Here is a 456,397-nt window from a genome sequence, read left to right as displayed (position 1 = left end):
ATTAGAACGAGTGACGGATACCGAATTCGTAGCCGTTGGAGTTCTTGCCACCAGTAGGAGTCAGAGCCAGACCACCTGTGTTGGTTGTGAACGCAGCAGCGCCCTTGTTCTTCACGTGGGCCAGAGTACCGTACAGAGCTGTGCGCTTGGACAGATCGTACACGTAGCCGATAGCGAACTTTTGCGCGTCATCAGGGCTGTTCTTACGATCTACATCGTTGTACGACACGCGCACAGTGCCAGGACCCACGGGAGCCGTCAGGCCCAGCAGGTAGCTTTGGTACTTGGTCTGAACGGCAGCCTTGTTCTTTTCTTGGTTGAAGCCGATGAATGGCTTCACAACGCCCAGGTCGTAGCTGGCGAAGATGTTGAACTGGTCAGCATCGGCAGCGGCTGTAGCGCCACGGCCCTTTGCGAAGGCGATAGCAGCGTCCAGAGGACCGTTGCGGTAGCCGATACGTGCGCCCAGGTAGTCGCCAGCCTTGTCGTAGGCTGCGTTCGACAGGGACTCACCGAACACGTATTGCACTTGACCGTAGATGCCACCCAGGTTTGAGGGCAGGAAGTAGCTGATTGCGTTGCCCTTACGGGTTTCGATCACGTTGGTGAAGAAGCTCTTGCCAATGGAAGCGCCCACACCCACATCGCCGAACACGTCAGCAGCTGTGGAGTTGACGTAGCCAACAGTCAGGTCGCGACCCAGACGCACTTCACCGAAGTTGCCAGACAGGCTCACGGTAGAACGACGCTTGAATTCGAAGCCTGGGCCTGCAGCGCCACCGCCTTGACCTGTACCTGTGTCGTTTTGCACAGCGCCTTCCAGCCAGAAGCCGGCCTTCAGACCGCCACCCAGGTCTTCTTCACCGCGGAAGCCCAGACGGCTGGTTGCCAGACCGCTGTTGGTCACGCCAGTAACGGAGGTGCCACCGGAAGAAATGCGGCCCACGCCAGCGTCCAGAATACCGAACAGTGTCACGGAAGACTGAGCCATTGCAGCGCCGGAAGCAGCCAGCACAGCCAGGGCAATCAGGGATTTTTTCATTGCGAGTTACTCCAAGGTTAAACATAGGGCGCCGGTACGGGGGGTCTTGGGTGCCAAGCACCTACGCAGTCCCGCCGGTTCCCCGGGCCAACCTCCTGGTGGGGAAGTTGCGTCTATTGCACCAGAGCCTGCCCGGTTTCGCAAAGGAAATCACCCACAATCGGAGGGTTGAGGGAAAATCGTTGCAGTGGTGCAACATTCCTGAATGCAAATCGTAGTCAATTTCGCACGGTGCAAAACGGCGATTTGCAAGAGGCAAAGTTGTATCTTTTTGAAATTAATACATCAAAACCCGCAGCCATGGATTCGTTACTCTCCAGCATCGACAACGCATTGCGCACCCTCTTTGCGGCACCCCATGCGAATACGCCGTCACCAGCAAAAGGAATGCCAGAGGGCACCTTGAGCGCTGAGGACAAGCAACTGGCTGGTGCCTTGATGCGAATCAACCACGTGGGCGAGGTGTGCGCTCAGGCACTCTATAGCGCCCAAGCCCTGGCCACACGGGATGAAAACCTGCGGGCGCACCTGCTGGAGGCTGCCCGAGAGGAAACGGATCACCTGGCATGGACGCGGGATCGCATGCAGGCTCTGGGTGCTCGCCCCAGCGTACTGAATCCTCTGTGGTTTTCGGGGGCCTTTGCTTTGGGATGGGTGGCCGCCAAAGTCAGCGACCGTGTCAGCCTGGGCTTTGTTGTTGAAACCGAGAAGCAAGTCTCCCAACACCTCCAAGGCCATCTGCAACGCCTGCCCAAGGCTGACAGGGCATCCAGAGCGGTGGTGGCACGCATGAAGGAAGACGAAGAGCGCCATGCGGCGCAGGCCCAGGCCGCAGGAGCCTTACAGCTGCCACCTGTAGCACGGGGCTTGATGAAAGTGGCGGCCAAGGTGATGACGACTACGGCGCACCGTATTTGAGCCTGGCGCACCGAACGGGTGCCTGGCACCCGCTCGATCTGCCACGGAAATACTTTCAGACTTCCACCAGTTCAAACCCAGTCGTGATTTCTGCTGTTTTGCCCAGCATGATGCTGGCCGAGCAGTATTTGTCATGGCTCATGGCAATCGCACGCTCCACGGCCGCGGCAGGGATGCCACGTCCCGTTACCGTAAACTGCATGTGGATCTTGGTGAACACCTTGGGATCCGTCTGAGCACGTTCGGATGTGAGCTTGACGCTGCAGCCGCGCACGTCGTGCCGTCCACGCTTGAGAATCAGCACCACGTCGTAGGCAGTGCAGCCTCCTGTACCCGCCAGCACGGTTTCCATGGGACGAGGTGCAAGGTTCTGCCCTCCATTGGCGGGATTCACGGCATCGGGTGCGCCATCCATGGTCAGCACATGACCACTCCCGGTTTCGGCAACAAAACCCATGCCCGAGCGTGTCCCGGCGCCTCCGGTCCAGCTGACTGTGCATTCCATATATGTGACTCTCCTGTGACGATAGTGATGAACGTGGCGTTTTTCGCACGGATTGAGCCCGGCGATCTAAATTTGGATTGAATTTTGCTGCATCGCAACAAACAACAGGCTAAAATTCAAACCATGCGCAGTCGAAATGTGATTTTCGGCTGAAGGCAACCCCAAACGGGTTTCCGCGCTCCGATTGTCTCCTCCATCTCCTCAAAGGATGGATTCAGCCCCAAGCCTCACGGCCTGGGGCTTTTTTTTGCCCTCAGCACTGCAACGCCAGTCACGAGGGATCCAGACACCTCCGTCTGGCAGTCCACCTCGGTGCGGCACCTACTATGATGTGCGCCCCGCCTGCACACAGGCCGGCGGGTGATCAGACCACACCCATGACACAGCCACTCACCCCCGCCGATTACCTCAAGAAGATCCTGACTGCACGCGTGTACGACGTGGCGGTGGAGTCTCCGCTGGAGCCCGCAAAAAACCTGAGCCTGCGGCTGAAGAACAAGGTGCTGCTCAAGCGCGAGGACCAGCAGCCGGTGTTCAGCTTCAAGCTGCGCGGGGCTTACAACAAGATGGCGCACCTGACGCCTGCCCAGCTCGAGCGCGGTGTGATCTGTGCCTCTGCAGGCAACCACGCCCAGGGCGTAGCCATGAGCGCCAAGCGGCTGGGCGTGCGGGCCGTCATCGTGATGCCCACCACCACCCCGCAACTCAAGGTGGATGCGGTGAAGGCGCTGGGGGGCGAGGTGGTGCTGCACGGCGACAGCTACTCAGACGCCTACGGTCACTCCCTCAAGCTGGAGAAGGAGCAAGGGCTGACCTTTGTGCACCCGTTCGACGACCCGGACGTGATTGCCGGTCAAGGCACCATTGCGATGGAAATCCTGCGCCAGCTGCAAAGCCTGGGCAGCAACCAGCTCAATGCGGTGTTCGTGGCAATCGGCGGTGGCGGTTTGGTCAGCGGTGTGGCCAACTACATCAAGGCCGTGCGGCCCGAGATCAAGATCATTGGCGTGCAGATGAACGACTCGGACGCGATGATCCAGTCGGTCAAGGCCCAGGAGCGCGTGGCCCTGGCCGATGTGGGCCTGTTCTCGGACGGCACGGCCGTGAAGCTGGTGGGGGAGGAAACCTTCCGCGTGGCAGCCGGGCTGGTGGACGAATTCATCACCGTGGACACCGACGCCGTATGCGCCGCCATCAAGGATGTGTTTGTGGACACGCGCAGCATCGTCGAGCCCGCCGGGGCGCTGGCGGTGGCGGCCATCAAGCAGTATGTGGAAACCCACCACACCGAGGGCGAGACCTACGCCGCCATCCTGTGCGGTGCCAACATGAACTTTGACCGCCTGCGCTTCGTGGCAGAGCGGGCCGAGGTGGGCGAAGAGCGCGAAGCCCTGTTTGCTATCACCATTCCCGAAGAGCGCGGCAGCTTCCGCCGCTTTTGCGAGTCCGTGGGTGCCCTGCCCGGCGGCCCGCGCAACGTCACCGAGTTCAACTACCGCATCAGCGACTCCGCCCGCGCCCACGTGTTTGTGGGGTTGACCACGCGCGGCAAGGGCGAATCGGCCACGATTGCGCAGCACTTCAACCAGCAAGGCTTTGAGGCGCTGGACCTGACCCACGACGAGCTGGCCAAAGAACATTTGCGCCACCTGGTCGGAGGCCACTCGGCCCTGGCACAAGACGAGCGCCTGCTGCGCTTTGTCTTCCCCGAGCGGCCCGGCGCCCTGCTCAAGTTCCTGAGCCTGATGCAGCCCACCTGGAACATCAGCCTCTTCCACTACCGAAACCAGGGGGCCGACTATGGCCGCATCCTGGTCGGTATGCAGGTGCCCGCGGAAGACACTGAAACGTTCAACGCCTTCCTGTCCACGCTGGGCTACCCGTATGTGGAAGAGACGAACAACCCGGCATACCGGCTGTTCCTGCGCACGGCGTCTTGAAGAAAAAGGCTGCCATCGCCCATTTAATAAGCGCAAGCAGCTATTGAATTCATAGCAACCCCATGCAAGCCCTGCGCCACTACCTGCTGGCTGTGCAGTTCTTCACCCGCATCCCGGTCACAGGGCGGCTGGCGGCCTGGGTGGGCTACAGCCCGGCCATGTTGCGCGCCAGCGCGGCGCATTTTCCGGGCGTGGGCTGGCTTGCTGGTGGGCTGGCCTGCGCGGTGTATGGGCTGCTGCACTGGGGCCTGGCGGCCCTGCCCGGCGGGCCATGGGTGGCCGCCGTGTTCTGCACCGTGGCCACGGTGGTGATGACCGGGGGCTTTCACGAGGACGGCCTGGCCGATGTGGTGGACGGACTGGGCGGCAGCTACGACAGGGAACGCGCGCTGGACATCATGAAAGACTCGCGCATTGGCGCATTCGGTGCCATGGCGCTGGTGCTGGCACTGCTGTCCAAGCTGAGCCTGCTGGCCGTGCTGGGCGCCCACAGCCTGGGCGCGGCGCTGGCGGCGCTGGCGGGCGGGCATGTGCTCTCGCGCCTGTGGCCACTGTTCATCGTGCGCTGGCTGCCCCATGTGGGGGACACGGCGCGCTCCAAAAGCAAACCGCTCGCAGACCAGATTTCGCGCGGCGCGCTGGCCACGGCGGCTTTGTGGTGTTTTGTGCCGCTAGCGCTTGTATATCAAGCGCAGGCAGCTACGTTTTTGGTAGCAGCTGCGCTGATGAGCCTGCTGGCAGCAGCCTGGATGGGGCGCTGGTTTGCACGGCGGCTGCAGGGCTTTACGGGCGACTGCCTGGGTGCCACCCAGCAGGTGAGTGAAATCGGCTTTTACCTGGGCGCGGCGCTGACGCTGGGTGTGGGGCAGTGACTGCGCCAGCAACACCCACGGATACAAGCGCTTCCACGGCCCCGGCACTGTGGGTGGTGCGGCATGCCGCACCGCGGATCGCGCCGGGCACCTGCTACGGCATGCTCGATGTTCCAGCAGACCCGCACGCCACGCAGGCCGCAGCTCAGCAACTGGCCGCGCAACTCCCGCAGGCAGCCGTCGCATGGCACTCACCGCTACAAAGATGTGAGCAGCTTGCGCTCGATTTGCAAGCGCTACAGCCCGATTTCACCTCTACCGCCGATGCGCGCCTGTGCGAAATGGACTTTGGCCGCTGGGAAGGCCGCCTGTGGTCAGACATTGAGCGCAGCGAAATCGACACCTGGACCCAGGACTTTGCCCACTACCGCCCCGGCCAGGGCGAAAACCTGGCAGCCATGCTGCAGCGCGTGAGCGCAGCCCTGGACGATGCGGCGCAACACCTGATGCAAGGCACCCCGGTGGTGTGGATCAGCCATGCAGGCGTTGCGCGCTGCGTGAGCTGGCTGGCGCAATGTGGCAGCCTGGGCGCGGCACTGAAGGCCCGCTCGGAGCAATGGCCCACTGCAGCGCCGGGTTTTGGCGGCTGGCAAGCCTTCTGGCTGGATAAAGAAACGCAAAGCTGGCGGGCTGCACCGCAAAAAGGGTAACCAGCCGTTTATGCCCAGATGGCCTGAAGCACCCATCTGGCGAACTAAAAACTCAGCTCTTGGGCGGCATCTCGAGCCGTACCGTGGTGGGCCCATCAATCGACGCACCCAGCGCGGCCTGCCGTGGGCCAAGCGATTGCAGCACCAGCCCGGCATCCACTTGCGCGCCCACGCGGTACGGTCTGGCGGGCTTGCCGTCCATGGCGATCAACGCTGCACCGCCCCCGCTGGCGCGGCCTGAAAGCACGCCCAGCAACACAAAGCGGCTGGCAGGTGCCGGGGCAGCGGGCTTGGCCACGGCCGCCGCTGGCGATGCACCCAGCAGGCGCGCCAGCGCGTCCGCATCCACCGCCGCCGGGGCCGCCGCAGCCACGGGGGCCGACATGCCCGAAGGCCGGGACGACAGGCGCAGCCCCCAGTAGACAACGCTGGCACCGGCAGCCGCCCACAGGACCAGAGTGCCCAGGCGCGTAGCCCAACGAGAGTGTGTGTTTGTCACCATGTGGCGATTATGATTCAGCCGATTCGAGATCACCGAGACCGCTTGCAGTGAACACCTCCCTTTCCTCCTCCGTACGCTCCGCCCGGCGCGCTCTGGCCCGTGGCTTCACCCTCATTGAGCTGATGGTGGTGATGGTCATCATCGGCGTGCTGGCAGCGCTGATCGTGCCCAATGTGCTGGACCGCGCTGACGATGCCCGCGTGACTGCAGCCAAGACCGATATTGCCAACATCGTCCAGCAGCTCAAGATGTACCGCCTGGACAACCAGCGCTACCCCACGGCAGAGCAAGGCCTGCAGGCGCTGATTGCCAAACCCACGGCAGGCCCCATCCCCAACAACTGGAAGCCCTACCTGGACAAGCTGCCCAACGACCCCTGGGGTCGCCCATACCAGTACCTCAACCCCGGCATCAAGGGGGAGGTGGACGTGATGTCCTTCGGCGCAGACGGCCAGTCTGGCGGCGAAGGCAAGGACGCGGACATCGGCAGCTGGCAGTGAACATGCGCCCCGGCCTTGCGCTGCGCGTGATGCTCTCGCTGGCAGAGCGCCGCCTCTGCGCCCTGCGTGGGTGACATGACAACGCACGCGCCTGCCTCGCGGGGCTTCACCCTGCTGGAGTTGCTGGTGGTCATCAGCATCATGGCCTTCGCCATCGCAGGGGTTTCCGTGGCTTTGCGTGACAACGGCAGGACCGCCCTGGAGCGCGACGCAGCGCGGCTGGCTGCGCTGCTGGATGCAGGCCGCGCCAAATCCCGTGCCAGCGGCGCAGCGGTGCGCTGGGTGGTGACGGAGCAAGGCTTCCGGTTTGACGGCGTGCCCAATGCATCGCTTCCGTCGCAGTGGCTGGACCCCGGCGTGGTGGTGCGCGGCAATGCGGTGCTGGTGCTGGGGCCCGAACCCCTGATCGGCCCGCAGCAGGTGGTGCTGACCCACCGCGAGCGGCCAGAACTGGCATTGCGCGTGTTCACGGACGGCCTGCGCCCTTTTGCGGTGGAGTCCCTCCCATGATCCGCAGACTCCCGTTCTTTGCGCCACCCAATACCCTTCGCAGGGCAAGGCACCGTGGCTTCACGCTGGTGGAAGTTCTGGTGGCTCTGGCCATTGTGGCGATTGCGCTGGTGGCGGGCACGCAGGCGGCGGGCACCCTGACGCGCAATGCCCAGCGCCAGTCCGACATCGTGCTGGCGCAGCTGTGCGCCGAAAACGAACTGGTCAAAGCACGCCTGTCGCGCCAAATGCCCAGCGTGGGCGACAGCACCGAATCCTGCGAGCAGGCGGGGCGGCAGTTCAATGTGAACATCATCGTGCGGCCCACACCCAATCCGCAGTTCCGTCGCATCGATGCGCAGGTGTTTGATGGGGAAGCCTCCATCCTGCGTCTGTCCACCATCATTGGCCGCAATTGAATGGTGCCACGCCCGATGCCGCACTGCCCCTCACCCCAGCCATTGCCCGCGGTCCATGGGCAGCGCCGTACGCGACCTGGCGGCTTCACCCTGATCGAGTTGCTGGTCGCCATCAGCGTGATGGCACTGATAGCCATCCTGAGCTGGCGCGGCATTGACGGGATGCTGCGCACGCAAGAGGCCACCCGTCAGCGCGCCGACGACATGCTGGTGCTGCAGGCCGCGCTGGGCCAATGGGGCGCAGACCTGGATGCGCTGACTCCCATCGCCAATACCACGCCGCTGGACTGGGATGGCCAGGTGCTGCGCCTCACCCGCCGCAGCGCTGCTGTGATCGACGAAGGCCCGGTGGTGGTGGCGTGGACACGGCGCGAGACCAATGCTGGCGCGCAGTGGATGCGCTGGCAGTCCCCCCCGCTGCGCACCCGAGGCCAATGGCAAGAGGCGTGGGCCCAGGCGGCCCAGTGGGCCCGCACACCGGGTGAGGCCGACCGGCCACGCGAAGTGGCGCTGATCCCCATTGATGGCTGGCAGCTCTTTTATTTTCGGGGCGGCGCATGGTCCAACGCACTGTCCAGCGCGGGCACCAACCAGGAAGCCAACGGCAGCAACGCCATTCCTGAAGGCATACGCCTGAACATCACCCTCTCGCCCGGCGGCCCGCTTACCGGTCTGCTGGTGCGCGACTGGGTCAACCCCGTGCGCACCGGTAGCCGGACCTGAGGCTGAACATCCATGAGACAGCATCAGGCTCCTTCCCCGCACCGCGCCCATCCATCGGGCGTGCGCCCTGCGGCCCGTCTACGTCAGACCGGCGCAGCCCTGCTGGCGGCCATGCTCACGGTGACACTGGTTGCCACGCTGGCGGCCGCAGCCATGTGGCAGCAATGGCGTGCGGTAGAAGTGGAAACCGCAGAGCGTGACCGCGTGCAGGCTTCCTGGATACTGATCGGCGCGCTGGACTGGTCCCGCCTCATCTTGCGCGAAGACGGGCGCGCCGGGGGGGCCGACCACTTGGCAGAGCCGTGGGCCATACCGCTGCAAGAGGCCCGGCTGTCGTCCTTTCTGGCAGCCGAGCGCAATGTCTCGCAGGTGGAGGACGCCAGCACCGACACGACCGATGCATTCCTGTCAGGCCAGATTACCGACATGCAGGGCAAGCTCAACCTCACCAGCCTGGTCAATGGCGGGCAGGTGCAGGCGGGCGCACTCAAGCAGTTCACGCGGCTGTTTGAGCGCCTGAGCCTGCCGTCGCAGCAACTCACCACCCTGGTGGAGGCCTTGCGCAAAGCCCAGTCGGCTGCTGGCACGGATGACGCAAACGCCCCGCTCATGCCACAGACGGTGTCGCAGCTGGGATGGCTGGGCCTGCCGGCAAGCACGGTGGCAGCGCTGACGCCCCACGTCACCATCCTGCCCATGCCCACTCCCGTGAACCTCAATACCGCCCAACTGGACGTGCTGTGGGCCGCGCTGGACGGCGCGGACCTGGCCAGTGCCCAAAAGCTGATCGCAGCGAGGGAATCTCGGCACTTCAATACCCTGACGGATGTCAAAACGTTGCTTGGAAGTAACGACATGCCCGACTCCCAACTGGTCGGCGTCTCCTCTTACTACTTTGAAGTACGAGGTCGCTTGCGGCTGGGCGAATCCATCGTGGATGAGCGCTCTCTCGTGCGCAAGGACACCATTACCACCACCACGCTCTGGCGGGAGAGGGGCAACTTCGGCCCCGGTCCCGGCCTGGCTGGCAATACCGCACAACGCTGAGGTTTCCAGACACTCACGCCATCGACATGCCAGCCCCCTAAAATGGCTCGCAATACCTGCCCATGAGCACCCTGATCCTTACCCTGCCCCTCACGCCACCGGGCATTTCCACCAAATACAGCTACACGCTGACGTCGGACGGCCACACCGCCGCTGACCATGCGCGTGCGGCTGCTGCCTTGTTGCCCGAGCCCTCGCGCCCTGGCGGCGAGGTGGTGGCCGTGGTGCCGATTTCTGCCCTGTCCTGGCAACGGGTGCAACTGCCGCCGGGCATTCCGCTGGGGCCCAGTCACCAGACACCGCGCCTGCGATCCATTCTGGAAGGGCTGCTGGAAGACCGCCTGCTCGACGACCCTGCCCAACTGCACTTTGCCCTGCAGCCCGGTGCGCAGGCCGGCGCCCCGGTATGGGTGGCGGTGTGCGACCGCAGCTGGCTGCGCGACAACCTGCAGGCCCTGGAGGCTGCGGGCCGCCCCGTATCCCGCGTGGTGCCGGAGTTTGCGCCCGGCCCCACCGCCAGCGGCGGCACCGAAGTGTGCGTGCTGGGCAGCCCCAGCGAACCCCAGATGGTGCTGTGCGGCCAGGGGGCAGACCAAAGCGTCACCCTGCTGCCTCTGTCGGCAGCCGTGCTGGGCTTGGCAGGTTTGACGCCTGCAGCCGCCGATGAGGCAGCCGCCCCCGTGGTGCGAGCAGACCCCGCCGTGGCCGAACATGCCGAACGCACCCTGGGGCGACAAGTCACCCTGCACACCGCCAGCCAGCGCGCCCTCGATGCCGCGCGCAGCGACTGGGATCTTGCCCAGTTTGAGCTGGCCAGCACAAGCCGCACCCGCGCCATGCGCAAGGCGGGCTCCGCAGCCAGTGCGCTGCTGTATGCGCCCCAGTGGCGCGCCGCGCGCTGGGCCACGGGCTTGCTGCTGGCCGCGCATGTGGTGGGGCTGAATGTGTGGGCATGGCAAGAGAAGCAATCTCTGGCCAGCAAGCAGGCTGCGGTTCGCTCAGCGCTCACGGCCACGTTCCCGCAGGTCAAGGTGGTGGTTGACGCCCCGGTGCAAATGGAGCGCGAACTGGGCCTGCTGCGCCAAAAAGCCGGAGCCGTGTCCCCACGCGACCTGGAACCCCTGATGGCTGCGACCGGCGGAAGCCTGCCCGACGGCCGCATTCCTGAAGCCATCGAATTTGCGCCAGGAGAGCTGCGCCTGCGGGGCCTGGCACTGGCACCCGACGAGGAATCCGTGTTCAACACCCGACTGCAAGCAGCAGGCTACCGCGCCCGCACTGAAGACAGCACCTTGCTGGTACGCACGGAGGTTGCGCCATGAGCCGCAGCGCTGCCTTGCAAGCGCGCTGGAAAGCGCTCGCCCCGCGTGAACAGAACCTGCTGCTGACCGCAGCGGCAGTAGTGGTGGTGGCCCTCGTGTGGTGGGTGGCCCTGGCTCCGGCCTTGTCCACCTTGCGGCAGGCACCCGAGCAGCACAGCCAGCTCGACCAGCAATTGCAGCTCATGCAGCGCATGCAGTCCGAAGCTCAGCAACTGCAGGCGCAGCCGCAGACAGCGCCTGGCGATGCCGTGGGTGCCCTGCGCACGGCGTTGACCCAGCGGCTGGGAACGGCTGCACAGATGAACGTTCTGGGTGACCGCGTGACGGTGACCTTGAAAGCGGCCCCTGCCGACGCAGTGGCCCAGTGGCTGGCACTGGCCCGCACCAATGCACGGGCCGTGCCGGTAGAGGCCAAGTTCACCCGCAGCAACGCACCGGCTTCCGCCACGCCTGCGACGCTGGGCAACGCATCGGCCAACCCTGCCGCCCCGCGCTGGGACGGCACCGTAGTGCTGGCCCTGCCTGCCCGCTGACACCGTACACCCGCAAAGTGCCAGACGCTGTGTCTCCTCGCTCCCGTTCCACCCCCCACCCCAGTTCAGCCCAGAAGAGCAAGAGCCGCTCGCGCTCACGCTCGGCCACGTCTGCACCGCCCCGCGCGCCTTGGGGCTGGGCCATTGCGGGCGCAGCAGCGGGTCTCTTGCCCGCCATCGTGGCCTTTGCGCCCGCACAGTGGCTGGCCCAGCGGGCTGCAGTGGCCACGGGCGGGCAAGTGCAGCTGGTACAAGCCCGCGGCACGATCTGGACGGGCTCTGCACAACTGGTGCTGACAGGCGGCGGCGCCAGCCAGGACAGCGCCGCGCTGCCGGGTCGGCTGGAATGGAAACTGCGCCCTTCCTGGAGCGGGCTGCAGCTGCAACTGCATTCCACCTGCTGCACTCCTCAACCTTTGCAGGCAACGATCCAGCTGGGACTGGGGCGCGTGCGCATGAGCCTGCAAGACGGTTCCAGCCAATGGCCTGCAGCCGTGCTGTCTGGTCTGGGCACCCCCTGGAACACCCTGCAGCCCCAGGGACAGCTGATGCTGCGCACCCAGGGGCTGGAGGCTGTCTGGTCTGCGGGCCGCATGGTGCTGGCGGGTCGGGTACAGCTCGACGCCATGTCCATCTCGTCCCGCCTGTCCACCCTGCGCCCCATGGGCAGCTACCGGCTGGAACTGGCGGGGGGCGATGTGCCCACCCTCACGCTCAGCACACTGCAAGGACATTTGCAACTGAGTGGCAGCGGCCAGTGGGTGGGCCAGCGGCTGCGCTTTTCGGGCGAGGCCCAGGCCGCCCCAGACCGTGAGGCCGCACTGGCCAATCTCCTGAATATCATTGGGCGGCGCAGCGGCGCTCGCTCGCTCATCACCGTGGGTTGACCCTATGACGACATCCATCCTCTCGCCACGCACGCGATTTGCTATCAATACGGTAGCTGCCTGCGCTTTTTTGGCGTGCCTTAGCGGCCAAATTCATGCCCAAACAGCGATTGGTACGAGCACCAGCAGCGTGCGCGCCGGCGAACCCGTCACCCTGAACTTTGCCAACGCAGAGATTGAAGCCGTGGCACGCACCATGGCCACCATCACGGGTCGCAACGTGGTGGTAGACCCCCGGGTGAAGGGACAGCTGACCCTGATTACCGAGCGCGCAGTGCCCCCCGCAGCGGCGTTCCAGCAGTTTCTGGCTGCACTGCGGCTGCAGGGTTTCACGGTGGTGGAGTCCGCAGGTCTGTACAAGGTGGTGCCCGAGGCCGACGCCAAGCTGCAGGCAGGCAGCGTGAACGTGACACAAGGTGGCAACTCGGGCGGTCCTGGCGGGGGCCAGATCGTCACGCAGATCTTCAAGCTCAACTTTGAAAACGCGGCCAATCTGGTGCCGGTGCTGCGCCCGCTGATCAGCCCCAACAACACCATCAACGTGAACCCCGGCAACAACTCGCTGGTGATCACGGACTATGCCGACAACCTGCAGCGCCTGGCCCGCATCATCGCTGCGATGGATGTTTCCAATGCCACCGATGTCGAGGTGATTCCGCTGCGCAACGCCCTGGCATCGGACCTCGCCCCGCTTGTCTCTCGCCTGATTGATGGGGGCAGCAATGGCGCCGCAGCTGGTGCAGCCCAAGGGCAGGCCGACACATCCTTCAAGACCACGCTGCTGCCCGAGCCCCGCAGCAACTCGCTGATCCTGCGTGCAGCCAACCCGGCACGCGTGGCCTTGGTACGTGCACTGGTCGACAAGCTAGACCAGCCACCTACGCCCGGCAGCAGTGCATCCACAGGCAATATCCACGTGGTGTACCTGAAGAATGCGGACGCCACCAAGCTGGCCACCACGCTGCGCGCTGCACTGGCAGGGGCTAGCGGGGGTGCCAGCAGCAGTGGGGGTAGCACCTCATCCAGCTATTCCAATGGCTCCACCATGGCGACGAGCACCAACTCCACCCTGGGGGGCACCAACAATACTTCGGGCGGGCTGGGGGCCAGTTCGGGCCTGGGCAGCAACACCGGCGCGAGCAGCACGGCCAATGCCAATCAGCCCTCCACAGGCGGGCAGATCCAGGCGGACCCGACCACCAACTCGCTCATCATCAGCGCACCCGAGCCCCTGTACCGCCAGCTGCGCGCCGTCATCGACAAGCTCGACGGCCGCCGCGCACAGGTGCTGGTGGAAAGCCTGATTGTGGAAGTGGCCGCAGACAAGGTGGCCCAGTTCGGCATCCAGTGGCAAGGCACGGTGGGCAGCAGCGGCAGCGGCACGGTGGGGGTGATCGGCACCAACTCCAGTGCAGCGGGCTCCAACATCCTCTCGCTGACCGGCGCATTGGCGACGGGCAGCACCTCCACTGCGGCCACCGCGCTCAGTTCGCTGGGTGGCGGGCTCAATGTGGCGCTGGCCCCGCGCATCAACGGTCAGTATTACCTCGGTGCGCTGGCCAACTTCCTGCAAAAGAGCGGCGACTCCAATGTGCTGTCCACGCCCAACCTGATGACGCTGGACAACGAAGAAGCCAAGATCGTGATCGGCAACAACGTGCCCTTCGTCACGGGCTCGTACGCCAACACCACGGGCAGCACCACCGTCAACCCGTTCCAGACGGTGGAGCGCAAGGACGTGGGCCTGATGCTACGCGTGCGTCCGCAGATCAGCGAGAACGGCACGGTGAAGATGTCGATCTACCAGGAAGTCTCGAAGATCGACGAGTCCACCAAGAACAACACCAATGGCCCCACGACCAGCAAGCGGTCCATCGAATCGAACGTGGTGGTGGATGACGGCAACATCATCGTCATTGGCGGCCTGCTGGAAGACAGCTACTCGCAAGGCGAAGACAAGGTCCCCGTCATGGGTGACATTCCCGTGGTGGGAGCCCTGTTCCGCAGCGAAAACCGTTCGCGCAAGAAGACCAACCTGATGGTGTTCCTGCGGCCGGTGGTGGTGCGAGACAACAACACCAACGACGCGCTGGTGGCGGATCGCTACGAGTCCATCCGGGCCCTGCAACAGGTGGTGCAACCTGAGCCCAGTACCGTGATGCGTTCGGTATCCGGTGCCCCCATCCTGCCTGCGCTGGAGTCACGCGTACGCCCTGTGGCATCGGATAACGGTGTGCCACCACAAGCTGCTGCAGCCGCGCAAACGCCCCTGCCCCATCCGCAACCGCAGGCCATGCAAACTCCTGTGGCTCCCGCATTGGCCCCCAGCCCCATGCCCCCCGCCGTGGCTGCTCCCGATCCGGTAGGCACCAATGTCGTACCCGCCCCGATGGACAGTGCGACCCCTGCCCTGTTCTTTGTGAACGTAGGCATGTTTGCGAACGACAAGTCCGCCAACGAGGCCCTGTCCAAGCTGCGCAAGACGTCCCTTCCCGTGAACGTCCAGGCCATCAACACCAACCGGGGTACCCGCACCCGGGTGCGGGTGGGTCCTTTCGACAGCGAAGTGGCTGCGGACAAGGCTGCAGCCTCTGTTCGAGCCCTGGCGCTGGAAGCGGATGTGAGTCGCCAGTAAATCGACCTGGAGGTGAGGTGGAAGTGACCATGTCCCCATCAGCCTCCTGAAACCTCCCTGATGTCTGCGGCGTGCCTTGCCAGGAAGCCGCAGACAGTGGGTGCAAGAAACGTCCAGAGCACCCAACCCCTTTTACGAGTCTCGCCAAACATCACACGCCATGCGCCACCCATTGCCCTATGCATTTGCCCGTACCTCACAGCTTTTGCTGGAGGATGACGGCCAGCAGCTTGTGCTGTGGCATGGCCCTGCGCCGGACGTCACGGCACTCTCCGAAGTACTGCGCAAGTACAAGGTGCGCCATCTGCTCTCGCTGGATGCCCCCAGCCTGGCGCAACGCATCACGGCGGCGTATGCGCAGGGTGAATCCAGCGCGGCCACGGTGGTCAGTGAAGTCGAGTCGGATGCAGACCTCTCCCGCATGATGCAGGACTTGCCCGCGGTGGAGGACTTGCTGGAGACGGCCGACGATGCGCCCATCATCCGCATGCTCAACGCGCTGCTGACTCAGGCAGCCCGGGACGGTGCGAGCGATATTCACATCGAGCCCTACGAGCGGCACTCCAGCGTGCGCTTTCGGGTGGACGGAACACTGCGTGAAGTGGTGCAACCCAATCGGGCGCTGCATGCAGCGCTGATCTCCCGCCTGAAGATCATGGCGGATCTGGACATCTCGGAAAAACGCCTGCCCCAAGACGGACGCATCAGCCTGCGCCTGGGCACCCGCGCCATCGACGTGCGCGTATCGACCCTGCCCAGCGCCCATGGCGAACGGGCCGTGCTGCGTCTGCTGGACAAGAGCGAGAACAAGATCAGTCTGGAAGCCGTGGGCATGCAGGGCGACACCTTGCACCGTTTTGAAGGCCTGATCAGCCAGCCCCACGGCATCATCCTGGTGACAGGCCCGACAGGCTCCGGCAAGACCACCACCCTGTATGCAGGCCTGGGGCGGCTCGACGCAACCCGCAACAACATCATGACGGTGGAAGACCCCATCGAGTACGAGCTGCCAGGGGTGGGACAGACGCAGGTCAACAGCAAGATCGACCTGACGTTTGCCAAAGCCCTGCGCGCCATACTACGGCAGGACCCGGACATCATCATGATCGGGGAAATCCGGGACTTTGAGACGGCACAGATCGCCATTCAGGCGTCTCTGACCGGGCACTTGGTGCTGGCCACGCTGCACACCAACGACGCGGCCAGTGCGGTTACGCGCTTGATCGACATGGGCGTGGAGCCGTTTCTGCTGTCGTCCTCCTTGCTTGGCGTGCTGGCACAGCGGCTGGTGCGCAAGTACTGCACGGCCTGCCACGGCAAAGGTTGCGATGCCTGCGGCCATACCGGCTATGCCGGGCGCACGGGCGTGTTTGAGCTGCTGGTCACCGATGACGCCATCCGCGCGCAAATTCACGCCCAAGCATCCGAGGCGGAAATCCGCACCACCGCCCTTGCCGCTGGCATGACACTGATGCGTGAGGACGGGGAGCGCCTTATTGCTGCGGGCATCACCAGCAGGGAAGAAGTGCTGCGCGTGACGCGGGATTGAACCAACAGCCCGCGTCAAGGCTTCAGGCACGTTGTGAACAGGTTCTCAGGGCCTGGATTGCCCGTAGACCAGTGACCACAAGCGCCCGTTGCGAAATTGAAGTCGTGCGGGCAGGTATCCCGTGCCGCGCTCGTAAATCCACTCATCCACAGGTTGGCACGGCGCAAGCCAGTAACCGTGAGGTGCCGGGCGCGTTCGGTCTGTCCAAAGAATTTCCTGCGGTGCGCAGAACGAAGCCGTCACCTGCGGAGCGCCACAACGCTGGAGCACCACGGCGATGGATTCACCCACATCGACGCCGCCACCGGCACACCGCAGGGTTTCAGCACCTGCGGCGCATGGTGCCAGCAAGCTGGCGCTCACCACGAGCGATGGCCCGACAAGAGACTTCAACCGCCGAAGAGACCACAGGCGCACAGCGTCTAAAAATGGCATGAGCGCATTGTGCACTGCCTACTAGATGGCGTATGTATGCGAGGCCTGAAAGCAGCGCTCAGCACCGCTTTCAGGCTGCACACGCTCAGGCAAGTCGGGGCACCATGGGTTCACGCTCAGGCCGGTTGAGTGCTGGAGCGCCATTCGTTTCGCGCCCTGCAGGCTCCGCATAGTGGGTGGCATGCAGACGGCCAGGAGGCAGCTTGAATTGCGCCACCGCACGGGTCAGTTGCACTGCCTGCTCTCGCAGCGATTCAGATGCCGCGGTGGACTCTTCCACCAAAGCCGCGTTTTGCTGCGTCATGTTGTCGAGCTGGCTCACAGACTGGCTGATCTGAGCTACGTTGTCGCTCTGCTCGGAAGACGAGGCGGTGATCTCCTCAATGATGCCGGAGACGCGGTGCACGCTGCTCACGATTTCGGTCATGGTCTCACCCGCTTGGCTGACCAGACGGGAGCCGTCTTCCACACGCTCCACGGACGAGGCAATCAAGCCCTTGATTTCTTTGGCGGCCTCAGCGCTACGTTGAGCGAGGCTGCGCACCTCGCTGGCCACCACCGCAAAGCCACGGCCCTGCTCGCCCGCACGGGCCGCTTCTACAGCTGCGTTCAGCGCGAGGATGTTGGTCTGGAAGGCGATCGAATCAATCACCCCGGTAATGTCTGCAATCTTTCGCGAGCTGGCGGTGATCTGATCCATGGTCGTGACTACCTGCGAGACCACAGAGCCGCCGCGCGCCGCCACCTGTGCTGCCGAGGATGCAAAGTTGCTGGCCTGGCGAGAGGACTGGGCACTTTGCTGGATGGTGCCGGTCAGCAGTTCCATGGAAGAAGCTGCCTCTTCCAGATTGGCGGCCGTCTGCTCGGTCCGGTGGCTCAGGTCATGGTTACCGGTAGCAATTTCGGTACTGGCGGTAGAAATGTTTCCTGCAGCTTCTTGCACTTGATGGACCAGCCCACGCAGCGAATCCTGCATGCGTGCCATCGCCCCCACCAATTGCCCCATCTCATCGTTGGAGGTGGCGCGTACATCCCGCGTCAGGTCGCCCCCGGCAATCAGCTCGGCAAGCTGGCTGGCCTGCGAGATCGACTGGGTGATGGAGCGGACACTGAAAAAGGTCAGTGGAATCAACACGGCCAGAGCCAGCAACAAAGCGCCGCCGATCAGCCCCGACATGGTGGCAGTGAGCGAATCCACCCCCTGGCGGGCTTCGTCCATTTTTTTGCGCGCATCGGAGGCTAAGTCAAACAACAGTTTGTCGCTTGCCTCCATATGCTTCTTGTATTTTTCGGCGTAGGCACCGCCCACAGCGCCGTCGATCTGCGCTCGTTCAATCTGCTCAAACACGGGGGAGATGCCAGTCTCGTATTCCTTGACCTCGGACAGTGCCTTGTCAATGGCACCCGTCACGCTGGGGTCGTCTGCCTGCACCTTGCGCACATCGGTCATGCCTTTGGTGAGGGCTTGCAAGGACTTCTTCCACAGGTCTCGCTGAGCACCCACTTCAATGGAATTGTTGAAGTTGATGATGATGTCCTTTTCAGCACGCCGCAGGTCCCCCAGCGTTGTGCGCAGGTCGCTCATGTCAGAGAGGGTCTGCACCCGCTGGGTGAACAGGACTTCGAGCGTACTGCGCGTGCGCTCCAGTGCGAGGTAGCCCATGGCTCCAATCACCACCAGCAGGACCAGGGAAAAGACGGTGCCGAAATAAAGACGTGTGCGGATAGACAGTCGGTTCAGGGCGTTCATGGCGCTTCCTTACATTTTCTAACAAGCCGCACAAAGAATAGCAACTTTGGTGCCATTGCGCTGTAGCGGTTGCCCGGAGATCATGTCTCCGGGCCTGGACGTGGTGTGGGCGCGACTGTATGCGCTCACACCTTGTATCACCCACAGGGTATTTACCCGTTTCCTTGCCATGAACAAGGAAATACGTGGGGCAGTAGCTCTACTTATTCAGCGGTATTCAGTGGCACATACAGCTGCCCGCCGTTGCGCTGGAACTCCACCGCCTTCACCTGCATGCCCTGGGCGAGCGCCTTTTGCTCATCCACCCCCTTCTGGGCAGCAAAGTCACGCACTTCCTGTGTGATCTTCATGGAGCAGAACTTGGGCCCGCACATGGAGCAGAAATGCGCTACCTTGGCCGAGTCCTTGGGCAAGGTCTCATCGTGGTAGTCCTTGGCGGTCTCTGGGTCCAGCCCCAGGTTGAACTGGTCTTGCCAGCGGAAATCGAAGCGCGCCTGGCTGAGCGCATCGTCGCGGGCACGGGCGCCGGGGTGCCCCTTGGCCACATCAGCCGCATGGGCCGCAATCTTGTACGCAATGATCCCTTGCTTCACATCATCACGGTCGGGCAGGCCCAGGTGCTCCTTGGGTGTCACGTAGCACAGCATGGCGGTTCCCATCCAGCCGATCATGGCCGCGCCGATGGCAGACGCAATGTGGTCGTAGCCCGGGGCGATGTCGATGGTCAGCGGGCCCAGGGTGTAGAACGGCGCCTCGTGGCAGGTCTTGAGCTGCTCGGTCATGTTGGCCTGGATCATGTGCATGGGCACATGGCCAGGGCCTTCGATCATGGTCTGCACGTCGTGCTTCCAGGCAATCTGCGTCAGCTCGCCCAGCGTGTGCAGCTCGGCGAACTGGGCTTCGTCATTGGCGTCCGATGCGCAGCCAGGGCGCAGACCATCGCCCAGGCTGAACGACACGTCGTACGCCTTCATGATGTCGCAGATGTCTTCGAAGTGCTCGTAAAGGAAGCTCTCACGGTGATGCGCCATGCACCACTTGGCCATGATGGAGCCCCCGCGCGAGACGATGCCCGTGCGACGCTGGGCCGTGAGGTGGATGTAGGCAAGGCGCACGCCTGCGTGGATGGTGAAGTAGTCCACGCCTTGCTCGGCCTGCTCAATCAGCGTGTCGCGGAAGATTTCCCAGGTCAGGTCTTCGGCAATGCCACCCACCTTTTCCAGCGCCTGGTAGATAGGCACAGTGCCAATCGGCACGGGCGAATTGCGCACGATCCAGTCGCGGGTGGTGTGGATGTTCTTGCCGGTGGACAGGTCCATGACGTTGTCAGCGCCCCAGCGGATGGCCCAGACTAGCTTCTCCACTTCCTCTTCGATGCTGGAGGTGACAGCCGAGTTGCCGATGTTGGCGTTGATCTTCACCAGGAAGTTGCGGCCAATCGCCATCGGCTCCACCTCGGGGTGGTTGATGTTGGCTGGGATGATGGCGCGGCCACGTGCCACCTCGTCGCGCACGAACTCGGGGGTGATGATGCGTGGGATATTCGCGCCCATGGGGTTACCCATCAGGCGCTTCTCACGGCCTGCATCGGCCATGTACTGCTCCATCCACTCGCGCTTGCCGTTCTCGCGGATGGCCACGTATTCCATCTCGGGGGTGATGATGCCCTTTTTGGCATAGTGCATCTGCGTGACATTGGCACCCGCCTTGGCGCGCAGCGGTTTGCGTTGCAGCGCGGCGGCTTCAGCACGCAACTGAGCCAGGCGCGCAGCATCTTCGCTCTTCTGGCCGTCATCCAGTGCAACAGGTGCACGGCCTTCGTACTGCTCCACATCGCCGCGGGCAGCGATCCAGTGGCCACGCACGCTATCCAGACCTTTGCGAACGTCAATGACCGCATCGGGGTCGGTGTAGGGGCCTGATGTGTCGTAGACACTCACCTGTTCTCCGTTGGTCAGGGAGATGTCGCGCACAGGCACCCGCAGTTCGGGATGCAACTGACCTTGAAGATAGGCCTTGCGGGATGCGGGGAAAGGCGCACGGGTCAGCGCCAGCAGTTCAGCAAACTTTTCGTGAGCGAGGGGTTCAGGGGCGTTCATGGGGCAGTCTCCAGGTTCCGGTGGCAAAGGGTGTTGCTCCGGAATGGACCTGCGCCCCGCAGGACACACTCAGCAAGTACCGCTGCATGCGCCCCATGTGGCTGGCTGCAGCACCACAGGTGCGCAGCAGGAGGTCGGCTCTTCTTCCGCCGGTATGAACCGGATCAAGTTCGTCGGGTTCGCGGGAATGCCTGAATTCCTTCAGGCTTCCCCCATCTCAGCGCATCAGCACACCCCGGAGCGTTGCGGAGTATAGGTGACTGCGCACAAACTGCCTAACGCACGTCAAGCAATAAAACCAAGGGAAGCAAGGCGAACCGCCCAAGAGCGGGCGATCACCAGGCGCGCACGGGCTGTGCAAATCCGGCAGGTGCTGCCTTCTCGTCTTCAAAAGTCACCACATCCCAGGCATCGCGCTGGGCCAGCAGCTCGCGCAAGAGCAGGTTGTTCATGGCATGGCCCGACCGGAAAGCGCTGTAGGCGGCCAGCAAGGGTTTGCCGATGAGGTACAGGTCGCCCATGGCATCAAGAATCTTGTGCTTGACGAACTCATCGTCATAGCGCAGCCCATCGCTGTTGAGAACCTTGTAGTCGTCCATGACGATGGCGTTGTCCAGGCCACCACCGAGGGCCAGGCCGTTCGAGCGCATCATTTCCACATCGCGCGTGAAGCCGAAGGTACGGGCACGCGCAATGTCGCGGCTGTAATTGCCTGAGCCCAGATCAAACTCCACGCGCTGCCCCGTGGAGTCCACTGCGGGGTGATCGAAGTCAATTTCAAAGCTCAGCTTGTAGCCGTGGTAGGGCGTGAGCTTGGCCCATTTGGCATTGGGCCCGGTGCCTTCGCGCACTTCCACCGGACGGTTCACCCGGATGAAGCGCTTGGGTGCGCGCTGCAGCTCCACACCGGCGCTTTGCAGCAAAAACACGAAGGAGGCCGAAGATCCGTCCAGGATGGGGACTTCTTCGGCCGTGATGTCTACATAAAGATTGTCGATACCCAGACCCGCACAGGCCGACATCAGATGCTCCACCGTGTGGACCTTGGCGCCACCTGCAGAAATGGTGGAAGCCAATCGCGTGTCGGTGACCGACTCGGCATGGATGGGAATGTCCACCGGCTGCGGCAAATCTACACGCCGGAAAACGATGCCCGTGTCGGGCTGGGCCGGGCGCAGCGTCAGCTCTACTCGCTGGCCACTGTGCAGCCCGACGCCCACGGCGCGGGTCAAGGTCTTGAGGGTGCGTTGCTGCAACATGGCTGCATTTTAGGGGGGCCACACAGATCGCGCTGGCAAGCCATGCCCCGCTCTTGTGCATGAAGGGGGCATTTTCCCTGAGGGCTGCAGGCTCCCAATGCACCACAATAGGGACATGGTTACTTGTTGTTGCAAGTCAAGACGAGGGCAAATTCATGTGCACGCACTCACTTTGTCGGGCAGCACATTGCTAAAGTTTTAGAACTCACTGGAGACACTCAATGACAAAGCTCGGTTTCAAAATGAAGGTGCTCCTCATGCTGGGCACTGCGCTGGCAGCGCTGCTGTTCATGGCCATCACGGCATTGCTGCAGGAACGCACCCAGATCATCGAATCGCGACGCGAACAACTGGCCACTGCGGTTCAATCCGCCCATAGCATCGTCGCAGCCTATCAGGCCAAAGCCGCCAGCGGTGCCATGAGTCAGGAAGACGCTCAGAAAGCCGCCAAGGAGGCGCTGCGAGTCTCCCGCTATGGAGGCCCCGAAGGCAAGACCGAGTATTTCTACATCTGGAGTCTAGATTCCAAGGGTGTGATGCACCCCATCAAGCCCGAATGGGAGGGCCAGGACATGGCCGGGAAGGTCAAGGACGGCTCGGGCACGGACATCCTGAAAACGATTTCAGATGCATTGCGCGCCAGCAAGGACGGCAAGGTGTTCGTGCCCACCATGTTTGCACGACCTGGACAGCAGGAACTGGTTCCCAAGCTGCAGTACGTGATTCGCGTGGATGGATGGAACTGGATGGTGGGCTCCGGCTTGTACACCGACGACATCGACCAGCAAGTACGCAAGACGCTGCTCTCGGAACTGGTGATCGTGCTGGTGGTGATGGGCATCGTGGGCGGCGTCGGCTTTACCGTGGCACGCTCGGTGCTGCGCCAGATCGGCGGCGAGCCGAGCGAGGCCATTGCGATCATGTCGCAGGTGGCCCAGGGCAACCTGGACACCGAAATTCCCAACGCCTACCCTGGCTCCATGCTGGACGGCCTGTCGCACATGGTCACTTCGCTGCGCCGTCTGGTGACCGATGTGCGCTCTGCCACCGACAGCATTGCCACCGCCTCCTCTGAAATTGCCCAAGGCAACAACGATCTGGCTCGCCGCACCGAAGACACCGCCAGCAACCTGCAAACCACGGCCAGCAGCATGGAAGAGCTGACCAGCACCGTGAAGCAGACGTCCGACTCGGCCCAGACAGCCAACCAGATGGCAACGTCTGCTGCGGAGGTTGCGGCCCGCGGTGGCCAGGTGGTGGCACAGGTCGTCTCCACCATGCAGGACATCAATGCCAGCAGCAGCAAGATTGCCGACATCATTGGTGTGATTGACGGGATTGCCTTCCAGACCAATATCCTGGCCCTGAACGCAGCGGTGGAAGCTGCCCGCGCGGGTGAACAAGGCCGTGGCTTTGCCGTGGTGGCGGGCGAAGTGCGCAGCCTGGCCCAGCGCAGTGCCGATGCTGCCAAGGAGATCAAGTCCCTGATCAACGCATCGGTCGAGAAAGTGGAGTCCGGTACCACCCTGGTGGGTAACGCAGGTGCCACCATGAACGAGATCGTTGCCAGCGTGCAGCGCGTCACCGACATCATTGGCGAAATTCGCGCAGCCACTTCAGAGCAAAGCCTGGGTATCGAACAGGTCAACACCGCGGTGAACCAGCTCGATCAGATGACACAGCAGAACTCGGCCCTGGTGGAAGAGTCCTCTGCAGCGGCAGACAGCCTGCGCGAGCAGGCCCTCAAGCTCACCGAGGTGGTTGCACTGTTCCGCGTGAATGGCAGCACCGCCAGCGCACCACGGCCCGCTCCCGCCCCTGTGGCGCCCCGCGCAGCAGCCACCAGACCGTCCGTGCCGCTTGCGAAGAGCAAGGCACCGGCTGTCACCACCACCCGTGCGCCATCGCCCAAGCCCGCAGCAGCGCTCCCGCCGAAGGCAAGCCCAGCGCCCAAGGCTGCGTCAGAGGATCACGGGGACTGGGAGAGCTTCTGAGGCGCTGTCCGCGTCACGACCCATCAATCCCACGAGCAAAAAGCCCCACCAGCAATGGCGGGGCTTTTTTATAGGCGTATTAGCTATTAATTAGATAGCAGCTTACGATTGATGGGCGAGCGGAAGCGGCCTTTTTAGCCCTGACAGATGAACACCAAGCTACCAAGGCAAACCTTTTGACTTAGTAGCCTGAGCAAGGGCGAGAATGCCTCTCGCCCCCTCCCATCAGTCGGCCTGCTTGCGCAGGAACGCTGGAATCTCCAGATCATCCATGCCGCCGGACGACAGTGCGTCCACACGGGCCGCAGCCTGCGTGCGGTTCGTACGCCACACGCTGGGCACCGACATGCTGCCGTAGTCAGCCTGCGCGCCCCCTGCTGGAACACCAGCCAGGCCAACAGCGCTGCCCACCGCGCCCATGGCACCGGCCACTGGCATCTGGTAAGCGATGTTGTCAGTGCCTGTGCGCAGACCGCCCTGCACCACCGAGATGGGTTGGCGACGTGCGTTGGCGCGGGACAGGCCCGTTGCCACCACAGTCACGCGAATCTCGTCACCCAGGCTGTCATCGTAGGCAGCGCCGTAGATGACGTGCGCATCGGGCGATGCGTAGGCGTTGATGGTGCTCATGGCCAGACGCGACTCGGACAGCTTGAGGCTGCCCTTGGCTGCTGTGACGAGCACCAGCACGCCCTTGGCGCCCGACAGGTCGATGCCCTCCAGCAGCGGGCAGGCCACGGCCTGCTCGGCGGCAATACGGGCGCGGTCAGGACCGCTGGCGGTGGCAGTGCCCATCATGGCCTTGCCGGGCTCACCCATCACGGTGCGCACGTCTTCAAAGTCGACGTTCACATGGCCGTACTCGTTGATGATTTCGGCAATGCCGCCCACGGCGTTCTTGAGCACGTCGTTGGCATGGGCAAACGCCTCGTCCTGGGTGATGTCGTCGCCCAGCACTTCCAGCAGCTTCTCGTTCAGCACCACGATCAGCGAGTCAACATTGGCCTCCAGCTCGGCCAGGCCGTTGTCGGCGTTCTGCATGCGGCGGCCTCCTTCCCATTCGAAAGGCTTGGTCACCACACCCACGGTGAGAATGCCCATTTCCTTGGCAACACGGGCGATCACAGGGGCAGCACCAGTGCCGGTACCGCCACCCATGCCCGCAGTGATGAAGAGCATGTGCGCGCCATCAATCGCTGCGCGGATGTCTTCCACTGCTGCCTCTGCGGCATCACGGCCCTTGTCAGGCTTGCTGCCAGCGCCCAGGCCGCTGCCACCCAGCTGGATGATGCGGTGCGCAGAACTGCGGGTCAGCGCCTGTGCATCGGTATTGGCGCAGACGAACTCCACGCCTTGCACGCTGCGGGAGATCATGTGCTCGACAGCATTGCTGCCACCACCACCCACGCCGATCACCTTGATCTGGGTGCCCTGGTTGAATTCTTCGGCTTCGATCATTTCGATGGTCATCTGGGAGCTCCTGTTTCTATACGGGTATGTTTTTGCCAATGTGTGGATACGGGAAGGTTCGGTCGCAGGGCGCACGGCGGGCCGGTGCATCGCCATCGCTCTCGGTGGCGCAGATGTGGGCTCTCACGGGCCTGGCAAGTGGGGTAGATCAGCATCAGAAATTCCCCACGATGAAATCTTTGAATCGCCCGAAAGCCGTCTTCACGGAACCACTCTTCTGTGCCACCTTGAAGCCCCGCAGGCGGGCCAGGCGGGCCTCTTCAAGCAAGCCCATGACGGTGGCTGCACGGGGCTGGGCCACCATGTCAGCCAGGGCACTGGAATACTTCGGTACGCCACGGCGCACGGGCTTGAGAAAGATATCTTCCCCGAGTTCGATCATGCCGGGCATCACGGAACTGCCGCCTGTGAGAACAATTCCCGAAGACAGCACTTCTTCGTAGCCTGACTCGCGCACCACCTGCTGCACGAGCGAGAAGATTTCCTCCACCCGCGGCTCAATCACGCCTGCCAAGGCCTGCTTGCTGAGCATGCGCGGGCTGCGGTCCCCCAGGCCGGGCACTTCCACCTGGGCTTCGGGGTCGGCCAACAACTGCTTGGCGTAGCCGCTTTCGACCTTGATGTCTTCGGCGTCCTTGGTGGGCGTGCGCAAGGCCATGGCGATGTCGCTGGTGATGAGGTCGCCCGCAATCGGAATCACCGCCGTATGGCGAATGGCACCACCGGTGAAGATCGCCACATCGGTCGTGCCAGCGCCAATGTCCACCACCACCACGCCCAGCTCACGCTCGTCGTCGGTCAGCACAGCCTGGCTGCTGGCCAGGGGGTTGAGCAAAAGCTGCTCCACCTCCAGGCCGCAACGGCGCACGCACTTGATGATGTTCTCTGCTGCACTTTGTGCGCCAGTGACGATGTGAATCTTGGCTTCCAGCCGGATGCCACTCATGCCGATGGGCTCTTTCACATCCTGCCCGTCGATCACGAATTCCTGCGGCTCGACCAGCAGCAACCGCTGGTCGCTGGAGATATTGATGGCCTTGGCCGTTTCCACCACGCGAGCCACGTCGGCCGAGGTGACTTCCTTGTCTTTCACGGCCACCATGCCGCTGGAGTTGAGGCCGCGGATATGGCTGCCGGTAATGCCGGTGTAGACGCGCTGGATCTTGCAGTCGGCCATCAGCTCGGCTTCTTTGAGCGCCTGCTGGATGCTCTGCACCGTCGCGTCGATGTTGACCACCACTCCGCGCTTGAGGCCGTTGCTCGGGGCTACACCCAGCCCGGCCAGTTTGAGCTCGCCACTGGGCAGGACTTCGGCGACCACGGCCATGACCTTGGCCGTGCCAATGTCCAGGCCCACCACCACGTCTTTGTATTCTCTTGCCATATCAGTTTCTGCCCTTCATGGTTCTTGTGTGCTGTGTGCCGTGCATGCCCACCCGCCTCATCTGCGCACTGCCGGCGCACCCTCGCCCGACGTGGTGGTTACGCCGCGCAGCTTGAGTGCATAGCCCCCCACATGCCGCAGGTCTGCGGACTCCAGCGATTCCACACGCCGCTGGTATTGCCCCGCCACCTGCGCCAGCGTGCGCGCAAAGCGCTTGGTACGTTGCACCAGCTCTTCATCGCTGCCACCGCCCAACTGCACCACCGCGTTGTTTTCCAGGCGGGCACGCCAGCCGCCACGGCTGCTGAGCTCCAGCTCTTCCAGCTCCAGGCCCAGTGTCTTGAATACGGGGGCCAACAAGCCATAGGTCTTGAGCACTTCCGGCGAGCTGCCCTCAGGTCCTTGCAAGCGCGGCAGGTCTTCCTGCTCCACATCGCCCACGTTCGCCTCAAACACTTCGCCCTGGCTGTTGACCAAGGCAGACCCTGTGTCTGGCCCCCAGTAGGCAACGGCATCGTGCTCTTCCAGCTGCACATGCAGGATGCCGGGGTACTCGCGGCGCACCTGGGCTTTGCGCACCCAGGGCACCTGCTCAAACGCCTCGCGCGCAGCACGCAGATCCACGGTAAAAAAGTTGCCCGTCAGGCGCGGGCCCACGTTCGCCCGCAATGTGACGGTGTTGTTGTGCACCAGATCGCCATGCACCACGATGCGGGCGATGGCAAAGCCCGGATACCGCATCACCCACCACGCCCCCGCTGCCAGCATGAGCAGGGCGCAGCCAACGAACAGGACCGTGGCGGTCACGTTCATCAGCTTGACGTCCAGCGGTGCTGGCATGGAGGTGGACATGGTCAGGCAGCTCCCTGGCGAGTGGGTGCAGCGGGTGTATCAAGGGTCGCCATCGCCAGAATGCGCAGGCACAGGTCCTCGTAGCTGATGCCTGAAGCACGGGCCGACATGGGCACCAGCGAGTGGCCCGTCATGCCGGGCGAGGTGTTCATCTCCAGCAGGAAAGGCTTGCGGTCACTGGCGCGGATCATCAAGTCCGCACGGCCCCAGCCGCGGCAGCCCAGCGTGCGGTAGGCCTCCAGCACGATGCGCTGGATTTCTCGCTCTTCCGCTTCGGGCAGGCCACTTGGGCACTGGTACTTCACATCGTCGGTGAAGTATTTGTTCTGGTAGTCGTAAGCCCCTTCGGGAGCCATGATGCGGATGACAGGCAGAGCGCGGGCATTCGCGCCTTCACCCAGCACCGGGCAGGTCACTTCCTCGCCGTCGATGAATTCCTCGCACAGCACATCAGGGTCGTAGCGGGCAGAAAGGGCAACGGCGTCCTGCATCTCCGAGTACCCGCGTACCTTGGTCACCCCAATCGACGAGCCCTCGCGTGGGGGCTTCACTATCAGCGGCAGGCCCAGTTCATCGGGCACGGTACGAACCACTTCACGCTGCTGGCGGTCAGGTGCAAGCCAGACATACCGCGGTGTGGGCAGACCTTCCGCCGTCCACACCCGCTTGGTCATCACCTTGTCCATGGCGATCGCCGAGGCCATGACCCCTGGACCGGTGTAAGGAATGCCCAGCAGTTCCAGCGCACCTTGCACGGTACCGTCTTCGCCATGGCGGCCATGCAGCGCAATGAAGCAGCGGGCATAGCCACCGCGCCGGAGTTCGCCCAGGTCCTTTTCAGCGGGGTCGAAGGCATGCGCATCCACACCGCGCGAGCGCAGTGCCTGCAGCACGCCGGAACCCGACATGAGGGAGACTTCACGCTCCGCCGAGGTGCCGCCCATCAGCACGGCCACCTTGCCCAGGGTTTTCACATCGATTTCGGTATTCAACGGGGTCATTGCGCTTTCCCTGCGAGCGGAGTTAGCTCACTATTTTGTAGCAAATCGACCACCTTTCCGGGCACCAACCCTATGGAACCAGCGCCCATGCACATGACAACGTCCCCATCACGTGCGTTGTCGGCGATGGCCTGTGGCAAATCCGCCACGTTGTCGATAAAGACAGGCTCCACGCGGCCTGCCACGCGCAACGCACGGGCCAGCGAGCGACCGTCTGCGGCCACCACAGGGGCCTCACCGGCGGCATACACCTCGGTCAGCAACACGGCGTCCGCACTACCGATGACTTTGACGAAATCTTCAAAACAGTCGCGCGTGCGGCTGTAGCGATGAGGCTGGAAAGCCAGCACCAGACGACGACCGGGGAACGCGCCGCGCGCCGCAGCCAGCGTGGCGGCCATCTCCACCGGGTGATGGCCGTAGTCGTCAATGACCGTGAACAGCCCGCCATCCTTGGCGGGCAGATGGCCGTAGCTCTGAAAGCGCCGACCCACGCCCTTGAAGCCCGCCAGCGCGCGCTGCACGGCGTCATCAGGAATGTTCAGCTCCACGGCAATCGCGATGGCGGACAGCGCATTGAGCACGTTGTGCTCGCCCGCCAGATTGAGCACGATGTCCAGGTCGGGCAGGGTCACGCCGTTGCGCCGCTGCACCGTGAAGTGCATTTGCCCCGCCTGGGCACGCACATTGACGGCGCGCACCTGGGCGTCTTCCGAAAAGCCGTAGCTGGTGACCGGGCAGGTCACGCTGGGCAGGATGTCGCGCACGGCCGGGTTGTCCACGCACAGCACCGCGGTGCCATAAAACGGCATGCGGTGCAGAAAGTCCACAAACGCTCCCTTGAGGCGACCGAAGTCGTGCCCATAGGTTTCCATGTGGTCCGCATCGATGTTGGTCACCACGGCCATCACGGGCAGCAGGTTGAGGAAGGATGCATCCGACTCGTCAGCCTCCACCACGATGTAGTCGCCACTGCCCAGCTTGGCGTTGGCACCAGCGCTGTTGAGCTTGCCGCCAATCACAAAGGTGGGGTCCAGCCCCGCCTCGGCCAGCACGCTGGTGACGAGGCTGGTGGTGGTGGTCTTGCCATGCGTGCCAGCAATGGCAATACCCTGCTTCAGGCGCATCAGTTCGGCCAGCATGAGCGCGCGGGGCACCACGGGAATCTTCTTCTCGCGGGCTGCAAGCACCTCCGGGTTGTCAGGCGTCACAGCGGTGGAAGTCACCACAGCATCGGCCCCGTCGATATGCGCGGCGGCATGGCCCAGGCAGGTCTTGATGCCCAAACCCTCCAGACGGCGCAGCGTAGGGCTGTCTGCCAGGTCGGAGCCGGAAATGCGGTAGCCCAGGTTGAACAGCACCTCGGCAATGCCGCTCATGCCCGCACCACCCAGGCCGACAAAGTGAATATGACGAATGGCGTGCTTCATTGCGTTAACTCCTCGCACGCGGCCACCACTTCGCGGGTGGCGTTGATTTTCTGCATGTTTTTGGCCTTCTCGGCAATACCAACGAGCGCAGGGCGCTCTGAATTCAATAGCATCTTGGCCAGTCCCTCGGGCGTCAGATCGCTCTGCTGCACCAGCCAGCCACCGCCTGCGCTCACCAGAAACTGGGCGTTGGTGGTCTGGTGGTCATCCACCGCAGAGGGGAAGGGCACAAAAATGGCTGCAGCCCCCACGGCTGCAATCTCTGTCACCGTGCTGGCACCGGCCCGGCACACGATGATGTCGGCGCGGGCAAAGGCACTGGCCGTGTCTTCAATGAAGGGCGTCAGTTCCGCCTGCACGCCCGCCGCTTCGTAGTTGGCGCGCAAGGCGTCAATCTGTGTGGCGCCGCTTTGGTGGGTGACTTGCGGACGCTGCTCCGGCGGGATGAAGGCCAGGGCCTGGGGCACGATCTCGTTGAGCGCACGGGCCCCGAGACTGCCGCCTACCACCAGCAGACGCAGCGGACCGGACCGCCCCGCAAAACGCTCCGCCGGAGGCAGCTGGCGGGTGAAGGCCGCGCGCAGCGGATTGCCCACCCACTGTGCCTTGGGGAACACGTTCGGGAAGGCTGTGAACACGCGGTCTGCCACACCGGCCAGAACCTTGTTGGCCATGCCAGCCACGGAGTTCTGCTCATGCAGCACCAGAGGCTTGCCGCACAGCACAGCCATCATGCCGCCCGGAAAGGTGATGTACCCCCCCAGCCCCACCACCACATCGGGCTTGACCCGGCGCACCACCTGCAGCGCCTGCCAAAACGCGCGCAGCAGGCGCACAGGCAGCAGGGCCAGCGTAACCAGGCCCTTGCCCCGCACACCGGAAAAGTCGATCAGCTCCAGCGCAAAGCCGTGCTGAGGAACGATGCGCGACTCCATGCTGCCGGGAGCGCCCAGCCAATGGACGCGCCAACCGCGGGCGCGCAACTCTTCAGCCACCGCCAGCCCCGGGAAGATATGACCACCGGTGCCACCGGCCATGATGAGTGCGGTTTTCTGGGTCATACGCGACCTCCGCGCATCAGGCACTGCGCATAAGGCACTGCATGCCTGGCATTGCTGGCGCAATGCAAAGCTTTGTTTTGATGAAACAAACTTCTCATACGCGGCCTCCGCGCATGGGGCACTGCGTGCCTGGCATTGCTGGCGCAATGCAAAACTTTGTTTTGGTGACACAAACTTCTCATACACGGCCTCCGCGCATGAGAAGTTTGTTTTCATAGTCCACGCGCATGACGATGGCCAGCGCCACCAGGTTCAGCAAGATGGCAGAGCCGCCAAAGCTCATCAGCGGCAAGGTCAGACCTTTGGTGGGCAAGGCACCCAGGTTCACGCCCATGTTGATGAAGGCCTGAAAACCGATCCAGATGGCCACCCCCTGGGCCACCAGCCCGGAGAAGACGCGATCCAGCGCAATGGCCTGGCGGCCGATGTGCATCAGGCGGCGGGTCAGCCACAGGAAAAGAATGATGAGCGTGATCACGCCCACCAGGCCGAACTCCTCCCCGATCACGGCCAGCAGGAAGTCGGTGTGCGCCTCGGGAAGCCAGTGCAGCTTTTCCACACTGCCGCCCAGGCCTACGCCAAAAATCTCGCCCCGCCCAATCGCAATCAACGAGTGCGAGAGCTGATAGCCCTTGCCCAAGGCGTGCTGCTCACTGAATGGGTCCAGGTAGGCGAACACGCGCTCGCGCCGCCAGGGTGAGCTGGCAATCATCAGCGCGAAGGCACCGACCAGCACGCCGGCAATCAGGAAGAACATACGGGCATTGACGCCACCCAGGAAGAGGATGCCCATGGCAATCACGGCCACCACCATGAAGGCACCCATGTCCGGCTCGGCCAGCAGCAAAACCCCCACCACGCCCACAGCGGCCCCCATGGGCAGCACGGCGCGGAAGAAGCGCTCCTTCACTTCCATCTTGCGCACCATGTAGTCGGCCGCGTAGATCAGGACGGCCAGCTTGGCCACCTCGGAGGGCTGAAAACCGATAGGGCCAATGGCCAGCCAGCGCCGCGCGCCGTTGACCACTTTGCCCACGCCGGGGATGAGCACGGCAATCAACAGCAACAGAGAGCCGATGAACAGCCAGGGGGCCATGCGCTCCCAGACTTTCATGGGCACCTGAAAGGACAGTAATGCCGCGACAAACCCGAAGACGAGGTACATCATGTGCCGCGTCAAAAAATGCGTTGGCGCGTAGTTGGCGAAACGGGGGTTGTCGGGCAATGCAATGGATGCGGAATACACCATCACCAAGCCCCACGCCAGCAAGGCCACCACCACCCACATCAGGGCCTGGTCAAAACCCAGTACGCTGGCGGGCGTGGTGGAAGACTGGCGGTACTCGGTCCCCCCTACACGCACGGGCAGCACATCCGCGGCCTTGCTGGACAAGCCGCCAAACCAGCCCGTCACGCGCGACAGGAAGCCCTCGCGTTCGCTGGATGTGCTGGCGCTGCCCGACATCACTCGCCCCCCAGGGATTGCCCGGCGTCTTGCGCCATGGCGTGTACGGTGTCACAGAAAACCTGTGCCCGGTGTGCATAGTCCTTGAACATGTCAAAGCTGGCGCAGGCGGGCGACATCAGAACGGCATCGCCTGCATGGGCCCGTTGCGTTGCAAGCTGCACGGCTTCAGGCAGATCGCTGGCATCCAGCAGCGGAACCCCGGCATCTGCCAGCGCTTGTCGAATCTGCGGAGCATCCCGCCCGATCAGCACCACGGCGCGGGCGTAACGAGCGACCGGAGTGGCCAGCGGTGAAAAATCCTGCCCCTTGCCTTCCCCCCCCAGGATCAGCACGATGCGGCGGTCCGCACCCAGCCCCGTCAGTGCCGCCACCGTGGCCCCGACGTTGGTGCCCTTGCTGTCGTCGAAGTACTCGACATCGTTCACGATAGCCACGGGCTCCACACGGTGCGGCTCACCGCGGTACTCACGCAGCCCGTACAGCATGGGTGCCAGCGGGCAGCCCGCTGCACAGGCCAGGGCCAGCGCAGCCAATGCATTGGTAGCGTTGTGGCGACCGCGAATGCGCAGCGCGTCCGCAGGCATCAGGCGCTGGATGTGCAGCTCTTCGCCAGCATCTGAACGACTACGCTTGCGCGTTTCGTCAGCCTCCAGTGCTCGCACCAGCCAGGGCATGCCATTGACGATCTCGATGCCAAAGTCGCCCGGGCGACGCGGCATGTCCCCCCCGAAGGTGACGTGTTCGCGCTGCTGCGGTTTCTGTAGTTTGACCCGCACAGGCGGGGGCAGCATCTGCATGACTTCGGCGTCTTCCCGGTTCAACACCATCAGACCGGTCTGCCCGAAGATGCGGGCCTTGGCCGCAGCATAGGCATTGATGTCGCCATGCCAGTCCAGATGGTCCTGGGTGATGTTCAGCACCGTCGCCGCCGTCGGCTCAAAGCCGGTCACACCATCGAGCTGGAAGCTCGACAGCTCCAGCACCCACGCCTCGGGCAAGGTGCCTGCATCGATGTGGGTCGCCAGGGTGTCCAGCAACGTGGGGCCAATGTTGCCCGCCACGGCCACCGTCTTGCCCGAGCGCTCCACCAGTTGCCCGGTGAGCGAGGTGACCGTGGTCTTGCCATTGGTGCCTGTGATGGCCAGAACGCAAGGTGCATAGCCGTGCTCGGCCCGCAGATAACCCAGCGCTGCAGCGTACAAAGTCAACTCGCTGCCGGTCACCAGGCCAATCGCCTGGGCAGCCTTGAACACGGGGGCAATGGTGTCAGGGCTCAACCCTGGGGAGCGGTACACCGCGTGCAAGCCCTGGCCGTCCACCAGCGATGCGTCAAACGCACCCGCCACAAACCGCACATCGGGCAATTCCTGCTGCAACTGGGCCAACTGGGGAGGGGCCTGGCGCGTGTCCGCCACCGTCACCTGGGCACCACAGCGAACGCACCAGCGTGCCATGGCGAGGCCCGATGAGCCCAGCCCCAGCACCAGCACCTTTTTGTCCTGCAGCAGCGCAATCCCTTCACCGGGGCGCACCTGGGGCAGAACGGGTTGCTCGGCATCTGCGGCCACTTCGCTCACGACCGGCGCGCTGGCTGCGGCTTCTGCCGCCTCGCTGGCACGCACTTCCGCGAAGATCTGCGCCACAAAATCTGCAGCAGCCTTGGCCGCGGACACCTTGGGGGCCACGTAATCGTCCAGCACGGCCAGCCCCCCGGAAGAAGGCTGCTCCGCGACAGCGCCGACAGCACCTTCTGCGGGTGCATCCGTTGGTACGTCTTCGGCAACCTGGGGATCTACCGCGTCAAGCGGCGGCTGCGCAGGTGCGGGTTCCGCATCGGCTTGATCGTCTGCATCGACGGCCACTTCAACGGAGGCTTCCACCACAGCAGGAATCACAGCGCCTTCGGAATCCGCAGACACATCGGCCTCTGCAGCAGGGAACGCAGGCATCACAGGTGCATCCACAGCCTGTTCCACTGCCGCTGGTGACTCGCTACCGAAAGCCATCCTCTCGGGCACAGGTTGGCCCGGCACTGCGGTACCGTCAGGCAAGAGGGTATCGTCGTGCTGGTTCATCGCAGCTTCAGGGTAGACAGGCCGATCAGGCACAACAGCATGGTGATGATCCAGAAGCGGATCACCACCTGGGTCTCCTTCCAGCCACTCTTTTCGAAATGGTGGTGCAGAGGAGCCATCTTCAGCAGACGGCGGCCTTCGCCGTAGCGCTTCTTGGTGTACTTGAACCAGGTCACCTGCAGCATGACCGACAGGGCCTCCACCACAAAGATGCCCCCCATGATGGCCAGTACGATTTCCTGGCGCACGATGACGGCGATGGTGCCCAGTGCGCCCCCCAGTGCCAGCGCACCCACATCCCCCATGAACACTTGCGCGGGGTGGGCGTTGAACCACAGGAACGCGAGGCCCGCGCCCGCCATGGCCGCGCAGAAGATCAGCAACTCGCCAGAGCCTGGAATGTGGGGGAAAAACAAGTACTTGGAATAAACCGAGCTACCAGTGACGTACGCAAACACGCCCAGCGCAGAACCCACCATCACCACCGGCATGGTGGCCAGACCGTCCAGACCATCCGTCAAGTTCACCGCATTGCTGGAGCCGACGATGACCAGGTACGTGAGGATCACGAACCCGAACACCCCCAGCGGATAGCTCACTTCTTTGAAGAAGGGCAATTGCAAACCCGCCTTGGGCGGCAGATCCAGCGCAAAGCCCGACTGCACCCAGCTCACAAACAGCTCCAGCACTTTGGCGTTGGAGCTTTCGGAGATGCTGAACACCAGGTACACGGCAGCCACCAGACCGATGACCGACTGCCAGAAATACTTCTCGCGCGAGCGCATGCCTTCAGGGTCTTTGTTCACCACCTTGCGCCAGTCGTCCACCCAGCCAATGGCACCAAAGCCCAGGGTCACGATCAGCACAATCCACACAAAGCGGTTGGAGAGGTCAAACCACAATAGGGTGGAGATGGCAATTGACAGCAGGATGAGCACGCCCCCCATGGTGGGCGTGCCGCTTTTGGACAAGTGCGACTGCATGCCGTAGCCCCGGATAGGCTGGCCAATCTTGAGGGATGTCAGCACCCGGATGACCTTGGGCCCCGCGATCAGGCCAATCATGAGCGCGGTCAACGCTGCCATGACGGCGCGGAAGGTGAGGTACTGAAAGACGCGGAAGAAGCCGAACTCGGGCGACAACCCCTGCAGCCATTGCGACAGCATCAAAAGCATGTGACTCCTCCCTTTGCAGCGGAGCGGCTTGCAGCCAGCTTCATGTCTGCACCTCTCTTGCAACGTTTGCGGCTTGCGCTTGTTGTTCTTGTGCCTGACCGGCGGCGGCAATCGCCTCCACCACCTTTTCCATCTTCATGAACCGCGATCCCTTCACCAGCACGCTACCCAGTTGCGGCAGCGCGGTGTGCACCGCCTCCAGCAGCGATGCCATATCTTCAAAATGCTGGGCTGTTGGCCCGCAAGCCTTTGCAGCGTGGCTTGTCAGATCCCCCAGCGCGTATACCTGCGCAATACCGGCGTCGCGCGCATGCGCTCCAGCTTCTGCATGGAATGCGGGGCCTTGGTCGCCCACCTCCCCCATGTCGCCCATCACCAGTAGCTGGGGGCCGGGCAGCGCCGCCAGCACGTCGATGGCTGCGCGCATGGAATCAGGGTTGGCGTTGTAGCTGTCATCCACCACCGTGATGGCGCGGCCAGCGACAGAGACTTCAAAAGCCCGAGACCGACCTTTGACAGGAACAAAAGCCTCGAGCCCCTGCTCGATCGCTTGCAGCGGCGCACCCGCAGCGATGGCGCAGGCAGCCGCGGCCAGGGCATTGGTCACGTTGTGTCGCCCCGCAATGTGCAGGCGGCAGCGTGCAGAGCCTGCAGGGGTGGACAAAGCCACGCTCCAGCCCCCCTGCTCCCAGCGGGCCTCTGTGCAATGCACATCACCGCCCTCCCCAAAGGTGATGCAGCGACGCGTGCCTGCCAACCCGCGCCACAGTGGGCTGTAGGTATCTGCGGCAGGAAACACCGCCACGCCATCCGATGGCAGCGCGGAAAATACCGAGCCGTTCTCTTCAGCCACGGCCTGCACGGTGTGCATGAACTCCAGGTGCTCGCGCTGTGCGTTGTTCACCAGGGCCACCGTGGGGCGGGCCATGGCGGCGAGCTGGGCGATTTCGCCCGGGTGGTTCATGCCCATCTCGATCACGGCGGCGCGGTGTGCGGACGTGAGGCGCAGCAGCATCAGCGGCACCCCGATGTCGTTGTTGAAGTTGCCCTGCGTGGCAAAGGCTGCATCGCCCTTCCAGGCGCGCAGGATGGACGCGATCATCTGCGTCACCGTGGTCTTGCCATTGCTGCCCGTCACACCGATGAGGGGCAGCGCGAACTGCGCCCGCCACCCCGCACCCAGGGCCCCCAGCGCTGCCAAGGTGTCGGGCACCTCCAGACCGGGCAAGCCTGCTTGCTCCAGCCCGCTATGGGCTACCGCAGCGGCTGCGCCGCTGGCCTGCGCCTGGCTGAGGAAGGCATTGGCATCAAAGCGCTCGCCCTTGAGGGCGACAAAGAAGTCACCCGCCTGCAGCGTGCGCGTATCAGTGTGCACACGGGCCAGTGGCGTTGCGCCATCGCCCACCATGCGAGTGGCAGGGATGCGTGGGCGGACCAGGTCCAGGGCCTGTTGCAGGGTCATCATGCCCATGGGGTTTCTCCGCGGGCCTGCAGTGCGCTGCGCGCCTGGGCCATGTCTGAAAACGGGCGGCGCACGCCAGCCACCTCTTGATAATCCTCGTGCCCCTTGCCAGCGATGAGCACTACGTCCTGCACTGCAGCTTCGCGCAACGCCAGGGCAATGGCGGCCGCACGGTCTGGCTCCACACGCACCGTCTCGCCTGCAATGGTGCCCAGCAGAATCTGGTGCAGGATGACCGCCGGGTCTTCGCTGCGCGGGTTGTCGCTGGTGGCAATCACCCAGTCAGCGTGCCGCTGGGCCGCAGCGCCCATCAGGGGGCGTTTGGAAGCGTCGCGGTCGCCACCGCAACCGAACACGCACCACAGCTGGCCCCCGCGTTGCTGCGCTATAGGGCGCAATGCCTGCAAGGCTTTTTCCAGCGCGTCCGGGGTGTGGGCGTAATCCACCGCCACCAAGGGCTGGCCGGGCTGCGCCAGTTGCTGCATGCGTCCGGGCACGGGTTGCAACTGGGCACAAGCCTGCACCGCAGCAGCCAGAGGGACGCCCAGGCTGCGCAAGGTGGCAATCACCCCCAGCACGTTCAGCACGTTGTAGGTACCCACCAGCTGAGACTGCAACAGGTGCTGCTCGTTGCCTTCCACCACCCACCATTGCAGACCGCCTTGCGCCGCAACGATGTCGCGTGCCATGAGGCGCGCCGGGCCGCTGGCGGAAACGCTCCAGAGGTCTAAAGCCTTCGAGGTCGCAGCCAACTCGGCATGCAGCTGCGCGCCTGTGGCGTCGTCCACATTGATGACCGCTGCCTGAAGCCCCGGCCATTGGAACAGGGCCCGCTTGGCCTGCCAGTACTCGGCCATGCTGCCGTGGTAGTCCAGGTGGTCCTGCGTGAAGTTGGTGAACACGCCCACTCGAATCTGCGTTCCAGCCAGACGATGCTCTGCAAGCCCGATGGATGAAGCCTCGATGGCACAGGCGCGCAGGCCCTGGTCTGCAAACTGACGGAAAGCCCGCTGCAACAGCACCGGGTCTGGCGTAGTCATACCCGTGGTTTGCACCTGGGGAGGAACACCCACACCCAAAGTGCCCACTACCGCACATCCAGCAAGCGCAGGCAGCTCATTTTTTGATAGCAAATTGACAGACTCGGCCAGCCACCAGGCGGTGCTGGTCTTGCCATTGGTTCCCGTCACCGCCAGCACATCCAGCGCGCGGGAAGGTTCTTCGAACCACAACGCTGCAATGCTGCCGGTGGCAGCTTTCAGACCACGCACGGCGGCCAATGGCGCACCTTCTGCAAAGCGGAAGGCGTCCACGCCTTCGGCCTCCACAAGGCAGGCGGTGGCGCCGCGGGCCAGTGCATCGGCCACATGGGCACGCCCGTCGGTGGCTGCGCCGGGCCAGGCAATAAAACCATCGCCAGGAGTGACACGGCGGCTGTCGGTGTGCAGGGTTCCGGTCACGCGCGCGCGCAGCCACGCCACGGCATCAGCCACCTGATGAAGCGCATGCAAGGCCTGGGCTGGGTTCGTCACAGAGACTCCTCCACCGGATTGGCCACGATCTGCGGCTTGACCGCCATGTCGGGCGGCACGCCCATCATGCGCAGGGTTTGCTGCACCACTTCGCTGAACACCGGCGCAGCCACCAAGCCCCCATACACCTGCCCTGCACTGGGCTCGTCCACCATCACCGCCACGATGATGCGGGGCTTGTCGATAGGCGCCATGCCGGTAAACCAGGCGCGGTACTTGCCCGCCGCATAGCTCTTGCCCACCTGCTTGCGCGCGGTACCCGACTTGCCGCCCACGGAATAGCCCACGGTTTGCGCCTTTTGGCCCGTGCCGCCCGGCCCTGCGGCCATCTGCAGCATCTTGCGCACCTGGTCTGCCGTGCGCTCCGAGAACACGGGAACGCCCACAGCGGGCTCGTGGCTCTTGAGCAGGGTTGCAGGGATCACACGCCCGCCATTGGCAAACACGGTGTACGAGCGTGCCATCTGGAACAGGCTGGCCGACAGCCCGTAGCCGTAGGACATGGTGGCCTGCTCCACTGGCCTCCAGGTCTTATAGGGGCGCAGCCTGCCGCTGATGGCGCCCGGAAATCCTATTTGCGGCTTTTGCCCAAATCCTGCTGCAGAGAAGGTCTCCCACATTTCCTTGGCAGGCATCTGCATCGCGATCTTGGTCGTGCCCACGTTGCTGGACTTCTGGATCACGCCCTCCACCGTCAGCAGACCATAGTTGTGCGTATCGGAAATCGTGGAACCCGTGATGTTGATGCGGCCAGGGTTCGTGTCGATGGGCGTCTCGGGCTTGACGCGACCGGTCTCCAGTGCCAGACCGATGGTGAAAGGCTTCATGGTCGAGCCAGGCTCGAACACGTCGGTGAGAGCCCGGTTGCGCAACTGCTCGCCCGTCAGGTTCTGCCGCTTGTCAGGCACATAGCTGGGGTAGTTGGCCAGGGCCAGCAACTCGCCGGTGTGCGCATCCATTACCACCACACTGCCTGCCTTGGCCTTGTGTGCCTGCACCTGATCGCGCAGCTTTTGGTAGGCGAAGAACTGCACCTTGCTGTCGATGGATAGCTGCATGTCCTTACCATCCACGGGAGGAATGGTCTCACCCACGCCTTCGACCACGCGACCCAGGCGGTCCTTGATCACACGGCGGGAACCGGGCTTGCCTGCGAGCTGGCTGTTGAAGGCCAGCTCCATGCCTTCCTGCCCCTTGTCTTCCACATTGGTAAAGCCCACGATGTGCGCGGCTGCCTCCCCCTCGGGGTATTGGCGCTTGTATTCCTTGCGCTGGTAGATGCCCTTGATGTCCAGCGCGGCAATCTGCTGGCCCACGTCCCAGTCCAACTGGCGCTTGATCCAAACAAAGGTCTTGTCTTCATCAGACAGCTTGGCCATGAGATCGGTAAAGGGCATGTCCATCAGCTTGGCCAGCTGGCGCAGCTTGGCCTTCACTTCGGGCTTGTCGTGCTCCACGTCTTCCGGAATCGCCCAGATGCTGGCGGCCGGCACGCTGGAGGCCAGGATCAAGCCATTGCGGTCCAGAATCTTGCCGCGGTTGGCAGGCAGTTCCAGCGTGCGCGCAAAGCGCACTTCGCCCTGGCGCTGGAAGAAATCGTTGCCAAACACCTGCACATAGGCGGCGCGGGCACCCAAGCCCACAAAGCCCAGACCGATCATCGCCACGATGAACTTGCTGCGCCAGACGGGCGTCTTGCTCGCCAGCAGCGGGCTGGATGTGTAGAGAACGCTACGGCTCATCGTGCGCCCTCCGCCGCAGTTGCAGGCCTGGATTGCGCAGCAGCCGCGCCTGCGCCTGCAGGGTCACTCACATACTGGGTGATGGCAGGTGTGGCGGCGCGCATGTTCAACTGCGCGCGGGCCAGCTTCTCCACCCGCAGCGGGGTTGCCTGCGCGCGCTTTTCCACCTGCAGGCGCTGGTGTTCGGTGTCCAGTCGGCGCGCCTCGGCCACCGCGCGATCCAGCTCGGTGAACAGGCGGCGCGACTGGTATTGGGTGTGCACCAGGTACATCGCGCTCACCAGCACCGCCAGCAGCAAGACCAGATTCAGGCGCGCCATGGCACCTCCTGCATCCGCAGTCGGGATGTGGGCTGTACAGACATGGAGCGCACAGAGCAGCTCATGCCTCGGTCCTCTGCGCAATGCGCATGATGGCGCTGCGGGAACGGGGGTTGGCAGCCACCTCCTCCTCGCTCGGCTTGATGCGATCGAGCGCCAGCAGCTTCATGGGCTGGGGTGCCGCAAACGGCGCCCGGCGGTCGTACACCTCTTTGGAGTGCTTGGCGATGAACTGCTTGACGATGCGGTCTTCCAGTGAATGGAAGCTGATGACCACCAGGCGACCACCAGGGCGCAGCACCGACAGACTGGCTTCTAGTGCCTGTTGCAACTCTTCAAGCTCAGCGTTGATGAAAATCCGAAGAGCCTGAAATGTGCGCGTTGCAGGGTTCTGGCCCGCCTCGCGGGTCTTGACCGCGCCAGCCACGAGATCGGCAAGCTCGGAGGTGGTTGCAAGGGGGCCCCGTTCCTCGCGCCGAGCAACAATCGCCTTTGCAATGGGGCCAGCAAACCGTTCTTCACCGTATTCACGTATCACCTCCGCAATCTGCCCCATTTCGGCAGTGGCCAACCAATCGGCCACGCTTTCGCCGCGCGTGGTATCCATGCGCATGTCCAGCGGACCGTCGAACCGGAAACTGAACCCCCGGCCAGGACTGTCGATCTGCGGCGAGCTCACCCCCAGGTCCATCAGAACCCCGGATGCACTGCCCGCAGGCATTTCGGCCAGATGGCGGAAACCTTCGTGCCGAATGGAAAAACGCGCATCGGTGATGCGCGCTGCCTCGAGGATGGCTTCGGGGTCCTTGTCGAATGCCACAAGGCGCCCCTCAGGCCCCAGCCTCTGCAGGATGTGCCGCGAATGCCCCCCTCGTCCGAAGGTCGCATCCACCCAGGTGCCCGCAGACTCCGGGCCTGCGTTACCCAGCAGGGCATCAACGGCCTCGTGCAGCAAAACCGTGGTGTGTTGAAGGGATGTGGTCACCGCGGCCTCAGAAAGAAAAATCCTTGAAAGCATCGGGCATCTCGCCTTGCATGGCTTGAGCCTCCTGCTCGTCGTAAGTGGCCTTGTCCCACAGCTCGAAATGGTTGCCCATTCCCAGCAAAACCGCCTCTTTGCTCAACCCTGCGGCAGCGCGCAGCTCGGGCGACACCAGGACGCGGCCTGTGCCGTCCATCTCCACATCCATGGCGTTGCCCAGAAAGATACGCTTCCACCACTGCGCAGACATGGGCAGTTGGGCAATGCGCTCGCGGAACTTCTCCCATTCGGGACGGGGGAACACCATCAGACAACCGTGGGGATGCTTGGTGATAGTGAGCTGACCTGCTGCCGTGGCCGCAAGGACGTCACGATGCCGGGTCGGCACAGAAAGCCGACCCTTCGCATCGAGACTGAGCGACGAGGCACCTTGGAACACGGACGGATTTCCCAGCTAGAAGGACAACCATCCAATCCGGCGACCGGATCAAATGGCACTTTTCCCCACTTAATTGCACTTTTTTCCACTGTAGCAGGAAAAGCCTAGCCAGCAATAGGGGCGCTACAAAGTTTTTCAATGAAATCAATGACTTAGCGCCGAATCCGAAGGCGTGAACGCATGAAAAACCCTTGTGAAATAAGCACTTAGAAATGGCTGTGCAAGTGAAACCTGAAGCGGCACCCCACCCCATCGGACTTGTTAACTATGGTTGCAGCCTACATAGAGCGAAACCATCGTTCTGATGCCGGTCACGGCGAGCGCACCCCGCTCCTCAAGCGCGCCAAGCATGAAAAAGCCCGACCCGCTTTCGCGGATCGGGCTTTGTGATGCGCAGCCAAGAGAAGAGACTTTTGACGCTGATTAAAGGATGTAGCGGGACAAATCCTCATCCTGGCTCAAGGACTGCAGGCGGGCATCCACATAGGCGGCGTCGATGCGGACCGTCTGGCCGCCAAGACGGGTCGCGTCAAAGCTCACTTCATCCAGGAGGCGCTCCATCACGGTAGACAGGCGACGGGCACCGATGTTCTCCGTGCGCTCGTTTACGTGGTACGCAATGTGGGCGAGCCGCGTAATGCCTTCTGGTGTGAAGTCCAGCGTCACACCCTCGGTGGCCAGCAGCGCCTGGTACTGCTTGACCAGGGAGGCATGGGTCTGCATGAGGATGGCCTCGAAATCCTTGACCGACAGGGACTCCAGTTCCACACGAATGGGAAAACGCCCCTGCAGCTCGGGGATCAGGTCGCTGGGCTTGGACAGGTGGAATGCCCCCGAAGCAATGAACAGGATGTGATCAGTCTTGATCATCCCGTACTTGGTAGACACCGTGGTGCCCTCCACCAAGGGCAGCAGATCGCGCTGCACGCCCTGACGGGACACATCGGACCCACTGGTTTCCTGGCGCGCGGCCACCTTGTCAATTTCGTCGATGAACACGATGCCGTTCTGCTCGGCATTGGCAATGGCGCGGAGCTTGATCTCTTCGTCATTGACCAGCTTGCCCGCCTCTTCATCGGTGAGCAGCTTGAGCGCCTCTGCGATCTTGAGCTTGCGCGTCTTGCGGCGGTCCTGCCCCCATTGGCTGAACATGCCGCGCAGTTGCTCGGTCATTTCCTCCATGCCCTGCGGGCCCATGATTTCCAGCTGGGGGCGCGCCTCGGCAACATCAATTTCAATCTCTTTGTCGTTCAGCTGGCCTTCCCGCAGCTTTTTGCGGAACACCTGCCGCGCCGTGCTGTCGCTGGCGGGCTGCTCTGCCCCGGCCGCAGCGCGCGCGGGCGGAATCAGCACATCCAGAATGCGCTCTTCCGCCGCATCTTCTGCGCGGGCGCGCACCTTCTTCATCTCGGCTTCGCGCGTCTGCTTGACGGCAATCTCTGCAAGATCGCGAACGATGGAGTCCACATCCTTGCCCACGTAGCCCACCTCAGTGAACTTGGTCGCCTCCACCTTGATGAAAGGAGCATCCGCCAGCTTTGCCAAGCGACGGGCAATCTCGGTCTTGCCCACACCCGTGGGGCCAATCATGAGGATGTTCTTGGGCGTGATTTCCTGACGCAGGCTGCTGTCCACCTGCTGGCGGCGCCAGCGGTTGCGCAGCGCAATCGCCACGGCACGCTTGGCGCTGGCCTGGCCCACGATGTGGTTGTCAAGTTCGGAGACGATTTCCTGGGGAGTCATGGAGGACATGCGTTGCCTGCCTTCAAATTCAAAGCCAAATCAGCCGCCAACGCTTGATAAAAAAGCGCAGGCAGCTATCAAAATATGAGCAAAACCAACACACCGCCTTACAGCGTTTCGATGGTGTGGTTCATGTTGGTGTAAATGCAGAGTTCGCCCGCGATTTCGAGCGACTTCTTCACAATCTCCTGCGCGGACAGGTCTGTGTTGACCAGCAGCGCCTTGGCCGCCGAGTGTGCGTACGCACCGCCCGAGCCAATGGCCACGATACCCTGCTCAGGCTCCAGCACATCGCCGTTGCCCGTGATGATGAGCGATGCGCTGGCATCGGCCACGGCCAGCATGGCTTCCAGGCGGCGCAGTACGCGGTCGGTGCGCCAGTCTTTGGTCAGCTCGATGGCGGCACGGGTCAGGTGGCCCTGGTGCTTTTCCAGCTTGGCCTCAAAGCGCTCGAACAGGGTGAAGGCATCGGCCGTGGCACCCGCAAAACCCGCCAGCACCTTGCCATGGTAGAGCTTGCGCACCTTGCGTGCCGTGCCCTTGACCACGATATTGCCCAGCGTTACCTGCCCGTCACCGCCAATGGCAACCTGAACGCCTTGTGGCGTCTGGCGACGCACACTCAAAATGGTGGTGCCGTGAAACACCGGGGTATCTTGTGATGAGTCCATAGCTGCGGAAGGTGGGGACTCTTCCGCAGATTGCAAGCACTGCTTGTGGTGCAAGCCCTCGATCAGTTCTTGCGCGGAATGACCCAGGCGTGCTCGTTGACGCCAATCACATTGAAGAACACGGCAATCAGGCGATGCAGGTTCTGGAAATGCACCACATGCCCCTGCGCCTGCTGCTCGGCAGCCCAGTTCAGCACAGAGCCTGCCGCCGCAAAATCAATCCGCATGAGCTTGTCGCAGGACACAGGCAGCGGGACACCTTGGCGCATCATGGCTTGAAACGGCTCAAGCATCGGTGTGGCATCCCCCTCGATGACACCGCTGAGAGCGACCACAGGCCCTGCATCTAGAGGCATGGGCAAGGAAAGATCCCCAAAATCCGAGGCGAGCATGTCACGCTCGTTGGGCTTTGCCTGCTCTGCCGAAGCTGCGGGATCGTCCCCCGAATAGCCGCACTGAGGTGCGATCCAGGAAGGCGGTGAAACCTCGTAAGTCACGCAATAGTCCAACGCCACCAGCTCGAATTCGTCCAGGCGCCCCATCAGACGCAAGGCCGACATGCGAAGGCGCCACCATTCAGGACCCGACGCACGGTCACCCGACTGCGTCATGACCTCCATCAGCGTGTTCAGACGATCTACGCCCGAGAAAACAAACTGGCCCTTCTTGTCGGCCCACTTGGTAAACAGGTCGGCCAGCAAAGGCACCGCAGCATCGTCAATGCTGCTGATGCGCGTCCAGGACAGTGTCCAGGGCGAGGCAGCGCGTTCCACCGAAGCCTGCAACGCCGCCACGGAGGACACCGCCAGACGCTGGGGCGCGCTCCAGCTGAAGTCGCGCCGCGCGGGACCTTCAGCCACTTCAGAGGCTGCCGCTGCCAGACCCAACTGCTCTGGCAGCGAGAACCACAACGGAGCCGAACGGCTGTACTGCGCAGCAAAATCAATGGCCAACGCATCAAAGCGATCGTGCTGACCCGTGGCCCGGTACAGGTCAAACAGGGTCATCCAGAGGTCGAATTGCTGCTCGGGATCATCCTGGCGGTGCTGCTGGAGCACCTCCAGCAAGCCGGACTCAGCGCCTTCGTAGTCGCCATTGGCAAAGCGAATGGCCGCCTCTTCCAAGTCGGGTTCGTGCACAAATTTCTCCAAGGCAGCCACCGGGGCCGCCGCAGGGGCAGGGGAAGGCACGATGCCGGGTACCGTCTGGCTGAATGCCGGCTCGGCAGGAACGGTGTCAGCATGCAGCCTGGCATCCGTCGCGCCAAAACCACCCACCTTCATGCTGTCATCGGCAAACAAGGGGGCGACGGGGCTGGCGGGTGACAGCGGGGCTGCCAAGCTGACGGGCGCCGTGGGCGCAAATGCACGCGCATCCGCAGCGGCCTCCGTATCGGGCCCATGCGCTGCCGCAGACGCTGGCACCGAGGCGGGAACCGAAGCCAGATCGCTGGGCATGGTGGGGCCGCTGTCGGACTGCTTGCTCTTCCACCACTGCTGCGACATCTGCGCTTCGATTTCATCAATCTTCTTGAGCGTCACAGCGCGCTCGTCGGGCGATGCCATGCTGCTCTGGAAGAACGACGGACGATTGGTGGGGTCTTCGGTGCGCTGGCCATGCAGGGCCTCGCGCTTGCGCAGTTTGCGCAGTTGATCAAACTCCCGGCGGCGCACAAAGTCGTTGCGCCGCTTGCGCTCAATCATCTCCTTGAGCATCTGCTTGCTGTATTGGCTCTCCTTGTCGTCTTGCAAAGAGTCCAGCTCAGTCCACTGGACAGTGGGGTTGCGCACAAACCGCACCATCTTGGACAGGAGTCCTTCAGCTGGCGGGGTCTCTTCCTTGCTCATGGGAATGCAATCACTGTGACGGGAGGGGCAAACAGCATCATCCGGGGATCAGTCCCCGAACATCTTCTGCTTGAGCTCGCGGCGCTGCTGCGCTTCCAGCGACAGGGTCGCTGTCGGGCGTGCAATCAGGCGTCCCACGCCGATGGGCTCGCCCGTCTCGTCGCAATAGCCGTAGTCACCAGCGTCAATGCGCGCAATGGACTGCTCGATCTTCTTGAGCAGCTTGCGTTCGCGGTCACGCGTGCGCAGCTCCAGAGCATGCTCTTCCTCGATGGTGGCACGGTCTGCCGGATCGGGCACCACCACGGTGTCCTCACGCAAATGTTCCGTGGTCTCGCCAGCACTGTTGTGAATGTCCTGCTTGAGCTGCACCAGCTTCAGACGGAAAAACGCCATTTGCTTGTCGTTCATGTACTCGCTGTCAGGCATGGCCAACACTTCAGCGTCGGTCAACTCCTCGGCAGACTTGGTCTTCCAGTTGTTGGCGAGCTTGGGGTCTTTTTTGGCAGCGGTGAAAGAGGGGAGCACTTGCGCGGTCGTGGACATGGTGTTTTGGTAACTGGCTTTGGCTGCAGTGGAAGCCACTGTCTGCGCCATGGATGGTACGGTCAATTGGGCCAAACGCGAAGAAGGCCGGGTGGCACGCTGCGGAACCTGCGAATCCGCCACCGCAGGTGAAGCGGGCGCGGCAGCCGGGGGGGCGGAAGCTGCAGCAGCCTTGGAGGCTTTGGCTGGAGCAGACGCAGCAGGGGCTTTTGCCGCCGTTGCTGGCGCCTTGGACACCGCCTTGGATTTGCTGGTTTCGGCTTTCACTTCCTGGTCTCCTCGCTGTACGGGCAGGCCCTGGCTGCAGCTGCGGCCGGGGGCGGATGGCAAGCCTTCCGGGGTTTTACCGGGGCGCGATTGTATCGACCTGGGCCGCCGCAAACAGAAACGTTGCGGATACAACACACCCCATGTAGTTCACAAAGGGTTAAGGATGCGCTGCATCCACCGCACCCCTCAGACCAGACTCTGGTCAAGCCCCTGGCGGAAGATGTCCTGCGGCAGGTCAATGCCGATGAACACCATCTTGCTCACGCGAGCCTCGCCCTCAGCCCACTGCGGCCCCAGATCGCTGCCCATGAGCTGGTGCACGCCCTGGAAGATCACCTTACGCTCAGTCCCTTTCATGTTCAAGACCCCTTTGTAGCGCAGCATGCGGGGGCCATAAATGTTGACGATGGCACCCAGGAAGTCTTCCAGCTTGGCTGGATCAAAAGGACGGTCGCTGCGGTAGACAAAGCTCTTCACATCATCGTCGTGATGGTGGTGATGCCCATGGCCGTGCTGGTGTGAGGGGTGGTTGCACTCTTCGCCATGCGCGTGATCATGATGTTCGTGACCATGGTCGTGCTCACAGTGGCCATGATCGTGGTCGCAATGGCTGTGGTCTTCGTCCTTCAGGAAGTCCGGGTCGATATCCAGCTTGGCGTTCAGGTTGAACCCCCGCAGGTCCAGCACCTCCTTCAGCGGCACTTCGCCAAAATGCACAGCCTTGATGGGCGCGCGGGGGTTCATGTGCTTGAGGCGGTGAATCAATGCATCCACCTCGGCGACACTGACCAGATCCGTCTTGGACAGAAAGATCTGATCGGCAAAGCCCACCTGCCGACGGGCCTCCTGGCGGTCATTGAGCTGCTGGGGGGCATGCTTGGCATCCACCAGGGTGATGATGGAGTCGATGAGATAGGTTTCCGCAATCTCCTCGTCCATGAAGAAGGTCTGCGCCACCGGGCCGGGGTCTGCCAGGCCGGTGGTCTCGATCACGATGCGGTCAAAGTCCAGCAGGCCCTTGCGTTTCTTGGCAGCCAGCAACTGGAGGGTTTCGCGCAGGTCTTCGCGAATGGTGCAGCAGATGCAGCCGTTGCTCATCTGCACGATCTGCTCTTTCGACTCGGTCACGAGGATGTCGTTGTCGATGTTCTCTTCGCCGAATTCGTTCTCGATCACAGCGATCTTCTGGCCGTGGGCTTCGTTCAGAACCCGTTTGAGCAAGGTCGTCTTGCCCGAGCCCAGGAAGCCGGTGAGGATGGTGACAGGAATGAGTGCCATGGAAATCTCTTTCAGATGGAAATAGGGCGGAGATACATATCCCGCCCGTTGCGTGACCGAGCCTGAAGATCAGGGTGGAAACCGGTTTTTTCCAGTGTAGCGATCGTGTCAAGCCCCTCGCCACGCAACACTGACGCAAAAAAAGTGCGCCCGCCTTTTCAGCTCCTCTCAGACCTTGTTCAGGCCTTGCGCATCACCACCAGCCCCTTGAGGTATTCCCCTTCAGGAAACTCCAGTGTCATGGGGTGGTCAGGTGCACCCTGCAAGCGTTCACTGATGTAGCCGTCCACACCCGCATCAGCCCCGGCAGAGGCCACGATCTTGTGGAACAGGTCTGCGCTGATGCCCCCTGAACACGAGAAGGTGAACAGCACGCCGCCCGGCTCCAGCAGTTGCAGCGCCAGACGGTTGATGTCTTTATAGGCCCGGGCCGCCCGTTCAGCATGCGCCGCAGTGGGCGCAAACTTGGGCGGATCGAGCACGATGGCGTCAAAGCGCACGCCGTCTTTCAGGAACTGGCGCAGCGAAGCATTCACGTCCGCGTCCAGAAACCGCGCCTGCTCCATGTCAAAGCCATTGAGCTGAACATGGGCTCGGGCTCTGTCCAGCGCGGGGCCGGACGAATCGATGGACGTGACCATCCCGCCGCCTTGCTCCCCTGCCCCTTTGTCCGCCGCCCGCTGCGCGGCCTGCATGCCCCACAGGGCAGCCACGCTGAAGCCACCGGTGTAGCAAAAGCAGTTGAGCACCTTGCGCAGGTTCAGCCGCTGCACGTAATCCGCAAACCGTTTGCGGCTGTCGCGCTGGTCCAGGTAAAAGCCGGTCTTGTGCCCTTCGGCAATGTTGAGGGTCAGCCGCCAGTCATGTTCGTAAATGGTCAGCTCCACCGGTGGCTCCGGCTGCCCGGCCTGATTAACCACAGGGCCGCCACGCAGCCAGCCGGTGGCGGGCTCCAGCCCTTCCAGAGACCGGACACTGGCGTCAGACCGCTCATACAGCTTGCTCAGCCCCGTCTCCTTGAGCAGCGCATCGGCCAGCACGGCCTTCCAGCGTTCGGTGCCTGCGCTGGTGAACTGGGCCACCAGCGTGTCGCCATAGCGGTCCACGATCAGCCCGGGCAGCCCGTCCGATTCGCCGTGCACCAGTCGCACACCATCGCTCTTGATGTCAAAACGGGCTCTGGCGCTTATGGCGCGAGCGCAAGCAGCTATGAAAAACGGAGCATCAATGCGCTGCTTTTCGTCAAAGCTCCACACCCGGGCGCGGATGCGCGATTGCGGGCTGAACGCGGCCCACGCCAAAAACTGCCCTTCATGCGACTCCACCCGCACGGTCTCGCCGCTGTCACCTCCGCCCTTGGCAATGGCCGATTCAAAGATCCACGGATGACGGCGCTGGAGCGAGCGCTCCTTGCCCTGCTTGAGTCGAATGGTTTTCATGCCCTGAATTGTGCCGGGAGTCCCCTCACCCACAGGCCACCAGAACCCTTCTCAATCCACACATTGAAAATCATATTTTTCATATTTGACATTTAACAAAGATGGGAGATAAAATTTCTAACACTTTTTATCATTTCACCGGAGCCCGTCATGATCAACGCAGCCGCCGCATCCCATACCAATACCTCCACCGGCGGCGCCGGGGCCCTCACGCAGATCCGTGAGTTCCTGGCCTTCAAGATTGCCAACGAGGAATACGGTGTGGACATCCTGCGCGTGCAGGAAATCCGCTCCTACGAGAAGCCCACCACCATCGCCAACGCACCCGAGCACCTCAAGGGCGTGGTCAACCTGCGTGGCGTCATCGTTCCCATCATTGACCTGCGCATCAAACTGGGCCTCAGCGGCGTTCAGTACAACCACCTCACCGTCGTCATCGTGCTGAACATTGGCTCGCGCGTGGTGGGCCTGGTGGTGGATGGCGTGTCAGACGTGCTGACGCTGGAGCCATCGCAGCTGCGTCCTGTTCCGGCCCTCGATTCCAACTTTGACCCAGAACACCTGCTGGCCATCGGTTCGGTGGACGATCGCATGCTGATCCTGCTGGACATCGAGAAATTCCTGAAAGATTCGCTGACTGCAGAAAGCAGTGAAGCGGTGCATTGACCCCCCATCCCTGAGGCTACGCAACCCCGGTGGCACCCAACTTGCTTGGGTTTTCGGGACTGCTGCGTTGGCACTCGGAACAAAAGGTACAGCCATGAACCTCGACAACATCCGAATCTCCACCCGCCTTGCCGTGCTGCTGGCGGCGTTGTGTCTCCTGACCGCGCTGATCGGCACTGCCGGGCTGCTCGGCATGCAGCGCGCCAATCAGGGCCTCAACACGGTGTACCAGGACCGGGTCGTGCCCCTCAAGCAGATCAAGCTGGTCTCGGATGCGTACGCCATCAACATTGTGGACACCGCCCACAAGGTGCGCGACGGCGCCATGACGCCAAGCCAAGGTCTGCAATCTGTTGCAGAGGCGCGCAAGGAGATTGAAGCCCAGTGGAAGGCCTACCTGGCCACCGAGCTGGTGGATGAAGAGGTGCAACTGGTGGCCCGCTTTCGCAATACACAAGCCACGGCAGACGCCTCGGTCGCAGAACTGGAGCGCATTCTGAAAGCGGCAGACATTCCCGCGCTGACCACCTACGCCGCCAAAAGCATGTACCCCGCACTGGACCCGCTGCAAGATGTGTTGGGCAAGCTGGTGCAAGTGCAACTGGACATCGCCAAAGCCGAGTACGAACGCTCAGACTCGCTTTACCACTCCATGGTCTTTGCCATGATCACCTCGCTGGTCATCAGCATCGGCCTGGCCATCGGTTTCGGCTATCTGGTCATCCGCTCCGTCTCCCAGCCTTTACGCAAGGCGGTAGCCTTTTCCAAGGCCATTGCCCAAGGCGACCTGACCCAGCACATTGAGGCCCGGGGCACCAATGAAACCGCGCAGCTGCTGCATGGTTTCAAGAGCATGCAGGCCTCCCTGGTCACGCTGGTCGGGGCGGTGCACCAGGGCGCAGCCAGCGTTTCTGCTGCGTCTGGCGAGATCGCGCAGGGCAACGACGATCTGTCTGCCCGCACCGAGCGGCAAGCCAGCGCGCTGCAGGAAACGGCGGCTTCGATGGAGGAGTTGAACTCCACCGTGCGCATGAACGCCGACAACTCCCGTCAGGCCAACCAGATGGCGCAAAGCGCATCGGCAGTGGCAGCCCAGGGCGGTCAGGTGGTGGCCGAGGTCGTCAACACCATGCGGGGCATCAACGAAAGCAGCAAAAAGATTTCGGACATCATTGGCGTGATCGATGCCATTGCCTTCCAGACCAACATCCTGGCGCTGAACGCCGCGGTGGAAGCCGCACGCGCCGGTGAACAAGGCCGAGGCTTTGCCGTGGTGGCCAGCGAGGTGCGCAACCTGGCCGGACGCTCGGCCGAGGCGGCCCGCGAGATCAAGCAGCTGATCGGCACCAGCGTAGAACGGGTGGAGGCAGGCACCGCACTGGTAGACCGCGCCGGTCAGACCATGAGCGAAGTGGTGGGGGCCATCCAGCGCGTTACCGATGTGGTGGGCGAGATCAGCGCTGCCAGCTCCGAGCAAAGCCAGGGTGTGGACCAGGTGAATGTGGCGGTCGCACAAATGGACCAGGCCACCCAGCAAAACGCCGCCTTGGTGGAGCAAATGGCTGCGGCAGCGGCTGGACTGAACGCGCAAGCCCGCGGCCTTGTTGAGACAGTCTCCAATTTCAAGCTCCCATCGGCCAGCGCACAGAACCTGCGTTTGCACAGCGCCTGATTGCTCCAGCGCTTCCAGTGCCAAACAAAGCTGGTCACGATGCGAATGGGCCGCTAGGATTTGGCGCATGAAAAAACTCTCAGCCCACTGGCTGCTGGCAAGCGCAGCCCTCGCGCTTGCTGGTTGCGCCAGCATGACTCCCGAACAATGCAAGGTGGCCGACTGGTACCAGGTGGGGCTGGACGACGGTGCCAACGGCGAGCCCCCGCGCACCCAGCTTGCTGACTACACCGAAGACTGCGCCAAAGTGGGCGTGCGGCCTGATGCGGCCCGCTACCGCGCGGGGTGGGAGGCAGGCATTCCCCGCTTCTGCACACCCTACAGCGGCTGGCGTGAAGGCACGCGGGGCAATACCGGCAAGCAGGACGCCTGCCGCGGGCGCATGAACGAAGGTGCGTTCTCCATGGCGTTGAACGCGGGGCTAGAGGTGTACCGCACACGACAGTCCATCAGCAGCAACGACAGCGAAATCCGCCGACTGGAAAAGCGCCTGCAGGACAAAGGCCTGAGCGATCAGCAACGCCGCGAAACCCGCGACCGCCTCCGCTACCTGGACTTTGAGCAGTCGCGGCTGCGACGCCTGCTGGCCGATCAGGAGAGCATGGCCCCACGCTGAGGCAGCTGCTAGCGCTGGACTCTGTGCCACTCGCAGCACCAAAACCCGTTAGAGCGCCTGCCCGGTGCGCCCCAGCCTTGGCGCCCAGTTGCCCAGAATGTCCGCAGACACCAGCACCCTGCGGGCCTGACCGATCAGCAAATGGCGTGGCACCAGGCCGATGTAGCGCGAATCCACGCTGTTGTCCCGGTTGTCGCCCAGCATCAGGTACTGCCCGGGGGGAACATCCAGCGGGCCGAAGGTGCTTCGTGCAGGCACGCCGTGCAGCCACTGCACCCGGCGCTCGTGGCCCTGCAGGCGCTCAGTCCAGCGGGTGGCGTCTACCTCTGCCCCCATGCCCAGTGCTTCGCGCACGTCCTCGGGGGCCTGGTAGTCAGCTGCTTGGCCGTTGATGTAGAGCACTTCGTTGCGCATCTCCACCCGGTCTCCCGGCACGGCAGCGATGCGCTTGATGAGACGGGTGCCATCCTGGGGAGAACTGAACGTCACGACGTCACCGCGCTGGGGTTCTCCCAGCGGCAGCAGCACGATGTCAGTGAGCGGGAGCTTGAAGTCGTAAGCCAGCCGGTTCACAAAGACCACGTCGCCTTCCAGCAGGGTCGGACGCATGGAGCCTGAGGGAATCGGGTTCCAGTCTGCAATGGCAGTACGAAAGAAACCAAAACACAGCAGCATGAGCAGGAAATAGCGCTGCTTGCGGAACCAGTTTTTCACAAAGCTCTCCTCACCCGGCGGGCTGTTGGCGTGATGACTGGGAGCATCGCTCCCGCTACAAGTTCCGGACTCGGAGCGAGAGAGCCTCTGCCCCCGGGCCACACCATGCATGCCCAGCAGTTGAGAAAGGTCTGCACCGGTTGCGCAGCCCGTGCGGGATGTCAGCTCTTCTTGCGCGCCCGCGGGTGCGCCGCGTCGTACACCTTGGCCAAGTGCTGAAAATCCAGCCTGGTGTACACCTGCGTGGTGGTGATGTTGGCGTGCCCCAGCAACTCCTGCACGGCACGCAAGTCGCTGCTGGATTGCAGCACATGGCTGGCAAATGAGTGGCGCAGCATGTGCGGATGCACCGGTGTCGTCAGCCCCGCCTGCTGGCTGCGCTGGCGCAGGCGCAACCACACCGACTGGGCCGTCAGCCGCTTGCCGCGCTGGCCCACAAACAGGGCGGCATCCAGCGCCCCGCTGGCACCAAAGGGCTGAATGCGCAGGGCCAGCCAGTTTTTCAGAGCCTGCACTGCAGCTCGCCCCACGGGCACGCTGCGGCGCTTGCTGCCCTTGCCAAAAACATGGGCCTCGCCGGCCTGCAGGTCAATCCAGCCACGGCCTTCACGCTGCGCCTCGGCGCTGGGCTCCGCGTCCAGCCCCACCAGCTCTCCCACGCGCAGGCCACAGCCATACAACAGCTCGACGATGGCAGCGTCCCGGGCTTCGAGCCAGGGGTCGGCTGCAGTGTTTTCATAGTCTGCCAGACGCACGGCATCATCCACGCCCAGCGCTTTGGGCAAAGGCTTGGGCGCCTTGGGTGCGCGCACATCCTGCACCGGGTTGTGCGCCACCAGCCCCTGCCGCCCCGCCCAGGTGTAGAACCCGCGCCAGCCAGAGAGGATGAGTGCAATCCCCCGCCCGCTGCGCCCACCGCTGTGCATCTGCGCCACAAAGCGGCGAATGTGCGCGCTGGTGAGCTGCAGCATCGGTGTGTTCACACCCGCAGCCAACTGCGCGAGCTTTTCAAGATCCAGGGTGTAGAGCGTGACCGTGCGCGCCGCAAGCCGCTTTTCCACCCGCACATGCTCCAGATAGCGCAGTACGTGCGGATCGGTGGGCAAGGGTACGGACGAAGGCACCTCGGCCATGGACTCAACCCGCTGTGAAGAGAGCCGTGACTGCGGCGCACGCCAAGGCACAAGGCCGCCGCCACTGGCGCAGCGCAAGGCCAGTGCCACCGTGGAGCCGGCTTTGCCGGGCCAGGGGTGGCGTCCCCCCCTCGGGGGGGGAAGACGCGCAGCGGCTCAGGGGGGGCTTCACTTCAACCGCACCAGCGCCGCACTCGCCAGCTCTGCAATGCGCGAAAGGAATTCCGTGCCCATGGTCGCATCAAAGCGCTGCGGATCGGGCGAGCCCAGCACCAGCAGGCCAAACGCAGGCGTGGCGCTGTCGATGGCGCCTTCGCGCAGCGGCAGCAGGGCCAGCGACTGGGCGGGCTCGCCACCGGCGTCCTGCGCCAGCCAGCCCGCAGGCTCAAAGCCCAGGTTGGGGCCGCAAAACGGCATGGTCAGCGACGAGGCAAACGCACGCGCATCCTCGCTCGCTCCCTGGGTGAAATCAGCGTCGATGTAGGGGCCCGCCACCGTCCACACCCGCACCGTGGCCTGGGGCACATCAAACAGGGTGCGAATGCCGCTGACCACGGCCTCGGGCAGGTCAAACGGGTCCTTTACGCGCAGCAGGGCGCTGGTCCATTGGTGCACCTTGGCCGCAATGGCGGTGTTGTCATTGCTGTTGCGCACCATGTCCATGATGCGGTGCTCCAGCCCCTTGATCTTCTCGCGCAGCATCTCGGCCTGGCGCTCCTGCAGGCTCACGGCACGGTGCCCGTGGGGGCTGGTGATCTGCACGCTGGCCAGCACCTCGGCATGGCGCTCGAAGAAGCCGGGGGTGTTGGTCAGAAAGTTGGCGATATCTTCTTCGGTGATCGGGGGAATGTGGGTAGTGCTCATAGGGTGTCCGGAATATCGATCTGGCCTTCAAACACGGTGGTGGCCGGGCCGGTCATGTACAGGGTGTCGGTCTCCTGACCGCTCCAGGCAATCGTGAGGCGGCCACCGCGCATGTCCACATGCACTTCGTTGTCGAGCAGCCCCAGGCGGATGCCAGCCGCCACGGCAGCGCATGCACCCGTGCCGCAGGCCAGCGTCTCGCCCGTGCCACGCTCGAACACGCGCAGGCGCACATGGGTGCGGCTTACCACCTGCATGAAGCCCGCATTCACCCGCTGCGGAAAGCGCACATGCCGCTCCACCAACGGGCCCCAGATGGCCACCGGGGCCGTATCCACATCGTCGACCAACTGCACCGCATGCGGATTGCCCATGGACACCACCGCTACAAAAACCGTAGCTGGCTGCGCTGGTACATCCAGCGCTAGCGGCCATTTTTGCCCAGCACCTTGCGCCACAGGCTCCAGTCCCGCAGTGTCGAACGGCACCCGCGCGGGCTCCAGCACCGGGCGGCCCATGTCCACCGCCACCCGCCCATCGGGCGTGAGGCGGGGCGCAATGACCCCGCTGAGCGTTTGCACCCGGATGGTGTCCTTGTCCGTCAGGCCCTTGTCGCGCACGTAGCGCGCAAAGCAGCGCGAGCCGTTGCCGCACTGCTCCACTTCGCCACCGTCAGCGTTGTGGATCACGTACTCAAAATCAATCCCCTCGGCGGGCGAGGGACGCACGGTGAGGATCTGATCGGCCCCCACGCCAAAGTGGCGGTCGGCCAGGTAGCGGTAGTGCGCAGTCGTAAGACCCAGGCGGCCCTGGGTTTCGTCCAGCACGACAAAGTCGTTGCCTGCGCCCTGCATTTTGGTAAAGCGAATCTGCATGCCCGGATTATCGTCGCTGCCCGGCCATGCAGCACCACGCGCCTAGGCCACAAGAACGGCAAACACCCACCCGCGAAGCGGCCGTGGCCAGGCGCTCTGTCGCAGGCGATCCCGGTGGTGCAAGGCGCTTGACTGAGAAAATTGACGCAGCAGGAGCCGTAGCTATTGCGAGTATTTGCAACGCCGCATACCGCCACAGACTGCAGACGCACACGGCGCGGTGATTTATGCAAAGGACCCAAGGGGGCCGTACGAGCCGTTTATAGCCCTGCCACCACTGCGGTTGGCTCACCGGTTTAGGCTTGGGGGCACATTGGCATTGCTTTCTTCCACCGCCCCAAGGAGCCCCATGTCTGCATCGCTACCCGATCTGTCCAGCTTTCCCATCACCCGCAAATGGCCTGCGCAGCACCCTGACCGCATCCAGCTGTACTCGCTGCCCACGCCCAACGGCGTCAAAGTCTCGATCGCGCTGGAGGAGTTGGGACTCCCCTATGAAGCCCACCTGGTGAGCTTTGAGCGCAATGACCAGATGTCGCCTGAGTTCCTGTCCCTCAACCCCAACAACAAGATTCCCGCCATCCTGGACCCCAACGGCCCGGGGGGCCACCCGCTGGCGCTGTTCGAGTCAGGCGCCATCCTTGTCTACCTGGCAGAAAAGGCAGGCCGCCTGCTGCCGCGGGATGCAGCGGGCCGCTACAAAACCCTGCAATGGGTCATGTTCCAGATGGGCGGGGTTGGCCCCATGTTTGGGCAGCTCGGCTTCTTCCACAAATTTGCTGGCAAAGATTACGAGGACAAACGCCCCCGGGATCGCTATGTGGCCGAGTCCAAGCGTCTGCTCGGTGTGCTCAACCAGCGCATGGCAGGCCGCCAGTGGATCATGGGTGACACCTACACGATTGCCGATATCGCCATCTGGCCTTGGGTGCGGAATCTGGTGGGCTTTTACGAAGCGGGTGAACTGGTGGGCTTTGACGCTTTTGCAGAAGTGCAGCGTGTGCTGGCCGCCTTTGTGGCTCGCCCTGCGGTGATCAAGGGGCTGAACGTGCCCCCCAGAGCCTGAGAACCCGTTCAAAGCACTTGCCGACACCACCGCTTTTTGGCCCGCATTTGATTTTGATCATGCCCGCAAGGCCTAGGCTGGCCGGCCTTGCGCCTACGATGGCACCCAGAAAAACAGGGAGTGCCCCATGAGTTTGACGGTGGATGTTTTGAACGATCTGGAGGCCAGCAACCTCCAGGCTGCCTCGCAGGCAGCGTTGCAGGAATGCAGCCCGATCGCGCTGATCGAGTTGCTGGAGATGCTGTGGAGTTGTGACTTGCAAGGTGCCAACACGGTGATTGACGCCGTGCTGCAACGGCTGCAGCAGCTGCGTGCGTTGCGCTGAGCGGGCGCAGCCAGCAACCCACCTCTCGGAGGCTGTACCGCTACCGGCTTGGCAAGCTCTCCTGCCAGGAGCAGGGATGGGCAGGTGAGTCACCACAGTGTGCGCCCGCCCTCAGAGGATCTCTGCTCCAGCCCTGCCCTACTCGATCACGATGTTGGCTGCTTTCACCACTTCAGCCCATTTGATGCGATTGGCATGGACCGTGGCCTTGAACTGTTCGGGGTTTTCCAGACGAACCGTGTTGCCAGCCTGCTCCAGCCTGGAACGTACTTCTGAGGACTCCAGCACACTGCGAATCGCGGTGTTCAAACGTGTCACCACGCGCGAGTCCGTTCCTTTGGGGGCAAACAGGCCGAACCAGATGGAACTGTCAAAGCCTTTGGTGCCAGCGACGCCACTTTCGGCAATGGTGGGCACCTCGCTGACGGCAGGCACACGTTTGGCCGTGGTCACCCCCAGCAACCGCACCTTGCCCGCCTTGTAATGGGCCAAGGCGGTCTGCACCTGGTTCATGATGCAGCAGGTCTCCCCCCTCAAAACAGAGGTAATGGCCTCGGGGCCACCCTTGTAAGGCACGTGCAGCATATCAAGCCCCGTTCTGGCATTGAATTCTGCAAAGGCCATGTGGGTGCCAGCCCCATGGCCCGTGGAAGCAAAAGCGTATTTGCCAGGATGTGCCTTCACCAGTTCCACAAACTCCTGGATGCTCTTCGCGGGGATCACATCGGGATTGATCATCAAGACGTTGGAAACATCAATGATGGGAGCAACAGGCACAAAGTCTGCCTCCACATCGAAGGACAGTTTCTTGTACAGGGCTGCATTGCTGCCATGGGTGGCCGCAGTGCCGAAGACCAAGGTATAGCCGTCGGGTTTAGCCCGGGCAACATACTCTGAAGCAATATTGCCTGCGGCGCCACTCTTGTAGTCAATTACTACGGGCTGCCCGAGGAGTTTGCCCAAGGGCTCCTGCAAAGCGCGTCCCACTACATCAATCCCCGAGCCAGCCGGAAAACCCATGATGAACGTCACGGGCTGCGTCGGCCAGTCCACCTTGTTACCGCTCTGAGGCTGGGCATGCGCCGACTGCACCAAGCTCAAGCCTAAACCACCCACCCAGGCGGCAACACGCCAAAGCACTCGCCCATTTCGACCCACTAAAGAAAACATGAAAACACCTTTCGACAAACTATCAACATGAAGGTGATTGTCAAAGTTCACTCATATGCGAGGCGCTTGTGTTTATTGCCAAAACATCTCTACCGCCGTGCACCACACATGCACTACACAACTTGCGAGAGCCTGTAGACGATCCTCTTGCTGCACCTATGTGACTGCCACCCACAGCCCACTGATTACAGACTAACGGGTACGATGGGGCGAAAGGCCACAGACACCGATAAGCACCCATGCCCCGCATCAGCCAGCACCTGCACCCCGCCCGCGAGCCCGTGCGCCCCTTGGCAGCAGCCACCGTGCTGTTGCTGCGTGATGCGCCTGACGGCGCTCTGGAAGTTCTCATGACCCGCCGCTCGGGCAAAGCCAGCTTTGCCCCGGGCGCATATGTCTTTCCCGGAGGCGGCATCGAGGCCGCCGACGCTCAGGCCCACCCGGTGGCTGACCGCCGCCCCACGCAAAGCGACGAACACCTGACCGAGGCTATCGCCGCCATCCGCGAGAGCTTTGAAGAGCTGGGCGTGCTGCTGGCCCGCCATGCCGACGGCCCCCGCGCTGGGCAGATAGCCGATGCCAGTGACATTGCCGCGCTGGACCGCCATGCCCCCTTTGCCACCCAGTGCGCCGCGCAGGGCCTGCGGCTGGCGGCAGACAGCGTGTACCAGCTGGCCTACTGGACCACGGACCGCGATCTGCCCAAGCGGTTCGCCGTGCCCTTCCTCGTGGCACGCATGCCTGACGGGCAAGAGCCCGTGGCCGACGAGGCGGAACAGTTTGAGCCCGTGTGGGTGCGCCCGGCAGACGCGCTGGCAAGGCACGAGGCGGGGCAGTTCTTCATGATCTTCCCCACCATTCGCACGCTGCAGCGGCTCACCCGGTTTGGCAACACCGCCGCCGTGCTGGCCGCGCTGGCGCATGAGCAGCCCCTGTGGACCAGCTGCCCCCGTGCGGGCCTGCTGGGCGGCAAGGAAGCCCGCTACATGGAGGGGGATGCGCCTTTTGGCGAGCTGGCCCTGGTGTGCCCGCATGGGCAGATGGTCCACCCGCTGGACTGGCAGAGCGAGCGCCCCGTACCCTTGCTCAAGAACGTGCAGCGCCTTACCGCGCCCAACTCGGGCGTGATGACGGGGCCCGGCACCAACAGCTATCTGGTGGGCGAGCCCGGCACGGGCTACATCGCCATCGACCCCGGCCCGGCCGACCTGGACCACCTGGAAAAGCTCTGGCGCGCGGCGGGTGGCGACATCCGCATGATCGTGTGCACGCATTCGCACCCCGACCACTCGCCCGGCGCGGCGCCCCTGCAAGCCCTGTGCGAACGCTCAGGCCACGGCAAGCCGCCGATTCTGGGGCTGCCCTCTGCCCCCACAGCACGGGTAGCCAGCCAGTTCACGCCCGACAGGATGCTACAAAATAATGAGCTGCTTGCGCTGACTGGGCGTGCGCTAGAAGGCGAAATCACCCATACCCTGCAGGTGGTGTACACCCCGGGCCACGCGGCCAACCATGTGTGCTTCATCCTGCTGGAAGACGGGTTGCTGTTCAGCGGCGACCACATCCTCAACGGCAGCACCACGGTGATTGACCCGCCCGACGGCAACATGGCCGACTACCTGGATTCGCTGAACCGGCTCGATACCCTGTGCGCCGAGCATGGCATCGAGTTCATCCTGCCCGCCCACGGCTATGTGCTGGACAATGCGCGGGGTGCCATCGCCCACCTCAAGGCCCACCGACTGGCCCGCGAGGCCAAGGTGCTGGCCGCCATGCAGGCCTTGCCCCATGGCACGATGGAAGACTGGGTGCGCCATGCCTACGACGATGTGCCGCCGCGCATGTGGCCCGTGGCCCAGCGGTCGCTGCTGGCGCATGTGGAGCGCATCCGCGCCCTGCCGCCCGGCAACACCTGAACCGAAGACCGGGCATGGCCGCGGTCTGCACCCCTTTCACGCCTCCCTTTCAAGTCCCCTTTCAACAAGAACAACGCGCCTTGCCTTCCATGACTGCCCCCCACCCTGACCCCAACCACATCCGCCTGGCCAAACGCGTGGCCGAACAACTGAACTGCTCCCGCAGCACTGCTGAGCAATTCATCGAGGGCGGCTTCGTGAGCGTGGACGGCCAGGTGCAGGAAGCGCCCGGCGCGCGCGTGCGCCCGGACCAGACCGTGACCGTGGCCCCGGACGCCAGCCTGCTCGCCCTCACCCCTGTAACGCTGCTGCTGCACAAGCCCGCCGGATACGAAGCGGGCCTGGGCCTGCCAGCGCAAGGCGGCCATGGCAATGGAAACGCCCACGCCAGCCGCAGCCAGGGTGCCCCCCAAGCCACAGATTTGCTCAGTGCCGCATCGCACCTGCCGGAAGACGCCAGCGACATCCGCGTGCTGCAGCGACACTTCAGGCAGCTCGAATGCTTCACCCCCCTGCCCAGCGAGGCGACCGGGCTGGTGGTCTACACGCAGGACAAGCGCATCGCGCGCAAGCTGGCCGAAGACATCGAAGCGCTGGAGCAGGAATGCATTGTGGAAGTGACGGGCGAGATCGCCCCCAACGGCCTGCAGCGTCTGTGCCACGGCCTGTCGTTCAACGGCCGCCCGCTACCCCCCATCAAGGTGAGCTGGCAAAACGAAACCAAGCTGCGCTTTGCCTTGAAGGGCATCCGCCCCGGGCAAATCCCCGCCATGTGTGAGGCCGTGGGCCTGCGGGTGGTGGGCATCAAGCGCATCCGCATCGGCCGGGTGCCTTTGGCCAAGGTGCCCGAGGGCCAGTGGCGCTACCTGCAGCCGTGGGAGAAATTCTGACCGGCTCGGCAGTGATGCCCTTGCAAGGGCAGATGGCCCTTGCCGCACGGCTATCAAAACCATAGCTGCTAGCGCTTGAAATATGGGCGCAAACAAGGTTTTTACCTGAGTTCACCTTCTGGGCGCCGCTGCTAAACTGCGCCGAACCAAGGAGGGAGTGAATGAACCAGAAAACCAAAGACGCTGCCGTGTCCGAGCAGCCGTCTGTCTTCATGTCGCAAAACATCGAGGCCTATCCGATGGAGTTCACCGGCAGCGGCGGTGAGTACTTCCGGGTGTGGATCGTGAACGTGCTGCTGGGCATCGTCACGCTGGGCTTCTACACACCCTGGGCACGGCGGCGCACCGCCATGTATTTCTACGGCCACAGCATGGTGGCCAACAGCCCGCTCGAATTCACCGCGCAGCAGCGCAAGATGGTGGTGGGGTTTGTGCTGCTGGTGCTGCTCTCCATTGCCTACAAGCTGGCCGCCAACACCGGGCAAGACCTGGCCGTGGCACTGATGCTGCTGGGCGGTGCCGCGCTGTCGCCCTATATCTGGGCCAGTGCCATGCGCTTTCGGCTGGGCGCCACACGCTGGCGCGGCCTGCGGCTGCAGTTTGCCGCCAGCTGGAAAGAGGTGTACCTGGCCAGCTGGCCCGTGTTTGCGCTGGCGCTGGTGTGGATTGCCGTGTTCTTCGGCATGCAGTTTCTGTCACCCGAGCTGGCCCAGCTGCTGGACGAACCCGCCGTCAAAGGCGAAGCCCGCCCCCGCCCCGAGTTCACGCCTGCCATGGGCGGCCTGCTGGTGCTGGGGCTGATCCTCTCCGTGCTGTGCTTCATCCGGCTCGAATACAACTACAAGAGCCTGCTGGTGCTGCGTGCCCGTCTGGGCACAGAGCACGGGCGGTGGAAGCCGGTGTACATGGATTTTGTGAAGGTGTGGCTGGCCACGGTGGCGGTTTTCCTGCTGTGCGCACTGCTGATCTGGCTGGTGATCACAGCGGTTGCCACCAGCTCCATTGCCATGCTGGTCATGGGCCAGGGCGGTGCCAAAGGCAACATTCTCTGGATCATCGCCATCGTGATCCTGGGATTCATCGGGTTCTTTTTCCTGCTGTTCCTGGCCTCGGCTCCGGCGCGCGCCTACCGCGAAGCACGCATGTTCCAGCTGCTGTGGAACAACATTGGCGTGAGCCAGATCGCCCGCTTCAAATGCAACCTGCGCGCTGGCCGCTTTGTGCGCCTGCGCCTGAAGAACATGGCGCTGACGCTGCTGACACTGGGCTTTTACCGCCCCTTTGCGCGGGTGAGCGAATACCGCATGAAGCTCGAATCCGTCACCCTGCACATCAAGGGCGGCGTGGATCAGGTGGCGGGCGTGCTCACGCGCCAGCAAGAAGGCGGCCTGGGCGATGCCCTGGCAGATGCCGCTGGCCTGGACCTGATCGGCTGACCGCTCATGACCACACCACCCGACACAGGCGCTGCGGCCCACATGCTTTCAGCCCGCTGGTTTGACGGGCTGAGCAGCAAGCCACGCCCCGTGCTGGTGGTGCTCAGGCCCGATCCCAAGGGGCCTTCGCTGCTGCTGCACCCCTTGTCCGATTCTTCAGGCCCAGGCGCAGAGCCCATCGTGTTCACCTACCCGCAGGTAGGGTGGCCCGAGGCGTGGAGCGAACGCCGCCCCCAGCCCCGCGTGGTGGTCGACCTGCGCGAACGCGGCAGCCTGGAGATTGACGCCGTGGCCGACTGGTACCGTGCCTGGGCTGCGGCCGGGGCACGGCCTGGGGTGGCCCAGCGCATGCAGACGCGCTGGCCCCTGCTGGTGGGCGCGCTGGTGATCTCGGCTGTGGGCCTGGGGCTGTTCTACCGGTATGGCACGCCCTGGGCGGCAGCGCAGCTCACGCGCTTTGTGCCCATCGGCTGGGAAACCAGCATGTCTGACAACGTGCTGAGCCAGCTGGACGGTGGCTTTCTCAAACCCAGCAAACTGCCTGCCGAACGCCAGGCGCAACTCGCTGCGCGGTTTGATGCGCTGGTGGCGCACACTTCCGCTGCGCCCAAGCGGTACCCGTCTTACCAGCCGCAGCTGAAGCTGGAGTTCCGCTCGGGCATGCCTGCCAACGCCTTCGCCTTGCCCGGCGGCAAGGTGGTGATGACAGATGCCATCGTAAAACTGGCCGCAGAAAAGGGCATGAGCGACGACGCCCTGATTGGCGTGCTGGCCCATGAAATCGGCCATGTGGTGCACCGCCACGGCATGCGCATGGTGGTGGAACAAGGGGTACTGAACCTCGGCCTGGGCCTGGCGCTGGGCGATGTCTCTGGCGTGGTGTCTACCGGCGCCACCCTGCTCACCAGCCGCGCCTACAGCCGAAACCACGAGCGCGAGGCCGACTGCTACGCCATCGCACTGATGGGGCAAGCCGCCCTGCCCACCGCGCCCATGGGCCAGCTGCTGCTGGCCATTGTGCGTGACACGTCGCACGACGAAGACGAGGCAAAGAAGCCCGGCAAAGCCCAAAAACCTTCTTCCTCCGCCAGCGAAAGCGCGGAGCCCGCAGAAGGCGCACCGAGCCCCAAAGCCTCTGCACCGTCCACAGACAAGGCAGCGCAGAAGGCAGCACGGCCTGCGTGGGACTGGCTGTCCACCCACCCCGATACGGAACGCCGCGCCACCGAACTGGAACAGGGGCATGCACCGCACTGCCCGCGTGATTGATCGAGCCTGAGCCGACATGAGCTGTTCACGCCGAGCCAGTCGAAGCGATGCCCCGGTTTCGACAAGCTCCCCTCGAACGGTGATCTCATGACCAAGGAGGTCTGGTCCAAGGCGCTGCGCTGCGACCCATCAAAACAAAACGGGCTGGCGCATCTGCATGCACCAGCCCGCGAAATCAATTGTGAAGCACGCCGATAAGCCGGATTCTGTGCACCACGGTTGCCCGCAGTGTGACCGCCATTAATCTGGGCCGGGGGTCGCCCACCCGGCTCGGTGCTACCTACCCGCCAGCTCTGCGGAACCACATCAACGCTGGCCTACTTGGTATTGCTGCGCGTAGAGATTGCCCGTTTCACCCCCAGTGGTCTACCTTGCGGCACTCCCCTGGGACTCGTCTCTGTTGCTCTGATCCTCACCTCACGGTGGGCAGCCGTTAGCTGCTACGCTGTCCTGTGCAGTCCGGACGTTCCTCCAGTGCCTGGTTTCCCAGATTGCACCAGCGGCGGTCTGGCGTACTTCACGCCGGGGATTATCTCGCAGATAGCGCATCAGGAATTGGTCTTCAGCGAGTGAGGGCTGGACGGTTCCGATGGAATCGACGCATTCCTGCTGCAAGCAGGGAAACGGTGAGTGCGCCACGGCCAGCCATCAACACTCAAGGTGCCACAAACCGCACGCTGCCGAACGCGAGTCTCTGCAGGCTGGACGATCCCACCGCTACGGCGGCCACATATTCACGGCCCGACGCAAGCGACACCGTCGCTGGCAGCGGAGCTGCCACCACACCGTCCACCAGGCCTTGCCACAGAACGGGGTTCTGACCTGCGGCCGTCACAGCAGGGTCGAGTACGTACACCAGGGTCTGGCGGGCTCCGTTCAGGCTGCCCCACTGGATGTTGCGGCCATTGACCGTGATCCTGAAGCTGCTGGGCTGCGAAACGCCCACCGGGTACATCTCAAAAGTGCCGTTGGGCGCAATGTAGTACTCGATACAAGGGCGCAGATCGCGGTACTGCTTGCCCCCAGCCAACACATAGGTGCCCGTGTAGCGCTGCGTTGTCACGTCGTAGGCTCCACTGTAGGTACCCGTCTGGGCCAGACCATCGACGGTGCCCGCAATGCGACCACGAATATCGCCCCCAGCCTTGTTCCCGGTAATGGAACCCACGTTACTGCTCTGGCAACCCACGTAGGTGAAAAACATGCTGCCAGCGAAATCGGCATCGCCATCAGGCAAACGCATCTGGAAAGCTCCCAGCGTAGGGTCTTCCGGGTTGGTAGTGGCGTCTTCCGCATAAAAGCCGACGTACAAGCCTCCGGGAGGTGTGGCGGGCTGAGGCGCTGGCGCTGGTGCTGGTGCTGGTGCTGGTGCTGGTGCTGGTGCTGGTGCTGGTGCTGGTGCTGGTGCCGTCGGTTCGGCATCCGATCCAGAACCTCCACCGCATGCCGTCAGCCAGGCCAAGGTGACCAGAATGCAGGCACGCGCCCACGGATTGGAATGATTCATTGTGGTATCTCCCTTGCGTAAGCGGCCTACGCCGCGTCATACAACGTCCGGCCCACACTCACTCGGGGCACGGATCAAGGGTCCGGATTATGGGAAGCAGGGTCCCATCTGGCTGCGACATATTTCACGCTTTGAGCCACCTATGTCAAAGCGTTGGCCCGGCATGACACTCTGGCTGCATCTGAACAACTGGAAACACTCGGCAGCACGAAACTGTGGTTTGCGATGTGTGTGAGAGCAGCCTCACACCCCTCCCAACTATTGCCGCACGCGCTCCCAATCCAGCCCAAACCGCGCCAGGTATTTGCGCAGCCGGTCTGCATCATTGACCACGGTGCGCTGCGTGCGCGAGGCCTGGAACAGCACACGACCCGCGTCAGACAAGGTGCGCGACTGGCGGCAGACCTGCAGTACGGCAGCGAGTTGCAGCTGGTCGAAAAGGTCCATGGATGCCACGGCCTCGTCACCCAGCAGCTCTACCAGCCCCGCACGCCCCAGCTCCCCCGGTACCGTGGCCAAACCATTGCGCGCATCGCTGGCGGGTTGCCATAGCCAGCGCAGACGCGCCACTTCGGCCTGCACCAGTGCCTCGCCAATGCGGCCACTGTCGGCCAGGGTGGCCAGCCGCGTCACGCTGGCGGCCAGATCGCGAAAATTGCCGCTCCACAGGGCCTCTGGCCCGGTGGCAAACCGCAGGTAGGCCGCCTTGCCCTCGCGGGTGAACCGCACTGCACCGCCCAGCTCTTCGGCAGCGCGGGTCAGCAGGTAGTCCACATTGGGCTCAATGTCCTCAGGTCGCTGCGCCAGGCCAGGCAGCACGTAGCTCCACAGGTTGATGCGGGCAAACAGGTCTTCGCGAAAGCGCCCAGCAGCCACCTCGGCCCGCAGGTCGCGGTTGGTGCCTGCCACCAGTTGAAAGTCGCTCTCCACCTCGCGGTCGCTGCCCATGGGGTAGAAGCGCTTTTCTTCCACGGCCTTGAGCAGCATGGCCTGCTCGTCCAGGCCCAGCTCACCAATCTCGTCCAGGAAAAGCACGCCTTCGTGCGCCGCGCGCAGCAGGCCGGGCCGGTCTGCCGCCGCGCCGGTGAACGCGCCTTTTTTGTGGCCGAACAGGGTCGATGCGGCACCGTCTCCGCGCAGCGTGGCGCAGTTCACCTCGACAAACGCACCCTTCACCTGGTGGCGGGCTTTCTTCAGCTCAAACATGCGCCGCGCCAGATGCGACTTGCCCGCGCCCGTGGGCCCGGTGAACAGGATGGGCGCGCGCGAGCGCACCGCCACGCGCTCTACCTCGTCAATCAACGTATTGAAGCGCGCATTGCGCGTGGCAATGCCGCTCTTCAAAAACTGAACGGCGTCGCGCTGCTCGGCTCCAAAGCGCTGGGCGATCACATCGTAGCGTGAGAGGTCCAGGTCAATCAACGCAATGCTGCCTGGGTTGCCAGCCTGCTGCCGCTTGGGTGGCGAGGTTTGCGCCAGCACGCCCGGAATGCGGCGCGACTCCACCAGCAGGAACAGGCAAATCTGCGCCACGTGCGTGCCCGTGGTGATGTGCGTCCAGTACTCCTCGCGCTCGGTGTCAAAGCGGTAGGTCTGCACCCAGTCAAACAGCTGCGCATAGACCTCGCCAAAGTCCCACGGGTCGGCAATGGGCATGGGCACCAGGTTCACCGTGGTCTCGGGCGATGCAATGGCCATGTCGGCCTGCACCAACTGTGCCAGGTCTTTGTGCGCGGGCGTGTAGAGCAGCTCCAGCCGCGCTATCACCACGTCTTCATGCTGCACCAGTGACACCGTGGGCCGCCACTTCTCCCAACGGCCCGCACCCCGGCCTGAATCGAGTTGCGTGCCCAGAAAGCCGATGACCACCTTGGATTTGCGCATTATTTTTTAGCTAATCAACTAGCCAAAATTCTATACAAATACAGCATCTCCAAAAATCACATAACTCTTCTTCAAAAATTTCCTAATTCAAATCAACAACTTACAAAAAACACACTCCTCCACCAGAAGCTGGCACGCATCTGGCAATAGAGAAGACATCCAGCGCAAACGGTGACCGCTCACAGGCCGGGGTTTGAACAGAGGTTCGCCCCACCGGTGCCAGGAATCTGGAGTCTCAAGACTCTGTCGATTCCTTGCATGCCGCACACCGCAAGTGCTGGAAACGGCACGGCTGTGGAAGCCACTCCGAAAGGATGTGCCTGGTTCGACTCCAGGCGTGCCACCACTGGTAGCTCAGTCTGGAAGAGCAACCCCGCAAGGGGTCTGTCGCGGGTTCGAATCCCGTCCATCTCCGGCCGCAAGGCTGGAACTTTGTACCGGTCGAAAGACCACCCGCCGAACGCGGGGAGAGGCCCCGAGGTCGCGCTGCAACCACAAGAGCCCCACCCCGTCAGCCGGTGGCGGTTTGTGCCAGCACCCGGCACAGCCCGCGCCCGCAGCCAGCCGCGCTGCCGCCCTTCCCGCTGGGGATGGGGGCGGCCACCACGGCGCACTGCACGGCCCAGGCTGCGCCCACTGGCACCCCGCCACCGCTGTAACGGCAACCCGACAAGAGCGGCTAACAAAACTCTTCTGGCGTCGTTGCCGCGTCTTGTCGTACTACTCGTACTGCCTGCAACGCAGCGCCTAGCCAGAACCGCTACGCTGAGTTTTGTGAGCCGCTCTAAGTGACAAGTCACGACAACAAAGAAGAGAGAGGAAAAAGAGATGCTGAAGATGTTCCAACGCGCCACCGTGAAGAAAAACGAACGCGCCCTGCTGCTGCGCAATGGCAGCTTTGACCGCGTGCTGCGCAGCGGCACCTATCGGTTTTTTGCGGGCACCGACGATCTGCGCGTGGAGACCTTCGCCCTCGAACAACCCGCCTTCACCCACGGCCTGGCCGAGTACCTGATGGCGCAAGAACCCGCAGTGGTGGCAGCCGAGTTTCTGCAAGTGAGCCTGTCGGAAACCGAAGTGGGCCTGCGCAGTGAAAACGGCGTACTGGTCGAGATCCAGCCCCCTGGCACCCGCCGCCTTTATTGGAAAGGCTTGGTGGAGGTGAGCGTGCAGGTGGTGGACCTGCAAGCAGGCCCTGAACTGCACGCCGCACTGGTGGCGCGATTGACGCAAACCCAGCTGCGCCAGCGCAGCGTGACCGGATTGGCCGGTGTGCTGCAGGTGCAGGTGCCCGAGGGCCAGTGCGGCCTGCTGACGGTGGACGGCAAGGTGGAACGCCTGCTGACCGCAGGCACCTACGCCTTCTGGAAGTACGGCCGCACCGTGGCCGTGGAAATGGTGGATTTGCGCCTGCAAGCCGTGGAGGTATCGGGCCAGGACATCATGACCCGCGACAAGGTGAGCCTGCGCCTGAACCTGTGCGCCACTTATCGCTTTGTGCAGGTGCTGCAGGCCTATGGCCAGCTGCAAAAGCCTGCCGACTACCTGTACCGCGAACTGCAGTTTGCGCTGCGCGCCGCCGTGGGCACCCGCACGCTCGATGAGCTGCTGGAGAACAAGACGGTGATCGACGAGGTGGTGACCGCACACATGGTCGCCAAGCTGTTGCCCTATGGCATGCAACTCGAGAGCGTGGGCGTGAAGGACATCGTGCTGCCGGGCGAGATGAAAACCATCTTGACCCAGGTGGTGCAAGCCCAGAAGCAGGCCGAGGCCAACGTGATCCGCCGCCGCGAGGAAACTGCAGCGACGCGATCCCTGCTCAACACTGCCAAGGTGATGGAGGACAACCCCGTCGCCCTGCGCATGAAAGAGCTGGAGACGCTGGAACGTGTGGCCGAGCGCATCGACAAGATCTCGGTGTTTGGCGGCCTGGACCAGGTGCTGAATGGCCTGGTGAAGATGAGATGAAAGAACGCTATGAAGAAGCAAGCAACACCCACGGGTACGCCACTGGAAGTCGCCACACAGGCGGTCTACCAGGTCTTTTCCCGATACGACGCGCCGCATGGTCTGCTGGACGTGTGCACTGCCTGCTGCATGGACGCTGAGCTGGAACGCGAGATGCGACGCCTGCCACTCCACCAGCTGACGCAGAAGCACTTCTACCAGTACAACGACTCGGCCAAGAGCCAGGTGCAGCCCACGGATGAAATCAAATACCTGGCCCCGCGAATGCTGGAACTGCTGGCAGAAGGTGCCCGTCTGCACCACTCTACCGAGCTGTATCTGGAGCGTTTGGGGCGGTGCGAGGCCGGATCGTTTTCAGTGGCCGAACAATCTGCACTGCAGGGCTTTGCGCTGGCGTACTTTGCACAAGGGTTGGAGCAATGGCCAGCCGCCAGCGATTCGCTCTTCCAGGGCGATAACGCCTTCTCCATCTTGCTCATGTGGACCTATGCCCGCGTGCCGCTGGAACCGCTGCTGCAACACTGGCTGGCTTGCGAAAGCGACGCGTCGACCCTGAACTTTGTGGACGCGTGCTATTGGGACTATGTGTGGTACTCCAACCAGATGGGCAATGCGTTTGCCACGGATGAGGTCGAATACAAACGCATGATGGAGGAATGGCTGAACAGGCCAGCCACCAAAGCGCGTTGGACAGAAAAGCTCATGCGGCTGGTAGATGCGGGCCCCACCAGTTCCTGGTTGCCAGCAGGGGCCGTGGACCACCATTGCTACCCGCTCCCAGAGCGGATCAGCGCGGTCTTTGACGCAATGGCTGCATGACGCCACTCGCCGCAAAAATGAAACACAACGAAGAAACAACGAGAAAAGAACCATGAACTACGAACAACTCGAAATCCCGAACGGCGTGCCCGTGAAGATGTGGACGAACGGCGTGCCCGTGGAAGAGGACGCCAAGAACCAGCTGCGCAACATTGCGCGCCTGCCCATCGTGTTCAAGCATGTGGCGGTGATGCCCGACGTGCACCTGGGGATCGGCGCGACCATCGGCTCGGTGGTGCCCACCCTCAAGGCCATCATCCCCGCTGCGGTGGGGGTGGACCTGGGGTGCGGAATGATGGCGTGCAAGACCACGCTGACTGCGAGCGACCTGCCCGATAACCTGTCTGGCGTGCGCGCTGCCATTGAACGCGCTGTGCCCGTGGGCCTGACACCCAAACACTTTGGCCGCGACAAGGGGAGCTGGGATACACCACCTCCAGAGACTGATCGCGCCTGGGCGGGGCTGGTGGATGAGTTCAAGGAAATCTGCGAGGAGCACCCACGCATCGAGAAGACCAACAACTACAAGCACCTGGGAACGCTAGGTACGGGCAACCACTTCATCGAAATCTGCCTGGACGAGCACCAGAGCGTGTGGGTGATGCTGCACTCCGGTTCGCGCGGCGTGGGGAACGCCATCGGCACCCATTTCATCGAGCTGGCCAAGAAGGACGCCGAGATGAACCAGCGCAACCTGCCCGATAAAGACCTGGCGTACTTTGAAGAAGGCGCGCAGTACTTTGGCGACTACGTGAAGGCCGTGGGGTGGGCGCAAAAGTTTGCCGCCGCCAACCGCGAGGTGATGATGGGCCGCGTGATTGCCGCGCTGCGAAAAGTCATTACCAAACCGTTCGAAACGCACATTGAGGCGGTGAACTGCCACCACAACTACGTGCAGCGCGAGACGCACTTCGGGCAAGACGTGTTCGTGACCCGCAAGGGCGCGGTGAGTGCCGAGCAGGGCAAGCTGGGGATCATTCCGGGAAGCATGGGGGCCAAGAGCTTCATCGTGCGCGGAAAGGGCAACCCCGAGAGCTTCAACAGCTGCAGCCACGGCGCAGGGCGAACCATGAGCCGCACCAAGGCCAAGAAGCTGTTCACCGTGGAAGACCAGATCAAGGCCACCGAAGGCGTGGAATGCCGAAAGGACGCGGACGTGATCGACGAGATTCCGATGGCGTACAAGAACATCGACGCGGTGATGGCGGCACAGAAGGACCTGGTGGAGGTGGTTTACACGCTCAAGCAGGTGGTGTGTGTGAAGGGATAGTCAGTATGGAGAAATCATGAATCCAATCAATTGCTCTTACATCTACAACGTTGGTCAAACGCTTGAGCGCTTAAGCGCACTGAAAGCAGATAACACGCTGGATGAGGTCGCTCAGGTTTGTCTCCGTGCATATGGGACTCTTCAGGCGATTCGTGATCAAAACATTTTCGCCCTACCACTATCAAAGAACGCTGCGACAGACGTTATTAACGTCCTAGACAACATGTGGGCAAAGTTTGAAAGTCGCCGAGATGAAGCATTAGGGCCAGACGAAGTTGGCCTAGTCTTCCAAGCTAAGACCAACTTTGAAACTGTACTGAAAGCAGAGTGGGATAAGGAGGCTGTTTTTGCGGTGTCTGTCAAGCGTGCCTTTGACTCAACGGTTCTCGTGTGGGACGGTCTTCGTTTGTTTCCTCCTGACCTAGGAAATTTGGTACCCGAAGCATCTGTCGACTTCCAGTCGGCCGCAAGATACATTGCGTTCGAGTTACCGACTGCTGCAGCTTTCCATCTGTGCAGAGGTTTTGAGGCAGTCGTACGTAGGCTATTTGAAGCCAAATGCGGACCACTTCCCAGCAAGCCTGCCGACCGAACACTCGGTGCGCTCATCAGTGAGTTGGAACGATCAGAGCTTGATCGGAAGCTCCTTGCAGCACTCCGCGATTTAAAGGACCTGCATCGAAACCCATCAATGCATCCCGAACACACTTTGGAGTCGGTTGAAGAGGCTGTAACACTTCTTAATGCCATGGATGCGCCTATTAGCCACATGCTGCGCATTGTCAAAGAGACGAGAAATGGCGCACAGCCAGATTGACTCTTAGCGGCTTAGATATCTGGGCACTCATCTTGAGCAAGCCCCGTATGGCACAACGAGCCGTAAATAACGATGCCACCGTTGCAGCTGGCTTGCAGCGGACAGGATACGCAAACGGCGTGGTGCCCCGCGGGGCACCACCTTTACACCACATCTAGCGCTTACAAATAGAGCGCCCCCTTTTCATGCATACAACAGTACAAAAAGAAATGCTGCGCTCCGCCCACCCGGTGGAGCCCCACATGCGCACGCAGGTGCTGGAGGCCCTGCGCGAGATCGAATCCCGGCACGATGTGACGGTACTCTTTGCCTGCGAATCCGGCAGCCGGGGCTGGGGCTTTGCCTCGCCCGACAGCGACTATGACGTGCGCTTTATCTACGTGAACCGCCTGCCCTGGTACCTGACCGTGGCACCAGGCCGCGACGTGATCGAACTGCCGATCAGCGGCGACCTGGACGTGAACGGCTGGGACCTGCGCAAGGCCCTGGGCCTGATGCGCGAGTCCAACCCCACGCTGCTCGAATGGCTGGGCTCGCCCATCGTGTACCGCGAAGAGGCTGAGACCATGGCACAGTTCCGCACGCTGGCGGCGCAGGTGTTCTCCAACGCCAAGGGCTGGCACCACTATGCGTCGATGGCGAAGAAGAACTTTCGCGAGCATCTGCAGGCCGACGAGGTGCGCTACAAAAAGTACCTGTACGTGCTGCGCCCGCTGCTGGCAGCGCGGTGGATACGCACGCAACCCGGCGTGCCGCCCATGCGCTTTGCCGAGCTGGCCCAGCACACGCTGCACCCGGTGGCCGATGCGGCGCTGGTCGATGAGATCAACGCCCTGCTGGAAGTGAAGATGCGCGCGGGCGAAGCCGCCACCAGCCCGCGCTGGCCCGGCATCCATGCGTTCATCGAGGCCGAGCTGGCGCGCAATGCGGCAGAGCCGGTGCAGCCACTGCCCGTGCCGGGGAACGCCGCGTTGGATGCGCTCCTACACGACACGGTGCTGCGCTACCAGCGCTAACGCGTCCCCACCACAACAAGAACAACACTATGCAAACCGTACACGCTCTTTCACCATCGCAGCTCACCGAGTTTTTGCTGAACGTCGCCATCACCCGCCCCGTCTTCATCTGGGGTCCGCCGGGGGTGGGAAAGTCTGCGCTGGTAGAGCAGTTTGCCCGCAGCGTGGGACTGGAGTGTGTGTCGCTGCTGGGCAGCCAGCTCGCCCCCGAAGACTTGATGGGTGTGCCCCAGATCGTGGACGGGGTGAGCCGCTTTTGCCCGCCCGCCATGATTGCGCGCAAGGAGCCCTACTGCATCTTTCTGGATGAGCTGAACGCCTGCTCGCAGGATGTGCAGAAGGCTTTCTACAGCCTGATCCACGACCGGCGCGTGGGGGAGTACACCCTGCCCGAGGGCTCCATCGTGATTGGCGCAGGCAACCGCGCGCAAGACTCTGCCATCGTGAAGCCCATGTCATCGGCCCTGATGAACCGCATGGTGCATGTGCACATGAAGGTGTCAGCCTCTGAATGGCTGAGCTGGGCTACGGCCAACGCCATTCACCCCCTGGTGCTGGAGTATCTGCAGCAGCGCCCTGACCACCTGTGGAGCGCCCCGCCCAAGCACGAGGAGCCGTTCTCTACCCCCCGTTCGTGGCATATGCTCAGCGATGCACTGCACGCGTTTGGCGATGCGCCCTCGGCCTCGATGGTGGAGGCGCTGGCCTATGGCTGCCTTACGCCCCAGCATGCGGCGCAGTTCAAGGCGTTTGGCAAGCTGGCGGCCGACCGGCACCGGCTGGAAGCCATCTTCAAGGGCGATGCACGCTGGCCCCACGCGCCTGAAGACCGCGACGTGCTGTACTTTCTGGCGCAGGCATTTCGCGCACGGCTCATCAAGGCCCTGCCGCAAGACAAGAGCGCGAACACGGGGGAACTGCAAGCCCTGGTGCATCGCTCCAAAGCCATGCTCAAAGACCTGGCCCAGATCAGCCTGGAGATGGCACAGATTGCCGTCGCCGAAGAGGCCGGGCAGACGCTGCCTGCCTGGTACATGATCGAAGTGGTGCGCGACCTGCCCCGCCTGGTGGAACGCCAGACCAAGACGGCCTGAGCCCCCATGGCCAAAACTAACCATAAGCCCAACCCGGCCACGCAAGCCTTTGACGCAGGCATGGCAATGGTGAAGGCGCACCCCATCTTTGGCCCGCTCGCGCATCGGGCTTACTGGGTGCGCACGCCTGCATCGCAATGCCCGGCTGACGGCTGGCTGGTCGTGCTGCAAAACGGCACCATTCACGTCCACCCCAAACGCCACGCAGAAGCGGCTGAGTGGGCCTTTGCGCTGGCGCGGGGTGTGCTGAGCTACGCCATGGATTTCTTCCAGCGCGACCGGGGCGACTGGGCGGCGTGGAGCGCAGCCTGCGATGTGGCAAGCACCCGCTTTTTGGCCACCGTCAAATTCGGCACCTGTCCGCACGAGATGCAGATGCCGGTGGATGCACCCGCATGGGACGAGGACCGTTGGTACCGCCAGTTTTGCGAAAACGGGGTGCCCGCCTGGGCTGCCGGGCTGGGGCTGGCGGGCCACCGGGCAACGAGCTTGCAACCGCCTGAAGATTGGTCACAGGAGTCGCCTGCGCACAGACGCTATGGCTTTGCCAGCACGCAAGAAACCTGGAGCGAAGTCTTTGCCGCAGGCATTGCCAACTCGGTGACGCAGGCGGTGGAGATTGCCGCTGGCACCCGCACCGCGCTGGGCGCCAACACACGCAGCGCACCGCGCAGCGTGACCGAGCGTGCACGCAGCTGGTTCATCAGCAGCTTTCCGCTGCTGGGGTCGATGGTGGCGGCGTTCGAGATTCTGGAAGATGCCGAGCTGTGCCGCCGCGAGGAGGTGATGGTGGCCGCCGTGGATGAAACCCTGCGCACCATTTACCTCAACCCCGCAGCGGGCCTGAGCGAGCAGGAAACCCGCTTTGTGCTGGCCCACGAAATTCTGCACGTGGCCCTGCGCCACATGGACCGGCAACGGGGGCGAGACCACTACCTGTGGAACGTGGCGTGCGACTACGTCATCAACGACTGGCTGATCCAGATGCAGGTAGGCAGCGCCCCGGCACTGGGCCTGCTGCACGACCTGGAACTGCGCGGGCTTTCAGCCGAAGAGGTGTACGACCGCATCGTGGTGGACCTGCGGCGCATGCGCAAACTGCAAACCCTGGCGGGCCAGCAGGGCGACATGCTGCAGCGCCGCCTGCGCACCGATCGTGTGCCCTTTACTGACCTCGATGCGTTCTACAAGGAGCAGCTGGGCAAGGGCCTGATGCTGCACGAATCGCAAGGCCGGGGCTTGCTGCCAGCGGGGCTGCTGGAGGAAATCCGCGCGCTGCTGCAGCCGCCCATTCCGTGGGAGGTGGAACTTGCGCGGTGGTTTGACCACCACTTTCCGCCCATCGAAACCCGGCGCACCTATGCGCGCCTGAGCCGCCGCCAATCGGCCACGCCGGATATTCCGCGCCCCCATATGGGCCCCGATAGCTGCTGGCGCGACGGGCGCACGTTTGGTGTGGTGCTCGACACCTCGGGATCGATGGACAAGCACACCCTGGCCAAAGCCCTGGGCAGTATTGCCAGCTATGCCGAGGCCAAGGACGTGCCCGCCGTACGGGTGGTGTGCTGCGATGCCGCTCCTTACGACCTGGGTTACCTGCCCGCGCAAGACATTGCGCACCGGGTACAGATCCAGGGGCGCGGCGGCACCGTGCTGCAACCCGCCATCACCCTGCTGGAGAACAGCACGGACTTCCCCAAGGAAGGCCCGCTGCTCATCATTACCGACGCGGACTGCGACCACCTGGATGTGCGCCGCCCGCATGCTTACCTTTTGGCTCCGGGGCGGCGCTTGCCGTTCACGCCCAGGGGCGATGTTTTTACGATGAACTGATGGAACCGACCGAATCAATCACCCGCAACCAGGAGCCACTTACCCTCGACGGCTCCACCGGCGAAGGCGGCGGACAAATCCTGCGCACGGGCCTGGCGCTGTCCATGGTCACAGGCCGCCCGCTGCATATCACCCGCATCCGCGCTGGGCGACCCAAGCCGGGGTTGATGCGCCAGCACCTAGCCTGCGTGCAGGCGGCCGTGGCCGTGTGTGGCGGGCAGGCCGAAGGGGCAGAGCTGAACTCGCAAACGCTGGTGTTCACACCCGGCGTGGTGCGTGCGGGCGACTACCGTTTTCAGATTGCCACCGCAGGCAGTTGCCTGCTGGTGCTGCAGACGGTGCTGCCCGCGCTGATGCTGGCCGATGGGCCGAGCCGCGTGGAGTTGCTGGGCGGCACGCACAACCCCATGGCACCGCCGTTTGATTTCCTGGAGCGCGCCTTTGCCCCGCTGGTGCGGCGGCTGGGTGTGGGGCTGGAGCTCACGCTCAAGCGCCGGGGTTTCTTCCCAGCCGGTGGGGGTGAGCTGGTGGCGCACATCGTCCCGTCAGCGCAGCCGTTAAAGCCAGTAGATGTGATGGAGCGCGGCCCATTGCAAAACGCCTGGGCGGATGCACTTGCGCCCGGCATCTCGCGCGGCGTGGCGGTGCGTGAGCTGCAGACCTTGGGCCAGCGCATGGGCTGGACGGAGGAAGCAGGCCAATTGCGCCATCCGCCCACGCGCCAGAATGAGGGCCCCGGCAACGCGCTGATTGCCACGCTGGAGCATGCGCATATCACCGAGGTGTTTTGCCAGCTGGGCGAACGCAGCCTGGCCGCTGAGCAGGTGGCCAAACGGCTGGTGGACGAGGTGCACACCTACCAGCGCAGCGCCGGGGCCTTGGGCCCGCACCTGGCCGACCAGTGGATGCTGCCGCTGGCCCTGGCGGTGTGGCGTAGCGGCAAGGCGGCCAGCTACACCTGCAGCGAAGTGACGCAGCACACGGTGACCAACGCGCAGACGATCGCGCTGGGGCTGCCCGTGCGGGTGCAGATCACTCCCGCAGAGCGGGTCATGCGCATCGATATCGTCCCCGCGTGACGCGCAGCGGCGCTACCGCCCTGCGAACAAGGTATATCCATATCACCAAGACAGCAGATCAACTGGTTCAGAATGCGCGTCACGCCCTCTTTTCCGTTTTCCCCTTGTACCTACAGGAGACGCCATGAAAGTTGACAACATTCTGCAAACCATCGGCAACACGCCCCACGTGCGCATCAACCGCCTGTTTGGCCCGGGTGCCAATGTGTGGGTGAAGTCCGAGCGCAGCAACCCCGGCGGCTCCATCAAGGACCGCATTGCGCTGGCCATGGTGGAAGACGCAGAAAAGTCTGGTGCCCTGCAGCCTGGCGGCACCATCATCGAGCCCACCAGCGGCAATACCGGCATTGGCTTGGCCTTGGTGGCGGCCGTCAAGGGCTACCGCCTGATTCTGGTGATGCCCGACAGCATGAGCATTGAGCGCCGCCGCCTGATGCTGGCCTATGGCGCGCAGTTTGACCTGACCCCGCGCGAGAAGGGCATGAAGGGCGCGATTGCCCGCGCACAAGAGCTGCAGGCGCAAACGCCTGGCGCGTGGATTCCACAGCAGTTTGAGAACCCCGCCAACATCGACATCCACGTGCGCACCACGGCGCAGGAAATCCTGGCGGACTTTCCCGATGGGCTGGACGCCATCATCACGGGCGTGGGCACAGGGGGTCACCTCTCGGGCACGGCCCGCGTGCTCAAGGCCCAATTTCCGCAGCTCAAGGTGTTTGCGGTAGAGCCATCGGCCTCGCCCGTCATTTCTGGCGGCGCGCCTTCGCCACACCCTATCCAGGGCATTGGTGCAGGCTTTGTGCCCAAAAACCTGGACACCAGCTTGCTGGACGGCGTGATCCAGGTCGATGCCGAGCCCGCCCGTGAATACGCCCGCCGCGCCGCACGCGAGGAAGGGCTGCTGGTCGGCATCTCATCGGGTGCAACCCTGGCCGCCATTGCGCAAAAGCTGCCTGAGCTGCCCGCTGGTGCCAAGGTGCTGGGCTTCAACTATGACACGGGTGAACGCTACCTGTCGGTAGAAGGCTTCCTGCCATCCTGATCCAGGCAAGACTCCCGATCCTGACTCGGGAGCACCAAGACCCGCCTGCGGGGCTGCAGGTGGGTCTTTATCAAACGGGCATCACATGCCCACGGCCCGCCGTCCTACACGCGCGGCAGCGGCCCGGCCTCAACAATCGTTATATCCCTGCGGCCCGCCTGTGGCGGCGCGAAAGCTGCAGGGGCTTTACAACGATTGTCAGTACATGGCCACCACAGTTTCACAGCCTATCGCGTTCAAGGTTTTGACGGTGAACGTGCACAAGGGCTTCACCACCTTCAACCGCCGATTCATGCTGCACGAGCTGCGCGAAGCCGTGCGCGAGGTGGCGGCAGACCTGGTCTTCCTGCAGGAAGTGCAGGGCGTGCATCTGCGCCACTCCACCCGTGTGGCGAACTTTCCGCAAGTGCCTCACTACGAGTTTCTGGCCGACGAGATCTGGTCGCAGTACGCCTACGGCCGCAACGCGGTGTATGACAACGGCGACCATGGCAACGCGCTGCTGTCCAAGTTTCCGATCACGCATTACGAAAACCACGACATTTCCATCAGCGGGCCTGAGCGGCGCGGCATGCTGCACTGCGTGCTGCAGCCACCGGGCCACCATCTGCCCGTGCATGCGGTATGCGTGCACCTGGGGCTGCAGGAGGCGCACCGCCAGCGCCAGCTCAGGCGGGTGTGCGACCTCATCAACTCTTTTCCACCCCATGAGCCTGTAGTGCTGGCGGGCGATTTCAACGACTGGCGCCACAGGGCCCATGGTGTACTGCAACGCGGCGCGGGCATGGAAGAAGTGTTTGTGCAAGCCTTTGGCCGGGCGGTGCGGACTTTTCCTGCTGCAGTGCCGCTGCTGGCGCTGGACCGCATCTATGTGCGCAACGCGGCAGTGCATGTGCCGCTGGCCCTGCCCCGCAAGCCGTGGGACCGCCTCTCGGACCACGCCCCGCTGGCAGCGGAGATTCTGCTGTGACCACCGCACGCAACCACCCGCCCCGCTCGTCCCGCTGGGTGCCGGGCAACCACTTTGAACTGCTGGAAAACGGCGAAGAGTTCTTTCCGCGTGTGCTGGAAGCCATTGCCCGGGCACGGCAAGAAGTGATGCTGGAGACCTTCATCCTGGCCGAGGACAAGATCGGCAAGGCGCTGCACGCAGCCCTGGTGGCAGCGGCCGAGCGGGGGGTGGAGGTGCATGTGCTGGTGGACGGCTTTGGCTCGCACGAGCTGTCGCCCGAGTTTGTGGCAGGGTTGGTGGACGCGGGGGTGCGCTTTCGCATTTTCGACCCCGGGCGCAGCTTCATGGGCCAGCGGCTGAACCTGCTGCGCCGCATGCACCGCAAGATCGTGGTGATCGATGGGCAACTGGGCTTTATTGGTGGCATCAACTACTCGGCCGACCATGTGGCGGACTTTGGACCCGAGGCCAAGCAGGACTATGCCGTGCAGGTGCGTGGCCCGGTGGTGGCGCAAATGCACCACCTCACCCACGAAGCAGTGCTCAGCCACGCCGAGCGCAAGCGCCGCAACCGCAGCGCCGCCATCACGGGCAGACCCCATGCGGGCACAGCGCACGCGATCTTTGTCACCCGCGACAACCACGAACACCCCAACGACATCGAGCGCCACTACCGCGTTGCCTTGCGTGCGGCACGCCACCGCGTGGTCATTGCCAATGCGTACTTCTTTCCGGGCTACCGGTTCATACGTGAGATGCGGCGAGCGGCCCGGCGTGGGGTGGACGTGCGGCTCATCCTGCAAGGGCAGCCCGACATGGCCATTGTGCGCACCGCCGCCAGCATGCTGTACGACCACCTGCTGCGCGCAGGCGTGCGGGTGTACGAATATTGCGAGCGGCCCCTGCACGGCAAGGTGGCGCTGGTAGATGACGAATGGTCTACCGTGGGGTCCAGCAATCTGGACCCACTGAGCCTGTCTCTGAACCTGGAGGCAAACGTGGTCATCCAGGACCGCAGCTTCAACACCCGGCTCTACCAGCGGCTCGCACAGCTCATGGCAAACAAGTGCCGCGAGATCAAAGCCCCGCCTCCTGGCAAGCTGGACGGGCTGCGGTTGCTGCGCAGCTACGCCGTGTTCCACCTGATGCGCTGGTTTCCCGCCTGGGCAGGCTGGCTGCCGCGGCATGAGCCACGCATCGCCACGGTGTGCCCCAACGGCTCGGACGTGGTGGATGCGGCCAGCCCTGCGGCGTCTGCCGCGCCCCACGCGGGCTGAACCAGCGGCCCCCACGTCATGCAGTCCGCGCCTTGCCCTGGGCCTGAAGAGGCCCCACCCGCCGGTGCATGGAGCCGGATCACCTCGCAGCGCTGGTGGCCTTGGCTCACTCGCGGGTTGGCGTTGGCCTTCTTTGCATTGGTGGCGTGGCTGATAGCCCGCCAGGCCCGTACGGTGGACTGGCCCGCAGTGCTGAAGGCCTTGCGTGCGCTGCCCCACAGCGCCCTGGTGGCAGCGGGTGCGCTGGCGCTGGCCAGCCATTTCACCTACGGCACCTTTGACTGGGTGGCCCGCCACTGCACCCGCCACCGCCTGGGTTGGGCCACCACCCTGGGCATTGCCATGACCAGCTATGCCTTCACCCTCAACCTGGGCTCACTCATTGGCGGCGTGGGTGTGCGCTACCGGCTCTACGACCGCCAGGGCATAGACCCCGGAACCATTGGCCAAGTGGTGGGTACCAGCGTGCTGACCAACTGGGTGGGCTACCTGCTGCTGGCCGCCGTGCTGCCGTGGCTGTGGTTACCACCTGCCGTGGCAGGCTGGGCAGCACCGGCCTGGCAATGGCGGCTGGGGGGCGGCCTGCTGGCCGCGGTGACGCTGGGCTACGTGGTGCTGTGCGCGGTGCGGGGCGGCCGCGCACTCACAGTGCGGGGGCATGCCTTTCCGCTGCCGGGCTGGCGTGTGGCGCTGTGGCAGGTGGTGGCCTCCAGTGCCAACTGGATGCTGATGGGCGCCGCCTTGTGGGTGGCGCTACAAGGCCAAGCCCCCTACGCGGCAGCGCTGACCACCGTGCTGCTGGGGGCTGTGGCCGGGCTGGTGCTGCGGGTGCCTGCAGGCCTGGGGGTGCTGGAGGCTGTGGGCGTGGCACTGCTCACCACCGCATCGCTGGGGCAGGACAAGGTGCTTGCCGCGCTGCTGGCCTACCGTGCGCTGTATTACTTTGTGCCGCTGGTGCTGGCAGCGCTGGCCTTTGGCGTGGCGGAGCTGTACTGGCGTCGCCAGACGTCTGACCGTGATTCAAACCCAATCACCCTCTAGCGCTTATCCCTCAAGCGCAAGCAGCTATCATTTTTGCAGCGTCTGATTAACGATCTGCAGCCGTCTCGGTCAAACCGCACTGCGGGCGGCACGCCCCCAAAGCACCGCCCCGGTAAAATCACCGCCCCCAAATTGCCCTTCGCCCGATCGACACGGGCCTGCAAGACCATGATCCGAATCTCCGAAATCCGGCTGCCCTTCACGGTGGCCGAAGCCCCCGATGCGCCTCTGCGCGCCGCCGTCACCCAGCAACTGGGGCTGACACCTGCAGACATTGCCCACGTCCACGTCTTCAAGCGCAGCTTTGATGCGCGCAAGGCGGACCTGCTGGCGGTCTTTATTGTCGACGTCACGCTGACCCAGCCCGAGCGCGAGGCCGCCCTGCTGGCCAGGTTTGCGGCCAACCCGCATATCCAGCCCACCCCCGACATGGCGTGGCGGCCTGTGGGACAAGCGCCTGTGGACCTGCCGCTGCGCCCCGTCGTCGTCGGCTTTGGCCCGTGCGGCATCTTCGCTGCGCTGGTGCTGGCGCAAATGGGTTTCAAGCCCATCGTGCTGGAGCGCGGCAAGACGGTGCGCGAGCGCACCAAAGACACCTGGGGCCTGTGGCGCAAGCGCCAGCTCACACCCGAAAGCAATGTGCAGTTTGGCGAGGGCGGCGCAGGCACCTTCTCCGACGGCAAGCTCTACAGCCAGATCAAAGACCCGCGCCATCTGGGGCGCAAGGTGATGAACGAGTTCGTCAAGGCGGGCGCGCCAGAGGAAATTCTGTACGTGGCCCACCCGCACATTGGCACCTTCAAGCTGGTGAAGGTGGTGGAGAACCTGCGCGAGCAGATCATTGCGCTGGGCGGTGAGATCCGCTTTGAGCAGCGCGTGACGGACGTAATGGTGGAAGCTGATGCCCAGGGCCAGCGCCACCTGCGCGGCCTCAAGGTGCTGAACCAGGCCACGGGCGAAACCACCGACCTGCGCGCAGACCATGTGGTGATGGCCCTGGGCCACAGCTCGCGCGACACCTTTGCCATGCTGTACGAGCGCGGCGTGGCCATGGAGGCCAAACCGTTCTCCGTGGGTTTTCGCATCGAGCATCCCCAAAGCGTCATCGACCGCGCCCGCTGGGGCCGCCACGCGGGCCACCCGCTGCTGGGGGCGGCAGATTACAAGCTGGTGCACCACGCACAAAACGGGCGTGCGGTGTACAGCTTTTGCATGTGCCCCGGCGGCACGGTGGTGGCCGCCACCAGCGAACCGGGCCGCGTGGTGACCAATGGCATGAGCCAGTATTCACGCAACGAACGCAACGCCAACGCAGGCATGGTGGTGGGCATCGACCCGCGCGACTACCCTACGCAAGCGGCCACTTTCGAAGCCCACCTGGGCCGCACCTACGGTGTGGAAGAACTGCCTGCCGGGCAGTTCCATCCCCTGTCGGGCATCGTGCTGCAACGGCAGCTCGAATCCAACGCCTACGTGCTGGGTGGGCGCGACTACAGCGCACCGGGCCAGCTGGTGGGCGAATTCATTGCAGGCAAGCCATCCACCCAACTGGGTAGCGTAGAGCCCTCGTACAAACCCGGCGTGGCCCTGGGCGATCTGCACGCCGCCCTGCCCGGCTATGCCATCGAAGCCATGCGCGAAGCCCTGCCCGTGTTCGGCCGCAAGATCAAAGGCTTTGACATGCACGATGCGGTGCTGACAGGGGTGGAAACACGCACCTCATCGCCCCTCAAGATTGGCCGTGGCGACAACTACCAAAGCCTGAACACGGCGGGCCTGTACCCCGCAGGCGAAGGCGCCAGCTACGCAGGTGGCATCTTGTCGGCCGGTGTGGACGGCATCAAGGTGGGAGAAGCTGTGGCGCGCAGCCTGCTGGGGGTGCAGGGCTGAGCACCACCCTCAGCCCCCCAACAACATCTCAGCGCAAGGCCTTGTACTGCTGCCCCTGCGCTGCAGGCAGGCGGAACGCCTCCACCAGCTCGGCCAGCTGCTGGGCCTGCACACGCAGGCCGTGAGCGGCGGCTGAAGACTCTTCCACCAGCGCAGCGTTTTGCTGGGTCATCTGGTCGAGCTGCGACACGGCCTCTCCCACCTGGCTCAGGCCGGTGGTTTGCTCGCGCGTGGCGGTGCTGATCTCGCCAATGATGGTGGCCACCTGCTGCACCGAGTTCACGATCTCACCCATGGTGCCGCCTGCAGCGTGCACCAGCTTCGTGCCTTCGTCCACCTGGCGTACGCTGTCGCTGATCAGGCCCCCAATCTCCTTGGCTGCCGTGGCCGAGCGCTGGGCCAGGCTGCGCACTTCGCTGGCCACCACGGCAAAGCCTCGGCCTTGCTCGCCTGCGCGAGCGGCTTCCACGGCAGCGTTCAGGGCCAAGATGTTGGTCTGGAAGGCAATGCCATCGATCACGCTGGTGATATCGGCAATGCGGCGGGAGGATTGGGAGATGCCATCCATCGTGCCCACCACGCGGTCCACGGCCTCGCGCCCGCGACGGGCCACGTCGCTGGCCCCACCGGCAAGCTGGCTGGCCTGCGCGGCTGCGTCTGCACTGTGGCGCACGGTGGCCAGCAACTCTTCCATGCTGGCAGCAATTTCTTCCAGGTTGGAGGCGGTCTGCTCGGTACGGGCCGAAAGGTCACTGTTACCGGCAGCAATTTCGCTGCTGGCACCCGCCACCGAACTGCTGGCCTGGCGCATGCCCACCACCAGTTCCCCCAGGCGGCTTTGCATGCCCCCCAGGCGCGCCAGCAGAGCCTGAAGTTCATCACGACTGCCAGACGCCGGGGTGGGCACGGAGGATGTCAAATCGCCTTCCGAAATACGGTCTGTGACCTGGGCTGCATGGGCCAGCGGCTTCAGGATGGAACGCGACAACACCCAGGCACACAACAGGCTCAGGGCCAACCCCACCACCGAGCCCGCAGCCAGCAAAAACACCCCTTGGCTGGCGCTGCGGGCGGCTGCAGCGCGGTCATCGGCCACGCGCTGTTGCTGAAAAGCCGCCAGCTTATCCACCGCCGCAGCATAGGCATCGGCTGCGGGGCGCAACTGCTTGGCAATGGCATCGGCAGGCAGTGCCTCTCCGGCTTTTCTGCGCTTGACGAGGTCATCCCGCACCGTGCGGAATTCGTTACCCGCCTTGTCAATCGCGTCAAATAGCGCCTGCGAAGGTGGGTCATCGGCCAGCACGTCCAGGCGCTTGCGCACTTCGGCCGAGCGGGCGGATGTGAGCTTGCGGTCCGCATCAATGCGCGCAGCAAAGGCAGGGTTGTCGATCTCCAGCAAGGTCTCGGCCCGTGCAGAGCTCAACACCACAATCGAATGCAGTTCACGCGCCAACACGGCGCGCTCTGATGCCGGGCCGCCCAGTTCATCGGCAATCTGCTGCAGACCCGACAGGCGCCAGATACCCACCGCGGCAGACAAGGAAGTGACGAGGCAAACAATACCGAAGGCGAGCGCCAGGCGAACAGCAACGCGCAGATGGGAAATGGACATGGGCAGTCCTCGATCGAAGGGGTGGAAAACGCTCTGAAACGAACTGGAGCGCACCCGCACAAGGCTGGTGCTCACTCAGTGTATCGACACAGTTTGTCAATTTGTAAGAGGGTTCTCATGCGGCCTACGCCAGCGTGAGAATCTCGCCACACCCATCGAACCACACGCTGCATCCGGTTAACGATGAAGTCACATTCTCTGCAGATGGTCCCTCAGCCGGATCAGTCGAGCTTGACCCCGGCAGCCTGAATCACCTTCGCCCATTTGGCCGTTTCTGCCTGGATGAAGGCATCGCATTCCTGGGGTGTAGAGCCCTCGGCAAAGGTGCCCATCTCTGATTCCAGGCGCTGGGTGACGGCGGGGCTGCGAATGATGCGGGCTACTTCTTCAGACATGCGCTGCACGATCTCACGCGGAACCCCAGCCGGAGCCAGCATGGCCGCCCAGGTGCTGCCCACCAGGTCGGGGTAGCCCTGCTCCGCAAAGGTGGGCACATCGGGCAAAGCGGGCAAACGTTTCTCACTGGCCACGCCAATGAGGCGAATCTTTCCCGCCTTGGCAGGCTGGATCAGATTGGGTGGAGGGTCCAGAAACAGAGGGATCTGCCCGCCCAGCAGATCGGTCAGCGCGGGTGCCGCCCCTTTGTACGGCACATGCACCATATCGGTCTTGGTGACCAGTCGCATCAGCTCGGAAGTCAGGTGCGCAGCCGATCCAGTCCCCGAGGAGGCGAAGCTCAGCTTGCCGGGGTTGGCCCGTGCATAGGCCACCAGCTCCGCCGTGGTCTTGAAAGGCGCGTTCGCAGCCACGGCAGCCACCAGGGGCGAAACGCCCATGAGCGATACCCCCACCAGGTCCTTGCGGGGGTCGTAGGGCAATTTGGGGTACAGCGTCGTGTTGGCTGCGTAAGCCGCGATCACCACCGCAAAGGTGTGCCCGTCAGGAGCGGCCTTGGCCACAGCGTCCACACCGATGATGCTGTTGGCACCTGGCTTGTTGTCCACCACCACAGGCTGCCCCAGGCGCTGCTGCAACCCCACCTGCAGCAAGCGCGCCATCTGGTCGGTAAAGCCACCGGCCGTGTAGGGCACGACGATACGGATGGGCTTGCTGGGCCAGGCACTTCGCGCCCAGGACGCAGTGGATAGCGCGGCACCAGCGGCAAGGCCTGTGCCGCTGCGGATGAAAGCCCGGCGGGTGGTCAATGGCATGAGAGTCTCCTGGGGGAAAGATGTTTTGGAAAAAACTTTGCCAATGCCCAGGAGCTTCCGAGCCATGCTCAACGACGCCAGGGCATCCGCACTGTCACAACCAAACTCACTGCGCTGCCAGGCCCAGGCGCTCAATCAGCACCTTGTCCTTGGCGAACGTGTCCTTGGCCCACTGGGCATAGTCCGCCCCCGAGCGGTACCAGGACTCCTGGTTGAGCTGCTTGAGCACCTCTGCATGGCGCGGATCGTCCATGGCCTTCTTGAAGGCGTTGTGCAGCTTGGCCACGATGGCAGGGTCCATGCCCTTCGGGCCCACCAAACCATAGGGCGATGTGGACACGACCCCATAGCCCAGTTCCTTGGCCGTGGGCACATCAGGCCAGCGGGCAGAGCGCTTTTCGCCAAAGGTCAACAGCAGGCGCATCTGGCCTGCTTCCACATAGGTGTCCCAGCCCGAGGCATCGCTGGAGGCCGTCACATGGCCGCCCAGGAGGGCCTGCTGCAAATCTGCGTTGCCTTTGAACGGCACATGGTTGAGCGTGACCTTGGCATTGGTGGCCAGCTCTTCCATCAGCAGATGGGGGGATGAGCCAATGCCTGTGGATCCGTACTCCACCTTGCCGGGGTTCTTGCGCGCTGCGGCAATGTATTCATGAAAAGTCTTGTAGGGCGAATCCGAGCGCACGGTAAAGCCGAAGGTGTAGCCCGACAGACCGATGATGTAACTGAAATCGGTCAACGGATTCCAAGCCGTTTTTTGCATGTGCGCCATGCGCAGCATGGACATGGGGAACTGCGTGATGGTGTAGCCATCGGGCTTGGCCGTGCGGGCCATTACACCGGGGCCCAGCGTGCCGCCAGCGCCCGGCTTGTTCTCCACGATGATGGACTGCCCCAGCTGCTTGCCCGCCAGGTCGGCCAGGATGCGCATGTGGCGGTCCGTGGGGCCACCCGCCGGAAAAGGCACGATCAGCGTGATGGGCTTGGTGGGAAATTCCTGCGCCTGAGCATTGCCCATGCTGGTACCAGCTAGCACGGCCATGCCCAGCGACAAAAGGCTGCGGCGACGTGTGAGGTGGGTCATGTTTGTCTCCTGTATTTATGAATAGATAGTGGCTGCCGCCCTGGCCTGCGTGCCGGGCCAATGCCTGGCAAAGAGCCACCAGGGGAGCAGCCAGCGGGGAGCCCCCGAAAAGCCTCAGAGAGCCTTGACCAGCTCAGGCACAGCCGTGAACAGATCAGCCTCCAGGCCATAGTCCGCCACGCTGAAGATCGGTGCCTCTGGATCCTTGTTGATCGCCACGATCACCTTCGAATCCTTCATCCCAGCCAGGTGCTGGATGGCGCCCGAGATACCTGCTGCGATGTACAGCTGCGGCGCCACGATCTTGCCGGTCTGGCCCACTTGCAGGTCGTTGGGGGCGTAGCCCGCATCCACCGCCGCGCGGCTGGCTCCAATGGCAGCGCCCAGCTTGTCGGCCAAGGGGGTGATGACTTCGGTGAATTTCTCGGCACTGCCCAGTGCCCGACCACCGGAGACGATGATCTTGGCGGCTGTGAGTTCGGGACGGTCGCTCTTGGCGATTTCGCTGCCCACAAAGCTGCTTTTGCCGTTGTCGGCTGTTGCGGCGGCGCTTTCAACAGCGGCTGCGCCACCCGTGGCGGCTGCGGCGTCAAAGCCGGTGGTGCGCACGGTGATGACTTTGACGCTGTCTGCGCTTTGCACGGTGGCAATGGCGTTGCCTGCGTAGATGGGACGCTCGAAGGTGTCGGCGCTCACCACCTTGGTGATGTCGCTGATCTGGGCGACGTCGAGCTTGGCGGCCACGCGCGGGGCTACGTTCTTGCCGCTGGCTGTGGCGGGGAACAAGATGTGGCTGTAGTTGCTGGCGATGGCCAGCACTTGAGCGGCGACGTTTTCTGCAAGGCCGTGCTCCAGGCCTGCGGCGTCGGCGTGGATGACTTTGGCGACGCCGGCTATTTTGGAAGCTGCTTGTGCAGCGGCTGCAGCGTTGTGGCCTGCCACGAGGACGTGTACGTCGCCTCCGCAAGCTGCGGCTGCGGTGACGGTGTTGAGGGTGGCGCCTTTGATGGAGGCGTTGTCGTGTTCAGCAATAACGAGTACGGTCATTTCTTGTTCTCCTTAGATGACTTTGGCTTCGTTCTTGAGTTTTTCGACCAGTGCCGCTACATCGGCCACCTTCACGCCTGCGCCGCGCTTGGCGGGTTCGGTCACCTTCAGGGTTTTGAGGCGGGGGGTGACGTCCACTCCCAGGTCTTCGGGCTTGACGGTGTCCAGCTGCTTTTTCTTGGCCTTCATGATGTTGGGCAAGGTGACGTAGCGGGGTTCGTTCAGGCGCAGGTCGGTGGTGATGACGGCGGGCAGGCTCAAGGCCAGGGTTTCGAGGCCGCCGTCCACTTCGCGGGTCACGCTGACTTTGTCTGCCGCCAGTTCGACCTTGCTGGCAAAGGTGGCCTGGGGCAGATCGGCCAAAGCAGCCAGCATCTGGCCGGTCTGGTTGGCGTCGTCGTCGATGGCTTGTTTGCCCAGGATGATGAGCTGGGGTTGTTCTTTGTCCACCAGGGCCTTGAGCAGTTTGGCCACGGCCAGGGGCTGCAGTTCGGCGTCGGTCTCGACCAGGATGGCGCGGTCAGCACCAATGGCCATGGCCGTGCGCAGGGTTTCCTGGCATTGGGCTACGCCGCAGGAGACTGCGATGACTTCGGTCACCAGGCCTTTTTCTTTCAGGCGCACTGCCTCTTCAACGGCGATTTCGTCAAAGGGGTTCATGCTCATCTTCACGTTGGCGATGTCCACACCCGTGTTATCCGACTTGACTCGAACCTTCACGTTGTAGTCCACCACGCGCTTGACAGGGACCAGGACTTTCATAAGCACACACTTTCTTGAGAGAAAAACACAGGCGCATGTCGCGCCAAAAAGTCAGTATCTGAGCGGGCTTGGCAACCACCTCACCCAACGACAGGGATCAGGCAGAAGGCAAAGTCAACACACCCTGTTGCTGCAACTGCTGGAGTTGCTCATCGCTCAGGGACAACAGCCGCTGCAGCACTTCGCGCGTGCCCTCCCCCAGCGTGGGCGGGGCATTGCGCAACGGCAGGCGCTGCCCATCCAAGCGATACGGCGGCGCAAACACTGCCGTGGTTCCTGCCACGGAGTGCGGCATGTCGCGCAACAGGCCGGAGCGCTGGGTGCGCTCGCTGGTCAGCGCCTCGTGCAGGCCTGCCACCCTGCCGCACGGAATGCCCACGGCCTGCATGCGCTCGATCAGCAGGTCCCGGGGATGGGTGCGAATCAAATCCTTGAGCAGCGGCGCCAGCTCCAGGCGATGCTTGGTGCGGTTGACGTTGGTGGCAAAGCGTGGGTCTTCCACGATATCGGGCCGCTGCAGTACCTGCCTGCAAAACTTGTCGAACTGCGCGTTGTTGCCCACTGCGATGATCAGCGGGCCATCGGCCGCGTCGTACATGCCGTAGGGCACGATGGAGGGATGCGCATTGCCATAGCGCTCGGGGTCACGCCCCAGCAGCATGGCGTCCAGGCCGTAGTAGCCGGTGACCATGATGCCGCAGTCATACAGCGCCATCTCGATGAGCCGCCCCTTGCCCGTGCGCTCGCGCCGGAACAGCGCTGCCAGCACCGCCTGCGCTGCGTACATGCCGGTCATCAGGTCCACCACCGCCACACCAAACTTCAGCGGCGGTTGCGAGGCCTCGCCGTTCAGCGCCATCAAGCCCGCTTCGCCCTGGATGACCAGGTCATAGCCTGGGCGCTTGGCCTCAGGGCCGCTGCTGTCGTAGCCCGCCACGGCGCAGTAGATCAGGTCGGGCTTGATGGCCTTGAGCTGCGCGTAGCCCAGGCCCAGCTTCTCGGCGCCACCGGTCTTGAAGTTGTGCACCACCACGTCAAACTGGGGCAGCAGGTCGTGCACGATCTTCACGCCCTCTGCCGTTTGCAGATCAAGTGTGATGGACCGCTTGTTGCGGTTCATGCTGTTGTAGTAGGTGGTCTCTGTCTTGCCAATGCGCATGCCCCAGTCGCGGGTGTCGTCGCCCCGGCCTGGGTGCTCCACCTTGATCACCTCGGCCCCAAAGTCGGCCAGCACCTGCGCGCACAGCGGCCCGGCAAACACGCGCGACAGGTCGAGCACGCGCACCCCTTGCAGGGGGAGATCAAGGTCGCTAGATACTTCTTGTTCGTTCACAGTCTTTGTCTCCTTGGATGGATGCGCCTGCCCTTCGGTGGGTCAGGCGCATCGGGGCACTCAGCTCAGCGCTGCTGCCCCAGGGCGATGAAGCGCGCCAGGTGGTGATCTTCATCGCCAAACTGGTGGTCCACCATGACGAGGCGCTTGGCGTAGTGCGACAGCGGCAGCTCCCACGTCATGCCAATGCCGCCGTGCAGCTGGATGCTTTCCTCAGCCACCAGCGCGCCAATGCGGCCCATGGTGACCTTGGCGGCCGACAGCGCGCGCTCGCGCTCGGTGCGCTCGGTGCGGTCGGTGCTGTCGGTGCTATCCATGGCGGCTGCCGCGTTGATGACGGCAGAGCGCGCCTGCTCCACTTCCAGCAGCAGGTCGGCCATGCGGTGCTGCAGGGCCTGGAAGCTGCCGATGGGCACACCAAACTGCTTGCGCGTTTGCAGGTATTCCAGCGTGTGCTTCTTGGCAACGTCCATGGCGCCCAGCGCCTCGGCGCACACGGCCAGAATGCCCCAGCCTACCGCGTGTTCCAGCGTGGCAAGGCCCTGCCCCTCCGTGCCCAGCAGTGCATCAGCACCCACCTGCACATTCTGCAAGCTGACTTCGGCCACGCGGCCACCGTCGATGCGGCCCATGCCACGGCGGCTCAAGCCAACCGCATCGGCAGGCACCAGGAACAGCGAGATGCCGTCTTCATCGTCCACAGCGCCCGCTGTGCGGGCACTGACCAGCAGCAGTTGAGCTTGGTCGCCGTGCAGCACCACAGCCTTGTGGCCGGTGAGTTGCCAGCCCTCGCCATGGCGCACGGCGCGGGTCGTCACGCGGTTCAGGGCGTATTGTGCGCCGGGCTCTTCGTGCGCCAGTGCGGCCACAGTGCTGCCGTCGATAAGGCTGGCGATGTGTTCCTTTTGCGCAGCGTTACCCGCCAAGCCCAGCGCCCGGCCCACCACCAGCGCGCCAACAAAGGGCTCCACCACCAGGCCTGCGCCCAGGGCTTCAAACACCACGGCCACATCAAAGCCTGCGCCGCCAAAGCCACCATCGGCTTCGGGGAACAACGCGCCAATCGCGCCCAGCTCGGCAAAGCGGGTCCACAGTGCTGGGTCCGTACCGGTGTCGCCGTAAGCGATGTGGTTGCGCGTTTCGATGCCGTACTGCTCGGCCACAAAACGGTTCAGGGTGTCCGCCAGCATGCGGCGGTCTTCGGTATGTTCAAAGTTCATCGCGGCAACCTCACAGGCCGAGAATCATCTTGGAGATGATGTTCTTCTGAATTTCATTGGAGCCGCCAAAGATCGACAGCTTGCGGTAGTTGAAGTAATTGGCGGCTGCCGTGGCTGCCTCCTTCGGCCCCACGGGTTCGTCGGCATAGCCTTCGTACTGCGCTTCTTCGATGAAGGGCAGCGCGTACGGGCCCACCGCACGGCGGATGAGCGACAAAATCTCTTGGCGGATCTCGGTGCCACGGATCTTGAGCATGGAGCTCTCCGCCCCCGGCACGCCGCCACCGGCCACGGCGGCAATCACGCGCAGATTGGTGGTCTTCATGTTCTCCAGGTCAATCTCGACCTGGGCCATGCGAGCGGCAAACAGCGGGTCCTGGTCCAGCGGCTGGCCGTTCTTCATCACCTTGGCAGCAATGACCTTGAGCTTGGCCAGTGCGGCAATGCAAAAGCCCACGCCTGCGATGCCGGTGCGCTCGTAGGTCAGCAGGTACTTGGCATACGTCCAGCCCTTGTTTTCCTCGCCCACCAGGTTTTCCACCGGCACCTTTACATCGGTGAAGAAGACTTCGTTGACTTCCTTGTCGCCATCCAGCGTGCGGATGGGGCGCAGCTCCACGCCGGGCGATTTCATGTCCACCAGCAAGAAGCTGATGCCCGACTGCGCCTTGGCTTCGCGGTCGGTGCGCACCAGGCAGAAGATCATGTTGGCGTGCTGCCCCTGGGTGGTCCAGGTCTTCTGGCCGTTCACGATGTAGTGGTCACCCTGGCGCACCGCCGTGGTCTTGACCGAAGCCAGGTCAGAGCCCGCACCGGGTTCGGAATAGCCCTGGCACCACCAGTCCTCGCCACTCAGGATGCGCGGCAGCCAGTATTTTTTCTGCGCCTCGTTGCCAAACTTGATGAGCACTGGGCCCAGCATGTTCACACCAAAGGGCACGATGCGCGGGCCACCGGCCAGGGCGCATTCGGTGTCGAAAATGAACTTCTCGACCGCCCCCCAGCCGGGGCCGCCGTATTCCTGGGGCCAGTGGTTGGCCAGCCAGCCACGTTCGTTGAGGATGGCGTGCCACTCGTCCTGGTCCGCCTTGGACAGGCGCTGCCCGGCCTTGACCTTGGTGGCGATGCGTTCGGGCAGCTTGGCTTTCAAGAAAGCCTGCACCTCGGCGCGGAAGGCTTCTTCTTGGGGGGTGAAATTCAGGTCCATATCGGGTCGCTTGCAGTTTCAGGGTTCGGTGGTGTGGCGCAGGGTCAGAAGATTTCAAACAGGCCTGCAGCGCCCATGCCACCGGCAATGCACATCGTCACCACGCCGTACTTGGCCCGGCGGCGGCGGCCTTCCAGCAGCAGGTGCCCCACCAGGCGCGCACCGGTCATGCCAAACGGGTGGCCAATGGCAATCGCGCCGCCGTTCACATTCAGCCGCTCGGACGGAATGCCCAGGCGGCGCTGGCAGTACAGGGCCTGCGAGGCAAAGGCTTCGTTCATCTCCCACAGGTCAATGTCTTGCACCGTGAGGCCGTGGCGTGCCAGCAGCTTGGGCACGGCAAACACGGGGCCAATGCCCATCTCGTCGGGCTCGCAACCAGCCACTGCAAAGCCACGGAAGGCACCCAGCGGCTGCAGGCCACGGCGCTCGGCCTCCTTGGCCTCCATGAGCACGCAGGCGCTGGAACCGTCGGACAGTTGCGAGGCATTGCCTGCGGTGATGAACTGGCCAGGGCCCTTCACAGGCTCCAGCTTGGCCAGGCCTTCGAGCGTGGTGTTGGCACGGTTGCAGTTGTCGTGCGTGGCCGTCACTTCACGGTAGGTGACCTCGCCGGTCTCTTTGTTCTTTTCCATCATGCGCGTGGTGCAGGGCACGATCTCGTCGGCGAACACGCCGGCCTGCTGTGCGGCGGCGGTACGCTGCTGGCTTTGCAGCGAGAACAGGTCCTGGTCTTCGCGGCTGATGCCGTAGCGGTGGGCCACGATGTCGGCGGTGTCGATCATGGCCATGTAGAGATCGGGCTTGTGCTCTTGCAGCCAGGGGTCGATGTCTGCCGGGTTGCCGGGCCGGATGGCCGAGATGCTCTCCACCCCACCCGCCACCATGGCGGGCACGCCTTCGGCCACGATGCGGCCTGCGGCAATCGCCACCGACTGCAGGCCCGACGCGCAGAACCGGCTGGCCACCATGCCCGCCACCGACAGGGGCAGGCCCGCACGCAGCGCGGTCTGGCGGCCAATGTTCTTGCCGGTGATGCCCTCGGGGTAGCCGCAGCCCATCACCAGGTCTTCGATCAGCTCAGGGTCGATGCCCGAGCGCTCCACGGCAGCCTTGACGGAATACGCCGCCAGCTGCGGGCCGGGTGTGGCATTGAACTCGCCCCGGTGCGATTTGGTCAGTGGGGTGCGGGCGGTGGAAACGATGACGGCTTCACGCATGATTTGCTCCTGATTTAATAGCTGCTTGCGCTTATTGGTATTGCGCCAGAGGCCAAAATGACTTGAATTCAATGAAACCCAGAAGATCGCCCCGCGTGCTGTGCACCTAGAGCGGCTTCTGCACTATTCGGCCTTGTTCAGGCTGTCAAAGTTGCGCCCCTCCCGCACCAGCTGCACCAGCAAGGGCGAGGGCTTCCAGAACAGTGGGTCTTCCTTGGCAAAGGCCTCGATGTCGGCCAGCAGCTGGGGCAGGCCCGTCATGTCGGCCCACTTCATCGGGCCGCCCCGGTGACGCGGAAATCCGTAGCCCGCCACAAAGGTCACATCCACATCCAGCGGGCGCAGGGCGATGCCCTCGTGCACCACGTTGGCCCCTTCGTTGACCATGGCGGCCATATAGCGGCGCATGATCTCGTCGGCAGTGAAGCTGCGGGGAGTGACGCCCTTCTTGGCGCGCTCGGCATCCACAATGGCCAGCACTTCAGGGTCGGGCTGGCCCGTGCGGGAGCCTTCGGGGTAGAGGTAAAAACCGCGCCCCGTCTTCTGGCCGAACCAGCCGCACTCGCAGATGCGGTCGGCAATTTCCACGTAGCGGGCCTGGGGGTCGCGCGTGGCGGCACGGCGCTTGCGGGTAGCCCAGCCAATGTCACCACCGGCGAGGTCAGTCACCTGGAAGGGGCCCATGGCAAAACCGAAGCCGCGCACGGCGGCGTCGATCTCGTAGGGGCTGGCACCGTCTTCGAGCAGGTAGTCGGCGGCCTGCTTGTACACGGCCAGGATGCGGTTGCCGATGAAGCCGTCGCACACACCGGCGCGCACAGGCACCTTTTTGAGTTTTTTGGCCAGCTCAAACGCCGTGGCCACCACATCGGGCGCCACCTGGGCGGGCACCACGATCTCCAGCAGCTTCATGATGTTGGCGGGGCTGAAGAAGTGCAGGCCGATCACGTCCTGCGGGCGGCCGGTGGCAGCGGCAATGGCGTCGATGTCGAGGTACGACGTGTTGGTGGCCAGCACGGCACCGGGTTTGCACACGCGGTCCAGCTCGCGGAACACGGTCTTCTTGACCTCGATGTCTTCAAACACGGCCTCGATCACCAGGTCCACCTGGGCGATGTCGGCGTAGCTGGTGCTGCCGGTGTAGCGTGCCATCACGGCGGCCTTGGCGGCATCGGTCATGCGGCCTTTGGCGACCAGGGCGTTGTAGACCTTCTCGACATTGGCGCGGCCCCGGGCGATGGATTCGGCGTCGCGCTCAATCATGGTCACGGGCAGGCCCGCATCCAGCGCCGCCACGGCAATGCCTGCGCCCATGGTGCCGCCGCCGATGACGGCGATGCTGGCCACGGGGCGTGGCTGCGCGGCCTGGGCCTCGGGCACCTTGACCACTTCACGTTCGGCAAAAAAGGCGTGGATGAGCCCGGCGCGTTGCGGGCTGTCGATGCACTCCATGAACAGCGCACGTTCGCGGGCCATGCCTTCGTCAAACGGCAGTTGCAGCGCAGCCTGCACGCATTCGATGATCTTGAGGGGCGAGAACAGGCCGCGCGACTTCTTGGCCGTCTCGGTCTTTTGCTCTTCCAGCCAAGCCAGTGCAGCCTGCGGCTCGGCAATGGCGAGGTCACGCGTGCGGCGCACGGGCGCCTGGGCAGCCAGCAGCTCGCGCACATAGGCCAGGCCTGCGACCAGCGGGTCGGTGCCTTCCACCAGTTTGTCGACCAGCCCGGCCTGCAGCGCGGCCTGGGCCTTGAGGGGTTGACCGCTGAGCATGAGGGTGGTGGCGGCCTGCACGCCCATCAGGCGTGGGGCGCGCTGAGTGCCGCCCGAGCCGGGCAGCAGGCCCAGGTTCACCTCAGGCAGGCCCAGCGTGGCGGCGGGCAAAGCCAGCCGGTAGTGGGCCGACAGCGCCACCTCCAGCCCACCGCCCAGGGCTGCGCCGTGCAGCACGGCGACCACGGGCTTGTCTAGGTTTTCGATGGCGCGGCAGACCTCGGGCAGGATGGGGGAGACAGGGGGCTGGCCAAATTCGCGGATGTCCGCGCCAGCGATGAAGGCCTTGCCTGCGCCCACCAGCAGCACCGCCCGCACGCCGGGCTGTTGCGCCGCATGCTCCATGGCGGCCACCAGGCCCTGCCGAACGGCCGCACCCAGTGCGTTGACCGGGGGGTTGTCGATGGTGACGATCTGCACCTCATCCTGCACCCGCCATTGAACGACGGACGCTGTGGCGTCATGGGCCATGCACTTGTCTCCTTGCTTGTTTTGATTCCAGGCAGGCTGGGCTAGATCCCTATCCCGCCCGGTGGGCTTGACCTCATTCTTAAGGCGACAATGGCTTATGACAATCCCATCATTCATTGACATACTGTCAAATCAATTTATCCAATTGAGCCCTTTTAACCCCTGCTAAAGCCCCCAATGGACTCCCAATCCCTGAACCTGCTGGTGGAAATCATCGATAGTGGCAACCTCAGCCAGGCAGCCCGCAAGCTCAAGATGACGCGCGCCAACGTGAGCTATCACCTCACCAAGCTGGAAAAAGACGTGGGGGTGCAGCTGGTGCAACGCTCCACCCGGCGGGTGGAGCCCACCGAGATTGGGATGCGGCTGTACCAGCATGGCCGCGCCATCCACAACGAAATCCTGGCGGCGCGCGAGGCCGTGACCTCGCTGGGGCGGAGCCTGCAAGGGCGGGTGGGCATCAGCGTGCCCAGCGGCTACGGGCAGATCGTGATGAGCGACTGGCTGATCGAGTTCAAGCGCCTCTACCCGGGCATCGTGCTGGATGTGCTGTTTGAAAACCGCGCCGACATCCTGCGCGACGAGGTGGACATTGCCGTGCGCGTGGTGCCCGAGCCCCCGCTGTCCATGGTGGCCCGCAGCCTGGGCAATGTGCGCTACCTGGCCTGCGCATCGCGCGAATACGCCCGCCAGCACGGGCTGCCCCGCACCCTGCACGAGCTGCGCAACAGCCCGGTGATCACCGCTGGCGTGACGGGGCGGCACCTGCGCCTGGCCGCCTACCAGGGCAGCGAGCGGCACGAGGTGCTGCTGGAGCCGACGATGATTTCAGAGCACTTTCCGTTCTTACGCCAGGGCATTGTGGCGGGGCTGGGCGTGGGCCTGGTGCCCGACTATGTGGTGCAGGACAAGCTGGACAGCGGCGAGTTGCTCACCACGCTGGACGAATACCGGCTGAGCATCTTCGGCACGCACATGTACCTGCTGTACCTGCCCAACCGCCACCAGACGCGTGCCGTGCGCACCTGCATCGACTTCATCCTGGCCAAGACCCGGCCTCCCGAATCCAGCGGCGCGGATGCGCCCGTATTGCCAGACGCTGCGGAAAAACCAGCCCATAAAAAAAGCCCCTCTACCTGAAGCAGAGGGGCCTGACTGACCCTGCAGCGGTTACTGCAGAGTCAGAGGTGCCAGATCAAGAGTTCTGTGCAGCCGATGCGTTTTGCAGGGCGGCGATGCGCTCTTCGATCGGTGGGTGGGTGCTGAACAGCTTGCCAATGCCACCGGCAATGCCCATGGCGGCCACGCTCTTGGGCAGCTCGCCGGGGTGCATGCCACCCAGGCGGGCCAGGGCGTTGATCATGGGCTGGCGGCGGCCCATGAACTGGGCGGCACCTGCGTCAGCGCGGAATTCACGCTGACGGCTGAACCAGGCCACGATCATCGAGGCCAGGAAGCCCAGCACGATGTCGAGCACGATGGTGGTCACGTAGTAGCCGATGCCAGGGCCGGAGCTTTCCTCGTCGTTCTTGCGCAGGAAGCTGTCCACCGCATAGCCAATGACGCGGGAGAGGAACACCACGAACGTGTTCATCACGCCCTGGATCAGCGTCATGGTCACCATGTCGCCGTTGGCAATGTGGGCCACCTCGTGGCCGATCACGGCCTCGACCTCTTCACGCGTCATGCCTTGCAGCAGGCCGGTGGAGACGGCCACCAGCGCGTTGTTCTTGAAGGCACCCGTGGCAAATGCGTTGGGGTCGCCTTCAAAGATGCCGACTTCGGGCATGCCGATGCCAGCCTGATCGGCAAACTTGCGCACGGTCTCGACGATCCAGCGCTCGTCGGGCGAGCCGCTGCCGTCAATCACGCGCACGCCGGACGACCACTTGGCCACAGGCTTGCTGATCAACAGGGAAATGATGGCACCGCCAAAACCCATGACGAGCGCGAAGCCGAGCAGCGCGCCGAGGTTCAGGCCATTGGCCGTGAGGTAGCGGTTGACGCCCAGCAGGCTGGCCACTACGCCCAGTACGAGGACGACCGCAAGGTTCGTCATGACAAATAAGAGGATCCGTTTCATGGCTTCTCCGTGGGTGAAACAAAGTCCAGTGGACACTCATGTGGGGGAGGTGTGCGATGAAATCAAGGCGCTTGCGCCTCAAACTCATGCAGCCCCACCCATGATCGCCCCTGTGATGGCGCAATGTTAGGGCGAAACCCTGCAAGAGGCCGTACCCCCAGGCCGCAATGGGAATTAGAGCGGCGCACAAGATATGGCGCGCAGGCTTTTGGTGGACGGCTCTTGACGCGAGGCTCAGCGCGGCGGGCGAAACACCTGCGGATCGTCGTAGAACGCCGCCTCTTCATTGGCCGCCCACCAGCCCGGCACGCCCAGCACCGGCAGCGGGCTGAAGGGCTTGGCCGCCCAAGTCTCCGGCTGCAAAGCCTGGGCCAGCCAAGCATCCAGGCTTGCTATATCTTTCATAGCTGCCTGCGCTGGATAGACGTGCGCCACGATAGGTTTTCGGGGTGAGACCAGCTTCTCCATCAGCGCATGGCCGAACAGTACCAGTCGCGCCTCTTTCCACAACGGACGCAGCTCCACGAACAGGCGTTGCCACTGGCGCGCACGCAGCGCGTTCCACAGCGGCTCGGGGGCTAGCAGCAAGGCTCCGTTTTCATCGAACACGGTGAGCGCATCGCGCAGCGGGCCACGCACGGCGCCGATACCGTCGGCGGCAATGGCCTGTGCCTGCAGCGCATTCATGCGGCGCTTGGTTTCGGGAAAGTGCCCCCAGACCAGGCCGTTGAAAAAGTCGTGCAGGTTGTCGCGCGTGGGCACGCAGCGGGTGTCAAAGATGAATGACTCGTACGCCCTGCCGCCTGGCAGATCGCCCTGCGGAACAAAGCGCACAGGCGGGTTCCACGCTGCGGATTCCGCCAACCTGGCGCGTGACAGAGCCCCATGCACCGTAGCCCCCTGCACAACCTGTGCGGCCAGAGGCTCCCCCACCGCACGCAGGGGTTGGAGCCAGGGGGCAGACCAGTCGATGTCGCTCAGACCAGACGCCACGGCAGGGCTTCACCGGCGCGCAGGGGTTTGAGGTTGGCCTCGCCAAAAACAAAGCTGTCGGGCGGCGTCCACGATTCGCGGCGCAGGGTGATGGTGCCGGTGTTGCGCGGCAGGTTGTAGAAGCCCGGGCCGTGGAAGCTGGCAAAGCCTTCGAGCTTGTCGAGCGCACCCGCGTTGTCGAAGGCCTCGGCATACATCTCCATGGCTGCGTGGGCGGTGTAGCAGCCTGCGCAGCCGGTGGCGTGTTCCTTGAGGTGCGCGGGGTGCGGTGCACTGTCGGTGCCCAGGAAGAACTTGCTGCTGCCGCTGGTGGCGGCCTGCACCAGCGCCACGCGGTGCGTCTCCCGCTTGAGAACCGGCAGGCAGTAGTAATGGGGGCGGATGCCGCCCGTGAAGATGGCGTTGCGGTTGTACAGCAGGTGGTGGGCGGTGATGGTGGCGGCGGTGAAGCGGTCGGCCTGCGCCACGTAGTCGGCAGCGTCTTTGGTGGTGATGTGCTCGAAGACGATTTTCAGTTCAGGGAAGTCGCGGCGCAGCGGGATGAGTTGCTGCTCGATGAACACGGCCTCGCGGTCGAACAGGTCGATGTCGCTGCTGGTCACCTCGCCGTGCACCAGGAGCAGCATGCCCGCCTTCTGCATGGCTTCGAGCGTCTTGTAAGTCTTGCGGATGTCGGTCACGCCCGCATCGCTGTTGGTGGTGGCACCTGCGGGGTAGAGCTTGCAGGCGACCACGCCTGCTGCCTTGGCGCGCGCGATCTCCTCGGGTGGCAGGTTGTCCGTCAGGTACAGCGTCATCAGCGGCTCAAAGCTCACACCGGCGGGTACGGCGGCCAGAATGCGCTGTTTGTAGGCCAGGGCCTGCTCGGCCGTGGTGACCGGTGGGCGCAGGTTGGGCATGATGATGGCGCGCCCGAACTGGGCGGCCGTGTGGGGCACAACGGTGTGCAGTGGCTCGCCGTCGCGCACATGCAGGTGCCAGTCGTCGGGGCGGGTGATGGTGAGGGTATCGATCGGGGTAGTGGGTGCTGCAGTCATGGGGGGCTATTGTCCCACCAACCCTTGCCGCAGCGGCTGCCGCCCACACCCACCGCAGACCTGCAGCGCCGGGCAAAACTGCACTAAGAGCGGCTAACACAACCCCCCTGGCGTCGTTGTCCCGTCTTGTCGTACCCCGTGTACTGCCAGCGACGGAACGCCTAGCCAGGGCCGCTTCGCTGGGTTGTGTTAGCCGCTCTAAACGCTACAAATTCAATAGCTGCCTGCGCTTATTCATCATGCGCCGGGCAGCAAAATGGCTTCACCCCAATCACTCGGCCGTGATGCCTGCGCGCTTGACCACCTCACCAAACTTGACGAGGCGATCCGCCATCATCTTCTCGAAAGCGGCGGGAGGCAGTTCCTCGGGCGCGATCACACCGCGGTCCTTGAGGTTGGCGATCATGGCAGGCGATGTGGCCACCTCGCGCACGGCCTTGTACAGGGTCTGCACCACGGCATCGGGGGTGCCGCCGGGCGCAGCCAGGCCAATCCACGATGTGAGGTTGAGCTGGGGGTAGCCCACTTCGGCCAGGGTGGGCACATCGGGCAGTTGCGGCAGGCGCTGGTCGTTAGCCACGGCCAGTGCGCGCACCTTGCCTGCCTGGATATGCGGCAGCATGATGACCAGGTTGTCGAGGATGAACTGCACCTCGTTGCCCAGCACCGCCGTGATCAGCGGTGTGCCGCCCCGGTAGGGGATGTGGGTGGTGAAGGCGCCTGTGGCCGCTTTCAGCATTTCCACATTGAGCTGGCCCATGCTGCCCACGCCGCCGCTGCCGTAGTTGAGCTTGCCGGGGTTCTTCTTGGCGTAGTCGATGAACTCCTTGAAGGTCTTGAACGGCAGGCTGCTGTGCACCACCAGCGCATTGGGCAGGCGGCCCAGGATGGCGATGTTTTCAAAGTCCTTCACCGGGTCGTAACCCACCTTGGACTGGGTCAGCGGGTTGGCTAGGTGGCTGCTTTGCGACGACACGACCAGCGTGTAGCCATCGGCCTTGGCGCGAGCCACATACTGCGCACCCACCGACCCGCCTGCACCCGCGCGGTTTTCCACCACGATGGGCACGCCCAGCACTTTGGACAGTGGCTCGGAGTATTGGCGCGCCATGATGTCCACCGACCCACCAGGCGGGAAGGGCACCACCAGCGTGATGGGGCGCGAGGGGAATTTGTCTTGCGCCAGGGCGGGCAAAGCGGCCAGGCCTGCAAGGCCCAGGCCAGTAGAGAGAAGACTGCGGCGGGAAGGGGTGTTCATGGCCATCGAAAAGCTCAAAAAATCAGAAGAACAGGTGAACAGGAAAAGGTTGCGAAAAGGCGAAGCCGCTCACGGGTGGCCCAGCACGGCCAGCGCCACGGCCTGGGCCCGGGGCACAAAGGTGTTCAGCTCGCAGTACTCGCGCTCGGTATGCGCGTGTCCCCCCACGGGGCCGGTAGCGCACAGCGTGGGCACCCCCACCGAGGCGGTGAGGCCACTGTCTGCCGCCCCGCCGGTGAACTCGCCTTGCACCTCAAAACCCAGTGAGCGGGCACCCCGCTGGTACAGAGCCAGCAGGTAGTCGGGCGTGGGCTTCATCGGCAGCGTACGGCGGTGCAGGGTGATGCGGCCGTGGGTGCGGGGCACGGATTCTTCCTCGACGATGGCGCGCACGCGCTCCAGCAATTCGTCGGGATCGGTGTCTGCCGTGAAGCGAAGGTCCACCTCGGCCTTGGCATGCGGGGCCACCATGTTGGGCACCACTCCGCCCTGCACCACACCCACGTTGCACGTCACGCCCGTGGCGGGGTCGGTCAGCGCGTGCAGGGCCAGCGTCTTGCGCGCCAGGGCCTCGATGGCACTGGCACCTGCCGCGTGGTTGATGCCCGCATGCGCGGCCACGCCCTGCACTTCAAACTCCACCACCATGGAGCCCTTGCGGCTGGTGACCAGGTTGCCGCTGACGCGGCCTGGCTCGGCATTGAGCACGGCACGCGCACCGCGCACCCGGTTCATGATGAGGTCGCGCGTGGCGGGGGACCCAATTTCCTCGTCGCACGAGAAGAACAGGTGCAAGGGGGCACTCAGCTCGCCACAGCGGGCAAAGGCCTCGGCCACAAACACGTTGAGCACCAGGCCCGATTTCATGTCAGCCACGCCCGGGCCGTAGGCACGGCCCGCTTCCTCGCGGTAAGGCCGCTTGGCAACGGTGCCTGCGGGGTACACGGTGTCCATGTGCCCCATCAGGACGATAGGCGCCCCCTGCCCGGTGGCATTCACCTGCGCATGCAGCAGCACGCCATAGCCGGTCACAGGCTCGAACTGCACGGGCACGCCTGCGGCCTGCAGGCGTTCGGCCAGTGCGTGCGCCACCGCAGTCACCCCCGCTTCATCGCGGCTGCCGCTGTCGATATTGACCACCTTCTGCAACAAGTCTTGCATGGCTTGCTGCTGGCTGGCCAGCCAGTCCAGCACCGGCTTGGCCGCCTGGGCAACGCTGGCTTCAAGGGTATCCTGCATGAGTCATCCTTCTCAGAACCTGTTCAAAGCACCCGATCACGGGTGGAAAATCTGACCCTCAGTGTTGCACGCGGCGCAGGCATTTGCAATACTCATTGCAATAAACCAACCTCATGAAATCATCATTGCAAAACTCTGGCGGCTTGCTGACGGAGCGTTTGGTACGGCACAGCGCTGATCTGACGGGCAGCGAACGCGCCTTGGCCGACGCGCTGGGGCGGGAATATCCCCACGCGCTGCTGGAGTCCGCCACGGCGCTGGCGGCGCGCAATGGCACCAGCGCATCGACCGTGGTGCGGCTGTTTGCCAAGCTGGGTTATGCCAGCTACGCCGAAGCGCAGCGCGAAGCCCGCGCCGAAGTGACGGCCATGCTGCAGACCGCAGGCCAGCGCGCCCCGGTGACCATTGGCGCTGAGCGCAGCCTGCTGCAGTGCGTGGACGATGCGCTGCTGCACGACCAGCACAACCTGACAGCCACACGCGAAGGGCTGAACATGGCAGCCTTTGAAGCCATGGCCCTCCGCTTGGCGCAGGACAAGGGCCGCATCCATGTGCTCGCCCAGATCAACAGCGCGCCCGTGGGTTCGTGGCTGGCCCTGCACCTGAACATGTGCCGCCCCGGCGTGCAGGAGCTGGGTGCCGGGGCCATGGACACCACCGACCAGTTGCTGTGGGTGCAGCCAGAGGATGTGCTGCTGGCCTTCAGCATTCGCCGCTATGCCAGCGGCCCGGTGAAAGTGGCACAGCGCTTTCGTGAAGCGGGTGCGCAGGTAATGGTCATCACCGACAGCCCCGCAGCGCCCCTGGCGGCACTGGCGCACGAGCACATCCTGGTGCGCACATCCAATGCGTCACCGTTTGATTCGTACACCGCCGCATTCTTCTTGTGCAATGCACTGGTGTCGGCAGTGGCGCAGCTACGGCACGCCGTCGTCTCCGAAGCCCTCAAGCGCCGCGATGCCTTGTGGAAGGATGTGGAAGACCAGCAGCTCATCGTGAGCGAGACGCCCGTGCGCAAACCTTCGCGCCGATAGGAATCTGCCAAAAATCCGCACGAAGGCTGGCGCGCGGCGCCGGTCCGCGGACATGCCCGGCCTGTGCTGGTCCCATGAAAAAGGCACCCGAAGGTGCCTTGGCAAGAGTCCAGCGTTGCAGACAGATCAGTGCTGCAGGATCTTGTTGAGGAAGTCCTTGGTACGAGGCTGGCGCGCATCGGGATTGCCGAAGAATTCTTCCTTGGAGCAGTCCTCCAGAATGCGGCCACCCACGTCCATGAAGATCACGCGGTTGCTAACCTTCTTGGCAAAGCCCATTTCGTGCGTCACGCACATCATGGTCATGCCTTCGTTGGCCAGGCCCACCATCACGTCCAGCACTTCGCCGACCATTTCAGGGTCGAGCGCCGAAGTGGGTTCGTCGAACAGCATCACGATGGGGTCCATGGACAGTGCGCGTGCAATGGCCACACGCTGCTGCTGACCACCCGAGAGCTGGCCGGGGAACTTGTCCTTGTGGGCAATGAGGCCCACGCGCTCCAGCATCTTCAGGCCGCGCTTCTTGGCGTCGTCCGCACTGCGGCCGAGCACCTTGATCTGCGCGATGGTGAGGTTGTCGGTCACCGACAGGTGGGGGAACAGCTCGAAGTGCTGGAACACCATGCCCACGCGGCTGCGCAGCTTGGGCAGGTTGGTGCTGGGGTCGTGCAGCTTCACGCCGTCCACGGTAATCTCGCCTTTCTGGAAGGGTTCCAGCGCGTTGATGGTCTTGATCAGGGTGGACTTGCCCGAGCCCGAAGGACCGCACACCACCACCACCTCGCCCTTCTTGATGGTGGCCGAGCACTCGTTGAGCACCTGCACGGGGCCATACCACTTGGATACGTTTTTGAGTTCGATCATTTTCTATTCCTCAATCTCTCGGATCACCGGATGATGGCAATCTTCTGGTGCAGGCGCTTGACCATCCAGGACAGCGCGTAGCACATCACAAAATACAACCCTGCTGCGGCCAGATAGGCCTCGATCGGACGACCGAAGTTCTTGCCTGCGACCTCAAAGCCCTTGAGCATGTCATAGGCGCCGATCGCGTACACCAGCGACGTATCCTGGAACAGGATGATGGTCTGCGTGAGCAGCACGGGCAGCATGTTGCGGAAGGCCTGGGGCAGCACCACCAGCTTCATGTTCTGCGCGTACGTCATGCCCAGCGCCTGGCCGGCAAACACCTGACCACGGGGAATGGACTGGATACCTGCGCGCATGATCTCGCTGAAGTAAGCCGCCTCGAACGCAATGAAGGTCACCACGGCAGACACTTCTGCGCCGATGGGGCGGCCAATGATGGCGGGCATCAGCAGGAAGAACCACAGGATCACCATCACCAGCGGAATACTGCGCATGCCGTTGACATAAATGGTGGCAGGCACGTCCAGCCACTTGCGCCCCGACAGACGCATCAGTGCCAGCAGGGTTCCAAACAGCACGCCACCCATCGTGGCAATCACCGTCAGCATGATGCTGAAGTAAAAGCCCTTGAGGACGAAGTTGGAGATCAGGTCCCAGTTGTAGAACGAAAAATCGAGATTCATGTCAATGGCCTCCACCCGAGGCACCGGCAATCACCACGCCAGGAATGCGCACACGCTTTTCGATGAACGCCATGATGCGGTTGATGGCAAAAGCCGAAATGATGTAGAGCCCCGTCACGCCCAGGTACACCTCGATGCCGCGAGAGGTTTCTTCCTGCGCCTGCATGGCAAACATCGTGAGCTCTGCCACCGACACGGCAAACGCCACGGACGAGTTCTTGAAGATGTTCATCGTCTCGCTGGTCAGCGGCGGGATGATGATGCGAAACGCCATGGGCAGCAGCACATAGCGGTAGGTCTGGAAGGTGGTGAACCCCATCGCCAGGCCCGCATAGCGTTGACCGCGAGGCAACGCCTGGATGCCCGAGCGCACCTGCTCAGCCACCCGTGCCGAAGTGAAAAAGCCCAGCGCAAACACCACCAGCACAAAGCCGGGCACCTGCTTCATTGCAGGCACCAGCGTGGGAACCACGTGGTACCACACAAAAATCTGCACCAGCAGCGGAATATTGCGGAACAACTCTACCCACGCATTGCCCAGGCGCACGACCAGCGGACTGTTGGGCAAGGTGCGCAGCGTACCGATCAGCGAGCCAATGACCAATGCCAGCACCAGGGCCAGCAGCGAAACGGAAACAGTCCACCCCCAGGCAGACATCATCCAGTCCAGGTAAGTGATATCGCCGCCTTTGCCAAAGCAGCCCTCAACCACTTGCCTCTCCATGGTGTCCTGGCAGAACACCTGCCAATCCCAACTCATAGGATCACCCCTTCAAGTCTTGATATTGCGTTGGGCACAACCTTTTGAGAGCCCAACAAAAAAGCCCCTTCAAACCCGCTGTTCGAAGGGGCGGCAGTCATTCAGGAATTACTTCTTGGCGTAGTCTTCCATGGGCTTGTCGTTGGGGTTGGCCCAAGCTTCCTTGGTGGCGTCAGACAGTGGCAGGCCAATCTTGGTGTTGGTGGGTGGCACGGGTTGCATGAACCACTTGTCGTACAGCTTGGCCAGCGAGCCGTCCTTGATCTGACGCTTGATGGAATCGTCCACAGCCTTCTTGAAGGCAGCATCGTCCTTGCGCAACATGCAGGCGATGGGTTCCACGCTCAGCACTTCGCCCACGATCTTGTAGTCGGCGGGGTTCTTGGACTTGGAGATGTTGGCTGCCAGGATGGAGCCGTCCATCACGAAGGCGTCTGCACGGCCGGTTTCCAGCATCAGGAAGCTGTCAGCGTGGTCCTTGCCGAACACTTCCTTGAAGTCGATACCACCAGCGCGCTCATGCTTGCGCAGGGTTTGCACCGAAGTAGTGCCAGTGGTGGTGGCCACGGTCTTGCCGTTCAGATCCTTGATCGAGGTCACGCCCGAGTTGGCCTTGGTGGCAATGCGCACTTCTTCCACGTAAGTGGTCACGGCAAAGGCCACATCCTTCTGGCGTGCAGCATTGTTGGTGGTGGAGCCGCACTCCAGGTCCACGGTGCCGTTGGTCACCAGGGGCACGCGGTTTTGCGATGTCACGGGCTGGTACTTCACTTCCAGCTTGGACAGGCCCAGTTGCTTCTGGATGTCGGCCAGGATGATTTCACCCATTTCTGTGTGGAAGCCCACGTACTTGCCATTGCCCAAGGTATAGGACAGGCCAGAGGACTCACGCACCCCCAGGGTCACGCTGCCGGAAGCCTTGATCTTGGCCAGCGTGTCGTTAGCTTGGGCAAACGCGCTGCCTGCAGCCAGTGCGGTCACGGCAATTGCCAGCAAATGCTTTTTCATGAATATCTCCTTAGGGGTCTATCAAAAAGGGAGGGGTGAGACGCCCGCCCTTGCCGGTCATGCCGACAAGGCCAGGACATCCAGAGGGGAACTACACAGCCGGTAATCTTATTCAGAACGGCACCTGGTCGGTAGGGTACTTCCAAAAGTCCCTCAACAAGTAGCTGACTGGTATGTTCAGCGCCTTATTGTGGGGCGGAATGGGTTGGGCAAACCATTTGTCGTAGATGGGATATATCTCGCGGCTGGTCACCAGCCGGCGCATTTCCTCATCCACAAGCTTCTTGAACTCGGGATCGTCCTTGGGCAGCATGATGGCCAGAGGCTCTGTGGTGACGAAGCGGCCCACCACCTTCAATGCCTTGGGATCGGGCCGCGAAGCAGCAAGCCCGTAAAGCAGCACGTCGTCCATCAGGAACGCTTCGGCCTCGCCCTTCTCCACCATCTCCACACCTTTGGCATGGTCGGGCGCTTCCACGATGTTGATACCCATCAGGCGCTCACGGTTGGCCTGGGTCACCGCCTTCAAAGGGGTGGTCCCTTTGGTGGAGGTCAGTGTCTTGCCCTGCAGGTCTTCCAGGCGATCCACGGCGCTGGAAGCCTTGACCAGCAGTCGAGCCCCGGTGATGAAGTGAGGGACGGTAAAGGCCACCTTCTGGCGGCGCTCGGCGTTGTTGGTGGTGGAACCGCACTCCAGATCCGCCTTGCCCTGCTCGATCATTTCAATGCGGTTGGCAGGGGTGACTTGCACGAATTCAACCGCCATGTCCTTGCGGCCTGTCTTTTTGCGCACCACCTCTGCAATGCGCAGGCACAGATCGACGGCGTAGCCCACGGGCTTGCCCGAAGCCGAATCCACATACGAGAAAGGCACGGCAGACTCGCGGTGCGCAATGACCAGCTTGCCCCCGGAACTGATGCGCTCCAGAACGGTTGCCGCGGTGGCTGTCGATGCACAGCACAGGGCCGTGAGGCACCACGCCAATCCCCAATGCTGAACTTTCATGCGGTTTCTCGGTAAGTGAACGAAACAGGGTATGCAAGCTTCGTGCCACGCCTTCATTTACGCCACTTGCGCGGAATGGAGGCTGAGCACGGCGCGAACTTTACGTTTCGTTTCCATGAAATTCCAATGCCGAATGCGCGCTCAACTATGCAAAATTTTTATGTCGGTATTTACCCTTAGCATGGGTTTGCCTGCGCCTGGAGGTAAGCCCACAAGGCCTGGGCCGTGCCTTTGGGGGACTCCTTGCCCGCAGGTTTCTCTCGGTAGGCGCGCACATCCATGAGCATCTGCAGCCCTTCGGAGCCCGACGGAGCGGCACTGACCAGACGCTTGGCGCGCAGCTCCTTTTTGACCGCGCTGTGGGGAAGAAAGGCCACGCCATGCCCCTCCAGCGCCATGGCTTTGAGGCCCTCGGCCATGTCCGTTTCGTACACCCGCTCCAGGTGAATGGGCGTGTGGGACTCCTTGAGGATCAACTCCGTCACGCGGCCCAGGTACGCTCCCGGCGCATAGCCCAGGTAAGGCAGCGGCTGCCCTGCCCGGCCCGGCAGACGGAAGATGGGTTCGCCATCGGCATCCGGCTTGCTGTAAGGGGATAGAACCTCTTGCCCCAGGCTCACCATTTCGTAGCGGTCCGCATCAAGCTGAAAGGGCTGCGAGGAGTGGTGGTAGGCAATCAGCAGATCGCACCCCCCCTCCACCAGCCGCATCACGGCGTCGTGCACATTCAGGGCAATCAGGCGGCTTTTGAAGGGGCCGAATTTGTCATGCAAGCTCGACACCCAGGCGGGGAAGAACGTGAATGCCAGCGTGTGCGGCACCGCAAACTCGATCATGTCCTTGCCTGCACTGGTGTGCGCGCGCAGCATGGCCCGGGTGTTTTGCAGGGCCTGCAGCATCTCCAGGGCCTGGTCATACAGCGTTTTGCCTGCAGGCGTGAGCCGCGTGGGATAGGAGCTGCGATCCACCAGATCGGTGCCCGCCCAGGCTTCCAGCGCCTGGATGCGCCGCGAAAACGCGGGCTGGGTCACGTGCCGCAACTGAGCCGAGCGACTGAAACTGCGCGTTTCCGCCAAGCTGACGAAATCTTCTAACCACTTGGTTTCCATCGGCCGCATTATCCGCTTCCGCCTCGGGCCGCACGGGACCGCGGGACGCGCGTGCCGTGCGGGTTTACCAGTAGATCAGCGCCCTCAATTCCCCCACACCCCACCAGATAATCGATGACCGACAGCACACACCCCGTGCCCTGTTCGCCACTGGCCTTGCACCCCACCGGCCAAGCGCGCATCCAGTCCTCAGCTCGCAGGCCCACCCCCGTCGCGAGACCGCCTCCGCTTTCTTGCTTTTGCCCATCCTCTCCATGTCCTCCAACCCCACACCCTGCCCATCCGAGCCAGAGACGGAGCCCCGCTCTTTGCGCATCGAAGACTGGCTGACCGTCATCGTCATGGCGCTACTGGCCCTCATCACCTTTGCGAACGTGCTGGTGCGTTACTTCACCAACTCCTCGTTCGCCTGGACCGAGGAAATTTCCGTCTTTCTGATGATCGCGCTGGCGCTCATTGCAGGCTCTGCAGCCGTAGCCCGCGACCAGCACATCCGTATCGAATACTTTGCTGAAGGCGGCTCCGCCCAGCGAAGAAAGCGCCTGGCCTTGCTGGGCGCAGCCACTGTGGCCTTGCTGTTCGGCGTGATTGCCGTGCTCAGCGTGCGCGTGGTGTGGGACGACTACCGTTTTGGTGAAACCTCGCCTGGCATTGGGGTGCCGCAATGGTGGTATTCGATCTGGTTGCCGGTGTTCTCGGCCCTCATCACGGCGCGTGCCGTGGGGCTGTTCATGCGGCGCATCAAGGCCAAGGATGCGGACGACGCCGATGTGAATGAACCAGGGGTATCCGCATGATCGCCACCCTGCTTTTTGTCGCCTTCCTGGGCCTGATGTTTGTGGGCGTGCCCATTGGTGCCGCCCTGGGCCTGGCGGGCGCCGCCGCCATTGCGCTGGCCAATGCAGACAGCCAGTGGTTTGGCCTGCTGGCCGTACCGCAGAACTTCTACGCCGGGCTGGGCAAATATCCGTTGCTGGCCATTCCGATGTTCGTGCTGGTCGGCTCCATTTTTGACCGCTCGGGCGTGGCGCTGCGCCTTGTCAACTTTGCCGTCGCCATCGTGGGCCGCGGCCCGGGCATGCTGCCGCTGGTAGCCATTGCCGTGGCCATGTTCCTGGGCGGCATTTCGGGCTCCGGCCCGGCCAATGCGGCCGCCGTGGGCGGCGTAATGATTGCAGCCATGTCGCGTGCGGGCTACCCGCCTTCGTTCTCGGCCAGCGTGGTGGGCGCGGCAGCGGCCACCGACATCCTGATCCCGCCCTCGGTGGCTTTCATCATCTATTCCGTGCTGGTGCCCGGTGCATCGGTACCCGCCCTGTTTGCAGCAGGCATGGTGCCGGGCGTTCTCGCGGGCGTGGCGCTGATCGTGCCCGCCGTATGGATGGCCCGCAAGCACAAGATGGGCGCGCTGGAGGCCGAAATGCCCCGCCCACCGTTCTGGAAGAGCCTGCGCGAAGCCACCTGGGGCCTGGCTGCACCCGTGGTCATTCTGGGCGGCATGCGCGCGGGCTGGTTCACACCGACGGAAGCCGCCGTGGTGGCCGTGTTCTACGGCCTGTTCGTGGGCATGGTGATCCACCGCACGATCACCGTGCGCGACCTGTTCCCCATCCTGCGTGAATCGGGCGAGCTGTCGGCCGTCATCCTGCTGGTGGTCTCGCTCGCGGGCATCTTTGCGTACTCCCTCTCCACCCTCGGTGTGATCGATCCCGTGGCCAATGCCATCGTGCACTCGGGGCTGGGCGAGTACGGCGTGCTCGCACTACTCATCGTGCTGCTCATCACGGTGGGCATGTTCCTCGATGGCATCTCGATCTTCCTGATCTTTGTGCCGCTGCTCCTGCCCATCATGCAGCACTACAAGTGGGACCCGGTCTGGTTCGGCGTGATCCTGACGCTGAAGGTTGCTCTCGGCCAATTCACCCCACCGCTGGCCGTGAACCTGATGGTGTCTTGCCGCATCGCCGGGGTCCGCATGGAGTCCACCGTCCGCTGGGTGGGCTGGATGCTGTTTGCCATGTTCCTGGTGATGGTGGCGGTGATTGCCTTCCCGCAACTGGCGCTGTGGCTACCCGCCCAGATGGGTTATTGAACCTGATAGAAATGCCTGCTGGCGCTTATGGATAAAGCGCAGCAAGCTCCATTTTTTATAGCAAGGAGACTTCATGAAACTGCGCACCTTCCTCACCTCTGCCGTGGCCGCTGCAGCCGCGCTGGCTTTCACAGCCCCCGCCGCCATCGCGCAGACCGCGTACAAAAGCGAGTACCGCATGTCGCTTGTGCTGGGCACCGCCTTCCCCTGGGGCAAGGGTGGCGAGCTGTGGGCCAACAAGGTCCGCGAGCGCACCCAGGGCCGCATCAACATCAAGCTCTACCCCGGCGTGTCGCTGATCCAGGGTGACCAGACCCGTGAGTTCAGCGCGCTGCGCCAGGGCGTGATCGACATGGCTGTGGGCTCCACCATCAACTGGTCGCCCCAGGTCAAGGCACTCAATCTGTTCTCGCTGCCCTTCCTGTTCCCTGACTACGCTGCGGTTGATGCCGTGACCCAGGGCGAGGTGGGCAAACAGGTCTTTGCCACCCTGGACAAGGCAGGCGTGATGCCCCTGGCCTGGGGCGAAAACGGCTACCGCGAAATCTCCAACTCCAAGCTGGCCATCAAGAGCCCCGCAGACCTCAAGGGCCTGAAGATCCGCGTGGTGGGCTCGCCTTTGTTCCTCGACACCTTCACCGCCCTGGGCGCCAATCCCACGCAGATGAGCTGGGCCGATGCCCAGCCCGCCTTCGCCAGCGGCGCGGTGGACGGCCAGGAGAACCCCATTGCCGTCTACCAGGCCGCCAAGCTGCACACCGTGGCGCAAAAACACATCACCATGTGGGGCTACGTGAACGATCCGCTGATCTTTGTGGTGAACAAGGACATCTGGAACAGCTGGACGCCTGCCGACCGCGAAATCGTGAAGCAAGCAGCCATTGACGCAGGCAAGGAAGAAATCGCCATCGCCCGCAAAGGCATGGTGGAGGCCGACAAGCCCCTGCTCAAGGAAATTGCCGCCAACGGCGTGACGGTGACCCAGCTGTCTGCCGCCGAGCGCGAAGCCTTCGTGAAGGCCACGCGCCCCGTTTACGACAAGTGGAAGAACCAGATTGGCGCCGATCTGGTGACGGCTGCTGAAAAGGCCATCGCAGCACGCAAGCCGTAATCCGAAGACGTAACCGATAGCGAAGCCGTCAGCGGAATCCTTCCGCTATCAAAAACATAGCTTCTCGCGCCTGGGGCAAGGCGCGAGAAGCTTTTTTTATGCCCATTCGTGCTCAGGGCATGACCAGCATCACTGGGCCTCAGGGAGTCATGCAGATCACCCTATGAGCCCCCTTCCATATGCATCCGATGGATGCACGTTGCACCCCACGACCTGCCCCTCAAAAGTCCAACCAAACAACCAATATTGGTATTACCAATAAGAGAAATTTCTTACTCATAACGAAAAATCAGTGTTTACCCTATAGGTTTGACGCCATCAAAAAGCCCAGAATCCACCCACTTCGCACAGCAACGCATTTTGGTCATACCAATTTGCAAAGTCTACGAGTGAAAATCCGGGCGCAATCCGCCCTTTCACATCAGCCCGTCGTCTGGCTCCACGGCCACGGGGTGAACTCGGGATGCAGGGCATCCCTGGCGCAGACCACGCCTCAAGATCGGCGCGTTCGCAGTGGAGAAGAAAGCCCTGGGCCTCTGGCCTGTGTCTGCGTGTCAACGTCTGTTTTTCGTTATGCAAACCCTCTGGCAACAAAACTACGACCCGGCCGGGAACATCTGGCTGTCGGCGCTGGTCGCGCTCATTCCCATCGTCTTCTTCTTTCTGGCCCTGACCAAGCTGCGGCTCAAGGGCTACCAGGCAGGCACCGTCACGGTGCTGCTGGCGCTGGGCGTGGCGCTGCTGTTCTACAAAATGCCCGTGAGCGCGGCGCTGACCTCGGCCGTGTATGGCTTCTTCTACGGCCTGTGGCCCATTGCCTGGATCATTGTGGCGGCCGTGTTTCTGTACAAGCTGTCGGTCAAGACCGGGCAGTTTGATGTGATCCGCAGCTCTATCCTGTCCGTCACGCACGACCAGCGCCTGCAGCTCATCCTGGTGGGCTTTTGCTTCGGTGCCTTCCTGGAAGGCGCTGCCGGGTTTGGCGCCCCCGTGGCTATCACCGCCGCGCTGCTGGTGGGCCTTGGCTTCAAGCCGCTGTACGCCGCAGGCCTGTGCCTGATCGCCAACACCGCACCCGTGGCTTTCGGTGCCATGGGCATTCCGGTCATCGTGGCAGGCCAGGTATCGGGGCTGGACCCGTTCCTCATCGGCCAGATGGCTGGCCGCCAGCTGCCTTTCATGACCATCCTGGTGCTGTTCTGGATCATGGCGATCATGGACGGCTGGCGCGGCGTGAAGGAGACCTGGCCTGCCGTGCTGGTGGGTGGCGGTTCGTTCGCCGTGATGCAGTTCCTCACCGCCAACTACATTGGCCCCGAGCTGCCTGACATCACCTCCGCCATCGTCTCGCTGATTGCCCTGACGGCCTTCCTCAAGGTGTGGCAGCCCAAGCGCATCTTCCGCTTTGACACCAGCGACAGCACCGCAACGTCCACGGCCAAGCCCGTGGTCGCCAGCACAGCCCCCCTCACTGCGGGCGCCATCATCAAGGCCTGGTCGCCCTTCATCATCCTGACGGGCATGGTCACGCTGTGGAGCATCAAGCCCTTCAAGGCGCTGTTTGCCGCGGGCGGCCCTCTGGCCTCCACCATCATCAACATCCCCGTGCCCCTGCTGGACAAGCTGGTCGCCAAGATGCCCCCAGTGGTGGCAGCGGCCACACCCTACGGCGCCGTGTACACCTTCAACTGGCTGTCCGCCACTGGCACCGCCATCCTGATTGCCGCCATCCTGACCATTGCCTTTGCCCGCTTCTCCCCCGCCAAGGCCGTGGCCACGCTGGGCGAGACGGTGCGCGAACTGGTCATCCCCATCTACTCCATCGGCATGGTGCTGGCCTTTGCCTTTGTGGCCAACTACTCGGGCCTGTCGGCCACGCTGGCCCTGGCGCTGGCCCACACGGGCAAGGCGTTCACGTTCTTCTCGCCCTTCCTGGGCTGGATTGGTGTGTTCCTCACGGGCTCGGACACCTCGGCCAACGCCTTGTTTGGCGCGTTGCAGGCCACCACGGCCAACCAGCTCGGCCTGTCGCCCGTGCTCACCGTGGCAGCCAACACCACGGGCGGCGTCACCGGCAAGATGATTTCGCCCCAGTCCATCGCCATTGCCTGCGCGGCTGTGGGCCTGGCGGGCAAGGAATCGGACCTGTTCCGCTTCACCGTCAAGCACAGTCTGGTGTTCGCCGCCATCATCGGCATCATCTGCACGCTGCAGGCCTATGTGTTTACGTGGATGATTCCGGGTCATTGAAACCCTGAATCCGAGAACCCCCATGCGCCTAGCCGATCACGTTGTCGAAAAACTGCTTGCCCTGGTGCAAGAACGCGGACTGCAGCCCGGACAAAAGCTGCCCGCCGAACGGCAACTGGCCGAGGAGCTGGGGGTGTCGCGCACCTCGGTGCGCGAAGCCATCCAGAAACTCACCAGCCAGGGCGTGCTCTCGGCCCGGCGCGGCGATGGCACCTACGTGCAGCAGACCAACAAACCGGCGGACTGGCTGCAGGAAGCCATGGTGCCCCTGGCAGGCCTGATCGAATCAGACCCGCACTACCGCTACGACGTGCTGGAAACCCGCCATGCGCTCGAAACCAGCACCGCCTGGCTGGCCGCACAGCGCGCCACCGCGCAGGACAAAGCCCACATCCAGCGCTGCTTTGAAGTGATGCTGCAGCACCAGCAAAGCGGCCACGCCGAGCTGGCTGCGCGCGCCGACGCGCAGTTCCACCTGGCCATTGCCGAAGCCTCGCACAACCTGGTACTGGTGCAGGTGATGCACAGCCTGTTCACCGTGGTGCTCTCCACCGTGGAGCGCAACCGCCACGACATGTTCCGCCTGAGCGCGCCCGTCACGCTGCAGGCGCTGACGGCGCAGCACCAGGCGCTGATGCAGGCAATCCTCGACGGAGACCCGCAGCGCGCGCGCGAGTGCATTGGCGAGCACCTGGAGCATGTGCGCACCACCATCCAGCGCATGGACGAAGACCGCGCACGGCGCGAACGCTCCATGCGCCTGCCCCTGGATCTAGCCCCCAAGACCTGAGACAGCCACCACCATGATCATCTCCTCCAGCGCCGACTACCGCACGGTGGCGCAAAAGCTTCTCCCGCCCTTCCTGTTCCACTACATCGACGGTGGCTCGTATGCCGAGCAGACACTGCGCCGCAATGTGGACGACTTTGCCGCCGTGGCCCTGCGCCAGCGCGTACTCAAAGACATGAGCCAGCTCGACACCAGCATCGAGCTGTTTGGCGAAAAGCTCAGCATCCCTGTCGCCCTCTCGCCCGTGGGCCTGACGGGCATGTACCGCCGCCGCGGCGAGGTGCAGGCCGCCCGCGCGGCCAGCAGGCACGGCATTCCGTTCACCATGTCCAGCGTATCGGTCTGCCCCATCGAAGAAGTGGCGCCAAAAATCAAGCGCCCCATGTGGTTCCAGCTGTACGTGCTGAAAGACCGGGGCTTCATGCAGAACGCGCTGGAGCGTGCGCAGGCCGCAGGCTGCACCACCCTGGTGTTCACGGTGGACATGCCCGTGCCCGGCGCCCGCTACCGCGACGCGCATTCGGGCATGAGCGGCCCCAACGCAGCGCTGCGCCGCTACTGGCAGGCCATCACACACCCGTTCTGGGCGGTGGACGTGGGCCTGCTGGGCCGCCCGCACGACCTGGGCAACATCTCCGCCTACCGGGGCAGCCCCACGGGCCTGCAGGACTACATGGGCTACCTGAGCGCCAACTTCGATCCGTCCATCTCGTGGAAAGACCTGGAGTGGATCCGCGCCTTCTGGAAGGGCCCGATGGTCATCAAGGGCATCCTGGACCCTGAAGACGCCAAGGACGCCGTGCGCTTCGGCGCGGACGGCATCATCGTCTCCAACCACGGTGGCCGCCAGCTCGACGGCGTGCTGTCGTCGGCCCGCGCCTTGCCCGCCATTGCCGACGCGGTGCAGGGCCAGATCAAGATCCTGGCCGACTCGGGCATCCGCAACGGGCTGGACGTGGTGCGCGCCATTGCCCTAGGCGCCGACTGCGCAATGATCGGGCGCGCCTACATCTATGCGCTGGCCGCTGCGGGCGAGGCGGGCGTCAAGCACCTGCTGGAGCTGCTGGAAAAAGAAATGCGCGTGGCCATGACGCTGACCAGCGTGGCCAAAGTGGCCGACATCTCCGCTGACTTGCTGGTGCGTGAAGCATGAGCGCCGCCCCACACATCAGCCGTGAGGCTTTGCTTGCGCAATTGCGCGACGCCGTGGGTGCCGCCCATGTGCTGACCGACGACCAGGCCACCCGGCGCTTTCGCAAAGGCCACCGCACGGGCGAAGGCCCGGTGCTGGCCGTAGTGCGCCCAGGCACCTTGCTGGAGCAGTGGAAGGTGCTGCAGGCTGCTGTGGCTGCCAACCGCATCGTCATCATGCAGGCGGCCAACACGGGCCTGACGGGTGGCTCCACCCCCGACGGTGCCAACTACGACCGCGAGATCGTGCTGGTGAACACGCTGCGCATCACCGGTGTGCAGGTGATTGCCGGGGGCGATCAGGTGGTGTGCCTGCCCGGTGCCACCCTGGACAAGTTGGAGCAGACACTGGCTCCGCTGGGGCGTGAACCCCATTCGGTCATCGGCTCGTCGTGTATCGGCGCATCGGTGCTGGGCGGCATCTGCAACAACTCGGGCGGCGCGCTGGTGCGCCGGGGCCCCGCGTACACCGAACTGGCCCTGTATGCCCGCGTGAAGGACAACGGCACACTGGAGCTGGTGAACCACCTGGGCATCGCCCTGGGCAACACGCCCGAAGAGATCCTGACCCGGCTGCAAAACGGCGACTATGCCGAGGGCGACGTTGAACGCGACACAGGCCGCGCAGCCTCTGATGCCCGCTACGCCCAGGACGTACGCGCTGTGGATGCGGACACCCCCGCCCGCTTCAATGCCGACCCGTCCCGCCTGTTCGAGGCCTCGGGCTCTGCCGGCAAGGTGTGCCTGTTTGCCGTGCGGCTGGACACCTTCCCCAAGGAACCCAGCACCGTGTTCTACATCGGCAGCAACACGCCCGATGACTTCACCGCCGTGCGCCGCCACCTGCTCACCGCCCTGCCCCGCCCGCCCATTGCCGGTGAATACATCCACCGCACAGCGTTCGACATTGGCGAGAAGTACGGCAAGGACACCTTCCTGCTCATCGACCGCTTTGGCACGGCCCGCGTGCCTGCGGCCTTTGCACTCAAGAGCCGGTTTGATGGTTTCTTTGAACGCATCGGCCTGCGCGGCTTTGTGGACCACGCCATCCAGGCCGTGACGCGCCTGCTGCCCAGCCACCTGCCCCGGCGTGTGCGCCAGTGGCGCGACCTGTACGAGCACCACCTGCTGGTGCGTGTATCGAACGACCAGGTGGAAGCCACGCGCGCCTTTCTGGCCGAACACTTTGCGCCTGCGCACACCGCTGGCGGCTGGTTTGAGTGCGATGCCGACGAAGGCCGCAAAGCCTTCCTGCACCGCTTTGCGATTGCAGGCGCTGCCATCCGCTACCGCGAGGTGCACCGCAGCGAGGTCGAAGACATCGTGGCCTTGGACATTGCCCTGCGCCGCAACGACCGCGAATGGGTGGAGCAACTGCCCCAGGACGTGGAGCGCGATGTGGTTCACAAGCTGTACTACGGGCACTTCTTCTGCCATGTGTTCCACCAGGACTACATCGTGAAGAAGGGCGTGGACCCGCTGGCCATGGAGCACCGCATGTGGGAGCTGCTGGACGAGCGCCGCGCCGAATACCCCGCCGAGCACAACGTGGGCCACCTGTACGTGGCCAAACCTGCGCTGGCGGGCTTCTACCAATCACTGGACCCGACCAACACCTTCAACCCCGGCATCGGCCACACGCCGCGCGGGCGCGACTGGCAAGAGTGCAACCACGCCAGCGGCGGCTGGCCCAAGGGGTATTCAGAGCCGTGAAGGTGTTCTAAGAATCTGGCCTACACACAGCCACTCATGCTCAACTTAAGAGCGCCTAACACAATCCCCTCGGCGTCGTTGTCCCGTCTTGTCGTACCAATTGCACTGCCTGCGACGGAGCACTTAGCCAGGGCCGCTTCGCTGGGTCGTGTTAGCCGCTCCAAGCAAAGTGGCCAATCACTCAAAACGAGCAATCAACATACTTGCGCATTTAAACATTGACCCATCTGCGGCGGCCACATAGATTTTCCGAAATTTCAACCTTCTTAAGAACCATGAAGTTTCCAAAAGCTATTTTGGCCGTCACCCTCGCTATCTTTGGCATTCAAGCGCATGCTGTGTACAGCATCACAGCGGCACAAGTCGGTAGCAATGTAGTCATTAACGGCAGCGGATCCATAGATACGACAGGGATGACACTCATACCGACGAGCAGTGCCGTTCCCTGTAACGGTAGCGGCACAGGTACCTTGGGTGATAACTCGCTTTGCCTTGGTCCATTGGGTCCACGTATCAGAGTCGAGACTATCCTGACCCCACAGTTTCATCAGCTCACGGGTGGCGTACACACAGATAGCGATTCAGCGACAGGTGATCCGCTCATCATCAACGATGAACGCATCTATCTACCATTGGGATTCATATCTGGCGTCTCGTTTTCAAATACGACTACGTTCAACAACAAAACAATCGCCGGTTTGGGACTCACGCCGGGCAGTCAGACATTCACTCTGACCTCAGGGGACACCATCGTGTTCACTGTTGTCACACCACCTGCCACGGCCACCGCGACCACTTCAGTGCCTACGCTGAGTGAGTACACGACCGCCGCACTGGCGGCACTCATGGCATTTTTCGCTATGGCGACTCTGCGTAGTCGCAATTAGTGCGGGCTAAGGCACTGGGTGCTTGATGGCGTTCTTCACCAGCTTGCGCTCCACCGCATCACACAGATCCACACCGGTGTGGTCGGCCAGTTGCAGCAGGTAGAGCAGCACATCAGCCATCTCTTCACCCACACGCTCCTTCTGCTCGGAGTCGGCGGTGAGCTGTTGCGATTCCTCGGGCGTGAGCCACTGGAACAGCTCCTGCAACTCGGCCGCCTCCACCATCAGCGCCATGGCCAGGTTCTTGGGCGTGTGGTACGGCTGCCATTGCCGGGCAGCGGCAAAGGCGCGCAGGCGCTGCTGCAGTTCGGCCAGGTCCAGCGTCATGTGCCGCTCCCGGGTTGGCCCGCACGCTGCCCTACGCAGATGCTATTGATTTCATAGCTACCTGCGCATATTGATAAAGCGCTAGAGGCCGATTTGATGCTCATAGCGGCGTCACAGGTGCTTCGCCCGCCAGGTGGCGGCGGGCGTTTTCCATGAAGCGATCCACCGAGTTCTGCACCGCTTCGGGCGACCAGCCCGCCACATGGGGGGTGAGCACCACGTTGTCCAGGTCCAGCAGCTCGGCCGGGGGCGCAGGTTCGCTCTCATACACGTCCAGCCCCGCTGCGGCAATGCGGCCTTCGCGCAGCGCGGCGGCCAGGGCGGCTGTGTCGATGACGCTGCCACGCGCAATGTTGACCACCACGCCGCGTGGGCCCAGCGCGTTCAGCACGGCGGCGTTGACCAGATGCTTGGTGCCAGCGCCGCCGGGCGTGGCGATGACGAGAAAGTCTGCCCACTCGGCCAGCGCTGCCACCTCGGCAAAGTAGCGGTAGGGCACATCGGTGCGTGCGCTGCGGTTGTGGTAACCCACCTCGATCTCGAAGCCCAGCGCGCGCTGCGCAATCTTCTTACCGATGGTGCCCAGGCCAATGATGCCCAGGCGCTTGTGCGACACGTTGGGTGGCAGCGGCAGCGCCGTGCGCCACACACCGGCCCGCGTGGCCTTGTCCAGCGGCAGGATGCGGCGCTGCGCCGCAATCAGCAGGCCCCAGGTGTGGTCGGCCACGCAGTCGTCGTTGGTGCCCGCACCGGTGGCCACCACGATGCCACGCGCCTTGGCGTGGTCTACCGCCACGTTTTCATAACCAGCACCCAGCACGCAGATCAGCGTGAGGGCAGGCAGCGCATCGATCTGCGCGGGGGACAAACCAATGGCCCCAATGGTGAGCGCCACCCGCACGCGGGGCCCGTGCTGGGCAATGGCGGCTGCGGCCGATGGCGCATCGGCCGCGTAGATGACTTCAAACACCTCGGCCATCTGGGCACGGTGTTCTTCCGACAGGAAAGTAAGGGCAAGCAGGACAGGCTTCATGGTTTTTAACGTTCTAAAACAGTGGAATCAGGCGGCACCATCGCTTTGTTGCAAGGCCCACATGTTCGCGTAACGGCCCCCTCGGGCCAACAGCTGGGCATGGGTGCCGCGCTCGATGATGCGCCCCGCATCCATGACCAGAATCTCGTGCGCGTCCACCACCGTGGAGAGGCGGTGCGCAATCAGCAGCGTGGTCTTGTTCTGCGCGGCGCTTTGCAGCTCGGCCTGGATGGCACGTTCGTTGGCCGAATCCAGCGCGCTGGTGGCTTCGTCAAAGATGAGGATGGGCGGGTTCTTGAGCAGCGTGCGCGCAATGGCCACGCGCTGCTTTTCACCGCCCGAGAGCTTGAGTCCCCGCTCGCCCACCATGGTGGCGTAGCCCTTGGGCGTGGCGGCGATGAAGTCGTGGATGCGCGCGGCGCTGGCGGCGGCCTCCACCTCTTGCTGCGTGGCACCCGTGCGGCCATAGGCAATGTTATAGGCCACGGTGTCATTGAAGAGCACCGTGTCTTGCGGCACGATGCCAATGGCCTGCCGCACGCTGGATTGCGTCACGCTGCGAATCTCTTGCCCCGCAATGGTGATGCGGCCCTGCTGGATGTCGTAGAAGCGGAAGAGCAGCCGCGCCAGCGTGGACTTGCCCGAGCCGGAGGGCCCCACCACCGCCACCGTCTTGCCAGCAGGGATTTCAAAGCTCACGCCTTGCAGAATGGGTCGCGCAGGGTCGTAGGCAAAGTGCACGTTCTCAAACCGCACGGTGGGCTGGTCCAGCCCCTGCAGCGGCTGCGCGCCGGGGGCATCGGCCACCTCGCGCTCCTTGTCCATCAGCACGAACATCTTGTCCAGATCCGTGAGGCTCTGCTTGATCTCGCGGTAGATCACGCCCAGGAAGTTGAGCGGGATGTACAACTGGATCATGAAGGCATTGACCATGACCAGATCACCCAGCGTCATACGCCCATCGACCACGCCCTGCGTAGCGCGCCACAGCATGGCCACCAGCCCCACGGCAATGATGAACTGCTGGCCCGCGTTGAGCATGGACAGCGTGGTCTGGCTCTTGAGGCGCGCCAGCCGCAGGCGTTCCAGGCTTTCATCGTAACGGCGGGCCTCAAAGGCCTCGTTGTTGAAGTATTTGACGGTCTCGTAGTTCAGCAGCGAATCCACCGCCTTGGTGTGCGCGGCCGAATCGAACTCGTTGGCCTCACGGCGAAAACGGGTGCGCCACTCCGTCACCCACACGGTAAAGCCGATGTAGACCACCAGCGCGGTGATGGTGATCCAGGCAAACCACACATCGAACTTGAGCGCCAGCACCGTGAGCACCAGCGCCACTTCGACCAGCGTGGCCACCACGTTGAACAGGGTGTAGGAGATGAGCGACTCGATACCGCGCACGCCGCGCTCGATGTCACGCGTCATGCCGCCGGTCTGCCGCTCCAGATGAAAGCGCAAAGACAGAGCATGCAGATGCTCAAAGGTCTGCAGGGCAATCGACCGGGCCGCCCCCTGCGTGGCTTTGGCAAAGACCAGTTCGCGCAGCTCGGTGAACAGCGAGGTGGACAGCCGCAACCCGCCATACGCCAGCAGGAGCCCCACGGGCACCACCAGAAGCGCGGTGGGGCTGCTGGCAGAAATGTCCATCGTGTCCACCAGCGTCTTGAGCAGCACGGGCACGCCGACATTGGCCAGCTTGGCCCCGATCATGAAAACGATGGCACCCACCACGCGCCACTTGTATTGCCACAGATAGGGCAACAGGCGCTGGACCGTGCTCCAGTCCGAAGGAGGCGGCGTGGCAGGGGAAGCGGTGGTGGCAGGGGGAGAATGTGGGGGGGCGGAGTCGCCACGTTGGCGCATGGGGGACAATCCTGATTGTTGTTATCTCGTGATTGTGCCCATGTCTGCTTCTTTCAGCCCGCCACCCGCCGCATTGCCCTCCGAGCACGAGCTGGTGCTCAAAGTCATCCCCATGCCTGGCGACTGCAACGCCAACGGCGACATTTTCGGCGGCTGGGTCATGGCCCAGGTGGATCTGGCGGGCTCCGTACTACCCGCGCGCTACGTACAAGGCCGCATGGCCACCGTGGCGGTCAATGAATTCATCTTCAAGCAGCCGGTGCGCGTGGGCGACATCCTCTCGTTCTTCTCCCACATCACCCGCGTGGGCAACACCTCGGTCACTGTGCAGGTGGAGGTGTATGCCGAACGCTTTTCAGACCAGGGGCGCTATGTGAAGGTGACCGAGGCCACGCTGACCTATGTGGCAATCGACAGCAACGGTCGCCCCCGGCCATTGCCCAAGCCAACGCAGGCTTGAACTCGCTTGCGGGTGCCATGCCCGCAAGAAGCAACTCAGGCAGCCATGGCCGTGGGCTCTGCCCGCACCGGTTGCACGGCGACGGTGCTGCGCGATGCGCTGCCCCCGGAGAATCCGGCCTCGATTTCACCGGCCAGCTGGCCGCCCTCTTCCACCACCAGCTTGCCGTAGCGGATCTTGCCGTTCACTTTGCCTGTGCTGTAGATCACGAGCTTCTGGCGCACGGTCAGGGTGCCACTGAATTCGCCGTGAATTTCGGCAATGTCGATTTCTGCCGAGCCCTTGAAGGCACCACTCTCCGCAATCTGGATGACCCGCGAGTCCATCGTGGCCTCGACCATGCCCTCCACCACCAGGGTGTCACAGTCGGTGATCTCCACACCCTTGAGCTTGATGTTCGGGCCTACGGTGAGCTTGCTGCCACTGCCTTCCGGTGCTGCCGATGGCGCAGGACGATTGCCCGTGAGGCCACCGCCAGTTGCCGCAGCGGGTGCGCCCCCCAGGGGATTGGGGGTGCTGCCCAGCACCGATGAAGCCGAGGTGGAGTTGGCATTGCGAGCGAAGGACTCGGGTTCACGCTTGCCGAAGAAGGGGTTTTGCACAGCCATCGGATCTCCTTGAAAAGGGGCGATCCTAGGTTTTCGTGCCGCCAAAAGATGCCATCGTTACGCAAGAACCGTAACCAAACGGTTCCTGCGTTGCATGCGCTTGCAAGCCTTGCAGCACCACACCCCATGGGCGGGGCCGGATGCACAATTTACGAAACGATATACGCCGCAGCGCCCGCGGACATGAGCTGCCCGTCGGGCCCGTAAAACTCCATGCGCGTGGAGGCCACGCGTGAGCCCAGACGCAGCACTTCGGCCCGCAATTCAAAGTGGCTGCCAATGCCGGGGCGCAGGTAGTCAATGCGCAGGTCAATCGTGCCCAGCTTGGCAAAACGGTGCAGGCGCTGCTCAGGCGGCTCATCCATGTGCTTGGCACCGATGGCGGCCATCACCGCCAGCCCGCCCATGGCATCCAGCCCCGCGCTGATCACGCCGCCGTGGATGCGGTTGTACGCGTAGTGCCCCACCAGCTCAGGCCGCATGTCGATACGCGCCACCGCCTGCTGCGGGGCGATGCTGACCACCTTGAGCCCCAGCAGTTGGTTGAAGACGATCTTGTCTTCAAAAATGGAGGTGAGCCCGGCGATGAACTCGGGCTCGAACGCGATGGCGGCGGAAGGGGCAGACGGAGCGGACATGGACATCCTTGGAACTGCGGCGGGCCATCCGCCATGAATACTATTATTTTGATAGCTACCAGCGCTTATCAACCGAGCGCTGGAGGTTTATTTCATCAAAATCATTCGCAGCGTCTTTGGCGTTGCGGGGACCGAATCTGTGAACTTCACACATCCGTTCGGGCTGAGCCTGTTGAAGCCTTGCACGACGCTTCGACAGGCTCAGCTTGAACGGCTCATGGGACTCACGCCAGCACCAGACTTCAGACTTTGCTGAAGTCTGGATGTCTTTTGACGAAAGACTTCCGCACCGCTTCGCAGTGCGCGCTGGCTGCGCCAGCTCCAGACTTCAGACTTTGCTGAAGTCTGGATGTCTTTTCTCCATAAACGCGCCGAATGCTTCGCGGGCGGCGGGTTCGCGCAGCATGCGGCCAAAGCTGGCGCCTTCTTCGGCCATCACGGCGGCGATCTGGGGCAGTTGGTGCTTCTTCATCAGGCGCTTGGTTTCGATGAGCGAAGACAAAGGCTTGGCCGCCAGCTTTTTAGCCTGGGCTTGCGCCACGCCGTTGCATTCGGTGGGGGGCACCACGCGGTTGACCAGGCCCACTTCCAGGGCGGCTTCGGCGAAGAAGGGTTCGCCCAGCAGCAAGGCCTCTGCGGCGCGGTGGTAGCCCAGCATTTGCGGCACAAGCAGGCTGGATGCCGCCTCGGGGCACAGGCCCAGGTTGACGAAGGGCATGGAGAACGCCGCGTTGTCGCCCGCGTAGACCAGGTCGCAATGGAACAACATCGTGGTACCGATGCCCACGGCCGGGCCGCAGACCGATGCGATCACAGGCTTGGGGAAGGCAGCCAGACGGTGCAGAAAGCGGAACACGGGCGAGTCTTGCGCAGCAGGGGGCTGCTGCAGAAAGTCGCCAATGTCGTTGCCCGCGCTGAAGATGGCGGCATCGCCCTGGAACACCACCACGCGCACGCTTGCGTCCTGCTCTGCAGCGGTCAGCGCGTCGGCCATGGCGGCGTACATGGTGGTGGTGATGGAGTTCTTCTTGCTCACCCGGTTGAAGGTGATGGTCGTGACACCGGCTTCGGTGTGGACAAGGATGTCTTGGGTGGATTCAGTCATGGGCGCGAATGGTAAGGACGTTGGGTAGTGATAGAGGACAGTAACGTTCAGATGTGAAGGCCAACCGAGTGATCCGCCTGCCGCACCGGCGCGGGCTATTCCTTGTAATACACGATCTGGTGGCTGGTGGCGAGCATGGTGCCCGCCTCGTTCCACAGCTGCACGGTCTGGTCAAAAAAGCCGTGGCGAAACTCCTGCCCGCGGGCCTGGCCCAGCAGGTAGCCGGTGCCGGTCTGCGCCAGCTGCTCGCTGCTGGCATGAAAGTACACCGTGATCGACACCGTGCCCGCAGGCACCAGATGCGCCCGGCGCAGCCAGACGCGGGGAAAGAACAGATCGGCCAGCGCCGCCAGCGCACAAAAGTCCAGAGGCCGTGCGGGCGCATCGCGCATCCACAGCTGCGACAGGCTGTGGTCACCCAGCTGGCCGTTCCACTGCGCGGGCAGCGTGCCAGAGATGGGGCGCATCTCGTAGCGGTGCAGCCACGCCATCGCTCCTTGGTCCAGAGGCCGGATAGCGCAGTCTGCCGGGGCAGGCACCGTGGGCATGGGCACATCGCCCGCGCTCCAGGTGTCGCGGCGCACGGCGGTGACGGCGGTGGCGGTTGTGGTCACCACCGGAGCGCCGTCGGCATCGGCCTGCAGGATGGACAGCGTCCAGTGCTGCGTGGATCGGTTGGTGCGCACCGGCGTGGCCTGCACGGTGAAGGCCCCGGCCGTCAGGGCCCCCGCGTAGTTCACGGTGAGCGAGAGAGGATCGCCCAGCCGGTCGGGGTGCTGCATCACGGCCTGCAGCAGCGTGGCCGCCGTCACGCCACCAAACGGCCCCACCATGTTCCAGTAACCGGGATGGGTCTGGCCCGTGTACTCACCGGGTGAAGAAGACGTCAGCGCAAGCGCCTCGTCCAAGGGGTGCAAGGAAGAAGTCATGCCTCAAGTGTGCCGTGGATTGGGGAACGAAAGCGTCAAACCGGCGACTGGCGCGCGCCCAACCCCTCAGCCCCCAGGCCCGCCAGTGCAGCGGCTGCGCGTGGCCACAGGCTTTGGCGAAACTGGTCGCGGAAGAAGCCGAAGTGCCCAATGCGCGGCACCTGCAGCTCGGCAGGCGTGATGCGCTCCACGCGGCGCTCCGTGTGCGTGTACAGGTTGACGAGATTGTGCGTGCCGCGCAGCGTCATCAACTCATCGTCGGCCATCGACAGCGCCAACACCGGAAAGCGCACCGCACCGTAGCTTTGCGCCACAGCAGGCCCTTCAGCCCCCACGCTGTAGGCCGGGTGCAGGCACCAGCGGCGCCACTGCAAGATCACGCCCGCTGGCAAGTCGCCCACCTTCTTGAGCGCACGCCCCGGAAAATACCCGCACAGCCGCGTGGCCAGCGGCACCAGCACCCACCAAAAGTAGGGAACGATGCGTTTGAGCTGCGGCGCGTTGTCGCGCCAATACCCGCTGCCCGCCGCCACGCTGAGCAGCCCATCGACCTGCTCAGGCCGTGTGAGCAACCCCGGCAACTGCGCGCCCAGGCTGTGCCCCAACAGGTACAGGGGCTGGGCAGGCAACGCCGCCTTGGCGGCCGTGATGACCGCTTCGTAGTCCTGCGCCCAGTCAAACAAATCGGCCTTCACATCGCGCATCGCGCCTTGCAGCGAATCGCCATGGCCCCGGTAGTCAAAGGTGGTGACACGAAACCCCTGCTGCGCCATCCACCGCGCAAAGGCCTCATAAAACGACTGCCGCACCCCCATGGCCCCGCCAATCACGACGCTGGCGCGCGCAGCGCCCTCGGGCTCATAGACACGCAGCGCCAGCGCCACTGCGCCGGTGCCACCGTAGACCTGCAAGGTTTGCTTGTTCATGTCGGTCTCCTTGGTTCACACCGATCTGCGCCGGCTTGAAAAGAAAACGATGCGCCCGGTCTTCACACACCCCGCCCGCCAGGGCGTAGCGAGCGGGATGAGCTGCTAGGCGGACGGAGCGCAGGAACCGGAACGTACTTGCCTAGTACGTGAGGATTCCGAGCACCGCCCAACGACGCAGATCGCCCGCTCGGTAGCCTCACACCGCCTCAAAGATGCCGGCGGCGCCTTGGCCCATGCCTACACACATCGTGACCATCCCATACTTGAGCTTGTTGCGCCGCAAGGCATGCACCACGGTGGCCGAGCGGATGGCCCCTGTGGCCCCCAGCGGGTGGCCCAATGCAATCGCGCCGCCCATGGGGTTGACCTTGGCGGGGTCCATGCCCAGCGTGTTCATCACCGCCAGCGACTGCGCTGCAAACGCTTCGTTCAGCTCAAACCAGTCGATGTCCTGCTGATTCAAGCCCGCGTAGCGCAGCGCCGCTGGAATGGCTTCGATCGGCCCGATACCCATGATGTGCGGAGGCACGCCCTTGGAGGCGTAGCTCACGAAACGCGCCAGGGGCGTGAGGCCGAAGCGCTGCACCGCCGATTCGCTGGCCAGGATCAGCGCGCCTGCGCCGTCGCTGGTCTGCGAGCTGTTGCCCGCCGTCACGCTGCCGCGTGCCGCAAAAACGGTCTTGAGCTTGGCCAGGCCTTCCAGGCTGGTGTCGGGGCGTGCGCCTTCGTCCAGATTCACGGTGCGGGTCTTGGCGATGGTTTCGCCGGTTTCCAGGTTGGCTGTGCGGTCGGTCACTTCGATGGGGGTGATCTCGTCGGCAAAGTAACCGGCTTGCTGCGCAGCCAGGGCTTTCTGATGCGACTGCAATGCAAACTGATCCTGCGCTTCGCGGCTCACCTTCCACTGCTGTGCCACCTTCTCGGCCGTGAGGCCCATGCCGTAGGCAATGCCCACGTCGCCATCGCGCTCGAAGATGCTGGGCGACAGGCTGGGGCTGTTGCCCATCATGGGCACCATACTCATGCTCTCCACACCGGCAGCGATCATCACCTCGGCCTCGCCCACGCGAATGCGGTCGGCCGCCATTTGCACGGCCGACAGGCCTGATGCGCAAAAGCGGTTGACGGTGATGCCGCCCACGCTGGTGGGCAGGCCCGCCAGTACGGCACCAATGCGCGCCACGTTCAGGCCTTGCTGCGCTTCAGGGATGGCACAGCCGCAGATGATGTCTTCGATGGCAGCGGGATCGAGCCCTGGCGCTGCAGCCAGCGCCGCCTTCAGCGTGGTGGCCAGCAGGTCGTCAGGCCGGGTGTTGCGGAAGTAGCCGCGGTGCGACCGCCCGATGGGCGTGCGCGTGGCGGCAACGATGTAGGCTTCCTGGACTTGTTTGGCCATGGGATAACTCCTTCAATTCTTGGCGGGGCGGCTGGCTGGAACCCAGGCCCACGTAAATGCACATTCGACCGGCTGCACGCCTGCGTCGTCGGTCAAGGTGACCTGAACCTGAACTTCCCCCTTGTCGCTGGCCTGCATGGCCTCGCGTTGCAGGGGCGTGAGCGTGGCAATGGCCTTGAGGCCACCCGTGGCGCGCTTTCTGAACGCCATGCCCAGCTCCTTGGCCAGCGGCGTGCAGTCGTCACGCACGTTCATGCCCACCACCATGCCGGTGGCGGTTTCGGCCAGCAGGTTCATGGCCGAGGCATGCACGCCGCCAATGTGGTTCTGCACCCGGCGCTCGTTGGCCAGGCGCACCTCCACCCGCTCAGGCGTCAGCGACACAAACTGCACCCCGGCCGTGCCGGTAAAGGGCACCGCACGGCGCAGGATGATGTTCTGCACAAAGCCGCGCATGAAGGCTGGGGCTTCGTCCAGGCGCATCAGCGATCGTTGCAGTCGGTTGGGGGCTTGCTCGCTCATGTCAGGTTGAGCCATCAGTTGCGAACAGGTTTGCCGGTGGACAGCATGCCCAGGATGCGCTCCTGCGTCTTGGGGTGCTCGATGAGTGCGCAGAACGCCTTGCGCTCCAGCGTCATCAGGTACTCCTCGCTCACCAGCGTGCCAGCGTCCACGTCACCACCGCACACCACTTCGGCAATCAGGCTGGCGATGTGGAAGTCGTGCTGGCTGATGAAGCCACCGTCCTTCATGTTGACCAGCGATCCCTTGATGGTGGCAATGCCGCTGCGGCCCGCGACCGGGAACAAACGCTTGTGCGGTGCGCGCCAGCCGCCGTTGGCCATGGCCTTGGCTTCGTTGATGGCCACGTACAGCAGCTCATCCTTGTGAGGCACGATGACGTCGGACTCCAGCAGGTAGCCCAGCTTGCGCGATTCGAGGGCGCTGGTGCCCACCTTGGCCATGGCGGCCGATGTGAAGCCTTCGGTCAGGAAGGGCAACAGGTCCTTGCCCGTCGACGTGGCAGCGTTCTCGGCGGCGCGGCGGGCGATGTAGGTCAGGCCACCGGCACCGGGCACCAGCCCCACGCCGACTTCAACCAGGCCGATGTAGCTTTCCATATGCGCCACGCGGCGTGCCGAGTAAATGGCCAGTTCGCAGCCACCGCCCAGCGCCAGCCCGCGGATGGCGGACACCACAGGCACGTTGGCGTAGCGGATGCGCAGCATGGTGTTCTGCAGCTCTTGCTCGGCCCCTTCGATGGCGCTCACACCAGCCACCATGAAGGCGGGCAGCATGGCCTGCAGATCGGCACCGGCGCTGAAGGGTTCGTCGCCCGACCAGATCACGACACCGGCGTAGTCCTTCTCGGCCATGTCCACCGCCAGGGCCAGGCCTTCAGCCACATCGGGGCTGATGGCGTGCATCTTGGTCTTGATGCTGGCGATGACGATCCCGCTACCAGAGGGGCGATCTTCGGCCTCATCGAGCGTCCACAGGCGAATGCTGTCGTCCTCGTGCAGGGTCTTGCCCGCGGTCTTGTAGTCGGGCAGCGATTCGCCCAGCAGCCTTTCAGGGAAATGCTGCTTTGCGTAGACTGGCAGAGCGCGGCGCGCTACAAATTTCTGAGCAGATGCACTCCATGAGCCCTGCGCGGTGTGCACGCCACCGGCTTCGGCCACCGGGCCTTTGAACACCCACTCTGGCAGCGGAGCCTTGCACAGGGCCTTGCCAGCGTCGATGTCTTCCTGAATCATCTGGGCCACGTCCAGCCAGCCCGCCTCTTGCCACAGCTCGAAGGGGCCTTGCTTCATGCCGAAGCCCCAGCGCATGGCCTGGTCCACGTCGCGGGCGTTGTCGGCAATCGTGCCCAGGTGCACCGCAGCGTAATGGAAGCTGTTGCGCAAAATGGCCCACAGGAACTGGCCTTGCGCCCCCTCGGCGTTGCGCAGCAGCTTCAGGCGCTCGGCGGCAGGCTTTTTGAGCATGCGGCCATACACCTCGTCGGCCTTCTGGCCGCCGGGCACGTACTCTTCGGCCTCCAGATCGAAGCGCAGCACATCGCGGCCGACCTTCTTGTAAAAACCGGCCTTGGTCTTCTGGCCCAGGTTCCCCAGCTCCAGCAGCTTTTTCAGCACGGCGGGCGTTTCAAAGCTGCCGTAGAACGGGTCGCTCTTTTCGTCGAGGTTGTCCTGCAGCGTCTTGATCACGTGGGCCATGGTGTCCAGGCCCACCACGTCGGCGGTGCGGAAGGTGCCGCTCGATGCACGGCCCAGCTTCTTGCCCGTGAGGTCGTCCACCACATCAAAGGTCAGGCCGAAGTTCTCGACTTCCTTCATCGTGGACAGCATGCCTGCGATGCCCACGCGGTTGGCCACGAAGTTGGGCGTGTCGTGTGCACGCACCACGCCCTTGCCCAGGCCGCTGGTGACAAAGGCTTCGAGCTGGTCGAGCACCTCGGGGGCGGTGGTGGGCGTGTTGATCAGCTCCACCAGCACCATGTAGCGCGGAGGGTTGAAGAAGTGGATGCCGCAAAAGCGCGGCTTGATGCTCTCGGGCAGCGCCTCGCTGAGCTTGGTGATGGACAGGCCCGAGGTGTTGGACGCCACGATGGCGTGCTTGGCCACGTGGAGGGCGATTTTGGTGTACAGGTCCAGCTTCCAGTCCATGCGCTCGGCAATGGCCTCGATCACGAGGTCGCATTCCTTGAGCAGGTGCATGTGTTCTTCGTAGTTGGCCTGCTGGATCAGCGCCGCATCGTCGGCCACGCCCAGCGGGGCGGGCTTGAGCTTCTTGAGGCCTTCAACGGCCTTGGTGACGATGCCGTTCTTGGGGCCTTCCTTCGCCGGAAGGTCAAACAGCACCACGGGCACTTTCACATTGACGAGGTGGGCGGCGATCTGCGCGCCCATCACGCCTGCGCCGAGCACGGCGACTTTTTTCACTTGAAATCGAGACATGGGTTCTTCCTCCGGGAAGAAGGCCTGCCCTGGGCAGACCTGTTGAGTGGCAGGCGCAACCCCACACGGGCTGCGCAGCGTTTATGAATGCACTGTGGCGGCTGCGAGGCAGGGCCTATTGCAGGCGAATCCACGTTTGCGTGCGGCCGAAGGGGCCGATGGAGCCGCGCACCTCCAGCTTTTTGCCGCCCTCGATGGGGGTGAGGCGCAGCGTGTAGTTGCGGCCGTTCTCGGGGTCGAGAATCTTGCCGCCCTCCCACACGTCCTTGCCTTCGGCCTTGGTGGCACCGCGGATGATCTCCAGCCCCAGCACAGGCTTGTCCTTGCGGTCGTCGGTGCATTCCTTGCACACATCCTCGGGTTTGGCGTCTTTGGTGAGGCGCTTTTCCAGCACCCCCAGCAGCACGCCCGACCCGGTATCACGGATGCGGATTTCCGCCTTGGCCTCGCCCGTCTTGTCGTCCACGCTGCGCCACAGGCCTTCGGGCGTCATCTGCGCCCAGGCCGGGATGGAACTTGCTACCAAAACAATAGCTGCTACCGCTTTAAACATGAGCGCTCCAGGCAAAAATATTCAGAATGCACCGCAGGGCACAGGCATCAGGCCAGGGCCAGATCCGTGTCCATCAACACCTTGCTGCCTGCACGGGCCGTACGCATCAGCGTCGCGGTCTCGGGGAACAGCTTGGCGAAGTAAAAGCGTGCGGTCTGCAGCTTGGCGCCGTAGAACGGATCGGTATTGCCGGCAGCGATTTCACGCAGAGCCACCTGGGCCATGCGGGCAAACATGTAGCCAAACACCAGGTGCCCCGCCACGCGCAGGTAATCCACAGCGGCTGCGCCCACTTCGTCAGGGTTTTGCAGGCCCTTGAATCCGATCTCGGTGGTGAACTTGGTCATCTGCTCGCCCAGGTAGGCGATGGGGTTGATGAACTCGGCCATCTTTTCGTTGACGCCTTCTTCCTCCACCAGCTTGCCCACCAGCTTGCCGAACTTCTTGAGCGTGGCACCGTTGTTGCCCAGAATCTTGCGGCCCAGCAGGTCCAGCGACTGCACAGTGTTCGTGCCTTCGTAGATCATGTTGATGCGGTTGTCACGCACATACTGCTCCATGCCCCATTCCTTGATGAAGCCATGGCCGCCAAAGACTTGCATGCACGCGTTGGTAGCCACATGGCCGTTGTCGGTGATGAAGGCTTTGACGATGGGGGTGAGCAGGGCCACCATTTCTTCGGAATCGGCGCGCACCTTTTCGTCGGGATGGCTGTGGGCCTTGTCCAGCAGCAGGGTGCAGAAGATCTGCAGGGCACGGGCACCTTCGGCATACGCCTTGGCGGTGAGCAGCATCTTGCGCACATCGGGGTGCACGATGATGGGGTCTGCGTCCTTGTCCTTGGCCTTGGTGCCGCTCAGGGAGCGCATCTGGATTCGGTCCTTGGCATAGGCCAGCGCGTTCTGGTAGGCCACTTCGGTCAGGCCGAGCGACTGGTTGCCCACGCCCAGACGGGCGGCGTTCATCATCACAAACATTGCTGCCAGGCCCTTGTGCGGCTGGCCGACCAGGGAGCCAATGGCACCGTCCAGCGCGATCTGCGCGGTGGCGTTGCCGTGGATGCCCATCTTGTGCTCCAGGCCTGTGCAGTAGATGGGGTTGCGTTCGCCCAGGCTGCCATCGGCATTGACCTTGTACTTGGGCACGACGAACAGGCTGATGCCCTTGCTGCCCTTGGGCGCATCGGGCAGGCGTGCCAGCACCAGGTGCACGATGTTGGAGGCCATGCTGTGTTCACCGGCGCTGATGAAAATCTTGTTGCCGGTGAGCTTGTAGGTGCCGTCTGCCAGAGGCTCCGCCTTGGTGCGCAGCAGGCCCAGGTCAGTGCCGCAATGGGGTTCGGTCAGGCACATGGTGCCGGTCCACTCGCCGCTGGTCAGCTTGGGCAGGTACAGCTTCTTCTGTTCGTCAGTGCCGTGGGCGTGCAGGGCTTCGTAGGCACCGTGGCTGAGGCCGGGGTACATGGTCCACGCCTGGTTGGCCGAGTTCATCATCTCGTACAGGCACTGGTTCACCACAAAGGGCAGACCCTGGCCGCCGTAGGCGGGGTCGCAGCTCAGCGCCGCCCAGCCGCCTTCCACGTACTTGTCGTAGGCTTCCTTGAAGCCGGTAGGGGTCTTGACCTCGTGGGTGGTCTTGTCGAGCACGCAACCTTCGGTGTCGCCACTAATGTTGAGGGGGAAGATCACTTCCGCAGCAAACTTGCCTGCCTCTTCAATCACGGCGTTGACGGTGTCCACATCCACCTCGGCATGCTGGGGCATGGCCTTGAATTCATCGGTGACCTTGAAGACTTCGTGCATCACGAATTGCATGTCGCGCAGCGGGGGCGTGTAGGTAGGCATCGGATTACTCCTTGGAGGTGGTCGTAGTTGGAACGGAAACTTTGCGGCGCGCCGCTGCGGGGCGGTGCGCGGAAGGTGCGGAGGCGGATGCAGGCCGCGAGGCAGCAGGCGCAGCCGAGGCAGCGTCTTGCGCGCTGTAGCGCTGCAGGATGTTCTGGAAGCCCATCACGGCACGGTCGATGGAACCCATGTTCTGCAAAAAGCGGGCTTCGTAGTGCAGCGCGAGGATGAGCCCGTGGATTTCGAACAGCATCTGCTCTTCGTTGGTATCGGCACGCAGCTCGCCGCACTCCTTGCACTGCTCGATGGCGCGGCGCATGGCGGCGTGCCAGGTCATGACCGAGCTGGCCAGCGCATCGCGCACGGGGCCGGTGCGGTCATCAAACTCCACCGCGCCGCTGATGTAGATGCAGCCCGAGTCAATTTCGACGGAGGTGCGTTTCATCCAGTTGTCAAACAGCGCCCGCAGACGGGCAATGCCACGCGGCGCTGACATAGCGGGATAGAACACCTCCTGCTCGAAGCGGGTGTGGTATTCGCGGATCACGGAAATCTGCAGCTCTTCGCGCGAGCCAAAGTGGGCAAAAACGCCCGACTTGCTCATGCCGGTGATGTCCGCCAGCGCGCCGATGGACAGCCCTTCCAGCCCGATGTGTGTGGCCAGACCCAGGGCCGCTTCCACAATGGTGGCCTTGGTCTGCTGGCCTTTTTGCATGGCACGGCCAGAGGGTGCCCGGCTGGAAGCGGCGCGGGGGGTAGAAGCGGCAGAAGACTCGGAGGAAGCAGACATGCGTGCAAATAAAAACGAACGTTCGTTCTATTTTGCAGCATTTTTGATCTGAAGCGAAAGCCCCAGCAAAAAAAAGAGATAACAACGAAAGCCTGTTGCAGCGCTGCCACCTGCGAGACAGCGCAACGGTCCGTGTGGCGCAGTGTATCGATGCCCTTTGGCGACAACAGCAGGGTAAACGCGGGCTCCACACTCCCTGCAATGCGCGCCCCAAGCAAAAAAGCCCTGCACACGACGGTGTGCAGGGCTTTACAGCAAGACCAGGGGCGGCGCACACAAAGCGCCGCCGGCCAGAGATCAATGCAGCATGAGCGCCAGGCTGGCTTCCATGTGCTCGGTAGGCATGCGGCGGAAGCCCGATCGCGCAAAGCGCTGCAGCCGTCCCAGAGCAAAAGACGTCAGCATGCTGGCCTGCACCTGGGCTTGTACGGTGGGGGTTTCGGACGACTGGGAGGCGGGGCGCAGGCACTGGCGCAAGGACGACTCAATGCGGTCAAAGAACTGGTTCATGCGCTGCTGCAGGCGCTCGTTTTCAAACACCAGTGCATCACCCACCATGACCCGCACCATGCCCGGGTTGCGTTCTCCGAACTGCAGCACCAGGGCCACGATGCGGCCAGCCTGGCGCAAGCCTACCTCCACACTCTGGTCTGGAGGCGGCACATCCCGCCCAACGATTTGCTGGACCAGCGTGAAGATCGACTGCTCGATGAAATCAATGAGCCCCTCGAACATCTGGGCCTTGCTGGCGAAGTGGCGGTACAGAGCGGCTTCGCTGACTGACAGCCGGGCTGCCAGGGCGGCCGTGGTGATGCGCTCGGCCCCCGGCTGCTCCAGCATGGCGGCCAGGGCCTGCAGGATCTGCACCCGGCGCTCGCCCGGCTTGGGGCGCTTGCGGGTGACCGGAGCTTCGTCAGCGTCCACGGTATCAGCAGAATCGATCAGGGGCGAGGTATCAGACATGCGCAAACAAATGAGGAGAAGGGCCGATAGGGTAAGGCACGCGCATCCGGCAAGCCAGCGCCAGCGCAGATCCGCAAAGGGCTTTTGCGGGTGTGCAGGCGAAATGCGTGCAGCAGATCAAAGGAGTGCTCAAGACCCTTGCGAACCGGCTGAACAGTGGCTCTGGCACGCGCCAGGGGGCATTCAGAGGGTGGGCAACTACTTGGGTCAGGTGCCGATCCAGCGATCTGTATCTAAATGATTCTCGCACACAAGCACTTTCCAGTTTGCAAATGGTTTGCAAAACATTCTTTCCGCGGCCCGGCATTCCCCGCTTCATGCGGGAAAGACGACCGTCACCCGCAGTCCTTTTCCGTGCGCCCCCGCCCCCAGCGTGAGGTGGGCGCGGTGCACATGGCTGATCTCGTCGGCAATGGCCAGCCCCAAACCCGTGCCTTCGCCTGCCGTGCCGGGCACGCGGTAAAAGCGCTGCATCACGCGGGTGTGCTCTGCCTCGGGCACGCCGGGGCCATCGTCCTCCACCTCCAGGTACACCCGTGGCGGGCCAGAAGCCCCCTGGCGCATGCCGCATCGCATGGTGACGACCCCGCCAGGCGGTGTGTATTTGATGGCGTTGTCCACCAGGTTCGACATCAACTCCCGCAGCAGCCAGCCGTGGCCGGTGACGTGCACGGGCTGCACCTCCAGCCCCAGATCCAGCCCCTTGCCGGTGGCGGCATCCAGAAAACTCTCCAGCAGCGTTTCACACAAATCTTTCAAGTCCACCCGCTGGGGCGGCTGTGCATCGAGGCTGCGCGAGTCCGCGCGCGACAGCGCCAGCAACTGGTGCGCGAGCTGGGAGGTGCGGCGCGTGGCATTGCGCAGCTTCTCAATCTGATCCGCTCTCAAAACAATAGCGCCTTGCGGCTTGTTCATGGGCGCTGGCATGCTTTTTTCCTCATAGCGCTCTGGCTCATGCGCGAGAGCGCCGGAGGCCTTGGCCATCATGGCCCAGGCCTCCACCTGGGCCTGCAGGCCGGCCAGCGGCGTGCGCAGCTGGTGGGCAGCATCGGCCACAAAGCGCCGCTGCCCTTCGGCCTGCGCATTCACCAGGGCAAAAAGACGGTTGAGGGAATGCACCAGCGGACGCACCTCTGTGGGCGAGGCGGCCTCGTCTATCGGGCTCAGGTCGCGGGGTGAGCGGTGTTCCACCGCCTCTGCCAGATCCACCAAAGGTTTGAAGGCCCGGCCTACTGCCCAATGAATGGCCAGCGCAGCTGCAGCCACCAGCACCAGATTGGGCAGCAACACCCGCAACAGCAGCTGCTGGGCCCACTGCTGACGGGGGTCGGACCCATCGGCTATCGCCACCACCAGCTCGCCCGCCCCGGTGCGCCCCCGCTGCACCGCCACGCGGTAGGTGACGCCGCCATGCTCCAGGCTGTGAAACTCCGGCTGCGCGGTGGTGGGCACCACGCTGACCACCCAGTCATCCCCCAGCAGCAATTTGCCATCGCCATCGCGCACGCTGTAGCCGGAGTAGCCAGGGTTTTGGCGCAGGAAGTCTTCGATGGGAGGCGCCAGCAGCAGCAAGGGCGGCTGGTTGTCATGAATGGAAGGCGCAACCACCGAATCTGACAACGCCGGTAGCAGCCGCAGCAAGCGCTGGTCGTGCCGACTGGCGGCGTCGTCGGCAGAGCGGTAGTCCATCCAGACCCCGACGAGAGCCAGCAGGCACAGGGGCAGAACCAGCAACAGCAGCAGCCGGTTGCGCAGATCGGATGTCATGCCGCCCAGCCCAGGCCGGGCCAACACGTGGCGCAAGCGGTGAACTACAGACATAGACGTCCCCCACCGCGGCGCACTACTTTGAATGCAGAGCCCCCTGCCAGGGCTGGAGAGTGATGCATCACGCAGCTGCGCGGCACGTCAGCCCGCGGCCAGTTCCAGCCGGTATCCAAAACCCCGGATGGAGCGCAGCGCCACACCGTAAGGCTCCAGCTTGCCACGCAGGCGGGACACGTAGACCTCGACCGCATTGGGCGTGATTTCCTTGTCCCAGCCGGTCAGCGCCTGCAGCAGCTTGTCCTTGCTGGCGGGCTTGGGGGCGTGGATCAGCAGGTACTCCAACACCGTCCACTCGCGTGGGCCGAGTTCAATCGAGTGTTCAGCCCCACCCATCCGGGCACAGGCGCGCCGCCCGGCTGTGTCCAACTCCAGCGGACCAAACGTCAGCACCGCAGTGCTGGCCGCCTGCGAACGGCGCAGCAGCGCACGCAGCCGCGCCAGAAGTTCCGGCAGCTCAAAGGGCTTGACCATGTAATCGTCTGCCCCCAGATCGAGCCCCTGCACGCGGTCGTGCAGGGCGTCGCGCGCCGTGAGAATCAGCACCGGCATGCCGCGGCTGGGCATGTCAGGCCGCCGGAGCCTGCGCGTCAGCTCCAGGCCGTCCATGGCGGGCAAGCCAATGTCGATGATGGCGGCGTCAAACGACTCGCTGCGCAGCACCTCTTCTGCCCTTTCGCCACTACCCACCCAGTCCACGGCATAGCCTGCATCGGTGAGCCCCAGCTTGATGCCGCTGGCCACCATCACATCGTCTTCGACCAGAAGCAGGCGCATATCACTCCCCCTCTGCGCCACATACGGCCCACAGCCGATGCAACTGGCGTGGCGCAGGCCATTGCCACCATGGAACTGGCTTTGCCAGGCCCCCAGTGGCGCGCACCTCCCGCGCAGCGAGAGAGGGGGAAGACGCGAAGCGGCTCAGGGGGTGCATCTCAATGGCTGCGGATCATGGTGCCGTAGGCCTGATCGGTCAGGATTTCCAGCAGCATGGCATGCGGCACACGGCCGTCAATGATGTGCACAGCGTTGACACCTGCCTTGGCCGCATCCAACGCGCCTGCAATCTTGGGCAGCATGCCGCCAGAGATAGTGCCGTCGGCAAACAGTTCGTCGATGCGGCGCGCGGTCAGGTCGGTCAGCAGGTTGCCAGCCTTGTCCAGCACGCCGGGGGTGTTGGTCAGCAACACCAGCTTTTCCGCCTTGAGCACCTCTGCCAGCTTGCTGGCCACCACGTCGGCGTTGATGTTGTAGCTTTCGTTGTTCTCGCCAAAGCCAATGGGGCTGATGACGGGGATGAACGCATCGTCCTGCAGCGCCTTCACCACGCTGGGGTCGATGGAAACGATGTCGCCCACCTGCCCCACATCGTGCTCAATACTGGGGTCCTTGTTGTCAATCATCTTGAGCTTGCGGGCCCGGATCATGCCGCCGTCGCGCCCAGTCAGGCCCACAGCCTTGCCGCCTGCCTGATTGATCAGGCCCACGATGTCCTGCTGCACTTCACCGGCCAGCACCCATTCGACCACTTCCATGGTTTCGGCATCGGTCACGCGCATGCCCTGGATGAACTGGCCCTTCTTGCCCAGACGGTTCAGCGCGGTTTCGATCTGGGGGCCACCGCCGTGCACCACCACCGGATTCATGCCCACCAGCTTGAGCAGAACCACGTCCTCTGCAAAGTCAGCCTGCAGGGCCGGGTCGGTCATGGCGTTGCCGCCGTACTTGATCACCATGGTCTTGCCATGGAACTTGCGGATATAGGGCAGCGCCTGGGCCAGAATTTCAGCCTTGTCGCGGGGTGCAATCGAAAGAAGGTCGGTCATGGAGGCGTGCCATCCGGTGAAAAAACAATGAGGCGCAAATTGTGCCGCATTCGCGCCGGTTTTCCGCTCAAAGCCGCCCCCATACGTGGGCGGAGTCCTTCACTCTTAGCGACTTGCCAGCCAGTAAGCCAGCCCAATCAACGCCAACACCACACCCAACCAGCCTAAAAGCAGCCACCGCCACAGCAAGGGAGCACGGCGCATTTCCAGAAACACCTGGATAACCAGCGAGCCTTTCACCAACGTGAGCAGCATGAGCACCGCCATCCCCAAGCCGGACGGAAGGAGCCCACCGGTCTCACCGATGAGGCTGGTGGCACCCGTAGCCAACAGGAGCATGACCCAGGCAAGATCGAGTTGGCGGTTTTCAGACATAAAGACTCCGCTGTGCCCATCGCTCAATGGACTACATAGACCAGCGGAAACAGCACGATCCACAGCAGATCCACCATGTGCCAAAAGGCTGCACCCGTTTCCATGGCGTGCATGTCGTGCGGTCCATAAGCTCCCGCCCTGAGGCGCAGCCACAGGTAAGCCAGCGCCAGCATGGCCACCACCACGTGCAGGAAGTGAAACGCCGTGAGCATCAGATACAGCGTGTAGAAAGTGTTGGAGGTCAGATCGATCCCCTCGCTCAACTTGCCTGCGTATTCCGCCAGCTTGACCACGACAAAGCCGCAGCCGCACAGCAGTGCCACCAACAACCATCGAGCGCCGGTGCGGCGCCTGCCCACGCGTACCCCATGCACGGCACGCGCCACACACCAGCTTCCCGTGATGAGCAGCACCGTATTGAGCGCACCAGAGTGAAGGTCCAACGTTGCCTGCCCCGCGTTGAACAGCGCGACTTCGCGCACTCGGGCAAATGCGAAGGCAACAAACAGGATCCCAAACGTCAGCAGTTCTGCCAGGATGATGAGCCAAACGCCCAAATCGCCCCGCAAGCGCGTCGCTGGCGGCCGGGGCGACGGAAAGCTGGCTGATGCGGAAGGTGACATGGGCAATTTACTCTCTGCACAGATGTGGCCCCCTACGAAGCCCAAAGACCCTGATGACGACCTGAGCTGAGGGTGGGCAGCAACGCAGGCTGTGGGTATCATACACAAAGATTCACTTGAAATGAATCTTTTGAGAAAGATCAACCCTCGCCTGGCGGGGTACCGATACCGTACCTCCCATCCAGACTTCATCCAGAGGACCCACCATGAGCCAAGGCTTTACCAGCCAGACGGCACGCAACATCTTCTACGGAGGCACGCTGTTCTTCGTGTTGCTGTTTGCCGCGCTGATCCTGCACACCGAAACCAAGATTCCGGAACGCGCAAAGACGGAAAACCTTACCCCCGCAGTGGTGCGAGGCAAACACCTTTGGGAAACGCGCAATTGCATCGGCTGCCACACGCTGCTGGGTGAAGGCGCCTACTTTGCCCCCGAGCTGGGCAATGTGTACGAGCGACGCGGCCCCGACTTCATCAAGGGCTGGATGAAAGCCATGCCCACCAACACGCCCGGGCGGCGCCAGATGCCCCAGTTCAACTTCACCGACGAGCAACTCAACGACTTGGTCGAGTTCCTGCGCTGGTCCAACGGCATCAACACCGAGAAGTGGCCACCCAACATCGAAGGCTGAGCCCTTCGCTTCTCGACGCCTCATCCCACAAGGATCACCTTATGCAAACCGCCAACGTCAAATATTCGTCGCAGGCCGTAGCCAAGCTGTACTTCATTGCAGCGCTCGGCCTGTTCACAGGGCAGATCATCTTCGGCTTTTCATTGGGGCTGCAGTACGTCATCGGCGATCTGCTTTTCCCGGCCATCCCTTTCAACATTGCCCGCATGGTGCACACCAATCTGCTCATCGTGTGGCTGCTTTTTGGCTTCATGGGGGCGGCCTATTACATGGTTCCGGAAGAAAGCGAGACCGAGCTGTACAGCCCATGGCTGGCCAAAATGCTCTTCTGGGTTTTTCTGGCTGCAGGCGCTGCCACCATCCTTGGCTACCTGCTGGTGCCCTATGCCAAGCTGGCCGAAATGACAGGTAACGACTTCCTGGCCACCATGGGACGGGAATTCCTGGAACAACCCCTGCCCACCAAGGTTGGCATCGTGCTGGTCTGCCTGGGTTTTCTCTTCAACATCAGTATGACCGTGCTCAAAGGCCGCAAGACGGCCATCTCTTTGGTGCTTTTGATGGGGCTGTGGGGACTTGCGCTGATGTTCCTGTTCAGCTTCGTGAACCCCAGCAATCTGGTGCGCGACAAGATGTACTGGTGGTTCGTGGTGCACCTGTGGGTGGAAGGCACATGGGAGCTGATCATGGCGTCACTGCTAGCCTTCGTGTTGATCAAGACGACAGGCGTGGATCGCGAGGTGATCGACAAGTGGATGTACATGATCGTGGCCTTTGCGCTCATCACAGGCATTCTGGGCACAGGCCACCATTTCTACTTCATCGGGCTGCCAGGCTACTGGCACTGGGTAGGTAGCGTTTTCTCTGCCATGGAGCCCATCCCATTCTTCATGATGACGCTGTTCGCTTTCAACATGGTGCAACGCCGCCGCCGCGAGCACCCCAACCAGGCCGCGGTGCTCTGGGCTGTGGGCACATCGGTCATCGGTTTTCTGGGTGCGGGTGTGTGGGGGTTCATCCACACACTCAGCAGCGTGAACTACTACACCCATGGCTCCCAAGTGACTGCCGCGCACGGACACCTGGCCTTCTATGGAGCCTATGTGCTGGTGGTACTGGCCATCATCAGCTACGCCATGCCCATCCTGCGAGGCCGGGAGGCCAACCCTCTGCGAGCACAGCGCTGTGAAATGTGGAGCTTCTGGATCATGAGCATCGGCATGGCTGTGATGGTGCTGGCGCTGAGCGGGGCCGGCATCCTGCAAGTGTGGCTGCAACGCATGCCCACCACCGGAGCCCTGTCGTTCATGGCCACCCAAGAGCAGCTCGTGTTCTTCTACTGGGTGCGTGTTGGCGGTGGTGTGATGTTCCTGCTGGGTTTGCTGACTTACCTGAGCAGCTTCTTTGTAGGCCCTGCCCCTGACGAAGCCGACCTCACTCCTGGCCTGAGCCTCCACTTGCAGAGGGCATGAGCATGCACACCGCATACGCTGAAAGGGCTCATGCGGGGGCAGCCCCCATACACGGGGCATCCTCGCATACCGCCACGGCGCTTCCCTACTACGCAGAGCAAGCGGATGAGTGCACGCTATTTGCCCATTGCCATGCACAACAGCTCCCCTTGCTGATCAAGGGTCCCACAGGCTGCGGCAAGACACGGTTTGTGGAGCACATGGCGGCACGCCTGGGCCGCCCACTGATCACCGTGTCATGCCACGACGACCTGAGTGCAGCCGATCTCGTCGGTCGACACCTGATCGGCCAGGGCAGCACCGTGTGGGCCGATGGGCCGCTGACACGGGGAGTGCGCGAGGGGGCCATCGTCTATCTGGATGAAGTGGTCGAGGCTCGCAAGGACACCACGGTGGTGCTCCACCCCCTGGCGGACGACCGACGCGTGTTGCCCGTGGAGCGTACGGGCGAGCTGATCAAGGCACCGCCAGAGTTCATGCTGGTCATCTCGTACAACCCTGGTTACCAAAACCTGCTCAAAGGGCTCAAACCCAGCACGCGCCAGCGCTTCACGGCACTGGCACTGGACTACCCTGCCCCAGCCGTGGAGCGCCGCATTCTGGAAGTCGAGGGTGGCGTGCCCGCCCAGGTGGCCGCACGCCTGGTTCAACTGGCACAGGCTTTGCGTCGGCTCACCGACCATGATCTGGAGGAAACTGCCAGCACCCGTCTGCTGGTGATGGCAGCGCGGCTGATAGCAGCCGGCATGGGCATGCAGCAGGCTTGCCATGCGGCCGTGATCCAGGCATTGAGCGATGACCCAGAAACCGTGCGCGCATTGCAAGACGTAGTCGGCGCTGTGGTAGGCGATGAACCCTGACCCTGCTGGTGCGGCACATCACAGGGATGACAGCTTCATGCGACCGATGCCTGGGGCTTTGAGGAGTCCAAGACACGATCTGCAGCAAAGACTGCAGCCGCTGCGAAGAACCTCCCAAGCCGTGTTCATGGGTCTGTTCGTGCTGGCACCCGCCTTCAATCTGCTGCGCTTTGACCTGAATGAGACCCAGCTGTGGTTTCTGGGAATGCGATGGTCGCTGGGTATTGATGCCTTTCAGCGTGGAGAAATCTCCGCTTTGGCCGCTGGGTGGGGAATCTTCTGGCGTGGCATTCTGCCTGCGCTGGGGGTTGTGATGGCCTTTCTGGCGGTGGCATACCACTGGGGCCGCGTATATTGCGGCTGGCTGTGCCCGCACTTTTCGATGGTGGAAACACTGAACGCCTTGCTGCACCGGGCGACGGGCAAGCTCAGCCTGTGGGACAAGGCGCGCACACCCAAACCGGGGCATCACGCCCAGGGACGCTGGTGGCCTGTGTTCCTGGCCAGCTGCCTGCTGTGCGGCTTTGTCTGGGCCACGACATTGCTCACTTATCTGCTGCCGCCCACTGAAATCTGGCGAAATTTAATGCAGTGGACGCTGACGCCGAATCAGGCCCGATTCATCGGCATTGGCACGATTCTTTTCACGCTGGAATTTGCCGTGGCCAGACATCTCTTTTGCCGCTTTGGATGCGCAGTGGGTTTATTTCAAAGCCTCGCCTGGATGGCCAACCCGCGCGGCATGGTGGTGGCCTTTGAAAGAGAGCGTGCACGAGAGTGCCGCACCTGCGATGCCCCGCGTGGCAGCGCCTGTGATCACCACTGCCCCATGCGTCTGCACCCACGCAACATCAAACGCATGATGTTTGCCTGTGTGCAGTGCGGTCAATGCCTGACAGCCTGCGCTGAATCACAAGCCATACAGGCACGAGCCCCTTCGCTGGAATGGCGTGTGGGCGTGGAGGCGATACGCGAAACCCTGCGCCAAAGGCGTGACGGAGCACCGTAATGGAAGAGTGGATCGGACAATGGTGGCATCGGGCCATCACTCGCCTCGCAGAGGCACCCGGCAGCGAAGAAACCGTGACGCTGGAAGAAATGCAACGCAGCATAGCGTTGCTGTACCGGGCGGGCGGCGGGGATGCATCCATGCGAATCACTTCAGCCTCATCCACCCGGCACGGAGGGCCCAGAAACTGGCTACAGAAACTGGCAGGCAGTGGCATTCGCAGCGCCATGCCAGAGCTGGATACTCAAACCCTCGCACTCCCCTCTTCCATCTCCGTATTTCCTGCCGCCCAGCTCAACCGTGACCTTTACCTGTGGCTGGCGGCCATTGCGGTTGTGTTTGAGCCTACGGGAGACTGGATTGCAGACAACCGGGCCGCCACGTCGCGAGCATTGCAACGTTTTGCGGGGTTGCGCGCGCGTCACCAACGTTTGGTGACCACGCACCTTCAGCAGCGTCCTGCACTCCACAGCCTGCGACCTGCGGATGCGCTCGCTGAAGCTGCTGTTCAGGCTGCGTTGAGAGACGAGGACCATGCATGCACGCAGGTCACGCCCCGGAATGTGGCACCCGTTTGGCTTTGGTTGAATTTTTGCGAAACACTTGGAAGCACTACCGGACCTCGAAAACCCGGCAGTACGCATGCGTCCGACATCCCACAGCAACCCGCCAGAAGCGAAAGCACACGGCGGAGAACGCGCAGTGTGCAGCCACCGTCTTCGCGCAACACCCTGCTGCTTTCAGCCAAGACAGATTCTCTGCGCAGCTGGAGTGAGCTGGTGAAGCTTGACCGCAGCACAGACGAGGAGCCAGATGCCGACGCGGCAACCGCCGCCAATGACATGGACGTGCTGTCGCTGTCTCAGGGCGAACAGACCTCCGCGGCACGGGTGAAATTCGACCTGGACCTGCCCAGCGCCTGCGCTGATGACCTGCCACTAGGACCCGGTACGCGCACCCCGGAATGGAACTGGAAACAACGCAGACTATTGCCTGATCACTGTGCAGTGCAGTGCGTGGTCGCACGACCAGGGGCACCGTATGCACCAGCGGCAGCACTACAGGCCACAGCGCGCAAAGTGCGACGGCGGCTGGAAATACTGCGTGCAGCGCCACGCTGGCAACGGGCCCAGACCGCGGGTGATCAGATGGATCTGGACGCCTGGGTGCGTTTTCAGAGTGAGGTGGATGCTTCCCTCATCCATAGCGATTCACCGCCTGTGTACATGCAGCGGCAACGTTCGGAACGCAGCCTGGCCACGCTGGTGCTGGCTGACTTGTCTCTTTCCACCGATGCGCACGCCAATTCCAGCGCACGCGTGATCGATGTCATCCGCGACAGCCTGTACGTTTTTGGCTCTGCACTTTCCGGCACAGGCGATGCGTTTGAAATTCTGGGGTTCAGTTCGGTGCGCAGGCACAACGTGCGTATCCAGCACATCAAGGGGTTCCATGAAGCCTGGAGCCCCACAGTGCAAACGCGCATCGGCGCACTCAAACCAGGCTTCTACACCCGCATGGGGGCGGCCATCCGCAACGCGACAGAAAGGCTTTCAGTCAGACCTGAGCGCCAACGGCTGTTGCTCGTATTGACCGATGGAAAACCGAACGACCTGGATGTCTATGAGGGCAGATACGGCCTGGAAGATACCCGCCATGCAATACAGGAAGCGCGCAACGCCGGCATCTCCCCCTTCTGCGTGACCATTGACCGGGAGGCTCACCAGTACCTGCCCATGCTGTTTGGAATCCAAGGCTACGCACTGGTGCGTCGCCCACAGGATTTGGTCAGACAGCTAACGCAAGCATGGGCAAGCTTGGCAAAGTGATGCAAGGCCACTTCAGTGCCGCAGCCAGGCGGGCACCTTGAAGCGGACAATTGCCAAGTACGCCGAAACGTAGCTCACCACAAACAACCCGCAAAAGCCCATCAGCAGCAGCGTGTTGTTCCAGAACAGCACTGCAGGCACCACGGTGAGCAATGTGAACCCCCACAGGTAAGGAGAGGTCCGATTGTTGCGCATGAGCACCCGGCGCGACTCGTCATCGTGGAACACACCGCGCACTATGCGCCGATAGATCAGCTGATGAAAGTGCAAAGCGTCTGCTACCCCAGGCGAAATGCCTCGCACTGCTTTGCGATAGATGGAAAAAATGGTCTCCCACACAGGGTAGATCAACAGCAACATCGGGAACCATGGGGACACATCGGCGTTGCGCTGCACCAGTGAAATACTGGCCAGGGCAATCACCACGCCCCAGATGTAGGCCCCACCATCTCCGGCAAACACCATCCCGCGAGGGTAATTCCACACCAGAAATCCGGCGGTGGCAGCCGCTGTACATACCAGCAGCGCCGCCAGTGCGCGGTCACCCACCTGCAAAGACACATGGGCCAGTGCAAGGCACACAATTAGTGCAACCATGCCTGCCAGCCCGTTGTACCCATCGATGATGTTGAAGGCATGCGGCAGGCCAGCCACCGCCAGCATCACGATACACACGCTCAACCACGGGGCCCAGACCAAAAGAACATCAAGCCAAGGCAGGCCCAACCGAGGCAAGGTCAGACCCAATCCCCACACAGCGACGGAGCCCGACAAGGCAGTGAGAAACAGGCGATAGCTCACCCGCAGGCGCTGAGTCATGTCTTCGGCAATACCGCCGAGGGCGGCGGGCAAGAGTACGGCAAGCCACCCAAGCGCCAAGGCAGGCACCAGTCTCAGCGACCCAGGATCGCCCCAACTAGTTTGAATCACACCCAACACCCAACTGGCGCCCACTCCAGCCAAAACAGCCAAACCACCCAGGCGAGGTACGTGTCCCAAATGAAATCGTTGTGGCATCTCCTCGCCATACAACTCAGCGTGCTCGCGCGCCCAGCGAACAACACCCGCAGCAACCACTGCGGAGACAAGAAATCCAACAAACGATAACCAAATCATGGGGCGCTGATCCTACCCGGCGTTGTTACATCTGACTGTAACAATTGGCGAGCCCGCCAAAATACGGGTGATGACCACAAACGTATCAAACTACGCACATGCCACATCAAGTGGCGAAAACTTCTTCGGCTTGCTCTTCGCCCGGCGTGGATGACGCTCACAGCCCCCTTCTCCAATCTGAGTCCGCAAAGCCGCATGCGCAAACAGAGGTCAACGTCTTCGCAGTACATAAAGTAAGACTCATCAAATCCCCTCAACCGATTCCATACATCGCGTTGAAAAACCAAGCATGCCGCGTTTACCCAATCGGCACGCCGATCTTGCAAGCCCAACAGGCGACGGCGCAGCAGAGCGGGAATCGTCGGCAATACCCTCTCGAAATCTTGCACGCGGCCATGCGCATCAACTTGCGTGGGATACGCGCAGCCCACATTGGGGCACGCGGCCGTTTCTTGCAAACGCGCCAGAGGATCTGTACCCCCCAAAAGCTCGACGTCTGGGTTAAGTACACAGACAAATGATTCCATCGCATCCGTCAACGCAAGATTGTGGTTTCGGCCAAAACCCAAAGGGCGCGTATTGCGCCTGACTTCCAACACAAATGGCCACCCCCCCTCGGGGGGGGTAGGTTCCGCCTCGGGGACATTAAGAGTCAGTACAACACGACGAGTGACGGCACTCTGCGCTGCAAGCGCTTGAAGTAATCGGAGAACGGGCTCGCCGTGACCATGACTGACAATCGAGACGACCATATCGCCCCCTGGACGGGAGTATGTATTCATAAACTTTATTGTTACAGGGTTGGCTACTCGTCCTAGCTGCGAATTTCGCTTACCTCACAGATCCAGCGACGCAGCCTTCCCCAGAAGGGAGCGGGTGCGCAGCGAGCCTTGCTCTGCTGTAGGGCTGAACACGCAGCGATAATTCGGGGATGACGCACCCTATTGACGACTTGCACGTATATCTGCGGACCATCCAAGCCGACGAACGGACTTCATTGTCCGTCCTAGCAAGCCACATTCACTCTCAAGCCAGCGTGTTGGATCTGGGTTGCGGCAGTGGCGCACTGGGCCAATACCTATCCGAGACTCGCTCTTGTGTGAGCGATGGCTTAACCTGGAGTCAGCGGGAAGCTGATCACGCACGGCCTTTTTATCGCAAGGTCGTCGTGGCCGATCTGGAGCAGTGTGACCTTAATACGGTGTTCGGATCTTCGCGCTATGACTATATTGTGTGCGCAGATGTTTTAGAGCATTTGCGCCAGCCTGAGCGCATCTTGGATGCATGTCGTAGTTTGCTGAAGCCTTCAGGACAACTGCTGATATCCGTGCCAAATGCAGGCTACTGCGGGTTGATTGCCGAATTGCTTCAAGGAGAGTTTCGGTACAGAGAAGAGGGCTTACTGGACAAAACGCATCTACGCTTTTTTACTCGCCGCTCGCTTACCCGATTCATGGATGAGCACCAGTGGAAGATGCAAACACTGGAAACGGTAGAGCGAGAGCTTCCAGAGTCTGAATTCAAGTCCCGTTTCGACAACTTACCTCCTGCGGTGGCACGCTACCTTCTTGCTACGCCGGATGCACTAACTTATCAGTTCATAGGCGCAGCCATTCCGGAGGCAGTCTCCGATAAGGCGGAACTGGAGGAGCCTCCGCTTGCATCCGCGCAAGCCGGATTCACTGCACAGCTTTATCTGGGCTACGACGGCTCATACTCAGAAGACAAGAAGCTTTCCACCCTCGGCTCCATTGGAGTGGATCAGCAGTCTCTGCATTTTCACCTTCCGAAAGACAAAAAAAACCTTTCTGCACTACGCCTCGACCCTTCAGACCGCCCCGGCTTTCTGCACCTTTATCGCATCGCAGTCCAGGACGGAGAAGGCCACCCCCTGTGGGAATGGAAATACGGTGACAAAGGCCAACCTATCGGAGCAAAACACCAGCAGGTAGTGTGGAATGCACCACTGTATCCAGCGTCTAGCGCAGCAATCCTGCTGCTGACAGGAGATGACCCTTGGTTTGAACTGCCAATTCCGTCCAATGTTTTGTCCAAGATCCCAGAGTTGGAAGACGCGGTAGTCGTAATTGAAGTCGGCTGGCCTATGTCTGCGGACTATCTGGCGTTGGCCAATACCGTTCAGCCTCTGCAGTTAGAAATTGAAAAGCTGTCCCAGCTCACCACAAGCAAGGACCAGGAGATTTCGCAATTTCAGCAAAGTTTGAACCAGACTCAGTCCCAACTGAATCAGACTCAGTCCCAACTGAATCAGACTCAGTCCCAACTGAATCAGACTCAGTCCCAGTTGGAGCAGACTCAGTCCCAGTTGACTCAAACCCAAAGTCAACTTCACGAAAAGGGCTTGCAACTGTCGCAGCTTCAGGCACAGCTTCAGCAGGCTGACGCACAGATACTGCGTGCGAGTACCCAACTTGCTCATGCGCATCACACCAACACCGAACTTGCCAATCATCGGCAAGAATTGATGGCCCATCGCCAAGAACTGATGCAAGCTTGTAAACGCCAGCAAACAGAATTTGACGCCCTCGCTGCCTATTTGCGCTCGATTGAGAACTCCACAGTTTTTCGAGCCACCCGCCCCTTGGTCAAAGCAAAAATGTGGTTGGATCAAATGCTTGGTCGCAGAGTTGCCCCTTCCACTCCCCTGCAAGGTCCACAGCCACTCGTACCTGCGCCACACTCTGTGGATGTGATCGTTCCCGTCTATCGGGGGTTGGCCGACACACAACTGTGCATTGGTTCGGCGTTGGCCAGTCAGTGCAAAACGCCATTCAGGCTGGTCGTCATCAACGACGCAAGCCCAGAGCCTGAAGTAACTCAGTGGCTGCGCGAACAAGCCGCCCAAGAGCCGCGAATTCTCCTGCTGGAGAACGAAGTCAACCTCGGTTTTGTAGGCACCGTGAACAGGGGCATGGCGCTGAGCGAAAGCAACGACGTGCTTCTGCTCAACAGCGACACCGAAGTGGCCAACGACTGGCTCGACCGTATCCGCAACGCGGCCTACAGCGATACCAAGGTGGGCTCAGTTACTCCGTTCTCCAACAACGCCACCATTTGCAGCTACCCACAGTTTTGCAAAGACAACGAATTGCCCGCTGGCTATGACACTGCGCGCCTGGACAAGCTGTGTGCGCAAACCAACCCTGGCATGGTGGTGGACGTGCCGACCGGCGTGGGCTTTTGCATGTACATCCGGCGTGATTGTCTCCAGGAGGTCGGGCTGTTCGACACCGCCAATTTTGGCAAGGGCTACGGTGAAGAAAATGACTTCTGCCAACGGGCCCAAGCTGCGGGGTGGCGCAACCTCCACCTGCTGGACACATTCGTACTGCACACCGGGGGCGTCAGTTTCGGCGCGAGCAAGAGCCCGCGCGAGCAGGCTGCCATGGAGACCTTGCGGCGTTTGCACCCCCGCTATGAGCCGCAGGTCATGGCCTTTGTTCAAGCGGACCCCGCCCGAGTAGCCCGCTTGGCGCTGGATATCGCTCGAATCAAGGCGAGCGGCAAGCCCGTCGTGCTCGCCGTAGTGCATGACCGCAGCGGTGGCACTGTGCGCCACATTCATGAGCTTGCCCAACACCTGAACGAACAGGTCACCACACTGCTGCTGTCACCCGTACCCGGGCACCGCGTCAAACTCAGCCTGCCACAAAAGCAAGAGGCCTTTGCGCTGGAGTTTGAGATCCCAGCACAAATGGACGATCTGCAAAGTATTCTGCGCAGCCTGGGTGTGCGGCACATCCATTACCACCACCTGCTGGGCCACCATCCGTCCATCAAGCAGTTGCCAGCGCAACTGGGCGTGCGCTACGACTTTACGGCGCATGACTTTTACAGCTATTGCGCACGTATCTCGCTCACGGACAACTCAGACCGATACGTACCCGAGCCCGGCCCCGGCCAATGCGGCTGCTGCGCCGCGCAAAGCCACGCCCCAGACGGAAGCACCATGCAGCAGTGGCGCGACAGCAACCGCGTTTTTCTTGAGGCTGCTCGCCACGTTTTTGCCCCCAGCCAGGACACGGCCCGACGCATGGCCGCCTTTGCACCCGCAGCCAATGTGATTGCAGTGCCACACACTGACATGCAGACCCAGTCACCTGCCCCGCAGGTGCATCCCATGGCTGACACCGCCCGGCTCAAGGTTGCGGTTATTGGAGCCCTCAGCACCATCAAGGGTGCTGATGTACTCGAATCCGTGGCCCTGCAAGCAGCCCACACAGACGCGCCGCTGGACTTTCACCTGCTCGGCTATGGCTACCGTAGCCTGCAAACCCAGCCCAAAGCACGGCTCACCGTACACGGCGCCTACGCCGAAGCCGACCTGCCAGAACTGCTGGCCTGGCTGCAGCCTGACATTGTGTGGTTCCCTGCCCTGTGGCCCGAGACTTATAGCTACACCCTGAGTGCGGCGCTGCAAGCCAGCCTGCCCATCGTGGCGCCCGATATCGGGGCGTTTGCAGAACGACTTGAAGGCCGGGCATGGAGTTGGGTGGAACCATGGGACCAGACGCCCGCCGAATGGCTGACGTTCTTTACGCGCATCCGGCAGGCGCACTTTGTGCCGCAACAGCCCCCCACGCCGCCCCAGCCAGCAAAGGCCCACAAGCCCTCGCTTGGTGAACCAGCAGTAGCCGCTGCATGGGCCTATGCCACCGGGTACTTGGCAGGCATGGCACCCGCGCCCCTTGCACCCGCACAAGTGTCGCTTGCGTTTTTGCAGGCCCACCAGCCGACATCCACGCCCGCGCAAGAAACCCGCTCGAAGGCGCTACAAGCATTGGTGTGGCTGCGCTCTTTGCCCTTGCTGCGCGGCGTGGCACGGTGTATTCCACGGCACTGGCAAACTCGGGTGAAAAACTGGCTGCGGGCCTAAAGCTGGCACTCGTCTCTGGCTCCATGAGCCTGCCGCTGTGCCCCCTCGGCATCGGCAGGCTCTGCCTCAATGGGGCTGGATCCGATTCAGGCCAAAATCCAAGGTTTTTTTGGGCGTTAGCGCTTATGAAATAAGCGCTAGCAGCTATCAATAAGTGAGCAAAAGACCGCTCTTCAAGCTTCGCCGAGTCCTTGCCATAGCGCTCGTTTCTTCCATAAAAATGGCAGTCAAGGCAATCGAAACCTGCGCTGACCGCTATCAATTACAGATCAACGCCCCGCACGCAACTCAGTCCTTGCGCAGCAGCAAAAATATCTCGTTGTTCACCAGCCAGTCTCTGGGGTACCGCGACAGCAGCGTCTCAGGCACCTCCAGGTCCACCGTGCGGCGCTCCTCACGGTCCACGCTGAAGCCCGTATTCTTGGCAAACTGAACCAATTCGTCCGCTGTGAGCCGGTTCAACGCCTTGTATTCATTGAAAACAAACCGCTTGTAACCGTCCACGCCAAAATCGGCAAAACCAAAATCCACCTCAGCCGGGTCGATGGGGCCCTGGTGGTTTTCAATCACCCTCCACAACTCATCCTCAGCAGCCAGCAAATGGTGCCAAGGCGTGTCGTCATAACGACGCAGGTGAGAGCCGTAGGGGGAATAAAACAATGGCTCAATCTGAATGAAGAAATAGCCTCCGGGCCGCAAGCAAGCGTGCAAATCGGCAAGTATGGTCGCCAACTGGTCGCGCCGTACGTGCTCGAAAGTGGACCAGCTCATAATGCCGTCGTACTGAACGCCTGCCGGGGCCAATGCATCGCCCGACTGGATGGTTTCAAACGTCAGCGCCACGGGCACTCGTCGCATTCCCAATTGCTCACGGGCAATGCGTGGCAATTTCTGGTATTCGCGCCGCACATCCACGCCGTGGATGGAGGTTGCGCCATAGCGCAGCACCAGCGACAAGTCGGTGATGCCATCGCCGCAGCCAAAATTCAAAAACCGCGACTGGGGAATATCCAGCACACCGCCCACCCAATGATTCACCACATCGGCTGCGTATTCAAAGTGGGCACGAAACCATTCGTCGGTGATTTGCCCGGCATTCCAGGGCGCGATACCCCACAGCCGCTCTTGCAAACGCGCAATCAGACCCATGCATTACCTCCTTTGGGTGGGTGCCGCGCCACCGCCCTCAGCGCGCACACCGTTGTTCTTTACGGCTTGCGCAGCACGTAGGCGTCTTGATGGTTCCAAAAATGCACCAAGGACTTGTGCACCAAGCTCTCAGCCCCCACGGTTTCAGCAATGCGCGCCAGCACAAACGGCTCGGCAGTGAAGGCTGTGCCGTATTCCTGCGCATCAATCGCGTTGGATTCACTGGAGGCAGCAAAGAAATAACCTTCATCATCCAGCGCGACATGATCGAAAGCTGCGGCTTTGACACCGTGAGTAGTGAACACCAGTAAACCGCCGGGCTCCACCGCATCCCACAGCACCTTGAGCCAGCGCGACCACGTGCTGCGTGGCAAATGGCTGAACAACGACAACACAAAGACCAGCCCATAGCGCCGCGGCCATTGCACCTGCTCGGGCGCGCTGGCAGACATCAACCCTTGCACACCAAAAGTCTGCGTGGCAAAGCGCACCGCATCAGGCACCACATCCGACACCGTAATCCGGTCAGCCCCCATCGCCTTGACCAAGTGCCGGGTAAAACGCCCGTGCCCGCTGGCAAACTCCAGCACGCTGGGAGTCTGCAGCAAAGGCTGGCCTACCGCCTCCAGCAGCAGCATCAGTTCCGACAACGTGCGCCATCCATCAGCCAGATAGTCGCGCAAGGGGTTGGTGCTGGACGCATGCCCGGCAAAAAAACCAAAAATATCGTCCTGCGGCGAAATGGTGCAGTCCAACCCCATGATGTTGCGGAATGAACCCATCAGGTCATGAGTCTCGATCAGCGCATGTGCTTGCAACAGCGTGTCGCGCTCACTACGCGCACGTGCCAGCACCTGGGCAGCGCCTGCACGGTCGCCGCGCTCCAGCAGCATCTGTCCCTCTTGCAATAGCTGTTCACCCAGGCTGAGTACCTTGGCTGAAGCCAACGCATGTGAATCGCCGTCCATGCGGCCTTGTTCATCGTTCATCTTTTTCTCTTGAATATCAGTCGGAGCCGATCAGGGAAAGGTTGGCGCAATCCGTCAACTCCAGTGATGCGGCAAGCGCACCAGTCCCGGCAAGGGCTTGGGAAAAATGAAACGGAAGTGCATGAACTGAAACCACTCGTCATACACCGCCAGCCCGGTTTCATCGAACAAAAACGCACTGATCACGTAGTCCCCGCTATGCAACGGAAGATCAGGAAACGTGAGCACCGAGCACCATGTCCCGTCAGATTGCTGCACAGGATGCGCCCCGTCCTCATGGGTTGCCAGCGAGGTAATGCCCACGCCTTTGGACTGCTCAATCATGAATCCGATATGGGGGCGCTCCGCACCCCGCCCCCGCGCCTTGATCGTGACCACCAGATCCTGCCCCCGCAACACGGGTGGCTGCCCATCTTGAGGGTCGGCCAAATTGGCAACGTCTACCGACAAAATGCAGGCACCACCACTATTCGCTGCAGCGACAGGAGCAGCCGGGGTTGCAATCGACTCGGCAACTCCGGTATCTGCAGGGAGGACAACTGTGCCAGATGCACCAGCAGTCTCTGTGTCCGACGGACAGTCAAGCACTGCAGGTAGCGCGGAGGCCGCCGCCTCTGCGGCTTCGCGCTGGCGGGTATACACATCGTATGCCGCCAGCACTTCTTCGGTGCCGCCAAACTGTGCGACCTCCCCCGACTTGAGCCATAGCGCACGATCACACAAATGCCGGATGTGGTATGGGCTGTGTGAGCAGAACAGGATCGTGCACCCGCTGTTGCGGAAGGCAGTGATGCGCTCCACGCATTTTTTTTGAAAGTGCTGATCACCCACGGCCAGTGCCTCGTCGATGATCAGCACATCAGGCTGTACGGCCGTGACCAGCGCGAAAGCCAGTCGCACGGTCATGCCAGATGAATAGGTCTTGACGGGGCGATCCAGCGCCTCACCCAATTCACAGAACTCGATGATCTCTGGCTCAAGGCGCGCCATTTCTTCGCGGGTGATGCCGATCAGGCTGCCACCGAAGTAAAGATTGTCACGCCCACTGAAGTCCGGGTGGAACCCCGCACCCAGTTCCAAAATGGCCGTCACCCGGCCCACACGCTCAATACTGCCTTGGCTGGGCTGCAAGGTGCCAGCCAGCAGTTTGAGCAAGGAGCTTTTACCCGCGCCGTTATCGCCAATGACACCAATGCATTCACCGCGCTGCAACTCAAAAGATACGTTGCGCAGTGCCCAGTGACTACGGTGCGTCGCACGTCCAGTCAGCAAAGAACGCAAACGCGAGCGCGGCGAAGGATAAAGCTTGTACTCTTTGCTGACACCGCTGACTTTTAGTACTGGCGGAGATATCACTAATACTCCAGCTCTCAATTGGATACTCATAGCCAATCAATCAATTGATCGCGGCTGCGCTTCACAAGAACAGCCAAAAACGAGGTTAGCACCATAATCCAGATCAGCGTCACATACCATACACTGAGCGGTGGCCAAGCTCCAACCAACATTAATTCCTGGTATCCCTGAACTAGTGCCGTCATGGGATTGAGCCAAAGAACCCAACGCCATGCGTCCGGAAACATATTCAATGGAAATAAGATGGGCGACAAGTAAATACCCACCGATAACAAAAAACCAACGATCTGAACCGTATCGCGCAGGGCTGCGGCCAATATTGCAAGCAAATAACCCGCCACCAGAGAAAGCGCTAGCTGTAGGAAAAGCAACAATGGGAACGCCAACCATGCAATGGACAAAGGTTGGGAGACCAAATAAGCAAAGCCCACCACTCCCATCAATGGGCCGTAAATGATGGCACTGGCAAACACGGCGCGTGCTGTGAATAAGATGGGCGGCAAGGCATTTTTCTGAAGCAGCCCCCCTGCTTCTATGAGACTGTTCATACCACGCGAAACCGCATCACAAAAAGCCATCCAAGGCAAAGCGCCGACAATTAAAAATGCACCGACAGCGCGGGTAGGAGCACCTTCCGCCAAACGCATTGCAAACACTATATCAAATACTAAATAGTAGGCTGCAACAGTCAACAGAGGCTGTAGATAAGGCCATATCACACCTAGAGCGGTTCCAGTGTGACGTGCGGCGACCTCACGTTGTGTAAGCACCCAGACCAGATCGCGTGCACGCCAGATCGCCGCCCATTCCCGTAACAATGTATCCATACCAAAAATAAACAGAAACCCGCCTTCTGGCGGGTTAACAATCACTTGCCCTGGATAAGTAAAAATAGTGCAATCAGGGAAGGCTACATGTCACTTGGTGGATGGAGTCGAAGCAGGGAGTGTTTGCGGCTTGCCGGCACCAGCGCCATACTTGGCTGCAAGAGCTTCGATTTGCTCATTTTTGACTTCTAGTCCCTGCTGCATTTTCTGAGCCAAGACAACTCGCGCGTCATGCTTGACGTTCTCCATAACTTCCTTGACCAACTCTGGCTTTACTTCATCAAAACCTCGAATATATTCAGGCTTTTTCTCTTGCAACTGAATAATATGATAGCCAAACTGAGTTTTTACAATATCACTCAAAGCGCCAGGCTTGTCTAAAGCAAAAGCAGCGGCTTCGAATTCAGGAACCATCTTGCCTTGGCTGAAGAATCCGAGATCCCCACCTTTGGCTGCACTGCCTTTATCTGCGGATCGATCCGCTGCCAGCTTGGCGAAGTCAGCGCCCTTTTTAAGATCCCCCAATACCTGCTCGGCAGCGACTTTTGCGTCATCTCCATTACCCGCAATCAGAATATGGCGCACTCGGACTTGGGGCTCTACCTTGAAACGATCAGGCTTTGCTTGATAAATGGTTTTCGCCATGGCCTCAGCAGCATCGAGCTTGGGCTCATTAAGGCGATCCATTTTCTCCATCCATGCGTCGGAAAGCACCTTATCGCGGGCAATTTGCAGTGCGGCAGCCACAGCAGGATCTTTCTCCATGCCATCTTTCGCTGCCTGCAATGCCATTGCACGACGCGCATAAAGATTGGAAGCAACTTGGGTCACTGTTTGGGCCCGAGAAAGAACCATCGCCCGCATCTCTTGAGGCATACGCAGTGAATCTGCTTGAATATCTTGCGAGGTAATGGCAAATTCTGGCCCCTGCATTAATACCGAAGGTGTCTCTGCCCATGCAGGGGCCACGCTGCAGGCCATGAACAACAATGCGGCGACGGGTTTCAAAGGCTTGAAGAAAACTGTCATAACTTTTGCAAATAGTCTCGGTTTACAAATAAAAAAAGGCGGGGAAGCTCCCCGCCTTTTTTGATCGCATTTCTGCGAAAAAGTGCCTCAGCTGTAATTACTTAGCTGCGCTGATGAAGCGGTGAGGCCATGTGATACCGTAGGTACCAGACAGACCAGCAGCAACGCTTGGGTTGCTCAGCTTGATGAACGAAGCACCCAGCAGAGGCAGGCCACGGCTACCGTTGGTCACGTCAATGATACCCCAGCCGTTGGTGTAGGTGCCAGAGGTGATGGTAGAACGAGCTACGCTAGCAGCCAGCACCGAGTTACCCGAGCTCTTGAAAGCCAGCACGCTGGTCTCACCGCACAGAGCAACTACGCTTGCCTTGCCAGGAGTACGTGGAGAGAACACAGGGGCGTTAGAAGTTGCGCCAGGTGTTGTTTCTTCACGGTCCCAGAACTTCTGAGCATCAGCTGTCACGCAGATGTTGCCAGAATCGTCTGTAGCCAGCAAAGTGTTGGTAGGAGTGAACCACTCACCAGAGTTGGTGTTGTCAGTCAACGCCACATTCAGCGTACCGGCAGTCGTAGTGTCGCGATGATCACCAGTCAGGTTGGAGTACAAGCGATACTTGGTATTTGTATCGCTCATAGGGTTGCTGGAAGTCACTGCGGCATAGTTGGCAACCACGCTGTAACGGCGGGTAGGCATAGAGAAGACCCAGTCTGTCTTAGCAGAGATGGACTCGTCGTTTGCATACTGGTTGGTCACAGAAGACACCGCCAGAGCATTGGTCAGCAACGAAGCTTGCGCCAGTGGGTAGAAGTCTGCGTTGGTGTAGCCTGTGGGCAGGGTAGCGTATGTCGTCAGGCTGTAGTTAGCAACAGCCAAGTAAGGCGTCGACATGTCTGGCAAATCATAGTTACCAGCAGCCAAGGCCACAGCAGTTGCTGTCTTACCAGCAGTGCTATTCAGCTTGCTGTCTGTGGTGTAAGCACGTGTACGCAGCAGTGGGTCAGCGGTAAACTGGTCGATCACAGTTGCAGCAACAGCAGTGTCGATCTGCGGGAAGTGAACGAAGTTACCACGGCCAGTACCGCCTTCGGCACGAACAGCAGTTGCAGCGCCCGAGAAGGTCGTTGTTTCTGGCACATTGATGATGTACCAGTCACCCATCAGACCACCTGTAGGAGTGTTGAAGCCAGCATTTGCAGCATCTTCTTCCTTGGTGAAGTTGGTCAGAGCAGTATCAAACAAAGTCTTCTCTGCTGTAGAGGCAGCCACGGAGCAAGGAGCTGTGCCGTTAACGTGCTTGATTGCAGAGTACAGAGCAGAGTTCGTCTTGCCTGTCACACCGGCAACAGTGTAGATCTTGTCGGAAGGAATGTCGGCCATATTGAAGATTTCAACGTAACCTTCACGTGTACCGTTTGCCTTTTGAGCGTCAGTGAACTTGGGGTTCAGACGGCCAGTAGAGAAAGACTGAGGCGTATTTTTACCCAAGGCTGGCACCGTGCAGGTGGTGTCAGCAGTTTGGATTTGAGCAATACCGCTAGCGTTAGCAGTTACAGCAGCAGTCCACACGTCACCAGGCGACATGAACACTTGGAAGTCCATCACGTCATCAGAGTTTGCTGCGCCACGGAAGCGAACTTTCACGGCCTTGCCGTTGATGGTGTCAGTGTTCACCACGTGCAGAACGGTCATGTTGCCGTTTTGAGCAGAGTAGTAAGGCACCAGCAGCATGTGACCCACACCACCTTCGGACAGAGTCAGACCCGATGCGTCTGTAGTAGACATGCGGCTCGCCTCACCAGCAGTAGAGGTGATATAGAGACCAGATGCCAGACCCTTGCCGTTCACGGTTTCGACAGAGTTACCGACTGCAGCAGCATTGCCAGAAGCAGCAGCACCCGAACCTGCCAGCAGGTCGGCAGAGGCCGTACCCACAAAGCCCAGGCCACCAATCATGGCAGCAATGCTCAGGGCCAGAACATTTTTCTTCATATAGAAACTCCAGTTAAAAAGTTGGTAAGCGCAACTACCACGATTGATTACGCTAGGGAATGGTAGCACAGCGCTTGGGGGCCTTCTAGGTCTTACAAACCGGTTACAGCCCACTGTTGATTTATTGCAACACTGTTGATTCAGATGGCTTTCATCTCTCTCCTCAGGGTCATGCGGTTGGGGGCAATCGCCAACACATCAAATGTCAAATGTCTTGGTAGCGCCACCATTGGCCGTCCTCGAGCAGCCAGATCTCGTCCAAGTGCGTTGCTATGGTACCCACACTTACCCCCATTAAAGCGGGTGCAGCCTCAACTTTTGTGCGAACCGTGCATTTTTCTGCCTCGCAGTCGACTTTGATCACACTCACGCCCTTGATGCTGGCACCTTTGCCGAACTGCATTTTGTACTGGTCAAACGTATGCACCTTACGGTATGAGGGCGTAGTGAACTCGTAGGCCTGTTCAGCCTGCCCAGCAGCGCGAGCCTTCCAGTAGGCCTCAGCCCGCTGCTTGACCTGGACCTCAGGTTGCGCTGCCCCCATGGTGGCACAGCCAGCCAAAATGAGCACTGCAACTGACATTGTGGCCACAAACGTGGATCGAGTAGCTTGAATTAGTGACATTTTCACCAAGTCTCCTTTTGAAAGAAGTATGAAGTGGGTGCATGCCCACAATAAATTACTGCATTACAGATGGCTGTGGTGCCGTCGGTGCTATGCCGCCCCTTGCGGGCAGGTCCGCTTCTATCGCGCGCAAGCCCTTCAGCCGCTCACGCAAGTCTTCGCTGACCTCTTTGATTTCTACATCAGCCCTGACCACACGTGGCGTAATGATGACCAGCAACTCTGTGCGCACGCCGGTGGAGACTTTTTCTGTAAAGAGGTTCCCCACCAATGGAATATCCTGCAGTAGAGGCACACCTGACTTCTTTGAAGATTGGTTATTTTTGATCAAACCGCCAAGAACGATGGATTCGCCCGAACGGACGGCCACTTTGCTGGATATCTGGCGCTGCAGAAAGGGGCGCTCACCGCCACCCGCAGTGGTCTTTGTGTCTGGCGAGCCAGCGTCGGTCACTGTCTGATCAATTTGCATTGCCACCATATTGCCCGCCGTGACGGATGGTGTCACAGCCAAGTTCACACCAGTGTCCTTGTACTGGATCGTTGTTGAGGTGGTACCAGAGGTGTCATTAGTGATGGTAGAGCTTTTTACAGGAATTTGGTCCCCCACCGCGATAGTGGCGGTATGGTTGTCCAGCACCATCAACGACGGGTTGGAAAGCATCTTGACCAAAGATTTTTCAGCCAAAGCGGTCAATGTGGCTTTGGTGATGCCCGCCGCATTGCGCAAGGTGTAAGAAAACCCTTGACTCACTGCACTTGCGGAACCCACGGAACCGATCCCGCTGTAGCCTGACCGCGCATCTCCGCTAAATGCCCACTTGAGGCCGTATTGCAGGTCATCATTCAACGTCACTTCAATGATGCTGGCATCAATGAGCACTTGGGTCAGAGGAAGGTCCAGCCTCTTCAGGGTGGCTTCAATGCGATTGAATTCTGCACGGGTAGACCATACCAGCACTGAGTTATTGAGGTCGTCCGAAACCAGTCTGATGCTTCCGATCGTGGCGCTGACTGCACCTTGTGTGTTTGCTTGATTAGAACGACTGTTCACCACACCGCCACCGCCCGTAAATGCAGAGGCAAGACTCGCGGCACTTCTGGATGCGCTATTCACTCCAGAGCTGAGGCCACCCAATCCGGTCGTTCCTCCGCTGAATGTGTTCCCGCCCAAAAAGCCTGACTGACCAAAAGACGTGCCGGTAGACGCGCCCAAGCCTGGCGCTACGCCCGTGTTGGCACTTGTAGAAGCCCCTGCACCTTGACCGCCAAACAGCCCGCTAAGCACTGAGGCGAGATGCCGAGCATTGCCATATTGGACCTGATAGACAAAGAGTTGGGGTTCTGAACCACCATCGCTTGGTTGATCTATCCGCTCAATCCAGCGGCGCGCCTCTTCCAGATAAGAAGCTCTTGGCGTAACGACCAAAATGCTGTTGATACGCTCGATAGGCAACACACGCAGTGCACCAAACAAAGGACTGCTTTCACTCAGTGCTGGGGCAGACATGCTGGCACCTGCGGCTGCCGCCGCACCGGGCACTGATGCGATCGTGGCTGGAGTTTGAGTAGCCGCATTACCAGACCCCGCTGCCGGTGCTGTGCCTGCAGGCGATGCGGCACCGCTGACCAACCTGAGGGCGGCCTCTACTTCTTTGACCGTGGCGTGTTTGAGTGGGAACACCCCCACAGACATGCCTTTGAGCAAGTCCACATCAAAGGTATTGACGAGTTCCATCCATCCTTCGGCCTGGGTACGCGTACCCATCATGACCAGCAGATTGCGTACAGAATCGACACGGACCAACGCCTCTGGAGGCACCATGGGCTTGAGAATGGATGCCATTTCGCCCGCACCGATGTACTGAAGCGGAATGATAACTACGCCCAACCCCGGCGGAATAGACGGATTGCCCGGTGTGCCAAATTGACGAACGGTGCCACCAAAGTTCTTCAGTACGTCCGCCCGTCCGGCATGAAAGGTTCCGCGAGCGTCTCTCACCAAAGCAAGGCCGTTGGCCTGCAGCGCGCTTTCCAAAAGGAAAACCGCTTGATCAGGGGTCACCGGTGTCCGGGTTGATAAAGTCACCGTGCCTTGAAGTGGGGGATGCATGACATAGTCCACTTTCAAGATATCACCCAGCACGGTGCGCACGACCTCTGCCACCGGTGCTTCTTCAAACCGGAATGAAACAGGTGTTCCTGGAATTGCAGGAGAAGGCTTTGGTGGAGCAATTACCTGGCCGGTTCCTTTGAGAATACGGGCAGCTGCTGGGTTGCCTTCCGTGGCTGCAGGAGGCACGGTGGCATCTCTGTTTGCAATGGAGTCTTGCTTTGCATTTGGCGCAGCGGTCGCAGGGGGCGAAGAGGGCTCAGCCACCGGAGGGGCTGATGGAGCCACTTGCTCTGTCGCACCGACCTGTGCATGCAGTCCCTGCCCCAAAGTACAGAGGGCGATTGCAAGTACGTAAGGGGATGATTTCATCGTTGAATATGAATTAATGCCTGAGGGGGCTATCAAGAATTGGGGCGAGCCGAACGCCCACCAAAAGAGGCACGAGCAGGCGTTGCAGGGACCGCAGGAGCCCCGCCCCCCCCTGCGCCGCTCGTAGCAGCTGCGTTGCTTGCAGGAGAGACCGGATTTTTCGCAGAGTTGACATCGGGCTGGGACTGCACTGAATCTGCCACCCTAGCTGGTGACGCAACACTCTGCTGAGGGGCCCCCGTGTATGACGTCAAGCTAGCCCGTGTCAAACCCAATACCCGCGTTTGTCCACCTTTCGAAAAGCTTGCTTGTCCCGTGCTAACGGATTGCAGCCGCCAGCCCTCAACGGCGTTATTGAGGGCAACTCTGCGGTCTTTCCCATCTAAATTAAGGATGACACCGCCAACACCTTGGCCTTCATATAGTCCAGTAAGTTTGGCCTGGGCAAAACGGTCGACTGGTTCAGCAGGCTTAGGAGGAGGAGGTGGCGGCGGAGGACGGCGCGTAGGCGAAAACACCGGACGATCCAGCATGGCGACGAACTGGCTCGTATCTGCCAAGCCTGGTCCTGGCAAAGGTGGCAGCAAAGTTTGCAAATCTACCTTGATGGGTTCGGGAGCTGCCCAATGGATATTGCGAATACCCGTGGCTGGCGACCACCAAGCCCAAGCCAATGCGATCACGACTGTAAAGTTGAGCGCGCCCAGAAGGGGTATGGCGAGACGTCTCATTTCTCCCCCTTCAGCACGCCAAAAACAAACTGCACAGACAGTCGGGGTGCCGCGGTCTGTTGCACGTTTTGCAGACCTCCAATGACCTGAACGTCCATTTCGCTCACCAGCATAAGAGGCAGCTGACTCGAAAGCACAGCCAGAGCGCTTTGCAATGCCAGCAGATCCCCCTCAGCCCGTACTGATAGAGGTATGCGCTCAAAGCCTTTTTCAGCCTTGGAAGGCAGGACTTGGCTGCTGCTGATCTGCAACCCGGCAGCAGAGAATATTTCGCGAATACGTTGCTGGGCCATGTTCCCGGCTTGAGCGGCATCCACGCTAGCGGGATATACGTATTTTTCACCGGCCTTTTGCACCTGTTCCAGCACTGCGGCAATGTCGCGCTCTTGCGATGCAAGCCCCGCAAGGCGTGCATGTCGCGGCTCAAGCTCAGCCAATCGAGCAGATGCCCAACGGTGCTTGTCGTACACATAAAACCCAGCCAACAAGACAGGAACAAACAGCAGCCCCACGCTGACAACGAGTGCCAACAACTGACGATTTTTTTGAATGTTCACGACTTATCTCCAGCTGCGCTTGATGCCGGGGAAGCAGCAGGAGTGCTGCCTCCGGCGGCCGAAGCCGGTGAACCGGGTTTTGTTGCGCCACCTCCAAAAGCAGGGCGACCACCAAATGAAGGCCTTGCACCTGAAGCATTGGCGGCTGGCGCTTGGGCCGCTGGCATCCCTGCCTTTCCGGCTGATCCAGTGATAGCGGCGGCCGCTGCAGCAGCGGTACCAGGCGTCCCTCCAGCCGATCTCGGCACGGGCGCCGGACTTGTGGCCGCACCAACAGGTGCAGAGCCAGGCTGCTGGGGCGAGGTGGCAGCCGTGGGATCAGTAGACACGACAGGCGGTGTGGCTGAAGTGTCTGATGGCGATTGAACGGCAGGCGCAGCAACAACGCCTTCAAGTTGAGCGCTTTTCACGCCGTACACTTGGGTGTCAAGCAACAACTCAGCGGCAAAGGTTTCTTTGCCGTTGCCGACCTTGGTCGTCGCAGCAGGAGAACGGACCTCTTTAAAGCCAGGCACTTCACCCAACAACTGCATCAAGGCCGAAGCATTGGCAGTGTGGCCATTCATGATGAGTTTGTTGCCCTGGAGCTTAATGCCCTGTATGGCCGTGTCGTCCGGCAAGGTTTGGGTCAGCTTGTCCAGGACTTTCAAAGGCTCGATACGGCCATTGGTGAGTTCTGATAAAGCAGTCAGTGAATCCACCGAAGCCATGAGTTGCTCACGCTGCTTCACTGCAGGCGCCCCAGCGCGGACGACTTGATCAAAAGAGAGAACCGCCTCGATCGCACGCGAACGCAACTGGAGCGTAGGAGTGATTGCCAACGCAATCAAACCCAATCCGAGTAAGGCCAACAATGCATAACCCCATCGGCGACGCCTTGTGCAATAAGAAGCACGTGCAGCTTCTCCGTAACCTGAGAGTACGACCGGCAGCCCCTGCGACGGCATGACCCACAACTCGATCGGTCGACCTTGGGCCAGCTCTGTCGTGCGAGCGCCAGCTAAAAACTGAGCCACTTGTTTGCGCGAAGCCATGGCCAGTTCGATCTGCTTGCCACCACCAGCTAGTGAACGCACAAAGCCATGCCCCCAAACCAGATCACTCGCGTCAAATGGACTGCTGGTTTTGGCTTCAAGCGCCATGGCTGCTTCTGCGTCTTCCATGGTCATCTCGGGCAGTGCCATGGTTCGACGCAACGCATAGTCGTCAGGCAACTCCACCGCATAAAACTGAGGAGATGCCTTATGCCCGGGTGCAAAAGGACGCAAGTCGCCTTCCCAGACCTGCTGGCTTCCGTCCGCACGGGCAACAAGCACATATGGCAGAGGAGTCAGCCATTCGAACACGGGCCACTGATGCATACGCCGCCATGGCGCCCGCATATCGCGCCAGAGCACAGCTAGATCGACTCCCAGAAAACGGGCATCAGATGAAATAAGAGGCATGTCTTTCAGGATGTAGGGCGATGCTCGATAGGCTCGACCTCGCGCTGTATGTGAAATGTAGTCCAGGGCATTCCGTCCTGGGCTCTGGGCGCGAGATCAACAAAACGCGCTACACGAACGGCACCGCCTTCTGGCAAAGGTACACGGGCAGTGAGCCGGTAACGCCGAACACGGCCGGTACTCAACATGGACGAATCAAGACCCGAGATATCGACGCCCGGCTGACCAGTACCTCGCTGCCGCGCAATCTGACCTGCCAACTGCAAATTACCACCTGCGAGAACGGCCAACACTTCGGGCGGCGCAGCCATGGGATTCACGCCCCCAGAACTGCGTATATCAGCCGTTACAAGGCGCGAAAGTCTAGCATAGAGGTCGTAATTCACCCCAGGGATGCGAAGGAGGTCTTCGGCCACTTCAAACCGACGGCGCGCTCCTTGTGGTGTAGGTTGCGAGCGATATTCGACCACCGCCTGAGCCAGTTGCTCAGCACCAGCCACAGGCAGTTGCCCAGCCACCGTGAACAACTTGGTCAACAGCGGCAACTGCGCGCCATTCAAATCGATCAAGCCATTCAACGGCATGACCTCGACACCAATCACCGAGCCTCGATACTGGACTGCTGTATTGACCAGCCCATCGAGTGGTTGTGGCTGCGCCGCCAACTCTTGCAAAGCGATCTGTATGGCGGCATCGCCCGTAGCGCAAGCTTGAACGCTCTGCCGCGCGGCGCCCAGCATGCGAGCTTCGTCCCGCACGCTGCGCGTGACGCCCGTCACAATGATGGACAAGGCCATCACGATCCACAACACAGCAATCAGGATAACGCCGCGCCTTGACGTCCGCAGCTTTAAAGCAACTGGGAAACACCGCGGACGTCTTACAGTACCGATCATCATCGCCCCCCTCCTCCGAAGGAAGGGCCTGCCGAGAATGGGTCACTAGCGATGAGCCCTCGCATAGCGATGACTAAAGGAGGAAGCCCACCACTAGGCGTAGCCCAGCTGATTTGCACATGCGTGGGCATACGATCTTTGGAGCTCCACACAGGCATCCATATAGGCTCATCCTGGCCCGCGTCCTGGTAATGCAAGCTAAAGGCTGTGACATCGTTTACCAACGCTTCAGCGGGCACGTTTGCCCATGAAACAGGTAATACAGGCTGATCGTAGGGCACAAATTGAAGGGCGATCACCTTATTTGCACCTGCATCAACAAGGGCCAGACGAAAAAAATAGCGCCCGCCTACGCCATAGCGAGGCGGCATGACACCGCCCCAGACAAGCTCCTGCTCGGTTGCACGCAGGAGAAATGGACTCTCTTCCACAGAAGAAAGATCTCGCCGACGCTCTAGAGAGACACGCCCCAGCACCGACTGAAGAAAACCAGCGGCTATACGCAGTTCATCATTACGAGCAAGCCTCAGATCAACACGCTCTTCCGTCTGTGCGGACGTACGTAGAGCAGAACCCAAAGCAAGGACAAGCAACGACAGAAGGGTCATGACGACCAGCATTTCCACCAGCGTGAACCCACCCAGAGTAATCAGCAAGGGATGGCTCCGACGACTCAAGCCGTTCATAACCGACCTCCCGCTACGGGGGCTGGTTTCTTTTGGGGACGTATCGTGGTCAAAACCAATTGTTGATTCCTGACGCCGTCAGACCAAGCCACCACCACGCGGATTTCATGCAGCGGAACTGTATTAGGACCATTGACAGAGGTGGGGAAAGGCGCTGAATTGACCTGCCAGTCAAAGCCAGCAGATTGGCCAGAGGCATTCCACCCGCCTTCGGGCACAGCATCACGGGAAGCGAGCAAAGACTCAGCCAGCATCGTTGCTCGCTGGGAGGCTTCCATACCCCCTACTGCTCGCACACTGCCCCCAGCAGCGCGGTACAACATGCCTAGAGAGATCGCCATGATGGCAAAAGCCACCAGCAACTCCAGCACCGTGAATCCACGCTGCCCAACACGAGCCAAGTTACCTGCGGTCACGGAAGAAGAGCCTCTTGAGTTACGCGACCTGACAGCCAGTCCACACGCAACCTCGTCCCATTTCCTGTGGAACGGAGGATTTCAATACTTCCGCCTGTAGCGCCACCCTGAGGAAGAAAGCGGATAGATGCTTGCCCCTGTGGAGCCAGTTCCACACTCGCAACGGTGGCCTTCACTTGCAGCGACTCGGGCAGAGGCTTTGGCGCAGTCCCCTCCATACCATACCAGCGCTGCTGCAGATCCAGCGCAAACCGAATCTCCCGCCCCTCAGTCATAGCCTTGAATCTCGCCGCGCGCATCTGCCCCATCATGGTCCGGACGGTGTCGCGGTACTCAGATGACGATTTGAAGCGGTCGTAGGCCAGAGGCGTCAGCGCAGCCAGCAGGGCCATGATGGCGAACACCACCAGCAGCTCCACCAAGGTGAAGCCGCCTTGCCTGCCCTTGTGTGGGGCTGAAAAGCTGGTGATCGCGTACAAGGCTGTTCCGATGGCAGGGGCTAACCGCCCAGCGCCAACAATTCAGATATCAGGGCTTGTTGCGGATATCCGCCGCCTCGCCTTCACCGCCGGGTGCACCGTCAGAGCCCAGCGAGACAATTTCAAAGCTGCCATTGCCTAGATTAGCGTAGCGATAGGCGTTACCCCAAGGGTCTTTGGGCAGTTCGCCTTTGAGGTAGGGGCCGTTCCAGCCGTTGACGGAGCCTGGGCGCTTCATCAGCGCGTCCAGACCTTCTTCGGTGGTGGGGTAGCGGCCCACATCCAGCTTGAAGAGTTCGAGGGATTTGTCCAGGTCAGCAATCTGCACGCTGGCCGTTTTGGATTTGGCACCACCCAGCTGGTTCAGCACCTTGGGGCCCACCAGGCCCGCCAGCATGGTGAGGATGGCCAGCACCACCAGCAATTCAATCAGGGTAAAGCCCTTGGAGCGGCGCATGCTGGTGCGTGGCGCTTGGCCCAGGATGCGTTGAACGAGTTTGTTTGCCATCAGAAGGCTCCTTGCACGAAAAGGTGAAACAGATGAAAGACGGAAAACGGGAGTGCTCCGGCAGAAAACGTCACCGGCTACACAGCCAGGTCGTTGACCGAGAGGATTCCCATCAGGATGGACACGATGATGGCGGCAATCAACACCCCCAGCACCAGAATCAGCACAGGCTCCACCAGCGTGAGCAGGCGTTTGATGCCGGTTTCAACCTCACGGTTCAAAATGGCGGCCAGCTCCAGCATCATGGGCCCGACGCGGCCCGTTTCCTCGCCCACACGGACCAGGTTGATGGCCAGGGGCTCAAAAATTCCGGTGGACTGGATGGCTTGCACAACCCTTCCCCCCTCCTTGACGATCGGTGCGACCCGCACCAGTGATTGTTGCAGCACAACGTTGCCCACCGTATCGGTTGCGATGTGCAACGCCGTGAGCATGGGAACACCATTGCCGAGCAGGGTTCCCAGCGAGCGGGAGAAAAGTGTGAGCTGGTATTTCAGCGCAATGCTTCCCACCAGCGGAAGCCGCAACAGGCGCGCCTGCCACCAGCTACGCCCCGAGGGAGAGCGCAACCAGCGGGCCACCAGCCAGCCCAGCCCCACCGAAGCAATACCGATGACTAGCCCGTATTGCGTGAAAGCCTTGCCGAGCCCCATCACGATGCGGGTGGGCGCAGGCAGGGCGTCGCCCATCTCGGCAAACAGCTTTTCAAACTGCGGCACCACAAAGCCCAGCATGACCACCAGCGAGATGAGGGCTACGGTGACCAGAATGGCGGGGTAGATGGTGGCGGAGATCACACTCTCGCGCAGCGCGCGCTGGCGCTCCAGGTGTTCCACCAACCGGTCCAGCACACCGGACATCTGCCCGCTGGCCTCGCCGGAGCGAACCATGTTGATATAGAAATCACCAAACAGGTCGGCATGCGCCTGCAAAGCGCGGCTCAGAGGCGTGCCGCCTTTGACGGCCTCCAGAATGCCCTGCAGCAACTCGCCCACCGCAGGCTTGTAGCTCATCTCAATGAGCACGCGCAGGGCGTTGTCCAGTGCCAGCCCGGCCCGCAGCATGATGGCCAGCTCTGAAGTGAATGCCAGCACGTCTTTGGATTTGACGGGGCTTTTGTCCACCCGCACCTTGGCAGGGCGAAAACCCGCGCCTGCAGAGGCTGGTGCCGCCGTCTGTACGGCCTGGGCCATGCCCGTGCGGGCGGCCTGCTCGGCATCCTGCACGGCCAGCGGGGTCAGTCCCTGGCTACGCAGTTGGCGGATGGCGGCCACTTCATTGACGGCACTCAGCCGCCCAGTGACCACGTTGCCGTCTGCGGCGGCGGCGCGCCAGAAGAAATCAGGCATCGGACTGGTCCTGCGTCACCCGGGCCAACTCGTCCAGAGTGGTCATGCCCGCCGCCACCTTGCGCAAGCCGTCCTCATGCAGGCTGAGCATGCCCGATTGCAGGGCAATGCCGTGCAGCACGCTGGCGTCGCGCCCTTCCAGCACCGCACGGCGCATGGCTTCGTCCAGCACCAGCAACTCATGGATGCCTGTACGCCCCTTGTAGCCAGAGCCGCGGCACTGGTCGCACCCCACGGGGCGATAGACCTGTGCGCCTGGCTTACAAAAGCGCGCCAAGCCCGAGCCCTGCATCAAGGCAGGCTCCATGGTGTAGGGCTCTTTACAGTGTTCGCACAGCGTGCGCACCAGCCGCTGGGCCAGTACGCCATTGACGGCGGAGGTGATCAGGTATCGCTCCACCCCCATGTCCTGCATCCGGATGATGGCCCCGGCTGCAGTGTTGGTGTGCAGGGTTGAAAGCACCAGGTGGCCCGTGAGGGCAGACTGCACCGCAATCTGCGCGGTTTCGCCGTCCCGCATTTCACCGATCATGATGATGTCCGGGTCTTGCCGCAGGATGGAGCGCAGGGCATTGGCAAAGGTCAGGTTGATCTGGGCATGCACCTGAATCTGGTTGATGCCCTCAAGCTGGTATTCCACCGGGTCTTCCACGGTGATGATTTTCTGGCTGGTCGAGTCCAGCTTGGCCAGCGCCGCATACAGCGTGGTGGTCTTACCGGAACCGGTAGGCCCTGTCACGAGCAGAATGCCGTGGGGCTTGGCCAGCAAGGTGTTGAAGCGCTCCAGCGTGTCGGCCTCGAAACCCATTTTTTCCAGGTTCAGGCGCACACTGGCCCGGTCCAGCACCCGCATCACCACGCTTTCGCCATGCACGGTGGGCACGGTGGAAACACGCAAGTCCAGCTCGCGCCCCTTCACCCGCATCTTGATGCGGCCGTCTTGCGGCAGGCGGCGCTCGGCAATGTCCAGGTGCGCCAGCAGCTTGACCCGTGAATTGACCGCGGCGCTCAGGCGGGGCGGCACCACCTCGGCGTTGTGGATGACGCCGTCCACTCGGTAGCGCACATGCAGGCCGTCGTCAAAGGGCTCCAGGTGGATATCGGAGGCGCGCATGTCAATCACGCGGCTGACGATGGCATTGACCAAGCGGATCACCGGCGCTTCGCTGGCCAAGTCCTTGAGGTGCTCCACAAAATCACCCGCATCGCTGCCGGTGTCGAAGTCGTCGGACTCCTCCTCGACCTCCTCGCTCACTGGCTCGGACAGGGCTTTTTCAATGTCTGCCTCCAACGCCAGATGGGGCCGTATGGTCAGCCCGGTGGACAGGCGCAAGGCCTTGAGCACAAAGGCATCCTGGGGCCGCGCCATGGCCACGGCCAGCTCGCCGTTCTCCACCGAGAGGGGATACACCGAATTGGTGTGCAAGAACTCTGGCAACAAGCCCGGCACTTCGGGCGATTCGGCCGGGAATGCGTCTGCCGTCAAAAAAGGAATGTTGAGCTGGCGCGCCAGGGTGTGCGCCACATCCAGCTCTGACACCACCCCCAGCTGGATCAGCACCTGCCCCAGCAGATTGCCCAGTTCCTGCTGCGCAGAAAGCGCCCGCTCCAGATCACGGGCCGACAGCTTGCCGGCCTTGACCAGCATTTCGCCCAGCCGTTCGCGCTCAGGCGCGGGCTGGGACGAGGGGTTTGCAAAGGTGGGTTCTGTGAGGGTCATGCGGATCAATGGATCACTGGATCACCGGGCGTGGTATTTCGGCACTGAGTCTTCCCAACCGTGAAGAAATCAGGCAAGCACCAGCAGCCCGGAAGGGCCAGAGTGTAGCCGCGCCCGCTGATCCAGCGTGACATGCCCACCCAAGGCGCCCGCGAAAGGTGAGCGCCTGACGAGGAGCAGATTCCCGCGCCTCACCCCAGTTACTATAAATTTGATAGCTGCTTGCGCTTATAGATAAAGCGCCAGACCGCAATTTAGGCATAATTTCAAAACTTTACCTTCTGACCCTGCGTCCCATGACTCTTACCCCCACTTTTTTGCGTTCAGGCTGGTGGCTTCATGCCGTAGCCGCTGGCTTGCTGGGAGGACTGGGCGCCGGGGGGTGGAAACTGCATGCCTATCTGACGCGACCGGGGGGCCCACTGCCATCGCAACGCCCCCTTTTGCTGGCACCGATGATCGGTGTGATTGAGCCCTGCATCCTTCCCTCAGCCAGCGCACAGCAGCCCGCATCGCTGCAAAAGCAGTGCAATCCGGCAGCAGGCTCAGCGGCGGCGCTGGTGGAATCCACGTTGAAGGAGCTGGCCCCCACCAACGCAAAAACACCAGAGAACTGGGAACTGGGCTACACCCTGCCTGTGCCTTTGCTGCAGCTCTTCCAGGAGCAAAACGGTGCTTGGCAGATTGACACCGCACGGGTCAACCAGCTGGCCCGCACCGTGCGTGACAGCGAGCGGCCCGTGGTGGTGTACCTGTTTGCCACCCATTTCGCCTCCCACGCGCCCCTGGAGCAGGCCCTGGCGGCAGACCCGCGCAACCTGGCCCAGACCCGGGAAGGCCCCATGGCCGCTGGCACGTATTACGGCGAGCCGGTGTATTACTGGAACATTGCAGACCGCGAGGCCCCAGTCAACCTGCGGCGCAGACAAGCCGCTTCGGCCATGGTCAACGCCCTGTGCGCGCTGGAGCCCCACCACCGCAGCAAGATCAGGGCAGTCACCCTGCTGGGTGAGGTGCACCACTACTTTCCAGACTTTGAACAGGGCATGGGCTTTGGCAGCCCCTACCGTGTCACCGACTACAGCCCGGCGTCCCGCGCAGGCTTCCGGGACTTTTTGCGCACCCGTTTCAACACCCTGGAGGCACTGAATCAGGCCGTGGGCGGCCACTTTGTAGCCTGGGATGCCATTGTTCCCCCTTCCAAAGACATCCGCACCGAACCGCTGGCGCACTTCAATGAGCACATCGATTCGTATGCACAAGGCGTGCTGCCGGTATCGGGCTGGGCCTTTCGCGCCCACCGCGCACCGGGCAGCCGTGCCCAGGTGCTGGTGTACCGCAACGGAGAACTCGCCGGGCGTGCCCCCATCCACCTGAGCCGCCAGGACGTGCTGCAGGCCAAGCCCGAATTTGGCGATGCCAACACGGGCTGGCGGGTGGACCTGGATTTCCGCTCATGGCCCACCGGCTTGCATCGACTGGATTTTTATCTGGAGGAAGACCTGCAGCCCCTGGTGTCCCTGGGCTCCCGCCATATCGCCGTGATGGACCGGCAACAGACCACACCGCTGGAGCAGCCCATGCGCGGCCTGCTGCCAGCAGCAGTGCCGCTGCCCGCCGCTGCCCCTTGGCAAGTGCATATTGACAGCCCTGCCCCGCTCAGCTCCTATTACTACAACCCCCTGGTGCCCCTGTGGCATGCCTTCCGCGCCCAGCAGGTGGCGCAGTACATCCAGGAATTTGGCGAAGCTGTGGTGCAGCCATCATGTCTGCGCGATACGCCCACCTACACCCACCAGATCGTGCCATTTGCCAACCCCGGATGGGACGCGCAAAAGTTTGCGGTAGAGACATCGCTGGCTGGATTGAAGGACATCCGCATGGGAGTCAGTCTGTACGGAGAGGCCAGTTATGGCGACTCGTTCGGCACCTGGTATGCACAACGGCAGCGCCTGCACACCACCCGGACCGGGCCGCAACCCTATGGCGTGACCGAGTTCCACCCTCTCAAGTCCATGGATGCGAGCGAATGGCGCAAGACGCTGCAGGCCCACGAGCGGCGGGGCGCTGCATTTCTGTCCTTCTTCATGGAGCCGCGCTGGGAGGGGCAGCGGGTGGAGCGCGGTCACAACATCTTCTCGCTCGACCCGCAGAACCGCCAGTTCAGCTCGGATGCGTTGTACCGGGCTGCCCAGCAGACCCTAGGGCAGTGATTTGCCAGGAAGACAAACGTAGCGCTGGGATGGAAGGCCTGTAAAAAAGCGGGCCTCTTTGAAATGCGAATACCCCTTGGGACTGAGTCCTTCGACCGGCTCAGGGGAAGTTCATCAAAGCCTCACGCTGCGCTTCACAGGCTCAGCATGAAAGGTTCAGGGGGTTCACGCCGATTCCCGTCCAAGCCCCAGGCACTAGCCGCAGAAGCCGCACACCCTCAGGCGAACAACTCGGCCTGCGCAAGAGGCAGACCCTGCGCATCCTTGGCGGACAACAGAGGCTGGCGACCGTCCAGCCTCCAGTCAATGGCCAGCGTCGGATCGTTCCAGGCAATGCAGCGCTCGTGAGCGGGTGCGTAGTAGTCAGTCGTCTTGTAGAGAAACTCCGCCATCTCGGACAACACCACAAACCCGTGCGCAAAGCCCGGTGGCACCCACAGCTGGCGGTGGTTGTCTTCGCTCAGCTCTTCGGCCACCCACTGGCCAAAGGTCGGTGAACTCTTGCGAATGTCCACCGCCACGTCGATCACCGCGCCACGCACCACCCGCACCAGCTTGCCCTGGGGTTGCTGGATTTGATAGTGCAGCCCACGCAGCACGCCCTGTGCGCTGCGGCTGTGGTTGTCCTGCACAAATGGGTGGCTGGTGCCAGTGGCTTCGTTGAAGGCTTTCTGGTTGAAGCTTTCAAAGAAAAAGCCTCGGGCGTCTCCGAACACCTTGGGTTCGATGATGACGACTTCTGGAATGGCTGTGCGAATGACGTTCATGAGGAGGGCTGTGGAACAGGTTGGAGTGAAGGAGGCACAGAGCGCAAAGGCAGCATGGCAGCACCGGGCGTTTCGGGCACGGCAAAGCCTTCGGGCGGCAAGCCCTGCAGGCGGCGCTCATGCATGTGCACATAGGCTGATTCAAGCTGCCGCGTAAAGCGCTCCGTGTCAAACAGTGGTGCAGTGGAACGCACGGCCTTCAGGTGGGCACGCAAGCGCTGCAGTTCTTGCGGCTGCGTGGCCAGACGCAAGGCCAGCGCTTCGTACTCGGGCAGTGAGTGGGTCACCAGTTCAGGCAAACCCACAGCGTGAAGCAGACTGGCAGCCACGCGGCCCGCAAAGGCCTGGCCCATGCAGGTGACCACGGGGACACCGGCCCAGAGGGCGTCGCTGGTGGTGGTGTGGGCGTTGTAGGGCAGGTTATCGAGCAGCAGGTCGGCGTGGGCGTGGCGGGCGAGGTGCTGAGCCAGAGAAACACGTCGCGCAAAAACCAACCGGGTCGTATCGACCCCATGCTTTAACGCCTCGCGGCGAAGATTGGTGCGAGCTTCTTCGTGATTGCAGATCATCCAAAGCACACTGCGAGGCACCTCATGCAACAAACGCATCCAAGACGCAAAAAACACAGGAGTGATCTTGGCTACGTTATTGAACGCTGCAAACACAAAACCTTCTTCAGGTAATCCCTCTTGGGTCTTTAGTGAAATTTCGGACGAAATAGGTCGCTGAGTGTCATTGACTTGGTAGGACCAAGGCATTTGCACCAGCTGCTCTGCGTAAAGCGGAGCATGCTGCACGGGGGTGACAGCCGGGTCACTCACGAGATAGTCGTAAGCCCCAGAACCCATGCTCCCGGGATATCCCAGGTAGCTAACAACCACAGGTGCGGGCTTGTGCAAAAGAATGGACGGACGCGCGTCTCGGGTAAAGCCTTTGAGGTCTACAGCAATATCTATCTCAGCCTCACGCATGCGACGAGCTACCTCTTGAGGGGTGTTCAAGCGCACATCCCAAAACTGGTCAAACGCTTTAAGCAAACGATGCCGCATAGGGGAATCGTCATCCGGACCAAATGACACAGCAATGGTCTCAAATCTGCTCTTGTCGTGACGCTCAAACAATTCTGCCATCAGGTACGCAGTTGCGTGCTCGTGGAAGTCTGCCGAGAGGTACGCCAGCTTTATCCTGGATGCTTTGACTCCTTTGTCGGAACACGTCACCTCTGACAAGGAAGCAAACACCTCGCGCTTGAGTGTTTGCTCAACCACAGCCTCAGCGCATTGCCGGTGTAGAAACGAGTCATCCGCAAACAACAGAGAGTCGAACGGCGAGAGCACCATTTTTCCCTGGGAAAGCATTGACTTAATGGCCGCCTGTGCTTTTTCCCAAGAAGACCAATCACACACGGCTGCAGCTGAGCGCCACATTCCAGGCCAAGCAAGTGGCTCATGCTGCGAGCTGCTGGTTGCCAACGCACCGAAAGCCGTCAACGCTTCGGCATATCTTTCTGAACCGTAGCAAGCGCTTGCCCAAGAGAGCCGAGCAGCAGGGTAGTCGGGCGCAAGAGTCAAGGCGCGCTCCGCCGCTTCGCGAGCGCTCAGACACTCACCCGCATCCAGAAAAGCAGTGGCCAAATTGTTCCAGGCTTTAGGGTCTGCGGGCTGAATTCGGAGGCTCTGCTGCAGTAATTCAATCGCTTCAAACCATTGCCCCCTTTGACCAAGGACAGTGCCCAGCAAATGGAGTACGAGCGGGTGGCAAGGAGCCTGAGACAGGGCTTCACGATAGGCAGCCTCAGCCTCTTCCAATAGACCCTGTTTCTGAAACGTCAAACCGCCGCGAACCCGCAACGCTAAGATTTCACTCAAATTTTGCATGAGCTGTCAAAACGCACGGGGTCAATAGATCGTTTCACGCAAAATCCGCATCAAATACTGCCCATACCCACTTTTTGTAAGCGGCTTGGCCAAGCTCTCCAGCTGGGCACTGTCAATCCACTGATAGCGCCACGCAATCTCTTCCGGGCAGGCAATCTTCAACCCCTGGCGGTGCTCCAGGGTCGCGATGAACTGCCCCGCCTCCAGCAGGCTTTCGTGGGTGCCGGTGTCCAGCCAGGCGTAGCCCCGGCCCATGATTTCGACGTTGAGTTGGCCTTGCTCCAGATACAGGCGGTTGAGGTCGGTGATCTCGTATTCGCCGCGGGCGGAGGGTTTGAGGCTCTTGGCGAGCTCTACCACCTGGCTATCGTAGAAGTACAGGCCGGTAACGGCGTAGCTGGATTTGGGGGCCTTGGGTTTCTCTTCGATGGAGAGCACCTTGCCCTGTGCGTCGAACTCGGCCACGCCGTAGCGTTCGGGGTCGTGAACGTGGTAGGCGAACACGCTGGCACCCTGCTCACGTTGCATGGCGTTGCCCAGCAGTTCGTGGAAGTCGTGGCCGTAGAAGATGTTGTCGCCCAGCACCAGCGCGCTGGGGGCACCGTCCAGAAAGCGCTCGCCAATCACGAAGGCCTGGGCCAGGCCGTCAGGGCTGGCCTGCACTGCGTATTGCAGGCGGATGCCCCACTGGCTGCCGTCGCCCAGCAGTTGCTCAAAGCGCGGGGTGTCCTGCGGGGTGCTGATGATGAGGATGTCGCGGATACCCGCCAGCATGAGGGTGCTGAGCGGGTAGTAGATCATGGGCTTGTCGTACACCGGCAGCAGTTGCTTGCTGATGGCCAGCGTGGCCGGGTGCAGACGGGTGCCGGAGCCCCCGGCGAGGACGATGCCTTTGCGTGCGGTCATGGTGTTCCCAGAATTTCAGTGAGCATGCGCGCCACGCCGGTCTGCCAGTGCGGCAGCGTGATGCCGAAGGTGGTTTGCAGCTTGCTTGTGTTCAGGCGCGAATTGTGGGGGCGCGCGGCGGGCGTGGGGAAGGCGCTGGTCGGCACCGGGGCGACTTCATTTGCTACGATTTTGAGAGCTGCCTGCGCTTTCTGCGCTTGCGCTATCACGTATTTTGCGTATCCATTCCAGGTGGTCTCGCCCGCAGCGACGGCGTGGTACAGGCCCGCATCCTCGGGGTGCTGCGCCAGATGGCGGATGGCGTGGGCGGTGATGTCGGCCAGCAAATCGGCACCGGTGGGTGCGCCCCACTGGTCGTCAATGACCGTGAGGCGTTCGCGCTCTTGCGCCAGGCGCAGCATGGTCTTGGCAAAGTTGCCGCCGCGCGCGGCATACACCCAGCTGGTGCGCAGGATGAGGTGGCGTGGCGTGGCTTGCTGGATGAGCTGCTCGCCTTCGAGCTTGGTGCGGCCATACACGCTGAGCGGGCCGGTGGCATCGGTCTCCACCCACGGCGTTGTGCCGCTGCCGTCAAACACGTAGTCGGTGCTGTAGTGCACCATCCATGCGCCCAGCTGCGCGGCCTCGCGCGCGATGGCACCGGGCGTGGTGGCATTGATCAGGCGGGCCAGTTCGGGTTCGCTCTCGGCCTTGTCCACCGCGGTGTGGGCGGCGGCGTTGACGATGACGTCGGGCTTGAGCGCCCGCACCGTGGCGGCAACGCCTTCAGGGTGGGAGAAATCACCGCAGTGGTCTGCGCTGTCGTGGTCCAGCGCGGTCACGGTGCCCAGCACGCTCAGGCTGCGCTGCAGCTCCCAGCCGACTTGTCCGCCTTTGCCAAACAGCAGGATGTTCATGCAGATGCCTTTGCAGATGCAGCAGATTCAGCACCCTGGTACTGCTTTTGCACCCATTCGCGGTAAGCGCCCGATTGCACCTGCGCCACCCACTCGGGGTTGTCCAGGTACCACTGCACGGTCTTGCGGATGCCGGTGTCAAAGGTTTCTGCAGGCTTCCAGCCCAGCTCGCGCTCGATCTTGCGGGCATCGATGGCGTAGCGGCGGTCGTGGCCGGGGCGGTCCGTCACGTAGGTGATCTGGGTGCGGTAGCTCTGGCCATCAGCGCGGGGGCGCAGTTCGTCCAGCAGCGCACACACGGTGTTGACGATTTCAATGTTGGGCTTTTCGTTCCAGCCGCCCACGTTGTAGGTCTCGCCCAGGCGGCCGGCTTCGAGCACGCGGCGGATGGCGCTGCAGTGGTCGCGCACGTACAGCCAGTCGCGCACCTGCATGCCGTCGCCGTACACGGGCAGGTTCTTGCCTGCCAGGGCGTTGACGATCATGAGGGGGATGAGCTTTTCCGGGAAGTGCAGCGGGCCGTAGTTGTTGCTGCAGTTGGTGGTGAGCACCGGCAGGCCGTAGGTGTGGTGCCAGGCGCGCACCAGGTGGTCGCTGGCAGCCTTGCTGGCCGAGTACGGGCTGTTGGGCTCGTAGGAGTTTTCTTCGGTAAAGGCAGGGTCGGTGGCCGACAGGGTGCCGTAAACCTCGTCGGTGGAGACATGCAGGAAGCGGAACGCTTCTTTTTTGATAGCTGGTAGCGCTTGCCAGTATTGCCTTGCGGCCTCCAAAAGCCTGAAGGTGCCGACCACATTGGTCTGGATGAAGTCTTCGGGGCCGTGAATGGATCGGTCCACATGCGATTCGGCCGCGAAGTTGACGATGGCACGGGGCCGGTGCTCGGCCAGCAGGCGGGCGAGCAAGGCCGAGTCGCCAATGTCGCCCTGCACAAAGATGTGGCGGGGGTTGCCTTGCACGCTGGCTAGGTTGTGCAGGTTGCCTGCGTAGGTGAGTTTGTCGAGGTTGACCACGGGCTCGTCGGTGTGGGCAATCCAGTCGAGCACGAAGTTGGCGCCGATGAAGCCGGCGCCGCCAGTTACCAAAATCATAGGAAGGGCTGTGGTGATACGCCTGCTGGCGAAGCGGAGGATTATCCCACCCCTGCCCGCAGGCTTGTAACGGAAGTTTGGCTGCCCTGCCTACTTGGGTAGGTTGAGACGTACGCGGCCCTATCTAGACCGGAACCTCTAGGTCCATCTGCCGCAACGGTTTTACAGTGGGCATGCTCATTCCCCATCTCCGAGGAGGCTTTTCATGGCAACCAAAAAGACGTTCCCGTTCGGCAGCGACAACCCTTCCGACATTCCTCTGGCCGATGCCGTCAAAGATTCGGCCCAGCAAATCTGGCTAGCTGGCCTGGGGGCTTTTGCCAAGGCCCAGGCAGAGGGGGGCAAGGTGTTTGAGGCGCTGGTCAAGGAAGGCATGCACATGCAGCGCAAAACCCAGACCGTGGCCGAGGAAAAAATCAGCGAGGCCACGCAGCGCATGACCAGCGCCGCCAACGAGATCGGCTCACGCGCCGCGGGCCAGTGGGACAAGCTGGAGACGATTTTTGAGGACCGCGTGGCCAAAGCCCTGGGGCGCCTGGGCATACCCACCGCGCGGGATCTGCAGGCGCTGCACGACCGCATTGACGCACTGACCGCGGAACTGGCACAGGCCCGAAAGGCCGCAGGACCGCGAAGCACCCAGGCTACGACCAAGGCGCCCGGCAAAACTGCAGGCAAAGCGGTCCACGCCACGCCCGTCAAAAAGCCCAGCGCACGCGCGCGCAAGCCCAGCAGCAGCTGACACCCGCCAAGGTGGGCCAGAAAGGCGAGCCCGTGCAAGGCATGCCCAGCGATGGCACGGGACGCCCCTGGGAAATCCCTCAGCAGCCTTCTGGGGTATGCCGCACTGCAGCAATCTGGGCTGGGTTAGAGTAGGCCCATGGGGTTGCGCCCCGCAGGCCAGCGGCGTGCTGCGCCCAAGCGTTGCGGTAGCAAGGCATGCCAGCGCTGGCTGGCCCAACCCCATGGAGACACCCGAGCCACCAAGCACAACAAGAGGGGCACATCCATGGCAAAGAAGGCTCCGCGCCGCACAGCGGAACGCATTCTGGAAGTGACGCTGGACCTGTTCAACCGGTTCGGCGAGCCCAATGTGTCCACCACCCTCATCTCTGCCGAGCTGCGCATCAGCCCCGGCAACCTCTACTACCACTACCCCGCCAAGGATGTCCTGGTCAACACGCTGTTTGACCGCTACGAGGCCGCGCTGAACGAACTGCTGCAGGCCAGCGAAGGCGTGGGCGATGTGGAGGATGCATGGTTCTTTTTGCACACGCTGTTCGAGCTGATCTGGCAATACCGGTTTCTGTACCGCGATCTCAATGACCTGCTCTCCAAAAACCGGCGGCTCGAAACCCATCTGCAGGCCCTGCTGAGCCGCAAGGAAGCCGCACTGCGCAAACTGCTGACAGGCATGGAACGGGCCCAGGCGCTGCAGATGGATGCGGACTCCCGCGACGCGACTGCCACCAGCATGGTGGTGGTGCTGACCTACTGGCTGAGCTACGAATACGTGCGCGACCCGCGCCATGCCCTGGAGCCTGACAACGCGCAGCAAGCCCTGCTGCGCGGTGCTCGGCATGTGCTGATGCTGGTCATGCCTTTTCTGGAGCCGACCCAGCGCGCCCACCTGCAGGCCCTGGTCACCGCCTATGCGGTGCCCGCCGATTGACAGGTGCCGCCAGAGCGCTATCACTCCACTATCCTTCTCCCATCGCGAGCCACTATCCCGGAGACACACCATGGCCCACTGGACACCCTTCCCCCACACCGACCGCTATGGCTGGGACGCGCTGCGTGTGCAACAGCAGTGGAGCGCGCTGCACCTGGGTGATGCGGAGCCCCTGCCCGACGACCCAGCCGCGCTGCAGGCCTGGGTGCATTTTCACAATGGTGAGTTTGAGCAGGCGGCCGCCGCAGGCCTGGCCGCAGGCGGCGCTGGCATCACCGTGGCCAACAAGGCTACGGGGGTGTATGCCACCTATCTGGAGCCCCGCGAGCAGACGCGGCTGGACCTGTTTCTGCAAATGGCCGAGCGGGCACGCGCCCAAGTGGCAGCCAACCCGCAGTACGCCAATGCGTGGTACTGGAACGCCTACGCCCTGGGCCGCTACTGCCAAGGCATCAGCGTAGCCAAGGCACTGGCCCAGGGGCTGGGCCAGCAAATCAAGGAATCGCTGGAAAAGGCCATTGAACTCTGCCCCCAGCATGTAGAAGCGCGCATCGCCCTGGGCACTTTCCACGCCGAGGTCATCGACAAGGTGGGCGCACTGATTGGCGGCATGACCTACGGAGCCAAGAAGGAGGTCGGGCTGCAGATGTTCGAGCAGGCGCTGGCGCTTCATCCACGCTCAGCCATCGGCATGGTGGACTACGCCAATGCGCTGGTGATGCTGGAAGGGGAAGAGCGCATGGACGAGGCCACGGCCCTGTACGAACGGGCTGCTGCGTGCGAGCCACTGGACGCCATGGAAGAGCTGCATGTGGAGATGGCGCGCGCAGAGCTGCACGAAGAAAGCTGAATGAGCACCCTGCCTTGGCGGCTGGCGGGTGTGAGGCTTTCACCTCCGCAAAACGCACCGAACGCACCAAGTCGGGATCTGTTAACAGGCAATAGTGTCTGCGACACGTCGCCCAGTGATAGCGATCACTAGGCAGCGGCGTTCTCATCCAGGAATCTACGGCGAACGCGTACTATCGGCCAGTAACTGCCAGTGGGGACGAGACGAAGCGGTCACTCTTTTGAGTTGACTGGCGCAATGCCGCAGCGTGTCCGAGTGGAACGACCTAGTAGCTGGCACCGCATACACACGTCGGCGACTACGGCTTCGCCGCCGACTGGCTTTGAAGCGCATACTCGATCCGAACAAAGGCCTTCGTAAGCTCCGTCAGGGTCACAGCATCTTGAGCTGTGACGGAAGGATATTGAGTGCTGCCGTGACCTGCGAGAGGCGTTTTGTTTCGGGCCTCGTATACAGCAAGAATCTTTGTCTGCAGTTCTGCTGGGAGCTGCGAGTCTTTCTGGTATCGCGCAAAAAACGAGCCAAGGGTCTGATTCTGGACGCCCGGTGTGGCTACCACGTCTTTAGCCAACGTCTCAAAAATACTCGCGCTAGCGTGTAAAACGGCGGAATAGTCACAACTCTCTAAAGCAGTGGACATTCTCCTCACGAGGAGTCGGATGTTTGGATGCTCGGTCTGAGAGGTTTCATCTTCTTCGAGCTGTTCGATCGGGAAGACTTCCACGTTCACGCTCCCGAACTCTTCGCGAAACCGAAACGAGGAGCGCTCGCGTTCAAGAAGACGATTCAGCATCGACACATCCAGCCATTTCCTCTCAATCACCTCGCACAACAGTTCGATTAGCCTGAGCGTATCAAGCCGCCGCAAGCACAACTCGTATTCACCGTTGTGCCAAGCGTATTCCACGTTTTCATAAGCGCCCCAGTCGTCCGCCTCAAGCACGTAGATCGACTTCCCAAGCAGCGTGCGCGATCGATTCACTATCCAGTTTTGATTGAAAAAGCAGTCCCGAGAAAAGCTGTCGTTCCTCTCGATGAGTCGGGTAAGGTGAACGCGCAATTCCTGCGAAACCACCTCGAATTCAAGCTGCTTTTTGTCTTCCTCTGACAGGTAGATCGTGTATTTCATGCATTAGGTGATTATTTAGAAAATGCAAACGCCCATTAGCAGGCACGGTGGCAGCTAACGCAATTTGGACTACCCAACCCGCTGGCTTTAGCTAACGGTTTCGGTCCAAATTAGTCCAGTGAAGGAAATGTTACAGCGTCTGCCAACATCGCCTTGAATGGCAACTCTGGGGCGTTGACATGGAGGACTGCTCAGGGCCCACTGCAGTCAGTCCAACATATTCCTTCATCAGGAAAAATGGCAAATGACCGATACCACTATCCCAGAACGGCCCCTGTATGAAGCCGCATGTCATTGCGGGACTGTGCGGTTTTCTTTGCGTTTAACAGATGGCCTGAGAACAGCCCGCAGATGCAACTGCTCTTACTGTCGGATGCGAGGTGCAGTAGCGGTATCAGCCAACCTAGACGACATTCAGGTGACTCACGGGAATGAAGCACTCACCCTGTACACGTTCAATACGGGAGAGGCCAAGCACTATTTCTGCTCGAAGTGCGGTATTTACACCTTCCACCAGCGTCGCTCATCGCCAGGCCAATACGGAGTCAATGTGGCATGCATTGAAGGGATGAGTCCTTTTGACTTCGCGGAAGTGCCCGTCAACGAAGGCAGAACACATCCGAAAGACCGAATTGGAAGAGGCTCTACGACTGCAGGGTGGCTCAGATACGAAGCCAACCCTGAATCCAGCGAGAGCTAGCTGCACATCGATGCCACGACTGGTTCTAGGTGAATCTCCGGGAAGCACCTTCTCAGCCTTCGTTGGCCCAAAACAGAATCAGCCCCCAAACCGACGCGACGCGATCTGCAGCAGGCCGTCAAAAATCAGGTTGTCCACCAACTCAAAAGGACGGGTCATGCTGGGGGCCATCTTCCAGCCTGCGCCGCCGGTCATGATGCAGGCGGGCTCCGCGCCCGTGTGCTGCAGCAGGTGCTGGTACATGCGCTCCACCGCACCGGCAATGGCGTAGGTACCGCCACTGGTCAATGCGTCGCTGGTGTTGGTCGGAAACTGCCGCACCTCGCCCGTGGGCACATGCAGGCCGGCAGTGCCTGTCTCCAGCGCCCGCAGCATGATGCCGTGGCCCGGCAGGATCAGGCCGCCGAGGAACTTGCCCTCTGCGTCGATGCATTCCACCGTCACCGCCGTTCCCACCATCACCAGCACCGCGGGGCGGGCCGCACCCTGCTGGAGCACATGGTGGCGCGCACCAATCATGGCCACCCAGCGGTCAGAGCCTAGGCGCGAGGGATGGTCGTAGCCGTTGACCAGCCCGGCTTCTTCGTTGGATGAAACGACCCACTGGGGCGTCACATCCCACAGCTCCATCTGTTCCTGCACGCGGCGCTTGGCGGCGTCTCCGGCCACCACACAGCCCAGCATGCGATCAGGGGCGGGCAACTGGGCCCAGCTGCTTTCGGCCAGGCGGTCAATGTTGTCGAGGAACTCGGCGCCGTGCGCAATCAGTGCGGCACCGGGGCGGTGAGCGTCGTACAGCGCCCATTTGAGGCGGGTGTTGCCGACGTCGATGGCCAGAAATGTCATGGCGCGGATTATCCCGAGTTTTGGAAACGGCTCTGAAACACCGGATACACCAAGACACATTTGCGTGTCGCGTGCATGACGCAGCACACACAGGCCGCACAAAGACTGCACACAGATGCACGAAGCAGCGCTGGATAAAGTGCCGAATCAGGCTCCAGCGCTTATAAAACAAGCGCAAGCAGCTATCGTTTAAGGAGCAACTGATGTCTACGGGGCTACGGGGCGGCGGCCCTTCAACCCTGCCGCCATGGCAGGCCATGAAAGCGCCAGCCGCCCTTCTTGCCACGCTGGCCGTTCTCGTCCGGGTCGCCTTCAAAGCCTTCCAGGATGTTGTAGGCCACGAGCCCCAGTTCGGTGGCGCGCTTGGCGGCGGCGATGGAGCGCACGCCGCTGCGGCACAGCAGCACTGCGCTCTGGCCCTGGGGCACGGCAGCGCGCAGCTGGGCGTCAAAGTCGGGGTTCATGGCCATGCCGGGCCACTGCTTCCAGGGCACGGCGGCAGCACCGGGCACGCGGCCCACCCATTCCAGTTCGGCAGAACTGCGCACGTCCACCAGCACGGCCTTGCCGTCTTGCACCCACTGCCAGGCCAGTACGGGGGTCACGTCTCCGGCGTAGCCGTCAGCGGGGATGGGGGAAGCAGGTGTGGTCATCCGTTCAGTCCTTTCAAGGGGGTCAAAAAAACCGGCTCACCACAGCGGGGCAGGCTCCTCGCGCAGGTGGTCGCGCAGCGCGGGGTAGTCGGGCACCACGGTGGCCACGGTGCTCCAGAAGCGGGGGCTGTGGTCCATTACGCGCAGGTGGGCCAGTTCGTGGGCCACCACGTAGTCAATCACGGCCGGGCGGTAATGCAGCAGCCGCCAATTCAGGCGGATGGAGCCATCGGCCTTGGCGCTGCCCCAGCGGGTTTCGGCGCTGGACAGGCGCAGGCTGGTCCACTGCACACCCAGCAGCGGGGCAAAGTGGTCCAGCCGCTCGATGAAGTGGCGGCGCGCGTCGCGCATCAGCCATGCCAGCACCGCGTCGCGGATTTGCGCGGGCGTGGCATCGGCGGGTAGGCCGATGAAAAGGCGTGCGGGGGCTGCAGGGGTGGCAGGGTTTACGGCGTTTGCGGGGCTTGCAGGGGCATCCGCTCCATTCACACCAGCGCAAGGGGCTGCAGCCACCAGCACTCCGCCCTTGCCACTGCGGCTCTGGGTTGGGTCCAGCACCACCTGGAGCGGCTGGCCCAGGTAGGGCAGCGTGGCACCATCCGCCCAGCAGATGCGGCCACTTTCCAGGCGTTGCTGGCGGTCGCGGGCCTGCACCAGCTTGGTCATCACCCAGGCGCTGCGCTCACGCAGCACTGTGTCCACGGCAGACAGACTCACCCAGGTGGGCGCACGCACCGACAGGCCATCCGCCGCCACCGAAAAGCCAATGGTGCGCCTGCGCGAGCGGTGCAGCGCGTACGCCACCAGCGCATCGCCCAGCAAGACTTCGCGGTTGGCCTGGGGGTGACGAAACTCCGCCGGGGCCAGCAAGGAAGACAAAGGGACTGCAGGTGCCGCTATCTTTTCAGGAGCTGGCCGCGCTTTCTTGCCGGGCGTTGGAGGCCGTTTGGGCTTTGTATCAGGTGCCTTGTTACCTGCTTCCAAAGAGCCTGCGGGCGCAACAAAAGGCGTTTCCGTGGGCTCAGCCCCCGGCGCAGCCGCAGCCCCACGCGCCCCGCCTTGGGGGTCAAACAGGTCCAGGGCCAGTTGCACCAGGCGGTTCATTGCGCCGTGCCTGCCTTCAGTCTGCCGCCGGGCCGCCGGACGCGGGGGCCGAGGCAGGATTGGTAGTGCCGGATGGTGCCGCTGGGGCTGCGGGGTAGGCTTCGGGGTCGAGGCGGCGCATTTCTGCCTCAATCCAATCCTCCACCTCGCGCATCAGCTCGTCTGCCTGCCGACCTTGCGAGGCAATGGGCTTGCCGATGGACACATCCACCACCCCCGGGCGCTTGATGAAAGCCTTGCGCGGCCAGACCTTGGCCGAGGTCACGGCGATCGGGATCACGGGCGCACCGGTGTCAATCGCCAGACGGGTGCCGCCGCTCTTGTACTGGCCCTTTTGTCCGCGCTCCACGCGCGTGCCCTCAGGAAACATGATGATCCACACGCCCTTGGCCAGCAGCGCCTTGCCCTGCTGCACCACCTTGTGGAAGGCTTTGGCGCGGGCCTGGCGGTCGATGTGGATCATGTCCAGCCGCCCGATGGACCAGCCGAAAAACGGCACGTACAGCAGTTCTTTCTTGAACACATAGGCCAGCGGGTGCGGCATGATCGCGGGCATCAGAAAGGTCTCGTAGGTGGACTGGTGCTTGACCAGCAGCACCGCGCCGCCGAGCTTGTCCTGGGGCAGGTTTTCCATGCCCGAGACGCGGTAGCGGATGCCCAGCAACACCTGCGCCCCGCTGATGCACAGCGACAGCCACGCACGGGCAATGCGGTACAGCGTCGTGCCCCGCGCCCCGAACAAGGAGCCCAGCAGGATGGCCAGCGTGTAGGGCACCACAGTAACGGCCATCCACAGCATGTGGATGATGGATCGGATTAGCGCCATAGTTTTCAGTCTTTCCGGCCTCCAGCGCCCATGAATCAAGCGCAGGAAGCTATTATTTTTATAGTATCAAGCCACCGCGTTCGGTGTGGGCGCGGGCTGCGGCGATGTGGGCAGCGCAGGCAGCAGGAGCTCCACGCACTGCGCCAGGCTGGCATGCACGGTGCAACCCTGCGGCCAGCCTGCAGGCAGCGGCTGGCCTGGCGTTAAACCCGCGGCCTGCCCGGTGCACACCACATGCAGCTGGGCCCCCAGCGCAGCACCGGCCTGCAGGTGCGACAGGCAATTGCCCACCACCACCACATCCTGCGCTTCCACGCCATAGCGCTCGCAAATCTGCTCCAGCAGGCCCGGAGCGGGCTTACGGCAGGTGCATTCCTCTTCAGCGGTGTGGGGGCAGTAGAACACTGCGTCGATGCGCCCCCCGGCGGCGGCCATCAGGCGGTGCATCTTGGCGTGGATGGCGTTGAGCGCCACCACATCCAGCAACCCCCGGCCGAGGCCCGGCTGGTTGGTGGCCACCACCACATGCCAGCCCGCATGGTTGAGGCGGGCCACGGCTTCCAGCGCGCCCGGCACGGCCACCCATTCGGCTGCGCTGGTGACGTAGTCTTCCAGCGCCGTGTTCAGCGTGCCGTCGCGATCAAGGATGACGAGCTTCATGGTGGAACCTCCGGGCATGGTGGGTCTCCAGCCTAGCAGACCCGGGAATCAGGCCGCCAGACGCGACAGGTCGGCCACGCGGTTCATGGCTTCGTGCAGCGTCTTGAGCAGGCCTTGGCGGTTCAGGCGCAGGTCCATCTGCTCGGCGTTCACCATCACATCGTCAAAGAACGCATCCACCGGTGCGCGCAGCACAGCCAGGGTCTGCAGGCTGGCGGTGTAGTCGCCCGCGTCAAACTGTGCATTGGCCTCAGGCACAAAGCGCTGCAGCGCGGTAAACAAGTCCTTCTCGGCCTGTTCCTGAAGCAGCGCGGGGTTCACATGCGCATCCACGGGGCCTTCGACCTCGGCCTTTTTCAGGATGTTGCCCACGCGCTTGTTGGCGGCTGCCAGTGCAGGGGCTTCGGGCAAGGCGGCAAAGGCGCGCACTGCCGCCAGTTGCTTCTCGACCAGGGCCAGACGCTGTGGGCGCAGGGCCAGCACGGCGTCCACTTCTTGCGCGCTGTAGCCCTGCTCGCGCAGGCTGCCTGCGAGGCGGTCGTAGATGAAGTCGGCAAGCTGCGCCGATGCGTCGGTGATCTTGTCGCCAAAGGCGGGCACGGCACCGGCCAGCAGCGCGTTCAAATCCAGTGGCAGGTCTTTCTCGACCAGCATGCGGATCACGCCCAGCGCATGACGGCGCAGTGCGAACGGGTCGCGGTCGCCCGTGGGCAGGTTGCCAATGCCGAACATGCCCACCAGGGTTTCGAGCTTGTCGGCCAGGGCCACCACCACACCTGCCGTGTTGCGCGGCAGCGCGTCGCCCGCAAAGCGGGGCTTGTAGTGGTCTTCAATGGCGTTTGCCACAGTCTCGCCCAGGCCATCGTTCAGGGCGTAGTAGCCACCCATGATGCCCTGCAGCTCGGGGAACTCGCCCACCATGTCGGTCACGAGGTCGGTCTTGGCCAGCAAAGCGGCTTGGTCGGCATCGGCCACCAAAGCGGCGTCACCGAGTTGTGTGGCAATGGCCTTGGCGATGGCGCGCACGCGCTCCACACGCTCGCCCTGCGTGCCCAGCTTGTTGTGGTACACGACCTTGGAGAGGCCCTCGACGCGCGAGGCCAGTGTCTTCTTGCGGTCCTGATCAAAAAAGAACTTGGCATCGGCCAGACGCGGGCGCACCACGCGCTCGTTGCCGCCGGTCACAAAGCTGGTGTCTTCGGGGCTGATGTTGCTGACCACCAGGAACTTGTTGGTCAGCTTGCCTGCTGCGTCCAGCAGCGGAAAGTACTTCTGGTTGGCCTTCATCGTGAGGATCAGGCACTCCTGCGGCACACCCAGGAACTGCTCTTCAAACTGGCAGATGACGACATTGGGGCGCTCGACCAGCGCGGTCACTTCGTCCAGCAGGGCTTCGTCTTCGATGGGGCGGGCACCGTTGCCGACCTTGGCGGCGGCAGCGGCCAGCTGGCGGGCAATCTCAGCCTTGCGCTCGGCAAAAGAGGCAATCACCGCGCCGTCTTTTTGCAGCGTAGCGGCATAGCTATCGGCATCTGCCAATACCACGGGGGACACAGCGGCTTCAAAGCGGTGGCCTTGGGTGCTATTGCCAGCCGTGAGGCCCAGCGCCTTCACGGGCACCACGGTGCTGCCATGCAGCGCCACGAGGCCGTGTGCGGGGCGCACAAAGTTCACGCTGGTCCAGCCGGGCAGCTCGCAATCGGTTTCGAGCTGATAGCTCATCACCTTGGGAATCGGCAGCTTGGCAATCGCTTCGTCCAAGGCCTTTTGCAGACCGGCTTGCAGCGTGGCACCGGGCACTACGCTGTCGTAAAACAGGGCTTCGGCCTTGCCGTCCTGGGCACGCTTGAGCGCGGCTACGGCGGCTGCGGGGTTGGACACATCGGCACCCAGCGCCTGCAGCTTTTTGAGCAGCGCGGGGGTGGCGTTGCCGCTGGCGTCCAGGCCCACGGTCACGGGCATCAGCTTTTGCTGCACGGCCTTGTCGGCGGCCTTGTCAGCCACAGCGCTAACGTGCGCAGCCAGGCGGCGGGGCGAAGCAAAAGGCGTGACCACCGAGGCGGCGCTGGCCAGCCCCTGGGCCTTGAGCTGGTCGCCCAGCACGGTGGCGAAGGCATCGCCCAGTTTCTGGAGTGCCTTGGGGGGCAGCTCTTCCACAAACAGTTCAACGAGGAGGTTTTGGGTAGTCATGGAATCGATCAGCTCAAAGACGGCGTGACCGTGCGGTAGTGCAGCACGGTGGGAAAGGGGTCGTAGAAATGGTGCAGCAGCGCGCGCCATTCCTGGTATTGGGGAGAGCCACGAAAGCCCTCGGTGTGGTCTTGCAGGGTGGCCCAACGCACCAGCAGCACGTACTGGTGGTCGTCTTCCAGGCAGTGCTGCAGCTCGTGCCCTTCGTATCCAGGCATGGACGCAATGATGCGCTGCGCCTGGGCAAAGGCCTGCTCAAACGCGGCCGTCTGGCCGGGCTTGATCTGCAGGGTGGCCACTTCCAGAATCATCAGGCAGCCTTTTTAGGCATTTGCTCTACCCACTCGCGCGGAGCCATGGGGAAGCCCAGGCGTTCGCGGCTGTCGTAGTAGCTTTGGGCCACGCTACGGGCCAGGTTGCGGATGCGGCCGATGTAGGCAGCGCGTTCGGTCACGCTGATGGCACCGCGTGCGTCCAGCAGGTTGAAGCTGTGCGCGGCCTTGAGCACCTGCTCGTAGGCGGGCAACGCGAGCTGCTGCTCCATCAGGTACTTGGCCTGCTTTTCGTGCGCGTTGAACGCGGTGAACAGGAAGTCAGCGTCGCTGTGCTCGAAGTTGTAGGTGGACTGCTCCACCTCGTTCTGGTGGTACACGTCGCCGTACTTCAGGGTATCGGTCCACTGCAGGTTGTAGACGTTGTCCACGCCTTGCAGGTACATGGCCAGGCGCTCCAGGCCATAGGTGATCTCGCCGGTGGCTGGCTTGCAGTCGATGCCGCCCACTTGCTGGAAGTAGGTGAACTGCGTCACTTCCATGCCGTTGAGCCAGACCTCCCAGCCCAGGCCCCAGGCACCGAGCGTGGGGTTTTCCCAGTCGTCTTCCACAAAGCGGATGTCGTTCTTCTTCAGGTCAAAACCCAGGGCTTCGAGCGAGCCCAAGTACAGCTCCAAGATGTTGGCTGGTGCGGGCTTGAGCACCACCTGGTACTGGTAGTAGTGCTGCAGACGGTTGGGGTTCTCGCCGTAGCGGCCGTCCTTGGGACGGCGGCTAGGCTGCACGTAGGCAGCCTTCCAGGGCTCGGGGCCGATGGCGCGCAGGAAGGTGGCGGTGTGCGAGGTGCCTGCACCCACTTCCATGTCATACGGTTGCAAGAGGGCGCAGCCCTGCGCGTCCCAATAGGACTGCAGCTTCAAAATGATTTGCTGGAATGTCAACATGGCTTGGAGTGGCCCGCTGGCACAAGCCAGGGCCGAGGGCAATTGGAAAGAGTGAAAAGGCCATGCGGGGCCACGTGCCGTTGCTGGGCGCGCGGGGCCGACGCAGGTGTAACCCTTGATTTTACGGCGCAGCCGATGCGCCGCGCCCGGTGTGCGGAAGATGGGGCCCGCGCACTGCGACCCAATACCGTCTTGAATCGACAAAAAGCAAAAAGCCGGAGCCCTTGTGAAGCTCCGGCCTGGAATGGGAAGTTGCGTGAGGATGCGTACGTCACACCGCTTCCGCCCGAGCACACAGGTAGCACCTGTGCACCGGGATCAGGAGATCAATACTCCCAGAAAATGCGCTGCAGTTCCTTGCTGTCGCTGGTCTTGGTCAGAGCGACCATGGCCAGGATGCGGGCCTTTTGGGGGCGCAGGTCGTGGGCCACCACCCAGTCGTACTTGTCGTCAGGCTGCTCGGCGTTGCGGATCACAAAGCCGTCAGGCACGCGGGCCGAACGGATGATCTGAACGCCCTGGCCGCGCAGGGTCTTGAGCGATTCCACGGCCTGGGCCGCCACCGAGCCGTTGCCCGTGCCAGCGTGGATCAGCGCCTTCACGCCAGCCTTGCCGTAGGCTTCGATGCCGGTGGTGTTCATGTTGCCGTAGCCGTACACGATGTCCACAGCGGGCAGTGCCTTGATGTCGTCGATGTTGAACTCAGACTGTGTGGTATGGCGCTTCACAGGGGCGCGGAACCAGTAGTTCTTGCCTTCCACCACCATGCCCAGGGGGCCCCATTGGCTCTTGAAGGCCTCGGTCTTGATGTTGATGGTCTTGCTCACATCGCGGCCGCTCTGGATTTCGTCGTTCATGGTGACGAGCACGCCCTTGCCAGCGGCGTCCTTGCTGGCAGCCACGCTCACAGCGTCGTACAAGTTCAGCGCGCCGTCGGCCGACAGGGCTGTGCCGGGACGCATGGAGCCCACCACCACGATAGGCTTGTCGGTGCGCACCACCAGGTTCAGGAAGTACGCTGTCTCTTCCAGCGTGTCGGTGCCGTGGGTGATGACGATGCCATCCACATCGGCCTGCTTGGCCAGGGCCGAGACGCGCTGGCCGAGCTTGAGCAGGTGGTCATTGGTGAAGCTTTCAGAGGCGATCTGGAAGACCTGTTCGCCCGACACCTTGGCCACGCTGGCCAGCTCTGGCAAGCCTGCCAGCAGCTTGTCCACAGGCACCTTGGCAGCGGCATAGGTCGCGCTGTTGGCGGCCGATGCGCCTGCACCGGCGATGGTGCCGCCCGTGGCCAGAACGACAACGTGGGGCTTGGCCGCCTGGGCCATGGCCACTGCAGAAAGAGCCGAGAGCACCACACCCGCAAACCAGCGGCGGGTGATGGAGGATGACGAAGAGGTAATGTTCATGAAAAAGTCTCCGGATGATTTCGGGGCCTGCCGATTGCGGCTTTTGCCCTCCCGCCCTTGTAGGACGGTGCCGCATCCTATGAGAAACCAAGACACAAGCAAGTGGAATAATTAACCCACCCTTGTGAACTGCACTCATACTTCTCGTTTACCCGTACAGCCTGAGACTGAAGCCGACCTCCCATGAATCTGCGCCAACTGGAAGTCTTTCAGGCCGTGCTTCAGACGGGCAACATGAGTGCCGCTGCCCGCCTGCTGTGCATCACCCCGTCTGCGGTCAGCAAGGCCATTGCGCACACCGAACTGCAACTGGGCTATCGCCTGTTTCTGCGCACCCCTTCGGGGTTGACGCCCACCCCGGAAGCCCAGGTGCTGGCGACCGAGTCCACGGGCATCTACCGCCAGCTCGATGCCCTCAAGCGCACAGCGCGCAATCTGGCGGCCAGTGATTCAGGGGATGTGCGCCTGGCGGCGATTCCGTCTATCACCCACGAGTTCTTGCCGCGCCTGCTGCACCACCACGCGGCGCAGCACCCGCAAGTCGGCGTGGAAGTGCGCACCATTCACCAGGACCAGATGACGCAAGCCTTGCTCACCCGCAGCGTGGACTTTGGGCTGGGCTTTTACAAGCACCCGCACCCGCAAGTCGCCAGCGACCTGCTGGTGAGCGGCCAGCTTTTTCTGGCCGTGGCGGCATCGGTGTGGGGGCAGGCACCCCGCACAGCAAGCCCTGGTGCACGCCTGGCGCAGGTGCCCGTAATACGGCTGGTGGGCGACGATCCCATGCGCCAGTCGATTGACGAGATTGCCCAACGGCTCGGGTCCCCCGCGGGGCCAGGCATTCAGGTGCAGACCTCGCGCCTGGCGCTGGACTTGGTGCGCCTGGGCATGGGCTGGACGGTGGTGGATTTTTTGACGGCGCGCGGGCTGGACCCTGCGCAGATGGTGACGCTGGAGCTGCACGAGCTGGCACCCATGTCGCTGTACAGCTACCAGGCCCGGGCTTTTGCGCCCAGCCTGCAGGCCACCCGTATGCTCGCCATGCTGCCACGCCTGCTGCACGAGGCGCTGCAACCCCACACCAAACCGGGCAAACGATGAGCCTGGGCGGCACGCAGATCGGGCTTGCGTCAAAACAGAAAACCCGCAGGCTCCTGGGGTAGGAACGGCTGCGGGTGGGTTGATCTACCGCGTGGAGCGGTATGGAGAGCCTCAGCCCTGCCAGCGGCTCAGCACCAGGCTGGCGTTGGTGCCGCCAAAACCGAAGCTGTTGGACAGCACGGTGGTCAGCTGGGCATCGCGCGTCTGCGTAACGAGGGGCATATCGCCCAGCGCTGGGTCAGGCGTTTCCACATTGGCCGAACCTGCGATAAAGCCCTTGTTCAGCATGATCACGCAATAGATCGCCTCTTGCACACCCGTCGCACCCAGCGAGTGGCCGGTGAGCGACTTGGTGGACGAAAACGGCGGTACCTTGTCGCCAAACAGGGCCCGCATGGCGCGCACTTCCTGCATGTCGCCCACCGGGGTGGAAGTGCCATGGGTGTTGATGTAGTCGATGGGGGCATCGAGCCCGTCCATGGCTTGCTGCATGCAGGCAATGGCACCGTCGCCCGAAGGGGCCACCATGTCTTCGCCGTCGCTGGTGGCACCAAAGCCCACCACTTCGGCCAAGATGTTGGCACCACGGGCCAGGGCATGCTCCAGACTTTCGAGCACCACGGCACCGCCGCCACCGGCGATCACGAAGCCATCGCGGTTCGCGTCGTAGGCGCGCGAGGCTTTCTCGGGCGTTTCGTTGTACTTGCTGGACATGGCACCCATGCCGTCAAACAGCAGCGACATGCCCCAGGACAGCTCTTCGCCACCACCCGCAAACATCACGTCCTGCATGCCCCAGGCAATTTGCTGGGCTGCCGCGCCAATGCAGTGCGCCGATGTGGAGCAGGCCGAGGTGATGGAGTAGTTGATGCCCTTGACTTTGAAGTTGGTGGCCAGGCAGGCAGACACCGTAGAGCTCATGCAGCGCGTGACCTGGTACGGCCCCACGCGGCGGATGCCCTTTTCGCGCAGTGTGTCGGCTGCCTCGATCTGGTTGGCAGGTGAGCCGCCGCCCGAACCCATGATGAGGCCGGTACGTGGATGGCTGACCTGCTCGGGGGTGAGGCCCGCTTGCTGGATCGCGTCTTCCAGCGCGATTTGCGCGTAGGCTGCCGCGTCGCCCATGAAGCGCAGCTGCTTGCGGTCGATGCGCGCTTCGATGTCGATCTCGGGCGCGCCGCCCACCTGGCTGCGCAGGCCCAGTTCCTTGAACTTTTCTACGGCCTTGATGCCGCTCTTGCCCGCACGCAGCGAGGCTTCTACTGTGGCCAGGTCGTTACCAATGCACGAGACGATGCCCGCACCGGTGATGACTACGCGCTTTTTGGTCATGCTGCGTCCTTGCCCTCGCCCTCGCGCATGAACAGGCCCACGCGCAGGTCATTGGCCACATAGATTTCTTTGCCATCGGCCAGCAGGCGGGCATCGCCAATCGCCATGACCAGCTTGCGCTTGATCACGCGCTTGATGTCGATTTCGTACGTGACGAGCTTGACATCAGGCCCCACCTCGCCGGTGAACTTGACCTCACCCGCGCCCAATGCGCGGCCACGGCCAGGCAGTTGCAGCCAGGTCAGGTAAAAACCGATCAGTTGCCACATGGCATCCAGGCCCAGGCAACCGGGCATCACGGGATCGCCCTGGAAATGGCAGGCAAAGAACCAGAGGTCTGGCTTGACGTCCAGCTCAGCGCGGATCTTTCCCAAGCCGTGCGCCCCCCCATCGCTGTCGATGTGCGTGATGCGGTCAAACATCAGCATGGGTGGCAGCGGCAGACGCCCGCTGTCGGCGTTGAACAGCCGTCCCTCGCCCGAGGCGATCAGTTGTTCATAGGAAAAGGAATCTGCCATTTTCAGTCGTGCTCCAGAACGGCGGTATCGCCGCATCAAATCTTTGTTCGTGCAACCTTCATCGCCCGGTTGCGGGGGCTCTATTATCAAGGGTTGGCATGTGGACCGGAACCTATACACCCTCAATGCCTGCAGGACACCCCTCCGCAAGGTGACCTGGATCAAGAATCAGGAAGCGCCATCGGCCACCCAAGCCCGACTCCCAACCCGTCCTCACTCCATCCCAAAGGGCAGCGGCGACCGCCTTTTGGACGACTGCGCACTGCGCGCCCGGGCCAGCCAGGCACCCAGCACCACCACCAGAGCCAGCCCCCACAGCGGTGCCAAGCCCCAGCGGGACGCCCACCAGGCAAACGGTGTGATCGCCGGGCCCACAGAGACACCTGCACCCCGCCCATGCACCTCGCCGCGCAGCACACCCCGGGTGTGGCGCTCGAGCAGGTGCGTGACCACACCCCGGTGGTCGATGATGGCGGTGGCCCCCGTATTGGTAGCGCGTACCATGGGTCGCTCCAGCTCCAGAGCGCGCATGCGGCTGATGTTGAGGTGCTGGTCAATGGCCAGCGTGTTGCCAAACCAGCCAATGTTGCTGAAGTTCACCAGAATCGTCGGTGCCTCGGCGGGGTTCACAAACCGGGCGGCCAACTCCTCGCCAAACAAGTCTTCGTAGCAGATGTTGGGGGCAATGCGCTGCCCCGCCCACGCAAACGACGGCTGCCCCACGGTGCCACGGTTGAAGTCGCCCAGGGGGATGTTCAGCATCTCGGTGAACCACTTGAACAGCGGCGGGATGAACTCACCAAAAGGCACCAGATGATGCTTGTTGTAGACGTACTGGGGCGCTGCCGCCGCAGGCACCTCGGAAGGACGCCAGCCGACCACGGAATTGGTATAGCCCTGCCGTTCACTGCCCAGCGGAATACCCACCAGCGCCGCCTGCGGCCCCTGGGTGTAACGGGCTTGCAGTCCTTCCAGATAGCCCGGAATCAGTTGCTGGGGCAGCAGCGGAATGGCGGTTTCCGGAGCCACGACCAAAGAGGCCGTTTCTGCCTTGAGTTGTTCGGCATACCAGCGCAGGGCCAGCGGTACGCCACTGCCCTGCTCAAATTTCTCGTCCTGGGGAATATTGCCCTGCAACAAAGCCATCCCCAAAGGGGGCGCAGGAGCCTGCGAGGGCGTGTGGCAAAGCTGCACGGCGCAGTGACGGTCCAGCGTTGCGCCCACACCCAGCGCCGCTAGCAGCAGCGCCGCCAGCCAGGGGCCTGCACGCCGGGCATCGCGCCACTGCAGTTGGACAAGGGCCATGGCAAGGCCCGCAGAAACCGCCCCGGTGCCGTACACGCCGATGTAGCGAGGCAGCGCCGACAAGGGCCCTTCCACATGGGCATACCCCCCAGCCCCCCACGGAAAGCCGGTGAACCAGGTGCCCCGCGCCAGATCGGCCAGCATCCACAGTGCTGCAAAAATAATAGCTGCCAGCGCTTTATTCATGGGCACTAAACGGCAAAAAACAGCAGAAGCAGCGGCGTAATACAGCGCCAAAAATGCGGCGAGACCGGCCACCGCAGCCACCGCCAGCACCGCTGCCAGCCCACCGTAGGTATGCAGCGAGATGAAAAGCCACCAGAACGTGCCCCCCAGCCAGGCCCAGGCGAATACAAAGCCCAGCAGCGCAGCGCGGTGCCAGCCGCCTTGCGGGCGCTGCAGCAAGGCCGCCAGCATGACCATCGAAAGGCACTGCAGCCACCAAACGGGCTGACCCGAGCCAGGCAGTGCCAGCGAAGCCGCTTGCGCCCCGCCCGCCAGCGCAGACCAAAGCAGGTCAGAGACCGCAACCAAGCCGCGGTCCGGGTGTCGGCGCCCCGCCATCAGCGATCAGCCTCGCTGATACTTTCCACGCGCGACACCTTGAACCAGCGCACCGCACCGCCCTTGGTGTGCAGCACCACAAAGTGCAGGCCACACAGCTGCAGATGTTCGCCCCGCTTGGGCACGCGCCCCATCTCGTGGGCAATCAGCCCGCCAATGGTGTCGAAGGTTTCTTCCGGATCGCTGCCCTGGATGTGGACACTGAAGGCTTCAGAGACGCGCTCAATGGGTGTGTCACCGCTGACGCGGTAGGTCTTGTCTGCCAGGCCAAAGATATCGCCGGAATCTTCGGCAATATCGAATTCGTCCTCGATCTCCCCCACGATCTGCTCCAGCACGTCCTCAATAGTCACCAGCCCGGCCACACGACCAAACTCATCGATGACGATGGCGAGGTGATTGCGGTTGCCGCGGAACTCGCGCAGCAGGTCGTTCAGGCCCTTGCTCTCGGGCACAAAGACTGCGGGACGCAGCAGGGCACGGATGCTCAGCTCTGGCGCGCGCTGCAGCTTGAGCAGGTCTTTGGCCAGAAGGATGCCGATGATGTTTTCGCGCTCCCCCTGAAAAACCGGAAAACGCGAGTGCCCGGTATCGATGACCGAGCGCAGCAGCACATCGGGCGGCTCGTTGATGTCCACCATGTCCATGCGGGGGGCTGCCACCATCACGTCACCAGCCGTCATGTCGGCCATGCGGATCACACGCTCGATCATGACCCGTGACTCAGCACCGATGACCTGGTTGTCTTCGGCCTCCGCCACGGTTTCTATGAGTTCTTCTGCGGAATCGGGGCCGGGGTGGATGAACTCGGCCACTTTTTGCAGAAACGTGCGCTTGTCTTCCTTTTCGGGCAAGCGCCCAGGGTAGGGGTCAGACACTGTCGTGGGATGCAGGACTTGCTGTTGTGGTGTACAGCGCCCAAGGATAGCGGATTGCCATGACCCGGCAATATCCGCAGCACAAAGTCCAGCGTGCGCCGTTCAGCGCACGCTCACTCGGCAGACTGGTGGCGCGCTTCCTGAACGCCGCGGCGCACTTCCTGAACGCCCGCCAGAAAGTCCCAGAACTGCTTGGCCTGCTTCTTGAACTGGTAATCCACTTCGGCAAACTGCTGCTCCACCATCTCGGCCACGCGGGTGTCAAAGCTGGCAGGAGGAATCTGCAGATAAGCCTCAGACTCCGACCCATCGCGCTGCACCGTGGCACCGGCGTTGCGGGCAATCTTGAGCATGGCCGTGTTTTCAGACAGGGCGTGGATGAACACCATGTTCACCCCGGCGTTGCGGGCGTGCATCACCGCACGCTCAAACAGGCGCGCACCAAAGCCGCGGCCACGGGCCTGCTTGAGCACGGACACGCCAAACTCGGCGCAGTGCTTGTGCTGAGGGTGCTCAGAGAACGCGAGGTGGGCCATGGCCACCAGTTCCAGGCGGCGGTTGTAGATGCCAAAAATCTCGTCGCGGCTGAAATCGAGCTGCTCCGCGTAGCGACGGATCTGCTCGTCATTGGCCGAATAACCAAAGCGCAGATAGCGGTCGGCTGGGTCCAGCTTGAGCAGGTGGGCTGCAATGCGCTCTCGGTACGAAGGCCCCAGGGAACGGATGGGAACCATCAGCGGTGTCGAAGACATACCCGCCTCCTTGGACGTGTGGCTGTTACGGGTGCGCAGCAGGCCAGTGCTGGCGTGCCATGATGCCTTGAGAAGGGCCTTGGTTGCGATCATGGCCGAGATTTTAGGGGTTTTCCCTAATCTTTGCAGCGGCAATTGCTGCAATGCAGCACGACCTGTTGATACAACGCAGCAAGCCTATGGGAGATCGTTGCTTTCCCGGATTTCTCTGACGATTTGTTCACATTCCAACAACACTACAAGACCTTCATGTACGGCAAAAAGCTGCTCTCATGCAGCTACACAGGCAACGCGGTGGTGGCCTTCACGCTGTCGAGCACAAAGCTGGTTTTGCAGTCCTGCACGCTGGGGTGCTTGAGCAGGGTATCCATGATGAAGCGGCTGTAATGGGCCATGTCCTGCACCACCACACGCAGCAGGTAGTCCATCTCCCCCGTCAGGGAAGAACACTCCACCACCTCCGGCCACGTCTGCACACTGGCCCGGAACAGGTCCATGGGGTTGCGCTTGTGGCTTTCGGTGTGCTTTTCCAGGCGCACATTCAGGTAGGCAATCAGCCCCAGCCCCACCGCCTCCGGCTTGACCAGCGCCACATAGCGGTCGATCACCGCAGCTTCTTCCAGGCGCTTGACGCGGCGCAGCACTGCGCTGGGGGAGAGTCCGATCTGCGCACCGATATCGTCATACGTGGCGCGTCCATTGACCTGAAGAATGCGGAGGATGGCGGCGTCAAGGCGGTCCAGGGTTTGGGGTGCAGTCATGCGGGAATTATGGGATTCCTCTTATCCGCCCTCTCGCCCTTTGCAGCACGCAAGCATCATGGTTAACCCCTAAAGCGCAACAAAAATGCGTACGAAGTGAATTTGCGATTTTTTCCTGCGTTGAGAATTCTGCATCGGCGCCAAAAGCCGTTTTGTTGATCTGGGTCACTTCTAAAGTGAACACACCGTGGCGACAGCCACCCATTTCACAACGGAGCCCCATCCATGAACGCAGCATTGCCCCAACAAGCCGCCCAGGCCACCACCGCCTGGGAGAACCCCATGGGTACGGACGGATTCGAATTCATCGAGTTTGCAGCCCCTGACCCGCAAGCCATGGGCAAGGTGTTTGAAAGCATGGGCTTCCGGCCTGTGGCCCGCCATCGCCACAAGGCGGTGACCTTGTACCGCCAGGGCGAGATCAACTTCATCATCAACGCCGAACCTGACAGCTTTGCCCAGCGCTTCGCCCGCCTGCATGGCCCCAGCGTGTGCGCCATTGCATTCCGCGTGCACGATGCCAAAGCGGCCTACGAACGCGCACTGGGTCTGGGTGCCTGGGGTTATGCCGGTACGGCCGGGCCTGGGGAGTTGAATATCCCCGCCATCAAGGGCGTGGGCGACAGCCTGATCTATCTGGTGGACCGCTGGCGCGGCAAGAACGGTGCCCAACCCGGCGACATTGGCAACATCGGCTTCTTTGACGTGGACTTCGAGCCCCTGCCCGGCGTGTCCGCCGACGAGGCATTGAACCCCAAGGGCCATGGCCTGACCTACATCGACCACCTCACACACAACGTGCACCGGGGTCGCATGACCGAGTGGGCAGACTTTTACGAGCGCATCTTCAACTTCCGCGAGATCAAGTACTTCGACATTGAAGGCCAGGTCACAGGCGTCAAGAGCAAGGCCATGACCAGCCCCTGCGGCAAGATCCGCATCCCCATCAATGAAGAAGGCAAGGAAAAAGCCGGCCAGATCCAGGAATACCTGGACATGTACAAGGGCGAGGGTATCCAGCACATCGCCATGGGCTCGGACGACCTGTACAGCACCGTGGATGCCCTTCGCAGCAGTGGCGTGCGCTTGCTCGACACCATCGACACCTACTACGAACTGGTGGACAAGCGCATTCCCGGCCACGGGGAGCCCCTGCAGGCGCTTCAGGAGCGCAAGATCCTGATCGACGGCGTGGCGGGCAAGCTGCTGTTGCAGATCTTCAGCGAAAACCAGCTCGGCCCCATCTTCTTTGAATTCATTCAGCGCAAGGGAGATGACGGCTTTGGCAACGGTAACTTCAAGGCGCTGTTCGAGTCCATCGAACTCGACCAGATGCGCCGCGGTGTGTTGAGCAAATAAACACAACGTCAACGGACGGTTACCTATACTGGGCAGCATTCGAATCCGGAGGAAACATCAATGCTGCTTCGTAACTACCTGATCGGTGCTCTGCTATGCGGTGTCACCGCCCTGGCTTTGGCGCAAAACCCTTCTGCGCCGCTGACCATCGTGGTGCCCTATCCCGCAGGGGGGCCACTGGATACCTCCGCCCGTCTGCTGGCAGACGGAGCCAAGGCCCAGCTGGGCGCCATCACGGTAGACAACAAGCCGGGGGCTGGGGGCAACACCGGCGCCGATCTGGTCGCCAAGTCGCCCAAAACCAGCAACCAGCTGTTGATGGGGGCCGTCGCAACGCATGCAGTCAACCCCTGGCTGTACAAGAACTTCCCGTACAACCCGATCAAGGACTTCAAGCCGCTGGTACTGGTGGCCCGCACACCCAATGTGCTGGTCATGAACGCAGAGCAGGCCAACAAGCTCAACATCAAGACCACCACAGACCTCGTTCAGTACCTCAAAAAGAACCCCGACCAGCTCAAGTACGGCTCGGGGGGCAACGGCAGCATTGGCCATATTGCGGCAGAGATGTTCAAGTCGCTGACCAACACCAAGATCGGGCATACGCCCTTTCAAGGCTCGGCCCCCGCACTGGCAGCCCTGACCTCCGGGGAAGTGGCGCTGGTGTTTGACAACCTGGCTTCTGCGCTGCCTCACATCAAGTCAGGCAAGTTCAAGGCCCTGGGTGTGACCACCCTCAGCCGCAACGATGCGTTGCCCGATGTGCCCAGCATCAACGACTCGGTGCAAGGCTTCAACGTGTCCACCTGGTTCGGCCTGTTTGCCCCCGCTTCGCTGCCCGATGCGGACGCCCGCCGCTACGCCAATGCGTTCTCGGCGGTGATGCGCTCGCCAGAGGGCAAAGCAGGGCTGCAAAAGATGGGTATTGGCCCCGAGGAGCTGAGCCTGGAAGGCTTCGGCCAGTTTGTGCGTTCTGAGTACAGCAAGTACGAGTTCCTGATCAAGGCCGCAAAAATCAAAATCAATTAGCCGCCAAGGGCTGGCACGGGGGGCGCACTCTTGCGCACCCGGTTGGGCAGGCTGAGGCGGCAAAGGAGCACACAATGGGACAAGCCCCTGTCGTCTATGGCCAATCCACCCGCCCTCCTCGTGGCGATTACTCCCGCGCAGACGAGAGCTACACCTGCGCCCAGGACTTCGCAAGCTACACCGAGGCAGACCACGACACCTACCGGCGGCTCTACGAACGCCAGTCGGCCCTGTTGCCGGGCCTGGCCAGCGAGGCGTTCATCCGCGCCCTGCCCTCGCTGGGCGCGAAGGACCGCATCCCCCGGTTTGAGGAAATCAACGAGCGACTGCACCGCGCCACCGGCTGGGAAATCGTGGCGGTACCGGGCCTGATCCCGGAAGTGCCCTTTTTCAGCTTGCTGGCCAACCGCAAGTTCCCGGTCACCGACTGGATCCGCAAGCCGCAAGAGTTTGACTACATCGTCGAGCCCGACATCTTTCACGACCTGTTTGGGCATGTGCCGCTGCTGTTCAACCCCGTCTTCGCGGACTACGTTCAGCGCTACGGGCAAGGTGGCCTCAAGGCGCACAGCCTGGGCGCATGCGAGATGCTCAGCCGCCTGTACTGGTACACCATCGAGTTCGGCCTGATCCGCGAAGCGGGTGGTCTGCGTGCCTACGGCGCGGGCATCCTCAGCTCGTCCGGTGAACTGGCCTACTCGGTGCAAAGCCCCGAACCCCAGCGCATTCCGCTGCAGCTGGAGCGCACCATGCGCACACGCTACAAGATTGACACCTACCAGCAGACCTACTTCGTGATCGACAGCTTCGAGCAGCTGTTTGACATGACTGCGGCAGACTTTGCCCCGATCTACGAGCGCCTGCGCGGAATGCCCGAGTTCGCAGCCAACGAACGTGAGGAAGCGGTCACAGCTTGAGGAGGTCCACGCATCACTCCCTGCGGACGGGGATAGCAGGCCTCGCAAGGGTTATGCGGGACATCCTTAACGGGTAGACGCAGCCAGCTCCTCCAGACAGCTTTGCACCACCTGCTCGTTCAACACCATGTGCAGGTGGGGCACTCCAGACAAGAACCGGTGCCGCGCTCCCGGTAGCGCGGCCACCGTCGCAGGGAACACGATGTTGTCGCAGTTGGAATACCAGCATGTGAACAAGCCTGCGCGCTCTGCAGGTTCATCCGCACGCAGCCTCTGCAGCCAGGGGCTTTCCAGCCGCATCTGCTGACCATTTTCTGCATGGCTGAACTGGCCCAGCCAGGTTCCGGCATGGGGTGTCCCCAAGGTCATCACATGGTGCACGCGCTGATCTACGCCGGTGCCTGCATAGGCCCGCAGCCAGGCGCGGGCCACTAGGCCACCCATGCTGTGGCATACCAACACCGGCGGCATTCCGGTGACAGCGGTGACGCGCTGCACAGCAGCCTCCACCGCTGCCGCGTAAGCATCTATGGAGCCAATGACAGGCTCGAGACTCACGGCCACACAGGCATGGCCTGCGGCCTTGAGGCGCGGTATCCAGGGCAGCCACACGCCCCGGTTGCACACAAAACCATGCACCAGCACCACGCCGCGTTTCCCGGTCGGTTGTGCGGGCAACCAGTCCGGCTCCGCATGCGCACGAAAAGGCTGACGCCAGCAAAAAATCAGCAGCGCGGTACGCATCTCGGTGCACCAGGCCCACAGCACTTGCAGGGGGCTCGCCACCGGCGCATCTGCCCGCCGTCGGTTCAGCCTTTGCATCAGCGCAAATTCCAGCCCCAGCACTGCCGCAAACAGGAGCCATGGCACCAGAGCGCACAACAGAGCCACCCCAGGGGAATAGGACCACAGCCAGACCAGACAGATGAGGGCATACAGCAGCTGCGATGCTAGAAACGCTTTCTGGTAACGGGCAAGCATGGGCTCAGAGAATGGGTGATGACACCAGCAAGATGGCTGGCGGCAACCAGTTTGCCTGATCACGCCCCCGCATTCGATCAATGCGATCAATGCGGTCAACGTGCGCCTCGTGCTTTTGATCGCGCTCTGTCGCCTTTGAGACGGAATACCCCTTCACCCTAGGACAAGCCCGATACCCCCACGCGGCCACCTGCTCCCAGAATGCCCGGCGACACCGTTGTACGGCTTTCATCATTGGTCATCTCTCTCCCCGCCTCCATGGCGGGTACAAGGAACAAGCGCATGGAAAAAATCTGGCTCAAGAGCTACCCCCCGGGCGTACCGCATGACGTCAACCCCGAGCAATACCGCTCCGTGGCCCACTTGCTGGAAGAGTCGTTCCGCAAGCATGCAAGAAGCCCCTTCTCGGTGTGCATGGACCGCTGGATGACCTACGGTGATCTGGACAAGCTCTCTGCAGCGCTGGGAGCCTACCTGCAAGGCCTGGGGCTGCCGCCAGGCTCGCGCGTGGCCATCATGCTGCCCAACATTCCGCAGTTCGGCGTGACCATGGCGGCCGTGCTGCGTGCAGGCTATACCTGCGTCAACGTCAACCCGCTCTACACGGCGCGCGAGCTGGAGCACCAGCTCAAGGACTCGGGTGCCACCACCATCGTCATCCTGGAAAACTTTGCCCACACCCTGGCCGAAGTGGTGGACCACACCGGCATCCAGCATGTGGTGATGGCATCCATGGGCGACCTGCTCGGCTTCTGGTTTGGCAAGTGGATCACCTTTGCCGTGCGCCACCTGGCCAAGATGGTGCCTGCGTACGACCTGCCCCTGACCAACGGGCGCAAGGTGGTTCCCTTCAAAAAGGCCTTGGCTCTGGGCGAACAACGCAGCTTGAGCCCCAGCCCCGCCACACTCGATTCCATCGCCTTTCTGCAATACACCGGGGGCACCACAGGTCTGTCCAAAGGTGCGGTGCTCACCCACCGCAACATCGTGGCGGCCACCCTGCAGGCCGAAGCATGGTTCACCCCTGCGCTGGCCAAGATTGGCGATGTGACCAAGGCCAACAGCATTGCGGCGCTGCCGCTGTACCACATCTTCGCGCTCACGCTGTGCCTACTGGCCATCCGCCAGGGCTCCAGCCTCACGCTGATTCCCAACCCGCGCGACATCCCCAAATTTGTAGCCGAGCTGAAAAAGCGTCCTTTCCACATGCTGCCCGCCGTGAACACGTTGTTCAACGCACTGCTGCAGAACCCGCAATTCCGCGCGCTCGATTTCTCGCACCTGTGCGTGTCGCAGGCCGGGGGCATGGCGGCATCAGAGGGTACGGCCAAACAGTGGCAGAAGGTGACGGGCAGCACCATGATCGAAGGCTGGGGCATGAGCGAGACCTGCGCCATCGGCACCAACAACCCGGTCACCAATACCGAGTTCACCGGCTCCATCGGCCTGCCTCTGCCGGGCATTGACATCGCCATCAAGGACGATGCGGGCAACAGCCTGCCCCAGGGCGCTTCGGGCGAAATCTGCATTCGCGGCCCCAACGTGATGACAGGCTACTACAACCAGCCCGAAGAAAACGCCAAAGCTTTCACGGCCGACGGGTTCATGCGCACGGGCGACATCGGCATCATGGACGAGCACGGTTACACCCGCATCATCGACCGCAAGAAGGACATGATTCTGGTGAGTGGCTTCAACGTGTTCCCCAACGAGCTGGAGCAGGTCATCAGCCTGTGCCCCGGCGTGGTGGAGTGCGCAGCCATCGGTGTGCCCGACGAAAAGCAGGGCGAAGCCATCAAGGTGTTCATCATCAAGAACGACCCCGCCCTGACCGAGGACGACGTGGCCGCCTACTGCCACGAGAACCTGACCGGCTACAAGCGCCCCAAGTACATCGAGTTCCGCGACGATCTGCCCAAGACCAACGTGGGCAAGATCCTGCGTCGCGAATTGCGCAAGCCCTCGGCATAAGAGCTGCCAACACCCCCTTGGCGTTGTTGTTCCGTCTTGTCGTACCACCTCTGTACTGCCTGCGACGGAACGCCTAGCCAGGGCCGCTTCGCTGGGTCGTGTTGGCAACACTAACCCTAGTCACGCCTGCACTGCGCAGGACCACAACGGCAGCGGTTCACCCAACCGCTGCCGTTATTTTTTTGCGCATTACACCCAGCCAATCACCTTGGATGGCTGTCGCTAATCCGACTGGAACATAGGGAAATCCCGCAATAGCAAACGTTTGCGCAAACGTTTGCTTTCGCTATGATCCTGCCCGCGGCATCGCTTTGGCGGGTCGCCCAAAGCGTTTTGTGGGCGCCTTGCGCGCCTGAATCCCATCCTTATCAGGACCACAGGAGACACCATGCAGTTCACCCGCCGTTCCATCCAGACCGCTGCCGCCATTGCCGTGCTGGGCGGCTTCCTGGCCAGCCCCGCCCTGGCGCAGGACAAGCCCAAGATCGCCCTGGTGATGAAGTCGCTGGCCAATGAGTTCTTCCGCACCATGGAAGACGGTGCCAAGGCCCACCAAAAAGCCCACGCCAGCGAATACACGCTGATCGCCAACGGCATCAAGAACGAAACCGACACCGCCGCCCAGATCAAGATGATCGAGCAAGCCGTGGCCCAGAAGGTCAGCGCCATCGTGCTGGCCCCCGCTGACTCCAAGGCGCTGGTGCCCGTGGTAAAGAACGCCATCGACAAGGGCATCATCGTGGTGAACATCGACAACCAGCTCGATGCCGACGCTCTGAAAGAAAAGAACATCACCGTGCCTTTCGTGGGCCCTGACAACCGCCTGGGCGCCAAGCTGGTAGGCGACCACCTGGCCAAGACACTGAAGGCGGGCGACAAGGTCGGCATCATCGAAGGCGTGTCCACCACCTTCAATGCGCAGCAGCGCACCCTGGGCTACCAGGACGCCATGAAGGCCGCCAACATCACCGTGGTGGGCGTTCAATCGGGCAACTGGGAAATTGAAAAGGGCAACACCGTGGCCGCAGGCATGATGCGCGAGCACCCCGACCTGGTGGCCCTGCTGGCCGGCAATGACAGCATGGCCCTGGGTGCCGTGGCCGCCGTGAAGGCTGCAGGCAAGACCGGCAAGGTGCAGGTGGTGGGCTACGACAACATCGCCGCCATCAAGCCCATGCTGGCCGATGGCCGCGTGCTGGCCACCGCTGACCAGTTCGCCGCCAAGCAGGCTGTGTTCGGCATTGAGCTGGCCCAGAAGGCCCTGGCAGCCAAGACGCCCCAGGCCCAACTGCCTGCCACAGTGAAGACCGACGTGGTGCTGGTGACCAAAGACAGCAAGTAAGCCATGCGACCCCAGGCGCGTGGCGTAACAGCTGCGCGCCTTTTTTGTTTTTGAAGGCATTGCCTCTGCCATGACGCCTCCCACCCCTGCCACACCCCCTTCGCCGCTGCTGTCCATCGACGCGGTGGGCAAGGACTACACCGCCACAGTGCTCGACAACGTCACGCTGGCCCTGAACGCGGGCGAGGTGCTGGCCCTCACGGGCGAAAACGGTGCGGGCAAGAGCACGCTGTCCAAAATCATCTGCGGGCTGGAATCTGCCACCCGGGGCGGTATGCGCCTGGGCGGGCAGACCTATGCCCCCAGCTCGCGGCGCGATGCCGAGCAGCACGGCGTGCGCATGGTGATGCAAGAGCTGGGGCTGATTCCTACCCTGACGGTGGCAGAGAACCTGCTGATGGGCCGCCTGCCCCACCGCGCCGGCTGGCTGCGCCGCGACGCGCTGCACGCCGCTGCCAGCCAGCAGCTGGCCAAGATTGGCCTGACCCACATCGACCCGGCCACGCCGGTTTCTGCCCTGGGCATTGGCCAGCAGCAGATGGTGGAGATTGCCCGCAACCTGCACGACGACACGCGCATCCTGGTGCTGGACGAGCCCACCGCGATGCTCACGCCGCGCGAGACGAATTACCTGTTTGACCAGATCGCCCACCTCACCGCGCGCGGCGTGGCCATCATCTATGTGTCGCACCGCCTCGAAGAGCTGCGCCGCATTGCCGACCGCGCCGCCGTGCTGCGCGATGGCCGCCTGGTAGATGTGCTGCCCATGGCGGGCCTGAGCGAAGACGCGCTGGTGCAGCGCATGGTGGGCCGCTCGGTCAACGACCTGGAGCACCGCCCCCGCCGCACTGCCGGGCCGGTGGTGATGAGCGTACAAGGCATAGGCCGCAGCACCGTGGTGCAGGACGTGAGCCTGGAGCTGCGCGCAGGCGAAGTGTTCGGCATTGCCGGGCTGGTGGGCTCAGGCCGCACCGAGCTGCTGCGCCTGCTGTTTGGTGCTGACCGGGCAGACCGGGGCAGCATCACACTGCATACAGGCTCTGAGCAAAATATGCCTGCAGCGCTTACGAAACAAGCGCAGGCAGCTACCAATTCAGTAGCAAATTCTTCTACAACTCCGTCCCGCGCAAACTCCCTGGTGCGCACGCTGGCGCGTGGCTTTGCGAATCCTCTGCAGGCCATTGCTGCGGGCATCGGCCTGGTGACGGAAGACCGTAAATCGCAAGGCCTGCTGCTGGCCCAGCCCATCCGCATCAACGCCACGCTGTCGGACCTGGGTGCCATCTCGCGCGGCGGTTGGCTGCAGCGCGGGCTGGAAAACGAAAAAGTGCAGGGTTTCATCCAGACCCTGCGCATCCGCTGCCGTGGCGGCGAGCAGCCCGTGGGCCAGCTCTCGGGCGGCAACCAGCAAAAGGTGGTGTTCGCCCGCTGGCTGCACCGCCCCTGCAAGGTGCTGCTGCTGGACGAGCCCACCCGTGGCGTGGACGTGGGCGCACGCGCCGAAATCTATGGCGAACTGGATCGCATGGCCGAGCAAGGCCGGGCGCTGCTGATGGTGTCGTCCGACCTGCGCGAGCTGATGGCCATGGCCGACCGCATTGGCGTGATGAGCGGCGGGCGCATGGTGGCGGTGTTTGAACGCGGCGAGTGGAGCGAGCAATCGCTGCTGGCAGCGGCCTTCTCCGAAGCCAGCGGCGCGGCCAGCCACGCATCCACTACGCCGAACACGCCCGCGGCCACCTCAGCTCAGGCTGCGGCCTGATCGCTGCCTGCGGCGCGCATCTTTTTCCAAAAACACAGACATCGAAACCAAGAGCCTCCCATGAACGCTCCTGCACAGCACAACTCTCCCGCCACATCCGTGGCCAGCACTTCGTCCGTCTGGCGTGGCCAAATCGGCACCTACCTGGGCCTCATCGGGGTTCTGGTGGGCATGGTGGTGCTTTTTTCCTCGCTGTCGGATTACTTCTGGAGCAAGGAAACCTTCATCACCATTGCCAACGAAATCCCGGCCCTGGCCGTGATGGCCGTGGGCATGACTTTTGTGCTCATCATTGCGGGCATTGACCTGTCGGTGGGCTCGGTGATGGCGCTGGCCGCCGCCACCTCGGCCGCCGCCATCCTGCAGTGGGGCTGGACGGTGCCCGCCGCCGCCGCGCTGGCACTGGCCACGGGCCTGGTATGCGGCACCATCACCGGCACCATCTCGGTGGCGTGGCGGCTGCCCTCGTTCATTGTGTCGCTGGGCATGCTCGAAGCCGTGCGTGGCAGCGCCTATGTGGTGACGGATTCCCGCACGCAGTATGTAGGCGACGCGATCTCCTGGCTGTCGGCCCCGCTGGTGGGCGGTGTATCGATGGCCTTCATGCTGGCGCTGCTGCTGGTGGTGGTGGCGCAACTGGTGCTGTCGCGCACCGTGTTTGGCCGCTGCGTGGTGGGCATTGGCACCAATGAAGAAGCCATGCGCCTGGCGGGCGTGGACCCCCGCCCCATCCGCATCATCGTGTTCGCAGTCACCGGTCTGCTGGCAGGGCTTGCAGGGCTGATGCAGTCGGCCCGACTCGAAGCCGCCGACCCCAACGCAGGCACTGGCATGGAACTGCAAGTAATTGCTGCCGTGGTGATTGGCGGCACCAGCCTGATGGGCGGGCGCGGTTCGGTGGTGAACACTGCGTTTGGCGTGCTCATCATCGCCGTGCTGGAGGCGGGCCTCGCCCAGGTCGGTGCCAGCGAGCCCAGCAAGCGCATCATCACCGGCTTTGTGATCGTGGCTGCCGTGATTGTGGACACCCTGCGCCAGCGCCGTGCCGCCAAGGTTTGACGCGCCTCACAAGCAAGCCATCCCCCCTATAGCCCTCAGATCACCCCATGCCCACCATCAAGGACGTTGCCCGCCACGCTGACGTATCGGTGACCACGGTCTCGCACGTGGTCAACGGCACGCGCCACGTCAGCGCCGAGAGCCGCGAGCGTGTGGAGGCGGCCATCCGCGCCCTGGGCTACGTGCCCAGCGCCATTGCGCGCAGCCTCAAGAGCAACAACACGCGCACGCTGGGCATGTTGATCCCCAACAGCTCCAATCCGTACTTTGCCGAGATCGTGCATGCGGTGGAAGACCGCTGCTTTGGTGCGGGCTACAACCTCATCCTGTGCAACACCAACGACGAGGCCCACCGCCAGGGCACCTACCTGCAGGTGCTGGCAGAGCGGCGCATTGATGGACTGATCGTGGTATCGACTGGGCACGACGCCACCCTGCCCACGCAACTGGCTGGGCTGAGCGTGCCTACCGTGCTGGTGGACCGCGAAATTGAAATCGCCGAGCAGCCCTGCGACCTGGTGGAAACCGCGCACATGCAGGGGGGCCTGCTGGCCACGCAGCACCTGCTGCAACTGGGCCACCAGCGCATTGCGTGCATTGGCGGCCCCGCGGGCCTGGCACCGAGCGAGCAGCGCATTGCGGGCTGGCGCTGCGCGCTGGCGACTGCCGGGCTGGGGGAGGGAGAGGGCCTGCTATGGCACGGCAACTTCACCAGCCAGGGCGGGTACGAGGCCATGCAGAAGCTGCTGCGTGCGCAAGAGCCGCCCACTGCCGTTTTCGTCTGCAACGATCTGATGGCCATGGGTGCGCTGTGCGCTGCGCACGAACGCGGGCTGCGTCTGCCCGAATCGTTGTCGATGGTGGGCTTTGACGACATTGAACTCACCGCCTTTACCAGCCCGCCCCTTACCACCGTGGCCCAGCCCAAGCAGCGCATTGGCGCGCTGGCGGTGGACATGCTGCTCGAACGCATCGATGGCAGGCGGCAGGATGCCCGCAAGGTCATGCTGCAGCCGGAGTTGCGCGTGCGCGCCTCTACCGCACCGGCGCCGGTGTGACCCCACTGCAGCGCTGCTGACCGATGCACTGAACACACCACCGAAACCTGTACCCGTACCGACCTACGCCACAAGACCCGCATGACGACGCCTTCGCAACCCACTCGCCCCTGCATTGCCGTGCTGGGCAGCCTGAACATGGATCTGGTGCTGCAAGTGCAGCACGCCCCCGGCGCGGGCGAAACCGTACTGGCCCAGGGCCTGCACTACGTGCCCGGCGGCAAGGGCGGCAACCAGGCCGTGGCCTGCGCTCGCCAGGGTGCCGAAGTGCACCTGCTGGGCCGCGTGGGCAACGACGCCAACGGTGCCACCCTGCGTGCTGAACTGGAGCGGGATGGCATCGACCACAGCGGGGTACTCACCGACCCTGAAGCCCCCACCGGGCTGGCAGCCATCACCGTAGAGGCATCGGGCCAGAACCGCATCGTGGTGGTGGCTGGGGCCAACGCACGCTTCACGCTCGATACCCCCGCCCTGCAAACCCTGCTGACCCGCGCCAGCGCCCTGGTCATGCAGCTGGAAACCCCCATGCCCCAGGTGCTAGCAGCCGCCCAATGCGCCCACAGCGCCGGGCGGCGCGTGGTGTTCAACCCCTCCCCCATCCAGCCCCTGCCCGAGGCGCTGCTGCCGCTGGTCGATGTGCTGGTGGTCAACGAAGTGGAAGCCGCCGCGCTGGCAGGCACTGCGGTGGAAACGCCTGCCCAGGCAGCACAGGCTGCGCATGCCCTGCGGGCGCAAGGCCCGGCCCAGGTGGTGGTCACCCTGGGCGCTGCCGGTGCCGTGGCGGCCGACAGTGCGGGCAGCCGCTACCACCCCGGCCGCAAGGTGCAGGCGGTAGACACCACGGCGGCGGGCGACACCTTTCTGGGCGCTCTCACCGTGGCGCTGGCTGAGGGGCAGGCCCTCGACCTGGCCGTGCGCGAAGGCATCCGCGCCTCGGCCCTGTGCGTGATACAGGCGGGCGCCCAACCTTCCATCCCCACCCGCGCCGCCGTGGCGCAAAGCCCTCTGCCCCCCGACTGGAGTCACTTGTGAAACGCACCGCGCTGCTGAACGCCGAACTCTCCCACGCCATTGCCACCCTGGGCCATGGCGACATGCTGGTCATTGGCGATGTGGGCCTGCCCATTCCCACCGGCCCGCGCCGCATTGACCTGGCACTGACCCCTGGCATTCCCGCCGTGGCCGATGTGCTGCGCGTGGTGCTGACCGAGCTGCAGGTGGAAAAAGCCGTGATCGCCAGCGAAGCCGTAGAACGCGCCCAGGGCCGCCTGCCCGATTGGTGCCAGTTGCCCGTGGCGCCCCAGACCGTGAGCCATGAAGAGTTCAAACGCCTGACCGAGCGCGCACGCGTGGTTGTGCGCACAGGCGAGTGCACGCCCTATGCCAATGTGATCCTGGTGGCGGGCGTCACGTTCTGACAACGTCCCTGCGGGTTATGGAGAACCCGCCCACCCGCGTGGTGCGCTACGCTGCAGCGTCTGCAGCAGCCCCACGCCCTCCATGCCCGCACCATCGACCGCTTCACTGAGCGCACAGCTTCCACCCGGCATCAACGTGCTGGAGCGCGGATGGCTCTCGGCCAACAACGTGGTGTGCATCGGGCCCGAAGGTGCCGCTGTGGTGGACACCGGCTACTGCACCCACAGCGAGCAGACCGTGGCACTGCTGCAGGCCAGCCTGGGAGAGCAGCCGCTCCAGCGCATCCTCAACACCCATTTGCACAGCGACCATTGCGGGGGCAACGCCGCATTGCAGGCCCACTGGCCCGAGGCAGAGACACTCATCCCCCCCGGTCAGATGGATCTGGTCACGCAGTGGGACGCCTATGCCCTGAGCTACACCCCCACCGGGCAGGACTGCCCACGGTTCAAGGTAGATGCCGCATTGCAGCCCGGCACCACCGTGCGGCTGGCTGGGCGAGACTGGCAGGTGCACGCCGCACCGGGGCACGACCCGCACTCGGTCGTGCTGTTCGAGCCGCAAAGCGTCACGCTCATCTCGGCCGACGCGCTGTGGGAAAACGGTTTTGGTGTCGTCTTTCCGGAACTGGAAGGCACGGCTGCATTCGACGAAGTGGCCGCCACGCTCGACGTCATCGAGCGCTTGGCACCACGCACCGTCATCCCCGGCCACGGCCCCGTGTTCACGGATGCGCCTGCGGCCCTGGCAACAGCGCGCAAGCGGCTGGAAGGGTTTGTGCGCCAGCCCCGCAAACACGCCCTGTATGCAGGCAAGGTTTTGCTCAAGTACAAGCTGCTGGAACTGCAGCACACCACCGTGACAGCCCTGCAGCAGTGGGCTCTAGCCACACCGTACTTTGGCCTGCTGCACCAAGCGCACTTTGCAGAGCAGCCACAAGAAGCATGGCTGCACAGTCTGCTGGACGATCTGGTGCGATCTGGCGCCGTAATTCGGCAGGTGGACACGTTGCACAACGCGTAGTAGCGTACTACCGCCCCTTCACAAGGGCCAGTACGCCATCAATGCGCGGGGAAGGCCAGCAGATATTCCCAGCTCATGCTGGTGGTGCGCGGGTCGTTGGCCACAGGCATGCGGCGAATCGCCAATAGCTGGTTGATACCCGCCGCAGGCGTGATGGTGGCCGTTCCGTCAGCTGCCGTTGTCACCGCAGCGCCCTTCTCCCCCAGTGACAGCCGGATGCCCGCAATAGGCTTGCCATCAAACAGTACCCGCACCCGCATGGGCTGGCCTGCGTGCGGCGTTTCGGCCGAGAGTGCCACGATCTCGAACGCCTGTCCCAGCTCCTGCTTGGCGATGGCACCCCACTGGATGATGGTCTTGTGGTACTTGAGCGCATGGACACCGCTGGTGGCACCCGGGTTTTCGTTCATGGGTTTGTTGACCATCGGGCCGCCCTCGACTTTGCTGAAGAAGCCGTTATCGAAGTGGGCGGCCAGCAGCGCAGCCTGCCGCGCGGGCTTCGCACGCACACCGTCAGAAGTGGGCTCCAGGGCCACGTCGATCTTGCGGCCTCGGCGGTCAAAGGCCTGCACGCTCTTGAGCTTGTCTGCACCGTAGGCTTCCAGCTTGCCTTCGTGCCCGCCAAACTGGACCAGGTAGCCCCCCCTGGCGTCCGGCTCCAGCCAGACGTTATGGGCATGGGCCGTGCCCGCAGACAGGGTGAGTGCTGCCAGGGCCCACACGCACTGAAAGACAAAGACTCTGAAGGAAATGGTGGTCATGAGGTGTTCCTAAAGGCGTTTCAGAATGACAGCTGGGTCCCGATCTTGAAAGTACGAGGCGTGCCGGGAGCAAACACCTGCGTGCCGCCAATCACCGATGCCGAGGTGGCATAGGCTTTGTCCGTGAGGTTGGACACGGTGGCGTAGACCTCGTAGCGTTCGGTTGGCCGGTAGACCACGCCCCAATCCACGGTGGCGTAGCCGCCATAGGCCACGCTGTTGTCGGCATTCACGGCATAGGCCCCCACCCAACGCCAGGTGGCTGTGGTGGACCAGTGAGCCACAGGCCGCCATGTCGCGCTCAGCGTGCCTGTATAGCGCGGCACGCCTGCCACCTGCTTGCCCACCAGGGCGGCGTTGCCGTTCTCGGTCACGCGCGAGCGGGCGCTGCCGTAGGTCAGCGCCAGGTCCACATCCCGGTGCACAGCCCACAACGCACTGATCTCCACCCCCGTGCGGCGGGTGCTGCCATAGTTCTCATACACACCCGGGGCCACCGTGCGGATTTCGTCACTGGAGGTGAGACGGTAGGCAGCCACATCAAGCATCAGACCCTGCACGGGCTTGAACTGCGCACCCACCTCGGTCTGGCGAAAGACATTGGGGTCCAGCACGGCGGCACCCAGCGCGTATTTGGCAAACGTGCTGGGCAAGGCAAAGCCTTCAGCCCAGCTGGTGCGCAGCTGCACGCCCGGCGCTACGTCCGAGCGCACCCCCAGTTTGGGGCTGGCATGGGACATCTTCGCCAGGGGGCCGCAAGGATCGGTTCCGCTCTCAACCCCGTCGCGCGTGCAGTCGCCCGTGAAGCGATCCCAGCGCAGGCCTGCCGAGGGTTTGAACAGGGCATGCAGCGGGGCCTCCACCTCGCCAAAGGCCGACACACTGTTGAGGCGGGAAGTCCGGTCATTGATGGCCGGTGCCACACGCACGCGCTGGTTCAGTCCGTCGTAGTACTGGTACTGCGTGGACTCCCGGAAGGTCTCAATGCCCGCCACCCAGTTCAGGGGCGTGTTGCCCATAGGTGTACGCCCGTTCAGACTGGTACCTGCGCCGTACACCTTGCGGTCATAGGTTTCCTCACGCTGCCGCCAGGTGGAGGCATTGACCGGGCGGCTGAACCAGCGGGTGAAATCCTGCTGCGTGGTGTAGGCAAAGGTCAGCAGTTTCACGTCTGGCGCAAGCGCGTAGTTCACGTCTGCACGCAGCGTGGCAAAGTGCTTGCTGGCCCCGTCGTTCATGGCGCGCGGGTCTTTTCCATAGGGGTCCTGTGCAAACTGCGCACCGGTGACGTAGCCGGGGGAGTCGCCGTCGGCCTCGTGCCAGCGGCCCGACAAGGCAATGTCCAGGTCTGCGCTCAGGCGCTTCGTCCAGCGACCGGCCAACGTGCTGCGGCTGAAGTCGGATTGCGTGCGAAACCCTTCGGTGCGGTAGTGCTGCGCGGCCAGGTTCAGGTATTCGTCCTCTGCCAGCTTGAGCCCCCAAGCCCCCTGCAGGTCTGCCGTACCGTGCGATGCCAGACTGGCATCCACCTGCCGGTATTCACCGCGCTTGCGGGTCTCCACCGCCATCAGCCCGGCACGGTTGAAGTTGCCGTACAACGCAGACACGGGGCCTTTGTAGACCGTGAAGCGGTCGATCTCCAGCGGCACGATGACGTTGAAGTCCACATACCCGTCGGCATGCGACATGGCCTCATTGAGGGGGATGCCATCCAGCACCACGCCCACATCGCCGCCATGCCCGCCGCCGCCAAAGCCGCGCATCACGATGGTGTCCGCCACGCCCGAGAGCTGGTAGTTCTGCACATTCATGCCGGGCACGTAGCGCAGCAGCTCTGTGGGCTGGCTCAGGTGCTTCTCGGCGATTTCATCGCGTTCAAACCCGGTGCTCGAATAGGCGGATGCAGCGCCCTGCAATGCCTGGCCTTTGATCTCTATGGCCTGCAACGTGGGCGTGGCTTCCTGCGCTACTGCGCAGGGGGCGGCAAGGGCCAGCACGATGGCCGCGCAGAGCGGGTGCCTGCGCATGGCCCCCAGCGTGCGGCGGGTGCCGGGCGGGAACGGATGGCATTTCACAGAATTTCTCCCGGTATGAAGTACAGAAAATTTTTCTTATCCGACCACGACACACATCGGCAAGGAGTGCTGTCGCAGGGACGGGGCTTGTTCGGGTGAACCGGTCAGTGCCGGTGGGCAGACGGACGCGCAGCCATCTTGCCCCGCTGGCGCGCACGATCTGCAGGCTTGCCGTCGGGGGCAGGAGCGTCAGCCATGACCAGGTTCAGCTGCCCGTGGTGCACGCCGCGCTCGGCCATCAGGCTGTCGGCAAAGTGGCGCACAGCGCTGGCCGGGCCCTTGAGCAGCACGGTCTCAATGCAGTGATCGTGGTCCAGATGGGCGTGGGTGCTGGCAATGGTCAGCTCGTGGTGGTCGTGTTGATGGCTGGCCAGCCGCTCGGACAGTTCCCGCTCATGGTGGTTGTAGACGTAGGACAGGTTGGCCACACACGGGCCGTCCCCATCATGCGACTCGCGCAGCCGCGCCAGATGCACGCGCAGGATGTCGCGCACCGCCTCGCTGCGATTGCTGTAGCCGCGCTCGGCAATCAGGTGGTCAAACTCGTGCGCGAGGTCTTCGTCAAGGGAGATGGTGAAGCGTTCCATGGTCTTGAATACCTTTTCAAAGGTGCCATGGCGCAACAAGCCGACCCAAGGCTTGCGCAGTATGAAGAACAGGAAACTTTTCTTAAATACGCCGCATGGCGTACCTGTGCGCAAGCTACAGAACTCCGGTTCTCAACAGGTCAGGAGGTGCAGTGACCTGCCTGGTGGGTACGCGTAGTAACTGGCACTCAGTGCTTGAACTGCTTGGCGCACCCGGTGACGTGGTTGTAGCTGCTGGACATGCACTGGTAGAACGAGCGCTTTTCACCCGCGGACGACTGGCAGTCACCCACGCTGTACTTGCCCTTGGCCTCGCGGATCTTGGGGGCAGTCTCATCGAAAGCGGCTTGGGTCATGTAGCCATCACGCACGTTCTTCTGGCCCACCTCAAGCATCTGATCGGCCTGGTACTGGATGTTGCTGACGGCGACGGCGCAGTTCATGGGCACCTGCTTGCCATCCACCGTTTGAAGGGATTTGCGCAGCCCATCAGCCATCTCCTGCACGCCCTGGGGTACTTTCTTGGTACCGTCTGCGTTGTATTCAGTACCGCCCTTGGGCTCCGCCTTCTTGGCACCCGCTGCACCAGATCCCCCTTTGCTGCCCGCGCCCGATGCGCTCCCACCAGAGCCCGTGGTAGTGCCGTTGGTGCTCTGCAGTTTCAGGGGCTCCATTTCGTCCTGACTGGCAGGGGGTTGGGAGCTATAGTGGGTCTTGCCGTTGGCATCCACCCATTTGTAGACAGGCTGGGAAATCGCAGCGACGCCCCAAGCCAGGGCGCTCAGCGCGAAAGCTGCCTTCCATGCATTCATCATTGGTCTCCCTCCATCAAAAACACTGCCAGCGCTTATACAAAAAGCGCTGGCAGCTTCTCTTTTTATAGCACTGCAGCCTTGCGCCTTAAGGCAACTCTGCATTGATCGCTGGTGCTGACGCATCACGCGGTCCCACCGTGCCCAGGCGGCTGCGCAGCGACTGGGGCTGGCCGGTGAGCAGTGCGGCGTAGTTGGTGGTGTTGGCCAGCACCTTCTTCACGTAGTCGCGGGTCTCGGCAAAGGGCACGTTCTCGGCCCAGATGGCGGCGTCCAGCACCGGGCCATTGCGCCAGTTGCGCGGGCGCCCAGGGCCTGCGTTGTACGCCGCAGCGGCCAGCGGCATGGAACCCGCAAAATCGTCCAGCGCCAGCTTGAGGTAGGCCGTGCCGATGGTGATGTTGGTGTCGCGGTCGGTGATCTGGTCCGGGGTGAAGTTGGCAAGGCCAATCTTCTTGGCCGTCCAGCGGGCTGTTGCGGGCATGACCTGCATGAGGCCCGATGCCCCCACACCCGAACGTGCGTCCATGATGAAGCGGCTTTCCTGCCGGATCAGCCCGTAGACGTAAGCGGGGTCCAGGCCGATGCCTTGCGCACGCTCCACCACGGCGCCGCGAAACGGCGTAGGGAAGCGCTGGTTCATATCGATCAAGGTCTTGGTGCGCTCGCTGGTATTGATGCAGCGGTCCCACACCTCGCGCTGACAGGCAAAGTCGGCAGCGGCCAGCAGTTCGCGCTCACCCATCCCACCGGGCGTGTGCAGGTTGGTGGCGTAGTTCCATTCACGCACGCCTTCCCCCCGCAGGCCCAGCATGATGGCGTAGAGCGCGCGGTTCAGCGCGGGGTTGGCACGGGCGGCAGCCTTCTCCTCCGCCGTCAGGGGCGCGGGTGCGGGTGGCACCACCACGCGCTGGCCCAGTTCTTCCAGGGCCAGCTGTTCGTAAAAGCCCTTGGTGCTGGCAATGCCCTGCAGCCACTGGCGGGCTTCGGCACGCTCGGCCTCGCTGGGCTTGTCGGCCAGCACGGCCTTGGCGCGCCAGTACACCCAGGTACTGTCACTGCGGGCCTCATCGCTCATGGCTTCCACGGCCTTGCGCACTGCCTTCCACTGCCCGGCGCGCAAGGCAGCGCGCACCTTCCAGCCCAGCAGGTCGTCGTTCAGGTCGCTGTCTTTGGTGACGTTGCCAAAGTGGCCCATGGCGTCAGACGACAGGCGCTGAGCTGCTTGTTTTCCGATCACGCCCCAGACCCAGTTGCGCTCTTCTGGCGAAAGGTGCACACCCCACTTGCTGTCCAGCTGGGCGGCAGCGTTGTCCACATCGCTCTGGGCCATGCGGATCAGGGCCAGGGTCACCAGCTCCTGCCGCACCTTGCCGCGGGCTGTAGCGCGGGCGTGCAGGTATTTGGTGGGCGAGTCCATCAGCTCCTTGACCTGGGCGGACGACTCGGGCGAGACGATTTCCACCGCACTGCGGGCAGCGCGAGGGCGGTTGCCTTCTACGGCCAGACGGGCCTTGCGCCAGATGTCCTGCGCCGTGAGCTTTTTGTAGCCATACAGCTCGCCCGCTGCGTGCGTGCAACCATCGTCGGCATCGCGCTGGGCATACCAGTTGCGGCGCACCTCCTCCGGTGCCGTGGCAGGGGCCGTGCCCTTGAGGGTGTCGATCAACAGGGCGTAGCAACGCACTTCCTTGTCGTCAGACATGCGGTATTGGGGGTGCTGCTCGGCAAACTGGGCCCAGTCGCGGCGCTGGCCTAGCAGCAAAAGCCAGTCGTTGCGCAGCCGGTCTTCCTGGTAGGTGCCTGCGTAGCGCTGCAAGAAGGCCTGAATCTCTGATGGGGAAGCTTCGCCCAGACGCAGCTTCAGCTCCCAGTAAGCGGCCCAGGGTTCCAGGGCGTGCCCACGCACCGTGGGCAAAAGCTGCTCCAGCTTTCTGCGGTCGCCTTTGCGAAACGCCTGCTGCATCTCCAGCACGGCATCGTCGCCACGGTTTTGCGCCTGGACAAGAGGCGCGGAGGTAGCCAGCACCATGGCGGCCATAAGGGGTGTCAAAATCGCTCTGAGCAATTGCATGGGGGAATTATCTGATGGACAAAGCAGCCCTTCGGCGCGCGTTGGTAGAAGAACGTCTGAACATGCCCGATCGCCTACAGCGGGCGGATTCGTTACAACAGGTCATGCGCATCTGGCTCATCAACCGGCCCGATACCGTGATTGGTGCCTACTGGCCCATCAAGGGCGAGTTTGACCCCTTGCCCGCGCTGCACCGCTGGAAAGAAGACGGCGAGCTGCTGGACGAGCCGCTGCGCCGCCGCATCGGCCTGCCCGTGGTGAACAAGCAGCACAAGACCCTCACCTTCCACGCCTGGTACCCCGGCTGCCCCATGGAGGAAGACGCCTACGGCATCCCCAAGCCCAAGGACACCGAAGTCATCGTGCCCACCCTGCTGTTTGTGCCCTGCGTGGGCTACGGCCCCGGCGGCTACCGCCTGGGCTATGGCGGCGGCTTCTACGACCGCACGCTGGCCACCCTGCAGCCCCAGCCGTTCACGGTGGGCCTGGGCTTTACCCAGGGGTACCTGGACGACTTTGAGCCGGAGTCCCACGACATGCCGCTGGACGCCATCCTGAACGACAACGGGGTGGTCTGGCCGGTGTAAGAACCTGTTCCAAGTCTCCAGCCCTGCCGGGCGTACGGCGCTGATGCCGTGGGCTCATCAATCCAGGGCTTTTTTTGCATCGGTGCGCCGCACGCTTGCGGCTAGCATGGCGGCATTCTTTGGCTGTTCTCACCGAGGTGCCCCATGCTCCAGCTCTACATTGGCAACAAGAACTACTCTTCCTGGTCCATGCGCCCCTGGGTGCTGCTGCGCCAGGCAGGCATTGCGTTTGACGAAGTGCTGGTTCGCTTCGACAGCTTTGACGCAGACTCCGATTTCAAGCGCGCCATGGGCCCCGTGAGCCCCACCGGCAAAGTGCCCGTGCTGGTCCATGACGGCTTGGTGGTGTGGGACACCCTCGCCATTGCCGAATACGTGGCCGAGACCTGGCCCGACAAGCAGCTCTGGCCCGCCCATCCCCAGGCCCGCGCCCGGTCACGCAGCGTGTGCGCAGAAATGCACAGCGGCTTCACCGCCCTGCGCAGCCACTGCCCCATGAACATCGAGGCCCACCTGCCCGACACCGGTGCCCTCATCTGGCGCGACCAGCCCGGCGTGCGCGCCGACGTGAAGCGCCTGGTGGAGATGTGGAGCGCATTGCTGGAGGAGCACGGCGGCCCCCTGCTGTTTGGCCAGTTCAGCGTGGCAGACGCCTACTTTGCCCCCGTGTGCATGCGCCTGCACACCTACGCCCTGCCCGTGCCGCCACACATCGCCGCCTATGTGCAGCGCGTGCGCGAACTGCCCGGGGTGAAGGCGTGGATGGAGGGAGCGCTGGCAGAAAAAGACTTTCTGGACTTTGAGGAGCCCTACCGCCTCAGCCGCGGCCAGGAGTGAGTCATGGCAGTCACCATCTACCTGCGCTATGTGCTCAACACCAGCAAGCTCAAGGAGTTTGAGCACTACGGCAAATTATGGATTCCGCTGGTCGAGAAGTTTGGTGGTCAACACCACGGCTATTTCATGCCCAGCGAGGGTGCCAACAACGTTGCGCTGGCCCTGTTCACGTTTGAGAGCCTTGCGGCTTATGAGGTCTACCGCGAGCGCTCCATGCAGGACCCGGACTGCCAAGCCGCATTCCGCTATGCCGAGGAGACAGGCTGCATCGTGAGCTATGAGCGCAGCTTTTTCAGGCCGGTGTTTGCCTGACGGCTGACCACGAAGAGCCCCCGCAACCCCTCACCCCTGGCGAAACTGCTTGCGCAAAAACGCCTTGTGCCGCGCAATGTGCGCCAGCTGTGCGGGGGCTACAGTGCCGCCCAGGTCTTCATCCTCCACATTGAGCACCTGGTTGGCGTAGGCCATGGCGCGGGCGACCACGTCGGCTTCGCTCACGCCCTGCTGCGCGGCCAAATCCATCGCCACGCGGCGCATGGCGCGCTGCGAAAGCATCCACATGGCACCAAAGGAATCCCACGCAGCCGCCATCTCCTTGAATTTTTCGTGCTCGGCCAGGATTTCGTTCAGCGGCTTGGCAAGGATTTCCTGCAGGCTTTCCACCTGGGCCTTCAGGGCCTCGAACTGGGCTTCGCGCTGCAGGGCCTCTGCGGCCTCTTTGGCGGCCGCATCCGGAGCCGTGGGCACAGGCAGGCTGCCGTCGGGGTTGGGCTGGGCAATGGTGAGGGAGGATGCGATGGACATGGTCTGGCCTGACAGAGAACAACGACAGAAATCAACGAGAAAAGCAAACGGTGCCGACAAGGCGACAAGGTAACAGGGGCAACAAGGCCATCACCTGCCGTGGCGGCATGGGTGGGCCCCTACACTAGGCGCATGCAAATTTACATGGTAGGGGGCGCGGTACGCGACCGGCTGCTGGGCCGCCCCGTCAACGACCACGACTGGGTAGTGGTGGGCGCCACGCCCGAGCAGATGCTCGCCCAGGGCTACCTGCCCGTAGGCCGGGATTTTCCGGTGTTTCTGCACCCCGACACGCGCGAGGAATATGCCCTGGCCCGCACCGAGCGCAAGAGCGGGCGGGGCTACCGCGGCTTTGTGGTGCACACCGCCCCGGACGTGACGCTGGAAGAAGACCTCTCGCGGCGCGACCTTACTATCAATGCGATAGCTGCCTGCGCTGATTGGACGGGCGCTGGAGCCGTTTTTGACCCTTATGGTGGCGTGCAAGACCTTGAGGCCCGTGTGCTGCGCCATGTGACGGACGCCTTCCGCGAAGACCCGGTGCGCATCTTGCGGCTGGCACGTTTTGCGGCGCGGTTTACCGACTTCACCGTAGCCCCTGAAACCATGGCGCTGATGCGCGAGATGGTGGCGCACGGCGAAGTGGACCACCTGGTGCCCGAGCGCGTGTGGCAAGAGCTGGCGCGCGGGCTGATGGAAGCCCAGCCTTCGCGCATGTTCGAGGTGCTGCGCGAGTGCGGTGCGCTGCAGGTGCTGCTGCCCGAGGTCACGCGCCTGTGGGGCGTGCCCCAGCCCCCGCTGCACCACCCCGAGGTGGACACGGGCGTGCACCTGATGATGGTGCTGGACATGGCAGCACGCCTGCAGGCCCCGCTGACGGTGCGGTTTGCCTGCCTGGCGCACGACTTGGGCAAGGGCACCACGCCTGCCGACATCCTGCCCCGCCACATCGGCCACGAAGAGCGCAGTGCTGCACTGCTGCAGGAAGTGGCCGAGCGCCTGCGCGTGCCCGTGGACTGCCGCGAAACCGCCGAAGTGGTGGCGCGCGAGCACGGCCACATCCACCGCAGTGGTGACCTGGGCGCGGGCCCGCTGGTGCGCCTGCTGGAGCGCTGCGACGCCATCCGCAAGCCCGAGCGCTTTGCCGAAGTGCTGCTGGCCTGCGAGTGCGATGCCCGCGGCCGACTGGGTTTTGAGGAAGCAAGCTACCCGCAGCGCCCCCGCCTGCTGGCCGTGCTGGCCGCCATGCAAGGCGTGGTCACCCGCGAGATTGCAGCCAAGGCCGCCGCCAAGGGCATACAGGGGCCGCAGGTGGGCGAACTGATCCACCAGGCACGCGTGGAGGCCGTGGCGCAGTGGCTACGCACCGCGCAGACCGCAAAGTCGTCATCCACCCCATCCACCGCGTAACGCCCGCCATGAGCCTGCATATCCGCCCCGCCACACTGCATGACGTACCAGCGATCGCGCCTTTGTTCGATGCCTATCGCCAGTTCTACGAACAGCCCGCAGACCTGCAGCGAGCTGCGCAGTTCATCCACGAAAGACTTGCACGGCAAGAGTCCGTGATTTTGCTGGCGCAAGATGACGCGGAGGCAGCCGTGGGCTTTTGCCAGCTGTACCCGAGCTTTTGCTCAGTGGAAGCCGCCCCCATCTATGTGCTGTACGACCTGTTCGTGAGCCCAGCGGCACGAGGCCAGGGCGCTGGCCGCTTCCTGCTGCTGGCTGCCGAAGACCATGCCCGCCGCCATGGGCGCGTGCGCATGGACCTGACCACAGCACACACCAACCGCACGGCCCAGTCGTTGTATGAATCCATGGGCTGGGAGCTGGACACGGTGTTTCGCGCCTACACGCGGCGCGTGCAGTAACGCCCCACGTTTACCTGGAACCTGCCGGCGCGCAGCAGAGTACCAAGAGCGCAACTCTTACCAACGCAGCCAACGCGCCCCCAGCAAGGCCCCCAGCGCGGTAGGGATGGCGATGCCCACCACGTACCACACCGCCAGAAAAGGCGCGGCCATTTCGGGGCAATGCAGGGCGTAGACCAGCGCGGCCAAAGCACCGGCCAGCAAGCCCGCGCCAGCACCTGCCCACCCTGGGCGCGTGGGCGCCCCGCCCCGCAAGGCCCACAACCCCGCCAGAAGGGCGGGTACCGCCAGCAAGGCAATGTTGAACGGGCAAGTGCGCCAGGTGGTTCCCAGCACCATGGGCATGCGCAGGCTGGCAGGCTGCTGCCACAGCTCCCACCCACCCAGGCCCCAGATCACGGCCACGGGCATCGCAATCCATCCCGCAGCCGGTAAGGCCTTGGCCCCGGGCCGCGCCAGTCGCAACACAGCCCACAGGCAGGGCACCGCCAGGGCCGCAGCAAAGGCCAGCTTGCCCCAGAACATGGGCAGCGCCAGGGTCTGGACAAGGTCTGGTCTGACGCCGAAAAACGTCAACATCAACACTGCGGCACCTGCCAGCCCCACCACCGCGGCCCGCACCACCCGCGGTTCAACGCGGGGTTGCAGGTCTTCGGCCGCACTCGCGGCCAATACGCCAATCCATTCATCGGTTTTCATACGGTTCCCCTGATCCGTACAGCCAGGGCCTTGAGCCCCCGGTGCACGCCTACTTTGACGGCTGACTCGGACATGCCCGTCAAACGGGCTGTCTCTGCAACAGAAAGGCCTTCCAGCTTGACATGCACGATGGGCAGGCGCTGGCGCTCCGGCAGGGTCTGCAGCAGCTGGCCCAGATCCCTTTGAGCGGTTGATGCTTCGTCATCCGTGCTGGCAAACAGCTCCTGTGCATCGTCCAGCGGATCGTTCAGCGCCTCCTTGACGCGGTGCGACCTCAGCCAGTCGATGAGCTTGTAGCGGGCAATGGCATAGGCCCAGGCCGTCACCGGCATCTCGCGGCGATAGGTGTGGCGCTGGTTGTGCACCGCAAGCAATGTCTCCTGCACCAGGTCCTCCACTTCGTCGGGGCGCTGTGCCAGTCGCCTGCGCAAAAAGCTGCGCAGGTGGGCACTGAGCTGTTTCAAAAACTGCTGGTATGCCGCTGCATCTGCCTCCAACCCTCGCAACCAGAGGGTTCGCAGCTGCTCTTCAATCTCCATGTTCCCCTCTCCGGGGGCGCGCAACCTCTGCTGCCCGCTCCGCCTCTCGACCCGAGACGCGAGCACAGACCGTTCTGCACGCCCACCCTGTATTCGGATGGATACCCCTGCCGGTTACAGCTGGAATATTTTTAATTTTTTTTTGCTGCCCACGGTAACCGCAACGCAGCCCCTTGCGAATTAACGCACAGACCGGCTGGCAGCACCTAGTGCACAGGCTTGCTGGTCTGAAACCCTCTTCATCACCAACGGCTTCAAGGCCATCAGGAGAAATCAGATGACAACATGCACCACCCGCACCCTCAGCGCACTGGCCTTGGCCGCCCTGGCCTCAGGCGCAGCCCTGGCGCAGAACATGCCCGCAGAGGGCGCGAAGCCCGCTACGGAGAAATGCTATGGCGTATCGCTCGCAGGCAAGAACGATTGCGCCGCAGGGCCCGGCACCACCTGCGCTGGCACGTCCAAGATGGACTACCAGAGCAACGCCTGGAAGCTGGTGCCCGCAGGCACCTGCACCAGCATCAAGACCCCGAAGGGCATGGGTTCGCTGACCCCCATGAAGTCCTGATCTGAAGGGGAACCGTGCAATGACCGGGGACGTAACGGACATGACTGACATGACGGCAGGGCTGTCGCTCAAGCCTGTGTATTTTGAAGATGCGCTGCACTGCCAGGCCCCCGGCATGTGGTGGGAAGTGCATCCCGAAAACTACATGGCCGAAGGCGGCCCCCGCCTGCCCTGGCTGCTGGCGGTGCGCGAACGCCACCCGGTATCACTGCACGGCGTTTCACTGAGCCTGGCCGCCGACGCGCCCCCCTGTGCCGAGCAACTGCGGCGGCTGGCATGGCTGGTTCGCGAGGTCCAGCCCGCCCTGGTGTCAGAGCATCTTGCGTGGTCACAGTGGCAAGGGGTTTACCACCCGGACCTGCTGCCGTTTCCGCGCACCCAGCAATCGCTGCAACGCGTGGTGGACAACGTTCTGCGCACGCAGGACGCACTGCAGCACACCATTGCCATCGAGAACCCCGCGCACTACCTGCCGCTGCCCGGTCACACCATGGATGAACCGGAATTCATACAGCGGCTGGTGCAGCAGACGGGCTGCACCTTGCTGCTGGACGTGAACAACCTCTACCTGGGCGCAAGCAACCTGGGGCACGATCCCGCGCACGGGCTGGACGACTACCCCCTGCATGCGGTCAGCGAGATCCATCTGGCGGGGCACCATGCCGACCCCGACCTGGGTGCGGGCTTGCTGATCGACGGGCATGACACCCCGGTGGCGGAACCTGTGTGGGCGCTGTACCGGCAGGTGCTGCAGCGCACCGGGCCCCGGCCCACGCTGATCGAGCGCGACGAGCAACTCCCGCCCTTTGCAGAGCTGATGGCGGAGCGACAACGCGCCCACCATTTGCTGCGCCCTTGCCCGGAGCTGGTGCCATGCGACTGAAAGAGTTTCAGGACTGCTTTGCCGCCGCACTGTGGGCGCAGGGCCATGGCGATGGCGAGGCCGCCGCTACCGCACTCGGGCAGGAGCCAACCCCGGTGCCTGTGCACCACCCCGCGTTTGCCGTGTACCGCAACACCGTGCGCAAGGCCTGCGTGGATGCCCTGCAAGCCAACTACCCCACGGTCTGCGCCGTGGTGGGAGAAGCGTGGTTCCGCGCCTTCGCGCAGCACTATTCGCAACAGCACCCGCCGCACGATGCGAGGCTGATGCTGTACGGAGAAGGCATCGCCCACTTTCTGGAGGCATTTGCCCCTGCCGCGCAGATGCCTTACCTGCCCCTGCTGGCACGTCTGGACCGGTACTGGACCGAATGCCACATGGCACCGGATGCCCCGCCCCTGCCCGCGAACTGGCTCGCCCGACAAAGCCCTGAGACCCTGGCCACAGCGCATGTCAGCCCCCACCCTGCCGCCCGCTGGCTATGGAGCGCAGAACACCCGGCCTGCACGCTTTGGCAATTGCACCGTGAGGGTGTGGCGATCCCGGAAGACTTGCCCTGGCAGCCTGACGGTGCGCTCTTGACGCGCCCTGGCGACTCGGTCTTGTGGGCTGCACTGCCGCCAGCGGGTGTGGCGTTTCTCAATGCGTGCCAGCGTGGCATGCCATTGCAGTCCGCAGCCGAGCAGGCTTGGCTGGCAGACCCGCAAACCGACCTCTCTGCGCTGATTGCGCTGCTGCTGCATCAGGGCGCGCTAGCGCTGCCTGAAGGCGCTTATTGATTTTTCACATCCCAGGACATCGCCATGCCTCCAACCACTCTTCATTCCACAGCCTGGACTCGCCGCTTCGTTTCCGTGATGGAAGCCCTCACGCCCCACAGCCTGCTGGCCCTGGTGGCACGCGTGGCATTGGCTGGCATCTTCTGGGCCTCCGCTCGCACCAAGGTGGAAGGGTGGTTCACCATCACCGAAGGCACCTATGCCCTTTTTCGGGATGAGTACCGGGTGCCTGTTTTGCCGCCCGAGCTGGCGGCGCAGCTAGCCACGGTGGGTGAGCACGCCGGGGCCGTGATGCTGGTGCTGGGGTTGGCAACCCGCCTGTCTTCCTTGGGGTTGCTGGGCATGACGCTGGTGATCCAGCTGTTTGTGTACCCCGACGCCTGGGCAACCCACCTGTCATGGGCGGGGCTGATGCTGTACTTGGCAGGCCGGGGTGGGGGAATGCTGGCCCTGGACCATGTGCTGGCGCAGGGCCTATTCAAGGCAAGCTGAAGCGCTTACTTGCCGCCGTTCTGGCGGTAGTCGGTCAACAGGTGCAGCGGCATGACGCGCTCCGCCATCTCTTCACGGGGAGTGACCAGGTAGGTACGCCCGGCAAGGTACACCTCAATCTGCTGCCAGCGTCCGTAAGGAGAGCGCACGCTCATCAGGTTGCGCCCACCGCGCTGAAGGTTGTAGCCTGTGCCCGCGGGCTCGGCGGTGTAGCGAAGGGTCTTGCCATCAATGCCCGCTTCGTAGGCCGCAGCGCCAGTGATTTTCACGAGCATGTCGTTCAGCCCGTGCTGATTCTTGTCCAGAAAGGTTGCGATCTCAATTTTGAGACCGTCCCCCGCGAGGTATTGCCCGTAAGGGTTCACAACGGGCTTTTCGTCCTGCGCATGGGCAGGCGCGAGGAAGGCAAAGACTGCCAGAGCGGCAGAGAACAGGGCAATCAGTGTGTGGCGGACAAATGACATGGTGGAGATTCCTGGGTAAGCCCCAGTAGCCTCCAACGCTGGAGAGCCGCTACAGGGGGCGAGGAATCTTACGGGCCGATACACCCGGATGGCTCAGGCACCGCCTGGCAAATTGCAAGCTTTCGTAAGGCTCATACGCCCAGAGGGGCAGTCCCTACCTTTGGCGTGGCATCAACTGGCAGCCTGCACCCACCGCGCAATGTCGGCCGCCCCCATGGCGCCGGAGACCCGCGCCACTTCTGCACCGCCGCGAAAGAGGATCATGGTGGGAATGCTGCGGATACCGTAGCGCGCTGCAATTTGTGGATGGGCTTCGGTATCCAGTTTGGTCAGGCGTACCCGCGGCTCCAGCTCTCGTGCGGCCTGAGCAAAGGCTGGGGCCATCTGCCGACATGGGCCACACCAGGGTGCCCAGAAATCCACCACCACAGGAATCTGGTTGCGGGCGACATGCTTGTCAAAGCTCGCCCCATCCAGCTCCAGCGGAGCCCCTGCAAACAAAGGCTTGTGGCACTGCCCGCAATCCGGGGCACTGCCCAGCTGAGGCGCCTGCACGCGATTGGTCACATGGCAGTGGGGGCAAACAACATGCAGAGCTTCAGTCATGGCTTTCAAGGTAGGAACGCATTGCCCTTCACATGGCGACACGGTGCAGACAATTCAAGCCCAGCCAGAATCTGATCTGAAGCGCGCTCTGATGGGATCTGGTCGCAGCCTTTGCGATGCGTTACGCCCCCGGCATCGGCTTTCAGCGCCCATCCGCAGACGCGTCTGTTATGGTCTGCACCATGCAGCAGCCGCCTCCCCTGACCGCAGCGCACGCGCTCTTCCTGGACTTTGACGGAACCCTGGCCGAACTGGCCCCACACCCTGATGCCGTGCAGGTTGCACCCGGGTTGATTGGCCAGTTGGGCCTGTTGCAGCAGCGGCTGCAGGGCGCTTTGGCGGTGGTGACCGGGCGGCCCCTGGCAGACGTGGACCGGTTTCTTCACCCACTGCAACTGCCTGCCGCTTTTGAGCACGGCGCGCACTACCGTTGGCCCGATGGGTCTACGCATACTTCCCATCCGCCTGATCTGGCCCCGGTGCTGCTGGCGGCGCAGCAGCTGGCAGCACGCCACCCGCCCTTGCTGGTGGAGGCCAAGCGTGCCAGCGTGGCCCTGCACTACCGCGCCGCACCTGAGCTGGAGGCCCTGTGCGAAGCTGTGATGACACAAGCCCTGGAGTCAACCCAGGGCCTTGAATTGATGCCGGGCAAATGCGTGCTGGAAGTCAAAGCCCAAGGGGTGGACAAAGGTCGGGCGATCGCCGACTTCATGGAGCGTGCGCCCTATGCGGGCCGCATCCCCGTCTTCGCGGGGGACGATGTGACCGACGAAAAGGGCTTTGCTGCGGTGCAAGCGCTGGGGGGCTGGGGTATCAAGGTGGGAGGGGGAACGACCACCGCACAGTACCGATGCGCATCCCCCGAAGGGGTCCGCATCTGGCTGCAAACGCTGAAAGGCTGAGAGCCAGTTAAGCACCCACGGCCAAAACCCGGCTTGTGTGGGCCATTACCGCAATATCAGTCGGGGCGGTGTCCGACATGGCTCAGGGCCAGCTCATCCGATGATGCAGCGCATGAGCCGTCTTGTTGTCATCTCCAATCGCATTGCCGACCCCCGCAAACCCGCCGCTGGAGGCTTGGCTGTTGCACTGGGCGATGCGTTGAACAAGACCGGCGGCCTCTGGTTCGGCTGGAGCGGCAACATTGCCGAAGAGGGCTCCCCCGGCGAGGGCGAAATGCATGTGCGCCAGGCGGGCACTGTCACACTGGCCACGGTAAACCTGTGCCGCGAAGACCACGACACGTACTACCACGGCTACAGCAACAGTGTGCTGTGGCCCGTGTTCCATTACCGGCTCGATCTGGCCGACTTCAACGCCCGCTACATCGCCGGTTACCGGCGCGTGAACCAGATGTTTGCGCGCAAACTGCTGCCTTTGCTGCGTGATGACGACATCCTCTGGATTCACGACTACCACCTGATCCCCCTGGCAGCAGAGCTGCGCACCATGGGTTGCCGTCAGCGCATGGGCTTCTTTCTGCACATCCCCATGCCGCCGCCGCTCATCATGGCGGCCATTCCGCAGCATGAGTGGCTGATGCGGTCTTTCATGGCCTATGACCTGGTGGGTCTGCAAAGCGAAGCAGATGTGTCGCACTTCAAGCGCTATGTCCGCAACGAGGGCAGCGCCGAAGAGGTGGACAGCACACGGGTGCGGGCCTTTGGCGCCACTGTCGCCGTCAAGGCCTTCCCCATCGGCATCGATGTGGATGAGTTCAGCCGCCTGACCCTGGCCCCAGAAGCCATGGAGACCTGCCAGGGCATGCGCGAGGAATACTCGCGCCGACGCCTGCTGATGGGCATTGACCGGCTGGACTATTCCAAGGGCATACCGCACCGCGTGCGGGCGTTTCGCGAACTGCTAGACCGCTACCCCGAGAACCGGGGCAGTGCCACGCTGATCATGATCGCTTCGCCAAGCCGCGATGACGTGAATGCCTATGGGGACCTGCGACAGGAGCTGGAGGGCCTGTGCGGCTCCGTCAATGGCGACTACGGCGAGCTGGACTGGATGCCCGTGCGCTACATCCACCGCATGGTGGCGCGCAAACGGGTGCCTGGCCTGTGCCGTGCGGCGGCGGTGGGCCTGGTCACACCGCTGCGCGACGGCATGAATCTGGTGGCCAAGGAATATGTGGTGGCTCAGGACCCTGAGGACCCGGGCGTGCTCGTGCTCTCCCGCTTTGCGGGCGCGGCCGAGCAACTGAAGGAAGCCTTGCTGGTCAACCCCTATGACCCGGAAGGCATGGCCAACTGCATTCAGCAGGCACTGCAGATGCCTTTGGAAGAAAGACAGCAGCGGCACCAGAAGCTGATGGCGCGCATCCGCGAGTTTGATGTGCACTGGTGGCGCAAGGCATTTCTGCAAGCGCTGAACGAGGCCAGTGCCTGAGACACCAGACTAGAGCCACTTGACCAGCAGGCTCACCACAAAGCTCAACAGCACCGTGCTGGTCAGGGGAATGAACCAGTCCCTGCCGAACAGGCGGAACTGAAAATCACCCGGCAATCGCCCCAGCCCCATGCGCTGCAGCCACGGCCCAAAGCCGTTGATGAGCACAAGGGCCAGAAAGATGACGATGAGCCAGCGGAGCATGGAGCGGGTGCCGGGTCAGAGGCGGTGGGACCGGTCGCCGTGTGCAAACCCCAGGGGCTCCCACGCATCGCCTGCACCTAGGGCCAGCACCTTGAACAGCTCGCCCATTTCGTGCTCCATGATCAATTTGGCCGCTGTCGCCCGCTCTGCTTGCGCAAGCAGCTCCATTTTTGATAGCAAACCGCAGTTGATGAGGAAGTGCGCCTGCGTGGTGTAACCCAGCACCTGCATGCCCGCCTCTTGCGCGGCCAGCGCCATGGCCGTGAAGTTGACGTGCGCGGTGATGTCCTTGCGGCCCACCTCGACCAGCGGGTCGCCATCGGCCAGGTGGCCCTGGTGGCACATCACTGTGCCCATATGGCGCTGGGGGTGGTAGTACTCGTCTTCGCCAAAACCATAGTCCAGCAAAAAGGCCGCACCCCGCTCCAGCCGGTCGGCCAGCATGCGGATGAAGCCTTCGCCCTGGGCGTGGATTTCGGTCAGATAGTCCTGCGGGCCTTCAATGTCGATGGGCGGGCGCAGGTTGGTGGGGCGGTCGGCCCAGGCAAAACTGCCGTCTTCTGCCACCACCACGCCCCGCTCATGCCACACACCGCCCTGCTGGCCGCCATGGCGCGCCAGCAGTTGCACGGGCATGGCGTCCAGCACTTCGTTGCCCACCACCACGCCGCTGAACTTTTCGGGCAGCGCATCCACCCAGCGCAGTTTGTGGGCGTGGGCGATCAGCTTGGCCTGCTGGCGGGCGCGCAGGCTGCCCGACAAATCGACGATGGTGTAGCGCTGCACTCGGTCGCCCAGCGCATCCAGCAACTGCAGCGCCAGCGCGCCTGAGCCTGCGCCAAACTCCCACACTTCATGGGTGTCGGTGCGCTCCAGCGCCTCGCCCACCTGCACGGCCAGCGTCTGGCCGAACAGGGGGGTGAGTTCAGGGGCAGTCACAAAGTCGCTGCCCGATTCGGGCATGGCGCCAAATTTGGTGGAGTCGTTGGCGTAGTAGCCCAGGCCGGGCGTGTACAGCGCAAGTTGCATGAAACGGTCAAAACCCAGCCATCCACCCTCGGCGGCAATGGCCTGGGTGATGTGGTCAGCAAGTTCTTGAGTGAGGACAGTCATAATTCGCCCGCCGACAAAACGCCCCTTATGCAAACTACATGAGCGATTCATCCAGCCCTTCTGGCGCACAACCTTCTTCCGAGGTAGTGCGCTGGTTACAGTCTTTGGCCCTGCCGTTGTGGGCGCGTGGAGTTCTGGTCATTGTATTTCTCGCGGTCATGCTGGGCGGCCTCGGGTTGGTGGTGTGGGCCGCCTTGAACCGAGACAAAGAGTCGATGACCGCAGCCATCAGCCTGCTCACCGTGGCGCTGCCTGTCAGTCTCATCGTGATCGGTCTAGTGTTTGGTCAACGCAGCGAAAAACGTCTGGCCCGCATTACCAACACCATTCTCGACCAGCTCATCCCGCAGGAAGTGCAAGCAATCGCCTGTCAGCCACGAAAGCTCCAGCTCAAACAACTTCTGCGCGCAGGATGTCGGGCCACTTACATACTCAAAGCGGAGCAAGGACAATCCGCACTCAAAAACCCACTGCAGTTCAGCGTAGAGTTGAATGTGCGCAAGGTGAATGTGATGTTCAGCCTGCCTGACACCATCCGACCCGCAGGCACGCTGGACAAGAATCCGGCACTCTCAGCCTACCAGCATGTGATTGCAGGGGCACAGGCGGAGGGCTATCGCTTGAATTCCGAATTGGCGGAGTACGGGGGCGAAGACGGCGGCAGGGCCCTGCTCTTCTTTCGCACCCTGCCTGATGACTTCTTGCTGCGCCCCATGGAAAAACTTTACTTCACCCAGGACCTGGGGTTTTTTGTGCGCGGAATAATGGAAGCGCAGGAAACCGCCCTCCTTACAGCAACCCCCAAGCCAAGCTCACATGGACAATAAAAACTGGGTTTTGATCACCGGCAGCGCACATCGACTAGGTCGAGAAATCGCCCTAGCCTTTGCGAAAGCGGGCTGGAACATTCTGTGCCATTACCGGACATCGAAAGACAGCGCGCAGAGAACCCAACAGGAAGTGCAAGCGGCTGGAGCAGCCTGCCTGCTTGTAGAAGTGGATCTTGCGCAAGGCGATGCAGCAGAGCGTTTGATGGATCAGTGCGTCCAGCTCGCGGGACAGCCTCCACAGTGCATTGTCAACAACGCCTCGATTTTCGAGCCCGATGATGCACCTTCCGCAACCGCCGAGGGACTGCAAAGGCACTTTCAGGTCAACACGGCAACTCCGCTGCTTTTGGCCAATGCCCTCTACAACCGGGTGCGCCAAGGACTTGACGTTGCTCATGGGACACACTGCGTGATCCATGTGCTGGATCAGAAAGTGCACAACCTGAATCCCGATTATTTCTCCTACACCGTCAGCAAGCTGGCGCTGGAGCGCAGCGTAGCGCTGCAGGCACAGGCTTTGGCCCCGACAGTCAGAGTGTGCGGGCTATCGCCCGGGCTGCTGTATCTGAGCGGCCCGCAAACCCAGGACAATTTTGACAAGGCCAGTTTGGTCAATCTGATGCAAAAACCCATTGATCCCGCAGATGTGGCCCAAGGGGCGCTGTTCTTGGCACAAAACACCAGCATCAATGGCTGCACACTCAGGACAGACAATGGCCAGCACCTCATCCCGCTGAGCAGGGATGTGATGTGGGCCATTGAAGAAGGGGCTCACTGATGAATTCCATTCTCCTGGCCTTTGGTGCCATAGATCCACGACTGGCCACACATTGCCGAGCGCTGAGCCTGCGCCAGCATGAAGTGATGGTGCGCATTGGCGTACACGACTTCGAGCGCGAGGCACCACAGCGCATCTGGTTTGATGTGGATCTATGCGTCAAGCTTGACCTGGCCCCTGCGGCCCAAGACAACATCTCGGAAACCGTCGACTACGACTTTGTCCGCAACACGATTTTTGAATGGGTCGGCGAACGCCATCACGAATTGCAAGAAACCCTTTGTGATGGGATTTGTGCAGCATTGCTCAAGCGGCAAGATATCCACGCCGTACGTGTTTCCACCCGAAAGCCCGATGTGTACCCCGACTGCGCGTCAGTAGGCGTAGAACGGGTAGCCATCAAACCCTGGTGACAAACGTGAGCACCCCAAGCCATACCCCCCCCCCACGGGCCGGTCTCCAAACCCTGACGCTGACCGGTTTGCGCTTCGATGCCAACCTGGGCATCCTTGAGCACGAAAAAGTCGATCCACAGCCCATCCAGGTCGATGCCGAACTGAGCCTGGGCGTGCAGCCCCTGGCTCCGCGCGACGACGACATCAGCCATGTGCTGGACTACCGCCGCGTGCGCCAGATCATCATCGACGAATGCACCGCCGAGCATGTGAACCTGCTGGAGAGCCTGATCGGCAAGCTGGCCAACCGCCTGATGCAGCTGCCCGGCGTGCTGGGCGTGCGCGTCAAGATCGCCAAGCTGGAAATTTTTGACGACTGCGAAGTGGCGATTCGCATGGAAACGGGGCAGTGGTAAACCTATGAACGCAGTGATCAACAACCCCCATCCCACCAACACTGGCTGGACCGAAGAGGCTGAAGCATCGCAAGAGCCCACGGCCAACGCAGCCCGCCTGAAAATCGAACGCGAAACCCACAAGCTGGAAAAGCGCCTGTGCCGCGAAGTCGGCAAGGCCATCGTCGACTTCAACATGATTGAAGAAGGCGACAAGGTGATGGTGTGCATGTCGGGCGGCAAAGACAGTTATGCCCTGCTCGACATCCTGCTCAAGCTCAAGGCCCGCGCGCCCATCCACTTTGACCTGGTGGCCGTGAACCTGGACCAGAAGCAGCCTGGGTTTCCCGAGCATGTGCTGCCCGAATACCTGGCCAGCACCGGCGTGCCGTTCCACATCGAGAACGAGGACACCTACAGCATCGTCAAGAAGCTGATTCCCGAGGGCAAGACCACCTGCAGCCTGTGCAGCCGCCTGCGCCGGGGCATTCTGTACCGCGTGGCCGATGAGCTGGGCTGCACCAAGATCGCCCTGGGCCACCACCGCGACGACATCTTGCAGACGCTGCTGCTCAACATGTTCTTTGGCGGCAAGATGAAGAGCATGCCGCCCAAGCTGGTGAGTGACGACGGCAGGCATGTGGTGATCCGCCCCCTGGCCTACGTGGCCGAGAAAGACACCGCCCGCTGGGCCGCGCACCGCAACTTCCCCATCATCCCGTGCAACCTGTGCGGCAGCCAGGAGAACCTGCAGCGCAAGCAGGTGGGCGAGATGCTGCGCGAATGGGAAAAGCGCTTTCCCGGCCGCATCGAAAACATGTTCAACGCCCTGCAGAACGTGGTGCCCTCGCACCTGCTGGACGGAAACCTCTACGACTTCAAGAACGCCAAGGCCACAGGCATTGCCAGTGAAGACGGTGACAAGGCGTTTGACAAGGAAGAGTTCCCCACCCCGGCGGCCCTGCCCGGCATGCAGGTGGTGCAGATCCGCTGAGCCAGGATGCGCGGCTGACTGCAGAGCACCTTGCCCCTTCTTTTTCAGTGAACCCCAGCCAGGCGGACCGATCCAACCTGAAGGCCCACCCAGCCACTGCTGACTGGTGCGCTGCCCCACCATCGCAACCCATGTCATCGCGTCTTCGCGCATGGGCAGCAACGATGGGTAAGGCAATACACCAGCAGCCATTGCAACCGCTTCAGGAGACTTTGCCATGACGACTTTGCCTTGGAAAAAAATTGCTGCGCTGCTGGGGATGGCAGCCCTTTTGGCGGGCTGCGCCACCCATCGCGTGGTGGAGGGCGATGTGCGCAGCTTTTCGCAGCTGCCCGCCACCGCTACCGCCCAGCAGCCGATGACGTACCGCATCGAGCGTCTGCCCTCGCAGCAAATGCCATCGTTCGACCCGATTGCCGCCTTGGCGGAGCAGGCCCTCGCACGCGTGGGGCTGCAGCGCGATGATGAGCGTGCCCAATGGGTCGTCCAGCTGGGCGTGCAGGCTGGATACACGCCCCGCCGTGATCCCTTTTATGACAGCCCCCCTTGGGCGTTTGGCGGCTGGGGCTGGTACGGTGGGCGTGGTGGCTGGGGCATGCATGGCATGTGGCGCCTGGGTGAACCCGCCCCCTTGCACCGCCGCGCTGTCAGCATCGTGATGCGCGATGCGCGCACCCAGGCGGTGGTGTATGAAACATCCGCCGTCCACGAAGATGTGTGGGTGTCTGACCCTGCGGTGTACGGCGTGCTGTTCGAGGCCGCGCTCAACGGCTTTCCCCAACCACCCCAGGGGCCTCGTCAGGTGCGCATCCCGCTACCTGCCACCCAGCCCTGATCTCTCATTTTTTTAAGCCCTGCATGGAAGCTACACGCATCATTGCCATCCGTCACGGAGAAACCGCATGGAACGTCGACACCCGCATGCAGGGGCATCTGGACATTCCGCTCAACGACACGGGCCTCTGGCAAGCCCGACAGGTTGCGCAAGCGCTGGCAGACGAGGCAATCGATGCCATCTACAGCAGTGACCTGCAGCGCGCATGGGTGACTGCCAGTGCCATTGCAGAAACCACCGGAGCACCGCTGACGGCCGACCAGGGCCTGCGGGAGCGCAGCTTCGGGGTGTTTCAAGGACGCACGTTTACCGAGATTGAGGCAGAAGACCCTGACCTGGCCTACCGGTGGCGCAAGCGCGACCCGGACTTTGCGCCCGCCGATGGGGAATCGCTCGTCGCCCTGCGCGACCGCATCACGCGCACCACGCACCACATTGCAGCCAGGCATGTCGGACAGCAAATTGTGCTGGTGGCCCACGGGGGCGTACTGGATGTGCTGTACCGTGCAGCGACCCGGCAGGATATTCAGGCCCCCCGCACCTGGCAGCTGGGCAACGCCGCCATCAACCGCCTGCTGTGGACACCTGACGGGCTGAGCCTGGTGGGCTGGGCAGACACACACCACCTCGACACCTCCGTACGCGATGAAAGCCATACCTGAAGCCCTTGCCGCCATCATCGGCCAGCGTGTAGACCAGATCGACACACCCGCCCTGGTCATCGACCTGGGCGCCATGGACCGCAACATCCAGCGCATGGCAGAGTTCGCGCGCAAGCATCAGGTGCGCTGGCGGCCCCACGCCAAGATGCACAAGAGCGCAGAGCTAGCGCTGCTGATGCAGCAGGCGGGTGCGCAGGGCGTGTGCGTGCAAAAGACCTCGGAAGCCGAAGCCATGGCAGAGGGCGGCGTGCGTGACATCACCATCACCAACCAGGTGATTGCCATGCCCAAACTGCATCGCGTGGCGCGGCTGGCTGCGCTGCTGGCCAGCCGGGGAGGCCGCCTGGGCATTGCGGTAGACAGCCCCGAAGGCATTGAACGCCTGGCCGAGGCCATGGTGCTGTCGGGCAGCGATGCAGGTATTGATGTGCTGGTGGAAATCGACGTAGGCCAGGGCCGCTGCGGCGTGCCACCCGGAGAGGCCGCCGTGGCCTTGGCCCTGGCGGTTGCTCGTCATTCGCGTTTGCGCTTTGCCGGCTTGCAGGCCTACCACGGGCGCGCGCAGCATCTGGCCAGTGCCGCCGACCGGCGCGACGCCATTACCCAGGTGGTACAGCAGGCCGCCAAGACACGGGACCTGATCATTGCAGCAGGGCTACCTGTGCCACTAGTGACCGGTTCAGGCACGGGCACGCTGGTACACGAGGCGGCCAGTGGCGTCTATGGTGAACTGCAGGCGGGATCTTTCCTGTTCATGGACGCCGACTACGCGCGCAACGAGCGCGACCCCGCCCAGCCAGCGTTTGAGCATGCCCTGTTCGTCAAGACCCAGGTGATTTCCGTGCGCGACACGCACGCGGTATGCGATGCGGGCCACAAAAGCCACGCCATTGATTCAGGCCTGCCCACCGTAGGCCAACTGTCTGTGGGCCGTGCACTGCGCTACGCCAACGGCGGTGATGAGCACGGCTTGCTGTACGCCGAAGGCGACAAGGCCCGCCTGCCCGCGCTGGGCCGCATGCTATGGCTGATTCCAGGACATTGCGACCCCACGGTGAATCTGTATGACTTCATGATCGGGGTGCGCGGCGGGCTGACGCTAGGCACGGTGGAGCGCATCATCCGCGTGGATGCGCGGGGGGCGTTGCACTAAAACCCTGCTCAAAGACAAGCCCAGGCTGGGCGGCGACTTGTCTCAGCGGTGAAATTCAAACAGCCCCGGGAGCACCGTCAAACAGGCCGAAGCCCCCGGCTGCAGGTGGTGTCACCCCCAGGTGCCTGAACGCTGCCAGCGTAGCAATCCGGCCACGCGGCGTGCGTTGCAGGTAACCCTGCTGGATCAGATAGGGCTCAATCACATCTTCGATCGTGCCCGACTCTTCGCCAATGCTGGCGGCAATGTTGTCGAGGCCCACCGGACCACCGTCAAACCGGTGCACCACGGCCTCCAGCAGCTTGCGGTCCATCACATCAAAACCCTGGGGGTCCACGTCGAGCATGGCCAGGGCCCGGTTGGCAATGTCTGCGGTAATGCGACCGTCGCCCTTGACCTCTGCATAGTCGCGCACACGGCGCAGCAGGCGGTTGGCGATACGTGGGGTCCCCCGGGAACGGCGGGCAATTTCATAACCGCCCTCTTCGTCCATGGGAGCCCCCAGCAGCCCCGCGCTGCGCTGGACGATACGTGCCAGTTCATCCGGGGTATAGAACTCTAACCGCGCCACGATGCCAAAGCGATCGCGCAGCGGGTTAGTGAGCATGCCCGCACGCGTGGTTGCACCGACGAGGGTGAAAGGCTGAAGGTCCAGCTTGATGCTGCGAGCCGCCGGGCCTTCCCCGATCATGATGTCGATCTGGTAATCCTCCAGCGCGGGGTAGAGGATTTCCTCGACCACGGGCGACAGGCGATGGATCTCGTCAATGAAAAGAACGTCGTTCTTCTCCAGGTTGGTCAGCAAGGCCGCCAGGTCCTTGGGTTTCTCCAGCACCGGGCCGCTGGTCTGCCGCAGGTTGACCCCCAGCTCTGCCGCGATGATGTGACTGAGCGTGGTCTTGCCCAGCCCGGGCGGGCCGAACAAGAGCACATGGTCCAGCGCCTCGCCGCGCTTGCGGGCAGCGCCGATGAAAATTTCCAGTTGCTCCCGTGCCTTGGCCTGACCGACGTATTCCTGCAGCAGCTTGGGGCGCAGAGCGCGCTCCAGCGCCTCCTCCTGCGGGGAGGAGGGAGCCGCCGACACCACGCGCTTGGCGGGAACTGGGGCAAAGTCGTCGGTGTGGATGGTCATGCAGTGTTTGGAGCTGGAGGAAGATTCCGAACTTACTGGGCTGTGGTCCAGGCGTAATACATAGGGCCTTCGTATTGGAAGTCTTTGTGAACTTGGATCACGAAATCACGCTCGGCCTCACTAATCGTGTAGAAGTGCGCTCCCGTCTTCGCGTTGTAGAAACGGTGAACAGCGGATGCACCGTTACCCGCCCCCGACTGGGCGTACCAACTAACAGTCTCATACCTGAACTCTGGATATTTAGCTATCACGAAGTCACGCTCAGCCTCAGTACCCGAGTAGAAGTGCGCACCCGTGGTCGAGTTGTAGAACCGGAACACTGGATCTTTGCCTGAGCTGGAGTTAGTGTATGCGTAGAAAGCCACTGTCTCGTAAGCAAACTCTGGATAGGTGCGAATCACAAAATCGCGCTCGTCTGCACTGGCTGTGTAGAAATGTGCTCCGGTTTTGGCGTTGTAGAACCGGTAGACAGCTGTGCGCGCTGGTGCCAGCCAGTTCTTGAGGGCGGCGTTGTACGCCACATCAAAACGACCATAGTAGTCTGACAAAGCGCGGTTCGTACAAACTGCACTGCCCCCATACAGAGTACCGACCACCTTATTGTTCTGGAAGATCGCCGATCCGCTACTGCCTCCCTCCGTGGTGCCTTGCGACCAAGTTACGCGGTAAAAGTTTCCCGTGCTACCTGCACATTGGAACTCTTTACCAGTCGTGGCCTGGCACGAAGTCTGATTGTTTACCGCTCCAAAACTGATCTTGAGCAGATCCCCACTGGGATGGTGCAGCCCGGTCACCGAGGTTCCAGAGATCACCGTGGAAGCATCCCACCCTGCGAAGACCGCGCCAGCAGGGGGGGTGTCATTCAGGAGCATGAAGGAAGTATCCGTGCTGCTGCTTGCATAAAGCAGCTGAGCGCCGCCGGATTTGCGGATGCTGGACGACAGCAGGGTGCCGCTGTTGCAGGTAGGAGAACGGAAGAACCAGTTCGTCTGCAAGCTGGAGGCTTCCGTCTGCGAAGAGATACAGTGGTTGGCACTCAGGAAATAAGGCTTGCCAGAGGCATTGCCGTCATTAAGCAAGGTGCCCGTGCACACATAAGTCAGCCCGCCACTCACAAAAACCATCCGTGCCACAGCATTACGCTCCGTAGAGTTCTGGCTGTAGCAGGTGGCATCCAGGTTGCAGGGGTCGGACTCATTGAGCTTGGCAGTCTCCACCTGTTGCTGATACTCCTGTTCCGTTGGCACAGACAGATTGGTGAAGATGTGGGACAGCTGGGGCACTGAGAGGTCCAGCGTATTGACTGCCACGCCAAGAGGAAGTTCTACCTCAAGAGTGGCTTCGGCATCTCCGGTATCAGGCGTCCACCATGTGCGTGCCGCATCACTGGTATCGCCAGCGGCCTGGTTGCGCTCGATACGCTGCAGGATTTCCTGACCAGAAATTTGGTACACCGTGCCGGGTACGGCTTGAGTGTAGACCCGCAAGATGGCACTGCCTGGCAATTGACGCACCAATACGCCCAGGCGAACACCGTATGCGCCGTCTGCACGGAAGCTGATGGCGGCGACCTTGCCACCCGCAGGAGTGTCTTTCCACTGCCATTGCGCCTGTGTAGCTGCGGTCGATTTGGTAGCGGCGATCTCCCGCACCTGCCCGACCAGTCGGCGGCCCACAGAGGAAGATGTATCCACCTTGGACAGTGACAGCTCACCCAATGCCACCACAGCCGCCTTGGGGACCTGGTTGGTGCTGCGGGATTTCACGCTGGCCACATCCTGCACAGCGGTGGCTGGTTGCACCCGACTTTCCACACTGGTGATGGGTTCCGCCTTGGGTGCAGCCGATGCGGCACCACCGTCTGAACCTCCGCAGCCAGCGAGTATCGCAGCCGCAGCGGCGGACAAGGCCATTGCCCAGCGCCGGATTGAAATGACTGTCATGTTGATTCCTTTATGGGGCAAAGACCGTGGATGAGGATGCAGTCAGCATCCGTCAAACAAGCCAAGGCCGCATCCTCCACAAAATGCGGCGGACCAATTATCAGCGGGCAAGGGTCTTGAGCGCCAGCTTGATACCTTCGCTGACACCCACGTCCGCAGGCAGCGCCTTGAGCGCACTGGCCGCTTCCTTGTCGCTGTAGCCCAAAGCCAACAGTGCCTGCAAGATGTCGGCCTGCGCATCGCTGGCCGCATGGGCGGGCGCTCCAATATCTGCGCCCAGTTTGCCCTTGAGTTCGAGCAGAAGGCGCTCGGCTGTTTTTTTACCAATGCCCGGCACCTTGATCAGGCGCCCCGCCTCCTGCAAGGTAATGGCCTGGGCCAGGTCGGCGACACCCATGCCCGACAGGATGGAGAGCGCAGTGCGCGGCCCCACACCCGATATCTTGATCAGTTCGCGGAACGCCTGCCGCTCCTGAGCAGTGGCAAAACCATACAGCAGCTGTGCGTCCTCGCGGACGATGAACTGGGTGAGCAGGCTGACCCGTTCACCCACGCCGGGCAGGTTGTAGAAGGTGCTCATGGGCACATTCACCTCGTAACCCACGCCGTTGCAGTCCACAAGGACTTCAGGGGGATTCTTCTCCAGCAGGGTGCCGGTCAATTTGCCTATCATTGGTGTCCTTTGTCGTCACCTGGGGCGCTGCGTTGGCAGTCGTTCTTGCAGATGGCGCGCTCTTTTTTGCCGTCATTGGCTTTTGCCGAATGGAATTATCAGCGTGATCCTGCGCCACACCTTCTTGCCGCACAACAACACGCGGCTCACCCACCTGTGCGGGCCCGCAGATGCGAACCTGCGGACCATCGAAGTGGCGCTGGAAGTCAAGATTGCCCACCGGCATGAGCAGTTCAAGGTGGATGGCCCCAAGGCCAAAGCCACGCAGGCGATGGAGTTGTTGCAGGCGCTGTATGAAATGGCGGAGCACCCCATTGCGGAAGACACCCTGCAGATCATGCTGGCAGGTGATGCCGACCTGATTGAAGCCCCCGATGACGCCATCGTGCTGACCACCCGCCGGGCTGACCTGCGGGGGCGCACCCCCGTGCAGAGCCTGTATCTGCAGAATATTGCCAAGAGCGACATCACCTTTGGCATTGGTCCCGCAGGCACGGGCAAGACCTATCTGGCGGTGGCGAGCGCGGTGGATGCGCTGGAACGAAGCTCTGTGCAGCGCATCGTGCTGACGCGCCCTGCGGTAGAGGCTGGGGAGCGCCTGGGTTTTCTTCCGGGCGACTTGGCCCAGAAGGTGGACCCTTACCTGCGCCCTCTGTATGACGCGCTGTATGAACTCATGGGCCATGACAAGGTGCAAAAAGCCTTCGAGCGCAACGCTATCGAGATCGCGCCACTGGCGTTTATGCGCGGGCGCACGCTCAACAACGCTTTTGTCATCCTGGATGAGGCCCAGAACACCACGCCTGAGCAGATGAAGATGTTCCTGACGCGCATCGGATTTGGCTCTCGAGCCGTGGTCACAGGCGACGTGAGCCAGATTGACTTGCCCAAGGGCTCCATGAGCGGCCTGATCGACGCCGAGCGCGTGCTCAAACGCGTCAAAGGCATATCCATTACGCGCTTTACCAGTGCCGACGTGGTGCGCCACCCCCTGGTGGCACGGATTGTGGAAGCCTACGATGCGCCCCGCCGGGCCGTGGCTGCACGCGACTGAATTCGCTGCACAACGACAATTCACTATCAATTTAATAGCTGCCTGCGCTTATCTGATAAGCGCCAGGAGGTTTTATGGCACTCAATCAACTCACCTTATCCCTGCAATTCGGCAAATTTGACGGCGCGGCGGAACACCGGGCGCTACTTCCTCGCCACAAAGTGGCGAAGTGGATCCGGCACGCCCTGTCCACCGACGCCGAAATCACCGTGCGCATTGTGGATGCGGAAGAGGGGCGGCAGCTCAACCGGGATTTCCGGAAGAAGGACTACGCCACCAACGTGCTCACGTTTGACTACACGCAAGAGCCCATGGTGACGGCCGATTTGGTACTGTGTGCCCCCGTGGTCGCACGGGAAGCGCAGGAGCAGAACAAGACGCTGGAAGAGCACTACGCCCACCTGCTGGTGCACGGAACCCTCCACGCGCAGGGCTGGGACCATGAAACCAGCGCGGAAGACGCGGATGAGATGGAGTCTTACGAGACGGCGATCATGGAAGAGCTGGGTTTTGCAGACCCTTACGCAAAGTAAGGCGCGCTGAGGTCACAAGGGCCAGGCTGTAGCAGAGAGCCGCAGCCCTGACCCATGTGGGTTCACTCAAGATTCCCGCTGTTCAATCAGCCGATTGATACGCAAAGCCGCCAGGGTGCACACAGCCCCCGAGAGCAAATACAGGGAAACGGCCCCCAAACCGAACTTGGCCGACAGGCCCAGTGCCACCAACGGGGCAAAACCCGCGCCCAGCAACCAGGCCAGGTCCGCAGACAATGCCGCCCCTGTGTAGCGGTACTGTGCAGAGAAGTTGGCGGTGACCGTGCCCGAAGCCTGACCATAAGACAGGCCCAACAGCACAAAGCCCACCAGCAGGAACACGTTGTTGCCCACAGAGCCGCCACCCAGCAGCCAGGGCGTGGCGAAACTGAACAGTCCGATCAGCACCGCCATGCTGCCCAGCAGATTGCGTCGGCCCACCCGGTCAGCCAGCCAGCCTGAGAGCATGATGGCGCCTGCAGCCAGAAAGGCCCCAACGATCTGGACCGAAAGCACCTCACTCAGCGATTGCTCCGAATACATCGCAATCCACGACAGGGGAAACACCGTCGCCAAGTGGAAGAGCGCAAAGCTGGCCAGCGCAGCAAAAGCACCGATCAGAACGTTGCCCCCCTCGTCGCGCATGACCTGGGCCACGCTCACGGGCTGCAATTCACGTTGCTGCAACAATTCAGCATACGACTGCCCCACCACCAGCCGCAGGCGGGCAAACAAAGCCACCACGTTGATGGCAAAGGCCACGAAGAAGGGGTAGCGCCAGCCCCAGTCCAGAAACTCGGTCACCGTCAAGCTGCTGTACAGATAGGCAAACAGGCCTGCCGCCAACACAAAACCCACAGGGGCACCCAGCTGACCGATCATGGCAAACCAGCCGCGCCGCTCTTTGGGAGCGCTCATCGCCAACAGGGAAGGCAACCCGTCCCATGTGCCCCCCAGCGCCAGCCCCTGACCAATGCGCAGGATGATCAAGGCGGCGATGGCCTTGCTGCCCACCGCCGCATAGCTGGGCAAAAACGCCATCCCGGCCGTGCAGGCACCCAGCAGGAAAAGCGAAAGCGTCAGCTTGGTGCCCCGCCCCCAGCGCCGCTGCACGGCCATGGAAATCGCCGTACCCACGGGGCGGGCCACAAAAGCGAGGGAGAAGATGGCAAACGCCATCAGGGTGCCATCCAGGCGGGAGAGGAACGGAAACAGCAGGGAAGGGAACACCAGCACGCTGGCAATACCAAACACGAAAAAGTCGAAATACTCGGATGACCGACCAATGATCACCCCCACCGCGATCTCGCCAGGGGTGACATCCTCATCGGTATGGGCACGCGCCAGGGATACTGAACTCTCGAATCCAGGGGTGGGAAGCACTGCAGAACCTGGGCTGGACATATTGACGCTCCTCAAGAAACTGACACGACTCCGTTCTACACCCCTGCAGAGCCCCCCACAAGTGAGCTTTCGCTAGCCCGAGCGTAGGAAAACCCTGATTGCAAGGAACGGCGTGCAAGGAATGACCCGCCCGGCTGCGCGCCACTGCGCCATGTCAAATAACTCTCAAAGAGCCAGACAACCCGGCCGGACACTGGGACAGGATTGATATTGGACAAAATGTCCAATCGACAAATTCGCTAGCCGTACTACATTGCGAATCCTCAGTCATTCGCGTTTACACCTAAGCGCTCCTTTGTCGCGCCCCTAGCATGCTCAAAACCAAGGAACTCCGCAGGCCCGCCTGGCTTGCAGCGATCGCCATGACAGCCGGCCTGGCCGGTTGCAGCAAGGCTGTCGTTCTCAACCCGGCTGGCGATGTTGCAGCCCAGCAAGGCCAATTGGTGGTCACCGCCACGCTGCTGATGCTGATCATCATCGTGCCCGTGATCGCACTCACTTTCTTTTTTGCCTGGAAGTACCGCCAGAGCAATACAGAAGCTGAGTACGACCCCGAATGGCACCACTCCACCACGCTGGAGCTGGTGATCTGGACCGTGCCCCTGCTCATCATCATTGCGCTGGGTGCCCTGACCTGGATCGGCACGCACAAGCTGGACCCCTATCGCCCCCTGGACCGCATTGATGCCCAGCGCCCGCTGGACCCCAACGTCAAGCCACTGGAAGTGCAGGTGGTGGCAATGGACTGGAAATGGCTGTTTTTCTACCCTGAGCAAGGCATTGCCACTGTCAACGAACTGGCGGCCCCGGTGGACCGCCCCATCCTGTTCAAGCTGACAGCCACCTCCACCATGAACGCGTTTTACGTGCCTGATCTGGCCGGCATGATCTACGCCATGCCCGGCATGCAGACCGAGCTGAACGCGGTCATCAACAAGCCTGGGGTGTTCAATGGCATGTCCTCGCACTACAGCGGCGCAGGATTCTCGGGCATGACCTTCAAGTTCCACGGCCTGAGCCACGGCGACTTTGACCAGTGGGTGCAAAAGGCCAAAACCGAAGGCAAGCCGCTGGACAAGAGCACCTATCTGAACCTGGCCAAGCCCAGCGAACGGGACCCCGTCCAGCGCTTCGCCTCGGTGGAGGAAGGCCTGTACGACAAGGTGCTAAACCGCTGCGTCGAGGACGGCAAGATGTGTATGCACCACATGATGGCCATCGATGCCAACGGCGGTGACGCCTATGTACGCGCCGTCGGCTTGAATTTGCCACAGGACGTGTGCACACCACAAAACGCCACCAAAGTGGTGGCCGAGCTCAATACCCGCAACGCACAACGCGCGACCATCCGCCAGTGAGTCTCACCATGTCTTCCGAAACCACCTCTCCCGCCCACTGGGCGCTGGGTCGCCTGAGCTGGGACGCTGTCCCCATGGCCCACGAGCCCATCGTGCTGGCTACTTTCATTGCCGTGGTGCTGGGCGGCCTTGCCGTCGTCGCAGGCATTACCAAGTTCCGCCTGTGGGGCCCGCTGTGGCGCGACTGGATCTGCAGCATTGACCACAAAAAGATCGGGATCATGTACATGATCCTGGGCTTGGTGATGCTGCTGCGTGGCTTTGCCGATGCGATCATGATGCGCCTGCAGCAGGCCATGGCCTTTGGCGACAACATGGGCTACCTGCCACCGCACCACTACGATCAGATCTTCACCGCCCACGGCGTGATCATGATCTTCTTCGTGGCGATGCCGCTGGTCACGGGGCTTATGAACTACCTCGTGCCGCTGCAGATTGGCGCGCGCGACGTGTCCTTCCCGTTCCTGAACAACTTCAGCTTCTGGATGACCACCGCTGGCGCTGTGCTGGTGATGGTCTCCCTGTTCCTGGGCGAGTTCTCCACCTCGGGCTGGCTGGCGCTGTCCAACCTGGGGGCGCAAAGCCAGAGCACGGGTCTGGACTACTACATCTGGGCCTTGCAGATTGCAGGGGTGGGTACCACGCTCTCGGGTATCAACCTGATCGTCACCATCGTGAAGATGCGCGCACCCGGCATGAGCCTGATGAAGATGCCCGTCTTCACCTGGACGGCCCTGTGCACCAACGCGCTGATCGTTGCGTCCTTCCCCGTGCTGACGGCCGCCCTGGTTCTGATGTCGCTGGACCGCTATGTCGGCACGAACTTCTTCACCAACGAGCTGGGCGGCAACCCCATGCTCTACGTGAACCTGATCTGGATCTGGGGCCACCCTGAGGTGTACATCCTGGTGCTGCCTGCCTTCGGCGTGTTCTCCGAAGTGGTGGCCACCTTCTGCAAGAAGCGCCTGTTCGGTTACACCTCCATGGTGTACGCCACGGTCTGTATCACCATCCTGTCCTACCTGGTGTGGCTGCACCACTTCTTCACCATGGGCTCGGGTGCGAGCGTGAACACCTTCTTCGGTATCACGACCATGATCATCTCGATCCCCACGGGTGCGAAGATCTTCAACTGGCTGTTCACCATGTACAAGGGTCGCATCCGCTTTGAGCTGCCCATGATGTGGACCGTGGCGTTCATGGCAACCTTTGCCATCGGCGGCATGACGGGTGTTCTGCTGGCTGTGCCTCCTGCCGACTTTGTGCTGCACAACAGCCTGTTCCTGATCGCCCACTTCCACAACGTGATCATTGGCGGCGTGGTGTTTGCCATGTTTGCCGGTATCAACTACTGGTTCCCCAAGGCGTTTGGCTACAAGCTGGACCGCACCTGGGGTGTGCGCTCCTTCTGGCTGTGGCTGGTGGGTTTCTGGGTGGCCTTCACCCCGCTGTACGTGCTGGGCCTGATGGGCGTGACACGCCGCGTGAGCCACTTTGAAGACCAGTCGCTGCAGATCTGGTTCGTCATCGCTGCCGTGGGCGCTGCCCTGATTGCTGCGGGTATTGGCTGCTTCCTGATCCAGCTGGTGGTCAGCTTCCTCAAGCGCGAACAACTGCGTGACGTGACGGGCGACCCATGGGATGGCCGCACACTGGAGTGGGCTACCTCTTCCCCCCCACCCAACTACAACTTCGCCTTCACCCCTGTGGTGCACGAGATTGACGCCTGGTGGGACATGAAGACGCACGGCTACAAGCGTCCGCTCAGCGGCTTCAAGCCCATCCACATGCCTGCCAACACGGGCGCTGGCGTCGTCATTTCAGGCCTGTCGCTGGTGTTCGGTTTCGCGCTGATCTGGCACATGTGGCTGCTGGCTGCGGTGTCTTTTGCCGCGGTGGTGCTGGCCTCGATCATCCACACGTTCAACTACAAGCGTGACTTCTACATCCCGGCAGCCGAAGTGGCCGCCACCGAAGAAGCCCGCACACTCCAACTCGCCCGCCATGTCTGATATCCGCATCCAAGCTGGCGCCGCAGGCGCCCTGGCACCGCGCGAGTACCACCTCGCGCACGAGCCCCATCCTGAAAACGGCACGGCCCTGGGCTTCTGGCTGTACCTGATGAGCGACTGTCTCATCTTCGCAGCCCTGTTTGCCACCTACGGCGTTCTGGGCCGCAGCTACGCCGCAGGCCCCACGGGCGCGCAGCTGTTCGACCTGCCACTGGTCGCCATCAACACCGCCTTTCTGCTGCTGTCATCCATCACCTTCGGTTTTGCCATGCTGCGCAAGCAGCTGGGCGATGTGAAGGGCACGCTGCTGTGGCTAGGCATCACGGGCCTGTTTGGTCTGTGCTTTCTGGGCCTGGAACTGTATGAGTTTCACCATCTGATCCACCAGGGCGCAGGCCCACAGCGCAGCGCCTTCCTGTCGGCGTTCTTCACGCTGGTGGGCACCCACGGCCTGCACGTCACCTTCGGCCTGGTCTGGCTGGTGGTGCTGATGCTGCAGATCAACAAGCACGGCCTGATCCCTGAAAACAACCGCCGCCTGATGTGCCTGTCCATGTTCTGGCACTTCTTGGACGTGGTCTGGATCGGCGTTTTCACCTTTGTGTACCTGATGGGGGTGCTGTAAATGAGCGCACAACACGCAACACACGCCAACGGCGCGCACGATGCGCACGGGCACGACGACCACCATGACGCAGGCCCCCACAGCACCTTCTCCGGCTACATGATCGGGTTTGTGCTGTCCATCATCCTCACAGCCATTCCGTTCTGGCTGGTGATGGGCAAGGTGATTGCCGACCGCAACACCGCCGTGCTGGTGCTGGGTGGCTTCGCTGTCATCCAGATCCTGGTGCACATGGTGTTCTTCCTGCACATGAACGGCAAGATCGAAGGCGGCTGGACCTTGTTGTCCACCATTTTCACTGTGGTGTTTGTGGCCATTGCCATCACAGGTACGCTGTGGGTCATGTTCCACATGAACGCCAACATGATGCCGGACCACCCTGACATGCCCGCCGCAGGGCAGCAGGCTCCCTCACCAGCCCATGGGGCTGAGCGCAGCACGGCTCCCTGACGCAAGCGAGCCCACAACGGCATACCAACGTGCCAACCACTGAAGCGGGACGCAAGCGCCCGCACTCCCATGCAACTCTGGCGATGCTCACCCTGGTGGGCATCGCCCTTTTTGCGGGGTTCATCTCTTTGGGCGTGTGGCAGGTGCAACGCCGGGCCTGGAAGCTGGACCTGATCGAGCGGGTCAACCAGCGTCTGCAATCCGCCCCCGTTCCCCTGCCCCCATCTACCGAATGGCCTGGCATGGACGCCACGCGTGCCGAGTACCTGCCCGTGCGCCTGCAAGGCGTGTGGCTGGCAGACAAAACGGCACTCACCCAGGCCACCACTGCGCTGGGTGCCGGGTTCTGGGTGATGACGCCGCTGCAACTGGCCGAAGGGGGACAGGTGCTGGTCAACCGGGGCTTTGTTCCACAGGAACAACGCGCACAGTGGCAAAAGCCAGCATCCGCTCCTGAACCCGTCTCCATAGAAGGTGTGGTGCGGATGAGCGAACCCGGCGGCGGCTTTCTGCGCCGCAACGACCCTGCGCAGCAGCGCTGGCATTCGCGCGATGTGGCGGCCTTGGCCCAGAGCCTGCAATTGCCCCAGGCCGCCCCCTTCTTTGTGGATGCGGGGCTGCCTGATCGCACATCGGCCGCACAGGCCGAGGTGGCTGGAGCCAGCCAGGGCCCCTGGCCGCGCACGGGCCTGACGGTGGTGCGCTTTTCCAACAGCCATGCGGTGTATGCACTGACCTGGTTCGGATTGGCACTCATGGTTGTGGGGGCGGCGGTGGTTGTGGCACGCTACGAGCTCAGGCTGCGTGCGGCCCACCCTCCACTTCCCGCCCATGACCAGCAGCGCTAACCCCTCTACCCCCACCTTGGCCGCTGACAAGACCTCAGCGCCGCCACCCGAACTGCCCGCCCAGAGCAAAGCCAGCTCGGCCACCACCTCAGCCGGGTTGCGCAATCTGCACCAGCTCATCCAGTTACGGTGGATTGCGGTGGTGGGCCAATTGCTCACCATTGAAGCCACCTACTACAGCCTGGGCCTGCCCCTGCCCACCCAGGCCATGCTCAGCATCGTGGCGGGCATGGTGGTGTTCAACATCATCAGCCTGTTGCGCTGGCGCACCCGCCGCCGGGTGCACGATATCGAACTCTTCATCGCTCTGCTGATTGATGTAGGGGCGCTGACCGCCCAGCTGTACCTGAGCGGCGGCATTGGCAACCCGTTTGTCTTTTTGTACCTGCTGCAGATTGCGGTGGGGGCCATGCTGCTGCGCGGGGGTTACATCTGGTCCATCGTGGTGGTGGCGTCAGCCTGCGTGATGCTGCTGGCCCAGCACAGCAAGCCCCTGCCCCTGGCCACCAATGTGCACGACGGCTGGGCCAGTGCCTATGTGCTCGGCCTGCTGGTGTGCTTCATGCTCAATGCCATTCTGGTGGTGATTTTCATCACCCGCATCAGCCACAACCTGCGCAGGCGGGACGCACGGCTGGCAGCCGTGCGCCAGCGCGCTGCCGAGGAAGAACACATCGTGCGCATGGGCTTGCTTGCATCGGGGGCCGCCCACGAGCTGGGCACCCCGCTGGCCACCATGGCCGTGATCCTGGGGGACTGGAAGCGCATCCCGGCCCTGGCAGCCGACAAGGTGCTGCAGGAAGAGATTGCCGAAATGGAAGCCCAGGTCAAACGCTGCAAAACCATTGTGAGCGGCATCCTGCTCTCGGCCGGGGAAACCCGGGGCGAATCGTCCAGCCAGACCACGGTGCGCCACTTTCTGGACACCGTGGTGCAGGACTGGCGTGACACCCGCTGGGTGGACCACTTCGGGTATGAGAACCACATCGAAAGCGACCTGCCCATGGTGGCCGATGCCACCCTTGAGCAAATGGTCTTCAATGTGCTGGACAATGCCAGGGATGCGTCGCCGCACTGGGTACACCTGCAGGCCCAGCGCGACGCAGACGCATTGCGCATCGTGGTCACCGACCAGGGGCCCGGTTTCTCCTCGGAAGTGCTGTCGCACGTGGGCACCCCTTACCAATCCACCAAGGGGCGTCCCGGAGGTGGACTGGGTCTGTTCCTGTCGATGAACGTAGCGCGCACCCTGGGGGGCAGCGTGGTGGCACGCAACCGGCCTGAGGGGGGCGCTGAAGTCACCATCACGCTGGCGCTGTCGGCTATCACACTGCAAGAACCCTTGCCTGAGGACCATGGACACTGAACGCCTGCTGCTGATCGTGGAGGACGACGACTCCTTCGCCCGAACGCTGGCCCGCTCGTTCGAGCGCCGCGGCTACCGGGTGCTGCACGCCGACAGCATGGCCCGCATGGAAGAGCTGCTGGCCGACAACGTGCCGCAATACGCCGTGGTCGACCTCAAGCTCAAGGGTGAAGCCACCGGCCTGGCCTGCGTGCGGGCCTTGCACGAGCACAGCAGCGCCATGCGCATCGTGGTGCTGACCGGATTTGCCAGCATTGCCACAGCGGTGGAAGCCATCAAGCTCGGGGCGGGGCACTACCTTGCCAAGCCCTCCAACACCGATGACATCGAAGCGGCGTTTGGCCTGGCCGAAGGCAATACCGAAGTGGAACTGACCAATCGGTCCAGCTCCATCAAAACCCTGGAATGGGAACGTATCCACGAAGTGCTGGCCGAAAGCGACTTCAACATCTCCGAAGCCGCGCGCCGCCTCGGTATGCATCGCCGCACCCTGAGTCGCAAGCTGGGCAAGCAGCGGGTTTAGAGCAGCTCTCAGCGTGCCCTGCATTCATCACTTTCACGCAAAGCTCATTGAACCTGCGCGTCCGTGAACACGGGGCCCGCACCACCTAAGATTCTCCTCCTCACATGCCCGCGCCCATGTAGCGCAGCGCAACCCCACGCCTGGAGGAGACATGTTTGACAGTGCCTTGCTGCTGACCGCAGCGTTTGTGGCCGGTGCCCTGAATGCGGTGGCCGGAGGCGGCAGCTTTTTGACCCTGCCCGCGCTGGTGTTCACCGGCGTGCCCCCGGTGGCGGCCAATGCGACCGGAACGGTGGCTCTGCTGCCCGGCTATGCCGCGGGAGCCTGGGGCTTCCGGGAAGACACGGCCCCACCACCCGGCCTCTCGATGCCGCTGGTGGTGCTTCTTTCCCTCATCGGTGGGGCTGCGGGCGCGGGGCTGCTGCTCATCACGCCAGACGTCACGTTCCGCAGGGTGGTGCCCTGGCTGCTGCTGGCGGCTACCGCCCTGTTTGCCTTTGGCCCCCAATTGCGCAGCAGGCTGGCGGGCGGCCACCCGTCTACCGCCAAGGCCACCGTGGGCCTTCTGGCCGTGGCGGCCTATGGCGGCTACTTCAATGGCGGGCTGGGCATTCTGCTGCTGGCCTTGTTCGGCTTGCTGGGGCAAACCCAACTCCACGCGATGAACGGCCTCAAGAACTGGGTCTCTGCCCTGCTCACCGCCATTGCGGTGGTCATCTACGCTGCAGGCGGCGTGGTGCAATGGCCTCAGGCGCTCTTGATGATGGTGGCCGCCACCGCGGGCGGCTACGGTGGGGCCAGGGTGGCCCGGCGCATCCCCCCACAATGGCTGCGCGCAGGCATTGTGGTGACGGGGCTGGTGATGGCAGGAATATTTTTCTGGCGGCAGTGATGACGTAGCCAGAATTGTCGCCCTCACCCATTCAAGTAAAAATGGCCTCCAGCGCTTATGAATCAAGCGCAGGCAGCTATCAAATTGATATCAACCTGCCACTGTAGCGGGCGCGATGCGCAGGGGGATCGTCACCGGCCCGTCGTTGACCAGATGCACCTGCATATCGGCGGCAAACTGGCCCGTGGCCACGTCGGGATGCAGGGCACGCGCACGGCTCACCAGGTAGTCGTACAGCCTGCGCCCTTCGTCAGGGGCTGCTGCCTGCGTGAAGCTGGGGCGGTTGCCGCCGGTGGTGTCGGCGGCCAGTGTGAACTGGCTGACCAGCAGCAGGCCCCCGCAGGTGCCTTGCCCGTCCAGGTCTTGCACGCTCTTGTTCATCTTGCCGGCTTCGTCCGAGAAGATGCGCAGCTTGAGCAGCTTGGCCAGCAGCTTGTCGGCCTCGGCCTCCGTGTCGCCCCGCTCGGCGCACACCAGCACCATCAAACCCGCGCCAATGGCCCCCACCACTTGGTTGGCCACTTCTACGCGGGCCTGCCGCACACGTTGCAATACTGCGATCACGAAATGCCTCTTTGCACTGTTCTGTCGAACCCGCCATTGTGCAGGCGGCAACAGCTGCTGCTGCAAGCCGCTCACTCTCATGTCAGGCGTAAAGCGTGGCTCCGGCGTGCAACACCTGCTGGGCACGCTGGTGCCCCAGCGCCTGCACCACGGGGGTCCACACCGATGCATAGGGCGGCATGCTCTCGGGGGCGAAGGAAGTGTGCGGCCAGTCGGAGCCCCACACCATGCGCCCGTCAAACAGGGTAGCCACCCGTTCGATAGCGGCGTGCAGTGTGCTGTACGGCGCGCTGGCCTGCAGGCGGTACCAGCCTGACAGCTTGATCCAGGCCCCGGCCTGTGCCAGCCGTGCGAGCGTGGACCACGCCTCGTCCTCCGCGGGCAGCAGGGCATGCATGCCGGCCAGGTGGTCCAGCACAAAGGGCAGGCCGGTTTCTGCCTGCAGTGCGGCAATCTGCGCCAGATGCTGAGGCGCGGCATACCACTGCACATGCCAGCCCAGTGCGCGCAGGCGGGGGCTGAGCGCGCGCAGTGCCTCAGGGCCATTGCCCACGGGCGATACCAGGTTGAAGCGCACACCACGAACACCTGCCGCGTGCATGGCCTGCAACTCTGCGTCGGTCACATCCACGTCCACCACCACCACCCCGCGATGGCGTCCGGGCTCGCGCTGCAGGGCTTGCAGCAACACCTGGTTGTCGGTGCCGTACACGCTGGGCTGCACCAGCACCAGATGCGCCACGCCCAACGCGGTGGCAGCGGCTTCTATGCGCTCCAGCGGCTGGTGGGCGGGCTGGTAATGCCCGGCCTGGATGGGTGCGCTGGCGTCAAACACATGCACATGGGCATCCCACCCTGCGGGCTGGATGACGGTGGACTGGGGCTGCACCATGCTCAACCCGCCACGATCTTGCGCTCGCGGATCACCTTGGCCCACTGCGCCTGCTGTGCCTGGATGAACTTGCCTGCACTGGCCTGACTGGCGTCGGCAAACACATCTCCGCCCAGGGCGCGGATGCGGCCCAGCACTTCCGAATCGGCCAGCGCCTTGCGAATTCCGTCCACCAGCCGTGTGCGCACATCGGCTGCAATACCGGCGGGGGCCAGCACGGGGTTCCACTCCAGCACCTCGTAGTTGGGCACACCGGCTTCGGCCATGGTGGGTACATCGGGCAGCGAACGGGCGCGCACCGGGGCCGTCACCGCCAGCGCCTTGAGCTTGCCCGACTGGATATGCCCCAGCGATGACGCCACATTGGCAAAGAACAGGGGCACTTGGCCGCCCATCACATCGTTCATGGCCGGGCCGCCGCCACGGTAGGGAATATGGGACAGACGCACGCCTGTGCGCTCTTCAAACAGGGCACCCGCCAGGTGTTGCGCCGAACCATTGCCTGACGAGGCATAGGCCACTTCGTCCGGCTTGGCCTTGGCACGGGCAATCACCTCCTTGACGGAATTCACGCCAAAGCCGGGGTGGCATACAAGCACGTTGGGGAAGGTGGCCAACACGGCCAGGGGCACAAAGGCTTTGTTGCTGTCGTAGGGCAGCTTGGGATAGAGAGACGGGTTCACCGCGAAGGAAGAGGCATCCAGCAGCAGCGTGGTGCCATCGGGTGTGGCACGGGCCACGGCCGAGGCCGCGAGCTGGCCGCTCGCACCGGGCTTGTTGTCCACCACCACACTCTGACCCAGGGCTTCGCCCAGACGGGGCGCGATGATGCGGGCCATCAGGTCGGCACCACCGCCTGCGGGATACGACACCACCAGCGTGATCGTCTTGCCGCCCGCAATGGGGGCGGCAGTGGCGTGCCACGGAGCGGCCACAGCGGCGGCGGCCGAGGCCATGAGCACTTGCCGACGCGACAGCGTGGCGCTCGGCGAGATGGGGTTCTTCTGTGTCATGCGAGTTCCTCTGCTGGTTGTGATGGAAATGCGGGCAAGGTGTGAGAGTGATGCCTGGGTGGAAAGGCTGCGGGTCTTTCCACACACTCAGGCATCAAGTCAGATGCACGGTGTAGTGAAAGGCATGGGCATCGCCCCAGGTGGTACGCCATTCCACGCACCGACCGGCCAGATTGAAAGCCTTGCGGCGCACCACCGCGCAGGGGTGACCCGGCGACAACGCGAGGTGGTGGGCCACATCCGCAGGCAGGGCCCCAAAGCCGATGTCATCTGACGCGCGGTGCACATGCACATGGCAGCGCTGCGCAAACATGGGGTACAGCAGGGGTTCCCAATGTTGGGGCTCATCCTGCTCCAGCGCTTTGAACAGCTCGCAAGGCAGCCAGATGTGCTCGAGCAGCCGCGGCTGCCCGGCCAGCAATCGCAGCCGCTCCAGCCGCAAGACTGCAGCCCCCAGTGGCAGGCCCAGGGCACGCGCAACCTCTGCAGTGGCTGTCATGCGTTGCCGAGAAAGGATGCGCGACTCCGGAGCTTGCGCAGCCTGGCCGTCAGCGCTCGCACCGTCCCACTCGTCGCCAAACCGGAAGAAACGGAGCATGGAGGCCCCGGGAATGCCCGAGCGCACGAAGGTTCCGCGCCCATGCACGCGCTCGATCATCCCTTGCTCCGTCAGCAACTGCAAAGCGCGGCGAATCGTGCCCAAAGCTACCGAATGGTCGTGCGCCAGCACCTGCTCCGCCGGCAAGGCGGTGCCCGGCAGCCACTCGCCCCGCACGATGCGCTGGCGCAAAACGTCGGCCAGAGCCGCGTAACGGGCCATGCCTTGGGGGTGGGGAGTGGTCATAAATAGATATAGTCCTCTATAGGACTTTAGTGTACCAAGAAGGGAGACGGGTCAAGTTTGCGAAGCCTCAAGCAACGCCCTGTCTCACCTCGGCATCAGGCTGGGAGAAGGCACCCAGCCCTCGCCTGATTCAGTCCACCTTGATCTTGCGCGCGGCAATCACCCGCCGCCACTGGACTTGCTGGCTTTTGATGAACCCGGCCGCAAGTCCGTCGGTGGCATTGGGAAAAACCTCCCCGCCCAGCGCCTGCACGCGGGCTACGACCTCAGGGGCTTTCAGGGCCTTGTTCAATGCCTCAAACAACCGCTGGCGTTCTGGCTGGGAGATACCGGACGGTGCCAGCACGGGATTCCATTCCTGCACCTCGTAGTTGGGCACACCCGCTTCTGCCATGGAGGGCACCTGGGCCAGCACCTTGGTGCGGCGGCGCGATGTGACGGCCAAGGCCCGCAGCTTGCCCGACTGCAACTGCTCACGCGACGAAGCCACGTTGGCAAAGAACAGCGGCACCTTGCCGGCCACCACATCCGCCAGCGCCGGGCCGCCGCCTTTGTAGGGCACGTGCTTGAGTGACACCTGGGCCAGATCTTCAAACAGTGCGCCTGCCAGGTGCTGCGCTGAACCATTGCCCGAAGAGGCGAACGCAATCTCATCGGGCTTGGCTTTGGCCATGCGGATCAGGTCCGCCACCGTGGATGCTTCAAAGGAAGGGTGGCAGACCAGCACGTTGGGAAACACGGCCAGCACACCCAAGACGGAGAAGGCTGCGTCGCTGTCGTACGGCAGCTTGCCAAACAAGGAAGGATTGACCGCAAAAGAAGAGGCATCCAGCAGCAGCGTGCGCCCATCAGGAGCGGCTTGTGCCACATGGGCCGCGGCCTTCTGGCCGCTGTCGCCAGGCATGTTTTCCACTTCCACCGGAGCACCCAGCGCGGCGCCAAAGGCCGGGGCGATCAGGCGGGCCATCAGGTCCGCGCCACCGCCCGCGGGGTAAGACACCACCAGCCGCACCGCCTTGGACTGCGCCCGGCCCAGCGCGGGGGTAGCGATGGTGGCCGCTGCGGCCAGAGCGCGCGACAGGATTACACGACGGGTGGATGGCGGGAGGGCTTGAGGAAGGAGAGAAGTCATTGGGAGTCGCAGAAGGAGTTCACACAACGGGAACGTCACTTTCCGCAAAGAATGTCAATGACTGTTAACCCGAACTTCCCGAACTCTAAGCACCCGCCCCCTGGCCGACAAGCGCGAAATGACGGTTGTCGTGCGCAGGCGACGCGACGAGCGTTCAGTCGCGCTCGTCTTCAATCAGACGGGCTTTGACCGTTTTGCCCTTGATGCGCCCATTCTGCAAACGCTGCACCACCATGCGCGCCACCGACCGCTCCACTGCCACATAGGTGGAAAAGTCGTTGACGTTGATCTTGCCGACCTGTTCGCGAGTCAGGCCCATTTCGCCGGTCAGGGCGCCCAGCACGTCACCGGCGCGGATCTTTTCCTTGCGCCCGCCCACGATCTGGATCGTGGCCATGGGGGGCACCAGGGGGCCATCGCCCGCAGGCTGCAGGTCTGCCAGCGCAAACCATTTGGACTCCCGCCCCTGCAGCACCTCGATCTTGCCCACGTAGCCCATCTCGTCCATGCTGGCCAAGTTCAGTGCCAGGCCCTGCGCCTCGCCACGGCCCGTGCGGCCGATGCGGTGGATGTGCACCTCGGGGTCAGGGGTCACATCCACATTGATGACTGCTGCCAGGTTGGCAATGTCGATCCCGCGCGCAGCCACATCGGTGGCCACCAGCACCGAGCAGCTGCGGTTGGCAAACTGCACCAGCACCTGGTCGCGCTCACGCTGCTCCAGCTCGCCGAACAGTGCCAACGCACTCACGCCCTGCGCACGCAGCACGGCCACCAGGTCACGGCACTGCTGCTTGGTGTTGCAAAACGCGATGGACGACTCGGGTCGGAAATGCGCCAGCAACCTCGACACCACATGCAGCCGCTCGCTGTCCTTGACCTCATACCAGCGCTGCTCGATCTTGCCCTCGGCGTGCTGGGCCTGCACCGTGATCTGCACCGGCTGCTTCATGAACTGTGCGCTGAGCTTGCCAATGCCCTCAGGGTAGGTGGCCGAGAACAACAGGGTTTGCCGCTCTTTAGGGCACTGGCGTGCCACCGTCACGATGTCGTCAAAGAAGCCCATGTCCAGCATGCGGTCGGCCTCGTCCAGCACCAGGGTGTTGAGGGCTTCCAGCGTCAGGTTCTGCCGATCCAGGTGGTCCATCACGCGGCCAGGGGTGCCCACCACAATGTGCGCGCCATGTTCCAGGCTCATGGCCTGTCCGCGCAGCGGCACGCCGCCGCACAAGGTCACGACCTTGATGTTTTCTTCCGCGCGCGCCAGGCGGCGGATTTCTGTGGTGACCTGGTCGGCCAGTTCACGCGTGGGGCACAGCACCAGTGCCTGCACCGCAAAGCGGCGGGGGTTAAGGTTGGCCAGCAGGGCCAGGGCAAAGGCGGCCGTCTTGCCGCTGCCGGTGCTGGCCTGTGCGATCAGGTCCTTGCCCAGCAAGGCCGTGGGCAGGCTGGCGGCCTGGATGGCCGTCATGGAGGTGTAGCCCAGCTGCTGGAGGTTGTCCAGCATGGCCGGGCTCAGGGCCAGCGTACGAAAGTCCGTGCTGGCTTGGTTTTCTTTGGAAGTCATGGGGTGAGATTATCCGGCCCCATGCAAAAACGGCCTGTTCAAAGCCCTTGCCAAGCGGCGTCAGAGCCCCTTACACGACCTCACAGCAACAACATCACCCCCACAAAAGCCAGCGTGTGCGCAAACACGCCAGGGGCCACCGCCGCTGCATAGGCCCCGCCACCGCTTACCCAGGCCACCACGCTCTTGCTCACGGCATGCACCAGCAGCGCGGCCATCAGTGCATGCTCTACCGCCGCACCGGCCACCTCGCCCGGCACTGCGTGCATCAATACCGCAGCCGTGGCGGCATGCACATCCGCCAAGGCGGCAATCAACGCGCCTGCCAGCATCCCGGCGTCGCCCTGTGTGCGCTCCAGCCAGCGCACTCCCACCTGAATGCCAGTAAGCAGCAGCGCTATCAGCACCACATCGCGCAGCTTGAACATGGGCGCATCTGCGGCGGATGCGCCCGTAGCTGCAGTGGATATTTGCTCTCCGGCACCGCGCAGCAGCCACAGGCTCCACGCGGCAGCCACCACACCGCCCGCCAACGAAGGCAGCGCCAGGCGCAGCAGCCACTGCGGCTGCACCGTAGCAGCCACCACCAGCACATGCAGCATGGTGGCCACACAAGACATGACAGCACCACTGGCCTGCACCCGTGCGCCAGCCTTGCCCGCCCGCACATCCATGCCCAGGCTGGCGATGGTGGCCGTGCTGGAGACAAAGCCGGAAGCCAGCGCAGACAGCGCCATGGCCTGACGCGCCTGCATCAACCGCCGCGCCACATGGGCCAGCGACTGGATGAGCAGCAGCACGATCACCAGCCTGAAAACCACCTGCGGGTTCAGCAGCCCCTGCACCAGCGGCTGGTTGGGCACCAGCGGAAACACCAGCAGTGCCAACGCCGCCAGCACCAGCCCGCTACGTATTTCACCCGGTTGCAACCACTGGTTGGAGAACTGGTGCAACGGCCCGCGCAGGGCCAGAAGCCCGGTCACCATGACGGCCAGCGCCGCCCCCAGCAAGCGGTTGCTGGCGCACAGCACCCCGATCAGATAGGCCAGCAGCAGGGCCATTTCGGTGGCCACGCCGGGGTCCTCGGTGCGGTCCCGGGCATAGGCCACCACCCCCAGGGCGGCAACAAAAGCGGCCCCCACGCCCAACAACACCACCGAGCCAGACAACGCCGCCGCCGCGCCCGCCAGACTGGCCAGCGTAAAAGAACGCACTCCCGCCAGCGCCCGGTGTGGGCCGCTGCCCTTGCGGCGCTCGCGCTCAATCCCCATCAGCAAGCCGCAGCCCAGCGCACTCGCCAGCACTGCCAGCGCCGCGTAAAAAACCGGCAAGTCCTGCATGCGTGCTCCCCACTCCTGTTTTTTCGACCGTGCCAACGTTACCCCAGGCGGGACGCATCTCGGCTGTCACAGAACAAACAGCGCAGGAAAAGACCACGCACGCGCCCCGTCATCCCCTTGCCCAGTCTCTTGTGGACAATAGCGCCATGGCCCCCACATCTTCTGACTTCATCGCTCCCACCCGGCACACCACGGCAGCCTCTGCGCTGGCCCAGGTGCACCACATCTACAACCACCAGATCGGCCTGCTGCGCGACAGCATGCAGCGCTTTGTGGCCGGCGAAACCCTGCCCGGCCACGTGCGCGCCTGCTACCCCTATGTGCGCATCCAGACTGACACCGTCTCGCGTGCCAAGCCCAACCCCGACATCGCCCACCTGGCCTACGGCTTTGTGGCAGGCCCCGGCCGCTACGAAACGACGCTGACCCGCCCCGACCTGTACCACGAGTACTACCTGGAACAGTTCCAGCTGCTGCTGCAAAACCATGGCGTGGAGCTGGAAGTGGGCACCAGCCACCAGCCCATTCCGGTGCACTTCTCGTTCAGCGAGCACGACCATGTGGAAGGCCAGATGAGCGCCGAGCGCCGCACCCTGATGCGCGACGTGTTCGACCTGCCCGACCTGGCCGCCATGGACGACGGCATTGCCAACGGCACCTGGGAGCCCAAGCCCGGCGAGGCGCAGCCCCTGTCGCTGTTCACCGCGCCCCGCGTGGACTATTCACTGCACCGCCTGCGCCACTACACCGGCACCTCGCCGCGTGCGTTCCAGAACTTTGTGCTGTTCACCAACTACCAGTTCTACATCGACGAGTTCGTGCGCCTGGGCCATGAAGAAATGGCCAAGCCGGACAGCGAATACATCGCCTTCATCGAACCCGGCAACGTAGTCACCCGCCGCGTGGGTTTGAGCGCCGAGCCCGGCGACGAGCTGGGCGCACCGCCCCCGCGCCTGCCGCAAATGCCCGCCTACCACCTGGTGCGTGCCGACCACAGCGGCATCACCATGGTCAACATCGGCGTGGGCCCCGCCAACGCCAAGAACATCACCGACCACATTGCCGTGCTGCGCCCCCACGCCTGGCTCATGCTGGGCCACTGCGCCGGTCTGCGCAACAGCCAGCAACTGGGCGACTACGTGCTGGCCCATGGCTATGTGCGCGAAGACCATGTGCTGGACGAAGAACTGCCGCTGTGGGTGCCCATCCCGGCACTCGCTGAAATCCAGCTCGCGCTGGAATCTGCCGTGGCCGATGTGACCGGCGTGAGCGGGGCCGACCTCAAACGCATCATGCGCACCGGCACCGTGGCCAGCACCGACAACCGCAATTGGGAGCTACTGCCCGACAACCAGCCCCAGCGCCGCTTCAGCCAAAGCCGCGCCGTGGCGCTGGACATGGAAAGCGCCACCATTGCGGCCAACGGTTTCCGCTTCCGCGTGCCTTACGGCACCCTGCTGTGCGTGAGCGACAAGCCCTTGCACGGCGAAATCAAGCTGCCCGGCATGGCCAACCACTTCTACCGCGAGCGCGTGGACCAGCACCTGCGCATCGGCATCCGCGCGCTGGAGATGCTGCGGGCCGAAGGCATGGCCCGCCTGCACAGCCGCAAGCTGCGCAGCTTTGCGGAAGTGGCTTTCCAATGAGCCACAGCGGCGCGCCACGGTGCGCGGCCGCTGACGGTGTATGAAGCTGGATTTCCTCACGCTGATGGCCGTCATGGCCACGAACCTGTTTGCGATTGCGGCGGCGCTGCCGCTGGTGATGGGTCGCAGCGTGAGCCAGGCCGCACGCAACGTGCAGGCCAGCATGCTTTTGCAGGGGGTGGCCTGGGCCGCCATCATTGCGTCGTCGTCCGTGTGGGACCAGGCGCTGTCCACCCTCTCCATGGCATGCAATGCGTGGGCGCAGTGGCTGCTGTACCGCGCCCTGCGCGAGTGGCTGGGCGCGCGTCCGTTCAAACGCACCCTGCTCGCGCTGGTGTGCCTGATGCCACTGGGCTACGCCCTGGGGTTTGGGCACTATGCGTTCCGGGTGGGCTGGGCCAATTTCCTGATGGCAGCCATTCTGGTGATTGTTGCGCGCGCCACGATGTACCCGGCCACCCCGTCCACCCCCGCCGATACCCGGTGGCGGCGCACCCTCATGCTGTGCCTGCTCACCTCGGCGGGCTTTACCCTGGCCCGGGGCGTACTGGGCGCGTTTACGGACCAGTACCCCAGCTTCCGCACGCCTCACCCTGTCAACCTGGCAGCGGCCCTGGCTACCAATGTGAGCCTGGTGTTGGGCACGGTGGCCGTTCTGGTGGCATGGCATGCCGAGGCCGAGCGCAAGCTGCATCGGCTGGCCATGACCGATGGACTCACCGGGCTGGCCAACCGGCGCTCGTTTGCAGACCAGGGGGCAGCGATGATCTCGCACGCCCAGCGCCACGGCCTGCCGCTGACGGCCTTGATGCTGGACATCGATTACTTCAAGCAGATCAACGACACCATGGGCCACGAAACGGGTGACCGCGCCCTGCAACTGTTTGGCAGGCTGCTGCAGGAATGCCACCGCAGCGGCGACATGGTGGGCCGCCTGGGCGGGGAAGAGTTTGGCGTGCTGCTGCTGCACAACAGCGCCCCCGCCGGAACATCCTTTGACCGCAGGCTGCGCATGCGACTGGCCGAGGCCAGCCTGAGCGAGCTGGGCTTTACGCTGGACTACAGCGCAGGCATGGCCGTGCTGGGGCCGCAGGACCACGACCTGGCACCGCTGATGGCCCGCGCCGATGCGGCGCTGTATGCTGCCAAGACCAGTGGCCGCGGGAGGCTGGTGGCCGCACCTGCGCCAGAGGTGTAACGCTACATTTTTAATAGCTAATTGCGCTTTCTCCATAAGCGCTACAGGCACTTTTCACCCGTACACCGAAGAGGCCGACAGACCGCGCCACAATGGAGCCATGAGCGCACTGTTTGCTGTCCAGCATCTCCACAAGCAATACGCAGGCACCCCCGTGGTGCAGGATGTATCGTTTTCCATTGCCCCGGGGGAATGCCTGGGCGTGATCGGCCCCAACGGCGCGGGCAAGACCACCACCATCCGCATGTGCCTGGGGCTCACGGCCCCCGACAGCGGCGAGGTGCTGTTCTACCCGCAGGGGGCTACCGAGCCCCTGCACATGCCGCACGACGCGCTGGCCATCAAGGCCGAACTGGGCGTGGTCACGCAGTTCGACACACTGGACCCGGACTTCACCTGCGCCGAAAACCTGCGCGTGTTCGGCCGCTACTTCGGGCTCAAAGGTGCGGTGATGGAGAGCAGAGTGCCGCAGTTGCTCGAATTTGCCGCGCTGACACACAAGGCCGATGCCAAGCCCGGCGAACTCTCAGGGGGGATGAAGCGGCGGCTGTCCCTGGCCCGTGCGCTCGTCAACCAGCCGCGCCTGCTCTTGCTGGACGAGCCCACCACCGGCCTGGACCCCCAAGCCCGCCACCTGATGTGGGAGCGCCTGCAACTGCTGCTGCAGCAGGGCACCTCCATCCTGCTGACCACCCATTTCATGGACGAAGCCGAGCGCCTGTGCTCGCGCCTGCTGGTGCTGGACCACGGCAAGAAAATTGCCGAAGGCAAGCCCCGCGAGTTGATCGCCGAGCACCTGGAGAGCGATGTGGTGGAAGTCTTTGGCGTGGGCGCTGTCCCCCTGGCCCAAGACCCTGCCCTGCGCCCCCTTGCAGCGCGGGTGGAGGTGAGCGGCGAAACCGTGTTCTTCTACACCCAGCAAGCCCAACCCCTGCTGCAGGCGCTGGGCCAGCACGCCCACCTGCGCACACTGCACCGCCCCGCCAATCTGGAAGACCTGTTCCTCAAGCTGACGGGGCGGCAGATCCGGGAGTGAAGAGATTCGCGGCCACGCGTTTCAAGTGGCTATACAAACGCTCCTGAAAACATAGCTGCCTGCGCTTAATGGATAAGCGCTGGCAGCCCATTTGACTCAGAACCTCAACATCAGGCCTTGCGCGGCTTGACTTTGCCAGCGGCCAGCTTGGCGTTGCTGCGCGCTGTCTCCACCTCGGCGGCCCGCGCCAGGGCCACGCCCATGCGGCGCTTGGCAAAGCTTTCGGGTTTGCCAAACAGGCGCAGGTCGGTGCCGGGCACGCGCAAGGCTTCATCCACGCCGTCAAACACAATGCCCTGGGCTTCCAGGCCGCCATAGATCACGGCGCTGGCGCCGGGGTTGCGCAGGCTGGTGTCCACGGGCAGGCCCAGGATGGCGCGGGCGTGCAGCTCGAACTCGCTCTGGTGCTGGGTGCACAGCGTGACCAGGCCTGTGTCGTGCGGGCGGGGGCTGACTTCGCTGAACCAGACCTGCTCGCCCTTCACAAACAACTCCACGCCAAAGAGCCCCTGGCCGCCGAGGTTGTCGGTCACGGCCTTGGCGATCTGGCGCGATTTTTCCAGCGCGGCGGGGTGCATGGGGTGCGGCTGCCAGCTTTCCACATAGTCGCCACTCACCTGCACGTGGCCGATGGGGTCGCAAAAGCTGGTGACGATCTGACCATCGGCACCGACCGAGCGCACGGTGAGCTGGGTGATCTCGTAATCAAAGTCGATGAAGCCTTCCACGATGACGCGGCCGTGGCTCACGCGGCCACCGGCCATGGCGTAGTCCCAGGCCTTCTTCACATCCTCCGGGCCGTCGATCTTGCTCTGGCCCTTGCCCGAGCTGCTCATCACGGGCTTGACGATGCAGGGGTAGCCCACCCCTTTCCCATTCCCGGCATCAATCGCCGCCTGCAGCTCTTCGAGCGAATTGCAGAACTTGTAGGGGCTGGTGGGCAGGCCCAGCGTTTCGGCGGCCAGCACGCGGATGCCTTCGCGGTCCATGGTCAGGCGGGCGGCACGGGCGGTGGGGATGACGCGCACCACGCCCGCAGCCTCCAGCTCTTCCAGCATGGGGGTGGCAATGGCTTCAATCTCGGGCACCACCAGATGGGGGCGCTCGGCTTCGATCAGCGCCTTGAGCTGGGCTGGGTCGCTCATGGTGATGGTGCGCGCGTGGTGGGCCACCTGCTGGCCGGGGGCGTTGTCGTAGCGGTCTACGGCAATGGTCTCCACGCCCAGGCGCTGCAGTGCGATCAAAACCTCCTTGCCCAGCTCTCCCGAGCCCAGGAGCATGACTTTGGTGGCGTGGGGAGACAGAGGGGTTCCGAGCGTGGTCATGGAATGCGCTTTCGTACTTGCGTTGAACAGAAGGGGCAGAAGCCAGAATTGTGCCCGCAGTGCTAGGTCCTGCCTTCAAGGCGCATTGAACTTTCAACCTGCAAAATGGAGCCATGCCGCACACACCACCCTCTGCATCCGCTGCCACCATGGCACACCGATCGCCTGCCACGCCCTCCGTATGGCGTCCGCCCCAGATCAGCCGTCGCTGGTGGCCTGTGTTTCTGCGCAACCTGCTGGTGTGGCGCAAGCTGGCCATTCCCAGCCTGGTGGGCAATATTGCAGAGCCGCTGATGTGGCTGGTGGCCTTTGGCTACGGCATGGGTGCGCTGGTGGGGCAGGTGAGCGTGGGCGCAGCAGGCGGAGATGCCAAGGTGCCCTACATCCTGTTTCTGGCCAGCGGCTCCATCTGCATGAGCGCGATGAACGCGGCCAGCTTTGAGGCGCTGTACTCGGCCTTCTCGCGCATGCATGTGCAAAAGACGTGGGACGGCATCATGAATGCACCTGTGACGCTGGACGATGTGGTGCTGGCCGAAATGCTGTGGGCCGCGTTCAAGGCGCTGTTCACCGTCACGGCCATCCTGGGGGTGATGCTGGCCCTGGGCATCAGCCACAGCCCCAAGCTGCTGGTGGCCTGGCCGGTGCTGCTGGGCGTAGGGATCATGTTTTCCAGCATTGCGCTCATCTTCAATGCGCTGGCCAAGGGGTATGACTTTTTCACGTACTACTTCACGCTGGTGCTCACGCCCATGATGTTTTTGTCGGGGGTGTTCTTCCCACGCGAGCAATTGCCGCCGGTGGTTCGCGCTATCTCCGACTGGTTGCCATTGACCAACGCGGTGGAGCTGGTGCGCCCGCTGTTCATGGACCAGTGGCCCGCGCACCCGCTGCGGCATGGGCTGGTGCTGGTGGTGACCACGGGCGTGGCGTTCTGGGTGGCCCTGGCGCTGACGCGCAGGCGCTTCAAGGGCTGAACGCCAGAATGCCCTCAACGGGGCTGTGACATCGCCTGTACGTCCAGCCCGTCAGCCCCGCGCGGCCAGCCGCGGGCCTGCATGCGGTCTTCGGCCAAGCGCATGAGCTGCAGGGCCACCGGGGCACCCAGCTCGTTGCAGTAGCGGGAAATCATTCGGTAGCGCAGCACCAGCAGGCCACGCAGTTCGCAGCGCTGGCGCCCCTGCCGGGTGGGTGAAGGGGTTGCATCAGGCGCATGCTGCAACCATTGGTCCAGCTGGCCTGCCTGGTCCAGCTGCGCACCCAGCGCCAGGGCCAGGGTGGCGATGCGCTCATCCAGGCTTTCCAGCGTGCCCTCCAGTCTGAGTACGTATTGGGCAAGGGCGGGCTGAGCGGGGTCGGTGTACATGGTTCTCCGGTGCCGTGGAAGCAAAGGCTGTCACAGCAAAACAAGGGTAAACCCTTAATCGGATTGTGACCCACCCCATAGCACGCCCAACACAGCCATGCACCACGGATTGACGCAGATCAATCCCGCATGCGCTTTCCCCGCATCAATGCCCGGGCCACGCTGCGCGCAGCAAAGTCACCGCCTTCTCGGCAATCATCACCGTGGGTGCATTGGTGTTACCGCTGACGATGCGGGGCATGACCGACGCATCCACCACCCGCAGGCCGTGCACTCCATGCACTCGCAACTGCGCATCCACCACATCCATGGGGCCCGGACCCATGCGGCACGAGCCCACGGGGTGGTAGATGGTGTCCGCCAGATTGCGCACCAGGCTCTCCAGATCGGCCTGCGTCTGTGCTGCGGCCGATGCAGGCAACTCCTTGGCCCCCAAGGCAGCCAGTGCCGGCTGTTGCAGGATGTCGCGCATGCGGCGCACGCCCGCCACCAGTCGGCGCACATCGTCGGGATCAGCCAGGAAGTTGGGGTCTATCAACGGCGGCGCCAACGGGTCAGCGCTCGCCAGCTCCACCTTGCCCCGGCTGCGAGGTTGCAGCAGACACACATGGGATGAATAACCATGCCCCAGCGCGGTGCGACGCCCATGGTCTACCAGTTTGCCAATGACAAAGTGCAGCTGCAGATCTGGCGCAGACTCAGAGGGCCCACTGCGAATGAAGCCCCCGGCCTCGGCAAAGTTGGTGGTGAGCAGGCCTGTTCGCGACTTGCGCCACTCCATCACCGCACGGGCCACACGGGCCATGCCTTGCAAGGAGGTACCGAACAGGTCCTTCAGGTGGGGCGCGTCGTACAGCAGCACCACATCAGGATGGTCGTGCAGGTGGCGCCCCACACCCGGCAAGTCGTGCAACACCGCAATTCCGTGCTGCTGCAGATGGTGCCCGGGGCCAATGCCTGAAAGCATCAACAACTGGGGCGACAACAGTGCACCTGCGCTGAGCAGGACCTCGCGCTGCGCACGGACCTGCTGCAGCTGGCCTCCCACCCGGTATTCCACCCCCACCGCCCGTCGCCCCTCCATCAGGATGCGGGTGACATGTGCGCCGGTAACCAGCTGCAGATTGGGGCGCCCCAGGTGCGGCGTGAGATAGGCCTTGGCAGTGCTGTGGCGTTCACCGTTCTTGTGGGTCACCTGGTAGAGCCCCACACCTTCCTGCTGCGCACCATTGAAGTCGTCGTTGTGCGGATAACCTGCCTGCACTGCGGCCTGAACAAATGCCTGACTGATCCGATGCGGCGACCGCAGATCTGCCACATTAAAAGGGCCGCCGCGGCCATGCAAAGGCTCGCCCAGACGCTCGTTGTTTTCTGCCTGAAGGAAATACGGCAGCACATCGCTCCAACCCCAGCCGGGGTTGCCTTGCGCCGCCCAGTAGTCGTAGTCTGCGGGCTGGCCGCGCACGTACACCATGGCGTTGACCGAGCTGGAGCCCCCCAGCACCTTGCCACGGGGCTGGTAGCCCTGCCGTCCGTTCAGGCCCGGCTGCGCAACCGTGTTCAGCCGCCAGCTGTTCAACTCCAGCCGCGCCATGGCAGCCAAACCTGCAGGGCAATGCACCAGCACGCTGCTGTCTTTGGGTCCCGCCTCCAGCAGGCACACCCGCACCTGCGGATCCTCGGTCAGTCGACCCGCCAGCACGGCGCCTGCAGAGCCGCCCCCCACCACGATGTAGTCCCACATATGCATCCCTCTCATCCACCCAGCCATCCATCGGCTGCCGCACGTTAACCGAACGCCCGTGCTTTTTACTCAGGAACTTACCCGAATGCGATAGGGGTCGGCATGCATCACCGCTTACCATGGAGCCGTCTGTTTCACTTTGGAAGAAGGCTGTTTTTTATGACGATTCAAACGGTAGGCATCATTGGTGCAGGCACCATGGGCAACGGCATTGCACAGGCATGCGCAGTGTCCGGAATTCAGGTGGTGATGGTGGACATCTCTGAAGCCGCAGTGCAAAAGGGCCTGGCCACGGTGGCGGGCAGCCTGGACCGCCTCATCAAGAAGGAGAAGATCACCAGTGCAGACAAGGACGCTGCGCTGGCACGCATCAAGACTTCGACCCAGTACGAAGACCTCAAGGCGGCACAGCTGGTGATTGAGGCCGCAACGGAAAACTACGAACTCAAGCTCAAGATCCTCAAGCAGGTGGACGCCCTGGTGGCCCCTGAGGTGATCATCGCCTCCAACACCTCCTCCATCTCCATCACCAAACTGGGAGCAGCCACCAGCCGGGCCGACAAGTTCATTGGCATGCATTTCTTCAACCCCGTGCCGATGATGGCGCTGGTGGAGATCATCCGCGGCCTGCAGACCTCTGACGCCACGCACGATGCCGTGAAGGCACTGGCCGAGGCACTGGGCAAGAGCCCCATCACCGTCAAGAATGCCCCCGGTTTTGTGGTGAACCGCATCCTGGTGCCCATGATCAACGAAGCGTTCTTCGTTCTGGCGGAGGGGCTGGCCACCCCCGAGGACATTGACGCAGGCATGAAGCTTGGCTGCAACCAGCCCATCGGCCCCCTGGCACTGGCCGACATGATTGGCCTGGATGTGTGCCTGGCCGTGATGGAGGTGTACCTGAACGAGTTTGGCGACAGCAAGTACCGCCCCTGCCCCCTGCTCAAGGAAATGGTGGCTGCCGGTCGCCTGGGCCGCAAGACCGGTCAGGGCGTTTACAGCTACTGAAGCATCGGCGGACCAGGGACCGCAGAACGGAGGGTGCCGGACTCAGCGCCCTCCTGATCCGCCTGATCCGGTGAAACCCGTGTGGACAGGGCCTTCGGTGGAGCCCACCAGTGGCAGCCACACGGTAGCCACCAGGCCCTGGCCAGGGGTTTCAAGGGTCAGGTGTCCGCCCAACAGCTGGGCGTAACGGGTGACGATGGCAAGCCCCAAGCCCACGCCCAGCCCAGGGCTCTGCTCTGCCTGGGCCCAGCGCTGCTGCAGTTGCTGCACAAGCGCTGCGTCCACCCCGGGGCCGTTGTCCGTCACCCTGAGGGCTACCTGATCTTCCACCCTCTGCAGGGCAACTGTGACGCAAGGGGCAGCGGCTTTGCCGTAGCGCAGTGCGTTGTCCAGCAGATTGCCCAGAATGCCTTCCACCAGCCCTGCATTGGCACGCACCAGCAGCGGCTGATCCAGCCCTTCCGCGCCCAGGTCCACCCCCATGGCGTCGGCCTTTCGCATGAAGCGCAGAACCACATCGCGCACCAGCACATTCAGCGCCAGGGTCTCCGTGCGCAAGGCAATGTCACCCTCCGCCGCCCGCGCAAGAGCCAGCAGCTGATCGACCGTACGGCTGGCTCGCAACTCGGCCTGGGCAATGCCTTCCAGTTCCTGCCGCCACACGGCCGGGTCGTCCTGCGCGAGGGCATGCGCAGCCTGCGCCCGGATGCCCGCGAGCGGCGTGCGCAGCTCATGCGCCACATTGCCCGCAAATTCACGCTGGGCACGCAGGGCATCGCGCAAGCGGGCCAGCAGCCCATCCAGCGCCTCGCCCAGGCGTTGAACGTCTGTGGTGCTGGCCTGCCGGGTAAGCTGCTGCGGCAAAGGCTGCAGATCCGCGGCATCGCGCCGCTCCACGGCGTCCTGCAGGTCTGCCAGAGGGCGCAGATCACGTTCAATGCCCCGCAGCAGGCGAGACCCCAGGGCCACCAGCAACCATAGCTGGGCCAAGCCTGAATACACCAGCAGTCGCTGCAACAACTGGGTGCGGCTTTCCATGGGCTGCGCCACGACCACCGTGAACGAAGGCGGGCCAGAAATATGCAGGCTGACGCGACGCCATTCGCGCCCGTCCCGCTCCAGGGTGGCAAACGCTTGCGACTTGCCGCGCCGCAAGGGGTCTGAACCCAGTGCACCGTCTCCGGCCACCACGCTGCCGTCCGGAGCCAGAATCGTGAAGGGCACCGAAGCGTTCTTGTCCAGCAGCAGGATACCGACCTCCCTCTCCGAGAGACCCAGCGCCAAGGGCTCGCCATGGAGCCCGCCCGTCACGTGGGATGCCAGGCCGTGCGCGTCGTCCAGCAAGGCCCGGTCGAAAGCCTCGGCTACAAAATGATTGCCCACCGCCAGCACCACTGCGCTGCCCAGCCCCCAGACCAGCAGCAGCGACAGGAGTACATGGCGACCAATGCGCTGGCGCAGGGCCTGCGACGGCCCCTGCGCACCCCGGAAGACGCTGTCAGGCCACAGGGGCATCTTCTTCCAGCACGTAGCCGAGCCCGCGCAGCGTGCGTATGGCGGCTCCACTGCCTTGCAATTTGCGGCGAAGGCGTGACACGAAAGCCTCCAGGGCGTTGTCACCCAGCGCCTCACTGGCGTCAGAGAGGCGTTGTGACAGCTCGCTCTTGCTGAGCACCCGCCCCGGTGGGGTCATCAGCTCCCACAGCAGTTCGAACTCACGCGCAGGCAACTCCAGCGGCTGCTGTGCCACGTGGCAGCGACGGGCCACCCGGTCGAGCACCAGCTGCCCTACGGTGACCATGTCACCCGTACCGGTGGCTCGGCGTACCAGGGCGCGCAGGCGGGCCTCCACCTCCTTGAGTTCATAGGGTTTGCCCAGATAGTCGTCGGCCCCTGCGTCCAGGCCCGCAATCCGCTCTTCCGTGCTGTCGCGCGCGCTGAGGATGAGAACCGGTGTCCGGTCCCCACGGGCACGGGCCATTCGCAGCGTGGTGAGGCCACTGCCCAGGCCGCTGCGCCCGCCCGTGGCGTGGGGCAGGTTCAGGTCCAGCAGCACCGCATCAAACGACTGCACAGCCCACCAGTGCTGCGCCTCTTCCACCGACTGCGCCCACTCCACGCGGTGCCCCGCCTTTTCGAGCCCCTGGCCCATGGTTCTCGCCAGAACCAGATCGTCTTCAACCAACAGGATACGCATCGCTTTACGTGGAATTACGAATGATCAAGGTCAGGTCGCGATCAGGTTCGATGGGAATAGTGCACAGGGCCAGCATACCGCAGACATCGGGGCGGTCCTGGCATGCCCCCGGTGCCTTTCACCGGGCATTCAAGGAGACATGTTTCATGAACGATCGCAACCTCATACGGGGCTTTGTCCTCATGGCGTTGGCGGTGGGTTTCGGCCTGCCGTCCATCGGGTATTCACTGGGTTCACTGGGCAGAGCCGGGCCAGGCCTCTTTCCCTTCATCGTGAGCTGCATGCTGTTCGTGATCGGGGTGATCACCGTGGTGCGTGCACGGCTGGTCAAACCGGTGCCCATGAATTTTCAGGTGCGCAACATCAGCATCATCCTCGCCAGCCTGTGCGGCTTTGCTCTGCTGTCGCACTACATCAACATGATCGTCGGCATCGTGTTCATGGTGTTCTGCTCCGGGTTTGCCAGCACCAGCTATTCGGTGTCGCGCAATCTGAAGATCGCCGCCGTGCTGTTACTCATCGCACTGGCATTTCAGAAACTTCTTGGCGTGAACCTGCCGCTGTACTGACATGGAAGTCCTCAACAACCTCGCGTTCGGCTTCAGCCACGCGCTCACACTGCACAACCTGATGTACTGTGCCATCGGCTGCACAGTGGGCACTTTGGTGGGTTTGCTCCCCGGCCTGGGCCCGCTGGCCACCATCAGCCTTTTGCTGCCGCTGACTTACTCCATCGACACCACAGGCGCGCTGATCATGCTCGCCGGCATTTACTACGGCGCGCAATACGGAGACAGCGTGAGCGCCATCACCATGAAAATTCCGCATGCGAGCAGCATCGTGGCCTGTATCGACGGGTACGCGATGACGCTCAAGGGGAAGACGGGGCTGGCGCTTTTCACGGCGGGTTTTTCCAGCTTCATCGGTGGGACGGTGGCCATCGTGGTGCTGGCCTTCCTGGCGCCCAGCCTGGGCGAGGTGGCTTTTCTGTTCGGCCCGGCCGACTACTGCGCGCTCATGCTGGTGGGTTTTGTGTGCGTGAGCTTTGTGACCACGGGCAGTCTCATCAATGGCCTGGCCATGTGCCTGATCGGTGTGCTGCTGGGCTCCGTGGGTACTGATGTGAACAGCGGCACGGCACGCTTCACCTTTGACCTGCCCTTTCTGGCCGACGGCGTGGGCATTGTCAGCATTGCGCTGGGCTGCTTCGGCATTGCAGAGATCACCAAAAACCTGGACTCGCGCGAGGAGCGCTCGCCCTTCAACGGCAAGATCAAGCTCATTCCCACTTGGCCCGAGTTCAAGCGCATCATCCCCAGCGCATTGCGCGGCAGTGTGGTGGGCTCCTTCCTGGGCATCCTGCCCGGCGGCGGTCCCGTGATTGCACAGTTTGCGGCTTACGCCTTGGACAAGAAGGTGAGCAAATACCGCCACGAGATCGGCTCTGGCTGCATCGAAGGCGTGGCAGGCCAGGCGGCCGCTGACGAAGCTGCTGCACGCACCAGCTTCATTCCGCTCATGAGCATTGGCATCCCCGAGAACGCCGTGATGGCGCTGATGATGGCGGCCTTCATCATCAAGGGCATCCAGCCCGGCCCCAACATGATTGCCGGGCACCCCGAGCTGTTCTGGGGGCTGGTGGCCAGTATGTGGATTGGCAACTGCTTCTTGCTGACACTGAACGTGCCGCTGGTGCGCTACTGGCTGTCGGTCTTCAAGGTGCCCTACAACGTGCTGTTCCCGGCCATTCTGTTCTTTTGCTGCATCGGCACTTACAGCATCAACAACAACCTTGACGATGTGTTCATCACCGTGGTGTTCGGCCTGCTGGGCTACCTGTTCATGCGGCTGGAGATGGACCCGTCGCCGCTGATGCTGGGCTTCATCCTGGGCCCCATGCTGGAAGAGAACTTCCGCCGCAGCATGCTGCTCAGCCGTGGCAGTTTTGAAGTCTTCGTCAACCGCCCCATCAGCGGCAGCTTGCTGGGCCTGATTGCTGTGTTCGTGCTGTGGCAGACCGTGGCGTTTTTCCGCAAGCGAAACAAGGCCTTGCCTCCGCAGGAGGCGGGAGCGACCCCGTTGGCACAACCGCATTGAGCCTATTGCGCTGAAGCGGCAAGACGCAACGCGCCACTCCACAAACCCCGCCTGGCACACAGGCGGGGTTTTTTTATGGCTCCACAGAATAGCGGCTGGAAAGGTATCTGCGTCAGTGCCAGCCCACCAGAACCCACTTTACAGAAATGGTTTTCATCAATTAAATTGCACACAATTTAATTACCAACAATAATTCGTCCCATGCCCAGCCCACAGCACCCCGCCAACACACAGACTCCCCCGTTGCTCCAACTGGACAACCAGGTGTGCTTTGCCCTGTATTCCGCCTCGCTGGCGATGACCAAGCTGTACAAGCCCCTGCTGGAATCCATTGGGCTGACCTACCCCCAATATCTCGTCATGCTCGTACTCTGGGAGCAGGATGGCCTTACCGTATCCGAACTGGGTGAGCGCCTGTACCTGGATTCCGGCACGCTGACACCGCTGCTCAAGCGCCTGGAGACTGGCGGTAACCTTCGCCGCGAAAGGGACGCCGAAGATGAGCGCAGGGTGCGCATCAGCCTCACCGAGGCAGGCAGGGCACTGCGTGACAAGGCAGAGGCTATTCCCCCTTGCGTGCTGGAAAGCAGCCAGTGCACCTTGCCTGAGCTGGTCGCACTCACCGGCCAGCTCAAGACCCTGCGCGACAGGCTGAACCAGCGCTGAAGGCTGCCCCGGCACCAAGGCACCGTATCGATTCTACCCACCGTCCCGCACTGCGGGCATTTACCTGAAGGAAGACACCATGGCCAAGCTCGATCAAGTTCTCTACACAGCCAACGCCCACACCACCGGCGGCCGTGATGGCGCATCCCGCACCGATGACGGTCGTCTGGATGTGAAGCTGTCCTCGCCCGGCTCCTCAGGCACAGGCACCAACCCTGAGCAACTGTTTGCCGCAGGCTACTCGGCCTGCTTCATTGGAGCCATGAAGGCTGTGGCTGGCATGCAGAAGATCAGCCTGCCCGCTGACCTGTTCATCGACGCCAGCGTGGACCTCGGCAAAGTGGGCCAGGGCTACGGCATTGCGGCCCGCCTGAACGTGAGCCTGCCTGGCATGGACCGCGCGGCAGCTCAGGCTTTGGTAGACGCAGCCCACCAAGTCTGCCCCTACTCCAACGCCACACGCGGCAATATCGATGTGACGATCACCCTGATCTAAATCTCAGAGTCTCAGTCATCTCATCGTGAAAAGGCCTGCTACACCCTCAAGGGTGGGCAGGCCCTTTTTCTTCCTCATTGGGATGCGCGGCCCAAGTCGGGGCATCCACATGCCTGAGCGCACGCACCTCCGCTCGCAGTTCACGCACTTCCCTGCGCAGCAACGACAGCTCATTCATCAGATCGGCCTCGATCTGGCTCTCCTCAGCCTCCACGTCCTTCTCCACAAAAATGGCCGCAAGAGACGCCGTGGCCAGAGACAACACCGCCAGCCCCAGCAGCACCACAACCACCGAGAACGCGCGCGACGCATGGGTGCTGGGCACCAGATCGCCGTAGCCCACGGTCGCGGCCGTGGTGAACGCCAGCCACAGGCCATCCGTGAAGGTATCGACACGGGGGTCCAGCATCCAGAACCCCACGCCGCCCAACCCCAGAATGAGACCGCACAACACCAGCGAGTAGATGACCCCGCGGCGGGCAATGTAGATTTTCTGGGAAGTACGCTTCTGGGGCATGGAGTGAAAGGCGGATTGGGTGGACGCCTGCGCAACCGCTAACGATGGCCGAGCAGTACGGCTTTTATTATGTGCAGCTCACCCCTCAGCGGGCTGACAAATGGCAGGCCAATGACGCCTGCCCCTCCACTTCTCGCCAAACCGCAACACCCTTGGGATAAACAGCAGGGGCAACCCCTTGAGGCTGGGGCATGATGTGGGAACCTGTTCCAAGGAGGCTCGCATGAAGTTGGCGTTGCTTTCAGACATTCATTCCAACCGCCAGGCCCTGGATGCCTGCCTGCAGCACGCCCGCAGCCAAGGGGCTGAACACTTTGCTTTTCTCGGTGACCTGGTGGGATACGGAGCCGACCCCGCGTACGTGGTGGAACAGGTCATGGCACTGGCCGCAGCGGGCCATTCTGTGATCCGGGGCAACCACGATGCGTTTGCGGTGGACCCGCCCATGGGTGCAGACAAAGGCGCTGGCAGTATTGCCGCGCACGGGGCCTTGTGGACCCATGAACAGCTCAAGCCCGAACAGCAACTGTTTCTGGCCAGCCTTCCGTTGACGCTGGAGGTGGGCGGTGTGCTCATCTCGCACGCCAGTGCAGATGCGCCAGAGAACTGGCGCTATGTAGACAACGAAATGGTGGCAGCGCAGTGCCTGGAAGCAACCCGGCAGCACCCAGGGGTACAGCATGTGTTCTGTGGCCATGTGCACCTGCAAACGCTGTATTACCGGGGCACAGGCAGGGGGTTGATGCGCTTTCACCCGATGGCGGGTGTGTCAGTCCCCGTCCCACCGCATCGGCAATGGGTGGCTACCGTAGGGTCTGTGGGCCAGCCCCGCGATGGTGACCCCAGAGCCATGTATGCCCTGCTGGACACGGACCGCTGGCAACTGCGCTTTGAAAGGGTGGCGTATCCGGTGGCCGAGGCAGTTGCTGCCATTCTGGCCACGGGCGGCGCGCTACCCCTGGCCTTTGCACACAGGCTGGAGGTGGGGCGATGAAGCTGCTGGAACCTGGTGCCGAGGTGGATGGCTTTGTGGTGCAGGAGTGCATTCACGCCGGGGGGATGGCGCACATTTACCGTGTGGCCTATGCCAGCGGTGCCGCAGACCCCGGTTTTCCCATGGCGATGAAGATCCCGCGCATGACGGCAGGCGACGGAGCCGAAAACATTGTGGGCTTTGAGGTGGAGCTGCAGATCCTCCCGGCGCTGACCGGGCCCCATGTGCCCCGCTTCGTGGCCGCGGGAGATCTGCACCGCATGCCCTATCTGGTGATGGAATATGTGACGGGCCACACCCTGCAGCACTGGCTTGACGATGCCAGCCAACCTCTCGATGAGGGGCTGATGGCACGCCTGGGCGCAGCCATGGCGCATGCCGTGCACAGCCTGCACCAGCAAAACGCCTGCCATCTGGACCTGAAGCCCGGCAACGTGCTTTTCACGAACGAAGACCACGCGGTACTGCTGGACTTTGGCCTTTCGTGCCACGCCCACTACCCCGACCTGCTGGCCGAAGAGCAGCGCAAGGCGGTAGGCTCCCCGGCCTGGATGGCGCCTGAACAGGTGGTGGGTGTGCGGGGTGATCCGCGCAGCGACATCTTTGCCATTGGCGTCATGCTGTACGAGTTGGCTACTGGCGAGCTGCCGTTTGGTGCCCCCACCACAGCGGGCGGCCTGCGCCAGCGGCTGTGGATGGTGCCGACGCCACCGCGCAAGCACCGGCCCGCGCTAGCACCGTGGTTGCAGGAAATCATCCTGCGCTGCCTGGAACCCACGGCCGCACAGCGCTACCCGTCCGCAGCCCATTTGGCGCTGGATTTGTCCAACCCCACCCAGGTGCGGGTAACCGAGCGCGGCAGGCGCGTCGAGGGCGCCTCTCTGGGCACGCAGGTCAAACGCTGGCTGAAGGCCGCAGGCATGCACTACCAGCCCAGCCCCCTGCCCTCGCGCCAGATTGAGGAGACTCCGATCGTGATGGTGGCCGTGCCCCACGCTGACGTGACCGACTCCACGCTGTATTCGCTGCGCGAGGCGGTAGCCCGATCCCTGGGCATCCGGCCCGGAGCGCGGCTGGCCTGCGTGACCGTGATTTCACCATCGGCCAGCAGCACCAGCGACAGCACGCGCAGCGAAACCGCACTGCATCGCCAGCATCTGGCCCGCCTGCGCCAATGGGCGCAGCCGCTGGACCTGACGGAACACCCTGTCAGCTACCACGTGCTGGAGGCCAGCGATGTGGCGCACGCCCTCGTCCGGTATGCCGAAGGCAACCATGTGAGCATGATGATCCTGGGGGCGGCCACGCATGGACTGCAAACGCAGCGCTTCATTGCCACGGTGCCCATGCGGGTGGCGCGGGATGCGCCCTGTACCGTGATTCTGGTCAAGCAGTCGCTTCCATTTGCCAGGTTAGGAGGCGCCAGTGCAGCGGACGCCGCTTCGCCCACGTTGCCCACCTGAGCCGCTTGCCAAAGCGGGAAGCCAGGTGGAATGGCGTTGCAATGGCAGTTCGATGGCAATACGAATGACCCGTGTCGCCAAGGCGGCGTTGGGGGATTGAGCATGGGCCGCATTTGCATTAGCGTCACGGCATGAGCACATCCACCCCAGTCAGCACCACCCTGCTGGTACGCCAGCGCCAACTCGCGGACACCACCCTTCGCACGGCCGCCGCCGCGCCGCTGGAGGAAGGACAAATCCGGGTGCAGGTGGACCGTTTTGCCCTGACCTCCAACAACATCACCTACGCTGCCATGGGCGACATGCTGCACTACTGGCAGTTCTTCCCCTCCGGCGAGGAAGGCTGGGGGGTAATTCCGGTGTGGGGGTTCGGCACCGTGCAGGCATCGCGGCATGCCGATATTCCGGTGGGCGAGCATTTGTATGGGTTCTGGCCCATGGCTACCCATGCCGTGCTGACGCCCCAACGCGTCAATGCAGCAGGATTCAGCGACGCCGCTCCCCACCGTGCACCGCTGCACGCGGTGTACAACCACTATCTGCGCACCCAGGCGGACCCGTTCTACCAACCCTTCAACGAAGACATCCAGGCACTGTTGCGACCGCTGTTTGTCACTTCCTGGCTGATTGACGACTTTTTGGCCGACCAGCAGTTCTTTGGGGCAGACACCGTGCTGCTATCCAGCGCCTCCAGCAAGACTGCGTATGGCACCGCGTTTGCGCTGGCACAGCGCCCGGGCATTCAGGTTATCGGGCTGACTTCGGCGGCGAACCGCGCTTTCTGCGAAAGCCTGGGCTGCTACCACAGGGTGCTGGCCTATGAGGAGCTAACGCAACTTCCGGCACGCGCTCCGTGTGTGTACGTGGACTTCGCTGGCAGCGTGGGCCTGAGAGAGCGCGTCCACCGCCACTTCAGCGCATTGGCTTACAGCTGCGCCGTCGGTGCAAGCCATGTGCAGGATCTGGGAGGTGCAGGCGACTTGCCGGGGCCACGCCCCACCATGTTCTTTGCCCCCGCCCAGGTCAAAAAGCGCCACACCGACTGGGGTGCGCAAGGGTTGAACGAACGCCTGGTCCATGCGTGGGACCAGTTCAGCCATGCAGTGCAGGCCCCGCTCCAGCCATGGCTGGTGGTGCAACACCATCAGGGGCGCGCAGCCACACAGGCGGTGTATCAACAGGTGCTGGGCGGCCAGGGCAGCCCGCGCATAGGGCATATCGCCAGTCTGCTGGCTTGAAAAGCCCATTGCTCGCCTCGCCAGGCTGCGGCTGACCATTGGGCACCTTGGCTCCGCCTTGCCTTTTGCAGGCATGTCAGCGGCGGGCATTTGGCAACGCCCAACCTCGCCGGTTGCGGTGTGAACGGTCGGGAGCCTGCGAGCCGGTAGCGACGACAATCGGTGGATGCACGCAGACCACCACGACGCCCACCCTCGCGCCCAAAGCCCTCATCCGTTCTCGGCACTGACACCCGACATCGTGCTGGACGCTTTGGCCAGCGTGGGACTGTACGGAGACGGGCGGCTTCTGGCCCTCTCTTCCTACGAGAACCGCGTCTATCAAATCTGGCTCGAGGACGGGGAACGCGTCGTCGCAAAGTTTTACCGCCCGGAGCGATGGAGCACCGCACAGATTCTGGAAGAGCATGCCTTTGCGGCAGAGCTGATGCAGGCCGAAGTCCCCGCCGTTGGCCCACTCGTTCGGGAAGGCAGCACCCTGCACCACCACGCAGGCTTTGCCTTTTCCGTCAGCCCCTGGCGCGGTGGCCGTGGACCAGAGCTGGACGATTTTGAGGTGCTGGAGTGGATTGGCCGATTTCTGGCCCGCATCCACACCGTGGGTGCGGCCCAGCCGTTCGAGCACCGCCCTGCGCTGGATGTCCAGACTTTCGGGATCGATGCACGCGACTGGTTGCTGACACAGCAGGTCATCCCGCTGGACATGCAGTCCGCGTGGAAGGATGCCTGCGACAAAGCTATAGAAATCATAGCTGGTAGCGCTTTATCCATGAGCGCTGGCAACTCATTCAGCCTGATTCAGGCACGCCAGATCCGGCTGCATGGAGATTGCCACCCGGGCAACATTCTTTGGACGCCTGTCGAGCGGCCGGGTGGTGGTCCGCACTTCGTGGACCTGGACGACGCCCGGATGGGCCCCGCAGTGCAGGACCTGTGGATGCTGCTGTCAGGTGACCGCAGCCAGAGAACGCAGCAGCTTGGCGCGCTGCTGGAAGGGTATGAACAGTTCCGCAGCTTTGACAGACGCGAACTTGCGTTGATCGAGCCCCTGCGGACACTGCGCCTCATCCACTACAGCGCCTGGCTTGCACGGCGCTGGCAAGACCCGATCTTTCCGGTGAACTTCCCCTGGTTCGGCAGCAGTGATTACTGGCGGGGTCAGGTCGACATGCTGCACGAGCAGATCGAGGCCATGGGTGAAGAGCCCCTGTATGCCTGAGCGGACCCTAGGGTCCCTCGCCGCGGATCGGGGCGCGAACCCGATAAAACAACATATTTATCATTGATAGCAAAAATTGATTTGCCAATTTTTGCAAAATATTTACAATGACACCTAAATGATACGGAAAGCCGCTGCGCCACAGTGGCTACCGGGCCCGGAGATTGCAAACGATTGTCAGGAAACGATTGTTCTGCAGGTTCCGCGGCACGATTCCTGTATTGCCCCTGTGACCTTTGAAGTGCGCTCCCGCGCTGACCACAAGCCATGCGAATAGCCGCCCTCGACGACGACCCGATCCTGCTGGACCTGATCAAGGCCACTACAGAGCATCATGGACATATATGCCACACCTACCAGACGGGTGCCCACCTGCTGCGGGACATACGCCACGAGACGTTTGACCTGTTGATCGTGGACTGGCATCTGCCGGACATGGAAGGCCCGGAAGTGGTGTCTGCAGTTCGCCAGACCGCAGGCAGGCAACTGCCCATCCTGTTCGTGACCCGCCGCAGGGAAGAGCAGGACGTCATCGAAGCGCTGTCCTGTGGAGCAGACGACTTCATGACCAAGCCTTTGCGGATGGGTGAGCTGATCGCCCGGGCTACGGCCTTGCTGCGCCGCGCCTACCCCCTGGCCATGGCAGGCAACCTCGAGTTTGGGCCTTACAGGTTTGATCCGGACAAACGCGCACTGCTCTTCAATGGCGTCCCGATCGAGCTGAAGAACCGTGAGTACGAACTGGCGCTTTTCATGTTCCGCAACACGGGCCGCCTGCTCTCCCGAGCCCACTTGCGCGAAGTCGTATGGGGCGAGACCAACGAAGCCCCGTCACGCTCGCTGGACACCCACGTCTCGCGCCTGCGCAGCAAGCTCGAACTCAACCCCTCCAACGGCTACGTCGTCAGCGCCATCTATGGCATGGGCTACCGGCTGGACACGGTGGACCCAAATGCGCCCGCCTCGCACAGGCAGGAAGACGGCACTCACGGAGAGGGCGTAGCGGAGGCAGAGGGCCGCCAGGCAGGCACGACCACCTTGGCAACAAACTGACGGTCCAGCCACAGCCAGACTAGCACCGGGATCAAGGTTGGCACCACCAGGGAGCCAACCTGGTACCCGTAGACCAATGCCTCCAGCTGCCACGGGTCAATGCGCAACAGCTTCACATCAAGCTGTGCCGTCAGCACCAACTGCATCAGGGTGTACAGGGTCAGGCTGAAAGCCTGGGCTGGCAGCAGCACGAGATAGCCGATGGCTGCACGCGCCAGCCGCCTGGGGCCTCGGGCAGCCAGCAGCAAGGCCAGAAAGATAGGCAGGCCATAGGCGTAGCGGGCGGGGCTCACGTCGATCGTGAACTCTGCCTTGCGCCCTCCGGCTGAAGGCACAGGAATCGCCACGCGCGTATCCACATCCATCACGCCAGGGCGAAGGTGTACTTCTCGCACCCACATCGGCGCCCCCTGCTCCAGGGCCATGCTGGACAGGATGCCCACGGGATACGAAGTCCAGGCAGAAACCTGGGTCCACAACGCAGTCAGGGCCAGCATCCAGCCGAACGCTGACATGACGAAGATGGCAAACGGAGAAGGACGTCGCATGGTCATCACATCCCTTCGCCCATCAGGCCGCAGCTTCTTGAGTCGGCGCTGCAACGGCTTTGTTGCCCGCCCGCACCCACAGCAGCCACACGATCAGCACGTCCAGCATGATGAGGGCCTGCCAGAGGTATTCATGCGCAAAATTGAAAATCTGGGTATTCCACTGTCCCAGGTAGAACAGGCTGATGACGCGCACGATATTGAGGGCCTGGACAGCCGCAAAACCCACCAGCAAACCGACCAGCTTGTGCCGCCAGGACGAGGGGAACGCCACAATGGCGGCGAACAGGACGATGCAGGCCTCAATGCCATTGCACCCTGGCTCAATCGACACCCCAAAACCTGTCACCGTGTTCCACAGCACCTTGCCAGCGGCGGCTGCAGTGCTGTCAAACCAGGTCACAAGCCCGGCACACATGCGCGCCAGGAGCATGGTCCAGGGCAGCACAACGTGTTGCTGCACAACGCCCAGCATGTTGATACCGAAAAGGCTCAGTTGCAGGGCCAGAAATGTGAGAAAGAAACGTGCCATGAAACACCGGGGATGAAGAGGGAAATCCGGGCATCGGGAGCAGGATGGAGAGACGGCGCGCCCATTGCGAGGTGCGGATTATCAAACCATCCTTCTGGATTGGCACGAAATACTTGGCATGTCCACACGCACATCCCTATACGCACCCGCAGCCCCTTGCGCTCACAATCATTGACTTTTTCAATGGCACGGCCATCACGGAGCAGACGATTCAGCGGCCTACACTGGGCTTTAGAGGGCGGATGCTACCCATGCTCGCGACCCGGTAAACGCCAGACAATATCGCTCCTGGCCTTTGCCCAGGCAAAGTGCCGTGCAGCGTTTTCCCTTCTCAGCCACTTCATCGCCATCAGTCTCCCCTTCCCCGTGCTCCCATGATCCGCAGACGGCTTTTCTCCAACCTCCCTTTGGCGGCAAAGATCATCTTGCTGGTCGGGCTGATGGGTCTGGTGTCCATGGGAATCGTGGCCTATGCCATGCTGAGCATGCGGCAGCTGGATGCCCAGTACCGCACACTGATCACGCTGGAGTCCGAGCTGGCCTATCGCTTTGGCAGCGCCGGGATGCTGCTAAGCGAGGCGCAGCGGCTGATGTACACCGCGCTGGATGACTCGCCCGGCCCCGAAGTGCCCAACGCCACACCGGCGGACCAGCGACTGCGCAGCCTGCAGCGGGACTTTGAGAACGAGCTCTCCAGCCTCGCACAGCACATGCCGTACAAGGGGCGGGATCTGATGGCGCTCAGGGTCCGCTCGCAGGAAGTGTTTGGTGCGGGGCTGCAGGCATTGCAGGCACTCAAGGAAGCCCAGCCGCCCGACGCGGCGGGGGCTCAGGGCGGGTACCAGAACTTTGAGTCCACCGTGCTGCAACTCAAGCATGAACTCGATGAACTGCGCAGCCGATCACACGCCGAGTTCCGGGCATTGATCGACCAGCAAAACCGCTCTACTGCCGATACGCTCTGGTCCATGGGTCTGGCGGTCGCGGCAGCTCTCGGTCTGGTGCTGCTGCTGTCAGGGTACGTGGCCCATACCCAGATTGCCCGCCCCCTCTCCCAGCTGGTGCGCGTCATGAAGCGCCTCACGGCCCGGCAGTATGGGGACAAGATCCCCTTCACCCGCCGCCGCGATGAGGTGGGCACCATGGCCCGAGCCCTGCAGATTTTCAAGACCACCATGCAGCGCGCCGACAAGCTCAGCGTGCAGGTGCAGCGCAGCGAAGAAGCACGCAAGCTCTCCGAGCAACTGGTGGATCTGACCAGCGCCATCCCTGGTGTGGTGTTCCAGCTCCACCTGCAAACCTCCGGTGAGTGCCGGTTTCTGTTTGTGAGCGACAAGGCGGCTGAAATGCCCGGTCTGCAGGTACTGTCGTTGCTGCGCACCGGCGGATCGGTGGGCAAGGCTTACGCTGTGCCCCAAAAGGTACAGGAGCGTATCCATGACCTGTTCATAAACCGATTGCACACCCAGGCCGGTCTGGACTTCGACACAGAAGTCCTGCACGAAGGCTCCACCCGCTGGCTGCATACGTCGGCCACCGCCCGGAAGCTGGAGGACGGCAGCGCAATATTCCATGGCGTATGGATGGATGTGACGGAGCGCAAGCTGCAAACCCGCGCCATGGTGCAAGCGAAGGAGACTGCGGAACGGGCAGCGCAAGAACGGGCCCGTTTCCTGGCCGTGATGAGCCACGAAATCCGCACGCCCCTGAATGCGATTCTGGGGATGGCGCAACTGGCGCTCAAAGATGAGTTGCCTCCACCCCAACGCGAGCGCATCGAACAAATGCATCGCGCGGGCCGCCACCTGCTGGGCATCCTGACCGACATCCTCGACTTCTCCAAGATCGACGGCGGTCACCTGGAGCTGGAACACCAGAGCTTTGCGCTCTCCCCCTTGCTGGCCACCTTCATGGACCTGCTCAGCCCCAAGGCGCTGGCCAAGGGCCTGCACCTTCGCCTGGAAGTGGCAGACGATGTGCCGGAACAGCTGGTGGGCGATGCGCAGCGCCTGTCGCAAATCCTGATCAACTATGTGCACAACGCCATCAAATTCACCAGCCAGGGCGAAGTGGTGGTGAGCCTGAGCGTGATGCGGCAGGAGGAAGACGACACCGAAGACCGCGTCACCCTGCGTGGCTCGGTCAGAGACACCGGCATCGGCATCGCACCAGAGCAGATCGAAGGGCTGTTTGAGCCTTTCCGGCAGGCAGACAGCTCCATCACTCGCCGCTTTGGCGGCACAGGGCTGGGCCTGGTCATTGCGCGTCAACTGGCCCGGGCCATGGGGGGCGATACGGGGGTGGAAAGCAAGCTGCACGAAGGCAGCACCTTCTGGTTCACGGTTCAGCTTCACAGGGCTCCCGCCAGCGCCTGGGGCTACGAGGTGCTGACACAGCCCATGCCGCTGGAGGCAGCCCCCCTCCCGCCATCGCCTGACATGCGAGTGCTGGTGGTGGATGACAACGACGTCAACCTGCAGGTCGCCAAAGGCTTGCTGGAGGCTGGCGGTCTGATAGTCGATGCGGCCCACAACGGCGCGCAGGCCGTGAACATGCTGACCCAGGCCAGCGACCATACTTATGCTGCGGTGCTGATGGATATGCAGATGCCGGTGATGGACGGCATGACCGCCACGCGCATGCTGCGGTCCATGCCACGCTTTGAAGCCTTGCCCATCATTGCCATGACAGCGAATGCAACATCTGCCGATGTGGAGCGCACCCGGGCCTGCGGCATGAACGACCACATTGCCAAGCCCCTGCTGGAAGCCCCCTTGTGGCACACCTTGTCGCGCTGGCTGGCACAAACGCCTGCAGCCCCCCCACCCCCTGCGCTTGCCGCCCCGGCCACGCAAGCTACCGCTACACCTGCGGCGTCCCATCCAACGCTCACGCCTTCTGCTCCACTTCCCGAGCCTCCACCTCCGCCATCGCCCGGGGCAGAACGGGTGTTTGAAGCAGAGTCACTGCAAGACCTTCAGGCCAGCATTCCGCCCGCCCGGCTCATTCCCTTGATCACGCAGTTTGTGCAGGATTGCGAACGCCGGGTGCAACGCATTACACAGGCAGCGCACGGCAGGCAGTGGGAAACCTTGCGCAGGGAAGCCCATGACCTGGGTGGCACTGCGGGGAGCTTTGGCCTGGGCACCTTGGGCGAGCTGACCCACCCGATGGAGCTGGCTGCGAAATCGGAAGATGCGGCCACCATTGACCGTTGCCTGCCCCAACTGCAAGAGCTGGCGCGCCTGGGACTGGAGCAACTGAACGCCCACGCCCGCGGGCTGGAGCAGCCACCGGACCGCCCTGCGCCCTGACGCACTGCAGTGCGGCTCAGGCTATGCTCGGCGCAGCATGGCAACGTCCGCCTCTGCCTGCGCCTGCATACTGCTTCACCATGAAAAACCTGATACGCAACCTTCTATCCATACGCCAGCAACGCAAGGCTGCGCCCGTGGGCAGCCTGCCGCCTGTGGGGGCTTCGATCATTCGCAGCGGGCTGAAGATGAAGGTGACCCATGCCATGACGCGTGAAATGTGGGACTGGCTCGTCCTCAGTGGCTGGCGCAATGTCCCCGTCAAAAACGACCGCAGAAGTTATCAGCAGGTTCCAGAGGCCGCGCTGCGGGAGTTGATGGATGCGCCCCCTGAAGAGCGCAACAAAGTCCACAGCCGCATCGTGGCCCAGGCCAAGGCCGGGGATACCTGAGCCATCCAACCACCCCCTCAAGTCAAGACCGCGGCAGGGCAATAAAAAACCCGGCCATGCAAGGCATGCCGGATTGCTATTTATTTCATAGCTGCCTGCGCTCTACTTTCAAGCGCAAGCAGCGTTTTGAGCCTTAAACCAGCAAGGCATTGACCCGTTTGACGTAGGCTGCAGGGTCGTCCGGCAGGCCACCTTCGGCCAGCAGGGCCTGATCGAACAGGATGTGGGCCAGGTCGTGGAAGTGCACGCTGCCGTCCAGCTTCTTGACCAGCGCATGCTCGGCATTCACCTCCAGCACAGGCTTGGTAGCGGGGGCCTGCTGGCCGGCCTGCTTGAGCAAGCGCGCCAGCTGCGTGCTCATGCCGTCGTCCTGCACCACCAGGCACGCGGGCGAGTCGACCAGGCGGGTCGTCACGCGCACGTCTTCGGCCTTATCCTTGAGGGCTTCCTTGAGCTTGGCCAGCACGGGCTTGAAGGCTTCGGCAGCCTCTTCGGCGGCCTTCTTCTCGGCCTCGTCCTGCAGCTTGCCCAGGTCCACCGCGCCCTTGGCCACGCTTTGCAGCGGGGTGCCGTCAAACTCGTGCAGATAGTTCAGCGCCCACTCGTCCACGCGGTCAGTCATCAAGAGTACTTCGATGCCCTTCTTCTTGAAGACTTCGAGCTGCGGGCTGTTCTTGGCGGCGGCCAGCGTCTCGGCCGTGATGTAGTAGATGGCCTCCTGGCCTTCCTTCATGCGGGCCTTGTAGTCGGCAAAACTCACCGTCACCGTGTCGCTGGTGGTGCTGGCAAAACGCAGCAGCTTGGCCAGGCGCTCGCGGTTGGCAAAGTCCTCGCCCAGGCCTTCCTTCAGCACCGCGCCGAATTCGGCGTAGAACTGGGTGTACTTGCCTTCCTTGGCCTTGTCTTCCTCGCTCACCACGTCGGTCACGCCGTCGGCGCCCTCAGCCGCTGCGGCTTCGTGCTTGTCGTGTTTGGCCAGGTCTTCCAGCATGCTCAGCACGCGCTTGGTCGAGCCTTCGCGGATGGACCGCACGTCGCGGCTTTCCTGCAGCAGCTCGCGGCTCACGTTCAGCGGCAGGTCGGCGGAGTCGATCACGCCCTTGACGAAGCGCAGGTAGGTGGGCATCAGCGCTTCGGCGTCGTCCATGATGAACACGCGCTTCACGTACAGCTTGACGCCCGCCTTCTTGTCGCGGTTCCACAGGTCAAACGGGGCCTTGGCGGGGATGTACAGCAGCTGCGTGTACTCGGTGTTGCCCTCGACGCGGTTGTGCGCCCAGGTCAGCGGGACCTCGTGGTCGTGGCTGATGGTCTTGTAGAACTCGGCGTACTGTTCTTCGGTGATGTCCTTCTTGGGGCGGGTCCACAGGGCGCTGGCCTTGTTGATGGTTTCCCACTCGCCGGTCTTGACCATGCCGCCGGGCTGGCGGCCGCCGTTTTCGTCATTGGGGTTGATCAGCTCGCCGTCTTTCCACTCTTCCTTTTCCATCAAGATGGGCAGGCTGATGTGGTCGGAGTATTTGGCGATGACCTGCTTGAGCTTCCAGGCGTTGAGATATTCCTCGGCATCGTCGCGCAGGTGCAGGATGATGCTGGTGCCGCGCTGGGCGCGGGTGATGGTTTCGACCTCGAAGTCGCCCGTGCCGCCGCTGATCCAGCGCACGCCTTCCTCGGGCTTGAGGCCCGCGCGGCGCGATTCCACGGTGATCTTGTCGGCCACGATGAAGCCCGAGTAGAAGCCCACGCCGAACTGGCCGATGAGCTGGGCGTCCTGCTTCTGGTCGCCCGAGAGCTTGCCCATGAAGTCCTTGGTGCCGCTCTTGGCAATCGTGCCCAGGTGGTCGATGGCCTCCTGCTGACTCATGCCGATGCCGTTGTCGGTGATGGTCAGCGTCTTGGCAGCCTTGTCGAAGGTAATTTGCACTTCGAGGTTGGGTGCGTCTTCGTACAGGGCATTGTTGTTCAGGGCTTCAAAGCGCAGCTTGTCGCAGGCGTCTGACGCGTTGGACACCAGCTCGCGCAGGAAGATTTCCTGGTTGGAATACAGCGAGTGGGTGACCAGATGCAGCAGCTGGGCCACCTCGGCCTGGAAAGACAGGGTTTGCTTGCTCATAGGTAGGTTCTCTCTTGAATCTTGGTCTCAACCTGGATTTCAGGGGTTCAGGGGTCTGGAGGGTCTGCAGGCGCGACCTCTACCCGCGATCCTTGCAACGGCAGCAAGGACGGCACACAAAAAGAAAATCACGCGAACCAGACCGGCAGGCGTGATTTATGGGCTCCTCAAAGGGTTTCAAGAGCCCTTTGCAGAGTACCGCAGCGGCCCGGGGTATCAGCCGTCAGCGTTGATGCGCTCAACCAGCGCCTTGAGGATGGTATCGGCCTTTTCGTTGGCCACCTGGCACGTGCCCGCGGCAGCATGCCCCCCACCGCCAAACTCCAGCATCAGGTTGCCCACATGGGTCTTGCTGCTGCGGTTGAGGATGGATTTGCCGGTGGCAAACACGGTGTTCTGCTTCTGCAAGCCCCACATCACATGGATGGAGATGTTGGTTTCAGGGAACAGCGCATAAATCATGAACCGGTTGGTGGCCCAGATGGTGTCTTCGCTGCGCAGGTCCAGCACCACCAGATTGCCCAAAACGATGGCGCAGCGTTCCAGCTGTTCCTTGGCCTTGACGGCGTGTTCACGGTACAGCGTCACGCGCTCCTGCACGTCGGGCAACGCCAGGATTTCATCAATCGTGTGGTCGCGGCAATACTTGATGAGATCCATCATCAACGCGTAGTTGCTGATGCGGAAATCACGGAAACGGCCCAGGCCTGTGCGCGAGTCCATCAGGTAGTTGAGCAGCACCCAGCCCTGGGGGTTCAGGATGTCTTCCCGGGAATACTGGGCAGAGTCCGCCTGGTCCACTGCCGCCATCATTTCGTCGGTGATGCGCGGGAAGCGCGCCTTGCCACCGTAGTAGTTGTAGACCACTCGGGCGGCAGACGGAGCCTTGGCCTCGATGATGTGGTTCACATCACGCCGACCGGCGTTGCGAACGGTTTCCGATTCATGGTGATCAAACACCAGATGAGCGCCTGGCACATACGGCAGGTTGGTCGTGATGTCCCGCGAGGTGATGGCAACCTTGCCGTCCTGCATGTCCTTGGGGTGGACAAACGTGATTTCGTCGATTAGATCCAGCTCGTTGAGCAGCACCGCACACACCAGACCATCAAAGTCACTGCGGGTGACCAACCGGAATTTTTCTTCGCTCACAAACATCTCCTCGTTGGAACATGCGGGTGCAGCCATGGTAGCAACGCCCCGCTGGCCGCAAACCCTGCGGCCCATAAAAATTTCTCGTCAAAACCTCTCGTGGGGCCCCAGGTAGCGCCATTGCCCCACCGGCAGGTTGCCCAAGGTCACCCCGCCAATCCGGATGCGCTTGAGCCCTACCACCCTCAGCCCCACCAGTTCGCACATGCGGCGGATCTGGCGCTTCTTGCCTTCGGTCAAGACAAATCGCAGTTGCTCAGGATTCTGCCAATCGACCTTGGCCGGCTTGAGCGGTTGCCCGTCCAGCGACAGGCCACGTCGCAAGCGTGCAAGCTGGTCTTGCGGAAAAACGGCTTGCACGTTCAATGCCACATCGCCGTACTGCACGCGCACGAGGTACTCCTTGTCCACCTCAGAGTCTTCGCCGATGATCTGGCGGGCTACGCGCCCATCCTGCGTCAGCACCAGCAAGCCCACGGAATCAATGTCCAGACGCCCCGCCGGAGCAAGCCCGCGCAGCTGCGGGGGCGAAAAGCGGTTGCGGCTGGGGTCTTCGCGCCAGTGGGTACGGGGATTGATGAGTGCGACAGCAGGGGTGTGGCCATCTTCGGCCTGCCCGCTCACGTAACCCACAGGCTTGTGCAGCAGGATGGTGACACGCTGCTCCTGATGGCCCTGGGCTTTGCGATCCACCTCGATATGGTCCGACTCGGATACCTGCAAGCCCATGGGCGCCACTTGACCATTGACCTTGACCCAGCCATGGGCAATCCAGTCATCCGCCTCGCGGCGGGAGCACAAGCCCAGCTCTGCCAAACGCTTGTTCAAGCGGGATAGGCCTGTGGCGCTGGCAGCGGCAACCCCTCTGGACGGCTCCGAAGCCCGGGGGCGTGCAGACGAGGGGACAGACGCCTGCCGAGGAGAAGCAGCGCCCCCACCCCCTGAGCTGTGCCCCGGAAAAGCCCCTCTTGCGACCACGGGAGAGCCGGACCGGGATGGGGGCTGGGCACGGCTGCCAAAAGGTGCCTGTGCAGTTGCCGGCCTGCTGGGCTTGGCACCAGACGCACGCGTTGGCAGAGGAGCGGGAGCGGGAGCTGGAGCCGGCTTGGCTTTGAGGACCGGTCGTCGCAGCACAGGTCTGCCGGCAGGAGAAGCTGCCGGTTCCACAGCATCTGCTGAGGGTGGTGGCGGTAGAGAGCGTGAAGAAGACATTTCGCTGATTGTCGCCGGGGTGCTGCGCAGGGCACGGCTCTGGGTGTCAATGTGCAAGATTACCCCTGCCGCCGCTGCCAGGCCAGAAATTCTTGCGCAGGCACGGGGCGGCTGATGTGGTAACCCTGCGCTTCGTCGCAGGCCAGCGCACGCAGGCGCTCCAGAATCGCCGCGTTTTCCACCCCTTCGGCCACCACCGTAAGGCCAAGGTTGTGGGCAAGGTCAATGGTGGATCGAACGATCATGGCATCGTCCTCGCCCGCTTCCATGCCCATCACGAAGGACTTGTCGATCTTGAGCTCATCCACGGGCAGACGTTTGAGATACGCCAGAGAAGAGTAGCCCGTGCCGAAATCGTCGATGGACAGCTTGAAGCCCTGCTCCGACAAGCGATTGAGCATGGCCTCTGCGCGCTGCGGGTCGTCCATGATGGCGCTTTCCGTAATCTCCAGACAGAACGAACTGGCGGCCACGCCGTAGCGTTGCAAGATCGCTCCCAGACGCTCGCTCAATTCGGGGTCCAGCAGATCGCGCGTGGAGAGATTGACGGACACCCGCAGTACACCCACCAGCTGTGCGGCGGCCAAGAAGCGCGCCACTTCCTCAAACATCCACAAGGTCAGCTGCCGCACAAAACCTGTTTGCTCCGCAAACGGAATGAACTGCATGGGGGGCACCAACCCACGCTGGGGATGCTGCCAACGCACCAGCGCCTCGGCCGCCCAGCCGCTTTGCCCATGCAACGGCACTTTGGGCTGCAGATACAGCTTCAATTCATTGTGCTCGACCGCGTGGCGCAATTCAGTCAGCAACGAGAGGGTCTGCGCGCTGCTGGAGTCGATGGACGCGTCGTAACGCAACGCACCACTGAGCTTGCGCTTGGCCGCATACATCGCGATTTCAGAGCGGCTGAGCAAGGTGTCAGCGTCTTCGGCATCTTCAGGCCAGGCGGCAATGCCGATACCGGCACTCAAGTCCACCGTCTGGTCTTCCAGCGCCAGGGGTTCTTCAAACGACCGCAATATCTGCTGCGCCACGGCCAGCGCACTACCGGCGTCTGCTCCTTTGAGAAGCACGGCAAACTCATTGCCCCCCAGACGAGCCACCATGTCGTGGGCCGAGGGAATCTGTCGCGTCAACCGGTCTGCCACCGCCTGCAGCAAGCGGTCTCCAAAGGCATAGCCCATCACATCATTGACGTGCTTGAAGCGGTCCAGATCCAAAGTCAGCACACTCAGGGCCTGGCACCCAGAGCCAGGTGTCATGGCCTGAAACACCGCATCTCTGAAGCTCTCCCGGTTGGGCAGGCCCGTCAGCCGATCCCAGTAAGCCAGGCGACGAATCTCATCCTGCCGCGTACCGATATCCAGCCGCATGCGGTCAAAAGACCGCGCAAGCTGGCCGATCTCATCGTGCCGGTTCGTATGTTCCATGGGGGTGCTGTATTCCCCGCGCGAGAGGCGCTGGGTCGCACGCATCAGGGAGCGCAACGGGGTAATCACCCTCTGCGCCATAAAACCACTGCCCAGAGCGAACAGCAGCACACCCAGTGCAGTGATGATCGCCAGCAACACCTGCAGTTGGCGGTACGGGGCCACCACCTCATCGACCGAGCGCATGAGCACCGTATGAACACGCCCATTGAGGCTGGGCAAGGTGGTGGCGCGAGCCAATAGCTCGCCTTCGGAAGACTCTACCTCCCGCGCCTGGGTGCCCACGTCCATCAACGCGGCCCCCTGCATGCTGGGAAGGGTGCTCACGGGCACGGTGGTGCGCCCGTCGGCATCCTGCACCACCACAGATACATGCACCGACAGCAACTGCCGCATTTCTTCAGCCAGGGGCTGGTCCAGAGGAAAGCCCATGAGCACCCACCCCATGAGCACCGGGGCTCGCATGGGCACCATCACAAACTGGTACGGAACGCCCTCCACCACCGCTACCTGGCCGCCGCCCTGGGCATTGCGCGCCAACTGGGGAGCCAGCAGCTTGAGCGTGGGCACCAGCACCTGCGCATGGGTCGGAGCACTCAGGGCACGCAGTGCCATGTCTGTTCCCAGCAGGGCGGTGACTGCGGCACCAATGCGCTCACCGTGGTTCTCCAGCACGGACTGAATGGTTTCTTCTTCTCCGGAATGCACTGCCGACCTGAACCCGTAGTCTGCCGCCAGCAACGCGGAACCTTGCCGCAAGCGTTCGGCGTTCTGGTCCAGCAATCTGCGCCAAACGTTCTCATCCACGTCCAGCTGCCGGGCAATCTGCGCGCGCGCGTTGCGCTCGATACTGGCGCGCACCACTGCGAAACCAGCCAGCTGCACGCACAACAGCAGCAACAGAGACACCCCGACCAGCCGAAGGATCAGGCTACGACGCAAGATGTTCCACATCAGGGTGAAAGCCCCGTCATCTTGACCGCCGCCTGCACGCTGCCCGTGGCCGGTACGACGACAGCCTGCTCATGGGCGGGAGCGCCGGGTGCAAGCCGCGAGTGCCAAACACGCAGCTTGTAATTGCCTGCGGGCACCCCTTCGAGCTGCACGCGACCACCAGTCTCAGGGGACTGGGCGTAATACGGCGTATCCACCACGACGACCCAGCCCACCATGCGGTCATGAATATTGCAGCCGAGCACCACGATTCCGGCCTGATCGAAAAGCACAGGGTTGGCGGGTGTACCGGTGTAGAGCTTGAGTTCAAACTTCTTGGCAGGGGAGAAGGAATAGACGTGGTGGCGCACTGAATCCCGATTGGGAAAATGCACCTGTGTTCCCACAGGCACCACCAGAACCTCCGGCAGAAACTGCTTTTTCTCCTGTGCCATATCTGCTTTGGGCAGGGGCTTGACCTGAGCGCGGGCCGCAGGCGACTCCAGAAACACCACGGCACCGCCCACCATGCGCCCTGCCTCATCACTCACATCGACTTGTACGGTGGCAGCCAGCGTGGGCCCCGCCACCAACAGCGTCAAGCCTGCAGCCCTCCACCGCAGCGTATGAAGCAGATTGCGCATGCTCATGGCTCTATGGCCATGCCCAACAGGGGGCTGCCATCCCCCACCACGCCGAGCAAGGTGGCCTTGCCGGTCTTGAGATCCACCAGATGCAGCCGGGTGCGAGGCTCAGCAGCCGTACGCACCGCCGCAAGAGCCGTGTTGTGTACGTCAGAAATGTCGAAGGATGCGTCTGTCAGAGGTCCCAGCCCCAGGGAGCCCACCGTGCGCAACTGTCCCAGGTTGGGAGACACCACCGGCGCTTCGCCCTCACGCGAGCCTTGCATCACCAGCACGCCCAGCGCGCGGTCGATGGCGTAGTTGGTGGTGATTTTGCTGTCGTTGGGGTTGTAGGTGTAGGCTGCGGCCACTACTTCAGGCGCCCGTGCATGGTTGACATCGTTCCAGATGTAGCGCAGGTATGGGTCTGCCTGCACACCTGGCTGGGCTGAATCACCATCCACTGCGGCGCCTGTGTCGGGGTGGATGCGAAAGTTCTGCCCCAGGTTCGACACCACACGCAACCGGTCTGCTGCAGGGTTGAAATCCACGCCAAAGGAAGTGCCCTTGAGCGCGATGCCCGCAGGTGCGGTGCCCACAGGCTTGAGTACGCCCGTGGAGAGATCCAGCGTATACAGCTGACCAGAGAAGCTGAGGGCATAGAGCACGCCACGCGCCACGCGGAAGTCGATTCCCACCAGCCGGTCCTCCGCAGGCAAACCTAGCACTGGCTTGCGCTCCAGGATGTTGTCAGGCTTGGCCGCATTGAAAGTGATCAGCTCATGGCTGGCTGTCACCGCCACCACCTGCTCACGCAACTCTTGCACATCGGCAGAAGGTGCCGCACACCCGGACACCAAGGCGGCAGTCCCCACAGCAGCAAAGAGAGTCAAGGGCTTTTGCAGACAAGACCGCAAGCATGAAATCAGGGAAGGCAAAGACATGGGGGAAGCTCCGAAAAATGTAACAAAACTGAGCGCAAGCACCCATTGTTGCACTGACTCATCATCGGCAGAAGAGGAAAACCAGCCATTCAATTTTGATAGCGCATGCACCAATATGGAACGGCGCTGGCGAAGACCTTCCTGCGAGCACTGGCAATGTGAGTACTTCCAAGCAAATCTCTCAGGCTCGCGATACAAACGCTGAAGTTGTAACAAATTCATCCATGCCGTAACGGCATGACCCCATCCGAAAGGTTCATCACGAAAAAGCGAGGTTCTCTCTAAACTTCCGCCCTCGTAGCCACTGCAAACACAGAGGAAGCACACACTTCATTGCCAGCGCAGACACCGTAATTACCCTGACTGCGCCATCGATAGGTCTTCTTTTTGCTTGTCTGCAAACACACACTTCTCTCTGAGTGCCACGAAAGAAACCATGAGCTCCTCGATTTTCAAATCCTTGTCCATCTCCTCCCGCCTGGGCTTGGGGTTCGGCTGTCTGCTGGTGCTTCTGTTGGCGGTGGCGACGGTGGGGCAGCTTTCGCTGAACAAGGTCAATGCCCAGATGCAAGAGATGACAGGCACGGGCGCGACCAAAACCAAGCTGGTCAACGGCATGCTGGAGAGCGTGGGCTCCTTGGGCATTCAGAGCCGATCCAGCGCCATGCTCAACGAGATCGACCCCAAGCAGGCGCAAGCGCAGATCCTCGCTGTGCGCAAGACGCTGCAGGAATACGCCAAGCAAGAAGCCCAGCTGGCCGAACTCATCACACCCGCCACGGCAAGCGCCGCCGAAACCACCTTGCTGCAGCAGGTGCAGGCCGCGGCCAAGAAGGCCAAGCCGGAGATTGAAAGTGCCATGCAGGCTGCAGATGACGGCGACACGGTGGCGGCCAGCCTGAACCTGATGACGCGTGCAGCCCCTGCAGAATCAGCATGGCGCCAGCAGCTCGGCGAAATGATTGCCCTGCAAAACCGCCTCAACGACGAGGCTGCAGCCTCGGCAGAAGCCATTCAGAGCCGGGCCCGCTGGGCCGGGGGCATTCTGGTGGCGGCCGCCATCGCTCTGGGTCTTTTGATTGCCTGGCGCATTACGGCCAGCATCACCCAACCCATCGGCCGGGCTGTGGTGGTGGCCGAACGCATTGCCCGGGGTGACCTGACGTCGCAGGTGGAAGTCCGCATCAACGATGAAACCGGCCGGCTGCTGGAGGCGATTGCCGCCATGCAGGACCGCCTGCGCAGCCTGGTGGGCGAGATCGGTCAGGCAGCAGACTCTATCCTCGTGGCCAGCTCCGAAGTGGCTTCAGGCAACCAGGACCTGAGCATTCGCACCGAACAAACCTCACACAACCTGCAAGGGGCATCGCAGGCACTTGGGGATCTGACCGGTACCGTGGCCCACAGCGCAGAATCCGCTCATCAGGCCAACAGCCTGGCAGCCAAGGCATCCACTGCAGCAACCGAGGGAGGCGAAGTCGTGACTCGGGTGGTGAAAACCATGGATGCCATCAGCGCCAGTTCGAGAAAAATTGCCGACATCACGAGCGTGATCGACAGCATCGCATTCCAGACCAACATCCTGGCCCTGAATGCAGCGGTGGAAGCCGCCCGGGCCGGTGAGCAAGGCCGCGGCTTTGCGGTGGTGGCCAGCGAGGTTCGCGGTCTGGCGGGTCGTGCAGCCAACGCAGCGCGAGAAATCAAGGTCCTGATCAATGACAGCACCCAGCAGGTGCAGGCAGGCGCCACCCTCGTCAACCACGCAGGGGACAGCATTGCGCAGCTGGTGCAATCCGTGCGGCAAGTGTCCAGCATCATGGCTGAAATTACTGCCGCCACGCAGGAGCAAAGCCAGCGCATCACCGAAGTGAGCCACTCCGTTGGCTCGCTGGAAGAAATGACCCAGCAAAACGCTGCGCTGGTGGAAGAAGGGGCTGCGGCGGCTGAAAGCCTCAAGGATCAGGCTGGCCGCCTCACCCAGATGGTGCACACATTCCGCCTGAGCAGGGAGCATGCAGATGCACGCGACTGGGAAGCGCCTGCGGCAGGGGCTTTACCCACGCCCGCAGCGCCCTCTCATCACGCTCAGCAGCCTGCCTTGGGCGGTCAAAGTGGCCAACGCGTAGCGCTGCCTCGACATTGATCGCCTGAAGTGCGGTGCTGCCGCACCAAGAACCGGTTCCAAGGTGAACAGGGCGATTATTCTGCTGTGGCTGCGGCCTTGAGCGCAAAGGTGCTGGACTGCAATGCCGAAAGGTCCAGCACGCGCACGCCTCCGTACTCCACGCGAATCGCGCCTTGCGCCTGCAGGGTGTTCAGCGCTTCATTGACACGCTGGCGCGACAGCCCCACCAGATAGGCCAACTCCTGCTGGGTAATGCGCAGCACCTCACCTACGCCGGGATACAACGCGGGGTTGAACAGCGACGACAGACTGCGTGCCACACGCACATCCGGATTGGTCAGCCGGTCAATTTCACGGGCAGCGATGAATTGCCCCAACCGTTCGTTGAGCTGATGCATCACAAACCGGTTGAACCCGATGGAGTGATCCAGCAGCCAGTGAAAGGTATCGATGGGCAACCCTGCCACCACGCTTTTGCGCAGCGCCTGGATGTTGTAGCGGTAGGGCTCACGCTTCATGGCCGTGCCTTCGCCAAACCAGCCCCCCGGAGGAACGCCGGTGAAGGTCATGGTCTGCCCCTGTGCGTTGTCGCTGCTCATCTTGAGCAGCCCCTCCACCACACCAAACCAATAGGTCACGGGCCGCCCCACGCGGCACACAAAATCTCCCGGTGCTGCATCCCCCACCAGCAAGGCAGCCTCGGCACGCTGCCGCTCAGCCGGGGGCAGCCGGTCGAGCCAGGGAATTTGGGCCATCTCGGCCGGTGTGGGGGGCCGACGGCGTTGGTGCAGTGACAGATCCTGGTTCATGGCATTCGCTGGGATCCCCAAGACATCAAAATTCGCGGGCCAAATTTTCGCCTTGACGGACGAAAGCTGCCAATCTGGCACTTACCCCAGCCATACCTGATGACACAGGACTCCCGCCCTACTGCAACCGCACCGCGTAGCGATAGCCCTGAAACAACCACACGGTCCGGCTCTGCTCGATGCGTTCCAGCTTCAGTCCGGGCGCGGCCTGGTCGCCCTCCTGAAGCACTTGCCCATTGACAATCGCCATGCGATGCGCGGGATTGCTGGAATAGGTTGCCCCAGTCACCGTCAAGGCTGGCAGCTGCTCACGCACTGAAGGCGGCAACTCGCTCTGAGCAAACACGGGACCGTTGGGTGGCGCTGCCGAAGGCACCGCAGCAGGCTGTGCAGCTGGGGGAGCCGCTGGTACCGGCTGCGGCACGCGGGCGGCAGGTGCTGGAGGTGGCGCGGGGGTCTCCCGAACTCGCGCAGGGACAGGCGCTGGGGCCGGTACTGGGGTAGCGGCGGGCTTGTCACGCGCAGGCTCTGGCACCCGCCTGTTGGCCACAGGGCGCGGCTCCAGAGCCACCGGAGCAGGTGGCTGAAGCGGGGCCACATCTGTTGACGGGGCGGAGATCGGTGCAGGGGCGGCAACCACCGGGGGCGCAGCAACGGGTGGCGCGGCCGCCACCACCGTAGGAGAAGCAGGTGGAGGAGCTACCGACGGGGCCGGAGCAGGCGCCGCAGGTGGATTTGCACCAGCCCCCGCCACGGCGGGCGCATTGCGCTGCATGGCCCACCACGTTCCACCTGCAGCAAGGGCCGCCACAGCCACCACAGAGCCGCCCACCAGCCACCAGTTGCCAGGGCTGGGGGATTCCGTGCGCGGCGCCGCCATGGACTGTGTGTGGATACCCGGTACAGAACCTCGGCCTCGCTCGGCCTCCGCACGCCGCAGTGCATCAAGAATGTAGGACATAGAAATCAGGCGCCACTGCGCAAACGGGGTTCTTTCACGCCGGTGGCGCGGTTGAGGAGCATGAGGGTCACCGGGCCCGCGCGGCCGTCAGGGGTGACGCCCTGGGCCAGCTGAAACCGATGGATCCGGGCCTGGCGCAGCGCAGGCGTCACAGCGCGGGCACTTACCCCGGCACCGCCCGCCGCTTTCGACGCCAGCCGTGCATCCAACCAGGCCGTACCTGCGGCACTGTCGGTGATTTCGCCCTTGTCAGGCATGCCCGGCGGTGCACGCCACAGCGTGATCATGTCACCCCGCCACACCTGGGCCAGATCAGCCACAGGCACATGCAGGGTACGGCCACCGCTTTGCAGCGTCGCCACATCCTCATCCAGGCCACGCAACACGACTGGCACGGTAGCCTCACTCTGGGCAGAAGGGGACAGCATGAGCAGCGTAGGCCGATCCATCTGTCGTATCAGGTTCAGGCCCGCGCGCCGATTGCGATAGCAACGCAGACCATCGCGTGTCAGAGCGGCACAGGCATCCGCCCCCTCGGGCAAGGCCACCCCCCACACGGAAGCCAGAGCCTGCCATGCGGAAGCATCTCCTGGGGATTGCGCTTGCAAAAACTGCTGCAGACCCGATGCAGGTTCAGGCGAAGCCTCTGCAGACGAAGCCCCGGAGGAGGTGGCAGCCGCCACAGGCTGACTCGCCTTGGTGGGCACAGGTACGGCCGTGCCTGGAGCCGAAGCTGCGGAAGCACTTTGCGCAGGCGGTGAGGCCAGGGGCGGCTTGGCCTGGGCGCCGGGGGCTGCGCCAATCGCCGCAACCGCACCGTGATTCGCCCCCTGATTTACCGTCTGTGCGGTGCCCAGCCCCTTCGGGCCCGGACGAATGCCCGCCATCCAGCCAGCCGCCGCCACCATGGCCGCCCCGGCTACCAAGCCAAGTCCACCCATCGCCCATCGGGACAAAGGTCCAACAGACGGGGAACGCTGGGGAACATGCGTGCCAAACACCTCTCGCGCGGCGCGCTCAACGATGGCTTTGCTCACGCCGTGCTGCCCTGCTGCATAAGCCCCCAGCAAAGCGCGATCGCAAAGCAAATTGATGCGCCGCGGAATCCCCCGGGACAGGACGTGCACACGCCGCAGCGCCCTGCGACTGAATGGCATGGGGCCACGCAAGCCGGCCACTGCAAGACGATGGGCGATGTACTGCTGGGTCTCCTGGGGCGTCAGGGCGTCCAGATGAAAACGCGCAATCACCCGCTGCGCCAGCTGCTCCAGCGAAGGGCGAGCCACCATCGTTCGCAACTCCGGCTGGCCGATCAGGATGATCTGCAGCAGCTTGCGCTCGTTGGTTTCCAGGTTGGTGAGCAGGCGTAGCTGCTCCAGCACATCGGCCTCTAGGTTCTGAGCCTCGTCGATGATGAGCACGGTGTTGCGCCCTGATGCGTGCGCCGCCAGCAGCGAGGCGTTCAGCGGATCGATGTAGTCCTTGACGGTCTCCACCCCCGGCACGTTGGGCTTGTGGGGCACACCAAACTCATCGCAGATCGAGCGCAGCAACTCCCCCACCGTGAGCTTGGGGTTGAAGATATAAGCCACGTTGCAATGCTCCGGAATCTGCTCCAGAAAGCAGCGGCACACCGTGGTCTTGCCTGCCCCCACCTCGCCCGTGAGCAACACGAAGCCCCCACCCGCATCCAGCCCGTAGAGCAGATGGGCCAACGCCTCACGGTGCCGCTCGCTCATGAAAAGGTAGCGCGGGTCAGGGGCAATTGAAAACGGCGGGTGCTGGAGACCGAAAAACGGGGCGTACATGCTGGCAAGGATACCGCCCTCCTCCCACGCGCACGGGCCAGCCGGAAGTCATCAGACTTTCATGAGGCTTTCACAGGGGAGGAGGGTTTCACCCAAGGAGTAGTTTCCCGTAAATTGTCGTCGGCAAGACAAGATAACGTCAAAGTCCGTCCTAGCATTTGCAGCATACAGACAGTAGCGCAGCCCCAAGAACCTGTTCAAAGGCCGCGCACCAGAGTGTCCACGGGCCAGCAGGCCCTCACTTTCTAGGAACCTGCAATGTTGACCACGTTCCCGCTGCTATTGCTCAAGCACGCTGCCGAGCGCCCTACGGCCCCGGCGCTGCGCGAGAAGGAATACGGCATCTGGCAGACCCACAGCTGGGCAGACCTGGCCCAGTTGGTGGAAACCTTGGCTGCAGGACTTCACCAGGCCGGGCTGCAGCGCCATGAACACATGGTGGTGATTGGCGCCAACCGCCCGCGCCTGTACGCCACCATGCTCGCAGCCCAGTCGCTGGGGGCCATTCCGGTGCCGCTATACCAGGACGCGGTTGCGGCCGAATGCATCTTCCCGCTGAACAACGCCGAGGTGCGCTTTTGCCTGGTGGAAGACCAGGAGCAGGTGGACAAACTGCTGGAAATCCGTGAGCAATGCCTACGCATCAGCAACATCTACTACGACGACCCTCGCGGCCTGCGTAACTATCAGGAGCAAGGCCTGGCCGCGCTGGACTCTCTGGTCGAGACGGGCAAAACCTTCATTGCCCAGAACCCTGGCTGGTTCCGGGCCGAAGTGCAAAAGTCCACCCCCAACGATGTGGCCGCCATGTTCTTCACCTCTGGCACCACCGGCAACCCCAAGGGCGTGGTGCACACCCACAGCACCTTGCTGGACCGGGCTTCAGCAGGCGCAGAGTTTGACAAGCTCACCAGCAGCGAAGAAGTGCTGGCCTACCTGCCCCCGGCCTGGATCGGGCAGAACATCTTCAGTTACGCCCAGTGGCTGGCCTGCGGCTACGTAGTCAACTGCCCCGAGTCGGCCAGCACGGTGACCATCGACCTCAAGGAAGTGGGCCCCACCTACTACTTCGCGCCGCCCCGCATTTTTGAAGGTTTGCTGACCAGCGTGATGATCCGCATGGAAGATGCAGGTGCGTTGAAGCGCAAGATGTTCGAGGCCTGCATGCGTGTGGCCAAGCGCGTCGGTCCGGCCCTGATGGATGGACAGTCCGTGGGACTGCTGGACCGCATCAAGTACGCGCTGGGCAATGTGCTGGTGTATGGCCCGCTGCGCAACAACCTGGGCTTCAGCCGTGTGCGCGTGGCCTACACGGCTGGCGAGGCCATCGGCCCCGACCTGTTCACTTTCTACCGCTCCATCGGCATCAACCTCAAGCAGCTCTACGGCTCTACCGAAACCGCCGTGTTCGTGTGCCTGCAGCCCGACAACCAGGCGCGGGCAGACACCGTGGGCGTGCCCATCCGTGGGGTGCAGATCAAGGTGGCCGACAACGGCGAGATCATGGTCAAGTCCGCCGGGCTGCTCAAGGAGTACTACAAGAACCCCACTGCCACGGCAGAAGTGCTCACCGCTGACGGCTGGTACCACACCAGCGACGCAGGCTTTCTGGACGCGCACGGCCACCTCAAGATCATTGACCGCGTCAAAGACGTGGGCCGCATCATGGGTGGCGCCAATGACGGCGCCATGTTCGCGCCCAAGTATGTGGAGAACAAGCTCAAGTTCTTCCCGCACATCAAGGAAGTGGTGGCCCTGGGCGACAAGCGCGAGAAGGTGTGCGTGATGGTCAACATCGACTTCGACGCCGTGGGCAACTGGGCCGAGCGCCGCAACCTGCCCTATGCGGGCTACACCGATCTGGCGGGCAAGCCCGAGGTGTATGAGTTGATCCGCGAGTGCATTGAGAAGGTGAACGCCGACCTGGCCACCGACGCCATGCTCGCAGGCAGTCAGATCAGCCGGTTCCTGGTGCTGCACAAGGAGCTGGACGCTGACGACGGCGAACTCACCCGCACCAACAAGGTCCGCCGCGGTTTCATTGCCGAGAAGTACGCCGTGCTGGTCGATGCCCTGTACGCAGGCCGCTCGGAGCAGTACATCGAGACCCAGGTGAAGTTTGAGGACGGCCGCACCGGCAGCGTGAGCGCCACGCTCAAGCTGATGGACACGAAGACGTTCCCGCCCGTCAAGAGCGCAGCCTGAGCTGCGTCAGGAAGCACCCCATGAGCACCAAGAAGATCGGCGACGTCATCCTCGACGTCAAGAACATCAGCCTCCGGTTCGGCGGCGTGAAGGCGCTGACCGACATCTCTTTCAATGTGAAGGAGCACGAGATCCGCGCCATCATCGGCCCCAACGGCGCGGGCAAGAGCTCCATGCTCAACTGCATCAACGGCGTTTACACGCCGTCCGAAGGCTCCATCACCTTTCGGGGCAAGACCTTTGACCACATGAACTCGCGCCAGGTGGCCGAGATGGGTGTGGCGCGCACGTTCCAGAACCTGGCGCTGTTCAAGGGCATGAGCGTGATCGACAACATCATGACCGGCCGCAACCTCATGATCAAAAGCAACCTGCTGCTGCAGGCGCTGCGCATCGGGCCGGCCGAGCGCGAGGAAATCCGCCACCGCGAATACGTCGAACACATCATCGACTTCCTCGAAATCCAGGCCTACCGCAAGACCCCCGTGGGTCAACTGCCCTACGGCCTGCAAAAGCGCGTGGACCTGGGCCGCGCACTGGCCATGGAGCCGCAGGTGCTGCTGCTCGATGAACCCATGGCCGGCATGAACGTGGAAGAGAAGCAGGACATGTGCCGCTTCATCCTGGACGTGAACGACGAGTTTGGCACCACCATCGTGCTGATCGAGCACGACATGGGTGTGGTGATGGACATCAGCGACCGCGTGGTGGTGCTGGACTACGGCAAGAAGATCGGCGACGGCAGCCCCGACGAGGTGCGCAGCAACGAAGACGTGATCCGCGCCTATCTGGGCACCAGCCACTGATCGGGAGAACAACACATGGCATTCTTTCTCGAAACCCTGATCGGCGGCCTGATGGCCGGCATGCTGTATTCGCTGGTGGCGCTGGGCTTTGTGCTGATCTACAAGGCCTCGGGCGTGTTCAACTTTGCCCAAGGCGCCATGGTGCTGTTTGCAGCCCTGGCCATGGCCCGCTTTGCCGAGTGGATACCGAAGTGGACGGGCATTGACAACCCCATCGTGGCCAATCTGGCGGCTTTTGTGATCGCGGGCGCCATCATGTTCGTGGTGGCCTGGCTGATTGAAAAACTGGTGTTGCGCCATCTGGTCAACCAGGAAGGTGCCACGCTGCTGATGGCTACGCTGGGCATCACCTACTTCCTCGAAGGCCTGGGCCAGACGCTGTTCGGCAGCGACATCTACAAGATCGATGTGGGCATGCCCAAGGACCCGATCTTTGCGCTGGAGTCCATGTTCCAGGGGGGCATCCTGATCAACAAGGAAGACGTGATTGCCGCGGCCATTGCCGCCGCGCTGGTGGCCCTGCTGTCGGTGTTCTTCCAGAAGACCTCCACCGGCCGCGCCCTGCGCGCCGTGGCCGACGACCACCAGGCGGCCCAATCCATCGGCATCCCGCTCAACCGCATCTGGGTGATCGTGTGGTGCGTGGCAGGCGTCGTGGCCCTGGTGGCCGGGATGATCTGGGGCAGCAAGCTGGGCGTGCAGTTCTCGCTGACCACCGTGGCCCTGCGTGCGCTGCCGGTGGTGATCCTGGGCGGCCTGACCTCGGTGCCCGGCGCCATCATCGGCGGGCTGATCATCGGCGTGGGCGAGAAGCTGTCGGAGGTGTACCTGGGCCCTTATGTGGGCGGGGGCATCGAGATCTGGTTTGCGTATGTGCTGGCGCTGGTGTTTCTTCTCTTCAGGCCTCAAGGGCTCTTCGGAGAGAAGATCATTGATCGCGTCTGAACCATAACAAAAACAACAGGAGACACACCATGCTCTACCGCGAAAACGGCCAGTTCAAGACCAGCTACCGCGCCGACCAGCAGATCTTCCCCATCGCGCAGGACCGCATTGCCATCGGGCTCATCCTCGCCGTGGCCTTCCTGGTGGTTCCTGCGTTGGCCAGCGACTACATCTTCCGCGCCATCCTGATCCCCTTCGTCATCATGGCGCTGGCGGCTCTGGGGGTGAACATCCTGGTGGGCTACTGCGGGCAGATCTCGCTGGGCTCGGGCGCCTTCATGGCCGTGGGGGCCTACGGGGCCTACAACTTCTTTGTGCGCTTTCCGGGCATGCCGCTGATTCCGGCGCTCATCCTGGGCGGACTGTGCGCCACGTTCTTCGGCATCCTGTTCGGGCTGCCCAGCCTGCGTGTGAAAGGCCTGTACCTGGCGGTGGCCACGCTGGCGGCGCAGTTCTTCAGCGACTGGATGTTTTTGCGCATCAAGTGGTTCACCAACAATTCCGACTCGGGCTCGGTGTCGGTGACCAACCTGCAGGTGCTGGGTATGCCGATTGAAAGCGCCACCAGCAAGTACCTGTTCTGCCTGGCGATTCTGGTGGTGGTGGCGCTGCTGGCCAAGAACCTGGTGCGCGGCGCGATTGGCCGCGAGTGGATGGCCATCCGCGACATGGACGTAGCCGCTGCGGTGATCGGCATCCGCCCCATGTACGCCAAGCTCAGTGCCTTCGCCGTCAGCTCCTTCATCGTGGGCATGGCCGGTGCGCTGTGGGCCTTTGTGCACCTGGGCGCCTGGGAGCCCGCAGCGTTCTCGGTGGAGGTGTCGTTCCGCCTGCTCTTCATGGTCATCATCGGTGGCCTCGGCTCCGTCATGGGGGCGTTCTTTGGTGCGGCCTTCATCGTGGTGCTGCCCATCTTCCTGAACCAGTTCCTGCCTGCATTCATGGGGCTGTTTGGTGTGGAGATTTCCACCGCCGGCATCTCGCACGCCGAGCTGATGATCTTTGGCGCGCTCATCGTCTGGTTCCTCATCGTCGAGCCCCACGGCCTGGCCAAGCTGTGGTCCACCGCCAAGCAGAAGCTGCGCCTGTGGCCCTTCCCGCACTGATTTCCTCCCCGTGCTTCAACACATTCATCCAAAGGAGACATCCATGAAGCTTTCGAAAATCGTGATCGCCGCTGCGGTGGTTGCAGCAGGTGCGTCGTCCGTGGCGACGAGCGCCTTCGCGCAAGCCAAGGAACAGTTCTTCCCGCTGCTGTCGTACCGCACGGGGCCGTATGCGCCCAACGGTGTGCCATGGGCCAACGGCAAGCAGGACTACATCAAGATGATCAACGCCCGCGATGGCGGCATCAACGGCGTGAAGCTCACCTTTGAAGAATGCGAAACCGGCTACGCCACGGACCGGGGCGTGGAGTGCTACGAACGCCTCAAGAGCCGCCCTGGCGTCTCGCTGTTCGACCCCCAGGCCACCGGCATCACCTTCGCGCTGACCGAGAAGGCCCCGGTGGACAAGATCCCGCTGATGACGCTGGGCTATGGTTTGTCGGTAGCGCAGGACGGGCAGGCGTTCAAGTGGAACTTCCCGTTCATGGGCAGCTACTGGACAGGAGCAGACATCCTGATCCAGCACCTGGGCAAGGTCAACGGCGGGCTGGACAAGCTCAAGGGCAAGAAGATCGCCCTGGTCTACCACGACAGCCCGTTTGGCAAAGAGCCCATCCCGGTGCTGCAAGAGCGCGCCAAGATGCACGGCTTTGAGCTGCAGATGCTGCCCGTGACAGCGCCCGGCGTGGAACAAAAAGCCACTTGGCTGCAGGTGCGCCAAAGCCGCCCCGACTACGTGCTGCTGTGGGGCTGGGGCGTGATGAACTCCACCGCCCTGAAGGAAGCCCAGGCCACCGGCTACCCGCGCGACAAGATGTATGGCGTGTGGTGGGCTGGTGCTGAGCCTGATGTGCGCGACGTGGGCGAAGGTGCCAAGGGCTACAACGCGCTGGCACTGAATGGCTATGGCCAGCAGAGCAAGGTGATGCAAGACATCCTGAAGCACGTGCACGACAAGGGCCAGGGCACAGGGCCGAAGGACGAAGTGGGCTCGGTGCTGTACACCCGCGGCGTCATCATCCAGATGCTGGCCGTGGAAGCCGTGCGCCGCGCACAGGAGCGCTTTGGCAAGGGCAAGGTCATGACCGGCGAGCAAGTGCGCTGGGGCATGGAAAACCTGGCCCTGGACCAGAAGAAGCTGGATGCGCTGGGTTTCAACGACGTGATGCGCCCTCTGTCCACCAGCTGCGCCGACCACATGGGCTCCACCTGGTCGCGCGTGCACACCTGGGACGGCAAGAAGTGGAACTTCTCTTCGGACTGGTACCAGGCTGACGAGCAGATCCTCAAGCCCATGGTGAAGGCTGGCGCAGACAAGTACCTGGCCGACAAGAAGATGGCGCGGCGCGAGGCCTCTGATTGTCAGAGCTAAGGACATCCCCCTGAGGCGCTACGCGCCTTCCCCCTTCTCTCGAATCGCTGCGCGATTCGGGAAGGGGGACGCCACCGGTGCGGCGGGGCGGCCCTTGCACGGTGGCCCCGGTATTTGGGCAGCGACCGTATCAAGGGTCAGCGACGAAGCGGTTGCCTTTGGGCAGCCGCCAATCGAAAGGGTTGCATCGCAATCTTTTCGATTGGCACAGCGAAGGAACACCATGGACTCTTCCAACAGCAATATCGTTCTCAACGTCAACGGCATCGAGGTCATTTACAACCATGTGATCCTGGTGCTCAAGGGCGTCTCGCTGCAGGTGCGGGAAGGGTCCATCGTGGCCATCCTGGGGGGCAACGGGGCGGGCAAGACGACCACGCTGCGCGCCATCTCCAACCTGCTCAAGGGCGAGCGGGGCGAGGTGACCAAGGGCAGCATCGAGCTGCGGGGTGAGCGCATCGAAAACCTCTCGCCCGCCGATCTCGTCAAGCGCGGTGTGGTGCAGGTGATGGAGGGGCGGCACTGCTTTGCCCACCTGACGATCGAAGAGAACCTGATGACAGGCTCTTACACCCGCACCAGCAAGGGCGAGATCGAGGCCAACCTAGAGAAGGTCTACAACTACTTTCCGCGCCTGAAAACGCGCCGCACCTCGCAGGCGGCTTACACCTCGGGCGGCGAGCAGCAGATGTGCGCCATTGGCCGCGCGCTCATGGCCAACCCCAGCATGGTGCTGCTGGACGAGCCCTCGATGGGGCTGGCGCCGCAGATCGTGGAAGAGGTGTTCAACATCGTCAAAGACCTGAACACCAAGGAGAAGGTGACCTTCCTGCTGGCCGAGCAGAACACCAACATGGCGCTGAAGTACGCGGACTACGGCTACATCATGGAAAGCGGCCGCGTGGTGATGGACGGTGCCGCCAGCGACCTGGCCAGCAACGAGGACGTGAAAGAGTTTTACCTGGGCGTGGGCGGCGGCGAGCGCAAGAGCTTCAAGGACGTGAAGAGCTACAAGCGGCGCAAGCGCTGGCTGGCCTGACATGCCCCCTGTGGCGCTGCGCGCCTTCCCCCTCAGGGGGACGCACCCGGTGGCCTGGCCAAGCCAGCTCCACGGGTGCGCTGGCGGTGGCCGCGCCCCAACCCCAAGCATTCACTCTCAATTTCATAGCTGCTTGCGCTTGATGGACGGGCGCTAGAGGCCAATTTCACTTCAAACCACCTCACAAGGAGCCCTGGGCATGAGCACGTTTTATGACGCCTTGGAAACCCGCAACCCTGCGGAGCGTGAAGCGGCGCTGATGGCGGCGCTGCCGCAGCAGGTGGCGCATGCGCAGCAGGCATCCCCCGCGTTCGCCAGCATTCTGGCGGGGGTGGATGCAGCAGCGATCACCAGCCGTGCGGCGCTGGCCCAGCTGCCCGTCACGCGCAAATATGAGCTGCTGGAGCGCCAGCAGGCGGGCCGTGCCACCAACGTGTTTGGCGGCTTCAGCGCGCTGGGCTTTGGGCCGGGCATGACGCGGGTGTTTGCCAGCCCCGGCACCATTTACGAGCCCGAGGGCACACGGCCTGATTACTGGCGCATGGCGCGAGCCATTCACGCGGCGGGCTTCCGGCGCGGCGAGCTGATCCACAACAGCTTCAGCTACCACTTTGTGCCTGCGGGCTCGATGATGGAGACCGGCGCGCATGCGCTGGGCTGCACCGTGTTCCCCGGCGGCACGGGGCAGACCGAACAGCAGGTGCAGGCCATGGCCGAACTGCAGCCTGCGGGCTACATCGGCACGCCCAGCTTTCTCAAGATCATCATCGAGAAGGCAGCCGAGATGGGCGTGGCCCTGCCTACGGTGACCAAGGCGCTGGTCTCGGGCGAGGCGTTTCCGCCCAGCCTGCGCGACTGGTTTGCCGAACGTGGCATTGCGGGCTACCAGTGCTACGCCACGGCCGACCTGGGGCTGATCGCCTATGAGACCAGCGCTCGCGAAGGGCTGGTGCTGGACGAAGGCGTGGTCGTCGAGATCGTGCGCCCCGGCACGGGCGACCCGGTGCCCGAGGGCGAGGTGGGCGAGCTGGTCATCACCACGCTCAACCCCGACTACCCGCTCATCCGCTTTGGCACCGGCGACCTGTCGGCCGTGCTGCCCGGCCAGTGCCCCACAGGGCGCACCAATGTGCGCATCAAGGGCTGGATGGGCCGGGCCGACCAGACCACCAAGGTGCGCGGCATGTTCGTGCACCCGGGGCAGGTGGCGCAAATCGTCAAACGCTTCCCGCAGGTGCAACGCGCACGCCTGGTGGTCAGCGGCGAAATGGCCAACGACCAGATGGTGCTGCAGGTGGAAACCGTGGAGACCGCCGAAGGCCTGGCGCGCCAGCTCAGCGAAGCCATCCGCGACGTGACCAAGCTGCGCGGCGATGTGCAGATGGTGCCGCCCGGCACCTTGCCCAACGATGGCAAGGTGATTGAGGACGCACGCAGCTACCGCTGACCCGGCCAGGGGCCTGTGCGGCCCGTGAGGGGCACACTGCCCATCAGCGGTTGACGTGTCGCAAAAGCCCCTCGCAAACACCCCATGGTTTGCCCTGATAGGCAGCGCCCCGAGGGCTGTTTCAGGGCAGGGTTTTCCCTTGCATTAGCTATCAATTCAATAGCTGCCAGCGCTTTATCCAAAAGCATTACAGGCGTTTTTCTCTTAAAAAAACCACACGGTACGGGCTAAGTACTACCCGTAGTACAGGGGAAAAAGCCCATGGCTATCATGGCGCCGTCATTCACAGGAGCTTCCATGAAAACATTGCAGAAACTCACGCTGGCTGCTGCGGCAGTGCTCGTCGCCTTCGGTGCCCAGGCGCAGGAGTTCCCGTCCAAAGACAAGACGATCACCATCGTGGTGCCCTACGCCGCTGGCGGCCCCACCGACCGCGTGGCCCGTGATCTGGCCGAAGCGCTGCGCAAACCCCTGGGCGGGGTGAGCGTGGTGATCGACAACGCCGCAGGTGCAGGCAGCACCATCGGCAGCGCCAAGGTGGCCCGCGCCACACCCGACGGCTACACGCTGCTGCTCAACCATGTGAGCATGGCCACCATGCCCACCATGTACCGCAAGCTGTCCTTCAACGTGGCCAACGACTTCGAGTACCTGGGCATCATCAACGACGTGCCCATGACGCTGATCGCCAAGCCCAGCATGCCTGCCAACAACTACAAGGAGCTGTCGACCTGGCTGCAGCAGAACAAGGGCAAGATCAACCTGGGCAACGCGGGCCAGGGCTCTGCATCGCACCTGTGCGGCCTGATGTTCCAGAGCGCGCTGCAGATCGACATGGTTCCCGTGCCCTACAAGGGCACTGCGCCTGCCATGACCGACCTGATTGGTGGCCAGATCGACCTGCTGTGCGACCAGACCACCAACACCACCTCGCAGATCGAAGGCAAGAAGGTCAAGGCTTATGCCGTGACCACGACCAAGCGCCTGACAACGCCTGCACTGAAAGATCTGCCCACGCTGGCCGAATCGGGCGTGAAGGACTTCAGCGTCACCATCTGGCACGGCCTGTACGCCCCCAAGGGCACGCCCGCTGCGGTGGTCACCAAGCTGAACGAAGCACTGAAGACCGCATTGAAGGACCCCGACTTCATCAAGAAGCAGGAAGGCCTGGGCGCTGTGGTGGCCACCGACAAGCGCGTCGAATCTGCAGAGCACAAGAAGTTTGTGCTGGCCGAGATGGAGAAGTTTGGTACGGTGATCAAGGCTGCGGGTTCTTACGCAGACTGATCCACTTCACCCCTGCTCTGGCTTGAATCCAACCAGAGCACCCCACAAGCCGCCGTGCACCGCGCACGGCGGCTTTTTCTTTGGCGCTCAGAGTCTGTCCACCGTGACTGCGCTACATCAACCGACCTGCACCAAATACAAGGCCTTGGGGTTATCCATCTGCACAGAAAGTGGCGCACAGCATTAAAAGCTATGTATGCATAACAACCCTCTCCGCAGGAAGGCCACCTCATGACATCCCCTCTGCACCCCGCCCTCCGCCGCCGTGGAGCGCTGACGCTGCTGTGCGCAGTGTTGGGCTCCGCCGCCTTGATGGCCCCCTCTCACGCCCAGTCGGGCTGGCCCAACAAGCCGGTGCGCATCATTGTTCCGTTTGCCCCCGGTGGCACCACCGACATCCTGGCGCGCGCCATGGCACCGGAGCTGGGCCGCGCGTTCGGGCAGCCCTTCATTGTGGAAAACCGGGCAGGCGCTGGCGGCAACGTGGGGGCCGAGGCGGTGGTCAAGTCGGCCAACGATGGCTACACCCTGCTGATGGGTACGGTGGGCACGCACGGAATCAACCGCGCGCTGTATGCCAAGCTGCCCTACGACCCGATCAAGGACTTTGTGCCCATCACGCTGGTGGCTGCCGTGCCCAATGTGATGGTGATGAACCCCGACAAGGCCAAGGCTCTGGGGGTGAGCAATGTGCAGGACTTCATCAAGGCCGCCAAGGCCAACCCCGGTAAGCTGAACATGGCGTCCAGCGGCAACGGCACCTCCATCCACCTGGCGGGGGAGCTGTTCAAGAGCATGACGGGCACCTTCATGCTGCACCTGCCCTACCGTGGCTCGGGCCCGGCGCTGATGGACATGGTGGCGGGCAATGCCGATGTGATGTTTGACAACCTGCCCTCGTCCATGGCCCAGATCAAGGCGGGGAAGCTGGTGGCGCTGGCGGTAACCAGCAGCGAGCGCTCTGCAGCCCTGCCCGATGTGCCCACGGTGGAACAGGCTGGCGGCCCGGCACTCAAGGGCTACGAGGCCAGCTCCTGGTTTGGCCTGCTGGCCCCGGCGGGAACGTCTGCGGATATCGTCAACCGCATTCAGCAGGAAACGGCCAAGGCCCTGGCCAGCCCCGCGGTGAAAGAGCGGCTGATGGCCCAGGGTGCCATTCCCGGTGGCAACACGCCTGCGGAGTTTGCGCGGCATATTGAGCGCGAACACCAGAAGTGGGCGCAGGTGGTCAAGGTGTCAGGCGCGAAGGTGGACTGAAACCCGGCGAACAGCGGTGCGTGGGGAGGCCCTGAACACAGCCTCTCCACTCCATCAGCGAACCTGTGCCCCCGCGGCGGTCAGCCGGGCCAGCATGAAATCCTGCATGTCTTGCGCGATGCGGGCCGTGGGCAGGGTGATGAATTGAGCAGGCGACAGGAGCAGCAGCCAGAAGCCGTCACAGCGCCACACCTGCTCCACAGCCGTCCATGGCAGCGAGGCCTTGCCCGCGCCAGATTCCACGGTCAGGTTCGCCTCATCCACACGGAGCTGGGCCACGGGCTGGCGCATGGCGCGCAGCTTGGCCAGCGCGTTGCGGTAATGCACGGTGTAGACCGCCACCATCATGGCGCAGCCGAAGAACAGGACCGTGCCGATCATTCCCTCCTGCCAGCCGCGCTGCCCCCGCGCCAGCAGGTAGACCAAGAACACCGCCATGGCCAGGCACACCCAAGGCAAGCGCCGACCCACGGTACGCCGCCAGTACACACCGACGGCGGATTGCACCAGGGCTTTGTCGTAGTGGAGTTCTGCATGCAAGGACATGGGCCGAGGATAGCCCGTCAGAGTCTGTTGAACTCGGCAACCATGCCAGAGGAGCTTTGTGAGTGGCTCCTTCAAGGATGTCCTGCATAACCCTCGCGAGTCGGTGGTAGTGCGGATCGGGAGGGGCCGCAAGGCGTCTTTTTGCAGCCAATAGCCCGGCTATTGGCAAGAAAAGCAACGCAGCGGACTGCCCGAGGCCGCGCTATCACCGACCGCAGGGAGTTATGCAGAACAACAGCCTCTTACACGCCCCACACCACGTCGCGCCCCTCTTCCAGGCTGCGGCGCAACAAGTCGATAAAAGGCGCTGCGCGCTGGTGCAGGCGCACGACCTCCCGGCGGTCATCATCAGCGGCTGCTTCGGGGTCTGAGGAGGCCTCTTCGGCCAGCGGGGCATCACGCAAGCGTGCCTCATCCGCCGCCACCCCGGCCTGCAGGGCCGCAATGGCAGCGGGAATCTGGGCCACGGTGATGACGCCCGTGGGCCCGGCCTCCTTGCCGATGATCTGCAGGATGGTCCGCGCATGCGGCTCCAGCAGGATCAGATCGGCGGCAGCGCGGGATTTGAATTTGTAGAGCATGGGTTCCAACACTTGGGCAAAAGAGGTCCCAAGCCTAACGCGGCCGTGCCGGGGCTGGTATCAGCGCAGGCCGATAGCTTGTGTCAGCCCGTGTATGGCAGGTGCAGTCTTCAAGACCAGCTTCATCGCAACAAAAAAGGCCCCAGCGCACATCCAATCTGCGCAGGCAGCTACAAAAACAGGAGCAACTCAGATCAGGCTTGCCGGGATGTCCCGCCGGATGTCCCCACCCCACGCAGCCAGGGCGCCACGCTGCGCTGCCAAAAGACCAGCACCGCAGGCCCGTACATGATGCAGACCAGCGCGGCCGCGATGAGCGGCAGGGCGGCAAACACCCAGCCTGTCAGCAACTCGCCCCCCAGCACCACCCCCACCAGCAGGGCCACGGCAGGATTCACAAACGAGTAGCTGCCCGCCAGCGCGGCCGATGCGTTCTGCAGCAACCACAGGTAGGCGTTGAGGGCGATCAGCGTGCCAAACACCACCAGATAAACCCAGGCCGCCCACGACTTGGCCGTGACCTGGGCCAGGGCAGAGGCTGGCTCCACCCAAGCAGCCGTCACCAGACACAGCAGGCCGCCCACCAGCCACTGGGCGGATGCCGCCATGGCGGGCGCAGGCAGTTCCAGCTTGCGCGAGGCGTAGGAGCCCACGCTCCAGCACAGCGGCGCGCCAAAGGCAAACAGCGCCCCCTGCCAGGTGGCAGAAAAATCCCCTTCCAGCGCCAGCAGCAAGGCGCCGATCACGCCCAGCGCCAGGCCCACCCAGCTGGTCAGAGGCACCCGCTCGCCGCCCCAGCGCGTCCACAGCGCCAGCCACATGGGCATGGTGGTGACCACCGTGGCCATGAGGCCCGAACCAATGCCCAGCTTTTGCGCCAGGCCCACACAGTTCATGGCGCCAAACACCATAAGTGCGCCCACCAGCGCGGCATTTCGCCACTGCAGCAGCGTAGGCAGGCGGTGCCCCTGCCACAGCGCCACCAGCAGCATGATGCCGCCCGCGCACAAAAAGCGGATGGCGGTCATCCACAGTGGTGGCATGCTCTGCAATGCGATGCCAATGGCAAAGTACGTGGTGCCCCACACCACGTACACCAGCAACAAAGCCAGAAGCAGCGCGCCCGAACGGCCCAGACGCCAGGATGGCTGTTGCGCATTGAAAAATGTCGGCATATTCTCCACCTGACCGAATAATTTATGGACAAACCGCGTTTTTAGGAATTTTTACCGGAAATTCACCCGCATGCAAGCAAATATTCAGACAGATGAGATGGACGCCAGAATTATTTCGGCTCTTGGCGAAGACGGCCGTCGTTCTTACGCCGACGTGGGGGCTGAGGTGGGGCTGTCCACTGCCGCTGTGCACGAGCGGGTGAAAAAGCTGCTGGACAAAGGCGTGATCCGCCGCTTTTCCATCAGCGTCGATCCGGAACGTGTCGGGCTGAACTTCACGGCGTTTGTCGCCATCCGCAACGATGGCGGCATCCACTGCCGGGACGTGGCCCCCCGCCTACGCGCCATGCCCGAGGTGGAGGAGCTGCACAGCGTGGCCGGTGAGTACGACTTTCTGGCCAAGATCCGCACCACCCACCCGCGGGCGCTGGAGGACGTGATCTACCAGATCAAGTCCATTGCTGGGGTGGCCCGCACCACCAGCACCGTGGTACTGAACACCGAGTTTGAAGACCGCCCGCTGGACCTGGGCTGGCTGGCCAAGACGAATGGCTGAGCCCCAGCCTCCAGGCGGGGCCGCACCACATTTCCCCCGTTATGCCCTGGCCTACGCGCCCAACCCGGGCACCCTGGGCTGGCTGGCGGGCAGCCACTGGCTGGGGCGCTGCGCCGCGCAGGCCCAGCCCATGGAGCAACTGCGCATCGAAGGCATTGCGCCCGAGGCCCTGCACATGCTGACGGCAATGCCGAGGCAACTGGGTTGGCGCGCTGCCTGGGTGCCTGACTTTGCCCTGGCCCCGGGACGCGACTGGCTGGACCTGCAGCACGCCGTGCACCACCTGGCACAGCGCCTGGCCCCACGGCCTGTGCCCATGCTGCAGGTGCGCGTGCACGAAGGCTGCCTGGCACTGGCCCCCGGCCCGGCAGACGCAGCCCATGCAGAACTGCAAGCCATGGCGGCCACCTGCGCGCAGGCGCTACAGGGCATTGCGGCCGATGCGGCAACCGCCACAGGCGCAGTGACCGCGCCCTACCTGTTTCACCTGCCGCTTACGGGCCCTTTGCATCTGGTCCCCGCCGAGACGCAAACACTGGTGCAAGAAGTAGCACAGGACTTTTTTGCCGACCTGCCCCCGCTGCGCATCGACAGCCTGGCCCTGTTCTCACAGGCCAGCCCGCACAGCGACTTTGTGCTGCTCGACCACCTGGAACTGCGGGGTTGAAGGCGCGCGACCCGTCCCCCACTTGCCTGCGGCTCCGACGCATGCATCCCAGCGCCCGTCACAGTTTTCGCCATCACTGAAACCATGCCCAACACTGCATTCACCCTGTACCACAACCCTCGCTGCGGCACGTCGCGCAATGTGCTGTCGCTGCTGCAAGAGCGCGGTATCGAGCCCCAGGTCATCGACTACCTGAAGAACCCGCCCGACCGGGCCACGCTGCAGGCGCTGGCACAGGCCACCGGCGAGCCCGCGCTGGGCCTGGTGCGCACCAAAGAGCCCCTGTTCAAAGAGCTGCAACTGGACGCCCCTGGCGTGACGGATGCCCAGCTGCTCGACGCCATCGCAGCCCACCCCATCCTGCTGAACCGGCCGGTGGTTGCGTCACCGCAAGGTGCCAGGGTCTGCCGCCCGGCCGAAAAGGTGCTGGATTTGCTGCCCTCTCGGTAGGCAGCCCTCAAGGCCGCACAAAGTCTGCCCGGGCCTTCAGTGCCAAGGGGCGGGCGTGGCACCCCTCCAGGTGATCGTTCACCAGCCCCATCGCCTGCATGAAGGCGTAGACCGTGGTGGGGCCCACAAAGCTCCAGCCCCGCTTTTTCAGGTCTTTGGACATGGCGACCGACGCTGCCGAGGTGGACAGCGTGCGCGCCACCTCGCGGGTCAGGCGCTCGGGCCGGTCGGCGGTGGCGGGTTCGTAGCTCCACACGTAGCGGGCCAGCGAACCGAACTCGCGGCGCAGCTCCAGCACCCGGCGGGCGTTGTTGATGGTGGACTCGATCTTGCCGCGGTGGCGCACGATGCCTGCGTCCTGCACCAGTCGCTCCACATCGGCTGGGTCAAACGCTGCCACTTGCTCGGCATCGAACTGGGCAAAGGCGGCGCGAAAACCCTCGCGCTTGTTCAAAATGGTGAGCCAGCTCAGGCCTGACTGGAACCCTTCGAGGCAGATTTTCTCGAACAGCCGCCGGTCGTCCGCCACCGGGAATCCCCATTCATGGTCGTGGTAGTGACGGTACAGCGGCGATGCCTGGCACCAGCTGCAGCGCGGGCAAGCGGCCTCATCGGCAAACAGCCCTTCGGGCAAAGAAGATGCTTCGGCAGGGGTGGCGTGATCAGTCATCGTGTCATTCTAGGAAGCCGCCGTGCCAGGCTGCTGCCAGCATTGGGCGCTGCATTAACCTTGCCTCTCTATGCCTTCACGCTCCCTCATCTCCCGTCCCACGCTCGCCCGCCGGGCCCGCAAGGGCTTTGTCGTGGCCATGGGTGCCCTGTTACTGGGTAACTTACTGGGCGGCTGCGCAGCCAGCCACAGCACGCTGGGGTACTACTGGCAGTCGGTGCACGGGCACCTGCAGCTCATGGGGGCCGCACAGCCGGTGGATGAGTGGATGGCCCGCAGCGACATTTCTGCCCCCCTGCGCCAGCGCCTGGAGCTGGCACAGCGCGCGCGCCAGTTCGCCATCACCGAGCTGCACCTGCCCGACAACGCCAGCTACCGCCGCTATGCAGACCTGAAGCGCCCCGCTGCGGTGTGGAATGTGGTGGCCGCCCCGCCGGATGCGCTGAAGCTGCACACCTGGTGCTTTCCGTTCACCGGCTGTATCGGCTACCGGGGTTACTTTGATGAGCGCGATGCCCAAGCCGAAGCCCAGCTGCTGGCCCGGCAAGGGCTGGAGGTGGATGTGTACGGCGTGCCCGCCTACTCCACCCTGGGGTACATGAACTGGGCCGGGGGCGATCCTCTGCTGTCCACCTTCATCGCCTGGCCCGAGGGCGAATTTGTACGTCTGCTGTTCCACGAACTGGCGCACCAGGTGGTCTATGCCAAGGGCGACACCCTCTTCAACGAATCTTTCGCCACCGCGGTGGAGCGGCTGGGCAGCGCGCGCTGGCTGGCCACGCACAGCACGCCCGAGGTGCGCGCCGCCTTTGCCGCCAGCGAGGTGCGGCGCAGCGCGTTTCGCACGCTCACCCGGGCCACGCGCGCACGGCTGGCCGCAATTTATGAGCAAAAAGGCACTGCAGCGCTTACAGATCAAGCGCTGGTAGCTATGAAAAATGAAGCAATGCAGGCTTTTCGCGCCGAGTACGCCAGCCTGCGCGCCCAGTGGCTGCAGCCTGTAGAGGGCGCTCCCGCCGTGACCCCGGCACAGATTGCGGGCTACGACCGCTGGGTTACCAAAGCCAATAACGCCAGCTTTGCCGCCCAGGCCGCGTATGACGAGCTGGTGCCCGGCTTTGAAGCCCTGTTCGAGCGCGAGGGGCGCGACTGGCCGCGGTTTTATGATGCGGTCCAACAACTCACCCAACAGCCTTTGCCCCAGCGCCACGACGCGCTGCGTGCGCTTGCCCCACCCAAGGAGAACCCCGGTGCCTGACCTTCACATCCAACGCGACCACCAACTCGGCCTGACCAAGGCCCGCGAAGTGGCGCGCCACTGGGCCCGCAAGGCCGAGGAAAAATTCGACATGGAATGCACCTACGAGGAAGGCGAAACCCAGGACACCCTGAGCTTCAGCCGCGCAGGCGTGAGCGGTACCCTGCGGGTGGATGCAGGGCAGTTCGACATGCACGCCAAGCTGGGCTTCCTGTTCGGTTCGTTCAAGGACCGCATCGAAGCAGAAATCGGCAGCCAGCTTGATGCCCTGCTGGGCACCACCCCACCCACCACTGCATAAGAGCGCCTCTGGCGTCGTTGTTCCGTCGGGTCAAACCCGTTCAGGTCCGCGTCGCCAGGTTGTGTCAGCCGCTCCCAGTTTCACGAAACCGCCCCCATGACCACGCCCCACGTACTCATCAGCGAAGTCGGCCCGCGCGACGGCCTGCAGTCCATCGCCACCACCATGCCCACAGCCCACAAGCTGCGCTGGATTGACGCGCTGGTGACGGCAGGTCTGCGTGAAATTGAAGTCGGCTCCTTCGTGCCCGCCAGGCTGCTGCCGCAGATGGCCGATGTGGCTGAAGTGGTGCACCATGCCGTGGCCCAGCACCCGCACATCACCGTGATGGCGCTGGCCCCCAACCTGCGTGGGGCCGAAGCCGCCTTGCAGGCTGGCGTGCAGAAGGTGACGCTACCCGTGTCTGCCAGCGAAGCGCATTCGCTGGCCAACGTGCGCAAGACACCCGCCGCCATGGTGCAGGAGCTGCAGGCCGTGGTGCAACTGCGGGCCGACACCGCACCGCAGGCGCTGATCGAGGTGGGCCTCTCGACCGCCTTTGGCTGCACCCTGCAGGGGCTGGTGCCCGAGGACGACGTGATCCGCCTGGCGGTGCAATGCGCCGAGGCGGGGGTGGATGAGGTGGGCCTGTCGGACACCACCGGCATGGCCAACCCTGCACAGGTGCGCCGCCTGTTCACCCGCCTGCGCGCCGAGCTGGGCCCCAAGGCAGGCGCGGCCCACATGCACAACACCCGCGGCCTGGGCCTGGCCAACTGCCTGGCCGCCTATGACGTGGGCGTGCGCACCTTCGACGCATCGCAAGGCGGCCTGGGCGGCTGCCCCTACGCGCCCGGTGCATCGGGCAATGTGGTCACCGAAGACCTGGTCTTCATGTTCGAAGCCATGGGCATTGCCACGGGCTTGGATTACGAGCGCCTGCTGCTCGCGCGGCAAGCCCTGCAGGCAGGACTGCCCGAAGAGCCCCTGTACGGCATGACCCCGCTGGCAGGCCTGCCCAAGGGGTGGACGGGCGGCACTGCCGCCATGCCCGAGGGCAGATGACCCCCACAGACCCGCAAGCAGCCCCCACGGCCCCGCACCGGCTGTACTACCTGCACAACTTTCGCCGCGCCCTGGACTGGATCAGCGCACGCTACCCGGACGTGCTGGGCGAGAGCGAGCACGCCTTTGCCAGCCGCTTTGCCACGCTGCCCCAGCCCGCGCAGGCACTGATGGTACGACTGGTGATGCGGCGGGGCCCCTGGTTCCGCGCAAGCCGCCTGGCCTACGACGAGATTGGCGATGTGCAAGCCGCCGCCGCCCCGCTGCTGGCCGCGGGCTGGCTGGATGCAGATGCCCCCATGACCCTGGACGAGCTGGGCACGGTGCACACCCTGCCAGAACTGCGCGCGCTGTTTCGCCCGGCCCACCCGCAGGGGCTGCAAGGTGCGATGTTCCGTACGCTCCCCAAGCCCGCGCTGCTGGCCGCCTTGCGCACCTTGCACCCTGCAGCTCAACCCTATGCACAGTGGTGCCCCGGCGGGGGCGATGCCGCATGGCGTGTCACCGTGGGAGACATCTGCACCCGGCTGCGGCTCATGTTCTTTGGCAATCTGTACCAGGACTGGTCAGAGTTTGTGCTGGCCGACCTGGGCCTGTTCCGCTACGAGACCGTGCCGTTCGATGCCCACTCGCGCGCCTTTCAGAGCCGGGCCGATGTGGACCACTACCTTGCCCTGCAAAAGCACCGAGATGCGCTCGACGAGGATGCCCCAGTGGACCATGCCGCCTTGCTGCACACGGTGCAGCAGTGCACCAGCGCCAACCCCTGGCTGGAACGCCGCCGGGCCAAGCTGCTGATGCGCATCGGGCAGGCGTGCGAGAAGGCCCAGAACTGGCCGCTGGCCGCGCAGGCCTACGCCAGCAGCCAGCACCCGGGGGCCCGGCACCGCCACATCCGGGTGCATGAGCGCATGGGCTTGCCTGAGCAGGCCCTTCGCCTGGCCCTGCAGGCGCAGGCTGCGCCAGAGAGTGAGGAAGAAAGCCAGCGCCTGGCACGCATGCTGCCGCGCCTGGTGCGCTGCGCCCCACAGACAGGGGCACCGCTGCACCTGCCAAGGCAGCGCCGCACCCGTCTGCAGGCAAGCCTGCCCACACCGCTCGACATCACGCTGCCCCGCCCCACCCGTCCTGCCCCGGCCATCAATGCAGACGCGCCACTGCAGCCAGAACCCACCGTGGAATGGGCGCTGCGCAACCACTGGCATACCGAGGCTGCGCCCGTTTTCTACACAGAGAACGCGCTCATCAACAGCCTGTTCGGCCTGCTGTGCTGGCCAGCCCTGTTTGCGCCGCTGCCCGGGGCGTTCTTTCACCCCTTCCAAAGCGGCCCGGCCGACCTGGATGCTCCGGACTTTGTGGCGCGCCGCGCGGATCTGTTCACGCAATGCCTGCAGCAGCTGGACGATGGCAGTTACCGCGGCACCCTCTTGCAGCGCTACGAAGACAAGCACGGCCTGCAGTCGCCGTACGTGTTCTGGAGTGCGCTGACCCGACCCCTTCTGGCCCTGGCGCTGCAGTGCATTCCGGCGGCGCACCTGCGCCTGTTTTTTGCACGCATGTTGCAAAGCCCGGTGGCCCACCGCACCGGCTTTCCGGATCTGGTGCGCTTTTGGCCTGCCGAGCAGCGCTATGCCCTGGTGGAGGTGAAAGGCCCCGGCGACAAGCTGCAGGACAACCAGATCCGCTGGCTGCAGTACTGCCATTACCACGGCCTGCCCGCCACGGTGTGCCATGTGCGCTGGCAAGAGCACCCCACCGCCAGAGCGCATCCCGCTCCCCCTGGAGCCCTCTCGGCACCGGGTACTGCACGGAATGCGACATGACTGACGCAGCCCCCACAGTCGTCACAGTCGTCACGGCCGACACCCCGTCTGACGTTACGTGCCCGGCCAGTGCCCCCCCGCCGCCGGCCGTAGCGCTCTCCGTGTCCGTGCGCGCCCTGTGCGAGTTCACAGCCCGTGCGGGCGACCTGGACCTGCGCTACACCCCCGCCCCCAGCGCGCTCGAAGGCATGGAGGGCCACCGGCTGGTGCAGGCGCGGCGCGGGCCGGGGTACGAGGCCGAAGTGCCGCTGTCGGGAGCCTTGGGCGCCCTGGTGGTGCGGGGCCGGGCTGACGGCTTTGATGCTGCACGCCAGCAACTGGAAGAGATCAAGACCTACCGGGGCGACCTGGACAGCGTGCGCCCCCACCAGCGCGCGCTGCACTGGGCACAGGCCCGCGTGTACGGGCACCTGATGTGCCAGGCCCGGGCACTGGACCGCATCCACGTCGCCCTGGTGTACGCACAGACCGGCACCGGCCACGAGACCGTGCTGGTGGAAACCCACACGGCCGCTGATCTGCAGGCCTTTTTTGAGGACCTGTGCACCCGCTTTCAGGACTGGGCCCGCAGCGAACTGCAGCACCGGCAAGCGCGCGATGCTGCCCTGGCTGCGCTGACATTTCCGCACGGGGCCTTTCGGGCGGGGCAGCGCGACCTGGCTGTGGCGGTGTACCGCAGCGTGCGGGCTGATGCAGGCCAGTGTCTTCTGGCGCAGGCTCCCACGGGTATCGGCAAGACGCTGGGCACCCTCTTTCCCATGCTGCAGGCCAGCGCCCGCAAGGGGCTGGACAAGCTCTTCTTCCTCACCGCCAAGGGCACAGGCCATGCACTGGCCCTGGAGGCCTTGGCGCGGGTGCAGGCCCAGCTGGCGGTGCCGCACACGGCCCATGCGCAACCCGCCCCTTTGCCGCCCCAGCCAGCCACCCTGCGCGTGCTGGACGTGCTGGCCCGCGACAAGGTGTGCGAGCACCCGGACAAAGCCTGCCATGGCGAATCCTGCCCGCTGGCCCAAGGCTTTTACGACCGCCTGCCCGCTGCGCGCAACGCCCTGCAGCAACGCGCAGGCATGTGGGATGGAGCCACAGTGCGCGCCGAAGCACTGACCCATCGCATCTGCCCCTATTACCTGGCGCAGGAGATGACCAAGTGGTGCGATGTGGCGGTGGCGGACTACCACTACTACTACGACAGTGCCGCCATGCTGTATGCGCTGACGGTATCGCGCCAATGGAAGGTGGGAGTGCTGGTGGACGAAGCCCACAACCTGCCCGATCGCGCCCGGCGCATGTACACCGCAGAACTGCAACCCCACACCCTGGCAGAGGCGCGGCGCACAGCCACTGGCGCAGTGCGCAAGGCGCTGGACAAAGTGCAGCGCAGCTGGAGTGCCCTGCAGCGCGAGCAGGACACCGCGTACCGGGCTCTGCCAGAGCTGCCTACAGACCTGACCACGGCCGTTGAGCGCGCCATCGGTGCTGTGGCGCAAGCCCAGTCTGAAGCCCCCTTGCTGCCCGGCGACCCGGTGCTGACCTTTTACCTGGAGGCGCTGCACTTTGCCGCCATGGCCGAACAGTTCGGCACCCACGCGGTGCTGGACGTGAGCCTGCATCCGCCGCACACCGGCGGCGCCCGCAAGGGTGTGCACAGCACCCTGTGCATCCGCAATATCGTGCCAGCCCCGCACCTGCAGCCGCGCCATGCCGCAGCGCAGTCCAGCGTGTTTTTCTCGGGCACGCTCACCCCTGCCCATTACTACCAGGACCTGCTCGGGCTTCCGGCTGAAACACCGTTTGTGGATGTGGATTCGCCCTTCCACGCAGGGCAGCTGGCCGTGCAGGTGGTGGGCCATGTATCCACCCGGTATGCGGACCGGGACCGCTCGCTACTGCCGCTGGTGGAGGTGCTGGCCGCCCAGTACGCGTTGCAGCCGGGCAACTACCTGTGCTTTGCCAGCAGCTTTGACTACCTGCAGCGCATTGCCCTCGCATTGCAGGGGCACCACCCCGAGATACCCCAGTGGCAGCAGACTGCGGGCATGGACGAGGCCGAACGTGCGGCCTTCCTCCAGCGCTTTCAGGAGGGAGGCCAAGGCATGGGCTTTGCCGTGCTGGGCGGGGCTTTTTCTGAGGGGGTGGACCTGCCTGGACACCGGTTGATTGGTGCGTTCATCGCTACGCTTGGGCTGCCGCAGATCAACCCTGTGAACGAGCAGATGCGCCGCGCCATGGACCTGCACTTTGGCAGCGGCAAGGGCTATGACTACACCTATCTGTACCCGGGCCTGCGCAAGGTGGTACAGGCCGCCGGTCGCGTCATCCGCACCGAGCAGGACCGGGGCGTGGTGTTTCTGATGGATGACCGCTACCAGCGCGCCCAGGTGCGCGCGCTGCTGCCGAGCTGGTGGCATGTGCTCGACCCAAAACAAAAGCGGCCCTGAGGCCGCTTTACTAACAACGCTGGGATCAGCGCAGAGACTCGATCAGTTCGATGTACTGCTGCTTGGCAGTGTCTGCGTCCGTGCCCTTGAGCTTTTCCCAGGCCTCCCACTTGGCGCGGCCCACCACGTCGGAGAAGCTGGGCTTCTTCTCGGTGTTGTCACCTGCCGTAGCCTGCTTGTACAGGGCATAAATCTTGAGGAGCGTGGGATTGTCAGGGCGCTCGGACAGGTTCTTGGAGTTGGCAACGGCAGCTTCAAAAGTGGCGTTCAGGTCGGACATGCGGTGTCTCCGTAGGAATAGGGAAAGGATGCGAAAAACAGGCCCGTACGATCTTACGGCGGGCTCGGTGCCATGCGGCTACACCCCGATGAGCGAGCGACGCACACACGACATTAGGATGCAGCTGCGCACCCGGCGGACTGTGCCCATGCCATGCAGAGTCGCCAAACCAATTACTATATTTTTGATAGCTGCTTGCGCTTTATCCATGAGCGCTGCATACAATTTTCATCTATACCCTATCAGCCTGCCACCAGCCCATCCACCGCCTGGAACAGCGACTGCCTTGCCTGGCTGACGATCTGCCCTTTCCACTCATCCGTATCGGTATAGAAGGCTGCCAGCATATGCGCCTTGATCTGCGCCGCCAGCTCGGCCGGGGCTTCGGGGTGGATATTGAGCCAGTGCTCGGCGCGCAGGGCCTGGATGACTTCGGTGACGGGTACGGTGCCGTACTCCATGGCAATGCCGGTGTACTCGGCCTGCGGGCACTCGTCGTAGATGGCGGTCCACATCAGGCCGGTGAGGAAGGCCGAGGTGGAAGATCCGTCATAAATGGAGGTGACGGGCGTGGCACCGCCACCATCCCACCAGCGGCGGGCGCGCTGCACGGCCGCTGCGTCGTCTTTGCCTGCGTAGATCCGCTCACCCAGGCCGCTGGGGCCCAGGCCGGTGTGCAGGTCAATCCAGGCCACCTGCTTGGCGCGTTGGCCGTGCTCACGCAACACCTGCCGAAGCGTCTGGTTGCTCCAGGTGGGCGCAGTGCCGCCAAAGAACAGGCCTTGTGGAAACTCGTGCTGCCCGCGGGTGATGGCCGCTTGCCAGGCGGCCTCGCCCCGCTCTGCCAGAAACGCCTGCACGGCGCGGGTGTTGGCAGCGTCAGGCGGCCACACATCGGGCAGCAGCAGGTGGGCGACCTCGCGGTAGGCGTCGTTGCGGGGCAGCGGCTCTTTGAAAGAGTGGAAGTTGCGGTTGAGGTCCACGTTTTCGTGCGTGGTGCGGCGAACGTGCGAAAAGCCATACGGGTTGAGGGCATGGATGTAGAGCACGGCCACGCCCGCATCCCGCGCCTTGGCGCGCCATTCGGCGTCGTGCAGGGCAAACACCTGCACACCGCTGCCGCAGTAGCCCTCCACCCCGTGGCAGGCGCTGCTGACGATGAGCAGCTTGTCGGCATCCGGCACCCCGTCCAGCGCCACATCCATGGCCAGCACCTCCCCCTCGCGCCCAGGCAGCGGGTGCACATGGGATTCCAGAGCCAGCCCGCCAGCCGCTGCAGCCTCCAGAAACTTCTTGCGGGCGATGGCGTAGGTGGGAGAGAACGCTTGAGGGATACCGATCATGGAGAGGTGCTTTCAATCAATGTTCAAAGAAGCCAATGCAGGTGGCGGGTGACGCGGTACGGGTGGCGCGGGGGCAGGCAGCGGTGCGCACGCTCGCTGCCATGGCCCGCGATGCCTGTCGTAAATATCACGCAGCCGAAGACGCCGCCTGGGCCAGCCACTCCTCGGCCAGGCGCACCCAGAAGGTGGCCCCCAGGGGGATCAGGTCGTCGTTGAAGTCGTAGCTGGGGTTGTGCAGCGTGCAGGGGCCGCCGCCATGCCCCATCTCGCGGTGGGTGCCGTCGCCGTTGGCAATGAAGCAGTAGGCCCCTGGTTTGGCCTGCAGCATGTAGGCAAAGTCTTCCGCGCCCATGCTGGGCTCCTGCTCCAGCGCGTTGTCTTCTCCGACGATGCTGGCCATCACCTTGCGGGCCAGCTGGGCTTCGGCGGGGGTGTTGATGGTGGGCGGGTAGTTGCGCACAAATTCAAAGTCGCACACGGCATCGTGCGCGGCGCAGGTGTGCTCGGCCACCTGGCGCATGCGCTTTTCGATCAGGTCGAGCACCTCGAACGAGAACGTGCGCACCGTGCCCTGCAGCTCGCAGCTGTCGGGCACCACGTTGGTGGCCTCGCCGGTGTGGATCATGGTGACCGAGATCACGCCCGCATCCACCGGCTTCTTGTTGCGGCTGATGATGGTCTGGAAGGCCTGCACCATCTGGCAGGCAATCGGCACAGGGTCTACGCCCATGTGCGGCATGGCGGCATGGCCACCCTTGCCGCGCACCGTAATCTTGAATTCGCTGGTCGATGCCATCACGGGCCCGGCGCTGGCGGCCATGGTGCCAGCGCGCATGCCGGGCCAGTTGTGCATGCCGTACACGGCCTGCATGGGAAACTGCTCGAACAGACCGTCCTCGATCATCACGCGCGCACCGCCGCCGCCCTCTTCTGCAGGCTGGAAGATGAGGTACACGGTGCCGTCAAAGTTACGGTGCTTGGCCAGGTGCTGCGCCGCTGCCAGCAGCATGGCGGTATGGCCGTCGTGCCCGCAGGCGTGCATCTTGCCCGCATGCTTGCTGGCATGGGCAAAGGTGTTGAACTCCTGCATGGGCAAGGCGTCCATGTCGGCCCGCAGGCCCACGGCGCGGCCACAGGCACCGCCATCACGACCGTGCACGATGCCCACCACCCCCGTCTTGCCCAGGCCCCGGTGTACCGGAATGCCCCATTCCGTGAGCTTGCCCGCCACCACATCGGCAGTGCGGACTTCTTCAAAACACAGTTCGGGGTGGGCGTGGATATCGCGGCGAACGGCAGCAATGCCCGCAGCCTGGGTGACGATGGAGTCGATAACGTTCATGATGGTATGTATCCTTACGATGGCACAGTCTAGCCCGCCAGCAACACCCATGCCATCACCCATGTGGCAGACCACCTGTTGCAAGACGGGTATTCAACCCATGGCACGTCTTCATCCACAGACCGAAGTGAGAACCCATGCTCTCTGCCCACGCCCTTGAACTTGCGCAGACCCTGGTGCGCATGAACACCGTCAGCCAGAACTCCAACCTGGAGCTGATCCATTTCATACGCGACAGGCTGGCCCAGCTGGGCGTGCGCAGCCGCCTGACCTTCAATGCCGACAAGACCAAGGCCAACCTGTTTGCCACGCTGGGAGAAGGCAAACCTGCGGGCATCATCCTCTCCGGCCACACGGACACGGTGCCCTGGACGGGACAGAACTGGAGCATGGACCCTCTGGGAGGCCAGGTGGCGGATGGGCGTCTGTATGGGCGCGGCAGCGCAGACATGAAGGCGTTCATTGCCTTGGCGCTGGCCCATGCTGAACAGTTCGCCCACAGCCCGGCCCCGTTCGCCGTGCACTTTGCCTTCAGCTATGACGAGGAAGTAGGGTGCTTTGGCGTGCGGGAGTTGATTGCTGACATGCGCGACGCCGGCATACAGCCCCTTGCGTGCATTGTGGGTGAGCCCACGCTCATGATTCCAGCCATAGCCCACAAAGGGGTGTACCGCTACAAATGCTGCGTGCGCGGCAAAGAGGCGCACTCATCCCTGACTCCGCATTCCGTGAACGCCATCGAAATGGCGGCCCGCCTGGTCAGCCGGGTGCGCGACATGGCCGAAGGATTTGAAAAACACGAGCCCCGGTTTGAGGGCTTTGATGTCCCGTTCTCCACCGCCAGCGTGGGGCAGTTCCACGGGGGGATTGCCGACAACGTGGTGCCGCGCGACGCTGAGTTCCGCTATGAATTCCGCGATCTGCCCACCGCCAATGCGGCACAGATGCAGGCCGAAGTGCTGGCCTACGCCCGATCGCTGGAGCCGGGCATGCAGAAGGTGGCGCCCGAAGCAGGCTTCCAGTTTGAGACCATTTGCGAGGTGCCCAGCTTCCTGGGCAGCAAAGACGACGCCATCACCCGCCTGGCCCAACAGCTCAGCGGCGAAAGCACCACCACCCTGGTGGCATTCGGCACCGAAGCCGGGCTTTTCAAAAGGGCAGGAATCCCCACCGTGGTGTGCGGCCCTGGCAGCATCCAGCACGCACACCAGCCCGACGAGTTTGTGAGCCTGGAGCAGCTTGCACGCTGCGAGGCGTTCATGCAGGGTCTGGCCAGCACTTCTGCTTTTGGCAATACAGACGGAGCCTGAAATACGCAAAAGCTAACGGTCGGGAGACGCTTGACAGAGCCGTCTCAAGTACGCACCCGTCCATCCCCTGTGAGCATGGACATTTCGACAAAGTGCGACGCGATGTGATCGTTGGGGGCAAACGACACCGGGAAGCCTGAAATGACCTGCGTGCCGATGGATTCGAGACCACCGATCAGGTTTTCGCGGGTGATCTTGCCGCTGGACTGGGCCTGGCGAAGGCCTTCCGTGAAGATGCGTGCGGCCAGGAAGCCTTCCATGCTGGAGTAGTTGGCCTGTACCTTGTCGCCGCCCTTCTTGATGGCGTCCAGAAACTCGCGCGTGATCTGGCGGGAGGGTTGGTAGGGAGACGGCACCACCTGCGATACCACCACACCGGCGCCGTCCTTGCCCAGCTCGTCGGCCAGGGCCTGCGTGCCCACAAACGAGACGTTGTAGAACGTGCCGCCATATCCGGCCTTGCGTGCAGCCCGCACAAATGCAGCACTGGCACCATAGGCCGCGATCTGCACTACCGCGTCAGGCTTGGCGGCGACCAGCTTTTCCACCGCAGCGGACACGTCTACCGAATTGCGCTCCACTGTCGCGGCAGCCAGCATGGTGAGCTTTTGCTCCGTCAGGGCCTTGGTCACCCCGTCCAGCCCCGCCTTGCCATAAGCGTCGTTCTGGTGAAAAACGGCAATCTTCTTGAGCCCCAGGTTGACCAGCTGGCGCACGATGAGCGCAGTCTCATCGTAGTAAGACGCACGCACGTGAAACACCAGGCGGTTGAAGGGCTGGCGCAAGGATTCCGCCCCCGTGAAGGGTGCAAAAAATGGCAGTTTGGCCTGAGAGAACAAGGGCAACGCGGCCATGCTGGTGGGCGTGCCCACATAGCCAAACAAGGCAAACACATCGTCGGCGATGAACTTGCGGGTGTTTTCGGCACAGCGGTCGGGCTCATAGCCGTCGTCCAGCGTGCGGATCTCCACCGTGCGCTTGCCGATGCCGCCCGCAGCATTGAGCTGATCAAAAAACAGCTTGGCCCCCTGGTTGAACTGAATACCCAGTTGCGCCGCCGGGCCTGAAAATGGTGCAGACTGACCGAGCACGATGCGGCCCTCGCTTTGCGCACGGGCCACACCGAAGCCGGCCAGCGCGGCGGCCCCTACTCCCACGGAAAAACGCCTGCGGCTCAATAACTGGGGGTTCATGGTAGTTTTCATGATCGATATGGGTTCCGAGAGACAGGAAATGCGGGGTACAGGTGCCCAGCCAAGCCCCGCAAAGTGAGCCCTGCCTAGCGTTGGCAACCTACAACTTATTACATTCCAATTTTCAGACGACCACCACAAAATGTCTGTATCTAATAGCGTAAATCCCACACCCGCGCCGGTATTGACAGTGCGCGGCGCATGCCCCCACGACTGCCCTGACACCTGCAGCCTGATCACCACCGTGGAGAGCGGCGTGGCCACCCGCGTGCAGGGCAACCCTGCCCATCCGCACACCGATGGCGTGTTGTGCGCCAAGGTGAGCAAATACACCGAACGCACCTATCACCCAGAGCGCATCCTGACCCCCCTCAAGCGCACTGGCGCCAAAGGCAGCGGGCAATTCGCGCCCGTGACCTGGGACGAAGCCCTGGCCGACATCGCCCAGCGCCTGCAAGCCATTGCTGCCCACTCTCCCGAAGCCATCCTGCCCTACAGCTACGCGGGCACCATGGGCATGGTGCAGGGCGAGAGCATGGACCGGCGCTTCTTCCACCAACTGGGCGCTTCGCTGCTGGACCGCACCATCTGCGCTTCAGCCGGTGGCGAGGGGCTGGTGCAGACGCTGGGCGGCAAGGTGGGCATGAAGGTGGAGTGCTTTGCCGAATCGCAGCTCATCCTCATCTGGGGCAGCAACTCGATTGGCAGCAACCTGCACTTCTGGCGCTACGCCCAGCAGGCCAAACGCAATGGAGCCAAGCTGGTATGCATTGATCCGCGCAAGAGCGAGACCGCAGACAAGTGCCACGAACACATCGCCCTGCGCCCTGGCACGGACGCCGCGCTGGCCCTGGCGCTGATGCACGAGCTGATCCAGAACGATTGGCTGGACCACGACTACATCGCCCGCCACACGCTGGGCTGGGACCTGTTGCGCGAGCGCGCCCTGCAGTGGCCACCCGAGCGCGCTGCCGAGGTGTGCGGGATTCCGGTCGAACAGATCCGCCAGCTTGCCCGCGACTACGGGACGATGAAGCCCGCCGCCATCCGCCTGAACTACGGCATGCAGCGCGTGCGTGGCGGCGGCAATGCCGTGCGCGCTGTGGCCTGCCTGCCCGCGCTCATCGGCGCATGGCGGCATCGCGCGGGCGGGTTGCTGCTGTCCAGCTCGGGCCAGTTTCCGGTGGATCGCGCTGCGCTGCACAGGCCGGACCTGCTGGCGGGCCGCACACCGCGCACCCTCAACATGTCCACCATTGGCGACGACCTGCTGCGCGAGACCTCGCCCACCTTCGGCCCCAAAGTCGAAGCCGTGGTGGTCTACAACAGCAACCCCGTGGCCGTGGCGCCCGAGTCCGGCAAGGTGGTGCAGGGCTTTGCACGCGAGGATTTGTTCACCGTGGTGCTGGAGCACTTTCACACCGACACGGCCGACTACGCCGACTACATCCTGCCCGCCACCACCCAGCTGGAGCACTGGGACGTGCACCTGAGCTACGGTCACACCGATGTGCTGCTCAACCGCCCCGCCGTCGCCCCCATGGGCGAGGCGCGCAGCAACGCCCAGATCTTCCGTGACCTGGCCGCCCGCATGGGCTTTACAGCCCCCTGCTTTGCCGACAGTGACGAGGCCCTGTGCCGCCAGGCCTTTGGCAAGGCGGTGGACTACGCCCTGCTCGAATCCCAAGGCTTTGCCACGCTGAACCTGCCCGATGCGCCGTTTGCCGAAGGCCACTTCCCCACGCCCTCTGGCCAATGCGAGTTCTACAGCGCCCGCCTGGCCGCGCAGGGCCTGGATGGTCTGCCCGACCACCTGCCCAACTACGAACTGGCGGGCACCCACACCCGCTATCCGCTGGCGATGATCTCGCCTCCAGCGCGCAACTTCCTCAACTCCACCTTCGTCAACGTCAAAAGCCTGCGCACCATCGAAGGCCGCCCGCTGCTGGAGATACACCCCGACGACGCCGCCGCGCGTGGCATTGCCGACGGCAGCACTGTGCGCGTGTTCAACGACCGGGGCAGCTACGAATGCCACGCCGAAGTGTCGAACCGAGCCCGCCCGGGCGTGGTCAACGGCCTGGGCATCTGGTGGCGCAAGCTGGGGCTGAACGGCACCAACGTGAACGAGCTGACAAGCCAGGCCCTGACAGACCTGGGCCGCGCACCCACGTTTTATGACTGCCTGGTGGAGGTGGAGGCGACCAGCAGCACCGCTGCCTGAGAACACTACAAAAACAATAGCAGTCAGCGCTTGATCAGCAAGCGCTGGCAGCTATTTTTACTTGAAACCTTCGCCAATACGCTTACAGCGCTGCCTCCAGAATCCGGCGGCTCACCGCAGGCGTGATCTCGCGCTGCTCACCCAGCTTGACCATGCCGTGGGCTTCGAGCTGGGCAATCACCTTCTCGATCACCTCTGCGCCCAGGCCGTAGCCGGACAGGCGGGTGCGGATGCCCATGCTTTCAAAGAAATCACGGGTGCGCTCAATGGCGCGGGTGATGCGTTCGTCTTCGCTGCCGGTGGTGATGCCCCACACGCGCTCGGCGTACTGCAGCAGCTTGGCGCCCTTGGGACCACGGCGCTCGTTCAGCAACGCAGGCAGCACGATGGCGAGGGTGCGGGCATGGTCAATGCCGTGCAGCGCCGTGAGCTCGTGGCCGATCATGTGGGTGGCCCAGTCTTGCGGCACACCCGCGCCGATCAGACCGTTGAGCGCCATGGTGGCGGCCCACATCAGGTTGGCGCGGTCGTCGTACACGGGCTCGGGGGCGGTGAGCAGGCGCGGCCCCACCTCGATCAGCGTGTGCAGGATGCCTTCGGCAAAGCGGTCTTGCACCGGGGCGTTGACGGGATAGGTCAGGTACTGCTCTACCGTGTGCACAAAGGCGTCGACCACACCGTTGGCCAGTTGCTGGGGTGGCAGGGTGTAGGTTTTGGTGGGGTCCAGCACCGAGAAGCGGGGGTAAGTGTGTTCGCTGCTGAAGGGTAGTTTGGCCCCCTCGGCACGGTGGGTGATGACGCTGCCGTTGTTCATCTCCGAGCCCGTGGCGGGCAGCGTGAGCACGGCGCCAAATGGCATGGCGCGCTGCACGTTGCGGCCAAACTTTTCCAGAATCGCCCAAGGGTCGCCGCCTTCGAACAGCACGGCAGCCGCGATGAATTTGGTCGCATCGATCACCGAACCGCCGCCCACAGCCAGCAGAAAGTCAAACCCGCCTTCGCGGATCTGTGCCACGGCGTTCATCGAGGTTTCGTAGCTGGGGTTGGGCTCAATGCCAGTGAAGGTGGCGTGCTGGCGGCTGCCCAGTGCGGCACGCACTTCGGCCAGGGTTCCGTTTTTTTCGGCGCTCGCCCCGCCCACGAGGATCAGCACCTTGGCGTTGGCAGGGACTTGCTTGTCCAGATCGGCAATGCGGCCCTGGCCGAACAGGATGCGCGTGGGGTTGTGAAAATCAAAGTTGAGCATGGCGTGGGGACCTTCCTGAAGCTGTTGTGAATTGAGCCTGCTTCAGCGCATCCCGGCAGAACCGAAAGACAGACGCACAGAGGCAGACAGGCTTTCAAGCGTAGCGCTCTGCTCCAGCCTGCGCACGCCACCTTGGCGACAACCCTACGGCCCTGTGAGCAGCCTCTTGGTTGCAGCTGCATTCGCCCCCATCGCTGCGTCCAGCGCTCCACCACCAACAAGGACCCATGAAAAAGGGGCCTGAGCCCCTTTTGTGTGATTCCAGAACTGACGCAAAGTCTGAAGGATGTCCTGCATAACTCCCTGCGGACTGTGATAGCACGGCTTCGGGCGGTCCACTGCGTTGCTTTTCTTGCCAATAGCACGGCTATTGGCTGCAAAAAGACGCCTTGTGGCCCATCCCAACCCGCACTATCACTGCCTCGCGAGGGTTATGCAGGACATCCTTAACGCTTGGTCTTAACGCTTTTGCTCCACACGCACTGTGTTCAGCCCATCAGAAAAACTCAGCTCGTAGCGGCCGCCTGCCGGTACGCCCTGGATGGGGAGCTGCAAGCGCCCGCCCTTGGCGTCCACGATCAGGGTGGATCGCTTGTCGCCCACGTGGGTCACCATCAGGTAGGGGTAGGTCTGCGCATCCCACTGCACGGTCAGCGTGCCGCCCTGCTCCACCGCAGTCATCTGCACGGCAGACTTGGTGTAGATGCCGCTCTTGGCCGTAGCCTGGGTGCTGTACAGCACCTGCTCGCCACGCAGCACGGCCACAGACAGCACCTGCCCCGGGTTGGGCACCGAGAAGCTGAACATGGACACATCTGTGCGGTGGTCCAAAGTTTCCGTGGCAAATGGGTACTGAACCGTGCCCCCCGTGGTGACGATGCGCAGCGTGTAGGGGCCGGGTGCGGGCCTTTGAGCGATGCCCTGGAATGCTTTGAGCGGATTGACCTGCACGCCATTCGCGTCGAGCTGGCCGCTGACCAGCAGCAGCTCCTGGGGCGCTTCTGCCGCCTTGGACTCCCCGACATACAGCGCATCCGCAGGAGTCAGGTACTTCTGCATCTTGCGGTAGTTGTAGTCCGAGAAGCTGTTGCCGCTGCAATAGCTCATGGCATCGTACTTCTTGGGGTCGGTCGCATCAATGAAGGCACCGGTGCTGAGGTTGTAGCCCCAGATGTAGCGACCACTGCCTCCCAGAGTGCCTCCCGCATAGGGGTACTGGGGATCACCGCCAGTCACTCCGCAGGGGGCGTGGCTCAGGCTCAGGTTGTGGCCAAGTTCGTGGACCATGGTGTCCAGCGCCACGCCTGAGTTGGAGCCAAATTTGCCCACGCCCACGGCTGCGTTGCCCGACACATATCCCAACCCCACTTGCCCATAAGTGGTCTTGGGCAGAAAGCCGTAGTAATAAGTGCGGCTGCCGCCGCTCTCGCTGGTACGCAAAGCAGCCATTTCACCCAGTATCTTGCTCATGGCGGTGGACCATTCGGACTCGTCCGCCGGGAAGGTGGGCACAGCGGTCGAGGTGAAAGTGGCGTGGATCTGCTCGGTCACCTTGGCCACGGGCACCTTGGGCTGGAAGTAATCGCCCATGCCGGAAGGCATGGACACAGTGGTGGACTGGATCTTGACCGGTACCGCCACCAGCGTGATGGCGTTCTCCGCCCCCACCCGCGGAGTGACTGTGGTGGGAGTCTGCCCGTTGGCCAGGCTGACCTTGAACACCACGCCGCTGTTGATCAGCGATGCCGGGATGGTGGCCGAGTAGGCCGTAGCAAAGCTGGGCGAGGTGGGTGCGCTGGTAGGGATGGCCCCCGTGGGAGGTGTGAGCGCAATGGTCTGCAGCAACTGCCCGGAGCTGCTTTCCACCCGCACCGAACCGGACGGCTTGGCCTCTGCCGTATTGGTGGTGGTGACCTTGGCCAGCAGCAGCACATTCTTGTTCTTGACCAGAACCAGTTCGGCGTCCGTGACGGGATACACCATGGTTTGGGCCAGCTCAATACTGGAAATGCGCGCAGCCGATGCGGGAGCAGGAGCAGGAGCAGGAGCAGGAGCAGGAGCAGGCGCTGGCGCTGGCGCTGGCGCTGGTGCTGGTGCTGGTGCTGGTGCTGGTGCTGGTGCTGGTGCTGGTGCTGGTGCTGGTGCTGGTGCTGGTGCTGGTGCTGGTGCTGGTGCTGGTGCAGGTGCTGGTGCAGGTGCAGGTGCTGGTGCTGGTGCAGGTGCTGGTGCAGGTGCAGGTGCAGGTGCTGGTGCTGGTGCAGGTGCAGGTGCTGGTGCTGGTGCTGGTGCTGGTGCTGGTGCTGGTGCTGGTGCTGGTGCTGGTGCTGGTGCTGGTGCTGGTGCTGGTGCTGGTGCTGGTGCTGGGGTGGGTGCAGGGGTGGGTGCAGGTGCTGGGGTGGGTGCAGGGGTGGGGGTGGGCGCAGGTACCGGATCAGGTACGGGCGCTGGCAGCGGGGTGGTGGGGGTCAGGGTGGGCGGCTCGGTGTTCACCGTGGTTCCCCCGTTGTCGCTGCCCCCACCGCAAGCGGACAGGGCCACCAAGGCACTGAATGCCACTGCAGCGCGCCAGCCAGCAGGCGAGGCCACCTGTGGCACAACAGGCGTGCCGAAATCTGCCGCGCAAGTGGCTTGCCCGACAGCTGCGGTCAAAACGACATCTTCCCGGGTGTGAACGGGCTTACGAACCATGGCTTCCCTCTCTCTGGATGATCGGAATCAACGCCATTGCGGGCCAGAAGAAACAGGGCCTGCTGCGTTGTGTTGTCTGGAAAAGCAAAGAGCCCGTCCATCCCCGGTAAGGATGGACGGGCTCCGGTTGCCGTGCAAATTTTATCTATCTGTATGCAAATGCAGGTAAGTGTTTGTTACATACAGCAATTCACATTCAGACAACAAACTCAATCCAGTTTGACTCCCGCAGCCTTGATGATCTCACCCCATCGCCGCGACTCCGCGCGCGCCAGGGTGCGGAACTGGTCAGGGGTTCCGGGCAGCGCCTCCATGCCAAAGTCCTGCATGCGCTTGACCACGGCAGGGTTGACCAAGGCCTTGTTCAGTTCTGCGTTCAGACGGGTGGTGATGGCGGCGGGCAGGCCTGCAGGGGCCAGAATGCCCTGGAAGGCGAACACCTCCGTGTCTGGCACACCGGCCTCGGCCAGCGTGGGCACGTCGGGCAGGGCTGCTACGCGCTTGGCAGAGCCGATGGCCAGCGCCCGCACCTTGCCAGAAGTAATGACCGGCAGGCCCGCAGCCAGGTCCAGAAACATGCAAGGCACCTGCCCACCCATCACATCCTGCAGCGCAGGGGCCGCACCCCGGTAAGGAATGTGCGTGAGGAAGGTCTTGGTGCGGTGCTTGAACATTTCCATCGCCAGATGGTGGGGCGAGCCATTGCCGGGCGATGCGTAGTTGAGCTTGCCAGGGTTGGCGCGGGCGTAGGCCAGGAATTCCTTCACCGTCTTGGCTTCAAACGCCGGGTTCACCACCAGTGCCAGCGGAAAGCGGCTGATGCCGCCCACATAGGTGAAGTCCTTTTCAGGGTTGAACGGCAGCTTGCTGAACAGGTGCTCGTTAAAGGCCAGCACGGCGTTGTCGGCCGACATGAAGGTGTTGCCGTCGGGCTTGGTAGTGGCCACCATTTGCGCGCCAATGTTGGTGGATGCGCCGGGGCGGTTGTCCACCACGATCTGCTGGCCCAGCGTCTGGCGCATGGCCTCGGCCACGGTGCGGGCCAGCACGTCGGTGCCGCCACCTGCGGGGTAGGGCACGACCCAGCGCAGGGGCTGGTCCGGCCAGTTGGCTTGTGCACGTGCCCAGGGCGCTGAAAGAGTTGCGCCCGTGGCGGCCAGGGCAGGAAGGGCTGAAAGAAGGGTTCTGCGTTGCATGGTTTGTCTCCGTTTGCTTTATTTTTGATAGCTGCCAGCGCTTACCCGGTAAGCGCTAGAGCCATTTTTATCTATAACCAGGGCGTGATGCACCCCAGCTTCGTGGGGGTGGGCTCAAGCCGCTTCGGGCGACGCAATCTCCTGGTCGATGGCGCCAAAGATGCTGGAGCCGTCCTTGCCCTTGACCTCGATGCGGATGGTGTCGCCAAACTTCATGAATTCGGTGCTGGGCTTGCCGTCCTGAATGGTTTCGATGCAGCGCTTTTCGGCAATGCAGCTGTAGCCCTTGGGCCATTCCATGCGGCCGTTCTGCTCCACGCCTTTGTTGCTCACGGTGCCGCTGCCCACGATGGAGCCTGCACGCACGTTGCGGGTCTTGGCAATGTGGGCAATGAGCTGGCCGAAGTGGAAGGTCATCTCGGGGCCTGCGTCGCACATGCCCACCTTGCGGCCATTCCAGGTGGATTGCACGGTGAGGTTGACGCGTCCTTTGTCCCAGGCATCGCCCAGCTCGTCCAGCGTCACGGCCACGGGGCCAAACGCCGTGGCGGGCTTGCTCTGGAAGAAGCCAAAGCCTTTGGCCAGTTCGGCAGGAATCAGGTTGCGCAGGCTCACGTCGTTGGCAATCATCACCAGGCGGATGCCGTCCAGCGCCTGCTCAGGGCTGGCGCCCATCTTCACATCGCCAGTGATGACGGCAATTTCCGCTTCAAAGTCGATGCCCATGGCCTCGCTGGGCACCACCACCGGATCGCAGGGGCCGATGAAATCGTCGCTGCCGCCCTGGTACATGAGCGGATCGGTGTAAAAGCTCTCGGGCACCTCGGAGTTGCGCGCTTTTCGCACCAGTTCGACGTGGTTGATGTAGGCCGAACCATCCGCCCACTGGTAAGCGCGGGGCAGCGGAGCCATGCACTGGGCCGGGTCAAACGGGAAGGCGTGGCGTGCGCGGCCACTGTTGAGCTGGTCGTACAGGTCCTGCAGCTGGGGCGAGAGGAAGCTCCAGTCGTCCAGCACCTGCTGGAGCTTGGTGGCAATGCCAGTCGCATAATGGGCCGTGCCCAGATCACGGGAGACCACAACCAGTTGGCCGTCGCGCGAGCCGTCTTTGTACGTAGCGAGTTTCATGGTGGCAGAACCTTTGTCTCTCAGGGTTGGAAGATGCCGAACCGTAATCAGAGCACGGAGCTCCTTAGCAAAATTACGATTTGGTAAATTGATTTAACTAAACAAAACTCGCAAATTCTAGTGCACATGGACAAAGAACGTGCAGGCATCCAGTCGGTAGAAGTCGGATTTGCCCTGCTGGAGGGGCTGACCCGCTCCCGCGGCCCGCTGATGCTCAAGGACGTGGCCGCGGCTGCGGGCATGAGCGCCGCCAAGGCGCACCGCTATCTGGTGAGCTTTCAGCGCCTGGGGCTGGTCACGCAGGATGCCCGCACCGCCCGTTACGACCTGGGGCCTGCCGCACTCAAACTGGGGCTGGCGTCATTGGCGCGGCTGGATGCCATGCGCCTGGCGCGTGAGCGTGTGCCGGGCTGGATGGAGCAGATCGGCCACACCCTGGCGCTGGCCGTGTGGGGCAACCATGGCCCCACCATCGTGCACTGGGAGGAATCGCCCCAGGCCGTCACGGCCAACCTGCGCCTGGGCGATGTGATGCCCCTGCTGTCGTCTGCCACCGGGCGCTGTTTTGCGGCCTACATGCCGCCGGATGCCGTAGCCCCCCTGCTGCAGACTGAACTGGCCCAGGCCGCCAAGCTGCGCCGCACCGACCTGCCCGCTACCCTGGCCGAGGCGCAGGCCATGCTGGCCGAGGTGCGCGAGCGTGGCATGGCCCGCGTGGTAGATACCCTGCTGCCCGGCATCGTCGCGTTTTGCGCCCCCGTGTTCGACGCCGATGGACATCTGGCGCTGGGCATCACCACGCTGGGCTCCATCGCCACCTTTGACCCGGAATGGAACGGCGCAGTGGAAGCGCCCCTGCGAGCAGCCGCTACCCAGCTCTCCAGCGACCTGGGCGCTGGGTGCGCGTGAAACCGTGGGCAGGAAACCTTGGACAGGAAAGTGCGGGGATGACGGTGTTGTATAGCCCTGTGGCTGCGAGGCACTGATGCCGCGCCGGACCCTGCTTGTACTGACGGCCCTGGTACTGGCCCTGCACTGGCTGGTGCTGCAGGGCGTGCCTTTGTCGTGGGAAAGCCGCGCCGCACCCAACGGCAAAGTCTTCAGCACCCGCAGCGTAGCCCTTGCACCGGCACAGCCCCCGCCGTCTGAGGCAGCGCCCCCCGCAGCCGCCCAGCCGGCCGAGCCGAGCCCGCCCGCCGCCAAGCCCCGCAACAAGCCTGTGGCAGATCGCTCCCGCCCCGCCGCAGCACAGCGCGATGAGGCCCCCCAGCCCCCTGAAGCCAGCGAGACCCCAGCCACCGATGTCCCGCCCGCCAGCACCGACGGGGCAACGGCCACAGGTGCGGACGGTGCCGCCGAGGTCGCTGCCGCACCCGCTGACCCTATGGCGCAGGCCCCCGCAGCAGCCGCTTCGGCCCATGCTTTGCCAGCCAGTGCCGGTGCTGCCGCCGGGGGGGCGGAAGGATCTGCGGTGGACATCACCCCGCCGGGCGGCGGCACCGACAAGTCCGCCACCACCGCGCCCCCACCCGTCAAGCTGCCCGCGCCGGTGCGGCTGGCTTTTGAGGTGGCGGGTCAGGCCAAAAAATTTGACTACCAGGCCCGTGCAGAGCTGCTGTGGCAGCACGACGGCGCAAAGTACGAAGCCCGGCAGGAGATCAGTGCGTTTCTGGTGGGATCACGCACCCAGCGCAGCACCGGCATGGTGACCGACCAGGGCCTGCAGCCCGAGCGCTTTGGCGACCGCAACCGCAGTGAGCGGGCTGCACATTTCGACTACGCCAAAGGCCGCGTCACTTTCAGCGCCAACACCCCCGAAGCGGCCATAGGCCCTGGGGTGCAAGACCGCCTGAGCGTCTTCATCCAGCTTGCCGGCCTTCTGGCCGCAACGCCTGACCGGTTTGTGCCGGGCACGCAAATCACCCTCACCACCGTGAGCGCCACCGCCGCCGATCGCTGGACCTTCACCGTGGAGGCAGCAGAAACACTCACGCTGCCCCTGGGCAACCTGCCCACCCTGAAGCTGCAACGCCTGCCCCGGCGCGATTACGACCAGAAGGCCGAGCTGTGGCTGGCTCCGTCCATGGGTTATTTGCCCGTGCGCATCAAGATCACCCAGGCCAATGGCGACTTTGCCGACCTGAAGCTGCGCAGCAGCTCAGCGCCCTGACCCACCTGTTGACCTGTTGGCAGAACGAGTCAGCAATCGCTCAGGATGTTGCTCCAATGCACATCCGCGGGAGCAAAAGCCCCGGCATCCAAAAGGCAGGCCGGATTCGTGGAATACTGTCCTTGAGCCTGTGAATGCCAGTTCAACGAACCATCCTCCGGAGCTGCTCTTGAACTCTGCCCACCCGCTGTCATCTAACTTTTGTATCGACTGGGGGAACATCATGCAAATGCTCTACGACTCTGAATCTTTTGTGGTGGTCCACATGCTGCCCGACGCCGTGGAGACGTCTACGCAGGTGCTCAACGACACCGCCCCACCCAAACCCCAGCTGGCACGGCATGGTTTTGAAATTGTGGACAAGCGCTCGGGTAAAGAGGTGTATCTGGACGGCTCCTGGGCGGAAATGTTTCAGCAACAAATCCTGGCCTGGCAGCGCGACACCCCCACCCAGGAAGAAGTGGAAGACACCCTGGACCGCTATGCGGGGCTGGCACAGCACCCCGTTGTCGTGCACTGATGGCTTGAAAACCCGTTCAACGGTGCGGCGCGCTTCTCTTCTCTTGCAAGAAGCCGTCGCAAGAGTGCCACTGGTTTAGAGCGGCTCACACAACTCTGCGCAGCGACCTTGGCCAGGCGTTCCGTTGCAGGCAGTACGCAGGGTACGACAAGACGGAACAACGACGCCAAGAGAGTTTTGTGAGCCGCTCTTACTCAGCCACAGAAGCCTCCGGGGGATAAAGCCGCCCGTACAGCGGCCCCACCAGAATCAGCACCGCAATCAACCGGCAGACCTGGAAGGCGGTCACCACCGGCACGCCCAGTTGCAGGACCTTGGCGGTGATCGACATCTCGGCAATGCCGCCTGGCGAAGTTCCGAGCACCAGCGTGACCCAAGGCAGCCCGGTGGCCCAGGCCAGAAAAGCGGCAAACGCGGCGCAAATTCCCATCAGCCCGAACGTGCCCAGCGCTACGGTCACCAGCCAGCGCGGCGCAGTGTGAAGAAAATCGGCCCGAAAGCGCACCCCCAGGCTGACGCCGATGAAAAGCTGCGCGGCATTGACCATGAACTGCGGCACGGCCGACAGGGTGATGCTGGCCATGGTCAGCCCCATGGAAACCACCATCGCGCCAATGAACCAGGGGTTGGTGCGGCCCAGGCGGTTCAGCACCAGCGCGCCCGCACCGGTAAGCAGCGCCAGCAGCGCAAAACCTTGCCAGTCCACCTCCCGCACCGTGGGGGGCATGATGTCCAGCCCGTGCTGGCCGCTCCACTGCAAAGCCACCGGAATGGTGAGCGTGACGATCAGCAGCCGCAGGCTGTGCCCCGCTGCTACCAGGTCTGTGCGCGCATGGTGGCGCTCCGCCAGCAGGGTCATTTCTGAAGCGCCGCCAATCGCACCCGCAAAGTAGCTGGTGGCGCGCATCATGGACGCGGGCACGCCATGCATGCGGGGTGCGTGCCAGCGGTACAGCAGGGCACCAAACCCCCAGCCCAGCGCCAGCGCCCACACAATGCCCAGCACAATGGCCCACCACATGCTGCCCACCAGGGCCGTGACCTGAGGGGTGAAATACAGGCCCAGTGCAGAGCCGATGGTCCACTGCCCCAGGTTGCGCAAGGGTGTCCAGCTGGCGGTGGGCAACCCGGTCATGGAGAGAATGGCTGTGGTGATCAGGGGGCCCAGCATCCAGGGCAGAGGGGTGTGCAGTGCCACACAGGCCGAAGCCGCCGCCCAGGCAGCCAGCAAGGTGGCCAGGGCGCGGAGCAAAAACTTCAGAGACATGAAAAACGAACAGGGAAAGCAGGCAACCCCTGAGTATCCGCCCTGGCGCAAAGATGTTCAGAAGGTCAGGATTGCCCAGCCACCATGGCTGCCATCGCCGGGCGGCATGGGTTGAACCAACTGGTAAAAATGATTCCAGCGCTTGATCTAAAAGCGCAATCAGCTATCAAAAGAGTAGCAAAAAGAAAATCAACCCACCCGGCGGCGAGCCGCCATTTCCAGCCCCATGGAATGCAGGTCGCCCGGGGCCAGCAGGGCATGAGCACACGGATACGCCGTGCCCTCTTCGGCCTGGATGTGCGCCTCGTAGCGCTGCGCAAAATGGGCGAACCGGGCTTCTTCGTCGGTGCTGAAGCCTTGTTGCTGCCCCTGGGCCAGAGCCAGCAGCGCACCCCGGGCAGCCGCCCAGTCTTGAGCCATGTGCAAGTGGTCTGCCTGCAGGCGCTGCACCAGCGCTACGACGGAGGGCGCCCCCTCGGCCAGCAGTGGAGGAAACACATGCAACTCTTCATCCTGATGGTGCAAGGGAGCGGCGACGTCAAAGTAACGCAGCACATCGCGTGCCGCCTGACGGGCGGCATCGTCGGCCGGTTGCTCGCGCAGATAGGCCTGCAGGCGCTGCAGCAGGGTCAATGTGCGTTCCACCCGCTCGTGGCATGCCTCCAGCATGGCAAAGGGTTGCTCAAACCCCACTGCGGGGGCGTGGAAGCCGGGCAAGCCAACGGGAGTGCTCATGGGTGAATGGGGAAATGGGGGAAATGTGTCAGGCCGCGTGTTCACACCAGCCGCACGGGCAGGCCCTGGCGATCAAACGGGATGAACGACTCGATGGCACCCCGCTTGATGGATTCCACCATGCGCTGCAAGGGGCCATCGGCATCTGCGCTGGTCGGGGCCTTGTCCAGCGTGCCGGACAGGGCTGCTGCAAACACCATCACCCAGTCCCGCCCCGGAGCGGTGAACTGACGGGCCTCGGCCACCAGCGCATCAAAAGATGGCAGTTCCTGCGGCGTCTTGTCCACACACATCAAGGGCACCAGCGCCCCGCCCTGCCCTTGCTCAAACCGCTGGCGCTGAGCCTGCGTGGCCTCGGCAGGCAGTTCCACCCCCGCAAACACAAACAGCAGGCACTGGGGTTCTGCCTGTTGGCGCGCAGCGGCCAGCAACTCATCAAAGCACGAAATATTCATCATCGTTTCTCTCCGCCCCGATCTCATACGGGGACGCGCAAGCTCATGAAGAGCGGCTCACACAACCTAGCGAATCGGCCCTGGCCAGGCGTTCCGTCGCAGGCAGTACAGGCCGTACGACAAGACGGAACAACAACGCCAGGGGGTTGTGTTCACCGCTCTAAAAACCGGGCAGGATGCCCCGGTGTTCATCCAGCGTACTGACATAGCTACTGGCGGCAGGCCGCAAGCGCGCAGGCTTGCGAGACACCACGGTGCCAATGCTCACAAAACACACGGCCTGCTCATCAGGCCCCAGGCGGAACAGCGCACGCAGGCTGGCGGCCTTGAGGGCCTTGCCACTGGTCAGCGCAGAACCGTACCCCTGTGCCGTGGCCATCAGCAGCATGTTCTGAATGGCGCACCCGGCAGACACCAGGCGCTCTGACAAGTCCACCTCGGCATCGCCACAGGCAGCGTCCACCACGGCCAGCAGCAGCACGGGTGAGCGGTAGGCTTTTTCACGCGCCTGCTCGGTCTGCTCGGGCGTGGCGTCCGGGTCGCGCTCCATCAAAGCCTGGGCAAACACATCGGCCAGCAGCGTGCGCGCCGTGTCGGGCACCAACACAAAGCGCCAGGGCTGCAGCTGGCCGTGGTCCGGCGCATGCGCTGCCGCCTGCAAGATGGCGGCCAGCTCTGCCACATGGGGGCCAGGGCCACCCAACCGCTTGGGCAGGATGGTTTGCCGCGACTGGATCAACGCAGCAGCCATGCCGGCGGTGTCATCCACGGCGGCCATGCCCGAAGCATGGCCGTGACTGGCCGCGTGCGCCGGCTTCAGGGGCCAAGGGATTACAGACATGCCTGCTTCCTCCACATCTCAGCGCCACAACCCAAGGCCTGGCTTACACGGGTGATTCATCCACAGCTCCCCAGGTGCCCGCACTGGGTGCAATAGTCGCACCCGTCCTTGCGGATCACGGCGTGCGCGCCGCATTCGGAGCATTTCTTGCCTGCCATGGCGGGCGGCATGCCCACCGGGGTCTCCGGCTCGTCCAGCGGCAGGGATTGCTGCTCGGGCTCGGCCACGCGCCGGGCCAGGATGTTCTGCACCGCATAAGCAATGGCGGCCACCTCAGAGTCATGCCACATGGGCACCAGGGCTCCATCGGCGCGCTGGTGGGTGCCCAGGCGCACGGGGCCGCGGTCCCACGCCACCTTGCGCATGTCGGACAGCGCCCGCTCCAGGAAGCCCCCGCGCGCTGCCAGGGACAGCAGACGCATGCTGGAGGTGATCCACTGCTGGGATTCACCGCTTTGCCCCACCGGCATGAAGAACTCGATGGCCCTGTCTACCGTGCGGTTGCCCACACCCGTAGGCACGGGCAGGAAGGAGACGATGATGTACAGCGTCTTGTGTCCTTCTTGCGTCCAGTACTCCACTTTTTCTGCCACCGCGTCCAGTCCGCCCTTGGGGCGGCTTTCAATCACCGTGCGCATGGGGTCTACTGGCGGAGCCGCTACTGCAGCAGGGGCTAGCGCAGCCGCTGGAGCAGACACCGGAGCGGGCACGGGGGGCGCGACCTCCAGCACCGAGCCCAGAATGGCGTTGGGCCGGTAGGTGGCCAGGCCCTTCAGGCGCGCACGCCAGGCCTGCAGGTACAGGTCCTTGAAATCCTCATAGGGGTAATCCGCCGGGATATTCACGGTCTTGGAGATGGCCGTATCCACAAAGGGCTGCACCGCCTCCATCATTGCAATGTGATCCTGCGCGGACATGGCCAGGGCCGAGACAAAGTAGTCGGGCAGCGCGTTCACATCGCCGCCCCCGTCGCGGTAAAGGCGCCAGGCATGGTCTTCCACCGCGTACTCGCTGGTGCTGCCATCGGCCTCGCGCTTCTTGCGCTTGTACATCCAGGAAAACGGCGGCTCGATGCCGTTCGATGCGTTATCGGCAAACGCCAGACTCACCGTGCCGGTAGGCGCAATCGACAGCAGATGGCTGTTGCGAATGCCATGCTGGCGAATGCGATCTTGCAGCGCCGCTGGCAAACGGCTGGCAAACGTGCCGGGGGCGAGGTAGCCCTCCGCATGGAATCGGGGGAACGCCCCTTTTTCCTGGGCCAGTGCCACCGAGGCTTCGTACGCTGCATCGCGCATGCGCTCGGCAATGCGTGCGGCCATCGTCCGCCCCTCGGGCGCGTCGTAGCGCAGCCCCAGCATGGCCAAGGTGTTGCCCATGCCGGTAAAGCCCACGCCAATGCGGCGCTTGGCCATGGCTTCGTCACGCTGCTGGGGCAGGGGCCAGAAGGTGACGTCCAGCACGTTGTCGAGCGCCCGCACCTGCAGCGCCACAGCCTGCTCAAAGGCATCAAAATCAAACGCTGCAGCCCCGCCCCGCCCGAACGCATGGCGCACAAAACGCGGGAGGATGATGGGGCCCAGATCACAGCAGCCGTAGGACGGCAGGGGTTGCTCGCCACAAGGATTGGTCGCCGTGATGTCTTCGCAATAGCGCAGGTTGTTGTCCTCGTTGATGCGCCCCAGAAACAGGATGCCTGGCTCGGCAAAGTCGTAAGCCGACTTCATGATCGTGTCCCACAGCTCGCGGGCGCGGACGGTGGCGTACACCCACAGGCCATCGTCCCGCTGGCGGGCTCCCTGGGCCTGCAAGGCTACGCCAGGGCGGACCTTGTGGACCAGGTCCCACGGCGCATCGGCCTGCACGGCTTCGATGAAGGCGTCCGACACGCCCACGGAGACATTGAAATTGTTCCAGCGCCCCGGTGTGCGCTTGGCCGTGATGAATTCCTTCACATCCGGATGGTCGATGCGCAGCACTCCCATCTGTGCACCCCGGCGCGAACCCGCGCTCTCGACCGTGGAGCAGGATTGGTCAAACACATTGATGTAGCTGCAGGGCCCCGAAGCCATGGAATGGGTGCCGCGCACTTCGGCCCCGCGGGGGCGGATGCGCGAAAAGTCATACCCCACCCCACCGCCACGGCGCATGGTTTCAGCCGCCTCGCGCAGCGCCTCGTAGATACCGGGGAATCCTTCATCGTCCACCCCCTGGATGCAATCGCCCACGGGCTGTACAAAGCAATTGATGAGCGTGGCCTGGATGTCGGTGCCCGCAGCACTCATGATGCGGCCCGCGCCGATGGCACCCGCATGCAGGTTGGCCAGAAACAGCGCCTCATACTTTTCACGCAGTTGGGGGGCTTCGACCGAAGCCAGCGCGCGCGCCACACGGCGGTACAGGTCTTCCACCCCGGTTTCGCCGGGCTTGAGGTATTTCTCGCGCAGCACATCCAGGCTGATGGGTTGCAGGGCCGAAGCCTGGGAGGGGATGGAGGGGGGTGTTTCGCGCTTCATGGCTCGGAATGATTGAGGGTTACCTTGTCGGTGGTCTTGCGCTCCGTCAAGAAGACATCAAAGCAGAGACCCGCCTTGGTTGCACAACCTGCGAAGACGGCAATCCCTAATCCAGCAGCACCTGACCATCGTGCTCCACGTAGGGGTGATAGGGCCCAGTGCCGCTGTTGTCAGCCCGTGATGCCGGCACGAAGCCACCCGTCTGCACATCGAAAACATGGACTTCACCATCTTCAATCACATAGTGCCAGCCGTGCAAGCTGATCTGACCACTTTGCACACGGCTGCGCACCATGGGGTACTCCATCAGGCGTTCCAGCTGAAGCACCACGGCGCGCTGCTCCGTGCGGCGCAGCGCCTCAGGGCCGGGCTGCACGGGCAGCAAGGCCTCGCGCCCCAGGTCGAGCCAGCGGTTGAGGTTGGGTGCCTCGGGCGACACCTCACCATACATCGCCTTGATAGCCCCACAGTGACTGTGGCCGCATACGATGATGCGGCTGACGCGCAGGTTGAGCACCGCAAACTCGATGGCGGCGGTGGTGCCGTGGTGCCCATGCGAACCATCGTAGGGTGGCACAAACGCCCCCACGTTGCGCACCAGAAACAGCTCGCCAGGTCCTGCTCCCGTGAGCAGGTAAGGCACCAGGCGGGAGTCAGAACAGCCTATGAACAGCGTGGTGGGGTGTTGCCCCTGATCGACCAGTGTCTGGAACTGTTCGCGGTACTGGGGAAAGGCGTCGTTGTGAAAGCGGCGCAGGCGGTCCAGCAGCTCGTCGGGCATGGGGCAGTTTCCGAAGAAGATTCAGGTCATTGCACCAGAGGAGACTCTGCCGCGTCAAGGTCCACCCCTTCGAACTCCGCACGCCCGGCCAGGACCTGCAGGTACTGGCGCAGCGCGTTCACCCAGGCTTGCTGGCGCAGGGTGAGCGCAATGGCCTGGCGCACTTCCCCAAAGGCGGGCTGTTGTCCGGCTTCGCGGGCCACCACCTCCACCACATGCAGGCCAAAGCGGCTGTGCACCAGGCGGGCCAGCACGCCGATCTCCGTGCCACCAAACACCTCACGGGCAAACTCTGGCGCGCAGTCGGCGCGGGTGAGCCAACCCAGCTCGCCGCCCTGCTGGCCGCTGGGGCAGTTGGACCACTGCGCAGCAGCCTGTGCAAACCGCGCGCCACCATCGTTGGCACAACGCAGTTCGATCAGCAAGGCTTCCGCCCGCAGGCGCAGCTGCTTCACATCGACACCCGGCGTCACGGCGAACAGCACATGGCGCAACTGCGCGCGTTCACCCTGCGCATGCGCTGCCGGGTGGGCCTCGTAGTAACGGCGGCAGGCTTCCTCGGAGGGTTCGGGGATGGAAAGCTCCTGCTCCAGCAGTTGTTCAATGGCGTTCGATGCATCGGTGCTGATGGCACCTTCGACACCGGGCACATCCTCCTGCGACAGCAGCCCAGCCTGCTGAGCCGCTTGTCGCAGCAGCTCGGTACAGGCACGTTGGCGCAGGGCTTCTTCGTCCAGCCCCTCGCGCGCGGAGTTGAGAGCCACGCCGTTGACGCGTGCAATGGTCGCTACAGCGTCCACCGCAGGTGCCGATGGGGTCCGCATGGGCGCATCGGCCAACGTGGCCGCCAGGGCCTCGTAGGCGGCTGTCTGCGTGGGGGTCAGCATACTGGCCGGGGCAGCCGACACGCTGCTATCAGTGGGGCCGCATCCGCAGCCTCCGGTTCCACATCCGCTCATGGTGTGCTCCTTGAAAGTGATGGACGCTCAGGCCCGGCGGTCTTGCGGCTGCATGTGGCCTGCAGGTAGGTTCATGCGGCGTGCGCGCACCACCTGGTAGGGGCGCAGCACATAGGCCAGCGTGCCAAAGCCGCTCCACACATGCACCAGGCGGGTGAAGGGGAACACGAGGAAGATCGTCATGCCCAGGAACATGTGGGCCTTGAAGATCCAGCCCGCCTCAGCCAGCAGCTCTACGCCGCCGGTGCGGAAGGTGACCACGCGCTGGCCCCATTCGGCCAGCTTCATCATCATGGAGCCGTCCAGGTGCTGGGCCGACAGCGGAATGGTGGCCAGGCCGAGGGCCAGCTGCAGCCAGAGCAGGATCAGCAAAACAATGTCGCTGGTCTTGGAGGTGGCACGGATGCGTGCGTCCGACAGGCGGCGGTGCAGCAGGATGGACACGCCCAGGAAGCCGCACAGACCCGCGACCCCACCCGAGACCATGGCCATCAGCTGCTTGTTGCCCGCGCTGATGAAATGCTCGTACAGGACGTGGGGCGTCAACATGCCGAAGGTGTGGCCGAAGAACAGGAACAGCACGCCGATGTGGAACAGGTTGCTGCCCCAGCGCAGGCTGCCGGTGCGCAGCAGCTGGGACGAATCGCTCTTCCACGTGTACTGGTCGCGGTCAAACCGCGCCCAGCTGCCGATGAAGAACACGGCCAGGCAGATGTAGGGGTAGATGCCAAACAGCAGGGTATCGATCCAGGGGGTAGTCATGCTGAGACTCCTTGGGGAGCCCGCTCGGCGCGGGCGTTACGAACAAAGTGCACCGGCTGCCCATCGCGCAGGTTGCCGGGCTTGGACTGGCCTTGTGTGCTGCAGCCACCAAAGGCCTCGGGCTCGGCCCAGACCTCGTCCATGGCAGGTTCGGGCGTGAGGGCGACCGACTGCACGCGCTGGCCTGAGACTTCGAGCACCGCGGCAACCACACTGGCGTAGGGGCTGCTGCGGGCTACCAGCGCACTGAACAAGGCGTTCAGGATGTGCGCCATCTCGCCCAGAAACTCCCGCGCCACTTCGGGCGGCTGGGTGGATGCGAACTCCAGCACCACGGGCAGGTGGTCGGGCAGTTCGTCGGCCTCGAACTGCAGGCCCGCTTTTTCGTAGGTCTGCATCAGGTCGATGAGCGCCGGGCCGCGGTCGCGCGAGTCGCCGTGCACATGCTCGAACAGGTGCAGCGAGGTCTGGCGGCCACGGTCGAAGTTGTCCACGTAGCGGGCTTCGGCTTCCAGCGGGTCCAGCGCGGCGAGGTGCTGGCACACGGCCTTCAGCTCGTCCATGCGCTCGGCCGTGAGGGCCTGCTCAGCCTGCAGCGCGTCGATGAGCTGCGGCATCACGCTGCGCAGCTGCGCATCGGGATAGCTCAGCAGGTAGCCCAGGGCGCGCAGGGTCAGGCGCACAGAGGTCGGGTTCTTTTTGAACATGGTGATTCCTTCCTGTGCGCGATCAGACCGTCGCCTTGATCGGGATGGTGCGGGGCTTCTTGCCGCCGAACATGCTGACCTCGCTGGCGCCATCGGAGCAGCCGTTGCCAAACGAGAAACCGCAACCACCCCGGATGTCGAACGCGTTCTCGGCGTACTCGCGGTGGGCCGACGGGATCACGAAGCGGTCCTCGTAGTTGGCGATAGCCATCACCTGGTACATCTCTTCGACTTCGGCCATAGACAGGCCTGCCTGCTTGAGCACGGCCAGGTTCTGGCGCTGCTCGACATGCTTGTCGCGCTGGTAGGTGCGCATGGCCAGCATGCGTTCCAGCGCGCGCACCACGGGCCCGGTGTCACCGGCGGTGAGCAGGTTGGCCAGGTACTGCACGGGAATGCGCAGCTGCGACACGTCTGGAATCTCGCCATTCACGCCCACGTGGCCTGCATTGGCAGCGGCCGTGATGGGTGAGAGCGGCGGCACATACCACACCATGGGCAGCGTGCGGTACTCGGGGTGCAGCGGAAGGGCCACCTTCCAGTCCACGGCCATCTTGTAGACGGGGCTGTTGCGGGCGGCTTCCATCCAGCTGTCGGGGATGCCGTCGATGCGCGCCTGCTTGATCACGTCCGGATCGTTCGGATTCAGGAAGATGTCGAGCTGCGCCTGGTACAGGTCGCGGTCGCGCTCCACGCTGGCAGCTTCCTGGATGCGGTCTGCGTCGTACAGCAACACGCCCAGGTAGCGGATGCGGCCCACGCAGGTTTCGGAGCACACGGTCGGCTGGCCCGCCTCGATGCGGGGGTAGCAGAAGATGCACTTCTCGGCCTTGCCCGACTGCCAGTTGTAGTAAATCTTCTTGTAGGGGCAGCCGCTCACGCACATGCGCCATCCACGGCACTTGTCCTGGTCGATCAGCACGATGCCGTCTTCCTCGCGCTTGTAGATCGAGCCCGAAGGGCACGATGCCACGCACGCGGGGTTCAGGCAGTGCTCGCACAGGCGCGGCAGGTACATCATGAAGGTGTTCTCGAACTGGCCGTAGATGTCCTTCTGCACATCGTCGAAGTTCTTGTCCTGGCTGCGCTTGCTGAACTCGCCGCCCAGGATTTCTTCCCAGTTCGGGCCCCACTCGATCTTCTCCATGCGCTTGCCGGTGATCAAGCTGCGCGGGCGGGCCGTGGGCGCGGCCTTGCTTTCAGGCGCTGACTGCAGGTGGTCGTAGTCGAACGTGAAAGGCTCGTAGTAATCGTCGATCTGCGGCAGATTGGGGTTGGCGAAGATGCGCATGAGCAGCTTCCACTTGCCACCCTGGCGGGGGGCGATGGAGCCGTCAGGGTTACGCACCCATCCGCCGTTCCACTTGTCCTGGTTTTCCCACTCCTTGGGATAACCGATGCCGGGCTTGCTCTCCACGTTGTTGAACCAGGCGTATTCCATGCCCGGGCGGCTGGTCCAGACGTTCTTGCAGGTCACGGAGCAGGTGTGGCAGCCGATGCACTTGTCCAGGTTCAGCACCATGCCGATTTGTGCGCGAATTTTCATCGTGTTTCTCCTTGTCCTCGGCTTCAGGCGTGCGTGGCCGCGCTGGCGGCGGGCTCGTCGTCGAGCCAGTCCACGCGGTTCATCTTGCGCACCAGCACGAACTCGTCGCGGTTGGTGCCGATGGTTCCGTAGTAGTTGAAGCCGTAGCTGTACTGCGCGTAGCCACCGATCATGTGGGTGGGCTTGAGCACGATGCGGGTGACCGAGTTGTGGATACCGCCACGGGTGCCGGTGATCTCGGAGCCGGGGGTGTTGATGATCTTCTCTTGCGAGTGGTACATCATCACCATGCCGGGGTTCACGCGCTGGCTCACCACCGCGCGGGCCGCGATGGCGCCGTTGGCGTTGAACAGCTCCACCCAGTCGTTGTCCACGATGCCGGCGCTCTTGGCGTCGTCTTCGCTCAGCCACACCACCGAGCCGCCCCGGTTCAGCGTGAGCATCATCAGGTTGTCGCTGTACGTGCTGTGGATGCCCCACTTCTGGTGTGGCGTGATGAAGTTGAGCGCAATCTCCTTGTGCCCGTTGGGCTTGCGGCCCTCCACTTCTTCCAGCGTCTTGAGGTGCACGGGCGGCCGGTAGCTCACAAAGCCTTCCCCGAAGTCGCGCATCCAGGGGTGGTCCTGGTAGAACTGCTGGCGGCCGGTGAGGGTGCGCCATGGGATCAGCTCATGCACGTTGGTGTAGCCCGCGTTGTAGCTGACCTTCTCGCTTTCCAGGCCCGACCAGGTGGGCGAGCTGATGATCTTGCGCGGCTGCGCCTGGATGTCGCGGAAGCGGATCTTCTCGTCTTCGCGGTGCAGCGCCAGGTGCACGTGGTCGCGTCCGGTCTGCTTGCCCAGGGCCTCCCAGGCCTTGCAGGCCACGTGGCCGTTGGTTTCGGGGGCCAGCATCATCACCACTTCGGTGGCGTCGATGTCGCTCACGATGCGGGGCATGCCCTGCGTCACGCCCTCTTCCTTCACACGGCCGTTCAGGTCGCCCAGCTGGCCGACTTCGGTTTGCGTGTTCCAGCCGATGCCCTTGCCACCGTTACCGGCCTTGTCCATCAACGGGCCCAGGGCGGTGAAGCGCTTATACAGGTTGGGGTAGTCGCGCTCGACCACCGTGATCTGCGGTGCAGTCTTGCCGGGGATGAGTTCGCACTCCCCCTTCTTCCAGTCGCGCACACCATAGGGCTGGGCCATTTCACCGGCCGTGTCGTGCATGATGGGGGTGAGCACCACGTCCTTCTCGACGCCCAGGTGGCCCACGCTGACCTCGCTCACGGCCTTGGCGAAGCCCTTGTAGATCTCCCAGTCGCTTTTGGCCTGCCAGGCAGGGTCCACTGCGGTAGACAGCGGGTGGATGAAGGGGTGCATGTCGCTGGTGTTGAGATCGTTCTTCTCGTACCAGGTGGCCGTGGGCAGCACGATGTCGGAGTACAGGCAGGTCGTGCTCATGCGGAAGTCGAGCGTGACCAGCAGGTCCAGCTTGCCTTCAGGGGCCTTGGCGTGCCATTGCACTTCTTCGGGCTTGGCTTCGTCGTGGCCCAGGTCCTTGCCCTGCACGCCGTGGGTGGTGCCCAGCAGGTGCTTGAGGAAGTACTCATGCCCCTTGCCCGACGAGCCGAGGATGTTGGAGCGCCACACGAACATGTTGCGTGGCCAGTTGTTGGGATGGTCCGGGTCCTCGCAGCTCATCGCGAGGCTGCCGTCCTTCAGCGACTGGACCACGTAGTCCTTGGCGTCCATGCCCTTCGCAGCGGCATCCTTGGCCACTTGCAGCGGGCTGGTCTTGAGCTGGGGCGCGGACGGCAGCCAGCCCATGCGTTCGGCGCGCACGTTGTAGTCGATCTGAGCGCCGTGGTAGGCGCGCGCATCGGCCAGGGGCGAGAGGATTTCCTCCATGCCCAGCTTCTCGTAGCGCCACTGGTCGGTGTGGGCGTAGAAGAAGCTGGTGCTGTTCATCTGGCGGGGTGGGCGGATCCAGTCCAGCGCAAAGGCCAGGGCCGTCCAGCCGGTTTGGGGGCGCAGTTTTTCCTGGCCCACGTAATGCGCCCAGCCGCCGCCGCTTTGGCCGATGCAGCCGCACAGCATCAGCATGTTGATGATGCCGCGGTAGTTCATATCACTGTGGTACCAGTGGTTCATGGCCGCGCCGATGATGACCATGGACTTCCCATGCGTCTTGTCCGCGTTGTCGGCGAACTGGCGGGCCACGGTGATGATCTGGTCGCGCGGCACGCCGGTGATCTTCTCTTGCCAGGCGGGCGTGAACGGACGGTCTGCGTCATAGCTGCCGCCAGGTTCTTCACCGGGCAGGCCGCGATCGATGCCGTAGTTGCCGGCCAGCAGGTCGAACACGGTGGCCACGGCCACGCGGCCTTCGATGCCGTCGCCGTGCAGGTCCAGGTGGGTCACGGGCACGCGGCGCACCATCACGTCACCGCCCTGGTCGTTGGCGGTGAAGTTGGGTGCGTGCACGCCGCCAAAGTACGGGAAGGCCACATCCGCCACGTCGTAGGCCTGGGCGCCGTCTTCCATCACCGACAGCTTGAGCTTCACGGTGTTGCCGGTGCGGGCTTCCTTGTTCTCCAGGTTCCACAGGCCCTGGTCTGCGCGGCCGTCAGCCCCCCAGCGGAAGCCAATGGAGCCGTTGGGCAGCGTGACCTGGCCCAGCTCGTCGTAGCCCACGGTCTTCCAGTCGGGGTTGTTGGACTGGTCGAGCTGGCCAGGGAAGTCGCTGGCGCGCACGTAGCGGTCGGGCACCATGGCCTTACGGCCGTCGGGCAGCGTCTTTTCCTTGAGCACCACCAAGAGCGGCAGGTCGGTGTAGCGGCGCGCGTAGTCGTCAAAGTAGGCGCTGCGCCCCTTGCCGCCGTCCTTGAAGTAAAACTCCTTCAGGATCACATGGCCCATGGCCATGGCGGCGGCGGCGTCGGTGCCCTGCTTGGGGTGCATCCACAGGTCGGCCAGCTTGGCCACCTCGGAATAGTCGGGCGTGACGGCCACGACCTTGGTGCCCTTGTAACGCACCTCGGTCAAGAAGTGCGCGTCGGGGGTCCGCGTCTGGGGCACGTTGGAGCCCCAGGCAATGATGTACGAGCTGTTGTACCAGTCGGCCGATTCGGGCACGTCGGTCTGCTCGCCCCAGGTCTGCGGGCTGCTGGGGGGCAGGTCGCAGTACCAGTCGTAAAAGCTCATGCACACGCCGCCGATCAGGCTCAGGTAACGCGAGCCAGCGGCGTACGAAATCATCGACATGGCCGGGATGGGCGAGAAGCCGATGATGCGGTCGGGCCCGTGCTTCTTGATGGTGTAGACGTTGGCCGCAGCGATCATCTGGTTCACTTCGTCCCAGGTACTGCGCACAAAGCCGCCCAGGCCGCGCTGCTTTTGCCATTCGCTGCGCGAGGCATCGTTCTCGACAATGCTGGCCCAGGCGTCCACAGGGCTCTTGGCAATGGCCAGGGCCGCGCGCCAGTGCTTGAGCAGGCGGCCGCGCACCATGGGGTACTTCACGCGGTTGGCGCTGTACAGGTACCAGCTGTAGCTGGCGCCGCGGGCGCAGCCGCGGGGCTCGTGGTTGGGCAGGTCGGGGCGGGTGCGAGGGTAATCGGTCTGCTGGGTTTCCCAGGTGACGATGCCGCCCTTGACGTAGATCTTCCACGAGCAAGAACCCGTGCAGTTCACGCCGTGGGTGCTGCGCACGATCTTGTCGTGCGCCCAGCGGTCACGGTAGGCGTCTTCCCAGGTACGGTCTTCACCGTTGGTTTCGCCATGGCCTTGGGCAAAAGTCTCGCGGGGCTGCGAGAAGTACGTGAGGCGATCGAGGAAATGGCTCATCGGGGGCTCCTTGTTCTATAGGGGGGTGCTGAGGGCGCGGACATCCATCAGCAAGGCATCTCGGCGTTCTTGCGGGCGTAGTACCACCAGGTCACGACGATGCAAATGAGGTAGAAGGCAGCAAAGCACCACAGCGCAGCATTGGGCGTACCGGTCAGTGCAATCGAGCTGCCATAGCTCTTGGGGATGAAGAAACCACCGTAGGCGGCCATGGCGGCGGTGAAGCCCAGCGTGGCAGCACCCAAGGTGTTGCCTTCCTTGTTGGCGCTGGCCACTGCGGCGGGGTCATTGCGGTCCACGCCGCGCAGGGCCTCGGTCAGGAAGATCACGGGGATCATGCGGAAGGTGGAACCGTTGCCAATGCCGGTGGTGAGGAACAGCACCAGGAAGCACACAAAGAAACCTGCAAACTGGCCTTCGTTGCCAGCAGAGGGCAGGAACACCGTGACGCCCATCACGGCCACGGCCATGACAATGAAATTCCACAGCGTGACGCGTGCACCGCCGAGCTTGTCGGCCAGCCAGCCGCCAAAGGGGCGGATCACCGCGCCCACCAGCGGGCCCAGCCAGGCATAGGCCAGCGGGTTCACACCAGGGAACTGGCTCTTGATGAGCAGCGGAAAGCCTGCTGCGTAGCCAATGAAGGAACCGAAGGTGCCCAGGTACAGAATGCACATCAGCCAGTTGTGCTTGCGCTTGAAGATGGCGGCCTGCGCGGCAAACGAAGCCTTGGCGTCGGCAATGTCGTTCATGCCGAACCACGCCGCCAGCGCAGTGATGGCGATCCATGGCACCCAGATGAAGGCGGCGTTCTGCGTCCACACCTGCACGCTCTGACCGTTCTTCACCACGGTCTGCGCATCTCCCCCAAAAATCCCGAAGATGCCTGCAGTGACGACCAGTGGGCTCAAAAACTGCACCACCGACACGCCCAGATTGCCGAGGCCCGCATTCACGCCCAGCGCGGAGCCCTTGCGCTCCTTGGGGAAGAAGAAGCTGATGTTGGCCATGCTGGAGCTGAAATTGCCGCCGCCCAGGCCACACAGCAGCGCCAGGATGAGCATGGTGGGATAGGCGGTGGTGTTGTCCTGCACCGCAAAGCCGATGCCGATCGCAGGGATCAGCAGCGAAGCCGTGGAGATGGCCGTCCAGCGGCGGCCCCCCACCAGAGGCACCATGAACGAGTAGAAGATGCGCAGCGTGGCACCCGAGAGCGCAGGGGCTGCGGCCAGCCAGAACAGCTGGTTGGTGGAGTACTTGAAGCCGAGCCCTGGCAGGCTCACGGCCACGACGCTCCAGACCTGCCAGATTGCAAAGGCCAGGAACAGTGCGGGCACGGAGATCCAGAGGTTGATCTTGGCGATGGCTTCGCCCTCGCGCGCCCAGAAGGACTTGTCCTCAGGCGCCCAGAGGGTGAGCAGACGCCCCTGGCGCCCGCTGTTGGTGACGGTAGTGGCAGACATGGTGAGATTCCTTGAAGAGATCTGCAGCAGCAGTCAGAGGACGTTTCAGCGGGAAGCCGCAGCGTCTTGCGGGCCGATGACACGGGTGCGGCGCACTTCGGTGAAGTACATCCAGATGAGAGAGACCCAGACCACGCCATACATCAGCATGAAGGCGCTGGAGCGGATGCCGGTGAGGTCCATGAGTGCCCCGAACAGGATGGGCAGAACGAAGCCGCCCATGCCGCCCGCCAGGCCGACGATGCCGCTGATGGTTCCGATGTTCTTGGGGTAGTCGTCGCTGATGTACTTGAACACGCTGGCCTTGCCGAAGGCCCAGCAGATGCCCAGCAGGAACATCAGGCCGGTGAAGACATACACGTTCAGGCCGATGTGGAAGGTCTTGGCACCGTTGACGGTGAGGATGGTGAAGTCCGTCTGCGGATAGCTCAGCAGGAACAGGCAGATCCAGCTCACCCACATCACCCACCAGGTCACGCTGTGCGCGCCGTACTTGTCCGACAGCACCCCGCCAATGGCGCGCAGCACGCCGCCGGGCAGCGAGAAGCAGGCCGCAAGCAGGGCCGCCACGCGGATGTCCAAGCCATATTCGCCCACGTAGTACTGCACCATCCACAGCGACAGTGCCACGTAGCCGCCAAACACAATGCTGTAGTACTGGCAGTACTTGAGCACCTTGGGGTCCTTCAGCGCCTTGAGCTGGTCGGTGAACTTGACGTTGCTGGCGACCAGGTGGGCCGGGTCGCTGTAGGTGAACAGCCAGAACAGCACCAGCGTGCCCAGCATGATGGCGGCATACACCTGCGGCACCATGGTCCAGCCAAACGCCACCAGAATCACCGGGGCCACGAACTTGTTGACGGCCGCGCCCGAGTTACCCGCGCCATACACGCCCATGGCCGTGCCCTGGCGCTCCTTGGGGAACCAGCGCGCCACGTAGGGCGTGCCCACCGAGAACGAGCCCCCCGCCAAACCCACGAACAGGCCGATGGTGAGGAAGTGCCAGTACTCGGTGGCGTAGCCCATCATCCAGATGGCGGGCACAGTGGTGGCCATCACAGCGGCCATCACGATGCGGCCGCCAAACTTGTCCGTCCAGATGCCCAGCGGCACCCGCACCAACGAGCCGGTGAGCACGGGCATGGACATGAGCAACCCGAACTGCGTGGAGTTCAGGTTCAGCATCTTTTTGATGGGGATCCCGATGACGCCGAACATCATCCAGACCATGAAACAGACCGTGAAGGCAAAGGTGCTGACGATCAGCACCGACCAGGCCTGACGGGTGCGCTGTGGGCTGTTGCCCGCAGGCAAATTGGCTTGTGCCATGGCGCGATTCCTCTCTTTGAGCATGGGAGGAATGGTCGCGCTGCAGGCCGGTTTTGCACATCCTTCGCTAGACCAGCTAAAGCACGGCAGAAGAACTAGTGCCGCACCGGGCGGCATCGTCCGAAAGAACTATGCCCGGCAGAGATGCATCGTCCGCACATCAAAAAAGATAGCAGCCTGCGCTTTATTCATGCCATATTCAAAACAAAACAGCCTACAGCCCTCATAAAGAAAGCGCAGGCTGCTATCAATTTTGAATAGCGTCTATGGGTTAGGATCGAACCCGCTTGAACCGTTCACGCTGAACCTGAACGGGGTTTCAAGCGGGAAGATGCCCGAAGTGTTTTGTGAGCCGCTCTCAGTCATCGGCACGCTGCCGGTCTGACGCATACACCGCTGCCTGCACGCGCGAGGTCAGGCCCAGCTTGCGCAGAATGTGCTGCACGTGGATCTTTACGGTGGTCTCGGCAATGTCCAGGGCGCGGGCAATTTCCTTGTTGCTCAGGCCCCGGGCAATTTCACGCAGCACATCCTCCTCGCGCGGCGACAGGGGTGAGCCGCTTTCTTCGCCGGGAGCGGAGGGAGCTTCTGCCGCCGCCGGTGCCGGGGTGTCGATGACCGGAGCACCCTGGGCCTGGAAGGCGGCTACCAGCTTGCCCATCAACTCCGGGCTGACCACGGGTTCGCCACGGGCTGCGCGGCGTATGGCCTGCGCCAGCAGGTCACCGTCAATGGTCTTGAGCAAATAGCCTTGCGCGCCGTTGCGCAGGGCGGTGGCCAGGTCCTGGGAGTCTTCGCTGACGGTGAGCATGAGCACGCGGGAGCGGGGCGAGACTTCGCGCAGGCCGCGAATCGCGTCCACCCCCATGACGCCCGGCAAATGGTTGTCCAGCAGGATCACGTCCGGCTGCAGCCTGGGCACGAGGTGCAGGGCCTCTGCGGCATCACCCGCCTCGCCCACCACCTGCAGGCCGGCGTCCTGCCCCAGCAGGGCGATGAGGCCACGGCGAAACAGCGTGTGGTCGTCCACCACCATCAGGGTCAGGGGGCGGGCGGTTTCGGGGGCATTCACGTCAACAACTCCTGGAGGGTGGGTGTCGCAACAGCCTGGGGCTGAGCGGCGGGTGCTGTGGGTTTGGCAGGCTCGGGGCTGCGGGGCGTGCTGGGCAGCTCGATGCACACCCGCGTGCCTTGGCCTGACCGGGAATGCACCTGCACCACAGCGCCAATGCGCTGCGCACGTTCCCGCATGATGCCCAGGCCCACATGCAGCGAGTCGGGGGGCACCTGCGCCACATCAAAGCCCACGCCATCGTCCTGCACCTCAAAGCGCCAGCGGGGGTGGCGCTCCACCCGCAGCTCCACACGCGATGCGCCAGCGTGCTTGCGCACGTTGGACAAGGCCTCCTGCACCATGTGCAGCACCTGTATCTGCACATCGGGCGGCAGTGGCAGGCCGTGGCCCGACATGGAAAGGGCGGTCAGCATGCCCGTCTGGTGCTCAAACTTGGACAGGGTGGCGCGCAGGGCGGCCTCAATGTCTTCCTCGCTGGTGCGGGTGCGGAAATGCACCAGCAGCTCGCGCACGTCGCTGTAGCACTCGCGCACGCCTACATCCAGCTCGGCCATGCTCAGGTCGCGTTTGGCGGTGTCGCCCTTGGTGACGGCATCGCGCAGCAACTGGGTCTGGATCTTGAGGAAAGCCAGGGACTGGGCAATGGAATCGTGCAGCTCGCGCGCAATCAGGCTGCGCTCCTGCGCCACGGCGGCCTCGCGCTCCAGCGCGGTGGCGCGCAAGCCTTCCATGGCACTGGCCAGGTGGCGGGTCATGGCCTCCAGCAGCTCGCGCAGGCCGTCGTTCAGAACGACGGGCGAGCGGAAGAACAAGTCCACCTCGCCCAGCACGCGTTGCTGCATCTGCACCGGGATGGTGACCATGGTTTCGAAGCCTGCATCGCGGCAATACGGCAAGGCTGCCGCGGTAACAGGGGTGATGGGAATGACACGTGTGCGTGCCTTGTCCTGCGGTTGCCCGCAATGGCACGAGCCTGTGTGCAGGCAGTGCTCCTGCTCTGCCATGGCGCTGGGCAGTCCATCGTTGGCAAGCAGCACGTAACGCTCATTGGCTTCGTCGGACCAGCGCACCGCCACCGCATCCGCACCTGCCACACGGCGGATCTGGCTGACAAAGCCGTTGGCCAGCGCCTGCAGGCTGCCCGCGTCGGAGGCCAGGGCACTCACTTCATACAAGGCGGCCAGGCGCTGGTTTTGCACCGCCAGGCTGGCCGTCTTTTCCTGCACTTTCTGCTCCAGGCCTTCGTGCGACGCCTGCAGGGCATGGGCCATGAGGTTGAAGCCTGCCGAGAGCTGACCGAACTCGTCATCGGTCTCCACCGGTAGCCGCGTGCTCAGGTCGCCCTGGCGCAGCCGCGCCTGCGCGTTCTTGAGCCGGGCCACGGGGTTGATCACCAGAAGGTAGCTCACGGCCATGAAAGTGACCGCCGCCGCAATGGCCAGCGCCATCATGCACAGCTGAAACAGGTGCAGCGCAGCCGTCCAGCCCGCAATCTGCACTTCGATGGTTTCGACGAACTGGTCCACCTGCTGCACAAAATGGTCTGCCTGGGCCAGTACCTGGGCACGGTCGGGGCGGTCTGCCTGCGTCCACTGGCGTTGCAAGCCCGCCCATTCGGCGCAGATGGCATCAAAGCGTGAGCGGGAGGCGTCGTTCCAGGGCACAAACAGGGGGCGAGAGGGATCGCCAGTGCGCAGCAGCTCCAGGCTGGCGTCGAATTCCTGCGCTCTCTGTTGCACCGCCTGCACGGGCTCCGTCTGCAGAACCAGTACCATGCGCAGCATATTCATGCGCAGGCGCCCCGCTTCATTCACTGCGGCGGCGCCCCCCTCCAGCTTCCAGGTCACCCAGAGCGTGAGCCCGATGGAACCCAGCGCTACCAGCAAGAAGCCAGCGCCCAGCGCCAGCAACTTTGCGGTCAGGGAGGGGGATGTTTTCATGCTCCGCAGTGTAGACACATGCGAAGTAGGCACTCTTGACCCAAGTCAAGACACAACCGCGTAGCATTTGCGCATGCTCCGTTCTGCTACACGTCTCCACGTCTCGCTTGCCCGCCCCCCTGTCTCTGCCCCCACCCTGGCACGCCGCAGCTTCTGCGCCGCGTTGGTGGCCATGGCAGCCACAGGCTGTGCCCACCGGAGCCCGAGCGCATCGGGTGATCAGTGGCCGCTGGTGTTACGCACCGTGCTGCCTGCCGATGTGCTGCTGCTGGGCGAACAGCATGACGACCCGGAACACCAGCGCATGCAGCATGCCGCCGTGGAGTGGCTGGCCATACGCAACCAGCTGGGTGCCGTGGTGCTGGAAATGGCCGAGCGCGGCACCAGCACGGCCCAACTGCCCACCGAGGCCACCCCCGCCCAGGTGCAGGCCGCCCTGCAATGGCAGGACTCTGCCTGGCCGTGGGAGAAGTACGGCCCCGCCATCATGGAAGCGGTGCGCGCAGGTGTGCCGGTGCTGGGTGGCAACCTGCCGCGCACCCAGGCCCGGGTGGCCATGCGCAATGCCGAGCTGGACCAGGCGCTGCCCCCGCCCGCACTGGAGCGCCAGCGCCAGGCCATCCGGGACGGGCACTGCCAATTGCTGGCAGAAGCGCAGGTTCCCGGCATGGCTCGCATCCAGGTCGCCCGCGACAAGGCCATGGCCCAGACGCTGGTGGAGGCGCAACGCAAATCTTCCAACACCACGGCCAACACGGTGGTACTGATTTCTGGCGCGGGCCACTCTCTGCGCACCGTGGGGGTGCCCGTGCATCTGCCCCCACAGCTCACCACCCGGGTCATTGTGGCCTTGCAGCAGCGCGCCCCAGAGGGTGACAGCGACAAGAATGGCGACGCGGCCACCGCCAAAGAGGTGGGCCGACTGGTACCTGCAGAGGCTGACCTGGTGTGGATATCCCCCTGGCGGGACACCCCTGACGCCTGCGAAGCACTGCGAAAAAAGCTGGAATGAACGCCCTTGCGGGCAAACCCTATGCAGTGCTGCGACAATGTTGCGGCTATGACCCAAGCCTATATCCTTACCCTGTCCTGCCCTGACCGACTGGGGCTGGTGCACGCCGTGTCCGGATTCCTGATGGAACACGGCGGCAACATTGAAGAAGCCGCCCAGTACAACGACAACGCCACGGGCCTGTTCTTCATGCGTGTGCAGTTCGCGTGCGACCAGCACGACCACGGCACCCTCAAGAGCCGACTGGCCACCTTTGCCGAGCCCTTCCAGATGCGCTGGAGCCTGCACACCACGGCCGAACCCATGAAAACCGTGCTCATGGTCAGCAAAGAGGGCCATTGCCTCAACGACCTGCTGTTCCGCTGGAAATCCGGCCTGCTGCCCGTGGACATCCGCGCCATCATCAGCAACCACCGCGACTTCTACCAGCTGGCCGCGAGCTACAACGTGCCGTTCCACCACATCCCGGTCACGGCGGCCACCAAGGCCCAGGCCGAGGCCAAGCAGTTCGAGATCATCGAAGCCGAAGGCGCAGAGCTGGTGGTGCTGGCGCGCTACATGCAGGTATTGAGCGATGACCTGTGCCGCAAGCTGGCAGGCCGCGCCATCAACATCCACCACAGCTTCCTGCCCAGCTTCAAGGGTGCCAAGCCTTACTACCAGGCCCATGACCGTGGTGTGAAGCTGATTGGTGCCACCGCGCACTACGTGACGGCCGACCTGGACGAAGGCCCCATCATCGAACAGGACGTGGCCCGCGCAGACCACACCGACACCGTGGAAGACCTCACCGCCCGTGGCCGCGACACCGAAAGCCAGGTGCTGGCACGCGCAGTGAAGTGGCACAGCGAGCACCGTGTGCTGCTCAACGGTCACAAGACAGTGGTGTTCCGCTAAAGCCTTTGCTGGCTTGATGCGGGCTTGATGGGTGCATTGAAGTGGCCACCACCGCTGCAGCCTCCTTGCTCAGCAGCGCCGCCCGGCGCATTCCGCCCATCCAGTGCCTGCTGACGTTTGAGGCGCTGGCGCGGCTGCGCAGCGTGACGCAGACTGCCGATGAGCTGTGCGTCACGCCCAGCGCCGTGAGCCACCGCGTCAAGCAACTGGAGCAGATGCTGGGCGTGCGCCTGTTCGGACGGGCGGATTTTTCGCTCACCACGGAAGGCAGCGCCTACCTGGCCCATGTGCGCGAAGGCCTGGGGGCACTGCAGCGTTTCCCCGGTGAAGCCACGGCGCCCGGCCGCAGACGGCTGAAGCTGGCCGTGACGCCCACCTTTGCGCGCACCATCCTCATCCCGCGCCTGCGGCAATTCACCGAGGCCTACCCCGAAATCGACCTGGCCCTGCAAGTCTCGATTCCGCTGCTGGACGTGGTGGCCGAGGATGCTGACCTCATGGTGCGCTTTGGGCCGGGTCACTATGCCGATGTGGAGCATGTGGAGCTGGCCCGCGACGTGGTCACGCCCCTCGCCTCACCCGCCTTCATCCGCGAACACGGCCCGTTTGAGCGCCCGGAAGACCTGGAAGGCCTGCCCCTGCTGCGCAGCCCGCTGGAGCCCTGGCGCACCTGGTTCACCGTCAGCGGGCTGGACTGGGCAGAGCCCAGCGAAGGCTCGCAGTTCAACGACATTGGCCTGATGTGCGATGCCGCCGCTGCTGGCATGGGGGTGGCGCTGGTGCGCCTGAAGCTGGGTGCGCCATGGCTGGACCACGGCACCCTGGTGCGACTCTTTCCCACGGACGCCCACAGTCCCCACGCGCACTACCTGTGCTGGCGCGCAGGTGCCATGGAGCGCTGGGAATGCGCGGCTTTTGCGCAGTGGCTCAAGGCCACACTCTGAGCAACCGAGCCCTCTGCCCCCCTGCCCACTGGACAGACGCACCGTTCCAGTCAAGAAAAAAGGTTGGCGTGCACTTGCGCACTTTTTTGTTGCCATTCTTTTTGGCCTGCAGATACTCCGCGCAGGAGAGGGAAATCACGTGCTGAAAAGCACAGCCGCAGGCGCCAGGCGTTGATACAAACGCTGCGCTGCAGCGCCCTCCTTCCGTGTATTGACCGCAAGGAGTTCGACGATGAAAAGCATGACCCCGGGCCTGCAGCGCCCTACCCTGAAGCGCGTTGTGGCCGCCGCACTGGCTGCCACCATGGCCATTCAGCCCTACATGACCGCCCAGGCGGCCAACCACCCGCTCACCACTGTGCGTGATGTGAACATCATCGATTACGTGGTGAACGTGGACTGGGACTACGACAATCCGCCCACGCAACAGGACAACCCTGGTCAGCTGCTGGACCGGGCCTACATCACCCAGGTGATCCGCACCGTGGCCCGAAGCAAGTTCACCGCCACGGAAGGCCGCCACCGCCTGGGCAACGTGTTCATCTACAAGAACGGACAATTCGGCAACAACGTCGATATCCGGATGATCAACAAGTCCGACCGCTCGGCAGCCAACATTTCCGGCTGGGGCACGCGCGGCCAGACTTCCTATAACTACCTGGCCTACAGCGGCGCTTTTGAAAGCATTGACGCCCTGGGCAAGGTGATCAACCACGAACTGGGCCACTACACCTACGGCCTGTACGACGAGTATGTGGAGGCGGGTGCAGCCCTCAAGCCCAGCGACCCAGGCAGCCCGTCTGGCGAAGACACGCCCAAAAACACGGCCATGAACAACCACCTGGAGTTCGTGTCGTTCTCAACCCCCGCCGACTACACCAACCCCGCTGAACGCAAAACCGCCCAGGCCCGCATGATGGCCACGCAAAGCGACGGCACCGGCGGCAGCGCCTGGGAAATGCTGACGCGCCCACCCGAACAAGACCCCGAAGTGGCCCGCGGCCAGGGGCGTACATTCTTCGAGGCGTTCCGCGGCATCGACCCCAAGACACTGAACCTCACCCGCCCCACCACCGGGTTTGATGCCGACCTGAAGCTGATCTTTGCCCCGGCGCCCGTGTTCCGCGACGTGATCGTGGTGGACCGTACGCTGCCAGCAGCCCGCCTGGCAGACCTGATGCAGGCCGCCAAGACCCTGATTGGCCAAGCCGCAGCCAACACCCAGTTCGCCATCGTGGCGTCTCCTGCTACAGGAAACGAACCTGTAGCAGCGTTCACTACGGCAGATGCCGCAGGCAAGCAGACGCTGACAGCGGCACTCGATGCGATTCAGGCCGATACAGCGGGCACGTTCAACGCACTCACCGCCTTCACCAAGGCCTATGAGCTGATTGGCGCCGCGCGCCAGGCGGGCGACCCTGCCACACTGCACCTGCTCACCGGTTCCGAAACCCAGGTGCCAGCAGAAGCTGCATCCACCGCCAAGACCGCTCGTATCGCGGTGAATCCCTTGGGCTTGACGGGCGGCACGCCAGAGGCCCGCGCCATGCGCGCCAAGACGGCAGTGCTCCAGTCCAAGGCAGGCGCTTCGGTGAACCTGACACAACTGGCCCAGTTCACAGGCGGCGCGTACAACTCGGCCCGCAACGGCGCAGAAGCCGCCAAGGATGTGACCCGCGCACTGAACGAAGTGCATGCCAAGGCCATTGCATCGGTGCGGCTGGATGGTTCTGACGCGCTTGCAGCCAACGGCAGCTTCAGCACCAAGTTCCGCATCGCCAGCGCTGCGCTGGATGGCGCCGTCGATGTCGAAAGCTACTTTGATCCATCGGATGCCAAGAAGCTCAGCTTCAGCCTGACGGCGCCCGATGGCCGCGTATTCACTCCCGCCAATGCACCGGCTGGCATCGACATGGAGCTGGACGCCGCAGAAGGCGTGTTCGTAGCCACCATCGGTACCGAGGTGTCGGGCCGCAACGGCGTATGGACGCTGAAGGCGACCAGCAATGCCGCCATGGTGGATGGCCTGAGTGTGGATGTGAGCAGCGCGTCCCGTCTGGCCCTGAATGGCGAGGTCACCGGCGGTCTGCTGGCCACCGTCAACACCGCCCCCACCCTGCGCGCGACGCTGGCCTCTGACAAGCGTATCAAGGGCGCTACGGTGCGAGCCACGGTCTACAACGAGGATGGCCAGGCTGTGCTCGAAAACCTGGTGATGCGCGATGACGGGGTGGCCCCAGACCTGCGCGCAGGCGACGGGGAGTACGCCGTCTCGCTCAAGGACAAGCTCAAGGCGGGCGAGTACTACGCGATTGTGGAAGCCAACAACGATGGCTCTGCCGTGATCGCCAGCCTGGGTGCGCTGGTCAAGGGCGCCCGCGCCGAAGAGACGCCTGTGGAAGCATTCCAGCGCGAGGCAGAGGTCTCCTTCACGCTGGAGGCCACGGCCACCGGTGTGCTGGGTACCGGCGGCACGCCAACACCCACACCAACCCCGACACCCACGCCAACACCCACCCCTGGCAGCGGCGACAGTGGCGGTGGTGGCTGTACGGTCAACCCTGATGGGCGCGACGCTTCGCTGCTGGCACTTCTGGGCCTGGCACTGGCAGGCGCTGCGCTGCGCCGCCGTCTGCGCCAGGCAGATCGCGGCTGAGGGCCACTGACAGCACAGGACTCAGCAGAACTGCAACCTGAAATGCCATGAGACTGACTCAGCAACGCCCCTTGAACGCCTTGGCGCAGATCCTGAGCGCCGGGCGGCAGGTGCGCCCACTCACCACCCGGTTGCTGGCCTTTCTGGCGGGAGTGTGGGCGGCTGCGGCAGCCGTGGCATGGCTGGCACACCACTGGCTGGGAATGGGGCTGCGCCCTGCGGGAGCGGGGGCATGGCTTTGGGTTCTGCTGGGGGCTCCTGTGCTGGAAGAGTCCGTCTTTCGGCTGCTGGTGCAGAGCAGCCTGCACGAGGGGCTGCAGCGGTGGCGTCCGCCACTGCGCAGCAGATTCTGGCCCCGCTCGGCCGCAGTGCGTACAGCGGTGGGGCGGTGGTCTGCAGAGCACGGCGCCACCACGCTGACCGCGATGGCGTTCGCCGCAGCCCACGCCCCGGCCCATGGCTGGCACTGCCTGTGGTGGCTGGTGCCGGGCTGGGCGCTGGCCGAGGTGTGGCGCCGCAGTGGCAGCCTGGGTGCCTGCATTGCCACCCATGCCTGGTTCAACTTGAGCCTGGCACTTTTGTCACGTGGGCTGTGACGAAACTTCAACCCGTCCCGCCCCCACAAACGGCCCTGCGGGCGTTACAGTGCGGCGGTGATGACCGAAACCGCCCTACATCCCACCCTATCCCCTGAAGAACGGAAGACGCTGCAGCACCGCGTGGTGCAGGCTTTGTCTGCCGTGGTGCCACAGCACGCCCTGCTCTGGCACAGCGAAGACACCACGCCCTACGAGTGCGATGGCCTCACGGCCTACCGACAGCGGCCTTTGGTGGTGTGCCTGCCCGAGACGTACGAGCAGGTGGCCGCCGTGCTGAAAACCTGCCATGCACTGCAGGTGCCAGTGGTGGCGCGCGGGGCAGGCACAGGCTTGTCGGGCGGTGCCATGCCCCACGCTGCAGGCGTCACGCTGTCGCTGGCCAAGTTCAACCGCATTCTGGATGTGGACCCGGTGAGCCGCACGGCGCGGGTGCAGTGCGGTGTGCGCAACCTGGCCATCAGCGAGGCGGCTGCGCCCTACGGGCTGTATTACGCGCCCGATCCCAGCAGCCAGATCGCCTGCACCATCGGCGGCAACGTGGCAGAAAACTCCGGCGGTGTGCACTGCCTGAAGTACGGGCTGACGGTGCACAACGTGCTCAAAGTCAAGGGGTTCACCGCCGAAGGCGAAGCCGTGGAATTTGGCAGCGAGGCGCTGGACACGCCCGGCTACGACCTGCTGGCCGCAGTGATCGGCAGCGAGGGCATGCTGGCCGTGACCACTGAGGCGACCGTGAGGTTGATCCCCAAGCCCCAGCTGGCGCGCTGCATCATGGCCAGCTTTGACGATGTGCGCAAAGCGGGCGACGCCGTGGCGGCGGTGATTGCGGCAGGCATCATCCCCGCCGGGCTGGAGATGATGGACAAGCCCATGACCGCTGCCGTGGAAGACTTTGTGCACGCGGGCTACGACCTGACAGCCGAAGCCATTTTGCTGTGCGAAAGCGACGGCACCCCCGAAGAGGTGGAAGAAGAAATTGGCCGTATGAGCGAGGTGCTGCGCGCTGCAGGTGCCACCGCCATCAGCGTGAGCCGCGACGAAGCCGAGCGCCTGCGCTTTTGGAGCGGGCGCAAAAATGCCTTTCCGGCCAGCGGGCGCATCAGCCCTGACTACATGTGCATGGACTCGACCATTCCGCGCAAGCGCCTGGCCGACATCCTGCTTGCCATTGCCGAGATGGAGAAAAAGTACCAGCTGCGCTGCGCCAACGTGTTCCACGCGGGCGATGGCAACCTGCACCCGCTGATCCTTTTTGATGCGAACGACCCCGACCAGCTGCGCCGCTGCGAGCTGTTTGGCGCCGACATTCTGGAAACCAGCGTGGCCATGGGCGGCACGGTGACAGGTGAGCACGGCGTGGGCATCGAGAAGCTGAGCAGCATGTGCGTGCAGTTCTCTGCCGAGGAAAACGCGCAGATGTTCGGGCTCAAAAACGCGTTCGACCCGGCGGGGTTGCTGAACCCGGGCAAGGTGATTCCAACGCTACACCGCTGCGCGGAGTACGGGAAGATGCTGGTGCGCGGGGGGCAGATCAAGCACCCGGATCTGCCAAGGTTTTGATATTTTTTGGCTCTAGCGCTTGATAGATAGGCGCAATCAGCTATTAGATCAATAGCACATTGCGTCTGACGTCAGCCCGACTGAATCACCCGCCCACCAGCAAGCGCCAGATGTCCCCCGCATGGGAGACGCCAAACAGGACCAGCCCGATCAACCCGCCCACCAGGGTGCCGTTGATGCGGATGTACTGCAGGTCTTTGCCGATGTTCAGCTCGATCAGGGCTGACATCTCCTCGGCATCCCAGCGGCGCACGGTGTCCTCGATGTGCTGGGCAATGAAGGCGGACACATCGGGGGCCAGGCCTTGCACCCACTGCTCCAGTCGCTCATTGAACGCGTGGCGCAAGGCGGCATCGCCCGCCAGCGATTCGCCCAGCCACACCCCCAGCTTGCGCACCTGCCGGGCCAGCACCGAGTCGGCGTCTGCCAGATCGCGCTGCAATGCATGGCGCAAATCCAGCCACAGGGTCTGCACATAGCCGCCCACCATGGGGTCTGTCTGCAGATAGGTGCGAATCTCCTCGCCCTTGCGCAGCCAGTCCGGGTCGGTCCGCAAACGCTCGATGAAACGCTGCAGCGCACCGTCAAACTGCGCGCGCAGCGCATGCTGGGGGTTGGCGGCCACATCAGCCATCAGGCTTTCCAGCGCGCGCGCCAACAGGCCCGAGCCTTTGTCGCCCAGCCAATCGCTGGGCAGCAGTTTTTCGGTGCGGGGATGGTCCTTCTTGAGCCATGCCACGATGGACTGCGCCACCCAGGCACGGGTTTCCGGGTTCTGCAGCAACTCGGTCAGCTTGACCAGCACCTCATCAAGCAGGGCCTGGTGGCGGCCCTTGTGGGTCAGGGTGTCGAGCACGGCAGCCAATGCGCGCGACATGTCCACCTGCCCGATCAAGGCCCGCGCCGCTTTCTGGATGAAGCGCTCCACCTGCGCGTCCTGCACCGTATCCAGCGCGGCCGATACCAGCCGCGTGGCCTGCTGGCCCAGCAGCTCGGCATGGCCGGGCGCCAGCAGCCATTGGGCGAGGCGCTCGGCGGGGTCGTGCCGACGTATCAGCGAGACAAGCGAGGGCACATCGAGAAACTTGTCGCGCACAAAGGTGCCCAGGTTGCGGCCTATGCGCTCCTGGTTGCGCGTAATGACGGCGGTGTGCGGAATGGGCAAGCCCAGCGGGCGGCGGAACAGCGCCACCACCGCAAACCAGTCGGCCAGGGCCCCCACCATGGCGGCTTCGGCCACGGCCTTGAGGCAGTTGAGGGCCAGGCCGCGCTCCATCAGGCTGGTGCCCACAAACACGGCGAATGCCAGCAGCAACAGACCCAGTGCCTGCCGCTTGGCGCGGCGCAAGGCCTGGGCGGCAGGGGTGTGGAGTCCTGCGGTCATCCGGGCCGGGGCCGCTTCAGCCCGCAGAGGCAATCTGGTCGAGCGCCTTGGACAGGTGGCCCACGGTGCGGTCTACGTTGTGCCATTTCTCCAGGCCAAACAGGCCGATGCGGAAGGACTTGAAGTCCGGTCCCTCATCGCACTGCAGCGGCACGCCCGATGCGGTCTGCAGGCCCACTTCCAGAAACTTCTTACCGGTCTGAATGCCAGGATCGGTGGTGTAGCTCACCACCACGCCGGGGGCCTTAAAGCCTTCCGCGGCCACGCTGGGGAAGCCGCGCGACTCCAGCAGCGCACGCACCTTGGCGCCCAGTTCGATCTGCTCTTCGCGCACCTTGGCAAAGCCGTAGGCACGGGTCTCGGCCATCACGTCGCGCAGGCGCACCAGCGCATCGGTGGGCATGGTGGTGTGGTAGGCGTGCTGGCCTTTTTCGTAGCCCTCAGCAATCTGCATCCACTTCTTGAGGTCGCACGAAAAGCTGCTGCTCGTCGTGCCATCGATGGCCTGACGCGCACGCTCGCTCAGCATCACCATGGCGCAGCAGGGCGAGCCACTCCAGCCCTTTTGCGGAGCAGAGATCAGCACATCCACGCCGGTGGCCTGCATGTCCACCCACATGGCGCCGGAGGCCACGCAGTCGAGCACGAACAGCGCGCCCACCTCGTGGGCGGCAGCCGTCAGCGTGCGGATGTAGTCGTCTGACAGGATGATGCCGCTGGCGGTTTCTACATGGGGCGCGAACACCACCTTGGGCTTTTCGGCTCGGATCGTGGCGGCCACTTCTTCCGCCGGGCATGGAGCCCAAGGTGCCTGCGAGCCGCTGCCCTGCTGGCGCGCCTTGCACACCACAGAGCCGCCGCCCAGACCTTTGTCGGCGTCAAAAATCTGCGTCCAGCGGTAGCTGAACCAGCCGTTGCGCACGATGAGCACCTTTTCCTTGTTGGCGAACTGGCGTGCCACGGCTTCCATGCCGAAGGTGCCGCTGCCGGGCACCAGTACGGCGGTGTGTGCATGGTAGACCTCCTTGAGGGTGGCCAGAATGTCCTGCATCACGCCGGTAAAGCGCTTGGACATGTGGTTGAGCGCGCGGTCGGTGTACACCACCGAGAATTCGAGCAGGCCATCGGGATCGATATCGGGCAGAAGTCCGGGCATGGCAACAGGTCTCCATCAACAAGGGGCGAAAGAATGCGGCCCACCGCTTGTGTCAGCAAGCCGGTGTGGGCGCACGGGTCTGTTTCAGCTTAGCACGCACCCAGACGCAACCTGGGCAGCCATCACCGCTTACGATCCGTAGATTGATTTTCCGCAGGACATCCGCATGCCCGACTTTCGCAGTGACACCGTTACCCAACCCACGCCCGCCATGCGGGAGGCGATGTTCAAGGCCCCGCTGGGGGACGATGTCTTCGCCGATGACCCCTCCGTCAATGCCCTGCAGGACTACGCTGCACAGTTGCTGGGGTTTAAGGCGGCACTCTTTGCGCCTTCAGGTACGCAAACCAACCTGATTGCGCTGATGACCCATTGCCAGCGGGGGGATGAGGCCATCGTGGGGCAAAGCTGGCACACCTACCGCTGGGAAGGGGGCGGCATGGCGGTGCTGGGCTCCATCCAGCCACAACCTGTGGAAACCCAGCCGGACGGCACGCTGCGCATCGCAGACATCGCGGCGGCCATCAAACCCGACGACCCACACTTTGCGCGCACCCGCCTGCTGGTGCTGGAAAACACCACGGGTGGCCAAGTCCTTCCTCCAGCGTATGTGGCAGAGGCGACGGGGCTGGCACGCCAGCGCGGTCTGGCCCTGCATCTGGACGGTGCGCGGCTGTTCAACGCCGCTACGGCCAATGCCGCCCGGCATGGCAGCGATGTGTATGACGAAGCCCGCACGCTGTGCGGCCACTTTGACTCGGTGTCTCTGTGCCTGAGCAAGGGGCTGGGTGCGCCAGTAGGCTCTTTGGTGCTGGGCAGCCGCGATTTCATCCACCGGGCCCGGCGCGTGCGCAAGATGCTGGGGGGAGGCATGCGCCAGGCCGGCCTGCTGGCAGCAGCGGGACAATTTGCACTGGAGCACCAGGTGCGCAGGCTGGCAGAAGACCACGCCCACCTGGACACCTTGGCCCAGGGGCTTCAGCAGGCGGCCGAGAGCCACCCCGTGCTCCAGGGGCGCATCACGGTTCAGCCATGGCAGACGAACATCCTGTTCACTGATATCCATGCCGATGTCGCGCCTGCGCTGCTGGCATGGCTGGCCCAGCATCAGGTGCGGGTGACAAGCGGGCTGTATGCAGGGCAGTCGCGGGTGCGCTGGGTGACGCACCTGGATGTGAACGCGGTAGACGTAGCGCAGGCGCTGGACTGCATCGCTCGCTTCAAGGGCTGATTACGGGCACCTTTGCAGGCAGGCGTGCAGAAGGGCGGGGCTCAAGCGTAAGTGCGGCCACCAAAAATGCCTGTGCCCACCCGCACCATGGTGCTACCGGCATGAATGGCCGCCTCCATGTCACCCGTCATGCCCAGGGAGAGGGTGTCCCACGGCTGCGCCCATGGCGCGCCAGCGGCAGCCAAGGCGGCCCGAATGTCTTCAAACAGCTGGCGGGCCTGTTCGTGAACCGCCTTTTGCGCGGCAAAGTCGGGCGCGGGCTCCGGAATGCTCATGAGCCCCCTGAGGCACAGTCGTGGCAGTTTCGCGACATCCAGCGCAAGTTGCAGGGCGTCTGCGGGAGACACGCCCGCCTTGTTTTCCCCGCCGTCCACATTCACCTGAATGCAGATGTTGAGCGGAGGCATATCGGCAGGCCGCTGGTCCGACAGGCGCTGGGCGATCTTCAGCCGGTCCACCGTGTGGGCCCAGTCAAAGTACTCGGCCACCCATTTCGTCTTGTTGCTCTGTATAGGGCCAATGCAGTGCCACTCCAGCCGGTGGGGTGACGACTGGCGCAGCGAGATGATCTTGTCCACCCCTTCCTGGATGTAGTTTTCGCCAAACGCGCGCTGCCCGGCGGTCACCGCTTCTGCCACGGCATCGGCGCCGAAGGTCTTGGAGACAGCGAGCAAACGCACTTCTGCGGGGGCACGTCCAGCGGCGCGGCAGGCCTGCGCAATGCGGTCATTGACCTGTTGGAGGTTGGCGGCAATCGTAGTCATAATGGCCGCCAAGCGTACCAAACGATAGAGGGGAACCCGTGGACATTACCCAACTGCTGGCATTCAGCGTCAAGAACAAGGCCTCCGACCTGCACTTGTCGGCAGGACTGCCGCCCATGATCCGGGTGCATGGCGATGTGCGACGCATCAATGTGGAAGCGCTGGACCACAAGACGGTGCACGCCATGGTGTACGACATCATGAGCGACTCGCAGCGCAAACAGTATGAAGAGTTTCTGGAAGTTGACTTCTCGTTCGAGATCGAAGGTCTGGCACGTTTTCGCGTCAATGCCTTCAACCAGAACCGCGGCGCAGCCGCCGTTTTCCGGACGATTCCGAGCAAGATCCTGACGCTGGAGCAGCTCAACGCGCCCAAGATTTTTGGCGACCTGGCACTGAAGCCGCGCGGCCTGGTGCTGGTGACAGGCCCTACGGGCTCGGGCAAGTCCACCACGCTGGCGGCCATGGTCAACTACCTGAACGAAACCGAATACGGCCACATCCTCACGGTGGAAGATCCGATCGAGTTCGTGCACGAATCCAAAAAGTGCCTGGTCAACCAGCGTGAAGTCGGCCCGATGACCCTGTCGTTCGCCGCTGCGCTGAAGTCTGCGCTGCGCGAAGACCCGGACGCCATTCTGGTGGGTGAAATGCGTGACCTCGAAACCATTCGCCTGGCCATGACGGCTGCGGAAACAGGCCACTTGGTGTTTGGCACGCTGCACACGTCCAGTGCCGCCAAGACCATCGACCGGATCATCGACGTGTTTCCCGCCGAAGAAAAGGAAATGGTCCGCGCGATGTTGTCTGAGTCGCTGCAAGCGGTGATCTCGCAGACACTGTGCAAGACCAAGGACGGCTCCGGCCGCGTGGCCGCCCATGAGATCATGCTGGGCACCAGCGCCATCCGCAACCTGATCCGCGAAGCCAAGGTGGCGCAGATGTACTCCACCATCCAGACCAGCAACAGCGTGGGCATGCAGACTCTGGACCAAAACCTGACTGATCTGGTCCGCCGCAACATCATCAGCCCTGCAGAGGCACGCAGCAAAGCGAAGATTCCCGAGAACTTCCCAGGCTGACGGGCATCGAACCCGCCCCACACTGATTTATGGCAGCGCGAGGCGCTGCAGACCGGAGCAATCTATGAAAGGCATTCTTGGCCTTCTGCGTTCAAAGACCGCAGGCAACAAATCCAAAGACGACAGCACGGATTCGGTGCTGTTCTCCACTGCCTTTGCGGGGCAAGGCGTGGATGACTCCATGCTGGTACCGTGGGAGGCACGGGCTGTAGAGGTGGGTGCCAAGCGCCTGCCTGCCAGTCGGGGGGGCAAGCTGCTGCAGGGCTTATGGTCCAAAGACAAGTACATGGCACACCTGGACAAGGACGCCGTGGAACGCATGGAACGGTTTTTCGAATTTGCCGCTGTTCCCTCCAACCGGGATGTGATCCGGCAGGATGAGTACGGCAACTTCATGGTGGTGCTGCTGACCGGCACGATTGCCGTGGACCGTGTGCAACCCTGGGGCGAGCAGTTGCGACTGGCTGAGACACGCCCGGGCGACATCCTGGGCGAAATGTCGCTGCTGGACAGTGGCATCCGCTTCTCGGCCTGCACCACGTTGACGGACTGCGAAATTGCCGTGCTGAGTGCTGAAGCCATGGACGACATGATGAGCAAGGACCCTCAGCTGGCTGCCAGCCTGGTGGCATTGCTGGCACGTAAACTGTCGCTTCGCTTGCGTGTGGTCAGCGCCCGCCTGAGCGATAACCAAAAGTAACCGCACGTAAACCGCGCGAAGAAAGACTGCCTACGGGCGGACAATCACGCCAGAGAGGATTTCTGATGGAACGCGATCAGGCCAGTAAATTCATCAATGACCTGCTCAAGTTGATGGTAAGCCGCAATGGCAGTGACTTGTTCATCACAGCAGAGTTTCCGCCGGCTATCAAGGTCGACGGCAAGGTTACCAAGGTATCTCCCCAACCGCTGACCTCCAACCACACGCTCACGCTGGCCCGCGCCATCATGAGCGACAAGCAGGTGGCTGATTTTGAGCGCACCAAGGAGTGCAATTTCGCCATCTCGCCTGCGGGCATTGGCCGCTTCCGGGTCAATGCCTTTGTGCAGCAGGGCAAGGTCGGCATGGTGTTGCGGACCATTCCGCTCACGCTGCCCACCATTGATGGCTTGGGCGTGCCGCAGGTGCTCAAGGAAATCACGATGACCAAGCGCGGCTTGTGCATCATGGTGGGAGCCACCGGCTCGGGTAAATCCACCACGCTGGCAGCCATGGTGGACTGGCGCAATGAGCACTCTTTCGGTCACATCATCACGGTGGAAGACCCTGTTGAATTCGTGCACCCCCACAAGAACTGCGTGGTGACGCAGCGTGAGGTGGGGCTGGACACTGACAGCTGGGAAGCTGCACTCAAGAACACGCTGCGACAGGCACCCGATGTGATCCTGATGGGCGAGATCCGTGACCGCGAAACCATGGAACATGCCGTGGCTTTTGCGGAAACAGGGCACTTGTGTCTTGCCACGCTGCATGCCAACAGTGCCAACCAAGCGCTGGACCGGATCATCAACTTCTTCCCCGAAGAGCGGCGTGCCCAGTTGCTGATGGATCTGTCGCTGAACCTGCGCGGCATGGTGTCGCAGCGCCTCATCCCCAAGCAGGATGGCAAAGGCCGTGCCGCTGCGGTGGAGGTCATGCTCAACACCCCGCTGATCTCTGATCTGATCTTCAAGGGCGAAGTCTCCGAGATCAAGGAGATCATGAAAAAGAGCCGCAACCTGGGCATGCAGACTTTTGACCAGTCGCTCTTTGACCTGTACGAGGCCAACATCATCAGCTATGAAGATGCGCTGCGCAACGCCGATTCGCTGAACGATCTGCGCCTGCAGATCAAGCTCAACAGCCAACGCGCCAAGTCACCTGATCTGGCATCGGGTACCGAGCATTTCGCCATCGTTTAAGCCCAAGCGCAAAAGCCGACGCCCTGGCTCACCCTCTGGCGCGTCGTCTGCGTTCCTTTTGGCGAGGCAAGAGAATATGGGGAATACGGGCTGCCGCTGAATGCTGCTGGACACACACAGTCCCGGCTCGGCGTCCGGTTCTCCCATCTCTCTACTCCTCAGCACCTTTGCCGACCCACCTGCCTTATGCCAAGCACCAACCCTCGCAATTACGACAGCATTCCTTCCCGTAAAGTGGCCTTCTTGGGGCTGGGAGTCATGGGTTACCCCATGGCAGGCCATCTGGCACTGGCCGGGCATGCAGTCACGGTCTACAACCGCACGACAGCCAAGGCACAGGCCTGGTGTGCCGAGTTTTCGGGCACGGCTTCGCCCAACCACGCCGCCACGCCCCGTGAAGCCGTGGCAGACGCAGAGATCGTTTTTTGCTGCGTGGGCAACGATGATGACTTGCGATCGGTCACCCTCGGGGAGGACGGAGCATTTGCTGGCATGAAGCCCGGCGCCATTTTTGTGGACCACACCACCGCATCCGCCAATGTGGCGCGGGAGTTGTATGCCGCCGCAAAAGCACAGGGCCTTCAGTTTGTGGATGCTCCTGTTTCTGGCGGCCAGGCAGGTGCACAAAACGGCCTGCTGACGGTGATGTGCGGAGGCGACAGCCAGGCATTTGCGACGGTGCAGCCCGTAGGCATGGCCTTTTCGCGCGCCTTCACCCTGCTGGGCGAAAGCGGTGCCGGTCAACTCGCCAAGATGGTGAACCAGATTTGCATTGCAGGCCTGGTGCAAGGCCTGTCTGAAGCCATTGCCTTTGGGCAGAACGCCGGGCTCGACATGAAGCAGGTTCTGGACGTGATTGGCAAAGGTGCCGCGCAGAGCTGGCAAATGGACAACCGCGGTAAGACCATGGTGGATGACAAGTTCGACTTCGGTTTTGCAGTGGACTGGATGCGCAAGGACCTGGGTCTGGTGCTGGACGAAGCCAAACGCAATGGATCCCGCGTGCCGGTGACGGCGCTGGTAGACCAGTTCTATGCCGACGTGCAGAAAATGGGCGGCAACCGCTGGGATACCTCCAGCCTGATCAAGCGGCTGAAGTAAGCATTGTTCACTCAGCAAAAAGCCCCGCGTTGCGGGGCTTTTTTATGGATACGGGAGTGGCCTCTGCCAGGCGCCGGTGCAGCCCATCCCCCATCAGAGCAGTTCAGTTGCGTGGAGGCACGGAGGCAGGTGGCGCGTCCTGCACCACAGGGGCTGGCGCAATGTTGCGCAGCTCTTCTTCCGTGATCATTTCGAACACGCGCACCACCTTGCTCACGCCACTCACACCGCGGGCGATTTCGGTGGCACGTTGCGCCTCGCGCTGGGTCACTCGCCCCATCAGGTACACGATGTTGCGCTCGGTGACCACCTTGAACGCATTGGCCGTGATGTCCTTGGCGTCCACCAGACTCGCACGCACCTTGCCTGTGATGAAGGTGTCGTTGGAGCGCTGGCTGAGACTGCTGGAAGGCATGATGGCCAGATCATTCACCACCGAGCGGACGTTCTCCACGCCCATCACGATCTGCTCGACACGCTGGCGATCTTGCGCCGTAGGCACCTCACCCGTGAGCAGCACTTGACGGTTGAAGCTGGTCACATTCACGTGCGCGCGGTCTCCCAGGCTCTCAGACAGCCGGTTGGCAGAGCGCAGCTCAATGCCCTCGTCTTCCACCTGGGTGCCCGCCGTGCGGCGATCAACAGCCATCATCGTGCCCATGACGGCGCCACCCACCACCAGCGGTGCACAGGCAGACAGCGCTGCAGCCAGGCCAGCGGCCGCCAGAACGGTGCAGACGGTACGGTTCAAGGTTTGCTTCATAAAGGAATCTCCTGTTCACCAAGTAATTGGGCATCCACCCCATCGCTCAGGCAATGCAGCACCAGGGCATGCACTTCGCGCACACGGGCGGCTCTGTCATGGGGGGCACTGATCAGTACATCGGTCTCGCGCAGCACGGCGGACAACCTGCCGCCCGTGCGACCCGTCAGCGCGATGACGGTCATGTCGCGTTCGTGGGCAGCCTCAGTGGCCGCCAGCACATTGGCATCGTTGCCAGACACAGAAAGGACCAGCAACACATCGCCCGCCTGGCCCAACGCACGCACTTGCCGCGCAAACTGCTGAGACGCCATATCAGGGCTGCTGGCCGATGCGGTAAGCAGCGTGCTGTCTGCGGTCAGCGCCATGGCAGCCAGTTCGGGCCGGTCGCGCTCAAAACCCGCCACACAAAACGCCGCGAACTGCTGGGCCTCTGCGGCAGAGGGGCCATTGCCGCATGCGAGCACCTTGCCACCACTGGTGACGCAGGCGAGGATGGCATGGACTGCGGCCGCTATGGGCTGGCTCAGCAACTGGGCTGCCTGGTACTTCAGGTCGGCACTGTCGATGAAGTGTTGTTGGATGCGTTGCTCAAGCATGAGGCCCCGATGATACCCGGGGGCTGTGAGAGCCTGTTTACGATCTCCCAGGGGTCGCGCAGCGGTCTTTGCGGGATGGGCTGCTAGGCGCGGTGCGCAGTGGATAGCCTGGCTATCCACAAGCGCCGCAACGCCGCAGACCGCCCGCAAAGACCGCTGCCCGAAGGGTTGGAGCGAAATCGGGCGATTGAATGCCCCAGCTGCTTGCATGGGCATGAGCCCACGCGGCGCACCCGAAGCATCCACTCATCCCGATTGCGCTCCAACGCGATCCCCTGCGAGATCGTAAACAGGCTCTTACTTTTGTAGCAAAGGGTTGTCTGCTGCGAGGGATTGTGCAGTCGGCGATAGCTCTGCACAGCAGCCCATAGACCTGTTAGCCAGCATCAAAAGCCGCCTTCAGCCATTGCACAGAATCCTCCAGCAACACGGCGTCAAAGCGGCACGGTGGCGGGGATGCATGGCGCAAAAGGTAGTGGTGGGCCGCATGGATGATGCGCTGCTGCTTGACTGCACCGATGCTGGACGCTGCCCCGCCAAACGCCTTGCTGCTGCGGCTTCGCACTTCCACAAACACCACTGTGCCATCGCGTTCGCGCATGATGAGATCGATCTCACCCCCGCCCCGCCCCGGCGTCCGATAATTGCGCTCCAGCAGCTGCAACCCCTGGGACAGCAGGTAAGCCAATGCACGGTCTTCCGCTGCATCGCCCCGCTCGCGGGTGGTCTGCGGCGCTGCCCCCGGGCGGGCCACAGCCTTTTTGGTCCATTCAGGCGTCTTTCCAAGGAACTTCATTGAGCGCATCTTTCGCAACAGCCCTTGCCGCCGCGCATGACGCGGCCGCGTCCCAGCATTATCCGCAGGGCGCGCTGTACGTCGTGGCAACGCCCATCGGCAATCTGGCAGATATCACCCTGCGGGCCCTGTATGTGCTGCAACTGGCCGATACCGTGGCCTGCGAAGACACGCGGCACACCCAGCAGCTGCTGCGCGCCTATGGTATCGACAAGAGCGGAGCCGAACTGCTGGCCGTGCACCAGCACAACGAGGCCGAAGCGGCGCAGGACGTGGTGCAGCGCCTGCAGCAAGGTCAACGCGTGGCCTATGTGAGCGATGCGGGAACGCCCGGCGTGAGCGACCCCGGTGCCCGCTTGGCCCATGCGGTGCAGCAAGCCCAGCTGCGCGTGATGCCGCTGCCCGGTGCAAGTAGCATCACCACCGCCTTGAGCGCTGCCGGTGCCGTTGCCCACGCAACGGAGCAAGGGGGATTTGTGTTTGCGGGCTTTCTGCCTGTGAAGCAGGCCGAACGCGCCGCGGCCGTGCAGAAGCTGGCCAGCGAGTCTCGCTGCATCGTGCTGCTGGAGGCCCCCCATCGCATCCAGGAGCTGGCTGCGGCCTTGGCACCGCTGGGCGAGCGCGCCGTCACGCTAGCGCGTGAGTTGACCAAGCAGTTTGAAGAAATCACGACACAGCCCGCCCACGCGCTGACGGCCTGGCTGGAAGGCGGCACTCAACGCTCCCGCGGCGAGTTCGTGGTGCTTTTGCACCCCGTGGCGACAAGTGACGACAAGGGCGGAGAGAGCCAGCGCGTGCTGCGCCTGCTGCTCGCAGAACTCCCTTTGAAAACCGCCGTGCGCCTTGCAGCGGAGATCACCGGGGCATCCCGCAACGTGCTGTACGACACCGCGCTGGAGTGGAAGCGGGCCGGGGATACGGCGGCGGATGCGGGTGATACGAATGACGCGACTGAGTGAGTCCTACAACCCTAACCTGAAGACCACCTATCAAATTAGCCCCCAGCGCTTATCCATAAAGCGCAAAAAGCTATTTATTTAATAGCAATCAGGCCGCTACAGCCAACCCCATCGCAACCCCGCCGAACAGGTCGCCCTCCACCTGCGGGGTATGCGGAAATGCCACGCGCAATGCGTGGCGCAATGGGCGCAATGCGGACGAGCCCCCAGTGAGGTAGATGGCCTGCAGCTCGTTCATCTGCAGCCCTGCATCCTGCACGCACTGCTGCGCGCACGCCACCACCTGCTCCAGGGGGCTTTGGAGGTGTTCTGCAAGCCCTGCCGGAGTGACGCTGGAGGCGAGCGCAGGCTCGATCCACTCCAGCGGGATCGGGGCGTCGCCATCGCTCACGGACGCGGCGATCTTGGCCTGCTCCACCGTGTTGGCAAGGCGGTGGCCCAGGCGCTCGTTCAGCACCGTCATCAAGCGTGCGTGCAGGCGAGGCTCGCTGTAATCCGAGCGCAGCCCCTGCGCGTCGCGCAAGGCCTTGGGGGAATACAACCACTGAATCAGGTGCCAGGTGGACAGGTCGAAAAACACACGGCTGGGCACCTCCCGTCCGCTGGGACCGGTGTGACGGAACCCCAGCAGCGGCATCACCAGCTCCAGGCTGAGGCGCCTGTCCAGATCGGTACCGCCAATGTGCACCCCCGTGGTGGCCAGCACATCCTGCATCCGATCTGCCTGATGCATGCGCTGCGGGCCCAGACGCACCACCGTGAAGTCGGAAGTCCCCCCGCCGATGTCCACCACCAGCACCAGTGCCTCGCTGTCGATGCGCTGCTCGTAATCCAATGCGGCGGCAATGGGTTCCAGCTGGAAGGACACCTGCGCAAAGCCGGCCCCCAGCGCCGCTGCCCGCAAGGCATCCTCGGCCAGCTGGTCTCTGGCCGGGTCGTCATCCACAAAATGCACCGGCCTCCCCATCACCACGCGCTCGGGCATGCCGCCCAGCTCTGCCTGCGCCTTGTCGGCCAGCATGCGCAGGAACAGGCTGATCACGTCCTGGTAGCTAATGAGCTGGTTGTGTACCGCCGTCTTGTCCTGCAGCAGCGCACTGCCCAGCAGACTCTTGAGCGAACGCATCAGCCGCCCTTCGGTCCCCTCCAGATACTGCCCAATCGCATCACGGCCAAAGTGCGTGCGCTGCTCCTCCGCATTGAAAAACAGGGCGGTCGGAAGCGTACGGGCATCCCCCTCCAGACAGATCATGCGGGCAGCGCCACCGCCTGAACGCACCGCCATGGCCGAGTTGGAGGTGCCAAAGTCGATGCCAAGAGTGACGTGCTTCAGGGTATCCATAATCAAAAGCAGGTAGAAACAACGGACAGCAGCCCCACGTAGCAAAGCGAGGGCCTGCACAGGTGCAGAGGGATAGAAGCAACCCCCATACCGTGGAGTTGCCAACAGAAACGCCGCAGAGGCAGCCAAGCTGGGGCAGAAATTGAAAAAGCCCTTGATTGCGATGAATCAAGGGCTTTTTGTTTGGTGGCCTGGGACGGAATCGAACCGCCGACACAAGGATTTTCAATCCTCTGCTCTACCGACTGAGCTACCGGGCCTGAGCCTCAAATTATAACCAGAGAATTTGCCTTAAAAAGGAAATTCGCAAATTTAATTACGCTTGCCCCGTCCGAGGTCTACGCCGAGCTGGCGCAGCTTGCGGTACAGGTGGGTGCGCTCCAGGCCTGTTTTCTCGGCCACGCGGGTCATGGAGCCACCTTCGCGGGCCAGGTGAAATTCAAAGTAGGCCTTCTCGAATCCGTCGCGGGCTTCACGCAGGGGGCGGTCCAAGTCAAAGCCTTGGTGTGCGTGGGGACCGCTGTCTGCGCCAGATGCAATCGTGATGGCGGGCAAAGGGGCCTGCGTGATATCAGCAGAGGCCTGCAACGTGACGGGACTGGCGGGGGCAGGCGCTGCGGGGCGGGCATGGTTGCGGGCAAGGCCCTGTTCCACCGCCTTGAGCAGCTTCTGCATGGTGATGGGCTTCTCCAGAAAAGAGAAGGCTCCGATGCGCGTGGCTTCTACCGCCGTGTCGATGGTGGCATGGCCGCTCATCATGATCACCGGCATGGTCAGCACGCTGGCTGCTGCCCACTCCTTGAGGAGGGAGACGCCGTCGGTGTCAGGCATCCAGATGTCCAGCAGGATCAGGTCGTAGGAGTTGGCCAGACGGGCGGCGCGGGCTTGGGTGGCGTTTTCGGCCAAGTCCACACTGTGGCCTTCATCGTTCAGGATTTCAGACAACAGGTCGCGAATGCCGAGTTCGTCGTCGACCACCAGAATATTTGCCATGTGTATTGAAGCGCCAAGGAATGCTGCAGAGCGGCGGCGAAAAAGGCTTCGTGCACAACCTCTGCGCCAGGGCAGCCAGCTGTGCAGACCGGACGGGGCTGCAAGGTGTCCCTCTCGCCGCACGCCGTTCAACGGGCTTGCAGCAACACCACTGACCACCCGAGGTGTGTACTAACACAGTCCGCAGGAGTTGTGCGGAGGCTTCTCAAGACGCCACCGCGGGTTCAGGGGCGAATGATAGCGAGACTTGCGCGCCACGCAACACACCGTTGTCCATGCGATTGGACAGATCGATGCGTGCACCGTGCTCATCTGCGATCTTTTTGACCACGGCCAGACCCAGTCCTGTACCCCGCGCCTTGGTGGTGACATAGGGCTCAAAAGCGCGCTGCAATATGTGCGCGGGAAAGCCAGTTCCGCTGTCTGAGATGGTGAGGCGCACGCGCCCGGACGACTCGCTGACGCGCGTTGAAATGCGCACAGACGAAGCATCTTCACGCCCTTCTGCCCGCGCCTGTTCGGTCGCGTCCTGCGCGTTTTGCAGCAGGTTGTGCACCACCTGGCGCAGCTGTTGTGCATCGCCCAGGATGCGGGGGCAACGTGAATCCAGCTCGGCTTTTACAGGGGTGGAGGCGTTTTCTTCACCATAAAGCTGCAGCACATCAGAGATCAGCGCGTTCAAATCGAGCGGGTGCAACTCGGCCGTGGGAAGCCGGGCGTAATCGCGAAATTCGTTGACGAGCCGCTTCATGGCGTCGACCTGGTCCACGATGGTTTTCACCGACTTGGCAAGGATGGCTTGCTCGGGTGGAGCGACCTTGCCAGAGAGCTTCATTTCCAGCCGCTCGGCAGACAGCTGAATGGGAGTCAGAGGGTTCTTGATTTCATGCGCAAGGCGGCGCGCCACCTCTCCCCAGGCCTGCGCACGCTGGGCTGAAACAATCTCTGAAATGTCGTCAAAAACCAACAGTTGTGTCCCGTCGGGCAGTTCAGCCCCCCGGGCCACCAGGCTGGTTGCGTGCTGCCCCACACCTGCTGACGAGGCATGTAGCTCAAAAGGCTGTTGCCAGTGGTCCAGCCCGTGGTGGTCTCGATCACCAAAGAACGCGAGGAAGTGTTTGTCCACTGTGGCGGCAAATTCGGAGAGCCCAGGCACTTCAGACAGAGGTTTGCCTTCGTACGCCGCCATGGGGGCGCGCAGGATGCGGGTGGCACCGGGGTTGGAGGAGCGGATCACGCCCCGTTCCCCCAGCACGATCACTCCGGCAGTCAGGTTGTCGAGGATGGTCTGCAGGTTGGAGCGCGCGGCATCCACCTTGAGCATGCTCTGCTCCACCGCCGTGCGGGCATCGGCCAGCTGCTGGGTCATCAGTGCAAACGACCGGGTGAGCCCGCCCAGCTCATCCTTGCTCTGCAGCACCGCTTTGGGGCTGAGGTTGCCCGCTGCCACTTCGCGCACGCCTTCGGCCAGCACCAGCAGCGGACGGGCGAGCTGGTTGCCCAGCAATACCGCCAACAGCACCGCGCCAAAAACCGCCAGGAACAGGCTGAGGGTGAGCGTGCCCACATACATGCGCCGCAGGCCACCCCGAGCCAAGGCTCGCTCCTGGTATTCGCGGTTCGCCTCCTGGACCGCAATCGCGTTCGACACCAAGGCAGGCGGCAAGGGCAAGGTAGCCTGCAAAAACCGTGGCTCGGTGAGCAGCCCCAGCCCAGGATTGGTTACCAGCACCAGCACCTTGACGCGGGCGGCCTGCACCGCAGCAGGGTCTGCAATGTCGTCCAGCCCTTCAATCTGCGAAACCGCACGCTGCTCACGCACCGCGCGCAGCATGGCCATGCTGGGGCGTTCAGGATTGAGGCTGAAGCGCGACTGGCCCGCACTGGCAATGGGCTGGCCCGATGCATTCCAGAGCACGACATCGGTGGCCCCCAGCTGGTCACGCACCCGCTCCAGCGCGATACCGACCGTGGCGCTGGAGCCTTGGGCCAAGGGCGCGCTGGCAGTGCGGGTCTTGGCGGCCATGTCTGCCGCCTGAGATTCCAGAGACACCCGGGCCAGATTGACGCCCGCATTGAGTGCGCCCTCGACCTTGACGTCAAACCAGCTTTCAATCGACCGGGTGACGAACTGATAGGACACCACGTAGATCAGAACCCCGGGCAAAAGCCCCACCAGGGCAAAGATGGCAGCGAGCTTGACAAGAAGACGGCTGCCAAAACGCCCCCGCCTCAGCCGCATGAGCAGGCGCGCCCCAATCCAGACCAGCACGCCGAGCAGCAGCACGGCCACCAGCACGTTCACACCGAAAAGCCAGGCGTAGTTGCGCTCGTACAAGGCCCGGTTGTTGGTGGCCAGAGTCAGCAAGAACAACAACACCAGACTGATGGCCGCCATGGCCGCCACACCCACGCCCAATGCCCAGCGCACGGCACGGGAGGCGCGGATGGCGGCCTCGGCAGAGGCCGACAGGGTGCGGGAAGATGCGGTGTCAGGACGGCCGTCAGGCGAGGCTGCAGGGCTGGTCATGGCAGGCCCTCACTTCAGGCTGTTGGGGGCAATGCGCTGGCTGCGCGACACCAGCAGGTTCCAGTCGGAACGCCCCACAGCCCCGATCTGAAGGGGGCGAGGCAATTGCGACATATCGAGCCGGAAGCGCAGTTGCACCGTGTGCGCAGCATCCACATCCAGCGCATCTGCCGGGCCGATGCGCCAGCGTGAAACCCGCTGCATGGCAGACAAGGCCTCGTCCAGGTCATCAAAATTCTGGCCCAGAACCACCCCCAGGCCGCTGTTGGTGAAGGGGACGTTGGAGGTATTCAGGCGCCAGCGCCGGGTCAAAGGCTGGTAGCTCAGGCGCATGTAGCGGGTGGCTTCCGCCACCATTTTGTCGGACCAGTACCACCGCTCGCGCAGCAGCTGGGCCTCCATGACAAAGAACATGGGGATGCCCTTTTGCAAGGCATCTACAGCCAGCTCGGGCAAGGTGAAATCGAGGGAGGCTGACAGGGAAAGAGAATCGTCCGCCCGCTCCAGCCGCACACCCACAACCTCAGCAGGCTCCACATCCGCCGCAGGCACATTTGTAACAAAGGCAAGGAGAGCAAGGTACGCAACCACGCGCAGCACACGGGCCCAGAGGGGCTCAATGCGCCAATTTTTGCAACAGTGCGTAAAAAAATCCGTCGTGATCACCTGTGGAATTGTCCGGGACAGACTCGGCTTTGTTCCCGGTCCGGGGAATTAAATGACCCGGTGAGGGTAGCAATTGGGCGTCTTTGTTGTGTGCAAGAAACGTTTGCATCTGTACATCGCCCTCGGCCTTGAATACCGAGCAGGTGCAGTACAGCATCCGTCCACCCGGTTTGAGCAGGGGCCACAGGGCTGCCAGGATGCATGCCTGGAGCTGGGCCAGCTGGGCAATATCGCTTTCGCGGCGCAGCCAGCGCACATCCGGATGGCGGCGCACGATGCCCGACGCGGTGCAGGGTGCGTCCAGCAAGATGGCGTCAAAATGTGCCCCGCCGCAGTGGGCTCGCCACCACGTGTCGGGCTCAGCGGCATCGGCCACCAGCACCTGCGCATGGAGCCCCAAGCGGCCCAGCGTGTCATGGATGCGGGCACTGCGGCTTGCGTCCACCTCCAGCGCAGTGACATGCAAGGGAGAGCCGGGCGGGGCCTGCTCCAGCAGGTGCGCAGTCTTGCCGCCGGGCGCTGCACAGGCATCCAGCACGCGCAGGGGTTGCGAAAGATCGAGCCCCCGCAGCAGCATCGGAGCCGCTTGCTGCGCTGCTGTGTCCTGCACGGAGACCCAGCCTTCAGCAAACCCCGGCAAGGTGTGCACGGGCACGGGGTGGTCCAGCTCCAAGCCGCAATCGCCCACTTGTTTTGCTATTAAATTAATAGCCGATAGCGCCTGTTGATATTGCGCTAGCGAGCATTTTTGCTGATTAACGCGCAGGGCCATGGGCGCATGTGCGTTATTGGCCAGAAGAATCTGCTCCCAGGCCTCGGGGTAGTCTTTGCGCAAGCGCTGTATCCACCAGGCGGGGTGATTCCAGCGCGCCACGGGGTCCGCGTCAGTGGCTTGCACCAGCGCGTCGCGCTCCCGCAAGAAGCGGCGCAAACAGGCGTTCATGAAGGAGGCCTGCGCGCGTGTCGCGGGGGCCCGCTTGGCCGCCTCTACCGCCTGGTTGACCAGCGTGAAGGGCTCATAAGGCGCGGTGTTGGCATCCCAGGCCAGTGCGAGGGCTGCGCACAGCAGGGCATCCGCCGCTGGTGCGGGCTTGCGGGCGGCCAGTTGCGCACGCAAGGCCTCGGCACGCCCCAGATTGCGCAGCACTTGAAACAGCAATGCCTGCACTCCCGGGCGCAGGCGGGGCTCCACCGCCTCGACGGCCGCCGTGCCAGAGCGGCCACCACGAATGGCCTGCAGCGCTTGCCCCACCTGCTGCATCTGCTGCCAAAGCGGCACGGTCCCTGGCGGGCTGACGGCACCAGAGGAGGAAGGTGCAGGTGCAGGTGCAACCCCTCTCCCGTGTTTGGCAGATGGGGGTGAGCGGCGGGGAGGGATGGAAGTCATGGTGGTGATAGGGAGAACGCGCAATGCGAAAGTGGAGGCTGAGCAAAGACAATCAAAGCGGCCTGAAACCGCAAACGCGTGCCAGCACGCTGGCGGGAAACTGGCCAATCGCGCAGTGATAGGCCAGCAGGCTGCAGTCGCTGGCCCGGGCCGCGCGGGATAGCGCCTCGTGCAGGGCAGCCCACCGCTGCTTTACTGCAGCGGTATCCCGACCGGCGTGGGAGGCCTGCTCAAGAAACTGGTGCCAGCCTGCATGCAACCGGGGCACATCCCCCTCCGATGGGCAGACGGCAGGCTTGCCGCTCTCAGCGCCCGCTCGCGTTCCCTGGCCGGACAGCTCCATCAGGTCGGCCGCTTGCGCTTCCAGCGCTTCCAACGTGGCGGCAGGCAACCCGGCTTCGGGCTCTGCACCCGTCATATCTGCAGGGGTGTTCCACACAAGCAGGCTGTGGATGACCAGCTCGGAACTCTGCTGGCAGAGGCCGAGCATTTCAGCACGCGCGCTGACCGCCTCGGCCCTCAATCGCACCAGGCGGTTGTACGCACCCAGCGCCCAGAACACCCCAATGGCAACAACGATCCAGAACAGCGGGGACGACCACATACAAATTTCAGGCAAGACCCCTGTTCCACAGCATTCAACGTGGTCGGGCCTCGCGGCATGGCAAAAAGAAAAGCTTCCAATAAAAAACGCTCCCGTCCGCCAGAAGCGGAACGGGAGCGTTTTCAGAACGTCCTCAACGGATCAGTCTGCTGCAGCGTCCGAAGCGGAAGCACTGCTTTCCACTTCCGTGTCGTCTGCAGAGGCTGCCATCTCGGCGGCTTCGGCTTCGGCAATGGCGCGGCGCTCGGCCTCGTCCATGGCGTCCTTGGCCTTGCGTGCCTGGTGGTAGGCCAGGCCGGTACCCGCAGGGATCAGACGACCCACGATCACGTTTTCCTTCAGACCGCGCAGCTCGTCCTTCTTGCCCATGATCGCAGCTTCGGTCAGCACGCGAGTGGTTTCCTGGAACGATGCGGCAGAGATGAACGAGTCGGTGGACAGCGATGCCTTCGTGATACCCAGCAACAGGTTGCTGTAGGTCGCGGGGATCTTGCCTTCAGCCTGCAGAGCCTCGTTGGTGTTGAGGATCTCGGAGCGCTCGACCTGCTCGCCAGCAATGTAGTTGGACTCGCCCACGTTCTCGACCACAACGCGGCGCAGCATCTGGCGAACGATCACCTCGATGTGCTTGTCGTTGATCTTCACGCCTTGCAAGCGGTACACGTCCTGCACTTCGTCCACGATGTAGCGAGACAGCTCTTCGATACCCAGCAGGCGCAGGATGTCCTGTGGATCGGCAGGACCGTCCACAATCAGCTCGCCCTTGTTGACCACCTGGCCTTCGTGCACCAGGATGTTCTTTTCCTTGGGGATGAGCTCTTCCCACACCTTGCCATCGGGGTCGGTGATCTGCAGGCGAATCTTGCCCTTGGTTTCCTTACCGAAGGAGATCGTGCCGGTCATCTCGGCCAGCGTGCCCTTGTCCTTGGGTGTACGGGCTTCGAACAGCTCGGCCACGCGGGGCAGACCGCCGGTAATGTCGCGGGTCTTCTGACCTTCGACAGGGATACGGGCCAGCACTTCGCCGGGGCCCACGTCCTGGCCGTCGCGCACCTGGATCAGAGCGCCCACCTGGAAGCCGATCGTCACCGAGTGGTCGGTGCCGGGGATCTTCACTTCCTGGCCTTGCGCGTCGATCAGCTTCACCTGGGGACGCACCACCTTGGCGGCACCACGGCGCTTCGGATCGATCACCACCAGCGTGGACAGACCGGTCACTTCGTCGACCTGCTTGGCCACCGTCAGGCCTTCTTCCACGTTCTCGAACTTCACCTGACCGGCGAACTCGGTAATGATGGGGCGGGTCAGCGGATCCCAGTTGGCCAGAATCGTGCCGGCCTTGATGGCTTGGTCGGCCTTCACCGTCAGCGTCGCACCGTAAGGCACCTTGTGGCGCTCACGCTCGCGGCCATGCTCGTCGTGGATGATGATTTCACCCGAACGGGCAATCACCACCAGCTCACCCTTGGTGTTGCTCACGTAGCGCATCGTGGCGTTGAAGCCGATCACGCCGTTGGACTTGGCTTCCACGCTCGAAGCGATGGCAGCACGCGAAGCCGCACCACCGATGTGGAAGGTACGCATCGTCAGCTGCGTGCCGGGTTCACCGATGGACTGGGCAGCGATCACACCCACGGCTTCGCCGAGGTTGATCAGACCACCGCGGCCCAGGTCGCGGCCATAGCACTTGGAGCACAGACCGTAGCGGGTTTCGCAGGTCAGCGCCGTGCGCACCTTGACTTCGTCCACGCCCACGGCCTCGATCTCTTCGATGAGGTCTTCTTCCAGCATGGTGCCGGCAGGCACCAGCACCGAGCGGTTTTCGGGGTGCAGGATGTCTTCGGCAGCGGTGCGGCCCAGGATACGTTCGCGCAGCGATTCGATCACTTCACCGCCTTCCACAATGGCGCGCATCAGCGAACCATTGGCAGTGCCGCAATCGTCCTCGGTCACGACCAGATCCTGCGTCACGTCCACCAGACGGCGGGTGAGGTAACCGGAGTTGGCGGTCTTCAGCGCCGTATCGGCCAGACCCTTACGGGCACCGTGGGTGGAGATGAAGTACTCCAACACGTTCAGACCTTCGCGGAAGTTCGCGGTAATAGGCGTTTCGATGATCGAGCCGTCTGGCTTGGCCATCAGACCCCGCATACCGGCCACCTGACGGATCTGGGCGGCAGAGCCGCGGGCACCGGAGTCGGCCATCATGTAGATGGAGTTGAAGGACTCCTGGTCCACTTCCTTGCCGTGGCGGTCCAGCACCTTTTGCTTGGACAGCTGGGCCATCATCACCTTGGACACTTCGTCACCGGCCTTGCCCCAGATATCCACCACCTTGTTGTAGCGCTCGCCAGAAGTCACCAGACCGGACACGTACTGCTGTTCGATCTCTTTCACTTCCTTCTCGGAGCGCTCGATGATGCCGACCTTTTGTGGAGGCACCAGCATGTCATCGATACAGATGGAGATACCGGCACGGGTGGCCAGACGGAAACCGTTTTGCAGCAGCTTGTCGGCAAACACCACCGTTTCCTTCAGACCGCACTTGCGGAAGGAGACGTTGATCAGGCGCGAGATTTCCTTCTTCTTGAGCGCCTTGTTCATGTTCGAGAACGGCAGGCCCTTGGGCAGGATCTCGGACAGCAGGGCACGGCCCACAGTGGTTTCCACCAGGGAGGTCGAAGGCACGAATTCGCCTGTTTCCTTGTCCTTGGTCCACTCGGTCATGCGCACGGTGATGCGCGCAGCCAGTTCTACCTGGCCCGCATCCAAGGCACGCTGCACTTCGCCGGTATCCGCAAACACCAGGCCTTCGCCCTTGCCGTTGATACGGTCACGGGTGGCGTAGTACAGACCCAGCACCACGTCCTGCGAAGGCACGATGGAGGGTTCGCCCGAGGCGGGGAACAGCACGTTGTTGGAGGCCAGCATCAGCGTGCGGGCTTCCATCTGCGCTTCCACCGACAGCGGGACGTGCACAGCCATCTGGTCACCGTCGAAGTCGGCGTTGAAGGCCGCGCAAACGAGGGGGTGCAGCTGGATGGCCTTGCCTTCGATCAGGATGGGCTCAAAGGCCTGGATGCCCAAACGGTGCAGCGTAGGCGCACGGTTCAGCATCACAGGGTGCTCTTTGATGACCTCTTCCAGGATGTCCCACACCACGGGGGTGCCGGATTCGACTTCCTTCTTGGCGGCCTTGATCGTCGTCGCGATGCCCATGGCTTCGAGGCGCGAGAAGATGAAAGGCTTGAACAGCTCCAGCGCCATCAGCTTAGGCAGACCGCACTGGTGCAGCTTGAGCGTTGGGCCCACGGTAATCACGGAACGACCGGAGTAGTCCACGCGCTTGCCCAGCAAGTTCTGGCGGAAGCGACCCGACTTGCCCTTGATCATGTCGGCCAGGGACTTCAGAGCGCGCTTGTTGGCGCCCGTCATGGCCTTGCCACGGCGGCCGTTGTCCAGCAGCGAATCGACAGCCTCTTGCAGCATCCGCTTTTCGTTGCGGGCGATGATTTCAGGGGCCTTCAGCTCCAGCAGGCGGCGCAGACGGGAGTTGCGGTTGATGACGCGGCGGTACAGGTCGTTCAGGTCGGAGGTCGCAAAACGGCCGCCGTCCAGCGGCACCAGCGGACGCAGGTCCGGTGGCAGCACGGGCAGCACTTCCAGCACCATCCACTCTGGCTTGATGCCGGACTTCTTGAACGCTTCCAGCACCTTCAGGCGCTTGGCGTTCTTCTTGACCTTGACTTCGGAGCCGGTCAGGTCGCCGCGCAGCTTCTCGATCGACAGGTCGATGTCGATGGATTCCAGCAGGTCCTTGATACCTTCAGCGCCCATCTTGGCCACGAACTCGTCGCCGTATTCCTTGCGCTTGGCGTCGTAGTCGTCCTCGGACATGATGCTGAACTTCTTCAGCGGGGTCATGCCAGGGTCGGTCACCACATACGCTTCAAAGTACAGCACGCGTTCGATGTCGCGCAGCGTCATGTCCAGCACCAGGCCCAGACGCGAAGGCAGCGACTTCAGGAACCAGATGTGGGCGCAAGGCGCGGCCAGGTCGATGTGACCCATGCGTTCGCGGCGCACCTTGGTCTGTGTGACTTCAACGCCGCACTTTTCGCAGATCACGCCGCGGTGCTTGAGACGCTTGTACTTGCCGCACAGGCATTCGTAGTCCTTGATGGGACCAAAAATCTTGGCGCAGAACAGGCCGTCGCGCTCGGGCTTGAACGTACGGTAGTTGATGGTTTCGGGCTTCTTCACTTCACCGAAAGACCACGAACGGATCTTCTCGGGCGAAGCCATGCCGATGCGGATGGCATCGAAATGCTCATCCGGCGTGAATTGCTTGAACAGGTCGAGTAGCGATTTCATGTGACTCTTTCCTTTTCGTCAAAAATCATAGCAGCCTGCGCTTGATAAACGGGGCTTTGAAGGTCGAACAACCCTCAAAGCCTTTATCCATCAGCGCAAGTAGCTCACTTTTTTAATAATCCCGATCCTGTTCAGGAGCGTTCGAGTTCGATGTCCAGGCCCAGGGAACGAATTTCCTTGACCAGCACATTGAACGATTCCGGCATGCCGGCTTCGATGGCGTGTTCGCCCTTGACGATGGATTCGTACACCTTGGTACGGCCCACCACGTCGTCGGACTTCACCGTCAGCATTTCCTGCAGCACGTAGGCGGCGCCGTACGCTTCCAGCGCCCACACTTCCATTTCCCCGAAACGCTGACCACCGAACTGGGCCTTACCGCCCAGAGGTTGCTGCGTGACGAGCGAGTAAGGACCTGTGGAGCGGGCATGCATCTTGTCGTCCACCAAGTGGTGCAGCTTCAGGTAGTGCATGTAGCCGATGGTCGTGGGACGCTCGAAACGCTCGCCCGTGCGACCGTCGTACAGGTACGCCTGGGTGCGTGTGGGCGTGAGGCCCTTGCGCTCGGCGATGTCGTCGGGGTAGGCGATCTTGAGCATGTCCTTGATTTCTTCTTCCGAAGCACCATCGAACACAGGGGTGGCATAAGGCACACCGTTGGTGAGGTTGGCAGCCATGGCCATGAGGTCGTCATCGCTGAGTTGCGACAGGTCCTCGGTACGACCACGGGAGTTGTAAACCTCTTCCAGGAACTTGCGCACTTCGGCCGCCTTGGCCTGCTCACGCAGCATGTCGCCAATGCGCTGACCAATACCCTTGCCAGCCCAGCCCAAGTGGACTTCCAGCACCTGGCCGATGTTCATCCGCGAAGGCACGCCCAGGGGGTTCAGAACGATGTCGGCAGGGGTACCGTCGGCCATGTAAGGCATGTCTTCGACCGGAACGATCTTGGACACCACACCCTTGTTACCATGGCGGCCGGCCATCTTGTCACCAGGCTGCAGACGGCGCTTGACGGCCAGGTACACCTTGACCATCTTGAGCACGCCTGCTGGCAGCTCGTCACCTTGGGTGAGCTTCTTGCGCTTTTCTTCAAAAGCCAAGTCGAAGCTGTGGCGGGTTTGCTCCAGCGCGTTCTTGATGGACTCGAGCTGGGTAGCCACTTCGTCTTCGGCAGGACGGATGTCGAACCAGTGGAATTTCTCCACGGAAGACAGGTACGCCTTGTCGATCTTGGTGCCTTTGGCCAGCTTTTGTGGGCCGCCGTTGGCGACACGACCGGTCAGCAGCTTTTCGATACGGTCGAACGCGTCGGCCTCCACGATGCGCAGCTGGTCGTTCAGGTCCAGGCGGAAGCGCTTGAGTTCATCGTCGATGATCTGCTGGGCGCGCTTGTCGCGCTGGATGCCTTCACGGGTGAAGACCTGCACGTCGATCACGGTGCCCGATGAACCCTGGTCCACGCGCAGCGAGGTGTCCTTCACATCGGAAGCCTTCTCACCGAAGATGGCGCGCAGCAGCTTCTCTTCAGGCGTGAGGGTGGTTTCGCCCTTGGGCGTGACCTTGCCAACCAGCGTATCGCCAGGCTGCACTTCGGCACCCACGTAGATGATGCCGGACTCGTCCAGGCGGTTCAGTTGCTGCTCGGACAGGTTCGGAATGTCGCGTGTGATTTCTTCCGCACCCAGCTTGGTGTCACGCGCCATCACCACCAGTTCTTCGATGTGGATGGAGGTGTAGCGGTCTTCGGACACGACGCGTTCGGAGATCAGGATCGAATCTTCGAAGTTGTAGCCGTTCCAGGGCATGAAGGCGATCAGCATGTTCTGGCCGATGGCGATTTCGCCAAAGTCCGTCGATGCGCCGTCGGCCACCACATCACCCTTGACCAGCTTGTCGCCCTTCTTGACGATGGGGCGCTGGTGGATGTTGGTGTTCTGGTTGGAACGCTGGTACTTGATGAGGTTGTAGATGTCCACACCCACTTCACCGGCCACGGCTTCCGCGTCGTTCACACGCACCACGATGCGGGTGGCGTCCACATAGTCCACCACACCACCGCGCTTGGCGGTCACCACGGTGCCGGAGTCCACAGCGGCCACGCGCTCGATGCCCGTACCCACGAGAGGCTTTTCAGGACGCAGCACAGGCACCGCCTGACGCGACATGTTCGCACCCATCAACGCGCGGTTCGCGTCATCGTGTTCCAGGAACGGAACCAGCGAAGCAGCCACCGACACGATCTGTGCAGGAGACACGTCCATGTACTGCACACGGTCCGCGCCGCAGAGGATGGATTCACCCTTTTCACGGGCAGAAACCAGATCCCCCGTCAGGCGACCGTCCTTGTCCAGCTGGGCGTTCGCCTGGGCGATGACGTACTTGCCTTCTTCGATGGCAGACAGGTAGTCGATGTCGTTGGTGATCTTGCCATCCACCACGCGGCGGTAGGGGGTCTCGATGAAGCCGTACTCGTTCAGACGGGCGTACAGAGCCAGCGAGTTGATCAGACCAATGTTAGGACCTTCAGGTGTTTCGATTGGGCAGACGCGGCCGTAGTGGGTCACGTGCACGTCACGCACTTCGAAGCCTGCACGTTCGCGGGTCAGACCGCCTGGGCCCAGAGCAGAGACGCGGCGCTTGTGCGTGATCTCGGCCAGAGGGTTAGTCTGGTCCATGAACTGCGACAGCTGCGAAGCACCGAAGAACTCCTTCAGAGCCGCAGAGATGGGCTTGGAGTTGATCAGGTCGTGAGGCATCAGCGGCTCTTGCTCTGCCTGGCCCAGACGTTCCTTCACAGCCTTTTCAATACGAGCGAGACCAGTGCGGTACTGGTTTTCGGCCAGTTCGCCCACGCAACGCACGCGGCGGTTGCCCAGGTGGTCGATATCGTCCACTTCACCCTTGCCGTTGCGCAGGTCCACCAGAATCTTGACCACGGCCAGGATGTCTTCGTTGGACAGCACCATGGGGCCTGTGGACTCATCGCGGCCAATCTTGGCGTTGAACTTCATGCGACCCACGCGCGACAGATCGTAGGTGTCGGGGTTGTAGAACAGGCGCTGGAACAGGGCCTGCACGGCGTCCTCGGTAGGAGGCTCGCCAGGACGCATCATGCGGTAGATGGCAACGCGGGCAGCAAACTCGTCCACGGTCTCATCAATGCGCAGCGTCTGCGAGATGTAGGCACCCTGGTCCAGTTCGTTGGTGTAGATGCACTGCAGTGCCTGCACGCCTGCGGAACGCAGCTTCTTGAGCAGGGCTTCTGTCAGCTCTTCGTTGGCCTTGGCAATGATTTCGCCGGTGTCGGAGTCGACGATGTTGCGTGCCACCACGCGACCGATCAGGAAATCTTCGGGCACGCTGATGTGCGTCGTGCCGGATTGCTCCAGTTCACGGGTGTGACGCGCGGTCACGCGCTTGTCCTTGGCAACGATGACCTTGCCGGACTTGTCGGTGATGTCAAAACGGGCCACTTCGCCACGCAGACGCTCAGATACGAACTCCATCTGGGCACCGCTGTCCATCAGGCGGAAATTGTCGTTGACGAAGAAGTTCGCCAGGATGGACTCGGGGTTCAGGCCGATCGCCTTGAGCAGCGTGGTGACGGGCATCTTGCGACGACGGTCCACGCGGAAGTAGAGGATGTCCTTAGGATCGAATTCGAAGTCGAGCCAGGAACCGCGGTAAGGGATGATGCGGGCCGAGAACAGCAACTTGCCGGAGCTGTGGGTCTTGCCCTTGTCGTGTTCAAAGAACACACCAGGCGAGCGGTGCAGCTGCGACACGATCACACGCTCGGTGCCGTTGATGATGAAAGAGCCCTTGTCGGTCATGAGCGGCACTTCGCCCATGTAAACCTCTTGCTCCTTGACCTCTTTGACCACCTTCGATTGCGCAGTGGACGACTCACGGTCATAGATGATGAGCTGCACCTTGGCACGCACAGCCGACGCAAAAGTCAGCCCGCGGGTCTGACATTCACGCACGTCGAAGGCGGGCTTGGCCAAGTTGTACTCAATGAATTTCATCTCCACAAAACCGTTGTGGGAGACGATGGGGAAAGCCGCATTGAAGGCAGCCTGCAAGCCCTCATTGGTTCTTTTTTGAGGGGCTGTATCTGCCTGCAGAAAAGCTGTGTATGCGTCCTTCTGCATCTGCAGCAGGTAAGGAACTTCCAGCACGCTGTCGCGGCTGCCGAAACTTTTGCGAATTCGCTTGCGTTCGGTATAGGAATAGGCCATGAGATCTCCGGGCAAAGACATGAGTCCTGGGTCTTCGACGACTGACCCGCAAGGTGCGCTCCTGTGCGGGCTTGGCGGTTGGCCACTACCAACCATGGCGGACGGCGATGCGTTGCACATCGCCCGGGCCAAGGCATCTTCTGCTGTCGGGATTGTCAGAAGACACTCGAAACCTGACTTCGTGATCGACTTCCAGCCAGTCGATTCAAGCCATTTTTCGGGTGCGCTCTGAAAGCGCCAAAGGCTGGAGGCCCTTGCGGTGCACTCCAGCCCTTGAGCAGGTCCGAATTACTTGAGTTCGGCCTTGGCGCCGGCTTCCACCAGCTTCTTGACAGCAGCTTCGGCGTCAGCCTTGGCAATGCCTTCCTTGACGTTCTTGGGAGCGCCATCCACCAGATCCTTGGCTTCCTTCAGGCCCAGGCCGGTGATTTCGCGCACTGCCTTGATGACGGCAACCTTGTTAGCGCCAGCGTCAGCCAGCACCACGTTGAATTCCGTCTTTTCTTCAGCAGCAGCAGCGCCAGCGCCACCACCAGCGGCAGCAGGAGCAGCCATAGCTGCAGCGCTCACGCCAAACTTCTCTTCAATGGCCTTCACCAGGTCATTGAGTTCCAGGACCGTCATGCTGTCGAGAGCGGTCAGAAATGCGTCTTTATCGAATGCCATTTTGATTTCCTAACAATTGGTTAACAGGTTATTGCCGGCGCTTGATGCTCAAGCAGCAGCGGCTTCGCCTTCGCCTTTTTTGGCCGCCAGAGCACCCAGCACCACTGCGGTACGGGAGATTGGCGACTTCAGCAAGCCACACAGCTGAGCCAGCAGAACTTCCTTGGTAGGAATGTTGGCCAGTTGCTTCACGCCGTTCACGTCCAGGGCTTTCCCTGCGAAGGCACCACCGCGAATCACCAGCTTGTCGTTGGTTTTCGCGAAATCGGCCACCACCTTGGCGGCGGCCACAGCGTCTTCGGAGAAGCCATAGATCAGGGGACCAGTCATCTGGTCAGCCACCACGTCAAACTGGCTGCCTGCCACAGCACGGCGGGCCAGGGTGTTCTTCAGAACACTCAGGCTCACACCCTTGCTGCGTGCATCAACGCGCAGTTTGGTCATGTCAGCGACCGTGATGCCACGGTATTCCGCGATCACGAGCGTTTGAGCTTTAGCGGCGAGGCTGGTCACTTCATTGATGACCGCTTCTTTCTCACTGCGATTAAGACTCAAGGTCTACTCCTTAAATTGCACACTTGGGCTTTCGCCCTCATGCGCGCTCTTGTTGCAGCGACCAACTGTTTCGGAATGAATTCCATCAGCAGCGGGATCGCCATCTGCGTTGGCCCAGAGGGATTAAGTGCAACCCATGCACACCAACGGTCTTGGATGGCCTGGAGAGATATCCCTCCAGCCCACCACATCGGATCTCAACGAGATCCGAAGATTTTTTGCAATTACGCTGCGATGGATTGGGTATCCACGCGGACGCCTACACCCATGGTGGAGGACACAGCGATCTTGCGGAGGTACAAGCCCTTGCTCGAAGCAGGCTTGGCCTTGTTCAGGGCATCGATCAGCGCAGCCAAGTTGCCCTGCAGCTTTTCGCTGTCGAACGAGCGACGACCAATGGTGGTGTGCACGATACCAGCCTTGTCAACGCGGAACTGGACTTGACCAGCCTTGGCGTTCTTGACGGCAGTAGCCACATCAGGAGTCACAGTGCCGACCTTGGGGTTAGGCATCAGACCACGTGGGCCCAGAATTTGACCCAGGGTACCCACAACGCGCATGGCATCAGGAGCAGCGATCACCACATCGAAAGGCATGTCGCCAGCCTTCACTTGGGCAGCCAGGTCGTCCATACCCACCACGTCAGCACCAGCCGCCTTGGCTTCTTCAGCCTTGGCACCTTGCGCAAACACAGCTACGCGGGTTGTCTTGCCTGTGCCGTTGGGCAGAACCACGGCGCCACGCACCACTTGATCCGACTTCTTGGCATCAATACCCAGTTGCACGGCCACGTCGATGGACTCATCGAACTTGGCAGTAGCAGCTTCCTTGACGATTGCCACGGCTTCGGCGAAAGGGTACAGCTTGGTGCTGTCGACCTTGCCTTGCAGCGCTTTTTGCTTCTTTGTCAGCTTTGCCATGATCAGAGACCCTCCACCGTCACGCCCATCGAACGGGCAGAACCAGCCAGCGTACGGACAGCAGCGTCCACGTTAGCGGCGTTCATGTCCTTCAACTTCGTCTTGGCGATTTCTTCCAGTTGGGCGCGAGTGATCTTGCCAACCTTGGTCTTCAGAGCATTCGAAGAACCCTTCTCGAGCTTGATCGCCTTCTTGATCAAGGTGGTCGCGGGAGGAGTCTTGATGATGAAGGTGAAGCTCTTGTCTGCGAAAGCCGTAATCACGACTGGCAGTGGCAGACCTGGCTCAACACCTTGGGTCTGCGCATTGAATGCCTTGCAGAACTCCATGATGTTCAGACCACGCTGACCCAGTGCAGGACCGATTGGTGGGGATGGGTTGGCCTTACCTGCTGGAACTTGCAGCTTGATAAAACCGACGATTTTCTTCGCCATGTTTTGCTCCTTACGGGTGATAGCGCCTCAAATGCCGCAGCACCTAAAGCTCCCCGGGGTTAACGACTCAACAATAAATTCCCGCACCGAGTCGAAAAATGCAGGATACGAAATAAAGGGATTTCAGGTCTTTTCCACTTGGCCGAACTCCAGTTCGACAGGCGTGGAGCGACCAAAAATCATGACAGACACGCGAAGACGATTCTTCTCGTAGTTGACCTCTTCCACAGAACCATTGAAGTCTGTGAATGGACCTTCCTTGACACGAACCAGCTCACCCACCATGAACTCAATCTTGTGGCGAGGCTTGTCTGTACCCTCTTGCATCTGGCTGACGATTTTCTGAACCTCATCTTCAGAAATCGGGGCAGGACGGTTTTTCGCGCCCCCCACAAAACCCGTGACTTTGCTGGTGTGCTTCACCAAGTGCCACGTGTCATCGTCCATGACCATCTCTACAAAGACGTAGCCTGGAAAGAGACGACGCTCGGTGGTCTTCTTCTGGCCATTCTTCATCTCCACCACTTCTTCCGTGGGGACCAGAATGCGACCAAACTTGTCCTGCATTCCGGCGCGACCAATCCGCTCCAAAATGTTGCGCTCAACAGCCTTCTCCATGCCCGAGTAGGCATGAACGATGTACCAGCGCAGATCAGGGTTGGATGAACCAGAAGATGCGGGCGTAGCGCCGTCCGCTGTCACCACTGCATCGCTTGTCATGACTTTCTCCATCCCAAAATGAGGTCATACAAAACCCACTCCAGAGTCTTGTCGGTGAACCAAAGAAATAGGGCCATGATGACCACAAACGCAAAAACGTATGCGGTGATTTGCAGCGTTTCCTTGCGCGTAGGCCAGACGACTTTTTTGACCTCGCGCCACGCATCGCGGGCAAACGCCACAAACTGGCGTCCTGGCTCAGAAACCAGAAATACGCCAGCTGCAGCAATCAAACCCACTAAAAGAACAGCCCACTGGGCGTAAACACCCTGTTTACCAAGCAGATAAAACCCGGCGACAGCCCCCACAACAAGAGCCGCAACAGCCGCTAGCTTTGCTTTGTCTGCACCAGTACTGACAGTTTCAACCTGTGAGGCAGCCATGTTTGTTATTTCCACTTCGTTTCACACGGCATCACACAAGACACCGAAGCCCGCCAGATCCTGGCGGGCTTTGCATGAGCCACATTCAAGTGGCAGGGGCAGTAGGAATCGAACCTACAACCTTCGGTTTTGGAGACCGACGCTCTGCCAATTGAGCTATACCCCTAAAAACACATTAAGCAATGATCTTGGCCACCACGCCAGCGCCAACGGTACGGCCACCTTCGCGGATAGCGAAGCGCAGACCTTCTTCCATGGCGATGGGGTTGATCAGCTTCACAGTGATCGACACGTTGTCACCAGGCATCACCATTTCCTTGTCGGCTGGCAGCTCGATGGCGCCAGTCACGTCCGTTGTACGGAAGTAGAACTGAGGACGGTAGTTGTTGAAGAAAGGAGTGTGGCGGCCGCCTTCGTCCTTGCTCAGCACGTACACCTCAGCGGTGAAGTGGGTGTGGGGCTTGATGGAGCCGGGCTTGCACAGCACTTGGCCGCGCTCGACTTCTTCGCGCTTGGTGCCGCGCAGCAGCAGACCCACGTTGTCGCCAGCTTGACCTTGGTCCAGCAGCTTGCGGAACATTTCCACGCCGGTGCAGGTGGTCTTCTGTGTGTCGCGGATACCCACGATTTCGATTTCTTCGCCGACCTTGATGATGCCGCGCTCGACACGACCTGTCACCACGGTACCGCGACCGGAGATGGAGAACACGTCTTCCACGGGCATCAGGAAGGCGCCGTCCACTGCGCGCTCGGGTGTGGGGATGTAGGTGTCCAGGGCTTCAGCCAGCTTCATGATGGCTTCTTCGCCCAGCTTGCCCTTGTCGCCTTCCAGAGCCATCTTGGCAGAACCGCGCACGATGGGGGTGTCGTCGCCTGGGAAGTCGTACTTGTCCAGGAGTTCGCGCACTTCCATTTCGACGAGCTCAAGCAGCTCTTCGTCATCGACCATGTCGCACTTGTTCAGGAACACGATGATGTAAGGCACGCCCACTTGGCGGGCCAGCAGGATGTGTTCACGGGTCTGGGGCATTGGGCCGTCAGCGGCGGAACACACCAAGATAGCGCCGTCCATCTGGGCAGCGCCGGTGATCATGTTCTTCACATAGTCAGCGTGGCCAGGGCAGTCCACGTGAGCGTAGTGGCGGTTGGCGGTTTCGTATTCGACGTGGGCGGTGTTGATGGTAATGCCGCGTGCTTTTTCTTCTGGAGCAGCGTCGATTTCATCGTACTTCTTGGCTTCGCCGCCAAACTTGGCGGACAGCACTGTGGCGATAGCAGCCGTCAGCGTTGTCTTGCCATGGTCCACGTGACCGATCGTGCCCACGTTCACATGGGGCTTGGTACGCTCGAATTTTCCTTTTGCCATTTTTCCGACTCCGAAAAATATCTATCTAAAACAACAGGATCTCGGCACAACCAGAACCGGACGCACCTTTAAATGGTGCCCATGGCGGGAATCGGACCCGCGACCTCTCCCTTACCAAGGGAGTGCTCTACCACTGAGCCACATGGGCAAATTTGATCATCACAGCCAGCGACGTCAAACAGATTACAACCAGACTTTTAAGTGGAGCGGGAGACGGGAATCGAACCCGCGTCATTAGCTTGGAAGGCTAGGGTTCTACCATTGAACTACTCCCGCGCAAGCCATTCGACTTTTGCGAAGCCTGCACAGCAGTCCGGCAACAAGCTCACACTTTCAAATTTGGTGGAGGGGACTGGATTCGAACCAGTGTAGGCGTAAGCCAACAGATTTACAGTCTGCCCCCTTTAGCCACTCGGGCACCCCTCCGAGGAATTTCGAATTCTAGCACGACTTTTTGAGAAATCCCAAAATTTTGCCAAGATTCAAATAAACACCATATGGCGCGGCTGGCGGGGATCGAACCCACGACCCTTGGCTTCGGAGGCCAATACTCTATCCACTGAGCTACAGCCGCGCTTGCTGGATGTTTAGCCTGTGATTATGGCACGGACCTCGCCAGCAACCATCAAAGCCCATCAACAGGTACCCGCAGACCCAGCCCCCTCAGGAACGAGTCGCTCGCGCTGACACCCACTCGCACCAGATCAAAACCCGCCCGACACAGGAGCCAGTTTTGGATCAAACCATCAAAAAGCGCATGAAGAGCCACAGCCGCCTCATGGGGTGGCATAGCCAACGCCTCGCCAGCAGACTCCTGAGCCATCGTCAGGTCCTGCGCCAATTGCGCCGTGAAAGCATCAGAGGCAGCGATGTGCCGATCTCGCGCAGCAGCCATCTCGTCCACATACTCAATTTTGAACAGCGCGATTTCAAACACGCGCCGAGCCTGCGCATTGGATGCCACGGCGCCGAGAACAAATGAAATCACCGCCCTGAGGCGAGCCACAGGATCTGCCACCGCCACACAGGAGAACTGGGCACACCCCTGCTCCAGCGGCAAAGTCACGCGATCCATCATGGCATTGAACAGGTCCACCTTGTCCCTGAAGTGCCAGTAAATGGCACCGCGCGTGGCACCTGCAGCATTCGCAATATCGCTCAGCGACGCCCGGGAGACGCCCTTTTCACAAAATACCCGCTCCGCTGCATCTATCAAGCTGTTGCGCGTAGCCGCAGCCTCTTCCTTTGTTTTGCGAACCATGTGGCCACCATCTCCGATCGGCACGGATTGTGCATAAACTCCGCTCTCAATTATACATTCACGTCTGTATGTATAATCCCGCACCGAATTCCTAGGGCATCACTACGCCCACACCATCTGCATTCAATTTGTCATGAGCCCAGCCCATGCTTTCACCTTCTTTGAAGTTGCTCAAAAGGATAAATATGCCCAGCCAGACTGACTCCAATACCGCAAAACGGCCTCAAACCTACTCCCCCTCGCTATTCGTCGGGGCCCTTGTCGTGACTGGCGTCATGGTCGCAGGCTGCAGCAAGGAACCCGCTCCCGCGGCAGGCGCAGGCGGGCAGAGACCCGCCGTCGAGGTGGGCACCGTCGTGGCGACTCCAGGGGACATCGGTCTGATGACAGAATTGCCAGGACGCGTGGAGGCCTCGCGTGTTGCGCAGGTAAGAGCACGGGCGGCGGGCATATTGCAGCAACGCCTGTTCAAGGAAGGCAGCGACGTCAAAGCAGGGCAAGCGCTCTTCCGCATTGATGAAGCCCCTTACGCGGCAGCACTGGACAGCGCCAAAGCCAATCAGGCCAAGGCAGAAGCCAACCTTGCGCAGACACAAGCGCAATTGGATCGGTACAAGCCCCTTGTCGAAGCCAATGCCATCAGCAAGCAGGACTTTGTGAATGCCGAGGCAGCCCTCAAGCAGGCGCAGGCTGACGTGGCAGCAACGAAAGCTGCGGTGCGTACAGCAGGGATCAACCTGGGATATGCCAACGTCACGGCCCCCATCTCAGGGCGGATCGGCCGGGCGCTGGTGACCGAGGGCGCGCTGGTGGGACAAGGGGAAGCCACGCCGCTCGCCGTGGTGCAGCAAATCGATCCGGTTTACGTCAACTTCACCCAGTCTGCGAATGAAATCTTGCAACTGCGTAAAGCCATGGCGAACGGGCAGTTCAAGCGGGCCGAAGGCAAGGAGGCTGCAAGCGTGAAGCTTTTGCTGAGTGATGGGAGTGAATACACCCAACCTGGGAAGCTGCTGTTTTCTGACCTGACGGTGGACGCAACCACAGGACAAATCACGCTGCGGGCAGAGGTACCCAATCCCAAGGGAGAGCTTTTGCCAGGCATGTATCTGCGGGTTCGCCTTGAGCAAGCCCAGGCAGCCAATGCCATCACCCTTCCCCAGCAGGCTGTCACGCGCACGCAGCAGGGAGACATCGTCAACGTGGTGGGAGAAGACGGCAAAGTCAGCCCCCGCCCAGTGAAGATCAGTGCAGCGCAAAACAACCGCTGGGTCGTCCGAGAGGGACTGCAGGCCGGTGAAAAGGTGATGGTTGACGGCTTTCAGAAGCTTCAGATGCTGCCCCCCGGCACGCCCGTCAAAGCGGTTCCCTGGCAAGCCCCCGGTCAGGCACCAGCCCCAGCGCCTGCAGCTGAAGCTTCCGCCCCTCAAGCCAAGCCCTGAGGGTAGAAGACCATGGCCAAGTTTTTTATTGACCGCCCCATCTTTGCATGGGTTATTTCACTGTTCATCATGGTGTTGGGGGGCGTCGCGATCACGCAGTTGCCCATTGCGCAGTACCCGCCCGTAGCGCCGCCCTCCATCGTCATCAACGCGGCTTATCCAGGAGCCTCCGCGCAGACATTGGAAGACAGCGTTCTCTCCGTCATCGAACGGGAGATGAACGGCTCCCCCGGGCTGATCTATATGGAATCGGTGGCCCAGGCCGACGGCTCCGGAAGCATCACGCTCAGCTTTCAGCCAGGCACCAACGCCGACTTGGCCCAGGTGGATGTACAAAACCGCCTGTCGCGGGCGAGCCCCAGACTGCCCTCCGCGGTAACCCAGCAAGGCGTGCGGGTCGACAAGTCGCGCTCGAACTTCTTGCTATTCACCATGCTTTCGTCCAGCGACCCCAAGACCGACACCGTCGCCTTGGGCGATTACGCATCACGTAATGTGGTGCCTGAGCTTCAGCGGCTCAGCGGTATTGGCCAGGCGCAGCTTTTCGGCACCGAACGAGCCATGCGCATCTGGATCGATCCAGCCAAGATGGAGAGCTTCAACATCTCTGCAGCAGACGTCACTGCGGCCATCCGTTCCCAAAACGCGCAGGTGGCAAGCGGCACGATTGGTGATCTGCCCAACCTCTCGGGTCAAGGCATCTCTGCCACCGTGGTGGTCAGTGGCCAGCTTTCCAACGTAGAGCAGTTTTCCAACATCATTCTGCGTGCCAACGCAGACGGCTCCACAGTGCGCATCAAGGACGTAGCCCGCGTGGAACTGGGTGGTCAGGCGTATGCCACCGCGGCCCGCCTCAACGGCAAGCCCGCCGTCGGCATTGGCGTGCAGCTGTCCCCGAGCGGTAATGCGCTGGAAGCCGCAAAGGCCGTGCGTGTGAAGATGGACGAACTGTCCAAGTATTTTCCGCAGGGCATGAGCTGGAGCATTCCTTACGACAGCTCGCGTTTTGTGGACATCTCCATCAAGCAGGTTGCCAAGACGTTGTTTGAGGCCGTAGTGCTGGTGTTCCTGGTGATGTTTCTGTTCCTGCAGAACTGGCGCTACACCGTCATCCCCACCATCGTTGTGCCGATTGCTCTGCTCGGCACCTTTGCCACGCTGCTGGCGCTGGGCTTCTCGATCAACGTGCTGACCATGTTTGGGATGGTGCTGGTCATCGGTATCGTGGTGGACGACGCGATTGTGGTGGTGGAGAACGTCGAACGCATCATGAGCGAAGAAGGGTTGTCACCGGTAGAGGCCACGCGCAAGGCCATGCGCCAGATTTCCGGCGCCATCATCGGGGTGACCGTGGTGCTGATCTCGGTGTTCGTGCCGCTCGCATTTTTCTCCGGCTCCACCGGCAACATCTATCGTCAGTTCTCGGCGGTGATGGTTGCTTCCATCGGTTTCTCCGCCTTCATGGCACTGTCGCTCACACCTGCGCTCTGTGCAACACTTCTCAAGCCCGTAGAAGCAGGCCATCACCACGAGAAGACCGGATTCTTCGGATGGTTCAACAGGCGCTTTACGACGGCAGCCAAAGGCTACGAAAGCTGGGTTGCACGCATGCTCAAACGGGCTGTGCGCTACCTCGTGATCTACGCAGCGATTGTCGGAGCCGTGGCGGTGGTTTACCTGCGACTGCCAACGTCTTTCCTCCCAGGTGAAGACCAGGGCAACATCATCGTGAACGTGCAGTTGCCACCGGGTGCAACGCAGGAGCGCACCTTGGCGGTCATGGAGCAAGTGGAAAACTTCATCCTGAAGCAACCCGAAGTGCAGAGCATGGTGGGCGTGCTGGGTTTCAGCTTCTCTGGTCAAGGCCAGAACGCTGCCCTGGCATTCGTGACGCTGAAAGACTGGAGCGAACGCCACGCCCCCGAGAGCTCGGCCCAAGCCGTGGCAGGGCGGGCATTTGGCGGCCTGTCGGGGATTCGCGACGCCTTCATCTATCCGCTCAGCCCTCCTCCCATTCCAGAACTGGGTAACGCCAGCGGATTCACCTTCCGGCTGCAAGACCGCAGCGGCGCAGGGCACGAAGCATTGGTGAATGCGCGCAACCAGCTTTTGGGCATGGCCTCGCAGAGCAAGGTCCTGACGCAGGTACGGCCTGACGGTCTGGAAGATGCGCCACAGCTGCAAATCGACATTGACCGCGATAAGGCCAATGCCTTGGGTGTGACCTTTGATGCGATCAACTCGGCACTTTCCACAGCGCTGGGTTCCAGCTACGTGAACGACTTTCCCAACCAAGGCCGTTTGCAACGCGTGGTGGTACAAGCCGATGCACCGGCACGTATGCAGCCTGATGACCTTCTGCGATTGAATGCCAGCAACGCACAGGGCAAGCCTGTGCCGATGTCTGCTTTTGCGACGACCAAATGGGTCAAGGGCGCACAACAAACCGTGCGATACAACGGTTATCCCGCCATGCGCATTTCGGGCAGCCCGGCACCGGGTTACAGCACAGGTGCTGCCATGGCCGAGATGGAAAAGCTTGCCAGCCAGTTGCCCGCGGGCTTCGGCTTTGAATGGACGGGGCAGTCCCGCGAGGAAAAGCTGGCAGGAGCGCAATCGCTGATTCTGTACAGCTTCGCGATTCTGGCGGTCTTCCTCTGCCTCGCGGCACTGTACGAGAGCTGGTCCATTCCGCTGGCCGTGATTCTGGTGGTTCCGCTGGGTGTTCTGGGCGTGCTGCTGGCCACCTTGATGCGCGGTTACGCGAACGACGTGTACTTCCAGGTGGGTCTGATCACCATCATCGGTCTGTCGGCGAAGAACGCGATTTTGATCATTGAATTTGCGAAAGACCTGCAGGCACAGGGCAAGGGAGTGATCGAGTCCGCCCTGGAAGCAGCCCACCTGCGGTTCCGTCCGATCATCATGACGTCGATGGCGTTCGGCCTCGGGGTGGTGCCTCTGGCCATTGCCAGCGGTGCTGGCTCTGCCAGCCAGCGTGCCATTGGCACTGGTGTGCTCGGCGGCATGGTGACCGGCACGGTGCTGGCGGTCTTCTTCGTCCCTGTGTTTTTTGTTGTAGTGCGCAGCATCTTCAAAGGCAGTGCACGCCAGCAGGAAATGAACCGTCGCCACGCGCAAGAAGCAGGAATTGGAACCCATGAATAAGAAACTGGCCCCCTTGACGCTGGCCGCCGCCGCTTTGATGTCGGCCTGCTCATTCATACCCACCTATGAGCGCCCTCAAGCGCCGGTGCCCGACAGCTTTCCCGGAGCAGCCTCGGCAAGCACAGCGGCACAGCCTCCACAGTGGCGTACGTATTTCTCAGAGCCCCGCCTGCAGCAGCTCATTGAGATTGCTTTGGCGAACAACCGGGACTTGCGCATTGCCAGCCTGAACGTGGAGCAGGCCCGCGCTCAATTTCAGATCCGCAGCGCGGCGGAATATCCCTCCGTGGGTCTGGCCGCCAACGCGTCCCGGGCCCCCGCCTCAGGCACCGGCAAGCTGACCAACAGTTTCAGCGTGGGGTTTGCGGTGACGGCCTGGGAGATTGACTTCTTCGGTCGCATTGCAAGCTTGAAAGAGCAGGCACTGTCCCAGTATCTCGCGACAGAAGAGGGAAGAAATGCGGCCCAGGTGAGCCTGATCAGCGCCGTAGCCAACGGTTGGCTCAACCTGCTAGCCGACGAAGAACTTCTGGAACTGTCGCGCCGCACGCTGGCCACACGCGAAGAATCCGTCCGGCTGACCAAATTGCGGCTCGACTCCGGGGCCGCATCAGAGCTGGACTTCCGCCAGGCGGAGTCCCTGGCTCAAGCGGCACGCGCCACGTTTGCACAGCAGCAGCGCCAGCGGGCGCTGGACGAGAATGCGTTGGTGCTGCTGCTGGGCCAGTCACTGCCTCCGGAAGTCAAGGCAGCACTGGCAGGCAACAATCTGGATGGTGCCCCCCTGCTTCAGCCACTGCCCCCAGGCTTGCCGTCTGACCTGCTGACGCGTCGTCCCGATATTCGCCAGGCCGAGCAGCAACTGAAAGCCGCCAATGCCAACATCGGCGCAGCCCGGGCCGCGTTCTTCCCCAGAATTTCGTTAACAGCCCAGGCAGGCACAGCCAGTGGCGAGCTTTCGGGTCTGTTCAAGAACGGATCGTGGGGCTTCACCCTTGCCCCCTCCATGCTGTTGCCGCTGTTTGATGCTGGCACCAACCAAGCCAATCTGGACAGCGCCAAGGTGTCCCGTGAACTGGCGATAGCGCAGTACGAGAAGAGCATACAGACGGCATTCAGGGAAGTGTCTGATGCGCTGGCGAGCCAAGGCACGCTGAACGAGCAGCTGGAGGCGCAAAAGCAGCAGGCCGAGTCCGAATCTGTTCGCTTCCGCCTTGCCGATCTGCGCTACAAGAACGGCGTGGCCAGCTACCTGGACCTGCTCGATGCCCAACGCTCTCTCTTCAGCACACAACAAGCTGTTGTGCAGGTTCGTCTGGGCCAACTGCAGAATCAGGTGACGCTGTTCAAGGCACTGGGAGGTGGGTGGAATGAGGAGGCAGACACGCCCTCGCGTAAACCCTGAGTGCCTTCACGTGTATAACTTGCGGGAAATCAAGTTTGCTGGCATATCGGCAACTGAGACCCGCAGATATAATTTTTGGTTAGTTCCAACAAAGCCCCCGATCCACCAGAGGACGTCATGAGCGACAACCACCACGAAGAAGCGCACACAGGCCCGATCAAGACCCCCAAGCAATTACTGATCGCGGGATTTTTCTCGTTCGTGGTGCCTATCTTTGTGATCATCGGCTTGGTGCTGTACGTGACCTCTGGCAACAAGCCTGCAGCAGGTGCGGTCAATCCCGAAAAGGCATTGGCTGAACGTATCCAGAAAGTCGGCATGGTTGAGGTGCGCGATGCCAACCGCCCCTTGCGCGCAGGCGAAGAAGTGTTTAAGGGCCAGTGCGCTGCATGCCACGCTACTGGGGCAGCAGGTGCGCCCAAATATGCCGATGCAGCGGCTTGGGGCCCTCGCATCAAGACCGGCTTTGAAGCCTTGGTGCAGTCCGCACTGAAGGGCAAGGGTGCCATGGCGCCCCAAGGTGGTGGGGATTTCAATGACACTGAAATTGCCCGGGCTGTGGTGTATATGGCCAACGCTGCAGGTGCCAAGTTCGCTGAGCCTGCAGCACCTGCCGCCGCTGGTGATGCTGCGGCAGCGCCAGCAGACGCAGGTGCCTCTGCAGCCAAGTGAAATGTGAATTTCATCCAAGCAAAAAAGCCGGTACGCGTACCGGCTTTTTTTATTGGTGCGATGAGAGATAAAGCTCGCAAAAAAAGGCTGTAGGTACAACGGCAGTTCCAGCCCCACTCCACCGCTTCGCTGCACCCGTCTAACTCAACTCGTCTTTGCTGCCGGGCTCAGCACATAGTGATACTGCGCAGGCAGTGAAGCAAAGGTAGTTTCCTCCGGCATCCAGAGGCCGCGCTCCACGGCCTCAGCGGCCAATACCATGTCCTGAGTGTGAACCACGCCCAGACCCAATGGGGACTCTATGAACAGCCGTCCATGCTCGTCCAGCCAGCAGGCACCGGCAGACGTGACTTTGCCCGTGTGAGACTCCAACTCGAAATCTGGCGATATGCGCCACACCCATGGCGCGCATTCCAGCTCCACGTACACCCGCTGGGGACCATTCTGAAAAAACCAGCGCCCGTCCCCGTCGGGTTCGTAATTGCGCCCGATAAATTCAATGAGCTTTTCGTGCCGTAGCCATGAACCCCGGCTGTGCGTGAAATCACCTGCTGCCTGGGTAGCGTCATCCCGCATGAACCAGCGGCCACGGGCATCCAACCCCAGCCACCCATAGCAGTCGGGCACGTGCGGCCACTTGGCCAGCGCTTGTTTGACGATGTCATCCATACCGCGATTGTGCGCCGCCTTGGGGCACATGGTCTGTCAGCCAACGCACTACAGCATCCGGCATGGGCTTGACATGCCCAGGCCATGGCCCTTGCGCAAAACCCACATGTCCTCCATGCCGGGGCTGGCACAAGGTCACCCAATCTCCCACTTCATTGGCCGCCGGAAGACTTGCGGCTGGCACAAACGGGTCATTCAGGGCATTGAGGACCAAAGCAGGCACTCGCACTTGTCTCAGAAGAGGTTTGGAGGAGGCACGTTGCCAATAGTCTTCCGTGCTTTTGAAGCCATGCAACGGGGCTGTAAAAACGTTATCGAAAGCGTAGAGATCACGCGCAGCCAGCAATGCGTCCCGGTCAAACAAGCCAGGGTGCTGCTCCAGTTTGCGCAGCGCTTTCGGCACCATAGTTTGCAAAAACATGCGGGTGTAAACCAAGCGGTTGAAGCCCTGCCCTATGGCATGTCCACCCGCAGCCAGATCCAGCGGCGAACATACTGCGGCAACCGCACTGACCATGCAACTCGCAGCAGTTCCCGCCTCTGCCGCCCACCGGAGCAAAGCATTTCCACCCAGAGATACTCCCACGGCGATGATGGGCCCGGTGTGCTGCTGGCGAAACCTGCTCAGAATCCAGGCAATTTCTTCGTAGTCGCCCGAGTGATAGGCGCGCGGAGCCCAATTGATTTCACCGCTGCATCCTCGGAAATGGGGAATCGCACAGGCCCAGCCTTGCGACAGGGCAGCCTCGGCCAGAGCTTCGCAGTAATGGCTTCGCGACGAGCCTTCGAGCCCGTGAAACACTACCAGCAAAGGCTGTTCAGAGCTTTGCGCAAGCGGGCCCTGCTGCAGCACAAAGTCCACATCAATGAAGTCTTGATCGGGCGTCGTCCAACGCTCCCGCTGGTAGGCTGGGGCTGGCCCATTCGTCCGCCGCGAAAAAAGCGCAGGCCAGATGGTTTGAAGCTGCCCCCCAGGCAACCACGATGGCGCTACATATTTCATAGCTGCTTCCGCTGGATCCATAAGCGTTACAACCTGTTTTAATGAATACTCCGATGGCAGTGCTTTCTGCCGACCTTCATGGAGGCAGGAGCCTAATGCAGCATGGACGGCGCTTCGGTCGCCAGTGTGTCCGTGGGGGATGCTCCTGCACTGGCATGGTGCGCCACCAGACGCCAACCTTCCGGTGTGCGGTGGTACACATTGGTGGCCAGCAGGTAGGCTGAATGCACACCGTCAGGCAGCATGACCTCCACGCGCTCCGTCACGTTATGTACGGCACTCGATACAGATTGGATGCGATGAATCTGGGAAATGGTGATCCTGAGCGTCCCTTGGGTGAACATCGCATCAAAGGCCGCACGGATGGCGGGTGCGCCGACCAGACGCCCACCACCGGGATGAACGCACACGATATCGTCCTCCTCTGCCCAGCAAGACATGAGCAAGTCGATATCGCCCCTCTGCAAGGCTTCATAAAACAGGGATTCCGTTTCGTCCGGTGAGCCGCCCAGAGGCGAGGCAGAAAGCTTGGTTCGTGGCATGGCGGTGTGTCAGGCAAGATGGGGCTTGAGGCACATGGTGGGGATTGTGGCTGGGAGTGCAACATGGGGAATGGTGCTGGACAAACAACCCTTCATCAGTCACCTTGGTCATCACCTTATCACCGACTCCCGATCACCTGGGCTCAGCAATTCAGTCCTCGGCCTTGAGGAAGCCCCGTATCGCTGTCAGCGACAGACATAAAAAAAACCCGGCACAGCCGGGTTTTCCAAAGCCTGCGTAAAGCCGGAGCCTTACTTCTTTTGGCGGTATTTGCGCAGAGCCGCAATCTGGGCAGCCATCACGGCCAACTCGGACTGAGCCTTTGCCAAATCGATATCGCTCTTCGCGTTCTTCAACGCTTCTTGCGCTGCAGCCTTGGCAGCGTTGGCCTTCTCGTCGTCCAGGTCCTTACCGCGGATGGCTGTGTCAGACAACACAGTCACGCAATTGGGCTGGACTTCCAGAATGCCACCGGCGACGAAAACGAATTCCTCACCACCGTCAGCGGTTTCGATGCGCACCGAACCGGGCTTGATACGGGTGATCAGCGGTGTGTGGCGGGGATAGATGCCCAACTCGCCAGCTTCGCCGGGCAGCGCAACAAAGCGTGCTTCGCCCGAGAAGATGGACTCTTCGGCGCTGACCACATCAACGTGGATAGTGTTCATCATTGCTCCTGAGAAAAGGTGGGTTGCTTGACTGCGAAGGCTGAGCGGTCATTGCTGACTCTCAGCCCAAGGGCAATCAGGCCACCTTCTTGGCCTTTTCAAAGGCTTCGTCGATGGTGCCGACCATGTAGAAGGCTTGCTCGGGAAGGTGATCGCACTCACCGTTCACGATCATCTTGAAACCACGGATGGTTTCTGCCAGCGGCACGTACTTGCCAGGAGAGCCTGTGAACACTTCCGCAACGTGGAATGGCTGCGACAGGAAACGCTGGATCTTACGAGCGCGGGCCACAGCCAGCTTGTCTTCGGGAGCCAGTTCGTCCATACCCAGAATCGCGATGATGTCGCGCAGTTCCTTGTAGCGCTGCAGCGTACCTTGCACCGCACGGGCCGTGGCGTAGTGGTCTTCGCCCACGACGTTGGGGTCCAGCTGGCGGCTGGTGGAGTCCAGAGGATCCACAGCGGGGTAGATACCCAGCGAAGCGATGTCACGGGACAGCACCACAGTGGAGTCCAAGTGAGCAAACGTGGTTGCTGGAGAAGGATCGGTCAAGTCATCCGCTGGCACGTAAACGGCCTGGATGGAAGTGATCGAGCCGACCTTGGTGGACGTAATACGCTCTTGCAGGCGACCCATTTCCTCAGCCAGAGTAGGTTGGTAACCCACGGCGGAAGGCATACGGCCCAGCAGCGCGGACACTTCGGTACCGGCCAGTGTGTAACGGTAGATGTTGTCCACGAAGAACAGCACATCACGGCCTTCGTCACGGAACGATTCCGCAATGGTCAGACCGGTCAGCGCCACGCGCAGACGGTTGCCTGGAGGCTCGTTCATCTGGCCGTACACCATGGCAACCTTGGAGTCTTCCAGCTTCTCCAGATTCACCACGCCGGAATCGGCCATTTCGTGATAGAAGTCGTTCCCTTCACGGGTACGCTCACCCACACCAGCAAACACCGACAGACCGCTGTGGGCCTTGGCGATGTTGTTGATGAGTTCCATCATGTTCACGGTCTTGCCCACACCGGCACCACCGAACAGACCCACCTTGCCGCCCTTGGCGAAGGGGCACACCAGGTCGATCACCTTGATGCCGGTTTCCAGCAGTTCCTGCGATGGCGACAGTTCGTCGTAAGCAGGTGCCTTGCGGTGGATGGAAGCTGTCAGCTCCTGACCCACGGGACCACGTTCGTCGATGGGAGAACCCAGCACGTCCATGATGCGGCCGAGAGTCGCCTTGCCCACGGGCACAGTGATGGGGTTGCCTGTGTTCGTGACCATCAGGCCACGGCGCAGACCATCAGAGGAACCCAGCGCAATGGTACGCACCACGCCGTCGCCCAGCTGCTGCTGCACTTCCAGCGTCAGCGCGGAACCTTCGAGCTTCAGAGCATCGTAAACCTTGGGCATCTGGTCACGAGGGAACTCCACGTCCACCACCGCGCCGATACATTGAACAATCTTGCCTTGCACTTGAGCCATTTTTCGCTCCAATAATGTTGTATGTCGAGCTGCTTACACAGCGGCGGCGCCTGCCACGATCTCGGAAAGCTCTTTCGTGATCGCTGCCTGACGCGTCTTGTTGTAGACCAGCTTCAACTCACCAATGACGCTGCCAGCGTTGTCTGTCGCGGCCTTCATGGCCACCATGCGTGCCGACTGCTCGGACGCCATGTTCTCAGCAACTGCCTGATAGATCAGCGACTCGACATAGCGCACCAGCAACTCGTCGATCACGGTTTGTGCGTCCGGTTCATAGATGTATTCCCAGCTATGTTCCGTCTTGTCGGCCTGCATCTGCTCGGAGGACAGTGGGAGCAACTGCTCCACAACCGACTCCTGCTTCATGGTGTTGATGAACTTGGTGTAGCTCAGATACACCGCATTGATCTTGCCTTCAGCGTATGCATCCAGCAGCACCTTAACCGGGCCAATCAGCTTGTCCAGATGGGGCGTATCGCCCAGACCTGTCACATGCGAAACCACCTTGGCACCCACGCGGTTCAGAAAACTGAAGCCCTTGTTGCCAATCGCCACGGTTTCCGCAGAGATGCCAGCCGCCTGCAACTCCCGCAGCTTGGTGGTCACGGCACGCAGAACGTTGGTGTTCATGCCGCCGCAAAGACCCTTGTCGGTCGTCACGACGATCACACCAGCCGCCTTCGCATCGTTCACCACCATGAAGGGGTGTGTGTACTCAGGATTGGCCTTGCCGAGGTTGGCTGCAATGTTGCGGATCTTTTCGCTGTAGGGACGAGCAGCACGCATCCGGTCCTGCGCCTTGCGCATTTTGGATGCGGCCACCATTTCCATGGCTTTGGTGATCTTCTTGGTGTTTTCCACCGATTTGATCTTGCCGCGTATTTCCTTGCCTGCTGCCATGATGGCTCCTCGTCCGGTTTAAGCGAACGTCTTCTTGAACGCAGCGATGGCAGCGGTCAATTCGGCTTCAGCATCCTTGTCCATGGCCTTGGCCTGCTCCAGCTTGGCCAGCAGAGCGCCGTGGCTGGTCTTCAGGAACTGGTGCAGGCCATGCTCGAAGCTCAGAACCTTCTTGACTTCCACGTCATCCATGAAGCCCTTGTTCACAGCGAACAGCGTTGCGCCCATCAACGAGATGGACAGAGGGCTGTACTGTGCCTGCTTGAGCAGTTCGGTCACGCGGGCACCACGGTCCAACTGCTTGCGGGTGGCTTCATCCAGATCAGAGGCGAACTGCGCGAACGCAGCCAGTTCACGATACTGCGCCAAGTCGGTACGGATACCACCGGACAGGTTCTTGATCAGCTTGGTCTGTGCAGCACCACCCACGCGGGACACCGAGATACCGGCGTTGATAGCGGGACGGATACCGGCGTTGAACAGGCTGGTTTCCAGGAAGATCTGACCGTCAGTGATCGAAATCACGTTGGTAGGCACGAAAGCAGACACGTCACCGGCTTGCGTTTCGATGATGGGCAGAGCCGTCAACGAACCCGTCTTGCCCTTGACTTCACCCTTGGTGAAAGCCTCCACGTAGTCGGCGTTCACACGGGCTGCACGCTCCAGCAGACGGCTGTGGAGGTAGAACACGTCGCCAGGATAGGCTTCGCGGCCTGGTGGACGGCGCAGCAGCAGGGAAACTTGGCGGTAGGCCACAGCTTGCTTGGACAGGTCGTCATACACGATCAGGGCGTCTTGACCACGATCGCGGAAGTATTCGCCCATCGTGCAGCCCGAGTAGGCCGACACGTATTGCATCGCAGCGGATTCAGAAGCGGAAGCAGCCACAACGATGGTGTATTCCATCGCGCCAGCTTGCTCCAGAGCGCGCACCACGTTCTTGATGGAGGACGCCTTCTGGCCGATCGCCACGTAGATACAAGTAACGCCTTGGCCCTTTTGCGAAATGATCGCATCAATGGCCACAGCGGTCTTGCCGGTCTGGCGGTCACCAATGATCAGCTCGCGCTGGCCACGGCCCACGGGCACCATGGAGTCGATGGACTTCAGACCGGTTTGGAGAGGCTGGTCCACGGACTTACGGGCGATCACGCCAGGAGCCACCTTCTCGATCACGTCGGTCAGCTTGGCGTTGATGGGGCCCTTGCCATCGATAGGCTGGCCCAGGGCGTTCACCACGCGGCCCACCAGTTCGGGGCCGACGGGCACCTCCAGAATGCGGCCTGTGCACTTGACGGTGTCGCCTTCGGAGATGTGTTCGTATTCACCCAAGATCACAGCGCCCACGGAGTCACGCTCGAGGTTCAGCGCCAGACCGAAGGAAGGTTGACCGTCCTTAGTAGCGGGGAACTCCAGCATTTCGCCCTGCATCACTTCGGACAGGCCGTGGATACGCACGATACCGTCCGACACCGACACCACGGTGCCTTGGTTACGGATGTCGCTGCTGGCGGCCAGCCCTTCAATGCGGCTCTTGATGAGTTCAGAAATTTCTGCGGGATTGAGTTGCATGACTCTTTCCTTCTTTCTTTGTTTCGCTAAGTCCTCGCAGCGCCATTACGCGACGAGGGCCGCTTTCATTTGTTCAAGACGGGCCTTGACCGAAGTGTCCAGCACTTCGTCACCCACCACTACGCGAATACCACCGATGAGGGACTCGTCCTGCTTCACGGTGAGATTGAGCTTGCGGCCGAAGCGCTTTTCCAGCACTCCACCCACATCTGCCAATGCCGCACTGTCCAGAGGAAATGCGCTGTACACGACGGCATCCGAGGAGCCGCTGCGGCGATTCACGAGGGCACGATACTGAGCAGCCACCTCACCAAGCGTGTTGATACGCCCGTTGTCGATGATGGTGCGCAGGAAGTTTTTGGCCATGTCGGGCAGCGCAGAACGCGCAACGCCCGTAAAAACGGCAAACACTTGGTCTGCCGTTACCTTGGGATTGTCCGCCAGCTGGCGAAGCTCGGGGGTGGCGGCAATCGCCGCCAGCTCGTCGAGCCAGACAGCCGTGCTGTCCAGATCAACACCCGCGCTGGCAGTGGCAGCCTTGAACAAGGCCTCTGCGTAAGGGCGAGCAATGGTGGCGAGTTCAGCCATGTTGTCCCCTTACAGCTCGGTCTTCAGGCGGTTGAGCAGGTCTGCGTGGACACCGGCATTGACTTCCTTGCGGAGAATCTGCTCGGCACCCTTGACAGCCAACGCGGCCACCTGCTCGCGCAGGGCTTCACGTGCTCGCACCGTCTGTTGCTCAGCCTCGGCCTGGGCAGCAGCCACAATCTTGTTGGCTTCTTCCGTAGCGCGGGCTTTGGCTTCTTCGATGATGGCTTGGGCACGACGGTCGGCGTCCGCAAGACGCGAGGCCGTTTCATTGCTGGCCTGGGCCAATTCCTTCTTCACCAGCTGGTCAGCAGCGGCGAGTTCGGACTTGGCACGTTCGGCAGCAGAGAGGCCATCGGCGATTTTCTGGGCTCGTTCATCCAACGCCTTGGTGATGGGCGGCCACACGAATTTCATCGTGAACCACACCAGCACAAAAAAGACGATGATCTGAAAGAACAGGGTCGCGTTGATACTCACGGCAACACCTTTCTAAGATGGCGTTGACGAAAGATTACTTTGGAACGCTGGCCAGGAACGTAGCAGCAAAGGGGTTTGCGAAAGCAAACAGCAGAGCGATAGCCACACCGATCAGGAACGCAGCGTCGATCAGACCAGCCAAGATGAACATCTTGGTTTGCAGTTCGTTGATCAGCTCAGGCTGGCGAGCAGAAGATTCCAGGAACTTGCCACCCATCAGAGCGATACCGATCGAAGCGCCGATAGCGCCGAGGCTCACAATCAGACCGCAAGCCAGAGCGACGAAGCCGAGAATGTTTTCCATGATTACTCCTGAGTGAAAAAAGAAAGGTTGAAAAGAAAAGGAACGGAAACGAAACAGAAAGGGTCAGTGGGCCTCATGCGCCTGGCCGAGATAGATCAGCGCCAGCATCATGAAAATGAACGCCTGCAAGGTAATCACCAAAATGTGGAAGATTGCCCAGAGCGAACCCGCAATGACATGCCCCACGGGGAGCAGCACACCGGGGAGAGACATTGCAGCAGCGCCACCCATCAGGGCGATCAGCAGGAACACCAACTCACCAGCGTACATGTTGCCGAACAGCCGCATGCCATGCGAAACCGCCTTGGCAACGTATTCGATGATCTGCATGGTCACGTTGATGAGACCGAGGATCACGGCAAAAAGAGGATTCTTGCTGGAACCAAAGGGAGCGCTCACCAGCTCATGCCCCCAACCGCCAGCACCCTTGATCTTGACGCTGTAGTACAGGCTCAACAGCAGAATGGAGACAGCCAAGCCCAGCGTAGTGGACAGATCGGCCGTTGGAACGGTACGCAGATAGGCGTGGTGCGGATCGTGACCCAGCGCCGCATAGATCTTGGTCCAGATGGCTGGCAGCAGATCCACAGGCAGCATGTCCATGGCGTTCATCATGAAGATCCAGACGAACACGGTCAGTGCCATGGGGCCAATGAACTTGCGGCTGTTGGCGTTCTTGATGTTGGCCTTGGTCTGGGTGTCGACCATCTCGACCAGCATTTCCACCGCAGCCTGGAAACGACCAGGAACGCCGGAAGTGGCTTTGCGGGCACCCAGCCACAAAATAAACAAACCAATGAAACCAACCACCAAAGCGGTGATCAGAGAGTCGATGTTGACCACCGAAAAGTCAACAATGGCTTTTTGGGGGATGTTCTGCAAATGCTGCAGGTGGTGAACGATATATTCACTCGCGGTCGGGGCGTGCGCTTCTGCGGCCATCGGACTACTCTTCTCTATATATCAATCGGTTTTTCTAACACCAGGCCGCACCAGCAGTGCCACCCAGTACGTTTTCATCGTGATCACCAGACCCGCGACCAGCGCGAGCCAATTCAGACCCGACACCAGCCGGGGCGCTGCAGCCAGCAGCGCAATCGTGAGCACAATCTTGGCAACTTCCCACCCAAAGAATCCCAACATGGCAAGCCCCGGGCGAGAAGCAGACTTCTGGCGCAACACACCAAAAGCAAACAACGCCGCGGGAATTACCACCGCCAAGGAACCATAGGCAGCCGACCAGCCTGCCCGGACATCCCGGGTCCACAGCCAGGCGACCAACGCCACCACCACCCCGACCAGCGCCTGCCCCACCACCACCCGCCAGGGGGAAATGGATGGGTTGCGACGCCGCCACTGCTCAGCCTCTTGGGCCGTCAGGGGCTTGAAGTCAGAATCTTCAGCCTCAGTTTCAGTCTCTGGCGCGATTGTTTTCATTATTCAATGACGTCCGCGTTACAGACCGCAACTTTCACAAAGCCTCTAATTATAAGTAAAAACCCAGAGCACCCGAAAATTTCCACACAGGTGGCACAAATGCGGTGCACTGGGTTGCCGCGTTGTGGCCCATCGCCAACGGCGCAGAATAGCCATCCAGCGATGGCACAAGCGGCACTGAAAGACGATGCTGCAGCACAATGTGGCAACACATGACCGGTGTCTGCGCTTGCCCCGCAAGCCTGAGCAGCTACCAAAACAGAAGCACTGACAACCATGACCTCTTCCGCCCTTCCCCCTTCAGACGGCAACGACCTGACCGGAATCGACCCGCGCAAGGATTCGCTCATTGAATACCCCTGCCTGTTTCCGGTCAAAGTGATGGGGGTGAAAACGGACGAGTTCGTGGCACAGATTTCTGCATTGGCGCGCTCGCACGACCCGTTTCTGGACCCTGCAAGCATCGCACAGCGTGACAGTACGGGCGGCAAGTACATCAGCCTGACCATCACCATCACCGCCACCAGCCGCGAGCATCTGGACAACTTTTACCGGGCGCTCACATCCCACCCGCTGGTGAAGTACGCACTCTGAGCCCGGGGCATGACGATGGAACTGCGCATGCTGGGGCGCGTGGACTATGCCACCACCGTGCAAGCGATGCAGGATTACACCGCTACGCGCACAGCCGAGAGCGATGATTTGCTATGGGTTTGTGAGCATCCTGCGCTTTACACACAAGGCTTGGCAGGCAAAAGCGATCATTTACTGAATCCTGGCGACATCCCCGTGGTGGCCACCAACCGGGGTGGGCAGGTGACCTTTCACGGCCCAGGCCAGGTGGTGGCTTACCCGCTGGTGGATTTGCACCGGGCGGGTTACTACGTCAAGGAATACGTATACCGGGTGGAAGAAGCGGTGATTCGCACGCTGGACCACTTTGGCGTGACGGGCCACCGCGTGGCGGGAGCGCCGGGCATTTATGTGCGAATGGATGATCCGCACAGCCATGCCCTGCTGCCGCAACGCCCACAAAAGCGCGAAGGCACCGCGCCCCCGGAACCCGACTTTGAAGGGCTGGGCAAGATCGCCGCCCTGGGCATCAAGGTCAGCCGCCACTGCACCTACCACGGCGTTGCACTCAACGTGGACATGGACCTGGAACCCTTTCTGCGCATCAACCCTTGCGGTTACGCAGGTTTGCAAACGGTGGACCTTTCTACAATCGGGGTCCAAACCACCTGGGAAGAAGCCGCACAGGTGCTGGGCCAGCAGCTCAGCATTCGGCTGGCGCCTTGATCCCCTATCCCGCAGCACCTACGCCGCCAATACGCCATGAGCACCCCTGAAGTCGTCCGCGAAGCGCAATCCGCCGAGAACTACAACCCCCTGGCCAAGCAGAAAGCCGCTGCCAAGCTCTCGCGTATCCCGATCAAGGTCGAGCAGGCCGAAGTGCTCAAGAAACCCGAATGGATCCGTGTGAAGGCGGGCAGCCCGACCACGCGCTTTTACGAGATCAAGGAAATCCTGCGCGAACACAAGCTGCATACGGTGTGCGAAGAAGCCTCCTGCCCCAACATTGGCGAATGCTTTGGCAAGGGCACGGCCACCTTCATGATCATGGGCGACAAGTGCACACGCCGCTGCCCCTTCTGCGACGTGGGCCATGGCCGCCCTGACCCGCTGGACAAGGACGAGCCGCTGAACCTGGCCAAGACGATTGCAGCGCTCAGGCTCAAGTACGTGGTGATCACCAGCGTGGACCGCGACGATCTGCGCGACGGCGGCAGCGGCCATTTTGTGGAGTGCATCCAGAACATCCGCGAGCTGTCGCCCCAAACGCAGATCGAAATCCTGGTGCCCGACTTCCGTGGCCGCGATGACCGCGCGCTCGAAATCCTCAAGGCAGCCCCCCCGGATGTGATGAACCACAACCTGGAAACCGCGCCCCGCCTGTACAAGGAAGCGCGCCCTGGTTCGGACTACCAGTTCAGCCTGAACCTGCTGAAGAAGTTCAAGGCGCTGCACCCCAACGTGCCCACCAAGAGCGGCATCATGGTGGGCCTGGGCGAGACGGACGAAGAGATTCTGCAGGTGATGCGCGACATGCGCGAGCACAACATCGACATGCTGACCATTGGTCAGTATCTGGCGCCCAGCAACAGCCACCTGCCCGTGCGCCGCTACGTGCACCCCGACACCTTCAAGATGTTCGAGGAAGAGGCCTACAAGATGGGCTTCAGCCATGCGGCCGTGGGTGCCATGGTGCGCTCCAGCTACCACGCAGACCAGCAGGCTCACGCAGCGGGCGTCTGAGTCCCACGGGCATTTCACAAGCGCGCCATGGCCTCGCATGCAGCACCGGCAGCGCTCACGCTGCGGCGCTACGGCCCGGCTCCGGGCAGCCACAGCCACGACCACTTTCAGGTGCTCCTGGGCCTGTCAGGCACCCTAGAGCTGGAGATTGATGGCCGAGGCCTGCGCGTGCCCCCAGGCCACGGTTGCGTGATCGCCCCGCAAGCGCGGCATGACTTTGAATCCAGCCGTGGCAGCCTGTGTCTGGTGCTGGACTCCTACCATGCAGACTGGAGCCAACGCGCCACGCAACTGCAAGGCTTGCCCCACCTTTATGCGCTGGCACGCTACCTGAGCCAGGCGGTAGAACAAGGCCTGCCCTTGGCCCAGCAGCACGGCCCCGCGCTGCTGATGGAAGCGTGGGCCCGGTTGCCCGATGGCCACAAGCCCGCAGCAGACCCGCACTTGCGCCGAGCGGCCCGCCCCATCGACTGGTGGGGCTTGCAGCAATGGGCCCAGGGCCACTGGCACCAGCAGTTGACTGTGGCCGATCTGGCCCAGCGCGCCCACCTGAGCCCCAGCCAATTTGCCGCCCGCTGCCGCAGCGACCAAGGCATGAGTGCCATGCAGTGGTTGCGCCAGCAACGCCTGCACCAGGCCCGTGAACTGCGTGCCCAAGGCATGCCCGTGGCGGAGGCAGCGCGCCGCACGGGGTATCGCTCCCCCTCCGCACTCACCGCAGCATTGCGGCGGCTGGAGCGCTGAGCGGCCCGTCACCGCAGAACAGCGCAAGCACGGACCCACAGGCCTGCACGCGTTCGATCGACAGCGATTCAAAAGGCCACCCTCATTTCGCGACGATGAACCGTCGCCGCGCGATGACCACAGCGCTTAAGCTTGGCACATGCAAGCCAATCTGTACGCCCTGGGGGCCATTGCGATGTGGGCCTCGCTCGCATCGCTGGGGGTCTCGCTCACGCACGTTCCACCCTTCCTGCTCACGGGCATCGCCCTCATCATCGGCAGCGTTCCGGCGTGGCCTTTTGTCGCCCGCGATCCGTCACAGTGGCGTATTCCGCTGCGCACTCTGGCGCTGGGGGTGTATGGCCTGTTCGCGTACCACTTTCTGTTGTTCATCGCGCTGCGCTACGCACCAGCGGTGGAGGCCAACCTGGTCAACTACCTCTGGCCGCTGTTCATCGTGGTGCTGGCACCGGTGCTACTGCCCGGGGTGCGGCTGCGGCTGGCGCATGTGGCGGCGGCCCTGCTGGGTTTTGGCGGCGCAGCCATCGCCATTGTGGGCGGGCGGGAGCTGAGCGGTGAGCTGGCCTGGGGCTACCTGCCCGCGCTGGCTGCGGCCTTCATCTGGGCCAGCTATTCGCTGCTGACCAAGCGAGTGGCGGCCTTCCCTACCACCGCCATCGGCCTGTTCGGGCTGGTGTCGGGAGCCCTCTCGCTGCTGTGCCATGTGCTGCTGGAGCCCGCCACCACCCTGCAATGGCGCGACTGGGCCCTGCTGACCTTGCTGGGCCTGGGCCCGCTGGGCGCGTCGTTCTTTTTATGGGACAAGGCGCTCAAGCTGGGCGATGCGCGGCAGATCGGCATCCTGAGCTACATCACTCCGCTGGCCTCCACCACCTTGCTGGTGCTGGTAAGCGGCCGACCGTTCAGCAGCAGCATCGTGATCGCCACAGGCATGATTCTGGCCGCCGCCGTGCTGGGCATGCGCGCCCGCTAACGCCACACACACTGCAGCTCCATGCCCACCCACCCACAGGCCACGCCCTCCCCTCTCGCCCTGGTAGCACCCGGCGCGTTTGTGCTCATCTGGTCCACCGGATTTCTGGTGGGGCGCGCCGTGGCACCGCATGCCGATCCGTTCTGGTTTCTGGCCCTGCGCTTTGCCTGTGTAGCCACTGCGTTCTGCGCCGCAGCCTGGTGGGCAAGCGCTGCCTGGCCGCACGGGCGGCAACGCATCGGCTTGCACATGCTGGCCGGTGCGCTGATGAGCGGCATTTACCTGGGCCCGAGCTGGTGGGCCATGGCGCGCGGCATGCCCGCCGGGGTGATGGCCTTGATTGGCGCGCTGCAGCCCTTGTTCACTGCCCTGGTGGCCGTGCTGTGGCTGCGGCAACACCTGCCCGCACGCACCTGGGCAGGGCTGGCGCTGGGCTTTGGTGGCGTGGCGCTGGTCCTGGCCCCACGCCTGGCTGCCACCGATTCCAATGCTCTGCATTGGCCCGTAGTGCTGGCTGCGGTGGGCAGCATCGTGTCGCTCACGCTGGGGGCGATGGTGCAGAAGTCGCGCTGGCTGGCGCAAGACGACCTGCGCAGCGCCAGTGCCGTGCAGAACCTGGGGGCCGTGGTGGTGCTGCTGGCCATGGCACTCACCCTGGGCACGCCGCACTGGGACGGCTCGGCCACGCTCTGGGCGGCTTTGGCGTTTGCGGTGCTGGTGCTGTCGATTGGTGGGGCCACGCTGCTGATCTGGCTGATGCGCCGGGGCGAAGCCACACGCACTGCCGCCCTGCTGTTGGCCGTGCCACCGCTGGCCGCACTGGAGGCCTGGGCCATCTTTGGCGAAACGCTGGCCCCCGTGCAGTTACTGGGCTTTGTGCTGGCCATGGCCGGGGTGGCCCTGGCCCGGCGCTGAGTCTTTACATCAAATCGTGCTCTAGCGCTCTTTGGATAAGCGCAAGCAGCTATTAAATAAATAGCAAGCTATTTTCAAGTGCCGGGCACGAGCGGCACTTCGCCCGCCATCACCTGCTGTGCCCATGGGGTGAGCTTGCGGGTGTCAGCACGCAGCACTTCCTGCTTCACGGCCAATATCTGCGCGGGGTGCATGGAGAAGCTGCGCAGCCCCAGGCCCAGCAGCAGCCGCGTCATGGTCACGTCGCCCGCCGTCTCGCCGCACACCGACACCACCTTGCCCTGCGCATGGCCCTCGGCAATCACATCGGCCACCAGCCGCAGCACGGCGGGGTGCAGCGGGTCGTACAGATGCGCCACGGCTTCGTCGGCGCGGTCAATCGCCAGCGTGTACTGGATCAGATCGTTGGTGCCGATGGACAGGAAGTCGAAATACTTGAAGAACGTGCGCACCATCAGCGCCGCGGCGGGAATCTCGATCATCGCGCCCAGCTGCACCGGCCCGTAGGCCACGCCACGGGCGTCCAGCTCTGCGCGGGCCAGGTCCACCTGCGCCAGTGTCTGGGTGATTTCAGACACATGCGCCAGCATGGGGAACAGCAGCTTGACCTTGCCATGCGCCGCCGCACGCAGAACCGCACGCAACTGGGTGCGGAACATGGCCGGGTCGGCCAGGCTCCAGCGGATGGCGCGCAGGCCCAGGGCGGGGTTCAGGTAGTTGTCCTTGTGGCCTTTGTCCAGCGGCTTGTCAGCCCCCACGTCGATGGTGCGGATGGTGACAGGCAGGCCCTGCATGCCGTCCAGCGCCTGCCGGTAGGCCAGGTACTGCTCTTCCTCGCCGGGCAGGTTGCCCTCCTTGCCCATGAAGAGGAATTCGCTGCGGAACAGGCCCACGCCCACGGCCCCGGCCAGCACGGCTGCGGGGGCGTCGTCGGGCTGCTCGATGTTGGCCAGCAGCTCGATCTTCTGGCCGTCGATGGTGACGGCCGGTGTGTGCCGTAGCCGGGCCAGGCGCTCGCGCTCCAGCTCGCCCTGGCGCTGGCGAAAACCGTACTCGGCCAGGATGATGGGCGAGGGGTCCACGATCATCACCCCGGCATCGCCGTCGATGATGACCCAGTCGTCCTGGCGCACCAGCTGGCTGGCGCTGCGCGCGCCCACCACGGCCGGAATGTCCATGCTGCGCGCAACGATGGCGGTGTGCGAGGTCTTGCCACCCACATCGGTCACGAATCCGGCAAACACGCTTTGCTTGAACTGCAGCATGTCGGCAGGCGAGAGATCGTGCGCCACCAGCACCAGGGGCACATCCACCGTGTCGTCCAGCAGCAGATCCTGCTGCGTCTTGCGCCGCTGGCTCACGGGCGGGGCCACGGGGCTGGCCACGCCCTTCATGTGGCGCAAGATACGCTCTACCACCTGCTCTAGGTCGGCCTTGCGTTCGCGCAGGTACTCATCCTCCATTTCGTCGAACTGGCGCGCGACGATTTCTAGCTGCGTGGTCAGCGCCCACTCTGCGTTGTACAGGCGCTCCGTCACCCAGTGCTTCACGCCCTCTTCCAGTGCCTGGTCCTGCAGCAGCATCAGGTGCACATCCAGCAGCGCACCCAGCTCGTGCGGAGCATCGGCAGGCATGTCGGCCTGCAGGCGCTGCAGTTCGTCCACCACCGCATTGCGGCCCTGGCGCACCCGCTCAATCTCCGACTGCACTTGCTCGGGCTGGATGAAGTAATGGGCCACGTCCACGCGGCTGGACGCCACCAGCACAGCGCGGCCAATGGCAATGCCACGCGCGACGGCCAGGCCATGGACGGAAAAGGTCATTCAGCAGTCTCCTGGTTGCGGCCCGCCATGCAGCACCAGCGGGCCCGGGCGGGGGTCACTCCCCCTCGCCAAACTTGTCTGCGATCAGCGCCAGCAAAGCATCCATGGCTTCCTGCTCACGCTCGCCGCTGGTCTCCAGCTCCACCTCGGTGCCAATGCCTGCCGCCAGCATCATCACGCCCATGATGCTCTTGGCGTTGATACGGCGGTCTCCCCGGCTCATGAAAACGTCGCAAGGAAAACTGCCCGCCAGTTTGGTGAGCTTGGCGGAGGCGCGGGCATGCAGGCCCAGCTTATTGCTGATGGTCGTACGAGTCTTGATCATGGGTATTGCGTCGGGACTGGTTTTGCGGCGCGGCGATCGCCACCTGCATCACACCCTGCGTGCCGCCCACCACTGCGCGGGAGACGACGGAATCCAGGGGTTCTGCACGGTAGCTGACCGCACGCAACAGCATGGGAAGGTTGACCCCGGTGACAAGCCGGGAGCGCACGCCATCGACCAAGCGCTGGGCCACGTTGCAGGGCGTGGCACCAAACACGTCGGTCAGCACCAGCGTGGAATCGGTGGTCATCTGGGACAGCAGGATGCGCGCCTGGGCCAGGGTCTCTTCCGGTGGCTCGTGGGGCTGCACATCCAGCGCGATAACGGAGTCGCCGCAGTCGGCAAACACATGCAGGGCGCATTGGCGCAGCGCATGGGCCAGAGGGGCGTGGGCAATGAGAAGGATGCTGGTGCTCATGGGTGGGCGGTTTGCCTGGCATTATGGCGCTGCGGCTGCAGCACAAACCACGCATAGGCTGCGGCGTTGCACCCCAGGTACACCGCCATGGACGCCTGGAACGCCGTGACCACCGGCAGCCCCAGCGCGGCAAAGGCATCCACCGCCAGCCCGATGCCCCACTGCACCACAAACACGCCCGCAAAAATCACCAGGTTGAATGCCGACAACGCCCGCCCTGCCAGCGCCTGCGAAAACGCCAGCGCCACGGCAGGTTGCGAGAGGGAGACGAAGCTGCTGGTCATGCAAAACAGCGCCCATGCACCCGCCCCTGCTCGGGGCCCGGCCAGCACAATGCACAGCAGCACCAGCAGGCTCAGGGGCAGGCCCCACAGCATCAACCGGTTGGCTCCCCAACCCTTGCGCAGCAGCCAGGGGCTGACCATGCCCCAGGTCCAGAACGTGCATAGCATGGTCACGTTGATCCAGAACAGCCCCGTGGCGGCCTGCAGCGGCGTGTAGCCCGCCACCTTCTGCATCCACGGCCCGGCCCACAGCGTCTGCACGGCCACCATGCCGCCGTACACAAAAAACGCCAGCGGTGCCAGGCGCTGAAAGTAGGCATGCCGCCACACCACCGCGTAGCCCTTGGCTTCCGTGGGGTTCAAGTCAGTGTCTTGCTGCGCGGTTTCAGCGCTGTCACGCCGAGCAGCCCCAGCACCTTGCGGGCCCGCTGTGCCCTGCCATTGCGGCACGCGCCAGGCAATCAGCAGCATGGCCAGCCCCAGCAGCCCCGCCAGCCCCCAGAACAGCGGACGCCACCCCACCAAAGGCAAGGCCCACTGCACCGGCAAGGTGGATGCCACCATGCCCAGCGAGCCAGTCATCAGCATCCAGGAGTTGGCGCGCATCTGCGCCGTGGGCTCCAGCCAGCGCCGGTAGCCCGTAAGAGGTGCCATCAGGCACGCGCTGACCCCGGCCCCACACAGCACGCGCCCGGCCAGCAGGCCACCAAACCCCTGCGCCTGTGAAAAAACCCCGCAGCCAATCACAGCAACCCCCAGAAAGCCCAGCGACACCTTGCGCGGGCCGTACCGATCCAGCCAGTTACCCAAAGGCAATTGCATGGCGGCAAAGCCCAGAAAGTACCCCCCGGCCAACAAGCCCAGATCACGGGCGTGCAACGCAAACTCCTGCGCCAGGGTGGGCGCCAGGGTGGCCGTGACGGCCCGCACCAGAGCCGACAGAAAGTAGGCAAACGCAAAGGTCAGGAACACCACGATGGCCGAGCGCCATGGCAGGTGCCCCTTGGCCGTGCCCGTGTCCTGTGCCGGGATCGACAAAGCGCTGGGTTCTGCACTCATTTCAGCTCCAGCCCTGCAAAGAAGGTGTCTGCGACGGCTGGACGCGGGGCACTGGCAAGAACCAATGCGTGAAACACGCGCACTTCAGCACCCGACGCCCGGGCAAACCAGACGGCATGGGCCGTCACCACGGCACCATCGGGTGTGCGGCCCTGCACCGTGGTGCGAACCGCCTGCGGCAAGGCAAGCGCGCCTGGGGGTACGAAGGGCTGGCTGGATGCGTTGCCAGCGCCACCTTCAGCCGCCGCAACTGCCACGGGAGCGGAAGCAGCGCCCGCATCAGAAAGAGAGCTCTTCGCCTGGGATGCACTGGGACTGGCAGGACCTGCGCCGAGCCGCGCTAGCGTGGCGGCCTGCCAGTGCGCCAGCGCCAGGCCCGCGGTGGAGGGATCGGCAAGGCGGACGTGCGAAACGGCGAACGTGGCACCATCTGCCTCGCAACCCAACATGCTCAGCGCCTGGGGCGCACCCGCCAGATCCACCGTGCGAGTGGCCGTTTCGGGTTTGCATGGCAGGGCGATCTGCAGGACGGCCTCTGGCACGGCGACCGTGCGCCAGTTCAGCGCCGGGCTGCAGCCCGCCAGCGCGGCCCAGAAGGCCACTGTGCCCAGCAGCGTGGTGACGCAGCACCCATGCGCCTTGGTGTGTCTTTTCATTCAGTCATTATGTGCAGGGTAGCCCCCTCGGCATTGAACTTTCAGAACTCCCAAGAGTCGGTCATCCGTTGATCGCACCAACGCCTGCCACACCGCATGGACTTGTCCAAGGTCAAGTCATCGAAGAGGTGCGGTAACTCAGGGTGGCGGGATCAGGGACAATCTGGCGTGGAAGCCCTACCGGGATAAAGACGAGGACATCATGGGTATCAAGCATTGGTTGGCCGGCGTGGCCATAGCAGCGTTTGCAGGCATCGGTGCCTTTGTGTACCTGGGCACAGGCCGCTCTGCCGCCCCTGAATCCACCTTTGTTCTGCTGGACGGCTCCAGCAAATCCACCGCAGACCTCAAGGGCAAAGTCACCCTGGTCAACTTTTGGGCGACCAGCTGCACCACCTGCGTGGCAGAGATGCCCGAGATCATTGCCACCTACAAAAAGTACAACAGCAAAGGCTTTGACACCCTGGCCGTGGCCATGAGCTACGACCCACCCAGCTATGTGGTGAACTTTGCGGAAACCCGCAAACTGCCCTTCAACGTGGCGATCGACAACACCGGCAACGTGGCCAAGGCCTGGGGCGATGTGCGCCTCACGCCCTCCACCTTTATCGTCAACAAGCGCGGCGAGATCGTGAAAACCTACGTGGGTGCACCCAACTTTCCCGAGCTGCACCAGCTGATTGAAAAGCTGCTGGCCGAAACCTGAGCGATCCACGCCGTAAGCCCCCCAAAAAAACAAAAGGCCGATTTCGAAAGAAATCGGCCTTTTGCGCTTATAGAGCCAGCGCAGGCAGCTATCAATTTTGCATCACCTTCACACCCGGGGCACCACCCCAACCCGTGTATGCGCCACAGCAGTTGCCTGCTGGGCGTGGCGGACTGTGAAAGTGGAGCGACATAGCGGCTCCGGAAGCGGGCTTGAGCGGGCTTACTTCGCGCGGAAGTTGTCGTGGCAGGCCTTGCAGGTGCCGGCCGTCGCGCCAAAGGCAGTCTTCACGTTGTCCAGATTGCCTGTTTTGGCGGCAGCAGCCAGCTTGGTGGCTTCTGCCTGCAGCTTGTCGGAATGTTCCTTGTACTTGGCTTGCTCAGACCAGATGGCGGGCAAGGCCTTGGTGGGAGCGCCCTTGTCGGTACCGGGGCCGAATGCTTCCCATGGCAGCTTGGACATGACCGCCACGATGTCTGCGCTTTCTTGCGCGGCCTTGGCGTCAAAAGGAGCCTTGCCATTGGCCATGGCACCGATACGCGAGAAGTGCTGGGCCATCACCACGAACGCGCTCTGGCGGTACTTGATGGCGTCTTCAGGTTTGGCAAACTCGGCAGAGGCTGGCGCAGACAAGGCGACAGTAGCCGCTGCAACGGCAAATGCAGCAAGTTTCTTCATGGGGACTTCCTTTGTGTAATGGGTAGGCTCGACAGCGGGCCCGTGCGGAGTATGCCTTGAGACAGCGTTTTTTGCCGGGCGGGTGAAACGCCAGCCTTGCAAGAGCTGCCGCACAATGGCGCCTCAACCATCAGGCCACGGAGTTTTCATGCCCCACCACACCATCCGCATCTGGGATTTGCCCACCCGCCTCTTCCACTGGCTGCTAGCCGCCTGCATCGTGGGCCTTGTGGTCACGGCCAAAGTCGGCGGCAACGCCATGGTCTGGCATTTCAGGCTAGGGTATGTAGTGCTGGCACTGGTGGTATTCCGGTTGGTCTGGGGCGTGATCGGAGGACGCTGGTCGCGCTTTGCCTCGTTTGTGCCCACGCCCGGCAGGCTGCTGGGCTATCTGCGGGGCGACACACGCCCACAGGACAAGGCGGGGCACAACCCGTTGGGCGCGCTGTCAGTCCTTGCACTGCTGGGAGTGACTGCAGCGCAGGTCAGCAGCGGCTTGTTCACCGACGATGAAATCGCCTTTGCGGGCCCGCTCACCCGGTTTGTGTCCGGGGAACTCGTTTCGCAGTTCACCACTTACCACAAGGCCATAGGGCAATACCTGCTGCTGGGCCTGGTCGCGCTGCACCTGCTGGCCATCGCCTTCTACGCAGTGGTCAAGAAAGAACGCTTGGTAGGCCCCATGCTGGAAGGCGACAAGCAACTGGAGGCCAGCGTGGAACCCAGCCGCGACGGTGTTGCCCAGCGCGGTCTGGCGCTGGCCGTCGCCTTGGCATGCGCAGCACTTGCATGGTGGGTATCCAGCCTGGGCGCATAGCCGCGCGCTTTCCGTCCGTCAGCAGGGCGTAGGAAGTGAAACGCTACACTGCGGCTTCCGATACAAACGCTGCTGTGCATTGTGGAAAAACCCACCGTGACCTTGGTAACGCCTTCCAGTCCGCATGAACTGGAGGCAGTCCGGGAAATATTTCGAGAGTACGCAGAGAGCCTGGGCGTTGACCTCTGCTTTCAGAACTTTGAAGACGAGCTGGCCCAGCTGCCCGGCGAGTATGCGCCCCCCAGGGGTCAGTTGATTCTGGCCATGGTGGATGGCGCAGTAGCCGGTTGCTGCGCGCTCAGACCGCTCGACGGCACCGACTACCCCAATGCCAGCGAGATGAAGCGCCTGTTTGTGCGCAAGGCCTTCCGCGGGTTCGGTCTGGGACGGGAACTGGCCGAGGCCATTCTGGATGCTGCACGCCAGGCCGGATATGGCTGCGTGCTCCTGGATACGCTGGACGATATGGAGTCCGCACGCGCGCTTTATACCGATCTGGGGTTTGAAGAGATTCCGCCTTACTACCACAACCCCATTGCGGGTGCTCACTATCTCAAGGTAGATATCGATTAGGCTTTCGCGCCCGTGCAATCAGCGCAAGCAGCTATATTTTCAATAGCAAACATTGACAGCAATAGACATAAAAAAAGGGTGGACCTCGGCCCACCCTTTTGCTTGCCCGCAGAGGGCAGCGCCATAGATCAGCCCTTGGCTTGAGCCAACAGCGTGTTCGCGTCGCTCACTTCAAACTTGCCAGGGCCTTCCACGTTCAAAGTCACCACCTTGCCGTCGCGCACCAGCATGGAATAGCGGTTGCTGCGCAGGCCCAGGCCCTTGCCTGTCAGGTCCAGTGTCAGACCCGTAGCCTTCGCAAAGGCAGCATCACCGTCGGCCAACATACGCACCTTGCCAGCAGTCTTTTGGTCACGCGCCCAGGCACCCATCACGAACGCATCGTTCACGCTCAGGCACCAGATTTCGTCCACACCAGCGGCCTTGAACTCTTCCGCCTTTTCCACATAGCCAGGCACATGCTTGGCAGAGCAGGTGGGGGTGAAGGCACCGGGCAGCGCAAACAGGGCAATGGTCTTGCCTGCTGTGGCTTTGTCCACGGGAACAGGGTTCGGGCCAATGCTGCAGCCTTCGCCCTCGACTTCAGAGTATTCCATCAGGGTCGTTGCGGGCAGGGTGTCACCAACTTTGATCATGCGTTTTCTCCTCTACGAATCGCCGGAGCCTCACAGGCGGGCCCCAAAAAGCAAAACGGCCCACATTGTGGGCCGTTTTGAAAGGGCTTTGCTGCCTCAAGCCATTAGGCTTAAACCAGGCTGGCCTTTTGAACCAGGCGCGTAGCAACCCAGTTCTTTGTCTTGGACAGAGGACGGCTTTCGGTAATTTCGATCACGTCGCCCAGCTTGTACTCGCCCTTTTCATCGTGGGCGTGGTACTTGCTCGACTTCGCAACGATCTTGCCGTAGAGCTCGTGCTTCACACGACGCTCCACCAGCACAGTCACAGTCTTTTGACGCTTGTCGCTGACCACCTTGCCAACCAAGGTGCGCTTGAGGGATTTTTTAGCTTCCGTCATGTCGGCTCCTTACTTGGCGGCTTGCTTTTCAGCAAGAATGGTCTTTGCACGGGCGATAGCGCGGCGAGTGGTACGCAGCGTGTTGGTGTTAGCCAACTGCTGGGTAGCCTTCTGCATGCGCAGACCGAAATGGGCCTTTTGCAAGGACTTGATTTCGGCTTCGATACCGGCAACGTCTTTTTGGCGCAGTTCAGTAGTCTTCATTGCTTGTTCTCCTGAATCACGAACCAATGTGACGGCTGACGAACGTGGTGCGCAGCGGCAGCTTGGCGGCAGCCAAGCGGAACGCTTCGCGGGCCAGTTCTTCAGGCACACCCACGATTTCGAAAACGATCTTGCCGGGCTGGATTTCGGCCACGTAGTACTCGGGGTTGCCCTTACCGTTACCCATACGCACTTCTGCGGGCTTGGTAGAGATTGGCTTGTCCGGGAACACACGGATCCAGATACGGCCGCCACGCTTGACGTGACGGGAAATCGCACGACGTGCAGCTTCGATCTGGCGGGCCGTCAGACGGCCACGATCGGTGCACTTCAGACCGAAATCACCGAACGCAACCGAGGCACCTCGTGTTGCGACGCCGGTGTTACGGCCTTTTTGCTCCTTGCGGTATTTGCGGCGAGCAGGTTGCAGCATCTTTATTCTCCTTTGCCGTCCGCTGCTGTAGCGGGCGCGTCAGTCTTGCGAACGCGCTTAACGGCGGTTGCATCGGCACCACCGGCACCGGCGGGCTTGTCGCTGCCGTCAGCAGGAGCCACATTGGCACCTACGGGACGACGGGGACCACGGCCTGCACCAGCGCGGTCGCCACCTGGACGGCCATCGCGGCGTGGGCCACGTGGGCGACGCTCTTCTTCAGGACGTGGAGTTTCCACGGCTGGCAGATCGTTACGGCCCAGTGTGTCACCCTTATAGACCCACACCTTGACGCCGATCACACCGTAGGTGGTCTTGGCTTCAGAAGTGCCGTAGTCAATGTCGGCGCGCAGGGTGTGCAGTGGCACACGGCCTTCGCGGTACCACTCGGTACGGGCGATTTCGATACCGTTCAGACGGCCGGACGACATGATCTTGATGCCTTGGGCACCCAGACGCATGGCGTTTTGCATGGCGCGCTTCATGGCACGGCGGAACATGATCCGCTTTTCGAGCTGCTGAGTGATGCTGTCAGCGATCAGCTTGGCATCGATTTCAGGCTTGCGCACTTCTTCGATGTTCACTGCGACGGGCACGCCCAGGCGAGCAGCGAGTTCCTTCTTCAGGTTCTCGATGTCTTCACCCTTCTTGCCGATCACGACACCAGGACGTGCCGAGAAGATCGTGATACGGGCGTTCTTGGCAGGACGCTCGATCAGGATGCGCGACACGGCGGCGTTCTTCAGCTTGGCCTTCAGGTACTCGCGCACCTTGATGTCTTCGGCCAGCATGCCGGCGAAGTCACGGTTGCTTGCGTACCAGCGGCTGGCCCAGTTGCGGCTGACCGCGAGGCGGAAGCCGGTAGGATGGATTTTCTGTCCCATAGTCTTCCTTGGCCTCAGTTACCAACCGTCACGTACACATGGCACGTGGGCTTGCTGATGCGATTGCCGCGGCCTTTGGCGCGCGCGGTGAAGCGCTTGAGCGTGGTGCCTTGTTCGACGTAGATGGTCTTGACCTTCAGTTCGTCGATGTCAGCGCCATCGTTGTGTTCTGCATTGGCAATTGCCGATTCCAGAACCTTCTTGACGATGCCAGCAGCTTTTTTCTGCGTGAATGTCAGGATGTTCAGAGCCTGGTCCACCTTCTTGCCGCGGATCAGGTCCGCAACCAAGCGGCCTTTGTCGACCGACAGACGGACGCCCCGGAGGACTGCACGTGTTTCAGACATGGTCGTTCCTTACTTCTTCTGGACTTTTTTGTCCGCGGGGTGACCCTTGAAGGTGCGCGTCAGGGCGAATTCGCCCAGCTTGTGGCCCACCATCTGGTCGGTGACGTAGACAGGTACGTGCTGCTTGCCGTTGTGCACGGCGATGGTCAGACCGATGAAATCGGGCAGAACCATGGAACGGCGCGACCAAGTCTTCACTGGCTTCTTGTCCTTGGTGGCAATGGCCTTCTCGACCTTGGCCATCAAGTGATGGTCAACAAACGGACCCTTTTTGAGAGAACGAGTCATTTGCTACCCCTTACTTCTTGCGGCGCGACACGATCATGGTCTGTGTGCGCTTGTTGTTACGGGTACGGTAGCCCTTCGTCAGGTTGCCCCATGGGTCAACAGCATGACGACCTTCACCGGTACGACCTTCACCACCACCGTGGGGGTGATCGATTGGGTTCATGGCAACACCGCGCACGGTTGGGCGAATACCCATCCAGCGCTTGACACCGGCCTTGCCCAGTTGGCGCAGGCTGTGTTCTTCGTTGGCCACTTCACCAATGGTGGCGCGGCATTCGATGTGGATCTTGCGCACTTCGCCGGAACGCATACGCACTTGGGCGTAGATGCCTTCACGGGCCAGCAGCGTTGCCGAAGCACCTGCGGAGCGAGCGATCTGTGCACCTGCACCGGGCTTGAGCTCGATACAGTGGATCGTGGAACCCACGGGAATGTTGCGGATAGGCAGTGTGTTGCCCACGCGGATCGGAGCCTCAGAGCCGCTCACGATGGAAGCGCCAACTTCCAGGTTGCGAGGAGCGATGATGTAGCGACGCTCGCCGTCGGCGTAGCACACCAGAGCGATGTGGGCCGTACGGTTGGGATCGTACTCAATGCGTTCCACCTTGGCTGGGATCGCGTCCTTGTTGCGCTTGAAGTCCACCACACGGTAGTGGTGCTTGTGACCACCGCCCTTGTGACGGGTGGTGATGTGACCGTTGTTGTTACGGCCAGACTTCTGGTGCTGGGACTCCAGCAGAGGAGCGTAGGCTTCACCCTTGAACAGGTGGTCACGCGTCACCTTCACCACAGCACGTTGGCCGGGCGAGGTGGGTTTCATCTTGATAACGGCCATGATTACGCAGCCTCCCCGGACAGGTTCAGCTCTTGACCTTCCTTCAGCGTGACATAAGCCTTGCGAACGTTGTCGCGACGGCCCATGGTCTTGCCAAAGCGCTTGGTCTTGCCCTTGGTGTTCACCACGGAAACGCCCTTGACCTCGACCTTGAACAGCAGTTCAACAGCTGCCTTGATCTCGGGCTTGGTGGCGTTCTGCAGCACCTTGAATGTCACAGCGTTGGACTTTTCAGCAACCATGGTGGCCTTTTCGGACACGATGGGAGCCACCAACACTTGCATCAGACGACCTTCGTCAAACTTGAGCGTGCTCATGCGAACATCTCCTTGAGTTTGTCGATCGCGCCCTTGGTGACGAGCACTTTCTTGTAACGTACCAGCGACACGGGGTCTGCGTAACGTGGCTCAACGACGAGCACGTTCACCAGATTGCGCGAAGCCAGGTACAGGTTTTCGTCCACTTCATCGGAGATCACCATCACCGATTGCAGATTCATGGCCTTGAACTTGTCAGCCAGCACCTTGGTCTTGGGAGAGTCGAGCTTGATCGAATCAACCACAGCCAGGCGGCCTTCACGGGCCAGCTGGGACAGGATGGAGGACATGCCAGCGCGGTACATCTTCTTGTTGATCTTCTGGCTGAAGTTTTCTTCAGGCAGGTTCGGGAAGATGCGACCGCCCCCGCGCCACAGTGGCGAGGAAGTCATACCAGCACGTGCGTTACCCGTACCCTTTTGCTTGAAAGGCTTCTTGGTCGAGTGACGGACTTGCTCACGGTCTTTTTGAGCGCGAGTGCCTTGACGGGCGTTGGCCTGATAGGCCACCACGATTTGGTGAACCAGATCTTCGTTGTATTCGCGGCCGAAAACGGTTTCTGGCGCTTCGAACTTCGAAGCAGCCTGACCTTGTTCATTCAGGAGTTCGAGCTGCATTAGTTCGCTCCTTTGGAAGCTTTGGCCTTGACGGCGGGACGCACAGTCACAAACCCACCCTTGGAGCCTGGAATGGCGCCCTTGATCAGGAGCAGTTGACGTGCTTCGTCGATGCGGATGACATCGAGGTTCTGCGTGGTCTTGGTGACATCACCGAGGTGACCGGTCATGCGCTTGCCGGGGAACACACGACCTGGGTCCTGTGCCATACCGATCGAGCCAGGCACGTTGTGCGAACGGCTGTTACCGTGCGATGCGCGCTGGGAAGCCATGTTGTGACGCTTGATGGTACCGGCGTAGCCCTTACCGATCGAAGTGCCTTGCACGTCCACCTTTTGACCCACAGAAAACACGGATGTCACAGCCACAGTTGCGCCAGCCTTGTACTGGGCAGCGGTGTCAGCCGTCACACGGAATTCTTGGATGATTTCACCGGCTTCCACACCTGCCTTGGCAAGGTGACCGGCTTCTGGCTTGGTCACGCGCGATGCTTTGCGCGAACCGAACGTGACCTGCAGGGCCACGTAGCCATCGTTCTCTTGGGTTTTGACCTGGGTAACGCGGTTGTTAGAAACATCCACCACTGTGACAGGCACTGCGTCCCCATCATCAGTGAACAGACGCATCATGCCCACCTTGCGACCCAGCAACCCCAGGGAGTTGCTCAGACTCATTGGTTTTCTCCAAAACTTTCACCGCTGCGACTTCAATTGGCCTCAGCGTTTTTGCTTAGCACTCTCGCGCTAGCGCGTGAAAGAAGGTTAATAAAACTCCGCCTTTTTGCGAACGCAAAGAAAGCGAAGCCCTAAAGTATAACGCGGACTGCTTTTGCAAGCAAGTCCGCGTTACAAACCGTCTGGCAGGCCCTTGCGGACCCGCTATCTGGTGATTACTGCAGCTTGATTTCGACGTCCACGCCGGCAGGCAGGTCGAGCTTCATCAGCGCGTCCACTGTCTTGTCGGTGGGGTCAACGATATCCATCAGACGCTGGTGCGTGCGGATTTCCAGCTGGTCACGGCTGCTCTTGTTGACGTGGGGCGAACGCAGAATGTCGAAACGCTTCATGCGTGTAGGCAGGGGCACGGGGCCCTTGACGATCGCACCAGTGCGCTTGGCAGTGTCAACGATCTCGGCAGCAGACTGATCGATCAGCTTGTAATCGAACGCCTTCAGGCGGATACGGATTTTTTGCTTGGACATGGTGTCTCCTTGTATTGCTTAAAAATTAAGCAATGATCTTGGCCACCACGCCAGCGCCCACGGTACGGCCGCCTTCGCGGATAGCGAAGCGCAGACCTTCTTCCATGGCGATGGGGTTGATCAGCTTCACAGTGATCGACACGTTGTCACCAGGCATCACCATTTCCTTGTCGGCTGGCAGCTCGATGGCGCCAGTCACGTCCGTTGTACGGAAGTAGAACTGAGGACGGTAGTTGTTGAAGAAAGGAGTGTGGCGGCCGCCTTCGTCCTTGCTCAGCACGTACACCTCAGCGGTGAAGTGGGTGTGGGGCTTGATGGAGCCGGGCTTGCACAGCACTTGGCCGCGCTCGACTTCTTCGCGCTTGGTGCCGCGCAGCAGCAGACCCACGTTGTCGCCAGCTTGACCTTGGTCCAGCAGCTTGCGGAACATTTCCACGCCGGTGCAGGTGGTCTTCTGTGTGTCGCGGATACCCACGATTTCGATTTCTTCGCCGACCTTGATGATGCCGCGCTCGACACGACCTGTCACCACGGTACCGCGACCGGAGATGGAGAACACGTCTTCCACGGGCATCAGGAAGGCGCCGTCCACTGCGCGCTCGGGTGTGGGGATGTAGGTGTCCAGGGCTTCAGCCAGCTTCATGATGGCTTCTTCGCCCAGCTTGCCCTTGTCGCCTTCCAGAGCCATCTTGGCAGAACCGCGCACGATGGGGGTGTCGTCGCCTGGGAAGTCGTACTTGTCCAGGAGTTCGCGCACTTCCATTTCGACGAGCTCAAGCAGCTCTTCGTCATCGACCATGTCGCACTTGTTCAGGAACACGATGATGTAAGGCACGCCCACTTGGCGGGCCAGCAGGATGTGTTCACGGGTCTGGGGCATTGGGCCGTCAGCGGCGGAACACACCAAGATAGCGCCGTCCATCTGGGCAGCGCCGGTGATCATGTTCTTCACATAGTCAGCGTGGCCAGGGCAGTCCACGTGAGCGTAGTGGCGGTTGGCGGTTTCGTATTCGACGTGGGCGGTGTTGATGGTAATGCCGCGTGCTTTTTCTTCTGGAGCAGCGTCGATTTCATCGTACTTCTTGGCTTCGCCGCCAAACTTGGCGGACAGCACTGTGGCGATAGCAGCCGTCAGCGTTGTCTTGCCATGGTCCACGTGACCGATCGTGCCCACGTTCACGTGGGGCTTGGTACGTTCAAACTTACCTTTTGCCATTTCAATCTCTCCAAAGAGCAATGCCTGTGTTGGGGTTTAACGTCTGCACCCGATTGCTGATTCGTCTCGCACAAAGCAACAAGACGGCACCGGGTCGCAGATTGCAAGAAAACTTGCTATAGCTTTCATAGCTTCCAGCGCTTGATTGACAAGCGCTGGAGGGCTATTTCAGCCGAATTGGGCGGGAGGCACCTGCATCAGCAGACCTCCCAGTGCGCGTATTACTTGGCGCGAGCAGCCACGATGGCTTCGGACACGTTGCGAGGAGCTTCAGCGTAGTGCTTGAACTCCATGGTGTACGTTGCACGACCTTGCGACATGGAGCGCAGGGTGGTGGAGTAGCCGAACATTTCGGACAGGGGAACTTCGGCCTTGATGACCTTGCCGCCGCCAACCATGTCGTCCATGCCTTGCACCATACCGCGACGGCTGGACAGGTCGCCCATCACGTTACCGGCGTAGTCTTCAGGCGTTTCCACTTCCACAGCCATCATGGGTTCCAGGATGACGGGGTTGGCCTTCTTGGCGGCTTCCTTGAAACCGAAGATGGCAGCCATCTTGAACGCTTGTTCAGACGAGTCCACATCGTGGTACGAACCGAACGTCAGGGCAACCTTCACATCCACCACAGGGAAGCCTGCCAGCACGCCGCTGTTCAGCGCTTCGAGCACGCCCTTTTCCACCGCAGGGATGTACTCGCGAGGCACCACACCGCCCTTGATTTCGTCGAGGAACTCGAAGCCCTTGCCGGCTTCGTTAGGCTCCAGACGGAACACCACGTGACCGTACTGACCCTTACCGCCGGACTGGCGAACGAACTTGCCGTCCACGTCGGCCACCGACTTGCGCACGGTTTCGCGGTAAGCCACTTGAGGCTTGCCCACGTTGGCTTCCACGCCGAACTCGCGCTTCATGCGGTCCACGATAATTTCCAGGTGGAGCTCGCCCATGCCGGAAATGATGGTCTGACCAGACTCTTCGTCGGTACGCACGCGGAAGGAAGGATCTTCCGAAGCCAGACGGCCCAGTGCCAGACCCATCTTCTCTTGGTCGGCCTTGGTCTTGGGTTCCACAGCCTGAGAAATCACAGGCTCAGGGAACACCATGCGCTCCAGCGTCACGATGGAATCGGGATCGCACAGGGTTTCACCGGTGGTCACTTCTTTCAGACCCACGCAGGCAGCGATGTCACCAGCGCGGATTTCGTCCACTTCCTGGCGCTCGTTGGCGTGCATCTGCACGATACGGCCAATACGCTCTTTCTTGCCCTTGACGGGGTTGTACACAGTGTCGCCCTTGGTGAGCACGCCGGAGTACACACGCACGAAAGTCAACTGACCCACGAACGGATCGGTCATCAGCTTGAACGCCAGCGCAGAGAACTTCTCGCTGTCGTCGGCCTTGCGGCTGGTTTCCTTCTCGTCGTCATCGGTACCGGTCACGGGTGGAATGTCCACAGGCGAAGGCAGGTAGTCGATCACGGCGTCCAGCATGCGCTGCACACCCTTGTTTTTGAAGGCGGTGCCGCACAGCATGGGCTGGATTTCCGTATTGATGGTACGGGTGCGCAGGCCGTTCTTGATCTCTTCCTCGGAGAGGTCGCCCTCTTCCAGGTACTTGTTCATCAGTTCTTCAGAGGCTTCAGCAGCAGCTTCCACCATCTTTTCACGCCATTCCTTGGCGGACTCCACCAGGTCAGCAGGAATGTCTTCGAAGTTGAACTTCATGCCCTGGGAAGCTTCGTCCCAGATGATGGCCTTCATCTTCAGCAGATCAACCACGCCCTTGAAGTTATCTTCAGCGCCGATCGGAATGACCACGGGCACAGGGTTGGCCTTCAGGCGCAGCTTCATCTGGTCATAGACCTTGAAGAAGTTGGCACCGGTACGGTCCATCTTGTTCACGAAGGCCAGACGTGGCACCTTGTACTTGTTAGCCTGACGCCACACGGTTTCAGACTGGGGCTGCACGCCACCCACAGCGCAGTACACCATGCAAGCGCCGTCCAGCACGCGCATGGAACGCTCCACTTCGATCGTGAAGTCCACGTGGCCGGGGGTGTCGATGATGTTGAAGCGGTGCTCTGGGTAGGACATGTCCATGCCCTTCCAGAAGCAGGTCGTGGCAGCAGACGTGATCGTGATGCCGCGCTCTTGCTCTTGCTCCATCCAGTCCATGGTGGCAGCGCCGTCATGCACTTCACCGATCTTGTGGTTCACGCCGGTATAGAACAGGATACGCTCGGTAGTGGTTGTCTTACCTGCGTCGATGTGTGCCGAGATACCGATGTTGCGGTAGCGCTCGATGGGGGTCTTGCGAGCCATGGTGGATCCTTGGATGGTTCGTGTTACTTGGGAGACGGGCAGCCATTGTGGCTACAGCAACCGTCAATTTTGTGACCACCTGAAATCGCCACAAGGCTGCAGGCAAAAATGCCAGCAGCCTTGCTCATTGCGACAGGGCGATCGCCGTTTTTCTTAGAAACGGAAGTGGCTGAACGCCTTGTTGGCTTCTGCCATGCGGTGCACTTCGTCACGGCGCTTCATGGCACCGCCACGGCCTTCAGTGGCTTCCAGCAGTTCGTTGGCCAGACGTTGGGCCATGGACTTTTCACCGCGCTTGCGGGCGGCTTCCTTGATCCAGCGCATGGACAGAGCCAGACGACGGACAGGGCGCACTTCCACGGGCACTTGGTAGTTGGCACCACCAACGCGACGGGACTTCACTTCCACCAGAGGCTTCACGTTGTTGATGGCAACAGTGAAGGCTTCCAGAGGATCCTTATCGGGGTGCTTCTTGTGGATCAGTTCCAGGGCACCGTAGATGATGCGCTCTGCAACCGCCTTTTTGCCGCCTTCCATGATCACGTTCATGAATTTGGACAGCTCGACGTTACCGAACTTTGGGTCCGGCAGGATTTCACGTTTGGGGACTTCGCGACGACGTGGCATTTTTTACCTCTATCTTTGCTTCAGTTGGCGTCTTTTCAGACACCGCGAGAGCCATTCAGGACTCCCACTTACTCGACCCGCGCAGAACACCTGCGTTTGGGGTCACTACGCTGCACCTTCCGCGCCACGCGGAAAAACAGCACCGAAAATTCTTCAGACCAGCAGGGCCAGGGCTTACTTGGCCTTTGGCTTCTTCGCGCCGTACTTGGAGCGAGCCTGCTTACGATCCTTCACACCTTGCAGGTCCAGAGAACCGCGGACGATGTGGTAACGCACACCTGGCAAGTCCTTCACACGACCGCCGCGAACCAGCACCACGCTGTGTTCTTGCAGGTTGTGGCCTTCACCACCGATGTAGGAGATGACCTCAAAACCGTTGGTCAGGCGCACCTTGGCAACCTTACGCAGAGCGGAGTTAGGCTTCTTGGGCGTCGTGGTGTACACCCGGGTGCACACGCCACGGCGCTGTGGAGAGTTTTCCATCGCAGGGCTCTTGGACTTGGTCTTTTCGACCTCGCGCCCCTGACGGACCAGTTGATTGATGGTTGGCATGAAATACGTCCCTAAACGTGAATTTGCTTCGTGAAAGCGAAAACGTGAATCCCTTCGGAAATTCCGAAAAGCCTTCTAATGTACCAGTCTGGCGCGGCAGAGGCAAGCGCTGCTGTTTTTTGCAGCATCCTTGCACCGCCGCGCCGTATGGACGACGAGGGTATGAACGGCCCTCGATTACTTGATCCAGAGGCGGATCGCGTCCCAGGCGCGGCCCATGATGCCCGCCTGCTCCACCCCCTCCAGCGCCACCAGAGGCACTTCGGCGAGCGACTGATCACCCAGCACCACCTTGAGGGTGCCCACCGCCTGACCCTTGGTGAAAGGCGCCACCAGCGGATCAGGACGGGAAATTTCTGTCTTGATCTTGCCCGCGCTACCGGCTGGCACTGTGACCACGATGGCTTCGGGGCGGCCGATCTTCAGGATGCTTTCCTTGCCTTTCCACACCTCAGGCGAGGCCACAGGTGCATTGGCGTCAAACAGCTTGACGGCATCGAAGGCGGTGTAGCCCCAGTTGAGCAGCTTCTGGCTCTCCGTGGCGCGGGCGTTTTCGCTGGCGGCACCCAGCACGATGGAGAGCAGGCGGCGCGAACCCACGTTCGGGAAGTCACGCTTGGCGGTGGCCACCAGACAGTAACCCGCAGCAGCGGTGTGCCCTGTCTTGAGGCCGTCTACCGTGGGATCACGGAAGAGCAGCATGTTGCGGTTATTGCCGTTGGAGGCCGGAGTGCCCGGGTATGCGTACTGCTTGGTCGCGTAGTAGTGCATGTACTCCGGGAAATCCTTCATCAGCCGAGTGGCCAGAATGCTCAGGTCGCGCGCAGTGGTGGTATGACCGGGTTCGGTCAGGCCCTCGGGGTTCTTATAGCTGGTGCCCTTCATGCCCAAGGCCTGCGCCTGATCGTTCATCAGCTTCACGAAGTTCTCGACGGTGCCGCCCACGCCCTCGGCCAGCGCCACGGTGGCATCGTTGCCCGACTGGATGATCATGCCGCGCAGCAGGTCATCCACCGCCACCTGCATCTTGGGGTCAATGAACATGCGCGATCCGGGCATCTTCCACGCGCGCACGCTGACCGGAAACTTCTGCTCCAGCGTGATTTTCTTGGAACGCAGCGCATCAAAAACCAGATAACCGGTCATCAGCTTGGTCAGGGAGGCCTGCTCCACAGGCGCATCAATGTCCTTGGCGGCCAGCACCTGGTTGGCCGTCACGTCCACCAGCATGTAGGTGCGGGCCGCAATTTCCGGCGGCTGCGGCGCTTGCTGCGCCCACACGGGGCCGAAGGCGGCAGGGGCAATGGCAGCAAACAGGGCCAGGGATCGCAAAGCGGGCAGGATGGGTTTCATGGGAGATAAAGGAGAGCAGCCTTCGGCTGCGTAAAGACTGAAAACGGGAAAAGCGGAAGGTCACAGCGCGATGGCTTTGACCGGCACCTTGCGGAAGTGCAAGGCAGAGTTCCGCAGCAGCGCAGAGGTTCCGCCAACGGCCAGAACGTCACCGCTTTTTACACTTCGGACTGGAGGTGCCGCACGACCAGGCTCTTGAGCAAGGGCAATTGTCCGTGAAAGAAGTGACCCCCACCGGGCACCACCGTCACAGGCAGGGTCTGCGGGCGAGCCCAGTCCATGACGGCAGACAGCGCCACCGTGTCGTCCTGCTCACCATGCAACACCAGGGTGCGCAGGTGCGCCTCTGGTGGGACGGGAGCCACCTGAAAGCGGCTGGCAGCGGTGCCCACCAGCACCGCACGCTCGATGGCGCGCTGAGGCCAGAGTTGGGCCAGGGCGTGGCTGGTGACGAAGGCACCAAACGAGAACCCGGCCAGCGCCAGGGGCGCGCCTTGCGCTGCGGGAGCAACTTGCTCAATCACCGACAGCAGATCCTGCAACTCGCCCCGTCCCTCATCGTGCACGCCCTCGGTGCCGCCCACACCACGGAAGTTGAAGCGCACCGCCGTCCAGCCGCATTGCACAAACGCGCGGGCCAGCGTCTGCACCACCTTGTTGTCCATGGTGCCGCCAAACAGGGGATGGGGGTGGGCGATCACGGCGATGCCCTTGGGGGCTGCGCCCTCAGCCAGGGCTGCGGTATCACGCGCAGCCTCGATGGCACCTGCAGCCCCCTGCAGCACCAGACGTTCAGTTTGGGAGTTCACAATTGCTATTTATTTAATAGCTGCCTGCGCTTATCCATCAAGCGCCAGGAGCAGATTTTCTTTAAAAAGAGAAGCCTTCAGCGGCCCACTTCAGGCGGCACCACCAGGCGTTCAACGACCTGGCCGTTCTTCAGGTGCGACTCGACGATTTCGTCAATGTCGCTCTTGTCCACAAAGGTGTACCAGGTTCCTTCGGGATAGACCACCGCCACGGGCCCGCCCGCGCAACGGTCCAGGCAACCCGCCTTGTTGACGCGCACTTTGCCTGCGCCTGCCAAACCGGCGGCCTTCACCTGCGCCTTGCAGTGATCGAACCCGGCCTGGGCGTTGTGGTGGGCACAACTGTCCTCACCATTGGTGCGCTCGTTCAGGCAAAAGAAGATATGGCGCTGGTAATAGCCGGCGCCCGAGGGGGACAGGGGTGTGGATTCGCTCATCGGGGTATTTTAGGTTTGAGGTTCACGGCGGGAGACGCGCACCAGCACATACAGCAGCGCCACATAGGGCCAGAGCCAGCCCAGCCACTGCCCCACGCCATAAAAGCGGATGAAGCGGCCCTGCTCCCACTCCTGCAGCGTCTGCGCAAAGTACACACTGGTGGGGGCTTGGTTCAGCAACGCCAGGTGCCACACCAAGGCCACCAGCAGCACCGCAGCGCTGGCGCGGCGCGGCAGCATCAGCAACAGCACCGATGCCCCAGCTGCCGCCCACACCCCCACGCGCACCGGCTGCTCTAGCCAGCCCCAGGCGTGGCTGGGGCCCCAGCTCAGCGCGGCAGACAGCGCAGTGAACGCTACCCCCACCCCCAGCACGGTGAACGCAAAGGCCGCACGGCGGCCCACATGGCGGATCACGCAATACCCCAGCAGGCAAGGCACCAGCAGCCCCAGCATCACGCACAGCACCTCGCCGCCGGGCGACAGCGGCTCCAGCGCGGCTTCGCGCAAGGGCATCCACTCGATGAAAGGCGTGTCCTGGAGCGCGTTTTCTACGGCTGCCTCCAGCCGCTCCAGCACCTGCCCCAGCCCAAACGGCACCCCGGCCGGGAACAGCAGCGCCATGGGCCACAGGGCGATCAGCACCAGCGCACCCCGGGCGTCCGGCACAAACCAGCGCTCTCGAAAGTGGCTCCACCGGTCAATGGCACCCAGCCGCTCCAGCAACGCTGCAACCAAAGCACCGAGCAAGGTGCCACCGGCGTTCAGCACCAGATCGAGATTGGAAGGGACTCTGCGCGGCAAGTAGATCTGCAAAAACTCCATGCACAGCGACAGCACAGAGCCCGCCAGCGCCGCGGCCAGCACCACCCAGAGCACCGATCGTCGAGTCTGACCCGACCGAAGCATGGCCAGGGCCAGCAGAAAGCCTAAGGGGGCGTAACCGAGCAGGTTAGAGGTGACGTCAAACCCCGTCCAGTACCTGGGCGGCAATGGGGCGACCAGAAACATCCACGGGTCTACCCCCTGCGCCCGCCAGCCGTCAAAAGGAAACAGGCTGGCAAACACCACCAGGGCGGCGTAGCTCGCCGCCAGAGGCCAGGCTGATGTCTTGTGCAAGCCAGCGGCCTCCCGTGTGCTTCAAAAGGGCTTGACGACGACCAGCACCACCGCTGTCAGCAGCAGCAGCACGGGCACCTCATTGAACCAGCGGAACCAGACGTGGCTGCGCTGGCTGCGACCATCGGCCAGTTTGCGCAACAGCACGCTGCAGGCATGGTGGTAGCCAATCACCAGCAACACCACGGTGAGCTTGGCGTGCATCCATCCATTGCCAGGGCCGCGGCCAATGCCGTATCCCAGCCACAGCCACAAGCCCAGCGCCAGGGCAGGCACGGCGAGCAAAGTGGTAAAGCGCAACAGCTTGCGCGCCATGAGCAGCAGCCGCTCACGCTCGGCAGTGGAGTCGGGCGCCACCATCGCCAGATTGACAAAAATGCGTGGCAGATAGAACAGGCCCGCAAACCAGCTGGCCACGAACACGATGTGAAAGGCTTTTACCCAGAGCATGGGTTCAGTTTAAAGCCGCCCAACGCCCCAGCTATCAAAGTGGCACAAAAGCCCCATCGCACACGAACAGAACACGCAAATCTGCGAGAGAAAACAAAAAAAGGCAAAAAAAAGCCCGACCAAAAGGCCGGGCTGATAAGCCTCTCATGCGTATAGCAATCGCAGGCCCCGCTCAGGGAGGAAAAAGCGGGAGGCAGCAAGCTACCTGGTTTCAAATTTAGCATTAATGCCAAATAAATGCAACAGTATGTAATTACACCCATACTTTGATCGGGCATTTCGCTCCCTCCGGGGCAGAGCGCATTTGGCAAAGCGGCGGATGTCGAGAAGGGCTGGCGAACAGCCCACGCATCTGCTCCACAGCAAGCAGGCTGCATCTACCGCAAGGCCTTCCATGGAAGATGGGGCACAATTTTCGGCATGCACCTTCCAACCCCCGCCCCCTTCCCCCAGAACCGCCCACGCCGACTTCGCCGAGACGCATTCACGCGCAGGCTGGTGCGCGAGCACGCGGTGTCGGTCAACGACCTGATCTATCCCGTGTTTGTGCACGAAGGCCAGCAGCAGCGCGAGGCTGTGGCCTCCATGCCCGGCGTGGACCGGCTGAGCCTGGATTTGCTGCTGCCCGTTGCAGAAGACTGCGTGAAGCTGGGCATCCCGGTGATGGCGCTGTTTCCGGCGATTGATCCGGCCCTCAAAACCCCCGATGGCCAGGAAGCCCGCAACCCCGAAGGACTGATTCCACGGGTTGTGCGCGCACTCAAGAAGGAATTCCCGGAGCTGGGTGTGATGACCGACGTGGCGCTGGACCCCTACACCAGCCACGGCCAGGACGGCGTGCTGGACGAAACCGGCTACATCCTGAACGACCAGACGGTGGAAATCCTCACCGCCCAGGCTCTGACACACGCTGAAGCGGGCGTGGACATCGTCGCCCCCAGCGACATGATGGACGGCCGCATTGGCGCCATCCGTGAGGCGCTGGAGGTGCAAGGGCACATCCATACCCGCATCATGGCCTACAGCGCCAAGTACGCCAGCAGCTTCTACGGCCCCTTCCGCGATGCCGTGGGCACCCGTGGTGCCTTGGGCAAAGCCGACAAGAACGTCTACCAGATGGACCCCGGCAACAGCGACGAAGCCCTGCGCGAAGTAGCCATGGACATTGCCGAAGGCGCTGACATGGTGATGGTCAAGCCCGGCATGCCGTACCTGGACATCGTGCGCCGCGTGAAGGACGAGTTCAAGGTGCCCACGTTCGCCTACCAGGTCAGCGGCGAGTACGCCATGATCAAGGCCGCTGCCGCCAACGGCTGGCTGGACCACGATGCCGTGATGATGGAAAGCATGCTCGCCTTCAAGCGTGCAGGGGCCGACGGGGTGCTCACCTACTTTGCCCGCGACATTGCTCGTAAGCTATCAAAATAATAGCTGGTTGCGCTTGATTTAGAGCGGCTAAGACAACCCAGCGAAGCGGCCCTGGCTAGGCGTTCCGTCGCAGGCAGTACAAGCAGTACGACAAGACGGAGCAACAACGCCAGGGGGGTTGTGTTAGCCGCTCTTCAAAGCGCTACAAGCATTTTTCATTGAACACTCCGCAGGCCTGCATGCGCATCTTCCACATCCAGAGCCAGGGCGTGACCGAACTGGCCGACCTGCCCACGCAGCCGCCCAGCCAGGGGTTCCTGTGGATTGCCGTGGCACGCCCGGCGTTCCAGGCCCGGCTGCTGGAGATTCAGTCCGCACTGCAAGCCCTGGCGGGCCTGCAGCTGGTGGATCTGCACGTGTCGGACCTGCTCAACGCCCAGCTGCCCTCGCATTACGACTACACGTCTCAATACGACCTGCTTGTCTTCAGGCGTTTGGCCACCTCCAATGCCTTGACTGATGGCGAGCCTGCGGACACAACGCCCACCCCGCCCCGCAAAGCCACCGGCCCGCTGGTGCTGCGGCACATCGACACCAGCCCCGTGGGCTTTGCGGTGTTTGACCACGTGCTGCTCACCGTGCATCCCAGCGACTGCGCCGTGCGCGATGCCTACGCAGGCAAACTGCTGGCCACGGCCCCAGGCGACCCGCGCGAAGGCCGCACCAATCCGATTCCTGGCTCACGCTTGCCCGCCAGCCCGGCCGACCTGATGCTGCGTGTGGTCAACATGATGGTGGACGGCTATCTGGACCTGCGCCGCGAACTGACCCGCCAGCTCGACCACTGGCAAACCGAACTGCTCAAGCCCCGTGCCAGACATGTGAACTGGAGCTCGCTGCTGGACGCACGCCTGTCGCTGCACCAGCTCGACGAAATCTGCGAAGACCAGCGCAGTGCCGTGCAAGACTGGATTGACGCGCTGGAAACCTGGGCTCAGCCCGAATCACCCGCCGCACAGCGCGAGCTGGACCTGCTCAAAGTGCGCAGCCGTGACGTGCTGGAGCACATTGAGCGCGTGGTGCACCACGTGCGCAGGCTGGAGCAAAGCACCGAAACCGCCGTGCAGATGCACTTTTCGGTGCAGGGCAACCGCACCAACGACATCATGCGCACCCTCACGGCGCTCACCGCCGTGTTCTTGCCGCTGAACCTGATTGCGGGCATCTTCGGGATGAACTTCGAATTCATTCCGCTCATCCACAAGTCGGATGGCTTCTGGTGGGCCGTGGGCTCGATGATCCTGATTGCACTTGCACTGGTCTTGCTGTTCTGGCGCAAGCGTTACCTGGCCCGCACCGGGCAGTCCTGACGGAGCGCCAGGGCAGGCCAGCAGTGATCACAAGCCTTCCATCCCTCCATCCCTCATGCACGCCACACCCGCATTGCCCCTGCTCATCGTCAAAACCGGCGACACCCTCGATACGCTGACCCGCACCATGGGCGACTTTGAGCAATGGGTGGCGGCAGGGCTGGGCGAAACCACCCTGCCCCTACAGGTGCTGGACGCGCGCAAGCTCCCTGCGCTGCCCGCTCCGGCTGCACTTGCAGGGGTCATCCTCACCGGCAGCCACGCCATGGTGTCTGACCGAGAACCGTGGAGCGAAGCCCTGGTGCCCTGGCTTCAAGCACTGGTAACACACGGCACGCCCGTGCTGGGCATTTGCTACGGCCACCAGTTGCTGGCCCATGCCCTGGGGGGCGAAGTGGGCTACCACCCTGGCGGTCTGGAACTGGGCACGGTCGATGTCCACCTCACCCCGGCAGCGCAGGCTGACGCCCTGTTCAGCGGCCTGCCCACTTGCCTGCATGCCCATGTGGTGCATGCCCAGACGGTGCGCACGCTGCCACCCAACGCCGCCCATCTGGCCGCCAACGCCCACGAGCCCCACCACGCATTCCGCGTGGGGCGGCACGCCTGGGGTGTTCAGTTCCATCCCGAATTCAACGCCGCCGCGATGCAGGGCTATGTGGAGCATCTGGCACCCACGCTGCCTGCAGGCCAACCCTGCCCTGCGGTGCAGGAGACGGCGCTGTCCAACGGTCTGCTGGCACGGTTTGCGCGGCTGTGCGAGCGGTCTGCAGCCTGGCAGGACTGAGTGACTTGGCGCGGCTCAGCTGCGCTAAGAGCTCAGAGGCCACCAGCGTCAAAGATACGCGGCCATTGCACCGCAAAGGCTGCAGCCGCGAGCACACACAGTCAGGGGACCCGCAGTTCGCAGGGGTCCACCTTCTACCTGGAGTACGTAGGGCACACAGGGCACAAGCCCAGAGTTGACCAAAATCAATGTGCCCCCGACCCAGCGGTGTTGCAATTCGTAACCACTACGAACTGCAGATCCTGAGGCTTTTATCGGTCGCCGGGATCTCTCCCGGCATGAATTTGCACCCTCTTCCATGCGCCAGCCGCCACTGGCCCACCATCACCAGCCGTGAGACCTGGGCTTGGAAGTTCATCGCCCCCCAGACGTGTGGAGCAAGGCACCGCCCTTACACCCACGGTGTACCCGACCGACCGTGGTGATCCCGCCCCGTTGGGACGGCACAACCGCCCCGCGCAGTGGGCAACACGCCCTGTAACGGCTGGCTCAAGTCTTACCCGGCAACGCCAGCAAACCCGCCACCGACCGTGGCGGCACTTTCTCGAAGAACCTGTCTCATGAATCAAATTGCCATCGGAAAGCGTCTCTCCCTGGGCTTCGGCATGCTGCTCGCCCTGTCTTTGCTGGGCACCCTGCTCGGGGTGTGGCAACTGCAAACAGCCTCGGTGTCCACCCAGGCCGTCATTGAACAGCCCCTGGCCAAAGAACGTCTGATCAGCGACTGGTATCGCCTGATCCACACCGCGGTGCGCCGCACCACTGCCATCGCCAAAAGCAGCGATGCATCCCTGTCCAGCTACTTTGCCGAAGAACAAAAACTCTCGGCCAGTACCACCACAGATATTCAGACCAAGGTGGAAAAGCTGATGCAGACCGACACCGAGCGCGCCCTGTTCAAGGACATCAGTGCGCTGCGCCAGAACTACACCGCAGCGCGCGACGACGTAAACCGCCTGCGCCACGAAGGCCAGCACGCACAGGCCGATGCGCAACTGGAATCGCGCTTTGTGCCCGCAGCCAAGCAATACATGGCAGGTGTGGAAGCGCTGATGGAGATGCAGCGCAAGGCGCTGGACCAATCGGCCGCCCCCATCAAGGAAGCCAACGACAAGGCCCGCTATTGGCTGATTGCCCTGGGGGCCATCACCTGCGGTTTGGGCATGGTGCTGGCCGTGACCATCACCCGCAGCATCACACGCCCCCTGAGCGACTCGGTGGCCGTCGCGGACACCATTGCCAGTGGCGACTTGACCAGCAACGTCATGAGCACCCGCCAGGACGAAACTGGCCACCTGCTGCGGGCCCTGGCAGACATGCAGCATTCGCTGGCCTCGGTGATCGGACAGATCCGCAGCGCGGGCGACCAGATTGCCAGCGCCAGTGACCAGATTGCGGGGGGCACGCAAGACTTGTCTTCGCGCACCGAACACACGGCCGCCAATCTGCAGCAGACGGCTTCGTCCATGGAGCAGTTCACGGCCACCGTGCAACAGTCGGCAGAGGCCGCCCGCACCGCCAGCACGCTGGCTTCGTCAGCCGCCGAGGTGGCATCGCAAGGCGGCAGCATCGTGGCCCAGGTGGTGGAGACGATGGAAGACATCCACACCAGTTCGCGCCGCATTGCAGACATCATCGGCACCATCGATGGCATCGCCTTCCAGACCAACATCCTGGCGCTGAATGCAGCGGTGGAAGCGGCCCGCGCCGGTGAACAGGGCCGTGGCTTTGCCGTGGTGGCGGGCGAAGTGCGCAGCCTGGCCCAGCGCAGCGCCGAAGCGGCCAAGGAAATCAAGGGCCTGATCTCCACCAGCGTGGAGAAGGTGGGTGAAGGCACGCAGCTTGTGCACAACGCCGGGGCCGCCATGCAGAACATCGTCAGCTCGGTGCAAAGGGTGACGGAGGTGATAGCGCACATTGCCGCCAGCGCCCGCGAGCAATCTGACGGCATTGCCCTGGTGAACGACGCCATCGCCCAGCTCGACCAGGCCACCCAGCAAAACGCCGCGCTGGTGGAAGAGTCTGCCGCTGCCGCGCAAAGCCTGCGTGAACAGGCCTACCGGCTGGCGCAGGCTGCGTCCACCTTCAAGGTGGCTGACAGCTCAGCGCCGCTGCGCCGCCCTGCACCGAGCCCCATGCAGAGCCAGTTGCCAGCGCAGCGACAGCTCACGGCGGCCTGAGGCTGTACCACAGCCGCTGCGCTCAGTTCTTGCGCTCCGGGCCCGTAGCTGCCACCCCGAACAACGCGGCGGCGTTGCCCCAGGCCACGCGCTGGGCCACATCGGCGGGCAGGCCACCCAGCCAAGTGCGGTAGTCCCGCATCAGCGCCTCGTAGTGTTGCCAGCGCTGGTTGACCCAGGTGTCTGAGCCCATCACAAAGCGGCTGGGGTACTTGAGCAGCAGCGCGCGCCACTCAGGGCACAGTTGCCCACCTTCACACACCAGCCCGGGGCGGTACGACAGCTCGCCCACCAGGCCGGGGTAGCGGGCCAGCAGCGCATCGACCCGCGCAACCGGCACGCCGCCAATGCCCGTGTGGGCCCAGATGAGGCGCACCGACTGCCCCTGGCTGGCGGTGTGCGCCATCAGCAGGTCAATCGCCACATCGTCCACATGCGCCAGCACCACCAGGCGGCGCTGCTCGGCCAGTTGCATCAGCTTGCGGGCCACCGGGCCGTTGGCATCGGCACTGTCATACAGGTGGAATTCACCAAGGCCACGGTACGGGCCCGCTGCGGTGCCGCGCGCCAGTTCGGCCAGCACCATGTCGTAAATGGATTCGTCGCGGGGCCAGCCGGTGTAGTCGGCACGGGTGCGATACAGACGCACAAAGGGCACCACAGCGATGCCCGCCTCGCGCATCTGGGGCAGGGCCGCCAGCGCCAGCGAGCCTGCATTGGGCCGCGAATTGGCCACGATGGCCCGCACCCCGCTGGCCTTCATGCGCGCCAGCACATCGGCGGGCGGATGCGGCCCTGTGCTGCCGTTCCAGGCTTCTTCGTTGTAGTGGAGGTGGGCGTCAAACAGCGGTCCGGTGTAGTCGGCCGCGTGGAGCAGGCTGGCAAATGCTATTAAATAAATAGCTGCCAGCGCTTTATAGAAGGGCGCTAGAGGCCAAAAAGGCTTGAATTTTGGAATGCAGCTGGCCATGGCGCCCCCCGGTTGAATGCGATGCCCCACCCTGCTTTGACGGGCACAGCCACGCAGCGTGGAGGCTGCGGGCCATGCCTGGGGCCATCAGCCCAAATGCTTGTCGAAGAACGCCAGCGTGCGGTCGCGGGCGGCCATGGCGGCGGCTTCGTCGTAGCTGCCGCGCTGGTCGCAGTTGAAGCCGTGGTCGGCCTGGTACACATGCACTTCCACGCCGGGCTGGGCGCGGTCAAAGGCCTGCACGCTGTCCAGCGGAATCCAGTGGTCGCGCTCGCCAAAGTGGGCCAGCACCGGCACCAGCGGCTGGCGGGCGGCCTCTTCCGGTGTGGTCATGCCACCGCCGTAGTAAGGCACTGCGGCAGACAGCCCTGTCAGCGTGCAGGCAGCACGCCAGGTCAGCAAGCCGCCCCAGCAAAAACCCACGATGCCCACCTTGCGACCGCTGCGCTGGGCGGCGTAGTCAATGGCGGCCTGGATGTCGGGCATGACGCCAGGAGCGGGCAGCGCCTCTACCGCGCTTTTGAGGCCCATGCCTGCCTGCATGTCATCCGCGGTGTAGCCCAGCTCCACTCCGGGCTGGACGCGGTGGAAGGTGGCAGGCGCCACGGCCAGATATCCGCGCGCCGCAAAGCGGTCGGCCACGGCGCGGATGTGGGAGTTGACACCAAAGATTTCCTGCAGCACCACCACGGCGCCGCGGGGAGCGGCATCGGGCTCAGCCACCCAGGCGGGCAGCACAAAACCATCGGAAGACTTCAAATCGACAAATTGACCCATGTTTTGCTCCTGAAAACTGTTCCAATGCGCCATTCTTGCAGGAGACAGCATTCCATGGACAAGATCGTCTTAATCACCGGGGCAAGCCGTGGTATTGGCGCTGCCACCGCCCTGCTGGCCGCCCGGCAGGGCTGGGCCGTGGCCGTCAACTACCACGCCAACGCAGCGGCAGCACATGCCGTGGTGGAGCAGATCCAGACCCATGGAGGCCGCGCCATGGCCGTGCAGGCCGATGTGGCGCACGAAGACCAGGTGCTGGCCATGTTTGCCGCGGTGGACGCGCAGCTGGGCCGCATCTCAGCGCTGGTGAACAACGCCGGGGTGGTGGATGTGACAGCCCGGGTGGATGAAATGAGCGTTGCGCGCTTGCGCCGCATGTTCGACACCAATGTGATTGGCAGCATCGTCTGCGCGCGCGAAGCCGTGCGCCGCATGAGCACCCGGCGCGGCGGCACGGGCGGTGCCATCGTCAATGTGTCCAGCGCCGCATCGCGGCTGGGCTCGGCCCACCAGTATGTGGACTACGCTGCCAGCAAAGGGGCGATAGACAGCTTCACCATCGGCCTGGCGCGCGAGGTGGCAGCCGAGGGCATCCGCGTGAACGCCGTGCGCCCGGGGCTGATCGAGACCGATATCCATGCCAGCGGTGGCCTGCCCGACCGGGTGCGCGACCTGGCCCACCAGGTGCCCATGCAGCGCGGAGGCACGGCCGAGGAAGTGGCACAGGCCATTGTGTGGCTCATGTCAGACGCGTCACACTACACGACCATGTCGCTGGTGGATGTGTCGGGTGGGCGCTGAGCATCTGTTCAAGACCTTTTCAAAAAACAATCGAGTGAATACGGAGAACTGCCATGGACCTGAAACCACTCATCACCCTGCTGGCCATCGTGAACCCGCTGGCCATCGTCCCGTTCTTCATTCACTACACGCAGGACTTCTCGCCCGCGCAGCGCCGCCGCACCATCCAGACAGCCACCCTGGCGTGCTTTTGCGTGATTGCGGCCTGTGCCCTGCTGGGCCTGCAGATTCTGGATTTTTTCAACATCTCGCTGCAGAGCTTTCAGGTGGGCGGCGGCATGCTGCTGCTCATCAGCGCCATGAACATGCTCAACGCCCAGCCTGCCGAGGCCAAGCCCATGACGCATGAGCTGGAGGAAGGCGCAGAAAAGGCCGCCGCGGGCAGCAGCATTGCCGTGGTGCCGCTTACCATTCCGTTGCTCACCGGGCCGGCGAGCATGTCCACCGTGGTGATCTATGCCGACCGTGCGCAAACCTTCTGGCAACACGCTGCCCTGGTGGGCTATGGGGTGGTGATTGCTGGGGCCACGGCCCTGTGCTTTTCGCTGGCAGACCCGATTGCCCGCGTGCTGGGCAAAACCGGCATCAACGTGATGACGCGCCTCATGGGCCTGATCCTGGCCGCCCTGGCGGTAGAGGTGATGGCCGATGGCCTGGGCAAGCTGTTC

The 456,397-nt window shown here is 62.7% G+C and carries 419 protein-coding genes, 7 tRNA genes, 1 other RNA gene, 1 pseudogene and 1 riboswitch (1 of these 429 only partly in view); of the genes and pseudogenes, 173 read left to right on the top strand and 255 right to left on the bottom strand.

Features of this window, described 5'->3' with window-relative positions; genetic code table 11:
- Position 1 precedes the first annotated feature (1 nt).
- The gene (locus tag AACH87_RS04410) at positions 2–1,042 is read right to left on the bottom strand and encodes a porin (protein ID WP_338797525.1); all 1,041 of its coding nucleotides are present in this window, start codon (positions 1,040–1,042) and stop codon (positions 2–4) included.
- A 300-nt stretch (positions 1,043–1,342) separates the two neighbouring features.
- Between AACH87_RS04410 and coq7 the strand changes: the two genes are divergently transcribed.
- Positions 1,343–1,960, top strand: coding sequence for a 2-polyprenyl-3-methyl-6-methoxy-1,4-benzoquinone monooxygenase (gene coq7 / locus AACH87_RS04405; protein WP_338797524.1), 618 nt, complete (start codon positions 1,343–1,345; stop codon positions 1,958–1,960).
- A gap of 55 nt (positions 1,961–2,015) precedes the next feature.
- Here the strand turns inward: coq7 and AACH87_RS04400 are convergent, their stop codons facing one another.
- The gene (locus AACH87_RS04400; RefSeq protein ID WP_338797523.1) at positions 2,016–2,465 is read right to left on the bottom strand and encodes an OsmC family protein; all 450 of its coding nucleotides are present in this window, start codon (positions 2,463–2,465) and stop codon (positions 2,016–2,018) included.
- A 377-nt stretch (positions 2,466–2,842) separates the two neighbouring features.
- On the opposite strand from AACH87_RS04400, the gene ilvA reads away from it, so the two are divergent.
- The 3 genes from ilvA to AACH87_RS04385 all read left to right on the top strand — a co-directional run bounded on the left by ilvA (position 2,843) and on the right by AACH87_RS04385 (position 5,927).
- Positions 2,843–4,405 (top strand): threonine ammonia-lyase, biosynthetic, encoded by a 1,563-nt coding sequence (gene ilvA, locus AACH87_RS04395; protein ID WP_338797522.1) that lies wholly within the window; start codon positions 2,843–2,845, stop codon positions 4,403–4,405.
- A gap of 62 nt (positions 4,406–4,467) precedes the next feature.
- A complete protein-coding gene (locus AACH87_RS04390) occupies positions 4,468–5,277 on the top strand; it encodes an adenosylcobinamide-GDP ribazoletransferase (RefSeq protein WP_338797521.1) in 810 nt (269 codons plus the stop codon).
- Entirely contained in the window at positions 5,274–5,927 is a 654-nt protein-coding gene (locus tag AACH87_RS04385; protein WP_338797520.1) for a histidine phosphatase family protein, read from the top strand. Before AACH87_RS04390 ends, AACH87_RS04385 begins: the two co-directional genes overlap by 4 nt.
- Positions 5,928–5,979: 52 nt before the next feature.
- On the opposite strand, the gene AACH87_RS04380 is transcribed toward AACH87_RS04385, so the two are convergent.
- The gene (locus AACH87_RS04380; protein ID WP_338797519.1) at positions 5,980–6,429 is read right to left on the bottom strand and encodes a type II secretion system protein N; all 450 of its coding nucleotides are present in this window, start codon (positions 6,427–6,429) and stop codon (positions 5,980–5,982) included.
- Between the two features lie 47 nt (positions 6,430–6,476).
- Here AACH87_RS04380 and gspG (AACH87_RS04375) point away from each other — a divergent pair, with 47 nt between their 5' ends.
- The 10 genes from gspG (AACH87_RS04375) to AACH87_RS04330 all read left to right on the top strand — a co-directional run bounded on the left by gspG (AACH87_RS04375) (position 6,477) and on the right by AACH87_RS04330 (position 16,533).
- Positions 6,477–6,929 carry a type II secretion system major pseudopilin GspG gene (gene gspG / locus AACH87_RS04375; protein ID WP_338797518.1) on the top strand — a complete coding sequence of 151 codons (453 nt, stop codon included), beginning with the start codon at positions 6,477–6,479 and terminating at the stop codon, positions 6,927–6,929.
- A 75-nt stretch (positions 6,930–7,004) separates the two neighbouring features.
- Positions 7,005–7,439 (top strand): type II secretion system protein, encoded by a 435-nt coding sequence (locus tag AACH87_RS04370; protein ID WP_338797517.1) that lies wholly within the window; start codon positions 7,005–7,007, stop codon positions 7,437–7,439.
- Complete coding sequence (gene gspI, locus AACH87_RS04365) at positions 7,436–7,837, top strand: type II secretion system minor pseudopilin GspI (protein WP_338797516.1); 402 nt, start codon at positions 7,436–7,438, stop codon at positions 7,835–7,837. Before AACH87_RS04370 ends, gspI begins: the two co-directional genes overlap by 4 nt.
- Before the next feature lie 120 nt (positions 7,838–7,957).
- Entirely contained in the window at positions 7,958–8,560 is a 603-nt protein-coding gene (locus AACH87_RS04360) for a hypothetical protein (RefSeq protein WP_338798849.1), read from the top strand.
- 12 nt (positions 8,561–8,572) lie between these two features.
- Positions 8,573–9,607 (top strand): type II secretion system minor pseudopilin GspK, encoded by a 1,035-nt coding sequence (gene gspK / locus AACH87_RS04355; protein WP_338797515.1) that lies wholly within the window; start codon positions 8,573–8,575, stop codon positions 9,605–9,607.
- 62 nt (positions 9,608–9,669) lie between these two features.
- Positions 9,670–10,929 carry a type II secretion system protein GspL gene (gspL, locus tag AACH87_RS04350; RefSeq protein ID WP_338797514.1) on the top strand — a complete coding sequence of 420 codons (1,260 nt, stop codon included), beginning with the start codon at positions 9,670–9,672 and terminating at the stop codon, positions 10,927–10,929.
- Positions 10,926–11,462, top strand: a complete 537-nt coding sequence (gene gspM / locus AACH87_RS04345; RefSeq protein WP_338797513.1) for a type II secretion system protein GspM — start codon at positions 10,926–10,928, stop codon at positions 11,460–11,462. The genes gspL and gspM (AACH87_RS04345) overlap by 4 nt, the downstream gene beginning before the upstream one ends.
- 143 nt (positions 11,463–11,605) lie before the next feature.
- The gene (gene gspN / locus AACH87_RS04340) at positions 11,606–12,349 is read left to right on the top strand and encodes a type II secretion system protein N (RefSeq protein WP_338798848.1); all 744 of its coding nucleotides are present in this window, start codon (positions 11,606–11,608) and stop codon (positions 12,347–12,349) included.
- A gap of 4 nt (positions 12,350–12,353) precedes the next feature.
- The gene (gspD, locus tag AACH87_RS04335) at positions 12,354–14,984 is read left to right on the top strand and encodes a type II secretion system secretin GspD (protein ID WP_338797512.1); all 2,631 of its coding nucleotides are present in this window, start codon (positions 12,354–12,356) and stop codon (positions 14,982–14,984) included.
- Positions 14,985–15,144: 160 nt separating this feature from the next.
- Positions 15,145–16,533, top strand: a complete 1,389-nt coding sequence (locus tag AACH87_RS04330) for an ATPase, T2SS/T4P/T4SS family (protein WP_338797511.1) — start codon at positions 15,145–15,147, stop codon at positions 16,531–16,533.
- Between the two features lie 45 nt (positions 16,534–16,578).
- Here the strand turns inward: AACH87_RS04330 and AACH87_RS04325 are convergent, their stop codons facing one another.
- The 4 genes from AACH87_RS04325 to lpxC all read right to left on the bottom strand — a co-directional run bounded on the left by AACH87_RS04325 (position 16,579) and on the right by lpxC (position 22,076).
- Positions 16,579–16,968, bottom strand: a complete 390-nt coding sequence (locus AACH87_RS04325; protein WP_338797510.1) for a DUF2845 domain-containing protein — start codon at positions 16,966–16,968, stop codon at positions 16,579–16,581.
- A gap of 85 nt (positions 16,969–17,053) precedes the next feature.
- The gene (locus AACH87_RS04320; protein WP_338797509.1) at positions 17,054–18,718 is read right to left on the bottom strand and encodes a methyl-accepting chemotaxis protein; all 1,665 of its coding nucleotides are present in this window, start codon (positions 18,716–18,718) and stop codon (positions 17,054–17,056) included.
- Positions 18,719–18,921: 203 nt separating this feature from the next.
- The gene (gene thiC / locus AACH87_RS04315; protein WP_338797508.1) at positions 18,922–20,817 is read right to left on the bottom strand and encodes a phosphomethylpyrimidine synthase ThiC; all 1,896 of its coding nucleotides are present in this window, start codon (positions 20,815–20,817) and stop codon (positions 18,922–18,924) included.
- A 124-nt stretch (positions 20,818–20,941) separates the two neighbouring features.
- A riboswitch (TPP riboswitch) is annotated at positions 20,942–21,065 on the bottom strand.
- A gap of 87 nt (positions 21,066–21,152) precedes the next feature.
- Positions 21,153–22,076, bottom strand: a complete 924-nt coding sequence (gene lpxC / locus AACH87_RS04310) for a UDP-3-O-acyl-N-acetylglucosamine deacetylase (protein WP_338797507.1) — start codon at positions 22,074–22,076, stop codon at positions 21,153–21,155.
- A 221-nt stretch (positions 22,077–22,297) separates the two neighbouring features.
- Here lpxC and AACH87_RS04305 point away from each other — a divergent pair, with 221 nt between their 5' ends.
- Positions 22,298–24,070: a methyl-accepting chemotaxis protein gene (locus AACH87_RS04305; protein ID WP_338797506.1), complete on the top strand. Its 1,773-nt coding sequence runs from the start codon at positions 22,298–22,300 to the stop codon at positions 24,068–24,070.
- Positions 24,071–24,295: 225 nt separating this feature from the next.
- Here the strand turns inward: AACH87_RS04305 and ftsZ are convergent, their stop codons facing one another.
- The 21 genes from ftsZ to AACH87_RS04200 all read right to left on the bottom strand — a co-directional run bounded on the left by ftsZ (position 24,296) and on the right by AACH87_RS04200 (position 50,257).
- Complete coding sequence (gene ftsZ, locus AACH87_RS04300; RefSeq protein WP_338797505.1) at positions 24,296–25,540, bottom strand: cell division protein FtsZ; 1,245 nt, start codon at positions 25,538–25,540, stop codon at positions 24,296–24,298.
- Between the two features lie 154 nt (positions 25,541–25,694).
- Complete coding sequence (ftsA, locus tag AACH87_RS04295) at positions 25,695–26,924, bottom strand: cell division protein FtsA (protein ID WP_338797503.1); 1,230 nt, start codon at positions 26,922–26,924, stop codon at positions 25,695–25,697.
- A 57-nt stretch (positions 26,925–26,981) separates the two neighbouring features.
- A complete protein-coding gene (locus AACH87_RS04290) occupies positions 26,982–27,776 on the bottom strand; it encodes a cell division protein FtsQ/DivIB (RefSeq protein ID WP_338797502.1) in 795 nt (264 codons plus the stop codon).
- A 2-nt stretch (positions 27,777–27,778) separates the two neighbouring features.
- Positions 27,779–28,777 carry a D-alanine--D-alanine ligase gene (locus tag AACH87_RS04285; RefSeq protein WP_338797500.1) on the bottom strand — a complete coding sequence of 333 codons (999 nt, stop codon included), beginning with the start codon at positions 28,775–28,777 and terminating at the stop codon, positions 27,779–27,781.
- Positions 28,774–30,207, bottom strand: a complete 1,434-nt coding sequence (gene murC, locus AACH87_RS04280) for a UDP-N-acetylmuramate--L-alanine ligase (RefSeq protein ID WP_338797499.1) — start codon at positions 30,205–30,207, stop codon at positions 28,774–28,776. Before murC ends, AACH87_RS04285 begins: the two co-directional genes overlap by 4 nt.
- On the bottom strand, positions 30,204–31,268 hold the full coding sequence (murG, locus tag AACH87_RS04275; RefSeq protein WP_338797498.1) for an undecaprenyldiphospho-muramoylpentapeptide beta-N-acetylglucosaminyltransferase: 1,065 nt from the start codon (positions 31,266–31,268) through the stop codon (positions 30,204–30,206). The genes murC and murG overlap by 4 nt, the downstream gene beginning before the upstream one ends.
- A 178-nt stretch (positions 31,269–31,446) precedes the next feature.
- The gene (gene ftsW / locus AACH87_RS04270) at positions 31,447–32,733 is read right to left on the bottom strand and encodes a putative lipid II flippase FtsW (RefSeq protein WP_338797497.1); all 1,287 of its coding nucleotides are present in this window, start codon (positions 32,731–32,733) and stop codon (positions 31,447–31,449) included.
- Positions 32,733–34,250, bottom strand: coding sequence for a UDP-N-acetylmuramoyl-L-alanine--D-glutamate ligase (gene murD / locus AACH87_RS04265; RefSeq protein ID WP_338798847.1), 1,518 nt, complete (start codon positions 34,248–34,250; stop codon positions 32,733–32,735). The genes ftsW and murD overlap by 1 nt, the downstream gene beginning before the upstream one ends.
- A gap of 557 nt (positions 34,251–34,807) precedes the next feature.
- A complete protein-coding gene (gene mraY / locus AACH87_RS04260; protein WP_338797496.1) occupies positions 34,808–35,986 on the bottom strand; it encodes a phospho-N-acetylmuramoyl-pentapeptide-transferase in 1,179 nt (392 codons plus the stop codon).
- Positions 35,987–36,026: 40 nt separating this feature from the next.
- A complete protein-coding gene (gene murF, locus AACH87_RS04255) occupies positions 36,027–37,457 on the bottom strand; it encodes a UDP-N-acetylmuramoyl-tripeptide--D-alanyl-D-alanine ligase (RefSeq protein WP_338797495.1) in 1,431 nt (476 codons plus the stop codon).
- Positions 37,448–38,980, bottom strand: coding sequence for a UDP-N-acetylmuramoyl-L-alanyl-D-glutamate--2,6-diaminopimelate ligase (locus AACH87_RS04250; protein WP_338797494.1), 1,533 nt, complete (start codon positions 38,978–38,980; stop codon positions 37,448–37,450). The genes murF and AACH87_RS04250 overlap by 10 nt, the downstream gene beginning before the upstream one ends.
- Complete coding sequence (locus AACH87_RS04245) at positions 38,977–40,722, bottom strand: penicillin-binding protein 2 (protein WP_338797493.1); 1,746 nt, start codon at positions 40,720–40,722, stop codon at positions 38,977–38,979. Before AACH87_RS04245 ends, AACH87_RS04250 begins: the two co-directional genes overlap by 4 nt.
- Positions 40,719–41,042 carry a cell division protein FtsL gene (gene ftsL, locus AACH87_RS04240; RefSeq protein WP_338797492.1) on the bottom strand — a complete coding sequence of 108 codons (324 nt, stop codon included), beginning with the start codon at positions 41,040–41,042 and terminating at the stop codon, positions 40,719–40,721. Before ftsL ends, AACH87_RS04245 begins: the two co-directional genes overlap by 4 nt.
- A gap of 61 nt (positions 41,043–41,103) precedes the next feature.
- A complete protein-coding gene (rsmH, locus tag AACH87_RS04235; RefSeq protein ID WP_338797490.1) occupies positions 41,104–42,027 on the bottom strand; it encodes a 16S rRNA (cytosine(1402)-N(4))-methyltransferase RsmH in 924 nt (307 codons plus the stop codon).
- 7 nt (positions 42,028–42,034) lie between these two features.
- A complete protein-coding gene (mraZ, locus tag AACH87_RS04230; RefSeq protein WP_338797489.1) occupies positions 42,035–42,463 on the bottom strand; it encodes a division/cell wall cluster transcriptional repressor MraZ in 429 nt (142 codons plus the stop codon).
- Between the two features lie 423 nt (positions 42,464–42,886).
- Positions 42,887–44,215: an ATP-dependent protease ATPase subunit HslU gene (gene hslU / locus AACH87_RS04225; RefSeq protein ID WP_338797488.1), complete on the bottom strand. Its 1,329-nt coding sequence runs from the start codon at positions 44,213–44,215 to the stop codon at positions 42,887–42,889.
- Between the two features lie 98 nt (positions 44,216–44,313).
- Positions 44,314–44,877 (bottom strand): ATP-dependent protease subunit HslV, encoded by a 564-nt coding sequence (gene hslV, locus AACH87_RS04220; protein ID WP_338797487.1) that lies wholly within the window; start codon positions 44,875–44,877, stop codon positions 44,314–44,316.
- A gap of 62 nt (positions 44,878–44,939) precedes the next feature.
- Entirely contained in the window at positions 44,940–46,724 is a 1,785-nt protein-coding gene (locus tag AACH87_RS04215) for an STAS domain-containing protein (RefSeq protein WP_338797486.1), read from the bottom strand.
- A 48-nt stretch (positions 46,725–46,772) separates the two neighbouring features.
- Complete coding sequence (gene dksA, locus AACH87_RS04210; RefSeq protein WP_338797484.1) at positions 46,773–47,537, bottom strand: RNA polymerase-binding protein DksA; 765 nt, start codon at positions 47,535–47,537, stop codon at positions 46,773–46,775.
- Between the two features lie 189 nt (positions 47,538–47,726).
- A complete protein-coding gene (locus tag AACH87_RS04205; RefSeq protein ID WP_338797483.1) occupies positions 47,727–48,818 on the bottom strand; it encodes a GTP-binding protein in 1,092 nt (363 codons plus the stop codon).
- Positions 48,819–48,997: 179 nt separating this feature from the next.
- Positions 48,998–50,257 (bottom strand): class I SAM-dependent methyltransferase, encoded by a 1,260-nt coding sequence (locus AACH87_RS04200; RefSeq protein ID WP_338797482.1) that lies wholly within the window; start codon positions 50,255–50,257, stop codon positions 48,998–49,000.
- Between the two features lie 150 nt (positions 50,258–50,407).
- On the opposite strand from AACH87_RS04200, the gene AACH87_RS04195 reads away from it, so the two are divergent.
- The 3 genes from AACH87_RS04195 (at position 50,408) to AACH87_RS04185 (ending at position 53,211) form a co-directional block, all read left to right on the top strand.
- Entirely contained in the window at positions 50,408–50,923 is a 516-nt protein-coding gene (locus AACH87_RS04195) for a chemotaxis protein CheW (RefSeq protein WP_338797481.1), read from the top strand.
- A gap of 94 nt (positions 50,924–51,017) precedes the next feature.
- On the top strand, positions 51,018–52,595 hold the full coding sequence (locus tag AACH87_RS04190; protein ID WP_338797480.1) for a methyl-accepting chemotaxis protein: 1,578 nt from the start codon (positions 51,018–51,020) through the stop codon (positions 52,593–52,595).
- Positions 52,596–52,662: 67 nt separating this feature from the next.
- A complete protein-coding gene (locus AACH87_RS04185; RefSeq protein WP_338797479.1) occupies positions 52,663–53,211 on the top strand; it encodes a DUF2799 domain-containing protein in 549 nt (182 codons plus the stop codon).
- 48 nt (positions 53,212–53,259) lie between these two features.
- Here the strand turns inward: AACH87_RS04185 and lepB are convergent, their stop codons facing one another.
- The 4 genes from lepB to dapF all read right to left on the bottom strand — a co-directional run bounded on the left by lepB (position 53,260) and on the right by dapF (position 56,797).
- Positions 53,260–53,925, bottom strand: coding sequence for a signal peptidase I (lepB, locus tag AACH87_RS04180; protein ID WP_338797478.1), 666 nt, complete (start codon positions 53,923–53,925; stop codon positions 53,260–53,262).
- A 161-nt stretch (positions 53,926–54,086) separates the two neighbouring features.
- Positions 54,087–55,058, bottom strand: a complete 972-nt coding sequence (locus AACH87_RS04175) for a tyrosine-type recombinase/integrase (RefSeq protein ID WP_338797477.1) — start codon at positions 55,056–55,058, stop codon at positions 54,087–54,089.
- Positions 55,059–55,226: 168 nt separating this feature from the next.
- Positions 55,227–55,922 carry a DUF484 family protein gene (locus AACH87_RS04170; protein ID WP_338797476.1) on the bottom strand — a complete coding sequence of 232 codons (696 nt, stop codon included), beginning with the start codon at positions 55,920–55,922 and terminating at the stop codon, positions 55,227–55,229.
- Entirely contained in the window at positions 55,919–56,797 is an 879-nt protein-coding gene (gene dapF / locus AACH87_RS04165; protein ID WP_338797474.1) for a diaminopimelate epimerase, read from the bottom strand. The genes AACH87_RS04170 and dapF overlap by 4 nt, the downstream gene beginning before the upstream one ends.
- Before the next feature lie 349 nt (positions 56,798–57,146).
- Here dapF and AACH87_RS04160 point away from each other — a divergent pair, with 349 nt between their 5' ends.
- Both AACH87_RS04160 and AACH87_RS04155 read left to right on the top strand, forming a co-directional pair.
- Entirely contained in the window at positions 57,147–57,863 is a 717-nt protein-coding gene (locus tag AACH87_RS04160; protein ID WP_338797473.1) for a glutathione S-transferase N-terminal domain-containing protein, read from the top strand.
- Between the two features lie 127 nt (positions 57,864–57,990).
- Positions 57,991–58,188, top strand: coding sequence for a hypothetical protein (locus tag AACH87_RS04155; RefSeq protein WP_338797472.1), 198 nt, complete (start codon positions 57,991–57,993; stop codon positions 58,186–58,188).
- A 138-nt stretch (positions 58,189–58,326) separates the two neighbouring features.
- On the opposite strand, the gene AACH87_RS04150 is transcribed toward AACH87_RS04155, so the two are convergent.
- Positions 58,327–59,358: a tripartite tricarboxylate transporter substrate binding protein gene (locus AACH87_RS04150; protein ID WP_338797471.1), complete on the bottom strand. Its 1,032-nt coding sequence runs from the start codon at positions 59,356–59,358 to the stop codon at positions 58,327–58,329.
- Between the two features lie 239 nt (positions 59,359–59,597).
- Between AACH87_RS04150 and AACH87_RS04145 the strand changes: the two genes are divergently transcribed.
- The 4 genes from AACH87_RS04145 (at position 59,598) to AACH87_RS04130 (ending at position 64,869) form a co-directional block, all read left to right on the top strand.
- Positions 59,598–61,274, top strand: coding sequence for an MBL fold metallo-hydrolase (locus AACH87_RS04145; RefSeq protein ID WP_338797470.1), 1,677 nt, complete (start codon positions 59,598–59,600; stop codon positions 61,272–61,274).
- A gap of 89 nt (positions 61,275–61,363) precedes the next feature.
- A complete protein-coding gene (locus AACH87_RS04140) occupies positions 61,364–62,164 on the top strand; it encodes an rRNA pseudouridine synthase (RefSeq protein WP_338797469.1) in 801 nt (266 codons plus the stop codon).
- 161 nt (positions 62,165–62,325) lie between these two features.
- Complete coding sequence (locus AACH87_RS04135; RefSeq protein ID WP_338797468.1) at positions 62,326–63,600, top strand: YjgN family protein; 1,275 nt, start codon at positions 62,326–62,328, stop codon at positions 63,598–63,600.
- A gap of 6 nt (positions 63,601–63,606) precedes the next feature.
- On the top strand, positions 63,607–64,869 hold the full coding sequence (locus AACH87_RS04130; protein WP_338797467.1) for a M48 family metallopeptidase: 1,263 nt from the start codon (positions 63,607–63,609) through the stop codon (positions 64,867–64,869).
- Between the two features lie 179 nt (positions 64,870–65,048).
- On the opposite strand, the gene rnpB is transcribed toward AACH87_RS04130, so the two are convergent.
- Together rnpB and AACH87_RS04120 are read right to left on the bottom strand one after the other, a co-directional pair.
- Positions 65,049–65,388: RNase P RNA component class A (gene rnpB / locus AACH87_RS04125), an RNA gene on the bottom strand.
- A gap of 136 nt (positions 65,389–65,524) precedes the next feature.
- The gene (locus AACH87_RS04120; protein WP_338797466.1) at positions 65,525–66,181 is read right to left on the bottom strand and encodes a hypothetical protein; all 657 of its coding nucleotides are present in this window, start codon (positions 66,179–66,181) and stop codon (positions 65,525–65,527) included.
- Between the two features lie 11 nt (positions 66,182–66,192).
- Here AACH87_RS04120 and AACH87_RS04115 point away from each other — a divergent pair, with 11 nt between their 5' ends.
- Complete coding sequence (locus tag AACH87_RS04115; protein ID WP_338797465.1) at positions 66,193–66,336, top strand: hypothetical protein; 144 nt, start codon at positions 66,193–66,195, stop codon at positions 66,334–66,336.
- 298 nt (positions 66,337–66,634) lie between these two features.
- Here the strand turns inward: AACH87_RS04115 and rtcR are convergent, their stop codons facing one another.
- Positions 66,635–68,260, bottom strand: a complete 1,626-nt coding sequence (rtcR, locus tag AACH87_RS04110) for an RNA repair transcriptional activator RtcR (RefSeq protein ID WP_338797464.1) — start codon at positions 68,258–68,260, stop codon at positions 66,635–66,637.
- Positions 68,261–68,608: 348 nt separating this feature from the next.
- On the opposite strand from rtcR, the gene AACH87_RS04105 reads away from it, so the two are divergent.
- Positions 68,609–68,672: transfer RNA gene (locus tag AACH87_RS04105), tRNA-OTHER, on the top strand.
- A gap of 99 nt (positions 68,673–68,771) precedes the next feature.
- On the opposite strand, the gene AACH87_RS04100 is transcribed toward AACH87_RS04105, so the two are convergent.
- A complete protein-coding gene (locus tag AACH87_RS04100; protein ID WP_338797463.1) occupies positions 68,772–68,933 on the bottom strand; it encodes a hypothetical protein in 162 nt (53 codons plus the stop codon).
- Between the two features lie 155 nt (positions 68,934–69,088).
- On the opposite strand from AACH87_RS04100, the gene AACH87_RS04095 reads away from it, so the two are divergent.
- From AACH87_RS04095 to AACH87_RS04035, 13 genes are all read left to right on the top strand, one after another.
- Positions 69,089–70,231, top strand: a complete 1,143-nt coding sequence (locus AACH87_RS04095) for a slipin family protein (protein ID WP_338797462.1) — start codon at positions 69,089–69,091, stop codon at positions 70,229–70,231.
- 9 nt (positions 70,232–70,240) lie between these two features.
- Positions 70,241–71,050, top strand: coding sequence for a hypothetical protein (locus AACH87_RS04090; RefSeq protein WP_338797461.1), 810 nt, complete (start codon positions 70,241–70,243; stop codon positions 71,048–71,050).
- A 52-nt stretch (positions 71,051–71,102) separates the two neighbouring features.
- Complete coding sequence (locus tag AACH87_RS04085) at positions 71,103–72,320, top strand: RtcB family protein (RefSeq protein ID WP_338797460.1); 1,218 nt, start codon at positions 71,103–71,105, stop codon at positions 72,318–72,320.
- Positions 72,321–72,336: 16 nt separating this feature from the next.
- Entirely contained in the window at positions 72,337–73,137 is an 801-nt protein-coding gene (locus AACH87_RS04080) for a hypothetical protein (RefSeq protein ID WP_338797459.1), read from the top strand.
- 185 nt (positions 73,138–73,322) lie between these two features.
- Positions 73,323–74,153 (top strand): nucleotidyltransferase domain-containing protein, encoded by an 831-nt coding sequence (locus AACH87_RS04075; RefSeq protein WP_338797458.1) that lies wholly within the window; start codon positions 73,323–73,325, stop codon positions 74,151–74,153.
- Between the two features lie 29 nt (positions 74,154–74,182).
- Positions 74,183–75,247, top strand: a complete 1,065-nt coding sequence (locus AACH87_RS04070; protein ID WP_338797457.1) for a MoxR family ATPase — start codon at positions 74,183–74,185, stop codon at positions 75,245–75,247.
- A gap of 6 nt (positions 75,248–75,253) precedes the next feature.
- Positions 75,254–77,080 carry a VWA-like domain-containing protein gene (locus tag AACH87_RS04065; protein WP_338797456.1) on the top strand — a complete coding sequence of 609 codons (1,827 nt, stop codon included), beginning with the start codon at positions 75,254–75,256 and terminating at the stop codon, positions 77,078–77,080.
- Positions 77,080–78,159, top strand: a complete 1,080-nt coding sequence (gene rtcA, locus AACH87_RS04060) for an RNA 3'-terminal phosphate cyclase (protein WP_338797455.1) — start codon at positions 77,080–77,082, stop codon at positions 78,157–78,159. The genes AACH87_RS04065 and rtcA overlap by 1 nt, the downstream gene beginning before the upstream one ends.
- Before the next feature lie 124 nt (positions 78,160–78,283).
- Positions 78,284–79,201: a cysteine synthase A gene (gene cysK, locus AACH87_RS04055; RefSeq protein WP_338797454.1), complete on the top strand. Its 918-nt coding sequence runs from the start codon at positions 78,284–78,286 to the stop codon at positions 79,199–79,201.
- Between the two features lie 205 nt (positions 79,202–79,406).
- Positions 79,407–80,171, top strand: a complete 765-nt coding sequence (locus tag AACH87_RS04050) for an endonuclease/exonuclease/phosphatase family protein (RefSeq protein WP_338797453.1) — start codon at positions 79,407–79,409, stop codon at positions 80,169–80,171.
- Positions 80,168–81,430, top strand: a complete 1,263-nt coding sequence (gene clsB, locus AACH87_RS04045) for a cardiolipin synthase ClsB (RefSeq protein WP_338797452.1) — start codon at positions 80,168–80,170, stop codon at positions 81,428–81,430. Before AACH87_RS04050 ends, clsB begins: the two co-directional genes overlap by 4 nt.
- A gap of 18 nt (positions 81,431–81,448) precedes the next feature.
- The gene (locus AACH87_RS04040; RefSeq protein WP_338797450.1) at positions 81,449–82,471 is read left to right on the top strand and encodes a lysylphosphatidylglycerol synthase domain-containing protein; all 1,023 of its coding nucleotides are present in this window, start codon (positions 81,449–81,451) and stop codon (positions 82,469–82,471) included.
- Between the two features lie 168 nt (positions 82,472–82,639).
- Complete coding sequence (locus AACH87_RS04035; protein WP_338797449.1) at positions 82,640–84,361, top strand: NAD(P)/FAD-dependent oxidoreductase; 1,722 nt, start codon at positions 82,640–82,642, stop codon at positions 84,359–84,361.
- Between the two features lie 28 nt (positions 84,362–84,389).
- On the opposite strand, the gene AACH87_RS04030 is transcribed toward AACH87_RS04035, so the two are convergent.
- The 10 genes from AACH87_RS04030 to AACH87_RS03985 all read right to left on the bottom strand — a co-directional run bounded on the left by AACH87_RS04030 (position 84,390) and on the right by AACH87_RS03985 (position 97,298).
- Positions 84,390–85,973 (bottom strand): methyl-accepting chemotaxis protein, encoded by a 1,584-nt coding sequence (locus AACH87_RS04030; RefSeq protein WP_338797448.1) that lies wholly within the window; start codon positions 85,971–85,973, stop codon positions 84,390–84,392.
- Positions 85,974–86,194: 221 nt separating this feature from the next.
- Positions 86,195–87,184, bottom strand: a complete 990-nt coding sequence (locus AACH87_RS04025; RefSeq protein ID WP_338797447.1) for a tripartite tricarboxylate transporter substrate binding protein — start codon at positions 87,182–87,184, stop codon at positions 86,195–86,197.
- Positions 87,185–87,290: 106 nt separating this feature from the next.
- The gene (locus AACH87_RS04020; protein WP_338798846.1) at positions 87,291–88,226 is read right to left on the bottom strand and encodes a tripartite tricarboxylate transporter substrate binding protein; all 936 of its coding nucleotides are present in this window, start codon (positions 88,224–88,226) and stop codon (positions 87,291–87,293) included.
- Positions 88,227–88,382: 156 nt separating this feature from the next.
- Positions 88,383–89,315: an FAD-binding protein gene (locus AACH87_RS04015; protein WP_338797446.1), complete on the bottom strand. Its 933-nt coding sequence runs from the start codon at positions 89,313–89,315 to the stop codon at positions 88,383–88,385.
- Between the two features lie 12 nt (positions 89,316–89,327).
- Complete coding sequence (locus tag AACH87_RS04010) at positions 89,328–90,077, bottom strand: electron transfer flavoprotein subunit beta/FixA family protein (protein ID WP_338797445.1); 750 nt, start codon at positions 90,075–90,077, stop codon at positions 89,328–89,330.
- 97 nt (positions 90,078–90,174) lie between these two features.
- Positions 90,175–91,410 (bottom strand): CoA transferase, encoded by a 1,236-nt coding sequence (locus AACH87_RS04005; protein WP_338797444.1) that lies wholly within the window; start codon positions 91,408–91,410, stop codon positions 90,175–90,177.
- Between the two features lie 65 nt (positions 91,411–91,475).
- Positions 91,476–92,630, bottom strand: a complete 1,155-nt coding sequence (locus AACH87_RS04000; protein ID WP_338797442.1) for an acyl-CoA dehydrogenase family protein — start codon at positions 92,628–92,630, stop codon at positions 91,476–91,478.
- A 10-nt stretch (positions 92,631–92,640) separates the two neighbouring features.
- Entirely contained in the window at positions 92,641–93,837 is a 1,197-nt protein-coding gene (locus tag AACH87_RS03995) for an acyl-CoA dehydrogenase family protein (protein ID WP_338797441.1), read from the bottom strand.
- 44 nt (positions 93,838–93,881) lie between these two features.
- Positions 93,882–95,057 (bottom strand): acetyl-CoA C-acyltransferase, encoded by a 1,176-nt coding sequence (locus tag AACH87_RS03990; protein ID WP_338797440.1) that lies wholly within the window; start codon positions 95,055–95,057, stop codon positions 93,882–93,884.
- A 123-nt stretch (positions 95,058–95,180) separates the two neighbouring features.
- A complete protein-coding gene (locus AACH87_RS03985; RefSeq protein ID WP_338797439.1) occupies positions 95,181–97,298 on the bottom strand; it encodes a 3-hydroxyacyl-CoA dehydrogenase NAD-binding domain-containing protein in 2,118 nt (705 codons plus the stop codon).
- Between the two features lie 177 nt (positions 97,299–97,475).
- Between AACH87_RS03985 and AACH87_RS03980 the strand changes: the two genes are divergently transcribed.
- Positions 97,476–98,438, top strand: a complete 963-nt coding sequence (locus tag AACH87_RS03980) for a LysR family transcriptional regulator (RefSeq protein WP_338797438.1) — start codon at positions 97,476–97,478, stop codon at positions 98,436–98,438.
- A 55-nt stretch (positions 98,439–98,493) separates the two neighbouring features.
- Here AACH87_RS03980 and htpX read toward each other — a convergent pair whose 3' ends face one another.
- From htpX to AACH87_RS03955, 5 genes are all read right to left on the bottom strand, one after another.
- Positions 98,494–99,381 (bottom strand): protease HtpX, encoded by an 888-nt coding sequence (gene htpX / locus AACH87_RS03975; RefSeq protein WP_338797437.1) that lies wholly within the window; start codon positions 99,379–99,381, stop codon positions 98,494–98,496.
- A 234-nt stretch (positions 99,382–99,615) separates the two neighbouring features.
- Complete coding sequence (locus tag AACH87_RS03970) at positions 99,616–100,374, bottom strand: DUF3025 domain-containing protein (RefSeq protein WP_338797436.1); 759 nt, start codon at positions 100,372–100,374, stop codon at positions 99,616–99,618.
- On the bottom strand, positions 100,359–101,411 hold the full coding sequence (gene pyrC / locus AACH87_RS03965) for a dihydroorotase (RefSeq protein WP_338797435.1): 1,053 nt from the start codon (positions 101,409–101,411) through the stop codon (positions 100,359–100,361). The genes AACH87_RS03970 and pyrC overlap by 16 nt, the downstream gene beginning before the upstream one ends.
- Before the next feature lie 271 nt (positions 101,412–101,682).
- Positions 101,683–102,675 (bottom strand): tripartite tricarboxylate transporter substrate binding protein, encoded by a 993-nt coding sequence (locus AACH87_RS03960; RefSeq protein WP_338797434.1) that lies wholly within the window; start codon positions 102,673–102,675, stop codon positions 101,683–101,685.
- 63 nt (positions 102,676–102,738) lie between these two features.
- Positions 102,739–103,908 (bottom strand): M20 family metallopeptidase, encoded by a 1,170-nt coding sequence (locus AACH87_RS03955; protein WP_338797433.1) that lies wholly within the window; start codon positions 103,906–103,908, stop codon positions 102,739–102,741.
- A 113-nt stretch (positions 103,909–104,021) separates the two neighbouring features.
- Here AACH87_RS03955 and AACH87_RS03950 point away from each other — a divergent pair, with 113 nt between their 5' ends.
- The gene (locus tag AACH87_RS03950; RefSeq protein WP_338797432.1) at positions 104,022–104,942 is read left to right on the top strand and encodes a MurR/RpiR family transcriptional regulator; all 921 of its coding nucleotides are present in this window, start codon (positions 104,022–104,024) and stop codon (positions 104,940–104,942) included.
- Between the two features lie 126 nt (positions 104,943–105,068).
- On the opposite strand, the gene AACH87_RS03945 is transcribed toward AACH87_RS03950, so the two are convergent.
- From AACH87_RS03945 to AACH87_RS03920, 6 genes are all read right to left on the bottom strand, one after another.
- Positions 105,069–105,806, bottom strand: coding sequence for an amino acid ABC transporter ATP-binding protein (locus AACH87_RS03945; protein WP_338797431.1), 738 nt, complete (start codon positions 105,804–105,806; stop codon positions 105,069–105,071).
- Positions 105,807–105,829: 23 nt separating this feature from the next.
- Positions 105,830–106,495, bottom strand: a complete 666-nt coding sequence (locus AACH87_RS03940) for an amino acid ABC transporter permease (RefSeq protein ID WP_338797430.1) — start codon at positions 106,493–106,495, stop codon at positions 105,830–105,832.
- A gap of 1 nt (position 106,496) precedes the next feature.
- On the bottom strand, positions 106,497–107,255 hold the full coding sequence (locus AACH87_RS03935; RefSeq protein WP_338797429.1) for an amino acid ABC transporter permease: 759 nt from the start codon (positions 107,253–107,255) through the stop codon (positions 106,497–106,499).
- A gap of 108 nt (positions 107,256–107,363) precedes the next feature.
- On the bottom strand, positions 107,364–108,263 hold the full coding sequence (locus AACH87_RS03930) for an amino acid ABC transporter substrate-binding protein (RefSeq protein WP_338797428.1): 900 nt from the start codon (positions 108,261–108,263) through the stop codon (positions 107,364–107,366).
- A gap of 112 nt (positions 108,264–108,375) precedes the next feature.
- Positions 108,376–109,269: an amino acid ABC transporter substrate-binding protein gene (locus tag AACH87_RS03925; RefSeq protein WP_338797427.1), complete on the bottom strand. Its 894-nt coding sequence runs from the start codon at positions 109,267–109,269 to the stop codon at positions 108,376–108,378.
- A 176-nt stretch (positions 109,270–109,445) separates the two neighbouring features.
- Complete coding sequence (locus tag AACH87_RS03920; protein WP_338797426.1) at positions 109,446–110,378, bottom strand: LysR family transcriptional regulator; 933 nt, start codon at positions 110,376–110,378, stop codon at positions 109,446–109,448.
- Positions 110,379–110,632: 254 nt separating this feature from the next.
- Here AACH87_RS03920 and AACH87_RS03915 point away from each other — a divergent pair, with 254 nt between their 5' ends.
- The 8 genes from AACH87_RS03915 (at position 110,633) to AACH87_RS03880 (ending at position 120,412) form a co-directional block, all read left to right on the top strand.
- The gene (locus tag AACH87_RS03915; RefSeq protein ID WP_338797425.1) at positions 110,633–111,175 is read left to right on the top strand and encodes a TRAP transporter small permease; all 543 of its coding nucleotides are present in this window, start codon (positions 110,633–110,635) and stop codon (positions 111,173–111,175) included.
- Positions 111,172–112,470 (top strand): TRAP transporter large permease, encoded by a 1,299-nt coding sequence (locus AACH87_RS03910; RefSeq protein WP_338797424.1) that lies wholly within the window; start codon positions 111,172–111,174, stop codon positions 112,468–112,470. The genes AACH87_RS03915 and AACH87_RS03910 overlap by 4 nt, the downstream gene beginning before the upstream one ends.
- A gap of 73 nt (positions 112,471–112,543) precedes the next feature.
- A complete protein-coding gene (locus tag AACH87_RS03905) occupies positions 112,544–113,581 on the top strand; it encodes a DctP family TRAP transporter solute-binding subunit (protein WP_338797423.1) in 1,038 nt (345 codons plus the stop codon).
- Between the two features lie 573 nt (positions 113,582–114,154).
- Entirely contained in the window at positions 114,155–115,831 is a 1,677-nt protein-coding gene (gene lldP / locus AACH87_RS03900) for an L-lactate permease (protein WP_338797421.1), read from the top strand.
- Between the two features lie 22 nt (positions 115,832–115,853).
- The gene (gene lldR, locus AACH87_RS03895) at positions 115,854–116,621 is read left to right on the top strand and encodes a transcriptional regulator LldR (RefSeq protein ID WP_338797419.1); all 768 of its coding nucleotides are present in this window, start codon (positions 115,854–115,856) and stop codon (positions 116,619–116,621) included.
- A gap of 13 nt (positions 116,622–116,634) precedes the next feature.
- Entirely contained in the window at positions 116,635–117,774 is a 1,140-nt protein-coding gene (lldD, locus tag AACH87_RS03890) for an FMN-dependent L-lactate dehydrogenase LldD (RefSeq protein ID WP_338797417.1), read from the top strand.
- Positions 117,771–119,525: a D-lactate dehydrogenase gene (gene dld / locus AACH87_RS03885; RefSeq protein WP_338797416.1), complete on the top strand. Its 1,755-nt coding sequence runs from the start codon at positions 117,771–117,773 to the stop codon at positions 119,523–119,525. Before lldD ends, dld begins: the two co-directional genes overlap by 4 nt.
- Before the next feature lie 275 nt (positions 119,526–119,800).
- Positions 119,801–120,412: an IPTL-CTERM sorting domain-containing protein gene (locus AACH87_RS03880; protein ID WP_338797415.1), complete on the top strand. Its 612-nt coding sequence runs from the start codon at positions 119,801–119,803 to the stop codon at positions 120,410–120,412.
- A 6-nt stretch (positions 120,413–120,418) separates the two neighbouring features.
- Here the strand turns inward: AACH87_RS03880 and AACH87_RS03875 are convergent, their stop codons facing one another.
- The 3 genes from AACH87_RS03875 to AACH87_RS03865 form a co-directional block, all read right to left on the bottom strand.
- On the bottom strand, positions 120,419–120,733 hold the full coding sequence (locus tag AACH87_RS03875) for a nucleotide pyrophosphohydrolase (protein ID WP_338798845.1): 315 nt from the start codon (positions 120,731–120,733) through the stop codon (positions 120,419–120,421).
- Between the two features lie 106 nt (positions 120,734–120,839).
- Entirely contained in the window at positions 120,840–121,772 is a 933-nt protein-coding gene (locus tag AACH87_RS03870) for a 2-hydroxyacid dehydrogenase (protein ID WP_338797414.1), read from the bottom strand.
- A 27-nt stretch (positions 121,773–121,799) separates the two neighbouring features.
- Positions 121,800–123,632, bottom strand: a complete 1,833-nt coding sequence (locus AACH87_RS03865; protein ID WP_338797413.1) for an ABC transporter ATP-binding protein/permease — start codon at positions 123,630–123,632, stop codon at positions 121,800–121,802.
- Positions 123,633–123,672: 40 nt separating this feature from the next.
- Here AACH87_RS03865 and AACH87_RS03860 point away from each other — a divergent pair, with 40 nt between their 5' ends.
- Positions 123,673–124,092, top strand: coding sequence for an acyl-CoA thioesterase (locus tag AACH87_RS03860; protein WP_338797412.1), 420 nt, complete (start codon positions 123,673–123,675; stop codon positions 124,090–124,092).
- A 35-nt stretch (positions 124,093–124,127) separates the two neighbouring features.
- Here the strand turns inward: AACH87_RS03860 and AACH87_RS03855 are convergent, their stop codons facing one another.
- The 17 genes from AACH87_RS03855 to AACH87_RS03775 form a co-directional block, all read right to left on the bottom strand.
- Complete coding sequence (locus tag AACH87_RS03855) at positions 124,128–124,700, bottom strand: polymer-forming cytoskeletal protein (protein WP_338797411.1); 573 nt, start codon at positions 124,698–124,700, stop codon at positions 124,128–124,130.
- Between the two features lie 149 nt (positions 124,701–124,849).
- Positions 124,850–125,338: a thioesterase family protein gene (locus AACH87_RS03850; RefSeq protein ID WP_338797410.1), complete on the bottom strand. Its 489-nt coding sequence runs from the start codon at positions 125,336–125,338 to the stop codon at positions 124,850–124,852.
- 328 nt (positions 125,339–125,666) lie between these two features.
- The gene (locus AACH87_RS03845; protein ID WP_338797409.1) at positions 125,667–126,443 is read right to left on the bottom strand and encodes an enoyl-CoA hydratase; all 777 of its coding nucleotides are present in this window, start codon (positions 126,441–126,443) and stop codon (positions 125,667–125,669) included.
- A gap of 95 nt (positions 126,444–126,538) precedes the next feature.
- Positions 126,539–127,372 carry a thioesterase family protein gene (locus tag AACH87_RS03840; RefSeq protein WP_338797408.1) on the bottom strand — a complete coding sequence of 278 codons (834 nt, stop codon included), beginning with the start codon at positions 127,370–127,372 and terminating at the stop codon, positions 126,539–126,541.
- A 35-nt stretch (positions 127,373–127,407) separates the two neighbouring features.
- Entirely contained in the window at positions 127,408–128,298 is an 891-nt protein-coding gene (locus AACH87_RS03835; RefSeq protein WP_338797407.1) for an alpha/beta fold hydrolase, read from the bottom strand.
- Positions 128,299–128,497: 199 nt separating this feature from the next.
- Complete coding sequence (locus AACH87_RS03830; RefSeq protein WP_338797406.1) at positions 128,498–129,697, bottom strand: acetyl-CoA C-acyltransferase; 1,200 nt, start codon at positions 129,695–129,697, stop codon at positions 128,498–128,500.
- A gap of 12 nt (positions 129,698–129,709) precedes the next feature.
- On the bottom strand, positions 129,710–130,219 hold the full coding sequence (locus tag AACH87_RS03825) for a DUF4442 domain-containing protein (RefSeq protein ID WP_338798844.1): 510 nt from the start codon (positions 130,217–130,219) through the stop codon (positions 129,710–129,712).
- A 14-nt stretch (positions 130,220–130,233) separates the two neighbouring features.
- Positions 130,234–132,657, bottom strand: coding sequence for a 3-hydroxyacyl-CoA dehydrogenase NAD-binding domain-containing protein (locus tag AACH87_RS03820; RefSeq protein ID WP_338797405.1), 2,424 nt, complete (start codon positions 132,655–132,657; stop codon positions 130,234–130,236).
- Between the two features lie 115 nt (positions 132,658–132,772).
- Positions 132,773–133,210, bottom strand: a complete 438-nt coding sequence (locus tag AACH87_RS03815; protein ID WP_338797404.1) for a DUF2147 domain-containing protein — start codon at positions 133,208–133,210, stop codon at positions 132,773–132,775.
- A 47-nt stretch (positions 133,211–133,257) separates the two neighbouring features.
- The gene (locus tag AACH87_RS03810) at positions 133,258–135,054 is read right to left on the bottom strand and encodes an acyl-CoA dehydrogenase C-terminal domain-containing protein (RefSeq protein WP_338797403.1); all 1,797 of its coding nucleotides are present in this window, start codon (positions 135,052–135,054) and stop codon (positions 133,258–133,260) included.
- Between the two features lie 4 nt (positions 135,055–135,058).
- The gene (locus AACH87_RS03805; RefSeq protein WP_338797402.1) at positions 135,059–135,844 is read right to left on the bottom strand and encodes a TetR/AcrR family transcriptional regulator; all 786 of its coding nucleotides are present in this window, start codon (positions 135,842–135,844) and stop codon (positions 135,059–135,061) included.
- Positions 135,845–136,141: 297 nt separating this feature from the next.
- Positions 136,142–136,807: a nucleoid occlusion factor SlmA gene (slmA, locus tag AACH87_RS03800; protein ID WP_338797401.1), complete on the bottom strand. Its 666-nt coding sequence runs from the start codon at positions 136,805–136,807 to the stop codon at positions 136,142–136,144.
- Positions 136,808–137,122: 315 nt separating this feature from the next.
- Positions 137,123–138,574: an ATP-binding protein gene (locus AACH87_RS03795; protein WP_338798843.1), complete on the bottom strand. Its 1,452-nt coding sequence runs from the start codon at positions 138,572–138,574 to the stop codon at positions 137,123–137,125.
- A 141-nt stretch (positions 138,575–138,715) separates the two neighbouring features.
- Positions 138,716–139,408: a response regulator transcription factor gene (locus tag AACH87_RS03790; protein WP_338797400.1), complete on the bottom strand. Its 693-nt coding sequence runs from the start codon at positions 139,406–139,408 to the stop codon at positions 138,716–138,718.
- Between the two features lie 158 nt (positions 139,409–139,566).
- A complete protein-coding gene (gene argB / locus AACH87_RS03785; RefSeq protein ID WP_338797399.1) occupies positions 139,567–140,457 on the bottom strand; it encodes an acetylglutamate kinase in 891 nt (296 codons plus the stop codon).
- A 105-nt stretch (positions 140,458–140,562) separates the two neighbouring features.
- A complete protein-coding gene (locus AACH87_RS03780; RefSeq protein ID WP_338797398.1) occupies positions 140,563–140,832 on the bottom strand; it encodes a cytochrome C oxidase subunit IV family protein in 270 nt (89 codons plus the stop codon).
- Positions 140,833–140,855: 23 nt separating this feature from the next.
- Positions 140,856–141,455, bottom strand: coding sequence for a cytochrome c oxidase subunit 3 family protein (locus AACH87_RS03775; RefSeq protein ID WP_338797396.1), 600 nt, complete (start codon positions 141,453–141,455; stop codon positions 140,856–140,858).
- 206 nt (positions 141,456–141,661) lie between these two features.
- On the opposite strand from AACH87_RS03775, the gene AACH87_RS03770 reads away from it, so the two are divergent.
- The 5 genes from AACH87_RS03770 to AACH87_RS03750 all read left to right on the top strand — a co-directional run bounded on the left by AACH87_RS03770 (position 141,662) and on the right by AACH87_RS03750 (position 147,257).
- Positions 141,662–142,087: a cytochrome c gene (locus tag AACH87_RS03770; protein WP_338797395.1), complete on the top strand. Its 426-nt coding sequence runs from the start codon at positions 141,662–141,664 to the stop codon at positions 142,085–142,087.
- Positions 142,088–142,128: 41 nt separating this feature from the next.
- Complete coding sequence (locus tag AACH87_RS03765; protein ID WP_338797394.1) at positions 142,129–143,559, top strand: cbb3-type cytochrome c oxidase subunit I; 1,431 nt, start codon at positions 142,129–142,131, stop codon at positions 143,557–143,559.
- On the top strand, positions 143,556–144,419 hold the full coding sequence (locus AACH87_RS03760; protein ID WP_338797393.1) for a CbbQ/NirQ/NorQ/GpvN family protein: 864 nt from the start codon (positions 143,556–143,558) through the stop codon (positions 144,417–144,419). The genes AACH87_RS03765 and AACH87_RS03760 overlap by 4 nt, the downstream gene beginning before the upstream one ends.
- Positions 144,409–145,428 (top strand): 4Fe-4S binding protein, encoded by a 1,020-nt coding sequence (locus AACH87_RS03755; protein WP_338797392.1) that lies wholly within the window; start codon positions 144,409–144,411, stop codon positions 145,426–145,428. The genes AACH87_RS03760 and AACH87_RS03755 overlap by 11 nt, the downstream gene beginning before the upstream one ends.
- A gap of 779 nt (positions 145,429–146,207) precedes the next feature.
- Positions 146,208–147,257: a VWA domain-containing protein gene (locus AACH87_RS03750; protein ID WP_338797391.1), complete on the top strand. Its 1,050-nt coding sequence runs from the start codon at positions 146,208–146,210 to the stop codon at positions 147,255–147,257.
- 12 nt (positions 147,258–147,269) lie between these two features.
- On the opposite strand, the gene AACH87_RS03745 is transcribed toward AACH87_RS03750, so the two are convergent.
- Complete coding sequence (locus AACH87_RS03745; protein ID WP_338797390.1) at positions 147,270–148,373, bottom strand: glycosyltransferase; 1,104 nt, start codon at positions 148,371–148,373, stop codon at positions 147,270–147,272.
- Positions 148,374–149,304: 931 nt separating this feature from the next.
- On the opposite strand from AACH87_RS03745, the gene AACH87_RS03740 reads away from it, so the two are divergent.
- Positions 149,305–153,270, top strand: coding sequence for a methyltransferase domain-containing protein (locus tag AACH87_RS03740; protein WP_338797389.1), 3,966 nt, complete (start codon positions 149,305–149,307; stop codon positions 153,268–153,270).
- Between the two features lie 288 nt (positions 153,271–153,558).
- Here the strand turns inward: AACH87_RS03740 and AACH87_RS03735 are convergent, their stop codons facing one another.
- From AACH87_RS03735 to gspE, 17 genes are all read right to left on the bottom strand, one after another.
- On the bottom strand, positions 153,559–154,419 hold the full coding sequence (locus AACH87_RS03735) for a class I SAM-dependent methyltransferase (RefSeq protein ID WP_338797388.1): 861 nt from the start codon (positions 154,417–154,419) through the stop codon (positions 153,559–153,561).
- A gap of 59 nt (positions 154,420–154,478) precedes the next feature.
- Positions 154,479–155,408: a class I SAM-dependent methyltransferase gene (locus AACH87_RS03730; RefSeq protein WP_338797387.1), complete on the bottom strand. Its 930-nt coding sequence runs from the start codon at positions 155,406–155,408 to the stop codon at positions 154,479–154,481.
- Positions 155,409–155,462: 54 nt separating this feature from the next.
- Positions 155,463–156,794: an ABC transporter ATP-binding protein gene (locus AACH87_RS03725; RefSeq protein WP_338797386.1), complete on the bottom strand. Its 1,332-nt coding sequence runs from the start codon at positions 156,792–156,794 to the stop codon at positions 155,463–155,465.
- Entirely contained in the window at positions 156,791–157,591 is an 801-nt protein-coding gene (locus AACH87_RS03720; protein WP_338798842.1) for an ABC transporter permease, read from the bottom strand. Before AACH87_RS03720 ends, AACH87_RS03725 begins: the two co-directional genes overlap by 4 nt.
- Positions 157,592–157,681: 90 nt before the next feature.
- On the bottom strand, positions 157,682–158,620 hold the full coding sequence (locus AACH87_RS03715; protein WP_338797385.1) for a peptidylprolyl isomerase: 939 nt from the start codon (positions 158,618–158,620) through the stop codon (positions 157,682–157,684).
- A 97-nt stretch (positions 158,621–158,717) separates the two neighbouring features.
- Positions 158,718–160,610 carry a cell surface protein gene (locus tag AACH87_RS03710; protein ID WP_338797384.1) on the bottom strand — a complete coding sequence of 631 codons (1,893 nt, stop codon included), beginning with the start codon at positions 160,608–160,610 and terminating at the stop codon, positions 158,718–158,720.
- Positions 160,611–160,815: 205 nt separating this feature from the next.
- Positions 160,816–161,235: a hypothetical protein gene (locus tag AACH87_RS03705; RefSeq protein ID WP_338797383.1), complete on the bottom strand. Its 420-nt coding sequence runs from the start codon at positions 161,233–161,235 to the stop codon at positions 160,816–160,818.
- A 55-nt stretch (positions 161,236–161,290) separates the two neighbouring features.
- Positions 161,291–163,537 (bottom strand): type II secretion system secretin GspD, encoded by a 2,247-nt coding sequence (gene gspD / locus AACH87_RS03700; RefSeq protein ID WP_338797382.1) that lies wholly within the window; start codon positions 163,535–163,537, stop codon positions 161,291–161,293.
- A 910-nt stretch (positions 163,538–164,447) separates the two neighbouring features.
- Entirely contained in the window at positions 164,448–165,008 is a 561-nt protein-coding gene (gene gspM, locus AACH87_RS03695) for a type II secretion system protein GspM (protein ID WP_338797381.1), read from the bottom strand.
- Complete coding sequence (locus tag AACH87_RS03690; protein ID WP_338797380.1) at positions 165,005–166,453, bottom strand: PilN domain-containing protein; 1,449 nt, start codon at positions 166,451–166,453, stop codon at positions 165,005–165,007. Before AACH87_RS03690 ends, gspM (AACH87_RS03695) begins: the two co-directional genes overlap by 4 nt.
- A gap of 5 nt (positions 166,454–166,458) precedes the next feature.
- Entirely contained in the window at positions 166,459–167,352 is an 894-nt protein-coding gene (locus tag AACH87_RS03685; RefSeq protein WP_338797378.1) for a type II secretion system protein GspK, read from the bottom strand.
- Positions 167,349–168,005, bottom strand: coding sequence for a prepilin-type N-terminal cleavage/methylation domain-containing protein (locus AACH87_RS03680; RefSeq protein ID WP_338797377.1), 657 nt, complete (start codon positions 168,003–168,005; stop codon positions 167,349–167,351). The genes AACH87_RS03685 and AACH87_RS03680 overlap by 4 nt, the downstream gene beginning before the upstream one ends.
- Positions 168,006–168,031: 26 nt before the next feature.
- Positions 168,032–168,451: a type II secretion system protein gene (locus AACH87_RS03675; RefSeq protein ID WP_338797376.1), complete on the bottom strand. Its 420-nt coding sequence runs from the start codon at positions 168,449–168,451 to the stop codon at positions 168,032–168,034.
- Positions 168,448–168,930, bottom strand: a complete 483-nt coding sequence (locus tag AACH87_RS03670) for a GspH/FimT family pseudopilin (RefSeq protein WP_338797375.1) — start codon at positions 168,928–168,930, stop codon at positions 168,448–168,450. Before AACH87_RS03670 ends, AACH87_RS03675 begins: the two co-directional genes overlap by 4 nt.
- A gap of 49 nt (positions 168,931–168,979) precedes the next feature.
- The gene (gspG, locus tag AACH87_RS03665) at positions 168,980–169,387 is read right to left on the bottom strand and encodes a type II secretion system major pseudopilin GspG (RefSeq protein WP_338798841.1); all 408 of its coding nucleotides are present in this window, start codon (positions 169,385–169,387) and stop codon (positions 168,980–168,982) included.
- A 128-nt stretch (positions 169,388–169,515) separates the two neighbouring features.
- The gene (locus AACH87_RS03660) at positions 169,516–170,787 is read right to left on the bottom strand and encodes a type II secretion system F family protein (protein WP_338797374.1); all 1,272 of its coding nucleotides are present in this window, start codon (positions 170,785–170,787) and stop codon (positions 169,516–169,518) included.
- On the bottom strand, positions 170,780–172,435 hold the full coding sequence (gene gspE, locus AACH87_RS03655; protein ID WP_338798840.1) for a type II secretion system ATPase GspE: 1,656 nt from the start codon (positions 172,433–172,435) through the stop codon (positions 170,780–170,782). The genes AACH87_RS03660 and gspE overlap by 8 nt, the downstream gene beginning before the upstream one ends.
- A 368-nt stretch (positions 172,436–172,803) precedes the next feature.
- Between gspE and AACH87_RS03650 the strand changes: the two genes are divergently transcribed.
- Positions 172,804–174,720 (top strand): hypothetical protein, encoded by a 1,917-nt coding sequence (locus tag AACH87_RS03650; protein WP_338797373.1) that lies wholly within the window; start codon positions 172,804–172,806, stop codon positions 174,718–174,720.
- Positions 174,721–174,938: 218 nt separating this feature from the next.
- Here AACH87_RS03650 and rfbC read toward each other — a convergent pair whose 3' ends face one another.
- Genes rfbC through rfbB form a run of 5 tightly spaced genes read right to left on the bottom strand, consistent with a single transcriptional unit; the run spans position 174,939 to position 180,254 of the window.
- Positions 174,939–175,487: a dTDP-4-dehydrorhamnose 3,5-epimerase gene (gene rfbC / locus AACH87_RS03645; RefSeq protein ID WP_338797372.1), complete on the bottom strand. Its 549-nt coding sequence runs from the start codon at positions 175,485–175,487 to the stop codon at positions 174,939–174,941.
- A complete protein-coding gene (locus AACH87_RS03640) occupies positions 175,484–177,364 on the bottom strand; it encodes a tetratricopeptide repeat protein (protein ID WP_338797371.1) in 1,881 nt (626 codons plus the stop codon). The genes rfbC and AACH87_RS03640 overlap by 4 nt, the downstream gene beginning before the upstream one ends.
- Positions 177,365–177,385: 21 nt before the next feature.
- Positions 177,386–178,270: a glucose-1-phosphate thymidylyltransferase RfbA gene (gene rfbA / locus AACH87_RS03635; RefSeq protein WP_338797370.1), complete on the bottom strand. Its 885-nt coding sequence runs from the start codon at positions 178,268–178,270 to the stop codon at positions 177,386–177,388.
- Entirely contained in the window at positions 178,267–179,166 is a 900-nt protein-coding gene (rfbD, locus tag AACH87_RS03630; protein WP_338797368.1) for a dTDP-4-dehydrorhamnose reductase, read from the bottom strand. The genes rfbA and rfbD overlap by 4 nt, the downstream gene beginning before the upstream one ends.
- The gene (gene rfbB, locus AACH87_RS03625; protein ID WP_338797367.1) at positions 179,163–180,254 is read right to left on the bottom strand and encodes a dTDP-glucose 4,6-dehydratase; all 1,092 of its coding nucleotides are present in this window, start codon (positions 180,252–180,254) and stop codon (positions 179,163–179,165) included. The genes rfbD and rfbB overlap by 4 nt, the downstream gene beginning before the upstream one ends.
- Before the next feature lie 205 nt (positions 180,255–180,459).
- Between rfbB and AACH87_RS03620 the strand changes: the two genes are divergently transcribed.
- The 3 genes from AACH87_RS03620 (at position 180,460) to AACH87_RS03610 (ending at position 182,776) form a co-directional block, all read left to right on the top strand.
- Positions 180,460–180,996 (top strand): phasin family protein, encoded by a 537-nt coding sequence (locus AACH87_RS03620; protein ID WP_338797366.1) that lies wholly within the window; start codon positions 180,460–180,462, stop codon positions 180,994–180,996.
- A gap of 267 nt (positions 180,997–181,263) precedes the next feature.
- Positions 181,264–181,926, top strand: a complete 663-nt coding sequence (locus tag AACH87_RS03615) for a TetR/AcrR family transcriptional regulator (RefSeq protein ID WP_338798839.1) — start codon at positions 181,264–181,266, stop codon at positions 181,924–181,926.
- Between the two features lie 70 nt (positions 181,927–181,996).
- Entirely contained in the window at positions 181,997–182,776 is a 780-nt protein-coding gene (locus AACH87_RS03610) for a hypothetical protein (protein WP_338797365.1), read from the top strand.
- A 298-nt stretch (positions 182,777–183,074) separates the two neighbouring features.
- Here the strand turns inward: AACH87_RS03610 and AACH87_RS03605 are convergent, their stop codons facing one another.
- Positions 183,075–183,905 (bottom strand): hypothetical protein, encoded by an 831-nt coding sequence (locus tag AACH87_RS03605; RefSeq protein ID WP_338797364.1) that lies wholly within the window; start codon positions 183,903–183,905, stop codon positions 183,075–183,077.
- A gap of 244 nt (positions 183,906–184,149) precedes the next feature.
- Between AACH87_RS03605 and AACH87_RS03600 the strand changes: the two genes are divergently transcribed.
- The gene (locus AACH87_RS03600; RefSeq protein WP_338797363.1) at positions 184,150–184,605 is read left to right on the top strand and encodes a GFA family protein; all 456 of its coding nucleotides are present in this window, start codon (positions 184,150–184,152) and stop codon (positions 184,603–184,605) included.
- Positions 184,606–184,683: 78 nt separating this feature from the next.
- On the opposite strand, the gene AACH87_RS03595 is transcribed toward AACH87_RS03600, so the two are convergent.
- The 9 genes from AACH87_RS03595 to AACH87_RS03555 all read right to left on the bottom strand — a co-directional run bounded on the left by AACH87_RS03595 (position 184,684) and on the right by AACH87_RS03555 (position 193,509).
- The gene (locus tag AACH87_RS03595; protein ID WP_338797362.1) at positions 184,684–185,451 is read right to left on the bottom strand and encodes a type III pantothenate kinase; all 768 of its coding nucleotides are present in this window, start codon (positions 185,449–185,451) and stop codon (positions 184,684–184,686) included.
- A gap of 233 nt (positions 185,452–185,684) precedes the next feature.
- Positions 185,685–186,104 carry a rhodanese-like domain-containing protein gene (locus AACH87_RS03590; protein ID WP_338797361.1) on the bottom strand — a complete coding sequence of 140 codons (420 nt, stop codon included), beginning with the start codon at positions 186,102–186,104 and terminating at the stop codon, positions 185,685–185,687.
- Between the two features lie 36 nt (positions 186,105–186,140).
- Positions 186,141–187,208, bottom strand: a complete 1,068-nt coding sequence (locus AACH87_RS03585) for a SprT family zinc-dependent metalloprotease (RefSeq protein WP_338797360.1) — start codon at positions 187,206–187,208, stop codon at positions 186,141–186,143.
- A gap of 16 nt (positions 187,209–187,224) precedes the next feature.
- Positions 187,225–188,034, bottom strand: a complete 810-nt coding sequence (locus AACH87_RS03580) for a lysophospholipid acyltransferase family protein (RefSeq protein WP_338797359.1) — start codon at positions 188,032–188,034, stop codon at positions 187,225–187,227.
- A 66-nt stretch (positions 188,035–188,100) separates the two neighbouring features.
- The gene (gmhB, locus tag AACH87_RS03575) at positions 188,101–188,694 is read right to left on the bottom strand and encodes a D-glycero-beta-D-manno-heptose 1,7-bisphosphate 7-phosphatase (protein ID WP_338797358.1); all 594 of its coding nucleotides are present in this window, start codon (positions 188,692–188,694) and stop codon (positions 188,101–188,103) included.
- Positions 188,695–188,742: 48 nt separating this feature from the next.
- The gene (gene glyS / locus AACH87_RS03570; protein ID WP_338797357.1) at positions 188,743–190,884 is read right to left on the bottom strand and encodes a glycine--tRNA ligase subunit beta; all 2,142 of its coding nucleotides are present in this window, start codon (positions 190,882–190,884) and stop codon (positions 188,743–188,745) included.
- A gap of 8 nt (positions 190,885–190,892) precedes the next feature.
- The gene (locus AACH87_RS03565; RefSeq protein WP_338797356.1) at positions 190,893–191,195 is read right to left on the bottom strand and encodes an antibiotic biosynthesis monooxygenase; all 303 of its coding nucleotides are present in this window, start codon (positions 191,193–191,195) and stop codon (positions 190,893–190,895) included.
- A complete protein-coding gene (gene glyQ / locus AACH87_RS03560) occupies positions 191,195–192,100 on the bottom strand; it encodes a glycine--tRNA ligase subunit alpha (protein ID WP_338797355.1) in 906 nt (301 codons plus the stop codon). The genes AACH87_RS03565 and glyQ overlap by 1 nt, the downstream gene beginning before the upstream one ends.
- Before the next feature lie 326 nt (positions 192,101–192,426).
- Positions 192,427–193,509, bottom strand: coding sequence for a type II asparaginase (locus tag AACH87_RS03555; protein ID WP_338797354.1), 1,083 nt, complete (start codon positions 193,507–193,509; stop codon positions 192,427–192,429).
- A gap of 183 nt (positions 193,510–193,692) precedes the next feature.
- On the opposite strand from AACH87_RS03555, the gene AACH87_RS03550 reads away from it, so the two are divergent.
- The gene (locus tag AACH87_RS03550; RefSeq protein WP_338797353.1) at positions 193,693–194,610 is read left to right on the top strand and encodes a LysR family transcriptional regulator; all 918 of its coding nucleotides are present in this window, start codon (positions 193,693–193,695) and stop codon (positions 194,608–194,610) included.
- A gap of 111 nt (positions 194,611–194,721) precedes the next feature.
- Here the strand turns inward: AACH87_RS03550 and fabB are convergent, their stop codons facing one another.
- The 6 genes from fabB to AACH87_RS03520 form a co-directional block, all read right to left on the bottom strand.
- A complete protein-coding gene (gene fabB, locus AACH87_RS03545) occupies positions 194,722–195,942 on the bottom strand; it encodes a beta-ketoacyl-ACP synthase I (RefSeq protein WP_338797352.1) in 1,221 nt (406 codons plus the stop codon).
- The gene (fabA, locus tag AACH87_RS03540) at positions 195,939–196,460 is read right to left on the bottom strand and encodes a 3-hydroxyacyl-[acyl-carrier-protein] dehydratase FabA (RefSeq protein WP_338797351.1); all 522 of its coding nucleotides are present in this window, start codon (positions 196,458–196,460) and stop codon (positions 195,939–195,941) included. Before fabA ends, fabB begins: the two co-directional genes overlap by 4 nt.
- A 213-nt stretch (positions 196,461–196,673) precedes the next feature.
- Positions 196,674–198,329 (bottom strand): apolipoprotein N-acyltransferase, encoded by a 1,656-nt coding sequence (lnt, locus tag AACH87_RS03535; RefSeq protein WP_338797350.1) that lies wholly within the window; start codon positions 198,327–198,329, stop codon positions 196,674–196,676.
- Positions 198,329–199,207 carry a transporter associated domain-containing protein gene (locus tag AACH87_RS03530; protein WP_338797349.1) on the bottom strand — a complete coding sequence of 293 codons (879 nt, stop codon included), beginning with the start codon at positions 199,205–199,207 and terminating at the stop codon, positions 198,329–198,331. Before AACH87_RS03530 ends, lnt begins: the two co-directional genes overlap by 1 nt.
- Before the next feature lie 113 nt (positions 199,208–199,320).
- Positions 199,321–200,052: a GNAT family N-acetyltransferase gene (locus tag AACH87_RS03525; protein ID WP_338797348.1), complete on the bottom strand. Its 732-nt coding sequence runs from the start codon at positions 200,050–200,052 to the stop codon at positions 199,321–199,323.
- 185 nt (positions 200,053–200,237) lie between these two features.
- A complete protein-coding gene (locus AACH87_RS03520; RefSeq protein WP_338797347.1) occupies positions 200,238–200,720 on the bottom strand; it encodes an Lrp/AsnC family transcriptional regulator in 483 nt (160 codons plus the stop codon).
- A 225-nt stretch (positions 200,721–200,945) separates the two neighbouring features.
- Between AACH87_RS03520 and hppD the strand changes: the two genes are divergently transcribed.
- From hppD to phhA, 3 genes are all read left to right on the top strand, one after another.
- On the top strand, positions 200,946–202,079 hold the full coding sequence (gene hppD / locus AACH87_RS03515) for a 4-hydroxyphenylpyruvate dioxygenase (protein ID WP_338797346.1): 1,134 nt from the start codon (positions 200,946–200,948) through the stop codon (positions 202,077–202,079).
- A gap of 60 nt (positions 202,080–202,139) precedes the next feature.
- Entirely contained in the window at positions 202,140–203,108 is a 969-nt protein-coding gene (locus AACH87_RS03510; RefSeq protein WP_338797344.1) for a tripartite tricarboxylate transporter substrate binding protein, read from the top strand.
- A gap of 74 nt (positions 203,109–203,182) precedes the next feature.
- Complete coding sequence (phhA, locus tag AACH87_RS03505) at positions 203,183–204,025, top strand: phenylalanine 4-monooxygenase (RefSeq protein ID WP_338797342.1); 843 nt, start codon at positions 203,183–203,185, stop codon at positions 204,023–204,025.
- A gap of 66 nt (positions 204,026–204,091) precedes the next feature.
- Here phhA and AACH87_RS03500 read toward each other — a convergent pair whose 3' ends face one another.
- Positions 204,092–205,006: an alpha/beta fold hydrolase gene (locus AACH87_RS03500; protein WP_338797341.1), complete on the bottom strand. Its 915-nt coding sequence runs from the start codon at positions 205,004–205,006 to the stop codon at positions 204,092–204,094.
- 158 nt (positions 205,007–205,164) lie between these two features.
- Positions 205,165–205,290 (bottom strand): hypothetical protein, encoded by a 126-nt coding sequence (locus AACH87_RS03495; RefSeq protein WP_338797340.1) that lies wholly within the window; start codon positions 205,288–205,290, stop codon positions 205,165–205,167.
- Here AACH87_RS03495 and AACH87_RS03490 point away from each other — a divergent pair.
- The 8 genes from AACH87_RS03490 to AACH87_RS03455 all read left to right on the top strand — a co-directional run bounded on the left by AACH87_RS03490 (position 205,289) and on the right by AACH87_RS03455 (position 214,643).
- Positions 205,289–206,977, top strand: a complete 1,689-nt coding sequence (locus tag AACH87_RS03490; protein ID WP_338797339.1) for an AMP-binding protein — start codon at positions 205,289–205,291, stop codon at positions 206,975–206,977. The genes AACH87_RS03495 and AACH87_RS03490 overlap by 2 nt on opposite strands.
- A gap of 388 nt (positions 206,978–207,365) precedes the next feature.
- Positions 207,366–208,319, top strand: a complete 954-nt coding sequence (locus AACH87_RS03485) for a sugar ABC transporter substrate-binding protein (protein ID WP_338797338.1) — start codon at positions 207,366–207,368, stop codon at positions 208,317–208,319.
- Between the two features lie 70 nt (positions 208,320–208,389).
- Positions 208,390–210,081 (top strand): sugar ABC transporter ATP-binding protein, encoded by a 1,692-nt coding sequence (locus AACH87_RS03480; RefSeq protein WP_338797337.1) that lies wholly within the window; start codon positions 208,390–208,392, stop codon positions 210,079–210,081.
- A gap of 60 nt (positions 210,082–210,141) precedes the next feature.
- A complete protein-coding gene (locus AACH87_RS03475; RefSeq protein ID WP_338797336.1) occupies positions 210,142–211,140 on the top strand; it encodes an ABC transporter permease in 999 nt (332 codons plus the stop codon).
- A gap of 47 nt (positions 211,141–211,187) precedes the next feature.
- Positions 211,188–212,198 (top strand): LacI family DNA-binding transcriptional regulator, encoded by a 1,011-nt coding sequence (locus tag AACH87_RS03470; protein WP_338797335.1) that lies wholly within the window; start codon positions 211,188–211,190, stop codon positions 212,196–212,198.
- 81 nt (positions 212,199–212,279) lie between these two features.
- On the top strand, positions 212,280–213,233 hold the full coding sequence (gene rbsK, locus AACH87_RS03465; protein ID WP_338797334.1) for a ribokinase: 954 nt from the start codon (positions 212,280–212,282) through the stop codon (positions 213,231–213,233).
- On the top strand, positions 213,230–213,619 hold the full coding sequence (gene rbsD / locus AACH87_RS03460) for a D-ribose pyranase (RefSeq protein WP_338797333.1): 390 nt from the start codon (positions 213,230–213,232) through the stop codon (positions 213,617–213,619). Before rbsK ends, rbsD begins: the two co-directional genes overlap by 4 nt.
- An 82-nt stretch (positions 213,620–213,701) precedes the next feature.
- Entirely contained in the window at positions 213,702–214,643 is a 942-nt protein-coding gene (locus AACH87_RS03455) for an MBL fold metallo-hydrolase (protein WP_338797332.1), read from the top strand.
- A gap of 38 nt (positions 214,644–214,681) precedes the next feature.
- Here AACH87_RS03455 and AACH87_RS03450 read toward each other — a convergent pair whose 3' ends face one another.
- The 5 genes from AACH87_RS03450 to AACH87_RS03430 form a co-directional block, all read right to left on the bottom strand.
- Entirely contained in the window at positions 214,682–215,404 is a 723-nt protein-coding gene (locus AACH87_RS03450; RefSeq protein ID WP_338797331.1) for a DUF4198 domain-containing protein, read from the bottom strand.
- A 20-nt stretch (positions 215,405–215,424) separates the two neighbouring features.
- Positions 215,425–217,479: a TonB-dependent receptor gene (locus AACH87_RS03445; protein ID WP_338797330.1), complete on the bottom strand. Its 2,055-nt coding sequence runs from the start codon at positions 217,477–217,479 to the stop codon at positions 215,425–215,427.
- Between the two features lie 104 nt (positions 217,480–217,583).
- A complete protein-coding gene (gene nikR, locus AACH87_RS03440) occupies positions 217,584–218,066 on the bottom strand; it encodes a nickel-responsive transcriptional regulator NikR (RefSeq protein ID WP_338797329.1) in 483 nt (160 codons plus the stop codon).
- Between the two features lie 188 nt (positions 218,067–218,254).
- Positions 218,255–218,878, bottom strand: coding sequence for a DUF4124 domain-containing protein (locus AACH87_RS03435; RefSeq protein ID WP_338797328.1), 624 nt, complete (start codon positions 218,876–218,878; stop codon positions 218,255–218,257).
- An 88-nt stretch (positions 218,879–218,966) separates the two neighbouring features.
- On the bottom strand, positions 218,967–220,952 hold the full coding sequence (locus tag AACH87_RS03430; RefSeq protein ID WP_338797327.1) for a transglycosylase SLT domain-containing protein: 1,986 nt from the start codon (positions 220,950–220,952) through the stop codon (positions 218,967–218,969).
- Positions 220,953–220,966: 14 nt separating this feature from the next.
- On the opposite strand from AACH87_RS03430, the gene AACH87_RS03425 reads away from it, so the two are divergent.
- The 3 genes from AACH87_RS03425 (at position 220,967) to AACH87_RS03415 (ending at position 222,688) form a co-directional block, all read left to right on the top strand.
- Complete coding sequence (locus AACH87_RS03425; RefSeq protein ID WP_338797326.1) at positions 220,967–221,539, top strand: 5-formyltetrahydrofolate cyclo-ligase; 573 nt, start codon at positions 220,967–220,969, stop codon at positions 221,537–221,539.
- A gap of 144 nt (positions 221,540–221,683) precedes the next feature.
- Positions 221,684–222,376 carry a glutathione S-transferase family protein gene (locus tag AACH87_RS03420; RefSeq protein ID WP_338797325.1) on the top strand — a complete coding sequence of 231 codons (693 nt, stop codon included), beginning with the start codon at positions 221,684–221,686 and terminating at the stop codon, positions 222,374–222,376.
- A gap of 3 nt (positions 222,377–222,379) precedes the next feature.
- Positions 222,380–222,688 carry an NIPSNAP family protein gene (locus AACH87_RS03415; RefSeq protein ID WP_338797324.1) on the top strand — a complete coding sequence of 103 codons (309 nt, stop codon included), beginning with the start codon at positions 222,380–222,382 and terminating at the stop codon, positions 222,686–222,688.
- A gap of 30 nt (positions 222,689–222,718) precedes the next feature.
- Here AACH87_RS03415 and AACH87_RS03410 read toward each other — a convergent pair whose 3' ends face one another.
- Positions 222,719–223,180, bottom strand: coding sequence for a hypothetical protein (locus AACH87_RS03410; protein WP_338797323.1), 462 nt, complete (start codon positions 223,178–223,180; stop codon positions 222,719–222,721).
- Positions 223,181–223,312: 132 nt separating this feature from the next.
- Here AACH87_RS03410 and AACH87_RS03405 point away from each other — a divergent pair, with 132 nt between their 5' ends.
- A complete protein-coding gene (locus tag AACH87_RS03405; protein ID WP_338797322.1) occupies positions 223,313–224,590 on the top strand; it encodes a multifunctional CCA addition/repair protein in 1,278 nt (425 codons plus the stop codon).
- A gap of 8 nt (positions 224,591–224,598) precedes the next feature.
- A complete protein-coding gene (locus AACH87_RS03400; RefSeq protein ID WP_338798838.1) occupies positions 224,599–225,051 on the top strand; it encodes a GNAT family N-acetyltransferase in 453 nt (150 codons plus the stop codon).
- Between the two features lie 57 nt (positions 225,052–225,108).
- Here AACH87_RS03400 and AACH87_RS03395 read toward each other — a convergent pair whose 3' ends face one another.
- Both AACH87_RS03395 and AACH87_RS03390 read right to left on the bottom strand, forming a co-directional pair.
- Positions 225,109–225,750, bottom strand: coding sequence for a DUF1109 domain-containing protein (locus AACH87_RS03395; RefSeq protein WP_338797321.1), 642 nt, complete (start codon positions 225,748–225,750; stop codon positions 225,109–225,111).
- Positions 225,747–226,289 (bottom strand): sigma-70 family RNA polymerase sigma factor, encoded by a 543-nt coding sequence (locus AACH87_RS03390; protein ID WP_338797320.1) that lies wholly within the window; start codon positions 226,287–226,289, stop codon positions 225,747–225,749. The genes AACH87_RS03395 and AACH87_RS03390 overlap by 4 nt, the downstream gene beginning before the upstream one ends.
- A gap of 277 nt (positions 226,290–226,566) precedes the next feature.
- Between AACH87_RS03390 and AACH87_RS03385 the strand changes: the two genes are divergently transcribed.
- The 4 genes from AACH87_RS03385 (at position 226,567) to AACH87_RS03370 (ending at position 229,011) form a co-directional block, all read left to right on the top strand.
- Positions 226,567–226,857 (top strand): DUF2282 domain-containing protein, encoded by a 291-nt coding sequence (locus AACH87_RS03385; RefSeq protein ID WP_338797319.1) that lies wholly within the window; start codon positions 226,567–226,569, stop codon positions 226,855–226,857.
- A gap of 40 nt (positions 226,858–226,897) precedes the next feature.
- A complete protein-coding gene (locus AACH87_RS03380; protein ID WP_338798837.1) occupies positions 226,898–227,740 on the top strand; it encodes a DUF692 domain-containing protein in 843 nt (280 codons plus the stop codon).
- Positions 227,731–228,519, top strand: coding sequence for a DNA-binding domain-containing protein (locus AACH87_RS03375; protein ID WP_338797318.1), 789 nt, complete (start codon positions 227,731–227,733; stop codon positions 228,517–228,519). Before AACH87_RS03380 ends, AACH87_RS03375 begins: the two co-directional genes overlap by 10 nt.
- 78 nt (positions 228,520–228,597) lie before the next feature.
- Positions 228,598–229,011 (top strand): DoxX family protein, encoded by a 414-nt coding sequence (locus tag AACH87_RS03370; protein WP_338798836.1) that lies wholly within the window; start codon positions 228,598–228,600, stop codon positions 229,009–229,011.
- Between the two features lie 5 nt (positions 229,012–229,016).
- Here the strand turns inward: AACH87_RS03370 and AACH87_RS03365 are convergent, their stop codons facing one another.
- Entirely contained in the window at positions 229,017–229,475 is a 459-nt protein-coding gene (locus AACH87_RS03365) for a hypothetical protein (RefSeq protein WP_338797317.1), read from the bottom strand.
- 171 nt (positions 229,476–229,646) lie between these two features.
- Positions 229,647–230,081 (bottom strand): thioredoxin TrxC, encoded by a 435-nt coding sequence (trxC, locus tag AACH87_RS03360; protein ID WP_338797316.1) that lies wholly within the window; start codon positions 230,079–230,081, stop codon positions 229,647–229,649.
- Positions 230,082–230,263: 182 nt separating this feature from the next.
- Between trxC and otsB the strand changes: the two genes are divergently transcribed.
- A complete protein-coding gene (otsB, locus tag AACH87_RS03355; RefSeq protein WP_338797315.1) occupies positions 230,264–230,983 on the top strand; it encodes a trehalose-phosphatase in 720 nt (239 codons plus the stop codon).
- A 112-nt stretch (positions 230,984–231,095) separates the two neighbouring features.
- Entirely contained in the window at positions 231,096–232,475 is a 1,380-nt protein-coding gene (otsA, locus tag AACH87_RS03350) for an alpha,alpha-trehalose-phosphate synthase (UDP-forming) (RefSeq protein ID WP_338797314.1), read from the top strand.
- Positions 232,476–232,484: 9 nt separating this feature from the next.
- Here the strand turns inward: otsA and AACH87_RS03345 are convergent, their stop codons facing one another.
- Positions 232,485–232,679, bottom strand: a complete 195-nt coding sequence (locus AACH87_RS03345; protein ID WP_338797313.1) for a DUF2905 domain-containing protein — start codon at positions 232,677–232,679, stop codon at positions 232,485–232,487.
- 15 nt (positions 232,680–232,694) lie between these two features.
- The gene (locus AACH87_RS03340; protein WP_338797312.1) at positions 232,695–233,792 is read right to left on the bottom strand and encodes an SAM-dependent methyltransferase; all 1,098 of its coding nucleotides are present in this window, start codon (positions 233,790–233,792) and stop codon (positions 232,695–232,697) included.
- Between the two features lie 104 nt (positions 233,793–233,896).
- Here AACH87_RS03340 and AACH87_RS03335 point away from each other — a divergent pair, with 104 nt between their 5' ends.
- The 8 genes from AACH87_RS03335 to AACH87_RS03300 all read left to right on the top strand — a co-directional run bounded on the left by AACH87_RS03335 (position 233,897) and on the right by AACH87_RS03300 (position 239,834).
- Positions 233,897–234,619, top strand: coding sequence for a hypothetical protein (locus tag AACH87_RS03335; protein WP_338797311.1), 723 nt, complete (start codon positions 233,897–233,899; stop codon positions 234,617–234,619).
- The gene (locus AACH87_RS03330; RefSeq protein ID WP_338797310.1) at positions 234,609–235,400 is read left to right on the top strand and encodes an SDR family oxidoreductase; all 792 of its coding nucleotides are present in this window, start codon (positions 234,609–234,611) and stop codon (positions 235,398–235,400) included. Before AACH87_RS03335 ends, AACH87_RS03330 begins: the two co-directional genes overlap by 11 nt.
- The gene (locus tag AACH87_RS03325) at positions 235,400–235,813 is read left to right on the top strand and encodes a dihydroneopterin aldolase (protein WP_338797309.1); all 414 of its coding nucleotides are present in this window, start codon (positions 235,400–235,402) and stop codon (positions 235,811–235,813) included. Before AACH87_RS03330 ends, AACH87_RS03325 begins: the two co-directional genes overlap by 1 nt.
- A 5-nt stretch (positions 235,814–235,818) precedes the next feature.
- Positions 235,819–236,211 carry a dihydroneopterin aldolase gene (locus tag AACH87_RS03320; RefSeq protein ID WP_338797308.1) on the top strand — a complete coding sequence of 131 codons (393 nt, stop codon included), beginning with the start codon at positions 235,819–235,821 and terminating at the stop codon, positions 236,209–236,211.
- 4 nt (positions 236,212–236,215) lie between these two features.
- Entirely contained in the window at positions 236,216–237,184 is a 969-nt protein-coding gene (gene ttcA, locus AACH87_RS03315; RefSeq protein WP_338797307.1) for a tRNA 2-thiocytidine(32) synthetase TtcA, read from the top strand.
- Between the two features lie 217 nt (positions 237,185–237,401).
- Positions 237,402–238,019 (top strand): DUF4136 domain-containing protein, encoded by a 618-nt coding sequence (locus AACH87_RS03310; protein ID WP_338797306.1) that lies wholly within the window; start codon positions 237,402–237,404, stop codon positions 238,017–238,019.
- Between the two features lie 23 nt (positions 238,020–238,042).
- Positions 238,043–238,681, top strand: coding sequence for a histidine phosphatase family protein (locus AACH87_RS03305; RefSeq protein ID WP_338797305.1), 639 nt, complete (start codon positions 238,043–238,045; stop codon positions 238,679–238,681).
- Positions 238,665–239,834, top strand: coding sequence for a DSD1 family PLP-dependent enzyme (locus AACH87_RS03300; RefSeq protein ID WP_338797304.1), 1,170 nt, complete (start codon positions 238,665–238,667; stop codon positions 239,832–239,834). Before AACH87_RS03305 ends, AACH87_RS03300 begins: the two co-directional genes overlap by 17 nt.
- Positions 239,835–239,889: 55 nt before the next feature.
- On the opposite strand, the gene ruvB is transcribed toward AACH87_RS03300, so the two are convergent.
- The 3 genes from ruvB to ruvA form a co-directional block, all read right to left on the bottom strand.
- Positions 239,890–240,966, bottom strand: coding sequence for a Holliday junction branch migration DNA helicase RuvB (gene ruvB, locus AACH87_RS03295; RefSeq protein WP_338797303.1), 1,077 nt, complete (start codon positions 240,964–240,966; stop codon positions 239,890–239,892).
- Between the two features lie 32 nt (positions 240,967–240,998).
- Entirely contained in the window at positions 240,999–242,879 is a 1,881-nt protein-coding gene (locus AACH87_RS03290; RefSeq protein ID WP_338797302.1) for a serine protease, read from the bottom strand.
- Positions 242,880–243,009: 130 nt separating this feature from the next.
- Complete coding sequence (gene ruvA, locus AACH87_RS03285; RefSeq protein WP_338797301.1) at positions 243,010–243,582, bottom strand: Holliday junction branch migration protein RuvA; 573 nt, start codon at positions 243,580–243,582, stop codon at positions 243,010–243,012.
- A gap of 103 nt (positions 243,583–243,685) precedes the next feature.
- Between ruvA and AACH87_RS03280 the strand changes: the two genes are divergently transcribed.
- Together AACH87_RS03280 and ybeY are read left to right on the top strand one after the other, a co-directional pair.
- Positions 243,686–244,636, top strand: a complete 951-nt coding sequence (locus AACH87_RS03280) for a PhoH family protein (RefSeq protein ID WP_338797300.1) — start codon at positions 243,686–243,688, stop codon at positions 244,634–244,636.
- A gap of 74 nt (positions 244,637–244,710) precedes the next feature.
- Positions 244,711–245,169 carry an rRNA maturation RNase YbeY gene (gene ybeY, locus AACH87_RS03275; RefSeq protein ID WP_338797299.1) on the top strand — a complete coding sequence of 153 codons (459 nt, stop codon included), beginning with the start codon at positions 244,711–244,713 and terminating at the stop codon, positions 245,167–245,169.
- 66 nt (positions 245,170–245,235) lie between these two features.
- On the opposite strand, the gene AACH87_RS03270 is transcribed toward ybeY, so the two are convergent.
- A complete protein-coding gene (locus AACH87_RS03270) occupies positions 245,236–246,573 on the bottom strand; it encodes an MFS transporter (RefSeq protein ID WP_338797298.1) in 1,338 nt (445 codons plus the stop codon).
- Positions 246,574–246,884: 311 nt separating this feature from the next.
- Between AACH87_RS03270 and cyoA the strand changes: the two genes are divergently transcribed.
- From cyoA to AACH87_RS03230, 8 genes are all read left to right on the top strand, one after another.
- Entirely contained in the window at positions 246,885–247,931 is a 1,047-nt protein-coding gene (cyoA, locus tag AACH87_RS03265) for a ubiquinol oxidase subunit II (protein ID WP_338797297.1), read from the top strand.
- An 8-nt stretch (positions 247,932–247,939) separates the two neighbouring features.
- Positions 247,940–249,943 (top strand): cytochrome o ubiquinol oxidase subunit I, encoded by a 2,004-nt coding sequence (gene cyoB / locus AACH87_RS03260; protein WP_338797296.1) that lies wholly within the window; start codon positions 247,940–247,942, stop codon positions 249,941–249,943.
- The gene (cyoC, locus tag AACH87_RS03255; protein WP_338797295.1) at positions 249,936–250,568 is read left to right on the top strand and encodes a cytochrome o ubiquinol oxidase subunit III; all 633 of its coding nucleotides are present in this window, start codon (positions 249,936–249,938) and stop codon (positions 250,566–250,568) included. The genes cyoB and cyoC overlap by 8 nt, the downstream gene beginning before the upstream one ends.
- On the top strand, positions 250,569–251,018 hold the full coding sequence (gene cyoD, locus AACH87_RS03250; RefSeq protein ID WP_338797294.1) for a cytochrome o ubiquinol oxidase subunit IV: 450 nt from the start codon (positions 250,569–250,571) through the stop codon (positions 251,016–251,018). It begins immediately after the preceding gene.
- Between the two features lie 83 nt (positions 251,019–251,101).
- Entirely contained in the window at positions 251,102–251,866 is a 765-nt protein-coding gene (locus AACH87_RS03245; RefSeq protein ID WP_338798835.1) for an SURF1 family protein, read from the top strand.
- Complete coding sequence (locus tag AACH87_RS03240) at positions 251,850–253,232, top strand: ATP-binding protein (protein ID WP_338797293.1); 1,383 nt, start codon at positions 251,850–251,852, stop codon at positions 253,230–253,232. Before AACH87_RS03245 ends, AACH87_RS03240 begins: the two co-directional genes overlap by 17 nt.
- Positions 253,222–253,755 carry a response regulator transcription factor gene (locus AACH87_RS03235; protein ID WP_338797292.1) on the top strand — a complete coding sequence of 178 codons (534 nt, stop codon included), beginning with the start codon at positions 253,222–253,224 and terminating at the stop codon, positions 253,753–253,755. Before AACH87_RS03240 ends, AACH87_RS03235 begins: the two co-directional genes overlap by 11 nt.
- A gap of 151 nt (positions 253,756–253,906) precedes the next feature.
- On the top strand, positions 253,907–254,647 hold the full coding sequence (locus AACH87_RS03230) for a sulfite exporter TauE/SafE family protein (protein ID WP_338797291.1): 741 nt from the start codon (positions 253,907–253,909) through the stop codon (positions 254,645–254,647).
- Positions 254,648–254,737: 90 nt separating this feature from the next.
- On the opposite strand, the gene dtd is transcribed toward AACH87_RS03230, so the two are convergent.
- From dtd to AACH87_RS03195, 7 genes are all read right to left on the bottom strand, one after another.
- Positions 254,738–255,211, bottom strand: coding sequence for a D-aminoacyl-tRNA deacylase (gene dtd / locus AACH87_RS03225; RefSeq protein WP_338797290.1), 474 nt, complete (start codon positions 255,209–255,211; stop codon positions 254,738–254,740).
- Between the two features lie 82 nt (positions 255,212–255,293).
- Entirely contained in the window at positions 255,294–256,103 is an 810-nt protein-coding gene (locus AACH87_RS03220; protein ID WP_338797289.1) for an amidohydrolase family protein, read from the bottom strand.
- A gap of 2 nt (positions 256,104–256,105) precedes the next feature.
- The gene (locus AACH87_RS03215; protein ID WP_338797288.1) at positions 256,106–257,116 is read right to left on the bottom strand and encodes a tripartite tricarboxylate transporter substrate binding protein; all 1,011 of its coding nucleotides are present in this window, start codon (positions 257,114–257,116) and stop codon (positions 256,106–256,108) included.
- 94 nt (positions 257,117–257,210) lie between these two features.
- On the bottom strand, positions 257,211–257,960 hold the full coding sequence (locus AACH87_RS03210; protein ID WP_338797287.1) for a GntR family transcriptional regulator: 750 nt from the start codon (positions 257,958–257,960) through the stop codon (positions 257,211–257,213).
- Between the two features lie 130 nt (positions 257,961–258,090).
- Complete coding sequence (locus AACH87_RS03205; protein ID WP_338797286.1) at positions 258,091–259,092, bottom strand: tripartite tricarboxylate transporter substrate-binding protein; 1,002 nt, start codon at positions 259,090–259,092, stop codon at positions 258,091–258,093.
- A 154-nt stretch (positions 259,093–259,246) separates the two neighbouring features.
- Positions 259,247–260,659 (bottom strand): ATP-dependent RNA helicase DbpA, encoded by a 1,413-nt coding sequence (gene dbpA / locus AACH87_RS03200; RefSeq protein WP_338797285.1) that lies wholly within the window; start codon positions 260,657–260,659, stop codon positions 259,247–259,249.
- A gap of 80 nt (positions 260,660–260,739) precedes the next feature.
- Positions 260,740–261,999, bottom strand: coding sequence for an MgtC/SapB family protein (locus AACH87_RS03195; protein WP_338797284.1), 1,260 nt, complete (start codon positions 261,997–261,999; stop codon positions 260,740–260,742).
- Between the two features lie 146 nt (positions 262,000–262,145).
- Between AACH87_RS03195 and AACH87_RS03190 the strand changes: the two genes are divergently transcribed.
- The 3 genes from AACH87_RS03190 to AACH87_RS03180 all read left to right on the top strand — a co-directional run bounded on the left by AACH87_RS03190 (position 262,146) and on the right by AACH87_RS03180 (position 265,879).
- Positions 262,146–263,645 carry an AMP nucleosidase gene (locus AACH87_RS03190; protein ID WP_338797283.1) on the top strand — a complete coding sequence of 500 codons (1,500 nt, stop codon included), beginning with the start codon at positions 262,146–262,148 and terminating at the stop codon, positions 263,643–263,645.
- Between the two features lie 40 nt (positions 263,646–263,685).
- Positions 263,686–264,843 (top strand): GGDEF domain-containing protein, encoded by a 1,158-nt coding sequence (locus AACH87_RS03185; RefSeq protein ID WP_338797282.1) that lies wholly within the window; start codon positions 263,686–263,688, stop codon positions 264,841–264,843.
- A 100-nt stretch (positions 264,844–264,943) separates the two neighbouring features.
- Complete coding sequence (locus tag AACH87_RS03180; protein ID WP_338797281.1) at positions 264,944–265,879, top strand: ATP-binding cassette domain-containing protein; 936 nt, start codon at positions 264,944–264,946, stop codon at positions 265,877–265,879.
- 110 nt (positions 265,880–265,989) lie between these two features.
- Here AACH87_RS03180 and purT read toward each other — a convergent pair whose 3' ends face one another.
- Positions 265,990–267,204, bottom strand: coding sequence for a formate-dependent phosphoribosylglycinamide formyltransferase (gene purT / locus AACH87_RS03175; protein ID WP_338797280.1), 1,215 nt, complete (start codon positions 267,202–267,204; stop codon positions 265,990–265,992).
- A 149-nt stretch (positions 267,205–267,353) separates the two neighbouring features.
- On the opposite strand from purT, the gene AACH87_RS03170 reads away from it, so the two are divergent.
- A complete protein-coding gene (locus AACH87_RS03170) occupies positions 267,354–268,181 on the top strand; it encodes an ABC transporter permease (protein WP_338797279.1) in 828 nt (275 codons plus the stop codon).
- A 14-nt stretch (positions 268,182–268,195) separates the two neighbouring features.
- On the opposite strand, the gene AACH87_RS03165 is transcribed toward AACH87_RS03170, so the two are convergent.
- Together AACH87_RS03165 and AACH87_RS03160 are read right to left on the bottom strand one after the other, a co-directional pair.
- The gene (locus tag AACH87_RS03165; RefSeq protein WP_338797278.1) at positions 268,196–268,570 is read right to left on the bottom strand and encodes a hypothetical protein; all 375 of its coding nucleotides are present in this window, start codon (positions 268,568–268,570) and stop codon (positions 268,196–268,198) included.
- 145 nt (positions 268,571–268,715) lie between these two features.
- A complete protein-coding gene (locus AACH87_RS03160) occupies positions 268,716–270,314 on the bottom strand; it encodes a GMC family oxidoreductase N-terminal domain-containing protein (RefSeq protein ID WP_338797277.1) in 1,599 nt (532 codons plus the stop codon).
- Between the two features lie 159 nt (positions 270,315–270,473).
- On the opposite strand from AACH87_RS03160, the gene AACH87_RS03155 reads away from it, so the two are divergent.
- Positions 270,474–271,322, top strand: a complete 849-nt coding sequence (locus AACH87_RS03155) for a 3-hydroxybutyryl-CoA dehydrogenase (protein WP_338797276.1) — start codon at positions 270,474–270,476, stop codon at positions 271,320–271,322.
- Between the two features lie 42 nt (positions 271,323–271,364).
- Here AACH87_RS03155 and AACH87_RS03150 read toward each other — a convergent pair whose 3' ends face one another.
- Both AACH87_RS03150 and AACH87_RS03145 read right to left on the bottom strand, forming a co-directional pair.
- Positions 271,365–272,837 (bottom strand): ATP-binding protein, encoded by a 1,473-nt coding sequence (locus tag AACH87_RS03150; protein WP_338797275.1) that lies wholly within the window; start codon positions 272,835–272,837, stop codon positions 271,365–271,367.
- Positions 272,821–273,519, bottom strand: coding sequence for a response regulator transcription factor (locus AACH87_RS03145; protein WP_338797274.1), 699 nt, complete (start codon positions 273,517–273,519; stop codon positions 272,821–272,823). Before AACH87_RS03145 ends, AACH87_RS03150 begins: the two co-directional genes overlap by 17 nt.
- Before the next feature lie 146 nt (positions 273,520–273,665).
- On the opposite strand from AACH87_RS03145, the gene AACH87_RS03140 reads away from it, so the two are divergent.
- The 4 genes from AACH87_RS03140 to AACH87_RS03125 all read left to right on the top strand — a co-directional run bounded on the left by AACH87_RS03140 (position 273,666) and on the right by AACH87_RS03125 (position 276,778).
- Positions 273,666–274,088: a tripartite tricarboxylate transporter TctB family protein gene (locus AACH87_RS03140; RefSeq protein WP_338797273.1), complete on the top strand. Its 423-nt coding sequence runs from the start codon at positions 273,666–273,668 to the stop codon at positions 274,086–274,088.
- Between the two features lies 1 nt (position 274,089).
- Complete coding sequence (locus AACH87_RS03135; RefSeq protein ID WP_338797272.1) at positions 274,090–275,616, top strand: tripartite tricarboxylate transporter permease; 1,527 nt, start codon at positions 274,090–274,092, stop codon at positions 275,614–275,616.
- Positions 275,617–275,817: 201 nt separating this feature from the next.
- Positions 275,818–276,282 carry a MarR family transcriptional regulator gene (locus AACH87_RS03130; RefSeq protein WP_338797271.1) on the top strand — a complete coding sequence of 155 codons (465 nt, stop codon included), beginning with the start codon at positions 275,818–275,820 and terminating at the stop codon, positions 276,280–276,282.
- 79 nt (positions 276,283–276,361) lie between these two features.
- Positions 276,362–276,778 carry an organic hydroperoxide resistance protein gene (locus tag AACH87_RS03125; RefSeq protein ID WP_338797270.1) on the top strand — a complete coding sequence of 139 codons (417 nt, stop codon included), beginning with the start codon at positions 276,362–276,364 and terminating at the stop codon, positions 276,776–276,778.
- A 46-nt stretch (positions 276,779–276,824) separates the two neighbouring features.
- Here the strand turns inward: AACH87_RS03125 and AACH87_RS03120 are convergent, their stop codons facing one another.
- Complete coding sequence (locus AACH87_RS03120) at positions 276,825–277,295, bottom strand: potassium channel family protein (RefSeq protein ID WP_338797268.1); 471 nt, start codon at positions 277,293–277,295, stop codon at positions 276,825–276,827.
- 223 nt (positions 277,296–277,518) lie between these two features.
- On the opposite strand from AACH87_RS03120, the gene AACH87_RS03115 reads away from it, so the two are divergent.
- From AACH87_RS03115 to AACH87_RS03095, 5 genes are all read left to right on the top strand, one after another.
- Positions 277,519–278,289, top strand: a complete 771-nt coding sequence (locus tag AACH87_RS03115; RefSeq protein ID WP_338797267.1) for a metallophosphoesterase family protein — start codon at positions 277,519–277,521, stop codon at positions 278,287–278,289.
- On the top strand, positions 278,286–279,752 hold the full coding sequence (locus tag AACH87_RS03110) for a bifunctional serine/threonine-protein kinase/universal stress protein (RefSeq protein WP_338797266.1): 1,467 nt from the start codon (positions 278,286–278,288) through the stop codon (positions 279,750–279,752). The genes AACH87_RS03115 and AACH87_RS03110 overlap by 4 nt, the downstream gene beginning before the upstream one ends.
- Before the next feature lie 131 nt (positions 279,753–279,883).
- Positions 279,884–280,990, top strand: a complete 1,107-nt coding sequence (locus tag AACH87_RS03105; protein WP_338797265.1) for a DUF2855 family protein — start codon at positions 279,884–279,886, stop codon at positions 280,988–280,990.
- Positions 280,991–281,156: 166 nt separating this feature from the next.
- Complete coding sequence (locus AACH87_RS03100; RefSeq protein WP_338797264.1) at positions 281,157–282,209, top strand: serine/threonine protein kinase; 1,053 nt, start codon at positions 281,157–281,159, stop codon at positions 282,207–282,209.
- Between the two features lie 267 nt (positions 282,210–282,476).
- Positions 282,477–283,262 (top strand): response regulator transcription factor, encoded by a 786-nt coding sequence (locus tag AACH87_RS03095; protein ID WP_338797263.1) that lies wholly within the window; start codon positions 282,477–282,479, stop codon positions 283,260–283,262.
- On the opposite strand, the gene AACH87_RS03090 is transcribed toward AACH87_RS03095, so the two are convergent.
- The gene (locus AACH87_RS03090) at positions 283,196–283,810 is read right to left on the bottom strand and encodes an exosortase H-associated membrane protein (RefSeq protein ID WP_338797262.1); all 615 of its coding nucleotides are present in this window, start codon (positions 283,808–283,810) and stop codon (positions 283,196–283,198) included. The genes AACH87_RS03095 and AACH87_RS03090 overlap by 67 nt on opposite strands.
- 22 nt (positions 283,811–283,832) lie before the next feature.
- Complete coding sequence (gene xrtH / locus AACH87_RS03085) at positions 283,833–284,342, bottom strand: exosortase H (RefSeq protein ID WP_338797261.1); 510 nt, start codon at positions 284,340–284,342, stop codon at positions 283,833–283,835.
- 374 nt (positions 284,343–284,716) lie between these two features.
- Between xrtH and AACH87_RS03080 the strand changes: the two genes are divergently transcribed.
- On the top strand, positions 284,717–287,656 hold the full coding sequence (locus tag AACH87_RS03080) for an ATP-binding protein (RefSeq protein WP_338797260.1): 2,940 nt from the start codon (positions 284,717–284,719) through the stop codon (positions 287,654–287,656).
- 80 nt (positions 287,657–287,736) lie between these two features.
- Positions 287,737–288,048: a hypothetical protein gene (locus AACH87_RS03075; RefSeq protein ID WP_338797259.1), complete on the top strand. Its 312-nt coding sequence runs from the start codon at positions 287,737–287,739 to the stop codon at positions 288,046–288,048.
- A 133-nt stretch (positions 288,049–288,181) separates the two neighbouring features.
- Here AACH87_RS03075 and htpG read toward each other — a convergent pair whose 3' ends face one another.
- From htpG to AACH87_RS03045, 6 genes are all read right to left on the bottom strand, one after another.
- Entirely contained in the window at positions 288,182–290,161 is a 1,980-nt protein-coding gene (gene htpG, locus AACH87_RS03070) for a molecular chaperone HtpG (protein ID WP_338797258.1), read from the bottom strand.
- Positions 290,162–290,377: 216 nt separating this feature from the next.
- Positions 290,378–291,313 (bottom strand): exopolyphosphatase, encoded by a 936-nt coding sequence (locus AACH87_RS03065; protein WP_338797257.1) that lies wholly within the window; start codon positions 291,311–291,313, stop codon positions 290,378–290,380.
- A gap of 87 nt (positions 291,314–291,400) precedes the next feature.
- Positions 291,401–292,141: a pseudouridine synthase gene (locus tag AACH87_RS03060; RefSeq protein WP_338797255.1), complete on the bottom strand. Its 741-nt coding sequence runs from the start codon at positions 292,139–292,141 to the stop codon at positions 291,401–291,403.
- Between the two features lie 443 nt (positions 292,142–292,584).
- Positions 292,585–294,912 (bottom strand): EAL domain-containing protein, encoded by a 2,328-nt coding sequence (locus AACH87_RS03055; RefSeq protein ID WP_338797254.1) that lies wholly within the window; start codon positions 294,910–294,912, stop codon positions 292,585–292,587.
- Positions 294,912–295,535, bottom strand: a complete 624-nt coding sequence (locus tag AACH87_RS03050; RefSeq protein WP_338797253.1) for a methylamine utilization protein — start codon at positions 295,533–295,535, stop codon at positions 294,912–294,914. The genes AACH87_RS03055 and AACH87_RS03050 overlap by 1 nt, the downstream gene beginning before the upstream one ends.
- Positions 295,536–295,537: 2 nt before the next feature.
- Entirely contained in the window at positions 295,538–296,407 is an 870-nt protein-coding gene (locus AACH87_RS03045; RefSeq protein ID WP_338797252.1) for a DUF4394 domain-containing protein, read from the bottom strand.
- Positions 296,408–296,894: 487 nt separating this feature from the next.
- On the opposite strand from AACH87_RS03045, the gene AACH87_RS03040 reads away from it, so the two are divergent.
- Complete coding sequence (locus AACH87_RS03040; protein ID WP_338797251.1) at positions 296,895–298,601, top strand: methyl-accepting chemotaxis protein; 1,707 nt, start codon at positions 296,895–296,897, stop codon at positions 298,599–298,601.
- A 56-nt stretch (positions 298,602–298,657) separates the two neighbouring features.
- Here the strand turns inward: AACH87_RS03040 and AACH87_RS03035 are convergent, their stop codons facing one another.
- The 3 genes from AACH87_RS03035 to AACH87_RS03025 all read right to left on the bottom strand — a co-directional run bounded on the left by AACH87_RS03035 (position 298,658) and on the right by AACH87_RS03025 (position 302,161).
- Entirely contained in the window at positions 298,658–299,392 is a 735-nt protein-coding gene (locus tag AACH87_RS03035) for a Crp/Fnr family transcriptional regulator (RefSeq protein ID WP_338797250.1), read from the bottom strand.
- A gap of 118 nt (positions 299,393–299,510) precedes the next feature.
- A complete protein-coding gene (locus AACH87_RS03030) occupies positions 299,511–300,353 on the bottom strand; it encodes a general secretion pathway protein GspB (protein ID WP_338797249.1) in 843 nt (280 codons plus the stop codon).
- 5 nt (positions 300,354–300,358) lie between these two features.
- Complete coding sequence (locus AACH87_RS03025; RefSeq protein ID WP_338797248.1) at positions 300,359–302,161, bottom strand: AAA family ATPase; 1,803 nt, start codon at positions 302,159–302,161, stop codon at positions 300,359–300,361.
- 258 nt (positions 302,162–302,419) lie between these two features.
- Here AACH87_RS03025 and AACH87_RS03020 point away from each other — a divergent pair, with 258 nt between their 5' ends.
- The 9 genes from AACH87_RS03020 to AACH87_RS02980 all read left to right on the top strand — a co-directional run bounded on the left by AACH87_RS03020 (position 302,420) and on the right by AACH87_RS02980 (position 313,625).
- Complete coding sequence (locus AACH87_RS03020) at positions 302,420–304,366, top strand: AMP-binding protein (protein WP_338797247.1); 1,947 nt, start codon at positions 302,420–302,422, stop codon at positions 304,364–304,366.
- Positions 304,367–304,386: 20 nt separating this feature from the next.
- Complete coding sequence (locus AACH87_RS03015) at positions 304,387–305,172, top strand: ABC transporter ATP-binding protein (RefSeq protein ID WP_338797246.1); 786 nt, start codon at positions 304,387–304,389, stop codon at positions 305,170–305,172.
- A 15-nt stretch (positions 305,173–305,187) separates the two neighbouring features.
- On the top strand, positions 305,188–306,117 hold the full coding sequence (locus AACH87_RS03010) for a branched-chain amino acid ABC transporter permease (RefSeq protein WP_338797245.1): 930 nt from the start codon (positions 305,188–305,190) through the stop codon (positions 306,115–306,117).
- A gap of 29 nt (positions 306,118–306,146) precedes the next feature.
- A complete protein-coding gene (locus AACH87_RS03005; protein WP_338797244.1) occupies positions 306,147–307,223 on the top strand; it encodes a branched-chain amino acid ABC transporter permease in 1,077 nt (358 codons plus the stop codon).
- A gap of 43 nt (positions 307,224–307,266) precedes the next feature.
- The gene (locus AACH87_RS03000) at positions 307,267–308,595 is read left to right on the top strand and encodes an ABC transporter substrate-binding protein (RefSeq protein WP_338797243.1); all 1,329 of its coding nucleotides are present in this window, start codon (positions 307,267–307,269) and stop codon (positions 308,593–308,595) included.
- A gap of 223 nt (positions 308,596–308,818) precedes the next feature.
- Entirely contained in the window at positions 308,819–309,634 is an 816-nt protein-coding gene (locus AACH87_RS02995) for an ABC transporter ATP-binding protein (protein ID WP_338797242.1), read from the top strand.
- A gap of 199 nt (positions 309,635–309,833) precedes the next feature.
- On the top strand, positions 309,834–311,081 hold the full coding sequence (locus tag AACH87_RS02990) for an AMP-binding protein (protein ID WP_338797241.1): 1,248 nt from the start codon (positions 309,834–309,836) through the stop codon (positions 311,079–311,081).
- Between the two features lie 297 nt (positions 311,082–311,378).
- Positions 311,379–312,368: a tripartite tricarboxylate transporter substrate-binding protein gene (locus AACH87_RS02985; protein ID WP_338797240.1), complete on the top strand. Its 990-nt coding sequence runs from the start codon at positions 311,379–311,381 to the stop codon at positions 312,366–312,368.
- A gap of 312 nt (positions 312,369–312,680) precedes the next feature.
- Positions 312,681–313,625, top strand: coding sequence for a tripartite tricarboxylate transporter substrate binding protein (locus AACH87_RS02980; RefSeq protein ID WP_338798834.1), 945 nt, complete (start codon positions 312,681–312,683; stop codon positions 313,623–313,625).
- Between the two features lie 54 nt (positions 313,626–313,679).
- Here the strand turns inward: AACH87_RS02980 and AACH87_RS02975 are convergent, their stop codons facing one another.
- The 3 genes from AACH87_RS02975 to AACH87_RS02965 form a co-directional block, all read right to left on the bottom strand.
- The gene (locus AACH87_RS02975; RefSeq protein ID WP_338797239.1) at positions 313,680–314,171 is read right to left on the bottom strand and encodes a YcxB family protein; all 492 of its coding nucleotides are present in this window, start codon (positions 314,169–314,171) and stop codon (positions 313,680–313,682) included.
- A gap of 242 nt (positions 314,172–314,413) precedes the next feature.
- The gene (locus AACH87_RS02970) at positions 314,414–314,752 is read right to left on the bottom strand and encodes a DUF1840 domain-containing protein (RefSeq protein WP_338797238.1); all 339 of its coding nucleotides are present in this window, start codon (positions 314,750–314,752) and stop codon (positions 314,414–314,416) included.
- Positions 314,753–314,946: 194 nt separating this feature from the next.
- A complete protein-coding gene (locus AACH87_RS02965) occupies positions 314,947–315,927 on the bottom strand; it encodes an EamA family transporter (protein ID WP_338797237.1) in 981 nt (326 codons plus the stop codon).
- 70 nt (positions 315,928–315,997) lie between these two features.
- Here AACH87_RS02965 and AACH87_RS02960 point away from each other — a divergent pair, with 70 nt between their 5' ends.
- The 3 genes from AACH87_RS02960 to arsC all read left to right on the top strand — a co-directional run bounded on the left by AACH87_RS02960 (position 315,998) and on the right by arsC (position 317,600).
- A complete protein-coding gene (locus AACH87_RS02960; protein WP_338797236.1) occupies positions 315,998–316,483 on the top strand; it encodes an Lrp/AsnC family transcriptional regulator in 486 nt (161 codons plus the stop codon).
- A complete protein-coding gene (locus AACH87_RS02955) occupies positions 316,476–317,150 on the top strand; it encodes a DUF1045 domain-containing protein (RefSeq protein WP_338797235.1) in 675 nt (224 codons plus the stop codon). The genes AACH87_RS02960 and AACH87_RS02955 overlap by 8 nt, the downstream gene beginning before the upstream one ends.
- Positions 317,151–317,234: 84 nt before the next feature.
- Positions 317,235–317,600 (top strand): arsenate reductase (glutaredoxin), encoded by a 366-nt coding sequence (arsC, locus tag AACH87_RS02950; protein ID WP_338797234.1) that lies wholly within the window; start codon positions 317,235–317,237, stop codon positions 317,598–317,600.
- Between the two features lie 7 nt (positions 317,601–317,607).
- Here arsC and AACH87_RS02945 read toward each other — a convergent pair whose 3' ends face one another.
- Complete coding sequence (locus tag AACH87_RS02945; RefSeq protein WP_338797233.1) at positions 317,608–318,270, bottom strand: DNA-3-methyladenine glycosylase I; 663 nt, start codon at positions 318,268–318,270, stop codon at positions 317,608–317,610.
- Between the two features lie 139 nt (positions 318,271–318,409).
- Here AACH87_RS02945 and AACH87_RS02940 point away from each other — a divergent pair, with 139 nt between their 5' ends.
- From AACH87_RS02940 to AACH87_RS02920, 5 genes are all read left to right on the top strand, one after another.
- The gene (locus tag AACH87_RS02940) at positions 318,410–319,528 is read left to right on the top strand and encodes an aminopeptidase (protein WP_338798833.1); all 1,119 of its coding nucleotides are present in this window, start codon (positions 318,410–318,412) and stop codon (positions 319,526–319,528) included.
- A complete protein-coding gene (locus AACH87_RS02935; RefSeq protein ID WP_338797231.1) occupies positions 319,521–319,829 on the top strand; it encodes a polyhydroxyalkanoic acid system family protein in 309 nt (102 codons plus the stop codon). The genes AACH87_RS02940 and AACH87_RS02935 overlap by 8 nt, the downstream gene beginning before the upstream one ends.
- Positions 319,830–319,925: 96 nt before the next feature.
- Positions 319,926–320,873: a hydroxymethylglutaryl-CoA lyase gene (locus AACH87_RS02930; protein WP_338797230.1), complete on the top strand. Its 948-nt coding sequence runs from the start codon at positions 319,926–319,928 to the stop codon at positions 320,871–320,873.
- Positions 320,870–322,696, top strand: a complete 1,827-nt coding sequence (locus tag AACH87_RS02925) for a VRR-NUC domain-containing protein (RefSeq protein ID WP_338797228.1) — start codon at positions 320,870–320,872, stop codon at positions 322,694–322,696. Before AACH87_RS02930 ends, AACH87_RS02925 begins: the two co-directional genes overlap by 4 nt.
- Entirely contained in the window at positions 322,693–325,134 is a 2,442-nt protein-coding gene (locus AACH87_RS02920) for an ATP-dependent DNA helicase (protein WP_338797226.1), read from the top strand. Before AACH87_RS02925 ends, AACH87_RS02920 begins: the two co-directional genes overlap by 4 nt.
- A gap of 25 nt (positions 325,135–325,159) precedes the next feature.
- On the opposite strand, the gene AACH87_RS02915 is transcribed toward AACH87_RS02920, so the two are convergent.
- The 3 genes from AACH87_RS02915 to AACH87_RS02905 form a co-directional block, all read right to left on the bottom strand.
- On the bottom strand, positions 325,160–325,414 hold the full coding sequence (locus AACH87_RS02915) for an acyl-CoA-binding protein (RefSeq protein ID WP_338797225.1): 255 nt from the start codon (positions 325,412–325,414) through the stop codon (positions 325,160–325,162).
- A 242-nt stretch (positions 325,415–325,656) separates the two neighbouring features.
- Positions 325,657–326,757, bottom strand: coding sequence for a M14 family metallopeptidase (locus AACH87_RS02910; protein WP_338797224.1), 1,101 nt, complete (start codon positions 326,755–326,757; stop codon positions 325,657–325,659).
- Between the two features lie 127 nt (positions 326,758–326,884).
- Positions 326,885–328,099: a M20 aminoacylase family protein gene (locus AACH87_RS02905; RefSeq protein WP_338797223.1), complete on the bottom strand. Its 1,215-nt coding sequence runs from the start codon at positions 328,097–328,099 to the stop codon at positions 326,885–326,887.
- 137 nt (positions 328,100–328,236) lie between these two features.
- Here AACH87_RS02905 and argE point away from each other — a divergent pair, with 137 nt between their 5' ends.
- Positions 328,237–329,409, top strand: a complete 1,173-nt coding sequence (gene argE, locus AACH87_RS02900) for an acetylornithine deacetylase (RefSeq protein ID WP_338797222.1) — start codon at positions 328,237–328,239, stop codon at positions 329,407–329,409.
- 44 nt (positions 329,410–329,453) lie between these two features.
- Here the strand turns inward: argE and AACH87_RS02895 are convergent, their stop codons facing one another.
- Positions 329,454–330,602, bottom strand: coding sequence for an ABC transporter substrate-binding protein (locus AACH87_RS02895; RefSeq protein WP_338798832.1), 1,149 nt, complete (start codon positions 330,600–330,602; stop codon positions 329,454–329,456).
- A gap of 142 nt (positions 330,603–330,744) precedes the next feature.
- Here AACH87_RS02895 and AACH87_RS02890 point away from each other — a divergent pair, with 142 nt between their 5' ends.
- On the top strand, positions 330,745–332,826 hold the full coding sequence (locus AACH87_RS02890; RefSeq protein ID WP_338797221.1) for a molybdopterin oxidoreductase family protein: 2,082 nt from the start codon (positions 330,745–330,747) through the stop codon (positions 332,824–332,826).
- 82 nt (positions 332,827–332,908) lie between these two features.
- Here the strand turns inward: AACH87_RS02890 and AACH87_RS02885 are convergent, their stop codons facing one another.
- Together AACH87_RS02885 and AACH87_RS02880 are read right to left on the bottom strand one after the other, a co-directional pair.
- Positions 332,909–334,072 carry an iron-containing alcohol dehydrogenase gene (locus tag AACH87_RS02885; protein ID WP_338797220.1) on the bottom strand — a complete coding sequence of 388 codons (1,164 nt, stop codon included), beginning with the start codon at positions 334,070–334,072 and terminating at the stop codon, positions 332,909–332,911.
- 459 nt (positions 334,073–334,531) lie between these two features.
- Positions 334,532–336,055: a M66 family metalloprotease gene (locus AACH87_RS02880; RefSeq protein WP_338797219.1), complete on the bottom strand. Its 1,524-nt coding sequence runs from the start codon at positions 336,053–336,055 to the stop codon at positions 334,532–334,534.
- Positions 336,056–336,093: 38 nt separating this feature from the next.
- Between AACH87_RS02880 and AACH87_RS02875 the strand changes: the two genes are divergently transcribed.
- Entirely contained in the window at positions 336,094–336,621 is a 528-nt protein-coding gene (locus tag AACH87_RS02875; RefSeq protein ID WP_338797218.1) for a hypothetical protein, read from the top strand.
- A 348-nt stretch (positions 336,622–336,969) separates the two neighbouring features.
- Here AACH87_RS02875 and AACH87_RS02870 read toward each other — a convergent pair whose 3' ends face one another.
- Both AACH87_RS02870 and AACH87_RS02865 read right to left on the bottom strand, forming a co-directional pair.
- Positions 336,970–337,956: a tripartite tricarboxylate transporter substrate binding protein gene (locus AACH87_RS02870; RefSeq protein WP_338797217.1), complete on the bottom strand. Its 987-nt coding sequence runs from the start codon at positions 337,954–337,956 to the stop codon at positions 336,970–336,972.
- Between the two features lie 114 nt (positions 337,957–338,070).
- Positions 338,071–339,084 (bottom strand): fumarylacetoacetate hydrolase family protein, encoded by a 1,014-nt coding sequence (locus AACH87_RS02865; protein WP_338797216.1) that lies wholly within the window; start codon positions 339,082–339,084, stop codon positions 338,071–338,073.
- A 126-nt stretch (positions 339,085–339,210) separates the two neighbouring features.
- On the opposite strand from AACH87_RS02865, the gene AACH87_RS02860 reads away from it, so the two are divergent.
- The 3 genes from AACH87_RS02860 to AACH87_RS02850 all read left to right on the top strand — a co-directional run bounded on the left by AACH87_RS02860 (position 339,211) and on the right by AACH87_RS02850 (position 341,774).
- A complete protein-coding gene (locus tag AACH87_RS02860) occupies positions 339,211–339,993 on the top strand; it encodes an IclR family transcriptional regulator (RefSeq protein WP_338797215.1) in 783 nt (260 codons plus the stop codon).
- Between the two features lie 76 nt (positions 339,994–340,069).
- Positions 340,070–341,254: a DUF3108 domain-containing protein gene (locus AACH87_RS02855; protein WP_338797213.1), complete on the top strand. Its 1,185-nt coding sequence runs from the start codon at positions 340,070–340,072 to the stop codon at positions 341,252–341,254.
- A gap of 223 nt (positions 341,255–341,477) precedes the next feature.
- A complete protein-coding gene (locus AACH87_RS02850) occupies positions 341,478–341,774 on the top strand; it encodes a DUF3567 domain-containing protein (protein ID WP_338798831.1) in 297 nt (98 codons plus the stop codon).
- Between the two features lie 190 nt (positions 341,775–341,964).
- On the opposite strand, the gene AACH87_RS02845 is transcribed toward AACH87_RS02850, so the two are convergent.
- The 15 genes from AACH87_RS02845 to AACH87_RS02775 form a co-directional block, all read right to left on the bottom strand.
- Positions 341,965–343,041: an AbrB family transcriptional regulator gene (locus AACH87_RS02845; RefSeq protein WP_338797211.1), complete on the bottom strand. Its 1,077-nt coding sequence runs from the start codon at positions 343,039–343,041 to the stop codon at positions 341,965–341,967.
- 189 nt (positions 343,042–343,230) lie between these two features.
- Positions 343,231–343,776 carry a hemerythrin domain-containing protein gene (locus tag AACH87_RS02840; RefSeq protein WP_338797210.1) on the bottom strand — a complete coding sequence of 182 codons (546 nt, stop codon included), beginning with the start codon at positions 343,774–343,776 and terminating at the stop codon, positions 343,231–343,233.
- A gap of 41 nt (positions 343,777–343,817) precedes the next feature.
- Complete coding sequence (locus tag AACH87_RS02835; protein WP_338798830.1) at positions 343,818–344,231, bottom strand: ribonucleotide reductase subunit alpha; 414 nt, start codon at positions 344,229–344,231, stop codon at positions 343,818–343,820.
- 160 nt (positions 344,232–344,391) lie between these two features.
- Positions 344,392–345,072, bottom strand: a complete 681-nt coding sequence (locus AACH87_RS02830) for a nitroreductase family protein (protein ID WP_338797209.1) — start codon at positions 345,070–345,072, stop codon at positions 344,392–344,394.
- A gap of 56 nt (positions 345,073–345,128) precedes the next feature.
- Positions 345,129–347,588, bottom strand: a complete 2,460-nt coding sequence (locus AACH87_RS02825; protein ID WP_338797208.1) for an adenosylcobalamin-dependent ribonucleoside-diphosphate reductase — start codon at positions 347,586–347,588, stop codon at positions 345,129–345,131.
- Between the two features lie 106 nt (positions 347,589–347,694).
- The gene (locus AACH87_RS02820) at positions 347,695–348,369 is read right to left on the bottom strand and encodes a carbonic anhydrase (RefSeq protein ID WP_338797207.1); all 675 of its coding nucleotides are present in this window, start codon (positions 348,367–348,369) and stop codon (positions 347,695–347,697) included.
- Between the two features lie 26 nt (positions 348,370–348,395).
- Entirely contained in the window at positions 348,396–349,328 is a 933-nt protein-coding gene (locus AACH87_RS02815; RefSeq protein ID WP_338797206.1) for a peptidylprolyl isomerase, read from the bottom strand.
- Positions 349,329–349,355: 27 nt separating this feature from the next.
- Positions 349,356–350,090, bottom strand: coding sequence for a respiratory nitrate reductase subunit gamma (gene narI / locus AACH87_RS02810; RefSeq protein WP_338797205.1), 735 nt, complete (start codon positions 350,088–350,090; stop codon positions 349,356–349,358).
- On the bottom strand, positions 350,087–350,797 hold the full coding sequence (gene narJ, locus AACH87_RS02805; protein ID WP_338797204.1) for a nitrate reductase molybdenum cofactor assembly chaperone: 711 nt from the start codon (positions 350,795–350,797) through the stop codon (positions 350,087–350,089). The genes narI and narJ overlap by 4 nt, the downstream gene beginning before the upstream one ends.
- Before the next feature lie 22 nt (positions 350,798–350,819).
- Positions 350,820–352,343, bottom strand: coding sequence for a nitrate reductase subunit beta (gene narH, locus AACH87_RS02800; RefSeq protein ID WP_338797202.1), 1,524 nt, complete (start codon positions 352,341–352,343; stop codon positions 350,820–350,822).
- Positions 352,344–352,366: 23 nt separating this feature from the next.
- Positions 352,367–356,170 (bottom strand): nitrate reductase subunit alpha, encoded by a 3,804-nt coding sequence (locus AACH87_RS02795; RefSeq protein ID WP_338797201.1) that lies wholly within the window; start codon positions 356,168–356,170, stop codon positions 352,367–352,369.
- A gap of 47 nt (positions 356,171–356,217) precedes the next feature.
- Positions 356,218–357,633: a NarK family nitrate/nitrite MFS transporter gene (locus tag AACH87_RS02790; protein ID WP_338797200.1), complete on the bottom strand. Its 1,416-nt coding sequence runs from the start codon at positions 357,631–357,633 to the stop codon at positions 356,218–356,220.
- Between the two features lie 45 nt (positions 357,634–357,678).
- The gene (locus tag AACH87_RS02785) at positions 357,679–358,962 is read right to left on the bottom strand and encodes a nitrate/nitrite transporter (protein WP_338797199.1); all 1,284 of its coding nucleotides are present in this window, start codon (positions 358,960–358,962) and stop codon (positions 357,679–357,681) included.
- Between the two features lie 358 nt (positions 358,963–359,320).
- On the bottom strand, positions 359,321–359,998 hold the full coding sequence (locus AACH87_RS02780) for a response regulator transcription factor (RefSeq protein WP_338798829.1): 678 nt from the start codon (positions 359,996–359,998) through the stop codon (positions 359,321–359,323).
- A 32-nt stretch (positions 359,999–360,030) separates the two neighbouring features.
- Complete coding sequence (locus AACH87_RS02775) at positions 360,031–361,977, bottom strand: type IV pili methyl-accepting chemotaxis transducer N-terminal domain-containing protein (RefSeq protein ID WP_338797198.1); 1,947 nt, start codon at positions 361,975–361,977, stop codon at positions 360,031–360,033.
- Positions 361,978–362,050: 73 nt separating this feature from the next.
- Between AACH87_RS02775 and AACH87_RS02770 the strand changes: the two genes are divergently transcribed.
- The 6 genes from AACH87_RS02770 (at position 362,051) to AACH87_RS02745 (ending at position 369,645) form a co-directional block, all read left to right on the top strand.
- Complete coding sequence (locus AACH87_RS02770; RefSeq protein WP_338797197.1) at positions 362,051–362,989, top strand: ChaN family lipoprotein; 939 nt, start codon at positions 362,051–362,053, stop codon at positions 362,987–362,989.
- Between the two features lie 48 nt (positions 362,990–363,037).
- Positions 363,038–363,886 (top strand): formyltetrahydrofolate deformylase, encoded by an 849-nt coding sequence (gene purU / locus AACH87_RS02765; protein WP_338797196.1) that lies wholly within the window; start codon positions 363,038–363,040, stop codon positions 363,884–363,886.
- A gap of 41 nt (positions 363,887–363,927) precedes the next feature.
- On the top strand, positions 363,928–364,830 hold the full coding sequence (locus AACH87_RS02760; RefSeq protein WP_338797195.1) for a LysR substrate-binding domain-containing protein: 903 nt from the start codon (positions 363,928–363,930) through the stop codon (positions 364,828–364,830).
- Positions 364,831–365,062: 232 nt separating this feature from the next.
- Complete coding sequence (locus AACH87_RS02755) at positions 365,063–367,486, top strand: choice-of-anchor X domain-containing protein (protein ID WP_338797193.1); 2,424 nt, start codon at positions 365,063–365,065, stop codon at positions 367,484–367,486.
- Positions 367,487–367,533: 47 nt separating this feature from the next.
- Complete coding sequence (locus AACH87_RS02750) at positions 367,534–368,082, top strand: CPBP family glutamic-type intramembrane protease (RefSeq protein ID WP_338797192.1); 549 nt, start codon at positions 367,534–367,536, stop codon at positions 368,080–368,082.
- A 60-nt stretch (positions 368,083–368,142) separates the two neighbouring features.
- Positions 368,143–369,645: an FAD-linked oxidase C-terminal domain-containing protein gene (locus AACH87_RS02745; RefSeq protein WP_338797191.1), complete on the top strand. Its 1,503-nt coding sequence runs from the start codon at positions 368,143–368,145 to the stop codon at positions 369,643–369,645.
- A gap of 85 nt (positions 369,646–369,730) precedes the next feature.
- Here the strand turns inward: AACH87_RS02745 and AACH87_RS02740 are convergent, their stop codons facing one another.
- Positions 369,731–371,029 carry a DUF445 domain-containing protein gene (locus tag AACH87_RS02740; protein WP_338797190.1) on the bottom strand — a complete coding sequence of 433 codons (1,299 nt, stop codon included), beginning with the start codon at positions 371,027–371,029 and terminating at the stop codon, positions 369,731–369,733.
- Positions 371,030–371,045: 16 nt separating this feature from the next.
- Positions 371,046–372,185: an aminotransferase class V-fold PLP-dependent enzyme gene (locus AACH87_RS02735; RefSeq protein WP_338797189.1), complete on the bottom strand. Its 1,140-nt coding sequence runs from the start codon at positions 372,183–372,185 to the stop codon at positions 371,046–371,048.
- Positions 372,186–372,351: 166 nt separating this feature from the next.
- Here AACH87_RS02735 and ltaE point away from each other — a divergent pair, with 166 nt between their 5' ends.
- A complete protein-coding gene (gene ltaE, locus AACH87_RS02730; protein ID WP_338797188.1) occupies positions 372,352–373,416 on the top strand; it encodes a low-specificity L-threonine aldolase in 1,065 nt (354 codons plus the stop codon).
- A 41-nt stretch (positions 373,417–373,457) separates the two neighbouring features.
- Here the strand turns inward: ltaE and AACH87_RS02725 are convergent, their stop codons facing one another.
- The gene (locus AACH87_RS02725) at positions 373,458–374,180 is read right to left on the bottom strand and encodes a YggS family pyridoxal phosphate-dependent enzyme (protein WP_338797187.1); all 723 of its coding nucleotides are present in this window, start codon (positions 374,178–374,180) and stop codon (positions 373,458–373,460) included.
- 38 nt (positions 374,181–374,218) lie between these two features.
- Between AACH87_RS02725 and AACH87_RS02720 the strand changes: the two genes are divergently transcribed.
- The 4 genes from AACH87_RS02720 to AACH87_RS02705 all read left to right on the top strand — a co-directional run bounded on the left by AACH87_RS02720 (position 374,219) and on the right by AACH87_RS02705 (position 378,265).
- Positions 374,219–375,262: a type IV pilus twitching motility protein PilT gene (locus AACH87_RS02720; protein WP_338797185.1), complete on the top strand. Its 1,044-nt coding sequence runs from the start codon at positions 374,219–374,221 to the stop codon at positions 375,260–375,262.
- Positions 375,263–375,326: 64 nt separating this feature from the next.
- Complete coding sequence (locus AACH87_RS02715) at positions 375,327–375,962, top strand: cyclic nucleotide-binding domain-containing protein (RefSeq protein WP_338797184.1); 636 nt, start codon at positions 375,327–375,329, stop codon at positions 375,960–375,962.
- 65 nt (positions 375,963–376,027) lie between these two features.
- The gene (locus tag AACH87_RS02710) at positions 376,028–377,164 is read left to right on the top strand and encodes a PilT/PilU family type 4a pilus ATPase (RefSeq protein WP_338797183.1); all 1,137 of its coding nucleotides are present in this window, start codon (positions 376,028–376,030) and stop codon (positions 377,162–377,164) included.
- 186 nt (positions 377,165–377,350) lie between these two features.
- The gene (locus AACH87_RS02705) at positions 377,351–378,265 is read left to right on the top strand and encodes an NAD(P)-dependent oxidoreductase (RefSeq protein WP_338797182.1); all 915 of its coding nucleotides are present in this window, start codon (positions 377,351–377,353) and stop codon (positions 378,263–378,265) included.
- Positions 378,266–378,368: 103 nt separating this feature from the next.
- Here the strand turns inward: AACH87_RS02705 and AACH87_RS02700 are convergent, their stop codons facing one another.
- From AACH87_RS02700 to AACH87_RS02690, 3 genes are all read right to left on the bottom strand, one after another.
- Positions 378,369–379,028: a BON domain-containing protein gene (locus AACH87_RS02700; protein WP_338797181.1), complete on the bottom strand. Its 660-nt coding sequence runs from the start codon at positions 379,026–379,028 to the stop codon at positions 378,369–378,371.
- On the bottom strand, positions 379,025–379,627 hold the full coding sequence (locus AACH87_RS02695) for an SIS domain-containing protein (protein ID WP_338797180.1): 603 nt from the start codon (positions 379,625–379,627) through the stop codon (positions 379,025–379,027). The genes AACH87_RS02700 and AACH87_RS02695 overlap by 4 nt, the downstream gene beginning before the upstream one ends.
- Before the next feature lie 376 nt (positions 379,628–380,003).
- Positions 380,004–380,423, bottom strand: coding sequence for a YraN family protein (locus tag AACH87_RS02690; protein ID WP_338797179.1), 420 nt, complete (start codon positions 380,421–380,423; stop codon positions 380,004–380,006).
- Here AACH87_RS02690 and rsmI point away from each other — a divergent pair.
- Complete coding sequence (gene rsmI / locus AACH87_RS02685; RefSeq protein WP_338797178.1) at positions 380,423–381,382, top strand: 16S rRNA (cytidine(1402)-2'-O)-methyltransferase; 960 nt, start codon at positions 380,423–380,425, stop codon at positions 381,380–381,382. The genes AACH87_RS02690 and rsmI overlap by 1 nt on opposite strands.
- Before the next feature lie 88 nt (positions 381,383–381,470).
- Here rsmI and AACH87_RS02680 read toward each other — a convergent pair whose 3' ends face one another.
- The 22 genes from AACH87_RS02680 to AACH87_RS02575 form a co-directional block, all read right to left on the bottom strand.
- The gene (locus tag AACH87_RS02680) at positions 381,471–382,724 is read right to left on the bottom strand and encodes an Hsp70 family protein (protein WP_338797177.1); all 1,254 of its coding nucleotides are present in this window, start codon (positions 382,722–382,724) and stop codon (positions 381,471–381,473) included.
- A 184-nt stretch (positions 382,725–382,908) separates the two neighbouring features.
- A tRNA-Phe gene (locus AACH87_RS02675) sits at positions 382,909–382,984 on the bottom strand.
- 52 nt (positions 382,985–383,036) lie between these two features.
- Entirely contained in the window at positions 383,037–383,717 is a 681-nt protein-coding gene (locus AACH87_RS02670; protein WP_338797176.1) for a response regulator, read from the bottom strand.
- A 205-nt stretch (positions 383,718–383,922) separates the two neighbouring features.
- A complete protein-coding gene (locus tag AACH87_RS02665; protein ID WP_338797175.1) occupies positions 383,923–386,247 on the bottom strand; it encodes an ATP-binding protein in 2,325 nt (774 codons plus the stop codon).
- Positions 386,248–386,256: 9 nt separating this feature from the next.
- Complete coding sequence (locus AACH87_RS02660; protein WP_338797174.1) at positions 386,257–386,799, bottom strand: DUF4390 domain-containing protein; 543 nt, start codon at positions 386,797–386,799, stop codon at positions 386,257–386,259.
- Between the two features lie 64 nt (positions 386,800–386,863).
- Positions 386,864–388,174 carry a 16S rRNA (cytosine(967)-C(5))-methyltransferase RsmB gene (rsmB, locus tag AACH87_RS02655; protein ID WP_338798828.1) on the bottom strand — a complete coding sequence of 437 codons (1,311 nt, stop codon included), beginning with the start codon at positions 388,172–388,174 and terminating at the stop codon, positions 386,864–386,866.
- Between the two features lie 178 nt (positions 388,175–388,352).
- Entirely contained in the window at positions 388,353–388,904 is a 552-nt protein-coding gene (locus AACH87_RS02650) for a hypothetical protein (RefSeq protein WP_338797173.1), read from the bottom strand.
- Between the two features lie 141 nt (positions 388,905–389,045).
- On the bottom strand, positions 389,046–393,278 hold the full coding sequence (gene rpoC, locus AACH87_RS02645; protein WP_338797172.1) for a DNA-directed RNA polymerase subunit beta': 4,233 nt from the start codon (positions 393,276–393,278) through the stop codon (positions 389,046–389,048).
- A 131-nt stretch (positions 393,279–393,409) separates the two neighbouring features.
- Entirely contained in the window at positions 393,410–397,522 is a 4,113-nt protein-coding gene (gene rpoB / locus AACH87_RS02640) for a DNA-directed RNA polymerase subunit beta (RefSeq protein ID WP_338797171.1), read from the bottom strand.
- Positions 397,523–397,810: 288 nt separating this feature from the next.
- Entirely contained in the window at positions 397,811–398,188 is a 378-nt protein-coding gene (gene rplL, locus AACH87_RS02635; RefSeq protein ID WP_338797169.1) for a 50S ribosomal protein L7/L12, read from the bottom strand.
- A gap of 48 nt (positions 398,189–398,236) precedes the next feature.
- Complete coding sequence (gene rplJ / locus AACH87_RS02630; protein ID WP_338797168.1) at positions 398,237–398,743, bottom strand: 50S ribosomal protein L10; 507 nt, start codon at positions 398,741–398,743, stop codon at positions 398,237–398,239.
- 224 nt (positions 398,744–398,967) lie between these two features.
- Positions 398,968–399,663, bottom strand: coding sequence for a 50S ribosomal protein L1 (gene rplA / locus AACH87_RS02625; RefSeq protein WP_338797167.1), 696 nt, complete (start codon positions 399,661–399,663; stop codon positions 398,968–398,970).
- A 2-nt stretch (positions 399,664–399,665) separates the two neighbouring features.
- Positions 399,666–400,097: a 50S ribosomal protein L11 gene (rplK, locus tag AACH87_RS02620; RefSeq protein ID WP_338797166.1), complete on the bottom strand. Its 432-nt coding sequence runs from the start codon at positions 400,095–400,097 to the stop codon at positions 399,666–399,668.
- Between the two features lie 123 nt (positions 400,098–400,220).
- Positions 400,221–400,817 carry a transcription termination/antitermination protein NusG gene (gene nusG / locus AACH87_RS02615; protein WP_338797165.1) on the bottom strand — a complete coding sequence of 199 codons (597 nt, stop codon included), beginning with the start codon at positions 400,815–400,817 and terminating at the stop codon, positions 400,221–400,223.
- A complete protein-coding gene (gene secE, locus AACH87_RS02610) occupies positions 400,814–401,200 on the bottom strand; it encodes a preprotein translocase subunit SecE (RefSeq protein WP_338797164.1) in 387 nt (128 codons plus the stop codon). Before secE ends, nusG begins: the two co-directional genes overlap by 4 nt.
- Before the next feature lie 90 nt (positions 401,201–401,290).
- Positions 401,291–401,366 (bottom strand) — tRNA-Trp (locus AACH87_RS02605).
- Positions 401,367–401,375: 9 nt separating this feature from the next.
- Positions 401,376–402,566 carry an elongation factor Tu gene (tuf, locus tag AACH87_RS02600; protein ID WP_338797125.1) on the bottom strand — a complete coding sequence of 397 codons (1,191 nt, stop codon included), beginning with the start codon at positions 402,564–402,566 and terminating at the stop codon, positions 401,376–401,378.
- 73 nt (positions 402,567–402,639) lie between these two features.
- A tRNA-Thr gene (locus AACH87_RS02595) sits at positions 402,640–402,714 on the bottom strand.
- Between the two features lie 54 nt (positions 402,715–402,768).
- Positions 402,769–402,842: transfer RNA gene (locus tag AACH87_RS02590), tRNA-Gly, on the bottom strand.
- A 64-nt stretch (positions 402,843–402,906) separates the two neighbouring features.
- Positions 402,907–402,992: transfer RNA gene (locus AACH87_RS02585), tRNA-Tyr, on the bottom strand.
- Positions 402,993–403,064: 72 nt separating this feature from the next.
- Positions 403,065–403,140, bottom strand: a tRNA-Arg gene (locus AACH87_RS02580).
- 51 nt (positions 403,141–403,191) lie between these two features.
- Positions 403,192–403,827: a TetR family transcriptional regulator gene (locus AACH87_RS02575; RefSeq protein WP_338798827.1), complete on the bottom strand. Its 636-nt coding sequence runs from the start codon at positions 403,825–403,827 to the stop codon at positions 403,192–403,194.
- Positions 403,828–404,012: 185 nt separating this feature from the next.
- Here AACH87_RS02575 and AACH87_RS02570 point away from each other — a divergent pair, with 185 nt between their 5' ends.
- The 4 genes and pseudogenes from AACH87_RS02570 to AACH87_RS02555 form a co-directional block, all read left to right on the top strand.
- Positions 404,013–405,269, top strand: a complete 1,257-nt coding sequence (locus AACH87_RS02570; RefSeq protein ID WP_338797163.1) for an efflux RND transporter periplasmic adaptor subunit — start codon at positions 404,013–404,015, stop codon at positions 405,267–405,269.
- 12 nt (positions 405,270–405,281) lie between these two features.
- Positions 405,282–408,437 carry an efflux RND transporter permease subunit gene (locus AACH87_RS02565; RefSeq protein ID WP_338797162.1) on the top strand — a complete coding sequence of 1,052 codons (3,156 nt, stop codon included), beginning with the start codon at positions 405,282–405,284 and terminating at the stop codon, positions 408,435–408,437.
- Entirely contained in the window at positions 408,430–409,842 is a 1,413-nt protein-coding gene (locus tag AACH87_RS02560; protein ID WP_338797160.1) for an efflux transporter outer membrane subunit, read from the top strand. The genes AACH87_RS02565 and AACH87_RS02560 overlap by 8 nt, the downstream gene beginning before the upstream one ends.
- 117 nt (positions 409,843–409,959) lie before the next feature.
- Positions 409,960–410,487, top strand: a pseudogene (locus AACH87_RS02555) (c-type cytochrome); the annotation flags it as partial.
- A gap of 171 nt (positions 410,488–410,658) precedes the next feature.
- On the opposite strand, the gene AACH87_RS02550 reads toward AACH87_RS02555, so the two are convergent.
- From AACH87_RS02550 to AACH87_RS02495, 12 genes are all read right to left on the bottom strand, one after another.
- Positions 410,659–411,183: a DUF2946 family protein gene (locus AACH87_RS02550; protein ID WP_338797159.1), complete on the bottom strand. Its 525-nt coding sequence runs from the start codon at positions 411,181–411,183 to the stop codon at positions 410,659–410,661.
- Positions 411,176–412,186 carry an alpha/beta fold hydrolase gene (locus AACH87_RS02545; protein WP_338797158.1) on the bottom strand — a complete coding sequence of 337 codons (1,011 nt, stop codon included), beginning with the start codon at positions 412,184–412,186 and terminating at the stop codon, positions 411,176–411,178. The genes AACH87_RS02550 and AACH87_RS02545 overlap by 8 nt, the downstream gene beginning before the upstream one ends.
- Before the next feature lie 92 nt (positions 412,187–412,278).
- Positions 412,279–412,728: a nuclear transport factor 2 family protein gene (locus tag AACH87_RS02540; RefSeq protein WP_338797157.1), complete on the bottom strand. Its 450-nt coding sequence runs from the start codon at positions 412,726–412,728 to the stop codon at positions 412,279–412,281.
- A gap of 252 nt (positions 412,729–412,980) precedes the next feature.
- Positions 412,981–413,397 carry a F0F1 ATP synthase subunit epsilon gene (locus AACH87_RS02535; RefSeq protein ID WP_338797155.1) on the bottom strand — a complete coding sequence of 139 codons (417 nt, stop codon included), beginning with the start codon at positions 413,395–413,397 and terminating at the stop codon, positions 412,981–412,983.
- 76 nt (positions 413,398–413,473) lie between these two features.
- Entirely contained in the window at positions 413,474–414,880 is a 1,407-nt protein-coding gene (gene atpD / locus AACH87_RS02530; RefSeq protein ID WP_338797154.1) for a F0F1 ATP synthase subunit beta, read from the bottom strand.
- A 33-nt stretch (positions 414,881–414,913) separates the two neighbouring features.
- Positions 414,914–415,780: a F0F1 ATP synthase subunit gamma gene (gene atpG, locus AACH87_RS02525; protein ID WP_338797153.1), complete on the bottom strand. Its 867-nt coding sequence runs from the start codon at positions 415,778–415,780 to the stop codon at positions 414,914–414,916.
- An 18-nt stretch (positions 415,781–415,798) separates the two neighbouring features.
- A complete protein-coding gene (atpA, locus tag AACH87_RS02520) occupies positions 415,799–417,352 on the bottom strand; it encodes a F0F1 ATP synthase subunit alpha (RefSeq protein WP_338797152.1) in 1,554 nt (517 codons plus the stop codon).
- Positions 417,353–417,397: 45 nt separating this feature from the next.
- Positions 417,398–417,940: a F0F1 ATP synthase subunit delta gene (locus AACH87_RS02515; RefSeq protein WP_142085464.1), complete on the bottom strand. Its 543-nt coding sequence runs from the start codon at positions 417,938–417,940 to the stop codon at positions 417,398–417,400.
- A 9-nt stretch (positions 417,941–417,949) separates the two neighbouring features.
- A complete protein-coding gene (locus AACH87_RS02510) occupies positions 417,950–418,420 on the bottom strand; it encodes a F0F1 ATP synthase subunit B (RefSeq protein WP_338797151.1) in 471 nt (156 codons plus the stop codon).
- Positions 418,421–418,454: 34 nt separating this feature from the next.
- Positions 418,455–418,724: a F0F1 ATP synthase subunit C gene (atpE, locus tag AACH87_RS02505; protein WP_044397394.1), complete on the bottom strand. Its 270-nt coding sequence runs from the start codon at positions 418,722–418,724 to the stop codon at positions 418,455–418,457.
- A gap of 63 nt (positions 418,725–418,787) precedes the next feature.
- Positions 418,788–419,666, bottom strand: a complete 879-nt coding sequence (atpB, locus tag AACH87_RS02500) for a F0F1 ATP synthase subunit A (RefSeq protein WP_338797150.1) — start codon at positions 419,664–419,666, stop codon at positions 418,788–418,790.
- A 21-nt stretch (positions 419,667–419,687) separates the two neighbouring features.
- Positions 419,688–420,161, bottom strand: coding sequence for an ATP synthase subunit I (locus AACH87_RS02495; protein WP_338797149.1), 474 nt, complete (start codon positions 420,159–420,161; stop codon positions 419,688–419,690).
- Between the two features lie 276 nt (positions 420,162–420,437).
- On the opposite strand from AACH87_RS02495, the gene AACH87_RS02490 reads away from it, so the two are divergent.
- From AACH87_RS02490 to AACH87_RS02465, 6 genes are all read left to right on the top strand, one after another.
- Positions 420,438–420,755, top strand: coding sequence for a DUF493 domain-containing protein (locus tag AACH87_RS02490; protein ID WP_338797148.1), 318 nt, complete (start codon positions 420,438–420,440; stop codon positions 420,753–420,755).
- Between the two features lie 9 nt (positions 420,756–420,764).
- On the top strand, positions 420,765–421,460 hold the full coding sequence (gene lipB, locus AACH87_RS02485) for a lipoyl(octanoyl) transferase LipB (protein ID WP_338797147.1): 696 nt from the start codon (positions 420,765–420,767) through the stop codon (positions 421,458–421,460).
- A gap of 36 nt (positions 421,461–421,496) precedes the next feature.
- Positions 421,497–422,477, top strand: a complete 981-nt coding sequence (gene lipA, locus AACH87_RS02480; protein WP_338797146.1) for a lipoyl synthase — start codon at positions 421,497–421,499, stop codon at positions 422,475–422,477.
- 27 nt (positions 422,478–422,504) lie between these two features.
- A complete protein-coding gene (locus tag AACH87_RS02475) occupies positions 422,505–423,221 on the top strand; it encodes an AraC family transcriptional regulator (RefSeq protein ID WP_338797144.1) in 717 nt (238 codons plus the stop codon).
- Positions 423,222–423,360: 139 nt separating this feature from the next.
- Complete coding sequence (locus tag AACH87_RS02470; RefSeq protein ID WP_338797143.1) at positions 423,361–424,194, top strand: DMT family transporter; 834 nt, start codon at positions 423,361–423,363, stop codon at positions 424,192–424,194.
- 21 nt (positions 424,195–424,215) lie between these two features.
- A complete protein-coding gene (locus AACH87_RS02465; protein ID WP_338797142.1) occupies positions 424,216–425,109 on the top strand; it encodes a DMT family transporter in 894 nt (297 codons plus the stop codon).
- A 74-nt stretch (positions 425,110–425,183) separates the two neighbouring features.
- Here AACH87_RS02465 and ptsP read toward each other — a convergent pair whose 3' ends face one another.
- From ptsP to AACH87_RS02440, 5 genes are read right to left on the bottom strand one after another with little or no spacing between them, the layout of a single operon-like run.
- Entirely contained in the window at positions 425,184–426,932 is a 1,749-nt protein-coding gene (gene ptsP / locus AACH87_RS02460) for a phosphoenolpyruvate--protein phosphotransferase (protein WP_338797141.1), read from the bottom strand.
- A 55-nt stretch (positions 426,933–426,987) separates the two neighbouring features.
- A complete protein-coding gene (locus AACH87_RS02455) occupies positions 426,988–427,257 on the bottom strand; it encodes an HPr family phosphocarrier protein (protein WP_142085454.1) in 270 nt (89 codons plus the stop codon).
- Positions 427,226–427,675 carry a PTS fructose transporter subunit IIA gene (locus tag AACH87_RS02450; protein WP_338797140.1) on the bottom strand — a complete coding sequence of 150 codons (450 nt, stop codon included), beginning with the start codon at positions 427,673–427,675 and terminating at the stop codon, positions 427,226–427,228. The genes AACH87_RS02455 and AACH87_RS02450 overlap by 32 nt, the downstream gene beginning before the upstream one ends.
- Positions 427,672–429,018 carry an MFS transporter gene (locus AACH87_RS02445; RefSeq protein WP_338797139.1) on the bottom strand — a complete coding sequence of 449 codons (1,347 nt, stop codon included), beginning with the start codon at positions 429,016–429,018 and terminating at the stop codon, positions 427,672–427,674. Before AACH87_RS02445 ends, AACH87_RS02450 begins: the two co-directional genes overlap by 4 nt.
- Positions 429,015–429,674 carry a hypothetical protein gene (locus tag AACH87_RS02440; protein ID WP_338797138.1) on the bottom strand — a complete coding sequence of 220 codons (660 nt, stop codon included), beginning with the start codon at positions 429,672–429,674 and terminating at the stop codon, positions 429,015–429,017. Before AACH87_RS02440 ends, AACH87_RS02445 begins: the two co-directional genes overlap by 4 nt.
- A 202-nt stretch (positions 429,675–429,876) precedes the next feature.
- On the opposite strand from AACH87_RS02440, the gene AACH87_RS02435 reads away from it, so the two are divergent.
- Entirely contained in the window at positions 429,877–430,380 is a 504-nt protein-coding gene (locus AACH87_RS02435) for a TlpA disulfide reductase family protein (protein ID WP_338797137.1), read from the top strand.
- Positions 430,381–430,602: 222 nt separating this feature from the next.
- On the opposite strand, the gene AACH87_RS02430 is transcribed toward AACH87_RS02435, so the two are convergent.
- Entirely contained in the window at positions 430,603–431,058 is a 456-nt protein-coding gene (locus tag AACH87_RS02430) for a cytochrome c (protein ID WP_338797136.1), read from the bottom strand.
- A 148-nt stretch (positions 431,059–431,206) separates the two neighbouring features.
- Between AACH87_RS02430 and AACH87_RS02425 the strand changes: the two genes are divergently transcribed.
- Together AACH87_RS02425 and AACH87_RS02420 are read left to right on the top strand one after the other, a co-directional pair.
- A complete protein-coding gene (locus AACH87_RS02425) occupies positions 431,207–431,875 on the top strand; it encodes a cytochrome b/b6 domain-containing protein (protein ID WP_338797135.1) in 669 nt (222 codons plus the stop codon).
- An 81-nt stretch (positions 431,876–431,956) separates the two neighbouring features.
- On the top strand, positions 431,957–432,448 hold the full coding sequence (locus AACH87_RS02420; RefSeq protein WP_338797134.1) for a GNAT family N-acetyltransferase: 492 nt from the start codon (positions 431,957–431,959) through the stop codon (positions 432,446–432,448).
- Positions 432,449–432,576: 128 nt separating this feature from the next.
- Here AACH87_RS02420 and AACH87_RS02415 read toward each other — a convergent pair whose 3' ends face one another.
- The 21 genes from AACH87_RS02415 to AACH87_RS02315 all read right to left on the bottom strand — a co-directional run bounded on the left by AACH87_RS02415 (position 432,577) and on the right by AACH87_RS02315 (position 447,476).
- Positions 432,577–433,083 (bottom strand): peroxiredoxin, encoded by a 507-nt coding sequence (locus AACH87_RS02415; protein ID WP_338797132.1) that lies wholly within the window; start codon positions 433,081–433,083, stop codon positions 432,577–432,579.
- A gap of 110 nt (positions 433,084–433,193) precedes the next feature.
- On the bottom strand, positions 433,194–433,463 hold the full coding sequence (gene rpsQ / locus AACH87_RS02410; RefSeq protein WP_338797131.1) for a 30S ribosomal protein S17: 270 nt from the start codon (positions 433,461–433,463) through the stop codon (positions 433,194–433,196).
- A gap of 9 nt (positions 433,464–433,472) precedes the next feature.
- Positions 433,473–433,667 (bottom strand): 50S ribosomal protein L29, encoded by a 195-nt coding sequence (gene rpmC, locus AACH87_RS02405; protein WP_044397427.1) that lies wholly within the window; start codon positions 433,665–433,667, stop codon positions 433,473–433,475.
- A gap of 16 nt (positions 433,668–433,683) precedes the next feature.
- A complete protein-coding gene (rplP, locus tag AACH87_RS02400; protein WP_007847799.1) occupies positions 433,684–434,100 on the bottom strand; it encodes a 50S ribosomal protein L16 in 417 nt (138 codons plus the stop codon).
- 2 nt (positions 434,101–434,102) lie between these two features.
- A complete protein-coding gene (gene rpsC, locus AACH87_RS02395; RefSeq protein ID WP_338797130.1) occupies positions 434,103–434,984 on the bottom strand; it encodes a 30S ribosomal protein S3 in 882 nt (293 codons plus the stop codon).
- 14 nt (positions 434,985–434,998) lie between these two features.
- Positions 434,999–435,331 (bottom strand): 50S ribosomal protein L22, encoded by a 333-nt coding sequence (rplV, locus tag AACH87_RS02390; protein WP_005796970.1) that lies wholly within the window; start codon positions 435,329–435,331, stop codon positions 434,999–435,001.
- A 9-nt stretch (positions 435,332–435,340) separates the two neighbouring features.
- The gene (rpsS, locus tag AACH87_RS02385; RefSeq protein ID WP_272565826.1) at positions 435,341–435,619 is read right to left on the bottom strand and encodes a 30S ribosomal protein S19; all 279 of its coding nucleotides are present in this window, start codon (positions 435,617–435,619) and stop codon (positions 435,341–435,343) included.
- Positions 435,620–435,629: 10 nt separating this feature from the next.
- Positions 435,630–436,454 (bottom strand): 50S ribosomal protein L2, encoded by an 825-nt coding sequence (gene rplB, locus AACH87_RS02380; protein WP_338797128.1) that lies wholly within the window; start codon positions 436,452–436,454, stop codon positions 435,630–435,632.
- A 2-nt stretch (positions 436,455–436,456) separates the two neighbouring features.
- Positions 436,457–436,771 (bottom strand): 50S ribosomal protein L23, encoded by a 315-nt coding sequence (gene rplW / locus AACH87_RS02375; protein WP_166160137.1) that lies wholly within the window; start codon positions 436,769–436,771, stop codon positions 436,457–436,459.
- Complete coding sequence (gene rplD / locus AACH87_RS02370; protein ID WP_338797127.1) at positions 436,768–437,388, bottom strand: 50S ribosomal protein L4; 621 nt, start codon at positions 437,386–437,388, stop codon at positions 436,768–436,770. The genes rplW and rplD overlap by 4 nt, the downstream gene beginning before the upstream one ends.
- Complete coding sequence (gene rplC, locus AACH87_RS02365; RefSeq protein WP_338797126.1) at positions 437,388–438,062, bottom strand: 50S ribosomal protein L3; 675 nt, start codon at positions 438,060–438,062, stop codon at positions 437,388–437,390. Before rplC ends, rplD begins: the two co-directional genes overlap by 1 nt.
- Positions 438,063–438,277: 215 nt before the next feature.
- Positions 438,278–438,589, bottom strand: coding sequence for a 30S ribosomal protein S10 (gene rpsJ, locus AACH87_RS02360; RefSeq protein ID WP_044397456.1), 312 nt, complete (start codon positions 438,587–438,589; stop codon positions 438,278–438,280).
- A 25-nt stretch (positions 438,590–438,614) separates the two neighbouring features.
- The gene (gene tuf, locus AACH87_RS02355; protein WP_338797125.1) at positions 438,615–439,805 is read right to left on the bottom strand and encodes an elongation factor Tu; all 1,191 of its coding nucleotides are present in this window, start codon (positions 439,803–439,805) and stop codon (positions 438,615–438,617) included.
- Positions 439,806–440,026: 221 nt separating this feature from the next.
- Positions 440,027–442,129, bottom strand: coding sequence for an elongation factor G (fusA, locus tag AACH87_RS02350; RefSeq protein ID WP_338797124.1), 2,103 nt, complete (start codon positions 442,127–442,129; stop codon positions 440,027–440,029).
- Positions 442,130–442,282: 153 nt separating this feature from the next.
- A complete protein-coding gene (gene rpsG / locus AACH87_RS02345) occupies positions 442,283–442,756 on the bottom strand; it encodes a 30S ribosomal protein S7 (protein ID WP_338797123.1) in 474 nt (157 codons plus the stop codon).
- Positions 442,757–442,930: 174 nt separating this feature from the next.
- The gene (gene rpsL, locus AACH87_RS02340) at positions 442,931–443,308 is read right to left on the bottom strand and encodes a 30S ribosomal protein S12 (protein WP_015012185.1); all 378 of its coding nucleotides are present in this window, start codon (positions 443,306–443,308) and stop codon (positions 442,931–442,933) included.
- A 177-nt stretch (positions 443,309–443,485) separates the two neighbouring features.
- Entirely contained in the window at positions 443,486–444,661 is a 1,176-nt protein-coding gene (locus AACH87_RS02335; protein ID WP_338797122.1) for a D-alanyl-D-alanine carboxypeptidase family protein, read from the bottom strand.
- Between the two features lie 158 nt (positions 444,662–444,819).
- A complete protein-coding gene (locus AACH87_RS02330; protein WP_338797121.1) occupies positions 444,820–445,470 on the bottom strand; it encodes an alpha/beta fold hydrolase in 651 nt (216 codons plus the stop codon).
- A 77-nt stretch (positions 445,471–445,547) separates the two neighbouring features.
- Complete coding sequence (locus AACH87_RS02325) at positions 445,548–445,907, bottom strand: (2Fe-2S) ferredoxin domain-containing protein (protein WP_338797120.1); 360 nt, start codon at positions 445,905–445,907, stop codon at positions 445,548–445,550.
- A gap of 9 nt (positions 445,908–445,916) precedes the next feature.
- Positions 445,917–447,026: a VanZ family protein gene (locus tag AACH87_RS02320; RefSeq protein WP_338797119.1), complete on the bottom strand. Its 1,110-nt coding sequence runs from the start codon at positions 447,024–447,026 to the stop codon at positions 445,917–445,919.
- Positions 447,027–447,047: 21 nt separating this feature from the next.
- On the bottom strand, positions 447,048–447,476 hold the full coding sequence (locus AACH87_RS02315) for a CopD family protein (RefSeq protein ID WP_338797118.1): 429 nt from the start codon (positions 447,474–447,476) through the stop codon (positions 447,048–447,050).
- Between the two features lie 420 nt (positions 447,477–447,896).
- On the opposite strand from AACH87_RS02315, the gene hemB reads away from it, so the two are divergent.
- From hemB to AACH87_RS02295, 4 genes are all read left to right on the top strand, one after another.
- Positions 447,897–448,904: a porphobilinogen synthase gene (gene hemB / locus AACH87_RS02310; protein ID WP_338797117.1), complete on the top strand. Its 1,008-nt coding sequence runs from the start codon at positions 447,897–447,899 to the stop codon at positions 448,902–448,904.
- Between the two features lie 179 nt (positions 448,905–449,083).
- A complete protein-coding gene (locus AACH87_RS02305; RefSeq protein ID WP_338797116.1) occupies positions 449,084–450,214 on the top strand; it encodes a magnesium transporter CorA family protein in 1,131 nt (376 codons plus the stop codon).
- Positions 450,215–450,269: 55 nt separating this feature from the next.
- On the top strand, positions 450,270–451,001 hold the full coding sequence (locus AACH87_RS02300) for a glutamine amidotransferase (RefSeq protein WP_338797115.1): 732 nt from the start codon (positions 450,270–450,272) through the stop codon (positions 450,999–451,001).
- A 560-nt stretch (positions 451,002–451,561) separates the two neighbouring features.
- Positions 451,562–453,181, top strand: coding sequence for a methyl-accepting chemotaxis protein (locus AACH87_RS02295; protein WP_338797114.1), 1,620 nt, complete (start codon positions 451,562–451,564; stop codon positions 453,179–453,181).
- Between the two features lie 22 nt (positions 453,182–453,203).
- Here AACH87_RS02295 and AACH87_RS02290 read toward each other — a convergent pair whose 3' ends face one another.
- Positions 453,204–454,151, bottom strand: coding sequence for an amidohydrolase family protein (locus tag AACH87_RS02290; RefSeq protein ID WP_338797113.1), 948 nt, complete (start codon positions 454,149–454,151; stop codon positions 453,204–453,206).
- Positions 454,152–454,238: 87 nt separating this feature from the next.
- The gene (locus AACH87_RS02285) at positions 454,239–454,928 is read right to left on the bottom strand and encodes a dienelactone hydrolase family protein (protein WP_338797112.1); all 690 of its coding nucleotides are present in this window, start codon (positions 454,926–454,928) and stop codon (positions 454,239–454,241) included.
- A gap of 54 nt (positions 454,929–454,982) precedes the next feature.
- Here AACH87_RS02285 and AACH87_RS02280 point away from each other — a divergent pair, with 54 nt between their 5' ends.
- Positions 454,983–455,729 (top strand): SDR family oxidoreductase, encoded by a 747-nt coding sequence (locus tag AACH87_RS02280; protein WP_338797111.1) that lies wholly within the window; start codon positions 454,983–454,985, stop codon positions 455,727–455,729.
- Between the two features lie 53 nt (positions 455,730–455,782).
- Positions 455,783–456,397, top strand: partial view of a MarC family protein gene (locus AACH87_RS02275; protein ID WP_338797110.1) — the 5' portion only. Its footprint extends 21 nt past the window's final position; only the first 615 of its 636 coding nucleotides appear in the window; its start codon is at positions 455,783–455,785; the stop codon falls past the right edge of the window.

It is taken from the genome of Acidovorax sp. DW039 (genome assembly GCF_037101375.1).
In the GTDB taxonomy this organism is placed as follows: Bacteria; Pseudomonadota; Gammaproteobacteria; order Burkholderiales; family Burkholderiaceae_C; genus Acidovorax.
The sequence above is the reverse complement of the archived record's forward strand: the minus strand, read 5'-3'. Positions and strand labels throughout refer to the sequence as shown.

What these genes read in the sequence shown, in the direction of transcription:
- AACH87_RS04410 (WP_338797525.1), bottom strand. Translation starts at nt 1,042, where the DNA reads ATGAAAAAATCCCTGATTGCCCTGGCTGTGCTGGCTGCTTCCGGCGCT.
- coq7 (WP_338797524.1), top strand. Translation starts at nt 1,343, where the DNA reads ATGGATTCGTTACTCTCCAGCATCGACAACGCATTGCGCACCCTCTTT.
- AACH87_RS04400 (WP_338797523.1), bottom strand. Translation starts at nt 2,465, where the DNA reads ATGGAATGCACAGTCAGCTGGACCGGAGGCGCCGGGACACGCTCGGGC.
- ilvA (WP_338797522.1), top strand. Translation starts at nt 2,843, where the DNA reads ATGACACAGCCACTCACCCCCGCCGATTACCTCAAGAAGATCCTGACT.
- AACH87_RS04390 (WP_338797521.1), top strand. Translation starts at nt 4,468, where the DNA reads ATGCAAGCCCTGCGCCACTACCTGCTGGCTGTGCAGTTCTTCACCCGC.
- AACH87_RS04380 (WP_338797519.1), bottom strand. Translation starts at nt 6,429, where the DNA reads ATGGTGACAAACACACACTCTCGTTGGGCTACGCGCCTGGGCACTCTG.
- AACH87_RS04370 (WP_338797517.1), top strand. Translation starts at nt 7,005, where the DNA reads ATGACAACGCACGCGCCTGCCTCGCGGGGCTTCACCCTGCTGGAGTTG.
- gspI (WP_338797516.1), top strand. Translation starts at nt 7,436, where the DNA reads ATGATCCGCAGACTCCCGTTCTTTGCGCCACCCAATACCCTTCGCAGG.
- AACH87_RS04360 (WP_338798849.1), top strand. Translation starts at nt 7,958, where the DNA reads ATGGCACTGATAGCCATCCTGAGCTGGCGCGGCATTGACGGGATGCTG.
- gspK (WP_338797515.1), top strand. Translation starts at nt 8,573, where the DNA reads ATGAGACAGCATCAGGCTCCTTCCCCGCACCGCGCCCATCCATCGGGC.
- gspL (WP_338797514.1), top strand. Translation starts at nt 9,670, where the DNA reads ATGAGCACCCTGATCCTTACCCTGCCCCTCACGCCACCGGGCATTTCC.
- gspM (WP_338797513.1), top strand. Translation starts at nt 10,926, where the DNA reads ATGAGCCGCAGCGCTGCCTTGCAAGCGCGCTGGAAAGCGCTCGCCCCG.
- gspD (WP_338797512.1), top strand. Translation starts at nt 12,354, where the DNA reads ATGACGACATCCATCCTCTCGCCACGCACGCGATTTGCTATCAATACG.
- AACH87_RS04330 (WP_338797511.1), top strand. Translation starts at nt 15,145, where the DNA reads ATGCGCCACCCATTGCCCTATGCATTTGCCCGTACCTCACAGCTTTTG.
- AACH87_RS04325 (WP_338797510.1), bottom strand. Translation starts at nt 16,968, where the DNA reads ATGCCATTTTTAGACGCTGTGCGCCTGTGGTCTCTTCGGCGGTTGAAG.
- AACH87_RS04320 (WP_338797509.1), bottom strand. Translation starts at nt 18,718, where the DNA reads ATGAACGCCCTGAACCGACTGTCTATCCGCACACGTCTTTATTTCGGC.
- thiC (WP_338797508.1), bottom strand. Translation starts at nt 20,817, where the DNA reads ATGAACGCCCCTGAACCCCTCGCTCACGAAAAGTTTGCTGAACTGCTG.
- lpxC (WP_338797507.1), bottom strand. Translation starts at nt 22,076, where the DNA reads ATGTTGCAGCAACGCACCCTCAAGACCTTGACCCGCGCCGTGGGCGTC.
- AACH87_RS04305 (WP_338797506.1), top strand. Translation starts at nt 22,298, where the DNA reads ATGACAAAGCTCGGTTTCAAAATGAAGGTGCTCCTCATGCTGGGCACT.
- ftsZ (WP_338797505.1), bottom strand. Translation starts at nt 25,540, where the DNA reads ATGACCATCGAAATGATCGAAGCCGAAGAATTCAACCAGGGCACCCAG.
- ftsA (WP_338797503.1), bottom strand. Translation starts at nt 26,924, where the DNA reads ATGGCAAGAGAATACAAAGACGTGGTGGTGGGCCTGGACATTGGCACG.
- AACH87_RS04290 (WP_338797502.1), bottom strand. Translation starts at nt 27,776, where the DNA reads ATGTCCACCTCCATGCCAGCACCGCTGGACGTCAAGCTGATGAACGTG.
- AACH87_RS04285 (WP_338797500.1), bottom strand. Translation starts at nt 28,777, where the DNA reads ATGACCCCGTTGAATACCGAAATCGATGTGAAAACCCTGGGCAAGGTG.
- murC (WP_338797499.1), bottom strand. Translation starts at nt 30,207, where the DNA reads ATGAAGCACGCCATTCGTCATATTCACTTTGTCGGCCTGGGTGGTGCG.
- murG (WP_338797498.1), bottom strand. Translation starts at nt 31,268, where the DNA reads ATGACCCAGAAAACCGCACTCATCATGGCCGGTGGCACCGGTGGTCAT.
- ftsW (WP_338797497.1), bottom strand. Translation starts at nt 32,733, where the DNA reads ATGTCGGGCAGCGCCAGCACATCCAGCGAACGCGAGGGCTTCCTGTCG.
- mraY (WP_338797496.1), bottom strand. Translation starts at nt 35,986, where the DNA reads ATGCTTTTGATGCTGTCGCAATGGCTGCAGGGGTTGTCGCCCGAGTTC.
- murF (WP_338797495.1), bottom strand. Translation starts at nt 37,457, where the DNA reads ATGGGCATGATGACCCTGCAACAGGCCCTGGACCTGGTCCGCCCACGC.
- AACH87_RS04245 (WP_338797493.1), bottom strand. Translation starts at nt 40,722, where the DNA reads ATGAGCCGTAGCGTTCTCTACACATCCAGCCCGCTGCTGGCGAGCAAG.
- ftsL (WP_338797492.1), bottom strand. Translation starts at nt 41,042, where the DNA reads ATGGCGCGCCTGAATCTGGTCTTGCTGCTGGCGGTGCTGGTGAGCGCG.
- hslU (WP_338797488.1), bottom strand. Translation starts at nt 44,215, where the DNA reads ATGTCCTCCATGACTCCCCAGGAAATCGTCTCCGAACTTGACAACCAC.
- hslV (WP_338797487.1), bottom strand. Translation starts at nt 44,877, where the DNA reads ATGGACTCATCACAAGATACCCCGGTGTTTCACGGCACCACCATTTTG.
- AACH87_RS04215 (WP_338797486.1), bottom strand. Translation starts at nt 46,724, where the DNA reads ATGAGCAAGGAAGAGACCCCGCCAGCTGAAGGACTCCTGTCCAAGATG.
- AACH87_RS04205 (WP_338797483.1), bottom strand. Translation starts at nt 48,818, where the DNA reads ATGGCACTCATTCCTGTCACCATCCTCACCGGCTTCCTGGGCTCGGGC.
- AACH87_RS04200 (WP_338797482.1), bottom strand. Translation starts at nt 50,257, where the DNA reads ATGAAAACCATTCGACTCAAGCAGGGCAAGGAGCGCTCGCTCCAGCGC.
- AACH87_RS04195 (WP_338797481.1), top strand. Translation starts at nt 50,408, where the DNA reads ATGATCAACGCAGCCGCCGCATCCCATACCAATACCTCCACCGGCGGC.
- AACH87_RS04190 (WP_338797480.1), top strand. Translation starts at nt 51,018, where the DNA reads ATGAACCTCGACAACATCCGAATCTCCACCCGCCTTGCCGTGCTGCTG.
- AACH87_RS04185 (WP_338797479.1), top strand. Translation starts at nt 52,663, where the DNA reads ATGAAAAAACTCTCAGCCCACTGGCTGCTGGCAAGCGCAGCCCTCGCG.
- AACH87_RS04175 (WP_338797477.1), bottom strand. Translation starts at nt 55,058, where the DNA reads ATGGCCGAGGTGCCTTCGTCCGTACCCTTGCCCACCGATCCGCACGTA.
- AACH87_RS04170 (WP_338797476.1), bottom strand. Translation starts at nt 55,922, where the DNA reads ATGAGCACTACCCACATTCCCCCGATCACCGAAGAAGATATCGCCAAC.
- dapF (WP_338797474.1), bottom strand. Translation starts at nt 56,797, where the DNA reads ATGCAGATTCGCTTTACCAAAATGCAGGGCGCAGGCAACGACTTTGTC.
- AACH87_RS04160 (WP_338797473.1), top strand. Translation starts at nt 57,147, where the DNA reads ATGTCTGCATCGCTACCCGATCTGTCCAGCTTTCCCATCACCCGCAAA.
- AACH87_RS04155 (WP_338797472.1), top strand. Translation starts at nt 57,991, where the DNA reads ATGAGTTTGACGGTGGATGTTTTGAACGATCTGGAGGCCAGCAACCTC.
- AACH87_RS04150 (WP_338797471.1), bottom strand. Translation starts at nt 59,358, where the DNA reads ATGTTTTCTTTAGTGGGTCGAAATGGGCGAGTGCTTTGGCGTGTTGCC.
- AACH87_RS04145 (WP_338797470.1), top strand. Translation starts at nt 59,598, where the DNA reads ATGCCCCGCATCAGCCAGCACCTGCACCCCGCCCGCGAGCCCGTGCGC.
- AACH87_RS04140 (WP_338797469.1), top strand. Translation starts at nt 61,364, where the DNA reads ATGACTGCCCCCCACCCTGACCCCAACCACATCCGCCTGGCCAAACGC.
- AACH87_RS04135 (WP_338797468.1), top strand. Translation starts at nt 62,326, where the DNA reads ATGAACCAGAAAACCAAAGACGCTGCCGTGTCCGAGCAGCCGTCTGTC.
- AACH87_RS04130 (WP_338797467.1), top strand. Translation starts at nt 63,607, where the DNA reads ATGACCACACCACCCGACACAGGCGCTGCGGCCCACATGCTTTCAGCC.
- rtcR (WP_338797464.1), bottom strand. Translation starts at nt 68,260, where the DNA reads ATGCGCAAATCCAAGGTGGTCATCGGCTTTCTGGGCACGCAACTCGAT.
- AACH87_RS04095 (WP_338797462.1), top strand. Translation starts at nt 69,089, where the DNA reads ATGCTGAAGATGTTCCAACGCGCCACCGTGAAGAAAAACGAACGCGCC.
- AACH87_RS04090 (WP_338797461.1), top strand. Translation starts at nt 70,241, where the DNA reads ATGAAGAAGCAAGCAACACCCACGGGTACGCCACTGGAAGTCGCCACA.
- AACH87_RS04085 (WP_338797460.1), top strand. Translation starts at nt 71,103, where the DNA reads ATGAACTACGAACAACTCGAAATCCCGAACGGCGTGCCCGTGAAGATG.
- AACH87_RS04080 (WP_338797459.1), top strand. Translation starts at nt 72,337, where the DNA reads ATGAATCCAATCAATTGCTCTTACATCTACAACGTTGGTCAAACGCTT.
- AACH87_RS04075 (WP_338797458.1), top strand. Translation starts at nt 73,323, where the DNA reads ATGCATACAACAGTACAAAAAGAAATGCTGCGCTCCGCCCACCCGGTG.
- AACH87_RS04070 (WP_338797457.1), top strand. Translation starts at nt 74,183, where the DNA reads ATGCAAACCGTACACGCTCTTTCACCATCGCAGCTCACCGAGTTTTTG.
- AACH87_RS04065 (WP_338797456.1), top strand. Translation starts at nt 75,254, where the DNA reads ATGGCCAAAACTAACCATAAGCCCAACCCGGCCACGCAAGCCTTTGAC.
- rtcA (WP_338797455.1), top strand. Translation starts at nt 77,080, where the DNA reads ATGGAACCGACCGAATCAATCACCCGCAACCAGGAGCCACTTACCCTC.
- cysK (WP_338797454.1), top strand. Translation starts at nt 78,284, where the DNA reads ATGAAAGTTGACAACATTCTGCAAACCATCGGCAACACGCCCCACGTG.
- AACH87_RS04050 (WP_338797453.1), top strand. Translation starts at nt 79,407, where the DNA reads ATGGCCACCACAGTTTCACAGCCTATCGCGTTCAAGGTTTTGACGGTG.
- AACH87_RS04040 (WP_338797450.1), top strand. Translation starts at nt 81,449, where the DNA reads ATGCAGTCCGCGCCTTGCCCTGGGCCTGAAGAGGCCCCACCCGCCGGT.
- AACH87_RS04035 (WP_338797449.1), top strand. Translation starts at nt 82,640, where the DNA reads ATGATCCGAATCTCCGAAATCCGGCTGCCCTTCACGGTGGCCGAAGCC.
- AACH87_RS04030 (WP_338797448.1), bottom strand. Translation starts at nt 85,973, where the DNA reads ATGTCCATTTCCCATCTGCGCGTTGCTGTTCGCCTGGCGCTCGCCTTC.
- AACH87_RS04025 (WP_338797447.1), bottom strand. Translation starts at nt 87,184, where the DNA reads ATGCCATTGACCACCCGCCGGGCTTTCATCCGCAGCGGCACAGGCCTT.
- AACH87_RS04020 (WP_338798846.1), bottom strand. Translation starts at nt 88,226, where the DNA reads ATGGCCGTGCTAGCTGGTACCAGCATGGGCAATGCTCAGGCGCAGGAA.
- AACH87_RS04015 (WP_338797446.1), bottom strand. Translation starts at nt 89,315, where the DNA reads ATGACCGTACTCGTTATTGCTGAACACGACAACGCCTCCATCAAAGGC.
- AACH87_RS04010 (WP_338797445.1), bottom strand. Translation starts at nt 90,077, where the DNA reads ATGAAAGTCCTGGTCCCTGTCAAGCGCGTGGTGGACTACAACGTGAAG.
- AACH87_RS04000 (WP_338797442.1), bottom strand. Translation starts at nt 92,630, where the DNA reads ATGAACTTTGAACATACCGAAGACCGCCGCATGCTGGCGGACACCCTG.
- AACH87_RS03995 (WP_338797441.1), bottom strand. Translation starts at nt 93,837, where the DNA reads ATGGACCTGAATTTCACCCCCCAAGAAGAAGCCTTCCGCGCCGAGGTG.
- AACH87_RS03990 (WP_338797440.1), bottom strand. Translation starts at nt 95,057, where the DNA reads ATGCGTGAAGCCGTCATCGTTTCCACCGCCCGCACCCCACTGACCAAA.
- AACH87_RS03985 (WP_338797439.1), bottom strand. Translation starts at nt 97,298, where the DNA reads ATGGCCCATGACGCCACAGCGTCCGTCGTTCAATGGCGGGTGCAGGAT.
- AACH87_RS03980 (WP_338797438.1), top strand. Translation starts at nt 97,476, where the DNA reads ATGGACTCCCAATCCCTGAACCTGCTGGTGGAAATCATCGATAGTGGC.
- htpX (WP_338797437.1), bottom strand. Translation starts at nt 99,381, where the DNA reads ATGAAACGGATCCTCTTATTTGTCATGACGAACCTTGCGGTCGTCCTC.
- pyrC (WP_338797435.1), bottom strand. Translation starts at nt 101,411, where the DNA reads ATGACTGCAGCACCCACTACCCCGATCGATACCCTCACCATCACCCGC.
- AACH87_RS03960 (WP_338797434.1), bottom strand. Translation starts at nt 102,675, where the DNA reads ATGGCCATGAACACCCCTTCCCGCCGCAGTCTTCTCTCTACTGGCCTG.
- AACH87_RS03955 (WP_338797433.1), bottom strand. Translation starts at nt 103,908, where the DNA reads ATGCAGGATACCCTTGAAGCCAGCGTTGCCCAGGCGGCCAAGCCGGTG.
- AACH87_RS03950 (WP_338797432.1), top strand. Translation starts at nt 104,022, where the DNA reads ATGAAATCATCATTGCAAAACTCTGGCGGCTTGCTGACGGAGCGTTTG.
- AACH87_RS03945 (WP_338797431.1), bottom strand. Translation starts at nt 105,806, where the DNA reads ATGATCGAACTCAAAAACGTATCCAAGTGGTATGGCCCCGTGCAGGTG.
- AACH87_RS03940 (WP_338797430.1), bottom strand. Translation starts at nt 106,495, where the DNA reads ATGAATCTCGATTTTTCGTTCTACAACTGGGACCTGATCTCCAACTTC.
- AACH87_RS03935 (WP_338797429.1), bottom strand. Translation starts at nt 107,255, where the DNA reads ATGAGTTGGGATTGGCAGGTGTTCTGCCAGGACACCATGGAGAGGCAA.
- AACH87_RS03930 (WP_338797428.1), bottom strand. Translation starts at nt 108,263, where the DNA reads ATGAAAAAGCATTTGCTGGCAATTGCCGTGACCGCACTGGCTGCAGGC.
- AACH87_RS03925 (WP_338797427.1), bottom strand. Translation starts at nt 109,269, where the DNA reads ATGAAAGTTCAGCATTGGGGATTGGCGTGGTGCCTCACGGCCCTGTGC.
- AACH87_RS03920 (WP_338797426.1), bottom strand. Translation starts at nt 110,378, where the DNA reads ATGGAAACCAAGTGGTTAGAAGATTTCGTCAGCTTGGCGGAAACGCGC.
- AACH87_RS03915 (WP_338797425.1), top strand. Translation starts at nt 110,633, where the DNA reads ATGTCCTCCAACCCCACACCCTGCCCATCCGAGCCAGAGACGGAGCCC.
- AACH87_RS03910 (WP_338797424.1), top strand. Translation starts at nt 111,172, where the DNA reads ATGATCGCCACCCTGCTTTTTGTCGCCTTCCTGGGCCTGATGTTTGTG.
- AACH87_RS03905 (WP_338797423.1), top strand. Translation starts at nt 112,544, where the DNA reads ATGAAACTGCGCACCTTCCTCACCTCTGCCGTGGCCGCTGCAGCCGCG.
- lldP (WP_338797421.1), top strand. Translation starts at nt 114,155, where the DNA reads ATGCAAACCCTCTGGCAACAAAACTACGACCCGGCCGGGAACATCTGG.
- lldR (WP_338797419.1), top strand. Translation starts at nt 115,854, where the DNA reads ATGCGCCTAGCCGATCACGTTGTCGAAAAACTGCTTGCCCTGGTGCAA.
- lldD (WP_338797417.1), top strand. Translation starts at nt 116,635, where the DNA reads ATGATCATCTCCTCCAGCGCCGACTACCGCACGGTGGCGCAAAAGCTT.
- dld (WP_338797416.1), top strand. Translation starts at nt 117,771, where the DNA reads ATGAGCGCCGCCCCACACATCAGCCGTGAGGCTTTGCTTGCGCAATTG.
- AACH87_RS03880 (WP_338797415.1), top strand. Translation starts at nt 119,801, where the DNA reads ATGAAGTTTCCAAAAGCTATTTTGGCCGTCACCCTCGCTATCTTTGGC.
- AACH87_RS03870 (WP_338797414.1), bottom strand. Translation starts at nt 121,772, where the DNA reads ATGAAGCCTGTCCTGCTTGCCCTTACTTTCCTGTCGGAAGAACACCGT.
- AACH87_RS03865 (WP_338797413.1), bottom strand. Translation starts at nt 123,632, where the DNA reads ATGCGCCAACGTGGCGACTCCGCCCCCCCACATTCTCCCCCTGCCACC.
- AACH87_RS03860 (WP_338797412.1), top strand. Translation starts at nt 123,673, where the DNA reads ATGTCTGCTTCTTTCAGCCCGCCACCCGCCGCATTGCCCTCCGAGCAC.
- AACH87_RS03855 (WP_338797411.1), bottom strand. Translation starts at nt 124,700, where the DNA reads ATGGCTGTGCAAAACCCCTTCTTCGGCAAGCGTGAACCCGAGTCCTTC.
- AACH87_RS03850 (WP_338797410.1), bottom strand. Translation starts at nt 125,338, where the DNA reads ATGTCCGCTCCGTCTGCCCCTTCCGCCGCCATCGCGTTCGAGCCCGAG.
- AACH87_RS03845 (WP_338797409.1), bottom strand. Translation starts at nt 126,443, where the DNA reads ATGACTGAATCCACCCAAGACATCCTTGTCCACACCGAAGCCGGTGTC.
- AACH87_RS03840 (WP_338797408.1), bottom strand. Translation starts at nt 127,372, where the DNA reads ATGACTTCTTCCTTGCACCCCTTGGACGAGGCGCTTGCGCTGACGTCT.
- AACH87_RS03835 (WP_338797407.1), bottom strand. Translation starts at nt 128,298, where the DNA reads ATGAACAAGCAAACCTTGCAGGTCTACGGTGGCACCGGCGCAGTGGCG.
- AACH87_RS03830 (WP_338797406.1), bottom strand. Translation starts at nt 129,697, where the DNA reads ATGGCCAAACAAGTCCAGGAAGCCTACATCGTTGCCGCCACGCGCACG.
- AACH87_RS03825 (WP_338798844.1), bottom strand. Translation starts at nt 130,219, where the DNA reads ATGAGCGAGCAAGCCCCCAACCGACTGCAACGATCGCTGATGCGCCTG.
- AACH87_RS03820 (WP_338797405.1), bottom strand. Translation starts at nt 132,657, where the DNA reads ATGTCTCGATTTCAAGTGAAAAAAGTCGCCGTGCTCGGCGCAGGCGTG.
- AACH87_RS03815 (WP_338797404.1), bottom strand. Translation starts at nt 133,210, where the DNA reads ATGTTTAAAGCGGTAGCAGCTATTGTTTTGGTAGCAAGTTCCATCCCG.
- AACH87_RS03810 (WP_338797403.1), bottom strand. Translation starts at nt 135,054, where the DNA reads ATGCCTACCTACACGCCCCCGCTGCGCGACATGCAATTCGTGATGCAC.
- AACH87_RS03805 (WP_338797402.1), bottom strand. Translation starts at nt 135,844, where the DNA reads ATGTCTGCTTCCTCCGAGTCTTCTGCCGCTTCTACCCCCCGCGCCGCT.
- slmA (WP_338797401.1), bottom strand. Translation starts at nt 136,807, where the DNA reads ATGTCTGATACCTCGCCCCTGATCGATTCTGCTGATACCGTGGACGCT.
- AACH87_RS03795 (WP_338798843.1), bottom strand. Translation starts at nt 138,574, where the DNA reads ATGACATCCGATCTGCGCAACCGGCTGCTGCTGTTGCTGGTTCTGCCC.
- AACH87_RS03790 (WP_338797400.1), bottom strand. Translation starts at nt 139,408, where the DNA reads ATGCGCCTGCTTCTGGTCGAAGACGATGTGATGGTGGCCAGCGGCATC.
- argB (WP_338797399.1), bottom strand. Translation starts at nt 140,457, where the DNA reads ATGACCGACCTTCTTTCGATTGCACCCCGCGACAAGGCTGAAATTCTG.
- AACH87_RS03780 (WP_338797398.1), bottom strand. Translation starts at nt 140,832, where the DNA reads ATGTCTGAAAACCGCCAACTCGATCTTGCCTGGGTCATGCTCCTGTTG.
- AACH87_RS03775 (WP_338797396.1), bottom strand. Translation starts at nt 141,455, where the DNA reads ATGTCACCTTCCGCATCAGCCAGCTTTCCGTCGCCCCGGCCGCCAGCG.
- AACH87_RS03770 (WP_338797395.1), top strand. Translation starts at nt 141,662, where the DNA reads ATGAGCCAAGGCTTTACCAGCCAGACGGCACGCAACATCTTCTACGGA.
- AACH87_RS03765 (WP_338797394.1), top strand. Translation starts at nt 142,129, where the DNA reads ATGCAAACCGCCAACGTCAAATATTCGTCGCAGGCCGTAGCCAAGCTG.
- AACH87_RS03760 (WP_338797393.1), top strand. Translation starts at nt 143,556, where the DNA reads ATGAGCATGCACACCGCATACGCTGAAAGGGCTCATGCGGGGGCAGCC.
- AACH87_RS03755 (WP_338797392.1), top strand. Translation starts at nt 144,409, where the DNA reads ATGAACCCTGACCCTGCTGGTGCGGCACATCACAGGGATGACAGCTTC.
- AACH87_RS03745 (WP_338797390.1), bottom strand. Translation starts at nt 148,373, where the DNA reads ATGATTTGGTTATCGTTTGTTGGATTTCTTGTCTCCGCAGTGGTTGCT.
- AACH87_RS03740 (WP_338797389.1), top strand. Translation starts at nt 149,305, where the DNA reads ATGACGCACCCTATTGACGACTTGCACGTATATCTGCGGACCATCCAA.
- AACH87_RS03735 (WP_338797388.1), bottom strand. Translation starts at nt 154,419, where the DNA reads ATGGGTCTGATTGCGCGTTTGCAAGAGCGGCTGTGGGGTATCGCGCCC.
- AACH87_RS03730 (WP_338797387.1), bottom strand. Translation starts at nt 155,408, where the DNA reads ATGAACGATGAACAAGGCCGCATGGACGGCGATTCACATGCGTTGGCT.
- AACH87_RS03725 (WP_338797386.1), bottom strand. Translation starts at nt 156,794, where the DNA reads ATGAGTATCCAATTGAGAGCTGGAGTATTAGTGATATCTCCGCCAGTA.
- AACH87_RS03720 (WP_338798842.1), bottom strand. Translation starts at nt 157,591, where the DNA reads ATGGATACATTGTTACGGGAATGGGCGGCGATCTGGCGTGCACGCGAT.
- AACH87_RS03715 (WP_338797385.1), bottom strand. Translation starts at nt 158,620, where the DNA reads ATGACAGTTTTCTTCAAGCCTTTGAAACCCGTCGCCGCATTGTTGTTC.
- AACH87_RS03710 (WP_338797384.1), bottom strand. Translation starts at nt 160,610, where the DNA reads ATGAAGAAAAATGTTCTGGCCCTGAGCATTGCTGCCATGATTGGTGGC.
- AACH87_RS03705 (WP_338797383.1), bottom strand. Translation starts at nt 161,235, where the DNA reads ATGTCACTAATTCAAGCTACTCGATCCACGTTTGTGGCCACAATGTCA.
- AACH87_RS03690 (WP_338797380.1), bottom strand. Translation starts at nt 166,453, where the DNA reads ATGCCTCTTATTTCATCTGATGCCCGTTTTCTGGGAGTCGATCTAGCT.
- AACH87_RS03685 (WP_338797378.1), bottom strand. Translation starts at nt 167,352, where the DNA reads ATGATGATCGGTACTGTAAGACGTCCGCGGTGTTTCCCAGTTGCTTTA.
- gspG (WP_338798841.1), bottom strand. Translation starts at nt 169,387, where the DNA reads ATGCGCCGCTCCAAGGGCTTTACCCTGATTGAATTGCTGGTGGTGCTG.
- AACH87_RS03660 (WP_338797374.1), bottom strand. Translation starts at nt 170,787, where the DNA reads ATGCCTGATTTCTTCTGGCGCGCCGCCGCCGCAGACGGCAACGTGGTC.
- gspE (WP_338798840.1), bottom strand. Translation starts at nt 172,435, where the DNA reads ATGCTGGTCAAGGCCGGCAAGCTGTCGGCCCGTGATCTGGAGCGGGCG.
- AACH87_RS03650 (WP_338797373.1), top strand. Translation starts at nt 172,804, where the DNA reads ATGACTCTTACCCCCACTTTTTTGCGTTCAGGCTGGTGGCTTCATGCC.
- rfbC (WP_338797372.1), bottom strand. Translation starts at nt 175,487, where the DNA reads ATGAACGTCATTCGCACAGCCATTCCAGAAGTCGTCATCATCGAACCC.
- AACH87_RS03640 (WP_338797371.1), bottom strand. Translation starts at nt 177,364, where the DNA reads ATGCAAAATTTGAGTGAAATCTTAGCGTTGCGGGTTCGCGGCGGTTTG.
- rfbA (WP_338797370.1), bottom strand. Translation starts at nt 178,270, where the DNA reads ATGACCGCACGCAAAGGCATCGTCCTCGCCGGGGGCTCCGGCACCCGT.
- rfbD (WP_338797368.1), bottom strand. Translation starts at nt 179,166, where the DNA reads ATGAACATCCTGCTGTTTGGCAAAGGCGGACAAGTCGGCTGGGAGCTG.
- rfbB (WP_338797367.1), bottom strand. Translation starts at nt 180,254, where the DNA reads ATGATTTTGGTAACTGGCGGCGCCGGCTTCATCGGCGCCAACTTCGTG.
- AACH87_RS03620 (WP_338797366.1), top strand. Translation starts at nt 180,460, where the DNA reads ATGGCAACCAAAAAGACGTTCCCGTTCGGCAGCGACAACCCTTCCGAC.
- AACH87_RS03615 (WP_338798839.1), top strand. Translation starts at nt 181,264, where the DNA reads ATGGCAAAGAAGGCTCCGCGCCGCACAGCGGAACGCATTCTGGAAGTG.
- AACH87_RS03610 (WP_338797365.1), top strand. Translation starts at nt 181,997, where the DNA reads ATGGCCCACTGGACACCCTTCCCCCACACCGACCGCTATGGCTGGGAC.
- AACH87_RS03605 (WP_338797364.1), bottom strand. Translation starts at nt 183,905, where the DNA reads ATGAAATACACGATCTACCTGTCAGAGGAAGACAAAAAGCAGCTTGAA.
- AACH87_RS03600 (WP_338797363.1), top strand. Translation starts at nt 184,150, where the DNA reads ATGACCGATACCACTATCCCAGAACGGCCCCTGTATGAAGCCGCATGT.
- AACH87_RS03595 (WP_338797362.1), bottom strand. Translation starts at nt 185,451, where the DNA reads ATGACATTTCTGGCCATCGACGTCGGCAACACCCGCCTCAAATGGGCG.
- AACH87_RS03590 (WP_338797361.1), bottom strand. Translation starts at nt 186,104, where the DNA reads ATGACCACACCTGCTTCCCCCATCCCCGCTGACGGCTACGCCGGAGAC.
- AACH87_RS03585 (WP_338797360.1), bottom strand. Translation starts at nt 187,208, where the DNA reads ATGAACCGCCTGGTGCAACTGGCCCTGGACCTGTTTGACCCCCAAGGC.
- AACH87_RS03580 (WP_338797359.1), bottom strand. Translation starts at nt 188,034, where the DNA reads ATGGCGCTAATCCGATCCATCATCCACATGCTGTGGATGGCCGTTACT.
- gmhB (WP_338797358.1), bottom strand. Translation starts at nt 188,694, where the DNA reads ATGAAGCTCGTCATCCTTGATCGCGACGGCACGCTGAACACGGCGCTG.
- glyS (WP_338797357.1), bottom strand. Translation starts at nt 190,884, where the DNA reads ATGACTACCCAAAACCTCCTCGTTGAACTGTTTGTGGAAGAGCTGCCC.
- AACH87_RS03565 (WP_338797356.1), bottom strand. Translation starts at nt 191,195, where the DNA reads ATGATTCTGGAAGTGGCCACCCTGCAGATCAAGCCCGGCCAGACGGCC.
- glyQ (WP_338797355.1), bottom strand. Translation starts at nt 192,100, where the DNA reads ATGTTGACATTCCAGCAAATCATTTTGAAGCTGCAGTCCTATTGGGAC.
- AACH87_RS03555 (WP_338797354.1), bottom strand. Translation starts at nt 193,509, where the DNA reads ATGAACATTACCTCTTCGTCATCCTCCATCACCCGCCGCTGGTTTGCG.
- AACH87_RS03550 (WP_338797353.1), top strand. Translation starts at nt 193,693, where the DNA reads ATGAATCTGCGCCAACTGGAAGTCTTTCAGGCCGTGCTTCAGACGGGC.
- fabB (WP_338797352.1), bottom strand. Translation starts at nt 195,942, where the DNA reads ATGACCAAAAAGCGCGTAGTCATCACCGGTGCGGGCATCGTCTCGTGC.
- fabA (WP_338797351.1), bottom strand. Translation starts at nt 196,460, where the DNA reads ATGGCAGATTCCTTTTCCTATGAACAACTGATCGCCTCGGGCGAGGGA.
- lnt (WP_338797350.1), bottom strand. Translation starts at nt 198,329, where the DNA reads ATGGCGGGGCGCCGACACCCGGACCGCGGCTTGGTTGCGGTCTCTGAC.
- AACH87_RS03525 (WP_338797348.1), bottom strand. Translation starts at nt 200,052, where the DNA reads ATGATCGCAACCAAGGCCCTTCTCAAGGCATCATGGCACGCCAGCACT.
- AACH87_RS03520 (WP_338797347.1), bottom strand. Translation starts at nt 200,720, where the DNA reads ATGACTGCACCCCAAACCCTGGACCGCCTTGACGCCGCCATCCTCCGC.
- hppD (WP_338797346.1), top strand. Translation starts at nt 200,946, where the DNA reads ATGAACGCAGCATTGCCCCAACAAGCCGCCCAGGCCACCACCGCCTGG.
- AACH87_RS03510 (WP_338797344.1), top strand. Translation starts at nt 202,140, where the DNA reads ATGCTGCTTCGTAACTACCTGATCGGTGCTCTGCTATGCGGTGTCACC.
- phhA (WP_338797342.1), top strand. Translation starts at nt 203,183, where the DNA reads ATGGGACAAGCCCCTGTCGTCTATGGCCAATCCACCCGCCCTCCTCGT.
- AACH87_RS03500 (WP_338797341.1), bottom strand. Translation starts at nt 205,006, where the DNA reads ATGCTTGCCCGTTACCAGAAAGCGTTTCTAGCATCGCAGCTGCTGTAT.
- AACH87_RS03490 (WP_338797339.1), top strand. Translation starts at nt 205,289, where the DNA reads ATGGAAAAAATCTGGCTCAAGAGCTACCCCCCGGGCGTACCGCATGAC.
- AACH87_RS03495 (WP_338797340.1), bottom strand. Translation starts at nt 205,290, where the DNA reads ATGCGCTTGTTCCTTGTACCCGCCATGGAGGCGGGGAGAGAGATGACC.
- AACH87_RS03485 (WP_338797338.1), top strand. Translation starts at nt 207,366, where the DNA reads ATGCAGTTCACCCGCCGTTCCATCCAGACCGCTGCCGCCATTGCCGTG.
- AACH87_RS03480 (WP_338797337.1), top strand. Translation starts at nt 208,390, where the DNA reads ATGACGCCTCCCACCCCTGCCACACCCCCTTCGCCGCTGCTGTCCATC.
- AACH87_RS03475 (WP_338797336.1), top strand. Translation starts at nt 210,142, where the DNA reads ATGAACGCTCCTGCACAGCACAACTCTCCCGCCACATCCGTGGCCAGC.
- AACH87_RS03470 (WP_338797335.1), top strand. Translation starts at nt 211,188, where the DNA reads ATGCCCACCATCAAGGACGTTGCCCGCCACGCTGACGTATCGGTGACC.
- rbsK (WP_338797334.1), top strand. Translation starts at nt 212,280, where the DNA reads ATGACGACGCCTTCGCAACCCACTCGCCCCTGCATTGCCGTGCTGGGC.
- AACH87_RS03455 (WP_338797332.1), top strand. Translation starts at nt 213,702, where the DNA reads ATGCCCGCACCATCGACCGCTTCACTGAGCGCACAGCTTCCACCCGGC.
- AACH87_RS03450 (WP_338797331.1), bottom strand. Translation starts at nt 215,404, where the DNA reads ATGACCACCATTTCCTTCAGAGTCTTTGTCTTTCAGTGCGTGTGGGCC.
- nikR (WP_338797329.1), bottom strand. Translation starts at nt 218,066, where the DNA reads ATGGAACGCTTCACCATCTCCCTTGACGAAGACCTCGCGCACGAGTTT.
- AACH87_RS03435 (WP_338797328.1), bottom strand. Translation starts at nt 218,878, where the DNA reads ATGAATGCATGGAAGGCAGCTTTCGCGCTGAGCGCCCTGGCTTGGGGC.
- AACH87_RS03430 (WP_338797327.1), bottom strand. Translation starts at nt 220,952, where the DNA reads ATGCAATTGCTCAGAGCGATTTTGACACCCCTTATGGCCGCCATGGTG.
- AACH87_RS03425 (WP_338797326.1), top strand. Translation starts at nt 220,967, where the DNA reads ATGGACAAAGCAGCCCTTCGGCGCGCGTTGGTAGAAGAACGTCTGAAC.
- AACH87_RS03420 (WP_338797325.1), top strand. Translation starts at nt 221,684, where the DNA reads ATGCTCCAGCTCTACATTGGCAACAAGAACTACTCTTCCTGGTCCATG.
- AACH87_RS03415 (WP_338797324.1), top strand. Translation starts at nt 222,380, where the DNA reads ATGGCAGTCACCATCTACCTGCGCTATGTGCTCAACACCAGCAAGCTC.
- AACH87_RS03410 (WP_338797323.1), bottom strand. Translation starts at nt 223,180, where the DNA reads ATGTCCATCGCATCCTCCCTCACCATTGCCCAGCCCAACCCCGACGGC.
- AACH87_RS03405 (WP_338797322.1), top strand. Translation starts at nt 223,313, where the DNA reads ATGCAAATTTACATGGTAGGGGGCGCGGTACGCGACCGGCTGCTGGGC.
- AACH87_RS03400 (WP_338798838.1), top strand. Translation starts at nt 224,599, where the DNA reads ATGAGCCTGCATATCCGCCCCGCCACACTGCATGACGTACCAGCGATC.
- AACH87_RS03395 (WP_338797321.1), bottom strand. Translation starts at nt 225,750, where the DNA reads ATGAAAACCGATGAATGGATTGGCGTATTGGCCGCGAGTGCGGCCGAA.
- AACH87_RS03390 (WP_338797320.1), bottom strand. Translation starts at nt 226,289, where the DNA reads ATGGAGATTGAAGAGCAGCTGCGAACCCTCTGGTTGCGAGGGTTGGAG.
- AACH87_RS03385 (WP_338797319.1), top strand. Translation starts at nt 226,567, where the DNA reads ATGACAACATGCACCACCCGCACCCTCAGCGCACTGGCCTTGGCCGCC.
- AACH87_RS03380 (WP_338798837.1), top strand. Translation starts at nt 226,898, where the DNA reads ATGACTGACATGACGGCAGGGCTGTCGCTCAAGCCTGTGTATTTTGAA.
- AACH87_RS03375 (WP_338797318.1), top strand. Translation starts at nt 227,731, where the DNA reads ATGCGACTGAAAGAGTTTCAGGACTGCTTTGCCGCCGCACTGTGGGCG.
- AACH87_RS03370 (WP_338798836.1), top strand. Translation starts at nt 228,598, where the DNA reads ATGGAAGCCCTCACGCCCCACAGCCTGCTGGCCCTGGTGGCACGCGTG.
- AACH87_RS03365 (WP_338797317.1), bottom strand. Translation starts at nt 229,475, where the DNA reads ATGTCATTTGTCCGCCACACACTGATTGCCCTGTTCTCTGCCGCTCTG.
- trxC (WP_338797316.1), bottom strand. Translation starts at nt 230,081, where the DNA reads ATGACTGAAGCTCTGCATGTTGTTTGCCCCCACTGCCATGTGACCAAT.
- otsB (WP_338797315.1), top strand. Translation starts at nt 230,264, where the DNA reads ATGCAGCAGCCGCCTCCCCTGACCGCAGCGCACGCGCTCTTCCTGGAC.
- otsA (WP_338797314.1), top strand. Translation starts at nt 231,096, where the DNA reads ATGAGCCGTCTTGTTGTCATCTCCAATCGCATTGCCGACCCCCGCAAA.
- AACH87_RS03345 (WP_338797313.1), bottom strand. Translation starts at nt 232,679, where the DNA reads ATGCTCCGCTGGCTCATCGTCATCTTTCTGGCCCTTGTGCTCATCAAC.
- AACH87_RS03340 (WP_338797312.1), bottom strand. Translation starts at nt 233,792, where the DNA reads ATGACTGTCCTCACTCAAGAACTTGCTGACCACATCACCCAGGCCATT.
- AACH87_RS03330 (WP_338797310.1), top strand. Translation starts at nt 234,609, where the DNA reads ATGGACAATAAAAACTGGGTTTTGATCACCGGCAGCGCACATCGACTA.
- AACH87_RS03325 (WP_338797309.1), top strand. Translation starts at nt 235,400, where the DNA reads ATGAATTCCATTCTCCTGGCCTTTGGTGCCATAGATCCACGACTGGCC.
- ttcA (WP_338797307.1), top strand. Translation starts at nt 236,216, where the DNA reads ATGAACGCAGTGATCAACAACCCCCATCCCACCAACACTGGCTGGACC.
- AACH87_RS03310 (WP_338797306.1), top strand. Translation starts at nt 237,402, where the DNA reads ATGACGACTTTGCCTTGGAAAAAAATTGCTGCGCTGCTGGGGATGGCA.
- AACH87_RS03305 (WP_338797305.1), top strand. Translation starts at nt 238,043, where the DNA reads ATGGAAGCTACACGCATCATTGCCATCCGTCACGGAGAAACCGCATGG.
- AACH87_RS03300 (WP_338797304.1), top strand. Translation starts at nt 238,665, where the DNA reads ATGAAAGCCATACCTGAAGCCCTTGCCGCCATCATCGGCCAGCGTGTA.
- ruvB (WP_338797303.1), bottom strand. Translation starts at nt 240,966, where the DNA reads ATGACCATCCACACCGACGACTTTGCCCCAGTTCCCGCCAAGCGCGTG.
- AACH87_RS03290 (WP_338797302.1), bottom strand. Translation starts at nt 242,879, where the DNA reads ATGGCCTTGTCCGCCGCTGCGGCTGCGATACTCGCTGGCTGCGGAGGT.
- ruvA (WP_338797301.1), bottom strand. Translation starts at nt 243,582, where the DNA reads ATGATAGGCAAATTGACCGGCACCCTGCTGGAGAAGAATCCCCCTGAA.
- ybeY (WP_338797299.1), top strand. Translation starts at nt 244,711, where the DNA reads ATGGCACTCAATCAACTCACCTTATCCCTGCAATTCGGCAAATTTGAC.
- AACH87_RS03270 (WP_338797298.1), bottom strand. Translation starts at nt 246,573, where the DNA reads ATGTCCAGCCCAGGTTCTGCAGTGCTTCCCACCCCTGGATTCGAGAGT.
- cyoA (WP_338797297.1), top strand. Translation starts at nt 246,885, where the DNA reads ATGCTCAAAACCAAGGAACTCCGCAGGCCCGCCTGGCTTGCAGCGATC.
- cyoB (WP_338797296.1), top strand. Translation starts at nt 247,940, where the DNA reads ATGTCTTCCGAAACCACCTCTCCCGCCCACTGGGCGCTGGGTCGCCTG.
- cyoC (WP_338797295.1), top strand. Translation starts at nt 249,936, where the DNA reads ATGTCTGATATCCGCATCCAAGCTGGCGCCGCAGGCGCCCTGGCACCG.
- cyoD (WP_338797294.1), top strand. Translation starts at nt 250,569, where the DNA reads ATGAGCGCACAACACGCAACACACGCCAACGGCGCGCACGATGCGCAC.
- AACH87_RS03245 (WP_338798835.1), top strand. Translation starts at nt 251,102, where the DNA reads ATGCTCACCCTGGTGGGCATCGCCCTTTTTGCGGGGTTCATCTCTTTG.
- AACH87_RS03240 (WP_338797293.1), top strand. Translation starts at nt 251,850, where the DNA reads ATGACCAGCAGCGCTAACCCCTCTACCCCCACCTTGGCCGCTGACAAG.
- AACH87_RS03235 (WP_338797292.1), top strand. Translation starts at nt 253,222, where the DNA reads ATGGACACTGAACGCCTGCTGCTGATCGTGGAGGACGACGACTCCTTC.
- AACH87_RS03230 (WP_338797291.1), top strand. Translation starts at nt 253,907, where the DNA reads ATGTTTGACAGTGCCTTGCTGCTGACCGCAGCGTTTGTGGCCGGTGCC.
- AACH87_RS03220 (WP_338797289.1), bottom strand. Translation starts at nt 256,103, where the DNA reads ATGGTGCAGCCCCAGTCCACCGTCATCCAGCCCGCAGGGTGGGATGCC.
- AACH87_RS03215 (WP_338797288.1), bottom strand. Translation starts at nt 257,116, where the DNA reads ATGACACAGAAGAACCCCATCTCGCCGAGCGCCACGCTGTCGCGTCGG.
- AACH87_RS03210 (WP_338797287.1), bottom strand. Translation starts at nt 257,960, where the DNA reads ATGACCACTCCCCACCCCCAAGGCATGGCCCGTTACGCGGCTCTGGCC.
- AACH87_RS03205 (WP_338797286.1), bottom strand. Translation starts at nt 259,092, where the DNA reads ATGACTTCTCTCCTTCCTCAAGCCCTCCCGCCATCCACCCGTCGTGTA.
- dbpA (WP_338797285.1), bottom strand. Translation starts at nt 260,659, where the DNA reads ATGACTTCCAAAGAAAACCAAGCCAGCACGGACTTTCGTACGCTGGCC.
- AACH87_RS03195 (WP_338797284.1), bottom strand. Translation starts at nt 261,999, where the DNA reads ATGCAGGACTTGCCGGTTTTTTACGCGGCGCTGGCAGTGCTGGCGAGT.
- AACH87_RS03190 (WP_338797283.1), top strand. Translation starts at nt 262,146, where the DNA reads ATGGCCCCCACATCTTCTGACTTCATCGCTCCCACCCGGCACACCACG.
- AACH87_RS03185 (WP_338797282.1), top strand. Translation starts at nt 263,686, where the DNA reads ATGAAGCTGGATTTCCTCACGCTGATGGCCGTCATGGCCACGAACCTG.
- AACH87_RS03180 (WP_338797281.1), top strand. Translation starts at nt 264,944, where the DNA reads ATGAGCGCACTGTTTGCTGTCCAGCATCTCCACAAGCAATACGCAGGC.
- purT (WP_338797280.1), bottom strand. Translation starts at nt 267,204, where the DNA reads ATGACCACGCTCGGAACCCCTCTGTCTCCCCACGCCACCAAAGTCATG.
- AACH87_RS03170 (WP_338797279.1), top strand. Translation starts at nt 267,354, where the DNA reads ATGGCACACCGATCGCCTGCCACGCCCTCCGTATGGCGTCCGCCCCAG.
- AACH87_RS03165 (WP_338797278.1), bottom strand. Translation starts at nt 268,570, where the DNA reads ATGTACACCGACCCCGCTCAGCCCGCCCTTGCCCAATACGTACTCAGA.
- AACH87_RS03160 (WP_338797277.1), bottom strand. Translation starts at nt 270,314, where the DNA reads ATGTGGGACTACATCGTGGTGGGGGGCGGCTCTGCAGGCGCCGTGCTG.
- AACH87_RS03155 (WP_338797276.1), top strand. Translation starts at nt 270,474, where the DNA reads ATGACGATTCAAACGGTAGGCATCATTGGTGCAGGCACCATGGGCAAC.
- AACH87_RS03150 (WP_338797275.1), bottom strand. Translation starts at nt 272,837, where the DNA reads ATGCCCCTGTGGCCTGACAGCGTCTTCCGGGGTGCGCAGGGGCCGTCG.
- AACH87_RS03145 (WP_338797274.1), bottom strand. Translation starts at nt 273,519, where the DNA reads ATGCGTATCCTGTTGGTTGAAGACGATCTGGTTCTGGCGAGAACCATG.
- AACH87_RS03140 (WP_338797273.1), top strand. Translation starts at nt 273,666, where the DNA reads ATGAACGATCGCAACCTCATACGGGGCTTTGTCCTCATGGCGTTGGCG.
- AACH87_RS03135 (WP_338797272.1), top strand. Translation starts at nt 274,090, where the DNA reads ATGGAAGTCCTCAACAACCTCGCGTTCGGCTTCAGCCACGCGCTCACA.
- AACH87_RS03130 (WP_338797271.1), top strand. Translation starts at nt 275,818, where the DNA reads ATGCCCAGCCCACAGCACCCCGCCAACACACAGACTCCCCCGTTGCTC.
- AACH87_RS03125 (WP_338797270.1), top strand. Translation starts at nt 276,362, where the DNA reads ATGGCCAAGCTCGATCAAGTTCTCTACACAGCCAACGCCCACACCACC.
- AACH87_RS03120 (WP_338797268.1), bottom strand. Translation starts at nt 277,295, where the DNA reads ATGCCCCAGAAGCGTACTTCCCAGAAAATCTACATTGCCCGCCGCGGG.
- AACH87_RS03115 (WP_338797267.1), top strand. Translation starts at nt 277,519, where the DNA reads ATGAAGTTGGCGTTGCTTTCAGACATTCATTCCAACCGCCAGGCCCTG.
- AACH87_RS03110 (WP_338797266.1), top strand. Translation starts at nt 278,286, where the DNA reads ATGAAGCTGCTGGAACCTGGTGCCGAGGTGGATGGCTTTGTGGTGCAG.
- AACH87_RS03105 (WP_338797265.1), top strand. Translation starts at nt 279,884, where the DNA reads ATGAGCACATCCACCCCAGTCAGCACCACCCTGCTGGTACGCCAGCGC.
- AACH87_RS03100 (WP_338797264.1), top strand. Translation starts at nt 281,157, where the DNA reads ATGCACGCAGACCACCACGACGCCCACCCTCGCGCCCAAAGCCCTCAT.
- AACH87_RS03095 (WP_338797263.1), top strand. Translation starts at nt 282,477, where the DNA reads ATGCGAATAGCCGCCCTCGACGACGACCCGATCCTGCTGGACCTGATC.
- AACH87_RS03090 (WP_338797262.1), bottom strand. Translation starts at nt 283,810, where the DNA reads ATGCGACGTCCTTCTCCGTTTGCCATCTTCGTCATGTCAGCGTTCGGC.
- xrtH (WP_338797261.1), bottom strand. Translation starts at nt 284,342, where the DNA reads ATGGCACGTTTCTTTCTCACATTTCTGGCCCTGCAACTGAGCCTTTTC.
- AACH87_RS03080 (WP_338797260.1), top strand. Translation starts at nt 284,717, where the DNA reads ATGATCCGCAGACGGCTTTTCTCCAACCTCCCTTTGGCGGCAAAGATC.
- AACH87_RS03075 (WP_338797259.1), top strand. Translation starts at nt 287,737, where the DNA reads ATGAAAAACCTGATACGCAACCTTCTATCCATACGCCAGCAACGCAAG.
- htpG (WP_338797258.1), bottom strand. Translation starts at nt 290,161, where the DNA reads ATGAGCAAGCAAACCCTGTCTTTCCAGGCCGAGGTGGCCCAGCTGCTG.
- AACH87_RS03055 (WP_338797254.1), bottom strand. Translation starts at nt 294,912, where the DNA reads ATGTGGAACATCTTGCGTCGTAGCCTGATCCTTCGGCTGGTCGGGGTG.
- AACH87_RS03050 (WP_338797253.1), bottom strand. Translation starts at nt 295,535, where the DNA reads ATGCGCAATCTGCTTCATACGCTGCGGTGGAGGGCTGCAGGCTTGACG.
- AACH87_RS03040 (WP_338797251.1), top strand. Translation starts at nt 296,895, where the DNA reads ATGAGCTCCTCGATTTTCAAATCCTTGTCCATCTCCTCCCGCCTGGGC.
- AACH87_RS03035 (WP_338797250.1), bottom strand. Translation starts at nt 299,392, where the DNA reads ATGAACCAGGATCTGTCACTGCACCAACGCCGTCGGCCCCCCACACCG.
- AACH87_RS03030 (WP_338797249.1), bottom strand. Translation starts at nt 300,353, where the DNA reads ATGTCCTACATTCTTGATGCACTGCGGCGTGCGGAGGCCGAGCGAGGC.
- AACH87_RS03025 (WP_338797248.1), bottom strand. Translation starts at nt 302,161, where the DNA reads ATGTACGCCCCGTTTTTCGGTCTCCAGCACCCGCCGTTTTCAATTGCC.
- AACH87_RS03020 (WP_338797247.1), top strand. Translation starts at nt 302,420, where the DNA reads ATGTTGACCACGTTCCCGCTGCTATTGCTCAAGCACGCTGCCGAGCGC.
- AACH87_RS03015 (WP_338797246.1), top strand. Translation starts at nt 304,387, where the DNA reads ATGAGCACCAAGAAGATCGGCGACGTCATCCTCGACGTCAAGAACATC.
- AACH87_RS03010 (WP_338797245.1), top strand. Translation starts at nt 305,188, where the DNA reads ATGGCATTCTTTCTCGAAACCCTGATCGGCGGCCTGATGGCCGGCATG.
- AACH87_RS03005 (WP_338797244.1), top strand. Translation starts at nt 306,147, where the DNA reads ATGCTCTACCGCGAAAACGGCCAGTTCAAGACCAGCTACCGCGCCGAC.
- AACH87_RS03000 (WP_338797243.1), top strand. Translation starts at nt 307,267, where the DNA reads ATGAAGCTTTCGAAAATCGTGATCGCCGCTGCGGTGGTTGCAGCAGGT.
- AACH87_RS02995 (WP_338797242.1), top strand. Translation starts at nt 308,819, where the DNA reads ATGGACTCTTCCAACAGCAATATCGTTCTCAACGTCAACGGCATCGAG.
- AACH87_RS02990 (WP_338797241.1), top strand. Translation starts at nt 309,834, where the DNA reads ATGAGCACGTTTTATGACGCCTTGGAAACCCGCAACCCTGCGGAGCGT.
- AACH87_RS02985 (WP_338797240.1), top strand. Translation starts at nt 311,379, where the DNA reads ATGAAAACATTGCAGAAACTCACGCTGGCTGCTGCGGCAGTGCTCGTC.
- AACH87_RS02980 (WP_338798834.1), top strand. Translation starts at nt 312,681, where the DNA reads ATGGCCCCCTCTCACGCCCAGTCGGGCTGGCCCAACAAGCCGGTGCGC.
- AACH87_RS02975 (WP_338797239.1), bottom strand. Translation starts at nt 314,171, where the DNA reads ATGTCCTTGCATGCAGAACTCCACTACGACAAAGCCCTGGTGCAATCC.
- AACH87_RS02970 (WP_338797238.1), bottom strand. Translation starts at nt 314,752, where the DNA reads ATGCTCTACAAATTCAAATCCCGCGCTGCCGCCGATCTGATCCTGCTG.
- AACH87_RS02965 (WP_338797237.1), bottom strand. Translation starts at nt 315,927, where the DNA reads ATGCCGACATTTTTCAATGCGCAACAGCCATCCTGGCGTCTGGGCCGT.
- AACH87_RS02960 (WP_338797236.1), top strand. Translation starts at nt 315,998, where the DNA reads ATGCAAGCAAATATTCAGACAGATGAGATGGACGCCAGAATTATTTCG.
- AACH87_RS02955 (WP_338797235.1), top strand. Translation starts at nt 316,476, where the DNA reads ATGGCTGAGCCCCAGCCTCCAGGCGGGGCCGCACCACATTTCCCCCGT.
- arsC (WP_338797234.1), top strand. Translation starts at nt 317,235, where the DNA reads ATGCCCAACACTGCATTCACCCTGTACCACAACCCTCGCTGCGGCACG.
- AACH87_RS02945 (WP_338797233.1), bottom strand. Translation starts at nt 318,270, where the DNA reads ATGACTGATCACGCCACCCCTGCCGAAGCATCTTCTTTGCCCGAAGGG.
- AACH87_RS02940 (WP_338798833.1), top strand. Translation starts at nt 318,410, where the DNA reads ATGGGTGCCCTGTTACTGGGTAACTTACTGGGCGGCTGCGCAGCCAGC.
- AACH87_RS02930 (WP_338797230.1), top strand. Translation starts at nt 319,926, where the DNA reads ATGACCACGCCCCACGTACTCATCAGCGAAGTCGGCCCGCGCGACGGC.
- AACH87_RS02925 (WP_338797228.1), top strand. Translation starts at nt 320,870, where the DNA reads ATGACCCCCACAGACCCGCAAGCAGCCCCCACGGCCCCGCACCGGCTG.
- AACH87_RS02920 (WP_338797226.1), top strand. Translation starts at nt 322,693, where the DNA reads ATGACTGACGCAGCCCCCACAGTCGTCACAGTCGTCACGGCCGACACC.
- AACH87_RS02915 (WP_338797225.1), bottom strand. Translation starts at nt 325,414, where the DNA reads ATGTCCGACCTGAACGCCACTTTTGAAGCTGCCGTTGCCAACTCCAAG.
- AACH87_RS02910 (WP_338797224.1), bottom strand. Translation starts at nt 326,757, where the DNA reads ATGATCGGTATCCCTCAAGCGTTCTCTCCCACCTACGCCATCGCCCGC.
- AACH87_RS02905 (WP_338797223.1), bottom strand. Translation starts at nt 328,099, where the DNA reads ATGAACGTTATCGACTCCATCGTCACCCAGGCTGCGGGCATTGCTGCC.
- argE (WP_338797222.1), top strand. Translation starts at nt 328,237, where the DNA reads ATGCTCTCTGCCCACGCCCTTGAACTTGCGCAGACCCTGGTGCGCATG.
- AACH87_RS02895 (WP_338798832.1), bottom strand. Translation starts at nt 330,602, where the DNA reads ATGAACCCCCAGTTATTGAGCCGCAGGCGTTTTTCCGTGGGAGTAGGG.
- AACH87_RS02890 (WP_338797221.1), top strand. Translation starts at nt 330,745, where the DNA reads ATGTCTGTATCTAATAGCGTAAATCCCACACCCGCGCCGGTATTGACA.
- AACH87_RS02885 (WP_338797220.1), bottom strand. Translation starts at nt 334,072, where the DNA reads ATGCTCAACTTTGATTTTCACAACCCCACGCGCATCCTGTTCGGCCAG.
- AACH87_RS02880 (WP_338797219.1), bottom strand. Translation starts at nt 336,055, where the DNA reads ATGGTGTATCCCGTCACGGACGCCGAACTGGTTCTGGTCAAGAACAAG.
- AACH87_RS02875 (WP_338797218.1), top strand. Translation starts at nt 336,094, where the DNA reads ATGCGGGAGCAGGAGCAGGAGCAGGAGCAGGAGCAGGAGCAGGCGCTG.
- AACH87_RS02870 (WP_338797217.1), bottom strand. Translation starts at nt 337,956, where the DNA reads ATGCAACGCAGAACCCTTCTTTCAGCCCTTCCTGCCCTGGCCGCCACG.
- AACH87_RS02865 (WP_338797216.1), bottom strand. Translation starts at nt 339,084, where the DNA reads ATGAAACTCGCTACGTACAAAGACGGCTCGCGCGACGGCCAACTGGTT.
- AACH87_RS02860 (WP_338797215.1), top strand. Translation starts at nt 339,211, where the DNA reads ATGGACAAAGAACGTGCAGGCATCCAGTCGGTAGAAGTCGGATTTGCC.
- AACH87_RS02855 (WP_338797213.1), top strand. Translation starts at nt 340,070, where the DNA reads ATGCCGCGCCGGACCCTGCTTGTACTGACGGCCCTGGTACTGGCCCTG.
- AACH87_RS02850 (WP_338798831.1), top strand. Translation starts at nt 341,478, where the DNA reads ATGCAAATGCTCTACGACTCTGAATCTTTTGTGGTGGTCCACATGCTG.
- AACH87_RS02845 (WP_338797211.1), bottom strand. Translation starts at nt 343,041, where the DNA reads ATGTCTCTGAAGTTTTTGCTCCGCGCCCTGGCCACCTTGCTGGCTGCC.
- AACH87_RS02840 (WP_338797210.1), bottom strand. Translation starts at nt 343,776, where the DNA reads ATGAGCACTCCCGTTGGCTTGCCCGGCTTCCACGCCCCCGCAGTGGGG.
- AACH87_RS02835 (WP_338798830.1), bottom strand. Translation starts at nt 344,231, where the DNA reads ATGAATATTTCGTGCTTTGATGAGTTGCTGGCCGCTGCGCGCCAACAG.
- AACH87_RS02830 (WP_338797209.1), bottom strand. Translation starts at nt 345,072, where the DNA reads ATGTCTGTAATCCCTTGGCCCCTGAAGCCGGCGCACGCGGCCAGTCAC.
- AACH87_RS02825 (WP_338797208.1), bottom strand. Translation starts at nt 347,588, where the DNA reads ATGAAGCGCGAAACACCCCCCTCCATCCCCTCCCAGGCTTCGGCCCTG.
- AACH87_RS02820 (WP_338797207.1), bottom strand. Translation starts at nt 348,369, where the DNA reads ATGCCCGACGAGCTGCTGGACCGCCTGCGCCGCTTTCACAACGACGCC.
- AACH87_RS02815 (WP_338797206.1), bottom strand. Translation starts at nt 349,328, where the DNA reads ATGAGCGGATGTGGAACCGGAGGCTGCGGATGCGGCCCCACTGATAGC.
- narI (WP_338797205.1), bottom strand. Translation starts at nt 350,090, where the DNA reads ATGACTACCCCCTGGATCGATACCCTGCTGTTTGGCATCTACCCCTAC.
- narJ (WP_338797204.1), bottom strand. Translation starts at nt 350,797, where the DNA reads ATGTTCAAAAAGAACCCGACCTCTGTGCGCCTGACCCTGCGCGCCCTG.
- narH (WP_338797202.1), bottom strand. Translation starts at nt 352,343, where the DNA reads ATGAAAATTCGCGCACAAATCGGCATGGTGCTGAACCTGGACAAGTGC.
- AACH87_RS02795 (WP_338797201.1), bottom strand. Translation starts at nt 356,170, where the DNA reads ATGAGCCATTTCCTCGATCGCCTCACGTACTTCTCGCAGCCCCGCGAG.
- AACH87_RS02790 (WP_338797200.1), bottom strand. Translation starts at nt 357,633, where the DNA reads ATGTCTGCCACTACCGTCACCAACAGCGGGCGCCAGGGGCGTCTGCTC.
- AACH87_RS02785 (WP_338797199.1), bottom strand. Translation starts at nt 358,962, where the DNA reads ATGGCACAAGCCAATTTGCCTGCGGGCAACAGCCCACAGCGCACCCGT.
- AACH87_RS02780 (WP_338798829.1), bottom strand. Translation starts at nt 359,998, where the DNA reads ATGGTGGTGGACGACCACACGCTGTTTCGCCGTGGCCTCATCGCCCTG.
- AACH87_RS02775 (WP_338797198.1), bottom strand. Translation starts at nt 361,977, where the DNA reads ATGAAAACATCCCCCTCCCTGACCGCAAAGTTGCTGGCGCTGGGCGCT.
- AACH87_RS02770 (WP_338797197.1), top strand. Translation starts at nt 362,051, where the DNA reads ATGCTCCGTTCTGCTACACGTCTCCACGTCTCGCTTGCCCGCCCCCCT.
- purU (WP_338797196.1), top strand. Translation starts at nt 363,038, where the DNA reads ATGACCCAAGCCTATATCCTTACCCTGTCCTGCCCTGACCGACTGGGG.
- AACH87_RS02755 (WP_338797193.1), top strand. Translation starts at nt 365,063, where the DNA reads ATGAAAAGCATGACCCCGGGCCTGCAGCGCCCTACCCTGAAGCGCGTT.
- AACH87_RS02750 (WP_338797192.1), top strand. Translation starts at nt 367,534, where the DNA reads ATGAGACTGACTCAGCAACGCCCCTTGAACGCCTTGGCGCAGATCCTG.
- AACH87_RS02745 (WP_338797191.1), top strand. Translation starts at nt 368,143, where the DNA reads ATGACCGAAACCGCCCTACATCCCACCCTATCCCCTGAAGAACGGAAG.
- AACH87_RS02740 (WP_338797190.1), bottom strand. Translation starts at nt 371,029, where the DNA reads ATGACCGCAGGACTCCACACCCCTGCCGCCCAGGCCTTGCGCCGCGCC.
- AACH87_RS02735 (WP_338797189.1), bottom strand. Translation starts at nt 372,185, where the DNA reads ATGCCCGGACTTCTGCCCGATATCGATCCCGATGGCCTGCTCGAATTC.
- ltaE (WP_338797188.1), top strand. Translation starts at nt 372,352, where the DNA reads ATGCCCGACTTTCGCAGTGACACCGTTACCCAACCCACGCCCGCCATG.
- AACH87_RS02725 (WP_338797187.1), bottom strand. Translation starts at nt 374,180, where the DNA reads ATGACTACGATTGCCGCCAACCTCCAACAGGTCAATGACCGCATTGCG.
- AACH87_RS02715 (WP_338797184.1), top strand. Translation starts at nt 375,327, where the DNA reads ATGAAAGGCATTCTTGGCCTTCTGCGTTCAAAGACCGCAGGCAACAAA.
- AACH87_RS02710 (WP_338797183.1), top strand. Translation starts at nt 376,028, where the DNA reads ATGGAACGCGATCAGGCCAGTAAATTCATCAATGACCTGCTCAAGTTG.
- AACH87_RS02705 (WP_338797182.1), top strand. Translation starts at nt 377,351, where the DNA reads ATGCCAAGCACCAACCCTCGCAATTACGACAGCATTCCTTCCCGTAAA.
- AACH87_RS02700 (WP_338797181.1), bottom strand. Translation starts at nt 379,028, where the DNA reads ATGAAGCAAACCTTGAACCGTACCGTCTGCACCGTTCTGGCGGCCGCT.
- AACH87_RS02695 (WP_338797180.1), bottom strand. Translation starts at nt 379,627, where the DNA reads ATGCTTGAGCAACGCATCCAACAACACTTCATCGACAGTGCCGACCTG.
- AACH87_RS02690 (WP_338797179.1), bottom strand. Translation starts at nt 380,423, where the DNA reads ATGAAGTTCCTTGGAAAGACGCCTGAATGGACCAAAAAGGCTGTGGCC.
- AACH87_RS02680 (WP_338797177.1), bottom strand. Translation starts at nt 382,724, where the DNA reads ATGGATACCCTGAAGCACGTCACTCTTGGCATCGACTTTGGCACCTCC.
- AACH87_RS02670 (WP_338797176.1), bottom strand. Translation starts at nt 383,717, where the DNA reads ATGGCAAATATTCTGGTGGTCGACGACGAACTCGGCATTCGCGACCTG.
- AACH87_RS02665 (WP_338797175.1), bottom strand. Translation starts at nt 386,247, where the DNA reads ATGACCAGCCCTGCAGCCTCGCCTGACGGCCGTCCTGACACCGCATCT.
- rsmB (WP_338798828.1), bottom strand. Translation starts at nt 388,174, where the DNA reads ATGCAGCAGGTGGGGCAAGCGCTGCAGGCCATTCGTGGTGGCCGCTCT.
- AACH87_RS02650 (WP_338797173.1), bottom strand. Translation starts at nt 388,904, where the DNA reads ATGTGGTCGTCCCCGCTGTTCTGGATCGTTGTTGCCATTGGGGTGTTC.
- rpoC (WP_338797172.1), bottom strand. Translation starts at nt 393,278, where the DNA reads ATGAAATCGCTACTCGACCTGTTCAAGCAATTCACGCCGGATGAGCAT.
- rpoB (WP_338797171.1), bottom strand. Translation starts at nt 397,522, where the DNA reads ATGGCCTATTCCTATACCGAACGCAAGCGAATTCGCAAAAGTTTCGGC.
- rplL (WP_338797169.1), bottom strand. Translation starts at nt 398,188, where the DNA reads ATGGCATTCGATAAAGACGCATTTCTGACCGCTCTCGACAGCATGACG.
- rplA (WP_338797167.1), bottom strand. Translation starts at nt 399,663, where the DNA reads ATGGCAAAGCTGACAAAGAAGCAAAAAGCGCTGCAAGGCAAGGTCGAC.
- rplK (WP_338797166.1), bottom strand. Translation starts at nt 400,097, where the DNA reads ATGGCGAAGAAAATCGTCGGTTTTATCAAGCTGCAAGTTCCAGCAGGT.
- nusG (WP_338797165.1), bottom strand. Translation starts at nt 400,817, where the DNA reads ATGACAAGCGATGCAGTGGTGACAGCGGACGGCGCTACGCCCGCATCT.
- secE (WP_338797164.1), bottom strand. Translation starts at nt 401,200, where the DNA reads ATGGCTGCCTCACAGGTTGAAACTGTCAGTACTGGTGCAGACAAAGCA.
- tuf (WP_338797125.1), bottom strand. Translation starts at nt 402,566, where the DNA reads ATGGCAAAAGGAAAATTCGAGCGTACCAAGCCCCATGTGAACGTGGGC.
- AACH87_RS02575 (WP_338798827.1), bottom strand. Translation starts at nt 403,827, where the DNA reads ATGGTTCGCAAAACAAAGGAAGAGGCTGCGGCTACGCGCAACAGCTTG.
- AACH87_RS02570 (WP_338797163.1), top strand. Translation starts at nt 404,013, where the DNA reads ATGCCCAGCCAGACTGACTCCAATACCGCAAAACGGCCTCAAACCTAC.
- AACH87_RS02565 (WP_338797162.1), top strand. Translation starts at nt 405,282, where the DNA reads ATGGCCAAGTTTTTTATTGACCGCCCCATCTTTGCATGGGTTATTTCA.
- AACH87_RS02560 (WP_338797160.1), top strand. Translation starts at nt 408,430, where the DNA reads ATGAATAAGAAACTGGCCCCCTTGACGCTGGCCGCCGCCGCTTTGATG.
- AACH87_RS02550 (WP_338797159.1), bottom strand. Translation starts at nt 411,183, where the DNA reads ATGGATGACATCGTCAAACAAGCGCTGGCCAAGTGGCCGCACGTGCCC.
- AACH87_RS02545 (WP_338797158.1), bottom strand. Translation starts at nt 412,186, where the DNA reads ATGAAATATGTAGCGCCATCGTGGTTGCCTGGGGGGCAGCTTCAAACC.
- AACH87_RS02540 (WP_338797157.1), bottom strand. Translation starts at nt 412,728, where the DNA reads ATGCCACGAACCAAGCTTTCTGCCTCGCCTCTGGGCGGCTCACCGGAC.
- AACH87_RS02535 (WP_338797155.1), bottom strand. Translation starts at nt 413,397, where the DNA reads ATGAACACTATCCACGTTGATGTGGTCAGCGCCGAAGAGTCCATCTTC.
- atpD (WP_338797154.1), bottom strand. Translation starts at nt 414,880, where the DNA reads ATGGCTCAAGTGCAAGGCAAGATTGTTCAATGTATCGGCGCGGTGGTG.
- atpG (WP_338797153.1), bottom strand. Translation starts at nt 415,780, where the DNA reads ATGGCAGCAGGCAAGGAAATACGCGGCAAGATCAAATCGGTGGAAAAC.
- atpA (WP_338797152.1), bottom strand. Translation starts at nt 417,352, where the DNA reads ATGCAACTCAATCCCGCAGAAATTTCTGAACTCATCAAGAGCCGCATT.
- AACH87_RS02515 (WP_142085464.1), bottom strand. Translation starts at nt 417,940, where the DNA reads ATGGCTGAACTCGCCACCATTGCTCGCCCTTACGCAGAGGCCTTGTTC.
- atpE (WP_044397394.1), bottom strand. Translation starts at nt 418,724, where the DNA reads ATGGAAAACATTCTCGGCTTCGTCGCTCTGGCTTGCGGTCTGATTGTG.
- atpB (WP_338797150.1), bottom strand. Translation starts at nt 419,666, where the DNA reads ATGGCCGCAGAAGCGCACGCCCCGACCGCGAGTGAATATATCGTTCAC.
- AACH87_RS02495 (WP_338797149.1), bottom strand. Translation starts at nt 420,161, where the DNA reads ATGAAAACAATCGCGCCAGAGACTGAAACTGAGGCTGAAGATTCTGAC.
- AACH87_RS02490 (WP_338797148.1), top strand. Translation starts at nt 420,438, where the DNA reads ATGACCTCTTCCGCCCTTCCCCCTTCAGACGGCAACGACCTGACCGGA.
- lipB (WP_338797147.1), top strand. Translation starts at nt 420,765, where the DNA reads ATGACGATGGAACTGCGCATGCTGGGGCGCGTGGACTATGCCACCACC.
- lipA (WP_338797146.1), top strand. Translation starts at nt 421,497, where the DNA reads ATGAGCACCCCTGAAGTCGTCCGCGAAGCGCAATCCGCCGAGAACTAC.
- AACH87_RS02475 (WP_338797144.1), top strand. Translation starts at nt 422,505, where the DNA reads ATGGCCTCGCATGCAGCACCGGCAGCGCTCACGCTGCGGCGCTACGGC.
- AACH87_RS02470 (WP_338797143.1), top strand. Translation starts at nt 423,361, where the DNA reads ATGCAAGCCAATCTGTACGCCCTGGGGGCCATTGCGATGTGGGCCTCG.
- AACH87_RS02465 (WP_338797142.1), top strand. Translation starts at nt 424,216, where the DNA reads ATGCCCACCCACCCACAGGCCACGCCCTCCCCTCTCGCCCTGGTAGCA.
- ptsP (WP_338797141.1), bottom strand. Translation starts at nt 426,932, where the DNA reads ATGACCTTTTCCGTCCATGGCCTGGCCGTCGCGCGTGGCATTGCCATT.
- AACH87_RS02455 (WP_142085454.1), bottom strand. Translation starts at nt 427,257, where the DNA reads ATGATCAAGACTCGTACGACCATCAGCAATAAGCTGGGCCTGCATGCC.
- AACH87_RS02450 (WP_338797140.1), bottom strand. Translation starts at nt 427,675, where the DNA reads ATGAGCACCAGCATCCTTCTCATTGCCCACGCCCCTCTGGCCCATGCG.
- AACH87_RS02445 (WP_338797139.1), bottom strand. Translation starts at nt 429,018, where the DNA reads ATGAGTGCAGAACCCAGCGCTTTGTCGATCCCGGCACAGGACACGGGC.
- AACH87_RS02440 (WP_338797138.1), bottom strand. Translation starts at nt 429,674, where the DNA reads ATGAAAAGACACACCAAGGCGCATGGGTGCTGCGTCACCACGCTGCTG.
- AACH87_RS02435 (WP_338797137.1), top strand. Translation starts at nt 429,877, where the DNA reads ATGGGTATCAAGCATTGGTTGGCCGGCGTGGCCATAGCAGCGTTTGCA.
- AACH87_RS02430 (WP_338797136.1), bottom strand. Translation starts at nt 431,058, where the DNA reads ATGAAGAAACTTGCTGCATTTGCCGTTGCAGCGGCTACTGTCGCCTTG.
- AACH87_RS02425 (WP_338797135.1), top strand. Translation starts at nt 431,207, where the DNA reads ATGCCCCACCACACCATCCGCATCTGGGATTTGCCCACCCGCCTCTTC.
- AACH87_RS02415 (WP_338797132.1), bottom strand. Translation starts at nt 433,083, where the DNA reads ATGATCAAAGTTGGTGACACCCTGCCCGCAACGACCCTGATGGAATAC.
- rpsQ (WP_338797131.1), bottom strand. Translation starts at nt 433,463, where the DNA reads ATGACGGAAGCTAAAAAATCCCTCAAGCGCACCTTGGTTGGCAAGGTG.
- rpmC (WP_044397427.1), bottom strand. Translation starts at nt 433,667, where the DNA reads ATGAAGACTACTGAACTGCGCCAAAAAGACGTTGCCGGTATCGAAGCC.
- rplP (WP_007847799.1), bottom strand. Translation starts at nt 434,100, where the DNA reads ATGCTGCAACCTGCTCGCCGCAAATACCGCAAGGAGCAAAAAGGCCGT.
- rpsC (WP_338797130.1), bottom strand. Translation starts at nt 434,984, where the DNA reads ATGGGACAGAAAATCCATCCTACCGGCTTCCGCCTCGCGGTCAGCCGC.
- rplV (WP_005796970.1), bottom strand. Translation starts at nt 435,331, where the DNA reads ATGTCTGAAACACGTGCAGTCCTCCGGGGCGTCCGTCTGTCGGTCGAC.
- rpsS (WP_272565826.1), bottom strand. Translation starts at nt 435,619, where the DNA reads ATGACTCGTTCTCTCAAAAAGGGTCCGTTTGTTGACCATCACTTGATG.
- rplB (WP_338797128.1), bottom strand. Translation starts at nt 436,454, where the DNA reads ATGGCCGTTATCAAGATGAAACCCACCTCGCCCGGCCAACGTGCTGTG.
- rplW (WP_166160137.1), bottom strand. Translation starts at nt 436,771, where the DNA reads ATGAGCACGCTCAAGTTTGACGAAGGTCGTCTGATGCAAGTGTTGGTG.
- rplD (WP_338797127.1), bottom strand. Translation starts at nt 437,388, where the DNA reads ATGCAGCTCGAACTCCTGAATGAACAAGGTCAGGCTGCTTCGAAGTTC.
- rplC (WP_338797126.1), bottom strand. Translation starts at nt 438,062, where the DNA reads ATGAGTCTGAGCAACTCCCTGGGGTTGCTGGGTCGCAAGGTGGGCATG.
- rpsJ (WP_044397456.1), bottom strand. Translation starts at nt 438,589, where the DNA reads ATGTCCAAGCAAAAAATCCGTATCCGCCTGAAGGCGTTCGATTACAAG.
- tuf (WP_338797125.1), bottom strand. Translation starts at nt 439,805, where the DNA reads ATGGCAAAAGGTAAGTTTGAACGTACCAAGCCCCACGTGAACGTGGGC.
- fusA (WP_338797124.1), bottom strand. Translation starts at nt 442,129, where the DNA reads ATGGCTCGCAAGACCCCCATCGAGCGCTACCGCAACATCGGTATCTCG.
- rpsG (WP_338797123.1), bottom strand. Translation starts at nt 442,756, where the DNA reads ATGCCACGTCGTCGCGAAGTCCCCAAACGTGAAATCCTGCCGGACCCA.
- rpsL (WP_015012185.1), bottom strand. Translation starts at nt 443,308, where the DNA reads ATGCCAACCATCAATCAACTGGTCCGTCAGGGGCGCGAGGTCGAAAAG.
- AACH87_RS02335 (WP_338797122.1), bottom strand. Translation starts at nt 444,661, where the DNA reads ATGAAACCCATCCTGCCCGCTTTGCGATCCCTGGCCCTGTTTGCTGCC.
- AACH87_RS02325 (WP_338797120.1), bottom strand. Translation starts at nt 445,907, where the DNA reads ATGAGCGAATCCACACCCCTGTCCCCCTCGGGCGCCGGCTATTACCAG.
- AACH87_RS02315 (WP_338797118.1), bottom strand. Translation starts at nt 447,476, where the DNA reads ATGCTCTGGGTAAAAGCCTTTCACATCGTGTTCGTGGCCAGCTGGTTT.
- hemB (WP_338797117.1), top strand. Translation starts at nt 447,897, where the DNA reads ATGCACCTTCCAACCCCCGCCCCCTTCCCCCAGAACCGCCCACGCCGA.
- AACH87_RS02305 (WP_338797116.1), top strand. Translation starts at nt 449,084, where the DNA reads ATGCGCATCTTCCACATCCAGAGCCAGGGCGTGACCGAACTGGCCGAC.
- AACH87_RS02300 (WP_338797115.1), top strand. Translation starts at nt 450,270, where the DNA reads ATGCACGCCACACCCGCATTGCCCCTGCTCATCGTCAAAACCGGCGAC.
- AACH87_RS02295 (WP_338797114.1), top strand. Translation starts at nt 451,562, where the DNA reads ATGAATCAAATTGCCATCGGAAAGCGTCTCTCCCTGGGCTTCGGCATG.
- AACH87_RS02290 (WP_338797113.1), bottom strand. Translation starts at nt 454,151, where the DNA reads ATGGCCAGCTGCATTCCAAAATTCAAGCCTTTTTGGCCTCTAGCGCCC.
- AACH87_RS02285 (WP_338797112.1), bottom strand. Translation starts at nt 454,928, where the DNA reads ATGGGTCAATTTGTCGATTTGAAGTCTTCCGATGGTTTTGTGCTGCCC.
- AACH87_RS02280 (WP_338797111.1), top strand. Translation starts at nt 454,983, where the DNA reads ATGGACAAGATCGTCTTAATCACCGGGGCAAGCCGTGGTATTGGCGCT.